This is a genomic window from Paenibacillus sp. FSL R5-0923, assembly GCF_038009145.1.
Taxonomy (GTDB): domain Bacteria; phylum Bacillota; class Bacilli; order Paenibacillales; family Paenibacillaceae; genus Paenibacillus_AQ.
Genome location: NZ_JBBPAT010000001.1, coordinates 1 through 461,373 on the forward strand (window position 1 = coordinate 1; position 461,373 = coordinate 461,373).

Genomic DNA, 461,373 nt, shown 5'->3' on the forward strand with positions numbered 1-461,373 from the left:
TGTCGTATGCGGGAACATATCCACCGGAGTTACCTCCACTGTCTTATATCCACCATCCTCGAGCACCCGCAAGTCTCTTGCCAGTGTCGATGGATTACATGATACATACACCACACGCTCCGGCTTCATCGCTAGAATCGTCTCCAAAAGTCGCGGATCGCAGCCCTTACGCGGAGGATCGACCACGATAACATCTGCCGTAACCCCCTGCTCTTTCCAGTTCGGGATTACATCTTCAGATGCACCTACCTCAAACACCACGTTATCCATACCATTCAAAGTGGCATTCGACCGCGCATCCTCAATCGCTTCGCGTACAATTTCCACACCGTAGACCTGCTTAGCATGCTGTGCAAGGAACAATGAAATCGTACCTATCCCACAATAAGCATCTATAACAGTCTCGTTACCCGTAAGCCCAGCATATTCCACTGTCTTACCATAGAGGACCTCGGTTTGTGCCGGGTTAACCTGATAAAAAGAACGGGCAGAAATCGCGAATTTCACATCGCCGATATAATCGTAAATAACATCGTTCCCCCAAAGGGTACGGGTTGTATCTCCAAAGATTACGTTTGTCTGCTTAGTATTCACGTTCTGGCAGATGCTTGTTACGGCTGGGATTTCGCGGCGGATCTCTGCTATCCATTCGTCAACATTCGGAATACGGTCACCGTTCGTAACAAGGACAACCATCATTTCACCAGTACGGAAAGCTACCTTTACTACGACATGACGCAGTAAGCCTTTGCCAGATTCTTCGTCATAAGCAGTAATGCCAAGCTTGCGTCCGATATCTTTCACCTTGCGTACAACGTCATCATTATCTTCATGCTGAATTAAGCATGTTTCCATATCGATGATGCGGTGACTGCCGCGCGCGTAGAAACCACCCACAAGTCCGCCTTCTTCCGTTACGCCAATTGGCACCTGAGCTTTGTTGCGGTACCGCCAAGGCTCGTCCATGCCCAGCGTTGGGCGGACGAGAATGCCCTCTGTCTGAGCCGCCTCAGCGTCTCCGCCAGCAGCCCCACCATTCACCCGGAGCTTCCCAATCCGCTCCAGGTTGTCCACCACCAGCTGCCGTTTCCACGCCAGCTGCGCGGTGTAGTCCATATGCTGCAGCTGGCAGCCGCCGCATTGGTCATAGATCTCGCAAGGCGCCGCAATGCGGGCGCTGCTCGCCTCTACTAAATTCAGCAGCTTGGCGTAGCCATACTGCTTCTTAGTCTTGAGCACCTTTGCCCGGACCTTCTCCCCGGGAAGGGCTCCCTGCACAAAAAGGGTAAAGCCTTCAACGCGGCCTACCCCTTCACCTTCATGGGTCATGCCGATGATATCGAGCATAACCTCATCATTTTTATTCACAGGCAGTCCGGCGACAGGCGCCTTGCCGACTGGGCGGCTGGTGCTGCGTCCACTGCGGTGTTTACTCATTATTTATAGTTCACTTCTTTCATTATCATCGCTGTATAAACCCAATTAAATGTCTTCAATCATTATCATAACTATATATCCCACAATCATCTACAATCGCTCTTAGCTCAGTTATTCTCAGCAAAAATCCGCAAATGCTGTGGCAAAATCCGGAATCGCCCTGGCAATTCTCCACCCAGTTCGCCGTCCAAGTTCAATTGGACATGTCCTGGAGAGATTACATCCATCGCATCCGTACGGAAATAAATAACCTTCTTATCATTCAAATGCTCACCACGAAGAGCCAATCTGACCAAACGGACAAACTCTGCCAGGTTGCATTTTTTAACCGCTATAACATCTAATAGACCGTCATCGATCCGAGCGCCGGGAGCAAGCTTTTCGAAGCCGCCAACAGAATTCGTATTTGCAATCAGGAACAGCATAAACTCATCATGAATAACTTCCTGCCCATTGGCACGAATGATTAGTTCCTGAGGAGATAGGCTGACCATTTTTTCAATACCTTTTAAATAGTACGCAAGCTGCCCAATCATGGTCTTCAGCTTACTAGGAACTTCATATGTCAGTTCGGTTAGACTACCGCCGCCTGCTATATTAATAAAATAACGGTCATTTGCCTTACCGATATCAATCGGACGTGTCTCTTGGCGAATGATCAGATCACAGGAATCTTCCCAGTTCTTCGGGATCCCCATTGCACGTGCAAAATCATTAGTAGTACCAAGCGGCAAAACGCCGAGCGGGGGAAGATTAGGCTTCTCCGCCATACCATTAATAACCTCATTTAAAGTGCCATCGCCACCGGCTGCTATGATCAAATCATAACCGCGTTCTACTGCATCTGCAGCAGCTAGCATAGCATCGCCTTCTCCGGTTGTTGCATGGCAGGTAGCTTCAATGCCACCAATATCCAGCCGGTCCAAAATATCGGCGAGCCGCTTCTTCATTTCTTCCCGTCCAGAAGTGGGATTATAAATCAATCTCGCAGTTTTCATTACCGGAACGCCACCTGTTTTTATAATAGAATAACCTAATTGATTATACCTAATTCGGACCACTACAATCAATGTTAAAGGCCCTTTCATGCAAATATTCCATTATACAGCAATTAATGACACTAAGTTTAGAGAAAAACAACTATTTATATGTGTATGCAACAAATCCCGTATTATCCACGGTTGTGGCCACTTTTTTTATGATTAAGTGTGCTCAAGGGTAGGTGCTTTATCGTTTCAATCGAATCTGTTTGAGGAGTGTCTCTACCTGTCTCTCAATCCAATGCGGAAGAAGGGGATGGGGCAGAAGCGTTTGACCAGAATACTTATAGGTTAACCCCTTAAGTCTGTTCGGAACCACATGCTTAGTAAAATAGCCTTCACTCAAAAAAAGCGGCGCCACCAGAACCTCGTGACCCTGCTCCTGCCAATACTCTACCTTGCTTCTTATACTATCCGGACTCAGCAGACCATAGTCGGCCGCCGCTACGCCACTTACCTCACGTACACGTCCCGCCAGCGAAGATATACCTTTCTGCCAGCGCTGCCGGAAGCCATCATATACACTGCCATGACCCACAAGCAAAATCGTCTCTCGCATCGGTTCCGTAGACAGCTCACGTAGCTTGTCCCAGATCATTACAGCGATGTCTGGATCATCGTCGATAGGATAACCGTAGTGAACTTTAGCCTTCACTGAGAACAGCGCTAAATCCGTCTCACGTTCAGGCTCAGGTTTGGCGCCAAGTGCATATTCTATCTCATCGACATGTGTGCTTCCTGAGGAAACGAACAATGGGATCACAATAATATCTGTGATCCCTGCGTGCTCCAGCTCATTTATTCCATCTTGAATCAGACGGCCCTCTACCAGCTCTAAAAAAGAGACCACAACAGGAATCTCTTCACCTAGCGATAATCCGCTTACGGCTTCCTCTACGATTGACACCCAAGCCTTATCGCGAGAGCCATGACTGATAATAAGTACGCCCGGTACCATAAATTAGCGTCCCAAACGTTCCAGCGTTAATTTATATCCGTCATTGCCGTAGTTCAGGCAACGTTTTACACGGGAAATCGTAGCTGTGCTTGCACCTGTCTCTGCTTCGATCTGGTTGTAGGTGGAGCCTTTGCCAAGCATACGCGCTACTTCCAGTCGCTGCGACAGCGATTGAATCTCGTTCACAGTGCACAGATCATCAAAGAACACGTAACATTCTTCCATATTTTTTAACGTTAAAATAGCTTCAAATAATTGGTCGATACTTTTATCATTTAACTTCTTAAGTTGCATCAGCTTTTCATCCCCTAAAAGTTCTATCAGCATTAGTTTCTCTAATTAAGCTCCGTACAAAACTAGCTCCGGAAACATAAACCTCATGCGACTATCCTGCCTTTACTATATTGCACTGGAGCGCATTTTTCAAGCATTAACGATTTCACGCTGTAAAGAGTGAAATCGATGGACAAACGTCCACCCATGGCGCACACTCAATATGTACCAAACTACGTTTGTTTCTTCCTACATAAGAAATAGCACCTACACTATAGTACTACATAAGCGCCGAAAATCAAGCATGTACACGCTTTTTTCACTTCTTAAAGACGATTATAGGCATTCGCCCTTTTCCGCTCCTATCACGGGTAACCCGGGCATTCGTCTATACCGTATGTTCGCCCATGACATACAGTATAGCAAACCACTAACAAAGGAATGTGATATTATGCCTGATCATTACTATAATCATTCCCGCCGGAACCAGCGTTCACTGACCGATACTTATAATGCATCTGCTTACCCCGGGCTCAGTCCATATGCGCCTTCATCCCCCCCAGGAGAGAGCGGAATCCTTCCCGCTTTAGGAGCAGAAGCTGCCACTGAAACAGCTCTAGCGCTTCCTGCTGCTGAAGCTACAACAAAGGCAAGCGGCGGGCTTGCCGGATTGCTTAGCGGCTTAGGCGGATTAGGCGGCGGGGGCGGAATCGGTGGGAATATGGAGCAAATTAAAGGTATCATCGACCGAATGGGCGGTATCGACGGGATCGTAAACTCCATGGGTAAAGTGCAGAAGGTGATGTCCGGCTTCCAGCAGATGGCTCCGATGGTTAAGCTCTTCATGGGTAGCTTCGGCAAAGGAAAAGGAGCAGCAGGCGCACTGGCAGCCGAAGAGGATGCCGCAATGTTCAGTCCGAGTCGGCGCAAAAAAAGACGCTCCACCTCTGGGCGTCGTAAATCTACTACAACCACACGCCGGCGCTCTACTCCCTCTACCGGAAAACGTCGCCGCAAATAGCGGTGACGTTTTATTTTTACTTAAACCACCCACTACGCCGGAACCATCTGAACATACTAACACCCACCACCAGCATAAACAGCAGAACGCCAAAATACCCATACTTCCATTCGAGTTCAGGCATCACCACAAAGTTCATCCCATAAATTCCGGCGATCAGTGTCAGCGGCATGAATACGGTGGTGATTACTGTTAGTGTTTTCATGATCGAATTCATCCGGTTGGAGTTAAGAGAAATGTAGCTATCACGTAGATCCGCAGTCATTTCTCGATCCGCCTCAATCATATCCGACAGTTTTAACAAATGGTCATAGATATCGCCAAAATAAATCCGTTCCTCACCGTTGCTCTGGACATGCTGCGAATTCACGATCCGGTACATCAAATCGCGCATCGGCACAATCGTCCGCCGCATCTTGAGCAACCTTCCGCGCACATTAAACACTTGGCTCATCAAATCCTCCACCGACTCACTGCCGCCATTGCTCTCCAGATCCGCAAGCTCGTCCTCTAAACTATAGAGGCATGGAAAATACTTATCTACCAGCTTGTCCATTACAGTATATGCAGCCGCCATCGGACCACCCGACCAGCCTTTACGACTATGTATTTCACGCTTCACCTGCTCCCAAGCTTCATTCATCTCTGTTTTTTCCTGATGATGATAGGACACGAGGTAATTCGCACTCAAAAAAAGGTCAATCTCTTCAGCATCCAGCGTCTCTTCATTCAGCGCATGCAGCACAAAAAACTGTACTTCCTCATAATGATCCAGCTTCGGCCGCTGCAGCACATGCATACAGTCCTCAATCGCCAAAGGGTGAAAATGAAAATAGTGATCCAGCAGCAGCGTCTCTTCTGCCGTAGGTGTAGCAAAATCTGCCCATATCCATGCATAATCCTCCCGCCGGATATCCTGCAAAGGTATGTCTGTCAGCACCTCACCTGTATGCGTCACCGCAAGTGTACGTATCATAAATGTTCCTCCGCTTCATCTTCTTCCACGCATCTATTGTACCGCAAGAAGTGGAGTCTTCCAAAAATAACAAAAAAGAATCTCAGCCGAGAAGTCGTAGCTCTGAGGTTCCATTATTCAATAGCGTCCCATTCCGGAAAGGATGGAATACTCTTTAGTAAGTTTCGTTCAGCCTCTTCTCCCTCTGATCATTCGGCTCATAGTGTATATAACGACGCTCCTCAGATGGCGGGGATATAATGGATAGAGTAGATAGGGTTGGGTTGGGTTGGGTTGGGTTGGGTTGTCACCGAACTTAATCAAATCGTATCAAGTGATTTGTTTAAGGATTAGTTAGTTTAAATTCTAACCGCCGCCTAGATTCGACAGATGCACAAATAGCTACGTCCAGACATAAGCTCATAAGCACCTTATCCAAACTTTAACCACTCTCGGTTGTACGAGCTAGACTCTGCAAATCTTGGGCACTTATACCCTTCTTTATGCTTCTTCGACGTCATTCGCCAATTCAGGGGCATTTATCCCCCTCTTCATGCTTATACGACGCTATTTCACCAATTCTGGGGTATTTATACCCCTCTTGTTGCTTCTTCGACGCTATTTCGCCAATTCAGGGGCATTTATACCCCTCTTCATGCTTATACGACGCTATTTTACCAATTCTGGGGTATTTATACCCCTCTTTATGCTTTTTCGAGACTATTTCACCAATTCTGGGGTATAAATGTCCCTCTTTCCCCTTCTTCGACGCTATTTTTCCAATTCCGGGGTATTTATGCCCCTCTTTATGCTTCTTCTACGTAACTTAGCTAATTCTACGGGTTTAATACCGCTCTTTCCCTTCCAATCGCCGAATTCCACCATTTCTACGGGATTTATACCGCTCTTTCCCCTCCAATCGCCTAATTCCACCATTTCTACTGGATTTATACCGCTCTTTCCCCTCCAATCGCCGAATCCCGTCATTTCTTCGGGATTTATACCGCTCTCGCCCCGCACCACCCAAACAACAAAAAAAGATGTCCGCAGCCAAAGGCTAACTGACATCTTTTTATTAAAGGGATTTAAAAAATGATTTTGAAAATCAGACCGGCTAATACGGCACTGATTGGAATCGTAATAAACCAAGTAACTACAATACGTCCAGCTACTCCCCATTTCACGGCAGAGAAGCGTTTCGCAGAGCCAACACCCAGGATCGCTGAAGTGATAGCATGTGTGGAGCTGACTGGCAAATGAAGCAGTGTTGCCGAGAAAATAACGGAAGCCGCGGAAATATCAGCCGCGAAGCCGTTGATCGGCTCGATTTTGAAAATCTTCGTACCCATGGTCTTGATAATCTTCCAACCACCAATGGAGGTACCGAGTGCCATAGCCGTAGCCGCAGCAATCTTAACCCATAGAGGGATTACATCCATAGTCTCTTGGCGTCCTGATGTAACGAGGGCAAAGGTAATGATCCCCATCGCCTTCTGCGCATCATTCGTACCATGAGTAAACGACTGTAATGCCGCCGTCACAACCTGCATGGAACGGAAGCCCTTATTAACCGTATGTGGACTACGCTTTGCAAAAATCCATTTCAGGACTGTCATGATGATATAACCGATAACAAATGCAATAATTGGCGAGAAGATCAACCCCTCGACAATTTCCACAAATCCGCCCCAGTTAATATGCGACGAACCTGCACCCACATATACTGCACCAGCCAAAGCGCCGATCAGTGCATGAGAGGAGGAGGACGGAATTCCGAGCCACCAGGTGATCAAATTCCAAATAATCGCAGCAATCAGCGTGGCTATTATGATATCCAGACCATTTTCCAGCAACGTGGGGTCTGTGATACTTCCGCCAATTTTCTTAGCTACACCTGTAAACATCAAAGCTCCGACAAAGTTCATCAGTGCCGCCATAATAATAGCTGTTCGAGGTTTTAACGCACGTGTAGAGACAGAGGTAGCAATCGCGTTGGCCGTATCATGGAAACCATTAATAAAGTCAAACGCAAGCGCGAGAAATATAACAATTCCAAGAATCCATATCGATGTTTCCATATTCTAGTACCCCTTATGAGTTGCGCATGATGATCGATTCCAACATGTTGGCTACATCTTCACATTTATCTGTAGTGGTCTCGAGTCGCTCATATAATTCCTTGCGCTTAATCAGCTCAATCGGGTCCTTAACGGTTTCAAATAGAGCTTTGGTACAAATACGAAGGACTTCGTCCCCTTGATTCTCAAGGTCATTCAAACGGATCGTATATTCACGAATGGCCAGCAGCTTCTTCTGGGAAAGCAAATGAACCGCTTTTTGGATTTCATAAGCACACTGACGAAGGATTTCGGCAAATTGTACAATGTATTCATCCGGGTCAAGAAGGTTGTACATATAGAAACGTGAGGCAGATGCCTCCAAGCCATCAATGACATCATCCATGCTTGTAATCAAGTCCATAATGTCGTCACGCTCAAGTGGCGTAATGAACGTCTTGTTCAATTCCTTAATTACGGTGTGCGTGTAAGTATCACATTGGGATTCGTACTTCTTCATCTCTGCAGCGAAACTATCGACATTATTCTGGAGATCAGTGATATTCTGAGCAAAATAATCTGCAGCTTGGACAATGGTATCCGCCATATTTTCCAGCGTCTCAAAGAATATGTCCTTTTTTCTCAACTTCATTGTTTTAAACCCCTTTACATAATATTACCGTGAGTACAGAGTCACCCATATGTAAAAAGCATGAAAATGAATGACAACCCTTGTTATCTTAACATATCCGTAGAAGGTATAGAAGCTATAGAAATGAACTTTTTTACACTCTATTAACACTTACCCATAATTCCGAACACAAATCTGTATAACACTGGATATTCCGACTTTCTTAGGTTGCACTATCTGCTCCGCCATATACCACATGACTGCTAAATGAAGGTGCATTAGGGACGACCAAAATATGGGTGATTCCTGGATACATTAGCTCTTCTTTACCATCCTTCACAAACCGAATCACATCACCTGGCTCACGCGACCATCTGCCCTTTGTGACCTGTCCACGCTGAAAGAGCAGCGCTTCACCACCAAGCTCCACGTCAACCTGAAGTCTTCCAACATCATCAAGCACTTTATGATCGGAACCCATCACCATCACATTTGCAGCTTCTACTGGCTTATTGTTATTCAGATCCAAATGTGGCTTACCATTCACGTAACGCTGATAGGTCTGGAGCTGAGTATCGTATTTATAGTCAATTTTATAGCTTTTAAGTAAGAAGTTTATGCTAAACTCAGCGGCCTGTTCTCCGCCTGCCGGTATGTAATCTGGATTGTTAAAAAGATACCCTGGCACCTTCACACTTTTCTCATAACCCAGCTTCTCGGCACCTTCCCGCAGCTTCGCTGCATTACTGTAGAGATTATGGGGGGCTTTACGTGCTTTGTCCCGCCAGAAATAAGCTCCGGCACGACCGATTTCGTCCATATCTGCTTTTTTCTCTTTTTGCAAAATGGCATAAGCCGCGGGGCTCCCCCCGGCATGCACCGTCACACCACCATAGCTCTCGCCAATATCGAGCAGATAAGGGCGAATACTGCGAATCGGTCCGATTTTGACCACTCCGGTATGACTTTGAAAGATACCAATTAACCGCGTAATGCCACCTTCAGCAAGGACCTCATATAAAATATCCGCTTCACTCACCCCCGACTGTGGCCGGGCCGCTGGAGCATTATTAATCATAACAGCTAAGGGACGCGGGAGACTGTTTTCAGAAACGGGAAGACCTGTTAATCCGGAAACGAGTTCAGCAGATGGATCTGCAGTAGGCGATGGCTGGATCGTTTCAATAGGCGCGGGATCTGCTGTAGGTTGCTGTGTCGGGGCAATTACATTATTTGCACTCTCTGTTCCGCAAGCGGAGAGCAATAGGGTACTTAGTACAAGGGCAGATAATAGACGGGAAGAAGAGCAGTTTACTTTCATAAGCTTGTAGTTCCTCCTAAACGTTTTATGTATCTTAACTGGTTTCTTCCATTTAATCACAGCCAGTCCCATTTGTCTTGATCCGCTTGCATCAAGTGTAATCGACTTCAGCGTCCTTATTAGGACGATATACGTTTAAGCGAGAAATATAAGGATAATGCATAGCGTGAAACTTTTACTTTCTTATATTTAAAAAAAGAGCACAGCCGATCTCCGGCTGTACCCTGCGTGTATCTATCCATTTAGTCTAGCTTCCAGCAATTGAGGCTTAATGTCCCATATTGATACGCTTGAAATATTCGCTCTGCCTTCCTTCTGCCATCCGCTGTTCCCATCGCATAAAAGAGAGGTGCGAAATGCTCTCTTCCGTAAGACGGAACCGCATCACGAACATGCGGAGCTTTTTTCTCATAAGCAAACAGTGAAGGTAAATCCCAAGATTCTAACCCCTTGGCAATCCACGCATCGAATTCAAGCGCCCACTCTTCAGGCTGATCACTTTCATTAAGCATCCGCAAATTGTGAACAAGTCCACCGCTTCCTATCAGCAGTATGCCTTCGTCACGCAGAGGGGCTAACATCCGCCCGATATTGTACTGTTCTTTGGGAGAACGTAGTGAATCGACGGATAAAGCGACTACCGGAATATCGGCTTTCGGAAACATTTTTTTCAGTATTACCCAGACTCCGTGATCGAGTCCTCGCCCCAGAACGGGCTGATGTGAAAGATTGTTACCCTTAAAGAGCTCGGAAATCCGCTTGGTTAGAGCTGGATCGCCTGGGGCTGGATAGGTCAGCGTATACATTTCTTCAGGGAATCCGTAGAAGTCATGTTGTGTTTCGTGCTTCTCATCCATGGTGAGTAGCTGTTCTGGGCTATCCCAGTGCGCTGAGAATACTACTATACCCCGTGGTGCTTCTAGTTCTTGACCAAGCCGCTCCAGAAAACGGGTATACTCGTTATCCTCCAGTGCGAGGAGCGGAGAACCGTGCGCGATAAAAAATGACGGTAATTTCATAGGATGCCAACCTCCATAACCCAGTATATGGTGTGCATCTTTATTTTACCGCTAATTTCAAGTTATTGCGAGTAAAGGTCCATCACCTATATCATCCAATTTTGCCACTCTGTCTGCACATGCTCCTGTTCGTTCATCCACTCTCTTGTCCGCTTTAGCAGCTGCTGCTGTGCTGGCCCAGAAGAAAAGGTATGATCACCTTGAAAAATGATCTCTTTATCGCATCGTCCCTCAGGACGTGTCCAGAATAATTTCTGGTAAAGGAATGCATAATCCACGGGGATGACATCGTCAGACGTACCATGAATGACGAGCACATCACCACTGAATTTACTAGCCTCTTGGAAAGGCTGGAAGGCCGCCAAAGAATTGAAATATACCGGTGTGAATGAGTAGCCCACGTAATCCGCCGATCCATTCTTCACCGATCGATCATAAGCCTCCCGCCCTACGATCTTCACAATATCATTGAAGGGGTAACCCACGGAGGCCCACAGCACGAGATTCTTCACGCGGCGATCACGAATACTTGTCAGAAGTGCAACCGCCCCACCCAGACTATGGCCAATAAGCGTCACACGCTGTGGATCCACATCGGCAGAGCTAATTCCGTAATCGAGCACCGCTCTAGTCTGAGCGATCATCGACTCCATATCCTCCCCGCCGTAATTACCGCTGCTCTCGCCGCAGCCCGCATAATCAAATCGAATGACCATATACCCATCTTGCGCCAGCTCACGAGCTGCTTTGACAAATATCCGATCGACTCCAATCCGGTTACCCACAAATCCATGGCAGATTACAGCTAATGGCAATCTGTCCTTGCAACGTGTGGAAGTTCCCTTCTCTTTACTCGGATAATGGATGCTCGCTGTCAATTCTTCGCCGTTATGCCGAATTACAATATTCCGTTCCATTGCCGTAACCTCCTATATTTAATCATTATTTTAATTTGTTAGAATTCCGATTAACTTAGTATGAATTATATTCTTATTATAAAGATTTCGTTCATATTGTCAACAGGAACGGGACAGATCTTAGTAATTTGCAAGAGCAAATTCGGAGTATAAACCGGAACGTCAAACAGCCAGTCTCCAAAATAATGAAGACTGGCTGTTTTTCAATCGCATGATGAGCTTCCAGGGCCGTCAATCAATCATAGCTGTCGTTAAACATCTCATGGGTTTCTTGACTGCCTTCCCAATCCTTAAGCGCACCCTCTGTTGCTGGTTCTTCTGTGGAATTCCACATGCTGAATCCATCAGAGCCGCCCCAATCCCCCATTGAATGATTGGGCGTAGGCTCGAAACCGTTGCCCATGACACTGTCCTGTTCTTTCTTGTTCTCATGTTCCATAAAGCTCCCAACCTTTCCCAAAGCTATATTGATCAAGCAACAACATTATCAGTGTTCACTCTTATAAAAGGATTATGCATAGAAAAATAGAAATGCTTGTCCTTGCGCTGACCTGTCAGGCAAACGTATACTCTAGGTTAAAGACTATACCGATTAACACTACTGGAGGTTTACATCCCTATTATGAAAGTGAAAGATATGATTAAGGAAAATAACGCCCTGCGTGAGCAGATGACGCCTTTCAATCGATCCTATTTTGAAGATATGATCCTGACGATGCGCGCCAGCAGGGTAGAAGCTCTCCGCGCTGAAGAACTTTTACTGGATGCAGCCAAGCTGCTTCTGAAAGAACAAAAAAAAGGTAAAAACGCTAAACAGGTGTTTGGCGAGAATCCGGATGATTATTTTAAAGAGATCATAGACAGCGTTCCCACACGCTCAGCACGCAGCAAATGGAACTATTACTTGATGATTCCCTGCGCGGCTCTAACCTGTTTGTTCGGGATCTTTGCTATAGGTGGACTCTTCTTGCAATGGACTAACGGATCACCTGGGATGTTCGGAGAGATTAGCCTCTTCACCCTCTTCGCTGTTGGGGCAGGTTCCATTATCTTGATAGAACTTATTATGAAATGGTTAACCTCCTTGTCTGAGGGGGATGCACCTAAAGCCAAGCCCTTTGATATCAAGGGCCTTGGCGTCTATATCGGAATCGCCGTAGTTGCCGTATTTATTGGCTTGTACCTCGACCGATTGTTTCCGGTCATTACTTTATCCCCGTGGGTAAGCTTAATTGTTTCCCTGATTGGGGCAATTGGACTAAAGTTTATATTTTTTAGAAAATAAAAGTCATGCTCCACCCATATTTCATCCGATAGACAGGGGGAACTTTCATGAATAAGAAGCAATATATTCTCTATTCTGTTCTAGCATTAACATTGGGACTAGGCGCGGTACCTATTGGAACGATTCAAGCTGAAGGCGCTGCCAGCCCTCCTGTGGGAGGCACTAAGGCAAATCCTTTGACAGCAAACAATAGTCATGCGGAGGCTATCTATAAAGCAGCATTGCCACTGTTGTCTTCCTCTAACAAGTTACCCGAAGCTATTAAATATTTGAACGCCAATATGTATGCGGTAGGTTCGTATCGTGCCACGATAATGACACTGAAGCTTGAGAATTTGCACAAGGCGGCGCTTCCGGCGTGGGAGAGCAAATTCAGTACCAGCAATGTCCAGCGGAAGCTCACCGCCATCTATAAAGCTGGCGCAAGTATGAAGACCCTTGCTGATGCCACAGAAGATCTCACTCTGCGCACACTGCTGAAGAGTGCCAGCGAAAATGGATATAAACTGGAGACCGCGGAAGGCACTTTTTTCCCGGTGATCGATTATGAGGCTTACCGCAAATATAAGCTTTATGTCACTGACGATATCAGCGCGTATCTATCCATTATGGCTACGGAGTCTGATCTGCCCTCCTCCAAGGATAACGGGCTGGTCATTGGTTGGACCGATGTAGCTGCGCGAGCACTATCTCAAGAGCAATTTATTCAAAATCATCCGAAATCGAACCGAATTTCAGCTGTGAAATCCTTATATTCTATCTATGTTAACAATACGTTTTACGGCCAGAATAACACGCCCCTTTTCCATTATGACAATCTTGAAATGGACTTGGAGGCGCAGAAAGCCTACTCTAGCATTCTCACCAAGAATAAAGACAACAGCCCATTCCTGCAGAAACTAGATGGCTTCATGAAATTGATGAAGGACAAAGATTATAAATTAACAGATGAAGTCGAACAATACCGTAAGACTGAATTACCTCTCTAGTATGATATACAAAAGGCCCGTCCCCATTCATTCTGGGACGGGCCTTTCTATGTTCATTAACGAAATGATTAAAGTGATGAAAGAAATTAAATAAGGATGTTAAAGAGATTGGAATCCTTATTGATTTCTACATAATCTACACCCTTCTGCTGCATCCGTTCGATAAGTGGTTCATAAGCTTCAATGGACAATAGCTCTATGCCTACAAGCGCGGGACCATTTTCTTTATCATGCTTCTTGATGTACTCGAAACGGGTAATGTCATCCTCTGGACCGAGAATTTCGTCCAAGAACTCACGCAGGGCACCTGCCCGTTGTGGGAAGTTCACCATGAAGTAGTGCTTTAAGCCTTCGTAAATCAGTGACCGCTCTTTGATCTCCTGCATACGGTCAATATCGTTGTTACCCCCACTAATGATACAGACGACCGTCTTCCCGCGGATTTGATCACGGTACTGATCAAGTGCTGCGATAGGTAAGGATCCCGCTGGCTCAACCACTATAGCATTCTCGTTATATAGCTCCAGAATGGTGGTACAAGCCTTGCCTTCAGGTACCATCACGATGTCATCCAGATGCCGGGAACAAATATCATAAGTCAGTCCGCCAACGCGCTTTACAGCCGCTCCGTCCACGAACTTGTTAATTTCTTTTAGCGTTACCACTTCTCCAAGCTTGATCGCTTCAGTCATTGAAGCAGCACCAAGCGGTTCCACACCAATCAACTTAGTGGATGGACTCACCGTCTTCACATAAGTGGCTATTCCTGCTGCCAGGCCGCCCCCACCAATCGTTACGAACATAAAATCCGCAGGGTGATCCAGGTTCTCCATTACTTCCATCGCAATTGTCCCATTGCCTGCAATAATTCTCGGCTCATCAAACGGGTGGATCAATGTCATTCCATGATCTATACAAGCTTGAAGCGCTTCATCATAAGCATCATCGAAGGTATCGCCCTTCAGAATGACCTCAACAAACTCACCGCCGAACCGTCGAACTTGCTTAACCTTCTGGTTAGGTGTAGTGCTGGGCATATAGACCTTGCCCTTAATTCCAAGTGCCTTACAGGAATAGGCTACACCTTGTGCGTGATTTCCTGCACTCGCGCAGACAATACCTTTAGCTCTATCTTCTACAGATAGACTACGAATCATATTATAAGCTCCGCGGATTTTAAAAGAACGGACAATCTGCAAATCTTCGCGCTTCAAATATACATCGCAATCATACTTGGCCGATAGTACGGCGTCACGCTGTAGTGGAGTCCGGATGATGACCTCCCGCAGTACGTGATGAGCCCGTACGATATCTTCCATTCCTACGATTCGGTCTTCCTCTTCTCTCATAACCCTCTCGCCTCACTATCATCTTTTCATTCTACTTCTTGTAAACATACTCTCCCAAAGACATTTTTTCAAGCATTGTCCGCTGTATGCAATACAATTATTGATACAAATCTTATACTTTCTTATACATGCAAAAACGCCTTCATCGTCCCTATAAGGACGGTAAGCGTTTATGCGAGAAATATAAGGTAATTTATAACGTGAAACAAATAAATTCTTATATTTTAAAAAAAGAGACTACAGGAATCTCCCATAGCCTCTTTAAGTTCATGTACGTCCAAGATCTGAATTCTACTAATCCTGTTGCTTCAGCATCCACTTCAGCAGATCAGGTAGGCTTGTCCACAAACGCGAGTGTACAATCACATATTCGATAGCTTCATTAGCGTCGCCCATTCCCACAAAATCCGGAAGGTTATGCGGCAATCTTTTGATCCCTAACAAATAATCCGGCACGTGCTTGTTCACATTCCGCGCTACGCGGTACAACATTTTCAGTTGGGAAGTAATCCCATTCTTCTTATATTCTAAGACCATCCGGTCGTAAGCTACTGTCGCCGCTGCGTCATTGCCGAACTTTTCCAGCACCTTTTCTGTCTTCTTGAGCTTGTTGGTGTAGAGATACGCAGCCGTTAAAAGGTAACGCGCACCTGTGTTATCTTCAGGATTCAGCTCTAAAATGTGCTCAAGTACTTTTTGTGCTTCTTCTGCATTTCCGCTAAACCAACAAGAATCAGCGTAGCTTTTGCAAATTCGAATGTATGGACGAGTCTCGTGGAGGTCCCAGAAATGTCCTTTGTGCTCAGCGAAAAAGGCTTCTCCAAGCTCACGTTCACCTGCATCCATCCCTGCTTTTAGAAAAGCACGAGCATCTGCTTCATTCTCTGCTTCCTCAGCCAAAATGAGATACGCATCCGGACTGTCCGGATAAACCTCTAATGCGGCTTCAGCTAACTGTATCCGGCGGTTGGATGAATTGGTTTGCATAGCCTTTTGTAATAGTGCTTGCTCCTGATCCTTCGGACTGCCTGAGATATTCAGCAAAAGTAATTCTTCTTCCGCACCACCCATGCCGTATTCCTCAATGTAATTGAGCATCTCTTTGACTTTTCTAGAGATGGTAGGCGTAGTAACCTCATGTTTGGTAGCAAGATCCGCTTGTGTTAGGGAGAAGCCATATTCTTCAGACAAAATAAATTCGATCGCCGCGCAGAAAGAGCCCATTTTCTTCACAGCAGGCTTAGTCTTACGGGAATAACCATTCCACAGAACTAGAGCTTCCCAAATAAGCTCTCTATCATAGCTTTCTCTCATGCTCTCAATAAGGTGCAGCGCCAGTTGTTCATGTGCTGGATGCTCCCAATTCAGATCACGTGACACTTTTTTTCTGAGCGTAGCAAGAGTTAGCTTCACTTCAGGTTGTGCTACGGGCTCCTGTTTCTCAGCCACAGTCTCGCTAGCTGCCGCTTCTTCCTTGTTTACAAGTTGCATGATGGACTCTACTGCAGAAGTTTCTTTACCAAGGCAGCATTTCTTATATTTTTTCCCGCTTCCGCAAGGACACATATCATTTCTTCCAATCTTACTCAAAACGAATTCCTCCTTAAATCTGTGAGTAGCCATTCGCCATAAGCGTATCGCTAGTATGCACTATAAGTATCATCATTTCCAGGCACGAGGCATCCTTTATAAGGTTACTTCACAAAGTCTGAAGGACTCCGATTTAAAAGGGCCTTCCCATGATCGGAAAGACCCTTATCTGTATATATCCGCACATTTTCCCCCGTACGTGTAGTATTATAGCACTTCTTCTATCACTTGTCAGTCCTTTTTTAGGACTTTAAGCGCAAAAAATGCTAGATACAGTTCTTTATCCTTATACCAATGCTTTCATAGCGATGTCGCTGCGGCTTTGTTTTCCGGAAAAAGAAATTCCTTCGGCTCTAGCGTAAGCTGCAACACGAGCTTCAGCAATCGTAGCACCTAGGCCTACCACGCCTAGTACCCGACCACCATTCGTCACCCAGCTTCCGTCTTCACCACGCGCCGTACCAGCATGGAAGATCAGCCCTCCTTGGCTGTCTTCAAGACCTTCAATCGGTACACCTTTTGGATAAGGGCCTGGATATCCTCCCGAAGCGAGAACTACGCATACAGCCGCTTCGTCGCTCCATTCAATGTCGATATCTGCAAGTCTGCCCTCTGTGACCGCCAGAAAGATTTCTAGCAAGTCGCTCTTGAGTCTAGGCAACACGACCTGAGTCTCAGGATCACCGAAACGAGCATTAAACTCAATCGTCTTTGGTTTCCCTTCAGGAGAAATCATCAGTCCCGCAAATAGTACACCGCTAAAGGGACGACCTTCATCCACCATAGCTTTTGCTGTCGGCTTAATGATGGTCTCGATCGCTTCTTGGATAATAGCCTCATCAATATGTGGTAAAGGCGAATAGGTACCCATTCCGCCGGTATTAGGACCTTTATCCCCATCAAATACGGGCTTATGATCCTGGGCAGCAGCCATAGGACGTACCGTCTCTCCATCGACAAAAGCCAGAATCGACATTTCCTGTCCAGCTAGAAATTCCTCAATAACAACCTGAGCGCCTGCCTCACCGAATACCTTAGTGACCATAATATCAGCGAGCGCTTGCTCTGCTTCTTCCAACGAATAAGCAACCGTCACGCCTTTTCCTGCAGCCAGACCATCTGCCTTGATTACGATCGGAAGCGGCTGTTCCCGCAAATAAGTTAGCGCAGCTTCATAGTCGTCGAACTTCTCATAGGCTGCTGTCGGAATATTATATTTATGCAAAAGATCCTTCATAAAGGTTTTGCTGCCTTCGATCTCCGCCGCATTCTTGCGTGGGCCAAACACAGGAATATCCTGTGCTTCAAAAGCATCCACAATCCCAGCAGCGAGTGGATCATCTGGGCCGATTACAACAAGACCTACTTCCTTCTCTTTCGCAAAAGCCGTCAGACGATCGAACTCAAATACTCCGATCGGCACACATTCGGCTAACTGCGCAATCCCGGCGTTGCCGGGTGCGCAATAGATTTTACCTGCCTTGGGGCTTTGGGATAGACTCCAAATCATCGCATGTTCCCGGCCGCCGCCGCCAACCACTAAAATATCCATCCGAATATGATCCTCCCAGTGCTCTAGTGTTTGAAATGACGGACGCCTGTGAAGACCATAGCAATACCATACTCATTAGCGACCTTAATTGACTCTTCGTCTTTAATGGAGCCGCCTGGCTGAATCACTGCAGTGATTCCTGCTTTTGCTGCCATTTCAAGCGTATCGCCCATTGGGAAGAACGCGTCGGAAGCGAGTACGGCTCCCTTAGATTTTTCACCAGCTTGTTCGATTGCAATTTTAGCTGCACCAACGCGATTCATCTGTCCTGCACCTACGCCAACGGTCATATCATCAGCAGCCAGCACAATCGCATTAGATTTCACATGCTTAACTACTTTCCATCCGAACAACAATTGTTTCAATTCTTCCTCGGTTGGTTTACGGTCCGTAACGACTTGTAGATCATCTGGGTTCACAGAGTGCACATCGCTCTCCTGTACAACCATTCCTCCATCAATAGAGGTAACTACAAAGCTGCTCTTACGCGCACTAGCCGTACTAAGGTTACCGATTTTGAGCAAACGGAGATTCTTTTTCTTCGTAAGGATTTCCAGTGCTTCTTCCGTAAAGCCTGGTGCCAACACGATTTCGAGGAAAATATCTTTCAGCAGGTTCGCTGTGTCTGCATCAATAATCCGGTTTGCTGCTACAATCCCACCAAAGATAGAAGTTGGATCCGCGTTGTAAGCTTTTTGATAAGCTTCGTATACACTTTCACCCACACCTACACCACAAGGGTTCATATGTTTAACCGCTACGACAGCAGGCTCTTCAAATTCTTTCACGATTTGTAGTGCTGCGTTAGCATCGTTGATATTGTTATAAGACAACTCTTTGCCGTGCAATTGTTCAGCCGCAGTGAGTGTATCCAGTGCCGCCAATGGCTTGCGATAGAACGCAGCTTTTTGATGCGGATTCTCGCCATAACGCAGATCCTGAATTTTCTCATAAGTCACGGTGTAGCGCTCTGGCAGAGGCTCGCCAGTAACGTTAGCCAAATAATCGGAAATCAAGGCATCGTAAGCCGCCGTATGGCGGAACACTTTTGCCGCAAGACGTTTGCGTGTTTCTAACGTTGTATCTCCACCTGCGCGAACCTCTTCAAGTACAGTAGCGTAGTCATTAGCATCCACCACTACACTCACAAAAGCATGGTTCTTCGCCGCAGAACGCAGCATCGTAGGTCCGCCGATATCGATATTCTCGATGGCTTCCTCGTAGGATACGTCAGGTTTTGCGATAGTTTCCGCGAACGGATACAGATTCACAACAACCAGATCGATGTAATCCAGACCAAGCTCCTTCATTTGACGCGTGTGCTCCTCGTTATCACGAACCGCAAGCAATCCGCTGTGTACAGCAGGGTGCAAGGTTTTGACACGTCCGTCCATGATTTCTGGGAATCCTGTCACATCGGAAATCCCGATAACTGGAACACCTTCTTTAGCCAAAAGCGTGCTTGTTCCACCTGTAGAGATAATTTCTACGCCTAATGCAGACAACTCGCGGCAAAAATCCACGATACCTTGTTTATCCGATACGCTGACTAGCGCTCTTTTGATACTCACTTTGAATAGTCCTCCTTCAGGTTGTACGTGCGATTTAATATGAAGAAAACCCACAACGCGACACATAACGCCGCTTATGCAATATTTCCCGAGAAATACCCTGAAACATCTCGGTCTGTCACCAAATGTCGATCCAAAACTTCGAATGGCTGCGGTGCAGCTTACTTTTCGCGGATAATCGTCTTTCTTCCACTCAGTTCCACTTTCCCGCTGGCAAAAGCGCCAACCACTTCGGGATACAGCTCATACTCAACCTTATGAATACGTTCTGCCAATGAATCGGCCGTGTCGTTATCCTGCAGGGCTACGCTGCGCTGAGCAATAACAGGCCCGGTATCCATACCTCCATCGACAAAATGCACAGTAACACCCGTCAGCTTCACGCCATAATCCAGCGCTTGTCCGATTGCATCTTTTCCTGCAAAAGCAGGCAGCAGCGATGGATGAATGTTAATAATTCGTCCAGCATACGGCGTTAAAAGCACTGGCGTAATAAGACGCATGTATCCTGCCAGCACAACCAGCCCGATTTCCCGCCGCTGAAGCTCTGCTACAATCTCTGCTTCGTAGAGTTCACGGCTGGCGAAGTCTTTTGGCCGCAGCAAGAGGGCGGGAATGCCCGCATCCTCCGCTCGCTTAGCTACAGGTGCCTCTGGCTTGTCGGATACAAGCAACTCAATATTGCCCTCACCAAGCAAGCCCGCTCTCTGTGCATCGATCAGTGCAGCAAAATTACTGCCTTGCCCAGAAGCAAAAACAGCGATTCGACTCCATTGCATCACACTTCAGCTCCAGTAAAGGTTACTTTGCGTTCCCCTTCTGTCACTTTACCAATGGTAAAAGCCTCTTCTCCGCTCGCTTTGAGCAGTTCAAGAGCATGTTCTCCATCAGCAGCACTTACAACCAGAACAAGTCCAATTCCCATATTAAAAGTAGTAAACATATCACGGTTGCTTACGTTTCCTTTGTTCTGCATCAATCCGAAGATCGGCAGAATGGGCCACGATCCGTAATTAATCTCCACATCTACACCGTCAGGCAATACGCGCGGGATATTCTCGATGAATCCGCCACCCGTAATATGTGCCATCCCTTTCACCGGAAGCTGCTCCAAGAGCGCCAGCAAAGGCTTCACATAAATCTTAGTTGGTGCAAGAAGTACATCCACAAGCGGAGCTCCAAGCTCCGGAAGCACATCATTCAGGCCATAGCCATCTTCCTCAAGCAAAAGCTTACGCACCAGTGAGAAGCCGTTGCTGTGCACGCCGCTAGAAGCTAAACCAATCACTGTGTCTCCAGCAGCGATGTTAGCGCCTGTTACCAGCTTCGCTTTGTCAGCAACGCCAACTGTGAATCCAGCGATATCATACTCACCCGCTGAATACATGCCCGGCATTTCAGCCGTTTCGCCGCCAATCAGCGCACAACCTGCTTGGTGACAGCCCTCTGCGATTCCTGCTACGATCGCTTCGATTTTCTCCGGTACGACTTTGTCGCAAGCCAGATAATCGAGGAAAAATAGCGGCTCCGCACCTTGCACTACAATGTCGTTCACGCACATAGCTACAGCGTCGATCCCAATCGTGTCATGGCGATCCGCAGCAAACGCGATCTTAAGCTTCGTGCCTACACCATCAGTTCCCGATACGAGCACTGGCTCTTCATATTTATCTTTATTGAGGCCAAACAGCGCTCCGAACCCACCAAGATCCGTCATTACTTCTGGACGGTAAGTACGTTTTACGTGCTTTTTCATGCGTTCTACCGCTTCATTACCAGCCGCAATATCCACTCCGGCGTTTTTATAAGCTTCCGACACTTGGGACACCTCATCTTTTAATAGTTTAGAGCGCGTTTGGGCGCATTCGGGACTAACTTCATTGGTGGTTATTGGAGTTATTACGAGGAATGTTTGGACTTCCGATCGCTGTTATGTTTGGATTTCCTGATTTAAACCGCTCATCGCGGTAGAAATCCAAACATAAAGGCGAACGCTAACGCTTCTACAGTTCCAAACTTCCTCTCCATAACTCCCTCCAACCACCGGGTTTCCCCTACTGCAAGCCGCAGTGCGCGCCTTGCACACGGACCTCAAGACCTCGGTGCATGAGCTGCGCCATGCACCTCCTTTAGCGAAACAAGCGGGTCCTGCATTTGCGCAGCAAACAGGGACGAGCTTGGCGAGCTGCTCTTGGCGCTTTTGGCGCAGCCGAGCGCCTTCCTTAGCGAGACTAGCGGGTTCCGCATTTGCGCAGCAAACAGGGACGAGCTTGGTGAGCTGCTCTTGGCGCTTTGGGCGCAGCCGAGCGCCTTCCTTAGCGAGACTAGCGACTAGCTTGGCGAGCCATTCCCGGCGGCGGTATGCAGCCGGGGGGCGGAGCGCCGTAAAGCGTGTCCCGTCCGTGCGTAGCACACAGGGACAAAGCGAGCACTCGTACCCAAGTCTTCTTAGCAAGTTATAACCCAACTCCTACCGCCGAGCTTTCGGGTGGCCGGAGGGCAGAGCCCTTCGGAATCCCCCTTTGCAAGGGGGACTTAGGGGGATGTCAACACGAGCAGCCATCTTTTTCCGCCCCGCCAAAATCAACCTGTGTCGGGTAATCATTATCGAAGCAGGAAAGGCATAGCCCGCCTTTGTAATCATCTTTGTTGTGACCACCAATGGAAGTGATTAGGCCCTCCGGTGACAAGAATGCCAAGGAATCGGCATTAATCTCTTCGCACATTTCCGCAATGGACTTGTACGACGCGATGAGATCGCGGCGGTCTGGGGTATCAATGCCGTAGAAGCAAGGATTCTTGAAGGGCGGCGATGTAATCCGCACATGAACCTCTACGGCTCCCGCTTCGCGGAGCAAATTGACGATACGCCGTGAAGTTGTTCCACGCACGATGGAATCATCGATCATGACAACACGTTTGCCATCGACCACACTGCGCACGGCGCTTAGCTTCATTTTCACACCTTGCTCACGCAGCTCTTGGCTCGGCTGGATAAAGGTCCGGCCTGTATACTTATTCTTGATGAGCCCAAGCTCATAAGGAATGCCCGTCTGTTCCGCAAATCCAATCGCTGCCGAGATACTTGAATCCGGTACACCAGTTACGAGGTCAGCATCTACGAAAGCTTCTAATGCCATTCGGCTACCCATCCGCTTACGGGCGGTGTGCAGGTTAGCGCCATTCATATCACTGTCTGGGCGAGAGAAGTAAATATACTCCATCGCGCATAGCGCTTTACGTTTTGGCTCGGTAAAACGGTCCTCTAACAGGCCATTTTTATCAAGCACGAGCAGTTCGCCAGGTTCGATATCGCGGACTAACTGTGCTCCGATAACTTCTAAGGCGCAAGATTCGGAAGCAAAAATATAGGCGTCGCCGATCCGTCCCATAACAAGCGGACGCAAACCATGGGAATCCGAAGCGACAATTAATTTGTCATTCGTCATAAGCAGAAAAGCAAATCCGCCAACCAGTTGTTTTAGCGCATCCTTAGCCGCTTCAACAAAATCCTTAGACGAACGCGCAATCAGATGCGCCAGCACTTCTGTATCACTTGTGGTTTGGAAGATCGATCCGCTTTGCTCAAGCTGTTTACGAATCAACGGTTCATTTACTATGTTACCGTTTGTAGCAATCGCCAAATCACCGTCACGATATTTGAATACGAGCGGCTGTGCATTAGTTAAGCGGCTGTCTCCGCTGGTGGAATAACGTACATGCCCGATGGACATGTCTCCAACCAGTGAGGCAATTTTGTCCTTGTCGAATACTTCTTTTACTAACCCCATCCCGCGGTGATAGTTGAAATCACGACCATCTGCTACGCAGATGCCCGCACTTTCTTCCCCACGGTGCTGTAAGGCGTGCAAGCCGTAATAAGACATGGACGCCGCTTCCGGGTGTCTGAAGACCCCGAAAACGCCGCATTCTTCTTTTAATGTGTCAAAAATATCTCCCGAGCCCGTTCCTTCATTGTAAAAGTCACCAGTCCACAGGATAGGAGTCTCCTGCTCTTTCCCGGTCTTTATTTCATAAGACATGGAATAGCATCCTCCCAAACGAATTTCAATTCTGCTACAGCTTCATCTAATACGGATGCACCGTCCAGATTCACGCGCAGTCTGTCTCCACCTACAGTTCCGATGATTTCCACTGGAACGCCGCTTGCAGCAATCGCTGCTTTCAGCTCTTCCGCACGTTCAGGCGCTGCCGTCAGCACGATACGTGATTGGCTCTCACTGAACAAAGCTACATCGGATCTAAGTCCATTAGCAGAAAGTTCAACGTTCGCACCAATACCACCACTGATACAGCTCTCTGCAAGTGCTACAGCAAGACCGCCTTCGGACAAGTCATGTGCTGAACGCACCAGACCGCCGCGAATCGAGGTAAGCACTGCGCTCAGCAGTGTTTTCTCAGTAGCCAAATCCAAAGCTGGAGGACGGCCTTCGGTTACACCATGAACAGCATATTGAAATTCACTACCACCAAGCTCAGCTTTTGTTACGCCTAGCAGAAGGATGGAATCCCCTTCTTGTTTGAAGCCTTGAGTCGTAATGTGATCCGTATCCGTTACTAAACCAACCATGCCGACAACCGGCGTTGGGTAGATGGATCCCGTCGTATTTTCGTTATAAAGACTGACATTCCCGCCGATAACCGGAGTATCCAGCACACGACAAGCTTCAGCCATACCATCAACCGCACGCTCCATTTGCCAGAACACATCAGGTTTCTCAGGGTTTCCGAAGTTTAAGTTATCTGTAATAGCTAGCGGTTCAGCACCGGAACAAACGATGTTACGTGCCGCTTCGCTGACTGCAATCCGTCCGCCCACTTCAGGATCAAGATAAACGTAACGACCGTTACAATCCGTGGTCATCGCAAGTCCTTTACGTGTACCATGAATGGTAACTACAGCCGCATCAGATCCAGGTCGAACAGCCGTACTAGTCCGAACCATGTAATCATATTGGTTGTATACCCAAGCTTTGCTTGCTACGGTTGGTGATCCAAGCACTGTACGCAGTGCGCTACCCAGATCTGTAACTTCCGCGTAACGAAGCGTGTCTACCGATTTATTTTCTACATAATAAGCAGGAACCTCAGATGGTTTGTTATACACTGGACACTCATCCACGAGCGCTGTTACAGGCATGTCGCCAACAACCTCACCGTGATGATACAGCTTCAAGCGACCATCATCCGTTACTTTACCTACCTTACAGCAGATTACACCCCAGCGATCAAAAATCTCTTGCGCCTGAGCTTCATCCTTCGGTTCTACTACGAACAACATCCGTTCTTGCGATTCCGAAAGCATCATTTCATAAGGGGTCATGCCGTCTTCACGTTGTGGCACCTGATCAAGATACAGCTCCAAACCATTACCAGCTTTACTTGCCATCTCTGCACTAGAGCAGGTAAGTCCAGCCGCACCCATATCCTGAATCCCAATAACAATGCCGCTGTCGATTAACTCTAGACAAGATTCCATAACGAGCTTCTCCATAAATGGATCGCCTACTTGTACAGCTGTACGTTTTGCTTCGGACTCTTCACTTAGTTCAACGGATGCAAAAGTAGCCCCATGAATCCCATCACGTCCAGTAGGAGGACCTACGTAGAAGACTGGGTTTCCTACACCTTTAGCGACACCACGCTGGATTTTATCATGATCAATCAGACCGACACACATTGCATTAACAAGCGGGTTACCGTCATAGCTATCATCGAACATGATTTCGCCGCCCACGGTTGGAATCCCGATACAGTTACCATAGCCAGCAATACCAGACACGACATGCTCGAACAAATATTTCACGCGATCGCTTTCCAGCTTGCCGAAACGCAAGGAATTCAGCAGTGCGATAGGTCTTGAGCCCATGGAAAAAATATCACGAATGATACCACCTACGCCTGTTGCCGCACCTTGAAAAGGTTCTACCGCAGAGGGGTGGTTATGACTTTCGATTTTGAATACAACCGCTTGGTTGTCTCCGATATCTACAATCCCTGCGCCCTCGCCGGGTCCCATCAGGACACGTGGTCCAGTAACTGGGAAACGTTTCAACAATGGCTTAGAGTTCTTGTATGCACAGTGTTCGGACCACATTACGCTGAATACGCCGATTTCAGTATAATTCGGCAAACGTCCCATAAAAGACTTGATGAGCTCATATTCGCTGTCCGACACACCGAATTGGCTGTAAATTTTCTGCTCTGCGATCTGTTCTGCGGTCGGTTCCTTAACGGATACTTGCTGCGTCATGACGATCCCTCCAAGTCTTCAGTATAGATGTGAACATTCGTTTCCCATCTTCAGATCCGAGCAAGCTGTTAGCTGCACGCTCAGGGTGAGGCATCATGCCAACTACATTCCCCTGCACATTACTAACACCCGCAATATCAGCGACAGAGCCGTTAGGATTATCGCTATATGTGAACACAATCTGATTGTTAGCTTTCAGTTCTACTAAGGTCTCTTCATCACAGTAGTAGTTTCCTTCGCCGTGAGCGATTGGGATGATGATTTCTTCATCCTTAGCATAATCAATAGTAAATGGGGTTTCGTTATTAGCAACCTTAAGCACTGTATCATGACAACGGAACTTCATGGACATGTTACGACGCAGCGCGCCTGGCAACAAACCAGCCTCAGTAAGAATTTGGAACCCATTGCAAATGCCTAGCACGAATTTCCCTTGCTCTGCTGCTTTAGCAACTTCAGCCATTACAGGAGCAAATCTTGAAATCGCGCCGCAGCGCAGGTAATCACCATATGAGAATCCGCCTGGAACCAAAATGCAATCATACGCCGACAAATCTGTCGCTGTATGCCACACATAATCGACTGGTTCGCCGAGACTGTCCTCTACCGCCTTGTAGCAATCAATATCACAGTTAGAGCCTGGGAAGACAAGTACAGCAAATTTCATGTCGTTTAGTCCTCCAATTCGTAGCGGTAATCCTCGATCACCGTGTTGGCAAGTAGCTTTTCGCACATTTCCTTGAGACGCACTTCTGCTTCAGCACGGTTATCCGTGTCCAAAGTCAGCTCCATATATTTCCCAATACGCAAACTTTCAACTTCTTGAAAACCTACCGAATGAAGTGCTCCTTGCACTGCTACACCTTGTGGATCGAGAACGCTCTTCTTAATGGTGACATATACCGTCGCTTTTAACATATGCTTGTAGTTCCTCCTAAATTTTTATGTGTATATACTTTCTGAAAGCTGAAACTCTACTAAAAGTAACTCTAGCTTTAAAAACATACACTTCATTTATTCCCATGAGTAAACACACAATGTTGAGCTATAAAGACTTGCCAGTAAGACGATGATAAATGTCCAGATAACGGCGCGTTGTTTCTTCAACTACTTCTAGTGGAAGTGGATCAGGTTTGCTATTTTTATCCCAGGAGGATGCAGATAGATACGTACGAACAGGTTCTTTATCCATACTATCAATTTCGATATCAAGAGCGTATTTGTCCTTGGCCCAGAAACGTGAAGCATCCGGCGTAAAAATCTCATCAATCAGAATCACCCTGCCATCCAGCAAGCCGAATTCAAATTTACAATCTGCTAGAATGATTCCCCGCTCAGCACAATACTCTCTGGCAAAAGAGAACAATTGCAAGCTCTTCTCCTGCAGCTCGAGTGCCAGATCAGCACCGATTAGCTCCTGCATCTTTTCAAAAGGAATATCCTCATCATGACCTACATCGTTTTTAGCCGCAGGGGTAAAGATTGGCTGTGCCAGCAGCGCATTTTTGCGCAAGTTCTTAGGAAGCTCAATACCATTCACTTTGCCGGTTTCTTGATACTGTCTCCAGCCCCCACCGGTGATGCACCCACGCACAACACATTCGATATCGATGCGCTCTGCTTTGCGTACCACCATAACACGGTTTCTGAGAGCTTCCTTGTCCTTAACGATATCTCCGAGCAGATCCACATCGATATGAACGACATGATTCTCCATTAGCTCTTTGGTCTTTCCGAACCAGAACGCACTCAGACGGTTAAGCACATTGCCCTTTTCAGGTACCGCTGGGTCCAGCACATAGTCAAAAGCAGATATCCGATCCGTGACGACGATCAGTACATTCTCCCCTAAATCGTATAGCTCACGAACCTTCCCTTTATAGAGCAGCGGCGCATTGATGAGTTCCACGGCTGTGGATACGGCCGACGATGTCATGACCTTTCCTCCCTTGAACTAATGATCTTCCTAAGTTGGGCTGGTCTAGGAGGAAGCACTTCCGAGGAATGTTTGGACTTCCGATCGCTGTTATCCTCAGATTTCTTGATTTGAACCGCTTCTCGCGGTAGAAATCCGAGGATAAAGGCGAACGCTACGCTTCTACAGTTCCAAACTTCCTCTACAGTGCTCCCCCATCCAGCTTTGCATTTATTGCAGCGTTCCTTAGTTCACCACTAACTTATCTTTTTAGGATCTCTAAGGTCTCATTCCGAGGAATTCGTTCCTTATCGACCCAACCATTAACGCACCTATTTTTTAGATAAGCTCTAGCTTGCGGAAGATGGTGTCCACATGCTTAAGGTGCCAAGAAGGGTTAAATGCATCTTCAATTTCTTCTGGGGTAAGAACGTTAGTGATCTCAGGTGTAGCTTCCACGATATCGCGGAATTGTTTTTGCTCTTCCCATGCTTGCATAGCACGCGGTTGAACGGTATCGTACGCTTGCTCACGGCTAAGGCCTTTATCGATCAGTTTAGTCAAGATCCGACCGGAGAAAGGAACACCGAACGTACGGTTCATGTTACGCTTCATGTTCTCTGGGAATACAGTCAGGTTCTTCACAATGTTTCCGAAACGGTTCAGCATGTAGTTGAGCAGCATTGTCGCATCCGGAAGGATGATACGTTCCACAGAGGAGTGCGAAATATCGCGTTCATGCCAGAGTGGCACGTTCTCGTAAGCTGTAACCATATGTCCGCGAATGACGCGGGACAGACCTGAAATGTTCTCGCAGCCAATGGGATTCCGTTTGTGAGGCATAGCGGATGAACCCTTTTGACCTTTGGCAAAAGCTTCTTCCACTTCACGAATCTCACTCTTTTGCAGAGCGCGGATTTCAGTAGCGAACTTGTCTAACGATGTCGCTACCAAAGCAAGAGCAGCCATGTATTCAGCATGACGGTCACGCTGTAACGTTTGTGTAGAGATTGGAGCTGGGCTTGTGCCGAGCTTGCGGCAAACGAATTCTTCTACGAAAGGATCGATGTTAGCGTACGTACCAACGGCACCGGAGATTTTTCCGAACTGTACACCGTTCGCAGCATGGCGGAACCGCTCCAGGTTACGTTTCATTTCTTCGTACCATAGAGCCATTTTCAGACCAAAGGTAGTGGGCTCGGCATGAACACCATGCGTACGGCCCATCATCGGTGTATCCTTGTAAGCAATAGCTTTATCTTTAAGGATCTCAATAAAGTTGATGATATCCTTCTCTAGAATTTCATTCGCTTGACGCAGCAAGTAACCTAGCGCCGTATCTACCACGTCAGTAGAAGTAAGACCGTAGTGAACCCATTTGCGCTCTGCGCCTAGGCTTTCGGAAACCGCGCGTGTAAATGCGATAACGTCATGACGTGTCTCTTGTTCTATTTCATCAATGCGTGCGATGTCGAATTTAGCGTCTTTACGCAGTTTAGCTGCATCTTCGTGCGGGATAACTCCCAGCTCAGCCCATGCTTCACAAGCGCAAATCTCAACTTCCAGCCACGCTTTGAATTTATTTTCCTCCGTCCAAATAGCTCGCATCTCAGGTCTGCTGTAACGTTCGATCATATTCTTTAGTTCCTCCAAAGTTTAGATTGCTCCACCCAGGACATGCCGTCTCCGGTATCCTTGCAGAGCAGATTGATATGGCCCATCTTGCGGCCGGTCTTACTCTCAGTCTTGCCATATATATGAAGCTTAGGTACAACACCCAGCTTATTATCTTTTTCGTCCTGTGTACAGGTCGCTTTAATCGCGCCATCCAAATGCTGGCCTAGTACATTTACCATAACTACAGGTGTCAAAAGCGTTGTATCGCCCAGCGGCAGATTACAAATCGCCCGGACATGCTGCTCGAACTGTGAAGTCGCGCAAGCATCCATGGTGTAATGCCCGGAGTTATGCGGCCTTGGTGCTAACTCATTGACGTACAATTGTCCGTCCTCTGTGACGAACATTTCTACTGCCAGCAGTCCAACCGCATCAAGTCCAGCGATTAATGTCTCTGCCAATTCGCATGCTCTCCGCTGAATGTCCTCTGCCACTCTTGCAGGCACAATGGACAGATGTAAAATATTATTTACATGAATATTTTCCGACGGTGGGAAGCTTTTAACCTCACCAGAAGCACTGCGTGCAGCAACAACGGATATTTCACACTTAAAAGCTACAAACTTCTCAAGCACCAGCTCCGGCACAACGGCTCCGGGTGCTACTTGCCGGAAGGCTTCTTCCAGCTCTTCTACCTGACGGATCACGGCTTGTCCCTTGCCGTCATAACCGCCTGTGGCTGTCTTCAGCACACAGGGTAGTCCAAGTTCAGCCGCCGCCACTTTCAGCTCCGCAAGGCTATCCACCTTCCGGTACGGGGCGACGGGTACGCCTGCCGCCTCGATGGCGGCTTTTTCGCGCAGCCGATGCTGCGTCGTATACAGCAGCGTGCTGCCCTGCGGTACGTACGATTCCTCCGTCAGCAGCGCGGCAACGCCCGCGTCGACGTTCTCGAACTCGTACGTGATGACATCCGAGCGGCGGGCTAGCTCCCGCGCCGCGTCCCGGTCGTTATACGCCGCTGTAATCTGCGGCGTGACTTGACCGCTAGGCGCATCCGGCGCAGGGTCCAGCGCCACGAAGCGGTAGCCCATGGCGCTGCCAGCCAGCGCCATCATGCGCCCGAGCTGCCCGCCGCCGAGCACGCCGACGGTCGCGCCGGGCAGTAGCGTCCGGACGGTGTCCGTGCCGGACGCATCCATAGCGGCTGGCGAAGTAGTGCCGCCAGCCTCCTGCAGCTTCAGCTCCTCCGGTCTCATAAGCTGTCGCTGCTTTCAAGGACTTCGTCGCGGATCGCATCCCGCCGCAGCTGCGCGCGCTGCTGCACTTCTGGATCGAATGCTCCGATAATCTGTGCAGCCAGGAGGCCTGCATTAATGGCCCCTGCCTTACCAATGGCTACCGTTGCCACTGGAATGCCTCCAGGCATCTGCACGATGGAGAGAAGCGAATCAAGCCCATTAAGCGCCTTCGACTGCACTGGCACTCCAATCACAGGCAGGATCGTCTTTGCTGCCACCATACCCGGCAAATGCGCTGCACCACCCGCTCCTGCAATAATGACGCGAATCCCCCGGCCCGCGGCTTCCTCCGCATAGCTGAACATCAAGTCCGGCGTCCGGTGCGCAGATACTACCTTCTTCTCATAAGATAATCCCAGCTCTTCAAGCACCGCACAAGCGTGCTCCATCGTATCCCAATCCGATTTACTGCCCATGATAACAGCTACCTGCACAGACATGATTCGACCTACCTTCCAGTCACTAGTATGGATATCTTTATCTTGTAAATTCGAATAAAAAAAGCCCGATGACCAGACGCATTTTGCTGCGGGAGGATCGGACTAGTAAAGAAATTAGGAAAAAATAATCCGCGTGCCTATCATTAGGCTGCATTAAGCGCGGAAAATGGCATAATGCATCATTCCGTTACCCGGACCGCATTGCCGCATTCTATCATCCTATTTCCTCGTAGTCCGGTAATTTACGGTTCCCGGGTAGAAACTTCCGGGCCATATCCCCGGTTTTATACGAGTTGCTCATGACATCAGTTTAACAATCCCCTACACAGGATGTCAACTCAAACACGAACATTGGTAAATTCCGATTAATAATCGTTCGCTTTTAGACGTATTTAATTTCTCAATATCCACTTATTTTGATGATAAAGACTTCTTTCCGTACACTATTAGCTCTAACAACAGATGTTATATTAACTGTAGAATAGGCTTCATTGTAATACATATAATTCCTTTACTGGATATGAATTTAATCATTTCGTTTCTTAATAATCAAGTATAAACGCCTTTGGCGTCCCTGTATGACGGTTAGCGTTTATGCGAGAAATATAAGGATAAAGTATAGTGTGAAACATATACTTTCTTATATTTGAAAAAAGGAACGCCATAAGCGTCCCTTTTAACTTTATATTATTTTACAACCAGCACTGGAATGCGGGCGCTTTGTACTACATTGTGGCTCACACTTCCCAGAACAAACTCACGTATTCCGCCAAGTCCGCGGCTGCCGATAACAATTACATCTATAGCATGTTCTTTAGCATATTTCAAAATCACTTCAGCGGGTGATCCTTGTAATAGCTCAACCTCAGCATTCAAGCCTTCAGCCTCAAGGCGTCCCTTGACTTCTTCCGTAGTCTGCACTGCTAAATCATAATATTCTTTATTTACTGAAGCCGGTAGTGGTGCTAGAGCTTCTCCGATAAAAAATCTTGGAAATTCAAATGCGTGTACGACATGCATCGTAGAGCCCGGAGTTACTTTTGCGAGTTCAATTGCGCGCTCCAATGCTTGATTAGAAGCCTTAGATCCATCATAGGCGAGTAAAATTTTAGAGAATAACATGTACGCCACCTCTTTTTCTAGTTTGTAATCATTAAGACTATCACCTTAAAAAATAGCTGTACAAAAAGATATTCAGCAACAGAAGTAACGGAATTCCGATCCTAAAGGACATATGTCGCGTCTTGTGGCGCTTACGATACATGGCAATCAGCACGCCTAGTGCCCCGCCCATAGCTGCCAGCAGAAAAAGTGTCTTCTCAGGTACACGTTCTCGCCGTTTACGGGCTTTGTTCTTGTCTTCGGACATCACTACATATCCGATAATATTAATTACCACAAACCACAACATTATAACCTTGACCATTCTCCCGGGCTCTCCTCCTTGCTTCCTATCTATCTCTATTATATTCCTCTTTTTCACAAAAAACCAATCATCCTTACACGCTCTGATAACTTCGCTACCTGCCTCTTTCTTTTCACTGCTTCGCATCCTTCATCCATATCCATGACAACACCGCAGCCAGCGCCGCCGCAATTCCACCCAGCCAGAACCCTCCGGTCAAGCCATAAAGAGCGCTCATCCAGCCTGCCACGAACGGCCCCGCCGACATACCTATTGCATAAACCGCCTGATAGAAGCCCATAGCTGTTGCACGCTTATACGGATCTACTTCTGACACCGACTTGCCTAGCAACAATGGAAAAATCAGTCCCTGCATAAATCCGTTTCCTACCTGAGTCAGACAGAGCGTCGCTAGCGTCGGCATTGAAGGAATAAGAAGTGTAAACAATGCACTTCCCGCGAAGCCTAAGAGAAGCGTGCCCCGGTCTCCTAGCAGCCTACCAAATGTCCGTGAGCCATAGAGGGTCGCGACAGCATGCGGAATCATAAAAGCGAGCGTCAGCCAGCCCAAGCTTTCTTTACTTGCTCCGATATTCAGAGCTTGGTTTGGCGTATATCCGAACATCGTTATGAATAGCACACAGTGTGCCAACACTGACAGCAGAGAAACTCTTACCAGAAGCGGCTCCTTCATAACACCTGCTAAGTCTTTGATCTGGATCGCACTTTGCCGTTTCTCCTGTTTTTGTTCAGGCAGCCGCAGCGCAAGCAGCAGCGCCGCAATCGCTACAAATCCACCAATCAGAAACGGGGTATTCCAGCCCCAATGCTCCACCATATAGCCACTGATCATCATACTGGTCAATTGGGCGATTACCGTAGTGAATTGCAGCATGCCCATCGCTTTTCCAGCTTCCTCTTTCGGGAAATATCCCGCGAACATCACAGTGTACACAACCCATGCGGAAGCCGCTATACCGGATACTGCACGTGCTGCCAATGCCCACCCAGGCTGTGCTCCCCACATAAAAAGAAAGCAGCTGGCTCCGCTCGCAATCAGTCCCAGGTAGATAAACGGACGACGCCGATTCAAATAATCCGAACCGATGCCAATCGGCAGTCGGAACAGAATCTGCATTAGCCCATATACGCCAAGCACCATGCCCACCATAAAATATGATGCTCCCAAATGCTCCACATAAGGGGAAAGCACAGGAACATAAATATAAGAAGAGAACCAGAACATAAATACAATAACGAGAAAGAAAAACTTACTGCCTCCCTGCCCCTGTGGGCTACCTGCTGCTTTTAGTTGATCCACTTGTTGTTCAGCTGCCACCCTAATCACCTGCTCTATGTATTTGCTTAACATTCTAATTCAAAGCCTATCTGTAGACCACAAAAACTTACGTGGACAGAAAAAAGGCTACTGAGCACACTCAGCAGCCTTTTTATTACGATACATGCGAACCTTTTTACTTATCCTTCTTTTGCCCTTCAAGCGCTGCTTTCAGCAGTTCCCCAAGGTTAGAACCAATGCTTTCTTGCTTACTGTATTGCTGTACCAGCTTTTGCTGTTCGCGTTTATTCACATGCTTATGATCCTTATCCAAGGTTTCTGTGATTCCACAGCCCAAACATTGTACGAACATGCCTGCTTTACCCTCTTTGAGCTCCATTTTCTTATGGCACTGTGGACAGCGGCGATTCGATAGTCTTTTCTCTCCGGCACGGGTATAACCACAGTTATCTGCTGGGCATACAAGCAGCTTGCCACGTTTGCTCTTTTTCTCCAGCAGTCTTGTACCACATTCCGGACAATTACTGTTCGAGACATTATTCGGTTTATATTCTGCTCCACTAGTTTTGACGCCAGTTACCAGCTCCTGTGCCATACTGCGGATGCCTTGCAAGAAGAGCTCCGGCTTGCCTTGACCACGCGCTATTTTCTCCAGCTCGGCTTCCCAGCGCGCGGTTAGATCTGGTGTCCGTAGCTGTGTGGATACCAACTCAATAAGCTGCTTGCCTTTACCAGTCGGATGCAGCAGATTCCCTTGGCGTTCAATGGTATCGGAGCTAACCAGCTTCTCGATAATATCCGCGCGGGTTGCTGGGGTTCCAAGGCCGTGCTTCTCCATTTGCGTCAACAGCGAAGCTTCATTATAACGCTTCGGTGGCTGTGTTCGTCCAGGACGAACCATGCAGCGGCCAATCGTGACAGTTGCTCCTTCGCGCAGCTCAGGTAGCTTCACACTCCCAGCTGCTGGCTCGTCCGACGGCTCCTCGTCGTCATCGTTACTCATATCTCCGCCGTACACTTCACGCCAACCGGCATCCTTTACCGTCGTCCCTTTGACATGGAAGCTTTCGCCTTCCACGTTGACGGTGACAGCTACCGCATCATAGCGAGCTGGCGGATAGAACAAGCTTATAAAACGCCGCACAATCAGATCATACAACTTACGTTCTTCAGTACTCAGACCATTTAACAATACGGTCTGTTCTGTAGGAATAATAGCGTGGTGATCACTGACTTTACTATCATCCACGATTCGCTTGGTAATCGGCAGCTGCTTGCGCAGCAATGGACGTGCTAACGCTGCATATGGACCAACCGCAACACTATCCAGTCTTTCCTTGAGTGTGCCCGTCATATCTGAAGTTAAATAACGACTATCCGTACGCGGGTAAGTGACAAGTTTATGCTGCTCATATAACCGCTGCAGCACACTGGAGGTCTGCTTCGCGGAGAAGCCGAACTTCCGGTTCGCATCACGCTGCAATTCAGTCAGATCATAAGCGAGTGGATGAGGTTCGCTCTTCTCACTCTTCTGTACCTTAATAATACGGCCGCTGCGTCCAGTAAGCTTATCCTTTAGACTTGCCGTCTTATCCTTTTCAAATATCCGACCATCGCCGTTACTGGCCCGCCATGCCGCTTGGAAATCTCCAAAATCAGCAGTCAGCGTCTCAAAATCAACGGAACGGAAACCCGTAATCTCCTGTTCACGATCCATGATCATCCCTAATGTCGGCGTTTGTACCCGCCCTGCGGAAAGCGGCGAACCAAACTTGCAAGTCAAAGCTCTCGTGACATTCAATCCAATCATCCAATCCGCCTCTGCGCGGCAACGTGCAGATTCATACAGACGATCAAAATCGCGACCTGGGCGGAGCTTTGCGAATCCTTCTTTTATCGCTTTATCCGTCTGAGAAGATATCCAGAGCCGCCGGAATGGCTTTTTCCACCCCGCCATATTCATAATCCAACGTGCCAACAGCTCTCCTTCACGAGCAGCATCCGTAGCTACCACAAGCTCCTCAATATCCTGACGCTTCATTAGGTGCTGAACAGCTTTATATTGCTGGTTGGTCTCACGCAGCACCTTCAGCTTTGCCTTCTCCGGCAAAATCGGCAAATCCTCCAAAGCCCAAGTTGCAAACTTTTTATTATAATCTTCAGGCTCTGCCAGGCCGACTAAATGACCCAGTGCCCAGGTAACCACATATTTTGGACCTTCAATATAGCTCTTCTGTTTATTATTACATCCCATGACTCGTGCGATCTCGCGTGCAACAGACGGCTTCTCCGCCAATACTAATGTCTTCATAATGCTCCCCTTTCCACATCAAATTTCATTATAGCATTAAATGAATGATAGCAAATATCGTCAGGCTTTACCGGGTCACTCCGTTATAAACTAAATAATATCTGATACCCGAAAGGAGTCATAGTCAATGAATGAACAAGAAAGCTATAATATAATACCTATAGGTTGGGTTACAGGTGCGCCACGTAATTTACGACTGGAAATCAAACCGGAATTTAGCCCGGCGCTTAAAGGTTTATCTCAATTTAGTCATTGCCAAGTGCTTTGGTGGCTGCACGAGTTTGCAGATGATCAATTCCGCCAGACTACACAGATTCAACCACCTTATGACGAAACATTAACTGGAGTATTCGCTTCCCGTTCCCCTATTCGACCTAATCCAATTGGGCTTAGTGTAGCAGCAATCCTGTCTGTCGATGAAGCTTCTGGCATCGTAGAGGTGGCTGGACTTGATGCCTATCCTGGTACACCAATTCTAGACATCAAAGCTTATTTTCCTAGTGCCGATCGCGTAATGGAAGTGACCGTTCCCGATTGGGCTGCTAATTGGGGGGACTGGACAACAAATAATTGAAGTAATCGATTTGGACACCATTTCTAACTGTTATGGGAGGGCATCTCTTGAACAATCGCCAACTAATCATTCAAGCATTAGATCTCATTGAGGATCGCTTAAACACGCTTCTTCCTGTAGCTGTCCTTTCCAAAGAAATGGGATACTCACTTTATCATTTCACCCGCCTATTTCAAGCAGTCACTGGGATAGCACCCGGCGACTATATAGCCAGACGCAAAATCACTGAAGCAGCCTTGGACATTCACCGAATGCCAGAACGCTCACTCCAGGACATCTCATTAGACTATAACTTTAGTAACTATGAGACCTTTACTCGTGCCTTCAAAAGAATGCTGCACACGACTCCCTCTCTTGTTCGAAAAAGAATTATTAAAACGAAACTCCCTTTGTTGCCTAGACTATATGAACAGGATCTACTTCAAGTCCTTTCTGATAGCGATCTTTCCCCCCAGCTCGTTGATTTCGGGGAAATTATACTTCAAGGACCCGTAGTTAAAGTAGACCATGATTTCTCCGTCATTTCTAATACTTGGCCTTTGCTTTTCAGTAAGGTATATACTATATCTGATAGAATACAACCTGAAAAATATTATCAGCTTGGCTTCTGGCCAGATGACTATGAGAGTAACGGTTTTTCGATCATGTGTGCCTGCGAACTTAATCCTATAAATGCAGACCACAATCAGACTTTCCCCCTTCAGATCTTACCACCTATACGTTATCTTAAATTCATCCATAAAGGCCGCTCTTGTGATATCCCTTCTACATATAAATATATCTACGGAATCTGGCTGCCGAAAACAGAATACAGGATGTCCATTCCATTTGAATTGGAATTTTATGGTGAATTGTATCTTGGACCAGATAACGAAAACTCGGTGAGTGAAATCTACATTCCGTTAGAATTTTTACAAGAAGAGACTACGTTGTCGTCTTTTATAAATGACAACCGTTTCTCTTAGAAATATAAAGATATTATAGTTGTTTAGCTTATAAATTCTTATCTTTTAACAAAAAGCCCGTATCTGCTATGCAGACACGGACTTTTTTTGCTTATGGGATTAATAGTTACTCTTGCTCCACCTGAATCGTTTGTTCAAGCTCCGGATAATAATGTTTAACTTGTTTTCCTTCTTCATCTCTTAATGCTTTATGGCTCTCATCAATGGAGTAAGTAAACGGCTTAACTGTAATTGTTTTTGGTGTTTGTGGGAACGGACTGAAATCTTTGTCTACCATAGGATAGACTATAGCCGGCAAGTTGAATGACCCACTCGAAGAAAATGCATTGCCTAGTTCATCAACAATTTCAAAGAACATTTCAGAGGTTGTGTATCCATCCTTTTCTTTCACAGTTGGCGCTTTACCTTCTTCGCTGAGCTGTAATCTGCTTGTGGCTGGAGTTAATTCCAGCTTGGTAATCGTATAACTGAATTCTTCTGCCTCTTTTGTTTGGTTCAGATCAAGCTTGATAATTCCTTCCGTTACTTTTTTCACCGGCACCTTGATTTCAAAAGGCTCTGCGATTTGTGTAACCGGCACAGTGATGCTTAATTCAAATTCATTCCCCAAAGCCTCTACATTATTTAGATTTCTGTAATCGTATAAAATAGCATTCTTTTTACCCTCAACATCGCCAAAAGACGACATTTGGCTCTCCAAATTCTTTCCATTCGGCAATTTCACTTCTGCTGAACCCAACAACCCTTTTTCGGACTGGTTCATTGTCACTTTCGCATACTGCTGTTCTTTTAGCGCTGGATCGAATTCAATCGGTTCAATAATCATTTCTGCCATCATCTTATCCTTATCAATGCCTTCCCGTTCAATCGCAAAAGCCAACCGCGAGCCGTCATAATAGGCATCGGTAACCTTCAAGGTCACTCCATCATGGGTAACGCTTTGGTTAGGCGCAGTAGATAATCCTTTTTCTTCAGCAGCATTTAGACCTTTATCGTCAATTCCCTTAAAAATACTTCCTACAACAGGAATCTGCTTCAACGTTTCAGCCATGACTGGGGATATAAATCCGCTACCGATTATTCCCGCACCCAACACTGCTGCTGCCGCGGCAGCCACCAATGATTTTTTCAGAAACTTATTCCCACTTTTTCTTGACGCTCGCTTTTCCATTCCCTCGTCTCCTATTCGCTTCATAATTGAATCGCTGAAACTGTCTACCGGCATTTCATGATTTTGGAATGTTTGACGAATGTGCTCCATCTTCTGACTTTCAGTTGGATCTTGCCATTTCTCCATGAGGGCTTCCTCCTTCATTCATTCTTTGCCGGACTAATTTTTTGCGTAGACGTTCAAATTTCTTGCGTAAAGTAGCTGAATTACAATCCATAATCTGACCCATTTCTTCAAAACTGTACTGCTCTACTACCTTAAGAATCAGAAGATTGCTCTCTTCAGCTGTCAGATCATCCATAAATAACTTCTGCAATGGCTCCTCATCGTTAGGATTATAATAGGCTTTCGGCTGCTGCTCTTTATATAGCGACAACAGACGGTTTCTTCGTTTGCGTTTGCGAACCTGATCCAAACAATGATGATAGGCCACTTTATACAGCCATGAATTAAAAGAGACTCGTTTCTCATAACGTCTGAGTTCCTGATACACTTTTACAAATATATCTTGCACAGCATCCTCTGCTTCTTCATGACTTCTCAAAATATAATAGCAATACGTATAAATCTTTCTTTCATAGGCTTGTATTATAGTTCTATAGGCTTCGCGGTTACCCGCAAGAACCTGATCAATAGCCTCTTCAATTATTGTTTGATTCACTTGGACCCCGGGGCTGCGACGTTCCAAAGAATCACCTCCTTGTTATTGACTACAACTATATAACGATTGTGATCCCTTTAATTGTGACAGGCTCAAAAATTTTTCCAAATATGTTATATACACCATCTGTTTTTCAACAAAAAAAAGCGACTACCCCGATAGATGCTCGGAGAAATCGCTTTTATAATAATATTCCATATTTATAAACTTTTTACTTATTTATATTTTTCAACTCAATACATGCTTCAAAAAATACAATATCACTATTCTGGCCACGGACATATATACCATCATCCGTTACAGCTGAGCGTAATATAGTCAGTTCATCCCCAAACTTAGCTTCTTGTAGGTATGTAATCCGGAAGCGTGTGAACTCTGCATTATCCCATTCCGCTAAACTGAGTGCATCACAACATAAATCTCCGTATCGGGCATTATTCAGATGTCCGTTGCTATCCAGCCCACTATATCTTACCTGATACCGATAAGCTTCTTCCATAATAATATCAGTAGGGATCGTTACCTTAACAGGCATATCCCCTACTGAATCGCCATTATAGTGCTTAACCTGAACTGGAAGAGCGTTCGGTCTGAGTATCTTTCTCTTCTCAATATCTACTAAAGCCCATATAGAACGCGCTGTGGCAATCTCTATATGATCTGCATCGAAAATACGATAATCCCGTTGCCATAAAGCCCCTTTAGTACCTTTACTCCAGGTATGTACGCTAAGCACATCATTTGGGCGAGGAATACGCTTAAAATCAAGATCTAACGTAATCATCATCCAGCCCATTCCTGCACTCAGAATTTCTTCCACACTTATCCCCAAATTACCCACTGCGAAGTCTGCCGCACATTGCATGATATCCAGAATAAAGGATAACTTACTCTGCGAACGATAATCCGTGTCGCTCGCATGTACAGAAAAATCTTCTATCCACACAAGATTACTACTGTTGTCCATTGTTTATCCTCCTGCCATGCAAAATATCCTTGCATTTACTTGAAGTATCCACATATACCACTACTCTATCCACATAAATTGGGGACTACTTTCATTTTTGAATATATTTTATTATTTCATCCACATGTTAGTAACTTTTATTTTTTCGTTATTTCCCCATGACTTATCCACATTATTTAAATTAAGCGATAAAGGGAACAAAAAAGCCATTGTTGATAAATCAACAATGGCTTCGTGTGCTTGGCAACGTCCTACTCTCCCAGGACCCTTCGGTCCAAGTACCATCGGCGCTGGAGGGCTTAACGGTCGTGTTCGGGATGGGTACGCGTGGAACCCCTCCGCTATCGCCACCAAACGGGCATTTACAGCGTAAATGCTCAGGCTTGATGCCTGAAAACTGAATCCGAATTGAATTTGCGTCTTAAGTATAGGATAAGCCCTCGACCGATTAGTATTGGTCAGCTCCATGCATTACTGCACTTCCACCTCCAACCTATCTACCTCGTCGTCTTCAAGGGGTCTTACTAATTGGGAAATCTCATCTTGAGGGGGGCTTCACGCTTAGATGCTTTCAGCGCTTATCCCGTCCGTACGTAGCTACCCAGCCATGCTCCTGGCGGAACAACTGGTGCACCAGCGGTACGTCCATCCCGGTCCTCTCGTACTAAGGACAGCTCCTCTCAAATTTCCTGCGCCCACGACAGATAGGGACCGAACTGTCTCACGACGTTCTGAACCCAGCTCGCGTACCGCTTTAATGGGCGAACAGCCCAACCCTTGGGACCTACTTCAGCCCCAGGATGCGATGAGCCGACATCGAGGTGCCAAACCTCCCCGTCGATGTGGACTCTTGGGGGAGATAAGCCTGTTATCCCCAGGGTAGCTTTTATCCGTTGAGCGATGGCCCTTCCATGCGGTACCACCGGATCACTAAGTCCGACTTTCGTCCCTGCTCGACTTGTAGGTCTCGCAGTCAAGCTCCCTTATGCCTTTGCACTCTTCGAATGATTTCCAACCATTCTGAGGGAACCTTGGAACGCCTCCGTTACTCTTTAGGAGGCGACCGCCCCAGTCAAACTGCCCGCCTGACACGGTCCCCGTACCCGATTAGGGTACTAGGTTAGAACCTAGATACGATCAGGGTGGTATCCCAACGGCGCCTCCACCGAAGCTTGCGCTCCGATTTCTACGGCTCCCACCTATCCTGTACAGATCGTACCCAAATTCAATATCAAGCTGCAGTAAAGCTCCATGGGGTCTTTCCGTCTTGTCGCGGGTAACCTGCATCTTCACAGGTATTAAAATTTCACCGGATCTCTCGTTGAGACAGCGCCCAAGTCGTTACGCCATTCGTGCGGGTCAGAATTTACCTGACAAGGAATTTCGCTACCTTAGGACCGTTATAGTTACGGCCGCCGTTTACTGGGGCTTCGGTTCATAGCTTCGGGTTACCCCTAACCACTCCCCTTAACCTTCCAGCACCGGGCAGGCGTCAGCCCGTATACTTCGCCTTGCGGCTTCGCACAGACCTGTGTTTTTGCTAAACAGTCGCTTGGGCCTTTTCACTGCGGCCCCCTCGTGCTATTCACACTACCGGGGCACCCCTTCTCCCGAAGTTACGGGGTCATTTTGCCGAGTTCCTTAACGAGAGTTCTTCCGCGCGCCTTAGAATTCTCTTCTCGCCTACCTGTGTCGGTTTGCGGTACGGGCACCTTCTCCTGGCTAGAGGCTTTTCTTGGCAGTGTGAGATCATGACCTTCGCTACTGTAATTTTCGCTCCCCATCACAGCCCAGCCTTAATGATGTGCGGATTTGCCTACACATCAGCCTCACTGCTTAGACGGACATATCCATCAGTCCGCGTCACTACCCTCCTGCGTCACCCCATCGCTCATAGCGGATTACGGTGGTACAGTAATTTCAAACTGTTGTCCTTCGACTACGCCTTTCGGCCTCGCCTTAGGTCCCGACTTACCCTGAGCGGACGAGCCTTCCTCAGGAAACCTTGGGCTTTCGGCGGATCAGATTCTCACTGATCTTTTCGTTACTCATACCGGCATTCTCACTTGTATGCTGTCCAGCGCTCCTTACGGTACACCTTCAACCCACATACAACGCTCCCCTACCCCAGATACATACGTATCTAGCCATAGCTTCGGTGGTGTGTTTAGCCCCGTTACATTTTCGGCGCAGAGTCACTCGACCAGTGAGCTATTACGCACTCTTTCAATGGTGGCTGCTTCTAAGCCAACATCCTGGTTGTCTGTGCAACTCCACATCCTTTCCCACTTAACACACACTTGGGGACCTTAGCTGATGGTCTGGGCTGTTTCCCTTTTGACAATGGATCTTAGCACTCACTGTCTGACTCCCGGCAATAAGTATATGGCATTCGGAGTTTGACTGAGCTTGGTAATCCTTGCGGACCCCGCACCCAATCAGTGCTCTACCTCCACTACTCTTATACCGAGGCTAGCCCTAAAGCTATTTCGGGGAGAACCAGCTATCTCCGAGTTCGATTGGAATTTCTCCGCTACCCCCACCTCATCCCCGCATTTTTCAACATGCGTGGGTTCGGGCCTCCAGTGCGTGTTACCGCACCTTCACCCTGGACAGGGGTAGATCACACGGTTTCGGGTCTACGTCCACATACTAAATCGCCCTATTCAGACTCGCTTTCGCTGCGGCTCCGTCTTCTCGACTTAACCTTGCATGTTAAACGTAACTCGCCGGTTCATTCTACAAAAGGCACGCCATCACCCATTAATAGGGCTCTGACTTTTTGTAAGCACACGGTTTCAGGTTCTATTTCACTCCCCTTCCGGGGTGCTTTTCACCTTTCCCTCACGGTACTGTTTCACTATCGGTCGCCAGGTAGTATTTAGCCTTAGCAGATGGTCCTGCTGGATTCATACGGGGTTTCACGTGCCCCGCACTACTCGGGATCCGTCTCGGAGAGAACACAGTTTAGGCTACAGGGCTTTTACCTCTATCGCGGGCCTTTCCAGACCTCTTCACCTACCATATTCCTTTGTAACTCCATGTGAGACGTCCCACAACCCCTAAGAGCAAGCTCTTAGGTTTAGGCTGTTCCGCGTTCGCTCGCCGCTACTGACGGAATCACTATTGTTTTCTCTTCCTCAGGGTACTTAGATGTTTCAGTTCCCCTGGTCTGCCTCTACATCTCCTATGTGTTCAGAGATGAGTAACTGCGAATTACCACAGCTGGGTTTCCCCATTCGGACACCCCCGGATCAAAGCTTGCTTACAGCTCCCCGAGGCAGTTTCGTTGTTCGCCACGTCCTTCGTCGGCTCCTGGCGCCTAGGCATCCTCCGTGTGCTCTTATTAGCTTAACCTTGATTTTTCCTAAAAAAAATCTCACTAATAACATTTACTTGTTTGCACAAGTTGCTAAAAGATGTTCTAAAACGCAAATTCGTTTCGGTATCCAGTTTTCAAGGATCAAGTCTTACTGAGAGCTTAAACTCTCAAAACTGAGCAACGAGTGAGTTGTGGAAGCTTAGCTTCCGATTTGAATGTCTTCATTGCAGAAGACGATTCTCCATAGAAAGGAGGTGATCCAGCCGCACCTTCCGATACGGCTACCTTGTTACGACTTCACCCCAATCATCTACCCCACCTTCGGCGGCTGGCTCCCTTGCGGGTTACCCCACCGACTTCGGGTGTTGTAAACTCTCGTGGTGTGACGGGCGGTGTGTACAAGACCCGGGAACGTATTCACCGCGGCATGCTGATCCGCGATTACTAGCAATTCCGACTTCATGCAGGCGAGTTGCAGCCTGCAATCCGAACTGAGACCGGCTTTGATGGGATTGGCTTCACCTCGCGGCTTCGCTTCCCGTTGTACCGGCCATTGTAGTACGTGTGTAGCCCAGGTCATAAGGGGCATGATGATTTGACGTCATCCCCACCTTCCTCCGGTTTGTCACCGGCAGTCACTCTAGAGTGCCCAGCCTTACCTGCTGGCAACTAAAGTTAAGGGTTGCGCTCGTTGCGGGACTTAACCCAACATCTCACGACACGAGCTGACGACAACCATGCACCACCTGTCTCCTCTGTCCCGAAGGCCGCCACTATCTCTAGTGGATTCAGAGGGATGTCAAGACCTGGTAAGGTTCTTCGCGTTGCTTCGAATTAAACCACATACTCCACTGCTTGTGCGGGTCCCCGTCAATTCCTTTGAGTTTCAGTCTTGCGACCGTACTCCCCAGGCGGAGTGCTTACTGTGTTAACTTCGGCACCAAGGGTATCGAAACCCCTAACACCTAGCACTCATCGTTTACGGCGTGGACTACCAGGGTATCTAATCCTGTTTGCTCCCCACGCTTTCGCGCCTCAGCGTCAGTTACAGCCCAGAAAGTCGCCTTCGCCACTGGTGTTCCTCCACATATCTACGCATTTCACCGCTACACGTGGAATTCCACTTTCCTCTTCTGTACTCAAGTCACCCAGTTTCCAGTGCGACCTCAGGTTGAGCCCAAGGTTTAAACACCAGACTTAAATGACCGCCTGCGCGCGCTTTACGCCCAATAATTCCGGACAACGCTTGCCCCCTACGTATTACCGCGGCTGCTGGCACGTAGTTAGCCGGGGCTTTCTTCTCAGGTACCGTCACTCCGATAGCAGTTACTCTACCGGACGTTCTTCCCTGGCAACAGAGCTTTACGATCCGAAAACCTTCATCACTCACGCGGCGTTGCTCCGTCAGACTTTCGTCCATTGCGGAAGATTCCCTACTGCTGCCTCCCGTAGGAGTCTGGGCCGTGTCTCAGTCCCAGTGTGGCCGTTCACCCTCTCAGGTCGGCTACGCATCGTCGCCTTGGTGGGCCGTTACCCCACCAACTAGCTAATGCGCCGCAGGCCCATCCCTCAGTGACAGATTGCTCCGTCTTTCATTCTTTCTTCAGGAGAAAAAAGAAATTATCCGGTATTAGCTACCGTTTCCGGTAGTTATCCCAGTCTAAGGGGCAGGTTGCCTACGTGTTACTCACCCGTCCGCCGCTAAGTCATTTTGAAAGCAAGCTTTCAAAATAACTCCGCTCGACTTGCATGTATTAGGCACGCCGCCAGCGTTCGTCCTGAGCCAGGATCAAACTCTCCAATTAGTATTGAAAAGAGCGATATGCTCATTTTGAAACATCTGACGAGAAAATTAATTCTCTAATTTTGGATTTCACTTTCGTGATTTCCTACTCACTCGTTGTTCAGTTTTCAAAGATCAAGTTCTCGTTGGCGCCGTTTAATGTCTCAGCAGCAACTCTTATAATATATCATGTTGTTCTCAGTAATGCAAGCTTTATTTTTCGAAAGCCGTTTATATAACTCTCTCAAACATTGCCTGTACGCTGTCTAACAACGCTTAACTATAATAACCTATCTATTCATAGAAAAGCAACCCCTAATAGAAAAATAAACAACTAGCTTAATAATTAAGCTGGTTGTTTATTTAATAGAGTTATGAATCTAGCGATGCAAATTAATAGTATTTTGCTGCAGTATACTTACTTGAAGCCTTAATAAAATCCGTATTCTTCTTACTCTTCGCTGACGATGCATCTACCGTTGTATCAATAGTAACCCATTTCCCATCCATCAACACTTCATTCCATGCATGGTATTGCGTAACGTAGCTAGTATTCCCCATCACCAATTTAGCAGGCACATCTACACTACGCAGCATTGCGGCAAAAAGAGAAGCATAGTCATAGCAGATTCCTTTTTTAGTATTCAAAGTGTTGTTAATGTTCGGAATGTAATCTGTTGTTACGTTATTAGCAAGAGAATAATCGTATTGTACATTAGCAACTACATAGTTATAGATTGCCTTAACTTTCTCTTCATCTGTTGTTTTGCCTTTTGTAAGCTCTTTGGCCTTAAGGATCGCTTTATCAGAAGAACTCCATTTCACATTCTGTACGGAGCCCAAATATACGGAATTCGAGTCACTCATGGTTACGTCTACTACTTCGGAATATAACGCTTTGTATTTATTGCCGGTTGTGTTCTCAAGAACAGAAACCTTATAAGTACCATTACCTTGTTGTAAAGGGAAGTCCTCAGCTTGTCCAGAAGCATATAAGTTATATGTATAGCTGCTGTTGTCTTTAGTGATCATGAGTTTGATTCTTTTATCTTTCGGAATATCATAGTTAATTCCAATAACACCTTGAGCCACTTTCGATGTAATCAACCAGCTTGCATCTACACTTGCGGCTTGAGCTGTGCTTACCGGAACCGCAGTAATCAGTACGAACAGCGCCACCATCATAAAATAAACCTTTTTCACGGATAAAACCCCTTTCGGTAGCTGGCTGCCATCCTTTCGGGAAGGCCCTTTAGCTTTGCGTCCCTACCTTTCGATAGGTTTGCCGTTATCGTATAAGCTCTATCTGTTCTAATTTCACTAGACAAATTAACAGAATCAGTCCAAGTAGAAATATGAATCTAAGATTCTTATATATTTTATAAAAACAAAAAAAGCCTCTTCATTCGGTAACTGGCTGCCATCCTTACGGGAAGGCCCTTTAGCTTTGCGTCCCTACCTTTCGATAGGTTTGCCGTTTATCGTGTTTAGCTTTTATAGTCTTATACTACCATATTTATCCTCGTAAACAAGAACAAAATTGCTAGATTTACTATTATTTTATAGTTATTTCTCTGTATTTGAATTCTCTTGTTATTTCTCGTCAACGATTAGGAAAGCTTGGCATGAACAATCAAACGATGTGTAGGATCTACTAGTGGGTCACACGTAATTAGAGTAAGAATTTTATCTTTGTTATTCCCGTCTAGAACAGACACATCACTAGGAAGTACAACAGAAATATCATAAACCTCGTAATTATAAGTCTGATCGCTAGTCTTTACCGTAATCGTATCCCCAATCACAACCTCATTCAGCCTGTTAAACAATCTGCCCGTAGTTCTAGCTCTATGTGCAGCTATTGCGGCGTTCCCTATTTCTCCTATTGGAGTTGTTTCTTTCATATGGGCCGCGGCATGCTTCATATTCGCTTTAGTAGCCCCTTCTAATACAGGCAGCTTCAGATCGATCTTATCGATCTCAATTAATGCGATAACTTTGCCACCCACTTCAATTTCCGGTTCCGGCTTTTCTGTTTCTTGCGGCTGTGCTTGTGCATCTAGAGCTGATTCCTCCGCTAGTAGCTGAGTGACCTCGGCATATCTGCTCTTCAGATCAGGTGGTGGAGTACTTTCACTGGTGCTCAGTTCAGCCGATTCTAATAGCTTATCCTGCTGCCAGTCGTTATACCATTCGTTAGCTTTTGGATAGAGCATGATAAGGATCCCCGCCAGTATGAGCACATACGAGAATTTACGCATGATTTTCACCTCCGTAGATTGTTCTACTGAACTTTAGAATACCCATTTACGACTTCCGAAGAAGTTAATGATCACCGTCACAAACGTTACTAATACCTTAGAGATCAACACTTGAATGCCTAGTTTGTCAGTCAACAGATGCATTAGCAACAGCGATATTCCGAGTACTACCAGATTCAGTACGATAAACTTCAGCAACTGCGTCTTATCAAAACCCTCTTTATTGCCACGATCACGATCCTTGAAGGTTACTTTTTTATTCAAAATAAAGCTGTTCGCTGTCCCTGCACTATAAGAAATCACCTGTGCCAACGCATATACCATCCCAAATGAGTTCAGTAATGTGAAGATTACGAAATCAATGAGGGTATTTACCAAACCTACAGCATTAAATTTGAGAAACTGTATGAAAGCAGTCCGAAAGTTCTTATCTGACATCTTTGTAATCCTTCCGGCGATCCACTTCTTCTTCGTTACGATATCCTATAGTCTCACTGACAATATACAACGGTCTATCCTTAGACTCGTCATAAATCCGTCCAATATACTCACCGATTACACCTAGCAGCATCAGAACGATACCGTTAAAGAGCAAATTGACCCCTACAATGGAAGCCCAACCTGGAACCGTCCATGAGGTGAAAAAGATTCTTTGAAACAATACGAAGAATAAATAGAGAAAACTGGAGAAGGAAAGAAAGAATCCGACATACGTAGCAATCTTAAGTGGTTTATGCGAAAAGGAAGTGATCCCATCCAGCGCAAAACGAATCATTTTCTTAAGAGGATACTTAGTTTCTCCTGCAAATCGTTCTTCCCGCTCATATTCCACCATCGTCTGCTTGAAGCCGACCCAGCTCACTAAACCTCTGACATACCGATTTTTTTCCTTGAGACCTCGCAAGACATCACATACCTTACGATCAATAAGACGAAAATCACCTGTGTCCGTGGGAATGTCTACACTTGTCATGCTGCTGAGCAATCGATAAAAGATCTTGGCCGTTACCTTTTTGAACATCGTTTCTCCACGGCGCTTCAGCCGCTTCGCATACACAACGTCATAGCCCTCTTTCCACTTCTCGATCATTTGCAAAATGACCTCCGGTGGATCTTGAAGGTCAGCGTCAATAACAACAACCGCTTGACCTTCGGCATAGTCCATGCCAGCTGTAATCGCTACCTGATGTCCGAAATTACGCGAGAAATCAATTAGCTTGACGCATTCATCCCGATCACTGATCTCCCGAATCATCTGGGCCGAACGATCACGACTTCCGTCATTAACGAAGACTAGCTCATAAGTATCGCCGCATTCGTCCATTACTTTTTTCAAACGTTCGTAAGTAACGCTAATTACTTGCTCCTCATTGAACATGGGTACAATTACACTATATCTGGCTTTCACCTTTATTCCTCCTAAAAGCTTTATGGAGCGTTACATCTTTCTGTACTTCATAATAACGCTGTAAGCATAAACTTATTGTTATAGATATTTTAAAAAAATCTTAGAAAACCCAAGATGGGAACCAACGCAGCATATTCTTCACATAATCTCCGCTTACCTGCATCCCTGACAGGACAGGGTAGAACGCGACAAAGAGCAGTAAAGCAACAGCCACATAGACATAACTAACATAACGAGCCTCAGGATATTTGCTATCTAGCAACTTCATTATATATACAATACCAAGAATCATAAAAGGCACCATAGCAAAATAATGGTAGATAAAGGTTTCCCTTGGGACAAGCATCCACGGAACATATTGTGAGAAAAAGGCGATCCATATCATATAAAGGGTCTTATCTTTGCGTTTCAGTGTAATCCACAGTGTTGCCAGCATTGCGAAAATCCCCGTCCACCAGATAAGCGGATTCCCCATAGTCACTATACTGCTGACCTGACCTTGCGGCAATCCCTCACTGCCACTGAAGAACCAGACAGGTCTCTTCATAAACGGCCATTGCCACCAGGAGGAAGCAAAAGGATGTGTAGCTACAAGCTGACTGTGATAGTTGTACATGTTCTTTTGGGAATCAATCAAGCCTTTTATAGTAAAGCCCTCTGCGGATGCAGATAAACCCGGAACAAAAGATAAACTATAAATAATGACCGGTATGATTACGAAGAATGCAACACAACTAGCTAGCGTAATAATGGTATTTTTCCAGAACGAATTTACAGCTTCGCCACAGGTACCTAGCAGTTGCTTGTCTTTGATCTTGCCTTCCGCGAGCAAACGTCCCGATGCTTGGTATTCTCTGTAGCGCTCGAAGAGCGAGATAGCTAGCATAATGGCCAGCCCAGCTCCTCCGTACAGTACAATCCACTTGGAGGCGACACCAATTCCGAAGAATAAACCGGACCAGAATAACGGAATTAGCGTTTTTCTTAAGGGCTGACTGAAGAAATTCATAGTGTAATATCGCTGCATGAAATAAAACATTAACATGATGAAGAATACTCCGTATACATCGATCGTAGAGATTCTTGTTTGTGTGAAATGCATGAAATCCAGTGCGAACAATCCAGCTGCAAGTGCTGCGTATTTACTCTTTTTAAAGAGACGTAGTGCCATTACATAAATGAGAGGCAGCATGGCAATCCCGAACAATGTTCCGATAATACGCCAGCCGAAAGGATTGACTCCAAACAGTTCCATCCCTACTGCGATCAATAGCTTGCCTAGTGGTGGATGCGTGTTCTCATAAGGCACAATCCCGTGTGTATATTCATAAGCTGTCCGTGCATGGTAGATCTCGTCAAAATAAGTGCTATTCATAAAGTTAGAATATTCAGGGATGAGCGACTGCTCGTCAAAAAGATTGGCAGGTTCTCCTCTTTTAGCGACTGCACTAGCATCCGGTGTAACACCGGCTATAGGAAGAGGTACTCTTTCGCCTCCCTGCTCATAGAAGGCCATTTCATTTAAAGTGAACCCTGGAGAGGTGACTGTAAACTTCACGTATCTTGCTGCAACGTTCAGAGGTTGGCTTTTCCAGATGAAGACATTCCCAACATCCTCGCTTACATCCAGCGGACTACTCCAGACCTCAGGGGATTCACTGAATTCGAGCTTAAACTTCCCGGTACCTACGCCACCGAAGATATTCACGCGTTCCAATTGTTTACTCTGTCCTAGATCTACATAGAAGCTTTCACCGCTGGCAGCTGGCTCCCACAAGGTCTCTGGAGATTTAGTAGAACCTAAATTATATAAAGCAATTGCCGCGTAAACGGCAGTAATGGCAAGAATACATATCCAATCTATACGCTTAAACTTCATCGCTCAATCTCCCTCCCTTCTGGTGCGGTCTTATTTGCTCGACGACTTTAAGGTCTTCTTCATATTTTTCTTCAGGTGTTGGTGGTGCTGGAAGAGGCTTTACTCCCCCACGAACATACACGTCATAACCAATGTAGAACATGTATAGCAATAATGACAGGTTAGCTATAGAAGTAACCAACACGATTCCATCTGCACCTGGATTTACACCTGCATTTAGATGAGTTAACGTATAAGCCACATTGATATACTGCGTTAAGCTGAATCCAAGGAATAGAGATAAAAACCTACGATCCCGACTCGCTATATAAGTGAACATACAGAGAATAACAGCAGGGAACATATAACGTTCATGCATTTTGGTTCCAAGCACAAAGACTACTACAATGAGCGCCATACCGATAAAGTAGGATTTGGATAAATCCAAGCGATCTTTTTTGAAGGAATAAAACGTTGCTATGGCTACTGCCACTAAAATAAATATGAAGCCCCATACACGGTAAGTAATACCTAACCAAGTTAGGTCAAGAGATGACCACATCGGGTCAGTCAGTGCATATAGATTAAATGCATTCACAGAAGAATAGGGATAGGAAGATAACGTACTCTTATACAGATTAATAAGGCTCACTAAACCACCGTTATTCCAGAAAAATGGTGCCGCGAGCAATCCGAATATCCCTAATCCATACAAAGCTCCAAATCCAAGCTGCTTCCAAGCACGGTGATGATAGAAAGCAAACAATAATACCGGTGTGAATATTAACGATTGTGGTTTAATTAAAGTTGCTAATACAAACAAAATCGCGGATTGAACAAACTTTTTGTTCGCAGCGCCATGGATACTGAGCAACAGGAAAATCAGAAAGAACGAATCCGCTTGTCCCCACGCCGCTGAATTAACAAGCACCGCCGGATTAAACAGAAATAATAGCGTTAAGCCAAAAGCGATCCCTGAGCCGAGTTTTTTGCGAGACATTTTAAATATGAAAAAACCCAATACCAAATCAGAAATAATCGCTGGCAGTTTGAATAGCAGATTCTCTCCACCCGAACCATGCGCAAAGCCAAATACACCGCGAATAAAACTAAGAATGTACAAAATGTACAAATAACCAGGAGGATAATCGGCAAAATACCCTTCTTCATAAAACTTGCCTGGACCTAAATCAACCATACGCTGACCCCAAGCTATAAAGGTATTCATGTCGTTCTGATAGCCTTGAGCAGTCAGACCAATCCAGACCCTTAGGATAAAAGCAACCCCGATGGCAATGCTCAGCCATTTGGAATAGACATTCTCAGGTTGCTTCATAAGCTTCTCACTGCGGAATGCCTTGGTATAAAGCACTGCAAAAAATACACTGAAAAGCGCTGAGATCAGCAGCATCTTGGTTGGAGATACCTTATGTGGGGTATCCGCTTTTTTGCCACCAGCATCCTGACTAACTGCTGCACTATCCAGCGAAATGACGTTGGCCCCTTCGGGAGCAGCGTCTAATTTTTCTACAGACAAATCATCAAAATAAGCTTTACCTTGAATCAAGCTAGAGTAGCCTCCCAAACTTGCACCTATGCCGAATTCTTTCTGTTTAGGTCCTGTCTGGCCTATGTATTCAAGATATTGCCACTCTCCTGCCGTATCCGTTACGTTGGGATAACCCCCGCCTACTCCAACGGCAAGTATATTGGCGCCCATTCCCTCGCCTGCGGTACTTACTACTTTGATCCATCCAGAGATTTTATAATAGCTGTCCGGCGTTGCCTTAATCGTCTGCACCCATTTCAAATGATTGGGCTCGATATTCTCAATGACTGCCGCTTTACTACCGGAGTGAACCTCGTCCGATTGGATTGAAAGTATGCCCGAGTTGTCTCCAGAAATCCACATATCCTTAGTCCAGTTAGAAGGAGCGTCCTCTCCTCCCTCCTCAAATCCAGGGTTCTGCAATAGATTTCCGTCTGCATAAATGCTTGTTACAGGAAGCAAAAACAATAACAGCATCAATACAGTCATTGCGGCCGTACGTGTACTCTTGATCATCGTTCCAACCTCACCTCGTCTATATTAATCCAGCCTTTACCGCCTTTAATAAAAATTTCAGTTTGCTCATTCTGACCGATAGATACCATTGGAAGTGTAAGCTCTTGATAAACCTCACTAGCAGGTATTTCAGCCTCCGCCCGCACTACGCCATTAACTCGGACGCCAACCCTTCCTTCTTCTCCACCAGCACTAACCATTATACCAAGCTTATATTCTCCAGGTTCTGCTATTCTGATAGATTGTGTAATCGTTTTGTCAAATCCCGGATCAAGATAGGCCAAATAACTTCCATTATAGGGATTATTGGTTGCCACACCCGTACCGGATGAGAAGCTCCAGCCTGATATCCCCTCTTCAAATCCTCCATTTGTAAATTCCGAGATTCCCTCTACTACCCCAGTCTTAGCGGTCACAACAGTATAGTTGGCAAAACGTTTAACCGAATAATTATCGCTTTCAGCAGGAGTGGGATCACCATTCCACAAGATATATGTCGCTGTCTCTCCCGGAACTATGCTTGAATATCCAAATCTATATCTCCCAAAGGAAGACACCTGCTGAAATGCACCTCCAGGATTAGAATAATTAACGGTTGCTAAGAAATCATGGGGATTGATCTGCTCATAAAAAAGCACATAAATATAAGGCATATTAACTTTATCAGTCACGTAGATGTTCCCAGCACTCTCTTCAGACGCATATTGTATAGCCTCACCGAAAGATTCATAGAAAGCCGGTCCTATCTCTTTAGGATAATCGCGGAAATAAACTGTAGTGAATAGAACAAAAAATAAGCTAAAGGTTACAGCCGACAGAATTGCTAATACTTTTACTTTCTTGCTTAACCACATAAACCCTGCAACAATCAGCAAAATGATTGGATAGAAAATTACATTCATCCGATTAATGTTTACGTTCGTAACAAAGGTCATCAAAACGGAAACAAACAACCAAAGTAAAATAACGAGCAGTCCAGTCCGCTCACGACCACGGTTCCGTATTGTCGTTAACATAAATATAAGTCCTATAAGTACAAAGGGTAACGCAATAGGATACGCGTATCCATAAGGTGAAATCGAATTCCAAGGCAAACCATCAGATCCGCTAATTAATATCTTCAAAAATTCCCGGAAATTGCTTAATGCTGTATGTAATAGTTGCCCTCCGAATATAGAAGTTACCTGTTCCACACGCGGTGTTGTCAATCTCGGAATTGAGAACAATGGGGTCAAAATCCCCTCTAGCGACAATCGATTGATCATAATAAATAGGAAGATTGGAAGTGACATTAATATAAACAGAGCACAGTTCCATAGAATGGTCCGAAGCTTTAGCGCTCTTGTATAGAATAGAAGAATTCCAGCACCTAAAGCAAATATCGGCACAAAAAAATAGGATGTTCCATAAGCATAAAGTGAAAGGGCAAGCATAATTGTAAATCCATAAGACCACTTCGGAATATGAAATGATTTAAGTAACATATAAACGGAGAACAGAATCAGGGTGGGGAATAAATTAGATTCCAGTGCCCATCTTGACATCATAATATGCCAAGGATTAATTGCTATAAAAAACATCGCCACAATACCAGCAGTTCTGGAAGTAAATAGCTCTTTGGAAAGAAGATAGAATACGAGCATACCCAGTAGACCCATGATTAAGCTAATCGCACGTACAGACATTGGAGTAAGTCCGAACAATAATATGAAAGGCATTGATAAGTAAGCATAAAGTGCATTCTGTCCGCTTCCCCAAGCAATGAGGTGAATAGGTAAATGAATACCATTGCGGTCTATTCCATAATGAAGAATAGCGTAAGCATCATAACCTATAGATGCCTCATCCTGATTCAAGCCACCTGGAATCGAACCAAAGTAAAAAATGCGAATCACAGCCCCCAGCAAAAACAATAAGAGAGGCCAAGGATTACTTTTAAAATAAGAAGACCAATTGCTAAATCTTGTGGACAACATTCATCACCTCTTCAACAATATAATCTAAATATTGGATGATGGAAAGGAAGAACATCCAACAAGTTAAGTAGGAGAATACATAATCCAAAATAAAAAAAACGGCCCCTTCAGTAATGAAGGAGCCCAAGATGAATTTCAGAAATACTGTATATATGTTAGCCCTCGCTACCAAGGAATACATAACGGAGAACGATCAGGATCGCAAGTACCCACATCATCCAGTGAATATCGTATTTCTTCTTACCTGCAAGGTTAGCAACTGAAGCAAGGATTACATAAGTTACGATACCAAAGGAGATACCGTTAGCAATATTATAAGTGAAAGGCATGATTACAAGTGTTAGGAACGCTGGAATTGCAACAACCATATCTTGAAAATCGATTTGACGGATCGATTGTGCCATCAGCACACCTACGACGATCAATGCTGCGGCTGTAGCAGATCCAGGAATAAGAGCAACCACTGGAGCAAGGAACAATGCAAGCAAGAAACATACGCCCGTTGTTACAGCTGTAAGACCTGTACGTCCACCTTCAGCAACACCTGCCGCGCTTTCTACAAAAGCAGTAGTAGTCGAAGTACCCAGTGCCGCACCACCTGCTACAGCAACTGCATCGACAAACATCGCATTACCTACACGTCTATTACCTTCTTCAGGGTTATCCATAATACCTGCGCGTTGAGCAGTACCTACAAGTGTACCAAATGTATCAAACAACTCTACAAATGTGAAAGTTGCAATCGCTGAAACAATACCTGTGTGCAGGATACCATCCCAGTCAAACTGGAAGAAGTTCAATTGTGTGAAGTCAGGAACCCAAGGCGTTGCCGGACTGGACAATGCACTGAAATCAACTACACCCATCAGCATACCAGCGACAGTTGTTCCCAAGATACCGAATAAAATCGCACCTTTAACGTTCAATACCATCAGGATAGAGATTAGAAGAAGTCCGATAATTACCAATTGGACATTGGAATTCTCTAGGCTACCCATGTGAATGATAGTTTCAAAGGAAAGGACATCTGTGAAAGTGTTAGCAGGAATGTCTTTACCGGCTTCAACACCAATCGTCATGAGTCCACTGTTCTTAAGACCAAGGATCGTAATGAACATCCCGATACCTACTGTAATCGCATGTTTCAAGCTGTCAGGAATTGCAGTTAGTAAGATCTGTCGCACTCGAGTTACAGTCAGCAAAATAAAGATCAAACCGGAAATAAATACGGCTGTCAGACCCATTTGCCAAGTGAATGGATGCTCTGAAGTGGCGGAAGATAGAATTACGGAAGCAAAATATGCGTTAAGTCCCATACCAGGTGCCAATGCCACTGGAAAGTTTATGAACACGCCCATTGCGATGGTGAAAATACCTGCTGCCAGCGCCGTCGCTAGAAATACAGAGTACCAGCCCATATCAATACGGCCAAATGCTGTTAAAGTACTCGGATTAACCGACAAGATGTAAGCCATTGCCATGAACGTGGTCAAGCCCGCCATGATTTCTGTACGAACTGTGGTGCCGTTCTCTTTCAACTTGAAAAACCGATTCAAATTGTTCTCCCCCTAAGGTATGTTGTGTCTGACAGCAACAAAAAAGCCGGTATCTGTTAGACACCGGCTCGAAAAAAAGAGTAGCCTCCCATGACCATAGTCCTAAATTAAGGACAATGCGGGGTTGCTCTGCTCTTCTTAATCGTAGCCAGGTCATTACGGTGACCTCGTAGAAACTTCCAGGCCAATTCCCGGAAATATACGAAAGAATTATGTTGTTGTGCTCTATCATTTTAGGTGGACATCATATAAGTTGTCAATGATAAAAAGCGAACATTTTCGACTTTATTTTTTCCATTGTTCGTAAATCATACATTTTCATGCTTGTATCTACTATCAAACTCGTTCTTGCAATGCAGCTTATTAACTATCCGATCACTTTTTATATGGGTATATTTCACTATGTTTCTAGTTATTGATCTTTAGTGTACTTATAACTATGCCAAGAATTAGCTAAATGCCCTATTGCTAAACAAACTACTGCAATACTCAGCCAAATAGATTTTCCCCAAATCGCTGCCAATCCGAATGCACATACTGGAAGAACTGCCATCGGGATCGGAATAAAAACTAAAGGGTCCCATAATAATTTAAATTGCTGCCCCTTAACTATATATCGAACCCATAGACCATAATAAATAGCAATAATCAAGACAATAAAGACAGCAATTACGCCAAACTTTACCTGTTGAAAGTTATCCTGTGAGATCGCAAGAATACCTATACAACCCAATTGCCCTGCTCTCTCCAAGAGGGTATAGATTGGTCCTGCATCTCGCAAACCCGAAGGTACATTTTCAGGTGGAAACTTAATCATTAGCAAACTTGGGGCAAGAAGGATTAATGCCATTAGTGTGCCGAGAAGAGAAAATCCCATGTTAATTTCTCCCTATGATAGATTTTCCCCATTTTATCACATTCATATTGAGCAGCTATATAGCGTCTATCACATTTTTTTGAATACAAAAAAACCTACAGCCCCTTGTTCAATAAGGAGTTGCAGGTGTTTGTAAAGACTCTATCGCAAAAAATCCTTTGAGAAAAATTAGCGAGTGGATGCCCAAAAGGCCAAAGCAAACATTGTCCAGTCATTCATCACGTGCACTATAAACGATGTCCATATATTTTTAGTCTTAAGATATGGATATAGCAGAACGATCCGTGCAATACCAATACCGAGAATAGCTTGGACAATATTCCAATTATACGTTGGTAAATGGTATGCCCCAAATAAAATAGCTGAAACTATGCAGGCTAAAATTATAGCAGACTTTCTACTCATCTTAAGTTTCTTAACTCCAAATGATAGCACGACCAAGAATGGAAGTATCGTGATTAATTCTTCACCAAACAGCATCGGGATCGTTCTCAAGAAGAACGGAATTGCATCAGCAAAATTACCATTGAAACTATCGGTTGCGGGATTAGCGCTCGTACTAAACAATTTCGTAATAAGGAAACCAACAATACCTGTCACAATCAAATTTGCAACGTAAGTTCCAAGAATTAAAAGAATATCTTTAGCTACTAATTTTCTGAATAATGATGTCCATTGACTTCGTGCCACAAAGATTACTGCTGCTAAAGGAAAAATCACATTCATAAAGGGCTGTACATTGGGACCTCCAAACATAATAAGAAACAGAGCAAAACCAACCGCGACAGAAACGAGAAAAATGAGGCTGCTCTTCAAATTTAGACTAGGCGATGACAGTTCACTGTAGAACGGGAAATCATCATTTTTACGCTCAAATCTGAAAAAATCACTTTTATTATTCATAATAAATCAAATCCTTCCAAGGAAATATAAAACTTATGCTTCCATTAATCCATCTAACGTACTTACATCATAATTGCTTTTATGTCCCGTTACGACAAAGGTCTTATAAATAGGACCTTAAATTGAAGAAATTTCCAACGGATTCGATTTATTTGCTAATATTTCCAAGTAGCTCAAAAAACCACAATGAGCAGACTTTCAAATATCAAAATTTCGTAATCAAATTAGATTCTCTCTGAAATATAATAAAAGCTCACGATTTCAATAAGAGGGTGGCGAACGAATTGAATACCTACGGTGAGGTTATTCGAAATATACGGACCAATAAGGGATTAAGTCAAAAAGAAGTGTATTTAGATATTATCTCGAAATCATATGCCATTGAATTTGAAAAAGGAAACCATGAGATCACATTAAGACTGTTAGAACAAATTTTAAATCGACTTATGATGGGAATTGATGAATTTTTCTACATTTATAGAGGTTATAAACTATCAAAACACGATACATTTACCAACAAATATTCCAAAGCTGGAAACAATAACGATCTCGAAGCATTAATTGAGATTTATCAAGAACTACATCAGAGAGAGGATCTGACCTCAAAAATTCATCTGGCAGAAGTCAGGTCTCGTATAAGATTATTGAAGCACTTTAACTTGACGGGTCAGTTTGAGAAGAATGTCATTTTGACAGAAGATATCGAGACGATCACTAACTATCTCAACAATCTCCAATCCTGGACCCTCCAAGAAATGCAGCTGTTCACAAATACTTTAAATTACATAGATTACGATCAAAGAGATATACTCTTTCAAACGCTTATTAAGTCTATGAAAAAATATGAAGCTCACGAACGCGGACGAGATGTCATATGTGTAATGCTAACCAATATGATTTACGAATTAATTATGATCAATCAAATAAGCTATGCAGAGATCTTACTAGAGAACTTAAATAATATTAGCAGTCCTCAATATCAAACGCTGTTCTTTAAGATTGTATATAAGTATTATAACGGTCTAATTAAAATTAAAAGAAACAGTAAAGAAGAAGGAACGAAGCTTGCTCAATCAGCAATCGATGTATTATATGAATTTGGCGAGCCCTATCAAGCAAAAACATTAGAGTCTATATTGTCACAGATCTTACAATAGAGTTTCTAGAGGGTGGTGATGATTTCTGTTGCATAAGGGAATCTTGACTTTTTTATCATGATTATTTTCTTATCCTGAGGCCAGATCTGCTGACCTCCAGAAAAGAAGCAAAGAATAAGGATAAAGCAGATAAGTTTCCTGTATTTTTCACTATCGTTCTTTTATTATAATGGGGCTATCTTAGGTAAGGAGGATTTCGATGATGACAGCAAAAAATTTCGTATGTTCCTCAGCAGAACCCATTGTACAGACCAAAGCTGGAAAAATGAGAGGCTTTCAGGTCAACGGCACTTATACCTTTCACGGGATAAAGTACGCAGATGCCAAGCGCTTCCAGATGCCCACAGAGGTAGCGCCTTGGGAGGGAATTAAGGATGCACTCGCTTACGGTTATGTGTCTCCCATGTTAACCCAGGATCAGCCCCAAATGGAAGTGCTGGTTCCTCACCGTTACTGGCCTATGGATGAGAATTGTCAGTATCTGAATATCTGGACTCAGAGCCTTGAACCGCAGGCCAAAAAACCTGTTATGGTATGGCTGCACGGGGGCGGTTTCGCAGCTGGCTCTTCTATTGAACAGGTAGCTTATGAAGGAGACAAGCTTAGCGAGTTCGGTGATGTGGTCGTAGTAACCTTAAATCACCGATTGAATATTCTGGGATACATGAACCTGTCTGCTTTTGGAGATAAATACGTCAATTCCGCTAATGCCGGAAATGCCGATATGGTAGCAGCTTTAAAATGGATTCAGGAAAACATTACAGCTTTCGGCGGCGACCCGGACAATGTGACCATCTTCGGACAGTCTGGTGGCGGTATGAAGGTATGGACACTAATGAATACTCCAGCAGCAGACGGCCTGTTCCATAAGGGCGTTATCCAGAGCGGATTAATTGATGGGTTTTTGGACACCCGCAAGACCGATAGTACCGCCATCGTAAAGGCACTGTTGACAGAGCTTAATTTTGGCGAGGTAGAAGTAGAAAAATTGGAAGCGGTTCCTTATCCTCAGTTAGCTGCAGCATATAATAAAGTTGCACCAGCACTCGCAATGCAAGGGGAATACATTGGCGGTAATCCTATGCCTAATGAATTCTATGTAGGCGATCCTAGAGAGGTGGGCTTTACCGAGCATGCGAAGACCATTCCGGTATTGATTGGTAGCGTATTTGGTGAGTTCGCTTTTGGTCCCGGTGTTCCTAACAAGCAGGACGCGACTGAGGAAGCCACCATGGAGATGCTGTCTCAAAAGTATGGCAGTCTTACGGAGAAGCTTGTCACACAATTTAGGGAAGCGTATCCGGATAAACACTTGACCGACCTGCTATTCTTAGATACCTTCTTCCGTATTCCAACCAAGGACTTTATTGAGAAGAAGTCCGTACACGAGGAAGCTCCTACCTACTCCTACTTATTTGCTTATGAATTTCCTTTTGAGGGCGGCAAGATAGCATGGCATTGCGCTGAGATCCCTTTCGTATTCCATAATACGAAACGTGTTCCCGTGTGCCTCATTCCGGGAGTTTCCGATCGGATGGAGGAGCGCATCTGTGGGGCATGGGTAAGCTTTGCACGCTATGGCAATCCTAACATCCCTTCCCTTCCCCAGTGGCCGGCATGTAAACCGGGAGATGAGGCTACCATGATTTTTGACCGCAACTGTGTAGTAAAGCATAATTTTGATCATGCGTTGATGGATACTTTATTGAAAACGAACCCGAAGCTGCCTTTCCTGCCAAGCAATGAAGCCGAAGAAGAAGGATTTATTTTGCATTAAGCAATCCCCCCTCGAAAAACTCTTTGATTCGGGTCAAAAAACTCCCTTCTGTCTGCTAAATATCGCAGATAAAAGGGAGTTTTTCTAATCTATTATTATTGGTCAGCCTTTAGACAAAATTAATTTTAAATTTGAGAACTGCTGTGGAATATAAAATTTAGTATACATTAACGGATAATCTGGCTCTGTTTTGTCGTAAAGGGTTTCTAGTAGTAAAAAGCACTCGTTCTGCCCCATTAATTTATCTTTCCGATCTGCTAAGTTAACGGTATGCGTATATTTTATTTCAATATTCCCATGGTTAGCATCTACATAAGCCTGATTCTCTAGAAAATCCAGCATTCTCTCTTTACTATCAAGATCCAAAGATAACCTCTCTACTGTTTGCATAGACATAAAAGTAAAAGCGTAAGCATGTAGCTCTCCTCCTGCTCTATACAAACGTTCCAAAGCTACAACTGTAGCTGAATCTCTTCTTAATACTTGTTTGGTATGTTCCGTTTGCGGGTCCAGCCGATAATGTAGATCTACTTGGTCAAATGCGCTTATATGACATTTATGCATGGGGTTGCTCAGTTTCTCTAATTGAGTATCCTCTTGTTTAAAAGAAGATTCAAGTACAAAGTTCCCCTTACCACGAACATTTCTTACTAATCCATCATCTTGCAAAAGAACTAAAGCTTGCCTTAAAGTAGCGCGACTAACCCCTAGTTTTTTGGCTAAATCCGGTTCTGAAGGAAGCTGGCTACCTACGAGGTATTCTCCTTTGTTAATCTGAAGAAGAAGCTCATCATATACACTGATATAAAGCGGCCGTTTCAATTTATCTAGTTTATGCGTGTTCATTCATCTAATGTCCTTTTCTCCCCATTATGACACATCATTTTTCAAGCGACAAGGAATGTCCTTCTCTGCTTCAATCGCAACGTAAAAACCTCCAAAAAGAAACTTTGGAGGTTTTTATGCGATATCAATTATTTAAGAAATGGCAGGAAAGACTCACCGTTGTCTGGCATATCAACATCAAAGTTATCTGCTATAGTCGCACCGATATCAGCAAAGGTATCATGCTCAGGTAATGCGCCACTGTCCTTTAATTGCTTGGAATAGACTAGGACAGGAATAAACTCACGAGTATGGTCTGTACCAGGGAAGGTTGGGTCATTTCCATGGTCAGCCGTAATGATTAACAAATCATCTTCTAGAATGGAATCGAATACCTCATCTAATCGTTTATCAAATTCCTCTAATGCTCTTCCATAGCCTTCCGGATCACGACGATGACCGTATAAAGCATCGAAATCAACTAAATTCAAAAAGCTCATTCCAGTGAAATCTTTCTTAATTACATCAAGCAGTTTATCCATGCCATCCATATTGTCTTTTGTACGAATGGATTCAGTAACGCCTTCACCATCGAAAATATCATTGATTTTACCAATGGCGATGACATCATAACCTCCGTCTTGCAAGCTATTCATAACGGTTTTATGAAATGGTTTTAAGGCATAGTCATGACGATTGGAGGTTCTCGTAAATTTCCCGGGTTGGCCTACATAAGGTCTGGCAATAATACGACCAATTAAATAGGCAGGGTCTTTGGTGATTTCCCGAACCTTCTCACAAATATCATATAACTCTTCTAATGGGATGATTTCTTCATGAGCTGCAATTTGCAGAACCGGGTCAGCAGAGGTATAAACGATCAGATCCCCTGTTTTCATTTGATGCTCGCCATATTCATCAAGAATAGCCGTTCCACTTGCAGGCTTATTCGCTACTACTTTTCGGCCAGTTATGTCCTCGATCTGTTTAATTAATTCGTCGGGGAATCCATTTGGATACACATTAAAGGGTTGATCAATATTTAAACCCATGATCTCCCAATGACCTGTCATTGTATCTTTCCCGACTGATTTTTCCTGTAATTTAGTATAATAAGCAAGTGGTTTCTCAGCTTTCGGAACACCTAAAATTTCTTCAATATTGGACAGACCCAATTTGGCCAGGTTGGGCAGATTTAATCCATTCATATGTTCTGCAATGTGTAAAAGGGTATGGGAGCCAACATCGTTAAATTGATCCGCGTCTTTCCCTTCTCCAATGCCTACTGAATCCATGACGATCAAATGTACACGTTTAAATTTCTTCATTCTACTCTCATCCCTTATCTAGTAATTAAAAATAATATAACCGGAACGACTTTACATAACAGGCTTCCAATATCTCATGCTGTATAAACTTTATATCGTTTTCATTAGTTTCACATAGAAGGAAAGCATTTATGCTAACTCTAATGCGATCTCCATCATTTTAGTAAATGCAGTTTGGCGTTCCTCCGAAGTGGTCTGTGCTCCTGTAATAAGATGATCACTCACTGTTAGAATGCACAGCGCTTTTACACGTGCTTGGATAGCGTTCCAATAGAGGGCTACAGATTCCATTTCAACACCCAAAATCCCTACATCCTGCCACTTTTTATTAGCTGCCTGATCCGCATTATAAAATATTTCACTGGATAAAATATTACCAATATGAACCTTTTGTCCTTGATCATCTGCTATTTTCTTAGCTTTCTCCAAAAGCTCAAAAGAAGCCGTTAGTGGATATTGTCCAGGTAAATTATATTGATGACCATAATTGGAATCCGTTGCAGCTCCCATACCAAAAATTACATCGTATAGCTCAATGTTTTCTTGCATTGCACCACAGGTACCAATTCTGATTAAATTCTTAACTCCAAATACATTGATTAATTCCCAAGAATAAATTCCCATGCTCGCTGGACCCATTCCCGTACCCATAACAGAGATTTTCTTCCCTTTGTAAGTACCGGTATATCCTAACATTCCTCTTACCTCGTTAAAGCACTGGTAATCTTCTAAAAAAGTTTCCGCAATGAACTTAGCTCTTAAAGGATCACCAGGCAACAGAATCGATTCAGCGATCTCTACCCCGTTCGGTTTAATATGAGGTGTCTCTTTGGAAATAGTCATCATTTTGATTGGCCCCTTTAGTAGAAAATGTACTTGTTTATCTTGTCTATTTTTTAGACAAGTTCAATTTATCATAACTTTTCGAGGGTTGCAAGCCCTTTCAACAAAACGTGTTCATGAAAGATTTGTGAAAACGGCGTCTCCAGCACAACCCTTTACTTGAGAAATAAAAAAACTCCCCTTTATTTGCTGGATAACGCAAATAAAAGAGAGTTTTTTTGAAATCTATAGTTGCACCGATCCTATTCCCACTCGATTGTTGCTGGTGGTTTCGAAGTAATGTCATACACTACGCGGTTTACGTTCTCAACTTCGTTAACGATACGTACGGAGATTTTCTCAAGGATATCCCATGGGATACGCGCCCAGTCAGCCGTCATTCCGTCGATGGAAGTTACTGCGCGCACACCTACTGTGTAGGAATAAGTACGAGCATCCCCCATAACACCAACACTCTTCATGTTAGGCAGGGCAGTGAAGTATTGCCAAATTTCACGGTCTAATCCCGCTTTAGCAATTTCCTCTTGCAGAATGTAGTCAGAGTCGCGAACGATAGTAAGCTTGTCCTCTGTTACTTCACCCAAGACACGGATAGCAAGACCTGGACCAGGGAAAGGTTGACGCCAAACGATAGCACGTGGCATTCCCAGCTCTTCACCCAGTTTACGAACCTCATCCTTAAACAAGGTATTTAGTGGCTCGATCAAGCTGAATTTCATGTCTTCCGGCAAACCGCCCACATTGTGGTGAGATTTAATCGTTTGTGCCGTAGCTGTTCCGCTCTCAACGATATCCGTATACAGTGTACCTTGTGCAAGGAATGCGAAATCTCCGAGCTTAGCCGACTCTTCGTCGAAGCAGTAGATAAACTCGTTACCGATGATTTTACGTTTTTGTTCAGGATCTTCAACACCTGCAAGCTTGCTCATGAAGCGCTCGCGTGCATCGATTTTCACGACATGAATATCGAATTTACCTACGAAGGTCTCCATAACACTTTCAGCTTCACCTTTACGCAAAAGACCGTGATCAATAAACATACAAGTTAATTGGTCACCGATTGCACGGTGAATAAGCATTGCAACTACGGAAGAATCTACGCCACCGCTAAGTGCGCAGAGTACTTTTTTGTCTCCAACTTGGTTACGAATATCTTGAATAGCTTCATCAATAAACGATTCCATCGTCCATTTGCCGTCGCAACCGCAAATTTGATACAAGAAGTTCGAGATCATCTCATTACCATGTACAGAGTGACGTACTTCTGGGTGGAATTGAACCGCGAACAATTTACGCTCATCATTGCTCATTGCCGCGATTGGAGCACTTTCAGTTCCTGCATCCAGCTTGAATCCTGTTGGAAGTTCAACCACATGGTCACCATGGCTCATCCATACCGTCTGACGGCTCTCTAGCCCAGCAACTAGTGCAGTACCATCTTCAAAATCAATATCGGCTTTACCATATTCACGTTTAGCGGAGCGTTCCACTTTACCGTCAAGTTGGTGAGCCATTAGCTGCATACCATAGCAAATACCGAAGATCGGTACTCCTAAATCATAGATCGCTGGATCTACATGTGGAGCATCTTCAGCATATACACTGCTAGGGCCACCAGAGAAGACAATCCCTTTAGGTGCAAGTGCTTTGATCTTGTCTACTGGCGTATTGTACGGCAAAAGTTCGCTGTATACTCCCAGGTCCCGAATTCTGCGCGCGATAAGTTGGTTGTATTGTCCCCCAAAATCGAGAACGACGATAATTTCATTTGGCTTATTCATTACGAGCCTCCCTTGATTATTGGATTCATTATACTCATGGTTAATTCTCATCGTCAAGGAAAGGAGAACACACTTCTCATAATAGGAGAGAGTTAAACTTCATGAAGAACATTCCTTTCCATGGAAGGAATTGTATAGCAGCATCAGCTGTTCTGACCGATTAAGTTAACCGGAAGGTGATGATCAGGCATTCACGTATAAACGCGGACGCATTATGAGTAGTAAGCTCGCTGATCTCTGCAGGTGATGCTGGTGATGCTGGCGCCGCAGACATTGCAGGGATTGCAGATATCATCGACCTTGCTGACATTCTAGACGTTGCAGACATTGTAGGCATTTCGTTCACGGGATCGGCTGCGACGATGGCTGAAGGCGCGTACGCCAGGGTCTCCCACTGGCGTACGAACTGCCGGACGGCTTCGCTTAGTCCGGCATCGTAGATCTGCAGGGAGTCCACATACTCCCTGCCAGTGACACCGGGCGGCGGCGGTCCATACCGCTCCGCCAGCCCGTGCCAAGCTAGAGAGGCAGCGCGCAGCTGCCTCTCGCGGCTCATGCTGCTGGCGCTGCGCGCGGCCAGCAGCAGAGCCAGGCTACGCCGCCAGCGCCAAGCGGCGGCGGGAAGCAGCGCCGCGGCAGCGAGCGGCGCGGCAGAGGTCCCGCCCGCCAGCGGCAGGGCGGGCAAGCCCGCGCTTCGCGCAGCTTGCGGCGCGAGCGAGGCTGCCGCAGGCAGCGCCGGTGCGGCGAAGCCGGCGGCAAGGGCGGGGCCAGGCGTTGGGTCGAATAGGACCCAACCGGCGCCGGCGAAATAGACCTCCACCCAAGCATGGGCATCGCCCTGGGTGACTAAATACTTCGCCGGCATAGTATCGTCCTGCAAGGTCCCAGGCCCAAAGCCTTGGACATAACGAGCAGGAATTCCTGCACTGCGCAGCAGTACGGTCATAGCTGTTGCAAAATGAACACAGTAGCCTTGTTTCGTCTCAAATAAAAAGTGATCCACAAAATCAGATCCGGATGGTGGAACCGTTGTGTTCAACGTATAGGAATATCCATGTTGTAAGTAATCCTTAATGGCAGTTACAGAGTCATAGCGGTTACCTGAAGAAGCTGTAAGCATCTCCGCCAGATCTCTCACTCGTACGGGTAACAAATCTGGCAATTGCAAATACTTGCCCATAATGTCCTGAGGATCGCTACTGCTTAAACCACGAAGCAGTAGTGGATCGCTCTCAGGAAGTAAGGACTCCACTGAATATTCTGTGATCCGTGCAGAGCCTATTGAATCAGGCAGACGAAAACTCTCTCTGTCTATGTTAGACAGCACATATCCCAGTTTACTTCCGCCCAAGAGTTCAACCGACTCAACATCAGTTATTATTCCCGCATTGAATAAAGGAATTCCCCCAGAAGAAGGGGTGGCAAATTGTATCCGCTGTTGAAGTGTTCGTTTCCTAGTTTCACCGCTTAGCATCAATGAAGGATTCTTTGGAATACCAGACAGATTAAGCGGCATAAACTCTTCGCCTCCCCTGATCCATCGGCGACCATCATAGTAAGCAATGCTCTCACCTCGCCAGTAAGTACGCTCGCTAGTTATAGCTGTAAAGACTGGTTCAGTATTGCGGGATAACGGGGCACCGAGTTCACCGTCATTCGAACTATACCCTGTTGTTCCTGAAGCATTAGACGCCTTATCTTCTGGTAAATGGCCTGAAGCCCAAGTCTGCAGCTTCTGAAATGTCGATTGCAACGTAAGCTCGCTGGTTGGTCTTGCCCCGAGCAGCTGCCCACCGAACCATGCTGTTGCCATCACGACAATGGCTGTCGCCAAAGTCAACCCTCCCCAACGCGCATAAGGCAGTGTAGTAACTCCCTCACGTTCTTGAAGACGCAGGAGACCACTCATCGCGTGCATCCAAAAAATAAGACCCATTGATATCACAATATCCATTGTGGTATTGACGTCAAAGCCCATATCCAAGATCAGCAAGTAAATGATTGTAACTGCTGTGAATAGCACTGTACTCCCTCGGAAGAGTGCAAGCTGCTGTACTGAGGATACCAATAGCCCCCAACCTACAATCAATATCAAAAGCCTGCTGATCTCGCTTAACTGAGAAACATGTCCAGAAAGAAGCAGAATGAGATCATTCGGAATTTCGTCCGCATAAATCCCTAACCACCCTATGCCTTCGCCCCCACTGCATAAGTAAAGCCATGCTGAAACAGTAATAAGAAATTGAATACTTAGCAGTAGCCACCCCGGAATCTGAAATATCCCCCATAACAGCAACACTGCCGCCAATACCATTAGAACTTGTAGCATCTTGGAGGTATCTTCTAATAAAGCAGACCTATATAAAGGGAGTAACCATTCAATAAATAGCCCCATAATGGCCAAAGAGAACAGCAAACGATAGTACAGAGGCACTTTTCTCTGCTTACCGGCATGTCTGTTCTCTATTTGCCCCAAATTGAACTGAAAGCCATTCATAGCCAGTTCTGTATCACCCGATTTTCCCTTACCGTAGTGTTGGTTTTCCGGATGATTCATGGAACTCTACCTCCCTGAATCTGAATGCTGGCAATGCATCATCCAGACAAAACATTCGTGCTCCAAGACGAGCCAAACTATCTCCGACAGTTCCCCTTCCAGGCTGGCGAGCCTCCCCTGGCTTCGGTGCTGATTGGTCCCAAGCATAATAAAGCTCCACCTTCACACCTTGCATCAAGAACTTGGCAATCACCTTGGCAGATTCCTCTTCTAGTCGTCCCGTGATAATGGCTACTGTCATCCCCGGAATCCAGCCTCGGGAGGCATCATCAAGCAGCAGCGACAGGTTTCTAGTGCCATCCAGAGAAATTTCAGTCAGAATATCCAGCACTCTCCCTGGGATTTTACCCAGACCTTCATGTCTAGCCATACCTTCTGGCCAACCGCCGCTAAACAACTGAACATAAGCACCTGAACGCTCAGCGGAGAGCATCAGCCCCATCGCTGTCGACACCGCTTTCTCAAATGCTGGAGGCGAATCGTCTCGGCTCCCACGAGGTTTAAGCGCATCTGTAGGAACCTCGTAGCTGAACGGGTCATTAGCCAATACGATACAGGTCATTCTTGCCTTTTCCCGTTCTGGAACTTTGCTCTGCAGTGCTCCCGTTCTTGCACTATTCTTCCAATGAATTCGGCTAAGTGGATCTCCTGGCTCATAATCCCTGGATTCCAAAGCCTCATCGCTGATGCTTCTTCCCCTTCTAGAATACAAGGTGTCACCCGTCATAAATCCGCTATCTGGTACAGTTCCACCAAAGTATAAAGGCGCTGGCAGCACCTTAAAACTCTGTCCTCCATCCGGTTCAGATCTTCCCGTGAACCAACCCGGGAAATCTCCCCAAGTTACTCTACAGCCAAGCAGATGATGATTGCCGCGAGATAAATTTTCAATCGTGTATGTGTATGAAAAAGAACGTTTGAATCCAGGAAATAGCAGCTTCTGATGATGGCTATCACCCCAATAATCGGCAATGGTCATCCAAGGGAGAGGCAACCGAGAAGAGAAGCTCAGCTGTACCTTCACATGAAGTGTATTTCCAGCCATCGGTCTCGCAGGAGTAATTGTACGAACTAGCTTAATCGTCCGTGGACCAGAGAGCTGAAGCATAAGTCCACCGAGCATAATAACTCCAACAACGATCAGGAGAAACAGCAAAGACGGACCTCCTCGCCAAACATATAAAGCACCTATAATTCCAGCCACAGTTAGCATCCTTAACCATTCCATCAGAGCACTTCGGCTACGCGGATAAGAGAAGCTTTTGACACTTCCGGCATCTTTCTTCAATTGATCAATTAGTGATGAAGAGGACAATGGTACACCCATCCTTTGGTCATAGACTTGTTCCCAGCTCAGGAACTTATTACTATCTATTCTTCCCATGAAAAAGGGTGCCCAGACATTTGTTTTTTCTTTTTACTAGACAGCCTCAGCTCTTCTTTCAGAATGTTTTTACCCGGCGTTCTACTTCATTAACGCTTATATTAAGCGGAGGATGACCTGTTGTCTCCAGCAGTTCTCGTAGCGATACCCAGATCGATCCACCAATCATTTCTACCCTCGCATCGATTGTCTTTTGACCCTTATCAGGATGGTTTAGAATCAATTGTTTGTTCATTACATCGGCAATGACCGCTTTCCCGTTCCAATCTATTTCTCCACTTCGGCTATTCACATCCCAGCTAACTCGCCCTCCAAGCCGTTCAATTACAGCACGAAGCGGAACCATATACTGTCCATTTCGCACGGAATATTCCCCGGGATTCAGCTTCGTCTCCAGCTTTCCGACCTCCAGAATCAATGGCTTTCCAGGCGCAAAGAGCTCCGCATTCGGTGTGATATTTGAGGCGACCCAAGCTTCTGAAGGCTTTTCCCGTCCCAAATTAGTGGCTTTTGAAGAGACTCTAAATTGTACAGGTTCTACCGTTTCATCCAATAGGCCAAAGTCATATCCAGCCGCCTTATAGCGTGCAATAATGTCCGGCAGCGCTTTGACGCTCTCTTGATGACCGCCACCATCATGTAGCAGCAAAATAACCTGGGAAGACTTCATATCCATTGTGGATTCCTTCAAAATTTCTGAGGCTGGCACGCCTTTCCGTTTAGAATCGCCGCTATCCACCGTCCAATCCATCACCTTATAACCTGCTTGCTTCAATAAATTGAAATAGGTATTATCAAAATGATCATAGGTTCCACCTGGGGCGCGGATAAGCTGTGGCCGAACCCCTGTAATCCCCTGAACAATCTCTTCAGTCTGTTTAATTTGATTCCAAAATTCCGTGAATCCACTATATAAATCATGGTAATTATGATTATAGGTATGATTGCCAATCGCATGGCCCTGTTCCCATATGGAGTCGATGAGCTCAGGATGGCTTTTCGCTTGATTACCAAGAACAAAAAAGGTTGCCTTCACACCTTCCTGATGTAAAATTTCAAGTACATTGAAGGTGTTATCGCTAGGTCCGTCGTCAAATGTAATATAGACTGTTTTTTTAGATATTTTGGCTGCTGTGATTGCAGAACTCGTTGTCGAAACCTTGGATATTTTCTCTACCCCATTAGCTTGAGGGAGTTGAGTCACAGTAAGGGCCGCACTTAAAGAGGAGTGAACTTCCGGAGATGCAGAAGCGAGTGGTTCTACTGCAGATGGCAAATCTTGCATCGTCGCTGCGGTAAGCTTATTCTTAACAGATACAGACTCGGCGCTAGCGGGCTGCAAGGATCGGAGCTCCCATGAATTCAAGTTTTTCCCTATACTCCATCCGAGCATTACGATGAATATTACAACCATAACGAGCAATCCGCTTATCAACTTTCGGCGGCTGTGTGCGCTTTTATTACCCTTCATCTTCTCTACCTCCAGCATTCTATTGGCTTAAAAGCCATTTGGTAGATTGTATGAAGACAAGCTGTAAAATAGAATAAGGCAACTGCCTCTTGGAGAGTGACAATCTTATGGAAATGCTGAGTTTTATACAAGAATTATTCACCAAATATGGATATAGCGTATTATTCTTTGGATTACTTCTCGAGTTCGTTGCCCTGCCCTTTCCCGGAGAGACCACTATGGCGTTTGCCGGTTTCCTTTCCTATACTGGGAGACTTGATTTCTTTACGCTAATTGTAGTTGCTTTTGCAGGCACCACAGCTGGGATGACCCTCACCTATTTTGTCGGATTAAAAGCCGGTATGCCCTTTATCCAGCGATATGGAAAATGGTTTCTATTCTCACCTACTAAGCTAGAAAAAACACAGAAATGGTTTGAGAAATACGGAAGCTTTCTAATTTTTATCGGTTATTTCATTCCAGGGGTACGGCACTTTACAGGTTATTTTGCTGGTATTATCGCGCTTCCCTTCCGTAAATTCGCCCTATATGCTTATAGTGGAGCCGTATTCTGGGTATTACTGTTTCTTAGCATCGGAAAGGTGTTTGGTCCACAGTGGATGGGCATCTTCCATTTGTTCGAGTCATATGCGCTTTGGATTATTTCTGGTGGTGCAGTAATAGCAGCTCTTGTGATCATTTACCGTTATCGCAAAAACATTGGTGCCCGCCTCTTCCCTGGCAAAGCTGCCACTCGGATTCAGGCCCAGATTAAAAAACCTTCCAAGGAGCGGTGAATTCACCGCTCTTTTTACTACGTATCAACGCATACCCTGCCAACAGTATAGCAATTACAGAAAACCCTGCTCCCCCAGCAAAACCCAGCGCCCGAGGCTTCATCCATGCTTTATTTTCAAGAATTTGCTAAGATGTAGTACATCATTACATAACGAAATTATCCGAAAAGGAGGGCTCTACTTTTTGAAAATTGATCGATTGCTCTCTATCGTCATTCTACTAATGAACCGGCGTCTCATTCAGGCGAAGGAGCTCGCCGACATGTTCGAAGTGTCCGTGCGTACCATTTACCGTGATATTGAAAGTATTAATGGGGCTGGAATTCCTATCGTCACCTATCAGGGATCGGGTGGTGGTATCGGCCTTATGGAAGGCTACCGGTTAGACCGCAATGTATTGACCGACCGCGAGCTGGCTGATATTTTCTCCGCTCTGCAAAGCGTCTCCTCTTATGGCGGAACTGAACACACTCTGCTCATGGAGAAGATCAGTAGCGTAATCCCGCCCTCACAGACCGCCGCTTTCCGAAGCAAAACGACCCAGCTTATCATCGATTTCTCTCCTTGGGGTCTTCAGCCTATCCTAGAAGAGAAGATTGCAACTCTAAAAGAGGCGCTGGAAGAAAACAGAACTGTGGCCTTTGATTATGTCAATGCCGAGGGGCAGTCCAGTCAGCGTTCTGTCGAGCCCTATACTTTAGTCTTAAAAGGACAAGCATGGTACTTGTATGGTTACTGCCTGCAACGCCAGGATTTCAGATTATTCAAGCTGCATCGTATGAAAGGACTCGTTAAAGAAAAACGGGAGTTCATTAGAGAAGATAGGGACATGCATGAGCTGCCCTGGAGCACTGATTATCAGCGAGTGACTTCTGCCTCAGTAGTGTCGCCAATCCTTCTGCACTTCACAGCTGAAGGCAGACATCTAGCGGAAGATCGCTTTGACTCCACTGAGCTTCAACCGGACGGACATGGTGGATATAACGTGTCCATCCATTATCCCGAGGACGGATGGCTCTATGGTTTCTTGCTCAGCTTCGGAACGGCTTTAGAAGTGCTAGAGCCGGAACATATTCGTCAGAAGCTTGGAGAGTTGGCTCTTGGGGTTGCCAAAAAATATGCAACCTCGCTTTAAACCTGACGGTATGTCGTCAGATTCATAGTTCTATAATGTACTTAAAGCGAGTGCTCATAAGCTTCGCATACTTTTAAAAGGAGTGCTGTATATGAATCAAGAGCATGTAGGGCAAATGCAAGGCGAACCGAAATTTTGTCAAAGCTGTGGGATGCCTATGCCTACGGAAGATTTACTTGGAACGAACAAGGAAGGGCAAAAGATCGAGGATTATTGTGTATACTGCTACGAAGATGGAGCATTTAAACAGCCTGATATTACGCTGCAAGAAATGTCTGACATTTGTACAGGCTACTTGGTTCAAGAAGGAATGGATGTGGCTGTCGCCCGCAAATTACTCGCCGAACAGCTGCCTCATCTGAAACGGTGGAGAGGCGTAGCCAGCTCTCCTTCAACAAACTAATAATCAGCACAAAAAAGCGGACCAAGTGAATTCTTGGTCCGCTTTTTATAGGCACTTCGTCTATATGTTACCTTTTTAAGCTCAGGTCAAACTGTAGGAGCCTTCAAGTAGGGGCTGCTGCAGCGATTTAAGTGATGGTTCTAAATCAGACACAGCATTCCCTTCCTGACTGCTGGCAATCGACATCATCAGCTTGATTCGATTCGCTTGGTTAACTACACTAACTCCAGCATCATAATCAATGGCGACGATATTCGCACCTGGATACAACTCCTTAAGGCCCTTAATCATCCCACGCCCGGTAATATGATTGGGCAAGCAGGCGAACGGTTGAATACAAGCAATATTATTCACACCATTATCCAGCAGATCCATCATTTCTGCAGTCAGGAACCATCCCTCACCCATCTGATTTCCTACGGATACCAGTCGGCTGGCCTTCTCAGCAAGACCATAAATATTTTCCCGTCCTTTAGCCAGTCCGGCATCCTCAAGAGCTACCTTTATCTGCTTGCGATAAATCTCCAGATAGGAGATCAACATCGGATTAATATATCCTAGCCGTTTACTTTTACCGAATTGCTCGGCTTTGTAGATCGGATTATACACGCAATAAAAGATGAAATCTAAGAAGTCTGGCATTACCGCTTCTCCGCCCTCTGCCTCAATCATCTCGATGATGCGGTTGTTGGCGTCCGGATGAAATTTAATCAGGATCTCTCCAACAATGCCTACTCTTGGTTTAGTAGCACCTGTAACGGGCAGCTTACAAAAATCAGCTACAATTTCACGAATCAGACGTTTATATTCTCGGAACGAGAAGTTGACTAGGCTGACCTTACAGCGCTCCATCCCCTTACGGAATAAACGCTCAGCACTCTGTGGAACGACCTCATACGGCCTAAAATGATTTAGCAACCGCATCATTAGATCACCATAGCAAGCCGCAGCGATCAGCCGATTTGCCAGCTTAAGACTGATTCGGAAGCCTGGCTGGTTCTCCATTCCAGAAGCATTCAGCGAAATCACAGGAATCTGTTCTAGGTCTGAATCCTTTAGGGCTTTGCGGAGCAAAGAAATATAATTCGTCGCCCGGCAGCCACCGCCCGTCTGTGACATGATTACAGCGGTACGATTCGGATCATAGTCCCCACTCTTCAGTGCCGACAGAATCTGCCCTATCGTTACAATAGCGGGATAACATGCATCATTGTTAACGTATCTAAGGCCCTCTTCCGTCTCTTCAGGCCCAGTGGTTTCAAGGATCTTGAGACGGTATCCCGCATCGCGGAAGACCTGTTCAAACAATTCAAAATGAATGGGCGACATCTGCGGCGCAAGGATCGTGTACGTTTCTTTCATTTCCTTCGTGAATGCTACATTAGCCTGTATTTTAGGCGGCTTCTGTGGCAGCACCTTTCCTTTTTCCCGTTCGCGCATCGCTGCCAGCAGTGAACGCAGCCGAATGCGCGCAGCGCCAAGGTTGCTAATCTCATCGATTTTGATCAGCGTATATACTTTGTTATGCCTTTCCATAATGTCTTGTACGGCATCACAGGTGATCGCATCAATCCCACAACCGAAGGAAGTCAATTGAACAAGCTCCAGGTCGGTTCGGACTGCGGCAAGGCGGGCTGCGCGGTACATTCGGGCATGATAGGTCCACTGATTAACTACCGCCACATCCCCTTCACTTCGGTCCAGATGGCAGACAGAATCTTCTGTCAGCACGGCGAGTCCCATACCGGTAATCATATCTGCAATGCCGTGATTAATTTCAGGATCCGCATGATAAGGGTGACCACAGAGAAGTATTCCCTTGTTCCCAGTGCTGGCAAGATACGCAAGCGTCTCTTCACCTTTGGTACGCACATCACTTTTGGCGCGGTCAGCTTCAGCAAGTCCTGCCTGCACAGCATTCGCAATCTCTTCTCTCGGAATCCCTGTAAATGTCTTCACGAGTCCCTTAGTCAGCGCAGATCTATCGTCGAAGGTCAGAAACGGACTGACCAGCGTGATTCCATTATCCTTTAGCCCATCCATATTGTTGCGAATGACCTCAGGGTAAGAGGCGACCACCGGACAATTGAAATGATTATCCGCTGCTTCATCTTCCTTCTTCTCATACACTACGGCAGGATAAAAAATAAAATCGACGCCTTTACCGATCAAGCTCTGCACATGTCCGTGCGCCATCTTTGCAGGATAGCAGATCGATTCTGAAGGAATCGTATCCATCCCACTTTCATAGAGCTTCTTGCTTGATTTAGGAGAGAGAATTACCCGGTAGCCAAGTTTGGTGAAAAAAGTGTGCCAGAACGGGTAATTCTCGAACATATTCATCGTACGTGGAATACCGACAGTGCCCCGTGCTGCACCTGCCTCAGGTAATGCTTCATAGTCAAAGAAACGTTCATACTTATACTGCATCAAATTTGGCAGTACATTCTTCTCTTTCCTGCCTCCTGCACCACGCTCACAGCGATTGCCTGTAACGTAGAAGCTCTTGTCCGGGAACCGACTGATCGTTAACGCACAGTTATTTCCACAGCGGCCACAGCGACCTGAAGATACCTCGTACTTAAAGTTGGCTATTTCCTCCGGTCCAAGCAGTGTACTTTTTCCGTCAGCCCCTGCTTGCTCACGGGCAATCAGTGCACAACCGTACGCTCCCATAACGCCAGCAATATCCGGTCTGACTACCGTTCTCCCCGTTAGGCGCTCAAAGGCCCGCAATACGGCTTCGTTATAGAAGGTGCCGCCCTGAACAATAATATTCCGCCCTAAATCCTCAGGGTTGCGAATTTTAATTACTTTTTGCAGGGCATTCTTAATTACGGAATAGGCAAGACCTGCCGAAAGATCAGCCAGCGACGCACCTTCCTTCTGAACCTGCTTCACTTTAGAATTCATGAATACCGTACAGCGGGAACCCAAATTAACAGGTTTGACTGCTTCCAGCGCTGACTTGGCAAACTCCTCGATACCTAATCCGAGCGCAGAAGCAAAGCTCTCCAGAAAAGAGCCGCAGCCTGCCGAACAGGCTTCATTGAGCATTAGACTGTCGATAGCACCGCCGCGGATCTTGATGCATTTCATGTCCTGTCCGCCGATATCCAGAATAAAGTCTACCTCCGGCATGAACTTAGATGCGGCCTTGTAATGAGCAACCGTCTCCACTTCACCGCCGTCCGTCCATAAAGCGGCTTTGATTAACCCCTCTCCATAACCTGTTACATAAGAACCTGCAATATAACAGCCTTCTGGTAGAACCCGATACATTTCCTTCAGTGCCTCACTGACAGAATACAAGGGATTCCCCTTGTTGCTGCCATAAAAGGTATGTAGAATTTCGTCAGCAGAGCCGGTCAATACGAGTTTGGTTGTTGTTGACCCCGCATCGATCCCCAGATAACAAGGGCCACGATACACAGCCAGGTCTGATCTGGCAGCAGAAGCTTTACCATGGCGCTGACGGAACGCAGCAAGCTCTTCGGGGTTCTCAAACAGCGGTGGTAATTCAGCATCCGCTGCCCGATCCGCTGTAAAATCCACAGCCGCTATTCGCGCGATCCAGCCTGAAAGCGGCAAAATAGTAGGATCCGCTTCAGAGAGTGCTGATCCAATCGCTACGAAATACTGCGACCGCTCGGGGAAAAGAATATCTGACTCCGCAAGTTCAAGCGTCTCCGCAAAACGCTGACGCAGGGCTGGCAGGAAGGTTAGCGGTCCGCCAAGGAAAGCCACCCGTCCGCGAATCGGACGTCCGCAAGCGAGACCGCTGATCGTCTGATTAACAATACTCTGAAAGATTGAAGCCGCCACGTCCTCCCGGCGGGCCCCCTCGTTTAATAGCGGCTGCACATCGCTTTTGGCGAATACACCGCAGCGTGAAGCGATAGGATAGATTCGCTCATGCTTCTCTGCCAATGCATTTAAGCCCGCTGGGTCGGTCTGTAGCAGTGATGCCATCTGATCAATGAATGCTCCCGTTCCTCCCGCGCAAGCCGTATTCATACGCTGCTCAATGCCGCCTCGGAGATAGATGATCTTGGCGTCCTCACCACCCAGTTCAATCGCCGTATCGCATTCTGGAATCAGCTCGCCAATCGCCTTTGTACAGGCGATCACCTCCTGAACGAACGGTACGCCTCCCAGTTTGGATAAAGATAAGCCTGAGGAACCGCTTACAGTAAGGGCTGCGCCTCTCTCAGGAAATCTGCTCTGTACATCAGATAGAAGAGAGAGGGCTGCTTTTTTTATATCGCTATAATGTCTTACATAGTCCTGATAAACAATAGTGTTACGCTCTATAACAACCACTTTCGCAGTAGTTGATCCGATATCAAGGCCAATACGCAGCATTATCACTACACCACCTCGTCTTGCTCCAAATTTGAAGCAATTATGAGGAAACTATATCATGACAACACCTTATGAAAGCTGTTAAAAATGTAACAGACTTTTACAAAAAGTTATTAACAAACTTTATGATTTGGAAATCCCTGCTATGGCAGATGCTACATGACCCTTCACTCGTACTTTCCGCCATTCTTCCACTAAGATCCCCTGCTCATCGATCAGAAAAGTAGAACGTACAATGCCCATGAATTCTCTACCATAGAGCTTCTTAAGCTGCCATACACCGAACATTTCACTGACCTTATGATCCTCATCAGACAACAGTGGAAAGGGTAGACTGTTCTTCTCCGTAAATCTCATATGCGAAGCCAAAGGATCTGGACTGATGCCTAGAACAACCGCACCAAGCGTAGTAATCTGATCATGGGCGTCCCGGAATTCGCAGGCCTCCTGCGTACAGGCTGGTGTCATATTTTTAGGATAAAAATATAAAATGACCTTTCGGCCCAGGTAATCACTTAAACTAACCTCTTGCCCGTTGGAAGACGGAAGAGTGAAATTCGGTACTTTTTGTCCAATAGCTACTACGTTCAAGTTATATCCACTCCTTCTTGATATTGGAGGATCGAGCATGAATTGCGCGTATCCCCAAAAGAAATTATAATGTAGAGAATGTGAATGCGAAAGGAAGAACGAGAAATGCCACCTAGAAAGAAAAGGCACGCAAAGACTGGTAAGTCAAAAAAGAAACCGCTGCTTTGGACACTGGCCATTATACTCCTCCTTATTATCGGTGGAGCCATTTACTACTTTACATCCATCTACACTGAGCTTGGCAGCATGTCGAACACCGAGAATTCACCATTTAAGAATGCTGAAACTGTTGATGTCGACACGCCAGAACCTCCAAAATGGGAAGGTACAGAGCCTGTTAATATACTGCTAATGGGCGTAGATGCCCGCGGTGTCAAGAAGGGAGAAATTCCTCGTTCTGATACAATGCTCGTAGCCTCACTTGATCCCGTGAAGAAGAAAATCAGCGTATTCTCAATTCTTAGAGACACTTACGTTCCGATTCCAGATCACGGCGAAAAACGTATTAATTCAGCTATCATTTATGGACCTAACACGGCGATGCAGACTGTAAGCGATCTGCTCGGCATCCCGATTCAATATTATGTCTACACGGACTTCCAAGGATTCATCAAGCTAGTAGATGCCGTTGGTGGGGTAGATTATGAAGTCGAGAAAGATATGGTGTACAAGACCATTGCAGATGGTCCCGAGTATGACATTGATCTTAAAAAAGGATATCAGCATCTCGACGGTAATAAAGCTCTGCAATATGTACGTTTCCGACATGACGCTACCTCCGACTTCACTCGGACTGAGCGCCAGCGTGCTTTTCTCAAGGTTGTGGCTGACAAGCTGATCAAGACCACATCCATAATCAAGCTACCGAATATCCTGTCTCAAGTTACGCCTTATATCGAAACTAATCTGACAGTAAATGATATGTGGAAGCTTGCAACCGTTGGGTACGATAGTACCATGGGCGGTAGTGAGCAAATTCCGCCAATGGATCTGCTCAAAGAGGAAACTACAAGTGACGGATCGCAGGTTATAGGCATTCGCAGTGAGAAAAAATTAAAGGAATTTGTTCAGGATACCTTAAATGGCCCTGAGCCAACGCCTACACCTTCAAGTTCACCAGAGACTACTTCAAATAGTAACACTAGCGGAACCCAATAAAGATCTGACAAGCAACGCTCACAAGTAGACACTACAGGCAATGGTATAATACGGGCGGACAGCGGAAACACCGTTGTTCGCCCGTTGCCATGAGCACCAACAATCGAAAGGATGATCACATTATGAATCGTTCCACATCTGAGCAACTTTATCACGAAGCCCTTCAACATATCGTTGGAGGTGTAAATAGCCCTTCCCGCTCTTTTAAAGCCGTTGGAGGCGGAGCACCTGTATTTATGAAACGTGCCAGTGGATCTCACTTCTGGGATGTAGATGGCAATGAATATATCGACTATCTCCAAGCCTATGGACCGATCATTACCGGCCATGCTCACCCACATATAACGAAGGCAATTACCACTGCAGCTGAGAATGGTGTTCTTTACGGAACCCCAACAGAGCTCGAAATTAAGCTTGCTAAAATGCTTAAAGAAGCTATTCCGTCTATGGATAAAGTCCGGTTTGTCAATTCCGGCACAGAAGCGGTTATGACTACCATTCGTGTCGCTCGTGCTTATACAAAGCGCAGCAAAATCGTAAAATTCGCTGGCTGTTATCACGGCCACTCTGATCTAGTGCTCGTAGCAGCAGGATCCGGGCCTTCTACGCTTGGTATTCCAGATAGTGCCGGCGTTCCTAGCAGTATTGCACAGGAAGTAATCACTGTTCCGTTTAATGATCTGGAAAGCCTGCAAGAGGCACTAGAAAAATGGGGTGAAGATGTCGCCGCTGTAATGGTTGAACCGATCGTCGGTAATTTCGGTATGGTGATGCCGAAGCCGGGATTCCTCGAAGGGCTCTGCAAGCTGGCTCATGATAACGGCTCACTCGTTATTTATGACGAAGTCATTACGGCCTTCCGCTTCCACTATGGTTCCACACAGACATATGCAGGACTGGATAACCATGAAGACATTACCCCTGACCTTACAGCACTCGGCAAAATCATCGGTGGCGGTCTACCGATCGGCGCGTACGGCGGACGTAAGCATGTGATGGAACAAGTAGCCCCACTAGGACCGGCATACCAAGCGGGAACAATGGCGGGAAATCCAGCTTCCATTTCCGCAGGGATCGCCTGTCTGGAAGTGCTGAGCGCAGAAGGCGTATATGATGAGATGGAACGGCTTGCGATCCGCCTTGTCGGCGGTCTTCAGGAATCCGCTGACCGTCATGGCATTCCACTGACGATCAACCGCATCCGTGGTTCATTCTCTACTCATTTCTGTAAGCATCCAGTTACGAATTACGATGAGGCACAGGATACAGATGGCGAATTGTTCGGTAGCTTCTTCCGTCACATGTTGAACCGAGGGATTAACCTCGCCCCTTCGAAATATGAAGCTTGGTTCCTAACGACAGCACATACCGATGCAGATATCGACGCTACGCTGATTGCAGCAGAAGAATCCTTCCGCGCTATGGCGGCTGAGAAATAAGACGTTATTTACAGCCACTAAACATACTAAAACCTACCACCAAGCTTCTGGTCAAGCCCCCATTTTATAGACACTGAAAAAAGACCCTAGGCAATAAGCTGTTTCCGGTACTCTACCGGAGGCAGCTTATTTAGCTTTCGTTGTGGCCGATGTTGGTTATAAAATCGAATGTAATCTTCAATTTTCCTTTGTGCCTCATCGATATTTCGGATATCATAAGGATAGAGTCCTTCCGTTTTGAGATGCGAGAAGAAGCTCTCCATAGAGGCGTTGTCATAACAATTGCCTCGGCGAGACATGCTGATTCGGGCGCCAACCTTTGGCAGCATGTCGTGGTATGCATGAGACGTGTACTGGAACCCCTGATCGCTGTGAACGATCAGTCCGGTCACGTCTTTTTGTTGACTCCACGCCTGCTGAAAGGTCCGGAGAACCAGTTCATTGTCGTTCCTAGCGCTCATTTGATAAGCAATAATTTCGTTATTGAACAAATCTTTAATAGCTGAAAGATAGAGCCACTTTTCGCCTATGCGATATTGCGTAATGTCTGTCACCCATTTTTGGTTGGGAGCATCCGCTTTGAAATCCCGTTTCAATATATTTTTCGCCACACGATCTCCTTCGGAAGTAGCATAATTAAAACGATGTTTTCGGCGGATCCTCGAACGAATGCCTAAATCCTGCATAATTCTGAGTACCTTCTTATGATTCATCCAAACCCCGTGGTCTTGTAGCAAGAATAATTGAATTTGGCGATAACCGTAGACTCCGTTATACCGTTCATATACCTTTTGAATGAGCGCCTTTGCTTCCTGATCCCGATCTGTTCCTTTGCGCTTCAAGAAAGCGTAGTATCCACTTCTGGAGACCCTAAAGAGTTTACACAGGTCGCTAACGGCATACTCTTTTGCAGCGCTCTCAATGGCTCTATATTTGTGCGTTTCACCTCCTGCATCCAGATTTCCAAACACTTTTTTAGCATTTCATTTTCCCGTCTGAGCTTTTGAACATACCTATCTTGATCGATATATTCTTTACGACGCCCCCGTTGATCTAGTAACCCAAATTCCCCTAGCTCTCGGTATTTCTTCATCCATTTCTTTACCCGCCCTTGGTCTTGAATCTCAAAATGCTCCGTAATTTTCCGGTAAGTCCATCTTTCCTCCACATGTAAACGAATGGCCTCTTTTTTAATCTCATCCGAGTAAGTTTTGAACTTCTGTCCTTTAATCGCCATAAAAATACACCCCCTAGAATTTCATCGGACAAACCAGGGGTTTTATCCAATGTCTATTCTAAGGGGTGCACTTCACTTCTGGTGGTAGGTTTTTTTTGCATAGGCACTATTCGAAGTCAATTTGCTTGTCCAATATAATCTCTGTCATGGCAGGTCCAAACATTTGGTCTCCTCCGGGTATTAAGGCAAATTGAACCGTATCCAGATCCGCTGGCAGCGGTGGCGAGACCAAGAACTGCATTTGTGTATGAGCTCCTCCTCCGTGACCTCTATGCGGCTGGATTTCATAGGCTGCCTCACTCAAAATCTCCAATGATAGAGCGGGTCTAAGATGAACGTGCTCCACTGTTTCTTTTAAATACTTAATCTCCACAGTAACTATACTGAGCGTTTCATACTGCATAGCATGTGTAAGTGTATACTCGCAATCTTCCAGGACTGTCCGCTTCACAATTGGAAGTACGCCGAGCAGTAAACCAGGCTCTTCCCAATATTTCCGTCTGGGCACAGCCTCATTCAGACTGTGTATATACTGTACAATCTGAGAAGTGTCCATCTCGAATCTAGTTGACCATTCCTCAAGGAGCTCACTTTCAGGGGAGAACCGTTTTTTTCCTGTTATAGCTTTACGTTCCTGAATCAGAGTCAAAATCTGCTCATCAATCTTCTTAACCTCATCATTGTATTCGTTGACCACGCCTCTTATTGGCATTCTACCCCAACCCATTTAATAACCTCCTTCTGATAATAAAGTTAATTTCTACCCATTAGCTACATGGTACCTCCTATGTATTAATTTGTAAAATATTCGAAATCATTCAATCTTGCAGATAGCAAAAAAAAAGCATGCGCCCCTCAGCTTTATGCTGCAAGACCACACGCTTTATGATTCAGAGATTTTCTTTTACTCGTACAAGTTACGGATTTCCACTCCCTGAGGAAGCTTGAATGGATTTTCCTTGTTGATTCGGTCGTAGAACATGATCCCATCGAGATGATCAATCTCATGCTGGATGATGATGGCTTGGTAGCCCTTAAATTTAAGGACCACTTCCTTCCCCTCAAGATCATATCCCTTTACCTTCACAGATTCATAACGAGGTACAAAACCATGCACCGGTCGATCAACGGACAGACACCCCTCGCTCTCCGGTAAGTACACCATGGTTAGTGAGTGACTGATGATCTTAGGGTTAACCCAAGCATGCTCTACAATCCTCCCTCTCTCGTCCGTAGAATACATCACGAACATACGCTTCAACAGTCCGATTTGATTCGCCGACAGACCTACGCCAGAGCGTAAATTGTATTCTTCGGAAATCTCCGGGTCCTGGCTGTTCTTCAGAAACTGAAGCATACATTGCAGAGTCTCACGATCCTCCTTATGTAGAGGAAGCTCCACTGGTTGAGCTACGGTACGAAGTACGGGATGACCTTCCCGTACAATATCATCCATAGTGATGATATATTCAGCACTAAATTTTGAACTAGACAATATTCCATCCACCTTTGCCTTACGGGCTTAATTTAAAATACCTATGATATAGTATGCAGATTTATGGATTTATGAAAGCCGTTCGCAGTTTGCTACTATAATTAACATCAAATCCAAGTCCGGTCGCCAATGCGGCAAGGGGAAGATAAGTTTTATCTTCTTTGCCTACCTTTTGCAGAAAAGCAGGGGTATCAATGGCTACATTCTGTCCATTCACCTTAATAAATTTGCTACCGATCGTGATTACAACCGTCCTTCCACCGTATTCAATAGTCGCACTGGAGGTCTTATTATCCCACTTTCCATTAGCGCCTACGGCATTTAGAATATCTTTAAGCGCCAAGAAGTTCTGACCATTCTTAAGGATGGGCTTATTCGGCGTATTTAACTCTACACCCTTTACAACAATCGACATCGGTAAAGTATCCGTAGCCATCGCCGCTACAGTGGGAATGCGGTATTCCCCCCATTGTAATTCAGCAAATACTTTTGCAATGGTCTCGTATCCAAGCTGCGTAGGGTGAAAATCCGCTTGTCCTGCCCCGATAATATGCGTGAGTGATCCCTCTGAGCCGGCAAACTTTGCCGCTACATGAGCTACTACTACCTTTGCTCCCTCTTGATTCATACTTGCAGCCACACGATCTGCCGAATCCGTAAATTTCGCTGCTGCGGTCATCAATTTAGTGTACATCGCACCAAGAGCGATCTTAGGAGCAGGCTGGTATTGGTCAGCCAATATAATTGTTGCTTGAGGATTTATCGCACGAATATTCTCAAGACTCGCCTTCACATTCGTATTGTAATCCGCTAGCTTCTGCTCCAGCTGAGATTCAAAATCTGTATCTGTCAGCTCCTTCACCTGTAAGAAAAGACGGCTTACATCATTCCCGCCAATTGTAATCGTAATCAGATCGGCTTCCTTCAGCTCTGATGCGATCTGCGGGGTTAACTTTACGAATTGGTCAATCCGCGGATCTGGAAGACCTGACTGAATACCTTCAGCGGTAATCGCTGAGCCGTCCTTGATGGCTCCAGTGTAATTACGTAATCCAGCAGTGGTCAATCCAAGAATACCATAATTGGTAAGCTCGCTCCGGCCATGATACCACCCCTGCTCCAGTAGTCGCTCCGCATAACCGTAAGGCTTGGTATTCACATCCGTCATTCCCGGCTCGTATCCGGCAGTAATCGAATCGCCAAGAGCTACGATGCGAAAGACATCCTGACTTGCATCTTGTGTTATAGACGTGTCAGCTGCATTTGCCGATCCGGCACCTACGCCAATCAGCACAGATAACAAAAGCATACTGCTTGTGCTAGCTGCTAAAATTCTTCTCCACTTGCTTAGCATCGTATCCCTCCCAAAATGTTCTAATTCTCATTCTACCATCCCTGATAGCAACGCAAAAGAGCGGCCTCCCATATTCGGGAAACCGCTCTGAACATCACAATTATTATCACAGCTAGAAACGAATGTCTTATTCTTTATTTGAATCCTCTTGTGAATTCAAATGTTTCCCGGCACGTTCCAGATATTTATCATAACGATCGTCTAGTTCATGTCCAATCTTACGATACCGCAGCGTCTCCTCCACAATAGGATCCATTGTGGTCTGGATACGAATTTCATACTTCGGAGAGATCTCACGGATTTCTTTAGCTATACGGTCACCCTGTTCCATCTCACCATCAACCAACATTTCGCTTAGCTTGCGTTCCAGATCATCCTTCTCGCTCATGAAGCATCGTCCTCCCTAAAGCTTATATCCTGTTGCTTCAGCATTCTTCAGTGACGAAACCAAATATTCGTGAATATGACCATTACTTGCTACTATATGACGAGTGCCAATATCGTATGGACGCCCAAGCGTATCCGTAATTCTGCCCCCTGATTCAAGCACTAGCAGTACTCCTGCTGCACAATCCCAAGGGCTTAAGCCTACTTCCCAGTATCCATCTACCCGACCTGCTGCCACATAAGCCAAATGTAGAGCAGCCGAGCCTCCTGCACGAATTCCACGAATCTGCGGAAGAACGCTCTGCAGTCCTGCCATATTCACAGGTTGCGCAAATTCACGGTCCGGTGGAAAGCCCATGGCGATCAAGCTGTCTCCAAAAACGTCCTCCGTAGAGACTGCGGTAGGAACACCATGCATGTAGGCTCCCTTACCTTTTTCAGCAACGAACATTTCATCACGAATCGGATCATAAATTACACCCACTGTTAATTCTCCACGAATCACTAAAGCAATGGAGACACAGTAAAAAGGAAATCCGTGTACAAAATTAGTCGTACCATCTACAGGATCTACAATCCACAGATATTCATGCTCACGAGCTTCTTCCAATGCAGCGGTTGCTGCTGCTGCTCCCGGGGAAACGCCTTCCTCACCGAGGATCGCATGATCTGGATAATGTGTCAGGATCAACCTGCGGATCATCTGTTCAACGCCTTTATCTACTTCCGTGACCAGATCCTGTGCCGATGTCTTTGTATTAAGTTCCTTCACCAGGCCCTGTCTGCTTTTTATCCATTCTCCTGCTTTGGCAGCAGCATTAATGGCTACCGCCGTATGTCCCTTGCTTGTTACTACATAGGGTTCACGTTCTTTCTTACCCTCTGGTTTTAAAGGACTCATATCTTCACTCCGCTTCCTTGAACATAATCGCCATTGGCATGAAATTTAAAGCAATCCTATTCACAATACCGTTCAATACGCCAAAACGTTCTCAAAGTTCCGCCATAAGGGATACCCATTTCTATGATCCCTTGAATGTTAATCGTAATAGAGTTTCATTCAACGTACCCTATTTCAAGTTACATATCAAGTCATGATAGGGCCCGTATTCGGGACCTATCGCCTTATTTTCATTGTTTAAGGTTCGATATTCACACTTGCCCCATTTAATACAGAAATTCCGTTACCGGCATCAGCCAGCTCCTTCATTGCTTCCATCAATCCAAATAACGCACCATCTTTTAGTTTTGCCTCAATCATAACATCAATAGCAGGGGTATCTGCAGCTATCCGCTTTAAAAAAGCTACTAATGGCGCAGGCTCCACACCATCTGCATGGCTGCGTGGATCAGACGGACTGCGCGGACTAGATACATGAATCTTAGGCGGGAAAAGCTCTCCAGACGGAACATCCTTCTGTGCAAGCTCGCTTCGCCATGTCTGCTGAATATCAGGCCACAGCTCCCAAGGGAGCTCTCCTTCATTATTCACCCATTGATGGTGAATATCCAGCACCATCGGCAGGCCTACGTTCTGGCAGACTGCCAGTGTCTCCGGGGCTGTGAAGGTCTTATCATCATTCTCCAGCGTAATACGTGCCTGCAGCGCTGCTGGTAGCTCGCGGAAATGCTTCTCAAACCGCTTGGCTGCCACCGGCTTGTCCCCATAGGCTCCGCCAATATGAATATTGTTCTTCGCCATGGCAGGAAGTCCCATGGCATTCAGCATGTCCGTGTGGTGCTGCAAATCCCGGATGGAACTTACTAGCACCTCAGGACGGGGTGTACTAAGCACTGTAAAGTGATCTGGATGAAAAGACACCCGCATCCCATGCTTTTTCACATATTGCCCCACTTCCGCGAATTCCTCAGCGAGCACAGCAAACGGATTCCAATCCTGTAAATCAGGATGCGTCGCCAAAGGAATCAACTTGGAAGTGAGACGGTACACGAAGATGTCCGAACCCACATTATGCTTCATTAGTCGCAGCGTATTGTGCAGATTCATCCGAGCGAGGTTCTCCAAACGCCGAAGTGCCGCTTCACGGTCATCCAGCTTCTTGAAGGAGGCCATCGTCATAGTCTTGGATGGTGAGCAGTCTTTGATAACGGTGGACATCGCTACATATCCAAAACGGACAATCATCCCTGCGCTCCAAAAAACATTTCATCTGCTAGTGCAGTTTGCACTTTTGATTCTTCTTCATTCAATTTACGCACGAGTTCCATTTCGACCGCTGTAACCTCATGCCCCTGAAAATTAATCTCTGCGATCGAGGCTGAGATTTTGACGATCGCTACAGCTACATTCTCAGGTGTGTAGGCAATCACCTTCTGACCCGTCGGATACACGCGAAAGCCCTGCTTCACCATTTTGGTACGCCCATACTCCAGCAGCTCGTACAGCTCTTGTTCATTCTTGAACTTACAGACGGAATTGAATTCAGTTTGAAAACCCATATTTTGTCGCCCCTTTCCAGTCGGGATGAACCCGCTAGTAGCTTCAATTACTCGTTATCATACTTAAGACCTTGTTTGAAATTATAGCGCTCTAAAGCTAACTCAATCATACGGTCTAACAGAGCTCTATAGGATACACCTGTCTCACGCCACAATAGCGGATACATGCTGTAAGGAGTGAAGCCAGGCATCGTATTCACTTCGTTAATTAGAATTTTACCATCCGATCTCCGCAGGAAGAAGTCCGCCCGGGTAATCCCGCTACCCTCAATCGCTCTAAAAGCGGTTATCGCGGACTCTCGCAAACGATCAGCAACTTCAGAATCTACTGGCGCAGGAATCATCATTTGCGATTTACCGTCCGTATATTTAGCTGCGTAGTCATAATATTCTCCAGAAGAAACGATTTCACCCGGAACAGAGGCCTCTGGCTCATCATTTCCGAGCACACCGACCTCTACCTCACGAGCATCCACGAATTCCTCAATAATGACTTTGGTGTCATAACGGAAGGCGAAATCTATAGCTTTTACAAGACTTTCCTTATCAGAAGCCTTAGAAATACCTACACTTGAGCCCAGATTAGCAGGCTTTACGAATACTGGATATCCCAGATTATCCTCTACACCCACAATCAACTCATGGCTTTTTCTTTTCCAAGCGCTGATGTTAAAATAACAATATTCACATTGATCCAGACCTGCATCAGCGAATAGCTTCTTCATAACAACCTTATCCATCCCTGCCGAAGAGGCAAGAACACCAGCCCCAATGTAAGGAATATTCGCCATTTCGAACAACCCTTGAATTGTTCCGTCCTCGCCATACGTGCCGTGCAGCAGTGGGAACATAACGTCCACCGCTTTATCCGCACCGGATAGTCCACTAAATACTACATTCAGGGCTGTGCCCATATCTTCCGTTGCATCTGAAAGCTTGAGCTGCTCTACCTCACTATAAGGTGCCGATAACGTCTCTCCGACTTTCCACAAGCCCTGTTTTGAAATATAAAACGGGATAATCTCATATTTATCGTAATCAAATGAGTTCATCACGGCAAAAGCCGTCTGTAAAGATACCTCATGTTCTCCGGATTTGCCCCCGTACACCAGCCCTACGGTTAGTTTTGCGTTCCCCATACCTTTACAACCTCTTTCTGTCTTATAAATAGTCGTTAATATGAAAAAAACGGTATTTCGTTTGATCCGTCCATGCGTAGGAATCACGATAGTCCCAGAAGCGATGACGACTGCTAACTGTACGTGCATTCACAAGCGGCATGCCACCAGCATCAAAGGCTGTGACGATCGTGCTGTGCTGATATTGCCCGTTACCATCCCAGTCATATTGAATGATATCGCCCAGCATCAATTGCTCCGGCCGCTCCATGACTTCCGCACGCAAGCCACTGCTCCGGCTAACGCTCAAATAGCGCTGCAGACTGTCTGATACAGCCCAGCTATAACTCCACCATTCTTGTTTTCCTTGGTAGCCTTTGTACCACCAACCCGTTTCTCTTTTACCAGTATAGTTGATAGGCGCGCCCCCTGCAAAGAGGCATTGGGAGACATAATTCGTACAATCTACCTCAAATGTTTCGAACTCCGGATTCCCGTCTTTCCACCAACGATCGGCATAAGCCACCGCTTCTTCACGGTTGTAGCGAACCTCTCTTGAGCCCGAGATCTCACCAAGAATATTCCGGTTTAGAAGGGGCTGTGATGGCAGCGGAGCAGGCAAAGCTTCCCCCCATTTGGACAACCTGCCTGATAACTCCACCTCAGCCCTATGAACTGTATTCCTTTCGGGAATGGTTCGTTCTATAGCAGCGATTTCCCAACCCCCTCCGTCCCGCACAAAAGTCAACCGCTCCAGCTCAACCCTATCCTCGCGGTGGTTAACGCCTCCTTTTTCATAATAGAGTGCACTATGCAGCGTAACCTCTGCTACCACCTCAGTCGGAGTCTGCCGGACGGTCCGTAAAGTCTTTACACCTGTTTCCCCACGCAGCGGAGTGATCCCACGAGCGGTATACCATTCAGCGATGCGGCGTGCACGTTCCCCTTGCTCCACCAGAAAACGTGGATCTTTAACGGATACGGAAACTGTTTGCGATGAGGACTTAGGTTCCACCCTGGCCTTATTCACTTGATCTACATATACATATAGACTCTGCTTCCACTGCTGTTCCATTATACTCGCACCCCTTCATTCCCTTTTAACTACTGCTCTATGTATATGAAAGGAAACAGGTCGCTATACAGATCGCTTCAATTTACATGGTAGGGCATATGCTTTGCTTATAGCTTACGTTTTAGAGGTAACTCTAAATGGTTTCAGAAATGCGATATTCAGGCTTTATATATAGGAAAAAAAACTTTACTCCCCTCTTTGTAACCGTTATAATTAAATAACATGCAATGTGAAATTGAGTTTCAATAGATGAAACAAGGAGGCGCACATATGCCAAGCAAGGATCATTTCTCGTTGGCCCGCACCCTGGAATCAGGTGGCAAATCTTATCGCTATTATGATCTTAACTCCCTTGAGGAACAAGGATTGGGCTCTATCTCTTCCCTTCCTTTCTCGATCAAAGTATTACTTGAGGCGGCTGTTCGGCAATTTGACGGACGGGCGATTACAGAAGAACATGTGAAACAATTGGCTGATTGGTCAGGCGACATTGATCGCAATAAAGAAATTCCGTTTATCCCTGCTCGTATCGTACTTCAGGACTTTACCGGTGTTCCGGTAGTCGTAGATCTGGCAGCTATGCGTGACACCGTAAAGAAAGCCGGCGGAGATCCTAAACAGATCAACCCGCTCGTTCCCGTTGACCTTGTAATTGACCACTCTGTTATGGTTGATGCTTTCGGTACGGCAGACGCTTTGGAATACAATATGAACGTGGAGTTTGAGCGCAACGAGGAACGCTACCGTTTCCTTCGCTGGGCACAGACCGCTTTCAATAATTTCCGTGCAGTTCCTCCAGCTACCGGTATCGTGCATCAGGTGAATTTGGAGTATTTGGCTTCCGTAGCCACCACTAAAACTATCGATGGTGAAACTGTCGTTTATCCAGATTCCCTTGTTGGAACGGACTCCCACACTACGATGATCAATGGACTTGGTGTTGTGGGCTGGGGTGTAGGCGGTATTGAAGCTGAAGCAGGTATGCTCGGACAACCGCTCTATTTTGTTACACCAGATGTAGTGGGCTTCAAGCTTACAGGCAGTCTTATCGAAGGGGCTACAGCAACAGACTTGGCACTGACAGTGACTGAAATGTTGCGTAAAAAGGGCGTAGTCGGCAAATTCGTCGAATTCTACGGTCCTGGTCTTGCTAACATCAGTCTTGCTGACCGGGCAACGGTTGCTAACATGGCGCCAGAATACGGAGCAACGATCGGTTTCTTCCCTGTAGATGAAGAGACACTTGCTTATCTTCGCAGCACAGGTCGTCCAGATGATCTGGTAGAGCTCGTTGAGTCTTATTACAAAGCACAAGGCATGTTCCGCACTTCGAATACGCCAGATCCTGAGTTCAGCGATGTAATTGAACTTGACCTAGCTTCTGTCGTTCCAAGCTTGGCTGGACCAAAACGTCCGCAAGACCGGATCGAACTTACGCATATGAAAGAAAATTTCGAAGGTATTATCCGTACACCTGTAGACAAAGGCGGTTACGGTCTCAGCGATGAGAAAATCGCCCAAGTTGTAGAAATAGAACATAAAAATGGCACCAAAAGCAAGCTAAGCACAGGCGCGGTCGTGATCGCAGCGATTACAAGCTGTACGAATACTTCTAACCCTAGCGTTATGCTTGGTGCAGGTCTTTTGGCGAAAAAAGCTGTGGAACGTGGTCTGACCAAACCAGCTTACGTTAAGAGCAGCTTGACTCCTGGATCTTTGGTAGTTACTGAATATTTGGAAAAAGCAGACCTGCTGAAGCCACTTGAAGCACTGGGCTTCTACTTGGCGGGATATGGCTGTGCTACTTGTATCGGTAACTCCGGTCCATTGCCTGAAGAGGTTAGCCAAGCCATCACTGATAACGATATGACCGTAGCTGCTGTAATCTCCGGTAACCGTAACTTTGAAGGCCGCGTACATGCTCAGGTCAAAGCCAACTACTTGGCTTCACCGCCGCTCGTAGTTGCTTACGCACTGGCTGGCACTGTAAATATCGATTTACAGACTGAACCGCTCGGATTTGATCCACAAGGTGAACCAGTATTCCTGAAGGATATTTGGCCAACTACTGCTGAAATTCGTGAAGCAATCGGCCTCTCCCTTAGTCCGGAGATGTTCCGTCGTAAATACGAGAATGTATTCACTGCTAATGAACGTTGGAATTCTATCCCTGTTCCACAAGGCGAACTGTATGAGTGGGATGATAATTCCACGTATATTCAGAATCCGCCATTCTTTGAGCATCTGGCAGACGGTCTGGGAGACATCAAGGATATCAAGGATGCACGCGTTCTGGCGTTGCTTGCTGATTCCGTAACGACCGACCATATCTCACCTGCAGGTAATATCTCTACCTCTGGTCCTGCCGGCGAATATTTACGCGATCATGGTGTAGAACGTGCAGACTTCAACTCCTACGGCTCACGCCGCGGAAATCATGAAGTCATGATGCGTGGTACATTCGCTAATATTCGGATTCGTAACGCAGTAGCTCCAGGTACAGAAGGCGGAGTTACAACCTTCCTGCCAAGCGATGAAGTCATGTCCATCTATGACGCTTCCATGCTGTATCAGGACGCTGGACAGAATCTCATCGTTATCGCCGGTAAAGAATACGGCACAGGAAGCTCACGTGACTGGGCTGCCAAGGGCACGCTTCTGTTGGGTGTTAAAGCTGTTATCGCTGAGAGCTTTGAGCGGATTCACCGCAGCAATCTGGTTGGTATGGGTGTGCTTCCACTGCAATTCCAGGAAGGCCACGGCTGGAGCAGCTTGGGACTGACCGGACGCGAGACCTTCAACATTACCGGTCTCGATAACGAGGTGACGCCAAGCCAAGATCTAACTGTTACCGCCACCCGTGAAGACGGTACTCAGTTCGATTTCCCTGTCACAGCACGCCTCGACAGTACGGTTGATATTGATTACTATCGCAATGGTGGTATTCTACAAACTGTACTTCGTCAAATGCTGGCGGATGCCACAGATTCTTCGGCTGTATCTGTAGAATAGGTTTATCGCAAGACGCACAAGGGAGTGCCCTCTGGCCATTAAGGCTAGAGACACTCCCTTGTCTTATTATATTTGGATATTAAACGGCCAGCCTCCGATCATCCGGAGACTGGCCGTTTTTCTCATGTTGGGCTATGGAATCATCATGCCCATTTCACTTGCTGCTTCCTTCAAGATGGCGGCATACTCTACTAACGTATCCCTAGACAGGCGGCTGACCGGCCCTGACAGCGATAACGCCGCAATCACATTTCCACTACGGCCTGTGACTGGTACCGCCACAGCGGCCGCACCAGACTCACGTTCTTCGAAACTCGTGGCATACCCCAGCCGGATGATCTCATTAAGCTGATCTTTGTATACACTCTTCTCAACGTAATCCGGCCACTCCGAACTCTCCAGCAGCTCTCTCAACACCTCAGGTGGTGCATACGCTGCTAACACCTTACTCGACGCCCCTACGGATAATGGCAGCCTCGCACCGATCTGTGCAACTCTACGAATCGCTTGCTGGCTCTGTACCGCCTGAATACGTACGCGTTCAATACCATCCCGTAAGTAAAGGCTGACCGTCTCTCCGAGTCGATCTCTCAGCCGTTCCATAGATGGCAGCAATACCGCTGCCGACTCGTCAAAAGCAGGCAGATGCGTCGACAACTCCCAGATTCGTATACCCAACCTATATTTTTCTGTCGCCGGATTGCGAATAAGAAAGCCCTTTTCCTCTAGTGTTGCCAGCAATCTGTGGACTGTGCTCTTATGTAAGTCAATCTTTGATGCGATCTCCGTTAACCCTAAATCTCTGTCCTGCGTAAAACAAAGTAATATATCAAGCGCACGTTCTACCGCGCGTACCGTTAGCTTTCGGTCCTCCACAGTAATCCCCCTTCGTGTTTCATCAAATGAAACGCGGTTACATTATAACTAACTCTATCTTAGTGCAAAACTCTACGGAAAGTCCAGTATATTCACTGAGCCGAAAAAGACTGGTCCGCACTTTACAGTTACATTACAAAACGGTCCAATTCATTGACTTTGTAAGTGCTTCAACTTACGATAAACATATTAAATATACTAATGCTTTAGTATCATTTTCGACAAATTATCCTAGGCACTAGTACTCACATCATACTTAGGAGGGGACCTTATGGATCTGACAACCAGCCGAGCCGGCACGTCAGTCTCCCGTCGTCCTAAACTACCTAAACAGGGCAGTTCATCACGACTATCGCTGCGGATGATCCGTGTTAAGCATATTATCGTTGCATTGCTATTATCTATATTTTTCTTTTTAGCATTTTGTTTTGTCTCGCTCCATGGCTACATCGCTTGGGTACTATCCAATCCAACCGTCGCGCCACTGTACTCCAATCCTATGATGGCCAAAGGCCTCGCCTACGAGGATGTAACCTTCCCAGCTAAGGATGGCAGTCGCATGATGAACGGCTGGTATATTCCAGCCAAGGATGCCACTAAGACTATCGTGTTCAGTCATGGCTATGGTGCCAACCGCGAAGAGTCTTGGGTACCTATGTACGATCTCGCTCACTATGCACACAGTCTGAATTTCAATGTCGTAATGTTTGATTACGGATTTGCTGCCCAAGGTAATAAGGATATTGCAACCGGCGGCAAAAAAGAATCCCAGCAGCTTCTAGGCGCCATTGATTTCGCAAAGGAACGCGGGGCTAAAGAGCTCGTTGTTTGGGGCTTCTCCATGGGTGCTGGCACAGCACTGCAAGCAGGATTAGTATCTGAGGACATCGACGCGATGATTCTGGACAGCACCTTTTTGTTAGAACCAGACACGCTGTATCATAATATCAAGCAGAATATCGATCTGCCGCGCCAGCCTTCCCTGGCGATCATGGAAATGCTGTTCCCGGTACTGAACGGTACGGGACTAGATCAGATTCCTTATGCAAAGGTTAAATCCAAAGACTATCCTTTCCCTATCCTATTCATGCATGGAACCAAAGACGATAAAGCACCTTATCCTATTGCCGAAGAACTAGCAGCAAATCAGAACAATCCGTTCTCTGATTCCTGGATCATCGAGGGTAGTCATCATGAGCTGTTGTTCCGCGAGCATCCCCGTGAGTATTTGCGGCGGGTCTCCGCTTTTTTAGGGAATGTCCATCTGGCCAAAAATAATAATGGCGATCAGCCGGCGATGGCAAGTAATTAACTAAGCGCTAATAACCATACGAACAGCCTCTTCCAGGGACAGAAAGAAATGTATCCTAGGAAGAGGCTGTTTTCATCCCCTGGAAAGAAAGAAGCCAAAGAGGCACTCTAAGTTTATGTTCTTCATAACCTTCCAAGACCGTTCATATAATGGACTGATAAAGACATATCACGGGAGGTTTTCTTGGCATGCTATATGTATACGGGCCGATGCTGCCAGTACGTATCCTGGAAGAAATCGTATTTTGGAAAACACAAGAGAAAGAGCATACCGAAGTCATCAAAGCGATCGTACCTAAATTAGAGGATCCTTATGTGAAACTCCTCGATGAATGGGCCGTTGTTTTTGGTGCAACTGAGCAGGCGGCACAGCAGCTATTGAATACTGCCCTTTCCGCTTCTCCTCCGCCACAGGCAGAACTCACTGCGGAAACGGAGAAACTGCTACATATCTCCTGCAATCAATCCCAAGAGTTCGTCCGGCAGCTCTTTGCCATCATGGAGAGTAGCGCAGCGGTCAAAGCCGTCCCCCTTGCAACTACTGTGATTCTGCATATTATTCGCGAATCAGAATACTTCCTAGCCGTACTGCAGACACTCAGCTCGCCCGGAAAGCTATCACAAGTCATGCGCGATTATACAGAGGATTATGTCGTAAACATCGATACAGACGATACTATGCGGAATGATGGATTCTCTACTTTTACTGACACTGCTCCTGATATCCGCGATAAAAACGACGCGGTACCCATTGGCGGCCATACGCTACCTCCCTTGCCTTACGCCTATAATGCACTAGAACCTTATATTGACGAAAAGACGATGAGAATTCATCACGATAAGCACCATCAAAGTTATGTAGATGGATTAAACAAGGCTGAAGTTAAATTAGCAGATTCCCGTAAGAACGGTGACTTCGATCTCGTTAAACATTGGGAGAGAGAATTAGCCTTTAATGGTGCAGGCCACTATCTTCATACGATCTTTTGGAACGTGATGTCTCCGCAAGGCGGGGGCCGCCCAACAGGTGCTTTACTAGAAGCTATAGAACAAAGCTTCGGAAGCTATGACAGCTTCAAGAAACAGTTCACCGAAGCTGCGAATAAAGTAGAAGGTGGCGGATGGGCCATTCTCGTCTGGAGCCCACGTAGCCATAGACTAGAAATTCTCACTGCGGAAAAACATCAAAATTTATCGCAATGGGACGTTGTTCCGCTCTTGGCCTTGGATGTATGGGAACATGCCTATTATCTGAAACATCAGAATAATCGTGCGGATTATATTAACGATTGGTGGAAGGTCGTCAACTGGCCATATGTATCAGAGCGTTATGCCGCTGCCAGTAAACTTGCATGGAAGCCTTACTGATCTCTTACCACTTCGTAGAAGACATCACTTCTATTCGCTTATATTGACCCAAAAGGACCCATCGTTCACAAAAAGTGAATGATGGGTCCTTCTAATTTCGAGGCATAGACACCTCTATATACTATTCTTTAATCAAGTTCAGAAACTCCGCACGAGCGGCGGCATCCTCCCGGAAGACCCCTCTAGTAGACATGGTTACCGTCTTACTTCCTGGCTTCTTCACTCCACGTGCGCACATACAAAGATGTTCACCTTCCACAACGACCATAACGCCATGAGGGCTTAGTACCTCCGTCATAATATCCGCAATTTGCGTCGTAATGCGCTCTTGAACCTGCAAACGTCGACTCACTGCTTCAACTAGGCGAGCTAATTTGCTGAGTCCAGCAATCCGTCCGCTCGGAATGTATCCAATATGCACTTTACCGAAGAATGGAGCCATGTGATGCTCACATTGGCTGTAATAGACGATATCCTTCACGATCACTAGCTCTTCATGAGACTCATCAAAAGTAACACCGAGCGCCTCGCGGGGATCTATCGAATAACCGCCGAATATCTCCTCGTACATCCGCGTAACACGTGCTGGTGTTTCAAGCAGTCCCTCGCGGCCGGTATCTTCACCGATTAATTCTAATATTTTCTCAACGTGATACTCGATTTGCTCACGGTTCTCTGATACTTTACCGTTCACGTATTCATTGATGTTCCCCATGATGTCTCCCCCTTCCGCACCCGTATAATTTCTATCCGGACCCGGTTACTTACTTCTACGTTTATTCCCTTTAGCTGCTCCTGGTCGGGCGCCTGTCTGGTTCTGATTCTTCATCATCTGTTGGGCACGTTGCATTTGTTTCCCATTCAGGTTATAACCCATTTGTTTCGCAACCTTTTGCAGCATTTCAGGATCATTCTGCATAGTTGTCATTTGTCTGCGCAGATAATACACACCGATAAAAAATCCACCGATGAGACCTACGACCAATGTAATAATAGGTAATGCGATATTCATCTAAAGCCCACCTCTACACTCTATTGTCTGCATCGCCATATGGCACGCGAATCTATCATAGCATTTCGAGAACTGGACAGCAATTGGGAATATGCAACCTGTCTATGATCTTTTTCCTTCATTAAACATCGCTGTCCTCTCGTGCCTGCTTCGCAGTAAGGAGCACATCCTGTGCCCGGCTCAGCATTTCTTTTACCGTGTCATGCTCTTCGCGCTCTAAAGCCGATTCAACAGCAGCTAGAGCCTCCTCACCACCGATGCGTCCCAGCGCCCAAGCAGCAGTGCCTCGCATCTCAGGCCGCGGCTCTTTCAGAACAATTTCTGTTAGCTTTGGCACCGCTTCTACTTCCTTGAAATTACCGAGAGCGATGATCGCATTTCGTTGCATCGGCTTTTTGCCTCTCCAGGCAGCAGAGCTATTTCCGAATCTCTCTTTGAATTCACGGTTGCTAAGATCCAGGATTGGCATTAACAATGGCTTCACGATCTCAGGATCAGGCAGCATCTGAGGGCGATGATTCCAGTTCTTCCCTCGATTCTTGGGACATACAATCTGGCAGGTGTCACAACCGTATAGACGGTTGCCAATCTTGGTCATGTATTCATCACTCAGAAATCCTTTGGTCTGCGTCAGAAAAGAAATACAAGCCTGCGCGTTAAGTTGACCCGGACCCACCAGCGCGCCGGTTGGGCAGGCATCAATACACTTGGTACACTCCCCGCAGCCTTCCTCAACAGGCTCATCCGGAGCAAAAGGAATGTTCGTAACCATCTCCCCTAGATAAATCCAAGATCCCCATTTGGGTGAGATGATAGAACAGTTTTTGCCGCTGAAGCCTATTCCTGCTCTTTCCGCAACCGCTCTATCTACCAGTACACCGGTATCGACCATACTTTCCAGCACAGCCTCCGGTACACGTTCATGAATAAAGTCCTCTAGCTTACTTAAGGCCTCCCTCAGCACATGATGATAATCCCTGCCCCATGATGCTCGGGCGAGAATACCTCTTCGTGCACCTGGCTCAGATTTCGGAGGATTCTCCATTTTGGAAGGATAGGCCACAGCAATTGAAATAATAGATAAGGGCTTGTCCCCAGAGCTCAGTGCGGGAATCGTTCTTTTATCCAGATCCGGTTCCTCGAAACCAGATTCATATCCTTTGTCTCGGTGGTCTTGCAAAATATTTTTCAGATATAAAAAAGGCTCTGCTGTAGTAAACCCGATATCATCAATACCGAGTGACGTCGCAGCCTCCTGAATCTCCGCTTTAAGCTGTGCCCACTTGGAAGGCGGGGGAGCATACGGTGACTGAAATGTATTGTTCATTTCCGCCTTCTCCTTTCATGTTATCGATATAATTCTTATAACCCTTTCAGTTTAGACAGCGGCCACCAGATATAATCCGCCCTGCCTACAATCATGTCCTGTGGGATGGAGCCGAAATAACGGCTATCTTTGCTTGCTGAAGCATGACGGTTATCTCCCATGACAAAATAGTTTCCGCTCTCCACAGTTAACGCCGCGAAATCCGGGTCTTCAATCTCAGTATCGATATAGGGCTCATTCACTATTTTTCCATTCACATATAACTGGTGATCCTTCACTTCTATGATATCTCCAGGTATACCAATGACTCGTTTCACTAAAAAGTCCTTCCGGCTAGGCCCCGTGCTAGGATCATGAAGAATGACGACATCCCCGTGTTTTGGGTTTACAAACATCAATGAAAGCTTATTAATAAAGAGCCTCTCACCTTCCACAAGCGTTGGCTGCATAGACTGACCTTTAACCGTTGATATATTGAACACAAAAATATTAAGAACCGACATTACCGCAAAGACAACTACCGCTGTAAGCAACCAATCCTTCAATTCCGCGGCCAAACGACCACCAAAGCCTTTCTTTGATCTGGAGGATCTATGTCTTTGCTTCCGATTACGCATGAACTCTACTTGGGACTCCTGACTCAATATGTCACCTCTTATTCTCAATTATTGATGTCTATACTTGCAGATATTATAACAATAAAAAAGCATATCTCCCAGCCATTAGTAATGGACTTCTGGAAAATACGCTTGAGTATGAGTGAAACAGACTATATCATCAACTATAGTTCTATATTTAGTAAATGTTTCCGCTTACGCAGCTGAGTGATCAAAATTACCCAACAATGCTCAGCTTCCGGACAGATTTGAAAATTTGATTCTCGCTATATCCCATAGCTTCATACAATGGCAATGCAAAAGAATTATGCTCATCGACGGCTACGTAGATACCACTAACCTTACGAGCTTGAAACCTGGATTCCATAGCCGATACCAGACTTCTACCGACTCCTCTGCGGCGATAATTAGGATGTACAGCAATCCGGAAATAACAACCGTGGTTTTTCTCAATCGTACCAATCAGTGCTCCAACAATTTCTTCTTCATCTTCCGCAACTACAATGAGATCTGAATCCCATGAAAGCTGCCTGGAGAAAGGCTCGATAGTGTTCTCGAAACATTCTTCCGATAATGCTGTTTGCAGCAAATCAGTCACAGGGCTAACGTCGCTTAATTGAAAGGAACGAACGTGCATTCTTTAAAATCTCCCTTGTCTATGGCTTATGAATTTAACAAAAAGAAGGGGTTCCCTTAACATTGAGAAAATAAAAAAAAGCATCAAATACCGAGGAATACCTGCTTTTAAATCTATTAAAGCACACTTTTCTCGTGATATCATCATTTTTCTTTTGAAAGCGCTTAATATCAAGCGTTTACATTTTGGCTAAGATTCATTGTTTCATTATAAGGGTAATTATAAAGAGTTATGTCTATGGGGTGACGGCTCTTTATTTTAACATTTTAAATACAATTGATGATTCTGTTTACACTCCCATCATACTTTATAAACATTTATGTTTGTTTAGTGTTGCATTATTGATCCAGATACTGTTTAATTAAAGTATCCTATTGGGAGATACCCTATAGTACATATCAACAATAAAGAATTTTGACGATAAACCGCCGAAGTTCTTTATCTATACAAATTCTAATATACTCAGGAGGGATTTTTCCATGGCATTTCAATTACCAGCACTTCCTTATGCAAACAACGCACTCGAACCACACATCGACGCTTTGACGATGGAAATTCACCATGATAGACACCATAACACATATGTGACTAATCTGAACGCAGCTTTGGAAAAGGCACCTGAATTGCAAAGCAAAAGCATCGAAGAACTTCTTACAGATCTGAACGCTGTACCTGAATCTATCCGCACTGCTGTTCGTAACAATGGTGGCGGACACGCTAACCACACCTTGTTCTGGGAAGTTATCGGACCAAACGGCGGTGGCGCACCAACTGGCGCACTTGCAGCAGCTATTGACAGCGAACTGGGCGGATTCGAAAAATTCAAAGAAGATTTCGCAGCAGCAGCAACTACTCGTTTCGGCAGTGGCTGGGCTTGGCTAGTTGTTAAAGATGGCAAACTGGCAGTAACAAGCACACCTAACCAAGACAACCCAATCAGCGAAGGCGCTACTCCAATCCTCGGACTTGATGTATGGGAGCACGCTTACTACCTGAACTACCAAAACAAACGCCCTGATTACATCAAAGCGTTCTGGAACGTAGTAAACTGGGAAGAAGTTGGCAAACGTTACGAAAGCGCGAAATAAGGAATTAAATTCGGCTTGAGCTTATAGCTTAATAGCCAATTTAAAAAGGTATCCCCTCGCCTAATAGGCTGCGGGATACCTTTTTTTATGTTGCTCTACTGGGCAGAGTCCCCAAATAGCCTTCGTCTTACTATAATTAGGGAATAACTCCCTAAAATTCAGCGATATGCTCCATAAACACTAGTAATAAGGGAAAACCTCCCTAAAAACCAGCGGTTCTGGAGCATAAATAAGATATTCACCGAATTTTTAGGGAGGTTTTCCCTAAAATGATTAAAAATAGGCGGAAAGGGCATGATTCCAGGGAATAATTCCCTAAAAACAATTTTGATCACTCTTGAAGTCATAAAACAACAGAAGCAATTAGATGTAAGCATAGTACATTCCATACTTTGCTTACATCCCATACTCCTACATCAAACATTCTCTACTTCCCCGACTTCGCCAGCTCTTCCTGCTCAGCGAAATAAAGATTCAGCAGCTTCAAAAAGACATTAGGGAACGCATAATTAGCCATGTCCTCACGGCTGATCCAGCGAACAGCTCCGCCATCCTCTGGACTAGCATTACCATCCTCAAATTTCTCGATGGGCACGCTGCTGTCCATCTCTGGGAACAGGCCTGCATCCGCGGTGTAGGCTGCCCGTCCTTCTGCCGCTATTGGCAGCGGAAGGGCGTCCTCCTCCCTGCAGCGATACACCTGCAGGGTCCACACAATATGGCTGAAGATATGCTCAGCAGCCATCCAGTGCTCCTCAGGCCGGGCGGAGATCCCGGCCTGCCGCAGTGACCGGCGCAGCCGGTCCAGCGCCGCCGCCTCCGGCAGCCGCGCGCTCTTAGCGCCACCTTCCGCTGGCGGCGCCTGCCAATGCGGCAGCTCCCACATGCGGGCTAACAGCCCGCTTTGTGGCCGCTGCCGGATGAGCACTTGGCCCGCGTGGGCACCGCGGCCCTCGATTAAGGCCGCCAGCCGCTCCTCTGGGCGCGGCGGCTTGGCCTTGGTCTTGACGGGCAGCGAAGTCTCGCAGCCCGCCAGGCGCGCAGCGCAATGCTCCATCACCGGGCAGGTTAAGCAGCTCGGTGATTTCGGGGTGCATACGAGCGCCCCGAGCTCCATAAGCGCCTGATTAAATGAGGCTGCTTCCCCCTCCGGGATCAGCTCAGCCGCCAGGCGCTCCATTTTCACGCGGGTGGGTCCCTTAGCGATATCATCCTCGATGAGGAAGTATCGGGACAACACCCGCATTACATTACCATCTACCGCTGGCTCTGGCCGATTAAACGCGATGCTGAGAATAGCCCCTGCTGTGTAAGGACCCACTCCCTTTAAGCTGAACACCGCCTCACGGTCATTCGGCACCTGTCCACCATAAAGCTCCTTTACCTGCTTGGCTGCATGCTGTATATTACGTGCGCGGGAATAATACCCTAAGCCTTCCCAACACTTAAGCACGTCTTCTTCAGGGGCGTCAGCGAGTGACTCTACCGTCGGAAAGCGCTCAATAAAACGATTAAAATAAGGGATTACCGTATCTACCCTTGTCTGCTGCAGCATGATTTCAGAAATCCAAATATAATAAGGATTGCGATGCCTGCGCCAAGGCAAATCCCGCTTCTGCCCTTGATACCACTCCAGCAAATGATAACTGAAAAATTGCTTGACCTCTCGCAGCTCCTGATCTTGTTTATCTTGTCCTTCTTTAAAATCCAGCTGTTTTGGTCGTTCATCTTGATCTTGCAGATCTTGTCCTTTTTTTAACTCTCGTCCTTCTTCTCGTTCCTGCAAATCCTGTCGTTCTTGTTGTTTCATTGTAACTCTCCTTGCCCTTCTATAATCACGGTTCAATTCACGAACCTAGCTCCTCCACCACCGCAAAAGCTGAAGCCAAATCACGGCCATGCGTTATCGTAAGATGAATGGTATACTTCTGTCCTTCAGGTAGATCTAGTCTGCTCCAGGCTTCGCATGATAAGGTTACTTCCGGCTTACCTTTGCGGTCAGGTAATATCTCAATATCCTGAAAACCAACCACATTACCAATGCCACAACCTAAAGCCTTCACAACGGCTTCCTTGGCAGCAAAACGCCCGGCTACGAACTCAGCCAACCTTCCACCTCGTTGCTCAGCAAGCTGGTACTCTTGCTCCGTTAGGATGCGCTGGTTGAATTTCTTGCCCTGTCCCCTGCGCATTACCTCTGAGATTCGCTCAATTTCTAACACATCATGTCCGATTCCGTAAATCAAAATTTCACGCTCCTTATGGACGTGTATCCTATACTACTTCAATAATGGTATGATCATTATACAGGTCATTCATTTCAATTTTAAATTATAGTCCTATAAGATTCTTTCTGCTATCTTAAAAGAAAATGCTTTGGAAGTCTATCTAGGCGCCTTGTTGATGGACTTGCTGATTTACTTCATTTATATATAGAGAGAGGGGATTACCCTATGCAGCATCGTAATTTCGAAATACCCGCTGGTGAAGACGCTGTTCTCCGCTGCTCACACTTTCCTGCCCAAGAAGCACCTAAGAGCCTTATCGTTATTGCACACGGCTACAAGGGCTTCAAAGATTGGGGGATGTTTCCTTACATAGCCACTACTCTCAGCCAAGATCATGAAGTGATCACCTTCAACTTCTCTCATGCTGGAATCGGAGAGGATCTGCTGCATTTTACCGAGCTTGAAAAATTCGCCCGCAACACCTTTCGTCGCGAGCTGAAGGACATGGAAATACTGTTGTCCTACCTTAGCCAGCACCCGAAATTCGGCAGCTTACCCTTATTCCTTCTAGGACATAGTCTTGGAGGGGGAATTTGTCTGGTCTACACGCTTGATCATCCGAGTGAAGTTAGCGGGGTAATCTCCTGGAACGGGGTTACGAAGCTCGATTTGTTGACGGAAGAACAAAAGCAGGAGATGAAGCAAACAGGACGAACCCACGTCCTTAATGCACGCACGGGTCAACAAATGCCGCTGGATGCTGTTATTTTAGAAGATATGGAGAACCAACAAGAACGTTATAATATCCTTGAACGCATGAAGACAGCGTCCTTCCCAGTTGTTCTTATTCAAGGCAGTCTGGATGGAGCGCACCTCCGGCAAGGATCTGAGCAGCTCACTGAACTCCGGCCCGATATTAACTGGGTTCATATTCCTGAGGGTAATCATACCTTCGGTACTGTGCATCCTTTTGCCGGCACTACCCCACAATTGGAGCTTGCGATTGCTTCGACCACTAATTTTATCGATCAAACGCTGGCTAACTAAGATTCTTCTAACTTATCCATCTCACAAAAAACCGCCACGAGAGCTGCTACAACGCAGACCCGTGGCGGTTTCTACTTCTACCTATTCTAAATTCCAGGAATGACATTGCGCTTATGCGCCGTTCTCCGGTAGTAATTCTCGAGTTTCTCCGCTACCTCTGGGTTAACCTGTTTGCCTTCCAAATAATCGCTATTATCGTCATAAGTAATGCCCAGCTCGGTTTCATCCGTCTGCCCCGGCCATAAGCCTGCCGTAGGTGCTTTAGTAACAATATCCGCAGGCACACCAATATGAGCAGCTAATTGACGAACCTGACGTTTGTTAAGTGTGGATAGAGGTGTAATATCTACAGCACCATCCCCCCACTTGGTGTAGAAACCCGTAATGGCTTCTGAAGCATGATCCGTTCCTACTACAATCAGATTGTTCTCAAAAGAGAGCGCATATTGCATAACCATACGTGTTCTCGCTTTAACATTCCCCTTGCCTTGATGGGTCATATGACGATGTTGGCCCAAGGACTTCAGGCTATGCTCAACTTCAAGCGCAATCTCATTTACCGCTTCCTCAATGTTTGTCTCCACGGTATGGGTCAGATTAAAAGCTTTAGCGACATCATAACTGTGCTGGATATCCTCTTGAACACCATATGGCTGGTATACGCCAAGCGTAATATACTCTGTGCCTTCTTGAGCCGACAGCTCGTCCGTAGCCTGCTTACATAGACCCGCAGCTACCGCGCTGTCCACCCCGCCGCTAATGGCGATCAATAATCCTTTGGCACCTGCCTTCAGCACGTACGACTTTAAGAAATCAACCCGTTTGCGTACCTCTGCTTCTACATCAATCGTTGGCTTCACACCAAGATCTGCAATAATTTCTTCCTGCAAACTCACAAACCACACCCCGTTCCATCAGAAATGGTTCCATATCCATCAAAATATCCATACCAAGTGAAGCTCTATGCTTCTAAGTATATTCTATCCCATTATCGCTCTTATATTTTGAAAAATCCCGCAACAGCCGAATTACCGACTAATGCGAGATTATATGGAATAACTTTTTTACTTGCAAAAACGATCAAAAACTTCTTTCAACTCAGCAGCAATTTCAGCAGCCGAACGATTCTCAACACTATGGCGTTCAATAAAATGAACGAGCTCTCCATCCTTCATCAATGCGATGGAAGGGGAAGATGGCGGATAAGGAGCAAAATATTCACGCGCTTTAGCAGTAGCTTCTTTCTCTTGACCTGCAAACACTGTGAACAAGTGATCCGGAGCGATCTCATTTTGCAATGCCTGAGCTACACCAGGACGGCATTGTCCAGCGGCACAACCACAGACCGAATTCACGACTACAAGCGCCGTACCTTTTGCGGTAGGAAGAGTGGCTTCCACCTCTTCTGGAGTCATAAGCTCCTGAAACCCAATGCTTGTAAGGTCATCACGCATAGGCTGAATCGAATCTCTCATATATTGATTAAAAGACATGGACATTTCTCTGCACTCTCCTTCACTGATTACTGTTTTGTCAGATAACATTACAGCAGTACTTACTAACTTTATTATACATTCATACTCTGTGAAAGCAAGAGATGCTACAGTAACCTGATTTAATCCGCAAGCATGGCTTCACTATATTCATCCTTTACTAAAGGGAATGAGATGGTAAATACTGTACCCTCTCCTTCTACAGAATCTACAGTTATTTTACCGTTATGCCGTTCCACAATACTGAGACACAAGGATAACCCTAGACCCGTTCCCTCCCTTTTTGTTGTGAAGAAAGGGGAAAACAGCTTCTCTCGTTGACTGTCCGACATACCGATTCCTCTATCCCTTACAATCAGCTCCACTTGTTCCTGAGTACTATGTGTTTCCAGTGTCAGAATCCCCTTGGATCCCATAGCCTCCATGCCGTTGCGGCCTAAATTAAGGATAAGCTGCTTGATTTCCCGAACGTTTAACTCCAATTCATGGATGGATGCGTTCAGCTTTAGCTCAACACTTTGACCACGAAGATTAGCATCCGCCCACAGCAGCGGACTGACTTCTTCTATAACTCGGTGTAATAGCACTTTCTCCTTATCGGATATCCGGCTTTGCGCCAGCGATAGGAAATCATTAATAATGCTATTCGCCCGATCCAGCTCCTCCAATACGATCTGATAATAAGAATCCAAATCATCCGAGCTCTTTTCTCTCATTAGCTGTAAAAATCCGCGAACTACCGCCATAGGATTACGAATCTCATGGGTAATTCCGGCAGCCATCTGCCCTACTAAGCTCAATCGTTCCACATGATCCAGCTCTGAGCGGAGTTTCACTTCATCCGTAATATCCTGTGCAATGAGTACCACTCCACTCGTTAATCCTGAGTTCTTATGCATTAGTGGTGCTGAATAAATTTGATAGATCCGCGTTCCATGAATCATTCGCTCATGGGAACGCCGTTTATGCTGAATGTTATCCCGTACCCTCATATATGCATCAACATCCGCTGAACCATTAAAAAATTCCCTAACCGGCTTGCCAATAATATCTTCCCTTTTCAAATTGGGATAATGCATTCGTGCCATTCCCAACATACAATCATTGAGGTCGGTCACAACTCCGTGATCATCCAGGGACATAATACTCAGAGGTACTACATTTGTAATCTGCTGCAGCTTCTCAGACTCCCACTGGAAATTATCACTTATACTTTCCATATGTATTTTAGCCCGCCAACTACTCCAGACCATTTCAACAAAATAAACAAAAATACCGCCTAGTGCGATGCTGAAAAATAGATACAAAGTAATCAAAAGTGACTCGCCAGAATGAGCCTCATATATATTTTTTCCACCTATAATAGGCACAAGTGCAATGAACAACATATTCGGACAAAGAACCATCCATAACATACCTATCTTCTCTACCACTGTGCCTTTCTTAAAAGGCTTAGCCAGCCCAAACAGCAACGGATATAATAATATTCCTGAATTTAATATCATATTACTTATTCCTGCTGGCTCTGCAATGAATATATTACAGACAAGCAAAAAGATGGACAGCAGAATGCCTGAACGTACAGTTCCATATAAAATACCGATATAAGCAGGAATCATTCCTAAATTCAAATAAGCAATACCGAATAAAGTCGTCGAAAGAAGAGAGCATAGCATAAGACTTAACGCACACGCCAAAACCAAAAAAGTTTGATTATCCGGGAAACTACCTTTTTTTCGAGCCACAAGCCCTCGGTCCACCCACCACTGAATCAGAAATAGAAAGGAGCATGCTGCCGATATTTGCAATAATATATCCTTAATTGCGCCAATAATTACAATCACACCCCAAAATGGACAAATTCCCCTACATGACTAGATTAAAGCACAGGATTACTCTCCTGACAACGATTATAACCAAGTGAGCGGACAAGACTGGTTACATGACAGTCAGAATGGTATGATTCCGTTAGGAAAACACGAAGTAACACCAGTGTCTTAACATGTAAAGGAGTAAAATTTCATGAGCAACTTCGATGTGATCGTCATAGGTGGCGGCCCTTCGGGATTAATGGCAAGCGTGGCCGCAGCAGAACACGGGGCATCCGTACTACTGATCGACAAGGGAGCTAAGCTAGGACGAAAGCTCGGGATATCTGGTGGCGGACGCTGCAATGTAACGAACGTCAAGGAGAGAGATGAGTTAATCTCCCATATCCCGGGAAACGGGCGGTTTTTGTATAGCGCCTTCGACCATTTTAATAATCAAGATATCATTGCCTTTTTTGAAGGCTTAGGCATTGCATTAAAGGAAGAAGACAACGGACGGATGTTTCCCGTCTCCGATAAGGCCTCCAGCGTCGTCTCCGCCTTAATTAACAAAGTACGGGGTCTAGGTGTGCAGATTATGACGGATAGTCCTGTTTCACATGTAATATATGAAGAAGGGGCCGTTAAGGGCGTTCAGCTGGGCTCGGGCAAAACGATTTCCAGTGCTGCCGTAATCATCGCCACCGGAGGAAAGTCCGTTCCTCAGACCGGCTCTACTGGAGATGGGTACCCATGGGCTGAAGCCGCAGGCCACACCATTACTGAGCTATTTCCGACAGAGGTACCGATTATTTCACGGGAAGAGTGGATTAAATCCGGTGAGCTGCAAGGATTGTCGCTACGCGATGTGACACTTACTGTATGGAATCCAAAAGGAAAGAAGGTCATTTCTCATCGCGGAGATATGATCTTCACCCATTTTGGATTATCCGGGCCAATTGCGCTGCGCTGCAGCCAATTTCTGAGACAGGTCCAGCGTAAATCAGGGAATGACACGGTTGAGATGTCCATCGATCTCTTCCCTGATCTGAACTTGCAAGAAGTGGAATCATCGCTGCAGGACAAGCTGGACCAGGAGCCGAAGAAAGCGATCCGCAATTCACTAAAGGGGCTGCTGCCAGAACGTCTCATTCCCCTCTTGTTAGCTAAAGCTGACCTGGATGGGGATATTACGGGTCATCATGTATCCAAGAATGGATTGCTTGCGCTAGCAGGTATCTTGAAAAGGATGCCCGTTAATGTTCATGGTACCCGCTCCCTGTCCGAAGCCTTTGTTACGGGTGGCGGCGTAAATCTGAAAGAGATCGATCCCAAAAGAATGGAATCTAAGCTTATGCAAGGGTTATTCTTCTGTGGAGAGGTACTCGATATCCATGGCTACACTGGTGGCTACAATATAACAGCAGCGTTCTCTACTGGATATACAGCAGGCAAACATGCCGCTGACCTTCGCCTTAGTTAATGTGTCGCAACTAAAAACAGCGTGACTTGAGAGGTTTCTCAAGTCACGCTGTTTTTTTATCTATCTATCAATCTTTGCCCAATCGGAACGTACCAAATATTCTGCTGATAAAGAGTCCAACCATGTATCCAACCGGTACGAACAAGATGATCCCCCACCATCCATATAAAGAGAGACAGATTAGTGCGGAGGTAATCATTGTAAAGGGAAGTAATAAAATAGGGACCGCATGCATACCCGCTTCAGCCTTTTGTTCTTTCGTAAATGGAAGTATCCCAATGTAATCATCTCCAACAAACAAAGACCAGAACGAAAACAGCCAAAAAGTCATAAGCGATGTTAATACTACAAATCCTAGCCATTTAAATCCCGATGGAATGATAAGGATCGCTACCGCGGACACGGCAGTGAAAGCCAAGTAAAGCTTTAAATGGGCCGGATTCCGTATGAGTGCCTTAATCGCTGCCGCAGAGAAACGGCTCTCGGCAGTCTTTGATTTAAGCAAAGGCTGCGACTTCCGGAAAATCCATGGCTTATGGCGAGTCGGGCGAGGTTTATCCAGAACATGGCGGAGCAGTATGGCCGCTATCTTCATTCGCTGCTTGTAGTCCTCGCGCACATCGTTCATAAATGTCCCACGCATCAATAAGCGCCACCGGAAAGCAAATATTGCAACGACTGTAAATACAACCGCACTCAGCAATATGATGAGCGGGCGATCATTCCAAAGGCTAGCTACTCTGAAATAAATAGCGTTCGGGACGGAGATCGCCAGAAATAGCCATAACCAGCGACGCCAACCTTGCTTCTGTACTTTTACAAGATGTCCAAGTAACTTAACACACCAACTGCACGCCAAGGTCAGAGCGAACAGCGCCCATACCTCCGATGACGTCATCTCAAATCCCCGAATCAGAAAAGGCAGTAACAGTGCAAAAGCTACACAGAACTTCAGCGAGGTTACAATCAGGCTGTAGAGCAACCCGCGAAATAGGATCGTATTCATCCATCGTTGCCGTTGTCTAAGAAATAATAGATCGCCTTCCTGCAATAATAGCACCAAGCCCCCGTTGCAGATCAAGAGCACTAATAATGAAGGAATGAGCATAAACGGCAAATTCACACTCCAAGCCGGTAGCGCCTCATTCCAGAACCCGTAATACAAACGCCCTCCCAATAATCCCCCGGGAATAAGAATATATAATAGAACTGTCCAATCAGCCGCCGTACGGATAATAGCGGATTGCTCACGCCAATGAGAGAATAGCCGCCGTCTGAATAGTTGTTTAGCGTTAGAAAAAGCAAACGCCCGCTGTCCCTGCTTACTCATGTTAGTTCGTCGAAGCAATCAAACAACGACGCCTCCGGCAGTCCAGCATAATCACGTATATCTTCGAGTGTTCCTGAGGCGGCAACCTTTCCCCCGGAGATCAATACGAAATCATCGCATATCTTCTCTGCTGTATCCAGTACATGCGTAGACATTAATACACCAGCTCCGCGCTTCCGCTCCGCTTCTAGCAGCCGCAGGAAATCTTTAGTGGCGCGCGGATCTAAACCAATAAATGGCTCGTCCACAATATAAACATCCGGCTGTACCAAGAAGCCAAGCATTAGCATCATTTTTTGTTTCATGCCCTTAGAGAATCCAGCTGGAAGATCATTGCGCACATGGCCCATACCAAACTGCTTCAACAGTCTTTCTGCAGTTTCTTCGAACTGTTCGTACTTCAGTCCATAGGCAGCGGCCGCTAAATCCAAGTGCTCCCACAATGTCAAATCCTCATAAAACACAGGTTGCTCCGGAACATAAGCGTAAGATTTATTAACTCCACTAAAAGACACTTTAGCCTTGGTATTCTTCAACAAACCAAGCAGGGTCTTAATGGTTGTACTTTTCCCAGCACCATTAGGTCCGATCAGTCCGAGCAGTTGACCTCGCTTCACTTGAAAAGAAATATCGAATATGCAAGGATCTCCCGCTTCATAGCCAGCTTCATCGATCTCAACATCGAGCACAATGTCGTCATAGCTCTCGGTATCCACTGTAGTTTCTTCTTTTTCCATACTCTCCATCTCCTAGTACTTCTAATAAATACTATTATAAATTGCATTCCCTATTGCGTATATGAATGATATTCAAATGATCAACAGAGGCAATCGCAACTTATCTAATCGTACTATATATTTTTCCTGAAAATAATCAAGCTGCTTTTTTCACAATAATAACTTAAGCCCTGCGCAATAGCGAATAAAAGAAACCTCCCATCAAAGGGAGGTCTGTCCTACAAGGTCCATGTTATTCGTCGCAGCTATTCCTTCCTGCTTCTTGATCGCCGCTTCATCCCTGCGCTCGATTTTACCACGCAGCATTAACAGCCCTAGTCCTAGCAATCCTGTAAGCAAACCAGATAGAATAAAGGCAGATACCGGCCCCGATGCTGTCACTAAGGCTCCACCGGCTACAGGTCCTAGAATAACAGCTGCGCTTGTCAGGCTGCCTATGGTTCCAAATACACGACCCGTGTATTCCGCAGGTGTCCGCTGCTGGAGCATTGAATTGAAGGGGATAAACGCTAGTCCTGCACCCACACCCGCAAACATGAAGGACCCAAACAAAGCAATGTTCATCCAGATTCCGGCTTGACCATGAGCAGTTACGATCCCTGCACTTGAGAAGACAATGCCCATGATTATAGCCCCTAATCCCATAAAAATAAGCGGATGCTTACCACTGCCTAATCGGCTTACAAGCAGTGCAGATAGCAAGGTTCCAAAGCCACTGGCTGCTACACACCACCCCAGCAGATCTCCGTTCACACCTGGAATCTCCCGGAATAACGTTACAATCTGAGAGTCTCCGATCTGTAGCATTAGCAGCACCAGTACCAGCATAACAATGCCACACAGCACTACAGGCATTCCTGCAATCACATGCAGACCTGCCGACATTTCTTGGCGGAAGGAGTTACGCACCTCCGTATCCCCCCTGCTTGTTTCCGTATCTTTCTTCTTAATCGCAGCTGTACGCGGTAATCCAAGCAAAATAATCGCCGATAAAACGAACGTAGCAGAATCGATCATATAACAAACAGATATGCCGAAGGCTGCAACTAACAATCCACCAAGAGCTGGACCCACAATTTTAGTTATCTGCTCTATAGATGAGCTAAGCGCCATTGCTTTATCCATCTGAGCCGCAGGAACAAGTTCCTTAATCTTTCCGCTTTTGGCCGGAGAGAACAACACATCCATACATCCCTTAGCCAGCAGCAGCACATAAACCTGCCACAGCGAGCCTGCAAATACCAAGCAAATAACAACCGCTGCACGGGCTATATCCGAACCAATCATTAGTGCCTTGCGGTTAAATCGATCACTTAAGTAACCTGCAAACGGTCCTCCTAAGAGCAAAGGCACTGCCATACATAAAGATATAGCCGTAATTTCCCACGGTGTGGCATTCCATTTAAACCCTACCATTGTCAGTAGCGCTAGTATATGCAACCAGTCTCCTACATTCGATACAAGCTGTGCCGCAATAAGCAGCATGAATGGCTTATTTGCGGTTAGCTTACTTTCTTTTAAATCATCAATATGATGTTCCTCCATCCTTCCTTCACTCCCCGTTACTATTTCTCAATGAAATAATAGTAAAATATTGGGGATTGTCATTCATCCGTCTGGAGGCGTAAATAACACTGAACCGGGGGATGAAATTGATATCCTTTCAGAGACTGAAGTAAAAAAACATTCAATTTCAGCATCTTCAAAAAATTGTTTGATTTTTAATAATTAAAAGTTGCTCATTGTGACAAATCACATGTTCTTCATTCGATCTTTCACGTATTCTATTGTTATCTCAAAGTTCGTTGCACAGGTAAACCGTGCACTAATTAATATGATTACAGACGTGCGACGAGTTCACATGATTAACGATAGAGGGTGGAGAAGCATGATACAATCTTATGAACGTGATACACAATTAACACTACATTTGTACCGGGTATTTGCCAAATCATTCAAGAGTATTAATGAGCATGCTGTTACCGGCAGCAAAATTGAAGGTTTTAACCCTACTGCCTTTGCCGTCATGGAAGTGTTGTACTATAAGGGACCACAGCCCATTCAACAAATTGGTGCCAAACTACTGCTACAGAGCGGCAACGTGACTTACGTTATCGACAAGCTCGAAGAACGCGGCTATTTGCAACGCAAGCCTTGTCCAAGTGATCGTCGTGTGATTTTCGCAGAGTTGACCGCGGAAGGCGAACGTCTCATGAATGAGATGTATCCGAAATACTCAGAGCGTCTTCATCTTGCTTTCAGCGGACTGAATGATGAAGAGAAGGAACAAATGATCACTCTGCTCAAGAAGATGGGTCTGCAAGCTGAGAAGCTTTCCCCTCTTCCCCGTAAGTAGAGCTAGAGGCTAGGCTGCTTTTTACTTCATATGTGTTAGACAAGCTGTTATTGCACGAAGAAGCCCGACCGGTAAATACCCGGTCGGGCTTCTTTATGTGACTTAGAGAATGAGTTATGCCTTTTTTAATGACGAGGTAGCATCCTCTACCGAAGGTACACCCTTGCGCAAACCCCAAGATATAACTAGTGACAAGACTGCGAAAACTGCCATCACAATAAATAGTGAATGAAGTCCCCCTTCTAGTGCACCACGTAAACTGTTTGATACTTCGCCGGAGAGGTTGGTGCCTGTATGCGAGCCTAGCAGCTTATTAATATCATCACCTGTAACGTTTGAATCCGGTTGTTTTCGCAACAGCTGATCAATATTCAAGTTCAGCCAGGAACCGAAAATAGCCACCCCAATGGTCTGACCTAATGACCTTGTAAATGCATTAAGTGCTGTGGACGCACCGCGTTGATCATACGCAACCGACGACTGAGCGATAATCGTGAAGACCGTAGAGGAGTATCCGAAGCCTACCCCACAGACCAGCATCAAGCATAAGAGGATTACCTGTGAAGACTCTCCAGTCAAGAAAACCAGACCAATAGCTCCGGCAGCAATCATCATCAATCCAAGCATTGCCGTTCGGCGAGAACCCGCTCGCAGAATCATCCGTCCGCCTGCGATTGACCCAAACATCCAGCCTACAGACATTGGCGCAAGCAGCAAGCCTGAGATCGCAGCGCTTTTTCCAGAAACGCCCTGAACCCATAAAGGGATATACGTAGAAAGTCCAATAATTAATGTGCTTACAAGCAGGTTAGCACCCGTTGATACTGCGATATTACGATTTGAGAATAGGTTCAGCGGAAGCATAGGCTCTGGTGCACGGCGCTCCACAAACAGAAATAGGATTAGCAGGATAACCGCTGCACCCAGTGTTGCGAGTAGTAACGGAGAGGTCCATGCCAGGTTCTGCCCTCCCGTGGAGAGTCCAAAGAGTAGAGCACCCATGCCTGCTGCGAACAGAAGAACGCCTGGCACATCGATCTGTGTCTTCCGACGCACCTTTTCTTCCTTCAGGTAGCGCGCAATAAATACCATTGCCAACACGCCAAATGGCAGATTGAATACAAACACCCAGCGCCAGCTTAAGTAATCTACCACATATCCACCAAGCAGTGGCCCTACCAAAGAGGAAATCCCCCATACAGAGCTTAGCAACCCTTGTGTCTTTGCTCTTTCTTCAATGCTGTAAATATCACCGATAATGGTAAAGGTCATTGGAATAAGTGCACCCGCACCGATCCCCTGTATCGCGCGAAACAGGATCAGCTGTTCCATACTTTGAGATATGCCGCATAATAATGAGCCTAGTAAAAAAACAGCCGCTCCCCACATGAATACAGGCTTGCGTCCGAACAGATCACTGATTTTGCCGAAAATAGGTGTAGTAATGGCCATTGCCAGTAAATATGAAGTAAATATCCAGCTCAGCCACTGCATTCCCTGAAAGTCGCCTACAATCGCCGGCCCGGCTGGTCCTGTTACAGTCCCCTCAATAGCCGCCAGAAACGTGGCCAGCAGTACCCCTGTTAATATTAGTTTACGTTCTAAATCCCCTGTTGACTTCAATGTTCCAAACCCTCTCTTTATGTATTAAGTGGATTGCCACTCCTCGCGCAGTAGAGCATGGAGAGCAGTATCCTGAAAGCCGGAAGCGATCTGCCTGTATTGACGCAATACGCCTTCCTTCTGAAATCCAAGCGTATGAACCAGCCTCTCCGCACGGATATTATCAGGATGACAGAGCGCTTCAATCCGATTCAAGCCCATAATATTGAAACCAAAATCGAGTACAAGCCCAAGCGCTTCTTTCATATATCCAAGCCCCCAAAAGGCAGGCGACAGATCACAGCCTATTTCACCACGGTAAGCTCCCTGAAGCTGCCAATGGTTATATCCACAGCTACCTATGACTTCCTCCCCAGGTCCAATAATACTCCAACGTAAGCTCTCCTCTTCCTGAGCCATCTGTGATAGAAGGTCGATAAGCTGCTTCGTCTCTTCTATAGAGGATAATGCCGGTGCACCCAGCCAGAGAGAAACTTCCGGATGAGACCAAACCTGAAATAACGCTGAAGCATGCTCAGTAGTCATAGCACATAATTTTAATCTTCTACCGATCAGTGTAGGTGTCACTCCATTGCATAGATACAATTCTCCGCTCCCCCTTCAACTTATCAATTATACATCATTCAAGAGTATATCCTTAAGCTAAAAGTTCTAATTTCTTTAACTTTGAAAAGAACAAATTGTATCCTCTCACGTAAAAAGCGCCTGCATCAGAAGGTTAATTCTCCCTTGATACAGACGCTTTTATGGAACTTTGCTTTAAATGATTTCAGTCTGCTCCCTGAATAACTTCACTACACAGCACCTGAAGTTTGGCTCGAATATCCTTGAACTCTTCAATACCCGTGCCAGTAATACTGTACCCTTCACTATGTGCAGTCAGAAAGTTGTCCAGCGTCAGCTTTTCCAATTCCTGTTTCACTTCGCGTTCTCCTACACGATACCCCATGTCTTCCAGTCCGAGCAGCATCTCCGAGATCGTCACATCTTTATCATGAGCACAATAAAGCATGTGAATTCCTATGAACAAGTTCTGTACATCAGCGCGCATATTCCACTCCTTCTGGCAACAAAGCCTTCGGTATTTACTCTTGCATTACCCTATGACAGTTCATTGGAAACATCATCACAAGGGTTCAGCGCTACAGAGGGATCATAGCCCATCCCAAAATATTACAAAACAATGTTGTGTCTTGACGTACCCCTCATAGCTGTACTATGTTGTTAGTTACAGTTATGGTTTCATATTGAATTTAAAGTACAGGAAGGTGATGCTTCATGTTTCAAGCTATGCCATATGATGGAACGCGCAGCGAGCAGTTTGAAGCCGTTCTAATCCAATTCGAAGCATTGATAAAGGACGAACCAAGTGCTACAGCCAATCTGGCTAATGCTTCGGCACTACTTAAACACGCTCTACCGGATACGAATTGGGCCGGTTTTTATTTATTTGACGGCAAGGAGCTAGTACTTGGACCTTTTCAAGGCCTCCCTGCATGCATTCGAATTCCGCTATCTCGCGGGGTGTGCGGAACTGCAGCCGCCGAGCGGCGCACACTTGTAGTAGGCGATGTGCATGCATTCCCAGGTCATATCGCCTGTGATGCAGCCTCCAACAGCGAGATTGTTGTTCCTTTAATAAAGGATGATCGCTTGCTTGGCGTACTTGATATCGACAGTCCGCTCAAGGATCGCTTTGATGATGAAGAACGCCGGTTTCTGGAGCGGTTCGCAGCTTTAGTATCGGAAGCTATCTAAAAATTTCTTCGTTTTATATCCCATAAAAAAAAGGCTGTCTTATTTGTAGGGGTTACCTACTTATAAGACAGCCTTTTTATGTTGATCCTACAGTCGAACTGGACTAATGTTCCAAATCTCAGCTGCATAGCGACTAATTGTGTTATCGCTGGAGAATTTACCGGAATGACCAATATTAATAATGGACTTCTTCAGCCATTCTTGCCGGTTGCGATATGCCCGATCAATTTCGACGTGCGTCTCAACGTAACTAGCGAAATCCTTCAGGACAAAAAACTCATCGTTATTATCCAGAAGTGAGTGGAAAATGCTCTCAAACTCCGTAGCGTGACAACATATAGGTCCTGGTTTGATTAACTGATCCAGCACTTCTTTCACACGACTATCCCCGTTGTAAATATCACGCGCATGATAACCGCCATGCTGGTAGTAATCCATGACCTGCTCAGCACGAAGTCCGAACAGGAACATATTGTTGTCTCCCACCATTTCATGCATTTCTACATTTGCGCCATCCATCGTTCCTACCGTCAATGCACCGTTCATCATAAACTTCATATTCCCGGTACCGGATGCTTCTTTGCTGGCTGTAGAAATCTGCTCACTGATGTCCGCTGCAGGAATGATCTTTTCTGCTAGGGATACCGAATAATTTTCAAGGAAAAAGATACGAATCTTCCCTTTAACATCCGGATCTTTATTGACTACCTCCGCTACTGTATTAATCAGTTTGATAATCCGCTTCGCCAGATGATAACTTGGCGCTGCCTTTGCTCCGAATATAAACGTGCGTGGAACCATATCCATCGAAGGATTATCTTTGATTTGATTGTACAAATGCAGAATATGCAAAATATTAAGCAACTGGCGCTTGTAGGCATGTAGACGTTTCACCTGTACATCAAAGATAGAGTCAGGATCGACATGTACTGAATGCTTACTGTAGATGTACTCTGCAAGACGAAGCTTATTTTGGCGCTTAATACTGGCTACTTGTTCCTGGAAGGAAGCATCCTCACAATATTTAATCAAGCCAATCATTTCTTGAGGATGGCTCACCCAACGGGTCCCTATCGATTGATTGATTAAATTAGCCAGATCTGGATTGGCATGCAGTAACCATCGCCGATGGGTAATTCCGTTCGTCTTATTATTGAAACGGTGTGGATACATTTCATTAAAAAGTCGCATCTCGCGCTTCATTAATATTTCTGTATGCAGCGCCGCTACTCCATTGACACTATGGCTCGCTACAATCGCCAGATGAGCCATCCGAACCTGATCATCATGAATAATCGCCATCTGCGCAATTCGATCCTGATCCCCCGGATAACGACTCATAAGCTCGCCACAGAAACGCGCATTGATCTCTTCAATGATAAGAAAAATACGTGGCAGTAGCTCCCTAACCATTTGAATAGGCCATTTCTCAAGCGCCTCGCTCAGAATAGTGTGATTAGTGTAAGAGACCATACGCGTCGTGATACTCCATGCCTCATCCCATCCTAAACCATGTACATCCATCAGAATCCTCATCAATTCAGGAATCACCAACGTTGGATGTGTATCATTAATATGAAGAGCAACCTTGTCTGGCAGCGATTCTATAGGAATCCCAAGCTTGGCATAGGTACGCAGAATACTTTGCAGCCCCGCGCTACAGAGGAAATACTGTTGCTTCAGGCGAAGCAGCTTGCCTTCGTATTGAGAGTCATCTGGGTAAAGGAACTCCGAAATGGATTCTACTGAACGCTTATACTCCAGAAACTTATGATAGTCCGTCCCGGCAAAAGAACCAAAGGTTCTTGAGGGCTGGGTGATGGATTCTGCACTCCAATTACGCAGTGTATTCACATGCCGGCGATCAGCACCAATGATAGGGACATCGTAAGGCACTGCACGAACAGCCTCATATTGCGTATGATCAAATATGAGCCGTCCGTTCTCTTCGCGGGTCTCAATAGTCCCCCAGAACCTAACTTCAACCTGCTTGTCTTCGCGGCGCACTTCCCATACATTATCATTCTGCAGCCAGTAATCAGGAAGTTCCACTTGATACCCATCAACGATCTTCTGCTCGAACAGGCCATATTTATACCGTATACCACAGCCATGTCCCGCATATTGCAGGGAAGCGAGTGAGTCCAGGAAGCAGGCGGCCAAACGACCGAGACCTCCATTCCCTAACCCAGCGTCCGATTCCTCCTCTTCTATATCCTGCAAACAAAAGCCAAGGTCCGCTAAACCTTCACGTACTACTTCCAGTACACCCATATTCAACAGATTGTTCCCCAGAAGCCTACCGATCAAGAACTCCATTGAAAAATAGTAAACCTGCTTATCTTTATCGAGCTTATATTTCTGGTTCGTTTCCGCCCAATTTTTCCCGGCGTTCTCACGAATCATGTTGCCCAGTATTTTATAGACATCGGCATTCGAGGCTTCCTCAAGCGGTTTACCTAATTTACCAATGAGGGTCTCACGGAATGCCTGTTTGAAAGATTCTTTATCGTTAAACAACAGTAGGTCCTCCTGACAAATGCTTTTATTAGAAGTGCAGCAGACTGTGCCATTAGATCAGATAGGTTAATACTGCTTTGTTCATCTAATCCAGTCGTTAGATCTTGCTGCTCTTGGCGATGACGAATGGACGTTTGCTATCTCCAACAAGAATTCGATTCTTACTCAAATGTACGTCTTTATCCATGATTACATTCTCAATGACCGCATTTTCTTCGATGACGCATTTTTGCATAATTACTGAGTTGATGATCTTCGCTCCCTTACGTACCTGAACCCCCCGAAAGATCACGCTGTTCTCTACCGTTCCAGCTATAATGCAGCCATTAGCCACTAACGAATTACTGACATTAGCACTTTCCAAGTATCGGGTCGGAGCCTCATATTTAATCTTCGTCTGTACCGGGCTTTCTTTGAACAAACTGAAGTAATTCTCCTGCTGGAGCAGTTCCAAACTGTTCTTATAATAACTCTCTAATGAATTAATTACGGCATGATAGCCATGATATTCGTATGCGGCGATATTAAATTTGTGTCGGTTCTTCTGAACTACATCTCGGAAAAAATAACTCTCTCCATGCGCAATGCAATGCTCCACCTGCTCCAAGAACAGTTTTTTCTCCATAATGAAGATATCCAGATATAAATTAGGATGGTCTTTCTCATGATGGATATTAGTCACCTTATTCTCTTCGTCTACTTCAATACGCTGGCATAGATCATGTTCTGGCTGCAGTTCTTCAATCTTTTTATACACTACTGTAACGTCGGCACCCTTCTCCAGATGGTAACTGTACAAATCCTGAAGATCGATCGTATTGATATGCTGGCTGCCGGAAAACACGATATATTTAGCAGATCCCCGTTTAAAAAGATCCAGATTGTTATGATAATGCTGTAAGTCCCCGAGAGAAGTATCCGTTGGATCGTTCCAGTCTGGAGGCAAAATGAATAATCCCCCATGCTTGCGGTTCATATCCCACGATTTCCCGTCACCCAAATGGTCCATTAGAGAACGGTATTTACGGCGGACGAACAGGCCAACGCTCTCCAGGTCTGCACGCATCATATTAGAAAGCACGAAATCAATCAACCGATAACGACTGGCAAAAGGTACGGCTGCACCACAGCGGAAATAAGTGAGTTCATTTAGTTTGTCGAGTTCATGATCCAGATTAATTACACCCATGAGTTGCTTCATCGGAATCCACCGTCCTCTTATAATTTATAAGAAAGTATAAGTTTCACGATATACTTTATCCTTATAAATCTCGCATAAACGCTTACCGTCCCTTGAAGGACGCCGAAGGCGTTTTAGCTTGATTATATGGTTTTGGCCACAGCTGATTTACGTTTTTTGCTTTTATTGTCGATCAGCAGAATTTCGTTCTCGTTCTCCCGTTCGATGCCTATTTCCATATAATCGTCGATTACCGTATTCTCACTAATAATCGCTTTATGAATGCGTACGTTCTTGCCAATCTTGACCTTAGGCATAATCACGGAGTCCGTAATTACACTTCCTTCACCCACTTCTACCCCATAAAAGAGAACCGAATGATTCACTTCTCCGTGCACTATGCAGCCTTCATTAATAATGCAGCCTGACACTTTCGCCCCAGGGGCAACATATTGGGCAGGTTGATTCGGATTACGTGTAAAAATGCGCCAGCTGGGATCATTTAGATTAAGTGGCGGAGTATCGCTTAGCAAATCCATATTTGCTTCCCATAAGCTAGTTACTGTACCTACATCTCTCCAGTATCCTTCAAAAGGGTACGCAAATAAGGAGTTTCCGTCCTCCAGCATCAAAGGAATGATATCCTTGCCGAAATCGTGGGATGATCCTACATTCTCCCCATCCTCTAGTAAATGCTTGCGGAGAACCTCCCATTTGAAGATATACACACCCATAGAAGCTAATGTGCTTTTTGGCTGAGCGGGCTTTTCCTCAAATTCGTAAATTTTTAGATCGTCCTCCGTATTCAAAATTCCAAATCGGCTTGCTTCCTCCAGCGGAACGTCAATGACAGAAATTGTGCAATCAGCGTTTCTTTCCTTGTGGTATTGAAGCATAGCGTGATAATCCATTTTATAAATGTGATCACCGGACAGAATAAGAACATGCTCTGGATCAAACTGATCCACAAACTTAAGATTCCGATAAATCGCATCGGCTGTTCCCCGATACCAGCTGCTTCCATTCTCACGTTCATGCGGTGGCAACACGAATACCCCACCGTTCTTACGGTTCAAATCCCAATCACTGCCTACTCCGATGTAAGAATGCAGTATGAGTGGCTCATATTGAGTCAGCACACCAACTGTATCAATACCTGAATTGGAGCAGTTACTTAAAGGGAAGTCGATGATCCGATAGGTCCCTCCAAAATAAACAGCGGGCTTGGCAAGCGATTTGGTTAAACCTTTCAATCTTTTGCCTTGGCCTCCAGCCAATAGCATGGCTACCATTTCCTTTTTCTTCATGGAAAAGCCTCCCTTGACTTATGGGTAATATGAAGTTCAGCAAGCACAGGTTGAATGAACAGAAGTTCCAAAAAGAAATGAATGAACAAGAAATACACTTGAAAGAAATGAGCCTTGATAGGAAGATGGACAAAGATGAGAAAAACGTGGAAGGAAATGTAACACGGTCGAATGATCTTTCCTAAAATGGGTAACTTTCACCAAAATCAGGAGATTATCCTTATTGTAAAGTGTTCTATATCCGTCGTCAAAACCCTTTATCACATTTTCGAAAATCCGAATTTTTTAACCTTGTTTGTTATTAAACACATTAATATTACTTATAACTAAATTAACCGCTTTGAATCATCATGAAATAAGAAAAGGCTCCTTTAATCGTAAAGCAAAGGGACTCATCTTCAGCAAACATTCAACCGAATATGTCATAATGTAGCTATCTAACACTGATTTGGAGGTACCTATGATGAAAGCAGCTCAAGGCGTTCGACTACTGCTCGTAGATGATGAGCCTCATATATTACAATTTCTAGAGTTGGGTCTCCTTAACGAAGGATTTGAAGTCAGAACCGCACCCGACGGAATCACAGCCATCTCGGTCGCTGCTGAGTTCAAGCCACATGTAGCCATCCTAGATGTCATGATGCCTGGCATGGATGGATTCGAGTTATGTCATTACCTTCGCTCGGAAGAGACGGAACTAGCCGTTATCATGCTAACTGCAAAGGATGAAGTGGACGATCGAGTCAAGGGTCTCACTATTGGTGCTGACGATTATATGGTCAAGCCCTTCAGCTTCGACGAATTGCTTGCCCGAATTCAAGCGCGGCTACGCAATCAGTTTCCAGGTCTGCTCGGCGAGGTACGCTGCGGTCCATTCCGAATTGATAGCCGTAGAAAAGAAATTCGCTTCAAGGAAGAAGTCCTTGAACTCTCACCCACGGAATACGAGTTATTACAGTATCTCGTTATTAATCACGGCCTTGTACTAAGTAAACCCATGATTCTTGATAAAGTGTGGGGCTATGACTTTGGTGGTGAGGAAAATATCGTTGAGGTCTATATCCGTTCGCTTCGCGAGAAGCTCGGGGATAAGGAGCACCGTATTATCCGTACCCTGCGGGGAGCAGGCTACCGGGTAGATCTATGAGTACGCGCTTCTCTAAATGGTTTCGTAAGCTGCCCGCACCACGTTCTCTACGCAAACAGCTGCTAGCCATTTCGCTGCTCATTCTATCAGGATTGCTTCTTCTAATCGGAGTATTACAATATATACTCATGCGGGATTTCATATATAGCAATAGAGCAGAGTCTATGGAAGCGCAAATACGTTCAGTTCCCCGTGAGATGTTTTTCAACTTTTTCAATTCCTATGACGAGGACACCACAACTCCGAATGAGGGAAACACCGAGTATAACGGCAATTTGCCGGGGGAAAGAAACGGCGAGAATAAAATCCCAAATGGTCAAAGAACCGGTGAGAATAGGCGTCCACTCCTGCTGGATGCCCATACAACCCTCGCTATTTATAGCTCAGATGGCACCTTCAGGGACTTACAGCAAATGACTTTATCTGATTCAGCCGCGCCTAGATTAACGAATGAGCAATACAATAATCTGCTCATTCATACCACGGATAGAGCAACAGGAAATTACAAGCTCATAGAGGCCGATGACGGCACTGAACATCTGGCTATATTCGTGAATCTCTATAGACCTGGAAATACTCGATTGCTTCTCCAAATGAGCGTGAATACCGGACCTCTTACGGATGTAATCTTACAGCAATTGATGATCTACGCAGGTTTGTCAGTGATTGCTTTATTGGCTGGCTTCTTCCTATACTTGCCTGCCCTTCGAAAGACGCTGGTCCCTCTTTCAAATATGGGAGAGTCCGCCGAGATCATTGATGCCGGTAATCTGGATATCCGATTTCCAATTAACCAAGGCCAAACTGAGATCGACAAGCTGGCCCATTCATTCAATGGTATGCTCGAGCGTCTCGAAATATCCTTTCATAATGAACGGGAAGCCAAGGAACAGATGCGCCGCTTCGCTGCCGATGCTTCTCACGAGCTGCGAACGCCGCTGACCTCAATCCACGGTTTTTTGGAGGTCTTACTGCGTGGCGCTGCGGACAACAAAGAACAGTTATACAATTCATTGCGAAGCATGCATGGCGAATCGAAACGGATCAATAAGCTGGTGGAGGATTTGCTGCTGCTCGCTCGGATGGACGGCGCCCCTCAACTGAGGATGACGGATCTGCTGCTCGGTGAGGTCATTTCCGAAATGAAGCCGCATCTGCTCTTGTTAGCGGATCAGCGTAAGGTTACTTTTGATATCTCGTATGGCATCCATGGTAAATATGAACCCAATAAAATCAAACAGGTGATTCTGAATCTATTCCACAATGCAGTTCAGCATACGGATACAGAATTTGGCACCATTCATCTCTCTTTACATGCTAGAGGAAATGAGGCCATTCTAACGGTGCAAGACAACGGCTGCGGGATTTCTCCAGAGCATATCCCACATATCTTCGATCGCTTCTACCGGAGCGATTCTTCTCGTACACGAAAATATGGTGGATCTGGACTCGGCCTTTCTATTACCAAGTCTATCGTGGAGGCACATCACGGTAAGATAAGTGTAAGCAGCACTCTCGGTGAGGGAACAACGTTCAGGGTTACCCTTCCTTGCGAGGAAGGATTAGCCAAGAGAGAGCAACAACCGTTATAATAGATGATAGACTTAAGCCTATGTCTACGATGCCAGTTTTGCTATGTTGTCCATTCTAAGGAGCATCGCTCCGCAAAACTTAAGCCTATGCTTTCGATGCGAGTTTTGCTTCACAAAACTTTTAGGAGGTCAAAAAATGTACGAAATCGCCGTAATTGGAGCCGGTCCTGCCGGTGCAAGCGCAGCCCTGTTCGCCGCCAAGGCGGGCAAAAAAACGCTGCTGATCGACAATGATAAAGGCATGACCCGTAGAGGATGGTTTGAAAACTTTTATGGAATTTCCGAAGTAGGCGGTCCTGATCTCGTAGAAACCGGACATAAGCAAGCCGTCAAATTCGGCGCTGAGCTGGTAGCAGAACAAGCTATTAACCTCACTTCCAGCGGCAATGGATTTGTCATTGAGACCGAAGACGGAATTATTTATGAAGCCAAACATGTTATTCTTGCAACAGGCGCCCTTACCGATCTAGCCGCCAAAGCAGGCGTGGAAACTAAGGATGGTACAGAGCCGAGAATCAAGACAGTAGTCGCTGTTAATCCAGAAGGCAAAACAAATATTGAAGGCATTTGGGCTGCAGGTACCGTTGCCGGAGTAAGTGTACATGCCATTATTACGGCAGGCGATGGCGCGAAGGTAGCCATTAATGTGATTAGCGAGTTAAATGGTACGCGTTACGTGGATCATGATGTACTAAAGGCTTAATCAATGACTGAAAATATAGATCCGGAGACGATTCTTAGGAATCTGTCCTCCGGATTTTTTATATCGCAAAAAATAACTGCACTTGGTGCAGTTATTTCATACTTCATCCCCTCTATGACTCTTTTAAGTGTAGTTTATGCAACTAAAAACAGATGGAAAGAGTATTTCCATTGGATTATGAAGAAATAAGTGTATCAAGTGCAACTAAGTCGATACATAGCAGTCTGATGCGCTTTTTAATTGTATAAAGTACACTTATTTATTCATCCTCACCTCCCCTGTAAACGCCCCACGCGCAAAAAAACTGCCCCAAACATCATCCCACCGCCGCCGAAGACGATGTTAGGATCGTTTGAAACAGTCTACTTTAATCACTAGCGTGTACCCCAAGGTAACGCCCCCACTTCTTCACTTTCCTTCAGACTCGCAGCCAGCTTTTGCAAATACGGAACCAGTAATGGACGCAACTCCTCCCGCATCAATCCGACCTCCAGCGTAGCCTGAATGTAGCCGAATTTATCACCAATATCATAACGTTTGCCGATCAAATCCAGGGCCAGCAAACCTTCATTACGACATACCTCATGCAATGCATCAGTCAGTTGATATTCACCACCTGCTCCCCGTTCAAGATTAGCCAGCACTGAAAATATCGAAGACTCCAAAATGTAACGTCCCATAATCGCATGCTCTGAAGGTGCCGTATCCGGGGAGGGCTTCTCCACCAAACCTTTAACTTCATGGACACCTTGTAGAGAACCGCTTGATGAAATAATTCCGTATTTATGAACATCCTGCCGTGGTACCGACTGAACACCGACGATGGTCTTCTCCTCTTGTTCATATAATCGCATCATTTGCAGCAGCGCCGGGTCCTCCGAGACCATGATATCGTCACCGAGCAGAACAGCGAAGGGCTCATCGCCAACGAACTGTTCCGCACAAAGGATGGCGTGACCTAGTCCTAGCGGCTCTTTTTGCCTAATGTAATGAATGCTGGCCAGTTCGCTAATCGCTTGGACTTCACGAAGCAGCTCCTCTTTTCCTTTTTCCAAAAGCGTCTGTTCCAGTTCCACTGATTTATCAAAATGATCTTCAATCGACTTCTTGTTGCGGCCCGTCACGATAATGATGCTTTCAATACCGGATTGAACAGCTTCTTCTACGATATATTGAATCGCCGGCTTATCCACAATGGGCAGCATTTCCTTGGGCTGAGCCTTTGTTGCAGGCAGGAAACGAGTGCCTAAACCCGCGGCGGGAATAACCGCTTTTCTAATCTTCACAACGAATCCCTCCCTTGCATTTATTGACGATGTAGAACTTGCTGCTCACGAACATCCTGCTGTTTCTTACCTTCATAGAACTCTTGAACAATATAGAGCGGACGTCCCTTGGTCTCATCATAAATCCGACCGACATACTCACCCAGAATCCCTAACATAATGAGCACAAAGCCATTAAAGGTCAGCGTGATTCCGATCATCGATGCCCAGCCCTTAACGACTGAATCCGTAAAAATCACCAGATATAGCACATACATCAGATATAGAAAACCAGAGGCCGACAGCAGCATACCAAGGTATCCTGCCAGCTTCAGCGGCTTATAAGAGAAGGAAGTAATTCCATCCAGAGAGAGCTTGATCATCCGTTTCAGCGGATATTTAGTTTCTCCAGCCAGACGTTCATCGCGTTCATATTCAATGGCTTTTTGCCGAAAACCGACCCAGCTGACTAGCCCGCGTACGAACCGATTTTTCTCCGGCAGGCGTTTGAGCTCCTCACAGACTTTACGATCGATAAGGCGGAAATCCCCCGTATCGACAGGAATAGAAATATCGGTTGAATAACGTAGCACTCTATAAAAGAGGCTGGCCGTCCACTTTTTGAATAAGGATTCTCCGTTTCGCTTTATCCTTTTGGCATATACAACTTCATACCCCTGCTTCCATTCCGCAATCATGTCCAGAATCAGTTCCGGCGGATCTTGCAAATCGGCATCAATAATGACAACTGCATCCCCTAGGGCGTAATCCATTCCGGCAGTAATAGCGATCTGATGTCCAAAGTTACGAGACAAGTCGATCAGCTTCACACTTTCATCCCAGTTGCTATATTCCTCAATCATCTGGGCGCAATTATCTGTGCTGCCGTCATTCACAAAGATCAGCTCATACACTTCATTAGTTAAACCCATTACTTTTTTGATACGTCGATACGTCTCTTGAATAACCGCCTCTTCGTTAAACATCGGTATAATAATGGAATAGCGCACGTTGGTACTCATGAGCAGCTCCTCCTTAAATTTGAATAATGAAGCGTGCCTGATTTATCTCATAACACGCTTCATATGATTAACATTTGCCTAGTTTACAGTAATTTTGTATAATGTCCCGCTGTTTCCTCCATCGCTTCCTGCCCAATCGGCTGCTGGAACTTCTGTACCATTCTCTGTGATCCAAGTCGTCAACTCGGAGCTTCCCCCGCGTCCACCACCCATACCACCGCTATTGATCAGGAAGTACTTCACCTTTCCACTCTCTACAAACGCCTTTAGGGTATCTGGGGTATACACGGTGTCTGAGTTAGAAAATCCGTTCAAAATAACAACCGATGCACCCTTGTCAACGATATAAGGAGCTGCTGTGCCATAATCCAATGTAGCAAAAAGATAAGGCTCCCCAGTATTGTTCTCCTCCAAATAGGACAACAGACTCTCATTCGCACTTGCGGCGCTATTACGTCCAAAATTGCTTGGACTGCCTCCCATTTCCCCTCTACCCTCACTACTAGTCGGGCCCGCCTCAGGGGTTTGACTGTTCAAGCCATAAGTAATGGGAGTCGCTGCCCAGTAGAGCGGCCCAATTAACAATACTAATACGGCTGCAATGCCTGTCGTATAAATAAAGGATTTCTTCTTGCCTTTAAGAACTACCAGTACCAGCGAAACCACTATGCCTGCAGCTAAAATCCCAATGGACCAGCCACTGCCAATCGTATCGTTATAAGGATGAACAATGTACCACTGGAAACCTGCTGTAACCAGCGTTGCGGCTGGCAATAGCCAAGACAGCCAACCAGAGTGCTCGCGATATAGCGTCCACAGCTTTGACCATCCTGCACCGACTAACGCTGCAACTGGCGGAGCCATCATCACCAGATAATATTGATGGAAGAACCCTGCGATACTGAAGAACCCCATAACGGGCACCAGCCACGCTAACCAGAAGAGAGCTTCTTTATGAGCCTGAGTAAAGTTCTTTCTCCGCAGATTGGCGAATAATCCAATGATGCCTAGCAATACAAAAGGCAGCATCCAGCTAGCTTGACCTGACAGCTCTGATTGGAACAGGCGCAGTGGGCCTGCTGTTCCTGTATTGAACATTCCGCCTCCGCTTCCACCGCCATTCATGCCGCCGCGATTTCCTCGCCCGCCGTCGTCGCCACCAAATTGCCGAACTTGACTGTCTGTTCCACTAGGAGGCTGACCTGGTGCACCTCCATCATCGTCACCAGTCTGGCTATTCGAGGTCGAATTTGTGCCTTGCCGGCCCGAAAATGCTGCACGTCCACCATCAGTGCCACTATTACTGCCTGACCCATTCATAGCTGGCATCTCGCCGTTCATGTTCGGCATCTCACCATTCATAGCGGGCATTTCACCGTTCATGTTTGGCATCACACCGCCATTCATTCCTGGCATTCCACCGCCACCACCACCTGCCCCACGATCCCCCGTTAATCGGGCAACGCCATTGTACCCAAAAGCAAGATTCAGCACTGAATTGGTACCACTGCTGCCGATATAAGGCCGTTTGCTGGCGGGAATCGAATCCACGATCACTGCCCAGGATAAGGAGACTACAAGCAATATTGCTGTGGAGGCTGCCAATACTCCCGTCTTCCGCTTCCAGTTCACTTTGGCAGCTAAGACATAAAAGAGATAAAAAGCCGGTAGAACCATGTACGCCTGCAGCATCTTCTCGTTAAACCCAACACCGATTAACGCAAATGCGGTAAGAAGGCTACCCATCTTGTTGCTCTTCGTCCCTTTAAATAGAAACCATGCCGCGAGCAGAAGGGTGAATACAAGCAGCGCATCAATATTGTTCGTCCGGCTGACTGCCGCTGCTACCGGAGTAGTCGCCATGACTAGAGCTGCTATACGTGCTGCCGCTCTGCCAAAGGTAGGCTTCACCAGCAGGTATACAAGTAACACGGAGCCCACGCCGCCGAGTGCCTGTGGCAAAATCACACTCCAACCATGCAACCCGAAGATAAGCGCGCTAAGTGTCTGAATCCAAAAGGTAACTGGTGGTTTATCCACCGTTACTGAACCCGCGGAGTCCAGTGAAGCGAAGAAGAAATTATGAAAGTTCTGCAGCATACTTCCCACCGCGGTGGTGTAGTATGTATTCACATAGTGGTCATTCCAAACTCCATAACCATACAAAAAAGCGGCAAGTAATAAAATGAGCCAAAGTATAAGATCCGAGCTTATTTTTTTGAACCTACTCATCTCCATCCACTCCTATCCTTTGATCGTATATTCCGGCAGTTCTGTGCCCCCGGTTCAATCTTTCTGTAGGTGTATTATTTCACCCTTACCTTAACTCTCAATGAGTCCAAGCTGAATGTTTGCTGAATATACAAGGCCGCCAGAACGCAAAAAAAGCCCCACAACTGTGGAGGCTTTCTGTTCAAATCCCAACCCAAGCAAATATTTTAAAATAGACTATTCCATCCTGCCCATAGTAACGAGCTTATTCACCGTATTCCAATTACGTGCTGTAATCGTCATACCCAATATTCTGTCAAAAGGAACCTTGAAAAGCGGCGACTGGCTCACACTGACCTCATATAATATATACATCTCTCTGCCGACAAAACGCACTTTATCCGGTCCATTCTCATAAGTGCGCAGTTTATCCAATGCTTCCGCTGAAGGCTCGGCTGGTAAAAAAGTAACATACCATCTTTTGAATTCCTCTGGCTCGGAGAGCTGAAAGGGATCGTTAGCGATCACGTTCTCCATTTCTGCTAAGGTACGGATAATAACAGAGACCTCGAATCCAAAAACCTCATGAATCTTACGTTCAATGACTCCAGTAAGCAGACTCTTCGAACCTTCATCACTCTCAAACACAACATTTCCGCTCTGAATATACGTTCGTACATTTTCAAATCCAAGAGTCTGAAACATCGCCTTCAGGTCCAACATTTTAATAATTTTGTTCCCGCCGACGTTAATTCCACGCAGCAGCGCAATATAGGTAGTCATAGAATACGCCTCCGTTTTTGTGCCATGATCAGCTTAACTCTGCGGCTAAGATTTGTAGACGTTTACGAACTTCTTTTACCAGCAGCTCCTTCTCTGGAGGCGAAAGCCCCTCCACCAGACGCGCGGCAGCGATCGGCAAAATCCAGCGGTCTACGTCCTCATAAGTATGTCCTGATAATCTGAGATACTCTTGAATATATCCCTTAGTTAATTTTTTTCGGATAAAACCAAGCATTAATTTGGAGAATGCAGAAGCTCCCGGAGGCATAGCTCCCAAACTGAACATCACTACGGAACGCGCAGCATCTCCAGCAGGTTCTCCCACTACACCTGTCATCCAGTCGATCACCCAGAGCTGTTCATCCATAAGCACATTGTCGGGATGAAAATCCCCATGACATAAACGAGTGCCTTCCGGTAGCTTCTCCAGATACTTCAGAATGACGGATTTCTCCTCTTCGCTCAGCATAGGTGCTTCCAATATCTGACTTTTCAACATATCCTTTTGCTGGCCGATTTCCTCTGTAGTTTCAAGCTTATGCAAATCACAATGAAGCCCCGCCATCAGCCTGGCATATTGAGTAACTTTCCAAGGCTTCTCACCCATCACCTTTAGCAGGGAGGGACCTTTAATTTGTTGAAATACAATACCTTGTCTTGATTGTTCAAAAATAAGCTCAAAAGGCTGAGGTGTCCGAACACCCCGCGCATGTACAAACTGGCTGATTTTATATTCCCGGCTGACGTGTTGCTCTGCTATATCCTCCCGGTACAATTTAAGAATCCTCTGATCGTCATGCTGCCAGATCTCCGCAGTTCTGCCTTCCCCAACAAGCTTCGCCTTCATTCTACATCCTCCATTTAGTCCAGATTAATGCGGGTAAAATGCTCAACAACCGGAAATGGATCGTAGTAATGGTGAAGTAGCGCCTTCCATTCCTGATACTGGCTGGATTCTCTGAATCCTATGGTGTGATCTTCAAGCGTTCTCCACTTCACAAGCAGCAGATACTTATGATCATCCTCCAAGCAATGTTGCAATTCATGCCCTATGTAGCCTTCGATCGAAGAAATTAAGCTTGATGCCTCCTTGAAGCTTTTTTCAAATTCAGTAGTTAAACCAGGCTTCACTTGCAGCATCGCAGCTTCCAAAATCATAATCAGCATCCTCCAAAGGTTATGTATTTAAAGCATCACGGAAAAATTCATGATAAAAATTAATAATAACAAGCAGAATGGCTAGTGACTCGTTGACCAGCTCTACCTCAAGGCTATGATTAGCATCATCGATTCTATACACTTTTAAATGATGAAGCCCACTAATTTCACCAGAAAGCTGTTCGCTAAATAAAGGGTCGCTTCCGCCATAAATTACAGTCCCACGACTCTGCTGTATCAAAGGGATCGCCTCAGGTAATGGTGTTATATATAGATGAGACGTCTTTTTCTGTATTTCTAGCTCTTCTGCAATTCTCCCTGCTATGACCGAACCCACGCTTTTGCTAATGAATAGAATCTTTTTGTATTCAGGAAGAGATGCAATGGCCGCCTTACATTCCTGAATGAGAATAATCATTTCATCACGCTTAAAACCTACTCTAGCACTCTGGTAGCCATATTCAAGCAGCAGGACATCGCAATTATGTTCCCGAGCTGCTTTGGCCGCATAATCTAGCAGAGGGCGTTCAGCCGAGTAATTTTTACCTGGAAAAATAACAGCCAATGCCTTAGATCCTTGAGTAATATATTTATGTCTAACCTCTCTACCCCAATAAGAGGACATAATGATGTTGCTGACGTTCATACCTGTTTCCCTCTTTTCTAAAACAAACATTCTATATATATCTATCATTATAGCTAACTTATGTTTAGTTTTAAAATCAAAGAATTCCTAATCTTTACTAGAGATCAGGAATGTTCGAAAGTAGGTCTATTGCTGTGATGCCACCTGCTTATTTTTACTTTTACTAACCTTAATTTCAGCACAAATCCACAATACCAACGGAATAATTACCTGAAAAGGAAAGGCGTAGATTTTATAAATATGGTAAGAAAAATACTGCATCTCCATGATATCCTTGTACACAAAATCCGCAAGATAAATCATTAACAGTCCTATTTGGAGTACAACAGATCGATAACTCTTTAACTTGAATACTTTAGCTAATCCTATGCTTGCTACGTACAGACATACACTCGCTTTTATGAATGTTGTGATTACAAATGCAACCGCCGATGAAGCTTCAATTCGCGTCAGAAAATCGCCTACATTAATACGCCCTGCAGACACATAAGAGGGGAAATATTGACCGGACAGTACTTCAGGACCAAGCATTAGCAGATTGCGCAGTGTAACTATAAGAATAACCACCCCAGAAATCAACACATTTCCTAATAAAATTTTCTTCGCTGAGCTCTTGCCCGATAAACTACTGAATGCTCCTAGAAATATTACAATCTCTGCAAATGGAAAAGAAAACAGACCCAGCGTATCGCTAACTACCGGGTGCCAACCTTTATCGAACAAAGGAAGAAAGTGATGATATTCCAGTTTGGAAATGGCTAGTGTAAGAATTACTATCTCCACAGCGACGGTGAACAGAAGCAGAAGTTTGGCACTTCTCCCCAGCACCTCAATCCCCGACTTAACCACCCAAACGCCCAGTAGGCCAAGACATAACATAGGAGCAAGCATTGGAGTTTCGGTCAAGGCAACCGTCTTACTGAATTCTCCAAAGACATTGAGAACTAGCGCCCCCAGATGAAAAGCATACCAAATGTAGAGACAGGAGATGAATCGCCCGATGACTTTGCCAAACACAGCGATTAGCATATCAAATAAATCCTTACCTGGAAAAATAAGATGAAGTCTGGCATAGATCAATAGAAGAGGAACAACTAGCACCATGGCAAGAAGGACGGAAATCCAATTGCTGTTACCGGATTCCTCCGGAACTCCCATAAATATCGAAGTACCCACAGTAAACAGGACAGCAATACTGATAGCATGGCCTGTAGGTATCATCTCTTTGTTCATCATCTATCTCCTTTTAGTCTTTTCCTCTAAAATAGCTTTTTGATCCAGAATTCCAGCAACGGTGAAGGACTAGGGATCGACCACTTCATTGCCAAAGCAAAAGCAATGCAAAATGAAATTAGACATAATGCGGAACAGACATAAAAATCCCGTTTCATTCCCTGTTTTAACAGTCCGTAAGGATCAATCAATACGATAACCGCATAAATAAACACCACCACAACAACCAATTTAATCACCTTTTTGATGGATCTTGATAGATCTTGACGTCTGCGCACTACTGTCAATAATCACTTCGGAATTCACAACGACTTCCACTTCAGAGAATTCCTTTTCCCAGTCTTTCTCAATCTTCTTCCAGGTCTGTGGCATTTGCTCATGGAGAAGCTCACCAAACCCAAAAATATCAGCATGATAATCTTTCTGTACTCTATGGATAACAGAAAGGATAGCCTTCCGCAATTCCTCCCCAGCCCGCTTCTCTATAACTTTCTTGCTATCACGGTTAGTGAATTCCTCCGGAACCTTCACCTCATCCAGTCCGGTATGCGTTAGCGTATTTATTTGCATTTGGAGCTTACCCTCTACCCAAACCGGCTTTACTTTTGTTCTATTGGACAGAATTTCAAGGGAAAAGGCGGGCTTCCCGTTTTTGTCATTTACGGCTAAAACCCCTCCCTTGATTTGATTATTGGCAAACAGCATGTATTTCGTTTCTTCACCGCTGATCGTGCCGATCATTTTATCCATGGAGAATATCGCTGCTCCACTTACCCGAGCATTTTTTATCTTGTTTGTTTCATGAATATAAATAAGTGGTGCTATAGCATATTCGCCAGAGGCCTCTAACTTATCAATGAAATCCCAAATTTCCACGACGGGAGCAGTACTAACACTATTCTCAAATCTCATCTGTTGTGCAAGTGCATAGGCCATAATACTTTCCGTTAAACTACTTAGATTGATGATTTCCTGGGCCGTCTTCTCTTTGGAGACAAATATATATACATCCGATCTAGTTTCTGTATCTCTGTTATACCAATCAATAATATTGATAACCCCTTCTCGGGCGATCTCCTCACTGAGGATAATCGCCTTAGAATGGCTCCAAAATAATTTTTTCCCTGTGATAGAGATCATTCCTCGCACAATATCAAACATCGTCTCCCCCGTGAGAGAAAGCATCTTAAAGCCAGCCTGACTTGATTTGGAGCCTTCCTTCGTGTCCACAATTTCAGCAGTTACTAACAGCTTTCCATCAGATGCCCCTTTATCAATCGCCACCCCGGCTACAATTGACATGTCTTCAATTTCAATGTAGTTCCAACAACCCACAGTACTCATAAGCACGATCAAAGATACAATGGCAAGAACCATCCTTTTCCACTTGTTCATGGTCGTCTCCCTATTTTGTTGGACCCTTTTCTCTTCATATTTCGTGCCCCGATCATTGCCGGTCGTAGATACATATGCCACCACGGCGCTCTGATAGCTGTATCCTTAATGTCCTGCGGACGGATGGAACCTATCCCTAGCATATAAGGAACCCCAAAGGAGCGAAGGCTCATCAAATGAACCACTAAACCGAGCATTCCAAGAAAATATCCATAAATTCCTAGAAAAAAAACTGCAAATAACAGAACTGCTCTTACTATGATTAACGGACCCGTCAGCCTTGGATTGAGCAGCGTCATGATCCCTGTTAAACCGACTACAATAATCATTGGGGCACTCACTAATCTTGCCTCCACAGCCGCCTGCCCCAACACAAGCGCCCCCACGATACTGATCGCCTGCCCAATATAGGTAGGAATCCGTTCGCCCGCCTCTCTTAGGATTTCAAATATGGTTAGCATGAATATGGCCTCCACTACTGTAGGAAAGGGGACTGCTACTCTCGCAGTAGAAATGCTGAGCAATAACTGGGTGGGTATCATCTCCTGACTATAAGTTACCAAGGCCACATATAGAGCCGGAATACTAACAGACAGCAAAGCTCCAACCATTCTTAGCATTCGGTTGAATGAACCAAAATAAAAGTTAATATAATAGTCCGAACTCGCTTGAAAATTCTCCACAAATACGTAGGGTACAGTCATCGCATACGGGCTACCTTCCATAAGTAAGGCGACTCTGCCCTCCATTATTTTACTGACTACGGAATCCGGGCGTTCTGTACTTCCTGTCATCTCAAAAGGTGAATATGGCTCGTCTCTTATTAATTCCGAAAGAAATGACGTATCGAGAACAACATCTATATCTACCTGCCCAAGCCGATCCTGCAATTCTTTAACAATATTTGGTGATACTAGGCTTTCCATATAGCAAATGCATATCTGTGTGTTAGAACGTGATCCGATCTTGCTAAAAATAAACTTCAAGTCGGAATCTTGTACTCTTCGGCGGATTTGGGTCAGGTTAACTATCAGCGATTCTGTAAATCCTTCCCGCGGGCCGTAAACACTTTTCTCGGTCACTGGCTCCGTAATAGCCTTTTTATCCCAGCCTTGTGCATTAATATTGAGAACACCCGCATAGCCATCCAGCAGTAATAAGGTCTTGCCAGCTATAATCGCACTGATCATTTCATTTAAATCTGTAGAGGCAACTACATCCGAAATGTTAATGACCTGCGTCCTAATTTTCTCCATTAGCTCCGCTGGGTTGCCATAATCCATTCTGGTGAAGTCAAAAGCCATCAATGGCTTAATAACACCCTCCTGAATCATATGCTTATCAACCATCCCGTCAACGTTAACTAACCCAAAACGAAGAGTTTCACTGCCCTCATTATTTATCACCCTTATTCTAAGTGTCCCATCATCCTTGAATATTTGCCGAAATAGGTTCATCATTTCATCTAGTGACGTACTCGGAGTCTGCCCAGACGTCGTATTTTGTTGAGAATCTTTGCGGTTACCTCCTGCTGTCTGTTCCTCCACAGTAGTCACTCCTGTCACAATAGTTTCCTAGAAATTATCCCCCATCTCACTAAATACTATCCGCCAAAATTATACTGTAAAGGGATCAACTTCTTCGCAAAGGAGAGTAAACTCCATCCGTTAAAATAAAAAAAAGCCGCTTTAGCAGCGGCATGTTGAATGGTTTATGATTGTAGTGATCATCTGGTATAATTTGATGAAAATAAGAGATAGGAGCTCCCTATGACACCATTTACAGAACAAGTGATTCGTATCATACAATCTATACCTGAAGGAAAAGTGATGACTTACGGAGGCGTTGCTCGTGCGGCAGGAAGCCCAAGAGGCGCAAGGCAGGTAGTTCGTATCCTTCACTCCATGAGTAGAAAATATAAGCTTCCCTGGCATCGGGTTATCAACGCCAAAGGAATGATCGCCTTGACTGAAGATGAATCCAACTCCCTCCAGAAGCTTTATTTGCAGGAGGAAGGGATTATTTTTAATGAAAAAGGTGTGGTAGATCTGAAGCAATACCAATTTGATCCCGAATTTATGGATTAACCACGTATGCGCTTAGCGCCCCTTCCTCTTTCACTGGTTCCAAGACCATTCAGCAAACAGTACATCGTAGCGTAGATAACCAGCAATACAAACGCTATGAACAAGCTAAAAAATACCGACTGTCGATTCAAGCTGTCCATAACCAGTTGGTACAACTGATGCCGGTCCGTCAGTACGTCCCAGCTATTCAGCCTGTAGACTCGGCCAAGCAGGACACCATACCCCCCAAGTACACATGCTGCGAATACGAATATCCAAGAGAACAGCAGGCTGCTCTTGCGATAAACAACCGTCTGGAACTGGTATAAAGAGAAGAAACCAGTCAACCATCCGCTCCAAGTGAACAATAAGAGGGTAACCAGATCATACCAATACCGATTCTGAATGGTGCCATCCACGATATATCTGCTTTTTCTTATCGTCAGATGCACCAGATCCGTCATGAGATAAGGCGCGTTCGGAAAGAACAGCAGCCAAGCGACGCCTAGCGGAACAAGCAGCAATCCACCTATCTTCCTTTTATCCAGTTCATAAGCAGCCATAGAGAACAGGAACGGAATCCAAGCCAGGAATAAATTCCAGAGTAAAAATGCATAAAACGAATCCGTCTGTAGTGACACTACACGATATACGGCCAATGTCGCCACAGACAGACCTACCAAGAGCATAAACACCTTCGGATAATTCAATTCCTTCATGAGCTTATATTCTCCTTATCGAGATAGTTTACATTTAACTTATACCCAATTGTACAAATTTGGCATTCCCAAGTCCAATCTCAAGCATAAACGCCTTTGTCGTCCTTATTAGGACGATAAGCGTTTAAGCGAGAAATATAAGGATAATATATGATGTGAAACTTAAATTCTTATATTTGAACAGAAAAACCCGGACGCAGGAACGTCCGGGCTGACTCTTATCTATTTCACTCAAAGACCACTATTTAGTTCAGGTGCAATTACAGGTTTCTTACGCCCTTTCAGACCGCGCACACTTCCCGCCTCTTCCAGACAGGAGAACGCTGTACACTCCCTAAAAGCGGCATGGCTACATCCAATACACTTGTTGTAATCGATGCTGTTAAGTGCGTCATTAATGGCTTCCCCGGTGTGCGGATAAAACTGAGCCTCACCTATGGTACTATACAGTCCAGTTCTCTTGAGTAGCTCAAGCGGCTGTGGCTGAATACCTGAGATCATAAGTTTCCCTCCAACAGCTTGTAAATGCCGCACCAGCTCTGCTAAATTGGATTCTCCAGTGGTATCCATGAACGGTACTTTCCCCATCCGCATTAATATAATTCTAGGTTGATCTGAACCATAGCTTGGCATAGTGTCATCGAATCGATAAGCAGCGCCAAAAAACAGCGGACCTTCCACCGTGTAAATTCCAATTTGCGGACAGTCATGACTCTCCGTAACCATATGTGCCTCTACCTTAACGGACTTCGGATCAGGCAGCACTTTGGCTACCAAATGAACCTCTCCCATTCGTTTCACAAACAGAATAACCGCAAGAATTAATCCCACCTCTACAGCCAGCGTTAAATCTGCAAATATCGTTAACAAGAAGGTGATGAATAACACCAAGGAATCGCCGGTCTTGATCTTAAGCAGATGAAGGAACTCTTTGCGCTCACTCATATTCCAAGCTACTACCATTAAGATCGGTGCCATCGCAGCTAAAGGAATACTGGAAGCATAGGGTGCGAGCAACAGGAGAATTAGAAACACCACAACACCGTGAACGATCCCCGAGATCGGAGAAACAGCGCCACTCTTGATGTTCGTCGCTGTTCTAGCAATTGCTCCTGTCGCTGGTATGCCCCCGAACAATGGAGCAGCAATATTTGCGATCCCCTGACCGATCAGCTCTCGGTTACTATTATGGCGGCTGCCTGTCATTCCATCCGCTACAACAGCGGATAACAATGACTCTATAGCACCTAGCATTGCAATGATAAATGCCGGACGAATTAGCAGGGTAATTCGTTCCCAAGTAATGTCCGGAAATCGAAAGCTCGGTAAGGTATTAGGGATTTCTCCGTAAGCAGAGCCAATCGTAGTCACTTTGCCGCTAAAGAATAACGCAGCAATCACAGTCGCGCACAGAAGACCTACCAATGATCCAGGCACCTTCGGAGCGAATCGAATCGCTAGGATAACGACGGCAAGACAAATCACGGCGGTCAGAATACTGTATCCATTCATCGTCGATATATGAAGCCCTATTTCTTTCATGTTATTTACAAAGCTCTCATGCCGTTCTATATTCCTTAATCCAAGGAAATTAGCAATCTGCCCGGTGAAGATAATGACCGCTATCCCTGCTGTGAAACCAATCGTTACTGGCCTCGGAATAAACTTAATCAATACACCCAGCTTTAATAATCCCATGAGAACTAGAATAACCCCTGCCATCATCCCAGCGATAAGTAAGTTCTCATAACCATACTCCATCGCAATGGCAAACAAGATAGGAATAAAAGCACCTGTTGGCCCACCAATTTGAAATTTTGATCCTCCGAACAATGAAATACATATTCCGGCAACGATTGTCGTGTAAATGCCATACTCCGGTTTTACACCGGATGCAATAGCAAATGCCATCCCCAAAGGAATGGCAATAACACCAACGATTGTTCCCGAAATCAAATCCTTGCGAAATGCATTCATGTTGTAGCCTTTATATCGGCCCCACCCTGTCATGATCAAACCTTCTTTTCTTTAAATATCTGATTATTTGAATATAAGAAGAACATTACTCTAGGACGCAACTGTTGTCAACGCCAAAATAATGTTATTCCTTTATTCTCCGCGCATACCTTCGAGCAATGAAATGGTATTCACCAGATGGTTATCAAATATTTGTTTAGCTACGACCAGAAGATCTTTAATTAGAGGATCACGTAACGAATAGATCACAGTGGTACCTTCTTTTACACTGGCTACTACATTCTTAGCGCGTAAAACAGCTAACTGCTGGGATACAGCAGAACCTTCTGATCCTAGAATGGCTTGTAGCTCATTCACATTCTTCTCACCTTCGCTGAGCAGTTCCAGTATACGAATTCGCATTGGATGAGCCAGCGCCTTGAAGAATTCGGTCTTAAATTGCTGAATTTCGGTGTTCATAGACTTCTACTCCTCATAGCTTACTTCTGATTCTAATGTCATCTTTGTATGTTATCTTAGTCCCTGATAAGCGTCAAATACTCAAGGGGTAGATGCTCACATTACGAACCTGTACTTCTACAAACACACCAAGCGCCATAGGCTCACCGAGACACTCGAACATCACTAAACTTTCACCTATTCGCAAAAATCCTGTTCCGTCCTCTTCAATATTCTCCAGCACACCGGTAAAAACAACCTTATCTCCCTCTAACCTTGTATTGAACTCACTAGTAGGTACAGGCAGAATATCCACCCATCTCATCAGCAGCTCCGAAAGCTCGAATTCCACATCTGTTTCCGTATCTGGCTCCACAGGAGCTCCGCACCAGATCCCCCGACCCTCGCCAAACTCTGTGCGAAAGAATACCTCATCCTTTTTCATGCCACTCTTTGTAATTTTGATTTTCATAGCTATTATTCCACCTTGATAATTTATAACGATCATTATACATGACAATGAACCGATATTATCAAGTGTAATTCTGAGTAACCTTGTTCAGATACATACTAGGATGCAGCCAAGGATGCTTAAAGAACTCACTTTTCTTCGTAATTCTCCGTGAGACACCCAGATCATAATCGATCATAGACTTTATCCGTGCTGCGAAGGCCTCCCCTTTCACCAGTATTCCCAGCTCGAAATCGTGGCAGGCGCTTCTCTCATTGATGTTGTAGGAGCCATGAAATACCGCCCGTGATCTATGGTCATAGGTTATTTTCCAATGTGAAAAACGACCTGTGAAGCTGTAATCATAAAAGGAAACCCCATTGAGAAACGGCTTATACATATTGCCTCGTACCGCCGCAGTATTGGTAGGATGATCATTAACCTTCAGCGGATTGCAGATGCTCAGATGACAGGAACAGTCTGGCCCCAGCTCCCCCAGCCGATCCCAAAACTCTTGATCAATCAAATAAGGATTTACAATCACCGTCTCCTCAGTCGCATAGGTAATTAAATTCAAATAGTATTGCTGAATTAAGTTAACTGGATTACCCGGAAAGCTTGCAAACAGTGTACATTCTTCCTCCCCAAAATGATAATTTACATTCGGATGGTAGAAGGCATCATCCACGTCAAAATGATCACCTCCCAGAAGTAACCAACGGGAATGAAACTTAGCATTTAAAGGCTGCGCCGCCGCGCCACGGATCCGGAAGCAGCCATCATGCCACTCCTCTTTTTTACTAGGAATCCCCTGTAGATGTCCTTCTATACTGATCGAGGAAGATGCCTGAACAGGCGTCACGTACGTGTATTGATCTCCAATATTCAGGCTGCCAATAATAGAGGTTACCCCATCAATGACCATAAACTTCCGATGATCAATGACATTCAGCCCAGTGATTTCAACGTCCTCTTGTACTTTATCCTGTAAGAACAGGATACTTTCAGGTACGCCTTGTTGCTTCAGCGCCTTCCGCTTCACACGCCATTCTACGGCTGTATAATAAGAATTGAAGGTATTCAACAGCTTAGCTCCTGCATTCTCGAGCCTTTCAGAAATCTTGGAAAATTGACCAAACGCCAGATTGTTCTCATACCCTAAAGCTGTCAGCGTGTAATTGACCATGATCCGTACCTTCACCCCCCGTTTAAGGGCGTGAAATAATTCATCTGCAACCAGATTGCCTGAACGTTCATTAAAGAAGAGCATCACGGACAGGTGAATATAATGCTGTGCCTTCTTTATTTCTTCTAGTATCATCCCTAGGCACTCGGGTCCATTCACGTAAGGATCTACTTGGTTATTCCATGTGGTTTGCGGGGCCAGAACTTTTAGCTTGTCTGAATCTAATCTGCCTAATACTTCAATAAGTTGCCCCAGCAATCTTGGGCTAAAGCCAGGAACCTGAAATAGCTGCTGAGCCTCCGTAATGACTCCGCCAATGGACTGTCGGTATGCTCTAGCCGCCTCCAGATCGATCCCCATTAGTCTGCGCTCTGCCTCTTCTCCTGCTTCGCCCATAATGCAGACAAGTGAACCGCCTGATAAATAATAGTTCACGATATCGATCATATTTTTCTGTATTTCCATATGTAAGATCCCCTATCTTTATTGTGAGTGCACATGTATCAAGGTAAGGATAGATACCCTTGAACTCCTCCTTATAAACGGGGAACATAAAAAACAGGGATGCCCCGCAGCCATTATGGCTATGGAACATCCCTGTTTAAGATCAACCAGGATTCACTAAGAATCGAGATAACTTATTTCACTTGCTCTGCGCTAAATACTTTTACGTCTAGTGGCGCAGCCAAGAATTCACCAGCTTTAGCTGAGAACGCGGTAAAGTGAGCGCTCGTATTGTGGCTGGATACGGCTTCAGCGTCGCGCCAAGTCTCCACCATAATAAATGAGTTCGCTTCTCCAGCATTCTCATACAGCTCGTAAGAGAGATTTCCTTCTTCAGTGTGAGTAGCTGTGAGAAGTGTTTTGGACTCCGCCAAAAACTGCTCGCGACGTTCCGGATTCACTTTAAGTACTGCATGGATAATGATCATTGCATTTTCCTCCTAAGGTATAAAGTATTATTTCCACTCAGCAATCTTATCGATAGGCAAACGGACAGATGGGTAACCTGCATCAACAGCTTTACCGATGGAAAGCAACATTACAGGAACATAACGATCTTTTTCCATGCCAAACGCTTCTGCGATTTGATCTTTTTCATAACCGCCAATTGGGTTTGTATCGTATCCATGTGCACGGGCAACCAGCATCAATTGCATTGCAACAAGAGCACCATCAATAAGCACAGTATCTTTGTTAACTTCACGTGGCAAGGTAGCAAAGTGAGCAGATAATCTAGTTAATTGGTTTTCTTTTACTTCAGCAGGCATTAGTCCACGTTCAACAGCTGTACCATAAATCTCCTCAGCGTAGTCGAAATTGTTCAAATCACCAAAGATGGCAATCATAGCTGCAGAGGTTTCAACTTGTACGCCATTAAAGCGAGCAAGAGGAGCTAAAGTAGCTTTTGCTTCGTCACTTTCAATGACAAGAAACCGCCAAGGCTGCATATTTACAGAAGAAGGTGCAAGAGTCGCTTCCGTAAGAATCTGAGTCATCTCTTCTTTACTGATCTTAACGGATGGATCATATTTGCGGATAGAGCGGCGACCCGTAATAATTTCTTTAAAATCATTGGTTTGTGTTTGTGTAGCGTTCATATGTGTATTTCTCCTTTGAGTGTGTAATTTTGGTAGTTACAACAGATTGATATTAGATTGCAGACGATTAAGCATATCTATGAGCACTTTTCGCTCCTGATCGTTAAATCCAGTAAGCAGAGTAGCGACAAATCGTCTCTTCTCTTCGCCATATTGAATCATTCTTTCCCGCCCTTGATCCGTTAATGAGACCAATGTAACCCTGTTATCTGCTGGGTTGTTGCGGCGAGTGATCGTACCACTCTCTTCCATCCCTTTCAAGTGCCGAGTGACGGCGGCCGCATCTATATCCATGCCCTTTTGCAGCGTAATTTGGCTGACTTCATCCACCTGGAATAGTTCATGCAGGAGGCGAAGCCGTGTGGGACTAATGCCAGCACATCGTTCGAATTTCGGACAGATTCCCTTGTTTAATGCCTGCAGCAGTTCAAATATGCGGTCTTCCTCAGGATAGTGCTCCGTCAAAATATACCTCCTTTATAAATTTAATTGTATGCAATTGTTTTGTATAAAATTATACTAACTGATAATCATTGACCCGTCAACTAATATATCAAATCATTTTTTAAAAATCAACATTGCTTATCCTCTTATGGTGCTATAGTCTTGAACAAAAAGGAGGAATCCTATGAGAATCTCCCTGATTCAGCTGGATATAGCATTTGGCAAACCCGATATGAATTATGCTGCTGTAGCAAATAAAATTAGTGTAGCGGCCGCCACAGCCCCCGACTGTCTTATTCTCCCTGAGCTTTGGACCACTGGCTATGATCTGACCCGACTAGAAGATATTGGCGATCCAGAAGGAGAAATTACCAAGGAATTCATCTCCAGCTTAGCCAGACAATACAACATCAATATCGTCGCTGGTTCAGTCGCTAGCAAGAACGCCTCCGGTGTAACTAATCGTATGTTTGTATTTAATCGAACTGGAAAACTCGTTGGCGAATACAGTAAGCTACATTTGTTTCAGCTAATGGATGAACATCTATATTTGCAGCCTGGAGAAGACAAAGGCCTCTTCACATTGGAGGGCACGTTATGTGCCGGATTAATCTGTTATGATATCCGATTTCCAGAATGGGTTCGTGCCCATACCGCACAAGGCGCAGAAATCTTGTTTGTCAGTGCAGAATGGCCATTATCCAGGCTATCTCATTGGCGTGCACTACTGATCAGCCGAGCGATCGAGAACCAATGTTATGTAGTAGCCTGCAACCGTGCAGGAAGCGATCCTAACAATACCTTTGCTGGGCATTCTATGATAATTGATCCTTGGGGAGATATTTTATGTGAAGCTTCTGAAGGGGAAGAAATCCTAACGGGGGATATCGATTTACATATGGTGCGTGAAATTCGAGCACAAATCCCGATTTTTGCAGACAGACGTCCCGACTTATATGCTTAAAAAGGACGTAACAGATGCTGGCCTCTCGCCAGATTTCTGTTACGTCCTTCTTAATGATGCTCAATATCCATTTATCCTTGGGCATAACGTTCATGCAGGACTCGCGCAGCATCCAGAACACGCGGATCTTCATAGTCTAGGAAATATCCGGTCTCCTGCTGTAGCCTGTCAGAGGATTTAAGCACCACTCCACGGTGGGCTAATGCTTGTCTAATACCTTCGGCAAATACTTCAGTCGCATTCGGTCCACCTAGTTCGCCAAGCCCAGCGATCGTCTCTGGACGAACCCGTGGATAAGATAATGCTGAGTCTCCTCCAGAGGCTTGCTCATAGAATTTATGGATGAGTTCACCACGTTCCTGTCCCGAACCCGAAACCACTACAAATGCATGTACGAAATAGGCATTATTTTGTCTGCGCTGAGCAATGCCGCAAAATTTCCGCCCACCGATCGCCAAATCGAAGTCCCCCGGGCAGTAAGAACCAACAATTTCACCAGCCTCAATTTGAGCCGCAGCCTGTGGATGACTCATAGCAACTGCCTCAGTGATCAGAGAAGCCAGAAGCCTAAAGTCATCATGAAAGTCAAGCTTTCCACGTCCTTTGGGGAGAACTAGCGAAACATTAACAATTCCATCATCCAGAGGCACCGCAGCACCGCCGGAATGTCTCACCGCTGTACGAATGCCTCGCTGCTCCAACTTAGCCATCGCTTGCGCCGCGTACGGAAGCTTGCTGTCCCGTAGGCCGAGCACAACACCCCCAGAATGACTCCATAGGTGCAGACTAGGAGGAACAAGTCCCGCTCCGACATCCCTACAAAGGGTCTCTTCAAAGGCGAACGGGATCAACATCTCCCCGAAGCCCTTTGCTTCCGCATCTATCCTGTCATCCTTTAAGATTAGATGCTGGAAAAGTCCCATTTCTGCAGGAAGTCCGATGACTTCTTTACTTCTATCAACAGATCCATTGATCATTGCATCGTACTCCCGAGTATCCACCGATTCCCCTCTTTCCCGTATTATCCGTGATATTGTAATCGTTCTGCCTCGCTAGTCGAAATCAGAATTGAAATGAGGTTATGATAACGCTATCCTTATAGTATACGAACATGCCCCAGCTCGAATAGGGGGTAGCCTTAGGTTCATGCTATACACAACGTTAAGGAGTGATGCCGCATGACAGTGGAAGTGATGAAGGAACGACAGTTAACCAAGACAAGACAATGGGAACAGGCACTTAACCTGCTGTATATTGATTTCTGGGATTACTGCCATGATGCAATTAGCAAATTCGATGACGAGGACATTCACCAAGCAAGAGTGAACTGCCGTAAGCTGTTAACACTGCTTTCCATTCTCGACCCTGGTCATACTCTAGGGCTATACCCCCTATTTGAAAAAGCCCAAAAGAGATTAGGTAAGGTCAGAGATGCAGACGTTCTGATTGAATCGTTCAAGACTAAACGTAAACACGCCAAGGAAAACGGCGATACAAAGACAGCAGAACTGTTGAAGGCTGTGATCGACCACCAAAAGGACAAGCGCAAAACTTATCGTAAAAAGCTGGCCGATGAGCTACCTAAGCTAATCAATGAGGATCTGGATGAGAAGTGGAAAGCTTTCCTAAGTGAACAGCTAGAGGCCCTGGTAGCGAAAAAAGATGCCAACGTTGTCATGCGCGAACTTGAGGTAGCTTACGAGCAGAAGAAAAAAGCTTGCAAGGCTATATTTCGTGGACAAGATGCCGAATCAGAAGCAGCCTTCGACTCACTGCATGAGCTGAGGATGGCTGCTAAGGAACTGCGATATACCGCTAGTGCAGCCTCTTTTGCGTTAAATCAAAAATTTCATGCCCATGAGGAAATATATAAGCAGATCCAAGATCAGCTCGGGCTGATAAACGATAAACGCCTTTGGCTGGAAACACTAAATGCTATTGGGCGAGAAGAGCTGAATGTCGGCAAAAAAACATGGAATACCTTTACCGAACAATTAAAAACCGAAGTACTCGATGCGCTGCACCAAAATGATGTCATACCGCTCACACATCAAATGAAGTAACTCTGAATCTTTTACAATCTCTATTCAGCCGTTGTATCTGATGCGCCGTATTCTTCTATATTCACATTTACTTCATAGGTAATCGGAATTTGGCTGAAGGTTTCGTCCCAGTTATCCTTGACGCTCCGCCATACGGCTGGATGCTGATTATGTAGACTGGTGCCGAAACCGGCAGCTTCGGTATGCAGTTCCTTCTGCATCTTTGTTACAGTAGTTTGCACTATTTCTAGGACACGCTTCTGCAGCAAGGCTTTATCCTTCTTTACAATTCCGTCGTGTAATTTCTTCGCTTTCTCGGCAAAGACCTCAGCATATCTACCTGTAGATGTTATTTTCACGTTAAAAGAGATCTGACCATTATTCACATTGGCTTTGATCTTGCTATGCATGGTTTTAACCTCATAGGTTAAGAGGTCATTGTTATCCGGATTATACGTCTTAAGCACTCCTCCTTGCCCCTTCCCGGTCAGCCAGGCCATCCCCTCCAACTCCGACTCATCCAAAAAGCCAACAAGCTTTCCCGTTTCCCCGTTGATTACACCTGCTCCTGATAGCTTTGTCTCATGATCTATAGGAATAACATTTTGCAATAAGAAGCTTTTCTTTGCTTGCAGCGGACCAACTACTTTGGCCAAAGTTACCGGCTCCCATATCCCCATATTACGGTCTCTGTTATTGAATATCCCTTCAAGTACAAATGCAGGAGTCTGACCCGGCAGTGCATTTTCCAATACATCCTTGGCCATTCCCTTGCTGACAAATAACATAACACTCGGACGGATATCATTATCCCGAGTAAAGAAATCTATGAGTTTAGTAAGATTATTGGAACGCGCGAGTTTTTCACTAATCACAATGACCTTTAGGTGATGGCCTATCGGAGTGCGTCTAGTACGCAGTGAAAGCTGCCGTAGCGCTTCAAAGATAGAATCGCTAGTTTCACTCATATTATAGTAATTCTTGATGGAGGATGAATTCGAAGCAGACTTCATGACGGCCCCTCCCGACCCCTGTGGAATCGTAAATTGATAGGTGCTTATTATTTTTGTAGGCTTCACATGATTCCCACCTTCCGGAATAGCTACTTCCTCGCCTCCTGACTCCTCCGCACTGTCCAGCGCAACACCAATCTGCATGTTTAATTCCTCGATCGGTGTGCTGCTCCAGCAGCCTGATAACAGAGAACATAGTACAGTGAGTACAATCCACAACCTCCATTTTTTCATGAAGCAGCCCTCCGGAAGTATGTGATAATTAACAATGGCAACGGAAGCAATCCGAATAGAATAAGCATAGAATCACCGATACCTGTTCCTAAAGCAAACAGAGCATTCACATTTGGTGGAATTCTAGAAATTACATAGACAACCGGAAGAATAGCTAACAAACAACTTTTGAAGTTTTTATGGATCACTTGGGACAATCCTAAAGCCGCTGCATAAATTGCAATACAAAAGGTACAAAAAATCTGCATAATCCATATCACTAACAACAACGACTCAAATCTTTCAAAGATGAGATAGTTCACCTCAAAACTTCGTACAAGATCGAGAAACGGCCAGGTTCTTGTGAGAACTCCATCTATAGAAAAGGCACCTATGGTCGCTACAACTGCCATGATATAAAATATCGTCGATATACAGGTTCCAGCTATGATTACCTTTACTGCTTTTTGAGGCTTATCCATAAAAGCAACAACGAACAACATTGCTTCTCCAGCTGTAAAGGTTAGGATGGTTGGTCTGATCCCTTTCCACACGGGTTCCAAACCATCTCCAAGTACTGGAAGTAGATTATTGAGGTCGAAAACTTCGAAACTAAGCAGACAAACCCCTAGAAACACTGTCCAGGTAATCGGAACAATGAGTCTGCACATGCTAGTGATCGCATTAATTCCTCCTCTGCATAAATAGAAGGCGATCCATATAAAAGCAGCTACTATCGCCCAAGGAGGTGTTCCTTCCAGTAGAAAAAAAGAGGTCACTTCCTGCACCGAACGTATCTCAAAGCCGGCAATACTGAGAAAATACCCAATGACTCCTATTGAGAGAACCACTCCGAGTGGTTTGCCGATGATCTTCCCGATATATTGAAAAAAAGTTTGGCCTGGAAACCTTTGACTAAGTTTCACAATGATCAAGCCTAACAGAAAGGAGATTAATCCCCCTAAAAAAATACTTATCCATACATCTGGACTACCACTGGCCTCTACAATGGTCCGAGGAAGCGTAAGTACCCCTGCCGCAATCGTATAATTGGCTAGAATGATCGTCGCTTGAACAGCAGTTATTCGATCCTTTACCTCGGCGCTCATGTTCTCTTCCTCCTTCACCTAGACTTTTCACCCTTTACGCAAAGGGTCCTTGGGTTTCAACAATGTAGGCCGCCCGGTTAAAAATTGCAAAGGCATACGGAATATAAAATCTTTCCAATTGACTGTTCTATTCGGGACTGCCAGACCAAGATAGGGAACACCAAAACTCTTCAGCTTAATTAAATGACTACTAAGCAAAAGAAAAAAAAGTACCACTCCGTATAATCCAAAGATTGCTGCAAAAAACATAGCCGCAAACCGGAGCATACGAAGCGTCATCCCAGCACTATACATTGGCATAGAGAAGGAAGAAACAGCAGTAATTGATACTACAATGACTAGGATTGGACTCACGATTCCTGCTTCTACCGCGGCCTGGCCGATGATCAAACCGCCGACAATCCCCATCGCCGGACCGATAGGTTTAGGCAAACGAAGTCCAGCCTCCCGTAAAATTTCAATCGAGGTTTCCATAATCAATGCTTCGATTAATACAGTGAAGGGAACGCCTTGCCTGGAGGCAATAATGGAAATGGCCAGCTTCGTTGGAATCAATCCGGGTTGGAACGAGAGAAAGGAGATATATAGTGCCGGCGCAAACAGTGATATCGTTGCCGCAAAAAAACGTAACAGACGTAGCAGCGACCCTACCATCCAGCGATCGTTATAATCCTCTGGAGATTGCAGTAACATCCCGAAGGTAACCGGCATAATCAACGCGAAGGGAGTACCATCAATTAAGATAGCTACTCTTCCTTCCAGGAGTGCTGCCATTACGCGGTCTGGTCTTTCTGTATTCTGAATCTGCTGGAAGGGACTATAACTATTATCTTCAATCAATTGTTCGACATAACCAGATTCTTGAACATCATCTATATCTATCGTTTTAATTCTTCGTTTAACCTCTTCTACAAGCTCATCATTCGCAATATCCTTGATATAGGTTAAGATGAGTTCCTTCTGCATTCTCTTTCCTAGAGTAAAAGAAATCATCGCTAGCTCCGTACTCTGCCCGTGTCTACGCAGCATTGCCGTGTTGTCGCTTAAAGTTTCATTAAATCCGCTCCGTGAGCCCCGTAAGACTGCTTCAGATTCTGGCTCTTGAATCCCTCTTGTAGCCCCCTTTGGACTACTAAGCACAAAAACTTCTGATATCCCCTCCACGAGCAGCACGGCAGATCCAAATAACACCTTCTGAAGGGAGAGGTTTGCATTATCCGTAAGCTCAACTTCCGAGATAAGCAGGATCTCGTGGATGAGAATATCTTGTAGATCTTTCGCAGCCGGTACGGAATTCATATCCTTAAAAGGCTGATACGCATTCATTAACGGCTTCAATATATTCTGATCCATTTTGTCTTTGTCCGTTAGCCCGTCTACGTAAAAAAGTGCTGCTCTTGTCTTTATGCTTCCGATTCGCAACTCCCTTACATTCACATCATGCATATCGGCGCTGATCTCTCTGAATTTCTGCAAATCATCCTCAAAATGGCCACTATAAGTTATTCTTTTCCCCTTATCCTTAGTTACTACATTCGAGCTAGACTGCTTCACCGGCCCTTCTAAAATGCTTGTTTCTCCAGAGTTTTCTACGGAAGAAACACCTCCACCTTTGCTGCCAGTAGCTTTTTCCGCTCTAGTCGTTATCCTGTCTTCTTTAGCTTTAGCCCAGCTTATTGTACGAAGCAGGAAGAAAGGGACACAGAAAATCATAATCCCTTGGAAAACCACACCCCAACTTGGAATTAATTCTATTACCTCATTCCACACCCCTAACACCTCCTTTATAGCTGTGACCGTATTTTTTACCGAAGATGGATAATTCATGCATACAAAAAAGACCCCACAGTATGGGGTCTCCCTAAGTTAAACTTCATATGTTCTTATACCTCTATTGTATCTGTAAAGTGTCGGATGCTAGCTTTGGACGTTCGGCTGACGTAATTAAAGTTTATTGCGGCATCATGCGAGTGGTGATCGCGATGCGATTCCATGCATTGATTGTAACAATTGCCATGATGATCTCGCCAAGTCGCTTAGTATCGAAATGGCGCTCCGCTTCCGAATAGACATCGTCCGGTACATGTCCTTGCGTCACGAGTGTAACTGATTCGGTCAGCGCAAGCACTGCACGCTCCTCGTCGCTGTAGAACGGCGCTTCACGCCATGCGTTCAGCATGTAGATGCGCTGTTCCGACTCGCCTGCCTTGCGGGCATCCTTCGTATGCATATCGATGCAGAAGGCGCAGCCATTAATTTGTGATGCTCTGATTTTGATTAACTCCAATAACGACTTCTCCATGCCTGTCGATTGTACGAACGCTTCAAGACCCATCATCGCTTTGTATGCGGCTGGAATTTCACCGGCCAGATCCATTCTTTGTTCCATGGGGATAGCTCCTCTCCGGCTGTAGACCGGTTATCTTTTGATTGTTTCACTAATAAGACAATGCAAAAGCTCCGTTTGTGACAGGTTACCCCATTCGTTGTAATTTATCGGGATTGAGTACGATATAAATATGCTCGATCCGCTCCCCGGCCGCATCAAGCTGGAAGCTGATTGTCTTAAGCGGCCGGCCATCCCGATAGATGACGATGCCCAACTGGCCGTTAAGTAGCACCATCCTTTGCGAATCTCCGAGGAATCCCTTCGTAATGACGCCTCCAATGAAAGCTTGAACACGATCTCTGCCCGTAATAGTGAAGATCGCTGCGCGAACTTTACCGCCGCCGTCCGACGTAAGCAGCGCGTCCTCGGTCAGCAGGCTGACAAGCGCATCGACGTTGCCGCCTCGAGCAGCTGCGAGGAATGCTGTCGCAAGAGGTGTTGCCTGAGCCGTGTTGTTTGGCAGAACTGGCGATTGTTGATGCAGCTTATCATTAGCGCGGCTAAATATTTTTCGACAGTTGGCTTCTGATTTTCCTAATACATCGGCAATTTCGCTATATTCGAAAGCGAAGGATTGGCGCAAGATGAAGACGGCTCTCTCGACAGCCGATAAATGTTCCAGCATGACGAGCAGGGCGTAGGATACATTTTCATCGTGATCGAAAAGATCAGCAGGATTATCGCCGCCTCCATTCGTAAAGCTGACGAGCGGCTCCGGCAGCCATGTGCCGACATATTGCTCTCTCCTTATACGAGCGGATTGCATATAGTTGATGCAACGATTTGTTGTCATACGGATTAAGTAAGCTTTCGGATGGGTGATATCTATTGTTTGTAGCTTGCTGTACTCGATGAATACGTCTTGAACGAGGTCCTCTGCATCTGCTATAGAGCCGGTCATACGGTAAGCGATTGCTTTCAGCAGAGAGTGATAGTTGGTATATGCGACCTGAAAATCCATACGTGCTAGACTCCTTCCAAAGCTGTGCCTTTCATACCGTCACGGCTCACCGCGGCGTCTACATCGTTCAGCGGATGATCAACAATGTAGACGCTCTCCTAGGGCTTCATGTCTAGCCTATTTAGTGCACGCAGGAAAATATCCGGATGAGGCTTCTTAATGCCTTCTCAGCTTGAGATTAATATAGCATCAAAATACAACTAAATTCCAATTCCCTATGCTAGAATAACCTTGTTCAATATCCCTTGGTAGGCTGCTATCGGACGTAAGCCAACCAACTTTTCCATTGGCTGCCCATCTTTATATACAATGACTGTAGGCATCCCCATAACACCAGCTTCCCCAGCCAGATCCGGCAATTCGTCACAATTCACCTTCACAATAGAGACATCGTCTCCATATTCCTGATGAAGATCTTCCAAAAGAGGCAACAGCACCTTGCAAGGGGGACACCATGGCGCACCGTAATCTACCAAAACCGTTCCACCACCGCGAATCTCTGCTCGTACCCAATCAGCGCTATCTGCATTTGTAATAGCCATTTGTCATTCCTCCTCAAAGTTTTCAACTCCAGCAGTACCTACTCCAAACTCTCCAGTGTACATGCCTCTAAACTACTCTCGTTCTGCTCTTGCAAGATAGAGGCCATTCTTTCTTCCAAATTGCGTTTGATCTGATTCAGTTCTACAAGCTGACGTTCAATATCCTCAAGCTTGCTACGGTATAGTGGCATCACTTCTGCGCAGAAAGCTTCTTTGTTCTTCAAAACACAATGTAGAAAGCCCGCGATCTGCTCTGTGGACAGACCCAGGTTCAAATATAATTTTATCGTTTCTACCGTCTCCACAGCGAGCGGAGAGTACTCCCGATATCCGTTGGCCTGACGGATCGGCGAAATTAATCCCTGACTCTCATAATAACGAATTGAACGGACGCTTACGCCCGTCAGTTTAGCAAGCTCACCTATTTTCATAGCAATCTCCCCGGGGTTCATGAGAATTGTTCTACACCAGTATAAACCCTGACATCAATGTAAGAGTCAACAAAAAAAATCCAACCGTAGTTATCCCACAGTTGGACTCATTTATAATCTTACAACAAGTATATCCGCCGCTTATATTCTACAATAATCCTGCTGCCCAAAGCCCACCTCTACGAATCATTTCGCGGAATGGTTCTACTGAGAATGATGGTAAATGATGCCCTGGCATTAAATAAACAACCCGGCCCAAGCCAAATTCGTGACACCAAGCCGCTTGGCGCATAGCTCCCTCATGAGAATATTCAGCGAGCACCGTCGTTTCGAAATAAGGATGCATCTCAAAATAATACGGCTCATCCTCAATTACAAATTCTTCAATTCCCTGCATAATGGGATGCTCTCGTGCGGGTATGGACATCTGCAGCGAAGTATACTCTGGATGATGGGTGAAATGTGCGCCCAGCATAGCACCAAGCTCCTGATTGCGCTGTAAGGAAATTCCGTTATGTACCACTAGTAGTCCGCCCCCGCCAGCCACATAAGATAGCAAAGCACCACTTTGTTCCGCGGGGATTTTGTCATCAGAAAATTCAGTGTAGGAGATTACCAGCTTGTAGTCAGACATCGTTTCTTTATTGAGAAGTGCATAATCCTCTGAAGAAAAAACCTGTAAGTCATTCGCAAGGATTTGTTCGATCTCCCGGTCCACGCCAGCAAAGGGGTGATATTTAACCTCCGAGTAGCTTCCGAGTGCGAGTGCTTTTAGTGTAGACATGTTATCAGCGCCTTTCTTCTTATCTATTTTGAAATATCCGTTCTACCACGGCCATGAGCTGCCATCCGTATCCAGATAGGCTGGTTCCTCGCCCATATATTTTTTATAATCCAGAACAAGGTCGATAATCTGCTCCGCGGACTGTTCAGGAGTCATTTCCGCTTGCTCATCCTTCTTACCATGCATATAAGTCTGCAGCCAGCCAGGATGGAACACCATTACTTGACCGCCAAGCGTTCTCAGATGATTGTGCATCAAGGAGGATTGCATATTCAGTGCTGCCTTCGACATACAATAGCCATACATGTTGATACGCTTATTTCGGGCAATACTGCCTGCCTCCGATGAAATATTGACGATTAATTTATCCTCACTTTGTAGTAATAGTCCCATCAGTGCATTGCTGACTCTTAACGCGCCAAGCGTATTTACATTATATATTTCTGCCATGCCTTCATCATCCAGCTCCACCAGCACAGTAGCATTATCAGCAGAACGAATAATACCTGCATTATTAATAATCATATCGACATATCCAGTTTTACTGGCTATCACTCTTGCAGCCTGCTTCACACTATCTTTATTGCTGATATCTAGGGGGATAAGCTCCAACTGTTCAGGATATTGCTCTTTAAGCGCTTTCAAATCTTCCGATTCTTTTAAAAACTGTCCTGCAAATACTGAGAACTGTTTGGCCAGCAACGAACGTACAAGCGACAGTCCGAGCCCCCGATCAGCTCCAGTTACACATGCAACTCTCTTCATTCTTCTGAACACTCCTATCTCGTAGCGATATGGTTAGGCATGTTGCTTCTTTTCACCTTAGCATGCTGTACTCTTTTTTTCAACGCGATTGGTTTCAGGTATATCGCCTCTTGTGCAAGCCTTTTAGAATCCTTTTTGTTTTAATTTTGATATATGTTACAATCATGATTACAGGTTGTTAACAACACAATTGTTAGCAAAATAACGATCCCAGGAGGGTGATATCTATGTCTATTCAACAACTCCATACGCTGGAGGATCTTGAGCAATATGTAGCTAAGTCTGGCAAGAAGCTGCTGTTCAAACACAGCACGACCTGCCCGATTAGTGCTAAAGCTAATGAAGAGTTTCAGGCTTATCTAAAGGATGCGGATACTGCCGCTGCAGTGGTCTTAGTCATCGAGGATCGTCCCGTTTCCAATCAAATTGCTGAGGATTTTGGCATCAAACATGAATCTCCACAACTCTTCCTGCTTGAGGACAATGAGGTTCGCTGGAACACTTCCCACTGGAAAATTACAAGAGATGCTATCAAAGAGGCTGTGAACCAATGAGTGAGCCAGTGATTGTCTATTCAACCGCAGGGTGCAGTGACTGTAATTTGGTTAAAAATTATCTTACGGAGCAGGGTGTCCCTTTTGAAGTAAGAGATGTTATGACCAGCACAGTCTATCAAGAGGAAGTTGAGAAGCTTGGATTCATGGGTGTTCCTGTCACTGTAGCAGGGGATCAAGCGATCAAGGGATTTAATCTTCCTGCGCTCAAAGCACTCATCGAAGCTGCCCAATAATTAAGCCATTAAACTATTCAGTACATGATGTAATTCATAGCTGCAAAAAAGGGTATCCTCATAGCCAATCGGCTTGAAGGTACCCTTTTTCAAAATATAAGAATCTATAATTTTCATGCTATACATTATCCTTATATTTCTCGCATAAACGTTTACCGTCCTTTAGGGACGCCGAAGGCGTTTTTACTTGTTAGTCATAGTCTATGCTTCCTCACGTATGAGATCTGCCACGACCAGCACATCCACGTTTCTGGCAGAACGCAGAATCTGCTTGGTAACATCGCCGCGGATACTTTTTCGCAGCCATGAGCGTTGTGATTGACCGATAATAATCTGAGTGCTCTGCAAAGCTTGAGATCTTTCAAGCAGCAAGGACGCCACTCGTGCGGGAAGTACGTTAGGAATCATCTTAAACGTCCCACCCAGTCGTTCCGTCAATTCCTTTAAATCATTTATACGTTTATCATATACGGGTCCATTTTGTTTAAATTCCTGCACATACGTAACATACCAGCAAGCTTTTAGACGATATGCAATCCGAAAACCACGCCGAATTAAACGCTCCGCATGATCCCCCAAGGTGATACACACATATATTACTTCCTGACGCCGCCAAGGTCCCCGTAACGAACCAACACGTTCCCAAGATTCTAACCTTTCATCAACATCATCAGCAATTTCCCGCAACGCCAGCTCCCGAAGGGCGATCAAATTCCCGATTTTGAAAAAAGCCCCCAGCGCCTGATCCACCTTGGCCATGGCATATATTTTTCCATCCTTCATTCGCTCTTGAAGCGTCTTGGGTGATACATCGATAAGCTCTACCTCATTTGCCCGCTGTAGAATGCTGTCCGGAAAAGTCTCCCTTACTCTAACTCCTGTAATTTGCTCTACGGCATCATTCAGACTTTCTAAATGCTGCACATTCACGGTAGAAATCACAGATATTCCCGCATCCAGCAGCTCCATAACATCCATATACCGCTTCTTATGTTTGCTGCCTGGCATATTGGTATGAGCGAGTTCATCCACTAGCACGACTTCTGGATTACGCTTAATAATTGCTGCCGTATCCATCTCCTCAAGGATAGTCCCGCGGTACTCCATACGTAGACGCGGAAGGGTCTCCAAATCGCCGATTTGTTCAAGGGTTTCTTTGCGGCCATGTGTCTCCAGGAGCCCTATCACGACATCGATCCCTCTCTTCAAGAGATCGTTCCCTTCACGCAGCATCTTGTAAGTCTTGCCCACACCAGGAGCAGCCCCAATGTATACCTTAAAGGTTCCTCCGCGAATCGCATCGATTTTATCCTTTACTTCCTGACTGCTTAACCTGTGATAGGCATCCGCTTTCCGTTCATTACGAGTCTGCCGGGTTGGAAGTACACGTTCTCCCTCACGGTCTGCGCGATCCGCCACGAAGAACACATCCACACCTCGGATTTGCTTCAGTAACGAATTAGCGATTGAGCCTTTCCATAATTCCTGCCAAGCGGTCTGCTTGGAGTGTCCCATAACGATTCGGGTAATATTGTGTTCGATCGCGTATTTTACCAACAGACGTGGGATCTCCCGCTTCGAGCGAAAGGTGATCTCCTCCATAGAGGCACCAATCTTCTCGGTCAGCTTCCAGAGGGAACGCTTAAAGGTAGCTGCTTCCTTAGAAAGGGTAAGACCCTGCTTCCAGAATGACACCACTGACAGATCCCCATTTAACCGCTTGGCAATCTGCTGTCCACGTCGGATATGGATCGAGCCGTTCCAATAATACTGCGCAGATACCAACACCTTTTCTGCGATCCCCGAAGCTCCCTGCAACCCTTGTTCTTCCCGGTGTTTCTCCAGCGAATCATTAACATCCTCAGCGACCATCCGAAGTGCCAGCTCCCGCAGCTTGCTTAAATTACCCTTATTAAAAAGCGATCTCTGCTGGCGTTTACCTAAATGTCCATCGGACAAGCGCTGAAGTATCTTTTCTGGAGTTACATCAATTAGAACGATATCATCGGCAAGGGTAAGCACCTCAGCGGGAAGAGAATGCTCTACCTCAATCCCGGTCCATTTCCGTGCCAGATCCGCAGCACCTTCTAGTTCGTATACATTTACAGTTGTGATGACACTAATCCCATTGCTCAATAAGTATTTGATATCGTCCAGTCTTCCAGATCTCTCCGCACCCTCGCGATTCTGGTGGGCCAAGCCATCGGTTAGCACAACTTCTGGATTACGTGCCACAATAGCTTCTACATCAAGATCCTTCTTCTCTATATCTTTCTGAAACCAATGAATACTTGGTATCCGTTCCAAATCGCCCAGCTGATCCTTAGTTTCTGGACTCTGATTCGTCGAAACCGCACAGATCACAACATCGATTCCCTGCGCTTTTAGTGCCTGGCCCTCACGCAGCATCTGATACGTTTTGCCCGACCCACTGACCGGACCGATATAGATCTTCAGACGTCCCCGATGCAGCTCATAGATAGAGAGCAGCAGCTCCTCCGGCGTCTTCCTCCGGTATGTTCCCATCAAGACCACTCCTTAATAACCGATCATGCATGTACCCTTCTGTTCCAAGGAGCAACGACGTTGTCGTCCTTCAAAGATGACAGCCGTTTCTCGTAGAAATATAAGGATGATGTATAATGTGAAACTTATACTTTCTTATATTCTAGAAAGCAAGATATCCCTGCCCGATTCTAGTAATCTGGCAGGGATATTTACTATATTTATTTGTTCGCTAGTTTCAGTAGATCCATGTTCAGCTTCAACACATTGACCCGTTCTTCACCAAACAACCCTAAGTCACGACCCTCGGTATGCTTATTTACGAGCTCTTCCAGCTGCGATGCAGGAATACCGGTTAAATTGCTAATCCGAGGAATCTGCACCATTGCTGAAGCTGGTGTGATATGCGGATCAAGCCCCGAACCCGAGTTGGTGACCAAATCAACTGGCAATTTGTTCACGGGCACATCCGGATTATCGAGCTTCCACTGCGTAATGAAATCCTTTGTCCGCTGCAGCATATCCGGATTGGATGGAGCGTAGTTATTGGACCCTGAGGCTTCTGCTTTATACTCAATACTAGACACACGACCATGAAATAGTCCTGGGTTCGTAAAGTTCTGCCCAATGAGTTCCGAGCCTACAACTACTCCAGCATCATTCTTAAGCAAGCTGCCGTTCGCTTGCGACGGCATTAGAACCTGGGCAAGCGCTGTAGTTGTCAGAGGATAGATCACTCCGCAGAGAACAATAAATACTAAACTTAGTCGCACAATAATAAAGAAATAAGCACCTTTCGATGATGATAACTGCTCTTCAGTGTCCTCCATGGAGTTTCCGTTATTCACGATGCTCTCACCCTTTCAATGATTAGTCAACACGTCGTTAAATCCATACACTTACGATCATATCAATGAGCTTGATGCCCGCAAAAGGAACTACCACTCCGCCTAGCCCATAGATAAATATATTGCGTCCAAGCAGCTTCGTAGAGCTCATAGCTTTATACGACACACCCTTCATAGCCAGTGGGATGAGCAGCGGAATAATAATCGCATTAAATATTAAGGCGGATATTATAGCCGAGCTTGGCGAGCCTAGTCCCATTACATTCAGGGCTTCCATTTCAGGAATAGCGAGCATGAACATCGCCGGAATAATGGCGAAATACTTCGCGATATCATTCGCGATACTAAAGGTTGTTAACGCACCCCGCGTCATCAGCAGCTGTTTACCAATCGCCACGACCTCAATAATCTTCGAAGGGTCAGAGTCCAAATCGACCATATTTGCTGCTTCCTTAGCAGCTGTAGTACCGCTATTCATGGCTAAGCCCACATCAGCTTGTGCAAGGGCAGGGGCATCATTTGTACCATCCCCAGTCATCGCAACCAGCTTGCCCTCGTTCTGTTCGCGGCGAATAACTGCTATTTTATCCTCAGGTGTACTTTCCGCGATGAAATCATCTACCCCCGCTTCACGGGCAATCGTAGCTGCGGTCAGCGGATTGTCACCCGTACACATGATGGTCTTGATCCCCATTTTCCGCAGCTCATCAAACCGCTCTTTCATGCCTGGCTTAACGGTATCCTTCAAGTAAATAAGTCCATAGATCCGATTGTCTACCGCAACCGCTAACGGGGTCCCCCCCATCCGGGCGATGGCATCAGAATTACTGTCGAGGTTCGCGGGAATGACACCGCCTTTCGACTGTACCCATTTCTTCACGGAGTCTACCGCACCTTTGCGTACGCAGCGTCCATCTTGCAGGTCAATACCACTCATCCGAGTTTCGGCCTTAAACTCTACGAATTCGCCACCTTCAGCAAGCTTGCTGTCATAGCTGCGTTCCAGCTTTTTGGCCAGCTCAATTACAGAACGTCCCTCAGGCGTCTCATCCTTTAGGGAACTGATGGCCGCCCATGCCGTAAGCTCCGCTTCGGATTCATTTCCGACTGGTACAAATTCACTCGCCATCCGGTTCCCAAAGGTAATCGTACCGGTCTTATCTAGGATCATCGTATTAATATCGCCAGCAGCCTCAACGGCCTTACCCGACATCGCGAGTACATTAAACTGGGTCACCCGGTCCATACCCGCTATTCCGATTGCGGATAGCAGTCCCCCGATAGTTGTCGGGATCAGACAGACCAACAAGGCGATCATGACGGGAATATCAAGATCAACACCTAGATAAGTTGCAATCGGCCGCAAGGTTACTACTACAATCAGGAAAATCAGCGTCAGACTGATCAAAAGCGTATTTAGCGCGATTTCATTAGGTGTCTTCTGACGTTTCGCCCCTTCAACGAGGGAAATCATCCGATCTAGAAACGACTCACCAGGATCACTAGTAATTCTGACTTTGATCTCATCACTGACGACCCGCGTGCCGCCTGTAACGGAACCAAAGTCCCCACCAGCTTCCTTAATTACAGGTGCAGATTCACCTGTAATCGCTGATTCATCTACGGAAGCCAGCCCTTCAATCACTTCACCGTCACCAGGGATGAGTTCACCCTGACTGACGATGACGATATCCCCTTTACGCAGTTCGGAGGAGGATACTGTTTTCACCGACCCTCCAACCAGTTTGTTAGCTGTGATATCTTGTTTTGTTTTTTTGAGCGAATCGGCTTGGGCTTTACCCCGGCCTTCCGCCAGTGCTTCAGCGAAGTTCGCAAACAGCACTGTAAATAGCAGAATGAACAACACTGTGATATTGAAGCCTTTCGATTGCTCTGCATTAAAATATCCAGGAGCCAGCACCATGAGGAGGACAATGATCGTACCGACCTCTACCACGAACATGACTGGATTTTTGATTAGCGTTACTGGGTTAAGCTTTATAAAACTATCCTTTACAGCGCTAAGGAGTATGGGTCCCGTCAGCAGCTTTTTTCTTTTTACAGTACTCATCTTATTCTCCCTCTTCCTACCGTAAGGTTAGATATTCTGCAATGGGGCCGAGTACAATGACCGGCAGGAACGTCAACGCACCGATAATCACTACTGTACCAATCAGAATTCCCGTAAACAGTCCATTGTCTGTGCGGAACGTGCCAATCGTCTCAGGAACCGGCTTCTTCTTAAGCAGAGAACCTGCTACCGCCAGCATTGCAATGATAGAGACATAACGACCTAGCAGCATGACAATCCCAGTTGTGACATTCCAAAAAGTTGTATTGTCTGCAAGCCCTTCAAATCCTGAACCATTGTTCGCGGCAGAAGAGACATATTCATATAACACTTGGCTGAGTCCATGGAATCCAGTGTTCGTAATTGCCCCTTGCCCCAAATCGGTCAGGAACGCAGCTGCGGTTGGCACAAGGATAATGAACGGATGCACAAGGATCGCAATGGCAATCAGCTTCATCTCCTTGGCCTCTATCTTCCGTCCGAGGAACTCCGGTGTCCTGCCGACCATCAGACCGCACAGGAAGACACCCAGAATCGCATACATCAGCATATTGATCAGTCCGACACCTTTACCACCGAAGACATTGTTGAGCATCATCAGTGCAAGAGGCGTAATACCTCCCAGCGGCGTCAGCGTATCATGCATATTGTTAACACTACCTGTCGTAGCTGCGGTTGTTACTGAAGTAAACAAGGAAGACTGCGGTATGCCGAAGCGTACCTCTTTACCTTCCATGCTACCTTGTGAAGATTCGATTCCTAGTGCATTGATCGCCGGATTACCTTTTGATTCAGCATAGAAGTTTAGGCTTAATAGCAGAACAAATAAGGTCATCATTGCGGTAAAAATTACCCAGCCCTGACGTTTGTTCTTGGCAAACAATCCGTACATATAAGGGAGCGAAGCTGGCAGCATCCACATAGAGAGAATCTCCAGAACGTTCGTAAGTGGATTAGGGTTCTCAAAAGGATGTGATGAATTGGCTCCGAAGAAGCCGCCACCATTGGTACCCAAATGCTTGATCGATTCCAGAGAAGCTACTGGACCGATAGCGATTTGTTGCGTTTGTCCCTCTAGTGTAGTGACTTCAAGTGATGGCTTGAGCGTTTGTGGCACATGTAGTCCTACGAGTACCAATGAAACCAGCAGAGCTAGAGGAATGAATACACGAATATGTGCTTTAACGAAATCCTCGAAGAAGTTCCCGACTGATTTCCGTCCTGTGATTCCTCTGACAAAGGCAACCGCAACAGAAAATCCGCTCGCTGCAGACGTGAACATCATCATCGTGATGACAGCCATTTGTGAAAAATACGAAAGTCCCGTCTCCCCGCTGTAATGCTGCAGGTTTGTATTAGTCATAAAGCTGATCACCGTATTGAACGAAAGCGTCTGTTCCATATCCGCAATTCCATTCGGATTTAGCGGTAATCCCCGCTGCAATCGAAGAAAGATATAACTGAAAGTAACCAGTACGATATTCGTTAAAACAAAGCTAAGCGCATACTTTTTCCAGGACATACCGTCCCGTTTTTTCAGGCCGATCAGCTTATAAATTCCTTTTTCCATGCCTCCAAACCATCGATCCGTACGGTTCGGTTCATTAGAAAATACATAATATAAATACGTGCCCATCGGCTTAACCAGCAAGATAAGAATTACGATTACAGCAACTATTTGCAAAATGCCCATGAATGCCCCTCCTTAAAATTTCTCCGGATGAATCAATGCGTAAACCAGATATACAAACAACAGTAGGGTAACAGCGATTACTAGAATCACAACTTATCCCTCCCTGTATCCTCAACTACACCTGCGCACCAGCGCATAAATCCATAAAACAACCCGTAAATTACAGCTAACGAAGCTACCATATACAGATCCATCATATCTCCCGCACTCCTTCTTTTATCCTTGATGAGGTGATTTATCGATTAGAAAATCAGCATCACCACTGTGGGAATAGATTACATAACTTGCACCAAGTCTTTTATAGACCAATCTAGGATTTATTGAGCTTGTGATTACAAAAATCGGCTGCGTCGTCCAAGTGCGGCACATCTGAATGTAGCGGCAGCATAACGTAAAGCTGCTCTCGAACAGATATACCCGTCCTACCGGGAACGGCGGGCGAAACCAAGTATTCTGATGGCGGGTATCAACTAGAACGACTTGTTCAATCCCCATCTCTTCGAGTAGGGCCTTCTCAGGCAAGTTGTTGGTCAATCCGGCCATCTTAATGCCTCTGAATTTTAGAAGCTTAATAAAATGTTCGCCTGCCTTCGTTGGCGCACATACCAGTACATATTCATTCTGATCTGTCATCTCTTATTCTCCTCAAATGCTTTGCTTGTAAGATCAGAGCTTGATCACCCTGATCTTGAAAGAAAAGCTACCGCTAATGATGAATATAACGACCTCTTCGTGAGGTTTTCCATAAATGCTTTGCTTAAAAAAGCACAGCAAAAAGCCACAAAGGATTCTCCTCTGTGGCTCGCTAGCGGTCACATTGCACTCATCCTCTCTCCATACGCTTACGAGGTTAGCTGTCGGATTCGGGCGGTGAGAGTCGCCCTACCTGTATAGATGCGAGCTCACTCGCATCTTCTACAGGATTCACCCCATAACCGGCTTCCGACTCTCACATCGTCTGCCGATTGTTGGTTCCCCCGCTTTCCTTATCGGAAATTAAGCGGATCAAATATTCGATTGTTGTTGAAACAGGAGTAATCATACCCTTATGCAGGAAGAATTGTAAAACCTGATTGATGCCAAAATAATGCAAATTAAAAACTATTTTCGCGTTGGATAGCGCTTACTTGATATCCAATCTCTCTATATCTCTTGTTTACTCGAGTTTTAATCCATTAGCGAAAAGCGGGCATACCATGTGATTTTATTCACCACAAATGTAGAAATCTCAAAAAATCGCCTTTATAGGTAAGAAAACAAGAAGTCGAGATTAAGCGAGGAAGAAGCCCGATAACTCGCAATAAATACCTATTTGGTTCCCTTTTCCGTCGTAGTAGGCAGGATTTGGTTTAAATCGCGCTCAAAAGAACACTTTCTGTTTTTACAGAAACACCTTGAAAAGAGTATGATTCGGGTTGAATCTATTTCACAAAATACATTCAACGCTGAGTTCCTGTATTTGCAGGGAACGGGGGAACCATCAGGCCACATGGCCTACTTGGGGTGAATCCGAAGGAGACTGTTCAAGTCTCACATAGGTAGGGCGACTCTCACCGTCCGAATCCGACAGCTAACCTCGTAAGCGTAAAGAGAGAGACCCTTGATCCGCCACGCTTTGGCACAGGTATGTGTATACCTGTATTCCAAAACCGCAGCAGAGGTCCTCCTCTTGCTGCGGTTTTTGCGTTACCTGAATCTATAGGGTGATAGCATGCTGGACGGGGTGAAAGGAATGAAACACTATTATTGGGGAACTCAGCAAGGGCTACTTGAGCCGATAAGTCTAAATTATGTTTGCTTTGGAGCGTTGTGGTTCGAAGAGGATCATCACAGAACTATTGTCGGCTATGCTTTTGGTCAGAAGCAGATTGAATCACTTCGCCATTTCAGCAGCCCATCTACCTGTGAATACTGTATGGACCGAACAATTATATACGAAATATATAAAAATATCCGAGAAAAGCAACAGCTGCAGGATTGGTCAGCACACCAACGTTTTCCGTGGCTCACCGCTTTTAAGGAACCGTGGAAAGACGTTGCAGTCGGTTGGTACGTAATGAGATCCCGCAACACCTTTCCCTTACATTTATCCGTTATACGCAAACAGAAATTCCGACTATGGCTGGAGCATGCCGCAGTCTGTGAGAATGAAGCTGAAATGCTCGCCTGTATAGAGAAGGCTAACGTCATTCACCATGTAAATCTTAAGCTTTTGGAAACCTAAGGAGGAGAAACCTGTCATGGACCAGCGAAGACTATCTCGCATAGAAGTATTCGTCTTTGATTCACCAGAGCCTATTCACTATGGAATGGAGGCTGATCAAGACAGCCGTTATGGCATCCTGAAACTTACCTGTAAAGGAGGTAGCAGCTGGGGGGCATGTCTTATCTCTGCCAATACCAAAACTTTCGACCTTATTAAATGGAGTTCTTTTCTCAGAATGATATACCATTGCCGGCTAGAGGAAGCGATAGATAAAGTACGTACCCATGGTTCAGAGTGGGATCAGACTCAGTTTGAGCTAGTGCAAGGTGCTTTACAGGATTTAAGAGCCAAGCTGCAGGGTAAATCCTTGGCAGGGCACATTGAGCAAGGTCGTCTGTACAGAGCTGTCGCTGGTGGGAGAGATTCCAAAGGAGGGCGGCTATATTATAAACCATCCAGTGTTGCGCTTCAAAAACATAGTTATCCAGAACCTGATACCGCCGAGCTTATCAACAAATCCATTTCTTACTTTTCTATACTATAGGTTCATCCCATAACCCATTCTGAAAGGATCGTGTTTATCATGCCTGACCCCTTACCTGCCGAATCCCCCCGTAGAACTATATTTGCAGAGTGTGTTCAAAAGTGTACGAATGATATCTATACGCTCAGTTCCATGTTGTTACAACAATCAGCAGAAGCCGAGAAGGTTACTATCCGTACTTTTAAAGAGCTTCATAAAATATTCCGTCAAAAAAGCTTTGACAGCCAGCTATTCTCTATCGAAGCTTACCGCTCTTGTATCCGACAATGCGCCGATTATTACGCACGCCGCTCTCTCCTGTCTGCCAAGGCATTGCCTTGGGAGGAACAGCTTATAAAAACGATGTGGTATGGCCTAAAGCTATCTTTACCTCAAATAAGCATCATCCTGCAAAAGAGTGTTCCTGTACTAAAAGCGCAGCTTAGGCGTGTGCGGGAGCAACTGACTGCTCCAGAGGATTTGCTGCCTAGTGGTAATCTATCCGTTGTCTAATCCCTCAAAAGGAAAGACATTTGAGTGTACGGAGCATATATTGGACTCAGGAGCCCTGGAGTCCGCAACTATCTTCCAAATAACTTTTACGATACGTACACAAAAAATAAAAAAGCCACGGCATCTGCCGCGGCTTCCTTATTTCCTACTATTACGCTTTACTCTTACGCGCCTTACCGTACATCCACAATCCCGCAATCATCCCCACCATGGCAATCCCAGTCAATACACCCTGAGTGAAATCCATTAAAGCGGACCCATTGGTCGAGAGCATTCTACTAACCGTAGCCAGAGATACCGAACTCATTAAAAGCATCATATTGTATTGTTCACTTTTAGTCATGATTACCACTCCTTAAAAGTTTATATGAAGCCACTTAGATCTTGTAAGCCTTCATCGCTTTTCTGATCTCTTTAATACTTGGACGTTTGCCGTACATCAATACGCCTGTGCGATAGATCTTGGCAGCCAACCATCCAAAGATGAACGTGGTAACAAGCAGGATGGCTAATGATACAATAACTTGCCAGATCGCTACTTCACCAACACCAATTCGGAGCAGCATGGTCAATGGAGAGGTGAAAGGCACATAACTCGCTACCTTAACCAGCAGAGTATCCGCATTAGAGATACTGAATAGTGGAACATAGAATGCTACGAAGCCTAACATCATAATCGGCATAACCGCTTGGCCAAGATCCTCTGTACGGCTGACAATCGAACCTACAGCTGCATACATCAAGGCATAGAGGAAATAACCTAGTACATAAAGAACAATTCCATAAAGCAACAAGTTAATATTAAGCTGGCCTAAATCCAGGTCTAAATCTTTCAAAATCGTTGCATTATGCGGAAGCTTAAGATTGACAACTACCGCTGCGATAATGACGCCAATTTGTAATAATCCTACTAAGAAGACACCGATAACTTTACCGAACATTTGCGCTAAAGGTGAGGCGCTTGTAATCAGAATCTCCATGATCCGTGAGCTCTTCTCCGAAGTAATCTCAGCTGCGATCATATTACCGGTCATCATGATAGACATGAAGAACAGCATAAGCATGGCGTATACAATGACGTAATTAATAGGTGGAGCGGATTCCTGCGATGCATCCTTATCTCCCGCAGTCCCATCAGGGTTGAGCTGCTGAGTAGCTATCTGTACCGGTGTTGACATAGCAGCAATCTGCTCCTGCGTCAGCTTGTCGCCAACGATGAACTGGGTGTTGGCCTGCTGAAGGGCATTTTGGAGATAGATTTGCACATCGCCCTTCAATTCACCATTTTCACTATGATAAGTAACGGGTGGAAGTCCTTCGCCAGTAGGTTCTGCAAAAGTAACGTACCCCTCTACAGTCCCTTCATCTAAAGCTTTCTTTAGCTCCGCATCGTCGGCAGAAGTATATTGCACAACTTTTGCCTGCGGCATTCCTTCAGGTGAAGTATATGCCTTCAACAACTCTGCAGCCTGATTTCCCTCTTCCGCGATCACAGCAATTTGAGTCTCTGCGTTTGTTTTAGAATCACCCTTAAACTGATCGATGATGTACGGAAGATTCATCCCAATGCTGAGCAGCAACACTAGAATTAATGTAGTAATCATGAATGATTTCGTTCTCACTTTATTTTTAAAGGTAAAGCCAATAATTGTCCCCATCTTATTCATGAGATTCACCCACCGCTCTGATAAAGATTTGATTTAATGTTGGTTCCTTAATTTCAAAATGCTCCACTTCACCCTGTGCCATCGCCTGCTGTAGGATACGTTGTGCTGCGCCGATCTCACTGATTGACAACAGATAACCTCGCTCCTGTCGCTGTACTGCTGTTACACCTGCAATTGATTCTAGACCGGTCACTTCGTTATCCGTACGCAACAATACTTGTTCACGAGGATACCCACTCTTAATCGTACGAATATCGCCCTGCACGACAGTATTGGAACGATCCAAAATCGTAATATTACGGCAAAGCTCTTCAACATGCTCCATCCGGTGAGTAGAGAATAAGATACTCGTTCCTTGATCACGTAATTCTTTTACCGTATCTTTCAGTAGTTCCACGTTAACAGGGTCCAAGCCACTGAAGGCTTCATCAAGGATGAGAATTTGCGGCTTATGAACGACTGCGGCGATAAAGCCCATTTTCTGCTGATTCCCTTTGGAGAGCTCTTCAATCTTCTTATTGTAATAATCCGGAACCTCAAACCGATCGAGCCAGTAGCGAAGGCTCTTATCTGCATCACTAGCCGACATCCCGCGCAGACGTGCCAAGTAGACGATTTGATCGCTTACCTTTACCTTTGGATATAATCCTCTTTCTTCGGGTAGATAGCCCATGGTTTGCTGAAGTTCGCTGTTATACGGCTTTCCATTATACAAAATATTCCCGCCATCAGGGTAAATTAGGCCAAGCACCATGCGCATTGTGGTTGTTTTTCCTGCACCATTTGCCCCCAGTAATCCGTAAATTTCCCCCTTGCCTACCGTTAGGTTAATTCCGTTTACAGCGGTTTTTTCTCCATATTGCTTCATTACACTTTCCAGCTTTAAGGCTTCCATTTCTCTAGTCCCCTCTCTTGTGATCAATCAGGATAGGACGGTGTCCCTGTGTCCATAAACCCAATATTTCGTCCAATTCTAAACTGCGACTCTTGATAACCTTTACGCCCAAGTCCTGAATGCGTTTCTCGTTCTTAGAAAATTGTTCTATGATAAAAGAAGCTACACCCGGTGTATCCATGGTAAAGTTTATACCTCCCGGTAATTCCGCTGATAACTCAGCAAGCTCCTCTTCACCTGCAACCTGTACCCATACCTCGGTCCAAGTACCGAATAAACTGTCTTTCTCGGCCATACCCAGCAGTTCACCTCTATGCATAAGCACGATATAATCTGCCAACCGCCGCACCTCTTCCACAATGTGTGTGGAGATGATGATCGTAGCGTTGTTCTCATCCATATATTTAAGAAGCGTCTCGATCATAATCTTCCAGGCAAAGGGATCAAGACCTGATGAAGGTTCATCCAATAGCAGCAGACTTGGGCGTGACGCAAGTGCTGCGGCAATTTCGAATTTCCGACGTTCACCCTTTGACATCTTAGAAAGCCTCATATGATATGGAACCTCAAAGCGATCCATTAGATCCTGAAAATACGACTCATCCCAGTTCGGATACCAATGCTGTCGAAATTGAGCTGCCTCTTCTGCATTCCAGTGGTTCTCCTCAGTAATCGACGTCTCAGGAACATAGGCAATGTTCTGCCGCAGCTCCAGAGGCAACCCGCTATTATACCTGTTCTCAAACCAATATATCTCGCCTTCCTCTGGATTGGTCAGCTGCATCAGGAGATTCAGTAGCGTGCTTTTGCCAGATCCATTCTGACCTACCAGGGCTGTAATATATCCTTTAGGCAGATTCATGGTCAGCGGTCCTATCGTCTTGTTTCGCCGTTGTTTAAGTACATTCCGCAATTCTATAGCCATCTGTACCATATGAGCATGCGCCCCCCCTTTCATTCCTTTGCTCTATACTTGCGTTCTACAATCTCCATAAAAATCTGCTCAAGTTCATCCTTGCTGCAATGTATCGATCGGCCGATATCCACAGCACTTTCAAGTGCTTTGCCTACCGTGTCCCGTTTGTATTCTTCCATTGCTCCGTCGCCTACATGGGATACAAAGGTACCTGTTCCTTGTCTTGTTCGCAGCAAACCTTCTTTCTCCAGATCCTGATATACGCGCCGCACTGTAATTACACTGCATTTCAGATCTCCTGCGAACTCACGAATCGAGGGCAGTAGCGTACCTTCTGTAATGACTCCGCTAATGATTAAGGATCTAAGCTGAGTCTCTATCTGATGATAGAGGGGCTCTGCACTATTTTCGTTGATTTGTACCGGTATCCACATTATTTACACCTCGCCTTCCACTCTAGCGTGCTAGAGCGCAGTCCTTGCCATTCCGATTTTTTATACGAGATTGCGACTCTTCAGTCGATGTATAGTCCATTTAGAGAATAACTGCACAGATATTGTCCCCAGCAGAAGTGACCCCCACATGATCGGAGATAACAGCCCCCACTCCTTGGAATAGGAGATACTGTATAAAAACAAATTGCCTCCCCCAAGTGTAACTAGGAATGATATTCCCCACGATAACACTACGATAAGCAATGTTAGCCATAGATAAGCTTTGCCGCTAAAAAGATACTCAATAAAAATATATAGACCTGAGACCATGAATCCGAAGCCGAGCCATGTAATGGCAAAAGCTATATACGAGGGAACCGCCAGCTCTGTCCGGAAATTTCCCCCTAACAAGTAAACAATACCGAAGAATAACGTACCATTTAGAATAAAGGAGCCTACCCCCTGAAGTTTTCTCCGCGATAGTATTACTGCAGCTGGAATCGGTAAGGTTCTTAAGTAAACCAACATTTTTGTGTAAGAGTCTTCACTCCAATATTTCATGGAACGGCGAGAGAATGTTAATCCCAATAAGGGTATAAAGGAGAGGAATAAGAAATCTGTTATCATCGTCCGATCCTGCTCACCTAGTACGTCATTTGCTACTAGGCTAGTCATTCCACCAAGATAACACATAAAAATAACTGTTATTACGAGGGTCCCTAATATCTTTAATTTGTCTCCGCGAAAATCAGAGCGCAACATAAACCATGAATCTTTTAATGTTCTCATTAAAACTAACCTCGCTTTACAATGTCTTCAGCGTCTAGCAGAAGCAGGTGTTCATATCCCTGTGCTTACTGTATATATCTATATACACAGTATATGCCCTTAATTTACCATTGTCAATCCTGTAAATGGAAAACATTCAAGTTGATTAGGAGGTATGCGCTTCCCCCCTTTGGAGAAGGCTTTGCACGTATGGGAAACTGATCATTATCGGGATTAACTAATCAGAGGATTAAACATAACTTATGGAGAGGTTGAATGTGAGCGAGGGACGCGGAGTGAGGTCAGCCTCATTGTTACTTCGCCAACGGGTTGTAGGTGTAGGGCCAGTTGTTGCGGCTCGGTGGGGTGATTGAAGGGCGGGAGCGACTCCTCGGTGGTTGTGACCACTAATGGATGCGACCGCTCAATCGATGCGAAGGCTCGACGGGTGCTACTGCGAGTGGATGTGATCGCTAGGTGGGTGTAACTGCTAGTAGAAGCAACAATTAGGGAAAACCTCCCTCTAATTACTTGGATTTAGCCTGAAATCACCGTTTTTAGGGAATTCCTCCCTATAAATTCACCCATTTCTGCGTTTTAGAGCTTAAACGGTTAAAATACAGGGAGGAATTCCCTAATTACCGATTTTCGAGCTCAAAACTTATCTTTTTCAGGGAGGTTTTCCCTAAACACTTCCCCAACTCCATAAACTAAAATAAGCCCGCCATCCATCATCCCTATTTAGGAACGAGCAGATGCACAGGCTTATTTCATTACTATTCACACAAATTCACGTACGATTCGCACGCATATTCACATGCTCTTTTCACATGCCAAATCACAAGCTCTTTTCATGCAACTATCTTACGCGCCCAAAATAACTTCCCACACTGGCTTGGTGTGTCCACCTGGATACAGAACATAAAGCAGCACATACACCATAACGCCAGTAATCGCAGTAATGAACCAGATTATAGATGTTACTCTGCCCCACTTACGGTGCTTGGAGTACTTCGCCTTAAACCCAAGAGTTAACGTAGTAAGTCCGAATACCGCAGCTACCGTTGCCAGCACGATATGGAAGATCAGAAACACTTGATAAATCGTCTGAAGTTCATCCGGTCCGCCCCATGAGGTGTTTCCCACGAACAACGTTCTAGATACATAAACAATAAAAAACAGGAGCGCAGCGATTGCGGCAGCAATCATCGTCTTCTTGTGCGCCTCGCGTTTGCCCTTAATGATGAGCCACCAGCCAATAGCTACGAGCACCGCACTGAGCACGATGAACGATGTGCTAATAGTTGGAAACACCGTAAAAATATCCATGATTCTCCTCCTTGGCAGTCTACCAGTTATGCACGGGTCAAGGTGCTCTCCTCGAGTGCTGAGGAAGGCGTCGATAATTCATCGCCCTCTTGTCCGTTCTCTTTTTTATACCAATGATAGAACACATAAGCAAGCATAGAGGCAAAAATAAATTCCTGAATGAACTTCATCGCGATACCTCCCACCTGCTGATCCACTTTTGGTGACAACAATGAAAAGAACGCAGGACCCCCAAAATTCTGAAGTAAGGCAGAAGGATCACCCGATATACAATAGCCCATGGCAAGTGCCCAAGTCTCCGGATCACTGTAAGTAGCATAGAGCGGTTGATCTGCAAAAATAATCAGTCCGCATGCTGGTGTCAGCAATACCATGTTTAGAAAAATAAACCCAATCTTGCCCAGTCCACTCGCCATTCGGCGCTCCGGTAGCGGATTGATCAATGTCCACCACATTAAGGCAGCTGTTAGGAATAAAACAATATAGTAGATTCGGTGAACGGTAAAATGAAGCATCACATAATCATGGATAACAGGAATATGGTACAAGGAAAATAGTCCATTAAACAGCAAAGCAGCTACCACCGGTCGAGCTAAAAAAGACAACCGGCGAAATGGATTTACTCTCAATATGCTGCGCCAGATAAAATCTGGAATCCCCAGCATAATCAGCGGCACCGCCACTAGGTATGACAAGGCCATACTAACCATGTGGAAGGAAAACATCATATGTCCTAATAGACTAACAGGACCGCCTTGTGCCAGATAAAGCGCAAGCATTCCGCACACAAATAGTGCTCTTCGCCAGAACGGAACCGGAACTGAATCGGCATGACGTCCAGCAATCGGACCAATCCAAACGAAATAACCCGCCGTCAGCAGCAGCATGACCGCCAGAAAAAGCGGGCTCCATAGTTCTGCAAAGCTAAAATATTGTAATCCGAGCATAACCCTAACCCCTCCTAGCGCAGGATCTAGTTAAACACCAAAAAGAGGGGGCATCTCAGCCCGCCTCTTTCTTTATAGTCCGTTAATTCCACCAAACCCAATACAGCGACATAATAATACAGGTACCGGCGGTAAAAAAACCACCCAGCATGAAAATAATCGGTATTAGATGTCCTTTATCTTTCAGGTGCATCCAGAAGCCCATCTGTACAATGACCTGAATGACTGCCATCACCAGTAGTAGAATAACCGCAAAGGTGGCATTCACCCCTCCAGCCGCAACAGCGGCGAAAGCAATTAAGGTCAAGACAATGGACAGTATAAAGACAACAATATGCCTCTGTGGCCCTTCATGCCGATGACGATGCTTATACCCGTCGTTCTCTGGCACATGCTGATCTGTCGTCATAGTGTCTAGCCCACCTTTCCAAGTAGGTATACAACCGTAAAGATGAAGACCCATACCACATCAATAAAATGCCAGTACATGGCTGACACATACACTTTTGGTGCAGTAACTACGGTTAATCCTTTACGCATGAGTTGCCCAATCAGGATGGCGATCCATGCAATCCCGAAAGCTACGTGCGCACCGTGGAATCCTACTAATGTATAGAATGCCGAACTAAATGCACTTGTAGTCATTCCGAAGTCTTCGTGTCTCACATATTGAGTAAACTCATAGATCTCCAGAATCAGGAAGCCAAGACCTAAGACTACAGTTACCAAAAGCCAGTTACGAAGCACAGCCGGACGGTTCCTATGCATCGCTTGGATAGCGAATACACTCGTCAGACTGCTTACCAAAAGAATGAATGTTGCAGCAGCTACAAGCGGCAAGTGAAACAGTTCATTCGCCGATGGCCCCTCATTCGTCTGATTACGCAATGCGAGGAACGTAGCGAACAACGTACCGAATAATACTGCTTCCCCACCTAGAAATAACCAAAAGGCAAGAACCTTGTTTCGTCCTTCGAGCGTAGCTTTTTCCGGCTCGTGAGGAAATTCTTCCTTAGAAGCTTCTGCATGTGCCGTTGTCATGTCCGCTCACTTCCTTCCAGCTCTTCAGGTTCAATATGCCATCCATGATCATCATACAGCGAACGCAACAGCATAGATCCAAACGTAATGATAAGACCGATGGCTGTAACGATATAATTATTAAACATAAAGCTCATAAAGGCGTTGCCGAAGTCATCCCGACTAAACATAAAGCCCAGTCCAGCGATGAAAATCCCAACAGACATAGTGAACGGCAATATGGTTGCAGACGGCATATGAATCGAACCAACGGGTTCAGCCGGAGTCATGCCTTTATTTCCTGCCATCTTTTCTTTCCAGAATGCATCAATTCCACGGATAAGCGGGGTTTGCTTGAAGTTATATTCTGGCGGTGGCGAAGAAATCGTCCATTCTAGTGTACGTCCATCCTCCCACGGATCATCAGCTGCATCCATTGGCTTTCTTGAAGTTAGGAAGACATTGACTAAGAAAATAATCGTACCGACAGCCATCAGCCCAGCACCAATTGTACTGACTAAATTCAGCAAATCGAATTGCTGATTCGGCAAATACGTAAATACCCGACGTTGCATCCCCATGAGTCCAAGAAAATGCTGTACAAAGAATGTCAGATGGAATCCGATGATAAACGTCCAGAAAGTCCATTTGCCCAGCTTCTCACTTAGCATCCGACCAAACATCTTCGGCCACCAGTAATGCAGACCTGCAAACAGGCCAAGCACCAAGCCGCCCACAATAACGTAGTGAAAATGCGCTACAACAAAATACGTATCATGGAACTGAAAGTCAGCAGGCGCAGAAGCCAGCATGACGCCAGTGACGCCACCCATCGTAAAGGTAGGAATGAATCCTGCCGCGAACAGGTTTGGTGTCGTGAAACGTACTTGCCCTCCCCACATCGTGAACAACCAGTTAAAAATCTTGATTCCTGTCGGAACCGCAATCAACATCGTTGATACAGAGAACAATGCGTTAGCTACCGGCCCAAGTCCGGTAGTGAACATATGGTGAGCCCAAACCATGAAGCCCAAGAAGGCAATCAGGATGGTAGCGAACACCATTGAGCTATATCCGAACAATCGCTTCCGTGAAAAAGTCGGGATAACCTCCGATATAATTCCGAAGGCAGGCAGAATGAGGATATATACTTCTGGATGACCAAATATCCAGAAGATATGTTGCCAGAGCACCGGATTACCCCCAGCCCCAACCTCGAAGAAATTGGCTCCAAGTATCCGGTCGAATGTCAGCAGTACTAAACCTACTGTAACTGCTGGAAATGCAAACAAAATAATTGCGGAAGTAATAAATGTAGTCCAAGCAAACATCGGCATCCGCATGTAGGTCATTCCCGGCGCGCGCATCGTAATGATCGTGGCTAGAAAGTTAATCCCCCCGATGAGGGTACCTAATCCGGCAATTTGAAGACCAATCGTATAAAAGTCTACACCGTGTGTAGTGCTGTATGTACTCGTAGATAGTGGGGTGTAGGAGGTCCATCCGGCATCAGGAGCGCCACCCATTATCCAGCTGAGATTCAGTAGAATTCCGCCGAACAGGAAGGTCCAGAAGCCAAGTGCATTTAGAAAAGGAAAGGCTACGTCACGTGCACCGATTTGTAGCGGTATGACGGCATTCATTAAGGCGAAGATGATTGGCATGACGCCGAGGAATATCATCGTCGTACCATGCATGGTAATAAGTTCATTAAACGTTTGGGCATCCAAAAAATTATTCATTGGCTTGATGAGTTGCCAGCGAATCAGAAGTGCTTCAATTCCGCCGATACCAAAAAATAATCCTCCGGCCCATAGGTACAAAATTGCGATTTTTTTATGATCGACGGTTGTTAGCCAATCCATAAGTCCTGTATGGCGCTTCACACTGTGGCCATGCCCCAGAGGCTTGGATGAATTCAAGGTATGCGCTGCTTGAGCCAAAGTTCGTACCCCCTTTTTCGAAAGTTCCGCCCGCCTTTAGGCTAAGGCATTAGTCCAGCTTATAGTTGGCCAGATACTCAGCAATGCCATCAATCTCCGCATCACTTAGGCCTAGATCTTTGGGGTTAGGCATCAGATTGCCCGGTTTTACGGATTGTGGATCATGCAGCCATGTTTTGAGATTCTCCTCAATTGGTGCACCATCCTCCCTCGTGTCGTCGTTGAGCAGGATCCCTGCAATCGACTCCCGAGAACCAATTCCGGTCAAGTTCGGCGCATTATTAATCCCTTGATCACCTACAGCGTGGCAAGTCAGACACGCCGCTTTGAACTTCTCAGCTAAAGCAGGATCCTCTGGCAGCACAGCTACGGGTGCTTTCATCGAATCTAACCACTTCTGAAAATCTTGTTCACTAACCGATTTCACCTTAAATTCCATGAATCCATGAGACGGCCCGCATAGTTCCGCACATTTACCACGGTAAACGCCTTCATTAGGTGCACTGAAGCTGAAGCGGTTAATCGTCCCGGCTGGGTTGGTGTCGATTTTACCGGAAAGGGAAGGGACCCAGAAGGAGTGCAGCACGTCTTTAGTCTCCAGTTCAAAAGCAATATCTTTGCCCACTGGAATAATCAGATCCTGCGCTGTAGTCACCTTGTAATCGGTATACTCAAATTCCCACCAATATTGGTGGCCGGTTACTTTAACCTTAATCGCATCCTTGTCATTGGCATGATCATCTCCTGCGGCGAACACTGCTTTCACCGTTGGAACTGCCAGTACCACTACGAGGATAAGCGGAATGACCGTCCAGAGAATCTCAAGCTTGATGCTACCCTCAACCTGCTCAGGGATTTCATTCTGACCCGGCTTTCGACGGAAACGGATCAGTACATAAGCTGCAATCGTAAAGACAATCAGCAACACGACGATCATAATACTGATCGACAGCTCCATTAATCCATAAGACATTTCCGCCTGAGGCCCCTGTGGTCTGAGCACTGACAAGTCCTCACGGCCGCACCCGGCAAGAAAGAGACCAAACATAGCGGTCATGGGAAGGAGTCGCTTTACAGCCTGCCACGTTTTCATCATTGATCTACCCCGCTTTTCCCGATTTCGTAGGTTCCTGTTTTTTTCTGTCAATTATAACAATCACTATTAATATAAGTTTAAGGGAAAGTTTTGTCAATCGTTCACAACTAGTTCACATTGTAATTTTCGACATAATAATTCCTTGTCCCACCTGCATTTATGCGCATTTTTTGAAAACGCAATCAAATAAAAAATGATCGTTAAAGCGCATTCATTGTGAAATGTGTCTATTAATTCATTTGACTATTTTATGAGAGACAATATTTCTTATTCATAAATGTACAAACAAAAAAAACCGATTCCTGCAACAAACGCTGCTCGGGCACGGTTTATAAGAATCCTCGTGGATGTTATTACTCAAAATGATGTCAAAAGTAAGTGACACTCGTATCTGTTAGCTAGGAGACGGATGAATTCATCTTTACCAGCTCATGCTCCACGACCATGGTCAGTTCTTCTTCATAGCCTCCGGTAATCCGATATTTTCGGACGTACTCCTTTACGAATTTCTTGGGATCTTTGGGCCGGAAAATACGTGTCATTTCCCGTAAACTTTCCTTGACTTCGTTATGACCTTTACTTGCCATGATCAGTTCCCTCCCAAAACATTGAAAATGAATGCTCCGTTGTAGAGAATGCATGATGAAAAGTACGCCGTAACCTCGAATGCAAGTGAAGTAACCATTACACATACGTGGCTTGCATTATCCGCCAAAACGTAAAATTCAAAGCTTCAAAGCCTTGAGATACTAGTTCGCCGGTGAAGCAGGTTCGTCGTGATTTGGGCTGAGAGTAAGGACGCCTGTTGAACGAAAGCTCCTTGACACTTTTATTACCCGAAGAGCCACTTACTGAATCACCCCTTTCGGGCCTTATCGTTATATTGTATCATATTCCGGTCCAACTTCCACCTTTCCTTGTAAAATGTGCTAATTGGAAAATTTTTATTTTTTTACAATGTTCTTCGTAAGTCATATTGCTCGTGTCGGGTTAAAATACAATATGCTCTATAGCAGGCCACACCTAGCACATACCACAGCAAGAAAAGGAGATCATTATGGGCCAACCTACACCATTACTGACTTCATCTTATAACGTAGTTCCCGCGATGACTACCGCGCTACCCGAGGAAACTGCAACGCGCCGTGAGGGTCTTGAACAAGCTGATTATGCTATTCAGAAAGAATATCCAAAGATGCATAGTATGCTTATTGCTCGCTATGGCAAGCTCATCTTTGAACGTTATTACGGCAACCATCATGCCGGGGCATTAAATGATCTTCGATCTGCGACTAAAAGCTTTATCAGCGCAATTACCGGAATCGCTATCGATCGGGGAGATATCCCTGATATCGATGTCTCGGTTTCCAAGGTACTTCGTAAACATGTTCCATACCTGCACTCCCCTCATTTATCAAAAATCACTCTCCGTCATCTGCTTACCATGACTTCCGGATTTAGCTGGATCACGGGCAAGAAGCTGGGGGAGCCTTTCGTCCGGAATCTCCATCGTAGTCGCCGCTGGGGTTCCTTTGCTCTTAGTATGAACATAATTCCGGAACATATCGGTCAATTTCAATACCGTAGTATCGACACCCATCTGATTTCGATGATCCTTAGTGAATCTACAGGTCTCGATGCATTCACCTATGCTGCTGAGCATTTATTTAGCCCTCTCCGAATGACTCACACGGCTTGGTTACCGAGTCCCGAAGGACATAGTATGGGGCATATTGGTTTGTACTTAAACTCAAGAGATATGGCTAAATTTGGTATGTGTCTGCTTAATAACGGCGTATTTGCGAAGCAGCAGATCATTCCGAAGCATTGGCTGCAAGAAGCACTAACTGCACAGACTACGGGATACCCGGCTTTTGGAGATTACGGATATCAGTTCTGGGTGGGTACGATGAGCGGCCAACCCTACAAGCTTGCCCACGGTCATGGCGGACAGCAAATCCTTATCCTACCCAATTTAGATGCGGTTGTGGTCTTTACAGCAGAGAGTAAGACAAACAATTGGAAGAGCCCCCGCAAGCTGTTGGAAAAGTATATTATACCCACAATGAGCTAAACATACTTTTTCCTGACAAGTCATAGGCTTTTAAGGAAGAAGGAGTAGCGAACTAACCCCCTTCTTCTCCAAGTAGAAGGAGAGTGAACCCTTTGTCCCCTTTCAAATCATCCACCGGATTGCCCGATAATATTGCGGGCGCGCTGTGCTATTTTTTCCCTTTTATCGGCGGCGTGGTCTTTCTCGCTCTGGAGAAACGCAACCGCTTCGTGCTGTTCCACGCGTTGCAATCACTGCTTACGTTCGGCGTGCTGATGATTCTCCATGTCCTAACCGGATTTATCCCTTTTCTCGGTTCTCTGTTGAGTGCAATCCTTTCTCTTTGCAGCTTTGCTATATGGCTGCTTATGATCTATCAAGCTTTAAGCAGCAGATGGTATAAGCTCCCTTGGGTTGGGGATATCGCAGAAAGTCAGATTCGGCATCTATAAACACCGCTGAACTAACACCTCTTATCGCTGAAAAGTATTCCCTTTTGCCCATCCACTCCTTACAATGGAAAGACGGGCATCAACGGAATTCTACAGGCTGGAGGAATTTAAATGTATCTATTCATCATAAACCCGCGTTCCGGCGGGGGCGCAGGCGGGCGGACCTGGCATACTGTAGAGGCGCTCATGAAAGAGCGGATGCTGCCATATATGACCTTGTTTACGCATAGCGCAGAGGGTGCAGAAGCCCTCGTTCTAAATACAATTAAACACCGTGAGGACTGGAAAGCCGCGATCGTAATCGGCGGCGATGGCACGCTGCACAGCATTTTGGGTGCCCTTCGTGGCAAAGATATTCCTATGGCAATCATCCCTGCCGGCTCCGGTAACGACTCCGCACGCGGCTTCGGCATTCCGCTTTCGACTGAAGCCGCGCTGGAAGCTGCACTTAGCGAACGGTATATCGAAGCCGATCTGATCTCAGGCGCAAACGGACTGACTTTAACAGCCGTTGCCAACGGCTTTGATGCTCAGGTGGCCGAGAATGTGAATGCCAGCCGTTACAAACGGCTGTGCAATGCCATTGGCGCAGGCCAACTGGCTTATATCATCGGCATATTGCATACGCTGATGACGTTTAAGCCATGCCGGGTGAGTGTTGCGTGCGACGGGACGGAGCACGTCTTTGAGAAGGCATGGCTGGTCTCGGTCTGCAACCTGCCCAGCTACGGCGGCGGGCTCTTGATCTGCCCGCAGGCGAAGGCCGATGACGGCCAGCTCGACGTCTGCGTCGTGCACGGGTGCAGCCGCGGGCAGCTGCTGCGGCTGTTCCCAACGGTACTGAAGGGCAAGCATGTAGCGTTGCCCTTCGTGTCGATGCTGCGTGGACGTAGCGTAGCCGTCAACTTCGCAGAGGCCCGGCCGGCGATCGGCGATGGCGAGAGCTTCGGCAAAGGGCCTCTTGCCGTGCGCTGCGAGCCTGGATCGCTGCGGGTGCTCTCGCCGCTGGCGGCGGTTAGCGCGCAGCGCCACGCCGATCCTGCAGCGGCATGCGGTAGCAACAGGTAATCCATACCCGTGCATCACAAAAAAAAACAGCAAGAGACAGGCTTATAAACCTGTCTCTTGCTGTTTTGTGTTAACTTCATCCGAATCTACACCAAAGAGTCTTAGCTAAGTAGCCCTTCCTCTTCTTCCACGAAAGAGATTCTTCCGTCCTCCAGTGAAGCGATCCGCACGAGTGATTCTACCCGGTAACCAGCTTCCTGCAGTAACCGATTTCCTGGCTGGAACGCTTTTTCGATCACGATACCAATCCCAACCACACTTCCTCCTGCCTGCTCAACAATACGAGCAAGTCCGAAGGCGGCTTCGCCATTCGCCAGAAAATCATCGACAATCAGAACTCGCTCACCCGGAGCAATGAACTTCTTGGAAACGGTAATTTCATTCGTTTCTTTCTTCGTGAAGGAGTAAACCTTTTCTACATAAATATCCTCTGTCAGCGTCAACGATTTCTGCTTACGGGCAAAAATCAGCGGAACCTCCAGCTCTAATGCCGTCATAATCCCCGGAGCAATTCCCGAAGATTCAATCGTCAGTACCTTCGTAATCTCTTCGCCGGAAAAACGGCGGGTAAACTCACGGCCAACCTCACGCATTAGAAAGGGGTCCATCTGATGATTCAGAAAAGAATCTACCTTGAGCACGCCTTGCCCGAGTACAATACCTTCTTTTAACACCTTTTGTCTCAACAGCTCCATAGTGCTCCTCCTTCCCCCATCAATGAATCCTTTCTCCCCACTTTATAGACCTGTCGGTTTTTGTGGCAATAAATTTCCAACGATAGATTTTAAATTATGGTCATCCTTGCTCTTTTCTTGCCCATTATCATAACCCGTAATTCGGATCTCCACGAAATCGCCCGGATTTACCGGTTTAAAGATCAATTTCTCGCGATCTTCCAGTCTCACGTTAAATTTCATGTCCTTGAACATTTCAACTAGCTCTGCTTCTCCGGGACTTGCTCCTTTATCCAGAAACAGCAGTCCACGCAATTTTTTAGGACCATCCTCATGCACCACTTCAAAATGTACGATACATTCCATGCTTTTCACCTCCCTGTAATAGCTACTGCGCCTGTTCTTCCCCATCATCGCCTGGATCATGCATCACATATTTGCTGTGAATTTTGCTGTAACGCTCACCATAACGTTCTTCTAATTCTGCGCCCATATCCTGCTCCAGCTCGAACAGCACCATTTCCTGTGCAAAATGATTCAATAGCAGATCTACTAAGACCGGGTGCTCGGTTACAACCGCTTGCGCCGATCCATCTTCATAGCGCATCCCGAGCATACACCAGCTCCGATCGATCACGAATGAGAACTTCCGTCCATCTGTTCGCTGAGAATCTCTTCCGAGAGGCGGCCATACCGGATAGGCGGCAGGAGCAGCATTGCCACCATCAAACGCCCACAAGAGTCTAACGCCACGCAACTCCGCCTGTTCAAGTTCACTCCGTAGAAGTGACGCTTCCTCCCGCCACATATCCACTACGATCTCTTGCTCAGCCATATTAAGTTGGCGAATAAGAGCGCCCAATACATTGCGGTCACCTTCCACATTATAAAACGAAGGGCTAACAGGTCCACCGCGAGGCATCTCACTTTCCATATAAGCCAGTGAAGCTTGAACCCGTCCCGAGATCATGGTCGCAAGCTCCTCTGGATTGAGAACACTGTACCGCGCAGGTTCTCCTTCGCCACATCGTACATATCCCTGCTGCGTAAGGCGTTGTAACGCCGCATACACATTCGATCTTGAAACTCCGAGCTGTTTGGCAACCTCATAGCCAGAAGCCTGACCTTTTGTCGCAAGCTCTACCATAATTTTGGACTCCATCTCTGTGAAGCCCAGATTGCGCAGATGCAGCAGCAGCTGTTCCATCTTGTTGTCCCCCTAAGCTGACTGAAATCCGTTCTATATTTGCTCTGATCCACATCGCGGGCACCATAAGGAGCCCTTAGGTAATTCGTTCCGACAGATTTGGCACTGGATCATATCTCGTACACCATGGTCCTCAGTGACCGCAGATTCCTCCTGGTGCTCATTCTTGTGCCATTCGCCGAAGCGACGGTCTAGTTCAAGTTGTCTTTTTCTTTCCCGTTCCAGCTGCTCGGCTTGTTTACGTTCCCGCTCAATCTCTTGCTCGCTCGCCTTATATTCTTCAAGTGGCAGCTCATCATCCGGATGCTGAACTTCAGCATATACGACACTCTGCGGGTGCAGCTTCATTGCAATTTCCTTCTCTTCATCCGTAAGCTCATCTGCACCATAATATTGATCTTCGTCATCTTCATTCACAGATTGAACAAATACCGGTGTAGAAGGCACCCTTCTCGAAGCGGACAATGGCTCCAGCTTACTTCCGCATTTCGGACAAAAGTTTGCATCAAGCGCCACAATATGACCACATGAACATAACCGCTCATTTTTCAGCTCAGCAATTCGTGTCCGCAGGACTTCGATTTTTTCCTGAAGTTTGGAACAGTTACGGGACAGCTCCACCATTTTACCTTCAGCTACCGACATATCCTTTGAACGATATCCTTCATAAAAAAGTCTGCCCATTTTCGTAAATTCAACTTCCATCTCTTGTTCAACATCGGAAATAAGTCCGTTCAGCTTGCCGATCTCTACTGAGTTTTGGGCTTTTTCGGTAACCCGGCTCGCGCTATCTTTAATTTTTTTGATAAAACTCATTACAGTTCCTCCCTCTCCAGCGATACGTGTTTCTATCATACCAAATGTATCGAGTAGATTCATTAATGTGCTTTAATACGCGATTTAGAGGAGAATGTTCCTATAAAATCCATACTAATTGATTTAAGCCACTTCCCCCTTACACTTATGGGTTATATTTCCTAATTTTGAATGTAATTTTGCGTCAGGGGTTCTACATCGGTTAAAATAGAATTATCACAAATAACGAAATCGGGAGAGTTTCAGTGGAAGAACATGAGAGCACACAGCTTACGCTTAGTCAGCTACAGGTACACGTAAAGGATCTGCAACAGTGGCAAGGTAACAGCAACGAGGATTTCGCCAAACTGGTTAACGAATTCGAAGCCTTACCGGCACTCTATCGCCACGCGTTAAATGATCTTCAGAATAAAATTGATGTAATCAAGACGGAATGGCAATCCCGCGACGGCTTCAGTCCCATCGAACATGTCAAATGCCGGATCAAAGAACCAAAGAGCATTCTTCAAAAGATGGAGCGCAAAGGCTACGGTTTCAGCTTGGAAAATATGGAGCAATACATTCACGATATTGCCGGAATGCGGATTGTATGTGCCTTCGTTAAAGATATATACCGTTTAGTAGATCATCTTAGTACACGCGAAGACATCCGCGTGCTTGAGATTAAAGATTATATAGCTCATCCTAAACCAAACGGATATCAAAGCCTTCATCTTATAGTCGGTATCCCACTCGTCCTGCTGGAAGGAACACGCTGGGTCAAGGCTGAGATCCAGCTGCGCACCCTAGCTATGGACTTTTGGGCAAGCATGGAACATATTCTGTATTATAAATTCGATAAGCAGTTGCCTTCGCATGTCGCTGAGGAACTAAAAGAAGCCGCGCGCGCTGCTGATGAACTAGATCAAAAAATGCTTCGTCTTCGCCGCGAAATTCTAGAGCTTTCAGAAGGAGAATTGCCTCCTGCTGGTCAGCATTAGAATAACTAACCAGAAACTCTGTTAGATAATTAGGCAAAACAAGAGGCTGTTTCAAGAGTAGCATTCACTACTTTTGAGACAGCCTCTTTCGTATTTTCACTTACCGCTTAATCGGACCCTTAGTCGCTCGACGTGCAGACGCTTCTGCAACCCGCTGCATAATCAAAGTTAATCCCTCAATGGCTTTAGGTGTCTGCGGTAGCAATGTTCCCCAGTCTTCTGTAACTTCAGCTACTACTACCGGCGAAGGAAACGGTCTAGCCGCAATCTCATGGAACTGTGGCCCAGGCTGATGTAGCGAACCTTCAGCAGCCGCTTCTGCCAACCATTCGCCAGAGGAAATGGCCGGACCCTTGCGTTCAAGCCGAGCCAATTCCGTAGAAAGTTCACTAACCGAGGCTTCTTCTTCCTCTGTTTCAGCTTCGTCGCTAGAAATATTCCCTTCAGCCCAAAGGGCAAAAATTCCGTCCAAGAGCTCTCCTTTAGTAAATCCTCTCAGCGAAAGTGCCAGCAGTGGCTCTTCAGCAAGACGTTCTTTAATAAGCTTCAAAGTTTCCGCCTTATACTCCATACCTTCACCCTCAAAAAGGGCTTGCTCCAGCTCACTATCCGTAGGTAGAAGCTCAAGCTCTGCCAGTTCACCCGTCAAACGCCCTTGCAGCAAGGCAAATACTTCCCCGGGACTTAGTGCCAGACTTCGTAATATTTCTTTTCTTCGGGAAGCATGCCATACCGGAACCTTCAGAGAGAGAGGTCGATCCGCTTGTTGTTCCTGAGCAGGCGCGCTGGCGTTCAATTCACCCTTCGACCGAGACCCTCCCGTCACTTTCCCAGGTAGCACCGTCCATGCTGCTTTTACTAATCCAGGCACAACTTCCAGCTGCATCTCTAACCGTTCACTCATTGTTCGATCCCTCCGTAACACTCATATCTGTCTTACATCCAGTCCTGATCCTGCAGTTCAATAAGTTCCTTCAGCTCATGATTGGACATCTCAGTCAACCATGTTTCGCCAGAGCCAACAACCTGCTCGGAAAGATTTTTCTTACGCTCAATCAATTCATCAATACGTTCTTCCAACGTTCCTTGGCAAATCAACTTATGCACTTGAACATTTTTATCCTGACCAATTCGGAACGCCCGGTCTGTCGCCTGATTCTCAACTGCCGGATTCCACCAACGGTCGTAATGGATGACATGATTAGCTCTTGTAAGGTTCAACCCTACGCCACCCGCTTTTAAAGAAAGTACGAAGAAGGATGGGCCTTTTCCCTCTTGAAAATCATGAACCATCTCGTCGCGCTCTCGTTTTGGAATTCCGCCGTGCAAGAACAGCGGCGCTGTTCCATAACGCTTAGTCAGCTTGCTAACCAAGAGCTCACCCATCGCTACATATTGAGTAAAGATCAACACAGATTCTCCGACCTCCGCAATGCTATCCAGAATCTCGAACATGACTTCCATTTTACCGGAATGCTCACTTCGCGGACCCCTGCCTTCTTCTTTGCGGAATAGCTGAGGATGATTACAAATCTGCTTCAATTTCGTAAGAGAAGACAGCACGAGTCCTCTGCGAGCCATCCCGCTACTCTCTCCAATCACGCCAAGCATTTCATCCACGACACCCTGATATAGGACTGCCTGTGTTTCCGTCAGCGGACAATAAGACTTCAGCTCCAGCTTCTCCGGTAAATCTTTAGAGATATCGGGATCGCTTTTCAAGCGGCGCAACAAGAATGGAGATACCAAGCGATGTAATTCCCTTAGTCGTTCTCCACCCTCTCCAGATACATAACGCTGCCGGAAGGAATGGTAGGTTCCTAGATAACCCGGGTTTAAAAAGTGAAAAATAGACCATAACTCACCTAGTCTGTTCTCTACAGGTGTCCCCGTCATAGCTATGCGATGCGGCGCTGATAGCTTCATCACACTTTGCGCCTGTTTCGTCCGATGATTCTTAATATACTGAGCTTCATCCAGCACCACAGTGGACCACTGAACATTCGCTAAATCCTCGCTGTCACGACCTGCTAAATGATAGGTCGTCAATACAATATCATGACTGGCAGCCAGTTCTAAAAAGCTATCTCCCCGCACTCGGCGTCCACCATGATGAATGTGAACTTTAAGAGAAGGCGCAAAGCGCTGCAATTCCCGCTGCCAGTTCCCCAAAAGTGAGGTTGGGCATAGAATCAGCACAGGCTCCTGCTTCTCTTCAGGTGGAGCACTTAAAGCACGGTCCAGCAGGCAGGTAATGACCTGCACAGTCTTACCGAGACCCATGTCATCGGCCAGACACACCCCAAATCCCAGACCACTGAGAACGGAGAGCCATTGATAGCCGCGCTCCTGATAAGGTCTCAGGGTGCCGTGCAGACCTTCAGGTACGGCACGCACTGGAAGATTACGCAATATGTCGCCCCGCATCAGCGATGACAATAGTCCGGATGTTTCCATCCCCGTGACCGACATCCCTTTCCAGAGCCGCTCTTCACCATCCTCAGCCTCTAGACGCATCCAATCGGCCGCGGTCATTTCCCCATTTTCATGGCGTTTCATATATCTAAGAACCTGGCGAATTTCTTTAGGATCTACCTCAATCCATTCTCCGCGGAAACGTACAAAGGGTACGCCTGCCTCCACTAGTGCGTTTAGTTCTTCTTCACTGATTGTACTCTCCCCAAGTGAGGCTTCAATGCGAAATGAAATCAGCTCTTCCATCCCAAGAGCCACTGGAGCAGGACTATCAATCCCACTCACTACCGGCTGCATTTTCATTTTCATGCCAATCCGGCGGCGTCCCTCACGGCTCCAGCGCGATGGCATCTGCACGGTTATTCCACGCTCACGCAGCTGCTGCACCGTCTCCTTCAAAAAGAAATAAAGACGCTCTGGTTCCAAATCTGCTCCCGTAGGTGCAGGCATAGAAAGAGCGCGCTCTATGTCTGGAGAGATTCTTGCCGCTCGGCCCAGCGCTATAAGAAGCTGCTGCTGTATATTGCGATAGCGTTTCCCCCATAACGTAAACTCTCGTTCCTTACTGCTCCAAATCGATTTTGCCGGAATCCAGAATTCCCCTTCTTCCTTGTTCTCCGCCCAGAAGGTTAAGCGCCAGATTTCGTCATTATCTCCAGGGGGCTCAAGACGTAGCCCAAGACCCAGCTGTCCACTCCGCGCTTCTTCAGGTTCCGATTGCGGCACATCGCTACCAGCTGTCTCATTCACAGTAGCCAGAAGATCTGTCACCTCTGCTTGAGTTCCCTGCACGGGTATATCCCGGCTGCCTGTAAGAAGACTATTCCACCACAGCTCAGTTAAAGGGGAGTAACCCCGGCGATAATTGGCTTTGTAAGGGGTAAGTTCACTTTCAATACCCGCAATCACTTTCTTTATCTCTGCAGTCATTACCGCCTGCATAAAGGAGTAAAGCACATAGGCGCCCGCCTCTTCCCTCGAAGATAAATCCCCCGCTTCAGCAATATGCGTCCCTAAGGCCAATACCGGCATGGACGACGCCAGCTGCAGAAAGATCTCCTTATCCTCCTGCTTTCGAAAAGCTGGAGACCAGCAGACCGTTGCTGCCTGTTCACCACCACGACGGCGTGAACCTACCGGACGTGGGGGCAAGGCTCCTGGCGTAACGCCGCCTGTACCCATCAATTCCAGCGCAAAGCGAGCTGCTGCCGCCCAATAGCGCAATTCGCCTCCAGGCTCTACTCCCTGATCCCGGCATAACGTCTCATCCCATGCCAGAAGCAGTTCAAATGCATCGCTAGGGACTAAGGCGAGCCCTTCGAATGTTCTTCCGGGCAATCCACGGCGTGCTGGCTTCCCCTCTACAGGAGGAGCCGGATATTTCACTTCTGCGAGCCGCAGAGCAGCACTCGCAAAAGGGCGAACTCCTCCCTGCAGCTCCAGCCGCTTCACCACTCGGGTCCAAGCGTCAACCTTCGGCTCCGAAGTTTCGCCAGAGAAGCAAAATAACACATCCCCCAACCATATTGCATAAAGATGCTTAGTCATCGGTGATCTCCTGTCTTTTAAGCAAGCAAAAAAAGAACCAGTCCGCCACCATCAGGTGGTAACTGCAACCTTTTCCGCGAGAAATAAATTTTGAAGCTATACAAGTAGAAGTAGTTTCTCCATCCTTTTAGAGATGAGATACACTCCTGTAAGAAATATAAGGATAAAGAACTAGGATAAAACTTATCTGCTCTTGAATCTTCATCTCTTCATCTTATACGAAAAAGCGCTGATTTAAAAACGTTTCTGCATATTTTCTGTAGATTTTTATACAAATAAAGTTGAAGTACGTAGAAACACCCATGAATTTGATTCATTTCAGCATATTTTTAATAAATGTTCTATCCACTATCGTAAAATACCCTTCACCACTACCATACTATCCATGAACATTATGACTCACTAGTCACTTCTTTTCTTGTTTATAGTCTTAATTGTGCCGAAAGCGGGTATATTCTAAGTAGGCATCACCCTATTAAAAAGCTAGGGAGTGAATTCTTTGAGACGTTATAATCCTTATAAATGGTGGAATCTTCTGTTCTTTGTAGGTGTGATTATCGTGAATGTGCTCTCGGTCACCTTACCATTAGGCGGGAACAGCACTGGAGAAATCTCTGATAAATATCAGACCTACATCACACCTGCAGGTTACGCGTTTTCCATCTGGTCATTGATTTATCTACTATTAGCCGGCTTCGTTATTTATCAATTCCGCTCCTATACAGCCTCTAGAGATTCTGTGCGGGCGATTCAGTTCTGGTTTGTTCTGAGCTGTATTTTTAATATGAGTTGGCTCTTCCTTTGGCAATACTTATACATTGAGCTCTCTCTGGTTGCTATGGTGCTGATGTTAATCACACTGATTGTCATTTACCGAAAAACACGTTTGATCGCTAATCCTACCTCAGGCGAAAAATGGCTGATGAAGCTACCCTTTAGTATATACCTTGGCTGGATCTCTGTGGCTACTATCGTGAACATCAGCGTTGTTCTAGAAAAGAATCATTGGGGAGGTTGGGGTCTTAGCGGTAGCACTTGGGGCGTTATTATGCTCTGCGTGGGAACTCTACTTGCAATTGTGGTCAGCTATCCTTACCGAGATAGCATTTATCCACTCGTATTCGTGTGGGCCTTCATTGCGATTGCCTTGGAACACAAAGAGACCAGCGATGTCTATTTAACAGGACTGATTACAGCAGGCCTCCTGCTTCTTTACAGCATCTGGTTATTGTTCAAACCCCGCCGTAGTAGGTATCGGAGATACAGAAGTTACTAATTCTAATATAAAAAATGGCAGGCTAGGGTTATCCACCTTAGCCTGCCATTTTGGTAAAATAATAAAAGTGCAAAAGGATAACTCCTTATTTCTTACGAGCTACCGCTTCAATCTCAACAAGTCCGTCTTTAGGTAGACGCGCAACCTCAATAGCACTGCGGGCAGGATAAGGTTCTTTAAAGAAGGTGCTATAAACCTCATTAACGGCCGCGAAATCATTCATATCCTTTAAGAATACAGTTGTCTTTACTACATGGTCTAGTGTTGCACCAGCTTCCTCAAGAATGGCTTGTACATTGTTAAGCGCTTGACGCGCTTGTTCTTGTACACCCTCAACCAAATTACCCGTTTCCGGATTTAGACCAAGTTGTCCTGAAGTGTATACCCAGCTACCCGTGGTTATAGCTTGACTATAAGGACCGATTGCTCCGGGTGCTTTTGTTGTAGCTACTTGTTTTTTGCTCATCTTACTACCCCTCTCCATTATGCGCTGATCATTTATTGTCCATTGTAAGTCCTGTTCTCATCTTAATGCAAATTTATTAGAGACCCAGAAAGCTTAGCGTTTCCCAATCACATGTATCACTTCATTCGTATAAATATGTAATCCATGGGTATCCGCAGACGCAATGTTAACCATAGCTCTTGCGACTGTCGTACCAGGTATCGCACGATATTTAGCCGCCTTACCCACCATTACAAAATCCAGCGCTTTCATCAAACTGGCTCCGACTCTCTCCCCTAATCTGAATTCTTCACGTTGGCCTAGTAGCAAGGAGGGGCGAAATATATGGATACCTTGAAATCCAATAGCGGTTAAACCTTCTTCCGTACTTCCCTTAGTCCGACTGTAGAAATTACGCGACTTCGCATTTGCCCCTATTGAAGAGACGACCAAAAACTGTTTAACACCCTGTTCTCTCGCTATGGCTGCAGCATCAAGCGGATAGTGTAGATCGACTCGTTCAAACTTTTCTTGTGAACCCGCCTTTTTTATCGTAGTCCCTAAACAACAGAAGATGGAATGTACCCCTTCGAACGACTCTGTATAGTTTCTTAGGTTCTCCCAATCTACAACGATTTGTTTAAGCTTAGGATGTTCTATGGCTAACGGTGTCCGTACAAGCACCCTTACTTCTTCCCAGCTATCACGATTTAACAATTCCTCCGTAACCGCTTTGCCTACCAATCCGGTGGCACCTAATACCATCGCTATTCTTAACAAGGAATAACCCCCTTTTACTTCTATTCGTCCTTTAGAATACGACGACCTAGCAGAAACGCAAGTGCAATCATCAGCGTCCCTACCACTAGCTGCATACCGTATACCTGAGTCCATTGCGGCCAGTGCGCAATTTTTTCATAGAGCTGACCGCCAATAAGCGGACCAAAAAAGGATGATAACCCGGTAAGCGCCGCATATGTGGCCATATACATCGGCCGTTCTTTTTTCGGCGTGTCTCCAATAATAAAGTTAAAGGCCAGCTGGTTGAAACCGCCTACACCAACACCAAAAACGATATGGGCCGCGAATAAGACCACCAGCATCGGCATCACAGACAAGAGTCCCCACATCAATGAGGACAACGCAATAATTGGCAAAGTAAAGAATAACAGTCGCTTATTGCTGTATTTCGCATTTAGATTGCCCCAAACGTAGAAGCTAGCCATCATAAACACGGTCTGGGACACATTAAGCAATGACAACGTTTCATAATTAATATGAAGTAACTGCAACATGACATAAGAGTATAGCGGAACCGTTAGGTTCTGCAACAACAGCCAAGCAGCCAGAAACAAGGTTGACTTCATAAATAATGTATCTTTAAGCGGTTTCTTAAACATGGGCAAAAATTTATGCTCTTCTGATTTCTCGAACGGTACATCCGGATAAAAAAAGAATACTACGACATTCGATATCGAGAAGATCCACACAACAATATATAGAATCAGAAAACCATGACCCCCGGGATAACGGTCCAGAATAATACCTCCGCCATACATAACCAAACTACCAAGTGCATTCAGGACCGTGTTACGAATCCCAAAATAACGTCCACGTACCCGTGCGGGAACTAGATCACTAATCACAGAGCTCCACAACACACCACCAGCAGTATTGGCAATAAAAGCAGTAGTATATAAAGCAATAAATGCGATGACCCAATATTCTTTAGGAAAAATAAACGGGATTAGTCCCGTAGAACCCCAAAGTATCCTATGCAGACCGATAAAAGTAACCATAGCCCATTTGCGACTTGGCAGCTTCTGAATCAGAAAAGCTACCCCAATCTGTGCCACATTAACTAATGTAGTAAGCGCTAGCACAAATCCAATTTGGCTAGAGGAAGCTCCTAAATACAGTAGGAATCCTGTTAGGAACTGCCCTTGCAGCAGTACCTGAAAAATAGTTGACGGCACACCTTCCAGCGTAGCTATACGCAAATTTCTGCGATGCACTGAAGGTTTACGAACACGTTTTGAAACCGTAACCTTATGCTTATTTTCCATGTTGTCCATAGAGGCGGTAACACTCCTTTGATGCGGCATTGGCTTCATTCTACTCCGCATCAATCTACTGTCAATACGCCAAATCACCAAATAATATTGGAGCTTTACTCACTATCCACTTCAAGGGGCAAATAAAGCGAAAATCGACTCCCCTCCTCTTCCTTACTCTCCATAGAAATGAACCCGCCGAGCAATCTGGCCAAGTCATTACTAATAGAAAGTCCTAGTCCTGTTCCACCATATTTCCGGCTAGTCGTTCTGTCTGCCTGTTGAAAGGCTTCAAAGATCATGGCATGCTTCTCCGGTGCGATTCCTATGCCACTATCCTCCACATCAAATACAAGCCAATGTTGCACGGCATCCCCTTCCCCACCTTCCTGCTCGTGGATATGCAGCGATACGTAACCTGTCTTTGTAAACTTAAAAGCATTTGAGAGCAAATTACGCAAAATCTGCTGTACGCGATGTGGATCGGAATGAATCATTGGAGGGACATTCTCATCCATGGAGATATTAAAATCCAGTCCTTTTTGTTTGGCCGTCACAGCGAACTGCATTGCCAGCAAATCTGGGATCTCGCTAACATTTAATTCTTCATTTATAATATCTAATCGACCTGCCTCCACCTTGGATAAATCCAGAATGTCGCTGATGATCATCAATAATTCATCACCCGAACGATGGATAATGGCTGCATACTCTCTTATTTCTGCTTCCGTAAGCAAATCATCATTTTCTTCAATTAATTGCGATAAATTAATGATGCTATTCAATGGAGTTCTAAGCTCATGTGACATATTGGCGAGAAATTCCGATTTGAATTGAGATGCCATCATTAACTGATTAGCACGCTCTTCAAGATCAAGCTTGTTCTTATGTAATTCTTCAGTCTGAGCAGACAACTGTTCGTTAGCATGCTGGATCTGCTCATTCCTTAGAAGACCGAGTTGAAAATCACGGATAATTAATGAGAACAAAATACTTAAAATTAGCCCCGCAGGGAACGTAATTGGCATAATCTCTCTTATGTACTCTTCCACAGGGATAACGCCTAACGCCATAATGTTTATGGCATTCATAAGATTAACGATTAGAATAACGATCAGACCTTGATTCACAATACTGAGGGTTGAGCGTCTGACCCAGTAGCTAAGCGCCGCGCAAATAACTCCCAAAATAAAAAGATTTAGCATTCCTGCAACTGCTGCCTCTGTCACTCCAAAAGTTAACCTTGTAAGCCCCGTCCCTATACCGATCAATATAAGTGTGATGGGTCTAGGATACGCCAGCGTCGAGATGATTAAGGGTACAAACCGCAAATCAAAGATCACATGGTCGTCCAGATTATAACCAAAAAGAGTACTGATCCAACCAGCAAAGATCGCCAGGATCACCCAGCTCGCCTTCTTTATTCCTACACTTGCATTTGAAATGGTATGTTTATAGATCAGATTAGCCAAATAGGCCACGGCTATAAGAATTGCGGTATTCCCGAAAAATATTTTAAGATACCCCATAGTTTTGCTCCTACCTGCACAAGATAAATTACAGATTTCATCTCACAATAATACCATAGCTTAACCTTCGCACACCTAATTGTTGCATAGGAAGAGCGCAAATCGTATACGATTTGCGCTCTTCCTATGCATTTTATATTTGGGCACTGAGAGTATAAGCTATTTTGAATTAATCGCGGTAGGAACGTCCCCAGCTTTGATACTCTTTTTCCGCGTCTTCTTTCGAATGTCCATAACGCTCTTGTAGTTTACCTACCAACTTATCCTTTTCACCATCAATCACATCAAGATCGTCATCTGTAAGCTTGCCCCATTGCTTTTTGGCCTCGCCTTTGAGCTGTTTCCATTTTCCTTTAAACACATTGTTGTCCATTATATGCTCATCTCCTTAGCTGAATTAAGTAGGGTAGAATACTATCCTGTGTTATCGTTACATTACCCTGTCCTATTCGCCATGAATCTTACCTAATCTATAGAAAGTCACAATTTGTCAAATAATAGTTTAAAAAAAGGTATTCAAATCCTTTAAAATTTGATACAATCAATGTATAAATTAAACATTTAATTTTTTAAGTGATTTTTTTCACATGAGTTATTTGCTCTATGTGCTAGAATGCCCTCGGAGATGAAACAACATCATTAAATTTTTTTCTATCGTATGCCGATATATGTCATGATACTGTTAGAGTTTGGCTCTTCACCCCAAGATTAAAGTGACAAATATCATTTATAAAGTGATTTTTATCACTTCGCATTACTATTAAAATGTTTTACATTTTAATATATATATTTTAAACTATATTTTTGGAGGTCATAACAAATGAAAAAAACAACAGTAATCTTGTCGACTGCCCTTATCTTAGGTAGTTTGCTTGCAGGTTGTGGTAACAACACAGACAACACACCGGCGGCTACTAATGCTCCAACAGAAAACAGTACAGCAACTAATTCCACTAACACTGGAACTGAAGCGGCTAAGTACAAAGACGGAAATTACTACTCTGCTGCTGAAGTCGACGCTAAAACTGGCTGGCAGTATTATGCGCTTCTGACTGTAGAAGGCGGTAAGATTACTAAGGCTGACTGGGACGCTTTTAACGTAAATACTGCTGGTGACTCTAAGAAAAAACTTTCTGAAGATGGTAAATATGGCATGAAAGCTGGTGGTGCTTCTTCTGAATGGCACGAGCAAGCAGCAAAAGCTGAAGCTTTCCTGATTGAAAAACAAGATCCAGCAGCTATAACTTTAGACGCTGAGGGGAAAACTGATGCTATCTCCGGTGTATCTGTACACGTATCTGACTTTGTAAAAGCTGCTCAAGCTGCTCTGGCTGCTGGACCTGTTGAAGCTGGTCAATACAAAGACGGAGGTTACCATGCTGAAGGCGAAATGGATAAAGACTCCGGTTGGAAATCCACTGTTGACTTGACTGTTGCTAACGGTAATGTTGTTGCTGTTAAATTCAGTGGCGTAAATGCTGCTGGCGACGACAAGAAACAATTCTCCGTCGATGGTAAATACGGTATGAAAGCTGGCGGCGCTTCTGCTGAATGGCATGAAGAGATCGCAAAAGTTGAGCAATACTATCTTGAAAAAGGTACTGCTCCAGAACTTACAGCTGAAGGTAAAACTGATGCAATTTCCGGCGTGAGTATTCATGTTGGTGAATATTTTACACTTGCTGAAAAAGCACTCGAAGGCGCGAAATAATTTCGCATAACCTTCTGCAGTTAATCAGACGAATGAGGTGAATTTCTTTTGAAAAAAATAGTCATTTTGGGCGGCGGCTACGGCGGCGTACTCACGGCTAAGAAACTGGCAAAGAAATTTAAGAAAAACAAAGATGTTGAAATCACACTGATCGACCGGAATCCATATCACACTCTATTGACTGAGCTGCATGAGGTTGCCGCGAACCGTGCTCCAGAGGATTCAATCAAGATCGATCTAAAGAAAATCTTTGCTGGACTTAAAGTGAATGTTGTTCTTGACGAAATCAGCAATATTGATTTCAAGGGTAAGAAACTCAAATCCAATAAAACTACCTATGCGTACGATTACCTTGTAATCGGTACAGGTAGCAAACCAACCTTCTTCGGCATTCCAGGTGCAGAAGAGAATACCTTCTCCTTCTGGTCTTACGATGATGCGGTAGCATTGAAACGTCAAATCCGCGACATGTATACCAAAGCCGCTATGGAGAAAAATCCAACTGTACGCCGTGCAATGTTAACTTTCGTTATCATTGGTGCCGGCTTTACAGGTGTCGAGCTTGTTGGGGAAATGGCTGAGCAACGCGAGGAATTGTGCAAGGAGTTCTATATCGACCCATCCGAAGTAAGATTGATTGTGGCTGATATGGCTCCGAAGATTCTGCCTATCCTTCCAGATAAGCTGATTCAAAAAGCCGAAGCTCACCTTCGCAAGCTGAACGTGGAAATTGTAACAGGCGCCAAGATCACTGAAGTAGGCGAAGGTAGTGTTGCCCTTGGTGAGAAAAATGTTGTCGCTTCACAAACCATTGTTTGGACTGCAGGTGTTGAAGGTTCTGAAATCGTGGGTGGACTTGAAGTACAACAACAAGGACGCAAACGTATTGTTACGAATGAGAACCTTGAAAGTGTAGATCATAAGAACGTATATGTAGTAGGGGACAACATTTTCTTCATTCCTGAAGGTGAAACTCGTCCTGTACCACAAATGGTTGAGAATGCTGAACAAGCAGCTCCGATCGTTGCTGGTAACATTGCAGCTGACATTCAGAACACTGCTAAAAAAGCATACAAACCAGGTTTCCACGGTACCATGGTATCCATCGGTAGCCGCTACGGTGTAGCAAACGTTGGTTTGCCAGGCAAGTTCTTTATGCTTACTGGTTTTATGGCAATGTTATCCAAACACTTTATCAATATGTTCTACCTGTCTCAGGTTGTAGGCTTCAATAAGGTTTGGACTTACATGATGCATGAGTTCTTCCATGTTGAGAACCGTAAGAGCTTCTTGGGCGGACACTTCTCCAAGCGTTCACCTAACTTCTGGCTCGTTCCGCTTCGCATGCTGCTTGGTGGAATGTGGTTATATGAAGGTATAGATAAGCTACGGAAAATTTGGGTAGATCCTAACAAGATATTCCTAATTCCAGCCGCTCCTTTTGCAACGGATGCTTCATCAGCAGCCAGCGTAGCGGTGGATGCAGTTAAAACAACAGTAGATGCACAATCTGCAGCTTCAGCAGTATCCACTGCAAAAGAAGCGGTTGAAGCATTGCCAGTTCCTGGCTTCGTATATAATATTACAAACTGGTTCATGGATTTGATGTTCTACAACAACGACGGAAGTTATACTTTCCTCGCAAAATGGTTCCAAATCGGTATGGTATGTGCAGAAATCGTGTTCGGTATTATGCTCATCGTTGGTCTGTTCACAGCTATTGCTTCTATAGCGACGATAGCCATGTCCGTCATGATCTGGTCGACCAAAATGGCTTCTACAGAAATGTTATGGTATGTTGGTGCGGGTATCGCCTGCATCGGCGGATCGGGCAGCACATTTGGCCTAGATTACTATGTACTTCCTTGGCTTAAGAAACATTGGAAGAGAGTTCCGATCGTCAGACGATGGTATCTATACACCGACTGATTATAAAGCCCTGAATTCGTGTAATTTATTTTAAAGAAAATATGTAGATTGCATGTCAGTAAGCTAAATATGGATGTACTTCAGAGTAATGTGTCCCTAGGACACATTACTCTCCTTATTTACAAGAAGAAAATAATCTTCCTAATATCAGGAAATGGTCAATTTATTCTTTAATGAATGGTTTTGTAGGGATGATCAGGGGTATGGTTTCTTCCGGCAAAACCGACAAGAAGGAGAGAATCTTGTGAACAAACAACTCATAGAAGATACCCTCCGGTTGTTGCATACTGAAATGTCACCTATTGCCGGAATTGAGCTTAATCCCTCTCCGGCTGCATGTGAGCAGCTAATCTCGGTACTAGAACGCCATGATCTGGAATACAACCGCAAAGTCAATTTGCTGGGTATTTACACTATTCTCACTTTGGCAGCTGAGCGCCATATGGAATGTATCCCACATCATCCCGACCTTACACGCAACATTTTGGATGGAGATTATTTGTACAGCTTTTACCTTCAGTTTGCGGTGAAATGCCGTGAGCTCGACCTAGTTGCTTATCTAGCTCCTTCGATCAAAAAAATGCAAATTAGACGGTCAAATGGAGACTTCGCGGAACATGATCCAGCGGCTGGAATCGAACAGTTCTTGATTCAAGAGTGCAGACAGCGCAGTCGCACAAGCAAAGCCATTTGACAGGTGGGATCTATAAGATGAAGCTGCATGAGGCCTTAAACATAGACATAGATGAAATTAATCGTGAAATCGTAAATCTTGTGGCACGAGATAAGGATGTTCCTAAGAAATCACAACTCGGGCAGAGTATTCTTGAGCTTATAAATTCTGGAGGTAAACGCCTCCGTCCTCTTATGGTCATTGTTGGCAGTCGTTTTGGCCGAAAGGATACAGGTCGAAGAGCGCTTCAATTAGCTGCTGCCGCTGAATTTATTCATGTTGCCTCATTAATTCATGATGATATTATCGACGATTCTGAGTTACGGCGGGGCAAACCCGCCCTACATACTAAGACGGGCACACTATCAGCAGTGCATATTGGCAATTATATGTCCGCTCGGGTTATCGAACTGTTAAGCAAATATACCGGAGACAAAAACAAATATGTTCATGACTTATCTTCTGTAGCTACTGCTCAGCTCTGTCTAGGTGAGTATCAGCAAATGGAACATGCTTTTGATTATGAGATTACAATGGAGCAGTATCTGGAGAAGTCCTTAAACAAAACAGCTCTTCTTATGGCCACCTGCTTACGTGTGGGTGCATTATCCACCGAAAGCTCAGAGGAAGTGGCCAACCTTCTGTATACCTTTGGCGAAGCCTTAGGCATGTCTTTTCAAATACAAGATGACCTGCTGGATTTCACGCAGTCTGAGGCTGTGCTGGGTAAGCCCGCCGGCAGCGATCTGCGTCATGGTCAGGTTACCCTGCCAGTGCTTTATGCATTACAGGATCCAAAGCTTTCGCCTGTGATTCGTTCAATCGGCCCTGATTCTTCCGATGCTGAGGTGGCACATGTGCTTGCCCTTATTAAGAGAAGCGATGCCTTAGCTCGTGCAGAACAGTTCAGCCAGAACTACCTGGATAAGGCTGGAGCGATTGTGCAGCAGCTCTCCTCCTATCCGGCGCATGCCGATCTGGATACACTGCTGCAATATTTTGCCGACCGTGATCGCTAAGGACCTGCTCTCGGAGCAATCAAAAACGGATACCCCCATTTACTTGGGTTGGTATCCGTTTTTTTGTGTACATTAGCTAAACAAGCCGAACGTAGCGCAGCGCCCGTGAGCGTGTTTAGCTCTTGGAGAATAGTCTCTTAGGATTTGACGTTACTATATAGGGAAATCCTCCCTCTAAAAACCTAAATTCGCATGGTTTATAGACCAATCAGCCAATTTAGAGGGAGACTTTCCCTATAACAAGATCTAAAGTCAATAAAGCTCGGTAATATAGGGAGGTTTTCCCTATAAGTCTGCCTTGGATTAGTTCAGCCCTCTCACACGGCTCTAGCCCCCCCCCCCTCGCAGATGTCCACAAAAACAAAAAAGGAAAGCCGCGTAGCCAGCTTTCCGATCCCTTTGCCTACCCTCTTTTGGGTAGGCTGTTGTCTTTTGTTGTTAGCTTGGAGGCAATGCGCCAATGGTTAGGACGGAACGGAGTGGAATTTTGGACTGTAGAAACGAAGTGCTCGCCTTTATTCTCGGATTTCTACCGCAGACAGCCGGTTCAAATCAAAGAAATCCGAGAATAACAGCGATCGAAAGTCCAACATTCCACGCAGTGCTGCTTCCTAACCACCGCCTTATTGCTCCCTAGCTAACATAAAAAAAATCAATCAGCGTACACAATAAAATCACTATGCTGATCACCTGATTCAGATTATAAGAGGCCACCTTCATCAGCTTACGATTCGATGGTTTTATAATCTTATGCTCGGTCATCAGGAGCAGCGTCGCGATGCCAATCCCTACCAGATACATCCAGCCGAGATCACGCCATAAATATAGGAACAATAGCAGCATAATCATGATGAAATGTAGTCCTTTTGCAATGCGCAGCGCATTCTCTAGACCGAAAAAGCTAGGAATAGACCATAGACCATGCCGCCGGTCAAAGTCGATATCCTGAGTGCCGTAAATAATATCAAATCCGGCAATCCACAGCATAACAACAGTACCGATAACAAACGGTGTAAATGCGATATTTCCGGTTACAGCGAACCATGCGCCAATCGGTGCAGAAGCAATAACAAATCCTAAATATAAATGGCTGAGAAAGGTGAATCGCTTCGTGTAGGAATAGGTTGATATCAATACGATAGCCACCGGTGACAAGATCAAGCAGAGCAAATTAAGCATTCCTGAAGCCACAATGAAAATGGCATAGTTGACAATAACAAAGACAACAACTTCTTTTTCCGCCAGTAAGCGTTGAGGCAGATGTCGATGTGCCGTACGAGGATTCTGTTCATCGAACGTACGGTCCGCCAGCCGATTGAATGCATTGGCGCCATTACGGGCGCCTATCAATGCAATCAATCCCCAGATCATCACATGTCCCGATGGCCAGCCCCCTGCGGCCCATACCATCGATATAATAGCAAATGGTAGCGAAAAAAGCGTATGAGAGAACATTACCAATTCGCTGAACATTTTAAGTTTTAGACCTGCAGTTTTACATATGTTTAGAATCGCCATTCGTGCATTCCTCTTTCTTCACTACTGTGTTTATGTCCATTAATGATTATGGTCTGCAAGAACTTCGTTCAGGACGTTAAGCATCCCGTCGATATCTTCTTCCGTAATAATCATCGGTGGCTGGAAGGCTAGTACATTGCGCCCTATGCCATTTTTGCCGATTAGATAACCTCGGTCCTTCATCGCCTCCAGCACTTGATCTGTAAGTGCCGCTGCACCCTCAGCATCTACACCCGTTAGCTCCGCACCCAGCATTAGTCCAGTTCCCCGCACATCAACCATCAACGAAGGATAACGAGCTTGCAAAGCCTTCAGACCTGCCTTCAATCGTTCTCCGAGCTGTACCGAGCGTTCAGGAAGCCGTTCATCTCGAATATAATCAAGCACAGCCAGCGCTGTTGCAGCAGATACCGGATTCCCTCCAAATGTGGAAGCTGAAGGACGGTTTAGGGCAAGGGCAATCTCATCGGTTGTAGCGAAGGCTGCAACTGGAATTCCGTTACCGAGTGCTTTGGCCATACTTATAATATCGGGTACAACGTCAAAATGCTCCATAGCAAACATTTTACCAGTACGTCCAAATCCAGTTTGGATTTCATCAGCGATTAGGAGTACACCGTATCTCTCTAACAATACTTTTACATCACGGAAGTAGGTTCGGGTTGGCATAATCATTCCGCCGTTGCCTTGGATTGGCTCTACGATCATGGCAGCGATAGTATTCCCCTTCTCTTCGAGCACCCGCTCTAGCGATTCCAGGGATAACGATGCCGCTTCCTCCAGCGATAAATCCGGATGATAAGGGCGAGGAATAAACTCAACGTCATGATCCAAGTATTTATCGGTACGCCACATAGGCAGGCCTGTCACACTCATAGTTAGATTGGTACGGCCATGCAGGCCACTCTCCAGCGCTATAAACCCTTTACGTCCCGTATACATCCGAGCGAGCAGCAGAGCTCCCTCATTAGCCTCAGAACCACTGTTAACAAAGAAGGTCCGTCGTAGTCCACCCGGCATAACCTCTTCCAAACGCTCTGCCAAATCTACACTCGGTTGAGTTAGATAGATGGTTGTCGTGTGCTGCAGCTGCTGCAGTTGTTCAATCGTGCGTACTGTTATAGCCGGATTACAGTGACCACATGCGACTACGGATACGCCAGCGAAGAAATCCGTATAGGACTTTCCTTTTTCATCATAAACAAACTGCATTGAACCACGAACAAGCTGAGGTGCATCACGGTAAAAATGCTGTGTACAAGGATAGAAATATTGCTTACGTTTGGCTGCTACTGTTTCTCTTCCGATGAAGTCTTGTTGTTCCATGAAGGGTTCTCTCCTTTTTGTGAAAATAGTAACTTATTCATAGAGTCCTGTGCACCGCCCTATCACTAGGCGATATTTAGTTCCCATTAAAATACAATTAGTTGAACTGTAGCGAGCCCAAAGTATAACCAGCATAGACTGGCTTAAGGCCGCCCAGCATGTCATCCCTGCTATCAGATCCGTTGATTGCCTGTTGATAAGAAACAATAATTTCACGTAGCTGTTCGACGCTATAGGTTGCTCCTTCAATACGGAAGCTTGATATCCCTAGTCCACTCATCTCACTCAACAAAGGTAAATAGCAAAGCTCTTTTGCGAATAAAAGATGGCAACGGCCGTGCTGATCACGATATACCGGATTCTCGCCTTGATCTGTCTTTAGTACCAATACATTATTGTGCACATATTGATTATCCTCTTCAGCAATAGGCTCCATTAACTCCGTATTCTCATAAAGATCATGTTCCATATACATTAGTGCAGGTGTACCATGAACAACAACTTCCAAAGGCGTTTTGCAACGAGAGGCAAAGGTAGCAAAATGCTCTAGCGTCATTTCTGGCGATACCGAAAGCTGAGTTAAACCTAAGTTAGCATATAATTGCGCTGAAAGATGATTGTATACATTTAAGTTACTGTCCCCAATTAGCGGATAGCCTGTATTGTTATAACGACGAATAGCTCCTAAATTTGTAACGATAATACCGTCAATCGGCAAGCGTTCTCCGCCAAGCAATTGATCATATTGGTCAAAATGCAGCTCGGTCATCATCCGTGGTAAACCCAAGTAGATTTTGCTATCGCCCTTTAGCTCACCCAGTTCCTTGATGTCACGCTTTGTAAAAGGTTTATCTGGTTCAAATACATCCCCTGGCAAGTACAGGCTATCTACACTAAGCTCTAAGACCATCCGTGCCTGTTCCATATTATTCACACGTACAGCTAACTTAGCTTTTGTCTTTTTCGGTTGCTCGACCTCAGCCAATCTTTCCCGCAACTGCTCAACTCGTTTCTCAGACAGCTCACGCTCTGCAGTTGGTGTACTGAATACTTTTCCAGTGCTATAAAATTTACCAGTTCCTTCATAACGGCGGTTAATGTTAGTCAGTCCTGGTTTGCCGAAGGCATACGCCGTCGAAAAGTCACGTTTACGGTTGTTATGAAGCTCTTTCGTATCTACCGTACGATCAAAGCCAATCGGATCATCGATATACCGGTCAATGGCTTCGCCGTAGCTATTCGCCAGCATCACCATAAACTCCTTATCCCGCATGCGGCCCTCTATTTTGAAGGAGGTAATCCCTGATTCAATCAATTCCGGAAGATGTTCATACATGAACATATCTTTTACAGCTAGGGGGTATTCGGCCGGATATACATACCCGTCTTTTTTAACCCGATAATCCCAGCGGCAAGGCTTCATACATTTCCCACGGTTACTGCTCATACCGAATACATGGGAGCTGAAATAACAATTCGCACCGTGAACGGAGCACATATCCCCGTGAATAAAATACTCCAGTTCCATCCCACTCCGCTGACCTAGCAGCTTAGCTGTCTGCAAATCCATTTCCCGCGAAGTAACCACACGACTTACACCCAGATCACGCAATGCGTAGATCATTTCCAGATTGTGAACATTCATCATGACCGAAGAGTGAATAGGAAGATTAAGCTCCATCTCGCGAATTAGCTCCAGCACTGCCATATCCTGAACAATCAAGGCATCGGGACGAGCACCATCAAGGAAACGCAAATATTCTTTAGCCTCTTCCACATCTTCTTCACTAAATAGGTTATTCACTGTGATATACACTTTTTTGTCTAGACGGTGAGCAATATCTAGTGCCTCTACGATCTCCTCATGAGACAGATTATATCCTTTACGCATCATTCTCATATTCAATACAGGTCCACCAAAATAAACTGCATCACATCGTGCCTGGATCACTTCCTTGAAAATCTCAAACGTTCCTGCGGGTGCTAATAATTCAATCTCTCTACCATTAAAATAACGTGCCATTCAAGTTCCCTCCCAAGTTGATACTCTCCATACAAGTTGTACTTTACACCAAAGCTACTGCAATCCCCATTACAATAAACATAGTAATAAAAATAGTATCGAATATGCCCCACCTTAGGCGGTGATACTGGCTACGCGGAGCATCCATACGAAAGCCACGAGCTTCCATGGAATATACCAGATCCTGCGCACGCCTAAACGCACTAGCGATAATCGGAACCAGCAAGGACACTAACATTCGTCCCTTTTCCTTTAAAGGTAGCTCCTTCAGATCAGCACCCCGTGAGGCCTGCGCTTTCATGATAATCTGCGACTCGTCTAGAATCGTAGGAATGAAACGAAGTGAAATGCTGATCATCAGTGTGATACGGTCGGGCTTCAAGCCAAACTTTTTGAAAGGAGCCAAAATCCCCTCCAGCCCTTGATTCAGCTTACCCGGCGTTGTGGTGAATGTAAGTAACGCCGTGAAAGTGATCAGAAAGAACATGCGGATGACCGAAAATGCGCCTAATCTCAGCCCTCCCTCATAAATAGACCACGAACCAAGCGTCAGCACCGCCTCACCCGTCTTCACAGACAGCAGCTGTACGATAAAGATAAATAGCATTAAATACCGTAAAGGCTTAGCTGCTTTCAGGAAGTATTTAAGCGGAATCCGAGTGGAAGCCATAACCGCTATTGAGAAAATAGCCAGCAGCGCCATAGCCATCCACGAACGGGAGAGCAGGATAACAGCTACGTATAATAGCATTCCGGTGATTTTGGCACGAGCATCTAGCTTATGCACCCATGAACCGGTCTCAATACTGCGCCCGATGATTAGCTTCTCATTCATGGCCATCCCTCTTTCCTTCGTGCTGCTCGCTAGAGTTGCCTGATCCAGATGGCAGCGAAGCGATTAGCTCTGCTAAGCTCTCTGCCGTTAAGCGAGGAGCTTCATCCGTAAGACCAAAGCGATCAGCTACTGCACGCCAGTAACGAAGGGACTGCGGAACCGTCAAGCCACACTGTTCCAGAATCGAAGGGTCATCAGCCAGTGCCTTTACGCTGCCTTGAAATGCCGTACTGCCCTCTTTAAGGACAAGCCAGTTGTCCGCGTAAGGCAATAACTCATCCATCCGATGCGTGACGACGATGATCGTTCTCCCCTGCTCACGGCATAAACGCTCCAGCAAGTGGATTAGTTCTGCACGGCTGATGGGATCAAGCGTAGCCGTCGGTTCATCCAGAACGATGACTTCAGGGTCCATAGCTAGTACGGAGGCGATAGCTGCCTTACGCATTTGCCCACCGCTCAATTTAAAAGGATTCCGCTCTAGCAGCGCCAGATCCAGCCCCATATCCAACATGGCCTGTCTTGCGCGTGCCTTTGCCTCTTCGAGGCTCATGCCAAAGTTAAGAGGACCGAAGATAAGATCCTTTTCGACCGTATCTTCAAACATTTGCTGCTCTGGAAATTGAAATACCAATCCGACTCTACGGCGCAGCGGCATCAGCTTAGGTGATTTCTCCCCCGCCTGGATGGTTACATCGAGTACTTTTACCGTCCCCTCCGTTGGTTTCAGTATCCCGTTAAACAACTGCAGCAGTGTCGATTTACCAGAGCCTGTCGCTCCAGCAATACCAACCATAGAGCCTGTTGGAACACTGAGGTTAATGTCGCGGAGCGCTGTCAGCTTCCATAGGCTTCGGTCAGCATAGGAATAACTTACTTGCTGTAATTCTATGGCCATAACGTGTCTATAAGCTCCTTTTCACTGGCGGGAACATCCACATGGATGCCCTGATTCTGCAGCTCGCGTGCAAGACGCCAAGGATACGGCTCACACAGATGGCATTTTTGCAGAAGCTCCTCGTTCCGGAACAATTCCGCCGGTGTAACATCAGCAGCTAAACTACCTCCATGCAGCGCAAGCACCCGGTCCGATGCCAAAATCTCATCTGCATCATGCGTAATCATAAGGATCGTATACTTTCCTTCCGCTCGCATATCTTGCAAAATACCAAGAAGATCATTTCTGCTTCCTTCATCCAACATAGAAGAGGCCTCGTCAAAAATGACGATGCCTGGTTCCATAGCAAGAATGGAGGCGATAGCGACACGCTGCTTTTGGCCTCCAGACAGCTCACCTGGGTGTTTGGACAGCAGATGATTTATTCCCAGCCTCGTCGTATAAGAGTGTAATCGTTCAGCCATTTCTTCGTACGACAAACAAAGCCCTTCCAGGCCGAATAAGATATCTTCCTCTACAGTGGCTCCAATAAACTGATTATCTGGATTTTGGAACACCATACCAATGCATTGCCGAATGCTTCCGATCGTTTCCTCACTCAGTTGCATACCACTAACCACAATCTCGCCAGCACTCTTAGGCAGCAAAGCATTTAGTAGCTTAACTAGCGTAGACTTTCCGCAGCCATTAGGACCAACCAAGCTAACCCATTGTCCCTGAGAAATAGATAACGTTATATTTTGAAGAATCGGATGCTCAGGATCATAACCAAACGATACCCCATCCAGAGAGATGATAGCTTGTCCTTCTCCCTCTAATTCTTGACCTTCATATGATTCATTCATGTTAGTCATCCTTCCGCTGATGTGACTAATCAGTCCAAAAACTCTTCAAACAACGATATTTTTGACAATGAAGCCACCAAATAACGGACTGCATAGCCCACGGCAATTCCTGTTACTACCCCAGTGATCAGCAGCATGGGAAGATAATAAAAAATACTAAGTGATGCAAACACCATAGAAGCTGCCAGCAGCTGACCGATATTATGCGCAATCCCACCAGCTATACTAATTCCGATCAAGCTTATACTCTTACCTTTGCCACTAATCAGCATCAGCACAAACATAACAACAAAGCTAAAAAGTGAACCAAATAAACTAAACAGCAAGCTTGAAAAAGTACCTAGCAAAAATGCAGTAAGCAACGTTTTGAGGATGACAAGCAGGAATGCGTCCCGTCCACGTAAAAAGTAAATACAAGTCAAAATCATAATGTTAGCTAATCCTAGTTTAGCACCGGGCACCAGTCCCATTCCTGACAACGGAATCTGCGCCTCTATTAAACTAAGCACTACTGCCACTGCGGCGAAAATCGCAATAATTACCGTTCTTTTTAAAGCTGTTGCAGATTCACTACTGGACATAGGCATCTATATCATCCTCCCCCGACGCACTTGTGATTTCCACTAATACTCTATGCGGTAGACAGACAATCGTCTGTTTGGGCAGGGTAATAAAACCAAAACCTAGGCATACTTGATCCGGGCAGTCGGCATCGTACATTTCAATCCCGTAATCATGCACCTTCAAGAGGTTATAGCCACGTTCGGTACGAACCTCAATGGTTTGTTCTTCTTTTGTAAGCTTTACCGTTTTAAATAACTCGCCGTCCACCGTTACATTGGCTACGAGATTTTTACCGGCCCCACCTTTATCATCATTGTCCGAAAACCATCTCGGTGCGAGAAAAGCGAGCGCAGCAATTAATACGATGGAAATCAACCACACATCTGCGCGTTTCATAAAAATCTCCCTTATTTTTTAATTAAAATCCAGACTTATTAATTATAACGGTCTACCCTCAATCCTTCAATCAATGTTGGGGTTTAATGTAAGTTTTAGAGACCAGTTCACAAAATAGGCACGCAAAATAACCCCCACAGCCCCATTTACTCTGGCTTTCTAGCTTTTCCGAATTAATCCACAAATAATCCAGCATACGATATATTCAAATCAAACGCTCTCTCTTGCTCTGCTTGTTCCCCTTCCAAATCAAACAAACCTTATCTTGGAATTCATTATTATATTTGCCTTTTAAACAATACTGTGTTATATTTATATCGTATTTGTTTTCGATATATTGTATATCCCCATCAAGAAGATGTCAGGCCGACTATTTTACACTTCGGCAATTTGGACACAGAGGCTTCATGTTTTCTTGCAGAAACTTTCCTTTTTATGAGACTAAATTCGAAATATAGCATTCCGATTCACACTGGCGCGGTCAATGGAGCCGCAAGGGCAAAAGAGAGGTAGGGCTTTTGTCGTATTGGAAGGATTATTCTCGCCACACGGCTGCTGGAAATAACAAGGAATTAAGACACCCGTTACTCACGAACGGCGGGGGATGAATATAACGAAAAAGCATGGCTGTACGAACCTTACATAAGGACACATGCCATGTGTGGAAAAATATAGGCGCCCGATAACCGCTACCTAGCGGATATCGGGCGCTGTCTACGTTCAGGGCATCTAATTTACATACTGATTCACAAAAGCTGTTACTACGTTTATATACCCCGTCTTATCCATATCATAAGCTAACCCATGCCCTGCTTGTGGCACTACGAACTTCTCTTTGGGACTCTGACATGCCTCATACAATTCATTCATCATACTATATGGTACAAAATTATCGGCATCCCCATGAATAAAAAGAATCGGCACCTTCGCCTTCCTCACCTGTTTCAAGGCAGACGCTTCACTAAAACCATACCCTGCTTTCAAACGAGTAATTAGACTCGCACTTTGAATAAAAGGGAAACTTGGCAAGCGATACATACGCCGTAGTTGGTAGGCTAATTGTGCTTTAACTGAGCTGTAAGCACAGTCCGAGACAATAGCTTTGACCTGCGGCGGGAGATTTTCACCTGAGGTCATTAGCACTGTAGCACCACCCATAGAGACCCCATGAAGCACAACTTGAGCACTGGGCCCAGTCTTTTCTATTATATATTCAATCCACTGCAAATAATCCTTGCGCTCATGCCATCCAAAACCAATATAATTCCCAGCGCTTTCCCCATGTCCCCTGGCATCGGGAATCAGGATATTAAAGCCCAGTCTCTCGTAATAGATTTTGGCGTACGCCCCCATATCCTTCCCTTTTCCAGAATAACCATGAGCTAGAATCGCCGTACGACCTTCAGCACGATCCGAAAGGAGCAAGTACCCTCTTAGTTGTAGCCCGTCCTCAGATGTAATCTCCACATTCTCAAAGCTCTGACTGGAGATCCAATCCTTCCCCTCACCCCAAGAAGCCCCGGCAACCGGGGGATCAACCTTCAAATCACGATTATTACTCAGGAATTCCTTCGGTGCTCGTTTAATAGCAATTCCATAAAAGAAAAAGCCCGCATAGATCAGAGCTCCTATGACGATGACAGCGCTAATGAAGAACCATACCAATTCATCTTCCCCGTCCTTTCTTAATATCCGTTGTAAATCAGTATAACATCTACTTAGAATGCGCCAAAATATAACAATCATAACAAAAGAAAACCGCCATCGGAATATGTCCCGAAAGCGGCTTTACTATTCTTCACGGCATAACTTGTATTCAAGCTACAATCACCGTTTATTATTTCTTGCTCGAGAATCTATTTCTCATTAGCAATCCAATAAGTGCAAAACCTAGACCAGTTACATAATAAGGGACTGAACTTGATTCTCCCGTTTTTGGAAGTTCATCCACAGGTGGATTACCTAGCGGGATTGTATCATCCACTACAGCAATATCCTCTGGTGACGGCGTTGGTGTTACTGTCAATACTGGTCCTAATGGAATCTCCTCCTCATCAACAAGTACCTCTGTATTGCTCGACGGTGTTGGTGTTGGTACTGGTGCTGGAGTCGACGAAGCTACAGGGCCCAGCGGCACAGGATCATCATTAACAACGATAGTACCAATTACAAATGATGGTGTTGGTGTCGGGAACACCGGAGGCTCCGGCGTCGGTGTTGGCGTCACTTCCGACGACGGTGTCGGTGTTGGCGTTACTTCCGGCGACGGTGTTGGCGTTACTTCCGGCGACGGTGTCGGCGTTGGTGTCACGATCGGCGTTGGCGTTGGTGTCACGATCGGCGTTGGTGTTGGTGTCACGGTCGGCGTTGGTGTTGGTGTCACGGTCGGCGTTGGTGTTGGTGTCACGGTCGGCGTTGGTGTCACGGTCGGCGTTGGTGTTGGTGTCACGGTCGGCGTTGGTGTTGGCGTCACGGTCGGCGTTGGTGTTGGCGTCACGGTCGGCGTTGGTGTTGGTGTCACGATCGGCGTTGGTGTTGGCGTCACGGTCGGCGTTGGTGTTGGCGTCACGGTCGGCGTTGGTGTTGGCGTCACGGTCGGCGTTGGTGTTGGCGTCACGGTCGGCGTTGGTGTTGGCGTCACGGTCGGCGTTGGTGTTGGCGTCACGATCGGCGTTGGTGTTGGCTTTGGTGTGTGTGTTGGCTTTGGTGTGTGCGTTGGCTTCGGTGTCGGTGTTGGCTTTGGTGTGTGTGTCGGCTTCGGTGTCGGTGTTGGCTTTGGTGTGTGTGTTGGCTTCGGCGTTGGTGTTGGCTTTGGTGTGTGTGTTGGCTTCGGTGTCGGTGTCACGCACGGCGTAGGCGTCACGGTCGGCGTTGGTGTTGGTGTCACGGTCGGCGTCGGTGTTGGCGTCACGGTCGGCGTCGGTGTTGGCGTCACGGTCGGCGTCGGTGTTGGTGTCACGGTTGGTGTCGGTGTTGGTGTCACGGTCGGCGTCGGTGTTGGTGTCACGGTCGGCGTCGGTGTTGGTGTCACGGTCGGCGTCGGTGTTGGTGTCACGGTCGGCGTTGGTGTCGGAGGTGGTTCTTCCCCTCCATATGGATACCAATGCATCTGCACCCCACCAGCAAATCCCTTTGCAATCAGCGTCCCATGCAGTTCACCGGAATTATAAGTTACTTTTGCAAGCGGAGCTAGGATAGTTCCTTCTATTGTTAAACTTCCAATATCAACAGTGCTAGCTTCATAAAAATTAAATAATACCTTGTTAGGGCTACCTCCCCAGATTTGAAAGCTTGGAATGTTAACTGAACTTCCGCTAACGTTAATGATAACTGTGGCGCTATTTGCAATATTAAACTGTAAGCCATTAGCACCAGCGAAATCGGCAGCACTAAGATTAAGAACGTTAAATGGTTCCGGAGCATCAATCGTTATTTTCCCATATTCCTTTTTGAAAGTTCCTATTGTAGCAAGCGAAGAGAATTCATTAGAACGTCCAATAAGAAATTGCTCTTCAGCATCAAAATCAATAGGAGTCCCTTTTCTCGCTGGTTCTTTAAGATCTACACCGTTGCTGGAAAAAACACCACCATAAACGGATGCTCCATGAACAGTCCCATTAGTAAAACTGATGTCATTACCAGCAATAAGAACATCTCCACCTGGATTATCCTTGGATACGCCGTAATTCTGCAAAGTAATATTACCTTTGGCCGCAAGGCGCCCATGAACCTGATCATTAGATTGTTTGAAATCGCCAAAAATAAAAGTATTAAAATTCCCTGCAATACCTAACACAGGTGTAGGAGTATAGGGAAGCACCTCCCCAGCCGCATTTACCAAATGACCTCCAGAAAGACCACTACCTACTGTCAAAATCCCCGCTAATATTAGTGCTAGCAGCGGTTTCATTCTTCTTTTCAAAAAGCACACCTCCTAAATCTATGATTTATATTCAATCAGAATAATTACCAGAAACTCTAAAGGACCTAACAACAAAAAAGACCGCCAAAAAAGAAGTGGAATTCCCTTCTCATGGCAGTCGGACGGTCATAGCGCATTTAAGACACTTTAGACTCCTGGACTTTGCGTCCCACCCTTTCAGGCGGTTTGCTATTATCATGATAATATATGTATTGACTTGCAGATTAGAACTAGCATTTTAAGCATCCTATTAAATAATCGTCTATGACTTTTAATACTTTTGAACTAATAATAGTTTAGCGCTCCATCCCCACAATTGTCAATCAATTCCTTTTGATATTCATACGCGTAAGCAAGCACAAAAAAAGCGCCTAAAGGCGCTTCACACAAAGGTTTTCCTTTAATTTTAAAGTAACTTTATCCAACCTAATATCGATATCCATAATGGAATACTTAGAATCAAACCAAATACCATTCCACGGCGGAGACTTCCTTCCTCATTCATCCTAATTCTCCCTTTATATAAGTCTGAAGCATTATTTTTTATTATTACAATTTTAATATATTTTATTCTTTCTAATTTAGTTGTGAATTCAATCACATTGGACTAGCTGTTTAGAAATACCATTGATTATTTTTGGAATATCGGGGTAGAATACGAATATACGTTCCCATTAGAGGTGATGAGATTCATGAATAGAGCTGAAAGCAGGGACAACATGCTGGTGAAATCTTATTTATTGCTTCCGATGATTTTATCAGCTTTCGAACGGGACTCCACCATTCTATCTGCACATTTACGAACACCCACCCCCTATCTGGAGGTTCTTGAAACAGCCGCAGCAGTTGCTACAACAGATCTAAGAGATGTTCGTTCAGAGATGAGAAAACGGGGAATCAAGGTTTATGAGCAGAACAGACTTAACACGGGGATAGAAGCCAAATTTATATGTCGTGGCTACCATGAACGAATGCTGCTGTTAAACGACATTGTCGCTGCCCAAGCTGCCATTCATATGCGCAGATATCTCGGTCTGGATATTTCATCTTTTAAGAGCTATGAAGAGCAGTATCAGATTAAGTGAAGTAGCGAAGAAGCTGCCCCCCTCCCCCATTTAATTAGCGAACAAAAAAATAGGCCTTACCATGGGAGTTGGCAAGACCTGAGAGATTTATACCACAAAACACTGGGGGGTGTTTGGTGTCTTCAATATATACCTTGAACCTGAAAATAAGATGATGCTCACATGAAAATTACATTAAAAAACTTCAATTCGTCGCTTAGGCTAGATCCGGATGCTCCCATAAGCTTAATCTACCTTTAGCCGGGATAGGATAACTCAGCGGAAGATCATTCTCAAGCTTCCAAGCAAAGCGGCCATCACTATAGTCACCAAAATCATATTCGTTCCCCTTATCCATTCCCTCAGCTCCAGTACCGGTGGAACCTCATAACACCCCGTGAGCTGACCTGTCGCAATAATAGCTCCTGTCGGCAAATTATTCGCTGTATGACCATGCTTCGCCAATATCGATTTGAACGGTTCCTGTTCCCATATTTTCTTATCTATACTCATCTGGCATGAATCCCCGACGCTCCACGGTAGGCTAATCTCCTTGACCGAGCTTCGAATTGTTTTTCACCAAGAGCAATCAACTTTGCCCAAGGCTGTCGTATCGTTAAACATCGCATCATACCCATCCCTTCAATCCATCCAGAAGATACAGAAAAGCGCGGTCTCCGAATTCCCGGAATACCGGCTGTATAAGCATTGTAAGAATGCCGGTGAATGGAATTGCCCCCGGACTACGCATTACGAGTGTTCCCCCAGCATATTCTACAAAGTTCTGTATGGTACAGTTTTGTTGCTCATTATAAGGTTCTATAAGGTTTTGTAAAGTTCCTCATGATGGTAGAAGAAATGGTGGAATGATATTCATTCTATCAAACTATTGCGTATATATAAAAATTTAGCAGTATGTCCCTTTCTTAGAAACTATTTCATCCATAATATAGTGATGTATCCAAGGAGAGGAGATGGAACATGTCAAACGGTTGTAATACAAATGCTTACGCTCCCTGTTCAACAGCTGAAGGCAATTCAACTGCAGCAACGGGAGTGGCGTCACACGCAGAAGGCTTTAGAACGCAGGCTGTCGGCGATACTTCCCACACTGAAGGAACATTGACTATATCAAGAGGATTTGCTTCCCATGCCGAAGGCTTACTCACTCAGGCAAATGGTCACCTGTCACATACAGAAGGAGCAGATACTTCCGCATACGGTCCGGCTTCTCATGCGGAAGGAAGCTCTACTGTAGCTATCGGCGGCGCCGCTCATGCCGAGGGCTTCCGCACTCAGGCAGTAAACGAAGCTTCTCATGTGGAAGGGTCGCTGACCATCGCACGAGGTGCTTCAGCCCATGCGGAGGGTATACAAACTCAGGCGAACGGTCCAGCATCGCACAGTGAAGGATTCAATACATTTTCCGGTATTGATACCGCCCATGCCGAGGGCAACTCGACCGCCGCTACCGGATCCGCCTCTCATGCGGAAGGCTATCGCACTCAGGCAGCGAACGATGCCGCCCATGCCGAGGGCACACTCTCGATCGCAAGAGGTCAATCCTCCCATGCCGAAGGAAAGGAAACCCAGGCAAATGAGAACGCCGCCCATGCGGAAGGGATTGAGAGTATTGCCAGCGGTATCGGTTCACATGCCGAGGGCAGCAGAACCACCGCTACCGGAGGCGCCGCCCATGCGGAAGGCTTTTTAACCGAGGCAAGCGAGGACGCCGCGCATGCAGAAGGGATTGAGAGTATTGCCAGCGGTGTCGGTTCACATGCTGAAGGCAACTTCACCGCCGCTACCAAAACCGCTGCCCATGCGGAAGGCTTTAGCACTCAGGCAAACGATAGCGCCGCGCATGCAGAAGGGATTGGGAGTATTGCTGATGGTTTCGGTTCACATGCCGAGGGTAATTCGACCACCGCTATCGGATCCGCCTCTCATGCGGAAGGTCGTCGCACTCGGGCGGCGAACGATTCCGCCCATGCGGAGGGGATGGACTCGATCGCGAGTGGTCCATCTTCCCATGCCGAAGGCCAAGGTACTGAAGCATCGGGACTAAATTCACATGCGGAAGGCTTTCGAACCCGAGCCACCAATAACATGACCCATGCTGAAGGGGCGATTAATGTTGCCAGCGGTCCCATTTCGCATGCCGAAGGACAATTAAATACAGCCAACGGAAATATATCTCACGTGGAAGGAAGCAACAATACAGCAGGTGGTGCCGTCTCACACGTTGAAGGCCAGCAGAATATCTCTGTTGCTGATTTATCTCATGTCGAAGGATTAAACAATGTGGCGAACCATTTCGGGTCACATATCATGGGCACGAACGGGGCTACCCGGTTCCCCTTATCCTGGCATCTGGCCAACGGCCTAGTTGTCGGTCCAACGCTTAATGCCGCTGTGCTTCAAGGATCGACCGGAAATCTGTTTCTCGATGGTGCAGTGATATCTCCTGCAGCTGCGGATTATGCAGAAATGTTCGAGACTTCTGACGGACTTCCGATTGACGTCGGATATTTCGTAACTTTCCATGGCGAAGGAGAGATGATCCGCAAGGCTACCGCTGAAGATGAATACATTCTTGGTGTCGTAAGCGCAACGCCGGCAATGATCGCAGATGCAAGTGATTTGCGCTGGCACGATCTGTTCCTTAAAGATGAATGGGGGAGAATCCAATACCACGAGGTGGTTATCCCAGAACTGAAGGAGCCTGATGGCACCGTAACCCGTTTGGCCTTCACCAAATCGGAGCCGGTCCTCAATCCGGCCTGGGATCCTACAGCTGAATATGTGTCACGCCTTGACCGTCCAGAATGGGTGCCTGTTGGAATAGTTGGGAAACTGCGAGTTCGGGACGACGGAACTTGCAGTCCCGGCGGATACTGTTTTCCGAACGCTCAAGGCATAGGGACCGTTTCCACAACGGGCTTTAGAGTGATGAAGAGAACTGGCCCCAACCAAGTGCTTATTTTCATAAATGAGGCCTGGAGCAAAAAGTAATCACGTCATTGTCGCGAGAAAGAAGCCTGCTCCATTGATCTTTTGTTTCCCCCTTCGGCATGCGAGAAACTGGCTGTTGCTTGGGGGCCTGAAAGAAGGTAAGAACGGAAAGCTGGACCAAATCACCGGTATGCTCTAGAGTCCAGTGTGTAGAGAGTTTTCAAATGAAGCAGCAATAATCCGCCAAGCTCATGCTCGGCGGATTATTTTATGTATGCTCTAAATTCAAATCTCTGCCGGACGAAAACGCCGTCTTCAATCTTGATGAAATTCGGCTCTTCCCTGTACCATACCGAGTCCTTGGATTGGACGAGTGCGTCAGTCAGGAAGTCCGCACCACTCTTCAGAATTTTATACTTATCCCCCAGAAAACTCTTTATTCAAATAAAGGGTAGAACAATTAAAAAAAGCGCGCCCCTCGAAATTCCAAGAATCCGCGCCACGTATGTTTTTTTTGGATGCTGGTGAAGGGAATTGAACCCCCGGCCTACGCATTACGAGTGCGTTGCTCTACCCCTGAGCTACACCAGCTTAAGGCTGATTTTTCTGTCAAACAAAAAATATTATACAACTTTCAGCCAGAAACGCAAGCCTATTTCTCCCTATTTCCCTACTCTCCCAAACTGCTATTCCACCTGTAGTTTACGCTCCACAGACTCCAGCTTTCCACGGCTAGTGGAGGGTTTATCGCGGCGGTCGTCTATTTTAAGTGAGGTAGAGACACGCTCTGCACCTGCGGCAAAAGGAGACTCGTGCAGCGCTTCGACTGCAGCAAAAATACGCTGAAGAGGCCCTTCGATGATTGTACCCATGGATGTAAGCTCATAAGTAATCCCTTCTACCGTCTTCAGCACTCGCTGCATATCCGCAACGTAGCTGCTAAGGCTCGTACTACCTGTTCCAATCGGAATAACGGTTACTTCAGCAATAGGCATGAGAATACCTCCTCGGAATTTTAAAGTATGTGTCTCCTTCTATTGTAACAACTCCACCGCTCTCCCACAAATGATCTCAGCTTTATTATGCCCCTTCTTCTTTCCCCAAAATTCTCCGAAATATGACTTTCGCCACAAGTATTTTTTCTAACATGAATTCTAGGGTCATCTGCACTACATTTATGGACTCTTTGTGGCATCTTTTCGGACAATTTATGAATCATTTTTTATATGCCTGTGGATCAATTGTGGATTACTTATGGACAGCCTGTGGATCATTTGTGGAGTACTTTTGAAGAACCCGCTCCCCGCGCGGGTTTTCTAAAAAACTGTTTACAAACACAACATCTTGGGTTATTTTTATCTAACGACAACAAAATATAGTGGAGACAGGCGCTTTGATCCTTTATCGGAATTAGAGCTTAATAGGGAAGTACGGTGAAAATCCGCTGCGGTCCCGCCACTGTAACCGGATGCCCCTTACAAGCTTTTAGAAGCTTAAGATGGGCAGATCTCCTGGCAGAAGCCACTGAGGGGTAAGAGCCCCCTTGGGAAGGCGCTGAGAGGTCCTACGGAAGCCAGGAGACCTGCCTGTTTCGACGACACCAACTATGAGTGCCTGCGAGGAACAGGAACGGTGTCCGCATGCGGTCATCTTCTTAGAGGCCACTACAAATATCTGTGTGGATATTTACATAACGCATCGGGCATTTTCTGCCATCCTCGCTAGAGGATGCTTTTTTTATGAGATCACAATGAATATACGGCCGCTTATGCGGCACCACTTCTTAATGATAGGACGATAGACTGAGAGGAGAGCTATACAATGACGTTGTTGGAGAGACAATTTAACGGTACAACAAATGCACGAGAAGTTCTTTTAGAAGAGCTCATTGATTTAGGACGCGATATTATCGACAGCCGGGATTTGGACTTGCTGCGCGAGAATGCCAATTTGAACGGAGAGAGTTTCTCCGGTAAAATGAGCAAGTTCGGCAGTGAATATTCAAAATGGTACGCCCGCAACTTTACGATGCCACCGCAGCTAGTGCAAGCCATTGATGACAATGTCGTCTATGTGCATGATCTGGATCAATACGCAATCGGAACGACTAACTGCATTTTTATCCCGTTTGATAAGCTTCTCCGCGAAGGCTTCAACACCGGCAACGGCAGTGTTCGTCCTCCGAACTCCATAATGACAGCTATGTCACTGGTAGCAATTATTTTTCAATCCCAGCAAAATGCTCAATATGGCGGCGTATCCGCCAATAAGCTCGACTATGATCTAGCACCTTATGTAACCAAATCCTTCGCTAAGCTGTTCCGCAAGGGTCTGGATTATTTTGATGAGGGACAAGCTAATGATTCTTTGGGCGAGATTACAATGAGTCGGACCGATCTGGCGGAGTTATATCCAAAAGCGTTTCGTTTTGCACTAAAGGAAACCGAAATCGAAACCCTGCAAGCGGCTGAAAGTATGGTACATAACCTCAATACCATGTCCAGCCGATCCGGTGGGCAAATTCCGTTTACCAGCATCAATTATGGTACTTGTACTTCACCAGAAGGTCAGCTTGTGATCAGCTCCCTGCTAACAGCAACGATGAACGGACTTGGCAGCGGAGAAACACCTGTGTTCCCGATTCAAATCTTCAAATGCAAGCAAGGAGTCAATCAACAGCAAGGCGATCCTAACTATGAATTGTTCCTAAAAGCGGCGGAATGTTCTGCACGCAGACTATATCCGAACTTCGCTAATCTGGACGCTCCGCTCAACTTGCAGTATTATGATCCAAGTGATCCTGATACGGAATTTGCTACAATGGGCTGCCGCACCCGAGTGCTCGGTGACCGTTTTGGGCGTAATCATTGCTCCGGGAAGGGCAACCTTTCCTTTAATACACTGAATCTGGTTCGTCTCGGTCTGGCACACGGCACAGTAACAGGCCGACGTACCGTCGCAGACGAAGCTGGCTTCTATGAGGATCTAAATCACTATATGGATATTGCGCTGGAAGGACTTCTTCATCGTTTCCACATCCAAAGCGCGCAAAAAGCTAAAGCATCCGATTTCATGATGCGAGAAGGCGTCTGGGAAGGCGGCGAAAATCTCGCTCCTGAAGACTCTGTAGGCGAACTGCTGAAGCATGGTAGTCTGTCGCTTGGCTTCATCGGTATGGCGGAATGCATGAAAGCCATGTATGGCAAACACCATGGCGAGGATATGGAAGTCCATGCCAAGGCTGTGGCTATCGTGCGTCACATGCGGGAGTATTGCGACCTTAAAAGTGAGGAACTTAATCTCAACATTACCTTGTTCGCAACACCAGCAGAGGGCCTGTCCGGCAAATTCACCAAGATTGATCGCAAGGTACTGGGTTCTATTCCGGGCGTAACTGACCGTGAGTATTATACGAACTCTTTCCACATCCCTGTATACTACGATCTAGGTGCTGCTCAGAAGATCAGCTTGGAAGCTCCTTTCCATGAATACTGCAATGCCGGGGCTATTTCTTATGTCGAATTAAATGGCAATGCCCGCAGCAATCCATCTGCTTTTATCAAAATCATTAAATATGCACTAGAACAACAGGTCAGCTACTTCAGCATTAACCATCCGATTGACCGCTGCTCCAGCTGCGGATACGAAGGTGTAATTGGGACAAACTGTCCTTCCTGCAACGCACATGAGAATGACGTGCACATCCGTCGTTTGCGCAGAGTTACAGGTTATTTAACTGGCGACTATCAGACCCGCTTCAATGCCGCCAAACAAGCCGAAGTACGGGATCGCGTTAAGCATTTATGAATATTTGCGGATACTATCCGGAGTCGATTAACGAGGGAGAGGGCATGCGGGCCGTCCTCTTCATCAGCGGCTGCCGTCATCGTTGCCCGGGATGCTTTAATCCCGAGACATGGAACTTTAAATATGGAGAATTCTTCACCTTAGAACGTCAACATGAAATCATTGCAGAAATCGCCGCTAACCCTTTGCTGGATGGTCTAACACTGGCAGGCGGCGATCCTTTTTTCTCGGCAGAAGAGGTACTTGGGTTCATTCATGAGCTTCGCGCCGTGCTCCCTGGCTTCCCCATCTGGATTTACAGTGGTTATACGTATGAGGAACTAACCGCCCTTCCCGGTTCGCCGGAGTGGAATCTACTTACACAGTGTCAGGTATTAATAGATGGACGTTTTATAGAAGAATTGAAAGATACTACACTTCCTTACCGAGGAAGCTCTAACCAACGCATAATCGACATTCCGGCCAGTACGAACGGCTCGGAGGTCTTTCTGTGGCAGCCTACTGCGCTATAATATATCAATTTTTGATATTCAAAATTAATCCAAAATAAGAAGGGATGAAATAACCATGCCACAATTCGTAGTAAAACCAGATAATCGCCAACTGGCTTTTGATGAGAAGCGCCTTTCCGTATACGCCGACCGTATCTTAGAAGGTCTTGATCAACTAAATAAAGAAACATTGCTGCGGGGAGTAATTTCCAAACTGCGTCGTGACTCCGTAAGCGGAGAAGAAATTAGCAATGCCTTCACCATGAGTGCTCTAGAGCTTGTAACGAAAGAAGAGCCTACTTGGAAGTTTGCAGCTGCCCGTGCCCTTCTGACTACCCTTTATAAAAAAGCAGCCGTTCATCGCCGCTATAAAGCTTATCCAGAAGAGCCTTACGGTGAGCTGTACCCGCTAATTACGGATCTCGTAAAAAAAGGAATCTATCGTGAAGAGCTTCTAAGTCATTACACCAAAGAACAAATTATCGAACTAGGTGGGTGTATCGATTATACACGCGATCTTTTGTTTGACTATATCGGTCTGCTTACGCTATCCGACCGTTATTTGGCGCATGATTTTGACGGCCGTGTAATGGAGCTTCCACAAGAACGTTATATGATTATTGCTATGTACCTGATGCACCGTGAACCAGCTGAGAAACGTCTTGAGCTTGTAAAAGAAGCTTACTGGGCTATGAGCAACATCTACATGACAGCTGCTACCCCTACAATGTCCAATGCCGGCAAAAAGGTCGCTGGACAGCTATCCAGCTGCTTCATTGATACGGTAGACGATTCCCTAGAGGGTATCTTTGACTCTAATACAGACGTAGCGCGCCTTAGCAAAATGGGTGGCGGTATCGGCGTCTACCTTGGTAAAGTACGGGCACGTGGTTCGGATATCCGTGGCCATAAGAACACTAGCTCCGGCGTAATTCCTTGGATTCGCCAATTGAACAATACAGCAGTCAGTGTAGACCAGCTCGGAACACGTAAAGGTGCTGTCGCTGTCTACCTTGATGTATTCCATAAAGATATTCTCGCTTTCCTCGATCTTAAACTAAATAATGGTGACGAGCGTATGCGTGCACATGACGTATTCCACGGTGTAACCCTGCCGGACTTGTTCATGGAAGCCGTTGAATCACGCAGCCACTGGAACCTCTTCTGCCCACATGAAGTGAAGAAGGTTATGGGCTGGACGGATGAGAACGGTCGTCCGCTTGGTCTGGAAGACTTCTACGATGAAGAGCTTGGTAAAGGCACTTTCCGTGAAAAATATGCTGAAGCTACAGCCAATTTGGAATTGTCCCGTATTACCGTTCCTGCGATCGACATCATGAAACGGATTATGAAATCACAGCTTGAAACAGGTACTCCATATATGTTCTACCGTGATACGGTTAACCGGACGAACCCGAACCGTCACCAAGGTATGGTCTTCTCTTCCAACCTGTGCACAGAAATTATGCAGAATCAATCCGCTACCGTTATTGAACAGGAAGAATTAGTAACCAAAGATGGCAAGACCCGGATTGTTATCTCCAAAATCCCTGGCGATTTCGTAGTCTGCAACCTGAATTCGATTCACTTGGCACGTGCGATTCCAGCTGGTGTGCTGGAAAGACTTGTACCTATCCAAGTACGTATGCTGGACAACGTAATCGACATTAATAATATTGAAGTTCTGCAAGCACAATACACGAACAGCCAATACCGCGCAGTGGGTCTCGGCACATTCGGCTTGCATCACCTATTGGCACTCAAGGGCATTCGTTGGGAATCTGATGAAGCCGTAGAATATAACAACCATTTGTATGAACACATCAACTACCTGTTGGTACGTTCGAGCATGGAGCTTGCCCGTGAAAAAGGCCGTTATCCGAAGTTCGCCGGTTCCGATTGGGAGACAGGTGCATACTTTACTTCACGTGGCTACGTTAGCGGTGAACAAGAAGGTAAATATGTAACCACTGAACAATGGCGCGAGCTGCAAGAAGAAGTGGCTAAAGACGGTGTTCGTAACGCATGGATGTTCGCGATTGCACCGAACGGCTCCACATCGATTATTGCCGGCTCCACAGCCAGCATTGATCCTTTGTATGAACTGCTTTCCTATGAAGAGAAAACAACTTACAAGATCGCTAACCCAGCACCGGATCTGTCCGACAAGACGATTTGGTACTATAAAACTGCGTTTACAATTGACCAAAACTGGTCGATCCGCATGGCTTCTGCTCGTCAGCGTCACGTCGATCAAGGCCAAAGCTTCAACCTGTATGTTCGTCCTGACATCAAGGCTACCGAGTTCCTTGAGCTGCATCTGAACGCCTGGAAGGGCGGATTGAAATCAACTTATTATGTGCGTAGCCGTGCTTTGACAATAGAAGAGTGTGATTCTTGCGCTAGCTAATTATCTTAGTGCCCTGAATAGAAAAACGATGATGAATTTCGTAACTGCGAGGAATGTTTGGGCTTCCGGCCGCTGTTGTCATCAGATGTCTTGATCTTTACCGCTATTAGCGGATGACATCCGATGACAAAGGCGGTCGCTGACGCTCCTACAGCTCCAAACTTCCTCTCCGTTACTCCATCACCGCCTTTCTATGAACAAGACACCAAAGAAAGATTACCCGCGCAAAAAAATGGAGGGAAAATAAATGCAACTACAAAAGATTTTTAACACTGAAGCACCCAACCAATCCACACGCATCATCGACGGTGAGTGCTCCGGTATTCTGAACTGGAACGATATCCGCATGCCGCATATGTACAAGCTGTACAAGGTGCTGCTGCTGAATCACTGGATCGCGGATGAAATCCCAATGTCCAAAGATGCGCAACAATTCCCTATGCTCGATGCAGAGGAGCAACGCGTATTTAAGATCAACATCTCTCTACTCGCCGTGTTAGACTCGATGCAGACGATGTTCGTAAGCGACGTGAAGCGTTATTTTACTGACTCTTCTCTAGAAGCTATCTCTGCCATTATCGGACAACAAGAAGTGGTGCATAACCAATCCTATTCCTATGTTCTTTCCTCAATCGTGTCGGAAAGTGAGCAGAAAGAAATTTTTGAATATTGGAAAAAAGACCCTGTCCTGCTGGAACGCAATCAGTTTATCTCTGATATTTATCAAGAGTTCCGTGATAACCCTACGAGACAGACCTTTTTCCATGCGCTGGTAGCGGATCTCATCTTGGAAGGAATTTTCTTCTACAGCACCTTCGCCTTCTTCTACAATCTGGCCCGTGACCAGAAGATGATGGCGACCAGCCAAATGATCTCTTATATCCAACGTGACGAGAACCAGCACTGCTATTTCTTCGCAGAAGTATTTAAGCAGCTGCTTGTAGATTTCCCTGAGTTGAACACTAAAGAGAACATGGATTACGTGTATCGTACGATCGACCGCGCGGTAGAACTTGAAACCAACTGGGCTTACTACACCCTTACTAATGTCCGCGGTATTGATCTTAACGAGCTTAGTGACTACATCAAATATACAGCGAACAAGCGCTTAACCTTGATGGGTATGGAAAAAGCCTACCAAGGCGTTGATGTTAACTGCATGCCTTGGATCAAACCTTTCTCCGATGATGCGCTTAATGCCACCAAAACCGACTTCTTCGAAGCTAAGTCCCGTAACTACGGTAAGGTTGGCGACGATAACGGATTCGACGATTTGTAAGACCGGATTATAACGAACCCTATATAAAAAAGAGGCCATTCTCTACTTTCACAGTGAGATGGCCTTTTTGCTATAGCAAAAAGCGTCCCTTCACCCCTTGGATCAGGTATGAATGAGACGCTTATATAGTTGGTATGAATCCATCCGAAACAGAATGCTTGCTACTTAGTCTTAAGCCTTGCGTTCCACACGATGTGTAGTTTCTTCTGCCAGCTCAGCTAAAGCATCATTCAGTCGCAGCTTCAGCTCCTCAGCAAGCTCTACCACTCCGTGATCATTACGAACCACCTGAGAATCCACGGCATACACTCCACCAAGAATGTAACGTGCACCGAGTACAGACAACACAGGTTTCAAAGCATAATCAATCGTAAGTAGATGTGCAAGACTGCCACCCATGAAGAGCGGGAGTACGATTTTGCCGGCCAATCCCTTTTGTGGAACTAGATCCAAGAAGGTCTTGAGCACGCCTGTATAAGAGGCTTTATAAACCGGGCTAACCACGATTACCGCATCCGCTTCGGCTACAAGGCCGTTCGCTTTGACGATAGAATCACTCTCAAACTTGGTATGAATCAAATCTTCCGCTGGCAGCTCTGCTACGTTAATACGCTCAACCTCAAAGCCCTGATCCGTTAAGCTTGCCTCCGCATACTCTATAACTGCATTGATGCGCGATACCAAGGAAGGCGTTCCGTTAATCACAACAATTTTAGCCACTTCTCCACCTCTTTCATCCTATTAAGCAGCTCACACTGCAAGTATTTATCCCGACAGGAATACTTTAAATTAATATTAATCCTATCGCAGATTAGATATTATTGTCAAACCATAAACGCTTGCGCTCATCCCACTCTTGCGATATACTAAGCAACAATATTAAATCCAACAATCAGGCCAATGATCGGCATCCAACCGTGAGGCGTCTGCGACCGGAGCCTATAATGACTCCCTAAGTTCACCGGGTTTCGCCCGTTACCGCGAAGACCAAAGAGGGTCGAATTCTTTCCTGCTGTTAAGGAGATTCGATCAACCTGGGTGGCACCGCGAGCTGACGCTCCTCGTCCCATGGATGAGGGCGTTTTTTGCGTTTTTTCAAGCATAAATACCTTCGGCGTCCTTATAAGGACGGTAAGTGTTTGTGCGAGAACTAGAAGGATAAAGTGAAGTGTGAAACTTACACTTTCTTATCTTTTAAACAAAAAGGAGCGAGCGAGATGCTGGAAATGAACTGGATCAAGGATAATCAAGAGCTTGTAAGAAACACTGCTACCTGGAAAAGAATCGACTTCCCACTGGATGAATTGCTGGATTGGGATGAGAAGCGCCGGGGCCTGCGACAAGAAACAGAACAAATGAGAGCCGAACGTAATGGGCTAACCAAAGAGGTTGAACGATTATTACGGCAGGGTGACCGCCCTGCTGGAGAGATCGTCAAAGCACAGGTACGAGAACTCAATCATCGGCTGAGCCTGCTGGAAGCTGATCTGAACGAGGCTGAACGCCGCTGTAGAGAGCTCATGCTGCTCGCACCGAATCCGGTGTCGCAGGATACACCCATCGGCCACGATGATAACGATAATGTAGAACTGCGGTTGAACGGAGCGGTGCCGGAATTCGGCTTTGCGCCTCGTGATCATGTGGAGCTAGGTGAACTCCACGATATTATTGATATTCCCCGTGGCATCAAAGCAGGCGGTCCTCGCAGCTATGTGCTCAAAGGAGCCGGCCTGATGTTACATCTCGCTGTACAAAGACTTGCCCTAGATGTGCTCACTGCACGCGGATTCACCGTGATGGATGTTCCTGTGATTGTCCGCCCTGAAGCGTTGGAGCGAACCGGATTCTTCCCGGGTGGGATGGATCAGACGTACGAGCTCAGCGGAGATAATCGCTGGCTGGTAGGCACATCTGAAGTGTCGCTAGTTTCACTCTACAGTGATGAGATTGTAGAGCTTGACACACCCATGCGACTAGCCGGAATGTCGACTTGCTTCCGCCGTGAAGTTGGATCAGCGGGGCGAGATGTGCGCGGGCTGTACCGCGTACATCAGTTCTCGAAGATTGAGCAAGTCATCTTATGCCGAAATGACGAAGGTGTCTCGGACCATATGCTTCACGAGATCCTCGCAAATGCCGAGCACATTCTTCAGCTCTTAGAGCTCCCCTATCGAGTCATGGCTGTCTGCACAGGGGATATGTCCCTGAAGACGCATAAGCAGTATGACATCGAGACATGGATGCCTAGCAGAGGCGCATACGGTGAGACCCATTCGGCTTCTAATCTACTCGATTTCCAAGCTCGCCGTTCGGGCATCCGTTATCGGGATGCGGACGGTCGCTTACAATACTGCCACACCTTAAATAACACCGCAGTGGCTACGCCAAGAATTCTGATCCCGCTGCTGGAGAATCACCAGCAAGAGGATGGTTCTATCTACATTCCTCAGGCGCTGCGCAAATATATGGACGGATTAGAGCGGCTAGAACTTCCACAACAGTAGTCTGTTTTATCCAAGTAAATTTAAAATAAATAATGCCTATTCACTTCTCAACAAGAAGCTGAATGGGCATTTTTTTGTTCTAAGACCTCCCAAATAGTCGAGCCCAATAACTCCTTCTCTATTGTTATTCAAATGTAAAATTTAACAGAAGTATAGAATACATTTGTTGTAATCCTTTGATAATTCAACTATAAAAATTAATTCATATATGGGACTATTCATCATCCAATAAACACTAGATTTTAAGGATTATTGTATTTATGCACTATTTTCAGCCCCTATTCTTATGCGAAAACAATAACTTTTTATTTTAATTTATAGAACCTTTAATTTATATTGATGCAAACCAACCTTTCATTTTACATTTGAATGATAAGATTTAGTAGGTTTCTAATAAAAGATTTGAGGGGAGAATACTTATCCAAATGATTATTTCTTCAAGAGTAAGGAAATGGTGGGCTAGTGGACTGGCAATGTTAATGCTTGTCGGCAGTGTGCTACCAGCTATTCAGACTGCCGAGGCAGCACCGGATAATAGCAATATTGTTATCTCACAAGTCTATGGCGGTGGTGGAAACAGCGGAGCAGAGTTTAAGAATGATTTTATTGAATTATACAATCCTACCAACAAACCAGTAGTCTTGACTGGATGGAAAGTTCGGTATACTTCCGCAACTGGAACCTTTAGCAGCGGAACAGAATTAACAGGAACTATTCCTGCAAATGGATACTACCTCGTCCAAGAGGCTGCTGGAACAGGAGGAACTGCTGCACTACCTACTCCTGATGCCGCAGGTATCCTAGCTATGAGTGGGACAAACGGTAAAGTCGACTTGGTTGACCCATCGAATAATACGATAGATTTAGTTGGCTATGGTACAGCTACAGGTGTTGAGGGAACTCCAACACCTGCTCTCACCAACGCAACAGCCGCTATTCGTAAAGCTGCAGCTGGTGCACCAGCTGATAGCCGTGGTCTAGATACGGATAACAACGTTGCGGATTTTGTTGTTCAAGCAGCAAGTCCACGCAATAGTAGTTATGGTAAAGCACCAGAGACAGCTAGCTCCGTAGTAGCTTCACCAGCCGCTAATGCCTGGCCGGTAGGCACTGAAATTTCTCTGAACTCTCCGACAGTTGGAGCATCCGTCTATTCAGCTGTTTATGGATCAGGTGGTTCAACTGATTTCCAACCTTACACAGGGCCTATTACCTTAACTGAGGACACTACGATTAAAGCGTATGCTTCAGAATCGAATATGCCAAACAGCGCAATAACGACTTTTGACTACACGATTTTGACCAAAACAGACGTCGCAACAGCACGCCTTGGTAATAAAGGTCAGAATATTTCAACAGAAGGTATCGTAACTCACATTAACGCAGCAAAAATGTATATTCAGGATGGAACCGGCGGGATCGTACTTTATGGATTCCCAGAGTTCGCAAACGTTGGAGATCGTGTTGCAGTTAGTGGCGAGATGGATATCTACAGCAACCTGCAAGAGCTCAAACTCCAAAGCGGACTTCAATACTCTGTCGTTGCGAGTGATGTAGGTGTACCCGCACCTAAATTGATTACAGCAACCGACTTGTCTGCAGCGAACGGAGAAAACCATGAAGCTCAACTGGTAACTATGAATAATGTCACTATAGATAATGTAAATGGAAATACAGTGACTGCAAGTCAAGGCGGACAACAATTCACAATTTTCTCAACCCTGCCTAAACTAGTAAAGGGTGCAACCTTTGATAGTATCACTGGGGTTATCGAGCAATATAATACAACTTATCAATTCATTCCACTTAACGAAAACGCTTTGGTGGAAGAAACCTTTTCCGTAATGGCGAGCCCTGGTGCAGGTCGCATCATTAAAGGAAGTGCTGTGACCCTATCCAGCCCTACCCTTGGAGCACAAATTCATTACACGACCGATGGAACTGAACCGACAGCAGCAAGCAAGCTTTATTCAGATCCAATTACAGTTAGTAAAGATCTTACCATTAATGCAATTGTCGTAGCAGATGGTAAGACAAGTAAGGTGTATACCTTTGCTTATAAAGCTTCTGATCTCCCTCGTATACATGATATTCAAGGAGAATCTCATGCCTCTGAGTATGTAGGTCAGAACGTTACTGACGTAGAAGGTATCGTTACCCAATACGGATACACATTCGCAACTGGCGCTTATAGAGGTTTCTTTATGCAGGACCCTCAGCCGGACAATAATGTGAACACATCGGAAGGTATTTTCGTTTACAGCACAAATGCATCCCTTAAACCTAAAGTTGGAGATTTAGTGCGCGTTAATGGAGTCGTTTCCGAGTATAACGAAGGAAGTGCGAGCAATCTAACCTCCACTCAAATTAATATGACATCACTAACAGTAGATTCCTCTTCTAGTTATACTGTGCCTGAACCTATCGTACTTGGCAAAGGTGGAAGAGCTATTCCTTCTTCCATCATTGATAATGACAGCATGGCTGATTTTGAACCTAGTGAAGATGCCATAGATTTTTATGAATCGTTAGAAGGTATGCTTGTAAAACTCCCTACCCCTACGATTATTAGTCCTTACTGGACAAGTGGTAGCGGAAATTCCATGCTTTATAACATCCCTACAAGAGTAGAAAATGATACTCCTGATGTCATCACACCAGCTGGTGGACTAGTTCTAAAAGAATATAACCAATTCAATCCTCAGCGCCTTATCATTGCTTATGGAAATCCGGGTCAAGAAGTCATCACCGGAGATAAGTTCGCTGGAGATGTTACAGGGGTCATCGGATACAACAATGGCAATTTCAAAGTAATTCCGGAGAACGGTAAGCTGCCAACCATTACCCCAAGTACTTTTAAACAAGAAACAACTACTCTTGAGGTTAATGAGGACAAGCTATTAATCGCTTCATACAACATTGAGAACTTCTACCCAGGCGTCGGAACAACAAAAATCCAGAAACTTGCCGACTCCATCACGAATAATATGAAAAAGCCTGACATTATCGGCGTGGTCGAAATGCAGGATAGCAATGGTGAAACCAACAATGGAATCACTGAAGCAAGTGCTGACGAACTGATTAAGGCTATTGAAACTGCAGGCGGTCCTGTATATAAATACACAGACATCGCTCCAGTCAACAATCAGGATGGCGGAGCTCCAGGCGGAAACATTCGCGTAGGCTTCTTGTACAATCCAGCAAGAGTACAGCTTGCGGATAGTGTAAACGGTCAAAAAGGTACATCTACGCAATCCGTTGCTTATGATGCAGCGACAGACAAGCTGACCTACAATCCGGGACGAATTGATCCAACGAATGCTGCATTTGCTAGTTCACGTAAACCACTTGCTGCACAATTTATTTTCGGTGGCGAAAAAGTGATCGTGATCGCAAACCATTTCAATTCAAAAGGCGGCGATAATGGTCCTTTCGGGAACGTTCAGCCACCGGTATTGTCCAGTGAAACACAACGTCATAAAATTGCGGCGGTCGTAAACGGATTTGTCAAAGAGGTTCTGACTGCTAATCCTGAAGCCAACGTCGTAGCTCTTGGCGATTTGAATGATTTCCAATTCACTAAAACTGCAACTATTTTAAAAGGTACAGAGCTGGACAATTTGATCGACACATTGCCTTTAAATGAGCAGTATACGTACACCTATGACGGAAACTCTCAAGTACTGGATCATATTCTTGTCAGTAAAAATCTAACGGCTTCTTCCAAAGTAGATGTCGTCCATCTAAATGCCGACTTCTCTCCATCGAAAGGTCGGGTATCCGATCATGATGCGGTTGTAGCACAGATTGATTTTAGTACTGCTGAAGATTTTCCATTAACAGTTCTACACACCAACGATACGCATGCAGGATTAGATACTGTAAGCTCACCAAACAACATCTTGCGCCGTGTAACAGCAATCAAAACTGCTAAGGCGACTACAGAAAACCCTATTCTTCTCGATGCGGGTGATGTGTTCTCCGGAACACTCTACTTCAACAAGTATCTGGGTCAAGCAGATCTGGCCTTTATGAATCTGGTCAAATATGACGCTATGACTTTCGGTAATCATGAATTTGATAAAGATTCTGATACCCTTTCCAAATTTATCGGCAACGCTAAGTTCCCTTTTGTCTCATCCAATGTGAATTTCTCTGCAGATGATACGCTAAGCAAAATGTTTACCAATGAAATCGGTCGTTCGGGTAATGCGGCAACCATCTACCCTGCTCTAATCAAAGAAGTTGACGGAGAACAGGTTGGTATCATTGGTCTGACGACAGAAGATACTGCCAACATTGCTTCACCAGGTAAAGTAACTTTTGAGAATGCTGTAGTGAAGGCAACAGAAACTGTCGCTATGCTGCAAAAAGAAAAGATTAACAAGATTATTGTTCTCTCACACCTTGGCTACGAAGAGGATCTCAAGTTAGCCAAAGCGGTTAATGGCATTGATATTATTGTCGGTGGTCACAGCCATACGCAATTAGATCAAGCGGTTGTAGATAACAGCGATCCTAATGCACCGAAGCTTATTGTACAAACTGGTGAAAAAGGACTCTTCCTTGGTCAACTTGAAGTTAAATTTAACAAAGATGGCGTACTGACAGATTGGAAAGACCAATTAATCTCCATCGACGCTAAGAACGGCGCTAACTATGTTATCGCAGAGGATCCTGAAGCTAAAAAGATCCTGGATACCGACTATAAGCCAGGTATTCTAGAACTGAGCAATGAGGTAGTAGGAAACTCAGAGGTTGTTCTAAACGGCGTTCGTGATAATGTTCGTACAAAGGAAACTAACCTTGGTAATCTGATTGCCGATGGTATGCTTTTTGCAGCCAAGAAAGCTGGCACTACTGCCGTAATCGCCCTGCAAAATGGTGGCGGTATTCGCGAATCCATTAATGAAGGACCCATTACACAAGGTGAAGTACTCGGAGTACTTCCTTTCAACAACGATCTGGTTACGATCACTTTGACCGGACAAGAAATTAAGGATGCAATGGAGAATGGGGTTTCCAAAACTCCAGCAGCAGACGGACGTTTCCCACACGTTGCAGGGTTGAAATTCTACTATGACTCTACGAAGCCTGTGAACGAACGTGTATTACGTATCGAAGTGAAGAACGGAGACAAATACGTTCCTCTAGATCTAAAAGCATCTTATGAAGTAGCTACTAATGCTTTCACAGCTAAAGGTGGAGATTTTTATACTTCCCTTGAGAAGGCCTATAAAGAAGGCCGTGTGAATCTGCTGTACCTGCCGGACTTTGATGTATTTACGAAGTATCTTAAAGAAGTTGGAACTGTCACTGCGAACACTTCCGCTGTTGAGGGCCGGATTGTGGATCTGAAAGGTGCACCACTGCCGGAGACAACTGAAGACTTCCCATTAACAGTTCTACACACCAACGATACGCATGCAGGATTAGATACTGTAAGCTCACCAAACAACATCTTGCGCCGTGTAACAGCAATCAAAACTGCTAAGGCGACTACAGAAAACCCTATTCTTCTCGATGCGGGTGATGTGTTCTCCGGAACACTCTACTTCAACAAGTATCTGGGTCAAGCAGAACTGACCTTTATGAATCTGGTTCAATATGATGCTATGACTTTCGGGAACCATGAATTTGATAAAAATGGTGAAAGTTCTGAAGTGCTTTCCAAATTCATCGGCAACGCTAAGTTCCCTTTTGTCTCATCCAATGTGAATTTCTCTGCAGATGATACGCTAAGCAAAATGTTTACCAATGAAATCGGTCGTTCGGGTAATGCGGCAACCATCTACCCTGCTCTAATCAAAGAAGTTGACGGAGAACAGGTTGGTATCATTGGTCTGACGACAGAAGATACTGCCAACATTGCTTCACCAGGTAAAGTAACTTTTGAGAATGCTGTAGTGAAGGCAACAGAAACTGTCGCTATGCTGCAAAAAGAAAAGATTAACAAGATTATTGTTCTCTCACACCTTGGCTACGAAGAGGATCTCAAGTTAGCCAAAGCGGTTAACGGTATTGATATTATTGTCGGTGGTCACAGCCATACGCAATTAGATCAAGCGGTTGTAGATAACAGCGATCCTAATGCACCGAAGCTTATTGTACAAACTGGTGAAAAAGGACTCTTCCTTGGTCAGCTTGAAGTTAAATTTAACAAAGATGGCGTACTGACAGATTGGAAAGACCAATTAATCTCCATCGACGCTAAGAACGGCGCTAACTATGTTATCGCAGAGGATCCTGAAGCTAAAAAGATCCTGGATACCGACTATAAGCCAGGTATTCTAGAACTGAGCAATGAGGTAGTAGGAAACTCAGAGGTTGTTCTAAACGGCGTTCGTGATAATGTTCGTACAAAGGAAACTAACCTTGGTAATCTGATTGCCGATGGTATGCTTTTTGCAGCCAAGAAAGCTGGCACTAATGCGGTAATCGCCCTGCAAAATGGTGGCGGTATTCGCGAATCCATTAATGAAGGACCCATTACACAAGGTGAAGTACTCGGAGTACTACCATTCAATAACGATCTGGTTACGATCACTTTGACCGGACAAGAAATTAAGGATGCAATGGAGAATGGGGTTTCCAAAACTCCAGCAGCAGACGGACGTTTCCCACACGTTGCAGGGTTGAAATTCTACTATGACTCTACGAAGCCTGTGAACGAACGCGTATTACGTATTGAAGTGAAGAACGGAGATAAATATGTTCCTCTAGATCTAAAAGCATCTTATGAAGTAGCTACTAATGCTTTCACAGCTAAGGGTGGAGATTTCTACACTTCACTTGAAAAGGCCTATAAAGAAGGTCGCGTGAATCTACTGTACCTGCCAGACTTTGATGTATTTACGAAGTATCTTCAGAAGATTGGAAATGTCACTGCGAACACTTCCGCTGTTGAGGGCCGGATTGTGGATCTGAAGGGTGCACCATTGCCGGAGATAACCCCAACACCAGTGCCAACACCGGTGCCAACATCACCAACAGTTCCAACATCACCAACAGTTCCAACATCAACAGCAACAGTAGCACCAACACCTACTGCAACAACAGCACCAACGGCTGCACCGCAAGTAACAACAATTGATGCTGCTGATCTGACCAAACAACTTGCTGAACTGCCAACTGGTAAACATGAACTGGTTATTCCGGTTAAAGCGACTACTGGCGGCGCTCAAGTAGAACTCCCAGGCAGTGTGCTTGTAAAACAAGCTGCTGCACAGCCTAACACCATTCTTACCCTTACTACTGATGGCGCTTCGTATTCCTTGCCGCTCAGTGTTGTAAACAGTGTATCGCTTGCCGCTCAATTAGGCACCAGCGACTTTACAATTACAGTATCCATTCTATTAGCGGATTCGAAAACGCTAAGCAGCACAAACCAAGCTATCGCTTCACAGCTAGGTAATGCTACTTTAGCTGCTCCAGTAATCGAATTTAGTGTTTCAGCAGTAGCCGGATCTAAGCGTGTACCGCTGAACAACTTCGGCAGTACTTATGTTAATCGGACGATCAATGTACCTACTTCCTTAAATTCAAATAACGCAACGGCAGTCGTCTTCGATCCTGCTACAGGCAAGATTTCCTTCGTGCCTGCGATATTTGCCCCTAAGGCTAATGGAACAACAGATGTTACGATTAAACGGAACAGCAACAGCTATTACACCGTTGTTAAATCTTCCAAAACGTTCGGAGATATTAGCGGACACTGGGCTAAAGCGTCCATTGATCTGTTAGCTTCCAAACTGATCGTTAGTGGAACCAATAGCGATACATTCTCTCCTTCACAGTCGATCACACGGGCTGAGTTCGCAGCATTAATTACGCGTTCTCTTGGACTTGTGACAACGGGTGGCGAGACAACTTTTAAGGATGTAAATCCAAACGCATGGTATGCTGATGCTATTCGCACTGCTGCAGAAGCCGAATTGATTTCTGGTTATACCGATGGCAGCTTTAAGCCAGGTAGCCCGATCACTCGGCAAGAAATGGCCTCTGTATTAGCTAAAGCCATCAAGTACACGGGCAAAACCTTAAATGCCGATCCTGCAGCACTAGCTAAATTCAGTGACGCAGCAAGCATTCCTGCTTGGTCCCAAGCAGCAGTAGCAGAAATCGCTGCTGAGGGCATCATTCAAGGAGCGAAAGACGGTTCCTTTGCTCCACAAAAGCTGGCAACTCGTGCTGAAGCCGTTACGATGCTGGAGAAGACCTTGAAATCTCTTCAGTTCATCAATTAATAAAGGCCCACAGCTCTGAGGACAAAAAGGCGGTTCCTAGGGTGCATAATGCACTCGAGGAACCGCCTCTTTTTCATATAACCTCTAGGATTCCATCCCAGCCTCATTCTCTTCATAATGACTTGTATCCCCGTGCAGCAGGATCTCCGGCACGCCATCCGTAAAATCAATCCTGGATAAGCAGGTTGGATATATGTAAGGCAGATCCCATAGCTTAGGCAACTCTCTGCCCTCAAAATAAGCCATCAAGAGCTTGATCACTACCGTATGCGTTACGATAAGAATCGTCTCACCCTGATGGGCAGTGAGAATTTCCTGAAGCTTCTCCAGTGTTCTTGTCTGCACCTCTGCGAAGGTCTCGCTGCCCTCCACTTTAAACCGGTCGGGTTCCTTCCAGAAATAACGATGCTGGTCTGAATACTGGGCTGCCAGTTCAGCAGAATCTCTACCTTCCCATACGCCCATGCCAATTTCTTTAAATGCATCGGAAATCTTCAGCGGAACATCCCGCTCTCCGCGTATAATTTCAGCTGTACGCAGCGCCCTTGGGCTAGAGCTTGCATAAATGACATCCAGATTTGTAGCCTGCATTCCCCGACTCAACCATTCCGCCTGTTGTACGCCAAGCGTCGTCAGCGCAGAATCCATATGACCTTGCATACGATTCTGCACATTCCATTCTGTCTGTCCATGACGCGTTAGATATATCGTTGTAGTACTCATCCGTTGCTTCTCCTCCTAATCCCTAATTCAGAGATAGTCTACTTCCTGTTTTGCTCCATCCAGTTCACCGCATAGTCTACAATTTCACGCTGTGGAATCAATTGAGCTGCAGCTGAGGCGATATGACCATTTGTAATGAGCCCTGTCTCTTGCCCGAATTGCTCAGCAAGTTCAACGAAATCGTCAGAGTTCCAATCTAGCTCCTTGAATTCCACCCACTGTCTATGACCATCCACTAGTATAGGTGCTCCGCCAATGGCTTCCTTCTTTCCTTCATAGAAGGCCCGGCATTCAGCAAGATGTAATGAAGTATTATTCAGATTTCCAACGCCTAGCAGCAGCACACTTCCCCCCAGATCATAAATACGAGCTAATGGAGAGTCATCCCCCAAACCGTATTCAAGGGAGTGACCATATATAATCTCATCCCTATGCTTGCCCCAAGCCGCAAATGAATGAATGGGGTGATCGCTGCGCTTTACCTCTTTTTGTCTACGGAAGCAATCCGGAATAACCCCCATTCCCCTCAGTGGGGTCAGGTCTGGATCATAAGCCGGCATCTGCTCACGGATACTTTGCCACCAAGATTCGGGCACCGGTGGGTTACTCCAGCCAGCAGGGTCCGTCAGATCACTAGAATGCGTGGGCATCACAAGTGTACCTGACTCTCCAAGGACCTCCTCAAGCGCCAAAATAACGGCAACCGGGCCACCTGCCACCCATTGGCCTAGTGATTTGAAGGACGAATGCAGTATAATCGTCATCCCCGCCTGTACACCCAGTCGCCGAAAGTCCTCTGCCAACGTCTGAACTGTAATCAAATTGCCTTGAATTTCTTCCACCCTTCATTCCTCCAAACTCTCTTGCTGCTAATCCTAGCAAAGCTTCTCACTGCCATTATATAGGAGGATCACTTCTAACGACACCCTTAACGCCCATCAAGGTACAGTTCAGCAATGATATTTATACTAAAGCTACTTATCCTGCCTTTTACGACAGATCTTCAGACAGCATTTTGGCTCTATAATCCCCTGGAGAGATCCCTTCCAACTCTTTGAATACACGGGCAAATTGCTTACTGTTCTCAAAACCTACTTTCTCCGAAACCTCAGCAAGCTTGCCACAGTCTTTCGCTAGCAGTTCTTTAGCATGACGGATGCGTACCTTTTTTAAATAAATGACAAAATTCTCACCAGTATATGCTTTGAAGGCTTCGCTAAAATAAGAATAATTCAAAGAAACATGGTTACTAACCATAGCCATATTTAGTGGACGAGCATAGTTCGTTTCAATATAGTTCAACGCTTCCTCCATATCAGCATGTTCCGTATGAGCAGAGCGCACCCCTACAATATAATCACTCACACTCAGGAGCAAATTCTCAAGCGCACGATAATAATCATGGAAATGGCGATAGTTATACATGTTACCAACCGTACGATATAGCTTTAATACCTCAACCGAGGCTTCCCCATGCACCCGAAATACTTCATCCAGCACTAATTCATTGATATTCTGTCCCACCGACTCCAAATAAGACAGGTCAAGCGCCTTCAAATGCTCGGTCTGAAAAATCTCAGCCAGAAGATGCTTCATCTCCTTCTCGCGTTCTGTTCCAAGCATATTGAGCAGCTTGCGAATTTCCTCCTTCGGTAAAGGGGAATTAGACCGTTCTTGACTCACATCCGCGTAATTCAACAAGTTCACTTGCGGATATACAAAAGTATACTGTAATGCCCGACATGCTTCCTTATAACAGGAACGAAGATCTGCAAGACTTCTTCCTTCGCTACTTATTCCAATCGACAATCCCATTAATTCTTTTGCTTCAGCTTGTCTGGACAGCTCAATAAAGTCCTGTTTTCTGGTTCCGAGCAATACTAGCTTACCGTCCCAGTCCGTTGTGATTTCCGAAAAACATTTTTCAAGTGGTCCCATCAATCGTTCAACCAGCCCCTGAACATCCCCAGGCTTCATTCTTGTTCCGTCATTACAATAGTAATTCAACACACCTACTGTAAAAGGAACCTCCAAGTCATCTAGGCTCTCCTGCTGCCCTCGCTCCAACTGAACTTCCTGCTGCATAAGCAGCTCGCGTAAACGGCTAGAACGCAGCTCTCGGCGAAAACGTTCTGCTTCCTGTTCCTGCTGCCTTTCGCTGAGATTCTGCTCCTCCTGCTCCTTGTCTATACACTTCAAGATTTCGAATAATTCATCTCTACGAATCGGTTTAAGTAAATAATCCTTCACGCGATAACGGATCGCACTTTTGGCATATTCAAAATCGTCATACCCACTTAAAATTAACACTGCCGGACTTTTCTCGCCCCCTGTCGCCGAAGACAACCGCTCCAACAACGTAATTCCATCCATTACTGGCATACGAATATCTGTAATAATAATATCTGCACCGTCGGTCTTAAAGATATCTAACCCCTCTGCGCCATTACTCGCCATTGTGATGGTATACACGGACGGAAATTCTCTTTCAATCATAGTTTTGAGACCGTAACGGATATTCTTCTCATCATCAATGATCAGTAGCTTCTTCATAGTTGTTTATCTCCCGTCAAAAGAACTTTCGGCAAGGTCAGACGTACCATTGTCCAACTTCCTGCTTCACTCTGTACTACAAGCCCATATTCATCGCCATAAAAAATTTGCAGACGCTGATGCACATTTCTCAGTCCGATGCCACCTGTTCGGCGGTCAGCCTCCCTCAGTTCAGCAGTGCTCTCACAGCGTTCATCTTTTGCATAAATCGCCTCGTTTAAAGCATGCAGACGCTCTGGTGTCAGCCCCATGCCATTATCACGAAGCTCTATGAAAATATCGCCTTCCGTTTCCGAAATATGAATATGAATGCTCGGGTCCTGTAAATTTTCTTTCTCACCACACCAAGCATGCTTAACACTGTTCTCCACAATAGGCTGCAGTGACATTTTAAGCACCTCCAGCTCCAAATATCGAGGCTCAATATGAAGCACCAGCTTAACCGGATATTCAAAACGAATATTCATCACTTCAATGTAGTTCTCAATATGACGAATTTCATCTCGCAGCTTCACATACTCTCCGGACCATTTGAAATTATAACGCATCATCCCTCCTAGTGAGGTTAATGCATCCGAGATCGTTCGTTGGTTCTCAATTTCAGCCAGCATTTTAATATTTTCCAGCGTATTATACAAAAAATGTGCGTCAATCTGGTTATGCAGCGTACGTAGCTCAGCCTCTTTTGACAATGCCTGCTTGCTCACTGCTTGAGCCACCAATGTATTGATCGTGTTCATCAGTTTGGAGAAATGATGGGCAAGCTCACCGACTTCCCCTCCACCACGAATCATAATTCCACTGTAGGCCTCACCTCTGCGTACTTTTTTCATTGTTTCGGTCAATCTACGTAGATTTTTTAGAATAAAGGCATTTGTCACATAAGCAATCAGCGTTAGCAAGGTAATAAACCCGACATTGGCTCCAATGATTAAGTTGCGCGTTCGGGAGATATCCTTCATAACTCCCTCCATGGACACTACATTTAACAAATAAGCATCAATACGTTCTAGCGGAGTGTTAATCAACAAAAACGATCGACCATTCTCCGAGTATTCACTGTCCCATGCTCCAGTTTCCCGAAAATGCTTATACCGTTCTGCAATCATATCGGACATCTTCAGATTATCCTGCAAAAAAGAATGGTCCGGTCTGGTGAAAACCTGCAGCTCACTATCCACAAGGAACATCTGGGTCTGATTATCCCGAACGTCTGTATACGTCTTGGGTGTAAAACGACTCAGCAGCATATCCACCTGTACCATACCGATATGATTGTCTGCTGGACGACTCTTCTCACGCAACAACGAAACCTTTGGCAGACTTTCCGCCGGTGCTTCCAAGTATCTCTGCATCAGATCAGGATCACTTTTCTGAAAAGACCAGTATTCCTGTCCCTTCAATTGAAGCGCTTTCTGAAACCATGGCTTGGAAGAAACCCGCTCTTCCCGAAAGATAATCGGCCAAATTTCATGCACTTTATTGCTTTTCGAATACAGCCTCAAATGCTCAATATTCGGATTATTAAATTGAATACGAGTCATATTCACATAGGCATTTGTATTGAAATTAATCAAATCTACTAGCTGGGGTTCAGTTTCATTCGCAAGGAATTCTTCTACATCGGTATCAGAATAAGCCATCTGCGCCGCACGTTCCATCGCCTCAATTTGATTATAGATATGTAATTTTTCCATTTGCAGCAAATAATTATTTTTCTCGACGGCATCTCTGAGATAGGTGTTATTGATAGACTCATAGAAGTAGACGGATACCAGCAAGCACGGGCCTAAAATAATAAAAACATAGGCTGCAATTAAACGACTCTGGAGAGATCTTCTTCCCCACCAATAACTAAAAGAATGCCATAATGCTCTAGCTCGCTCACGCCTGTTCACACTATACACTTCTGTTCTGTCCACCTCGCTAAATAGTGAATATTTAACCTATTTAATATCTATACCATATTATAGATTGAAAATAACCCAATCGCCCGCATTAGCGGGCGATTGGGTCTTGTTTATTTTATTTTTTTGCGAGTTTTTGCTTATTCTCTTCATATTTTGTTTGTTGGAAGGCTTGCACTTTAGCCAGCCCCAGATCCTCTTGCTTCTTGATGTAATCTGTCCAGATGGAATCAAATTCAGCATCGGATGGAGCCATCAAAAGCTTCGGTAGCGTTTTGCTGCGCAAATCTTTGATTTTAGATAAGATGACGCCCTCAGGGGAGCTTGCCAACGGATCGATTTGATCAAACTCGGAAATACTCTTTGTTTTTCCGCGAGTCCAGTCTTCAAGCTGTTTGAAAGGCTCTACAGCTTTTGGTGTCCATTGAGCTGTAATATTGGTATTCATCAGCATCCAGAACGTAAAGGAAGAACCATATTGCTTGTCGAATGCCGCACGGTCTTTATTCATCAGATCAAAGACTTCTGGTTTAAATTGGTCTTTGCCGTCAATGGTATCATAGCTGACGCCTTTTTCGCCAAGATAGAGGTCTTTATTACCTTCTTCACTGTTCAGGTAACTGAGGAATTTAATGGCGCGTGCTTTATCTTTAACATCTTTGGAGATCAGCGTTACTGTCCAGCCAGAAATAGCAGGGCCGTTCAGAGTAGGCGCATCCAGGTTGGTATTAGCCGGACCATCAACTGCGATATAAATTTTGTTTGGGTCTTGCTGGTACAGAGTTCCCAGTTGGGTTCCAAAGTCAGTACGTTGGTACAGCATCGCGAAGTAACGGCCTTGAGCGATTTTTTCTTCCATTTGAGGACGTTTGTCAATAAAGATATCTTTAGAAAGCAAGCCGTCTTGGTTCGCTTGACGCAAAGTTTTCATCCAGCGGATATATTCAGGGTCAGTCTCACGATTATATAACTTGCCGTCTTTTTCTCTTGGAATAGCTAAGAAGTTCTGAATGTATTGTTCCAGAGAATCGTTACCGGTTGCGGTAAATTCGTGCAGACCGAGCGGAATTATCGGTTGACCATCGATTGCAGGGAATTTCTCTTTAGCGGCCTTCAGCGCTGCCACGAATCCTTCCGGTGTGCGCATATCAGGACTGCCAATCGCTTCATAAATATCTTTGCGGACTACGAAGGTTTGGTTGGATACATAAGTGTCGCCATATTTCTCGTAATCTTTAGGAGAGGAAGAAGCATTCGGATAACCGTATACATTGCCGTCAGCTTGTGTGTACCAGCCCAGTTTGTCAGGGTCGGATACTTTGAAGAAGTAAGGATCATATTCTTCGGCCAGTTTGTTAAGAGGAAGCACGAGATTGCCTTCAATCATTTTCTTAACGGCATCTTCATACCATCCCAGTGTAATGAAGTCCGGCAGTTTACCGGAAGCAATCAGTGTGTTCAGCTTTTCATTTTCATTACCGGCTGGAACGATAAAGTTAATGTCAACACCGGTTTTCTTAGTGATATATTGGGAAGTTGGATCCACACCCCATTTATTAGGGAACCAGGCAAAGTTCAGGTACCAGTCAAACGTAATTGGTGATGTGTCGGATTTCCAACCCGGCTCATCAGCGGACAGTGCTGTAGCTTCTGGCGCTGTTGTAGCTGTTGCCTCTGCTGTGTTACCTTCAGTCTTCGTTGCGGTATTACCTTTGTTTGCGGCGTTCCCATTATTGCCAGAACAGCCCGCTACGGACAGAACCATGATTGTTGCCATAAGCAGCAGCATTATTTTCTTTGGCTTTCTTTTCATGTCCATGCTTGTTTACCCCTTTTCTGAGATTGATTAATAATTATAATTTGCAACTCCAAGACTGCGGGAGCAGTCTGGAGGAGATACCACTAGTTCGGATGAACTGCGACCGGCACTTAGCCCTTGATGGAGCCAATCATCATCCCTTTGACGAAATAACGTTGCAGGAACGGGTAAGCAAAGACAATCGGAAGTGTTGTAACCACCATGGTAGCCAGCTTGATGGACTGCGAGGTCACCGTCCTAGTCACGGCGCTTCCCTGTACGGCAGTCATCATCAAATTGGAACTAGACTGAGCAACAACCCGGTACAGGAATGTTTGAATCGGTTGCATGCTTTCATTGTTCATATAAATCATTCCGGTAAAATAATCATTCCATTGGTAAACGCCATGGAATAGCGCAATGGTAGCCAGTACGGGCAAGGATACCGGTAGGACAACCCGCAGGAAGATGGACCAGTCATTAGCTCCGTCAATACGCGCCGCTTCCTCGAGACCATCAGGAATATCCCGGAAGAAGGTCATGAAGATGATTAGATCGAAGAAGCTGAACATGACCGGAATAATATAGACCAGGAAATTTTCTAGCAGATGAAGATCTCTGATGAGTAGGTACGTCGGAATAAGTCCTCCTGCGAAGATCATGGTTATCGTGCCTAACAGGATGTAGAATTTGCCCCCAATCAGTTCCCTGCGGGAAAACGCATAAGCAACCATCGCTGTAAAGAACACATGCAGACCTACGCCGAGAAGTGTTTTGGCTACGGTAAGCCACATCGCCCTCATAATACCCGGGCTATTGAATACAGCACTAAAGTTCTCCAATGAAAACTTGCGCGGAAACCAGTAAATCCCACCCAGCATAGCATCTTTTCCGTCATTAAAAGCATTAATCAGCACGTACCAGATCGGATACAGCGTAACGAAGCAAATACAAAGCATTCCAATATTGTTGACTATATCAAAGACGACTTCGCCCTTGGTTCTGCGATTCAGTGTAATCATATACAGGTCCTCCTTGGCCTAAAACAACGAGGTATCGTTGAGTTTTTTGGATACTTGGTTGGCAATCAGCAACAGAATGAGCGAGATAACCGATTTGAACATCCCAATTGCTGTTGAATACGAGAAGCGGGCTGAAAGCAGACCGGTATAGTAAACATAATAGTCAATCACATTGCTCGCGCTGTCATTCAGCGAATTGCGCAGTACCAGAATCTGGTCAAAATTGGAGTTCAGTACACCGCTGACCGCCAGAATAAACAAGATGCTGATCGTTCCTTTAATGGTCGGTACGGTAACATACCACATTTTCTGGAATCTTCCGGCACCATCGATGGTGGCCGCTTCATACATTTCGGGAGATATGCTGGTAATGGCAGCCAGATAGATGATCGCTGACCAGCCCAGCTCCTTCCATAAATCCGAGGTAATAATAATAGTCCAAAAATATTTTGGTTCAGCCAGGAACGAAATTGGCTGGTCGATCACATGCAGCGCCATCAGAATATTGTTGATGATGCCTATATCTGCCAGCCAAGTGGCAAGAATCCCGCCAAGGACGACCCAGGACAAAAAGTGGGGCAGATACGATATCGTCTGAATACTCTTCTTAAAGCGAACGGATCGGATTTCATTCAGAAAGAGAGCGAATATGATTGGCAGCGGAAAGATCAATAGTTTGATTAAGCTGATGCCCAGCGTATTCTTCATTACATACACAAAATTATCGTCCGCCAGGAACTCTTTGAAATTCGCGAGACCGACCCAAGGAGCTTCTGAGATTGGCTTGACGATGTTGTACTCCTTGAAGGCGATAATAATGCCATACATCGGAATGTAGTTAAAAATAATCATCCATACTACACCGAGCAGTGCCATTGTCTGCAAATGACGTTGGGTAATGAACTTCTTCCAAAGCGGGGTACGATTTACTTTACCGGTTTCGAAATTGCCCGAAAATTGAGGCTTCATCGCTGGGCTTAATTCCCCATTTGTTTTTTTCTCCATCATATGGACCTCCAGAATCTCTATATCCGCTCTTGTATAAAGCGCTTACAAATATTATATATTCATTGTATTTGCTTTTGCCTGTCTCCGTAAGGTATTGAATTTCGGATTATAGGTTCCATTTTTCGGGTTCAAGCTAAAACGCCTTCGGTATCCTGTAAGGACTTTCTTATATTTGGAGAAAAAATAAGGGAGGGCCTAGGCCCTCCCTTATTTTCTATGCCATTATTGCTTGGATTTGCTTGATCTCTCCACGCCGCAGAGCCTCTGCCTCTTCCCCACGAACGAGCGCTCCGGAAATTTCCGTCACCGTTCCATTCTGGTAGACTAGCGTCATGCTCTGAATACCAACCTTCTTCTCACCAAATGTATTCTCACATTGTGGGTTCGAATAAGTTACTTCCGTGCCACCTAGAAATGTGAAAGAGAGATTGCCTTGTTCATCAAATAGCCAGCCTGGTAGAACCGGATCCAAAGATAATGTAAGCTGTCCATCTTCTACTCTGAAAACATGGCTTCCGGCCATCATCGTTCTCCACATACTCAAGAACTCAGCAGTCGACCCACTTAATCTTGCAACGAACCCTCTACCATGATTGTTCGGATCAGGATTACCTCCGGTAGCGATAAAGGATGAATTTTCAAGCGTGCTGCGTCCATAGACAGCCGGATCTAGGAACGGAACTAGCGAGGTCTTCAGTTCTCCGTAGAACTCCTCATAAAGCCCGCCCTTCAACAGCTCAAGCAAATATTTGTAGGACATATGCAGGAAGTTGGACTCCCGCTCTAGCCAGCCTGGCGTAAAGGCTCTCATTCGTCCGATCTCATGAGACTCACCCTCTAGACTAACCGAAGTTTGATACATCGACGTAGTCGGATCATATAGCTCTGTTTGCTTAATCAAATTATAGATTTCTTTGGCTTGCACCGGATCTTTCAGCGTCTTCAACAGGCGAGTAGGCCCCTCAAGGAAGTATGGCAATGCATAGACCTCAAACTCCTCTACCACAGCTTTTGGCAGGCCGTATCCGCTAAGTACTGGTTGACCTTCAGCATCTGTTACCTGCTGGAATTTCTTCGCCTCAAAGCGGAAATAGGTTGGGGTAAGTCCGTTACCAAGTTCTACTGCCTTGTTAATTCCCTCGTCGATTTTGACCAAGAACTTGGAGAGGGCCTCACGAATGTATTCTAAGGTTACTTCAGACTCAGTTCCAGTAATACCGAAACGGATACGTGCTCTATAAGCCTCACGCGCCGAAGCTACAGTATCCCAATAATTAAATTGTTCCAAATCTCCCGACAGAACCGCCGTGACCGCATGATATACCTCTTCAAGCAACTGTGCAATTTCTTCTGGCAGGTCTACAGCTCCTTGGACGCTTTCTTTGCTGTTCAGAGCATCTAACAAAAAGACTACGGTACGTTTCAGCTCAAAAGTCTCACTCATTCCGGAGCCGAACAATCCAGGCAGTCCATTCATAGCATCGTTCCAGCCCGGCTTATTGCCTTCCATTTCTACACCCATACCATAAGGATCAAGCGTAGCAAATTTATTCAAGGCAAGAGACAACATCTTCACGAACAGATTGGTGTGGTAAATGGCGCCGTGACCGCCTTCAGTACGCAGCCAATGGGTATCTCCAGCTTTCCATTTCAGCTTGTGCAGCTTCTCCTCATCCTCAAGGAGTGCACCATATTGCCGGGCCTTTCCGTCACTGATTACATATTTCTCACTGCGTGGCAGCACATACGCTGGGCTGTCATAGAACGCATAGGTGTTATCCCCAAATAGAAGCTCCTGCTTTTTGTCAGGGAAGATATCCAAGTAACCTACTACCAGATCCATATTATATGTCCAGTGATCCGACCAGAAGCCTTCGCCAAAAGCTGCCTCAATGTTTTGTTGTGACAGGGCAAGTAATCCCGACAAAAATTGTTGCTCGCTTACCTTTAAGGTAACATTATGATCCGCAATATAGTTTACTAAGCTACCTGGTGTGAACCGAGTGCTACACAGCTTTACAAGCTCAGCTTGATGATCTGCCGCAGCTTCTCCAATCCACTCCGCAGCTTGTGCCTTACTATCCGGTTTCACTTCAAAGGTTGTTCCTTGCACGCTCAGTGGATTGTAACCATCCGCCTGAATCAAGCTATAGAACATTTTGATGTTAAAGGTACCCACCTTCGGATTAAAAAACACATCATTCCGACGATTCTGATTCATATCACGGAAGTTTCCGTTCCCCTGTGAATAATATTCTGGGGCGAGTGAGAAGAAATTGTAGTCACGCTCCAAGTCACCGTGCTTACGCGAGTATAAGTGAACTACAAAGCCATCACCACCATTGTCAAAGACAAAAGGATAGCCTCCACGCAGGAAGTTATCGAGATAGGATTGACGGCAATACGCATCAAACACAGCCGATGAAGTGTGAGTAGCAATGTCTTCCGTTAATTCCTCCGTCAGACCTGCGGCCTCTTGGGATTTAGACAGGATATATTCATCGCGGCATAACTGCTCCGCCTTCTTATTGATTTTGTCGATGTCATTTACATGTCCAACCAGTGTATTCAGGATCAGATTGCTACCTGGTGCTAAACGTCTTGCCACTCCGCTAAAACCGCACGGAACCTTGTTGACCGGGTATTGCGGAAGCTCGCCCAGTTCGGCAAGGGTTAATCCCGCAAAGCGGTCCGGGTACGTAAGCGAGGTATTGCCACCAAAGACTAGCTCGAAATCGACGATTGGCGAGACTTTTTCTCCTTCTCCAGTGAACGACAGGTAGAAATGGCCATTGGTAATTTCGCTAACCTGTGCATCATCATTGGTGCTGGAACGCAGCTTATAGAACGGAATACCATTCTCTAAGTTGTATACGTCCATCCAGCTGCGCAGTAGATTCCCTATTTCCTTGTACCCACTGTTCTCTACGCCGTAAGGCAATATTTCAGGCAAACCGTCCATCAGCTCTAGCTCGATCTCTTTACCGCCGATGTTCTCAATCTCTACCCGACGTACCAATGCTGCATAATCGTCATTAGGCAAATTAAAATAGTGTACGGTCGTCTTCAGACCATGTGCGGCATGGCTTTCTTCAATAGTAAGCCCATTAGGCAAAATGGTCATGAGGCGCTTTGCAGCAGGATCTGGACGTGCAGATTGAAACGGTTCATAAATCTCTTGCTCGCCTTTAATTTTGATAAAGGTTCTGAAACCGGTCGTCCCTACGTTCTTATAAGAGATATTTGCAGGAGAGAATTCCATGATCGGCGAATTCTTATCGCGTACCCCGAAGCTGCAAATGGCCTGACCCCGGTTCACATAAAAAGTCCACATCGGAATTCCCTTCAGTCCGGCAAGACCCGGTAAGAAACTGGAAAAAGGCTTTCCTTCATCAAATTGCTCCATTACAAATGTACCTGATTCGAAATAATAATTGCTCATATTTATGTCCTCCTAGGTTGTAGATTATTTATGAAATCAAATGCGTTACGATGGAATGAGGCGATAGCTCGCAGCTTGCAACCTCTTCGCCTAGACCTAGCGTTACACTGTGCACTTCTTCACTTTCATTCATCAGTACGACAGCAATACTACCGTCAGGATTACGGAATGCTGTGGTTAAGATACCTTCCGCTTCAGATGTAAATCCGATCCGTACCGCACCTGGCGCAATGAATTTACTGAAATGCCCAATGTAATAATAGGAGCTGTTATAATGCACTTCATCTGTTGTCGTATCTGCAATAATCGGCGCATCGCAGAGATTGCCTACATGGTTAGGACCTCCAGTCTCATCCAGTACCAGGTTCCAATCCAGGTATCCTTCTGTCCACGCATTGAGATCTCCAATCATGTTTCTGCCGTAACGTTCGCCAGTAAACCATTCCCCCAGCTTAACGCCGCCCTCTTGGCAGCCCTCTGCGAACAACAGATGCTTGTCAGGAAATAAATCATGTACCTTTTCTACTTTGTCGAACTCCTCGCCTCCGTACCAGTGAATACCTGTACCCCACACATACTTCGCAGCCTCAGGATCAGATAATACTGCCGAAGCACGCTCGACCATAATATCGCGGTTATGATCCCAGATTACAATGTTCACATCTGAATGGCCGGTCTGATGCATCATCGGTCCAAGATGATTTTTAACAAAATCCCGTTCCTCTTCCGCACTATAAATACATGAATCCCAGACCTGAACGGCAGCCGGCTCATTTTGCACGGAAACTGCCCAAATCGGTACTCCCTCTTTTCCATAAGCTTCAATGAATTTCGTATAGTAGCGTGCCCAAACTTCTGCGTATTCCGGCTTCAGTGATCCACCGTTATTCATTTCTCCATTTGTTTTCATCCATGCCGGAGGGCTCCAAGGAGAAGCCAGCATCGTGAATGCACCGCCTCTTACTTCCATGGCATCTTTTATCAGCGGAAGTACCCACTTATGGTCATGTGAGATATCAAAAGTAGCTAGCTCTGTGTCATGATCAGCAACATAAGTATAATTGCCGAGGGCAAAATCACAGCTGTGAATATGAACACGCCCCATGCTATAGCCTAATCCCTCTACTGGATGGAAGTACCGATGAATAACCTCTGCTCGTTTCTTGGAGCTCAGGCGTGACAACGTATAAGCAGCAGCTTCAGTGAAAGCGCCGCCAAATCCAATCATCTTTTGAAACTCCTGCTCTGGCTTAAGCTCCACATCGGCAGACCCAGATCCTACTCTTGCGCTAAAAACAATTGCATCTTTTGGAGTTAAGCGTTCCCCTGTATCTTTTGCAGTTACCACAGTTTGAACTTTTGCCATTTCATCCAGCTCCTTTGAATTGTTTTCTTACCAAAGCACTAGTCTTTACTGGATCATCTTCCGATGTTATAGATTCGGAGCAATGAGCCATCAAATCGAAACAATCGAAACCGGTTTCGATTGTTTCGAAAAAAAATGATCTTCCAAATCAATTGAAAGAGCATTTATAACAATGGGTCTATTATAGCTCCATCTCACTACATAAGATGTGCCAAATACCACTATCTCATCTCATAAGAACAATTGAAAGCTATACTGTCTTTTACTTTAGCAGGACTCTTTTCAGTTCGTCAAGATTTATCAGACTACTTTCCGCTAATCGGAGGTGCACAGGATTCCCGTTCAACCACTTCCACCGGAACTAAAATCGCTTCCTTATCTAATACTTTACCTTCAATTGAGGTTAAAAGAATGTCCGCCGCTTGGCTTCCAAGAAGCTCCGTATCCTGACGCACCGTTGTCAATGCAGGTGTAACGTACTCGGCAAGATCGATGTCATCGTAACCCATAACTGAAATATCCATCGGTACGGAAAGTCCACTATCTTTAGCGGCCATAATAGCCCCTAAGGCTAGTAAGTCACCGGAAGCAAAGACGGCGGTTGGACGTTCAGGGAGCTTAAGAAGCTCCAGCATCGCGTTATAGCCGCTTTCTCGAGAATAAAAGGCTCCGTTTACAACATAGGACTTAGGTACTTTAAACCCTCGCTGCATCATAGCGGTCTTGTAACCCAACTCCCGCATTTTACCTGGAAATGTATTCATGCCTCCGGAAATATGGGCAATCTTGCGATGCCCCAAAGAGGCTAGATACTCCACTGCCAGCTGGGCTCCAGAAGTATTATCTGAGCATACCGTATGCGTCTCAGAAGTCTCAAAATCCATAATAACGGTAGGAATATCACTCTCAAGCAGTTCACGGAAATACGGATCCTCATAATCGGACAAGAAGACAACAACGCCGTCTACGCCACGAATCCTGCAATTCTCTAAATAACCGCTTTGCTTACCACCGACATCTTTGGAGATAAACATGAGGGCATAACCCTTTTCAACAGCAACCTTCTTAAAGCTTTCGATCACAGCGCTGAAAAAAGGATGGCGAATACCAAATCCCGTATTCTCTACGAACAGCACGCCGATGGTCCACGATTTCTTAGTGGTCAATGTACGGGCATGTGAATTTGGCAAATACCCCATTTCTTGGGCAACCCGGAATATTTCCTGACGAGTTTTCTCACGTACATCGGAATAATTATTAAACGCCTTAGAAACCGTTGTTGGAGAGTAACCGGTTCTTTTGGCAATATCGTATATCGTTGTCAAATCGGCTCGCTCCTTGCCCTGACAAATGAAATGCCTTTTGTTCACTGCAATTTTAACGTCTTTCCGTACCGCCGTCCAGCGAAAAGTAACTTTGTACAGAGGGGAGTAGTGTAACGGTCTGAATCAACAGCCCTAGACTCATATAGATCAGATGTATCATTGCAACACTATTCAGCATGTACGTCTGCACCGTTATCCAAATGATTTGCCCAAACCCGATATACAGAGACAAAGCCCAGAAGCTATATAATTTCTTGAACGGATTTAATCGTTCCACCAAGTGCCACTGAGGTCTCTTGATCAGACCATAAACAACGAGGAGGGGCAGTAATCCAAATACGATAAATAGCAGAATACCCGGGAATAAAAAATCAGAGAATGGCGATCTTTCCAGCATAGAAGTCGGCATTTTCATTAGATCCCCGCTTGGATCTATTACAAGAGCACCGCCCCCTCCTAACGCTCCAACCCCCAAAAAAATAAGAAGAATATAAAGCCATGTTACTGTACCCGGCCTTCCCTTCGTTAATTCCATTTCACTTCCCCATTTCCAAATAAGAATTAGAGCAACCCTATCTAGATAACGAATCTGCCCTTTTTTCTATTTTACAAGTTTTCCCTGTTTATCACCGAGATGCATATCACAAATTTGGCTGTGTTTACGGTTTTTTTACGTACGATGTGAACAGCAGCGCTTTACGTTATACTAAGTTTAGAAGCTAACATTTCACTTAACGGAACTCATAAATAAACATCATTGAATCCAAAGCATAAACAACTTCTACGTCCTTATAAGCGAGAAATCCAAGACATAAATTATGGTGTGGAACTTATAGTTTATATTTCAAAAACAAGGAGACAGGACATGCGTACACATGCGCTGCACCTAACATATCTATGAACGATACCGACCTTCTATCTACCAAGCAGTGTGCTTATTGCCACAAGCTGAAGCCGCACACAGAATTTCGCAGACGTACAGGAAAACGTTCCAAGGGGCAGTCACGCCGTGGTGCCTGCCGTGAATGTCGCAAACAACGGGAAACACTAAATATAAAACTCACAGCAAACCCCTTACTGGTGAAGCTTGATACGATCCAAACCCATCAGCACACTCTATTGGAGCGTCCCAAAGAGGGAAAGCCGTCTTCCGCTGCTGCTTCTTCAGGACAATCTAATCCGAACCGACGCGTACGAGGTTTGGAACAGCGAAGAAAAAGTCCGCATGCTCAAGGCACAAAGCTAAATCCCGAAGATCCAACCCAATTGATTCCTTCTACCAAAGGGATGATTCTAATGCGCGGTCATAGCGACAAGGGACGGCGCTGGCATCAGGAGATTGATCTAGAGCTTGCAATTACCCTGGTCAGGGAACATGCCGCTATCGTTGTAAACCGTCGAACTATTCGACGATTGTATAGTAATAAGGATTTTCGCGCTTATATACTAGCCAGAGACAATTACACCTGCTACTTCTGCGGCGCTTATGGGGACACCATTGATCATTTACTACCTCGTGCTAAAGGGGGGCATACAACCCCAGATAATTGCGTCTGCGCTTGCACGTTATGTAATCAGACTAAAGCTGATAAATCTGTTGAGGATTTTATGGGCCGAATATAACAACTTAAACCAAAAAGCCCTAATTCGTAGGTTGTTCTGTTTCCGTGAACAGAACAGCCTCCGAGATTAGGGTCGCTTTTTAATGTGGAGAAGTGTAGTTTATTTAGTTGCCTGTAATATTCTTAACTCGTCCTACCTGTCCGCTAGTCAATCTGACCTTAATGCCATGCGGATGTCGAGGCGAGTTCGTGAGAATATCTTTCACCGTACCGTGTGTTAGCTTGCCTGTAGGCTGATCCTGCTTAAGTACAATATCCACTTCAAGCCCAGGACGAATATCCGCTCTTACTTGTCCGTTCATAATGTAATCCCCTTTCATGGGTTATAATGTTGTCAACTACAATAGATAAGGATGAGACGTTATGGCCTTCGGCATCAATAGAGAAGAATTATCCCGGTGGAAAAAAGCGGTCTCCGCAGGAGAGATCGCCTTCTTGACTCATTATTGGCTGGATCCACGCTTTCCCGGCATCACTACCGTCACCAAGGTGGGCTGTAGTGATCTTACCACACTGAAACACTGGTGCGAGGAGAATGGATTGCCTGCCCAATATATTCATAATCGTTCATCGTTTCCCCACTTTGACCTCATTGGACCTAGGCAGGCAGAAATCCTTCGACAAGAAGGTCAATGGGATCAACTGGAACGTTTCAAACTGCTCTAAATACAAATTGTGATTTGAGACGTATTAATTACTTCTTTTTGCGTAAATCCTGCATGATTTTACGGCCGGTAGGTGTCTGTGCTAAACCGCCCCCTGCAGTCTCGCGGTGTTTCTCTGGCATAGCTGAGCCTACCTCGAGCATGACCTTGATAACTTCATCAGAAGGAATCACACTACGAACACCAGCCAGTGCCATATCTGCGGCGGCAAGTGCAGTAACTGCACCGAATCCGTTTCTAACAATACAAGGAATCTCAACAAGTCCGCCAACCGGATCACAAATCAGGCCTAAAGTGTTCTTAAGTGCTAACCCGACAGCATGCACTGCTTGTGCAGGCGTTCCGCCGCGTAGCTCGGTTAACGCGCCTGCTGCCATCCCAATGGCAGAACCTACCTCAGCTTGACAGCCGCCTTCCGCACCCGATACAAAGGAGTTATTGGCGATGACATAACCGATGGCCCCGGCTGCGAACAATCCGGATACCATGTAGTCATCATCCCAGCCAAACCGTTCCTGACAACTGAGAAATACACCCGGAATAATCCCGCATGAACCAGCAGTAGGCGTCGCAATGATCCGGCCCATAGAAGCATTCACTTCGGATACAGCCAGCGCGTAAGCCATAGCTTGACCTGCAGGTCCACCTAGGCATGGCTCATCAGCCGCGTTGTATGCTCCTACCCGCTGGGCATCCATGCCTGTAAGGCCGCTGCGCGAAGTTGTATCTTCATGCATCCCGCGATGAACAGCCTCTTTCATCACGCCATAATATTCACGCATCGTGGAAAATTCATGATCACTGGAACGTCCGGATTCCGCGCTTTGCTCTTCGAGCATAAGTGCTCCAATCGTGAGACCACGTTCCTCACACAATACAGCCAGCTCGCTAAGTGTTTGAAAATTCATGTTAAACTTTCCTTCCCCTTCTCATCTTGCTTACCTTCGTTTAAATTAACCAACTTCACGGATTTCACAGCAGTGAGCGCTTTAAGCGCTTCAATAAGCTCCGGTGTAGCCGCTTCATCCAGCTCCAGCACCGTTAAGGCTGCACCACTACGATTCTTACGATCCAGAGACATATGCCCTATATTAAACTGTCCGTTACGCATCACTTCCGTAACACTCGCCAGAACACCTAAATAATCCATATGATTAATCAGAACCGTCGGATAGATCCCCGTAAGCTTCACTCCAAAACCGTCGATATCAACAATCTCGATGTTTCCGCCACCAATAGATGTCCCTGTTAGTGTCAGTTCACTTCCTGTTTCTTGTCCGATGAGATGCAGCTTAACGGTGTTCGGATGTGGGAACAGACCTGTTCCTTGCTTAAAAGAAACTTCCATCCCGGCTTCGACCGCCAGTTCTAGGGAATCTGGAAGCCGATGATCGTCAGTAGTGAAATCAAGTAACCCTCCAACAATCGCTCGATCTGTGCCATGTCCCTGATAAGTTGCTGCAAAAGAACCAAAAAACGTTACTTCAGCCACACGCGGTACTTCACCCAACACCTGCCTTGCAGCCCTCCCGATCCGTGCCGCCCCAGCGGTATGTGAGCTTGAAGGACCGACCATCGCCGGACCAATAATTGAAAATACATCCTTAAAACGCATAAAAGACCTCCTGCCTGCAAGAATAGGCAATTATCGTACTCCTATATAGTATACTGCACTAGCAGTCGGAGTTCACCGTGACATTTGCTGTGATATCCAAATGCCTGACTTTGCGTATTCAAAGGCTAGTATTTCTATTTCATGTCCTGAGTATCACAAGATATCCTGGGAGCACAGCATAATTCCACCTCTATACTGCCAGCCCATCCCTTCCCAGAACCCTCTTCCATGTTCATTGGTTTCAATAACCATCAGGTGGCACTTGGCAATACCGGCTGCGCGGAGATTCTCAAGACAAGATCATACTTGTTCCCTCGCTTGAACAGAATGGCATAAAGCATGAAGAGCGCTCCGAGGAAGCTTTTCCAGCTCCAGCAGCGCTTCGTAAGGATCGCCCTCTAATCCCATAGCTTTTGCAAAGGCAGGCTCTGTCTTCCATCCGCTTGATTTTAAAAGAATGATCCGTTCGCGAAAATCATCATCCATCTGAGCTAAAATTTCAGCTTCAACGATCATATGCAAATAACCATTCTGGAGCTCCGTTCGCCTCGGCTGTCCAAACAGTTCGATAGGCCAGCCCTTTACCATAAAGTTAATTTTCGTTCGAGGAATGCCTTGAACCACTCGTGATTCGCTAACAAACCCCTCCATGGCTCCAAAATATCGAACAACTAGCGCCTTAAACTTCATAGGATCATAAACCTCACAAATGATATCCAAATCGCTGCCCTCCACTTGAATTCCAAGCGGTATTGTCCCAACCAACAAAGGGTTATAGTCCGTTAGCAAATTCATAATATCGAGCTCTAAAAGAAGGTTATAGACCTCTTTCTGAACCGCGGTTCCATGAATCAAATCATCGATATTTCGACAATCATTCATTTTGGACAAGCGCCTCCTCCGACTCGGGTTTATAAACGCATATGTATGTATTGATGACAGCGCACGCTTTTCTGGGCGCATGCATAGAAATATACGGAAGGTAGAACGCAAGGAGGTTATTTCAAAAAAATGAATCCCATCTACCCCTATTATGGGGAGCGGACAGTATGTAAAGAGCAGCCTATTGCTTTTCCTCCACAGCATCAAGATCTTCAGCCGGGCCTGGAGAGTCTGATGAATCCTCGTCCCATCAGTGAAAACCCGGAAATTATCGGCAGTGGAAAACTGAAGGGAAAGGTTGCACTCATCACCGGAGGCGACAGCGGAATTGGTAAAGCCGCAGCCATTGCTTTTGCAAAAGAAGGTGCAGACATTGCTATAGCTTATTTATACGAAGCCTCAGATGCGGAAGTCACTCAAAAGCGGATCGAAGAATTAGGGCAACGCTGTCTAAGGATTGAAGTTGATTTACGCCATAAAGAGAACTGCTTCAGGGCTGTGGAGCATACGATTCGCACCTTCGGCAAGCTGGACATTCTGGTCAATAATCACGGTGTCCAATATCCACAAAAAAGTATTTTGAATATCACAGAAGAGCAATTGTACCAGACGTTCCAGACGAATATCTTTCCATTCTTTTACCTCACTCAGGCCGCACTTCCACATCTTAAAAAAGGTGCATCCATCATTAATACCGCTTCCATTACTGCCTATCAAGGAAATAAGGAGCTCATAGATTATTCCTCCACCAAAGGGGCGGTGGTCTCTTTTACCCGCTCTTTAGCCTTATCTCTCGTAGACGCTGGCGTCCGTGTCAACAGTGTAGCCCCCGGTCCGGTATGGACCCCACTGATTCCCTCAAGCTACTCTGCAGAGGAAGTTAGTATCTTTGGTACAGATACACCCTTTAAACGTGCTGCACAGCCTTATGAGCTAGCAGGAGCATATCTCTTTTTAGCGGGCCCTGATTCTTCATATGTTACCGGGACATGTATACATGTCAACGGTGGAGATATGGTCACCAGCTGATACACAACTCACCACGAGAGGAATGTATACCTATGAATAAGATGCCCGATTATGATATTCCTTCTGTCCGTTTAACAAGCGGCATGTATGCCTTAACAAAATTAGCCTGCGCAGGGCTAACGTACGTCCTTATCTCCTTACTTATGCTTGGGTTTCCACAACATAACGGCATACCAGAGGGTTGGCCACTTTCGATCCCCTATGCGATTTACGCTTATGGACTGCCAGCCGCACTAGTAGCCGATGTTCTGCTGCGCCTCCTGCGTACCACATCCCACATCGTTTCCCTTGTTGTATACGTAGCCGCAGGTTTCGGTGCAGGTCTATGGCTGGCAGCAGAACAAGGTGCAGAGCTACTGCTGTGGGGCCTGGCTGGAATTTTGGGACTGCTGCTGCTACGAGTGACGCAACTGGGTGTAGAGCGTTCCCCTCTGTTACTGCCTGTGTTTGCACTATTTCTACCGCTGCTCTGCTTGCTGCTGTTATAAGCTGCACTCAGAGTGCTTCTATGATATCACCGGCAATAATAGCCGCTGGATTATTCCGCTGACGGGCGGCTCTCTCCCCTGCTAATCCGTGTAGATATACACCAAAAGCTGCTGCCTGCGCCTCATTAAGTCCCTGAGCCAGCAGGCTGGAAATGATGCCCGTTAGCACATCACCGGCTCCACCAGTACCCATGCCGGGATGGCCTGTGGTGTTTACATAAGCTTGCCCTTCAGGCGTTGCTATAACCGTATGTGCTCCTTTTAATACAAGGGTAACCCCATGCTCTTTCGCATATCCCATAGCCAGACTGATGCGGTCCCGTTGCACCTCAGCTGTTGTTATACTAGCAAGACGGGCCATCTCACCTGGATGAGGCGTCAGAATCACCGGATGGCGTCTACTTGCCCAGCTCTTGTAATCAGCGTCAGCTAATATATTTAAAGCATCCGCATCGATCACCAGAGGACAATCCGTCCCTTCCCAGAGATTGCGAAGCCATTCTGTATCAGCCTCGAACCGACCAAGACCGGGACCAATGGCAAGAACATCTCGCTCTTTACTTAGCCTCAGTAGCTCTGAAACGCTCCCTGCTTGCCAGGTTCCATCTTCATTGCCCCCAACATCGGCTAACATGAGTTCAGGGGCAGAACCGATGATACAGGGCAGCAGCTTCTGAGGAAGCGCCCATGTCACTAATCCGCAGCCTGCCCGGAGCGCAGCACGGGCAGAGAGCAGTCCGGCGCCGCTCATTCTTAAGGTGCCGGCAGCAAGAAGGACATGCCCATAAGTACCCTTATGGCCTTCAGGCGAACGCCGGCGGGCCATATCTACGCCCAGATGGGCATGCAGCACTTCCGGTGTCAGCAGGTGAACCTGCACACCGCTTTCAGGGGCCAAAGAAGACGGAATGCCGATGGCCCGGACCTTCACATGCCCCGCTGCGCCTGCACCGGGGTATTGCAGGAGGCCTCGCTTGAGAAACGCGAGGCAAACCGTCACCGACGCATGAATGCAAGGCTCATGCGTTTCACCGGTGTCCGCGTTCAGACCACTCGGGATGTCCGCGGACACGATCACTTTGCCGCTGCTATTCGCTGCGGCAATCAGCTCCGCATAGGCGCCGCGAGGGGCTCCCGCGGCGCCAGTGCCGAGCAGCGCATCCAAGATGCCGCTGCACTCGGCAAGGTCCAACCGATCCCTGCCGTATACCACGGCAGGAAGGCCCATAGCTGCAGCCACATCGCGCTGCAGGGCGGCCTCGCCGGAGAGCGACTCCGGCGGCACCGCATAAACGAGCGTGACGGCGATGCCGGTCTCGCGAAGATACCGTGCGGCGGCGAGGCCATCGCCGCCGTTGTTGCCTTTGCCGACGAGGATGAACCATCGCTCGGTGGCGGCATTGTCCAAGGTCAGCGCATGATCTGCGCTGACCTGAAATGCATCCTTCCCGGCGTCTTCCCATCCGGCTGCATTTCTGCAGCCCTCTCCACCTCTCCGCCGGCACAGCGCAACGATCTCCTCTGCGATCACTCTTCCCGCATTCTCCATCAGCGCAATAGCTGGAATCCCCAGCCGCTGGATTGTTTCTCCGTCCAGCCGCCGCATTTGCTCAGCAGTTACCAGATACATGGTTCGGCCCCTTTCCGCTACACTTCAATCCACAACTAGCTTGATATCAATAAGCTACAGTAAATCTCGTCCGGCTAAAATTCCCTTCCTCCAGCTCGTCCACCATAGCTACAGCAAAATCCTCTACACTGATTATACTTTCGCCATTCTCATCAAAAACGAGACGGTCGAGTCCAATGCGGAATTGGCCTGTACGTCGACCTGAATGAACTACCGCAGCAGGACTGGCATACGTATAGTCCAGTTCTGTGTTTTTGTAAATTTCATAAGCTTCCGCATGTGCCTCTGCCAGTGGTCTAATCTGAGCAGGGAAATCTGCCGTATCCATCAACAGCTCTCCTGATTCAGTCTTCAAACTCCCTGCACCACCCACAACTAACAGTCGATTTAGCCCAGCTTCTTGCATTCCCTCTACAATTGCCTTAGCTGCTGTTATCAAATCCTTCTCTTGGCCGAGTGCTGGACCGTATGCACTGATTACCTCTTCATGTCCACGGACTGCAGCTGCGACTGAAGCAGGATCTAGAACATCTACAGTCGTGATATGCAGACGTTCATGTTCAAGGGTTACTGATTCTGGAGTCCGTACCGCAGCTGTTACCTCATGTTTTCTTTTTAAAGCCTCCTGTACAATCGCCTTTCCAATCGTTCCTGATGCACCCAATACTACAACATCCATCTGTTTTTTCCTCACTTTTTCCGGGTAAGGCCAGCGTGCGGCCTTCCTGCTTATTTATATTTTTCAATACTCGTCTCAATAGCCTTTCCCTTACAACCTTTAATCATTATTTATCCCCTGCGGTCCATTTGAAATCAAATCGCATCCGTTAACTTCCAAACGAAAAACCCCTTCACCAATACAAGGGGCACTCTCTACTAAGTAGCATGTCCTCACATTAAGGACGTAAAAACATTCCCTGAGAACGTGGCATGACCGATTCAAAGCCATATTGTGCATACAATTTAGAGGCTTCCCCATCCGCGATTAGACTGACATAAGCCTTGTCCGGTACAGTATGAAGAAATTCCCTGATTTCCCACATGATCAATTTCCCTAAACCGCGACCCTGATAAGAAGGCTTCACTGCGATATCCGTAACCTGAAAAAAGCATCCCCCATCGCCAATCACCCTGCCCATCCCGACCAAGGAATCCTCCTCATACAAAGTTACCGCAAAAATAGAACGAGGCAGCCCAATCGCAGCACCTTCCGCGCTCATTGCACTCAGTCCAGCCTCTTTTCTCAGCGCTAAATACTGTTCCACTGAAGGACATTCATGACGTATATCCAGCTTTCCTGTTGTCCCCATACCGTTCTCCTCCTAGCATCTTACAATAAAATAGACTTAGCGCCGTTCATCATTGCTGTTCCAACTATATACGACTCAATGGTGCACAGGCAAGACTCGCCTCCGTCTTATATATAATAGCCGCCTAGCACATAGGCTAGGCGGCTATTTTTATCGACGATTTTCAATTTATGAAGTATTATCTTCTTATTAACTAGGCGATTACTCCCAATAATCTGGTTAACTGATCTGGTATATCGTTTTACTACCACAAATATAGGTCGTTCCCCTTTAACTTAAAAATAGCTTCCATAAAGTAATAATCGCCATAAATGATTGAAACATGAATGTCTTTATGATGATACGCTGCTGAACCGCCCATTAAAAGATGATCGGAATCGGTCGTCCAGTCGCAGCGAGTAGCGTCCACTGTTTTCAGGAGCTTCAGCGTAGCGTTCAGGTAGACCTCCTTTTCGAGCTCGCCAACAACTTGGGCGATCTCGATCAGTCCGCAAGCTGCGATCACCGCTGCCGTGGAGTCTTCGTAAGCGGGCTCCTTCGGTTGCCGGAAATCGATTGGAATAACCCCGTTATCCGGAATATTAGCCATAAAATAATGCGCCACCCGTTTGGCCGCCTGCAAATACTCCGGCTTTCCCGTATGCGTATAACTGATCATAAAGCCGTATAAAGCCCAGGTCTGCCCACGTGTCCAGGACGAGCCATCCTCGTAGCCTTGGCCGCCGTAAGTTCGGACCACACCTCCATGGAACGGATCGAACTCCACGATATGATTCACGGAACCGTCCGGCCTGATAAAAGCTTCTAGAGCAGTGTCCGCATGCCTCATTGCGATTTGCGCATATCGCGGATCTTTAGTCTCTTCGCTCGCCCAATAGAGAAGCGGGAGATTCATCATGCAGTCCACGATCGCCCACCCTCTTGTATCTTCGCTGGCCGTATCATCGTTCCAAGCGCGGATAAATCCGCCTGCCAGATTAAATCGTCCAGCAAGTAAGTTGGCGGCATGCATTGCCCTCTTACGAGATTCCAGATTTCCGGTCACTTTATAATTGGCCAAGCTCGTAGGCAACCACATAAATCCGACATCATGATGGAGACCGTAGAATTGATGGAAGCAGGCATCCAATGCATCCTCCGTGAAATTGGCGATTTCCTTGTACTTCTGAGCACCGGTTTCATGGTGCATGAGCCACATCATACCGCCCCAAAATCCATTCGTCCACCAGTTGATATCTTTTTCGATCTGATTGTCGTGCGTGCCATTTCTTGTCGTGTATGGAATTTTGTTTCTTGATCGTTCACATACGGCGTCCATTTTGTCCGTTAGTTTAGAAATGACATTATCTACCCAAATTTGATCATCAGCCTGAAGGTTCAACAATCTGCTCACTCCTATTTTTAACTTTCTAAGGGTCCCCCCTTTTCAAGCCCGTTTGCTTATGTGCATATCTCTTTCGTTTATCGAAACCAAGTACTGATCTCCAAGCTCGAAGCTAAATACACCTTCCTCTTCTTCAATAATCTGAACGGCAGGCTGTTGCCCCCCTTGAAAAGGAATAAGCACGGTCAAGAAAGTCATAGTACCGCTGTATCTATCCTGAAAGCGGACCCTTGTCGAAGGCCTTGAGAGATCGGTCTCATCGGATAATCTTCCCTCCAAGAGATTCAATTCTCCCGTATGGCTTGTCGCTATCGCCAGATTCGCAATATCACTTGTCGCGACCACACCGTTCTTGTTCTCCTCCACCTCGACAAAATCTAGATGGAAATAGCGCTGAACGCTATGGTCATTCAGCCCTTCTACCCGATCGGCAATAAGCACGAATCGATTATCCACTAGCGAAATATGCCGGTAATGAACAACCGGATCGTAGTTGGTATGACAAGCACTGGCGAGCCGGTAGAAGCCTCTATCTTCTACATTGTAGATTCCACCGGGCTTTTGCGGCCCGAATTTAAACGGAGAAATATACTCGAAATGATCTCGCTCATCGATCAGCAGTGTGGAGTGATAATTTGAGCTCTTAAACTGTTTGCGGTCTTCATCATCCCGATAACAAAAAAATCCGGGATCGCAAATCATGTCTTTTCCAAGCGCCGTAAAATCAAAGCTCATCAAATCGATATGGGCATGGGCATTCTGTATTGGGCTTTTACATGTAAATAAAAAGCTAAGAGCCTTCGAATCCCAGCCGCTGCGGATAATCGCTTGATCTAGCGTACGATTCCAGAATGTCGTCTGCTTATCTAATACAAATTGTCTGCCCTGCAGAGAATGCAGCTCTTCCACGAATTGGCGAACATCGAGTGCTCTCCATACATGCTTGCTTGCTTCCCGTACCACCTCAGTCACATCGATCAAGTTCGTTGCTAGCCCCAGCCAGGAAACATCATCCAACGCAAAATACCCATAAACACCGGACATTACAGCAAGCGGGTTCGCATAGGAATCACCTACAGGTACACATTTCCCGGTTGGTCTTAACGAGTAAATGGAGTAATCCAGATTTTTTCTAAACCGTTCCATGTACGCTGGGGAGAACTGAAACTGGAAACGCTTAGCCAGAACCACAGCCAGCCCAAACCAGAACATACAGCCATTATGATACGATGGGCAGCCCTCGATTTGACCGCCGTCCTCTGTCAGTTGCGCCATGCTGCACTTTTCGATGCCCTCGATCGCAAAAGCCTTCCATTCCTCAGCTTCTTTCAGCTCGGGAAAGTAAAGGGCAGTCGTCAGAAGGCCCAAACATTCCATTAAATAATGGTTATGATCTGCTTTAGGCCACAGCTGAGGCGACACGTTACGCAAAGCTTTTACTTGCTTGTAAATGACCGTTAAATACTGCTCTAATACTACCTCCGTAAACAGCTCCGAGCGGCCTAGATGCTCCAAGACAAGCGGCCAAATTTTGTAGCCCCGGATACCAATCTCCAAAACCCTCAGCGGATGGCATTCCGTAAAATAGCCAATCGGCTTATCCAGTAAGTCCTCAGGAATAGTGACCGTTTCGATCCAGTCCAGCATTTCGTCGATGACCTTTAGTCCGTATTTCGCGTCCTTGGTGAGCGAGTAGGCTTCCAGTAAATCCTGCCAATGAGTCATGCGGTTCAGCTGCCATAAATATTCATTGTCATTATGTCTGCGCTCTAGCCAGCTAGGCGGATTCCCGACAAACTCCCTGACTCCCCCTGTGCCAGGAAGCATGATCATTCCTTGATAGGCGAATTCGGCATTCGCGATCGTCTCGCGCACGTGATCAGGCATATGTGCTGCGATATAGGCGCCCTTCTCACCCATCGGCTCCAGCCGCGAACGCAAGTTAGCTAATAGCTCCGTCGTAGTCATCTGCTCTTTCAGCAATGATTGCAGATTCATTTATCCATCTCCGTTAAGTTATTTTCGATTATGAATGCTCCCTCCGAAATCATCTAGACTCCGGAAGGAGCGATGCCAACTATTTCATGTAACGGTCGTATGCAACTTGCTCTAACGCAAGCAAATCCTTGATGCCTAAGTCTTCCAATTCCTTGATATACTTACTGAATGTCTCATCGTTGACCGGTTCCACACCTAGCACCCATCTCTGCAGCTTTTCCTCAACATAAGTCAGTACGCCAGCATTTAACTCTTCAAATTCGCTCCGTTCCTCATCCGTATACGAAATCGGCGGATAAGCCTCCATAATATAGCCATTATCAATGTATTCCTTGATGCCTTTCAATGCAGTCGCGTTTGTCCATTGTTCTTCGTAAGCATAGTCTTGATGGAAGGCGAGCTCAATTTGTCCTCCCTCTTCCTGAAGCTGTTGAATCACTGTCTTTTCTTTATTTTCCAATATGGATTCTTTAAACTTCGGCTTGCCGTCCACGAGATCGTAGTGTTTTCCTTCGATACCAAAGTTCATCAATCTCCGGCCCTCCTCTGAGAACCAGAAATCCATATATTTGATCGCTTCGACGGGATGCTTAGTTGCCGCCGAGATTCCCCACCCGCTCGCATGCGTCTGCTTACGGGAGCTCTCTTCGACGACTTTGCCCTCGGTATTCGCTGGAGGCGTCATCGGACCAAAGGAGAAGCCAGGAATCTTAGTCGCAAGAATGTCATTGAAGTTAGCCGTGCTGGCGAACCAGTCGTGCGTTATGCCACCTATATTGTCTCCGAGCAAAATGTCACGCGCTTTCGCTCCGCGGGTGAAGATTTCTTTATCGATTAGGCCTTCCTTGTACCACTTCGCAATATTCTCGATTGCCGTCTTATAGCCCGGCTCATACATGCCGTACTTGACGACACCGTTGTCCGCGTAAAATCCGCGTTTTGCCGCATCGGCCCCGCCCCGCACGCCCCACTGGATCAACAAATCGTAAATCCCATCCAGCTTCGTTCGGCTAAAGTATGGAATTTCATCGTTTACTCCGTTACCGTTCGGATCTTTTTCTTTGAATGCTTTTAATAGTGCATACAGCTCATCTACCGTTTTCGGCTGCTCAAGTCCCAACTTATCCAGCCAATCCTGGCGTACAAACCAGCCCTTGGCAGCCGGACCATCTGGAGTAAAGTTTAGAAAATACGTCTTGCCGTTATAAGCCTTCATAAATTTGGCTGCATCTGGATGTTCGGACAAGAACTTTTTAATGTTCGGTGCATGTTCTTCGATCAATCCATCTAGCTCGAGAAAGGCCCCTTCAATCCCAAGGCTGTCGTACTGCTCTTTAATTTGATGATGAACCAGATCCGGAATTTTCCCTGAAGCCATCATTGTATTGAACAGTTCTTTACTATTCGTTGAGGCCTTAGATGCGGTTCCCTTCAGCTTAATATTGGTCATAGCTTCCGCTTCTTTAAAGATAGGCCAGTTATCATCGTATATAAACGTATCTGTGTAGTGCATGTGGATCGTCAGTTCAAGCGGGTCTTTGACGATCAGGTGCCCAGACAACTGGGTTGTGTCTGACTCTTTTGAATCATTCGCCGCACTTCCGCTATTTTGCGGAGCGTTATTATTACTACAGCCTGCCAGCAGCATACCGACTGTCATCATGATTATTGCAGATGATTTCATCCATTTTTTGTTACCCACATTCATGACCTCCCAATATTGGTTTCTTGCTTTCATAATAAAAAGTTGGAAACAGCCACTAGCCTTTGACGGAGCCGATCATGGTCCCTTTGACGAAATATTTCTGAATGAAGGGATAAGCTGCAACAATCGGAATAATGGAAATGATGATAGTCGCATAGATGATCGTTTCCTTTGAATATACCGCCATATTGCCCATCTCGTCATTCACGTTCATCTCAACAATCAGCTTCTTTAGCAGGACTTGTAGCGGCACCTTGCTCTCGTCGCTCAGTAGGATCATCGTCCAGAAATATCCATTCCAGCGGTGCACCGCATAGAACAATCCGATCGTCACAAGAGCGGCTTTGGACAGCGGCAGATACACCTTCCATAAGATCGTCAGATCATTTGCTCCGTCAACCTTCGCCGCTTCCTCGAGTTCCTCCGGAATGCCCTGGAAGAACGTTCTCATGAGGAACACATAGAAGGTCGTAATCGCGAATCCGATAACAATTGTGAACCTGCTATCGAGCATGTTCAAATCTCGGAAATTAAGATACATCGGAATCATGCCCGGTTGGAACCACATCGTCAGCGCGATAAAGAAGCTGATGGCCGTGCGCCCCATAATCCGTTTCTTAGACAAGGCATACGCACCGCAAATGGTGAGAATCAAGTTGGCCATTACGCCGAATATGGTGTAATAGAACGTGTTTAAGTAGGCAATCCAAATTCCCTTTTCCGATAATACCTTTGCATAGGAGTCAAAGTTAATATCTTTCGGCAACAAGATCACTTTGCCGGTAACGACCGCGTCGGAGGAGCTGATGGATGCGGATAAGACATACACAAAAGGGTACAACGCAAGCAAAGCAATAATCCCAAGAAATACGCAGTTAAAGATATAAAACAGCTTTTCGCCTCTGGTTTTTTTCATCTTCCATCACCTACCATAATCCAGTATCCGTTAACTTCTTGCTCATCTTATTGGCAAATACGACGAGAATAAATCCAACGACGGCATTAAACAGTCCCACCGCTGTAGCCAGATCGTAACGTGCATCCTGCAGACCAGCCCGATATACGTAGGTGTTAATAACGTCGGCCGCCTCATAGGTGGCTGGTTGATACAGAAGAATGATCGCCTCATAGCCAACTTCCAGCATGGAACCCACCTTCATGACAAGCATGATTGCGATCGTTGGAATGATGGCGGGAAGTGTGATATGCCACATTTGCTTCCATTTGTTAGCTCCATCGATAACCGCCGCTTCGTACAAGGCCGGATTGACGCCGGACAAAGCGGCTATATAGATGATGGTACCAAATCCCGCTTCCTTCCAAATATCCATGGACCCGATAAAAATAGTTCGGAAATAATCGGGATTGGTCAGAAAGTATTGCTTCTCGCCACCCATCATCTCAATCAGGATATTGATAATACCGTTACTAGGAGCCAAGAAGTTGGTAACAATCCCAGCTACGACAACGACCGAAATAAAATGGGGCAAATACGTAAAGGTCTGCACCGTTGTCTTGAAAATTCCATTCTTCAATTCGTTAAATAACAAAGCGAGGATAATCGGCACAGGAAACGCGAACAGCAATTGATACAAACTGAGCAATACTGTGTTTTTTAATAGCCGCCAGAAATATGGACTTTTAAAAAAGCTCTCGAAGTGTTCAAACCCCACCCAGGGACTCGCTTCAATTCCTTTATATACACTGAAATCCTTAAAGGCGATCTGCAGGCCGTACATCGGCTTATACGCAAAGATGATATACCAAGCCAGAAACGGTATCAGGAGCAGGTAAAGATAACGGTCCCTGATCAGGTTGGTTTTTATTTCTTTAAAGTTAAGCAGCACCCTCTTCTCCTCTCGCAACGATGTTTAGCTGATCCCTTCAGGAGCGCTCCTATTTGAAAGGTCAGCGTTGCAATTTAAACTATAGGAATGAATGTAAGCGCTGTCTATCGCCATTATTTCATCTAGCAGCAACTCTTTATGTCTGGGTTCATAATGTGCATTATTTTATGTATCAACAATTTCTCGTATATAGAGAAACGCCCGTCGAACATACAATAGCCGCCTGGCAATTAAGCTAGGCGGCTTTGTTTTTGAATCAACGGTTCTCATTACTTGAAGCCTCATTCCTTCTCGTTAAGCTTCTTTGCGTATTGGCCAGGAGCTAATCCTTCATACTTGCGGAACATGCGAATAAACGTATTCGCATTGTTGCACCCAACCATTAGTGCTAAATCTCCAATTTTGATATCTTTCTGCTGGCGCATAATTTCTTTAGCTTGCTGCACACGATAAAAATTCAAGTAATCTTTAAAGTTTTCTCCGGAATGATTTTTGAACGCGATGCTGACATAACCGGGAGAGAAGTTAAACTCCTCCGCTATCATGCTAAGCGATAAATCCCTATTGTAGTTGTCATGAATATATTCAATCATCCGCTTTACCGTACTGTTATCCATCATTTCATTCTGCTGATCAATCGTATCCATCATGGCGCCAAACAAGGAAGTAATGGCGGAAACCATTAGCTCCTTTGATTCGCCGTGCTGTACGATGTCCAGAGATTCCTTATGAGCTTGAACGAACTCTTCGAAAGGCATATTCAACTGCTGGATAATTCGACTCAGCGTAGCCAACACAAGCAGGCTGAACTGGTCGAGCTGCTGCCTGGTTAACTGCCTTTGCTCCAGATTTTCCGATAGCAGGCGATTTAGCGTATTTAAAGCATTCTCCCGCTTGCCGCGAATCACATAGCTGATCAGCTCTCGTTCCGTATCGATAGGATAATAATAGCTCACCATCTGAACTTGACTGAGTTGTTTATACGTAATGACGGAAGTCTTGTCCACTGCCGATCTCCTCTTCAGAATATCAAGGGCCTGGATAAAGGAGCGGTCAATTTCGCCAGCAGAGGCTACGGGCTGGCCTACTGCTGCAGTCAATCCGTATGCATGTGCGTCCTCGATTTGAGCCATCGCTTTCATGAGCTTCTTCTGAATGGATTCCGTATCGGATTCACTGATTATGAAGACAAATTTGGTGAAATCGTGATCAAGCAACTCACAAGGAAAATGAACTTTCAACTGCTCATGAATAATCAAGGAAGTCTTTAATTTTATCGTAAGAATCGCATCTTTCGAATATTGCTCCTCCAATTCCTTAGCGTTCGAGAATGAAATCACACAAACGCTCAAGTTGCTAGAAAGGCTTTGCAGTTGATGTGCATTTAGCAGGTCATCCACCTTCTCAGGTGGAACGAGTCCATGGAGCAAATCCCGCAGGAACTTGTCTCTCATCGAAAGCTTGTGCTCATGTAGCGCGGATTTCATCTGTTCATTGGCTTTACTTATACTCGTCGCTGTCTCGTTCAAGAAAGCGAATTCGTCTGCTCCCGCAGGCTCACCGTAGCTCTTGAACAATCCAACGAGATGACCCACAGGCCGGTACATGCGCCTAGAAACTGTATAGGCGAACGCAAGTCCCACAAAGATAAGAATGGCTAATAAAAGTACAGTCCCTTTTAAATTGGGGGAAAAGGAGTCCACCAAAGAGTAGTTCTGTGTAACATACATATACGACCATTGCGGCATTGTATTCGAGCGGATTAAATGGAAATCGAATTCATCATTGGATAGCTTCTTATAATCCACGGTTGCCTGTTCATCCAGTTGTGCCAGTGGATAGGCAAGCAATTGCTTTTCCCGTTTATCGTCAAAGCTTGATTTAAGCGTCACGTATCTACCATTCTCGATAATGGCAAAAGCTTCTTGCGTATCAGGGGATAGGGGCGGTAGCAGCAATTGTTCAAAGAAGGAGACCACAAAAAATAATGAATTCCCTATTCCTACCCGTTCCGGATTAACGATAATTATGGATACGCTTTCATTATCTGTCGAAGTTGTCTTTTGGCGGCTCGATAGCGTTATGGTTGGACTCGTGCTGTCTGTGCCTAATTGTGCCAAATCCTCATTCGTCATTCCCATATCTTCCATATAGCGTCTTCTATCCGACGAAATTTGCGGCGTTATGACCAGATCGTCGTTAGTCTTCATTAAATCAATGCTATATCCGAATTCAGAGAATGCGTCTATATGATTTTGCAGTGCATAAGAGGTTTGTGTAATCTCATAGTAATTGCGTTCTTTTTCAGCGAATTTAACAACATGATCATTACGTCTCAATTGCGCAATTAAATTGAAAGAAACGCCGAGTTTCGTGTCAATTTTGTCGCGCGATTGCATGAGAAAATTCTGCTGGTTTTGACTCAATTCCGATCGCACTCTTTGACCGTCTTTAAAAAAAGAAAGGCAGACCGCAATCATCGTGTAAGCGAATACAATAATAAGATAAGCTATAAGTAGTTTTGTGAAAAAGGACTTTCTAAGCACTGAGATCTCCCCTTGATGATTCCTTTATAAATTGAAATTCACCCAATAGTAAAATTTGTATCCTTATTGGGTGAGCGTATATCTTTACACTCTTTTGGAAATATCTAACTCACACTATATATGAATATGAAAATGCCGTCCATTCCCAAAATTCATACACATCCACCAAAGTGGTAAGTATTATATTCTTGAATCCTATTACTCACTGTGTGGAATAGTATTTATAACAATATTCTAAAAAGGTTGGTGGCATAATGTCTCCTGTAGCAAAGCTGTTTAAATGGGGAACGTGTGTGTATGAGGCTTTTCTGGCTCTGCCTGTCCTCGGCGGTCTCTTTATTATAGCGAATGGTTGGGTCCCTCTTGCCGTTGCCTTTTTGCTCCACGCTGTAGCCATTGTAATCCTGCAAAGAGAGCGGAAACCCATCGTAGGGAATGTTCTAGGCATTATCACCTCGATTTTAGCGTTTATCCCACTCTTAGGTTGGATTATGCATGGCATCACTGCGCTCGTACTGTTGGTTGAAGGGATTTCCTCTTCACGTCAGGCAAATCGTTATTAATAAGAGCACCTAAATCGTCAGAAAAATAACCCGCCCCTATTCAGGAGTGGGTTATTAGCGTTTATTCTTAAATATGATATATACCTTTATGATTGCCCGAGATTGTATCAACGTCCTGCCGATTGGGAATCGGCCCGCCGGGTTCCACTCTCATTAATGTAACGCCCGTTTGCGTTGCCATTGCCATTCTCAAAACGTTTGCGTTCCGTACGCTCCATCTGAACAATCTGACCTTCATGCACTACGATGTGCAAGGAGCCAAATTCCATATCATCCAGAAGCCCTGCAATCCGCGTAAGCCATAAATCATCCACTTTCAGCGGTTTAGCCATTCTCTAGCCTCCCTTTCCCCATCCAAAGGATTATATCCGCCTAATCTCCATAATTCCGTTATTACCAACCAGTATACTATGAATTAACTTAGCACGGAACCAAAAGTACTGTCAATGGGCATTTTTTCGTGATAACCAGCTTTTAATAATCATCGTCACCAAAGCCAACAACAGGAGCAGAGATGCTACTGCAAAAGAGGCTGAAAATTGATATTCATTGTACAAAATCTCAACATGCAGCGGCAGTGTATTTGTCTCCCCACGTATATGCCCGGATACCACAGAAACTGCGCCGAACTCGCCCATGGCCCGCGCATTACACAAAATAATACCGTACAATAAGCCCCATTTAATATTAGGAAGCGTGACTCTGAAAAAGATTTGCCACCCATGTGCTCCGAGGGTAATCGCTGCCTCTTCCTCCTGTGTCCCTTGATCCTCCATCAGTGGAATCAACTCACGTGCCACAAAGGGAAAGGTCACAAACAGCGTGGCCAACACGATGCCTGGAAGCGCAAATACGATCTTGATATCATGGGCGCTCAGCCAAGGGCCAAACCAACCGTTAGCGCCGAAGACGAGCACAAAGATCAGACCGCCGATGACAGGCGATACTGCAAAGGGGAGATCAATCAAGGTAATAAGAAACCCTTTACCGCGAAAACGAAATTTGGTTACTGCCCATGCAGCCGCTACACCAAAAAAGGTATTCAGTGGTACAGTGATCGCTGCAACAAGCAACGTCAGCCGCAAAGCGGAACGGGCATCTGGATCGGTCAGAGCAGCTATATATACATCCCAGCCCTTTTTCAGCGCCTCGGTCAGCACAACAATCAAAGGCAAGGCAATCAGCCAAAAAAGGACTAGTCCAGCAGCTCCGATCAACACCCATTTTACAGCCTTGGTTTCCGTTGTCGCTGGCGAGGACGTATTCTTCTGTAGCCGGGGGGCTTGGAGTGGGATGGTGCCTGCCACAAGTTATTCCTCCTTTAAAGGGTTTTACGAAAGCATGATTAGCTTCTGAAAAATGCCGAACAACGGGAAATATGAAGTGTCTTCGAGTGAATTTGGGAGTTATCGGGCGGCTGGAATCGTTCAAACAAGATTACTGGTAATGGGTCACTCCAAGGAATATTGGACTTCCGATCGCTGTTATCCTCAGATTTCCTGATTTGAACCGCTGTCCGCGGTAGAAATCCGAGGATAAAGGCGAACGCTAACGCTTCTACAGTTCCAATATTCCTCTCCGTTCCTTTCTTACCAGTTATCTGGTTCAAAACTTCGAGATCGCTATCGCTCCTCTAAAAGCAAATTCACTCTGCGACTCCTCAATTTGCCTTAGGATTCCGCATTTCACGGAAGCAAGTATGCTTCGTAAAATAAAGTCGTCATTTACCTGTTCGGATGTAGCCTCGCTAATACTCGCTCAGCAAGTTCTAATACAAAAATATTAGAGAATAGGGAATAAAATCTGAGTAAAACCGAAAGACTTACCGAGAAGTCTTACGCACCCAACGCTGGAGCGTATTAATGACTAACAGCATTAAGAAGGAAATGAGCAGCAGGAGCAACGCAACGGCGGTAGCACCAGCGTAATCATACTGCTCCAGTTTGGACATAATAAGCAAAGGAGCAATCTCCGTTCTCATCGGCATATTACCGGAGATGAACACGACAGAGCCGAATTCACCAATACCACGGGCAAATGCCAAAGCAAAGCCGGTTAACAACGGCGGGAATAGCTCAGGCAGTACTACTGAACGAAAGGTTCTCCAGCGGCCTGCACCGAGGGTTGCCGAGGCTTCCTCCATATCTCGGTCCAAATCCTCCAGCACCGGCTGTACCGTTCGCACGACGAACGGTATCCCGATGAACATTAAGGCAAGGGTAATGCCAAGCGGAGTAAATGCCACCTTTAATCCTAGTGGCTCAAGCCACGCTCCGATCCAGCCATTTGTGGCATAAAGAGCCGTCAAGGAGACACCAGCTACAGCTGTCGGTAAAGCAAACGGAAGATCGATCAGCGCATCAAATATTCTTTTGCCCGGAAATTCGTAACGCACTAGTACCCACGCCAGCAAGAGACCTAGAATAGCATCCACAAAAGCAGCAGCCGCTGCCGTAGACAGGCTGACACGATACGAAGCCAATACACGCGGATCGGTAGCTACATCCCAGAATTTCGCCCAGCTCAGCCCAGTAGAATTGAACAACAATGCTGAAAGTGGCAAGAGTACCACGAGACTCAGGTAAAGTACGCTGTACCCCATCGTTATCCCAAAACCGGGTAGTATCTTTCGCCGCGTTGTCGCCGATACAGCTGTAGTCGTTGCGGTGACATTCATCCCCTATTCATCCTTTCTCGCCTTCGGCAGGTTAGCCGATCAGCCCCTTACTAGGGACAAATCTCTTAAAGAAAAATATAATTTTCATTTTTTAATCTATTATTTAGCACCCGGCACATAGATCTTGTCAAAGATCCCGCCATCGTTAAAATGCTTCTCTTGCGTTTCTTTCCAGGTTCCGAATTTATCAGCCAATGTGAAGAGCTTTATTTCCGGGAACTTATCTTTATATTGTTCTTTCACGCTTTCTAGCGTTGGACGGTAGTAGTTCTCAGCCGCGATTTTTTGTCCTTCCTCCGTATAGAGATACTTCAAGTAAGCCTCGGACACTTCACGCGTATTTCTTTTATCCACAACCTTATCTACTATTGCTACCGGCGGTTCAGCCAGAATGCTCTCAGATGGATTTACGATATCGAATTTATCTGGACCAAGCTCTTCTACAGAAAGATAAGCTTCATTCTCCCATGCAATCAGCACATCGCCAATTCCACGCTCTACAAACGTGGTCGTAGAACCGCGCGCACCCGTATCCAGCACCGGAACATGTTTGAACAATTCTTTTACAAATTCCTCAGCCTTAGCTTCGTCGTTATTGTTGTGGTCTAGCGCGTAACCCCACGCCGCCAAGTAGTTCCAACGTGCGCCACCTGATGTTTTCGGATTCGGTGTAATCACTTCTACGCCTTCCTTAAGCAAATCCGGCCAATCTTTGATTCCTTTTGGATTTCCTTTGCGTACTAAGAATACGATCGTCGAGGTGTACGGTGAACTGTTATGATCAAATTTACTTTGCCAGCCTTCATTAATAAGTTCCTTTTCCTGCAAGGCATCAATATCATAACCAAGTGCTAATGTCACAACATCCGCTTCCAGACCATCAAGTACAGCACGGCTTTGTTTCCCCGATCCACCGTGGGATTGTTTAATGGTGACCTTCTGTCCTGTTTCTTTCTCCCAATAGGCAGCAAAAGCTTTATTATAATTCTCGTACAATTCGCGAGTAGGGTCATAAGATACGTTCAGTAGCTCTACTGGATCTTTAGATGGAGTTTTTGTTGCTTCAGCCGCATTTGTGGCCTCCGCTGAATTGGTTGTTGCTGGTGCGTCTGTTGCCGAACTAGCACTATTGCCGTTGTTGTTATTGCTGCCGCAAGCAGCAGTAAGCCCTGCCGTCAGCAACAAGCTAAACCCTACAAGAAGCCCTTTATTCATCTTTTTCTTCATCTTTTCCACTCCCCCATGTTTTTCTTGCCTTCATTTTTTTCCTGTGGATAACAAAAAGAACGGAGGAAAGCCCACGTATGGCAGGTCAAACCGGTCCTATGACACGTGTCTGCGAGCCTAATGCAGGCGTTCCTCCGTCTGTACGGTAAGAACTTTCTTCAATTATTCCTATCTACTTAGTTGGTTTATATGGATATAATACTGAAACCCTTTAACCGTGTCAAACCTTTTTTTCCAACCAATGACAAAGGAATCTTTCAAATCCCACGCTATACAGGCAATGGTGTGGGTTCCTGTAAGATCCACTTGTTATTGATGCTATAAAGTAATATTATTGCTACAGCTTATGGTCTAGAGAAATTACCGCTTAATGTCGGGAGTGAGAATCATGGGTATGGATTTAGAGTACGTCCCTGCGCCGATAAGACCACGGCTTCATAGGAGAATGTCTCAAGAAATTAGTCGAAGGATTAGGGGAACTTACCGTTATGATACAACGGTCTGGAGGACAGCAATCGCTGGTCTTTGGATCGTTTGCTTTTTAGCCTTCACCACTGCCGTATTAGGTATACCCACTGGATTAGGGGTGCCAACAGATATTGCACTTGCTGCAGGTACGAGTACCATTCTGCTGGCCATTGCCAGCAATATCATTGCTGTACTGATCGCGTTGACCGGACTGCGCATCCCACGACTATTCGCAGGCTGTGTATTGAGCGATGTTGGAGCGATTCTACTAATCTTATATTACGCAGACTTTGAGATTGAAGCTGCGGCTCTCATTGCTGTTCTACTATCCGTATTAGGTGCATTGGGCGGATTAGCCATCGGACTGCTGCGCAGCAAAAGAATAACCATGGGACTTCTGCTTACCATTACGGTAACTTTTTCCCAACTTGCTCTGGCAAACGGAGTGCAGGAAATACCTACTTTGGAACCCATTGATATCAGTGATTCTGATGTGATTCCATTGACAGCCGCAAGTCCGTCACAACCTGGCAATCAAGCCTATCAGACCTTCACTTATGCCAGCGGTAAGGATCTGCATCGGACCGAATACGGCAAGGATACCAATGTGATCTCTTCTACAGTAGATGCTTCTGCTTATATTAAGGATTGGTCAAAACTCCGCACTTTATTCTGGGGATTTGATTATAATGCACTTCCACTGAACGGCCGAGTATGGATGCCTGAGGGCGATGGTCCCTATCCGGTAGTTCTGATGGTGCACGGAAATCATATGATGGAAGATTACTCTGACGGAGGGTACGCTTATCTCGGTGAACTCTTGGCCAGCCGGGGGTTTATCGCAATTTCGCTGGATGAGAATTTCCTGAACTATTCTGCTTGGTCCGGTATTCCGGACAATGATTTCAAAGTACGGACCTGGATCATTCTGAAACACCTGGAACAGCTAGCAGCTTTCTCGGATGAACCAGACAATCCTTTTTATCAAAAAATAGATTTCACAAAAACCGCCCTGCTCGGCCATAGCCGTGGAGGACAAGCTGTTGCTATGGCAGCAGACGCCGAATGTTGGTTCAAAAATGATCCCGTTATGAAGGCAGTAGATCGTTTTAATATAGCCTCTGTGGTCGCCCTTGCCCCTACGGATAAACCGATAGACGATCAGCAAGCCCGTCTCAAGGATGTCAACTATTTGACTCTGCAAGGGGCTCGTGATGGGGATGTACATGATTTCTATGGTGACCGCCAGTATATACGTACTTCCTATTCTCCTGGATCCTCTGCTTTCAAAAGCTCGCTGTATATTGCGGACGCCAATCACAGTCAATTCAACAGTGATTGGGGCGCGTATGATCAGACATTACCTGCTGGCCTCTTTTTAAATCGAGCGCAAACTATGGATGCAGACAAGCAGCGGCAAATCGCTAAAGTGTATGTATCAGCTTTTCTAGAGACCACTTTGCATGGAAAAGACGAATACCAGAGCTTGTTCCGGGATTACCGCAGCGGACTGAAATGGCTACCGGAGACCACTTACTACAATCGATTCCAGGATGGGGGATATCGGCCTGTAGCCACATTTGACGAGGACCGCAACAAGAATACCGTTAATCTCGGAACAGCAGAAGCATCCGGATTATCCTGGTCGGAAGAGCTCGCGAAGGATCGTGAATCGAAGAGCAAAGCCACATATGGTGTCGTTCTTGAACGCACAGCCAAAAAAGACGAGGAAGCTTATTACAACATTAAGCTTAAAGACAGTGTTGTTACTGAAATGGCCCTTTCAGACGCAGATGGCCTTACATTTTCCTTAGCAAACCTCAATGGTGATATCAAAGATGAACTAAGTATTCCGCTACCTCCCAATGTAGAGGTTGAGTTAACCGACAAAAATGATACCTCGGCACGCTTGCCGTTAAGTGAGGTAATGGATATTCTTCCACTGCCGCAAACTCAGTTCACGTTATTCCCATGGCTTGAAGAACGGATTAATGATGGGAAGTACGGTGATCTGTCCGAAGCTGTATTTCAGACCTATGAGATGCCGTTCGAACAGTTTCAGGAGGAAGAACCTGAGCTAGAGCCTGAGAACCTGACAGAAATCACCTTCTACCTTGAAGCCGAGGGAGATAAAATCATGCTAGATGACATAGGCTTTTACGATCTAGGAATTCGAAATATGTTTTAAGGTAACTTGCCATTATACCATTTAAGGCCTTCCCTCAGCACATGTACAGCTGATTGGAAGGCCTTTTATTTTGATAAATTTCGGGGAATAGCCCCTAATATTGAAACATACAATAACCTATTCCCAGCCTACACGGCTTGAATACAGACCGGTGTCTTTATCTTCAACTCGTTCCCTGTAGGAATTAATCTGCCACTGTCACTATCGATGGAGAACGAAGTAATAATATCACTATTTTGATTCGCAGCGAGCAGCTTGCCACCAATAATGGCGAAATTACGCGGAGTACGTCCGCCTGTAACCTGCCAATCTACCGCTTCAAGATGACCTGTTGAACCCTCAATATGGAACAAGGCGATACTATCTTGTCCCCGGTTTGAGACATACAAGAATTTACCACATGGCGATACATGAATATCGGAAGCTGTATCATCACTACCCGCATTATATTGCTCTGGAAGCGTGCTGACATGCTGTAAAATGCTGAGGTTTCCATTCTGCTCATCATTAGCAAATACCGTTACGGTACAGTTTAGTTCATTCGCCAGATAAATCCATTGTCCTGAAGGGTGTACCGCCAGATGGCGTGGGCCTGAACCTGGTGGAAGATTAATCTCCCGATGCTTAGACAACTTACCTTCTTCAAGGCGATAAATCAGGATTTGATCCAGTCCCAAGTCGCAAACCAGTATATGCTTGCCGCTTCCATCCGGAATGACGGAGTGTGGATGCGGAGCTTCCTGACGGTCTTCACGAATTCCTGAACCTACATGTTTCACTTGATCAGACATGACCTGAAGCGAACCATCCTCATTTACAGGAAATACGTTGGCATTGCCACCGGAATAATTAGAGACGAATATGTAATCTTGCTTAGGACTGATCGAGACATAACAAGGAGCGCCACCTTCCGTAGGACGACTTCCAAGTGGACTCAACGCTTTAGTAACAGGATCAATAGCAAAAGCATAAACCTCGCCCTCATCCTTCTCACTAACCGCATAGAGCACGCTGCCTGTGCTGTTTACTGCTAAAAACGATGGATTCTCAATGCCCTTAGTACCCTCAAGAATCTTCATTTCCCCTGATGAAGGACTAAGTGAGCAGAGTAGAATAGCTTCCTCACCTTCAGGGTTGTACGTTCCCACATAAAACAATACCTCATTAAGCCGTTCCATAGTAGCGACTCCTTTGTTTGTATAAATTGTATTTACTTCTTAATTACCCTTTACTGATAGCAACTCACTCAGTATTTTATAATATTTTTTCACTATAGCATGTTTATAGTTGTAATACATTATCGAGTTCAATTTTGAAGCCATTTCCTAACTCTCCCGGCAGTAGTAAGTTTTTACAAGTGGTTTAAACATGATTGGCAAGGTTAATAGTAGACATCGAAAACAACAAAACGAAGGAGTTGAAGTAACATGAGTTTTTTATGGATGTTAATTGTTGGTGGGATCATTGGTTGGTTAGCGGGTCTGATTATGGGCAGAGATATTCCAGGCGGGGTAATTGGTAACATTATCGCAGGTATTATCGGTTCATGGCTCGGTGGCGTGCTTCTGGGAAGCTGGGGACCTAAAGTAAGTGATTTCTATTTCTTCCCTTCTTTGATCGGGGCCGTTGTTCTGATCTTTATCGTCAGCCTTATTCTTCGCTCAACAAATGGGCGTAGCCGTTCATAAGCTTAGGCTGAACCAATAATTGTTGGACTACTTATATTATTAAAAAAAATAGCAGGTCAAGGTTAACTACCTTGACCTGCTATTTGGTGTTTTCGGCCTCTTTCTACTTAATGTAGTATGCAGTGCTTTTCACGGAGCTACTACCTCCATACAGCGGCTACACTTCAATGTTCTGCCATCGTTTTTCTGTTATAATGGAGATAAAAGTGACTCAAATCATAGAGAGGTCGTGAATCATGGGTAGCATTAACCCCTCACTCCTACATATCGGCTCCACTATAGGGACCTTGCTCATGGCGCTAATGGTTATTTTTATTCGTCTAAAAGCTAGCGCACGTCCGGTTACCATTCGAAAAATATGGATTCCACCTCTCGGGATGTCGACTGGCTTTGCCATGTTCGTTGTACCTGAAGTTAGATTTCCTTTATGGTGGGCAGCACTCGCCTTTTTGATTGGCTGGTTCATCTTCGCGTATCCTCTAATACGCAGCACAAACTTCGAACAACGGGATGGACAAATTTATGCTCAGCGTTCTAAGAGCTTTGCTTTCATTCTGCTCGGACTCCTTTTAGTTCGCACCTTACTTCATGAATTTATTAATAGTTATGTCAGTATCCCTCAGTCCGGTGGATTATTCTTCATCTTAGCCTTCGGAATGATTCTTCATTGGAGATTCTTTATGTACAAACGTTATAAAGCTATGACCTCCTCGGAGGCACAGTCCTTACAGTCATAAGTATATGTTGTTATTCTAAGAAGCCATTTCAATTCATACGATTGAGATGGCTTCTTACGTGGATGAATACCATGTAGGAAAAAACATTTTTCTGTGTCCGATGTTAGGTAACTTGTGGAGGGATACGTTAAAATATATGCATACCTAACAATAGAAAGCGAGGTCAAGGCAATTGAAAAGTAAATCAAGAAAAGTTGCCATCGTCGGTGCCGGGATGGTCGGTTCCAGCTGCGCCTACTCCATGGTCAATCAGGCCATTTGCGACGAGATCATGATGATCGACCGCACCTATGACCGCGCTATGGCACAAGCACTTGATCTCTCACACTGCATGGATTTCACAAGCACACGTACCAAGGTGTATGCAGGAACCCATAGCGACTGCGCAGGAATGGATGTAGTTATCTTAACCGCCGGCGCTAATCCAAAGGCAGGGCAGACAAGACTTGACGTCCTGGAAGCCTCTGCAGTCATTACTAGAGAAATTATCACCAACATTATGGCTGGGGGATTCGATGGAATATTCGTAGTCGCCGCTAATCCAGTCGATATTGTCACTTATATGGTATGGAAAATATCAGGGCTGCCTCGCCACAGAATCATTGGTACAGGAACCTCCATTGACTCTTCGCGCCTAAAAACACTACTGTCTGATGTGTTCTCCATAGACCCACGCAGCGTTAACGGCTACGCACTTGGAGAACATGGTGAATCCCAGTTTGTAGCTTGGTCACATGTGACGATTGGCGGCAAGCCCATCCTGCAAATTATGGATCAGCATCGTGAGCGGTTCCAGCATCTGGATCTGGAGGATATCTCCCGCAAGACCAAAGATGCGGGCTGGGAGATATTTACTAAAAAAGGCTCCACACATTTCGGTATTGGCAGCGCACTGGCTTATATTACTCGTTCCATTCTGAATGATGAGCATAAGATCATTGCCGTATCCGCAATTCTGGATGGAGAGTACGGGCAAAGTGGTATATGTACCGGCGTACCTGCCATTATTGGCAACACTGGAATTCAAGAACTACTGGAGCTTAACCTAAACACCGAAGAAGCGGAGAAATTCAACGCCTCCTGCAGCATTGTTCGCTCAGGCATTGAGAGCCTACACTTGGAAGACAGCATTTAATCTCCTGCAAACGGAAAAAATCGCTCTTTGGGGATCGGTAGATAACACCAATACCCTAAAGAGCGATTTTTTTATCCTTGATCTTTAACCTTTAATGCTCGGATACTGTTCAGTACAGCCAGCACGGTTACCCCAACATCTGAGAATACAGCCTCCCACATTGTGGCAATCCCAAATGCGCCGAGAATAAGAAATATAGCTTTAACACCTAAAGCGAAAATAATATTTTGCCATACGATCATCCGTGTACGCTTGGCAATGCCGATAGCAACAGGAATCTTCGAAGGTTCATCGGTCATAATTACAATATCGGCCGCTTCAATCGCAGCATCGGAGCCCAGTCCGCCCATTGCGATCCCAACATCTGCTCTAGCTAGTACTGGGGTATCGTTAATTCCATCACCGACAAAAATAATTTTCTCGCGATGTGACTTTTCACGATCCAGCTTCTCGATGGCCTCTACCTTATGCTGCGGCAAAAGCTCCGCGTGAACCTCATCTACACCTAACTGCTTCCCAACATCTTCAGCTACAGAAGAAGCATCGCCAGTTAACATCACCGTTTTACGGATGCCAAGCTTCTTGAGGCTCTGAATAGCCTGCTGCGAGTCTTCCTTCACTTCATCTGCAATCACCAGATAACCCCCATACTGATGATCCACCGCGATGTGAACAACTGTACCGCTCTGCGCAGGCACCTCATAAGCTATGCCCTCTCGCTCCATCAGACGCGCGTTACCTGCAAGTACGGTCTTGCCTTCAATCGAAACCTCGATTCCATGACCGGAGATTTCGTTGTAATTCGAGATCGTTTCCTTAGAAATCTGTTCTCCATAAGCCGCCCTAATCGATTCGGCAATCGGATGGTTCGAATGGCTCTCCGCATAAGCAGCTGTCTGCAGCAATTCATCCTTAGACTTGCCACCTGACGGATAAATTCCTGTAACCTTAAATTGCCCCTTAGTCAACGTTCCGGTCTTATCAAAGACAACTACTTTCACATCATTTAACGCTTCAAGATAGTTGCTTCCTTTAATCAGAATACCACTGCGTGAAGCTGCTCCAATCCCTCCGAAGAAACCAAGTGGAATCGAGACCACAAGCGCACATGGACAGGAGATTACGAGGAATACAAGCGCCCGGTAAATCCAATCTGAGAAGGTTGCCCCGCTAATCACTAACGGAGGAACGACAGCTAGCAGCACAGCTGTGATCACTACTATAGGTGTGTAAGCCCGTGCAAACTTAGTAATAAAGTTCTCTGTTTTGGCTTTGTTGCTTGAAGCATTCTGTACCAACTCCAGAATTTTGGATACGGCTGATTCACCAAAGGTCTGTGTGACTTGCATCGTAATAACGCCGTTTCGATTAATAAATCCACTTAATACTGTGCTTCCCGGTCCAGCCGAACGCGGTACAGACTCCCCGGTAAGTGCTGATGTATCCATCATGGCGCTTCCCTCAAGGATCGTTCCGTCCAGAGGTACCTTCTCACCCGGTTTCACAACAATTACATCACCGATCGACACTTCCTCAGGAGAGACTCGTTTTAGATCATTTCCAAGCTTAAGGTAAGCAAATTCGGGACGGATATCCATAAGTGCCGTGATAGATCGACGTGAACGGTTTACTGCTAGACCTTGGAACAACTCTCCGATTTGGTAAAAGAGCATAACCGCTACGCCCTCTGGATACTCACCAATCGCAAAAGCACCGATGGTTGCAAGAGCCATCAAGAAATTCTCATCAAATACCTGACCCCGGATAATGTTCTTAACCGCCTGCCAGACAACTTCACTACCCACGATGAGATAGGCTGCTAAGAAAATCAGCAGTTCTACTACACCCTCCACCGGTAAGAATATTCCGGCAAGCGCGAGTATCCCACCGCCACCTAACCGCAGTAGAATCTTACGCGTATCTCCTTCCCCATGCTCGTGGCTGTGGCCATGGCTGTGACCATCCGCATCATCATGCTTATGTCCGTCTGCAGCCTGATGATCGTGTTCATGGCCATGTTTGTGATCCTCTCCATGCGTATGACTACTGTTATTCTGCAGCTTGCGACTGCCCTGAGTCTTCTCTCTTACATTTACATGGGGCTCAAGTGCCTTCACCGTTTTCTTTGCTTCTACAATCGCCGATTCCTCATAACCTGCGGCGGTTTCCATCGTCATTGTCTTCGTAACAAAATTAACGGAACAAGACGATACGCCCTCAATTTTCTTCACTTTATCTTCGATTTTCCTTGCGCAATTGGCGCAATCTAAGCCTTCTAATTCCCACTGACGTTTTACTTTTCCTTGCATCGTATCCATACGGCACATCTCCTCAAATAAAAACCATATATGAGCACTTGTTCATATGTTTTCTTATTGCTATTATATTCCCTTTATTTTTGAAGGTCAATACGTCATATACACCATTTTTCTCCGCTCTCTTAAAAATTAAATAAATTGATCTTTTCGTGAAAATATGGTAAATCATGTATGATCGCAGCCGAGATGAATTGGCAACTAAATTACACAGAAAGAAGGATGAATGTAGACCATGTCAAAGCTAGCCAAGACGTCTTCTTTTTCACAGAAATACCCTGTTTGGACCGTTGTTATTATTGAGGTGCTGTTACTTTTAGCTGTATCTGCCGCCGGGACTTACGCTACAATTAAAGAGCTTTCGTATACCGCCCCTGTACTGATCTCCTTTATTCCAATCGCGCTTGTACTGATCATCTACTTCACGGTTAAGAACAAATGGAGTGATCTTGGCTTCCGTCCTCTGAATACCATTTCCTCTGGGAAGTGGATCTATTACGCACCTCTAGCTGTCGTCCTGATCACCATATCCTTTAAAGGTTTTCGTGAGATCAGTACGTCTGAGGTGTTGTTCTTTATCTTCTTCACCCTGCTTGTAGCCTTTGTGGAAGAAAGTATTTACCGCGGATTGATTTTCAAGACTTTACTCACTAAGGGCGCTAAAACGGCTGTGATTACTTCAAGCATACTCTTCTCTATTACCCACTTGCTTAATGCTTTATCCGGTACAGACATGACGCAAATCCTCCTACAGCTCGTATATTCTCTTCTGATCGGTTTTGTGCTTACCTTGTTGATGCTGAAAAATAATAATATTCTACCGCTGATATTGTTTCATTTTGTACATAATCTAATTCAGTTTGTTGGTAACGATAATACAAGCGAATATATGGGGATCGATCTATTCATCCTTCTCGTACTCGCTGTGCATTGTCTCTGGCTGGCTCTATCCTTTAGAAAACCAACCCTATCGAGCAACCTAAATCAATCTAGTTAACGCAAAAGAGCGGTTCTCCAATAATCGGAGAACCGCTCTTTTTTGAAAAGTACAGCTATTCATGACGGACATGTTCATGCGTCTGCAGAAAAATCTGCTCTACATGCGCATCGTTGAGCGAATAGAATACCGTCTTTCCTTCTTTACGACGCTTCACAATTCGTAAATTCCGTAAATAACGGAGCTGATGGGATATCGCAGATTGTCCCATATCAAGGATCACGGACAAATCGTGTACACATAATTCTTTCTGGGACAAAGCGTAAATGAGCCGCACTCGTGTGGGATCACCCAACGCTTTGAACATCTCTGCCATTTTATCCGTTATTTCTCGGTCAGGCAGAATCAATGCAATGGATTCCGGTTCAAGCTCCGAACCCTTGCATGTGTTATCGCAATCTTCTAATGCCGTTGGCTCCATGCTATCGCCTCCTCCACCAGCTAGTCAGCTTTGCTGATTGTTTTCCTCAATTATATGAAAACCAGCTCTGGATGTCCATGGAGAAGGCTTTTATAAGAATCGCTGTAAATCAGACCGCTTTACGATAAAAGGAGAATAGTCCTGCCGCAAAAAACACAATAAAACTACCGCCCACTACCATCATCAGCGTTTCGAACGGTAAATTAAAAGCCCCAAACGTGTCATCACCATACGGCATCATAGCCAACATCGGTTGTACCCAAGGATAATAGGGGCCATAGGTTGAAGAATTGGCGATCAGCATATTAGGAATGGTCAGACTCACATTCAGCGCCAGCGGTGCGCCAAAACTGCTCCAGCCTTGAGAGATAGCCAGTTGCAGTGCAGCGAGTGGCAGACAGGCAATAAAGCCGCCAAATACCGAGCTAAGCAGCAGCGACCAAGGGATCGAATCCGGAATATTTCGGAAAAAACCCATTCCCAGCACCATCACCAGGAACGTTAGTTGAACCGCAGCCAGCAATCCGATAATCATCACATATTTTGAGAGGTACACTGATAACCGAGTCACAGGCAGAGACAGCAACATCTTCCAGCCTCCGTCATGATGCTCATAACGACAGATCAGCGCTGCGAAAATACCCGAAAGCACAGGTAGAAACAGCAAGGCATGCATCATGGACATCACATTTAACAACAGTTCCCAACTCATCTTCTCCCCTTGATTATCCGCCAATGCCCCGGGAAGTAATGCTAAAATCGGACTGCCTATAACTAAAAGCCAGACATATGATTTAGACATTTTTAATCGTTCTGCCGACAACACTCTCCAAAATGAATTCATCGTTAATCCACATCCTTTCGTGCGAAGTGCAGTGCACCCGGCAAAAGAATCAGCAGCCCCAGCAGCAACCCTGCACCGCTAAATAAGAGACGATGCGAAGATTCCCAAGCCATATATGGCCATGTTAAAGGAACCCACTCCGAAAGTAACATGGAGAAGATAGACACCAGAGATAAGGTTATTCCAAGAGCAACTGGCAATGTCTGATTACGGTTAGCCAGAGAAAGCCACAGCTGCAAAGCGATAACCGGCAATGCTGCAATATAGGACATAAAGCCAATTCGTAACACATCCAAATACGGAATCAGTTCGACCTTGAAGCCCAAAACAAGCCCTAAACCAACTGTACCCACCGAGAGCAACAAACAAGAAACCGCCACTAGCACCAAACATAACACCAGCTTAGCCATAAATACTGAAGTACGTGAGATAGGTAGTGCCAAGAGCTGCTTCCACGAGCTCATCTGATGTTCTACATTTGCAATCAACGAGCATACTAAGGTCCCTCCAAGAAAGAGAGCAATGGGCACAAATGCAGCCACATTGTTCAGAAGCCCACCCCATAAATCTGCACTATACTGCTCGCGAAGATAATCATAACGAAGGCCGAAGTTCAAGCCTTGCATGGCTAAAAGTCCAAGCGGTCCAAGAAACACTAGAAACCAGAGTCCCTTGCCACGGATTTTGAGCCAATCCGCCGACAGTGCCCGCCACATCATGATTCCTCTCCTCCTACAACCTGCAGGAAGAAGTCCTCAAGTGATTGTCTCCGCTCCTCTACACGATAAATAGCATGCCCATTCTCTACCAACGCTTTGACAAGCAAGGCAACTCTTGCATCGATCATCCGGGAGAAGACTAGCTTTTGTTCTTGAAGTATCCCTGTGTACCCCCGTTCTTCAGCAAGACGCAGCGCGGCCTCCGGGTCCGAGACTGCTAACCGCATTTCTCCCCCGGCTTGCCGCTGCAGATTCGTTATACTATCTTGGTACACCATTTGCCCTTGACGAATGATCCCTACGGTATCCGCCATTTGCTCAATTTCACTAAGCAAGTGACTGGATACTACGACGGTAATCCCTTGCTCCTGCGGCAATCGTTTAATCAGTCCGCGAATTTCCTGAATCCCTGACGGGTCAAGTCCGTTCGTCGGCTCATCCAGAATAAGCAGCTCCGGTTCCCCGAGCAAGGCAGCAGCAATACCTAGTCTCTGCTTCATCCCAAGGGAGAACCCTTTAACTGGACGTTTCTCTTCCCCTGTTAAGGAAACAATATCTAGCACCTCAGCAATCCGTGACTTCGGAGCACCAAGGATACGCCGGATGGCTTCAAGATTATCCACAGCGCTTAAGTGCCCGTAATAGGATGGAGACTCGACAAGCGACCCTACTTTCCGCAAAATTTGCAGTTTATGCTTGCGAAGATCCTGGCCGAAGACTTCAATCCTTCCTGATGTTGGAGTGATCAGTCCAAGCAGCATACGAATTGTTGTTGTTTTCCCTGCCCCGTTCGGGCCAAGAAAGCCATAGATCTCTCCCTTGCGGATGTTCAAATTTAAATTTTCCACCGCAGCCCGGCCACGGTATTTTTTTAATAAATCCTTCGTTTCAATCACTGTTTCTTTCATGTTCCTCACCTCGGTAATTAGCATAACGTCCCAAGGTTAAGAACAAGGCGGCACGAAGTTTAAGTTTTGTTTAAATTTGACGATATGGATGTCCAATGAAAATAAAGTCCTAGACCGCCGCTGTTTAATCAGCAAGATTTCTTAGAACAACGGCATAAGGGTAAGGCTTGGACTTGGTAGCCACTCCGTCCTTCTGTAGTCTGCGGCTTCTCGCAAAGGCAACAGTATGGGCGGCGATCGACGAGCGCTGTGCGAATCAGGCATTCAACATTACGAACGGCGACCTGTTTCGTTGGAATGAGTTATAGCCGAAAATCGCTCAATACTTTGGCATGGAAACAGCGCCTCCGTTGCAGAAGTCTCTAGACGTTGTCATGGCGGACAAGGAGCAGCTTTGGAAAAAAATGATAGAGAAGCATGGGCTTGCTCGGCATTCCTATAAAGACGTATCCTCTTGGCTATTCGGCGATTTCGTGTTTGCATGGGACTACGATTTTTTTGCCGACGGAACTACGGCTCGACGTTTAGGCTTTCACGAATTCGTCGATACCGAAGAAATGTTTATGAACATCTTTGACGACTTCCGCAAGCGTAAAGTCATCCCGTAAATTACCGTATAAATTAAGAATGCCTACCTTATACGTGCTCAACATTTGGTTTTGTTTTATGTGGTTTTATCTAATGTTCGTTAAAAACGCTTTGCAGCGTTTCTAATTTTACGCATAAAAATCTCCGTTCTGTCCATTCTACTTTTGATTAAAACACAAATGACCCGCAGGAAGGGACACTTTTAAAAAGTGTTCCATCTTACGGGTCACCGTTTCAGAGTTGAGGTTTTTGTACTCCTATTCTCCGACCAACCCAACACTGATTGTATTGCCTTGAACAAATACCTGGAAGAACAGTTTAGTTCAGTCCTTGTCCTTTTTAGTGTAATTCAACATGATCGTTTTTGGCTCTGGATTATCCATTGGGTTCTATACCTCATGCGCCTTGACTTGTTATTTCTTCGATGGTGTTTCATTTTTGTGTTCAATAATTTGTAATACTTTTGGTTCAATAGCTTTTAACTGTTGTTCATTTGAACGATTACTTTTAGTAACTTCACCATTAATTTCACCTTGAATTTGTCCATCAACCTGTGTTTTTGCAATGACATCAATCACTTGTTGTTTAGAGACATTTTTAGATGCTGCAATCTCCACAACAGATTTACCTTTTGCTAATTCTTGTTTTAATTCTTCTGGGCTAATTTTTAGTAAAGAAAACAGTTTTGCATCATTTAGATAGGCATCAGCAGAATAATCAGGCTTACCATTTCTAGAGAAAAAACCTTCTACTTTAATGTTTGAAGGTGTAGTCTCACCTCCGATCAGAGAAACACTGATTGTATTGCTCTGAACAAATACCTGATAGAACGGTGTTTTTGATCCCTTTTTGGTGTAATTCAACATAAACGTTTTTTGATCCGGGTTCTCCATTTTCTCCATAGCAAATTCGTACTCTTCGATGTTGCCATACATTTTATCAATTAGATAATCTACCTTCGACTTGATTTCCTGATCGGATAAAGTAGTGAGTGACTTCTCTTTAGGCTCCCAGTTCTCTTGAATCACGTGTTCAATCGCACCCGTAATACTGTTTGTATGAAGGGTAATCTTTTTACCGGTTCCTTCTTTTTCCTGCAGTATGATGCTTGTTTGGACACCTTGAACGCTGCTTGCATCGATTATCTCAAAAGATTTTGTTTCGGGAAATGTGCTATACAGCTTCTCAAGTGTTGCTTTGCCAACCTCATCCACCTTGACTTGTTCAGCAGTCATTGGTGTTCTAGTAAACATTTCAATCAGGGTAGGGGCCGCATATGCTGCGGTTGGAATTAAAATCGCAGCAGCAACTATTCCACCAATCAATCGTTTTTTCATGGTTATTCCGCTCCTTTTTGGTTGTAAATATTGAAAATAAGACTGTTCTATACGTTTGGAAATAACCGGGGGGCACTCCATAGTTTCTGCCTCTTTGTGCAGATGTTCACGGATTTTGCGTTCAGTTAGCATTGATCTTTTCCATCCTTTCTGGGGGGAGATTCCATAAGTTTTTTCGAAGCGCCTGAAGGCCAGCATGATACCTGGACTTGACTGTACCCAGCGGAATATCGAGCAATGTCCCGATTTCCTCAAGAGTATAGTCGTGAAAAAAGCGGAGGATGATCACCATTCGTTGTTTGTCGGTCAGTTTTTGGATTGCCTTCGATATCATTTGGTTCGTCCCATCCATCAACACAGCAGGTTGATCCCAATGAGACTCTTCCCGAGAGAAGGCACGAATGCGTTCAAAAATTCGGAATCTCCGCCAGCTCTTGACCCGAAATCTCTGCACTTGACGGATTACCAAGCCGTGTAGCCAGAAGTGGAAAGGTCGGTTCGTATCGTAGTTAGCAAGTGATGTCCACATTTGCATATAGATCTCATTCATGACATCTTCCCGATCCTGCTGATGATCCACCAGAAAGGAGACTGTCCGGTAGACGTCCTGATAGGTGGCATCATACATCGTATGAAACGCCTGTTGATCACCGTCTTTCATTTTTATGAGTAACTGGTACATGTATTCACTTTGCATTCAGAGGGCCCTCCTAAGTAAGCTGCTTACACACTATATTGTCTCTCTATCAAAAAAAAGTTCGGTTTCCTTTGTTTTTTTTTGCAAAAGGCTGATTGTCGGCGGCCATCGATCAGGAAGACTACCAGAAGTGCAACGCCCCATATGGCAGCCGTGGCCTGTCTAGTGCTTTATTTTCCAGTCTAATCACACTGATCACTGGCTGTCGTAAAGGGTTATCAAGTATTAAACATTACGTCCACTACGAGAATAAAACAAAAGCCGGATTCCTTAGAGTAGGAAAACCCGGCCTTTAAACTATTGAATAGTCCTTAGTGTATATTTTCGTTAAAATGTTGGCGGGCCCCCTGTAAGCATTGAATTAGCCAGAACGGTAGCCTTTCCCTCGTACTTTCTCTCTATATGCGAATCCCCCCAACGGCACATCAGATGTAGGAGTTCCTTTAGACTCCAGCTCTTAAATTCATTATTACGTTTCTTACCGAATGTCAGATGAAAGAGAATAACAGGTTTCCATTTCCCACCATCACCTCTAAAGTTGCCTCTACTGCAGTATTGTATATTTTTTCAGTCTTTTTCACACAACTTGCCCCTTTTCGAAATATTTCAACACAGGTCACTGGTAACTCCTGAGAATTGGAACCATTAAATAGCCCTATTAAACATTATAACTACAACCAAATATATTACGCTATTCTGCTCGTTAGTTGTTAAAACAGATGCCGTTAAGCTCGTTTTTATTGACTATTTTTTCCTGTGAGAGCTTAATGACGATGGTAAGTCTAAGATTTTATTTTCTTTCTACAGCGGATTAAAGATTACTACGGAAGTTCCATCTCCTGTACTCTCCATATCCCACTCTAACTCCATATGCTTCATTAACAGATCCACGATGGACAGCCCTAATCCTGCCCCTTTGTAATCGGATGGACTCTGGATACCTCTGCCGTGATCCGTAATCAAAATAACACGTTGCCCATTACGGGACTCCGTAGAAATCCCTACATAAAGACCACTGCTGGCATGACGTACAATATTCTGAAACAGATTATCAAGAATACGGCGGAACCAGACCTCATCCACCATCCAGAACAGCGGATCAGCCTCCAGGTCAATATCGATCTCGAAGTTCTCTTTTTCCCATACGGGGTACCAAGCAGCAGCACTTTCCCGCAACAAGCGCAAGACATCTTTACGCTCCTTCTTCAAAGTGATCCGTCCGCTGTTGAGGAGATTGTAGGATAAAAGATTCTCGATCAAGACGCTAAGATCCGCTATACGCTTATCCATTAGCTCTAAGGACTGTTGTCCTTGCGGGGTTAAGCTCTCTTTAGTCATTACATGGATGTGGCTGCGAATAACCGTTAGTGGTGTACGCAAATCATGAGATAGGTTAGATACTAGACGTTTACGCAGCTCTTCCTCTTCGATTTCCCTCTTTCGACTTTCGTCAAGCTTCGCCACCATCGTGTTAAAAGCTTCCTCCAGTCTGCCAATCTCATCCAGCTTGCCCGTCATAATAGACTTAGGCATTCTATCCGGTCCCGTAATCGTCATCGCGGTTTGCAGCTGTAGTAGCCGTTTGCGTATTTTTCTAAAGAACAGCAAAGAAACCAGTGCGAACCCTCCAAAAAGTACAAAGAGCACAAAGTAATACAAAGCCCAAGCCCCGACTCCCCCATAAGCCCCTTTGTTGAGCAGCTTGTTTGGAATTTGCATTACCATAAACCCTTTACCCGCATCCACTCGGTCTCCCATGAAGGCGACGATGGCTAAAGGATCACGTTTTGTACTTTCTTTCATAAAAAAAATAGCCTCAGCCGCCGTCCACTGCTCCGGAACTCCGCTGCCATGATCCGGATTGCCTTCATCAGGTGTGAGAATCAACTGGGTCATTCCCTGCCCATCTACCCAAAACATAGTAGCCTCAGTGTATTTCCGGCTCATTTCATGTAGCCGCTCATTTATGCCTTCTGAAGAAGCATCTTCCAATTGAAGCGCCTCTTTATGCCACATGGTCTCCAGCGCTGCAACACTCGAATACAGAGAGGTGTCTACAGTTGGAGCCCCTTTAGTCACTTCATTAACCATATTGTAGAGAACAAAAGATAACGGCAGGACCACAGGGATAAAAAGCAGTGCAGAAACAATAATAAGCAAATATCCCGATAGCAAAGAGGAGTTACGCTGCTTGCGAATGCGCCCTAACCCCCTCATGCTCTTACCCGATATCCGATCCCCCGGACAGTTTCTATAATTTCGGGATTGCCCGGATCAAGTTCTAACTTTTCGCGCAAATATCGTATATGTACCATTAAAGTTTTATCCCCTTCGAGATAGGCTTCTCCCCAGACGGCTTCATAAATCTGCTCCTTCGTCATAATCTGGCCGAGATGACGCAGCAAATAAGAAAAAATCTGAAATTGCTTACCCGTAAGCATGACTTCTTCCTGTGTCTGAGCATTTATTACTCGGTTATCCCCTTCATATACGACTAGGTGTTTAAGCGTGAGCGAATCCTGAACAGATGCCCCATTCCGCCTGAGCAGCACTTCAATTCTGGCAGCCAATTCATCCGGATGAAAAGGCTTCGTCAAATAATCATCGGCGAATTCAAGCCCCTGCAGTTTATCATCAATAGAGGTTCGCGCAGAGAGCATCAAGATCGGAAGCTTAGGGTACGCCCGCTTCAATCGTTGTCCGACAGTAAAGCCATCCAGGCCCGGAAGCATTACATCCAGAATGGCCAATTGACAAGGCGCCGCTTCCTCCGTCGCTCCCTCCCCGCTCCGCAGCCAACGCACACTATAACCACGCTCACTTAAATCCGCAGACACGACGCTGCCGATTTCATGATCATCTTCAATATATAACAGAGTAACGGTCATGTATTTTAAGTCCTCCCCTGAGAAATTACGTAAAAAGTTGAAGTCATTATAACATGTTTTAACAGGTCACTCAGGGACTTATCTTTTAAAAAAGCCCTCCTAAACCCGTGGGGGATAGGAAGGCTTTCGGAATCGATTTTAAATTGGTTTAGGGAGTCCACACGCCGTGCTCTTTATCACTGCCAACATACTCAATACGCGTTGGAGTAAGTTCAAGAATCACATAATTAGGGTCATCAGGCCCTGTAAACCATGGCTCCAGCTCTTTGTTCCACACCTTTGTGCGCAGCCCTTCATCCTTAGAAACGGTAGCGGTGGCTTCAATCTCCAGCACGTCTTTGCTTCCGCCTGACTCATATCCAAGCAGTAAAAAAGCATTCGGATTATTCGATAATTCCTCCACCTTATGAGTTTTGCGATTCGTAGCTAAATAAATCTTCAAATCCTCATGGAAAATGGCCATGTAACGTACTTTCGGCTTATTTCCTTCTTCGATCGTACCAAAGGAACCAAACTTGTTGTCATCCAATGCTCTAATAATGAGTTGCTCCAGTTGTTTGTTATCCATTACGTAAATCTCTCCCTTCAAGCATGTAAACAAAAGTTTATATATCCAAGCTCACCGTTTGGATTTATCATAACAATGGTGCTTATTATAATGTACCCTTCAGGTTCACATTGAATCCGACCTTACTCCATAAACTACTTTCAATATAAGGGGCTTACTTCGTGAAAAAACTGATCTGGATCGGCTGTCTTTCCTACTTTGTCATTGGCCTTGCTCATGTAGTGCTGGGATCTATTCTTCCCGTTCTGCTACAGCATTATGACCAAAATTATAGTGCCGGCGGGCAATTAATCTTTAGTCAATTTGCTGGTTTTCTGGCTGGTGTGCTTGTCTCTCCCCTACTCAATCGCCGTTTTGGGAAACGAGGAGGCATCATTATCGCCACCGCTCTTCTCCTGACTGCTGAGATTGCGTATGCTTTTCTACCCCCTTGGGAGTGGATGTATGTCATTGCTGTTGCGGCTGGCTTTGGTTTCGGTATGATCGAAGCCGTCATCGGCACCATCATTATCGGAGCTGTGACAGAAGGAACCGCGATTGCGATGAGCCGACTTGAAGTCCTATTTGGGATAGGAGCACTTGTAATGCCTCTTATCGCCAGTCCGCTCATTGCTAACGGAGCATGGAGATTGGCATTCCTAATTGTCGCTGGCTTCTCATTACTTTCCCTCATTCTCTGGGGAAGAGGCCATTTTGGGAATCTGCAGCGCATACTGGACGAGCGAGCACCTCGCAAAGTCTCAGCATCCGCACATTCCTCGCAGTCCAGCACACAGCTTCCGTATAAAGGGAAACAATGGATTCTGCTGGGCATCTTCATCCTTTTCTTCTTTCTTTATGTAGGTACGGAGATGAGTCTGGTCAACTTTATGCCCGCCATCTTTATCGCCAAGCTAGGGATGACAGAATCTGCGGCGGCGCTGACAGTCACTTTCTTTTGGCTAGCTATGTCTACGGGAAGATTGTTTGCTGGAGTGATTGCAGAGAAAATTTCTTACCGTGTATATATTTTAAGTAGCTGTTTACTGACCTTGTTACTGCTGGCTCTTTTTCCGTTCACAGATAATCTATTAGCTGCATTCATCGTAATTATGCTACTTGGGCTATTTATGTCCGGTATTTTCTCCATAGCTCTAGTCTTCTCCAGCAAGATGCTGCCAGGAGCCGAAGAATCAACACCCAGCATAATGATCGCTGCTGGAGGTGTCGGCGGAGCTCTGCTGCCCCTATTTATGGGCTGGTCTATGGACCATCTAAAAGTGGCACAAACTGCTGGGTTACTTGCCGGTTTTGCCGCCTTCTTGTTCTTGCTGAGCATTGCCGCATGGAGGTTCCAATCCAGGCAAGCAGTGCAAAGAAAGAGTTCCAGTATTTAGAATGTTAATATGGTATCAACCTAATCCTTTTAGGGTAATGTCATCTATAAGCATATTCTGAGCACAAGGATGGACGATGAATGGATAAGCTTTCAACTGAGCCTTTATTACATACTGCGCTTATGCAGTTTATTTTTCCCTTTTCAATAAAAAAGGGCGATTCTAAGAAGCTTATCCAACAATTGCAGGATGATGGCTTCACACGTTTTTTTCTGGATAATAAAGAGTTAGAAAATGCCTATTACGGAGAAGGTCACTGTGTTTCCCATGAACGGATGGAGCGCACCTATTTACCGTTTTCTGCACATATTCTTTTTCCACACAAGAAGGATGTAGACTCTTTCCGCCGCTTTTCCAGAGTCAATAATCTGGACTGTATTCTAGAGATTCCTCAGCAGTCTATATTTTTTAAAATTCTTTCGACGGATATATTCATATGTCCTTTTCAGCTTGGATTTGTGACGATACGTGTCCAGCTTGAGGGGGATTCGATTCCCTTTAGTATTGCACTGGAATTCGCGGACCGCTTCCGGACGCTTGAGAATACCTTCGTACAGGATGACTACACCTATATCCATTGCGGGGAACAGACCTATGAGATGGTAGAGGATTTTGTCTTCCGAAATCTGGTGGATGGACTGGAGCCTTTTCTGGATCACTCGGATATCAATGGGGCTTATTTCGAGACCCTTCCCTTTTTCGTAGATGAAAGAATGCAGGTGCAAGCCTTTTATGGCTTTCAAAGTGAAGGAGATTCTGATGAGATTAGTATAAATATGCGCTATCGCGCCTCTCAGCTTGATGGAATTGATCTGAACGGGAAGCCCTATGCCAGTGCCAGCGATCCAGCGTATATTGCGAACTACTGTCATGAGCATTCCTATAATCGATGGGGCCCAGACTCGTATTATATGATGAATGAGCAGACCTTTTGCTGTCTAACCCGAGCTGAACCAAAGATCGCCGTTAGCCTCGCCAACCAGATGTACGGGCAATATTATTACGGATTTCTACTCAATATTTTCCACAAAATCGTTCTGCTAAAGCTGGCAAATATGCATTCCCGACTACGCATAAACCACGATTATGATGAGATCGATAATTTAATCTACTCGATTAATAAATTCTCGGCAAAGTTCTATTTCTTGGAGCTGATTTCACAGTCGCAAGGACGGGAGATTTTTCTTCAGTTGCGTAAAGTATACGGGAACGACGCTCTGTTCGAGGAAGTAAAAGAAACCTTGACTGACCTTTTTCAGTATCAAGATAAGTTCCAGTCGAAGCGCCGGGATAATCTGCTGATGATCCTCACTGTATTTACGGTGGTAAGTGGGATTTATGGCATGAATCAAGTCATTGACGATCTGGATGGAAAGATTCAATGGAGTAAGATGGTTAGCTATTCCCCCTTTGAGTTTCTTGCTCTTTTCGTGATTATGAGCGGGATAATGATCAGTGTTGTCCTTACGCTAGGTGCTCTGGTTACTGAGCTTAAGCGGCGTCATCGCAAGAAACATAAAGATCTGGATTAATGAAAACGGACGGAGAGATTTGAAAAATTTAGAAGCGTGCTACTAGACATTCCGAGAACAGCCGTCTATAATACACCGTATGCAAGCATAAACGCCTTCAGCGTCCTTATAAAGACGATTAGCGTTTAAGCGAGAAATACCCGTTAACTTCATAGAACCAGGGGTGCTGGAATTGGCCGGCTGAGATTGTATCCCACAAGATACTGACCCTTATACCTGATCTGGATAATGCCAGCGTAGGAATCGCCAATTGGTTTTGGTCCCTGTGACCTTTACTAACCTTGCGCCAAGCCAGCGTCCCGATCACTCGGGGCGCTTTTTTTGTGTAGATCACAAAAGATGTAGAAGAAATGTACATACTACACTTTATGGTTCATGTTGGATGACGGGATCTGGCAACCTTAAAGGAGAGAAGAAGACATGCAAGTCAAAAAAGTACTTATGCTTGGCCTCACCTGTATGCTCATTCTTGCGATTGCCGGATGCGGCAGCAACAATGGGAATACAGCCGGAAACAAAGGAAATGCTGCGGAATCGAATGCAGCGACCGGATCAAATGCTCCAAAAGAGCTTACCAAAGTTAAGGTTGCACTGGATTGGACACCGAATACGAACCACACCGGTCTATACGTAGCCAAGGATCTTGGTTATTACGCGGAAGAAGGTCTGGATGTAGAAATCGTTCAACCTGGCGCAGCGGGTTCTGATACTATGGTTACCTCTGGCGAAGCTGCTTTTGGAATCAGCGCTCAGGAAGGATTGACTCTAGCTCGTCTACAAGGCGTTCCCCTTGTCTCGATTGCAGCCATTATTCAGCATAATACTTCGGGATTCGCCGCTCCAGTGGATCGCAAGATTAAATCACCAAAAGATTTTGAGGGTAAAACTTACGGAGGTTGGGGCTCTCCCGCTGAGGAAGCAGCCATGAAGGCGATCATGGACCCTGTTGGTGGCGATGTGAAAAAGGTGAAGCTAATCAGTATTGGTGAAGCTGACTATTTTACTGCAGTCAAACGTGACATTGATTTCGCTTGGATCTTCTACGCTTGGACCGGTATTGAAGCCGAACTGCGTGGTGAGCCTCTGGATATGCTCTACTTGAAGGATTATGCGCCTCAGCTCGATTATTACACCCCTGTGCTGACCACGAGTGAGAAGCAGATTTCTGAGAATCCAGATTTGGTGAAGGCTTTCCTGAAAGCCACATCGAAGGGTTATCAATATGCGATTGATCATCCAGAAGAGGCTGCCGCTACATTATCCAAGGCTGTGCCTGACCTTGATGCCGAGCTTGTCCTAGCTAGCCAAAAATGGCTTAGCCCGAAATATAAGGACGACGCCCCACGCTGGGGAGAGCAAAAAACCGAGGTCTGGCAGAATTACGGCGACTGGATGTATGATTTGAAGCTGCTGGACAAACCGCTGGATGCAGCTAGTGCATTCACGAATGATTTTTTACCGGCGGAGTAAACCGGACTTCCCAAGTTCGTTCAAGATTCGACGCCGAATCTGCTTCCTGAATTACTTCGTTATCAAAGTTGACTTTTTAACTTACCTATTTCAATGAGAGTTCAAAAAGTCAGCTTTCAGAACCAAGAAGGTTGAACGTTACTTGAGGAAGGAGGAACGGAGCGTAGTGATTTGCTACGTGAGTACCGGACTTCCCAAGTTCGTTCAAGATTCGACGCCGAATCTACTTCCTGAAAACACTTCGTTATCAAAGTTGACTTTTTAACTTACATTATAAAATGAGAGGATTGATTATTGTGGCTAATACATTATTAAGCATTCAAGTAATTCCTAAGACTCCAAACAATGAGGACTCCATCCCATACGTAGATAAAGCGATTGAAGTTATTCAAAAATCCGGCGTTAAACATCAGGTGAATCCACTGGAAACTACTATGGAAGGTGAACTGAGCGAGCTCCTGGAGGTTGTACGTCAAATGCAGGAGGCGCTGATCGAAGCAGGTAGTCCAAGCGTGATCTCCCAAATCAAAATCGCTCATAATCCTAACGGAATCAGCATGGATAAATTGACGGAGAAATATCGGCCGTGAGATCGACCTGGAAGCTAATATGGCCGCCCCTTGTGGCGGTCGTCTTCTTTTTAACCGTATGGCAGTTATCTGTTTCTCTATTCCATATCGAATCCTGGATTCTGCCGAGTCCTGCTGATATTGCTCGCGAATCCACCAGTAATGCCTCAGGTCTCTGGGCTCATACGATGGCTACGCTCCGACTCACATTAATCGGTTTTCCTATTGGTACAGGTGTAGGCTTGATCGTCGCTCTACTTTTGCATCTTTTACCTTGGGCTAGACGGGCTTTTTATCCACTCATTATTCTGAGTCAAAATGTTCCCTCTATCGCACTCGGACCACTGCTTATCATCTGGTTTGGCTTCGGTCTTTTGCCCAAAATCGTGCTGATTACACTGGTATGCTTCTTCCCGGTAGCTGTCGCTGCAATGGGCGGCTTGTCTCAAAGTGATCAGGTCATGATGAATTATATGAAAATGGCTGGCGCAAGCAAGTGGCAAATCTTCACCAAGCTGGAGCTTCCGTCTTCTATCCCGGCACTATTTTCCGGTGTGAAAATATCTGCTACTTATGCGGTTATGGGAGCCGTGGTCGCTGAGTGGATTGGCGCGGATAAAGGGATTGGCTATTATATGCTGCTGCAAAAATCGGCTTACCGTACGGATCGGATGTTTGTCGCTATTGTTATTATTGTGCTCCTTAGTCTTGTGCTTTTTGCGATTATCGCCTTGCTCGAAAAATGGTTAGTTCGCTGGAAACCGCGCCGTAACTCATAGAAAGGAAGATGCCTGTATGTCTCAAGCGACGCAAATAGAGCAAAGAACAACTGAAAACATAAGCTCTCCTGAAGCTCATACTGCACCACCTGCTCTTGAAGTAAGCGGCATCTCCAAGTCCTTCACCCATCGTCGCCGCGAGACGAACGTGCTTAACAACGTCTCTCTTAAGGTAGAGCAGCAAGAGTTCGTTTCGATCGTCGGTCCTTCCGGCTGCGGAAAAAGCACCTTATTCCATATGATCGGCGGACTAGTGAAGCCCGATGCAGGAACGATCCGCATGAACGGCAGAGCCGTTACGGGTCAACGTGGTGAAATCAGTTATATGCCGCAGCAGCCTGCGCTTTTTCCTTGGCGAACGATTGAAGATAATGTACTTCTAGCCGGGGAAATTAAAGGCGCTCTGCAGGATGGAGCTCGTGAAGAAGCGCGCCAGTGGCTCGCCAAGGTTGGCTTGAATGGATTCGAACAGGCTTATCCGCATATGCTGTCTGGTGGGATGCAGCAGCGTGCTGCTTTTCTCAGAGCATTGCTGGCTCCGCAAGAGTTGATGCTGCTCGATGAACCTTTCAGCGCATTGGATGCACTAACTCGCAGTGAAATGCAGCGCTGGCTGCTGGAGCTGTGGGAGGAGAATCGCCGCTCCGTGCTATTCATTACCCATAACATCGAAGAAGCGTTGCTGCTCTCGAATCGTATTTATGTATTCTCGGGTCGCCCCGGCTCCATCCTACATACTGTTGATGTGCCATTTCCACGGCCACGCCGCGATGAGATTACGGATTCCCCGGAATTCCTTAAACTCAAACGCCAGCTGTCACAGTGGATGCGAGAAGAACAAGCTAAAAGCGAGAAGTAGCTTTTTGAATAGAGGTCACTCCACTCACTTTAAACGAGAGATTAAACAAAGAACCGCCCGGGCTTCAATTAGCCCAAGCGGTTCTTTTGTTTTAACCAGAATAGCAGTTAAATCTTATTGTGCTTGTACAAACTCAGCAGATTTAATCCCTGCTTGACGGCCGAAAATAATGATTTCAGCTACAGAGTTACCACCGATCCGGTTTTGACCGTGCAATCCACCTGTAACTTCACCAGCCGCATACAGGCCAGGAATAGCAGCGCCGTCTTTATTTAATACTTCTGTGTTCGTATTGATCTTCACACCGCCCATGGTGTAATGAATCCCTGGGGCGATCTTAATAGCGTAGTAAGGACCCGCGGATAAATCGTTGTCCATCCCTGTTGTTCTGCCGAATTCAGCATCGTTCTTGTTCTTTACCGCGCTGTTCCAAGTATCAAGTGTCGCTTTTAGCTTATCGGCTGGAACACCGATTTCTTTCGCCAATGCTTCGATGGTATCCGCTTGGATCACGAAGCCCATTTTGTCATATTGTTCAATTGCTTTCACGCGTGATTTGACGCCGGAATCAAAGACAAGCGTTGCCGCTTTTTCAGGAAGTGCATTGATCGCTTCGGTAACTTTATCACGTGTAGTCAATTCGTTTACGAACCGTGTGCCTTCGCTATTCACGAGGATAGAACCTTCGCCGCGTACAGCTTCCCCGATCAGATAAGATTTTTCTTGTTGAACTGTTGGGTGAACCTGGATTTGATCCATATCAACGGTGGTTCCGCCAAGTGCCTCAATCATCTTGATGCCGTCGCCGGTACTGCCGATTTGGTTAGTCGTTACGTATCCTTCCAGATCAGGTCTAACTTTTGATATCATATCCATGTTGGATCCAAAACCACCTGTTGTTACAACAACTGCCTTCGCTGTAATGGTTTTTTCATCAGCTTGGTTAAAGAGTACTTTGACGCCGTTAGCCTTACCGTCTTTTTGAGTAATTTCTTTAACATCCGCGTTCACAAACAGTGGAATTTCTTTTTCTTGTACGTTTCTAACCAATCCTTTGACAAGGTATTGGCCTACCGCAGAGCCGTCTTCTGGACGGTGGGTGCGTTTTTCGCTCATGCCGCCTGTGATCGTAATATTGTTCAGCTTGATTCCGATCGAATCCAACCAATCGATTGCACTTGCGGAATTGTCAACGAAGAAACGAAGCATCTCTTTATCGTTCGTGTCATGGCCGCCCTTTAGTGTCTCTTCATAAAACTTATCATTGCTATCTTCAATGCTTTGCTCTTTTTGAAATTTCGTTTGGGAAGCGTTCATTCCTGAGGAGGATTTACTTGTATTCCCACCTGCAACCGGCATTTTTTCTAAAATAACAGGGTTCAAGCCTTTGGCCTTAGCTTCCAGTGCAGCAGACATTCCTGCACCACCAGCACCAACAATAACGATATCATAATTATCTTTTAATTGATCCAGTGGTGTGTAACTAGCTTCTGATGCACCTGATACGGCTTCAGCTTTATCATTTTTGGCCGTCTCATTTACCTTACTTTTGTTCTCGTTGCCATTACTATTACCTGCGCTGTTGCTATTACTGTTACCGCAGCCTGCGATTACGAGCATGACAGAGAGAATGAGAATGAGAGCAGTACTTGTTGTCTTCTTCATCTTTATAACGCCCCTTTGTGAATGTTTTCACATTAATGATAACGCAAAGATGCTGTTTTGGGAAGTTTTTTATGTAATTAGTTATGGTTACTGTTACATTTCCATGAATATTTTCATTTAAATTTTCATAAAAATTCTTAATTTCAATATTTCCTCAGCTTACTACTCAAAAAAAGCCACCCTTTCCAGGGCGGCCATCTGCCTTATTTCCTAATCATAGCTCGATACACGAATTTAGGAAGAACTGCTTGCCTGCGCCAGCGCGACTTTTGTCCTTTGGCCACAGGTGCGAATAAGAGTCGATGCAGCCACTCCAAATTGAGCTTCTTCCATATCGCAGGGGCTGGAGTCACTTTTCCCGCTATAACATCCAAGCTTCCCCCCACGCCAAACACAACCTTAACCTGAGAAAGCGCCTGTTTATGCTTATAAACCCACTTGTCAGAGTATGGAGCCCCCATCGCGACAATCAGGAAATCTGGCTGTGCGTGCTGAATCTCTGCCACAATGGCCGGTTCCTCTTCTTTAGCAAGAAAACCATTATGTCTTCCGGCAATTTTCACATTCGGATATAGCTCTGTAATCTTTTCGACCGCTTTACAGCTGGTATGCTCATCCGTGCCTAAGAAATAAAAGCTCCAGCCCAGCTTATTCCCTTGTGCGAGCAGCTCAAGAAGTAGTTCATACCCCGTAACTCGTTCAGCTATAGGGTCACCTTTTCTTCTCGATGCCAGCACAATGCCAATCCCATCAGGAGTAATCAAATCTGCCTCATGGAGTATGGTTCGAAGCAGCTCATCCGATTGGCTTGTTATCGTAATTTCCGGGTTCGCCGTAATCAAATGAAATAGCTTCGGTTCTCCGGATTGAATATGTTTTGTTAGATGAAGTGTTGTCTCGTTTAGTGTTAGTTTTGAAAAAGGAACGCCTAATATAGAGACTGTCCCAGCCATTTAATCACCTCTTACTGAAAAGTTCATTCCAGTATACCTTACCGTAATCAAGAAGGATAGTCAGCGTCATTACTCCGTTTATTCATCCAAAAACTTCCACCACTCTATTAACCAAGGTTCATCGATCCCCCGCAGGCGGAATTCCTCCAAAAGTATCTTTCGAAATTGTTTTTCCATTTTGACAAAATTATTGTCCTCCTGGTACATGGGAGCAAAGGATTCATCCTCTCTAAGATAACTCCAAAAATCGCCTGCACACTCCAAAATCTTTCGACCTGCGACCGTTTGCTGCGCTACGGGAACAAGCCATTTGTCATAGGGATACGGATAACCTTCAATAGTGATTGCACAGCGTAAAGCCTCTTTATAAAGGGAAACCGCTAAGAACAAGATTGGAAAGGCGTCGCCACGAACTACAGGATTATCTAGACTTCTGGCATAGCTTCTTAGCTGTATGTATGAATTCTTACGAATTTTCATTAGTACTTCAGGTTGGAGTGGAACATAGGAATGGAAAAGTGACTTCAGATCCAGCAGATCGTAGTAAATATAGGACACTGATGCATTCCACAGCCATTCCATATCCCCGCTCATTAAAGCTTCTTTGATATCAGATATTTTATGGAGTGTATAATGCCCTGTCTTCCCACTCGGAAGCCTTAAATCCATAAAAAAACTACTGTGCTCCGGAATCAGCCCTTTTTCCTCGAACCGATGATTAATACTGTTATAAGACTCATCCTCACAAATAATGATTATATCTACATCCGACTGCCCATCTACCACCCCGAGTGCGGTCGATCCATCTAGGATAATGCTTACCCTCTGACGATCTTCTTGCAATAACGGATGATTCAGGATCTCTTGCGTAATGAACTTTCCAATCTCCTCTAGTAATTCGCGATGAAGTAGCAACTTATCAGGTGTTAGTAAAATATCCGACAATACTGATTTCATCATCATATCCATTAGCCTCCAATCGATCTCAACCCCACTATTAATATAGCGCTTACATTTAATCTCAAATGTAGATTCGGGAATATTATTCTACACTCCGAAGATACATCTTGCAACGATATATGTAGTACCCTTTTGCCTAAGCCTAAATATAATGAAGTATCTATTTACTTGAAAAGGGGTATAAGCATGGCGCAGCCAAAAGTGATTGCTACAGTCCGCTCTGCCGGACCGATCGGAGATATCGAAGTAAATGTCAGCACAAATAGGGTATACTTTGTTAACCCAGACACTGAGGCTGGAACTATCGGGGTACTCGATGGCATAACGAATCGAATTATCGCACGCATCAATGTTGGAAGACTGCCAACACAGCTTGGGATTAACCCCCAAACTAACCGAATCTATGTAACAAATTTTCGTGACGATACGGTTTCTGTTATTAACGGGCGGACAAACCAGGCGATAAAGACTGTGAAAGTGGGCCGCATGCCTGATAATATCGGAGTAAATGTTCGAAAAAATTTGATTTATGTAACTAGCATAGCAGGAATTATATTCGTCATCGATGGGAAAACAAACCAGATCAAAACGAAGATTGAAGTCGGCGGTCGCCCTTCCAGAATCGTTATTAATGAGCTTACAAATCGTATATATGTGACCAATACAATAAAAAATTCCGTCTCCGTCATTAATGGAAATACACAGGCTATCATTGCCACCATAAAAGTCGGTAATAACCCTGTGATACCACCCGCACTTAATGTAATCACAGGCCGCATTTATGTCGCTAATAACTTAAGTCGGTTTCTCTCGGTAATCAACGGCCGCAACAATAAATTGCTGCAAAATGTACAGCTGGGGCGTCTGCAAAGTGAGGTCGTTATCAATCCGCTGACAAACCGTATCTATGTCTCAAGTGCACAAGTTGAAGGTAAAGGAAAGCTATTCGTCATCAATGGAAGTAACAACAAAATCATCACTACAAAGGTTCTGCCTACCTCCTCCAACATAACCATTAATCCGAATACAAATCATTTGTTTGTTGGTAATTTCGATAAGAACCACATGTCCGTTTATAACGCCACCACGTTTAAAAGGCTCGTAAGATTCCCTTTAGTGTCAGGCAGTACTGTGCTAAACCCAGTCACCAATAGAGTTTATGTTGGAGGAAATGATTCCATCACAGTCATTCAGGATGTATCAGAACTTATATTTTAAAAAGGCGCCCACCATTAGGTGGGCGCCTTTCTATATAACAAATCTCGTAGAACTAATGCGTTGTAACTTGCTTAGCAGCTACTTTCTTTGCAGTCACTTTCTCTTCTGCCGTTTCCTTAGGCTGTACACCTCTTTTAATAAAGAAGGCTAGAATAAATGCAATAATCGCTACGCCTACAGATACCAAGAATGCATCGTTAATTCCTTCAATAGTAGCTTTCGCAATGACTTGATTTTGTATACCAAGCAATTGGTCTGCCGAAGGTTTAGCCGTTAATTTACTTACAGCATCAGCGACCATATCTTTCACATGTGAAGTGGTACTGTTAGACATAATGGTTACGAGCAGTGCCCCACCTATCGCCCCTGATACTTGCTGAATCGTACTGTTCATAGCTGTACCATGCGGCGTATATTTGGCTGGGATAGAATTCAAACCATTGGTCATAACTGGCATCATCACCATAGAGATCCCGAACATTCTCACCGAATATAGAATCATGAGTGTCGAATATTTAGTCGTTTCAGTCAGATCACTAAAGAAATACGTACTAATCACTACAATCGCTAGACCAATTAGCGCTAATACCTTACCGCCGAATTTATCGAACAATTTACCTGTGATTGGAGACATAACACCCATAATTAACGCACCAGGCAACATTAGAAGTCCCGAATCCAGTGGTGAAATCCCTCTAATATTTTGCAGGTAAATCGGCATTAGCATCATCGCTGAGAACATTGCCATATTCAGTGTAATCGAAATCGCTGAAGATAAAGCGAACATCGGATATTTGTACACTCTGAAGTTAAGCATAGGCTCCTTCATCTTCATTTGGCGCATAATGAAGATCACTAATCCAATCGCTCCGATAATAAGCGCGGAGTAGACCATTGGATCATCCCATCCTTTATTCCCAGCAGAACTGAAGCCATATAGGAGACCCCCGAAACCAATCGCTGATAGAACTACAGATAAGAAATCAATCTTAATAGCCACATCTTTTTTAGGATCATGCAATTTGAAGAAGGCCAGAATGAACACCAATACAGCGATTGGGGCAATCATAAAGAATAGTACAGGCCATTCATAGTGCTGAATAATCCATCCAGATAATGTAGGTCCGATAGCTGGTGCAAAAATCATAACCAGCCCGAACATCCCCATAGCTGAACCACGTTTCTCAGGTGGAAAGGTAGTGAACAATACATTCATTAATAATGGCATCATGATCGCAGCCCCTGAAGCCTGAACCATTCTGGCGATCAGCAACACAGGGAAGCTTGGTGCTAATCCGCCGATAAAGGTTCCTATCGCAAATAATCCAATCGCGATTAAGAACAACCGTCTCGCGGTATACTTTTGAATCAAAAAAGCTGTTGAAGGAATCATGATCCCGTTCACCAGCATATAGCCCGTTGATAGCCACTGTACCGTTGAGGCACTGACATTAAAATCCTTCATAATCGATGGTAAAGCTATATTGAGTAGGGTATTACTCAGTAAAGCAACAAATGCACCAATCATGAGGATTGCCAATATCCCGTAAGATGCTTTACTTTCTTTTGCTTTCATTTTGGAATCCTCCATTCTATAATCATACTAACGGTTCAAAATTGAACTCGTGTTATAATCCGGTGTAGAATATATTACTCCCTTATTTCTCGCTTGGCAAGACAAAAATCACTTAAAATTGAAATTGTATTAAGTGGAAATATACGCTAGTCTATATTGGAACAAAGAGTTCAGCTTAAAGGGGCACCTCAGATGATAAATAAACGAAAAGAGCAAGTGGTTCATAAAGCGCATGAATTATTTATTGAAAAAGGCTACCACGCCACATCCATTCAGGATATTTTGAATCATAGCCGGATCTCCAAAGGATCTTTTTATAACTATTTCCCTTCAAAAGGGGATCTCTTTAAGGCTGTATTTACGTCCATTCACGATCGACTTGAAGAAGGGCGAAATTCCCTGCTCATAGGTCAAGATCCTTCTGACATTAAGATATTTGCCGAGCAGATTCAGCTGGTCATGAAAATCAATAAGAAAAATAAATTGTTACAGCTCGTAGAAGATGCTTTGGTCTCCAATGACCCAGACTTAATAACGTTTATCAAAAAAACAAAGTTCAACCTCCTTACCTGGGTACATGAACGTTTCCTTCATATTTTCCCTGAGGATAAGAAACCCTATTTACTGGACGGAGCCATCATTTTTACAGGAATTCTACAAAATATGCTACAAATCAACAGTGCTATGAATGAAGTCATCACCTCTAAGCAGATCATTGATTATTGCACTACGCTTATCCAAACCATTGTTGAAGAAGTAAGTCAAATGGGCATTCAACTCATCTCACCAGAGCATGTGGGCAAATTATTACCCGCAGCGGAATACAGTGATTTTTTCAATAATGATTTATCCTTTGCGACCATCAGCTTAAAAAAAGTAATAGAGAGATCATTTACAACTGGTGATGCGAACCTCACTAATTATCTAAAGCTGTTATACTTTATCCAGGAAGAAATCATGAACAACAAGGAACCGAGACAGTTCTTAATCGAAAGTGCTCTGCTATCCTTAAGAACATGTCCTAATCTAAATGAAGCCAAAGAGTTTAAGCATTATCAGGATGTATTATCTAAAATGCTGTAAAGCTAACTAAAAGTGTGGTGAAGCATTTGTTCAAGCTATTATTAATCGAAGACGATTCAACGCTGTTTAATGAGATCAAGGAGCGACTTACCCAGTGGTCTTATGATGTGTATGGCATTCAAGATTTCAGCAATGTCACGCAGGAATTTATAGAGATCAAACCTGATTTAGTCATCATCGACATCCAATTACCTAAATTTGATGGGTTTCATTGGTGCCGAATGATTCGTTCCCACTCTAACCTTCCGATTATCTTCTTATCATCCCGGGATCATCCTACGGATATGGTAATGTCGATGCAGCTTGGAGCCGATGACTATATTCAAAAGCCCTTCCATTTCGATGTGCTCATTGCCAAAGTACAAGCGATTCTTCGGCGCGTCTACAATTACAACACGGATAACCTTGAGCTCAAGACATGGTGTGGAGCAGCCGTGGATTATGAGAGAAATGTATTGACGCATGATATGGGATCGATTGAGCTTACGAAAAACGAGATCTTTATATTGAAATTGCTTATTGAGAAAAAAAATAAAATCGTCACCCGCGAGGAATTAATCAATAGCTTGTGGGATGATAAACGTTTTATAAGTGACAACACCCTTACCGTCAACGTAAACCGGCTGCGAAAAAAGCTGGATGAGATAGGCTTGGGTAGTTTCATTGAAACGAAAGTAGGACAAGGGTATATGGCCATCGAAGAGGAAGCACTATGATTAAAAAGTATCTCTTGGAAAGAAGTAGCTGGATCCTACTAGTCCTCTTTACCAATCTTTTTATACTTTTTGTCACCTATATGGATTCATCAATCCCATTCTCTTCAGTTCTCTATCTGGTCTCCTTGTCGATGCTTTTTTTTGTGATGTTCTTAATCCTTCGCTATCCCAGAGAAACCAGGTTCTATAAAAGCTTGGTTGAGCGAGATGATGATCTGGATGTTACGAGTATCGCCACCCCCGAAAGCCCGTTTGAGCATATTATTGAAGAGAGTATTATCAATCAAGCTAAATGGTTAAAACAGGCTGCCTCGAACAATCAAATGACGTTAGAACAGGAAAAAGATGAACTATTATCGTGGATTCATGAAGTGAAGACCCCTCTGACAGCGATGCATCTAATGATGGAGCGAATCGAAGATGATGTAATGAGGAAACATCTGACCTATGAATGGCTGCGTATACATCTTCTGCTGGATCAACAGCTACATCAAAGGCGAATTCCCTTTATCGAAAATGATCTGTATATAGAACATATCGATTTAGAAACGCTTATTTTCGGGGAGATTAAGACGTTGCAATCCTGGTGTATTCAGAAGGGAATCGGCTTTGAGCTGAACTTGGAAGTAGCAGAAGTGCTTAGTGATGCCAAATGGCTGGCTTTTATTATCCGACAACTACTAACCAACGCCGTAAAATATAGTGAGGCTTCAGATATTACAGTGAGTAGCTATCAGCAAGCTGAGCATATCGTTCTTGAGGTGAAGGATGGTGGGCGCGGGATAGATCCAAAGGATCTGCCTCGGATATTTGATAGAGGATTTACTTCCACCACCGTGCATCGCGACAATGCCGCCACAGGTATGGGATTATATTTAGCCAAAAAAGCGGCGCAATCCTTGTTGATCGTCATCGGAGTTGAATCGAGGCCCGGATCAGGGACGACGTTCACTTTAACCTTTCCGCTTAAAAATGAATTCGTGAAGCTCTCAAGCGTGTGACAACAATGTCACATGCTTTTTTATTTTGTTCGGGCAATCGAAGGATAAGAACGGCAAAGCCTTTTATAATAAAGCTATACAAAAAGAACGAGTATAAAAAGGGAGTGAATCATTATGGCAATTCTTGAAGCCACTAAAATTCATAAAAGCTACGGAAATAAATTAAACAAACAATCCGTGTTGAGCGGACTGGATATTTCTATAGAAGAAGGCGAATTTGTTGGGATCATGGGCTCTTCCGGTTCAGGAAAGACCACCCTGCTTAACGTTCTCTCGTCAATTGATCAGATTAGCAACGGATCGATTACCATTGAGGGTACTGAAATTTCTAATATGAAAGAAAAGCAATTAGCTGAATTTCGGAAAAATCATTTAGGATTTATTTTTCAAGAATACAATCTCTTAGATACGCTGACGGTGAAGGAAAACATCCTGTTACCTCTATCCATTACCAACACCCCTAAGAAAATTGCCAATGAGAAATTCGAAAACGTCGCGAGGGAGCTGGGGATTTTAGAGTTGAAAAATAAGTACCCGAATGAAATCTCTGGGGGTCAAAAACAACGCACCTCTGCAGCTAGAGCCTTCATTCATGATCCAAGCATTATTTTTGCTGATGAGCCTACTGGTGCCTTGGATTCTAAATCTGCTTCTGATTTGTTAAACAAGCTGAGTGAACTAAATCAAAGACGAAAAGCAACGATCGTTATGGTTACACATGATCCAGTGGCAGCTAGCTATTGCAGTAGAGTTATTTTTATAAAGGATGGTACGATCTATACGCAATTAAATAAAGGAGAACAATCAAGACAAGTCTTCTTTAATGACATCATAAAAACACAAGGTGTACTGGGTGGTGTGCAGAATGAGCATTAATGTACTGATGCTTCGAAATCTGCGAAAAAACATCAGAAATTACTATCTGTATGTATTTGCTCTCGTTTTTAGCGTGGCCTTATATTTCGCCTTTGTTACGTTGCAATACGATCCCTCGATGGATGCAGTAGAAGGCTCGATCAAAGGTGGCGCAGCAATCAAGGCTGCCTCGGTCTTACTGGTCGCGATTGTATCCATTTTCCTGTTATATGCAAACACTATCTTCATCAAACGCCGGGGAAAAGAAATTGGTCTGTTCCAGTTAATAGGGATGACCAAAAGTAAAATATTCCGAATCCTTTCGGCAGAGAATTTCATCCTATATTTTGGTTCTTTAATTCTAGGAATAGCCGTGGGCTTTTCTATTTCCAAATTAATTCTTATGATTCTTTTTAAAATAATGGGGATCGATGCGATAGCATCCCTTCGTTTTTCTACCCCAGCCCTGGTTCAAACGCTGATCGTATTCTTTGTAATCTATCTTTTGATCATGCTGATGAATTATGGATTTATTAAAAGACAAAGCATTCTATCCCTTTTCCGGGTGACCTCAACCACAGAAGGCAACGTGAAAAAGCTGTCCGTCTTTGAAATGATTATTGGGATCGTTGGGATTGGATTGATTCTGCTTGGCTATTCGATTTCATCTCGATTATTTAGTGGAGACTTAACATCAATGACTGAGCTATCTATATCCATGATCACTATTCTGGCTTCAGTTATCATCGGGACTTATCTTTTTTATAAAGGCTCGGTAAGCTTTATCTTTCATCTCATTCGTAAAAAGAAAAACGGGTATCTGAATATTAAAGAGGTGTTGTCTCTCTCCTCCATTATGTTCCGAATGAAATCAAATGCCGTACTGTTAACCATCATTACAACGGTATCAGCTCTGGCGCTGGGTTTATTATCCTTGAGTTATATTTCTTTCTACTCTGCTGAGAAAAGTGCGAAGCTCTATGTTCCGTCAGATTTTATTCTTACGGATATCCAGGATGCTAAACAATTTAAAGAGGCATTAACGACTGAAAATTTGCTGTTTACGGAAAAAATAACCGAAGTCATTCAAGTGGATGTAAATATAGAGAAGCTTCTGGCAGAAAATTCCAAGGCGCTCGGTATGATGTCGAATAATATGACTCTTCCCGTCATCAGTGAAAATTCGCTGGAGGGCATTGATCTATCCCCTGATGAGGCCTATTTTACGAAGACAAGTAGTGCAATGGAGAATCTGATTTCTATGAAGGACCAGGGTGGCATTGAATTCAAGGGACAACATGAAGTCATTCCGCAGTTTTATAAAAGAATTGATATGGAAGCCCCCGTTTTATACAATTTCACAGGTGGTGGCTTACCCCTTGCTATTGTAGACGACACGACCTTTGAACGCTTAAAGAAGGATCTAGATCCAGCCCTTCAAAGAAAGTCCTCTCTTAATATCGGCATCGATATGAAAGAACGGGCAAGCGTTGAGCAGGCTAATGAGCTTTTTCAGAACATGAAATTTGCAAAAGGCCACATAACCGACTCTCAACTGGAGACGAAGAACAATCAAAAGCAAACTATGGGACTTATCATGTTTATCGTGGCCTTTCTGGGGCTAACCTTCCTGATTACCTCTGGATGCATTCTTTACTTTAAACAAATGGATGAAAGTGAGAATGAAAAGCCCAACTACACGATCCTCAGAAAGCTTGGTTTCACGCAAGGGGATCTGCTTAGAGGGATTCAGGCGAAACAATTATTTAATTTTGGGATTCCATTAGTCATTGGATTGCTTCACAGTTACTTCGCCGTAAAATCAGGATGGTTCTTCTTCGGTACAGAGCTCATGACACCGATGATTCTGGTGATGCTGCTATACACCGCTTTGTATTCGATTTTTGCAGTGCTATCCGTGTTCTATTATAAAAAGGTAATTAAAGAGTCACTTTAAAAAAAGAGGGGTTCCACAAGCCAGCATGGCTTAGGAACCCCTTGTTGTTATCATACCTCTATCTCCTATCTTCATATTCAATTCTAGTTAACCCGTAGAAGACTATATCCTCGAATTTATCCCATTTTAAAATATGCCGTTTAAATTCCCCTTCAAATCTCATTCCAGCTTTTTTCATAACGTTAGAGGAGGCAGGATTTCTAGTCATTGCCGCTGCCCATATTTTATTTAATGCGAGGTCTTCAAATCCAAAATCAATTAATCGCTTAGCTGCTTCAGTCGCATAGCCATCTCCCCAAAAAGATCTTCCTACCCAATAAGCAAGCTCACCTCTTTGATGCGATTTGTCTATATTTAGACTCATACAGCCTATTAAGGTATTACTCTCTTTACTAATTAAAGCAAAAGGAAATCCTTCCCCTTCGTCTGCGCTTTTCCTACAGGCACCAATCCAAGATTCAGCCGCTCCATCAGGGTATGGATGAGGAATAGACAGCGTTGTTCTAGCTACTTCTATATCCCCAGCAAGCTCTTGAACTTTACTTGAATCTGTGGATTGAAACGGTCTTAGTATTAACCTTTGTGTTTCAAATGTAGGTTGCATAGAAAGTACCTCTCACTATTGGATTTTCAATAGATTATATTACAATTGTTGGATATTGCAATACATATATCAGCTATTCACAATCCCCAATACGAAACCATCATACCCTTTACTTCCCACTGTCTGAATGGCAGTAGCAGAAATTCTAGGCTCTTCTGCAAGCAGATCATAAAATTCCCGTACGCCTACTACACGAGGATCTTTGCTATTCTTGTTAATGATCTCGCCTTCACGAATCACATTATCGCCTATAATCACCGTACCGGGCCGGGAAAATTGAAGCGCCCACTGTAAATAGTTAGGGTTGTTAGGTTTATCAGCATCAATGAATATAAAGTCAAAGGGCTCCACACCCTCCTGTTTCATCTGAGACAATTGCCCCAAAGCATCGCCTATACGAAGTTCTATCAGATCATCTACCTGAGCAAGCGCGAAATTGGCCCCAGCCACCTGAGCATGAGATGGATCTAGCTCTAAGGTAACGATTTGTCCATCAGACGGAAGCGCTCTTGCCATCCAAATCGTGCTGTACCCACCCAAAGTGCCAATCTCCAGAATCCGGCGTGCACCTTTCATTTGAACCAATAGGTTAAGGAATTTTCCCTGACTAGGTGAGACATCAAAGGGCGGCAGCCCTGCCTGTTGATTCGCGGACAACACTTCCTCCAGCACGGAGTCCTGCGGAATTAAGCGCTCTGTAATGTACTGATCGACTTTATCCCATGTAGTCGTTTGATTCATATTTATCACTTCTCCTTTGGTTTTAATTACTTTACTGAAAAGAACACTCCAACCCACAATTAGGGATCGTTCGTACCTACGAGGAGTGTTTGGACTTCCGGCCGCTGTTGTCTTCAGATTTCTTTAATTTACTAATTGATAGTGGGTGAAATCCAAAGACAAAGGCGGTCGCTAACGCTCCTACAGTTCCAAACCTCCTCTTCGTTACTCCTTTCCCTAACTAAAGATTTAAGTCCAAAATATAAGTTCATATTCAACTTCAAGTTCAACTTTATACCTGTATTGTAAATCAGTTATAATCATAAATATAATATATCTTTAAAACTAAACTATATATTAAATATATGAATTAAACGATAGCAGATAGGAGCTTAACCATGAATCTACACGCCTTGCGCTTATTCCATGTAATCGCATCGACAGGAAGTGTGACACGCGCCTCCGAAACTTTAAATATCAGTCAGCCTGCGATTACGGCTCAGATCAAGAAATTCGAAAAGGAACTATCCTTCGCCCTATTCAAGCCTCAAGGTAGAGGAATTGCTTTAACGGATGCGGGTGAAGAGCTTGCCCTACTCGCGAAAAGACTGTTCGCTGTCGAACAGCAGATCGAACAATTCACTCAGGATTATGTTAACGGCACGAATGGAAGTATCCGCCTAGCCGCGACGTATTTACCTGCTCATTTCCTTATTCCTACCTGGATCGCAAAGTTCAAGCAACAATATGAGCAAGTGGAAATGGTGATTACTACCACCAATTCAAGCGATGCCCTGAAGCAGCTGTTAAATGTAGACGTGGATATGGCGATTTACGGAGGGATTACCGAAGCCTATCCAGATACGATCCGGACAGAAGAGTTATTTCAGGATGAGTTATGGTTTGTGGTCGCACCCCATCACCCCTATGCGAATCTGCAAATTTCTTTATCCGAAATGATGAAGGAGCCCTTTGTCATGCGTGAGGAAGGGAGTTCGACGAGAGAGAGATTATTATCGTTATGCCGTACATATAATACGCCAGCTCCCACGATCTCTTTGCAATTTAACGGACTTCATGAAGCGATTCAAGCCGTTATCGCCGGGTATGGCGCCAACTTCGTCTCTTCACTCGTTGTTCGCGAATATGTTGAACGTGGAGAGTTATGCCGAGTTTATGTTGAAGGCATACATCTGAAGAACAGCATTGCGATCTGTACGCGAAAAAATGAACCATTATCCGCCTCAGCGGCAAACCTTATTCAAATGATTCGCCAAAATCCTTATACGATGTAGCATTTTTTAAAAAAAGACTGCTTACTAGGCTGACTATATCCAGCCCGGAGAGCAGTCCTTGTAAGTACCGGCTTTATTGGAACGCCTTACGCTTGCTTCTTCTCCGTTAAATAGTACAGAAAAGCCAAGATCGGCAGCGCCAGACCGATCAAGCTGGTCAGACTCCAGCCCCCGTACGCATATGCCCAGCCGCCTAGTGAAGAGCCAACGGCTCCGCCTACAAAAAATATCGCCATAAATAATCCGTTTAAACGTCCTCTCGCCTCGTTGCCAAGGGAATAAATTGCCCTTTGTCCAAGCACCAGATTACCCGATACCCCCATATCCAGCATAATAGCTGCTGCAACCAGCAATCCGAGCGTCACTCTTGAATCATTCTGAAACAAGTAAGCAAGAAGAAAAGCCACAGCTGCCAGCACAAACGCAAGTCCGGTCAAAGGGCGGGTCCAGCCCCGGTCAGCCAATCTCCCAGCGATGGGAGAAGCGATAGCCCCAGCCACTCCGGCTAGCGCAAACAAGGCAATGCCTTGCTGACTTAAATGATACGTATCGGCCAGATGCAAAGAGACCGTCGTCCAGAACAGGCTGAAAGCTCCAAACAGGCTAGCCTGATAAATCGCCCGGCGGCGTAACACTGGCGTACTCTTCAGTAAAGTACCTAGAGAACGGATCAATCCGCCATAATTCATTGTAGGCACAGGTTGACGCTGCGGCAGCACACGGGACAATAGAAGTGTTAATAAGGAAATCACTACGGCGGATATGGCATAAATCGCATGCCAACCCCACAATCCAGAGACAAAGCTGGCCAGTGGCCGGGCGAACATAATACCGAGCAGCAGCCCACTCATTACATTACCGACCACCCGGCCGCGCTGCTCTTCAGCAGCCAGAAAAGACGCATACGGCACAAGAATCTGGGCAGCTACGGAACCGAGACCAATGAACAGGGATGCTCCCAAAAAGATCGCTGCATTCGGAGCTAGTGTGGCTGCTACCAGTGATACCACCACCACAGCCAGCGACACCACTGTCAGGCGGCGATTCTCAATAATATCGCTAAGCGGTACTACGAACAAAAGTCCAAGAACGTATCCTACCTGGGTCAAAGTTACAATCAGACCCGCTGCCCCAGAAGAAAGCTGCGTAGCTTGGGCGATCTGTCCGATCAGGGTTTGGGCGTAATACAGATTGGCCACAATTAGTCCGCAGGAGGCCGCTAATAGAAATGTAATCCATCCAGGGATCGTCTTTCCTTCCGCATGCTCCATCGCTGAATTCACTGAACTTCCTGAACTTACAGGATTCATTCGTCTTCCTTGATTCATAAGATCTCCACCCTTCGATTATAAATACTGAACGTACAGTTCATTAATTAATTTAAATATATACTGAACGTTCAGTTTTGTAAATAGGCGATTGGCTACTTCACATAACCTTTTGTATAATGAACGTATAGTTTCTTTTTAGATCGCAAGTTAAATAAAGGATAGATTAATCGGGAGGGATCTCTGATGGATAAAAAAAGAGGACGGCCGCGCAATAGCGAAGCCGAGGCTTCTATTCTGGCAGCATCGTATGATTTACTACTAGAGACTGGATTTGGTGCGGTGACCGTAGAGAAAATCGCGGAACGGGCCAAGGTAAGTAAAGCGACCATTTATAAATGGTGGCCTAACAAAGCAGCTGTGGTCATGGACGGCTACCTCTCTGCAGCATCCGCAAGATTGCCAGTGCCGGACACCGGTTCGGTCATGGACGATATTATGATGCATGCCACAAACCTGGCTAATTTTCTTCGCAGCCGAGAAGGAAAGATCATTACCGAGTTGATCGGCGAAGGTCAATTTGATGCCGGCCTTGCTGAGGCCTATCGTGCGAGGTTTTTCGCTCCCCGTCGCCAAGAGGCACGACAGTTGTTGGAGCGTGGGGTGACCCGGGGCCAATTAAAAGCGGAACTGGATATTGGGATCACGATTGATCTGCTGTATGGACCGATATTTTATCGGCTTCTGATCACAGGGGATGAGCTAGACGAAGCTTTTGTGAAATATTTGATCACCTCTGCCTTTGAGGGTATCAAAGCATAACGAGCATAAACGCCTTTGGCGAAACTTATACTTTCTTATATTTTAAAAAGCCATCCTTTGCAGGATGGCCTATCACTTATATTTACACCGTTCGATCTAAGTTAACTTCAAACGTGTCTCCAGTTACATAATCCATATACCTCGTATTCCCATCGTAATCCAAATAAGCTTGATAGCGGGTACGAATAGCCGGTTGTGTAATCCAATCAAGTACTTTCTCTTTTGCCATCCACATCACTTCAGAGGTTTCCTCCGAGGTACATAATTCCCCACCCACAGGCTTGCAGATAAAATCAAACATAACCTTGGTAGGAACATCGGTTACACCGTCATACCATTTATGAATGCCTGTATTGGAATACACACCAATCAATTGAGATACCGTGACGTCTATTCCACTTTCCTCTTTAATCTCTCGAATTAATGCATCCACCAGGTTCTCTCCGACCTCTACTTGTCCACCAGGAAATACCCATCCACCATCATGAGTCTTTACTAAAAGGATATCTCCTTGTTCATTTTCTGCGAATCCACCTGCCGCTACAATATGTGTTGGCCAAGCCATAGAATGCACCTCTTTTTAGAAGAGGTTAACAATTTAATCAGCATTTGTAAACGATATTTTTCTATTCCATAACGCTTTAAAAGCTTCGCAATGCTCTATTAAATCATCAAACTTTCCTTCACCCACGACCGAGCCTTGGTCCACTACCAGTATCTTATCAACGTCTTTTATAAAATTTAGTCGGTGGGCAACAATAATGATGGTTTTATCCTTAAATTCCTGCAAAATCGTCTCCATAAGGCTTTGCTCCGTAATATTATCAAGTGCAGAAACAGGTTCATCTAGAATTAGAATGTTTCTTTTCTGAGCAATGATTCTGGCAAAAGCTAATCGCTGTCTCTCCCCGCCTGATAATTTAACCCCTTTTTCACCTACCAAAGTATCTAAACGATCCGGTAATTGGCTTACCTTTTCCTGCAGATGAACCTTTTCCAAAATCTCATACAACTCTTCATCGGACAAGGAATGCTCATCAAATATAATATTGTCCCTAATCGTAGCGTCAAAAATTGGCGTGTCTTGTGATAAGTAAGAGATATGATCATAGTAGCTATCCAGATGGATCTCATCGATATCCTTACCGTCCAATAAGAGTTCACCTTTGTCCTTTTTTAATAAGCCTACGATTAACTTAATCAGAGTTGATTTCCCGCCCCCACTTAATCCGACAATAGCAACCGACGTTCCTCGTACAATCGAAAAGGATAGATTATTCAAGATCTTCACTTGCCCATAATCAAAAGATACATCCCTAAATTCAATATTACCGTGGATCTCAGTGATAACTTCTCCTCGTTCTAGATTCTTATCTTCTGGGGCATGAATAAACTCTTCAAATCTCTTGTAGGTCACTCTATTCAGTCTGTAATCTACAAAGAGGACATTGAAGATAGCAATCGGCGAATAAATCTTATCAATAAACATAAACAAAGCGACCACAACACCAAGTGACGTCTCACCTGCGACAATGCTTTTCACACCGTAAATCAAGACAACGACTTTAATAATCGAGACAAACAACTCGAATATCGCGAAAAAAGCTTCATGGATCATTTGTAACTGAGCATTTTTTTGAATGATAGTGCGTGCAGTCTGGCTTAATTTATCGATCTCTTTCTCATATCTTTTGTTCGTTCGGAAGACGACTAATTCCATAAATCCACGGATAGAGAATCTGGACATCTTTTCTTGTTCCTGTAGAATGGCCGCCTTCATCGCATACAGAAATTTCAACAGCAAATTCGTTATCAAAAAGACGACCACGTAGCCTGCAGCAATCACTACCATGATCCTTAAATCATAGAAGCTGATAAAGATAAGACTGAACAGAAGAGTGGGCAATAACTCATGTAATGTTTTGAGGAAAAAGGAGAAAATCATGCTGTTTCCAGCTGCTGCTCCATTCTCGATCACTTTAATCATCTGACCTGTGCCCATATCCTGATAGGCTTGATAGTCGATTTTGGATATTTTAGATAGTGCAAGTATCTTTAACCGCTCCGTTATACTGTTCGATAAATACACACTAGGGTATTCATCCACATAATTTAGGATCACCACCCCTGCCAGCAAAAGGCCGTACACCAAGATTAAATTAAATATCTCACCAAAGCTGTTGATCACCGTGACCTTGTCTAATATTTTTTGAAACACTACAATGCCTAAACTACTCAGCAGTTGAATAGTAAAACCCAATAAAATATAACCGCATATCCACCATTTCAGGTGAGCTAGACTCTTTTTCAACATATCGTTAATCCCCTATCTTTTAATTGAATGCAAAAAAGCCAGGCAACCCCCACCATCCAACTATTAAAAACCATCCACAAATAAACGGTTCTCAAAGTTAAATAGGTTAAGTGCCTGGCTCTATACAAAAAGCTGCCTATGGCACCGTTCAATGTTCTAGTTAATGTAATCAAAAGGTAGACTCCCCCCTTGATAGCTGGTACGCGTTTGACCCAGCCCGATAACTAGTTACTTCGAACGATACGGAAAGACATCCATTTCACCCCAATTAAAAGAATTGTTCCTATTATAATTCTCTAATCCATATATTTCAAGAATTACGTTTGACGATACGTAGTCCTGCCACTTGGCCCACCTTATGTCCTTCATGCGAAGCGAACTTGATCGTAACCGCTGAGTTGCTGCCCGTGATCGTCTGCGGAAGCTCGTAACGAATCGTCTCCAGCTTGTTCATCTCTTCAGACTCAAGGACGCCTAGCCCAAGTTGTTCACCATCTGCCGTAATATCGAAAGCCACCGAAGTATCGTTGGACTTCAAATACGTTACCACCAGATCCACTTGCTCCTCTGGCAAGACTTCCATCGTGAAGGAGAACCAGCCATTGATCCAGCTATCGCGATACTTGCGGTTGTAGATTTTGCCTAAGCCTACATACTCTCCTTCGAAGTTATGGTCACGTTCAGGTTGCATTTCAGCAGGTTGTACCGAATCGACGGTTAGCTGTTCAAGCAGCAAGTTATTCTCCACGGCTTCGCGATATTCAACTTCTATCAGCTTCCATTCCTCCGGCGTGAACAAATCCCAATACACGGAATAACGATGATCATGCATAGGGTAGAATGGACGAAGCTCATGGTCTCCTGCATATCCTAAACCTTTCATCCGGAACACATTTTTGCTAACGTTAGACTGAATCAGGCTATCCGTTAGCGTCTCGCGATCTCCAATTAATACAGAAGCAAGGGCGCGATCACTGCCTAGCTCAGCATTTATAGGTCCAAAATCACCTGCAAGCACAAGCGGTCCATAGAGGAATGCAATTCGGTTTGGATTATCCGGCATGGACTCGATTCTTACCGACATCGGAATATCATATTCGACAACGTCTCCATCCTGCCATACTCTATCCAAAGCTAGGTAGCTGGATTTGCCCACATTCACTTGAATGTCTTCACCATTTACTTTAACGCTCATGCCTTGCTCAGCCCAGTAGGGGTATCTTAGCTTCAATGTGAATTTAGTTGGTTTCTCCGTGCTGATACGCAGGGTGCCTAGTCCCTCTTCAGGGAACTTGGTCTCTTGCTTCAAACTAATGCCTTGCTCTTTCCAAGTCACTGTTGAAGGTACGTACTGATTCACATACAGCTCATCTTCACTATGGAAGTAAATCGCCGAGCCATACATAGAATGGCTTTCCATTCCTGAGCCTACACAGCATGTAAAGCTCTCAAACTGGGAGTTGAACGACTTATGTCCACCCATTTCGAGGGATACAAAATAACACACACGTCCATCAACCGGCTCCTGAGAAGCTAGGATATGGTTATACATTGCACGTTCGTAGTAATCCGCATATGCGGCATAAGCATCCCACTGGAACATATGCTTGGTCAGCTTCAGCATGTTGTAGGTATTACACGTCTCACATGACCCCTCTCCCAATCGGTCGTTCAGCTTATCCGGTTCGCCGAAATGCTCATTATAGCTGTTGCCGCCAATCACGTATGAATGATGATTCACGACCCGATCCCAGAAGAAGCGGGAAATACCTGCATAATGCTCCTGCCCTGTTACCTCATATTGTCTTGCCGCTCCAATGATTTTTGGAATCTGTGTATTAGCATGTCTTCCAGCTAGGGTATCTTTTTCTATAGCAAGATCATTTAGCACTTCCCCATGATAAAAGCTTTCCGCTAACGTGAGGAAACGGTCATCGCCAGAATCCTCTGCCAAATCTGTGAGGACTTCATTCATACCGCCGAATTCACAACGCAGCACCTCTTGGATCTGATCTTTATTCAGCCCTGAAAAAATATCTTCAAGCCACATTCCAAGCTTCGTTTCCATAACGAGCGCCTTCTGGTTTCCGGCCAATCGATAAGCATCACGAAGACCCGCAAACAGCTTATGCATCGTGTACAGCGGTACCCAGCCACCGTTAAGGTCAAAGCCCTGTGAGCGAATGTCGCCTACCTTCACTTCCTCAAACAGCTCTTTGCCACGAGGAATCCCGGAAATGAAGCCATTACCATGCGCATCCTGACAATGCTCCAATTCGTCTACTACATAATTCACGCGGGTGAGCAGCTCTTCATTCCCTGTAGAGGCATACATTAACGCACATCCAGAGATATAATGGCCTAGCGTATGGCCGCTAATGCCTTGAGATTCCCAGCCTTCATAATGAGCAGCCTTAGGCTCTAAGCCAGCATATTGGCGAAAACGCGACAGAAGCCGATCTGCCTCAAGCTTGAGTAAATAATCCGTGTTTAACTCCATCGCATGGAGAAGTGGACCTGAATCAATGCATACATTCTGCAAATCAAAAGCTTGCGTCTTCAATGAAATCGCTCCCTCGCAATCTTGTCAGGGTGATATGACAAGTGTATATTTGTATCCATAAGATAACATCGGAACGTTGATTTGTCGGTAGATCAGTCGTACAAATAGTGGACAAACCCGACTTATTGATTGCTAGGAGGACCGCATGACCTATTTAAAAATAAATGTAGATGTACCTGTTCATTTTACAGCGGCAGGTGAATTTATCTCAGAAACACCATGGAAGCATGTGGAGCGTGTTATGGGGAACTACGAACTAATCATTGGCGTGAACGAAACGGTATATTTGAGTGAGCAAAACAAACAATTTGAAGTAGGCCCTGACGAAGCTCTTCTGCTTATGCCTAATCGCACACATGTCGGCTATAGAGAGTCACGACCCGGGGTTAAGTTTTATTGGTTTCATTTCGAACTGACAACCGAGGGGTTATTACTGAGTGAGGAGGAAATGAAGCCTGAGACGGAAGAAATCTTTTCGCGCACACAGCGCTTATGGTCCGTACATGATCTATATCTACCACAGTTCATAAAGATCGAGCACAGTGACCGGATTCATATCCTGGCGAATCAAATCCTCCATGTGGCTAACTCAGGATATTTGACCTATTCCAGCGTTAATTATTTGTTGACCTCACTCTTAATTGAGTTATCTGAGCATGCACTTCAGCCGTTCGCCAGTAAGCTAATCCGTGCGCAGCAAGATGTCACCTTTGTAAAAATAGCCGAGTGGACAAGAATACATGCAAGTGAACCTCTTACGGTGGCAATCATCGCGGAGAAATTCAATTACAACAAGGATTATTTAGCTCGGCTATTTAAACAACATACCTCGATGGGGCCCTTGGAGTATATTCATTCAGTACGTGTGACTAAAGCGAAGGAGCTGCTAACCAGAACCGCCCTCAGCGTGAGGGAAATCGCGACAGAGACGGGGTTCACCGATGATAAATATTTCATGCGCCTCTTCCGAAAATACGAAAACATGACGCCCACCCAATATCGTAACGCTTATCATAAGACGTTTATGAATAATGATTGAAGTAAAAAACTGCGGCAGGCTTCAACGTTTTGAAAAGAGTTTGAAACAACACTCCGTCCGCGGAGCCCCCTCGCCATGGGTTGAAGAAGGGGGAAGCGGATCCTCCGATAGATAATCAGGGAATTTCTCCCTAAAAAATCTGATATTCTGTTCATTTGTCTAGTGATTAGGGAATATCTCCCTAAAATTCGACCAATTTGTTAAAAAGTATAGATATTACCCCGATTTTAGGGGGAAATTCCCTAATTTCATTCGTTTAAAGCAAAAATCAGTATTTTTCAGGGATTTTTTCCCTAATTACTCTCAAGTAAAGAGGCTGCCTCTAAGTAGCATTCACTACTTTTGAGACAGCCCCTTCTCTAACTTACAATCTTTAAATTATTGAATCGTTTGCGAAGACGAATTCCATCGCCAGCGTGGAGTCGATCCTTGCAGATGCACCCCTCCATACCATTCATCGATTCCTTTTTTCTGAACCCAGTCTTCATTTCCAGCCAATACACTTTTGCCTAGCTCGGTTAATGCAAGCTCGCAGTCTTTGAATGGCATTACTGGATCGTTATAACCAGGAAAATCATTGAACCCATGGGTTTGCAGCAAAGGGTACGGGCGTTGTGCCATCTGTCTTAGAATATGCCAATATTGCAAATCGCCCATGCCTAGTATATGAAGCTTATCTCCCACATTTTTGAACAACCCGTAAGGGGAATTCATTCCAGCATGAATCATCTCCAGAGTCATCTGTTCAACAATACCAAGTCCATTAGAGGTCGATGGGAACCGAGATAAATGCGCTATGAAGGCGTCATGTGCAAATGGCAATGCGGATGTATCCTTAGTTAGTAGCTGTTGTAATGATTCTGGATTCGGTGATACATAGGCTTCCCAGAGTTCTTGGCCTACCTTTAGCTCCTTGTCGCCGATTAACTTCCACGTTCCTGATAAAGTCTCCATTTGCTCTACAGATAGTTGTCCAAGTCCTCGAAACAGCTCAATGCCGGGATATTCTCCAATACACAATAAACTCAGCTTCGTGGATCCCTTCTTCTGCTTGGAGAACCAATGGAGCAAATAGCACAGCATCGTCTGATCGAATAGATCATGCTCGAACCATAATACAACTTCATCATATTTATGAAAATCAGCTAAGATCTTTTCCTGTTCCTTACTGATCTGTATAAATTCCTTCTGCGGAATCCCCATCGTTTGTTCTAAATAATGCGCTCTTACTAAGCGGTTATTCTGCTCCCCAGGCTCTAAAAAGACCGGACCATGAGAGTAGACCTCTCTCCATACTAGTACATCACCTTTCACGATTCCTTGCCGCAGCTTCTCTCCCACTACATCTCCATTTACAATATGAAGCACACCTTTTCCTCCTTCGTACAAATGATTGAACACGGAGAGGACATCCGCAACAGGTAGCGCACCCTTAAGCTTGCGGCGAGCATCAAAGAGTCGTTTCTTCAATACCGGGACTGAAGTCCCCAGAAAGTCAGCAATCTCTTGAAGGGAATATCCCTGAAAATAATATAATTGAACGGCGATCCGCATATTGGATGTCAATGCAGCTATAGACTCGTGAAGTAGTCGTCGCGCTTCTTTTTTCTCAATAATGTCCGCCACACTAAATGAAGATTCTGTCGCTTGCGCAGCTTCATCGTAGGGTAATGCAGGATGCTGCTTTCTTCGCAAGATGCGATAACATTGCCGCACCACAATCGCTTTAAACCAGCCCGGGAATGCCTCTACTGCTCGTAATTTATTCAAATGCAAAAAGGCTTCTGTGAAAGCTTCCTGCACAGCATCTTCCGCTAATTGATAGTCACGCAGCTTTTCGAACGCAACTGCATTGGCCATCGGTGTAAAGTGCCTAACAATCTGTTCAAAAGCTTGTCGGTCTCCTTGTTTAGCCTCTTCGATATACTGAAGCATTTTCTCCCCCGCTCCCTTCTTCCGTATTATATACAAGTGCCAATGAAGTTCCTAAAGGTTACGGATGGGATTGAAAAGTCAGACGTTATTTATTTTTTCCTATTACATCCTTTGCAACCTCTAGAGCTGAAGAGGCTCGCGGCCAACCTACATAAAAAGAAAGGTGGGTGATGGCCTCCACGATTTCTTCAAGTTGTAAGCCGTTCTCTAAAGCCAAGCGCAGATGATAGGGGAGTTGTTCCGTCATGCCTCCCATCACCAAAGCAGAAATCGTAATCATGCTACGATCCCGAAGTGATAATTGCTCCCGTCTCCATAAGTCCCCAAATAACACATTTTCCGAGTAGTCGACGAATGCTGGAGCGAACTCCCCTAATGATTCCCGTACATTAGTGACGATTTTCCGATGTGCCATATTACACCTCCCTAACCGGAGGTTGTAGCATTTGAGCAACACCGTTACCAAACGACCAATCTTCGAATTCCGTGTCGACGAGCACAATGAATATATCTTCTTTTCTGATGTTTAGCGTCATCGATAATTCCTCGGCTAACATCGCGTAAAAGCTTGTTTTCTGCTCCGTCGATCTTCCGGATTTTAGCGTAACTTGGATATATATCAGTCCGTCGCTTCGTTCAATATTTAAATAATCTTTACTATAAAAAAATTCCCCCGCTTTATGCGCATGAAAAACCTGAAACATATCATCCTCCGGTACATGGAAATGCTGAATTAACGCGCTCATAATCGCTCTACATATTCCTTCTAGCTGATGAATGTCGTATTGTTGCTCCAAATAACTGACTCTAATGAATGGCATTTTAATTCACTCCTTCTTTGGAATTCTTTTATTGTACTCTCAGTATTTTGATTTATATAATTGAATAAGATAATACTCTTAATCAATTATACCGATAGAGGTGACAATCGATGGATCTAAAAGAACTGATGGCTTTTAAGACCATCCTTCAAGAAGGCACTTTCTCACGTGCTGCCGAAAAGTTGAATTATGCGCAGTCTACCATTACCAACCAAATTCAACGACTTGAAAAAGAACTGGGCATACAACTCTTTCACAGAGGCTGGGAAGTAGAACTGACAAGTGCTGGGCAAGTTTTTGCAGCGGAAATCGATAACCTTATTCAACATTGGAACTATGTATCAGAACTCACCAAGGCTTTACAGCATGACGAAATTGGCACACTCCATATCGGAGGCATTGAATCCATGATGGAATCCGTTCTACCGAACGCCTTGCGAAAATTTCATGAGCAAAAACCAAAGATGGCATGTAACTTCATTCAGGGTAACACTGATTCGCTCTCACAACTTGTTCTACAAAGTGAACTGGATTTCGCCATCTGCGGTGAGCCGTCCGACCTGTCTTTCTTTTATTTCGAACCGCTCTATCACGAGAAAATCGCTTTTATAGTAGATGAAAATCATCCTTTAAGCGGACGAGACGATATTTCATTTCGAGAAATTCTTGAATATCCAATTATAGCTGGAGGACGCACTTGCTTATATTACCTTCGGTTAGCTAAGCAATTTTCCAGATTCGAATCAAAGCCCACTTTATCCACCATAAGCCAAATTTCTGCTATTCCTCATTTTATAAGAAAGAACCCTGGGGTGGGGGTAGTGCTTGATTCGACATCTTTAATGACAGATATAATAAAAATCGATGTTGAACTAAGCGAGCCGTTCATTCAAGTGGGTATATTGCAGCGGCGCAACCGAGAATATCTAGCAACATCATCAAAAAAACTATTCATACAAATCATAAAAGAGGAAATTGAGAGGATTAGTAACGCTAATCCTACGCTCCATATTTGAACCTCAAGCTAGTTCCATATATGATAGCTATATCATTGTTCTCAGGGAGGATTCACCCAAGTGGCTGTATTAATTAACGAACAAATTAGAGCATCCGAAGTAGTACTTACTGGACTTAGAGGTGAGAAGCTGGGGATTGTGTCCAGAGAAGAGGCGCTGGCCATGGCTCGTTCAGCAGGTGCTGATCTGGTATGCACCTCACTAATGAGCAGCCCACCGCCCTGCAGCCTAACTGCAAAGGGCAAAGCAAAAGCGGCCGCGCAGAAAGAAGCAGCCTCAGCACGCAAGGCTAGTGGTGGCTCAGCAGCAAAGGGCGGCAGCAAGGAGAAGGTCAAAGAGCTCCGCTTCACGGCTCATATTGAAGAGCATGACTACGATACGAAGCTCCGTCAGGCTGAGAAGCATCTCCGCTCCGGCAAGCCGGTGCAATTAGTCGTGAAGGCATCCGGCGCCAAAGAAGCGGCTGCCTCCAAGGCCGTATTGGAGCGACTAGTGACTGACTTGAAGGAAGTTGGAACGAAGGACACTGGCATCCAGACAGGTGGTAAAGGGTCACAGGTGAAATTAAATCCACGTTGAAGAGTGGCCTATTCGTTCCGATCATATAGAGCTAGTAAAAAGGCCATCCTCTGTGGGATGGCCTTTCACTTCATAGGCAATGTTCTTACTCACTCTTAAGCATTCACTTTAAACATGATTTCCCATTAATCCCCTCGGGCGATAGTTCATGCCGCCAGCATAAAGGTGGGAAACATCTCCTAGTCCAATACATCTAGGAACCGCAAAGTTCTCGCTGCGCTCTTCAAACAAGATCGTCGTTACCGAGCTTGGCGCTAACCAAAATACGGACCAAGCCAAAGCTAAAGGAATCTGTAATAAATGAGCTAGCCATGCGAGGCCAAAGCCACCATGGCATACTACTCCAATCTTCTTGGTAGAAGGCTCAAGGATCCGATACAGGCCATCTTCTCTTTTATAATGGTGTCGAAGTAAGAATTGATCTGACGCCGCTTGTAATTCGCTGAACCGCAATCTGTATTCCTCTTGCTTCAACCAATGATCTGTTTCATCAGACCATACTCTCTTTCCACTCGATAGTTCGCTAATATGTTCTCCGGGGCTATCCCAAATAGACGACAATTGTCCATCTAACATAATCTCTGTCCAATCTAGTTCACAAGTCCAAGGTTCTGTCTGAATTACAAGTCCCGTCTCTTTGGCCACATAACTGGCTGTTGTCTGCGCTCTACCCAGTGGTGAAGCATATAGTTCATCCAGACCGATAGATGCCATGCGTTTTCCTAGTGCTGCTGCTTCCTGATGCCCGAATTCTGTTAGACCATCTATGGAATAGTCCGGATCACCATGACGAATCAGAAATATTTGCATAATAATGCCCTGCTCCCCTCAAATCCAACCTTTTTCCTCTGCCAGTCGTACCGCCTCAATTCGACTTTTCACTTCCAGCTTATTGAGTATTTCTGAAATATAATTGCGAACAGTTCCATAAGAAAGATGTAGCGAAAAAGCGATCTCCGCCGCCGTTTGCCCTTCACCAGCCAGCTTTAAAATCTCTCGTTCCCGTGCTGTTAGTGGATTCTCTTCCCGCAGGCTACCAAAAACTAACTCGGGGGATACCTCCCGATGTCCAGCCATGACACGGCGAATAGATTCAGCCAGCTTATCTACAGGCTCGTCCTTCAACAAATATCCTTGTATACCAGCCTTCACTCCACGCTCGAAATAGCCCGGACGGGCAAAGGTAGTCAAGATGATAATTCGAGTCGGACAACCTTTACTCCGCAATATTTCTGCAACCTCCAGCCCGCTCTTGAACGGCATTTCAATGTCCATGAGACATACATCCGGCTGAAGCCTGTCGATTAAAGCTAACGCCTCAGCTCCATCACAAGCCTCTCCGACGACTTCGATATCATCCTCAAGATCCAGCAGCGATGCCATCGCTCCCCGAAGCAGACGTTGATCCTCCGCTATAATGATGGTTATCATGCACTCTCACCTCCTGTTGCTTCCTTAACGATTAGAGGGATCATAACGATCAGCGTAGTTCCCTGACCTTCTTCTGAGCTTAGCGACAGAGAGCCATCAATCAGGGATAGACGTTCCGCCATCCCCTTCATACCATTTCCATCACTAAGCTCACCATTACATCTCTCACCGTTCTGGAGGCCAATTCCGTTATCTTTAACGGTAACTCGAACTTCTCCGGCGGTCTTTACCACCCCGATGAAGCATTTATCCGCTCTACTATGCTTCACAATGTTAGTCACTGCTTCTTTAATACAGAGGCTGAGAATATTTTGCGTCAGATCGGATACTCCCTCTAGCGAGATGTCCCCTTCCACTTCCAAGGCAATCTCCGCCGTGCGCAGCATTTCCCCGGTTTCTGCCAGTTCTTCTGCTACTGAGATCGCACGCATTTCCGACACTAGCTCGCGCACCTGACGGAGCGCAGCCCGCGAAGTACGCTGAATTTCCCGCGCCTCCTCTTGGGCTCGCTCCGTATTTTTGGTCACCAGCTTCTCTACGAGTTGGCTTTTTAATGTAATTAAGGACAGCGTATGCCCGAGGGTATCATGTAAATCACGAGCGATTCTCATGCGTTCCTCACGCTTCACCAACTCTTTAATCACCTCATTAGCTTGATCTAGCTCTTTCTCCAGCTTCTGATGTTGATGCATGGATCTTACGCCGAATGGCATAATCAGCATAATAACGATAAACGGGATTAAAAACATAATACTAACCCATTCCAACTCACGGCCTACTAAGACCAGCACCGCAAGTACCATAACCACAAAAGAAGTAAATGCAATTTTAAACCCTTTATTCTCCGTATAATAAGCTATAAAATTCACGGTGAAAAAGCCCATATACAGATTAAAGGGCGTATAAAACAAGCTAAGCACCACGATGATCACCATTTGAGTCGTTAACCAAACATTAAACACGCCACCCCGAACCCAATACAGCTGGCGATAGCTGATGGCAAACACCGCTATCATAATCCCACCTAGAATGAGCTTCATTCCAGTCTCCCCGCGCAAATTCAGGATGGGCAAAATCAGATAAACAGCCCATACATAAGGGAAAAACCCCTGACTTCTCGGAAATAACTGGAACTGTCCACGCTCGGTCATTACTTTACACCGCTTCCTGTTTTTTTCGAATATAAACCGATAGTAACATAAAAACTACCAAATATCCGAGCAAAATCAAGACATTACTCCAATGTGGGGCTGAACCACGTACAATCTCCCACGCCCCATTTCCATAGTTATAAGAAGGTAACCAATGACCAATCTTCTGCATTAAACGTGGTAAAATCTCAATTGGCATCCACATGCCCCCCGCTACAGCAAGCGCCATATAAATCACGTTACTGACTCCACTAGCCGTATCTACCCGTTTCATAGCACCCACAAGCGTACCAATCGCCAAAAATGGAAGGGAACCGATCAGGATCCAAAGCCCACTAAGCACCCATTGACCCGCAGATAAGGAGACACCATTGATTAAATATCCTGCGGCAAAAATACAAATGACCGAAAACAGATGCATCATCGTTTGCCCGAACATTTTTCCGAAGAAATAGACGGAACCCGGTAGCGGGGTAATCCGAATAAAGGTAGTCCAGCCTTGTGTTCGTTCTTGCACTAAACGGATGCCAAGCGTCATGATCGCAGAGCCCATTACACTAAAGGTTGCCATCGACATTAAGTAGTGAGCGCGCCAAGTCGGGTCATCGTTACCTGTATTAACCACGCGGGTGAAGATGAAGTAGAACATAATGGGCATGAGCAATGACCAGAATACGTAATAAGGATTACGGATGATCCTCAGCATCTCGGCTTTACACTGTACAGTAATTAATCTCATCTTTAGATAGCCTCCTCTTGGTTCATGGTCAATTGTTCAAAAGCGTCATCCAAACGTCCCTGATCTATACGAACATCCTTCACGGGAAGTCCAGTAACAAAAATCGCTCGCAGCGCTTCATCTGTATCGTCTGTCGTCACATGAATTCGGCCTTCTTTTTCATAACAACCCTCAATAGCGGTTAGTTCCAGCAGGCTCCTGCGTAATTTTGATCGATCACCTATTGGCAAAAAGGACAGCGAACGCTTCACAATCCGCGATTTAATCTCATCTGGACTTCCGTCTGCAACTAAATGGCCTTTGCTAAACAATAGAATACGATCCGCAATATCTTCAGCTTCCTGTAAGTAATGTGTCGTGAACACAATCGTCTTGCCCTGCTCCGCAAGTCCACGAACCGTATCCCAGAACCGCCGCCGGGAAGTAATATCAAGTCCAACCGTAGGTTCATCGAAGAAGATCAGCTCTGGATCACCAGCCAGGGCCAGCGCGAAGCCTAGACTACGCTTTTGACCGCCCGAGAGCTTCTCGGCGTATCTATTCAGATCCGCTGGCGCAAGCCCTGTAGCTTTAATTAGAAACTCCATATCCATCGGCTGTGGATAATAGCTACGGATCAGAGCAATGATCTCCCGAACCTTCAGCCGATCCATCACACTTACCTCTTGCAGCATCGCACCGGTCTTTTCACGTACAATTTTATCTTTTGGATGTTGTCCAAATATTTTCACTGTACCTTCAGTGGGCTCTAATAACCCCAATAACATTCCCAATGCCGTTGTTTTGCCTGCTCCGTTTGGTCCAAGAATAGCTGTAATCGAACCTTTGGCAATGTTGAAGCTGATATTATCTACTGCTTTCTTATCCTTATATAATTTGCTAACTCCATTCATCTCAATAACACTATCCATTTCGTAACCCCTCCGATTCCGAATGCGTTTGATCTATTTCAATCATATGGAAAAAGGAGACCTGACATTAGTATGGACTGTCATTTCTTTAAGATGACAACTGTCACCTTCATGCCTCAGGGTACGAAAAAGAGGTTGCCCTACCCGTAGTTTGATATGCTCCCCATATAGTAGACAGGCGAAATAATAAAAACCTGCTGCTGTATGGGGAGTATTTTTATGGAACAAAAGAAGTATACGGCACTCGAAAAATTAACGATTCTCCAAGAAATTGAACGGGGCGACATTGGTTTGAAAGCTGCGGCCCGAAAATATGGATTATCCAAAACCTCTGTAGTGAAGTGGCGGCAACGTTATCAATTGTATGGGTACGAAGGGCTGGAAGTTCGAATCCACAACCGTACGTATTCCGCAGAACTTAAACTCCATGCCGTTAAGGATTATCTCGAGGGAGGATTGTCACAAAACCAAATCATCTGCAAGTATAAGATTGCAAGTTCAACCCAACTTGCCAACTGGATTAGGAAGTATAATGGTCATAGCAACAGCTTAACAGCTCATTCAGGAGGATCTAAAGCTATGACCAAAGGACGCGTAACCACTTGGCAGGAACGGATAGATATCGTGCTGTACTGCCTTTCGAACGGAGAAGACTACACGAAGGCGGCAAGCCATTTTCACGTGTCTTACCAACAAGTATATAGCTGGGTAAAGAAGTACGAAGCAGGCGGTGAAGAGGCGTTACGAGACGGCAGAGGACGTACTAAAGCGCCCGAAGAACTTACGGAAGCAGATCGCCACAAACTCGCGATGCAAAAGCTGGAGTACGAGAATGCACGCCTGCGTGCGGAGAATGCTTTTCTAAAAAAGTTAGAGGAACTCGAAAGGAGGAGACGTTAAGAACCATTCGCCAGGAGATCATCTATCTGGCCATTCAAGCCGTTCAGCAGGAACAGTCTTGCTCCATTCGACTTATGTGTGAAATCGTAGGGATTTCACGGTCAAGTTACTATAAATGGTTGAATCGCAAACCCAGTTCCCGAGAGACCGAAAACGAGAAACTGACAGAGGCTATGCTTCTCTTGTATGAGAAGGTGGAACGAACCTTTGGGTATCGTCAATTGACCCTGCATTTGCGCAGACAAATGAACAAATCTATTAACGCAAAACGAGTATACCGGCTCATGAGACGCCAAGGTATCCAGTCTGTCATCCGCAGAAAAAGAAAGAAGTATGTAGGCTCCACGCCTCAGCAGGTCGCGGAGAATGTGCTGAACCGTAATTTTGAGGCGGAAGCTCCAAACCAAAAATGGGTAACGGATGTAACAGAATTCAAATACGGCAAGGGTAAGAAGGCGTATTTAAGTGCAATAAAAGATCTGTATGACAATTCCATTGTTGCTTACGTTCTGGGCCATTCCAATAATAATTCGCTAGTTTTTAACACGCTGGAATTAGCATTGCAGGCAGCGTCGGAGAGCCGAACCTTACTCCATAGCGACCGCGGTTTCCAGTATACCTCTCTGCATTTTAAGAAGATGCTGGACGATGCAGAACTGAAGCAAAGCATGTCCCGAGTAGGCTGCTGCATTGACAATGGGCCGATGGAATCCTTCTGGGGAACATTGAAATGTGAGAAGTACTACTTACATACCTACCAGACCTTTGAAGAACTCCAAACAGATATTGATACCTACATTCACTTTTACAATAACGAACGGTTACAGGCAAAATTAAACGGCCTCAGTCCCATTGAATTTAGGACTAAGGCCGCTTAAACTACTTTTATTTTTTGTACTGTCTACTTGACGGGGTGCAGTTCAGTTTTAACTACGGATAGGGCAACCTCTTTAATAGAAAATACTAGATTACCTCTTAAAGAATCCTTTTCCGAGAAGGAATTCCTTCATATGCATTCGCGCTGGCTGTGCCAACCGTTCTGCCATAATCACAGACCAAGGTGTATCCTTGGCACCATGAGTCCGCTCACGCATATAGTCTGAAGAGACTTTATCGTAAGTCTTGACCTGCTCCACTGTCGTTTCGGCATTGTAGCGATTACGATGTAGAACAGCCTCTAATGGCAGACGCGGACGCAGGCTTGTGGCTCCATCAGGGTAGCCCACACACATTCCAAATATCGGGTAAACCAGCTCGGGCAGTCCAAGCAGCTCAGAAACCTCCGCAATCCGGTTACGGATTCCGCCGATATAAACAATTCCGAGCCCAAGCGATTCCGCAGCTACAGCAGCATTCTGAGCAGCAAGCGCAACATCAACGGTAGCTACAATAAGGTTCTCAGCAGAATCTTCATACGATGTCTCTCCCTGCAAATGAGGTTTTGTCACCTCACGCAACCGATACAGATCCGCGCACCAGACCAAGAAGACTGGGCATTGTTCTATATAAGCCTGATTACCCGCTAATCCGGCAAGCTCTGCTTTTATAGCCGGGTCAGTCACTGCAATAACACTATAGGCTTGTACACTGCTGGAAGTCGAAGCCATTTGGCCTGCTTCAATAATAGCTGCAAGCTGCTCTTCACTTACTGGCTTATCCTGATACTTGCGGACAGATGCATGGTTCATTAATAGAGATATTGTCTCGTTGTTTTCTTGCACAGCGGCCACTCCTTACATAGTTAGGTTTCTCTTAAAGCTTTACCCGCTGCAAACGAAGTGCATTCAAGACGACGGACACAGAACTGAATGCCATCGCAGCTCCAGCTAGCCATGGAGCTAGAAATCCGAGTGCAGCAATCGGTATACCTATTGTATTGTATGCAAGTGCCCAGAACAAATTCTGCTTAATATTACTCATCGTTTTACGGCTCATCATAATGGCATCGGGTATGCTCTTCAGATCTCCCCGCATCAGTGTAATATCTGCAGCCTCCATTGCTACATCCGTCCCTGTACCAATCGCCATGCCCGTATCTGCAGTAGCCAGTGCAGGAGCATCATTGATGCCATCCCCAACCATAGCTACCTTTGTCCCATTCCGCTGCAGCTTACGAACTTCCTCCGCTTTGCCTTCTGGTAGAACCTCTGCTAACACTTTTCGAATACCTGCTTGCTTCGCAATAGCTTCTGCGGTGATTTTATTGTCACCTGTAATCATAATGACCTCTATGCCCATCGCATGAAGCGCAGCTACAGCTGCTTTTGAGGTTGGCTTAATCGTATCCGCCACAGCGACAATCCCGGCAATATCATCGTCCACCGCTACAAGCATAGCTGTCTTTCCTGCCTCTTCCAGTCTCTTCATGACTGGGGTCCACTCTGTGATGTCCAATTGATGATCTTCCATCATACGCCGTGTACCCACCCTAACTTGTTGATCGGAGACAACAGCCATAATTCCCCGTCCAGGTACATTATCAAACTGTTCAGCGGTGGGTAAGATCAAACCTCTGTCAGCGGCTCCTGCTACGATAGCTTCCGCAAGCGGATGTTCTGATAATTTCTCGGCTGCCGCAGTTAAAGCTAATAGACGATTCTCTGCACTTTCTTTACCATAAGCGGCAATTCCAGTGGTAGTCACGATATCAGTCAGCACGGGCTTACCATTTGTAACCGTACCTGTCTTATCCAAAACAACGATCTTAATCCCTTGTGCGCCTTCTAAATGCTCACCACCCTTGAACAGAATACCAAGCTCCGCAGCGCGGCCCGATCCCGCCATAATGGAGGTCGGCGTTGCAAGACCTAACGCACATGGACAAGCGATTACGAGCACCGCAATAGCTTTTTCAAGGGCATCGGCAAATTGACCAGGTGCTGCCCAGAAGTACCAGACCAAGAAAGTGATCATCGCAATGCCTACAACAATCGGTACAAAAATACCTGAGATGACATCCGCGATCCTCTGGATCGGCGCTTTGGAGCCTTGGGCCTCCTCCACTACTCTAATGATTTGAGCGAGTGCAGTGTCTCTTCCTACTTTGTTGGCTTTGATTCTTAAGATCCCATTCTTATTTAATGTAGCACCGATAACGGTATCTCCAGGTTTTTTCTCTACAGGAATACTTTCTCCGGTCAACATAGACTCGTCCACAGAAGAGGAACCCTCTACTACCTCGCCATCCACCGGCACCTTTGTTCCGGGCTTCACCAATACAATATCGCCGGGAATCACTTCATCTGTCGAAATATTCATTTCTTTGCCATCGCGGATCACGAGAGCCGTCTTTGCCTGAAGCCCCATTAAGCTCTTAATGGCGTCAGAGGAACGTCCTTTGGCTAGCGCCTCGAACCATTTACCGACGAGGATGAGTGTGATGAGTACAGCACTCGTCTCATAATACATTGGGGCGGTATGATTCATTCCCTTCATACTTAATGAATCAATCGTCAGATAAAGACTGTAGAAATACGCTGCTGATGTCCCCAGTACGACCAACACATCCATATTAGCACTTCCGTTACGAAGTGCTTTATACGCGCCTACGTAGAACTGCCAACCGATGATAAACTGTACGGGGGTCGCCAGAACAAGCTGAAACCAAGGATTCATAAATAACTCCGGTGTTGGAATCCAGCTTGTGAATGAGAAATGACCTGCCATCGCCCATAACAATGGGAAAGAAAGAATAGCAGAAATGATCCACTTCCACTTTTTATGCTGAATTTCCTGTACACGACGATCCACATGATCCTTGCGGTCTTCTTTAAGAGTAGCTTTATATCCGATATTGCTTACCTTCTCCATGATCTCTCTTGGACTAATATTACCGGGAGTATATTCTACATGTGCCGTTTCCAGCGCTAAATTCACATTCACTGCTGCGATCCCCGGCGTACGACTCAACACTTTTTCGATCCGCGCCGAGCATGCAGCGCAGGTCATGCCTGATATATCAAAATCCGCGGTCTCTTTGACGGTATCATAACCAAGAGCGCGGATTTTATCTTCAATTTGTGGTAACCCTGATACAGAAGGATCAAATCCAACTGTGGCTTGTTCCAAGGCTAAATTTACATTTGCGCGAGAAACACCCTCCATCCGGGACAAACCTTTCTCAATTCGAGCTGCACAAGCAGAACAGGTCATGCCTGTAATCTGTACGGTTGCTTGCTGTTCATTGGGTGAAGCTGTTGTTTTTAACTTATCCATGATTCCAAAGCCTCCTCATACCCCTATAGAGTATGATAATTTCTATAAAAAGAAAAGGCATTGGAGCTTATGGCATTCCCATACAGCTCCAAGCCTTATTACTTTGCTTCAAATTAAACTACATCATACCCTTGCTCTTCAATAGCTTCTTTAATAGCTCCAAGGCTCACCTTGTTCTCATCATACTCAACGGAAACTTTTTTAGCAGCAAGATCAACTTTAGCAGTAGCTCCAAGATTACCTACAGCCTTCTCTACAGAGTTGACACAGTGACCACAAGACATTCCTTCAACGTTTAATGTAGCGTTCGACATTATTATTACCTCCAGTAAAAGTTATGAAGCCATGCTCAAGGAGCATTAGCTTATTATTTCATTAATTTGTTAACCGTAATTAGCAGCTCATCGATAACCTCATGTTCACCGGCTTCGATTCGTTCAATAATACAACTCTTCATATGCCCTTCCAGCAGCATCTTACCAACACCGTTTAGTGCCGCTTGAACCGCTGCGAGCTGATTGAGCACATCGTCACAATAAGTATCCCGCTCTATCATACCCTTTATCCCGCGGATCTGGCCTTCAATCCGGTTGAGGCGAGTATTCAAACCATTTTTGAAATCTGTCGAATGATGACTCATTCGTTCTCCAGATGCTGAAGAATGACAGTCAGCTTCGCAGGATTTCTCAGTTTGTTCTTGCTTACTAGTAGACATAAGAATCAGCCTCCTTGCCAATAATATAATATACCCCCGTAGGGTATGTCAAGAGGTATTCTTCATTACCTTGCTCGCCCATTCCATTTTCTTGAAAAAAACTATTGCTACCCTATTCAAATTTGAATATAATAAATTTTGCTTCTAATCTATGAACATTTTTTGAACGGATTTATCACTATTAAAAAAAGGAGCCTGCGAAGCATGCATACTAAAGAAAGTAATCTTAAACTCGTAGTTATCGGCCTGCTGCTCGGTATTCTGATGTCCGCGATGGACAATACCATTGTAGCTTCAGCTATGGGAACCATTGTTTCCGACCTTGGCGGTCTGGACAAAATCGTATGGGTCACTTCGGCCTATATGGTCATGGTAATGGCTGGGACCCCTATCTTCGGCAAGCTCTCGGATATGTATGGACGTAAACGTTTCTTCATGTTCGGACTGATTGTATTCCTGATTGGCTCAGCACTGTGCGGTACTGCAACCAGTATTACACAACTAAGTATTTACCGGGCTATTCAAGGGATCGGCGGCGGTGCACTAATGCCTATCGCCTTCACCATCGTTTTCGACATTTACCCTCCTGAAAAAAGAGGAAAGCTGACCGGCCTTTTCGGTGCCGTCTTCGGAATCTCCAGTGTACTCGGACCATTATTGGGTGCATATATTACCGACTATGTAGGCTGGCAATGGGTATTCTACATTAACCTGCCGCTCGGAATTATTGCACTTTTTCTGATCGCAACTTCTTACAAAGAATCGATCTCTCACGCTAAACAGCGCATCGACTGGGGCGGAGCATTCACTCTCGTCGGCGCCATTATCTGCCTAATGTTTGCGCTAGAACTGGGAGGCAATCAATACGCTTGGGACTCTAGTGTCATTCTCGGCTTATTCGCCAGCTTCGCTGTACTCTTGCTGGCATTCATCCTCATTGAGAGAGTGGCGGCTGAACCTGTTATCTCGTTCGCGATGTTCAGTAAACGGTTGTTTGCAACAAGTAGTGTGACAGCCTTGTTCTATGGCTCTGCCTTTATCGTAGCCACCATCTACATTCCTATCTTTGTACAGGGCGTATTTGGCGGCTCCGCTACGAACTCTGGACTGATCCTCATGCCGATGATGATCGGTACGGTCGTGGGCAGTCAGACCGGTGGGCTACTTACAACCAAAACCAGTTTCCGCAACATTATGATCCTATCCGCTGTCTGTTTTGTAGCAGGTGTCTACAGTCTAAGCACTTTATCACCAGATACCTCCCGTCTCATGCTTAATGTATTCATGGCCTTAACTGGATTCGGCGTGGGCTTCTCCTTCTCCGTGCTAAGCATGGCAGCTATCCATAATTTCGATATGCGCCAACGCGGTTCGGCAACTTCAACAAGTACTTTTATGCGCTCGCTTGGGATGACGCTGGGGATTACGATCTTCGGTATTATTCAGCGTAACAACTTCACTAGCAGCATTAGCGAAGCTTTTGGCGGAAGTGAGCAGTCAGCAGCCTTCGGCGATCCACGGGCAGCCCTGACACCTGAAGCAAGAGCCAAGATTCCACCTGAAATTTTAGAGAAAATATCTAGTGCACTGTCCTCTTCAATCGCACATACCTTTATGTGGGCCATGATTCCTGCCGTCCTTGGTTTAGTCTTTGTGCTGCTTATGCCAAAAGACCGTCTCACCATTCCGAGTAAAACTGCTCAGGCGTCCGAGGGTAAAAGGTAACGATTATGTCGATGAAATTGGCTATTCTCGGACTATTGCTTGAACGAAACATGCATCCCTATGAAATTACACTAGTCATGAAAGAGCGCTCCATGGACCGGATTACAAAGCTCCAGCTTGGGTCTCTCTACTATGCTGTCGATAAACTTGCACAAGATGGTTATATCGAAGCTTTAGAAGTGATTAGCAGCAGTGATCGCCCTGACAAAACCATTTACGGTATTACTGAGCAAGGTAAAAATTTATTCGAGCAGTTAATTCTACAGCAAATTAAAAAGAACGAGCCCTTCTATCATCCGATGTATATGGCTCTAGCCATGTCCCGTCATGTTGATCAAAACAAGGTGGAGAAGCTGCTCGAAGAACGTATTCGGGAAACCGAACATCAGGTGAATCTGGCTTATCAGGTATATGAAGAACATATTCCTATTGTTCCTCGTTCCGCCCTTCATCTCATGTACGGCACCTATGAACACACCCTTATTGAACTAAAATGGCTACAACGTCTCTATGATGATGTTGTAGCACGCAAGTTGAATGACATTGGAACACCACTTAATACAGAGTAGAGTCCTTAGGACCTCTACTCTTTTTTTCGCTTTTGCAGAGACAATAAATACCACACTAGAATCTAAGCGTGTACAATATGTACGTGTACGCAATCATATTTTCCTAGGAGGAATCACATTGTTGATAACACTGCCTTTAAACAAGCGCGGTATACCAGCCAGCCGTATTGCTCTAGGTTGTATGGGATTTGGTGGGGGCTGGGATCATGAACCGATTACCGCCGAGAATGTTAAGCAAGGACATGCAGCCGTCGACGCAGCACTATCTATTGGTATCAATATGTTTGATCACGCAGATATTTATACCCGTGGTAAAGCCGAGAAGGTATTCGGTCAAATCTTTAAAGAACGCCCAGGACTCCGCGAAGAAATCATTATTCAATCGAAGTGCGGTATTAAGCTAATGGAGCCTGGAGACAGCTCTAATGTCTTTGACTTCTCAAGCCAGCATATTCTAAGCAGTGTAGATGGAATATTGTCGCGACTAGGAACGGAATATATTGATATTCTGCTGCTCCATCGGCCTGACCCCCTAATGGATCCAGAGGAAGTAGCTTCTGCTTTGCATCAATTAAAGGCAACAGGTAAAGTTCGTCATTTCGGCGTCTCCAATATGAGCACAGCGCAGATCAAAATGCTGCAAGCCTATTGCGATGAACCTTTTATCGTAAACCAGTTACACATGAGCCTAGCCAAGCTCAGCTGGGTCGATGCTGGAATCAGTGTAAACCGTGAACCTTGGAAGGATATTACCTTTCCCGAAGGAACCCTTGAACATTGTCGAATGGAGAACATTCAGCTTCAAGCTTGGGGCCCACTCGCACAAGGCTTATTTAGCGGACGTTCATTAGAGGATCAACCAGAGAATATCGTCCAGACAGCTGCCATGGTTAAACAACTTGCAGATGAAAAAGGAACAACACCCGAAGCCATAGTGCTATCCTGGCTAATGACACATCCGGCAGCTATTCAGCCTGTGATTGGGACTGTGAATCCGCAGCGCATCGCTGCCTGCGCCGATGCGGACAAGCTGGAGCTTACTCGTAAAGAATGGTATGACCTATATGTTAGTTCACGTGGTACTCGTCTTCCCTAACTGAGCCCACAATTAAACTCGCAAGAATTCTTAATAGCCTAATCGTGCCTCTCGCATGATTAGGCTATTTTTAATACTTTCCCCTCCTATGTATCGTTCTCAATTGAGAATAAAAATAGATATCAAGCGATAAAGCGAGATAAATAGAGATAAATTAACATTTTTGTTCTTTATAGAGCACAAACGAGACTTATTGACAGTTTTCTTTTCAATTTATTCCATGTATTATTCATTACAGAAGTTGTTCTCAATAAAGAACAATAATAACGAACCAAAGAAACTCAAGACATTGAGGGGAGGTATTCCTCTGAGACCCAGATCAGCAAAAAGAAGACCTAAACGAAAGAAACAAATCGGATTACGTGTTCTGCAATCAGGAATGGCTGTCTCCGTCTTGTTTCTGACTACCTCGCAGCAAGTGGGTAGTACCTATGGTGGTTTTGGAGCTACTACGCAAACCACTAGCACAATTAGCTTTTGCGAAGTATTTCCAAACTCGATCAAGGGGCTTCTAACAGAACTCAAAGATCATATCGAAAGAGCTACTGCTTTAAAAGGATCGCTGCAAAGCTATACCCCTTCAGGCAGTCTCTCAGACGTTTCGGGAATAGAAGGCATGACGCTGGATGAGCTTGATGTCGCAGCGCAAGAGATTTCCACACAAATCTCCGCGCTTCAATCTCAAATCGATGGCGTGAATGAGCAACTGGCCACCAACAGCCAAATTTGGAACGAAATCAATGGTGAGCTGAACGCAGCAGCAGCCGTCCTATTCCAGATTGGAGGATATATGACCTCTCTAGATTCAAACTGTCTAGAAATCAAGGATGAACAATTCTTCAGAGAGCTGCAAAGCAGCCTGAATCAAAGCGGTGTAATCTCTGAATCCCTGAATGCTTCCTTAAAGGGAGTCATCCAATATCTAAACTCCATACACGACATCGGGCTTCCATTTGCTTCGGTAGTGACCAGTGATGTATATGGACAACCCGAGTTACGCAACGAGGCGTTTCAGCAGCCGTTACCTTTCCTGATTCCTTTTAGTCAGCCGGCCGGAAATATCTCTAGCGAACTTACCTCCACTTATGAAAATCTCAATACTGAAATGAATGGTCTTAAAGAATCGGCTACTTCAGGAATCAGCAATCTTCAGAGTCAGCTCCAATTGATCAGTCAAACCCGTGAACAACAATTGGAAGCACTTGAGAAAGCCCGACTAGAGGCGCTGGAACAAACGAAGAAAGAAGAAGAACGTTTGGCACTGGAGAAAAAAGAAAAGCAAGAAGCTGAGGACAAAGCGAAAGCTGAAGCTGAGGAGAAAGCAAAATCGGAAGTGACTCCACCGACAGGTGAAGCTGCTCCAGAGAAAATAAATAAAGAACAGCCTGAAGCCCCAGCCACTAACCCGGTCGTTCCGGAAATTGGTGAAGAGCTAACGATTCCAAAAGATGTACCACAGCAAGCGGTTCCTCAGGAGGCGCCAAAAGCGGAAGATACAACCACTTCCCCACCGGTAGCAACACCAGCCCCTTCGGACCCTCAACAAGTTAAAGGTGGCGAATAATATGCGGATTAAAAAAATGATCAACAATACATTATCGAGCATCATGCTTGTGATATTCATTCTGCTGGTGGTAGCCGTAGTTTTATCAAAGGCCTCCGGCGGTGAACCTGCCTTCTTCGGATACCAGATCAAATCGGTACTCTCAGGTTCGATGGAACCAGGGATTCAAACCGGATCGATTGTCGCTTTAAAACCCGGAGGAGATATGAATCGCTTCAAAAAAGGCGATGTGATCACCTTTAGAAATGAAGAAAACCTGCTCATTACTCACCGTGTTGTAGAAGCAACAATGAATAACGCTACCGGTGAAGCCATGTATCGCACGAAAGGTGATAACAATGATGCACCTGATATGAACCCTACCAGTTCCACGAATGTTGTAGCTGAGTATACCGGGGTCACCGTACCTTATGTAGGTTACGCTATGAATTTCGCAGTTTCCAAAGCTGGAAGTGTTGTGCTCATGATCGTACCAGGCTTGATGCTCCTGCTCTATGCCCTGTATTCATCATGGAAGGCTGTAGCTGCACTCGAAAAGAAAAATGCTGCTATACTTCCCACCTCTCCACCTCCAACTGAAATACAGTAATCCGTTGATTGTCCGCTTCCGCTTACGAACCGGAAGTTACAATATATAACTTTTATAAAAAAACCACAAAAACCGAGGAGGAATTTTAATTATGGGTATCAAAAAAACATTGGGTCTTGGCGTAGCATCTGCAGCACTGGGTTTATCATTGATTGGTGGAGGAACTTTCGCTTACTTTAGCGACACTGCACAAAGCACCGCTACATTCGCAGCAGGTACACTGGATTTGAACTCTGATCCTTCTGTTATCGTTGATTTGAAGGATCTGAAGCCAGGCGATACGATCAAAAGAGACTTCAAACTAAAAAATGACGGTACACTTGATATCGGTTCGATCCTCCTCAAAACAGCTACCTCTATTAATGATGTAGGTGGTAACAACGGCGCTAACGATTTGGCAAAATCCATCAAAGTTAAATTCCTGGTGAATAAAGATAAAAGCGGCATCTTACCTGGTAGTGAAGAGAAAGTAGTTTGGGAAACTACCCTAGCCGATTTGAAGACTCAGACACCGGATCTCGTAAAAAATACTGGACTTGATGCAATCTGGGGTACTAGCGAAGCATCTGGAATTAAGGCCGGCACAAATGATAGCTTCACCGTTCAATTCGAATTTGTTGATAACGGCCAAGAGCAAAACTACTTCCAAAAAGATTCATTAACTCTGACTTGGGATTTCGTAGGTAAGCAAACTGCTGGATCCGCTAAATAATCTAATAAGTCTTCCATTCGAAGAGCAGCAGATTCTTATTCCGGAAAGCGGATAAGTAGATGCTGCTCTTCTCTTTACAATAAACTTTGTCGAATTTATTGATATTTGTTATACTAATAACAAAAATTACGGAGGGGCGTCAGTATAGTGCCACAAAATATGGGCCAACGTATCCAGCATCTCCGCCTAGAAAAGGGATTGTCCCTATCTGAGCTTGCGGACAGAGCGGATGTTGCTAAGTCGTATCTTAGCAATGTGGAGAGAAACATCCAATCCAATCCTTCAATTCAGTTTATCGAAAAGATCGCCGATGCGCTTCAGGTATCCATCCACGCTTTGCTCTATGGAGAACCTAATGATGCTGAGGAGTCACCTTTAGATTCGGAATGGTTCCGATTGGTGCAGGAAGCTATGGCCTCAGGCATAAGCAAACGCGAATTCAAGGAGTTTCTGGACTACCAGAAATGGCGCCTTGATCAGAAGGATTAATATTCCACCTGACCTGATAAGATCCTCTTCTACTCATACTATTAAACATAAGCGCCTTCGCCCTCCTAACATGGACCGCAAAGGCGTTTGAATTCTAGCAGAATATAAGGACCAAGTCTGAAACTTATAGATTCTTATATAAAGAAAAAGAGCACAGCGAGTTATCGCTGTGCTCTTTTGATATCTAATGCTCTGAATGTATTACTGCACGGCTTGCACAGTCTTCTCATGAAAGAAGCGACGAATTTCATCTGCCTTTATGCCAGCCTTCTTAGCTGCTAATAATAAATGTACCCACTCAACGTCTAGATCAATGAACTGCTGTTCTCTGTTGCTTCCCTGGTTGGACTTGTCCAAAAAATCTCCTCCTAAGATTTTACGTCCCCAGGCAATCCGGCTGTCATAGTATTTCTACCTTAGACCCGCGACTTTGTGCCCCTGCCTTTCGGCAGGTTTACCTTTTACTGGACCCTTTACACGAAAGGATCTACTTTGAAATATATGAAAATCGCTAACTGCAATAACATTATACTATACTAAAGTGGAAAAGTGTGTCGATTTCTGATTAGTTTTTCCATTAAAAAACAAAAAATAGAAGCGATTTTGTGCGATATCTTGTCCTATTAACACGATACTCGTCCCATTCATAAAATTAATTAAGCCAATATAATGATACTTCCTTCCCTATTAGTTAAAAATAAGGATATTAGAATCATTTTAGTGGGCCTTAGGAATGGGTAATGAGGAGAAACAGCGTTCTTTTCATTAGAACAAGCTAACCCATACCATTTTGCGAACGTATTGGACGAAAGAATGAATTGATTACACGTGTGGAAAGTAGCACAATAAGATGAGAAATGAAACCGCAATCATCACAGCTCCAGTAAGCGTTGACACAAAATGTCACGTATGGAGTTCATCCGTTAAGGAGGATGTATTCATGGCAGCCAAAGAGCCCTATAACGAATCCATTTGGAGTAAGTATTACGGACCCAATTTAGGCTACATTCAAGAAAGATATGAACAGTTTGTGAAAGATCCTTCCACCGTAGAGAATAATTATCGCGAGCTTTTTACAAATTCGGGTCCCCCACCCCTAACACCGGATAGCGAACCGGCTCCACAGCCTCGCATTTCGGGAGACACCGAATGGCTTAGAAAGGCAGTAAGAGCTTCCAAGCTAATCGCTAATATTCGTATATATGGCCATATGGCCGCTGATATTGATCCGCTTGAGCGCGATCACAATCCCATGGCTAAATATCTTGAACTCGAAACCTATGAGCTGACTCGTGAGGATCTGCTCGCACTACCTGCCACGCTCATTTGGGAGAATGCGCCGAATGATGTGCATACCGGATGGGATGCAGTTCAGCGTATGCGTCAGGCTTACACCAAGACAATCGCCTATGAATTCGGGCATGTGCATGAAGAACAAGAACTGAAATGGTTGAACAGACAGGCAGAATCCACAAGCTCACCAGCGCCTTTAAATAATGCAGAACGTAAAGAGCTGCTAAACCGCCTGATCCAAGTAGAGCAATTCGAAACCTTCCTCCACAAAACCTTTGTGGGTCAGAAGCGGTTCAGCTTGGAAGGCAATGACGCTCTCGTACCGATGCTGGATGAAATCGTACGCGCTGCTGCGCATGACGGCGCAGAGCATATTCTGATGGGCATGGCGCATCGTGGTCGCCTCAACGTTCTTGCACATATTTTGGGCAAACCTTATGACATTATATTTTCAGAGTTTCATCATTCTCCGAACAAGGAGCTTTTCCCTTCCGAAGGCTCTACAGGCATTAACTATGGCTGGACGGGTGATGTGAAATACCATCTGGGTGCAGATCGCGCTGTCCGTGAAGGAGAAACCGTACGCACAAGAATAACACTAGCGAATAACCCAAGTCACTTGGAATTCGTCAATCCTGTCGTGGAAGGCTTCACTCGTGCTGCTCAAGAAGATCGGAGCACAGCCGGATTGCCGAAGATTGATACCAGTAAAGCTATGGCGGTACTGATGCATGGCGATGCTGCTTTTCCAGGTGAAGGGATTGTTGCAGAAACACTTAATATTGGCAAACTTCAAGGTTATCAGAATGGCGGGACGATCCATATCATTGTTAATAACCGGATCGGCTTTACGACAGAAAGCGAAGACTCCCGTTCAACGCATTATGCGAGTGACATCGCCAAAGGATATGAAATTCCAATTATCCATGTCAATGCTGATGATCCTGAGGCCTGTATATCAGCCGTTCGTTTAGCTAGTGCATATCGCAATCAATTCAAAAAGGATTTCGTTATTGATCTCATCGGCTATCGTCGTCATGGACATAACGAAATGGATGATCCTGAAACTACACAACCTATCGTGTACGGTAAGGTACGCAATCATCCAACCGTTTACAAGGTGTATGCGGAGCGGCTACAGCGTGAAAAAATTCTTACAGCTGAAGATGTACAAAAGATGCACGTTGAAACAGAAGGCGTATTGCAACGTGCGTACGATAGTATGAAGGAAGGCAATCACAAGAAAAAAGAACCAAAGGCCTTCATTCCTCTTCATACAGATCGCTCAGCGGCAGGCACTACAGCCGTACCGATCTCCAGTCTGCAAGAGATTAATCGTGAGCTACTGAGCGTACCTGATGGATTCCAAGTCTATCCGAAACTGGAGCGAATTCTGCAGCGTCGCAAGGACGCACTGAATGAGGGTGAAAAGGTCGACTGGGCACTCGCTGAGTCCCTCGCCTTCGCAACCATCCTGAAGGATGGAACGCCAATTCGACTTAGCGGTCAGGATGCACAGCGTGGCACCTTCGCACACCGCCATCTGGTGCTGCACGACAGCAAGACAGGAGAATTATTCTCTCCGCTTCATCAGCTAAGTAATTCTCGCGCTTCCTTTGGCGTATATAACAGTCCGCTATCTGAAGCTTCTGTGCTAGGCTTTGAGTATGGTTATAATGTGTTCGCACCAGAAACCTTCGTCATCTGGGAAGCACAATATGGCGACTTCGCCAATGCAGGTCAGGTTATATTTGATCAGTTCATTGCCGCTGGACGTGCGAAATGGACGCAGCGCAGCAATCTCGTCGTCATGTTACCGCATGGCTACGAGGGACAGGGACCCGAGCATTCCAGTGGTAGATTGGAACGCTTCCTACAGTTATCCGCGGAAGAGAACTGGACCGTTGCTAACTTGACCACTGCTTCTCAATATTTCCATGTCTTGCGGCGCCAAGCTGCTTTATGTGGACAGGAAGACGCTAAACCACTGGTGATTATGACGCCGAAGAGTCTCATTCGTAATCCGCGCAGCACATCTGCCGGAACTGAGCTCGCTTCCGGACAATTCCAGCCTGTGTTAGCTGAGCCTCTGCTAGGCCAGAAGCCAGGTGAGGTCAAACGTCTAGTAGTCTGCAGCGGTAAAGTAGCTATCGACATCCAAACAGAGCTAGAAGCTGCTTCAGACAAAGATTGGTCATGGCTACATGTACTGCGCTTAGAGCAACTCTATCCGTTCCCAGAACATGAACTGAGTGCTCACTTAAGCTCCTTCACATCCCTTCAGGAAATTGTCTGGGTGCAAGAAGAGCCGAAGAATATGGGCGGATGGAGTTATACCGAACCTCGGTTACGGGCCATCGCACCGCAAAACACTAGCGTGAGATATATCGGACGTCCTGAACGTTCCAGTCCTGCGAGTGGTTATGCAGATGTTCATAGCTTTGAACAGCGTAGAATTGTTTCAGAGGCCCTAAAAGCAAATTCACAAGTACAAACAGCTGTACCGTCCTCTTAAGAGGACGGTATCACAATAGCGTAAACCATTATGTTTGGGGAGGTAACGGCCTGTGTCAGAAATCTTAGTACCCGATCTGGGAGAATCTATATCCGAAGGAACCATCTACAAATGGCTGGTTAAAGAAGGCGACACGGTAGGTCAAGGTGATGTGCTTGCTGAGTTAGAGACGGATAAAGTGAATTTGGAAATTAGTGCGGAGGTAGAGGGTGTCATCTCCTCCATCCTACGTCAAGCGGGCGAGAACGTAGCCGTTGGCGAAGCCATCGGCATCATTGGAGCCGCTAGCGGCAGTACACCGCAGGCCGCTGAGAGCAAAGCGCCTGAAGCGGCACCGGCAAGCGGCAGCGCAGCAGCCGCACCTGTAGCAGCGCCCGAAGTCGCTGTAGCGGGTGGCGAAAGCCCCGCTGCACTGGCATCGCCGGGCGCACGCAAGCTGGCACGGGAGCGCGGCATCGACCTCGGCGATGTTAGCGCCCGTGATCCTATCGGCCGGATTGGTCAGGCCGATGTGTCGGGTCATGGTGCAGCAGCGCCACAGGCCGCTGCACCGGTAGCTCCGGCGGCACAAGCCAAGCCGGAGCCAGCGAAGCCGGCAGCGAGCAAAGCCGCGCCGGAGGATGGCAAGAACGTGGAGCGCAAGCGCATGTCGCGCAGACGGCTCACGATTGCCAGCCGCTTGGTAGAAGCGCAGCAGACCGCAGCCATGCTGACCACCTTCAACGAGGTGGACATGACAGCGATCCTCGACATCCGCAAGCGCCGCAAGGATGCTTTTAAAGAGAAGCATGAAGTAGGACTAGGCTTCATGTCCTTCTTCACCAAAGCCGTGATCGGTGCGCTGAAGACCTACCCTCTGCTGAACGCAGAAATTGACGGTGAAGATCTGGTCGTTAAGAAATTCTACGATATCGGTATTGCCGTTGCAGCTAAGGAAGGTCTGGTGGTTCCGGTTGTCCGTGACGCAGATCGCCTCAGCTTCCCGGAAATCGAACGTCAGATTGGCGAACTCGCTTCCAAGGCACGCGCTAATACACTTAGTCTCTCCGAGCTTCAAGGCGGTACGTTCACTATCACCAACGGCGGTGTATTCGGTTCACTATTATCCACCCCGATTCTGAATACCCCTCAAGTAGGTATTCTAGGGATGCATAAGATTCAATTGCGTCCAATTGCACTGGATGAAGAAAGAACCGTTAACCGTCCAATGATGTATATCGCCCTTTCCTACGATCACCGGATCGTTGACGGCTCTGAAGCGGTTAGCTTCCTTGTCAAAGTGAAGGAATTGCTGGAAGATCCAGAAGCACTGCTGCTGGAAGGCTAACCCTGATCGATCTTTCGACTTAAGAATATAAAGAAGGTATCCCTAAAGCTTCGCATTAGGGATACCTTCTTTTATATCTGAATCAACTCTCCCATATCCTCTTCCTTAATTGCATTCTCTACAACTAAAATCCGTAAAAACGTTTATTTCCACTAATCTAACCAGTAATAGCTGTATTAAATACAACTACAGGGCTTATATAAAGGTATTAGTTAACTTTAATTGTATATAGTACAACTAACTTAGCGCATGTAACTACAAAACTACAAGAATCTACTTCAACAGCTCCCTAGCCAACTGCAGAAATTGCTCCTTACTCAAAATCTTATCTCCGTAGCTGCTGAGTGTATAATACGCATCCTGCTTCTCGTTATACCAATTCAGATAATCGTAGCTTACCTCTTCCTTCACTACTTTGTTATAGATCACTTCTGTGCCAGCCACTATAATCTTATCCGCTTGATTCTCAGGTTCTTGCTCCACGAACACTTTCCCGCCATGCATGATCGTGGCAGAGATACCTATAAAAGCATTATTCTTCGAATAAATTGCACTGATCCAGCCTGGTTCCGACCAAGGTATAGCCTTCATAAATAAATTACTACTTCCCTTATCTTTGTTTGCTTGGGCAGTAAGATCTTGTAACGTCTCCTGATATAGAGAACTGTTCTTCTCCGCATCCGTAGTCGGATGATTAGGGTTTATAACCCCATATTCAAAAGCATACCCTGCTGCCAATGCAGGAAGCATCGGCGCCCCTGTCCGCTTGATTTCCTTCAAAAAATCAGAATATTCGCCTATCCGCTGCTCTTTATACTTAAAAGACAATTCTGTTGCCAAGCCTGCTGCGCCTGCATTATTGTTCACAAGATAGGCGATCAATTCTCCCGGTTTAGCGAAAGCATCTACTTTCTGTGCATACTTATCATAGGAAGCTACTCCTGCAGATTCATTCGGCGCAACATGCTGAACCTTTACTACGCCTTCACTATTGCGGATCTGTATATATTCCGATGCAGCATACGCTGTCACTGAGATCATCAGGAACAAAGCTAACATACTGGCAACTGCCGTTGTTTTATTCATCGTCTTCAGCGAGAGCGAGAATGATCGCTTTCGATCTGATATGCCACGGATATGTCCCATAACCTTCTCTTCTACATCGATCTCACCCAGAAGTTCATTCCCGGCTGAGGCATAAATTATATTTTGGTATTCATCGCTGATTGTGGTTCGTTCCATCTGATCTCCTCCTCCAATTTCATAGCTTCCTGCACCTTCCGCTTGATCCGGTTCATTCTCTTCGTCAGTGCATTGGGACTGACCCCAAGAATTTCGCTTATCTCCGCATAAGTTTTTTCCTCGAACACCCGCAGAATAAGCATATTCCTCTCTTCCAGCGACAACTGTGCTAAAGCGGCTGACAATGAGGGATTAAACAACCGATCATCCAGCTCTTGTTCAGGACTTGCAGACATAAAATCAGGCTTGAAGATACTCATGACTCGCTTTTGCAAACGCCGTCTGCGCAGCAGGTTTAAGCAATGATGATACGCGATTCGATAGAGCCATGCCGAGAAATGCATCTGCGGCTTGTATTGATGGATAGATTGATAGCCTTTTACCAAAACATCCTGAACTGCGTCCTCCGCATCCTGCTTGTTTTCTAACAAACGATAGCAATAGCGGTAGATTGGCGTTTGGAAAGCTCTAACGATAAAAGCATACCGTTCGATATTGCCCTTTTGAATACTAATGATTAACTCTTCCAGCTCCTTTGGGTCTAGCGAATCCTGTGGCGTTGTAAGCACCTCCTTAACCTTTATATCTTCTATAACACTTGGGCAGCGAAAAAAGTGCCTATGTAAACCGAACTATTCTCCCAAATTCACTCCAATTATACACATGTAGAGGCTAATAAGAGCTATACAGTCAGTAACCCTAGCAGAATGAGCCAAAAATCAATAGTAGCTGCAATACGGACCGTGTTTCTGTAATATTCTCCAATGAGTAATTCATTCTGAATTCAGATCACCTTAGTTTTTTTGTTTCACATGCTCCACGGACTACTGCCCACCAATAGAAAAAAGACGTACAACTGTTGTCAGTTTGTACGTCTTTGTTTAATTTATTGTCTTTTTACCTTTAAGCCGTCCGTTCTGTAGCTTTGAGCCGAAGCGCTTTCTTCTCTTTCGCTTTCTCCACCGGCGGTTTTAGCGAAATTGCGATGATACAGGCCAGCAGACACAGGAGACCAAAGATCACGAAAGTAGGTTTAAACCCGCCCAGGAAGACGGCGATGAACGAACCTGAAAGGGCTCCAATACCGAAACCTTGATATACGATTCCATAGTTCTTACTATGATTCTTAAGACCAAAGAAGTCACTGACAATCGCCGGGAACACTGTAATGTTACCCCCGAAGCAGAATGCAATGGCAGCTACACAAGTGAAGAACAGTCCGAAATTCAGCGTCGCATAGCTAAGGGTCAACATAGCGGCTGCCGTTACTGCAAGCGAAGCGCCTACCAGCTTCAAACGGCTCATTTTGTCAGACAAGGCACCCAAGATCAAACGTCCTGCTGTATTAAAAATTGCGATCATCGCTACCGCATTAGCTGCCGTCTGTACATCAAGTCCAGCTAGCTGCACACCGATGTCTTTTACAATACCGATCAAATACAGACCACACATACAAGCGGTAAAGAAAATAATGAACAACAGATAAGCTTCTTTCGTGCGTAGCATTTCTTTTACCGTGTAGTCTTTTGGTTTAGCGATAGTCGAAGTTGCTGCTGCACCCAATGATGCCGTTTGTACTGGAGCTTCTCTGACGAGTAAGGAACCGATTACAATCATCACCATAACAATCATGCCCCAATACATAAACGTATTAGACACACCCACCGAGTCGATCAAACTACCATTGATATATTTAAAAATCAAACTCCCCGTTCCGTAAGCACCCACGGACACACCGGAGATTAAGCCTTTATTATTCGGAAACCATTTAATTAAGTTAGATAATGAAGTGATATAAGCTGTTCCGTCTGCAAAACCAACGATTACACCAGCCAATATATAGAACATTAGAAGCGAATTCGCCTGAGAGCTAAGAATCAATCCTAGACCAAGCACAATCCCTGCGGCGGCAGTTAACCGGCGAAGACCAAAACGATCCTGCAATTTCCCTGCGAACAAAGTCGCAAAAGCGAGTGCAAAGCTCGTGATCGAAAACGTAATCGAAACAGAATTAAGCTCCCATCCGAATTTTGTTACCAGATGTGCATTGAACAAGCTCCATGTATAAATGGTACCTAGACCCATCTGCATAATTACTGTTCCTAATACGATAAGCCACCGTTTGGCGTTTTTGTTGTCCATCGTCGAAGTCATGGTCTATTCCTTCTTTCCCTCTCGTGATCTGCTACAAGAGCTTCTATTGCCTCTTTATTGTAGCTAAACCAGCGGATGTTGAGAGAAATCTGGCATGAGATGACGAAAATGAAGAATGAACTGCATTTATAGGCGCATGATCTGCCTGAATTCCTTTACCTTGCTTCGACTTACCGGCACCTCAAACTCCAAATCATGCAGGCGCAATAAGTATGTATTGTTGAACCAAGGGATGATTTCCTTGATTTTGGACAGGTTAACGATATAGGAACGATGGCAGCGAAAAAAACGATCCTCCGGCAGTCGATTATAAAAATCGCTGATGCTGAGCGCCATACTATACTCCTCACCTTTAGTTATTACGCTCGTACTTTTCTCTTGTGCGGAGGCGTAATAAATATCATCAGCATTCACTACGATAATCTTTTCATTTTTCCACAGATTCACTTTATCACTAACTGGATTACGTTCCTCTTCCCCCTGTCTTCCGCGAGCAGCGAACGCCCCCTCTAGCTTGTGCAGCATAGCCTTAATACGAACCTCACTGTAGGGTTTAAGAATATAGTCAAACGCTTCAATCTCAAATGCCTCGGCGGCATGCTCCTTATACGCAGTAATAAACACTATATAAGGTTTTACCGAGAATCTGCTAATATTCTGAGCCAGCAGTACTCCGTCGATCGAGGGTATGTTAATGTCTAGAAAAATCACATCTACCGTCTCAACCTGTAAAAATTTGAGTGCATCCAGCCCATCTTCAAATTGTGCGGCAATGTCGATCCCACTGTGAGTTTCTATTAAATAAGCCAGTTCCTGTCTTGCTAGCTCTTCATCCTCCACGATAATTGCTCTCATAGACCCTCCTTTTTGACATCAAAATAAATGTTCGTCCCTTTATCGAGCCTCTGAATCGTAAGACCAGTTCCATAGATGAGCTTGACCCGTTGATGTACATTAAACAGTCCGATCTTATTCTCCGGCATATCGCCAGCATAGACCTTCTCTATGGTTTCTTCGCTGATGCCAGCTCCGGTATCCCGAATGCCAACTCGCACATTATCGCCTTGATCTTTTACAGAAATCGTTACGGTTCCCGTCCCTCGTACCTTCAGTATGCCATGTATGATCGCATTCTCTACAAGCGGCTGAATGATCAGACTCGGAATCCGAACCTGAACCTCATCAATATCATAGAGGACATTAAGCCGGCTTCCGAAGCGCGCTTTTTCAATCTCTACGTATTGTTGAACCTGTTGCAGCTCGCGCTTAATATCAATGAATTCATCCGTTAGCTCCAGATTGTATCTCATATAACCGGACAGATTCACGATCAGCTCGCGCGCCTTATCCGGGTTAATCCGAATCGAGGACGCAATCGCGTTCAGCGCATTGAACAGAAAGTGTGGGTTAATGCTTGTCTGCAGCGCCTTTAGCTCCGCTTTGTTCGCCATTTCTTTAATGCCCTCAACTCGCGATACTTCCATTAGTGTAGAGATCATTTGCGACAAACCTACAGCCATAGCTTGTAGAGAATAAGTGATCTTGTGGGCTCTGGTGTAATAGATTTTGAGCGCTCCCGTCACTTCGCCTTTTTCCTTCAATGGAATAATAATCAGCGATTTAATCTCCGGATTCACATAATCACTATCGTCGTTACGGATCGTAATTTCACCACTGGACAACGTCACCTTAGTTTCTTCACTTATAATTTCATTGGTCGTAGTATAGTCCTCTTCCCCAACACCAACGTAAGCGAGAATGAGTCTTGTATCCGAAATAGCTACAGCGTCTGCACCGATATCTTCTTTGATAATTTGGCAGATGGTACGAAGCGACTCGGGATTAATATTGCGAAAATAAGGCAAGGTCTTATTGGCAATATCCAGTGCCAGCTTGGACTGCTTCGCCGCAATCCGTTCCTTTTCACCTTCCACACTCTGCACTAGCATGACAATCAGACCGACACTAATCTGGCTCATAATCATCGGAAAAGCAATTTTGGACACGATATCCACACCCAGCGACGACGGTTCGGCCATCACTAGAATGAGCAGCATCGTCAGGGCTTCACAGGCCATCCCGGCCAAAATACCGGCCATCCAGCGACGTTCACCAGAAGTGCGGCGGTATATTACCCCTGACACAATCCCTGCGGTAATACTCGTAATCAGACAAGGAAGAGAGGTTACCCCTCCGATATCAATTAAAAAACGGTGAACCCCTGAGATGATGCCTGTTATGAGTCCTACCCATGGCCCGAACAAAATCCCACCAGACACGATGGCGATAATTCGCACATTCACAAGCGAGCCTTCCACATTAATGCCACTATAGGTACCGAAGATGGCGAATAAACTGAAGATCGTCGTCGCTATGGCAAGCTCCTGCGGGGCGTATGTTCCTTTTTGAAAAATCTCTTTAAACCGCGGCAGACGAGTCAGCACGAACAGACACATCAGCAGTAGTGCAGCTCTTTCGAATAATTGCAGTAAAATCGTAAACGTATATTGCACGGTCTCCGCCTCCAAAGGACTAGATGTCGACTTATTATAAAGATAGTTCATGCCTCTGTCCATTCAGCCTATCCTTTAATACCTCTATTGAAACTCTTGTTGTATGATATGAACAGAATAAAAGCATACATATACGGAGGTGGGCGTTTTGCAAAAATTAGAACACGAGGCAGATATCATACAGCTTGTACAAAATGATCCCTGGATGATGGATATATTAGAAAATGCTAGATCGTTGCAGTTACCTGACTGGTGGGTTTGCGCTGGCTTTGTGCGTGCAAAAATTTGGGACACCCTTCATGGCTTCGAAGAACGGACACCTTTGCCCGATATTGATGTTATTTATTATGACGACAGCAATCTTCAAGAGAAAGTGGAGAAGGATTGGGAGGCGAAGCTAAGAGATTTAAACCCCAATGTTCCCTGGTCTGTTAAAAATCAAGCAAGAATGCATACCGTCAATCAACTTCCACCTTATACATCAGCTGTTGATGCGATATCCAAGTTTCCGGAAACCGCCACAGCGCTTGGACTCTCCCTAGATCCATCAGGTAAAATCATCTTAGTCGCTCCACACGGAATTTCCGATGTTATTCATGTAGTATTACGACCTACCCCACATTTTACTGAAAACCCGAGCTTACTCCCTATTTATAAACAACGCGTTATTAAAAAGAACTGGCAGGCGACGTGGAAACAGTTGCAGATCAGCACTACCTAAAATAACAAAAAGCAAGCCCCTAATATAGCAGGGCTTGCTTTCCTGGTTTTTTTACACCGCCAAATCGATACCTACTACACCAACGACATCTCCCTGACGATTCTTAATCGCTCTGGATAATGTAACACAAGAACGCTTCGTAATCGCTGATACATATGGCTTCGAGACATATTGACCTTCATTTATGGCCCCATTCCACCAATCACGTCGCTTGGCATTCAAGAGGCCAGCCGCTGGCTCGGAATAGATAAAGGTCCCATCCGTCCGATTGGACCAAATGGCTTGTACATCCGGAATTTTTTTAATGTAAGAGGTCAAAACACCTTGATGAACTTCAGTATCCGGGTCGTACAGTTCTTCCTTAGCTGAAATTGTCTCCAAGAGACTCTGCATTTCTTGAAGCCGGGCAGCATATTGGCTCATCTCGATTTCTTCTCGGGCTGCTATGCTGGTAACCGATTGCTGCAACGATTGCGACTCCGCTAACAGATTAGCGCTGACTTCGTTCAGCTGCCCAATCTGGCTCCGCTGCCGTGTCACCTGTTCCAGCGTAAGATCGACATTGGCAATCGTCTCATTCACGATAGCCACTGCCCCACTCAGCTCCGTCGTCACTTCAACAATCAGCTTGCTCTGCTTCGCGGCAGCATCGATGGTTTCTGTTACGGCGCTGCCTACCTCATCGACTCTCGACGCAATATCATCGAGTCGAAGCTTCACAGTGCCGACCTCGTTCACCCCACGTTCCACTGAAGCTTGCTCTTTCGTCACGGATTCCAGCACCTGCTGTACTCCGTTATTAATGTCGAGCAAGATGCCAGAGGAACGGTCTACCGAGCTCTTGCTTTGATCAGCCAGCTGCCGAATCCGGCTGGCCACCACCGCAAATCCGCGGCCCTGTTCCCCGGCCCGGGCCGCTTCTATAGAAGCATTAAGCGCTAGCAGTGAGGTCTCATCCACAATTCCGTTAATAAGCGTATTGATCTCTTCTACCATCGCAATATGATTACTCAAGATAGTAAACTTAGCTAACATGTCCCCGCTCTGCATCTGTAAATCCTTCATCACAGCATCTGCGATGCTCAAGGAATCAACCATGGTTGTCATTCCTTGACGAGCATATTTCATATTTGACCCCAGTCTCTCCGTCAACTCTTCGATATGTGCGGTAACGGATGCTACTCCGCCCATTGTCTGATAAGCACCTTCAATATTAGCTTTAGCTTCGTTACTGCGAATCCGCAAATCCATCTCGTATTCATGTGAATAATCTGCTGTCCGCTGCAGCTCTTCTGTATGACGACTGATTTCTTCGAGTGCACCATGCAGTCGGTCCGAAGTAACTACAATCTCATTGCCAAGCAGCTCAACTTTATTCTGCGACTCCTTCAGCAGCGCTTCTTTGCGGTAACCGTAGCGGGACAAATTTAGTAGGACCCAGCCTAGAGAAGCCATAAGCAGGATGATTACCAGCTTATGAATCCAGAACATGTCTATCAACAAACTGTAAACACTGACAAGGAGCAACAGGACGACTACAAAAATCTGGCTAGGGCGAATCTGCATCATTATTCCCACTCCACTCGATTGATGTTATGTATTCTAACATTATATCAGCAGAGTTAATTAAAGGAAATACTTTCTATACTATTCCTTTTCGATCAGTCTTTCCACACGCAAATCCATATCCCTGGAGGACCTACACCAACGTAACCGTAATATACGAATATATTTGGAGATAATTGGTCGAGAGGGAATCCGTAATTATTGTCGAATATATAAGCAAATTGCCACTGGAAAAGAGGAACACATTATGCATACTACATCTCAAACTCCTCGTCAGACCCATTGGAATCGCGTGCTGCTTAATGCATTCTGGATCATCCTGATTGTGGATTTAAGTATTCATATGTTTGTTTCTCAATGCCTATGGGGCCAACATTCGGATACCCTAACCATGGGAGAGTTTATTACTCAGTCGCTGATTCCTGATTCCATCATATTGACTTTGATCATTATTCTGGAATTTATCTATAGATGGAAACCCCTATGGTCCGAGCTAGCTATTACAGTAGCGAGCCATTTATTTGCGCTTCTGATTATCATCAATCTCAATGATGAACTGTATGTAATGTCATTAATTATGCTGCTGCCGCTGCTTGTATCCATGATCTATATGAAGTCTAGTTATATGATAGCCTCTTCTGCTGTTTGTCTACTGTACACGATCATTTTATTCATCAAGGCATCTAATCACGGATACGTCCCCATCACCCAAACTATCATTATTGTTCTTATTTTTGCTGCTACTGCTTTAGCAGGCTTTGCAGTTATCGGTCGTGGGCGTGATTTGATGAGATCGCTGGAGAACTCCGTAAAGTCAGAACAGGAATTACGCATTCAGAATATAATCATGGATCGGCTATCCAAGATCGATCCTCTGACGGACCTTTATAATCATAAGACGTTTCATGAATACTTAGGATGGCTGATCGATCATCAGCAGAGTAATCCATTTCCCATGCAGCTAGCCGTTATGGACATCGACAACTTCAAAAAAGTAAATGATTCCTATGGGCATTCCGTTGGAGATATCGTATTACAAAAGGTTGCAGCGATCCTCCTCGAGCATGTCGGTCCTGATGATTTCGCGGCTCGCTTTGGCGGGGAAGAATTTGTCGTCATCCTGACTTCTAAAACCCTTGATCATTCTCATGAGATTATGAAGCATATTCTAACGTCCATCTCCGATACCCCCTTTGCGGAAATGAACGATAAAAACGTAACCGTCAGTATCGGTATGCACGATTTTATAGGAACAGATTCCAAAAACTCTACATTTCAGAAAGCAGACGATGCACTTTACGAGGCTAAGAACACCGGGAAGAACAAAATCGTAATCAGCTAAAGACCGAACACAAGCAAAAACGCCTTCGACGTCCCTAATGGACGGTAAGCGTTTATGCGAGAAATATAAGGATAATATATAGCGTGAGACTTATAAATTCTTATATTTGAACAAATAAGCCCACGGATCTTTTCACGGGCTTGTTTGTGTTCATCTGTTTGAATCTGACTGCTAAATCCCATAGCGCCTCTGTGTTTCCAAAAGCTCTAAGACTGCCTGCTTCGGCACAGGTCTGCTAATCAGGTAGCCTTGAACCTTGTCGCAGCCTAATTGCTTGAGCAAATCCATCTGAATAACCTCTTCTACACCCTCTGCTACAACTTTCAGTCCCATATTATGCCCCAACTGTATAATGGACTGCACAAAAGACTGGCTGTTAGCTTTTTCTGAGAGTGAATCAATAAAGGTTTTATCCATCTTGAGCGTTGAAATCGGCAATTGCTGCAAATAGCTAAGTGATGAGTAACCCGTTCCGAAGTCATCCAAGGCGATACTAATGCCCTTAGATTTAAGAAACTGCAGCTTACCCAGAATACTCTCAAATGATTTCATAAAAATAGACTCCGTGATTTCCAGCTCAAGACAGCTTGGATTTAGGCCACTTACTGCCAGACTATCCTGTACCATCTCGATAAAATCGTTCTGGAATAGCTGAATAATCGAAATATTGACCGATATTTTATAAGGAATACCTGTACGATCTTGAATACCTTTCATAAAGATGCAAGATTCACGAAGCACCCATTCACCAATATCGATGATCAGTCTGGAATCCTCAGCAATTTTTATAAACGAAAGTGGAGATACAGAACCAAGCGATGGGCTGTTCCAACGAATTAATGCTTCAAAGCCTGAGATGAATCCGGATTCGATATCCATCTGGGGCTGATAGTTCAGTTCAAATTCATTATTGTTCATTGCACTGCGCAAATGTTTCTCTATATTCATTCGTTCATTAAACGCTGTATGCATCGATTTGTCATAGACTACATAAGTTCCCTTGCCATCCTCTTTAGCACGGTACATCGCCACATCCGCATTACTCAAAATTTGCTCGGCCGTCTCCCCATCCTCTGGATAAAAGGAAATTCCGATGCTTAGCGAGACGTATAGATTACTCTCTCCTATTAAAAAGGACTGCCTGAACGCTCTCATTATACGCTCTGCCAGATTCAATACAGCCTCACGGTCCTCTGTATCCTTAATAAAAATAACAAATTCATCTCCACCTAGCCGTGAGAGCATATCTCCTTCCCGCATCAGTGACTGCAATCTCTCACTTGCCTTCCGGATGAGTACATCCCCGGATTTATGACCTAAGGTATCGTTGATGTATTTGAAATTATCTGAATCTAAAAACAGTAGTGCAAATTTCCCTCCCGGATGCTTTAGATACTTCTCCATGGTCTCCAGCAGACATAAACGGTTAGGTAAGTTACTAAGCGCATCCACATAAGCCAGACGATGCATATGTTTCTGATTGTCTAGAAGCATATTATATTGTACCAGAAGCTCCTGTTGAGTGGTCGCGAGCTGCTCATAGGTCGCCCCAAGTTCTTGGTAGCTGTTGCTCAGATTAAGCTCCGCTTGCTTCCGCTCGCTGATATCAATCAAGGAGCCCATAAATAACAGAACTTCATCCTTTGGATTAACGGTAGCCTTACCCCTAACTTCAAACCACACGATTTGATTGTCCTTGGTAATCATGCGGAACTCCGTTTCGAAAATAGGTGTAACACCCTCCAGGTGATCATGTTTAAGCTTACGGGTTGAAGCTAGGTCATCGGGATGAACAATACTAAAAGCTCCCTCTTCAAACGAGTTGATTTCATCCTTCGTGTAACCTATGAGGTCATACCATCGGTCTGATAAATTAAATCGTCTCGCCTCCAAATCAAACTCCCACATATATGCACCAGAACCTTCTGTCGTGAGCCGGAAACGTCGTTCACTGATTTGAAGCCTATTAAATTGCTCCTGTAGATCGACCTCTGTCGCTGAGAGCTCTTCGTATGTAGCTTCCAATTCCCTATAACTTAGCTGTAGCCTCAGCTCATTTTGTTTACGATTATCGATATCCACACCTACAAGTAGAAAGATATCGGCTGCTTGCTTATCAAGTCCTTTTAATAAGGCTGTCCGGAATGAGAAATATCGCGCTTCAGATGACTGGTCTGGGAGCTTAATTTCTACGTTGTTAACATATTCATTCCGTATTGCCCGCATCAAAAGATCACGGATTGCAGCCGTACTACCTTTTAGACCATCGATATCCTCAATATTTACTCCCAGCACCTCTTTTTCGCTTAAACCCGTCATCCGCTCAGCGAACTTGTTAAACCGCACTACCTTTTTATCTGTCTGCACCGCCCAAACTACCATGCCACTATGCTCTATAACATCCTCAAAAAATTGATGCTCTGAATAAACAGCACGCCGTAAACGATTAATATTCATTTTAAGCAGGACTCCACCCAGAATAAGAAGACAGAATAGAAGGATTGCTCCGTAAACCCATCTTTTGTGGATCATGCCTTTATAATAATCAGAATGAACGAAGAAATAGTTCTGGTACAATTCTTCAAAAGCACCCGAATGCTTTAATTCCTCCAATCTCTCGTTAACATAAGAAACTAACTCCGGTGTAGACTTATTGATTGCAAAAGCCACATCCCTGGGATAAAGATCATTCATTTTCTTAATAATACTGTCCGTCTTCCCCTGTTCAACGAGCAGATAATCGACCACCTCCTGATTCTCAAATAGAAGGTCAATCTCCCCTTTTTCTAAAGCCTCCAAGGCTTCAGGAATCGTTGCATATTCTACGTAATCATTAATTCCCAGTTTCCCGTTCAGTACTGTTTCAGAATACTGGGCGTTTCCTAGACCTACCTTATAACCTCCAAGCTTATTTAAATCGATCTCACCCTTAAGCCCTCGCCTTGCGTAGATTGAAATATAGCTTTTGAAAACAGGTTCCGAAAATAACAACTCTTGTTGTCGTCCTTCCGTTACTGCCATTAGACCCGCTGTTTCGATATCTCCCTGAACGAGCCGATTATATACATCAGGCCACTTCCCTGTACTGTAGTGGACATCGTAATCCTGCTTCTCAAAGATCATATTACTCAATTCAATATCAAAACCGGTCATGTACCCATCTTTTATATATTTATAAGGTGGATATTCCAGCTCTACTTGATATTCGATCTCCTTTCTTTCGGCGTGAATGGCAGTAGGAGGTAAGAGCATAAATAGAATGCTAATCAGAAGCAACAGTCTGTACTGCTTCATCGCTCATTCCCCCTTTTTACTGAATTTACAGTAATATCCTAAATGTTATTCGACAAAATATGGCAATACCCCTGCTTTTTCTTTCCTCGTCACATAATATACGCAAATCCCAGCAATGAACCCTTCCCTTTGTAAATTATATAAAATTACGGATGCTACATTTTTATATTGCTTTTTAGATGGAAAATGTGGATAATAGCAATAATGATACAAGTTGATAATGATTATCATTATTAAATAAGTTATTGATTTCACTTTACTATATTTAAGTTAAAAGGAGACTGATCACCCATGAACGTTACCTCTACCCGAACAACACTACAGGTTGACGATTATCTGGATCTGCTCAATCTTGCCGTTAAAGTTGGAGATTTAAAATGGCAAAAAGAAATTAAATCCAGATTGCAATACATTCTTTGTCTGCCGACAAGATAATCTTTCTGAATATTCGCCGCATTCCTTTAGGGAATGCGGCTTTTTTTGCTTGTATGATTGGCAGCCATGTAAGAATAGGAGTATCCCCGCGTCACGTGAAGGTTAATGATATAGTATAATTATCAGCATAATATATTGAATACAAAGTCCTTCAGATTGGAGCGTGTCAGCTTGAAAAAGTATTTAGCTTTATTCTTATTGATCAGCGTGTTATGGATACCCGTTGCATACGCCGCCGAAATCCCTGCTCAACAGGGATTAGTAACCGATAAAGCTGGAATGTTTAGTTCCGCAGAAGCGACGTCCATTTCTGCTGCTGCCACTGGAGATCTCGTTACTATGCATGTACTCACCGTAGATTCCTTAAACGGTACTCCGGCCGATAGATACGCCGAGGATACTTACGCCTCATGGGGACTGTCCACTCGCGATATTCTCTTGCTGATCTCTGCTGGCGATCAGTCCATTGAACTTAATTTTAACAATCCTGGCTTTCAAACCTCGTTAAATGCCTGGTCCCAAAATCAGGGAGGGAAATCAGGAAGTGCTGCCATTACAGCGCTGCTTGATACTTATTTCATCCCTTATGCCAGAGAAGGAGACTTCGCTGGAGGGACAAAGGCTTTAATTAAAGCGGTTCATACCATCGGGGAGAGTACCGGAAATGCTGGAGGAAGTGCAGGAAGCGGTAGCGCAGTTGGCAGTACGAATAGCGGTTTAGGGAATGGAACCTCCGGTAAACCAGGGAACTCGGTCAGTACAGGAAGCCGCTCCAGTAGCTCCATGTTTACGATTGCCGCCGTTCTAATCGGAATCGTACTAATACTACTTGTGCTATTTATAGTGATCACAGGTCTACGTCGACGCAAACAGCTAAACGTACAACAAGAGCAGTTATCCGATTTGCTAGTACGGGCGAATCGAGCACTGGAGTCATTAAAGCCATTTCAAGGGATCGTTCAGGGAAAAACCGAGGTACTGGTAGAAGGCATTTCAAAACGACTCTCTGCAAAGCTCGTTGAAATCTCTTCTCTGCAAAGTGATGGGCAAGGTTTACAGCCACCCTTTTATCGTTTGACTGCCCTTAAGGCAGCCGTGGAACAATTACAGCAGACAGAGGACTCCTTCCGCGCAGCGCTTGAGGAGGAAGAGAAGAACATTGCTGTCATCAGTGAAGCTGATCGCAATGTTAAACAGCGAATTACAGAGCTGAAAGAGGATGCACCAGAGCTTGAAGAGCAGCTACAAGGTGCGGTTAAAGAAACTGGCTATGCACTTCAAGAAATTGTAGAAGAGCTCAAGGAGCTTGCCGAGGAGACCTCTAAGGCAGATCAATTGGAGCTTTTTGACCCTATCGCCGCACAAGAAATTACCGAGGATGCACAAGATCGCCAAGAAAAGATTGAACAAGACCTGAAGGATGTCGATCTCTACGATGATAAGCTAAACCAGTTCCCTACGGTATTAGCTGCAGCCCGTACCAAAATCACAAACATCATCGAGCAGAATTCACTCCACAACATGAAGGTAAAACCATTTGACCGTCTGGAGCAGGCCCGCGCAGAATCGCTGACGCTTGAAGCGCCGCTGCGTGTTGGAGATATGGATGAGGTGCGCAAGATTGGCGCCACTCTTGACCTTCTCCTGGATGAGGCTGTTGCTATGACAGAACAACAAGCACTCCTTCGGCAGAACAACCGCAGAGATTTAGAGACATTCCGCACCGAATGGAGCCAATTAAAACAGCGGCGAGACGGACTGCAAAGCCGGATTACCGAAGCGCGTATGTATTTTGAAGAACAGCATGTGTCAACTGTGGAGAACATCCTTACAGAGTGGAGCACACGCCTTCGGGAAGGTGCTAGTGAAGTGGCGCAGATTGAGAATTGGACTAGTGATGAGCGCGGCGAATATGATAAGGCCCACAATGCGCTAGAACAGTTGCTGTCCCTCCTAGATGAAGCTGCAAGGCAGTTCGATGGTGTCTCAGAAAGTCTAAATGCACTTCATGAAAGACTGGATAAGGTCACTCGCCTCTTTTCCGAAGGGCAAAGCCGGGTGGAAACGACCCAGCGAATGCTGCATAGCAGAGGATTATCTTCTAGAATTGACTTCGAGCTATCCTTACTGCCGGAATACAGTGCACTGGATCATCGCCTGGCATCCCGGCCTTATAATCTTGAGGAACTGGAGTCCCTTGGCCGTTCTTATGATTCACAGATCACTTCCTTTGTGAATGAATCGAACCGACTCGTTCGTCAGAAGGAAGAAGAAGAACGACTAGCTCAATTAGCTATGATGAGAGAACAGCAACGTCGCGCGCAGGCTCGCAAGCGAATGTCCTCTGGCCCACCTTCATCAGGTGGATTCGGTGGAGGACGCTCCTCCGGTGGCTCCTCCTGGGGTGGAGGCGGCAGCGGTGGCAAATCCTCCGGCGGATCTTCTTGGGGCGGCGGAGGGAAGTCCGGCCGAAATTCATCAGGCGGATCCAAGTGGTAGACTATCTCCAAACAAAAGACTCTTCCAGCCTGCTTGGGCGGAAGAGTCTTTTATTATGAATTACTGCTTGCATGACGAAGAAATAGCCAAGACAAGCCCTTTATTTTATTGGCAGATAAATCGTAACGGCCGTACCTACGCCCACTTCACTCGCTATGGCCACTCGCCCTCTATGTGCAGATACTATCTTTTTAACAATCATGATTCCCAGTCCATTACCATCACCTCTGGTCGTGTGAAAAGGCTGGCCTAATTTATCCAGTACTTCCCGGTTCATACCCTCTCCGTTGTCTGTGAAGGTAATCTTCTGGAAGCCATTCTCCACATCTAGGGCAACTGTAATGCTTCCGCCAAAGGGCAAGGCTTCCATTGAGTTTCTTAGGATGTTTAGGAAGACCTGCTTGATATGATTGCGATCACACAAGATATTCGCATCAAAATGGAATTGCGTGTTCAATGATATATTATTCATCTCCACTTGAATCGCAAAGATGCTGAGCACTTCCTGCAGAATCGTGCTACATTGTTCTACCCTATAATGCGCGGCCTGCGGTTTACCTAGTATGAGGAACTCACTCACAATGAGGTTCATTCTTTCTACTTCTGACATAATAAGATCATAATGTAGCAGTTGCGAATCTTTATTGGCCAGTTGAAGCATTCCTTTGACTGTAGTTAGCGGATTGCGAATCTCATGTGCGATACTCATGGCTAGTTGTCCAGCAACCACTAGCTTCTCTGTATTGCGCAGCACTTCTTCCGTTTTTTTCATCTCTGTGATATTACGAAGACTCCCAATCACACGAGCTAAACATGCATTCGAATCATAAACCGGAAGCACATCCAGCATATAATGTTCAAACAAACCGTTGCTCTCTTGAATCACTTCCAGCCCAGCACATGCCTCTTGCTGAAGAATGACATGCTGAAAATAAGAGCCCACATTTCGAATTTCGAAGACACTGGCACCGATAACAGATTCTTGATGTTCACCATCCAAATGAAGCATGTTTAAGCAGTTCTCATTTATATTGACGATCGTTCCGAGTTCATCCGTTATAATAACACCCAAATAATTGGTATCCAATAGGATTCGATTTAAAAGCTGAAGCTCAGCATTCCCTCTACGCAGCAAAATCTCGCGTTCGATGGAGTCAGCCATGGTACAGAGTAAAGGCAATAAGTGGGGATGCGCCACATCTATATCCGCCATAAATGATATCGTCCCCAATATTTCTCGTCCATCCTCTTTATAAAAAGGAGCCGTACAGCATACTAAACGATGAAGAATTTGATGATAATGGTCTTGTCCCTTCAACTGAAAAGGCCGCTGGTGTTCGAGACACAACGCAATTGAATTTGTACCCACTTCTTTATTTAGTTGTACACCTTCTTTGATGCCAACCTGCCCAACGAGATCAATAATTGTCGGATCCCCTTTGAACGCCAATAGATAACCTGCATCATCCGATATCGTAACAAGGATCGGATTACCTTTTACTGAAGAAAGGAACTTAGTCACAAAAAAATCAATAACCTCAATCACTTCACTATATACACGGAGTTGTGACCCCAGTTCATCTGCAGCATAACATTTTGGAAAAATAGGAGGCTGCTCAGGGTCTATTCCTTGATCCATGCAATGCTGATTGGAAGCCTTAATGATAGTCTCATCCGTCAGTACCCCTGTTGTCTTTTCCAAAGCCTTACCCCATTCTGTATGAATCTTCAATTTTGTAATACTAATATGTATTCTACTTCTTTCCCCCTAATCCTTTTGAACCCTAAAAAATCAAAATATCCCAATGCGAATAAATTTCTTGCAGCACAAAAAAACTCCGCCCTTTTAAAGAGCGAAGTTGCGGATGCACATTATTTCTTCTTAATGTTTCGGATCATCCAGAAAAGGTTTGTTCACATAATAATACATAACCCCCATCAGAACTCCACCGCCAATTAGATTTCCGATTGTAACGGGCACAAGATTATGTACCACACCGCCCCACGAAACCGTTCCGGGATGGTCAAGGACTAATGCAATTGCAAAGGTGCACATATTGGCAATACTATGCTCATAACCGGAGATGAAAAAACAGAATACGAATAAGACCATTGCGAACATTTTGGCCCCATCGCCCTTTATATTCATCGGGATGAAAAAAGCCATACAAACGAGCCAGTTACAGAGGATAGCACGGAAAAAAAGCTGACCTGCCGGAGCCTCCATTTTATGCTCAACCACATATAGTAAAAAACCATTTACATCAGAACTGTAAAACAGGCCTGTTAAAAAAATCAACAGTGCAAATGCAGCAGCACCAAGAATGTTACCTATATAACTCATGACCCACATGCGTACAACCTCGGTCCATTTCATTTTGCGCCTCAAAGCCGTGTACGTGTAGTAGAAAGTATCTCCGGTAAATAAGTCCCCTCCCCCGTATGAGATTAGGATGATCGCTGCTCCAAAAGTAATCGCAGCCATTGGATACGCAAATGGTGAATGCTCCATATAGAAGTAGTTGCCTGTCTTGAATGCTACAATTACGCCGAACCCGATAAACATACTGGCCAGCATGGCTCTGGCAATATAGCGCAATATACTTTGCCGATAGATCTTTTGTTTCTTAAGTGCTAATTGTTCAACCTGTAGCAGCGCCTCGTTCTCCATGTGACCTCCTTAGGAATTTGGGTTTTCCAGCTAGTTATGGGCTAATCGTGCAATCTTGCGTTATTATACCCAATAACCAGCTGGAAATTACTTGAACCAAATCATGGTAAAAATCCTAAGTGTCCTCATTCATTTTTGCAATCGCTTCTGCTCTTTCACTACTGGCTACGATGATAAGCACGAGTATCAAGCACCCTAAGATCATATGCCTATCCTCACTTCCTCCACATGTAGTCTTGTGACAACTTATGTGTGAAGATAGGGCTTTATGATTGAGTATTGGCGTTTAAAAAAGCCTGTTGAATGAATTCAACAGGCTTCTCAATCTATTCTCTGTATTTCTATTATTGTCAAAACAATTTAGTTCAAGAAACTGCTCAGTTGACTCTCAGCCTCTCCTTGCTTCAGTGCCTGAGGCTTGTCCGCCTCATTTAGTCCTAAACGATTGCCTAGTTGAGTATTGATTGCCGTCATTTTAGACGTATAATCCTGGCAGCTCTCAATAATGCGACGGTTGGACTGTTCTGAAGTGTCTAATGCGCTAAGCAGATCACCGATCGCTTGATTCACAGCTTCCATAGACATAGAAGGCTTAGACAGCAACTCGGTTGTTTTCTCTGTAGTGGTACGCAGCAGACGTGCATTTTCTTTAAATTGATCTTCAATCGTCTTATTCGTCGCTTCTACAGCATTGATGACGTTCTCCTGATCCGCTAAAGACATCGCAATCATTGCCGACACCGTGATCAGATTAGAGGTCTTATCAATAGCGTTATTCACGGAATCAATCAGCTTGTCATTATTGTCATTAATAATATCTGTAGCAGCAATCGCTTGATTATACAGCAGAATCATTTCTGTCATCGACTGAATTCGAACCATCACTTTACGCAAACCTCGCTCCAGATAAGCTTTACGGTACTCATTCTCAGGCTTCGCGATCTCTACCTCGAACAACTCTTTCAACTTAGTGCCGAAAGCAATTTTGGTCTGTAGGTTATAGATCTCTTCCATGGAAGTACGTTTCAGCTGACGCATATTCACAATGCTCTCTTCGAGGGTATCTCTACCATCGCGAAGCCCTGTAACAATGGCATCAATGTTCGTGCGGACCGACTGATATTTGTACACATAGTTCTTCATCGGACTCTTGCGTAGCATCTTGCCAAAGAAGCTCACATTCTTACTTTGCTGCAGATTCTCACACTCATTCCGCAGCTTCATAATCATGTTAGGCACTTCAACGCGTTTACCAGACATCAGGTCATTCACCGGGCGATCCAGCAGCTTCAAGGTTTGTCCCGCTTTTTCCTGCGTCTTAACCCCAAGCTTACCGATATCATCCATCAAGGAATCCAGTGTAACAGTATCCGTTTGGGATACCTTCTCAATTAATTGTGCCGCTTCCTCGACTACCTTTTGTTCATCTTCTTTTTTTAATTGGATCAACTGCGTGGACATGGGATTCCCTCCTATAGTTCGGAACTGCTGTACCGCTGATGAATCAGTTCCGCCTTCGTCTGAAGTTCCATCAGGTCTTTATGTTCGATCGTGGATGCAATATCCGATATTTTGGAATCGACATCTCTTAGACCGTTCAGCAGCATTCTCCGATTCTTCGTCTTTGCTTCACCGCCTAGGCGTAAGAACGGGTTGATTACACCATTCAAATCCTTCAGAATCAATCTGCGGACCGTATGATTAATCTCGCCGTTATTCAGCTCCTGCAGCAGTGGAATTACACGTTGAAGCCTCGCGAAGAGCGCCAATGATTTCTCGACAATTTCATTGTCCAGCGTATCCTTCTGCCCTTCTGAGATAATCATATCTTCCAGAATGCTAAGATACTCCACAACTGGAGCGAACTCCGGCCCAATCTTCACCGCGCTCTCAGTTCTACCGTCATAGCTGTGATTACCTGATGTAGTATCATTTGTCGTGTTGCTTAATTGAGGAGCACTCGCAGCGGGTGTCGGAGCAATAGGTGTCGTCACAGGGCCTGCTGGCAACACCTCCGCTGGGAGATTGGTTTTTGGACTTCTCGTTACCAGAGCACCTATCCCCGCACCCGCTAAAGGCAACAGCAGAGAGATGAATTCGGGAAGAAAAGAACTCGTTAATACAGCAACAACGTAGCCGATACCGGCGTAAAGCAATACTTTCGATTTAAACTGAATTGTTCTCACCTCTTGTGAGCGACTTTATGAACGCTCAATTCACGGCATCCGGAATGACAGATTGGCCGTTTATTTTCATAATCATCGGTTGCTCCAGATGGCTAGCCAATACATCACCTTCAAAATTCATAGGCTGAACCTTGCCACCGAGTGCGCTTTTGACGGCTAAATAAGGAAAGTTAATCCCTGACAGACATGACATATGCAGTCCACCGGACATTCGTGGGTTAATTTCCAACAGCTTTGGAGTATCTCCATTGTATTTCATTTGAATATTGAAATTGAAGGGGATCTTGTAAACTTCTGCAACTCTAGCTGCAATCTCCTCCAGTTCAGGAATATGCTCCATCAATCGCAGACGACCGCCCACTTTTCGACGTGGCACAGCTACTAACAGCTTACCGTTCTCATCTGCCAGACAATCTATACTATACTCGTAACCCTCCAGTAATTCCATCACCATCAAATCAGGGAAGGTCTCTTTGCTTGCAAGAATACGATAGGCATCATCAAACGTAATCAATGGAGTTACATACCCAAAAAGCTCTTGAAGAGGATCGCGGGTATTGTCGATAATACGGAAGCCTAACCCGCCTTCTGTTTCAGTAGGCTTAAAGCAAACACGATGTCCCTTGGCAACAAGGTCCTCGTAAGCGTCTTTAAACTGCTCCGCTGTACTAACTACATGATAATCCGGGATACTCATAATGCCCTGCTCACTAACATTCTCGTAAAATTTACCTTTGTCCATAATGGACTCCAGCAAATCAAGATCTCTACAGACCAGAACCTTTGTACCAATCGCATCAAACATTGCCGCATGGAGAGCAATATCAAGCATATGCAACCGTGGAATAAAAACATCGATCTCATTACGCCGACAGAAATCAACGCAAAACTGAACATATTCTATTCCCTTCAGCGCCGGCTCGGTTTCAGCAAAGTCAGCACCTTGTAGCGACATATGGCGGATATCCGGGTGTGTCGCAAAAATTTGAACCGGTATACCATCCTCGTTATTGCGGAGGAGATTCATATAATGGTAAGCCACGGAAAACCAGCGATTGAAATAAATATTTACCTTTTTCATAGTGGCCCCACTCCCAATGCAGTTAGATTATTATAGATCATATTTACATACTGCAAAATCTCATCTCCAGCAAATACACCTGATTCTTTCGTGAATGGATATCTTGATTTTACAAGACCACTCTGTTGCTCTGCAAATATTTCACCATGGCAAGGGGCAATAGCATAGTCGGCACTCTCAAGCAGACTCTTATCTAGCAGTGAGTCCCCGGAGGCCACCATAGGTTCAGAGCGAACGGTGCGCCGCAAATGGAGTATAGCGTCGCTTTTGTTCACGGCAGCCGGCACAGCGTACAACTTGCGGCCTTGTAAAGAAACTCTCCAGCCGAGATTATAGAGCCGATCTGATAGATTAGTGATTTCATCTAAAGGCAACTGATCCCGATAAACCATGAAGGAATAGAATAGATCATCACAATAATTCTCACTAATGATCCAATCCTCACACACGACCGCCTTGATATATGATCTAACCTCTTCAGCCCCAGCAGAGTGACGAGCTACCAATCTACCGATTGATTCTCTCCATTCCTTATCGACAACTCCACCGATTAGGATATTCCCCCCATTGCTCGTAACCGCATAGTCAGGTATGACCGTTTCTTGAAACAGATTAATACGCTTATATTGTTGTATCGTACGCGTAGTAACCGGGATGAAAATAATCCGCGTGTTCAGATCCATCAGCTGATTTAATGCTTGCTGCGAAATGTAGGATCTCGTCTTTCCCTCTATAATTTCCGCCGGAATTAGACCTGGGGTATTCTCCGGCACACCTATTGCACCTAAAGAATAGATCAAGGTACGATCTAGATCACTAGCATATATCATTCTGTCTCCCCCTTCAGCGGTTTAATTATTCCGCAGCAGGAGTACGTCATCCCAGGAAAGATCTCAACAGGAACGCCCCGGTCCTTCGCTAAGAGAAGAATATGCTTTAGATTCGGATTATCCATAGTATCGACAAGAATTTTCCAAGGTACTCTGCGCAGTAATACGCGGGTTGTTTCGCCGACTCCCGGCTTTATCAGATTAATGTTATCTATACCGAAAGTCTCCTGAATACTCTGAATATCACGAAGACCCTGCCAAGTGATTTCTGGCGGATGCTCCAACATCTGTCCAGCAATATTCTTCGCTTCTGCTACTACGGATGGAAAATACGGGCAAATCGTATCAATAAATACATTGGACTCGTCCGCATCCAGCCACTCCTTATAAAACTTTGAACCATGAAATTCCTCAGGACCAATGAGATCAGCGTGTAACACCGTTCGGCTCATCAGCCCTGAAACGGTAGAGTTTAAGCAGGCGCTAGGAATGAGATAGTCTTCTCTAGTCCCAAACATGCCTGCGCAGTTTCCCGGGTCAGCCAATACGGCAAGATCATCATTTAAGCGAATACCATACTTCTCATAGAGGGTGTTGCAAGAATCAATCAGCACCCCACGGATAGCCCCTTTTCCTGTCCACCCATCCACAAACTGCAAATCAGCATCAAGTCCATGCTTCTGCAGAATGTAGAGTATCGCATTCTCATCTATACCTTTTCCTCGAATGATAGAAATACTATAATGCGGCAAGTCTACCTTGTATCTCTCAGCTATATAACGCTTAATCAGTATACCAATGGGTGTTCCTGCTCTAGCTAAAGAGACAAGCACCGTACTTAGTCCTCTTCTTGAGACAATCATCTCAGAAACAATGGCAACAGCTAAAGCAACCTTCTTAGCTGATTGCCGCAGCGTCTCATGAAACAAGTCGATATACTGCTCGGTAGGCTGATATTCAACGGGCAACATCTCAGAATAATGGACACCCGATTGAATAGCTTCCTCCCTTTCCTCTGTCGCAAGCTCCAGCGAAACGTCACTAAGATCCTTGAGCAGAAACGTAACATCTGACGGTGGATAGCTACCTAGCGCAACCGGTTCTGCTATTTTTTTGTCCATGACTTTATGATTACTTGTTCCCTTCATACTGGAGGCCTCCACTTCTTCCTTCAGGAGTCAGTACAATAAGATGCACTTTATGGCGGGCCAGTGTCTTCAGTATATCAAGCATGGGTTTCATTCGTTCATGCGGTACATCACGCTCAATCAGCACGAATATATCATCATACTGATCAGAATCCACATTGTAAATAAAGTTTTTAATTTCCGGATCGCTAGCTGAAGGATATGCGGCAGCACTATGCACTCCGTAATCTGGTCGACGTTCAGGGTGGATTGGACTGCGAGTAGAGGACTGATATGAAATGCCTTCCCCCATCTCAGCAGCTATCCGCATAGGAAGGTACATAAATTCCCCTACACCCATCACTAGAGTCTTAGAATCTCCCCCTCGTAGTTCTCTTAGCTGAGCGGCTATCCCGGTTACCCCTACATCAAGACCATCATTATTCAGCGACTCCAGTCCGAAACGTCCGCTGTACTTCAAATAAGGAGACGAGTTGGTGTCACCATATGAATCTACGGATGTTGCCTGTAGACGTTCTAAACCGTCCACTACATAAGTAGTCACTACTTCGGATTCCACTGAAGACGATAACAAATCTTTGTCATTCCTAGCATTTAGCAAAGGCGTGCCTTTTACTTCAATACTTCCTTGAAGCAAACATAAGGACTTAATCCGAATCCCCAGTTCCTGTTCTAATTCGCTATAGGTATGAAGATTATTACCGCTCCTCCAATCCAAAATAGAAACGACTACGTATTCCTCCCGAGGGAATTTGGACTGAATATCACGGATCGTATTAATTGCTGTATTCCCTGTTGTAATCTCATCATCCACCAAAATAATCGGCTCAGTCCCTGATAATAGCTTAGTATTCAAGGCGTAACATAGATGGTCAACCGCATGTGAATGCTCTTCTTCAAAGCTAACAATGGACTCCAAATCGATGATATGTTCACGGGTAGTATGAATATATGATGCTGCATCGGCAAACATGTTGTACACACTGTGACCCAGCGCAGTTGCAGTCTCAGCAAAACCAATAAAGACAACAGGCCTAGGAAGAACTAATCTTGCCGCTAATAAATGCTCATAGGCTTCCTTGGCAGACTCAGGGTGCATCAGTCCGTGTACAGCTTTATCTAATAAATCTTCCATCCTATCATTATCCGCAGAATTACCGTTCATCTCCTGATATAACAGCAGCGCTAATGCAGCACCACTTAGCAGAGAGGTGTACGGATTAACAGGGATATGTTTACCAAGTACCTTGCTGACGAACAAAAAGGAGCGTTTCTTATTAATCCGGGCTGCCATGGAGAATAAAGTATCCACAGGCAAATGAAAGGGATTAGATGTTTCGGTAACCGTAACCTGCAGGTTCTCGACTATGTTATACGTGTGTAAATTCGTTTTCGGGTAATAATCCGACAAAATGCTGTTGTTCATGTAACACCCCGTATATTTGTGATCGTAGTAAAATCCGTTTTGCCCAGTTCAAATGCGGCTTAATCTCGTTCATCTTATTAGAATATTGACTCTTGAAGACTCCTAGGCTGCCATCGTTACTCTCTACGATACTGCAGGCGTCAACATATTCCTCGTGCATTACCGTGTACATGGCCTGAACAGGTCTGAGGTGTGAGGGATGTATAATCGTCTTGCCCAAGATTCCATTTTCTTTATCTAAAATCACTTCACGAATAAGCCCATCCATGCTGCTAGAAATGTAACTATTTCGCATGTCGCGGCCGTTTTTACCATAGGTGTCCTCAAACGGAGTCTGCCGTAGCTGTGGTCTGAGCACCCGATGCCCTTTATTCGCAAAATATTCCCAGACTGGTCCGGAAATTACATACCCTTCTTCCACTCTGCCAAAAATATTAATAATATCCGATATGCAGTCTCGAATAGGGGTAAGATCATAAATACTAATATCAGGACTACGGCGCAGTCCGAATAAACTTGAGAAGTCTGTTGCTCCAATTCTAACGTTCAACACATATTCGCGGTAGTTGCCTAGCAAATTACGAATAGATAAAAGACTATCTACCCGGCTCTCCCGGTAAATAATAGGCGCACTTTCCAGAATTGGCATGCCATAAAGCACTGGGTCTGAGTAACTGCGCGTTCTATTGTAATCGGCTATCGCCTCGAAATATTGGATTCCGTTGTCGACCGAAAACTTAGGGAAAACAAACCCTGTTAACATCGTAACCAAAGATCCTAACCGAAAAATCAGCTGCTGTAGCTGCTCCGGGTTACGAACTCGGATGAAGAGGAGCGGAAGACTATCACTCCCGCTTGGCTCGTTCTCCTCATATGCGGCGAGAAAAATAAGATGCTGAATGAGAGACTCCTCTGCATGGTCAACCTCGTTATCTCCGATCGCATCCTCCAGATCAATAATAACGGTTACAAGTCCTGCACTTTTAAGCTTCAAAATGTCTTCGGGAACACTAGCACGAGTTGCTGGCATATAAAGGGCAGCTCCAACAGCATGAGCCAGCAAATCTTTACTCGTAGTATTATGGTTAAATGAAATCGGCGGATTATAAAATAAGGCTATTTCTTGTTCTTTCGTCAGGTAATCGAAGTATCTCAAGATGGTTCCCCCTTATAGTTTTGCGAAGCCAAGCAAAACAAGCGCAGGCCTCTCCTATAGAGAGTGGCAGAACCAGCTATACCCTATCCGGTTCTCTCATATATAAGTGAAGGCCTACGCTATAAACATATACGATTACCTGAAAGCAGCAGTGTTCAACTAGCTTTGAAATCAAGCATTTCTATGGGCTTCTTTTTTCTTACGCAGTACGCTGTAAAGGATCGTACCACCGAATACAAGAATAATGATTGAAAAGAATAATACATGTGGCATTTCGTACCCAAAAGCGCCCGCGAGCATTTTACCAGCAATAATGGCAATAAGCGCAAAAGCGGCACGCTCGAGTTCCGGAATTTTATCAATAAGCTTTAAGAATAATTGCGCTACTCCCCGCATCATCAGAACGCCTATGATTCCGCCCATAAAGAGCACCCAAACCTGGTTACTAACACCAAATGCAGCAATAACACTATCAATACTAAAAGCAATATCCATTAATTCAACAAGGAGAACCGTCTTCCAAAAAGAGAACCCCTTATTCTCGATCTTCTCATCGCCACCGCCCTTAAATAACCCGCCATAAGCGATATAAAAGAGATAGGCTGCACCAAGAACCTTAACCAACATGAATTTAATAAGAAATGTCCCTAGACCGATAGCCAAAAACCTGAATACATAAGCTCCTATAATACCGTAAAAGAGCGCCTTCTTCTGTTGTTCTTTAGGTAAATGCTTAACCATGACGGCGAGAACAAGCGCATTATCTGCAGAGAGCAGTCCCTCTAGCAGAACTAAGCTACCAATAATGCCCCAGCTAACCGGGTCTGAGAGCGTACCTACCACATCGCTCCATGAGAAAAAATGACCGTAGTTCTCACTAATATTCCTAAAAAAATCAGCGAACCAATCCATTACACTTGCGCCTCCGAAAAAATCGTCTATTTACTGCCAGCAACCCAGCGCAGTCCCCAACCATATGCCTCATCAATCTCCCGATGACCACTGTAATATTGGACCAGCCGTTCAACACTGAATGTCTCGTTATTCACATTCCGAAATAACGCGATGGCACACATGCCTTTGCGGTTGTTATGCTCGTCCAAATTGACAATAATATCGGGGCCATCACTCTGGGTAATCGTGACAACACCGTCAGCTTCTGACCAATTGGTAACACCCTTATAAATAAAAGAAAAAATTAGAATCCGTTCAATATCAGCAATTTTGCTGCCATTAATCCGCAGATTCTCACCGGTTGTTACAGAGCCTGTCCGGTCATCTCCATCAAGCATGACATAAGGAGGTTGGTTCAATGAGCCAAAAGCATTGCCCAGCGCCTGAACTACTCCCTTACTGCCATTCTTCAACTCATATAGACAAGCAAGATCTAAATCCACACCATTTTTACGATTAAATAGCCCTCCACCCTGCTTCTGATTCCAGTTAAGGTTAATTAGCAATTCGCCCAAACCACCAGCTGATTTCTTCAGGTTGATCGAATCGCCTTTTTTCTTCAGTTCGATCTTCTTCAGGTTGAGATTGACCGGAGGGGGTGTTACAGGTGAAGGCGCAGCTGCAGGAGGAGGTGGAAACTGAATCTTAGGCTCCGCTACCGGCGCTGATTGACGTTTAAGCTCTGGCTGCGGCGGAGCAGCAGGCTTAGGCACTGGTATTGGTGTCGGTGCCGGTTCATCGTTCGCTTCTATCCCAAAGTTCCTACACAGTTCCTGTAGACCACCAGCAAAACCCGCGGCAATGGCGCTGAATTTCCATTCACCGTTATATCTATATAATTCTCCTACCACAACAGCCGTTTCCACGGAGAAATGATTTTCAAGATCACATCGGAGAAGCTCCGCACCTGTTACTTGATTCAGAATCCGAAAATAGGCCTGATTTACCTGCCTAAAACTTTGACCTCGCTTCTCGCCATCATAAATGGTAAGTGTAAACGCGAGTTTCATCACATCAGAAGGAACTTTGTTTAGTTCCACGTCAAATTGCTTGAGGCTGTTTGATGTAGGCATTTCCTTATATCTGATATAAGGTGTAGACGGATTATTATAAAATATCAAATCCTCATCTTTGCTTACTTTACCTTGCGCTCCAAGCAAAAAAGCAGAAGTATCAATCTCAAGTGAAGATGGCGATTGCCAGCCAATCTCTACGATAAGAGAATCAAGTCCAGGATTGCCTTTAGTTAAATCAACCTTTTGTCCTTTGACAACTGTAATACCCATTCTTACACCACCTTTATAAATGGAGCAAGCATAAACGCCTTCGGCATCCTTATAAGGACGGCAAGCGTTTAAGCGAGAAATATAAGACATAATGTATCGTGTGAAACTTATATTTTTAAATAACTCCACAAAGTGGAGTTTATACTTCGAGACCCATTCCATTTCCTTTGTGAGGCAATCCATAAAGAATTAAAAAAAGGGCAGGATCGGTGATGACCCCGCCCGGAAGATGCTATTGCGCGTCCAGCCCATAATTTTTACACAATGCGCTAAGGCCGCCGCCAAAACCACTACCTACTGCCTGGAATTTCCAATCCGCACCATTGCGGTAGAATTCGCAGAATACAACTGCCGTCTCTGTTGAGAAATCTTCACCCAGGTCGAAACGGAGTACTTCACGATCTGTGGAAGCATCCACAACACGTACGAAAGCATTGGAGACTTGTCCAAAGTTCTGTGCACGAGTTTCGTAATCATAAATCGTTACGGTAATACCAATACGCTGAATATGGGCAGGGACTTTGCTAAAATCAACGATAATTTGCTCGTCATCTCCGTCGCCTTCTCCTGTACGGTTATCTCCCGTGTAGACTACAGAGCCTGCGCCACCATTTGGGTTGTTATAGAATACAAAATCATCTGTACCTTTAGCTTTGCCGTCTTCATGAAGCAGAAACGCTGAAGCATCGAGGTCAAAATCTTGACCTCCACTATACTTATTAGTGTCCCAGCCCAATCCAACTACTACCTTTGTCAGACCTGGATTAGTCTTGGTAAGATCAATCCGCTGTCCTTTGGAAAGACTGATCGTCACTGACATAACCTTCTTTCATGAGTGGATTCAGTTCACTGTGTACTACAAGATTTATTGCAAGCCGTAATCGCGAGTCAAACCGCTCAAGCCGTCTTTGTAGCCGCTACCGATTGCATTGAACTTCCACTCTGCACCATGACGGTACAATTCACCGACAACAACGCCAGTTTCAATAGAGAAGTCTTCACCCAAATCGAAACGGATTAGTTCTTCATTGTTCAAATCATTTACGATACGCACATAAGAACGAGAAACTTGACCAAAGTTTTGGCTTCTTGTTTCAGCTTCATAAATTGTAATAGTAAAAGCTACCTTTTCTACATCCGCTGGGATACTCAAAAGATCCACTTGAATCTGCTCATCATCACCATCGCCGTCACCTGTACGGTTATCACCTGTATGAACAACAGAAGCGTTCTCGTTCTGTTTATTATTGAAGTAAATGAAGTTGGTTTCTTTTTCAACTTTGCTGTTCGCATTAGTCAAGAATACGGAAACGTCCAAGTCGAAATCTTTACCGCCGTCATATTTATTAGTGTCCCAACCAAGACCTACTGTGATTTTGGATAGACCTGGATTTGTTTTTGTTAAATCGATCTTTTGACCTTTGGATAGATTAATTGCCATGATAACATTCCTCTTTTCTTTTATTTGGATTATACGTAGCGTTCTGCCAGTTGATTGATATGTGCCGCGTGACTACCCTCACCAATTGCGGCGAACTTCCACTCTCCACCTTGACGGTAAAGTTCCCCACAAATAAGCGCCGTATAGCCATTATAATTATCAGATAGGTTGAAACGGATTAGCTCATTGTTGCCTACAGCGTTCATCACACGGATATAAGCTGATTTAATCAATCCGAAATCCTGTTTACGGTTCGTGGCATCATAAATATTCACAACTACCAGAACCTTGTGTACATCGGAAGGAATGGCATTCAGGTTAACCATGATTTGCTCATCGTCTCCGTCACCATCACCCGTGAGATTGTCTCCGGAGTGAATGACAGAGTTACAAGGACTTTGCTTGTTATGGAAGCACACCAGGTTACCCTTCTTAACTAGCTTACCATTCTCGTTCAGCATCAGTGCTGACGCGTCACAGTCCACGTTAGCCTGTTTCTTCACACCGAAGAATCCTCGAGCTGGCTCAGCCGGATCCCAACCTAAACCTACAATTACGTTAGATAAGCCTGCATTACCTTTTGTGAGATCAATCTTCTGACCTTTTACCAGATTAATTCCAGCCAACTTTACGTACCTCCATTCCCTAAAAAGAATCACCATCTATTAGTCTAGCTTTTGGATGTTATATGAGTGATACGCTAAAGAACTAAATACGTTTCATCCGAACTCATGTATATGGTATTACATCATTTATAAACTGAATTCACCAGGGTTTAATCCCAAGACACCGCAAATATGCCGCACAACTGCTTTTTCATTGTCATCAAAATCACCATCAGCTGATCCAATAGCTGAACACACACCCACAATTACACGTCCCACATCTGGTTTACCGGTAAACTTACCGATTGCTTTCAATGCTTCCTGCTTACCGATTTCTGGTGAGAACTCAAAGTTACTTACATAAAAGTTGAACTGGGTAATGACATCTCTCATGTCAAACACCTTAAGCTCATTACTCATATTCATGTAACCAGCCATTTTATTCTTTTCAGCTTCTTCTATTTTACCGTCGGCAGCAGCAACCAAGGCGCAGCCCGCAACTACCGCATTCATGAAATCTTTATTTTTGAATTTCTTTACTTGTTCTGTTAGTCCGTTTTTGGTTGTGTTCAACCAGTTTTTAAATGTGCTCATCGTTTTCTCCTTCTATCACTGCAAGATTATGATAACAAAAGATATCCCAGAGCCTCCTCTCCACGTATCCGACAGAATTTTCATAGTAGATCCCTGAATCACGGTTTACTCTTCTAATATACCTGATAAAATAGCAATATTCTACTTTTCCAGACTTTTACAGTACTTTTGATAGAAAAGATTGTGTCCGATCTTGCACAGGAATTCCGAACAATTGCTCCGGACTGCCATCTTCCACGATTTCGCCCTGTTCCATGAACAGCATACGATCACCAACCTCACGCTCAAAGCCCATTTCATGGGTCACAACGATCATCGTCATTCCCTCACTTCTCGTTGAAACACCAAAAAAAGCATTGCCAGAGATTCTATCCTCTCTAGCAATGCCTTTAGCATATTTAACTGTGAAGTCTTTTAAAGAATGATGTCCCCATCATAAGAACCAATCATTTTGTACAGATCCGGTCGGCGATCACGGAAGACGCCCCACTCGATCCGTCCGACTTCCAAAGCATCCAGATCAAATTCGCTCACTATTACAGCTTGCTCGTCCCGGCCTGCTTCAACAATTTTATTGCCTTGCGGTCCCGCAATGAACGAAGAGCCGTAGAAATTAATGCTAGAATCTTCATCAATTTCTTCACCGATACGGTTGGAGGCAACGACTGGAATAAGGTTAGCCGCTGCATGCCCAAGCATACAAGTCTGCCAATGATCTTTAGAGTCGATCGATCCATCCTGCGGTTCTGATCCGATAGCGGTTGGATAGAAGAGAATTTCTGCTCCCATCAGGCTCATCACTCTAGCCGCTTCCGGGTACCACTGATCCCAGCAAATCCCTACACCAATCTTGGCATAGCGAGTGTTCCATACTTTAAAGCCAGTATCTCCCGGATTGAAGTAGAATTTCTCTTCATACCCTGGGCCATCTGGAATATGGCTCTTGCGGTATTTGCCCAGTATCGTTCCATCGGCATCGATTACAGCTAGTGAATTGTAACGTGCGTAGTTCTTTTTCTCATAAAAACTGATTGGCAGCACCACTTGCAGTTCCTTGGCTATTGCTGTGAAATGATTAATCGCTTTGTTATGCTCAAGCTCTGTTGCATATGCGTAATAATCAGCCTTCTCTTTCTGACAGAAATACGGAGTCTCGAACAGCTCCTGCAGCAAAATAATTTGTGCTCCCTGTGCCGCCGCTTCTCTGACCAATGTTTCAGCTTTGCTGATATTCTCATCAATATTGCTGGAACAGCTCATTTGCGTCGCAGCTACTTTTACATTTCTCAAGAATCTGTCCTCCTTATATATAAATGTCCCTTTGGACGTTTAGTTTCCTTCAATTATTGCTGAGCAGGCATTTGTTGCGTAGTGCAGTGAACGTTCCCGCCCTCGGTGATGACCGCCATACCGTTAACTGTACGAATCTTACGTTCCGGGAACAAACCAGCCAGTACTTCCTCGGCAAGTTTATCTGTTTCCACCGCTGTACCGCCAAACACAGGTAAAATAATTCCACCATTTACGAAATAGAAGTTCAAATAACTGAGCGTCAGACGGCTGCCGTCATGATCCATCCGTGGTGGTTGCTGAATCTTGATGATCTCCAGCTTACGCCCTTTGGCATCTTTGGCATTCTCCAAAATACGAAGATTCTCCTGTGTAATCTCAAAATTCTCGTCCTGCGGATCCTCACAGACCTGAATAATGACTTTACCTGGAGCAGCGAAGCAAGCGATATTATCCACATGACCATCGGTTTCATCACCACTTAGACCACGCTTAAGCCAGATAATAATTTCTGTACCTGTATAATTGCGCACGTACTCTTCAATATTCTCGCGCTTCAAATCCGGGTTGCGGTTCGTATTGAGCAGACATTCTTCTGTAGTAATCAAGGTGCCTTCTCCATCCGTATGAATCGAGCCGCCTTCCATCACAAGAGGCGCATCAAAGCGTGTCACTTGTGAGTGTTCGAGAATCTGTGGAGCTACCTCATCATCCAGATCCCAAGGTGAATATTTACCGCCCCAGGCATTAAACTTCCAGTTCACGCCTGCTAGAACGCCGTCTTTATTAACAACAAAGGTAGGCCCGTTATCACGCAACCAAGCATCGCTATGCTTTATAGGTAGTAGCGTTACATTCGGTCCGCTGACCAGACGTTCTACCTTTTCCACGTCCTCCGGGTTAACGATGACCGTAATCGGTTCAAACTCGGCAATAGCTGTAATAATGTCAGCATAACCTTGGCATACCGACTCGTGGTTGTCCGGGAAACACATAGATTCCTGCACCGGCCAGGAGATAAAAGTACGTTCATGCTTGCCCCATTCCGGTGGCATTGTATAGTTCAAATCTTTAGGATTCATGTGTTAACTACCTTTACTATTATATTTGGAGCCAGCCCTGCCCTAAAACTCCTACCTCATCATACAATAATATGTTCTAGTGCTCAATTCCCTAGAACACTAATAATGTTGGAAGGAATTCGGGCCACATGTGATCTGACTGAGCTTATAGTGTAATCCTTTTTACCACATCGCCCTCAAAATCCTTAACGATGAATTCTCCACCCTCAAGGATACCATAGGAATTCGGATTATTCTCTTTAGGCAGCGATATCGAACCGGGATTCAGCACGTATACGCCCTCTTTTACATCCGCAACGGGAAGATGGGTATGCCCCTGAATAAAGATATCCTTCTCAGATAATGCCGGTAAATTCTCAATGCTAAAGCCATGTCCGTGTGTAACATAGATTCGTCTGCCTTCATGCAGGAGCATGACATAATCACCCATCATCGGGAATTGAAGCAGCATCTGGTCCACCTCAGCATCGCAGTTACCACGTACTGCCGTTATAGGCTGCTTTTTGTTATATTCATTCAGTTTATTAGCAACACCCTGTGGGTCGTAACCCTTCGGCAGTGGATTTCTGGGACCGTGATATAAAAAGTCTCCTACGATAACAAGACTGTCTGGCTGTTCTTCCTCTACCTTTTCCAAAGCCCGTTCTAGCCAGAATAAAGATCCGTGAATATCGGAAATAAACATTAGCTTCATCATGTATTCTCCTTTTCGACTAAAGTAGATCATGTTCTTAGGTTACAATTTTAACCTTGAATAGGCCAACAACGCAAAAGCGGACGTCCCCCAAAAGGAACGCCCTGCTCTATATACCTCAATCCTTACGGTAAATTCGATGATCCCATCAAGAATCGGTCCACTTCGCGGGCTGTCTGACGCCCCTCATCAATGGCCCAAACTACAAGGCTTTGTCCGCGGCGCATATCACCTGCTGTGAATACCGCCTCTACATTGGTCGCTTGTGCTCCGAACTCCGCCTTGGCATTTCCGCGCTCATCACGTGCCACCCCAAGCTCACCTAGCACAATCTCTTCGGGCCCTGTGAATCCTAATGCGAGTAGTACCAGCTGTGCCTTTAGAACTTCTTCACTGCCTGGTACTTCAACCGGAACTATCCGTCCCTGTTCATTGCGAGTCCACTCAATGCGCACAGTATGCAGCTCCTGCACATGTCCACCATCGTCACCAACAAAACGTTTCGTCGAAACGAGATAACGACGTGGATCTTCCTTATACAGTGAAGCCGCTTCTTTTTGGCCATAGTCCACCTTAAGAACCTTTGGCCATTCTGGCCACGGATTGCTAGGCTGACGGGTCAGTGGAGCTTGTGGCATAATCTCAAGCTGGATCACACTACGACAGCCGTGGCGGATCGACGTAGCTACACAGTCTGTGCCAGTATCTCCGCCACCGATTACAACTACATCCTTATCTGCCGCAGACAAGTATTCACCATCAGCAAGCTCTGAATCCAGTAAGCTCTTAGTATTCAATGTCAGAAACTCCATCGCCTGATGAATGCCCCGCAGCTCACGGCCCTCTATAGGAAGCTCTCGTGCCTGCGTAGACCCGCCACACAAGACAACAGCATCGTGCTCCGCCTTGAGTTGTGACGCCGAGATATCTCTCCCAATCTCTGTACGAGTTACGAATGTAATGCCTTCAGCCGTCAGCAGGTCTACTCGGCGCTGAACCGTCTTCTTATCCAGCTTCATGTTCGGAATACCATACATCAACAAACCACCAATCCGATCTGCCCGTTCATACACGGTCACCGAATGCCCTGCCTTGTTAAGCTGAGCTGCACAGGCAAGACCTGCTGGACCCGAGCCCACTACAGCTACCTTTTTACCTGTGCGAGTAAGCGGGGGCTCAGGAACAATCCAACCTTCTTCAAAACCTCTATCTACAATCGACTTTTCAATCGACTTTATCGTTACGGGCTTGCCGTTCATCCCTACTGTACAAGAACCTTCACAAGGTGCCGGACACACACGTCCAGTAAATTCAGGGAAGTTATTGGTCTTATGCAGACGTTTCAGTGCAACCTCCCAGTTCCCACGATAAACCATATCATTCCATTCAGGAATCAAGTTGTGTAGAGGGCAGCCGGAAGCCATACCCGACAACAGACGTCCTACATGACAAAATGGCGTACCACAGTCCATACAACGTGCGCCTTGCTCGCGCAGATTCTCTTCATCCAGAGGAATCGAGAATTCATCCCAATTCTTAATCCGCTCCAGCGCCTCACACTCCGAAGGCGTCTGCCGTTCAAATTCCAAAAATCCGGTTGCTTTCCCCATCTCTCTCATCCTCTCTAAATATCCCCACAGATATATACTTCCTAAACCGTTAAAAAAGAAAAGTACGCGCTATGTTTGTCTGCTGCCAAGCCTATGCCACTCTAAAGCGCCAAAGTAAATGCCTTCATATTAACATCCAATATCATCATCGAAAATGAGTAATGTCACCTTTTTATGTAAAATGAAACAATCAAATTAAGAAAATGGAAAAACAAAAAAAAGCACACAGTGTACTGTACCTGATTAAAGTACGTTACTCCGCATGCTTTTCAATAATGATCTTGTAAAAGACTATTTATTTCGCCGTCAGGACTACTGTCCCAATTCCATTTACAGTTAGCTTATTTCCAGTCAGCTCCTGCGTAAGATCAGCCCCGAAGATGGTCTTCCATGCTCCAAGCTGCGGCAGAACCACAGTGGTCTGTTCAGCATTCGCATTAAAAAGAACATAAATATGCTTCGCTGCATCTCCTCCAGCATGGCCACGTAGCGTGTAAGCTACTGCACTTGCCGGTGCTTTTTCAAAAACCAAATGGTTCCGAATGTCCGCTGCTGTTCGCATACGGAAGGCCGGGTGAGCTTTACGCAGTTCGATTAACTGTTTCATATACGCCACATCTTCCTGATGCGCGGCGCACAATTCCCAGTCCATACGATTGATCTCGACCGAAGATTTATAGCTGTTCTCCACCCCGTCCTTCGTACGCATAAACTCCTGCCCTGCATGGATAAAAGGAATCCCCTGACTCATGAACACTATCGCAGAAGCTAGTCTGTGCATGGAACGGCGCTGAGTAATCGTCTCACCCTCGGTGGACAATACGATTTTATCCCATAAGGTATGATTATCATGACACTCCACATAATTAACGTTTTGCTGAGGCTCCTCGGCAAATTGCTTAATTCCTGGGCTGAAGTCAATTCCTCCCGCAATCCCCGCCTTGATCGCAGGCTCCAGACCCATCATTCCACTGATGAAGCCCGGCTGATCGTACAAAAAGATATTTCCTTTAATAGCATCCCTGAAATCATCATTAAAATGTCCGATTCCCGGCATAAGGGAGGCATTCTTCTGATGAGCGAGCCGTTCCATCGGTAGCTCAGTCCCCATCATCCAGCCTTCACCGATCGTCATGATAGACGGATCTATTCCATCCAGACGCCGCCGGGTTTCCCGCATCGTATCGACATCCATCAAGCCCATCAAATCAAAGCGGAAGCCGTCGATATGGTATTCTTTAGCCCAATAGACCACGGACTCCACAATGAAGCGGGACATCATCAAGCGTTCTGTAGCCACGTCATTGCCACAGCCTGAGCCATTCGACAGGCTTCCGTCTTGTTTATAACGCAAATAATAGCCAGGAACCAGTTTAGTGAAATTCACGCGATATCCGTCGTACACATGGTTGTAAACAACATCCATAATGACGCGGAGTCCACGATCATGAAGCGCTTGAATCATTGTTTTTAGTTCTTGAATGCGTAGTCCGGGCACATAAGGATCCGTAGCATAGGAGCCTTCAGGAGCATTGTAGTTCTTCGGATCATAACCCCAGTTAAAATGAGGCTCATCCAGCTTCGTCTCATCTACACTCTCTGTAGAATAATCATAAATAGGCAATAGCTGCACGTGGGTTACACCGAGATCTGCGATATGATCGAGTCCGGTGAGAATGCCCTCTGGTCCGCGGGTTCCTTCTTCCGCCAAAGCGAGATATTGACCCTTATGAGCCATACCGCTTGCTGGATGAATGGATAAGTCACGCAAATGAAGCTCATAAATAATAGCGTCTACAGGATCCTCAAACGACGGCTTATCTTCCGTCCACCGCTCAGGGTCCGTCTTGCGCAAATCTAGAATAGCACCTCTGTCCCCATTCACGCCGACAGCACGCGCGTAAGGATCAGCTGCTTCATTCCACTGTTCACCTAGACGCACTCGGTAGGTATAGAACTTGCCATCTAAATCACCGTCAACCGTAGCTCTCCACGTTCCCCGAATATCGCGAATCATAGCATATTTGGACCCCGCAGCTCCCTGCCATGAATCATAAATTACTAGCTCTGCCTCCTGAGCCGTAGGGGCCCACAAGCAAAATGATGAACAGGCCGATGAATATGTAAGTCCGAGATCATCCCCGTCATAACTAAACAACTGATCAAACTCCTGAGCGAATACGGAAATCCCTCTAGTAGTCGCAGGATCACCATAATAAATCGGTTCCTTCATTTCCTTTTGTACGGACAAAGCACCTATCCCCTTTTCCAGTTATTAACTGGATTATAGTATGATCCTCGAATTTGTGCAAACGTTTGTACTCAAAATAACCAGATCATTTTTCCAGGGTAATTGCATAGCTAAATCACGATTAACTAGGCGTTTCTATGATATTCATTCCCACCATTGTAATGATGTCTTTATTTGCATAATATGGGATGCGGTGTTCTTTACAAAGAGCAATCCTTCCATCCTTATACCTCACACCATTATCCTGAACGATGAGGATTGGAAGATCCCCGTTATCAGGTACTTCATATCCTATTCCTAATACCCAATGGTAATCGTAAGCAAAATTCCCTCTCCACCGAAAATTAAACCATTTATCAAATTTAACAGCTACTGGCCGACCTGCATCAATCTCCACTTTATACACATCAAAATCGTTAAAAGTAGAGACAGAAAGCTTATGTCCCCCTTTTGGCGAGGTTGAAGAGTGGATATAAGCTGTGATCCCCTTTACAAAACTACGTGTACTCATCCCCAAAGGGGTACCTCCGTGATGACTGTATATGTAATTAATATGAGCTGCTTTAGAGTGAAAATGACCTTTGCCACGAATAAAGTCCATTCCTAGCTGGGTATTCCAATACTCGGTTAAAGCTGCCAGCGTAGCTGGTCCACATGCAGAAGACGGGGATGAAACCCCAGCCTCCCACTGTGTGTATGGATCTACCGATAGTTTGTTACTGAGACTGGAGTTTCTATGCCTCATCAGGATGGTTCTCCCTTTGAAGAGTTCGGCTTAGAAGCTGAAAGGGCAGGGCCTTCCGGAAGTAAAATCACATTTTCACCGACATCCATAGATCCCTCTGAATTAGATCGTGATTCCATTTCCTGTGCGGGCTTCTGCTCTGCCTGGGCAATATCTTCCTCATCGCCCTCATATTTACTTTCAGGATTAATCTGTAGCGTGAAATAGAAATTAGAGCCGTTTCCTTCGCTACTCTCCACCGCAATGGCTCCGCCCATCAGCTCGACAAGCTTCTTGCAAATGGCTAGTCCTAAACCCGTCCCGGCATACTTACGATTAAACGAGGAGTGCAGCTGGTAGAATGATTGAAACAACTGATGCTGCTTTTCTAAAGGAATACCTATCCCCGTGTCTCTGACATTAAACTTCAAGGTCAATTTCTTTGAAACCACGGACAATTTTTGCTCCACATAAATACAGACTTTACCTCGGTCAGTAAATTTAATCGCATTACTGACCAGATTAACCAATACCTGACGTAATCGTCCCGCATCTCCCATAATGAACGTAGGAACTCCTGGTGCCATGCTGTAAGACAGCTCAAGATTTTTTTCCAAAGCCTTAGCCATAAATAGATCCGTTACACTGTCCATTACCTCTCGAAGATGTACGGGCTCATGTACGATCATCATTTTTCCGGCCTCAATTTTACTGTAATCGAGAATTTCATTCAGAATATATAGAAGAGAGCTACTGCTCTCCTTAATAATATTTGTGTACTCACGTTGTTCTTCATCTAGTTCTGTCTCGGCAAGCAGATCAGTCATCCCCACAATACCGTTCATCGGCGTGCGTATTTCATGACTCATAATGGCTAGAAACTCTGATTTAGCCTGGTCCGCTTTTTCCGCAGATTCCTTCGCCCGAATGATCTCCTTCTCATCTGTAATATCCCTGAACACGACTACAACACCCTTAGGTTCACCTTTATCAAAAAGAGGGGTTACTTGGTACTCCGCAAGAAAGCTTGTACCATCTTTACGCCATAAGACTGCATCCTTGCTCTGGTAAGATCCCCCTGACCTAATGGCTTTGATAAGTGGCGACTCCTCTGGCCGGTAATGGATCCCATCAAGCGCTGTCTGCTGAATATGATCTAGATAGGTATGACCCATGATCTCATCATGTTCATAGCCGAGCATATGCAAACCTGCAGGGTTGATGAAGGTCACCTTCTCCTCCATATCGAGTCCAAAAATACCCTCCGAAACTGCATTTAATATAAGGGTGTACTCATTGCTTAGCTTCTCAATTTGTTCTGTATATCTTATACGTTCCGTAATGTCACGGGAAATACCATATACACCAACCACTTGATCGTCTACAATGATCGGAATATTAGTGGTATTAATCTCTACAAGATGGCCTTCTTTATGAATAAGCGTCAGATCATAGCTTTGGGGATAGCCCTTAGCAGCTAAGTTAAAATGATACAGCGTCTTCTCCATGTCCTTCTCATGCACAACGGGACCAAAGTACATTCCGATCAGTTCTTCCAGCGAATACCCGGTCAGCTTCTCCAGATTCGCATTGGCTGTTAAATAATCCCCTTGCAAATTCATTGAGTACACAGCAGAGGGATTATATTCAAATAAGGATTTATAGCGCTGTTCATTCTCCTGAAGCTTGAATTCGAACTGTTTGCGCTCTTCAACTGCATGACGCGAGATTAAATCCAGCGAATTCTCGGACATCAATCTATAATTACGTTCACTTTGATAAATCTGTTCCTCTAGATCTCGTTGATCTGCCATTTGTTGATCTGCAATCTTTCGGTCCGTAATATCTTCGGCGTACACAATAATACACGAAGGGGCTTGTCCTGCTGTTCCAAATCCTGAGAATGCCAGGGAAAGCCATACCGGTTGATCCCCTTTGCGAAAGCATTCTTCCTTCTTCCAGCTCCCTGCTGGAGAATTCTGAAGCTCATCCATCACCAATCTATAGGAAAGCTCTTTCGAAGACGTCTGTCTATTTTCCATTTCTGCAAAAATAGCCCCAGCAAGAAACTCAGCTTCCGTAAAGCCAAGGAAATTGCAAAAAGCCGGATTGACCTTCAGCCAGTTACCCTTACCATCATTTAAAGACAGTACGGCTATTCCCTCTGGGGACCTCATAAATGCATGTTCCAACATTGTGCTATATTCTACCGCGTTATCCATCTACGCCAGACCTCCTTTGTTGCGAACGTTGCATCCTTTATTCCATCCTAAGTTCAGTATACGATAAGAGAAGTGAGTATAGAAATGCCCTCCGTATCATTTTGAATTGTGAATAGCTTAATTTTAAATATTGACTGGATGGCCTGGGGCAAACTATTATTAAACATAATAATATCGTTCGTGACCTATTACGCTGGAAGCACCCGTAATAAAGGCTTTTGCCTTTGCTACGGGTGCTTTTTTTTGTTGCCATTAGGTTACGACAATAGGAGGAGAATAAATGAAAATATTTAAGTCAGTGCCCTTACTACTGCTTACGATCCTGCTACTGCTAAGCACATCATCAGGAGCTATTGCTGCATCTACAACAGAATTAACCCCCTCTGTTAAAGCGGCTTTTGATCTGACGGCCGCAACGGCAGATGGTCCTGCCAGGGTTAAGCTGACTTCTCTTTACAATGATTTATCCACCTTAAAGCTGCAGTATGATCAGCGCGAGGAGCAAATCCGAATCCTTCACTACAATAATGAGCAATCGCTAGTTGGGGTTCGTCAACAAATTAAAGGGATTGATCTTGAAACAGTGACCCGATTGGAAGCCTCCGTTAAGAGTAGCAAGCAGCGCTATCAGCCTTTATTTGACCAGTATAGTACACTTAACAAGCGAATTAGTATCGCCAAGTCACTTAAGGACAAGACCTTGAATACCGTACTACGTGCCCAAGGTGATGCTATGAAGATCTTGGTTCAGTTGGCACGCCAAGAGATCAGTGACAAGCAGAATCAGCTGAACGCCGCGAAAAAGAAACGTTCCCAAAAGATAGCCGAAGCTCGTAAAACCTTGTCTGGCATTGAAAGTCCTCAAATCACGATCAAATCTAACAAGAGCGTGATCACCTCGTTAAACAAACGTGTCTCAGCAGATTGGACTGACTTTAAAGCAGCGATTCGCAAACAAAACCTTACTCTAACCACCCAGTCCTTAGCTGCACTGGTCTCCGGTTACCGTCAGATCGCAACCCATAAGCAAAAAATAATTGAGCTCGAACAAAAGGTTTCCCTTGTTATTGCGAATACGAAGAAGCAAATCAGTTAGCGGACTTCTTCTTCTCATTTGCTCTGCGGTAAGCCATCACTTTGCGGTACATGCTTTTATTAGAGAGATGTTTGAAAATATATGGATCTGGACTCGTATTCACTTCAATAATCCAAGGCGTCATGTGGTTATCTAATCCTACATCTACACCAATCTGTTTAAAGCCAGGATATTTCTTATGGTAGAAACGTCCGGTATCCTCACCTAGCTTTCGCAATATCTTAAGCATCTGAGCTTGTTGAGCATCGTTCAAATAAGGCGACAGCAGCTTCTCCATAGACATTAGCGTACCACCGTTATGATAATTGGTAACAATCTTGCCCTTCTCAGCTACTCGGCCAATCAATCCGGTAGTTTCCCATTTGCCACGCGGACTGAGCTGGACCATCACACGGATATCAAAACGATGCTTTCCGTGCTTTAGCAAAACAATCCCTCTCTGAATCAAGTAACTGCGTCCGCGTGTTGCTTTCTTAAGGGATGAATAAAAGGTGTCATAGGCTCCAAAGGTTTTTATCTTTGTTCCACTTTGGTATTTGTATTCTGTTCCATGAGAATCCTTACTCTGTTCAACCTTCATTACACCGTTACCATAGGTGCCATGTTCCGGCTTAACGTAAATCATCCCATATTTCAAGAGCATCGTTCTTAAGTTTGCTTTACTAAACTTCACTGTTTCTGGAATGAGCGGTGAAATCTCGGAACTTTGCATGAGCACCTTGGTTTTAATCCATTTGCTGGTCAACGCAGACTTTAACTTTGTTCCCAATTGCCCTCTCCCCTGTCACTCAAATAATGATCACAGCCTTGCTTAACCTTAGTATTTTATGCTCCGACTATATGAATGGAATGGGTTGAACGCCCTCTCCGCTCTCAGATGTATCTCTAGATACTCAAGCTGCATATGGTGGGAAGAGGATAACCATTAGCGGATCAGAGGAGGCATGAACCATGCATATTTGTATTATTGCGCCGGAACGTCTCCCGGTTCCGGGAGACGGGTCAGTAGAAATCTGCATTTGGGCCATTGCCAGAAGGCTGGCTGAGAAACATAAGGTTACCATTGTGAGCCGCAAAGTGCCGGGACTGCCCGATGCTTCCATATTGGAGCGGGTCAGAATCATTCGGTTGCCCGCAAGTACTCCCGTTCATTATCGTACTTCGGTATTAGACTACATTCAGAATGAGTCATTTGATATAGTTCAGGTCGATAATCGCCCTCATCTTATGTCTGCTGTAAAGAAACGGCTCCCTCATCTTCCGGTATTTCTATTTCTGCATTCTCTTACATTCACACCGGACACAGTTAAGACTGCTAGGGCCTTGGCTAGAGCAGATCTGATTATTGCGAATAGCCACTCTCTACAGCGAAGACTAACCCGTCGCTTCCCGCAATTGAACAATGAAATTCGTATCGTCCTGCTCGGAGCAGATCTTGATCGATTCACTCCTGTAGCGATACAGGAAAAATACCATCTTCGCAAACTTTACAGACTCCCGAGGATCTTTACCGTATTGTTCGTCGGTCGAGTCATTCCCCGCAAAGGCGTGCCCGTATTGATACGTGCTATGTACCATTTAAATAAACACCTTCCCGCTCATCTTGTAATTGCAGGCAAAGGGAAACCATCATATTTGCGACAGCTGAAGCTGCTTGCACGGCGACTAGGCGTATCCGTCTCCTTCCTTGGAAATGTAGCTCATGAGGATATCCATACCATTTATCAAGCAGCCGACTGCTTCGTATGTCCTTCTCAGAATCATGAATCCTTTGGGCTTGTTAATGTAGAGGCCATGGCCTCGGGACTACCGGTCATCGCTTCTAGCAATGGCGGTATCCGTGAGATTATCGACTCCGGCCATAACGGATATCTGGTGGAACGATATCGCGAGGCCTTGCCCTTTGCTAGAGATTTGCTGCGACTAGGCCGGAATCCGGAGGTAGCAGCAACCATTGGGAAACAAGGACGAGCGGATGCGCTTGAAACCTTCAATTGGCAACGTACAGCAACTGATTTGGAACGGCTTTATCAAGCTGCCTTCGTACAGCAATAGATCCCTACAATCATAAAAAAGTAGTCCGCCTCCATTCACTGGAGACGGACTACTTTGATTTAAATAAATTGAACAACTGTAAGTACAAGCCCTACAACAAAACCGCATAAGGCACCGTTCACACGAATCCACTGAAGATCTTTACCTACTTTATCCTCCAGCATATTCACTAGACTAGCATCGTCCATGCTATCCAGATTCTCCTTCACCAAAAGACCGATTCGGAAGTGGTTAGCCTCTACAAATGCAATCAATGAAGCGCGAATCCGCTCCTCCCAGCTACCGATCCACTCTTGTTCCTTACTAATACGGCGCATAAGAAGGGTGTATAGTGCAAATAGTTTTCGTCCGCCAGCTGCCCGGTCCTCTTCTAATAAGGAGAGTGCCTTACTACGTACGTTCTCCAATTGAGTATGCAGAAAAGCAGTTACTGCTTCTCCCTCAAGCTCTTGTAGTGCCCATTCTTTCACAGAAGTCATTCTAGCCTCATCATTAACAATCTGGAACAACGCCACCCGGATTTCCCGGATGATCTCTTCACGATAAGGGCTATCCTCTTCACGAAAATCGCGAATACCGGACTGCAGCATGCCTTGCAGCATTTCACCAAGCATATCCGCATCCATGAATCCAACGAAAGCCTGAAAAGCCATCCCTTTCAGTCCACCGAGCTTTACTTCAGCCAGTTTCTCGCTGGCGATCTTACCCAGCATAGCTTTCGTTTCAGGACGACCGCTCCAGTTAGATACCCCTTCCAGCGCATAATCCAGAGCCGCTACATCTTTTCCGTCGTTCATTAATTTAGTGACAATCTTATCAGCCGCAACTCCAAGCTCCGCTTCACGAATATAGTCAGAGGCTGCCTTTTGAAGAAAAGGTACAGCTTTCTCTACCGGAAGACGTGACACGAATTCGCTAAGTTGCTCTAGGATCTGGGCTCTCGCCTTCTTCTTGCTAAAGAACTTCGTCAGCAGCTTGGAACTCATAGACATAATGCCAAACTTGCGCAGCTTGTTCTCAATACTCTCTTTGTTCAGCAGCTCAGTCTCCATAGCGGTAATTAACGACTGAATAATCTTATCCCGATTCTTGAGCAGCAGTGAGGTATGTGGAATACGCAGCCCGAGCGGATGGCGGAATAACGCGGTTACCGCGAACCAGTCGGCAATCCCCCCAACCAGCCCAGCCTCAAAGCCACCTCTTAGTAGAATTACAGCGAGATTTTCAGGTAGAAATAGTGTAATCAGAAACCCACATGCCATAAAAGCTAGTGACATGGTGGCCAAGTTTTTGGATCTCACGATTAGTCCCCCTTACATACACAGCTGCCGATGTCCTTACGCAGGAAAAATACCGACGGATCACGTCCCACGAACATGAACTGACGATAAACTCGGCTAGTCGATTAGTTTAACAACTATTGTACCACGACTGAACTATATTCTAAAAATATACGATTAGACTAGGAATGAAAAGGTGTTTTTGGTTTTCAGAATATTAATGATAAGATACAATTAACGTTCTCACTAGCCCGCGAAGGGGACAACTATGACTGGATAAGGAGATCTTACATTATGCTGATTGCTTTAGATATGGATGGAACATTGCTGAACGAAGAAGGACAAATTAGCCCAAAGAACCGCGAGGCGATTATAAAGGCTCAAAATTTAGGTCATATCGTAATTATTGCTACGGGACGCTCTTTTATGGATGCGGAACGACAACTGCGGCTGGCAGATCTGGAATGCCCTGTAGTCAGTCTGAATGGCGCAGTGGTTACATTGTCTGACCACACGCTGGCAGCAAGTAAACCGCTGAAGAAGGAAGACATCATTCCTGCATTACGCTGGATGAACGAAATTCCGGATTTGTATTACGAGGTATACACAGAGGACAACGTATATGTGGAGCTCAATAAACGGGTACGATTAGAGAAACTATCTGCACTAAGTGAAGAAGAAGTACCTGAGGAAGTCAGCTGGCTGCTAAAAGCAATGATCGATCAGCAGTTTCAACAAGCGGCTGTAACTTACGTCGAAAGTATGGAAGAGATCTGGAGTAAAGAAGAAAACGTCATTTATAAAACATTAGCCTTTTCTCTAGACCGGGAACTGCTCAAAGAAGCCTCCACCCGCTTCGCCGCGATCCCTGGCCTTATTATTACAGCCTCCCATGTCAATAATATCGAAATTAACCATGAGGACGCCAACAAAGGCTCCGGTGTAGCTATGCTCGCCGCCCACTATGGCATCCCGCTAACAGATGTAGCCGTAATGGGTGACAGCTATAATGATCAACCGATGTTCGAGGTGGCAGGCTACCGGATTGCCATGGCTAACGCAGCACCGATTCTAAAGGAAATGGCTGAATTTGTTACAGTCAGTAATGCCGAAGATGGAGTGGCGACAGGACTTGAGCATCTTATGGCTAAATTCTGAACCAACATGCCTGGCTTAAATCATAAACTGCCAAAAAAACCTCTAACATCATCCTGAGGATGGGTTAGAGGTTTTTTTAAGATTGTCTTAACTAATTATAGCTACAGCTTTATACAAGGATGATTGTCCAAGCTCAATGGCTTGGCAAACTCAACGTCTTTTAATAACTCGTTATTCCGCTTATTGTGCATAACACGTGATTCGGATAGCACTGACTGAATCTCCTTGAGCATTTGACGATTCTCATCATATAAGGTAACTGCCAGTGTATGATCATCTTGTCTTACAACCAGCTCCATATTGGGCTTAACTTCAAGCGATACCGTTTCGAAAGGAGACATATCGATGATAACTTCCAGTCCCACATTCTTGAATGTATAGGCGTAAGTGATTTCAAGTCCACGGTTATACCTCGCTTCGATCTGTCCCTTTCCTATGTTCACATTATAAGTCAAGGATTCAAGCTCTTGCGGAATTCTTGGAGCAATTGTCAGTGTATTGTTAATCAGGTCTGGACGGATACCTAAGAAATATTGGTACCACACACGCAGGTGCTCAGCATTGGACCAAGCTTGCAGGTATGCACCCGTCAACTTCGCCCAGCTCTCACCTTCCTCTGGATAAGCATCCATATTCTCACAAAGTCCACCAACAACACCTAAATTCAAGGCCTGCCAGTTCATATTCTTGAATAGCTGATAGGCCGTTTCTTCCTGCCCTGCTTCAATCATACGCTGCATCGCAATACCATTAAGCCAAATCCAAACCGCACCGTTATGGTAAGCCTCGTCTTTCGGATAATGAGATGTTAAATGAAACGGACGAAACAATGGATGATGTCTATCTAGCGAAGCAACACCCCATGGATAGACCAACTCTTCCCACGCGGTACGAATCGCTCTAGCCTTAAAATCGTTATCATCAAACATTTCAAATGCAAATAACTGGTTTGGGCGCAGGGAGAATTCCGGCTTATCTTCTGCATCCAGTCTGTCTGCTAAATAAGGATGCGCTTGATCAATGAAATCGACCTCAAAATGGCGCTTCAAGGTTTCAGCAATGCCCTTCCATTTATCAGCATTCACCTTGTCATTCATATATTCAGCAAAGTAAACACCAGCAAGCAATTGGTTATACCAGAGTGCTTGAATATCGTTGGCACGGGTATCCCGAGGAGAATATGACTCCAAATTGCCATCCCGGGCATCCATCCAAGTTTCATTATCTGCGTGCTTCAAGTACCCTTTATCATCTACCCAATATTTTATGGAACCTTCAATACTATATTGTACATTGTGATACAGCTCTTTAATGATCGCTGTATCTCCTGAATACTTAACGTAATCCTGCAACTGGATAATGAATCGCGGCGTACCATCCGTTGTATGGTAATCCACTTTTCCAGGAGACAAGATATTTGGAATTCTACCAAAGTATTTAGAATCTTCGTCCGTATTCTGAAACTCTGCGAATGATAGCAAGATATTTCTAGCCGTTTCGAATTGCCCTGTAACGAGCACAGCGCCTGGAAGAGCTATGAATTGATCCCGTCCCCAATATTCGTTAAACCATGGTAGTCCTGCATAGATACCATCACCCTGCTGTCTAGTAACCAACTGATCCATTGTGATGTTCAACCAATTCATGGCTAAAGTAAACGTATCATCACTGCTGGTTAGATGGGCATTATGGTGTAAGAAATCTTCCATCCGCTTAACACGTTCATCTTTCAAAGTACTAATATCTTGTCTAGCTTTAAGGATTAAGCTTGCTGCTTCTTCGGATGTCTTACCTGCAGCGATATAATAACCCCCAGCGTTTGCATCGGCAATTAGAACTTCATTATCCATATGCAAAGGTGAAAGGTTGATAGCACTAACTGCAATCACCCAATCTCCCTCGATAGCGCTAAAGAACGCGAGATGATCCTGTTGGTTTATATAGCTAACATTCTCTCCCCTTAAAACGATGCCTATGTCTTCCTTAGCATTAGCGAGACTAATTTCTAATAGATTATGATAATCCAACAACCACAGCTCTTCTGTAAGATCGGCGTGCTTACGCACCATTTTATAAGGATAGGCCCAAACTTCAGCTTGTCGATTGTCTAGCTTCTGTTCACCTACGAATAAGGTGTATCCACCGAAAATTCTATTCTTAGCAATATTAAGTCCCTCAAAAAATGCATGTTCCACATGATCCGTATGATGGGATTGCGTAAAATAAAATGCTGCCTCTTTATTCGTAAATGAAATACTCCGATTGGCTTCTTGAGAGACAAATGTCTTCATGTCATCCAGAATTGATGTATGAACTTGATTACTATTCATTGTAAGCCTCCTACTTGAAAATAGTAGGCCGCTATGAAGCTTCATAGCGGCTGTCTACTAATATTTATTCTTTAACCGAACCAACGACAATCCCTGATACGAAATACTTTTGCATAAACGGATAAATCAACAACAATGGTAGCGTAGAAACTACGATTTTAGCAGCGTTCAAAGTCTTATTCGAAACTTTTGCTAATTCCAATAATTTTTCAGGATCCGTAATGTTCTGAACCTCAACGCTAAGCTGTTGGATATAGGTTTGCAATGGATAATTCGCCGTCTTATTAATATAAACCAGGGCACCAAAGTAATCATTCCAATGGCCCACAATAGTAAAGAGCGTAACGGTGGCAAGCGTAGGCAATACTATTGGGAGATAAATTGTCCCTAATATTCTCCACTGTGAAGCTCCATCTATATTCGCTGCTTCCTCTAGAGATTTCGGTACAGCGCGGAAAGCATTCATCAGCAAGATAACATTCCCTATCGGTACTGCACCCGGCAAGATCAATGACCAGATGGAGTCTAAAAGATTAAGCTCTTTGACTACCATAAAGGTTGGAATCAATCCGCCTGAGAATAACATCGCGAAGATAACGAGATTCATATAAACCTTCTGACCCGTGAATACTCGTGAACTTTTAGACAATGGATAGGCTGTAAGAATCATCAGTACCATATTCACAAGCAGACCTAACACTACCCGTTCTACAGAGATCATGAATGAACGCCAAAACTGGCTGTCAGACAATAATTTTTCATAGGAGCTAAACGTCGGATTAACCGGGAATATACTTACTAGATTTGCGGAAGCCGCCGCATTATCACTGAAAGAGATGGCTACTAAATTGACTAACGGTATGAGACAGGACAAGGCGAACGCTAGAACAAATACCCAGATAATAACATCTGCAATACGACCCTTGATGTTAGATGCGTAAATGGGAGAACCCCCCTTTCTTTAGAAAATACGATAATCCGTAAGTTTTTGGGCCAATTTATTCGCAGAAAGAATCAGTACGATACCAACGACCGACCGTAATAGGCCAACTGCTGTACCTAAGCTGTATTGTCTTTCCACCAGACCCACCCGATAAACGTAGGTATCAATAATATCCGAAGATTCATACACCAAAGGATTATACAGATTGAAGATCTGATCAAAACCAGCATTCAATACATTCGGCAAGTTCAAGGTTGTAACCAGCAAAATAGTTGGCATTAAGCCTGGCAACGTGATGTGCCACAGTTTCTTAAACCGGTTGGCTCCATCAATGGAGCCCGCCTCATAAAGTCCGGGATCAATGGATGTCAGGGAAGCTAGGTAGATGATTGAACCGTACCCAAAACCCTTCCAGACATCTGTTAATACTAGCATCGGTCTAAACCAGGTATTGCTGGCCATAAACAAGACCGGGTCAATCCCAAACCAACTTAACATGGCATTAACAGGACCTTCATAAGAGAAGATATTCATGACTACAGTAGCTAAGATCGCCCATGACAAGAAGTTCGGCAGATAAACAACCGTCTGTATGAATCGCTTAGCAAACTTTACCCGAATTTCATTTAATAACAGGGCAAACACGATGGATGTAAAAGTACCCACGATAATTTTCCATAACGCGATAACGATCGTATTACTGAAAATCTGTTTGCTGTCAGGAATTTGGAGCATAAATTTGAAATTATCAAGACCTACCCAGGATGAACCACTCATTCCCTTAGCCGGAACATAATTTTGAAAAGCCATTATAATACCGAACATTGGAATAAACGAAAAGATAATTAGGAAAATCATGCCTGGCGCCATCATGAGATGGAATGCTGTCTGATCTTTTTTATTTTTCATTTACGGATCATCTCTTTCAACATCATTTGGTTGCTATCGCTTCGTTAACTTCCTTAGTAATTACTTCGCCGCCAGTTTTATTCCAGCTATCTACAAACTTATCAAACGCGTCAGGTGTTTGCTCACCTGTAATGATCTTCAAGTACATTTCAAGTTCCATTTTAGTAAGTGTCGGCCATTTCAACGTCATGGATGATGTACTTCCAAAGAATAATGGATTCACTTCTTTAATATTAGAGGCTTTCACCAAACTAGCTGTCGTAATACTGGAAGTATATCCAGCCCATGCATTGGAGTCTGGTGTTTCTCCATTCTTCTTACTATCAAGAAATTTCTTATAGGAGTTATAAGCCGTTAAATCCTCATTGCTAGTTAATTTACTTGTATCGCCTGTTTCTAATGCTGCTTTCATGATGTCAACGTTACGATAGAAAGCGTCATAATAATCGATATTAATGGCGAGCGGAGATCCACCAACATTCATGCTCTTATAATCTTCAAATTCTTTCAAAGCTTTTTCATCTTTTTCTTGGTAACGCTGATAGTCATATTGAGCACTCACAAGCTTGGCTGCAAGTTCAGGATGTTCAAAGCCTTTGCGAACAACCAAATAACTGCTGGAAGGATTTCCAGTGAACATTGTAAGCGAGCCATCCTCTGATTGTGGGGCAACATAAGATACCCATTCCGCTTCTGGATTCAGCTTAAGTGTGTCAGCCACAGTCCAGCTTCCCCACCAGTTATCCATGAACGACCCACTTTTTCCGCTTGTAAGTAGCGCCTTGCGGTCATCACCAGTACGTACTGCAAACTGACGATCAATCAAGTTATTCTTGTACATTTCAGACAACTTGGTCAGTGCTGGCTTCATCTCTGGTTGAACAGATCCGTATACAGCCTTTCCACTTCCATCATCAATCCACTGTTTTGGATACGCACCATATAGTGAAAAGATATTATTAAATGAGAATTGTCCACCAGAGACACCGGCAACGTTTTCATTATCGACAACAAGACCTAGCGTCTTACCCGCTCCGTTACCACCTGGATCTTTTTCTACAAATTGCTTAATAATGTTCTCGACATCAGCCATTGATTTCGGCTCAGCAAGTCCCAATTTGTCCATCCAGTCTTTGCGAAGCCAGAGGATACCAGGACCATGTGAGATTTCAGTAGTTGGTATGGCCATCAGCTTGCCATCGAACTTTGCGCTATCCAGAACACGACCACCGTAGGAATCATAAATTTCCTTAATTCGATCGCTGGCAGTATTTTCATAAACCTCGGTCAGATCTGCAATCAGATCGTTCTCATAAAGCTGTTGCAATGTCGCGTAGTCAGGAACCACCATTAGATCAGGGATTTCACCGCTTACAATCGCCATCGAAACTTTCTGACTGTAGTCTGTACCATCATTGGACTCAAACGAGGTCGTATTTTGAATGTTCAGCTTATCCTTGAAATATCTTGTCCACACATTGTTTGTGGCATTATCTTTCTCATAAGGCGTTCCTGCAAGTGCTGAATAGCTCGTTGCCACTTGTCCAACAGAATAAGTAACTGTTTCAGGATAGGCGCCAAATGGAGTCGTCTGTGCTTCTTTCCATGCAGGATCACTCGCATCTGTCTTTGGGGTAGATGCTGAAGAATTATTAGAACTTGAACAACCTACCATAGCAACAGCTAATAGTGATGCTAATACTATGGAGCTTGATTTTCTCAATTTATGTTTCATTATAAGAGCCTCCCTTTTTCTATAAAAAAAACTCGTATTAGAAAACGATTTCAAAGCGCCGGCCAGCTTCAAAAAAATTTTTATTGTTACTTCCTTAAGTTTATAGATTATTGCTATCCATCGTAAACGCAAAAAAATTATGTTTTACACAAATAAATACTCATCATTAACGATAATATCGAGGAATAATTGCTACGGTCGAAGATGTTATACTACAATATCAATGTCACTACATGTCGAAAGGTGGTAAATAATGTTATCCATATTGGTGGTAGATGATCATAAGGAGGAGCGAGAGGGGATTGCTTTCCTCATTAAGGAGCTTGGCTTCCCCCTCCAATTGCATGTTGCAGAAAACGGTCGTAAAGCACTTGAATATGTAAGCGCACACTCTGTCGATATTCTATTTACCGATGTGCGGATGCCTATAATGGATGGATTACAGCTAACAAAGGAAGCATTAAAGTTGCACCCCAAATTAAAGGTGATTTTATTCAGTGGATTCGCTGAATTTGAGTATGCCAAAACAGCCCTCTCCCTGGGCGTATCCGAGTATCTTTTGAAACCTGTTAACATTGAAGCATTCCAAACTACTTTAGAAAAAGTTATTCAGGAATTAAAGAACCAGCAACAAAAAGAAGAAGCGTCACAAAGAAAGCTAAGCTATGTGAGAAAACATCTACTCTTCTCTCTAGTCAATGGCATCGGAAGCCCGCCTCCTCTTCAAGAGCTGTCTATTGAATTACCCAGCCATTACAATAAAATGCTTTTGTTAGAATTCGATAAGCCATTTTTTGAATCTGTGGATTCGGAGTTCGAAGAGTTTGTTCTTGGTTTAGTAGACACATCTGCTGATTACTTAAATCTAAACGGATGTCAAAGTCTACTACTGTTTCCCGAGCAAGAGTCCCCTTCTTCCCAGTTTGATAATAATTCAGCGATGCACCTGCATCATTGTATCCTTGATAAATATAAAGTGAATTGTTATCTCGCTATGAAAGAGGAACTAACCTCAATACTAGATTTAGGTTCACTTTTGACTTCATTAGAAGAATTGATGGAATATCGTTTTTTTCTCCCAGATACCTTTGTGTTTAATACACAAAATGACTTACATTTCTCTGAGGCCTTGTATCCAGACCTTACAGATAGCCATCTACTAGATCAGATTCGAAATAATCTGAAGGATCAAGATATTTTTAGCTTACGAGCAAATACTGAGATTTTATATCAAAAATACGTACATCAAGTACAGTATTCACATTTATATGTAAAGTATATGTTTTCCACAATCTATCAAGAGATCATGACACAAGCTGCACCTATATCAGAAATGGAGCTGCAGACTGCCGTCGAGACCATATATGGATCTGAAGATTTGCGGGATATCAAAGATATCATATTTGAAGGTATCGCTCGGATTGATCAGAACTCCACCAACCATGAGCCTACTCAGAACCGTGATGTCGACGCCGTCAAACAATATATTGAACAATATTATGCAGATGATCTCAGTCTGGAAATGCTTGCTGCTAAAGTGTATTTGTCTCCACATTATCTTAGCTCCATATTCAAGAAGCAGACAGGCTGTGGGCTTAATAAATATATTAAGAATGTCCGCATGCAAAACGCAAAAGAGTTGTTAACAAATACGCATCAAAAAATATCAAATATTTGCACCGCAGTGGGCTATCGCAATATTTCATACTTCTGCCAAAATTTCAGGGATTTTTATGGGTACACACCAGAAAAATATAGACAGTATAATCAGAAGTCCTCTGTATATCGGGAGGAGCATTATGCAACTTTGGCGGACACTTAAGCAAAATATTCGCGACTTGAAGTTTCAAACCAAGATCATGCTTTCATTTATGTTAATCAGTATGATTCCTGTGATTGTATTGGGCAGCTTCTGCTATCAAGAAGCCAAATCATCCCTCATTAAGCAATCCAAATCTGATTTGAAAGCAGCCTTAAATCAAGGGGCTTTAGCTTTAAATAGTCATCTGGATGTCTACAATAAACTCATGAATTTCTTGAGTTTTAATCAGGAAATTATTAATTCAGCTAATCATACCTATACAAGTATGTATGAAATGTATGATCAGTTAACCCATGTGATTGACCAAAATTTCAATACGGCACGGTATCTAAATACAGGTGTAGAACAAATCACTCTGTATACAGGAACCAATCTTTTGGCACATGGCAATACCGTCCGAGCCCTAAATGATATTAAACAGGAACATTGGTACCCGCCGTTGATGAAGTCAGTCGATGTCCTGTGGTTTACAGATAATAAGGAGATTTTTGCTGTTCGACGCATTATTAATACGAAACAGAAAGATCCAAAAGAAAATGTGCTGTATGCACGTGTGAATTACGATTCGTTATTCACACCTTTTGACTCCCTACTCTCTCAAGGTTCAGAGATTCTCGTCAAAGATGCTTATGGAAAGTCGATCTATGCCTCGCCTGGTATAGAAGGATATATTCCTTCCAATAGCACAGATAACTTGGATACGCTGCAATGGAAAAATACAAAGTACACTGTACTGCAATCTGAAGTTCCTATATCAGGATGGACAGTGATGTTGTGCAAACCTACGAAGATGATTACGAATTCTGCTTGGAAAATCCTTTCGACAGTTGGGCTTGTTATTGTTGCCTGTATTGCTGCCGTTGCTATAACCGCCAATCTATTCTCTCGAAAGTTCAATTCACAAATTAAGCGTCTGCGCAATAATATGCGCACCGTAGAAGAGGGATCCCTGGAAGTCACCGTCACCAGCACATCCAAAGATGAAATTGGGGATTTAATCAGAGGCTTTGGCAATATGGTTGACAAAACAAAAGTGTTAATCGATAAAGTCTACATTGAGGAAATTTCACGAAAAGAATATGAAATGAAAGCCCTACAGGCTCAGATTAATCCTCATTTTCTATATAATGCTCTTTCGCTCATCAATTGGAGAGCCATTCGAATCCATGCAACAGATATAAGTGAAATGGCGCAGCTTCTATCCACGTTCTATCGGACTACGCTGAATAAAGGGAATAATATTATTTTGGTTTCAGATGAACTATTGAATGTACAATCTTATATACAGATTCAGCTTAACATGCATAGCAACAGCTTTGAGATAGAATATCAGATCGACGAGGCTATTCTCTCTTATTACATGCCTAACCTGATGCTTCAGCCTCTAATTGAGAATGCTATTATTCATGGTATTGAGAATAGAGAAGAAGAAGGAAGCAAAATTATTCTATCCGGAGAACTGGTGGAGGAGTGTATCATCTTCAAAGTAAAGGATAATGGCGTTGGCATCCCACAAGAACGACTCAATCTTCTGCTTAAATCCCAGTCTATAGGCTATGGGCTCAAAAATGTAAATGACCGGGCTATGCTAATGTACGGACCAGAATACGGCTTGTCCATTACCAGTATTCTAGGACTGGGAACGGAGGTCACATTTCGATTTCCATCCAAAAGATACGAAGGTGGCTCAGATCTATAACTCTTTTAAATGCAGTGATGTTAATTAGCTACACTCTAAAATTAAATTCAACCGGGACATGTACGCTGGATTAAACCCGGTTGATTTTTTTCAATCTATTGAATTACAAATGATCAGGAGCGCTTTCCTCCTCCACCCATTCGGCAGAAACACGTACATAATCCCCCACATCAGAAGATGTCACCAGTTCAATAATGATCAATTCGAGCGGCGTAATCGCCCGTAAACCATGTCTCGCACCGGCAGGTACTATAACTGTGTCTCCGGCTGCAACTGCGTGAAGAACGCCGTTCATACGGTACTCTCCATTCCCCGAAAGAAAAGACCATATTTCTTTGGTATGCCTGTGAAAATGATAGCTGGTGTGCTTCCCTGCCAACATCGTGATTTTGGAAGTCGTAACCTCAACTCCTGCTGCTGTTCGTGAGAAATCCAGAATGCGTGAGCTCCCCCACCGCTTTTCTTCAATCATCGGCTTCGCGGCATGACCCTCCAACTTCTGCTTAATCCGTTTCGCCTGCTCGATCCCAGCAACCAAAATACCATCCGCACCCGCCGCCACAATCAAACCTGGGGCACCGATGACATGTACGGGACAAGAGAGTTCGTTCACTAAATAGGTTCCTTTTGAATCCTCAGAAATGCTCCCCCTGCCAATTACCTTTTCCTGCAAATGAGGGGTAAGCGCATCCCAACTACCAATATCCGCCCAAACTCCGGTGTAAGGAATAACTACCGCTCGCTGCGTATGCTCAAGCACTTCATAGTCAAAACTTCGTTCTGGCAATTCGTCATAATGCTCCACTAGCTCCATGTAATCTGCTGAAAGATTCCGTTCCATCATAGTTGAGAGCAAGTATCCTAATGAGCAAGAGAACACCCCACAGTTCCATAGTCCTCCACAGGTAATGAACTCGGCCGCCGCCAGTTCGTCTGGCTTCTCTGCAAATTGCTTCACATTTAGAAAAGACGTCCCCTCTGAACCTTCACTCGGCAATATATACCCGAACTGTGTGGATGGGAATTCAGGCGTAACACCGATCAGGGCAATATCCGCTTGTGATTCGGACAGCACGCTGGGAAACTGCCGAAGCTGACTGAAAAAAGAAGCCTCCACATATGAATCCACCGGAATGACCACAACGATCTCTTCTAAGTTTATTTTCTTCACGGAATGTAAATAGCTCGCCGCCAATGCAACTGCAGTAAAAGTTCCCCTCTTCTGTGGCTCCGCCAGTAAAGCAACCTGATTGCCAACAGATTTGCGGGTAATTTCCACCTGACTGCGATGGGTTACAATGCAGCTTGAATCTAACAATCCTGCCTCATCCAGTCCTCTGCATACTCGCTCGATCATCGACTCCATGCCGCCATTTTCTGTTGGAAGAAGTCTTAAAAATGCCTTTGACCTGATCTCATTCGACAGCGGCCACAGCCTCTTCCCCGATCCCCCTGAAAGGAGCACGATCTGCAACGCTATCGCCCCCCTGCGCTGGACTTACTACTCGGTGTTCTCACATACCCCTTCCGTTTATGAAAAGACAATGATCTATACTTTTCCGCCAGCTCATTCAGCTTCTGCTTGGACAGCTGACCTGCATTCATATGGAGGCCTTTATTGCGTGCTTTTTGGATCTTCATGCCCCCACGATCCTTCGAATACAGGTAATTCCCATAAGTTTCGAATTCAGAAAAAGCAAATTGCTTAGTTCGGTTCATACTGTGTATAATCGCCGAATACCAAGGCTTCTGATGCTTTGCTTCAATCTCTCTTTTCATCTGAGTCAATTGGCTGCGTTCAAACAGCATATAATGCGTCACAAAAGAAGAAGCAGATGCCGCCTTCTTACCCATTAGCTTCCTATAGGTTGTAAAGTACTGAGGCTGACTCCAATTACGACTGTAAAAAATCGTCTTTCCCTTTTCACGGAATCGATGAGGAGCGATTAAGACCGTATCTGCATCGATGACTAAAAAATAGTCAGCCGTACACAGCTTGTCACCATTCAGCTTCAACAATTGCTGGAACAACCAACCGGATCTTTCCCATTTCCGTGAACGGTAATGGATATCTTTTTTTGTAATCGGGAGGACTGTATTCTCATCGACAAAGGTACAGCCCTTTTTTCGGCAGAAATCCAGTATACGTGTCTTTTTTGGAGCAACAATCAATATACGACCTATCGGATGCTTAACATGTGTTCGGACAGCGTCAATAACATAGGGGAGTGTAGCCAAATCTTTCTCGATAGCCGGAATCAGTACATCTATGGTAACGGCATGTCTTATGCGGACCTTATTGGCTGAGGGCATACGGTCATCTCCATATCATGATTTTGCTTTAGGATATGAGGATAATAAGGAAAGGGAATGGGCTTTACTGTAAACTTAAGAGAGGACAAGGGGGGGGATTTATACCCTTCTTTTCGCCCATAAAGCCAAATCCGCTCCTTTCTGGGGTATTTTTACCTTCTTTTCGCCCGCAGGGCCAAATCCGCTCACTTCTGGGGCATTTATACCCTTCTTTTCGCCGCCGGAGCCAAATTCCCGCATTTATACGGGATTTATACCGCACATTTCACCCCCAGAGCCCAATTCCCTCTTTTCTACGGGATTTATACCGTACATTTCACTCACCGAGCCCAATTCCAGCTTTTCTACGGTATTTATACCGTACATTCCGCCCACAGAGCCCGATTCCCGCTTTTCTACGGGATTTATACCGTACATCTTGCCCACCAATCCCCATTCACACAACCAAGCTCCACACTCCTCCATACTATATCCAGCATTTTTTTCTGTGCAGTAAAAAGGCTGGGATGGTATATTGTAGATTGGCTAAATTTTCGGCGTATTTTAATCGGCACATTTTAAGATGAACTCAACCATTCTCCAACTAGTTTTGTTGAGCTCACTCTATACAGAAATATATGAAGGTGAATCTATTGAATAAGCTCTTATTTCATAATATCCCGCTGGGAGCAACCGGCGAACGCATCCCGCAAGCGGCTGTAGCTTCAGCGCAGACCAGCAAGGAGCTAGTGAAGCGGGAGGAGGGGGACTCCGCTTATTTCCGCAGGCTGGAGGAAGGCGGCATCCTGCTCAACCGCCCGCAGATTGCTGCGGTGCGGCATCATAAAGGGCCGCTGCTGACACTGGCCGGTGCAGGCTCCGGCAAAACCTCGGTTCTGATCTGCAGAACCGGTTATTTGTTGTCCGTGCGCGGCGTCTCGCCGAGTCAGCTGCTATTGCTGACTTTTTCGAGTAAAGCCGCGGCAGAAATGCGCGAACGAATCGCCCTGCTCCCGGGAGTCAGCACAGCGGACGTTGCAAGACTTCAGGCCCGTACGTTCCATTCTTTTTTCTTATTTTTCTTGCGCAGACAAGGATTGCAACAGGAAATTTTCAGTGAGACACGGCGCCAGCACATCCTATTGAAGCAGATCATGCGTGAGCTCGGACTGCCGAAGGATGCTTATCCACCGGAAACCCTACTCTCTCTGCTCTCTTCCTGCAAAATGAACATGGGCACGGTGGAAGATCTACCAGAAGGCACCACCGCCGAAAAAGAAATGAAGTCCGTTCTGGAAATATACGAACAATGGAAACTAGACAATTTCAAAATCGATTTCGATGATGTCCTCTTAATTGCTTATCGGATGCTGAAGGAGCGTCCGGAGCTTTTGCAAGAGTTGCAGATGAGATATCTGTACGTGATGGTGGATGAGTTCCAGGATACAAACGCCTTGCAGTACGAACTTGTCAAAATGGTCGCTCACCCACAGCATAATCTAATGGTGGTTGGTGATGATGACCAAACGATTTATTCCTTCAACGGAGCGCGCAGTGAGTTCATTCTAGAGTTCGAGAAGCTCTATCCGGGAGCAAGGGTTATTACGCTCGATATTAATTACCGCTCAGGCCCAGCTATCGTTGGACTTGGCAACGGCATTATCAAGCACAATACACGTCGGCGTTCCAAAACCCTGCAAGCCGCAAAAGGTAGTGGAAGTCAGCCACGATATATGCGTCCGCAAACTGCAGATGAAGAAGCCGAGCAGATGATCGAGCATATTTTAAACGAGGTCTCTAGCGGCAAAAGAGAATATAGCGACTTCGCCATGTTGTACCGGGCCTCGAGCAGCAATCGGGCCGTTCTCGAACTGCTCCTTTTACGCGATATTCCCTATATTGATTACGGAGAAGGGCAATTATTGTACGAGCACTGGCTGATCTCTCCGGTAGTGGATCATTTGCGACTCTCCGTGAATCGGCGAAATTTTGCGGCGATGGAGAATATCCTGCCGACGCTATATATGAACCGTGAAAAAGGTATGAATCACATCCGCCAGATGGAAGCTAGACAGCCCAAGCAAGGACCGTTAATCCACTTATTGTCTATGCCTGGCATGGAAGACTTCAAAGGGACTAAACTAAGAGATCGGCTCGATCTAATCCGAAATATACGCGAACTGACCCCAATACAAGCAATCCGGCAGATTCGTACCCAATTCTATGATTATTTCATCGAAGCGAATGAACGGCATCAAGCGACGCTTCATAGAGAGACGTTAAAAGAAATGCTAGATGAGCTAGAATCCTCCGCGGCGCGTTTCGACAGCATCCCTGCCTTTCTTGATTTCATAGATAATGTCACGGAGCGTAACGAGCATAATCGCCAACCAGGTACTAAAGAGCAAGGCAATCGGATTGCATTAATGACCATTCATAAATCAAAGGGGCTAGAGTTTCCTGTAGTCTTTTTAATTGGAGCGTCTGAGGGAATTCTTCCGCATAGCTCTGCACTGGAGGGCGACCGGTTAAAAGACCGCAAGCTTGCTGCCGGAAGCAGCGGAGCCTCAAGCTTAGCAGCACTAGAGGAGGAACGGAGACTGGCGTACGTGGCCGTTACGAGAGCCCGAGAGGAGCTATTCATCAGCTCACCTGCACAGCATCGGGGTAAAAAAGCGGAGGTCTCCCGCTTCATGTTATCCGCCTTCCGTTCAGCGGTTTCTTCCACAGCAGCAACTACGGTGAGTAGAACCGTGACAACAAGATCCTTACCGACCAGCCGAGCGACCACGACAAAAACAAAAACCCATGTCGTTCCGGTATGGAACTGCACGGGCAACAGTTGTCCTGGTTGGACACGCATGAAAGCTGGCGGAGCAGAGGATCATCTAACCTCAAAGCCCTGTCCCTTATGTAGCTCACCTATGGCAAAGGATCAGCGAGAAGTTCCCGTATGATTTACACGCAAAAAAAGCAAGTTTCCTCTTCCCTGGAAACTTGCTTTTTTTAATATAAATATATATTTAAGCTGTAGTTACTACTGCTTCTTCAACTTCTTCATGTACAGTCTTAATCTGAATCATTACTGCATTCGGATCGGTCAGCACTTCGATTCCATCTTGGAAAATCAGGTCAGAAACTAGCAGCTGATCGCCAATATCAAGTTTACTAATATCTACTTCCATAGAAGTAGGCAAAACGCCCGGCATACAACGAACTTCTACTTCATACAATTCCACTTGCAATACGCCACCGGCTTTCACGCCGATTGCTTCCCCTGCAAAATGAATCGTAACTTTACTATCCATATTTACAGACATGTTCACATGCTGGAAATCAATATGCAAGATCTTACCTGACAGAGAATCCTTTTGAATATGCTGAACAATGATCGGCATTGCTTCATCGTCCGTTGTTTTTGCTTGCAGAATAGCCCGTGGATTTTTTCTCAAAGTACCCAACAGCTCTTTTTCATCCACTTCTACGTTCAGAGTATCTTTACCCACTCCATACAATACAGCCGGGATACGTCCCTGTTTTCTCGCTAATTTCTTTTGGGACTTTGTTTCGCCAGTACGCTTGTTTAATTGAATAAATTTACTCATTTTTTATTTCCTGCTCTCTTTGACCATAAATTCTTGTCATCCTAAGTATAACATGACCATATAATCTAGTCAAATTTAGCAGAAATCTCCCTTTTCCACACAAAAAAGAAGACTTGAGTGAATTCAACTTCCCATTCCTCAACTCTTCCCAACTGCACTTCCTCAATTTATTTAACTCTTACTTAATTCATCTTCACCTATCACTTCTTCTATTGTACAATCACTTTCATTCAACTCTTCGATTCCGATGAGTTCCCCAGGCTGTACATTAAAATATAAACAAAGCTTTAAAAGCAAGTCTCTGGGATACTGTACCATCTCATCCTTATACATACGGCGAACCGAATCAAAGTGATAATTAATATCCTTAGCAAGCTTTCGTATAGAGAGTTTGGGATCATGATTCTCCATGACCACACTTAATTTACTTCGGATAACCGGCATACATTCACCCCCAGCTTAAGTCCACGCCCACAAAAATCCATCGCGATCCCACGCGATTTTGCCGCCGTGCAGCTTCCGGAAAGCTTTCTTTACTTCCTTGGACAGCGAGGCATTGCCATTCTCATTCACAAATACAAATTGTTCCCCAAAGTTCTCTTTCACATATTCAATCGCCGCGGTCTGATACAAGGTACCCGTAAACCGAATTTCCTTAACCATCCATTCCGCTACATCTTGTGCTGTTACTTCCATATGGATGTGCCTCCTTTCATGTACTTCATGCTAAAATGTGCCCTCATTATAACATGAATACAGCCCGACCGGACAAACGTCCGAATCGGGCTGTATTAGGATGTCTTAATTATTGTGGATAGGTATGATTCGAAGGATAACGAGTCTTCTGTCCACCGCTTACCATCAACAGAATCCCTGTAATCAAGTGTAATACCCATCCCACTATTGGAATCCAAGCCAATAAAGAAGTTACAATTCCGAGCACTGAACCATAGATAGATTCATTGTTCTTTAAAGATAAAATCAAAGTGATTAGATGAAGAATAAACATAAATCCCAGTACAGAGTACCCACTGAACACTACAATAGTAGCACCCAGAAATGGAATTGCCAAAATAATTTCAAACGAGCCTGTAATCCATTTCATAGCTTTAGAAGCGCTCAAAAGACAACCTCCTAATAGGTAAAATATACTATTTATTATACAAAAACCCAGCGTTCCCGTATATGATTTTCATCTTGCTTTACTATTTTATTTTCATCCTAAAATCACAGGTTCATTCACCTCATGAAGTGGTTGCTTTTGCACAAAAGGGGGCAAGCCTTCCTTGCTCATTGCAGCTGAGGGAGCAAGCCCTAAGCAGTGGCACATTAACGGAGCCAGCCTTAATTGGGGGATTGCTTGATCTTCTTTTGCCAGAGGCAATGCATCTACTCCAAACGTATATAACGGCACATCCCGCTCGGAAGAGGTGACCCCTCCATGGTACCCATTTGCGTTCATCCCATGATCTGCCGTAATCAGAATCTTATACCCCTGCTCCATCCAAATAGGCAAAACAGTGGCTAGCAGTCCATCGGCGTTACGCACGGAAAGCTCATATTCCTTGCTCTCCCCGCCATAACGATGCCCGGCGTCGTCTATATTCATGGAGTGAATGTATAGAAAATGCGGATCATAAGCACTCCGTAAATACACGGCATCGGCAAACACATGACTGTCAGGATAGTGATCCTCGAAATAAAAGCTGCCATGCTGAATTGGCATCATCACATTATGCTGATGGCGATCAGCCAGTGGATCAAAGGGGGCCGAATTATAAAGCTCACTGACCCAATGATAGGCGACAGCAGCTGTACGCAAATTAGCGGCTACTGCCAAATGAAATACACTTTCTTCATGGCTAGGTCTCACAATATGGTTAGCCGTAATTCCATTTTTGGACACGGGTGTACCCGTTAAGAGCACTTCATAAAGCGGACGTGATAGACTGGGTAATTCCGACTGTACTCGATAACAAGATAAGGATCCTTGCTCCACAAGATGCTCCAGATAGCCCATGTATTTGCGAGCAGCATCATATCTAAGTCCGTCCAAGACAACCACAATGAGTTTATTGGTCATTTCCGTCAATCTACTCACGCTCCTTCTCGCTCTAAATGTAAAAGCTCGGAAGGGTTCAACGCCAATGTGACTTTGTCCTCTTCTCCAACCCGCAGCCAGCGTCCATCATTTAAAAGATCAACCGTTAATCGGATTCCTTCAGCCTCAACCGTACATCGAATAATATTGCCTAGCACAGACACAGATTTAATCACTCCATTCACCAGTTGTGCTCCGGCAGCAGCCTCCTGCTGACCCGCCCCATCATGCAGTAACGTTACGGCTTCGGGGCGAATAGCAAAGCTGTCCATCCCACTATCTATTCCGTGGAACAGCGCCATCACCTCTGGCCGAGTCAATACGTTATAACTGCCCATGAACCGGGCAACGAACTCTGTGCGCGGCGCGGTGTACAGTCCTTCCGGTGTTCCATCTTGGACGATGCGTCCACCATTCATAATGCAGATGCGGTCGGATAGAATCAGCGCTTCTTCCTGATCATGCGTAACGAATAGAGTCGTCATGTTAAAGCGCTTCTGAATATCACGAATTTCAGCACGTAGATTCTTGCGGATCTTGGCATCGAGTGCACTCAGGGGTTCATCCAGCAGTAATACTTTGGGCTGCACGGCTAGAGAACGGGCCAGCGCTACCCGCTGCTGCTGTCCACCGGAGAGTGACTGCGGATAGACGTCCCGCTTCTCCTCTAGATCGACTAAAACCAGCAGTTCCTCGCAGCGGCTACGTCGGGCGGCTTTGGACAAACCACGCATCTTCATTCCATACTCAATATTTTGGCTCACCGTCAGATTAGGGAATAGAGCATAAGACTGGAACACCATCCCCACCTCGCGTTTACGGGGCGGCAGATTTGCCAGATCTTTATTCTCTAGAAGGATTCTGCCGCCATCCAGCTCCGAAAGGCCAGCTATGCAGCGAAGTAACGTACTTTTCCCGCAACCGGAAGGTCCTAGCAGCGTCACAAGCTCCCCTTCACGTATCTCCAAATCTATATTGTCTAGCACACAGGTCTCACCAAACATTTTGAGTATTCCCTGCAGCTTCAGATAATCGTTCATCCCTTAACGCCTCCTCCCATCTTTTTGCCAAGCTTCATTAGTACCATCGAAAGAACTAGAATAAACAGAAAATACGAGATGGCAATCGCACTGGCTAAATGTCCGCTTTCGCCCATTCTTTGATATAGATACACCTGAATCGTCTGAATATGCCCGCCAACTAGCATGTTTGTAAGAACAAATTCACCGAACAGAACGGAAAATGATAATAAGGTAGAGACGATAACGCCAGGCCAGATATTTGGCAAAATCACATTCATAAAAGCCGTTCTACGGCGGGCTCCAAGCAATTCTGCGGCATGCAGCAGTTCTACGGCGTTAACGGTCAACAGACTATTGCGAATGCCCTGATACATATAGGGAAGAATGACCACAAAATACGCCCCCACCAATAAATAAGCTGTTCCAGCGATATCAAAGAGGCCAGAGGAATAGGTACGAATAAGTCCCACCGCAGCCACTACACCAGGCACCGCATAAGGCAGAACAACAATCACTTTCATAAAGCTCTCCCAGCGCGGAAAATAAATGGTGATGACAAAAACAGCTGGCAGCATCACGGCCAGACTCAGCACCACGCTAATCAGGCATAAATACAGCGAGGTCCAAAGCGCCTCCAAAAAACGAATATCCTTAAACATTTCTCCAAACCAATTCAGTGTCCAAGCTTGAGGCAACAAGGTATTCTGCCAGTCCTGCGCGAAGGCATAAATACCGGTTGCTAACAGTGGAAGTAATAAATACACCATGAGCATTAGCATGAAAGTGCGCGGAGCGAAGCCTGCTTTACGTATATTCATTGCCCCACCTCCTCACTAGCTGCCGTCCACAAGCGCCGAGAAGATTTGGTTTTCACATCCGGTTTACTGAGCGCTTTAGCTCCAAATCTCTCCGTTCGCCGAACCATCAGATGATTCAAATAGACGGCCAAAATCGTAGTCAGACCCAGCAGAACAGCAAGCGTACTCCCCATTTCTGGCTGAGTAACCACATCTCCAGCAACCAGTGAACCGATACGTACCGCCAGCAGATTATAATTCCCGCCAACCAAAGCATATGCCGTTGCATAAGCACCCATCGCATTGGCAAACAGTATTCCCAGTGTGCCGAAGATCGCCGGAGTTAGAATTGGCAGCCCAATCGTCTTCCAGAACTGCCACGGTCCTGCTCCCAGCAAGGACGCCGCCTCTCTCCACTGCTCACGAATTCCGTAAAAGGATGGATACAAGAGCAGTAAGGCTAAGGGAACCTGAAAATATACATACACCAGAATCAGACCAGACCAGCTATATAAATCAAAATCGGTAAAAACACTCCAGCCCCACTGTTTGAATAAGAGCGTAAACACTCCATTGTTACCAAGCAAAATAATATACGCAAAAGCCAGCGGAACCCCTGCGAAGTTAGAGGTCATATTCGACAGCATTAAGAGTCTGTCTCTTACTCTCGGAGTGAACCGAGTAATACAATATGCACAAAAAAGTCCGACAATGATCCCTATCAGACTTGAGGTTAAAGAGATCAGCAAGCTGTTCTTGATTGCCTGCATGTAATAGGCACTTTGCAGTGCATGCAGATAATTGCCTAGCGTAAGCCCAGTTCCATCTGCCTTTTGGAAACTTCCCGTCAGCATGGACAATACAGGTACCAGCTGAAATGCCAACACCATCAGTGCAAACGGAATGAGTGCCAGGATCACACCGCGGCTTTTCTGTTTCAACTTCCTCACTCCTTGTCGCGGGAATAGAACAAGGGCACCTTACGGCATCGTAACGAAGGCGCCCTGTTTCTTTTTTTGGGGGAAGAACAATTCTAGTTCAAATGCACAAGCACACGTTCCTGCCATAACTGTGGAATGGTCTTCGCTGTTTCTTCCCATACCTTGTAATCACCAACAGGCTTAGCGTTAACATACTCCTCTTTTGGCAGCAGCTTAGCCGCAACATCATCCGGCAGTGTTACACTGTCACGAATCGGACGAGCGTACCCTTTGGCAAGATTAATCTGTCCTTCATCACTAAGGATGTATTGACGTGTCAGCTTCGCAGCGTTAGGATGCGGCGCATATTTGTTAATGATCGTTGCATATCCACTCACCACACTGCCTTCCTTCGGAATGGCTACCGCGAAGCCATCTTTGTTGATCTGATCTCTATAGTTCAAAGCGTTGAAATCCCACAGCAGGGTAACTTCTACTTCCCCTTTTTCAATGTTGGCAAGAGAAGCCTCTGCATTGGAGAGACGTCCTTTTTTAGCTAAATCCTCGAAAAAAGCAATCCCTGGCTCAATGTTCGACTCATCGCCACCAAAAGCAATCGCTGCGGCCAATACAGCCATCTGCGCTTGAGCAGCTTTGGTTACATCACCAACGATGATTTTGTAATTGCCGTTCTTCAGATCTTCCCAGCTCTTCGGTGGATTAGCCACGAGCTTGGTGTTTGTCAGAAACGAAATCGTCCCTTGATAGCCGACAATCCAATTTCCGTCCTTATCCTTAGCCCAATTAGGGATCTCATCCCAGTAGGTCGTTTTATAAGGTTGTGTTACTCCTTTTTCCACGGCAACCGATCCAAAAGCGATCCCTACATCTCCGATATCAGCCGTTGGCTTATCTTTTTCCGCATCAAACTTGGCAATTTCCTCCGCGCTCGACATATCCGTATCTGAATGTGTAAGACCATACTTACTACTCATATCACTCCATGTATCTTTCCAGTTCGCCCAGGAATCCGGCATTCCCACGCTGATAACACTGCCCTCTTCTTTAGCTTTACTCTCGATCTCGGTCAGACTTAATTCTTTGGTGCCAGCATTTCCATTCGTTGATTCGTCAGCCTTAGCCGAATTTCCACAAGCAGCAAGCAACAGGACGAGCAAGGATAACATTAGACCCATCGATAATTGATTTTTGATCCCTTTTTTCATGATTTCCCCTTCACTCCTATTTCTTATTTGCGGGCTTCTCTATGCTCCAACTGTTAGGCACCCAATTGCAGTATAGGCGTGTACTATTTTCGCGGCATTAAGGAGGATAGGAATATTTGTAAATAAAAAGTAAGACATACCAAAAAACCACCTGATCCACTCAGGCGGTTCTCGTGTTTATGCTTAAAGCTATACTACCTTCTACGCGCCGCCACACTTACCACGCCGTATCTATAGAGCACTTTCTTGCCGAACCAGCCAAATAACCGATCCGTGAAAAAGCCCATAAAGCCAAGACAGAATAACCCTACAAAGATCCAATCTGTCCGGAAAAACAACCTGGAATTCCAAATCAGATAACCTACACCTTCGTTCGAAGCAATCATTTCCGCACCGATAATCGCCATATACGAGGTTCCCATCGCTAATCGGATGCCTGTAAAAATATACGGTATCGTCGCCGGGACGATCACATGAATCAGAATTTGCCACTCACTGGCGCCCATACTACGGGCTGAGCGGATTTTATCCTCCTCTACGGACATCACACCGGTCAAGGTATTCAGCACCACAATAAAAAAGGTAGCGTACATAATCAATGCAATCTTCGACTGCTCCCCAATGCCAAACCACACTAGAAACAATGTAATGAATGCAATCGGCGGGATAAAACGAATAAAGTTCAGAAAAGGCTCTGCAAAGATACGAATTACATTCACCTTTCCAATAATCAGACCTACGGGAATCGCCATTAAACTGCCGAGTACCCAGCCAATTAGCACCCGGTAAAAGCTAATCCCGATATATTGCATCAAAGTTCCGTCTTCCAGCAGTTCCCGTCCACCCTTAAGCGTACTCCACGGTCCAGGGATCACATCAGGACCGTAGATCACTGCCCCAAGCTGCCAGACGCAGAGTGCGGCAATCCATAGTATGGATACAGAAACCCATTTCTTTTCCACCCATTTCATCATCTGTCCCACCCTATCCTATTCTTCGAAATGGCTCTGAATCTGGTTGTATAGCGAGTAAAATTCCGCTGAGGCTACGTCCCGTGGATAAGGCAGCGTATTGTCATAAATGTCCGTGATGTTAGAGGAAGGGCCTACAGACATAATGCCGATCCGTTCCCCCAACAGCAAGGCTTCCTGAATATCATGGGTTACAAAAATCACCGTCTTATGCGTCTGTTGCCAGATGTTGACCAGTTCTTTCTGCATCGTCCTCCGGGTCATCGCATCAAGTGCACCAAAGGGTTCATCCATCAGCAGGATCGCTGGATCATTGGCAAGCACCCGTGCCAGCTGAACACGCTGCTTCATGCCTCCCGATAGCTCCTTCGGGAACTTCTCCTCATGCCCGTTCAGTCCTACAAGTCCGATGAACCTATCCGATATCGTGCGCCGTTCAGCCTTTGCGATTTTCTTCATTCGCAGTCCAAACTCCACATTCTCTCGAACCGTTAGCCAAGGGAATAAAGAGGAATCTGCTTGCTGAAATACAACTGCCCGATCTCTGCCAGGCTTATTCACCTCTTCGTTATCCACCCGAAGGTTACCGCCAGATTTGGAAACAAATCCGGCGATCATATTCAGCAGCGTCGACTTTCCGCAGCCACTTGGACCGAGTAGAACGAAGAACTCTCCGCCTTTGATTACGAGATCCACATCTTTAATAATATAATGAACATCTCCAGCGGCTGACTCACTGTAGCTCTTGCGAAGCTGCTCAATATGAATGGTGTGCTGCTTAGCAGGTGATGACATGCTGAACCCTCCTATTTCTTATACGTGACTTTTTCCGGCAAAGCTTTGGTTAGCGGTTCAAGATTCAGCTTGCTATCCAGATCAAAATCCTTCTCGATGATTCCATTGTCGACCATATATTTCTTCTGCTTCGTCAGACTGTCATAAGCCGCCTGCGTGAATCCGAGCGCCCATGGATTGTTCGGAAGATCTTTGATCGTCGATTCCTTAGGCTGCTTCACTTCCTCGTACATCAAATCAGCAACCTCATCTGGATGAGCCTGGGCATAGCCCCCTGCTTCATCCACTGCTGCGAGAAAGTTCGCGATCCCCTCTGGATTTCTCGTTACAAAATCATTCCCTGCTACAATGCCCATCCCTAACCGCACGGTTGTTTTGGACATATCCGTCAGCTCATGTACGCCTGCAAGGGCACCCAGCTTATCATTAAGAACTGAACCATAGAACCATGCACCATCCACAGCCCCCTGCTTCAAAGCGATATAAGATTCGTCAAAGGCTCCCTGCCCTATCAATTCCACATCACTGAGCGCGATGTTATGCTCTTTTAAATATTCATCCCAAAGGTACGGAATGAAGGTTCCACGAATAAAGCTCAGCTTCTTGCTTTTCAATTCCTCAGCTGTCTTGATATCATTCTGTACGAACAGCTTCCATTCTGTAGAAGCTTCATCTGTCGCCAGACCCGCAGAGGCGATGATAGCGTAATCTCCTTTCGACACTGCGTTCAACAAGGGAAAATCGGCCCCGAAAGCCACATCTACCTGTTTAATGAAGAGTGCATTTACACCTTCTGCCGGGGAACCAAAGTTGACTAGTTCGGCGTCTATCCCGTGTTTGGCAAAGATACCTTTATCTAATGCCACACGAAAGGTTGGATTCGTATTGATGTCAGCGATTTTAATCTTCAATGTCTCTTTTTTGCCGTTCAATGCTCCATCTTTAGAGGACGACGCATCACCTTTGGAGCTGCAACCTGATAATAGGATAACAACGGATAAGGATAAGAGCAGAAAGCTTGAGCTGATCCATGACTTTTTCACAACGACATCCCCCTCAAATGTATTAGTTGGCTTTGCGGCTACTAGCTTCATCAGTCGTCGCCACACAAGCAGCCCCCTCAACAAACGGCAGGGTTGTTGCCACGTTCACTACCGAATCCGATCCCTTAGGTGCAGCCCCTGGTACTCTGAACTGCGTGACATCTATCGGCTCAATCGCTTGTTCTTCCGGCTTCTCCAGCTGTGGTACCCACGCATAAGGCACACGATAGGAACGGTAAACCATGTTCGTATTTCTGGAATCGTTATACGGTGAGATATATTCCCAAACCAGTTCATGCTCTGGCGTAACCTCGAAAAGTCTACCGTTAGATCCTTCCGTTATTAAGGTGTTGCCATTCGGAAGCCGCTGGGCTGAGCTGATATAAGGACTGTAGAATTTGTAGGAATCCGTCGGAACGGAGAAGCCTGCTTCTGCCGCGGTATACTGCCATTCAATTTCGAGTGTCACTGGATTAATCTCTAGAATTCGAGAGTAGTCGCGGAGTGCATTTTTTTGCCCAAAGGGTGAAGATGGATTGGGAAGACCATAACCGCCCCAACCTCCGTTATCAAATACGAGTAGGTTTCCTTCTCCCGGCAAGCCCTTCGGAATGATGTGCGCATGATGCTGGCCAATGATCCAATCGATATGCTTCAATTCTGGCAGTGAGTAGTCTGGACCGATTCTCCACACGATAGCCCCGGTACGCTTATCTGTAATTGCGATAATATTCGCTTCCCGTGCATCCCAGATCACGTTATCTGGATGGAAACGCTCATCGCCTGCATCGTAAAACTTATTAGGTCCTACATACGAAGCTGAATTGATATGCAACCAGTCACCGACACCGCCCCCCAGATTCCCGAAGGAGCGTGAGTTAGGATCACGGAATAAGACGTTTTTCGCCGCTTCATCAAAACCTAGCTCTGCAAAATGTTCATTCGGGGCCCACTCCCAAACGATATTCCCTTCCCAATCCACTTCGATAATCGTGTCATCCAGCAGCTGCTTGTCGGAGATTTGGTGGTTGTAGATATTTTTGTGAGCGAGGATTAGGGTTTTGCCACCGTCTACCTTAGGCTCTAGCCCTGGTGCAAAATAACCCACCGGATTGCCTTCGCGCTGATAGTCATGATGCTGGCGGGCATACCAGAGCGGTTCATAACCCGGATCTTCTATATGTTCATAGCTGTTATATTTCCATACGATGTTACCGTCCCAATCGACCTGCACCAGATCTACATTATCCTGAATGCCAAATTTGGGATCTCTCCTTCCTGTACTGCCTAGCACATAACCACCAGGGAAGATTTTAGCCGGAAACCCAAGCAGCCCCTTCCACAGATGCACTTCTTTACCGTTCATATCAATCAGTACAACACCTTCTTCACCCGCTTGAAATACGGTATAGCCACTCCACGCTTTGCTCGGATTAAATACGGTTGCTCCAGTTGGAAATATGGTTGAATGTCCCATCGTTCATCTCTCCTACATTTAATTTATTTTAATAGCTAAGATAATTACTTTTCTTTGTGACTGCACGTGGCTTCTGTTCAAGGTTTGGAGAAGCTTCAGCCTCAGCATTCTCCTTCACCAGCTTCAGCAAGATGTCTGAGAATCCTTCGAGATTACTAATGATCCGCTGATAAAAGTGACTTTGCTGCACCAATTCCTCTTCCGTGAACCCCTCAAACAGAAGCGAAATACATCGTTCCCCAATGTTGCTGTTAAGCTCTGCCATCTTCCGGCCTTTGTCTGTGATGTCCAGCATCACCGTCCTGCGGTCCCCTTCCTTACGTCTGCGTACAGTAAATCCGCCTGCCTCAAGCTTATCGCTCAAAGCTGTGATCGCACCTGACGTAAAGTCCAGTTCATCTGCTAAATCCCCAAGCCGCTGTTCACCCTCGCGAATGATTTTATGTAGAATCAGCATGCCGGGTAAAGAGATGCCTGCTACTGCAACCTTATCCCGTTCCTTAACAAATCTGCGGACCATCTTGCGGAATACCCAATCCGTCTCCTCCAGCTGTCTCCAATACGTATCGCTCATTCTTACCTCATCTCTCTCCATAGCCAACAAAAAAAGACTCCCAGCACAACTCCCAGGCAAGGGAAAAGTGCGGGAGCCTTTGGCGGTCCAATCGGCTCAGATAAATTATTTCACTGTTCATTTAATTAGTGTTTAAGTATTGTTGATATCATATAACCCTTTATTCCTACCTGTCAAGTATGTATTTTTAATTCTAAAAAAATCACCCCAGTACCGGTGCAGATCGCATGCTTGTACTAATTCAAAATCAAATAAATTTTAAGCTTTTTCATTGACATTTTGCCCATTGTTAAATATATTGTACCTAAGAATAAATGTTTACCTAGGGAAACAAATTAGATAATAAAAATAAATGTTTCCAATAGGAAACAAATCAATAAATTTCATGACGAGGAGCTTTTTAATGATTGAGATTAGAAACCTAAACGTGGATTATTTCGGTAATTCAGCGCTAGAAAATGTAAATATCGATATCCCCTTTGGGTACACCATCGGAATTATCGGGCCAAATGGTGCAGGAAAATCGACATTCATTAAGTCATTGTTAGAAGTAATCAAGAAAAGAAGCGGGACGGTGAGGGTAGAGGGAAAAGACATTTCTGAGTATAAACGGAAGATCGCATATGTACCGCAAAAAAATGATATTGACCTTACTTTTCCAATCACAGTGAACGATACAGTGCTAACTGGAACCTATCCAAACTTAAGAATCTTCCAGCGCCCCGGGAAAAAAGAGCGGCAACGCGTCGAGGAATGTATGGCCATGGTAGATATAAGTGATCTTGCAAATAAACAAATTAGTAATTTGTCTGGAGGACAACTACAAAGAGTTTTTATTGCCAGAGCGCTTGCCCAAAAAGCAGATGTATTTTTTTTAGACGAACCTTTTGTCGGCATAGATCTAGTCAGTGAGAAAATTATTGTAAAACTGCTTAAACAGCTTCGCGAAGAAGGGAAAACCATATTGATCGTTCATCATGATTTACATGAAGTCGAAGAATACTTTGACAAAGTAATCATTCTCAATAAAAAGCTTATTGCTTTTGGCGATGTGAAAGACACCTTTACAGCCGACAATATCCTCAATGCTTACGGGGCTTCCTTAGGTAATCTTGTAATCAAAGGAATGGGGGGCACCGAAAATGATTGACTATTTCTCATCATTATTAAACATTCCGATCTATGCGCTTAACGCCGGATTGTCTGCTATCATTCTTGGCATTGTTTCAGGGGTTTTAGGAAGTTTTATTGTACTCAGAAAGATGTCATTAATGGGCGATGCTTTGTCTCATGCTGTATTACCAGGTGTGGCGTTATCTTATATTTTAGGGATTAACATTCTTGTGGGAGCTTCATTGTTTGGACTTTTAGCGGCCATCCTCATTCAATTCATAACAAGTCGCAGCAATATCAAAAGTGATACCTCGATCGGAATTATTCTCAGCTCATTTTTCGCTCTAGGAATTGTCTTAATCACTTTCGCCAAGAGCGGGCTTGATCTAACTCATATTTTATTTGGTAACATCTTAGCCGTCCCGCAGTCCGAATTAATGCAATCATTTATTATCATGCTTGTTGTTATAGCCATCATTTCATTGTTGTATAAAGAGCTGTTAATTAGTTCGTTTGATCCTGTCGTCTCTAAGGCATTTGGTTTAAAAACGGGATTCTATCATTATTTATTGATGATGCTGTTATCCGTGGTTACTGTGTCCTCATTATCTCAAGTAGGCATTGTGCTTGTGATTGCAATGCTGGTTATTCCAGCAGCTACATCTTATCTTTGGACGAATAAGCTGATCCACATGATTATCCTGGCTTCTACCATCGGCGCTGTATCTGGAATTATAGGTGTGATCATTAGCTTCAGATTCAATTTACCTACAAGTGCCACCATTGTTCTAGTAGGGGTAAGTTTGTTCGCTATATCATTTATTATCTCGCCCAAAAATAATTTTCTAAGAAAAGGGGTTAAACAAGGATGAAAAAAACAATAAAGATGCTCTCTTTGACAATGTTCATCTTACTATTTACCGCATGTTCAAACGTTAGTGAGGGAGAAGCAGACAATGACAAGTTGAAGATTGTTGCAACCTACTCCATTATCGCGGATATGACCGAAAACATTGTAGGGGAAAAAGCTGAGGTCTATAGCATGGTTCCCATCGGAACAGACCCGCATATGTACGATCCATTACCTAAGGATACAAGTAAAGTATCTAGTGCAGATTTAGTTTTTTATAACGGATTGAACCTGGAAACAGGTAAGGGGTGGTTCCAAGACCTTCTTGATGTCACTAATAAAAAGGATGTCGCTTTTGCCGTCTCAGATGAAGTAACTCCAATGTACCTAACAGAAAAGGGCAAAGAAACTCAAGAAGATCCTCATGCCTGGCTTGATGTTCAGAATGCTATTAAATATGTAGATATCATCACTAAACATGTAATCGAAAAAGATCCGGACAACAAAGAATTTTATCTGAATAACCAATCAGAATATGTTAAGAAACTTAATGAATTGGATCAATATGCAAAAGAAGCGGTAGAAAAAGTCCCGCAGGAGAAACGTATTTTGGTTACAAGCGAAGGGGCATTTAAATATTTTTCAAAAGCCTACGGATTTGAATCCGCATTTATTTGGGAAATCAATACCGATAGTCAAGGAACGCCAGAACAAATGAAAAATATAATTAAAATCATTGATGAAAATCAAGTGCCGGCTTTATTTTTGGAAACGAGCGTTAATCCGAAAACAATGGAAACCATCTCCAATGAAACGGGTGTACCGATACATTCTAAGATTTTCACCGATTCTTTAGCTAAGAAAGGCGAAGAAGGCGACACATACATTAAGATGATTAAATGGAATATTGATAAAGTCGTTGAAGGATTGTCGTCATAAAAAAAGGCTGTCGAGATTTTTCTCGACAGCCTTAACTTTTATAATAACGAACCATTATTGGCCACTTTCCAGCACAGTTGCGTGACTGTCCTCATCATAAACCTGCATAAAAGCTGAAACCGTCGGCAAATATTCAGCTGCCACATATAAAGTGCCCTTTATGTTTTGCACATTAAGACTTGCATCTGGCTTTAGGGAAAGTATCCACTCCCCTTTGCTAATCATCGTCTCTTTGCTTGCCGAATCCCAACGAATGTCCGCTCCCCATGCGCTAAATAGCGCTCTAACCGGTAAATAAATTTTGCCGGATTGCTCAAGTGGTAGATTGTTAGTATTCAATTTCACCTGTACTCCGTCCAACCATACTTGCATCTCCTTACCCACTGGTAGTAGCGAGACTGCATCGAGCAGATCACCCTCGCTACGCAGTGGCTTAAGGGCTTGCAAATCGAGACTCAATACCTTCAGCTTGTTATTCAGCGTATCCGTCACATACAATTTCCCGGAAGCAAACGCAACACCGGAAGGCTGATTAAACATCACTTTATCCAATGCTCCAACTTGATCTCCCAAGGTGCCCTGCCCTGCAACTGTGATGACTCTTCCATCTTTCTGAATGGCCCGAACCCTATGGTTCAGACTATCAGCAATCAGCAAGACTCCATCGGCATAGGCGAGTCCACGAGGACGATTGAACAGCGCAGACAGACGATCTCCATTGTGGAACCCTCCAGCCATATATCCAGTCACTGGATCAACTGTCGTTGCTTTGCCCGCAAAGGTCTCAACCATATTGCCTTTAATCAATCGAATCATCTGATTCCCACTGTCAGCCACATAGAGATTACCGGTTTCATCGAACACAAGACCCACGGGCTCATTAAATTTGGCCGAAGCTACCGAACCATCTAAATAAGCACCAATATTACCCTGCTGACCTGCAAAAGTAGTCACAATACCTTCCGGTGTAACTTTGCGAATCACATGATTCAGCGTATCGGCTACATATACATTGTCATTACTGTCTATTGCCAATCCACCCGGTGCGTTAAACTGCGCGGTATTGGGTTGTCCATCTTTATAGCCAGCCGCTCCCGTTCCTGCGAAGGTATATACTTCTCCATTCATAATTTTACGGATGACATGATTGTCGGTATCACTGATATAGATAATGCCTTTACTGTCAGCAGCGGTATACGTCGGATGATTAAATAAGGCCTTTGCACTCTTCCCATCGATATATCCTTCTGCACCTTGTCCAGCCACTGTCTGCAGCTCACCATTACTCCACTTGCTGATAGTACTGCTTCCGGACTGTACGATAATGAGATCATTGCTGCCAGATACAGCAGTCAATCCCCATGGCTGTTTAAGAGAGAGTACAGCGTTAGAAGAGATATTCTGATTTATACTCCCTTGAACATTGCCGCTTACGGGTTGTACTGCCTCTGCGGTAACGATGCTAGATGATACTGCGCTTATGAGCATAAATCCACAAACGATGGAGATGAGTTCCTTTTTCATTATGTTTGTTCTCCTCTCGAAGGTTATTGCGCCTTTAAAATAACAAAGATAATCTAATCTGGAGGTTGTCTACTACTACCTCTACAGGGCCGTTTTCTGTATCTTCAATCCTCACGAGAGGAATGGAAACGATATAAGGTTCGGGAAATAATCCATTCAAGAACTCCGGAGTAAGTTTAAGCACAAAAGTATTCTCACCGTTCCGCTCCAGTACATAATCTGTATCTTCTAGTGGAGATGGATCTCCTAGATCATATTCATAACGATATCTAATCTCCCCTACATCATAACCCAGCGAATGGATGATAAATTCTGGTGCTTCACCTTCACCTATAGGGCCAGTATGGTTAAAATAACTCGGAGTGATCATTCCCTTGTAGGTAAAACCGCCATCTGCTATCAGTTGATCCTCTTCCTGTACATCACCCCCGGAAAGGGCATTCTTTAACAAACCGCCGTTCACCTTGATTTGAACGAAAGAGCTATAAGGAAGTGATTCACGCAGCTGAATGTGAAGCTTATTCTCTCGAATATATACCTCACCTAAATCGAGCTTGTCCTCACTTTGATTCAAAGTAACACTCACCCCATCCCTCGCAGCATTAGGATTAGTGTCATCTGCGATATTAAAGAATAACGGTGCTGTAAACGGCAAAACAATCTCATTATCACGGACGAGATAGTCATAGATATGTTCTCTAAATTCCTGCTGGTCTAGCTCAGGCGCACCTAGGGGATTTGGTGTTGGCTCCGGTGTTGGTACCGGCGATGGTGTTGGCGTTGCCGTTGGTGTTGGTGTTGGTGTTGGTGTTGGTGTTGGTTCCAGCGTCGGCGTCGCTGTTGGCTCCGGCGTCGGTGTTGACGTCGGTTCCGGTGTCGGCGTTGGTGTAGGTCTCGTCGGCGGTGTTGGTCTCGTCATATCTAAGGGAGCTGAACTAGATAGATCATAGTTAATCTGAGGTGGAATTGTTGGAATAGGCGGACTTGAGTGAACGGGAATAGCGGCTTTGATTTGCTCGAGTAGTTGCTCGATTTTTTTCTTAGCCGATTCGAATTCCAATACCTCTTCTTCGTTCAGATATTTCAAATGCTGCTCTAGCGCAAATTGTGGTAATGCATTTAGGGACAACTGCGACTCTATCCATTGTTGATTCTCCATAATTAACTGCTGGGAGGCTGTTATCATACGCTCAATCAGCGTGGGATCAATAGTCGAAACTACATGAACTGTTCCTTCCAGAACTCCCAGATAATCGCCGTTATTCCCTATCCCATTATTAAGGACTACATTGCCTTGGCTATTAACGCTAACAAAAAACTCTGTACCCATAACGCCCATAATAGCTGTTGGTGTCTCAATCTCAAAGCGGGAATCGCCATCCAGTTTCTTTTTCACCTTGATCAGGACTTGCCCGTTTTGCAGCTTCAGGCTTGTTTTCCCACCCAATGCCTTTGCGCTTTCTACTAATTGGCTAATGGTAAGCGTAGTACTAGCTCCGATCGTAACTTCTTTGTTAGCATCAAGATCGAGGCTAATTTGCCCATCATTGCCTGTTATAATCGTATCACCTTGGGTAATCGCCATTCCTTTAAAAGCGTTGAATTTCTTCGTTCCACCGCTCTTTTTCACTTCAGACTTGCCTGAGACCGCAGTTATTTTCCCAACTTTGACGCTATCCTTCGCCTCTGTGACAACTGCTGGCCAAAGAATACTGAACAACAGCATAAACGACAGTGTAAGCTTTAACGACCTCATCTCAATCCCTCCAGTTCATAGACACTGATTCCTTGTTCCTTGCCCTTTACCTTGATCTCTCCTAATGAAACGGCTGATACTCTATCTCTTACAAAAGCGTAGGTAGCCTCACTGATGAGGATTTGTCCAGGCTTCGCATTGCTTTCCAGACGGGCTGCCGTGTTGACGGTGTCGCCAATCGCTGTATAATCCATCCGGGTCTTGGAGCCGATATTCCCGAATACAGCTGGACCAGTATGCACCCCGATACCGAATTTCACTACAAGACCAAACCGTTCGAACAGCTTTTGTTCCACCGCAGCCGAGCCTTCCTTCATCGCCCACGCCGCCTTCACCGCTTGCATTGGATGATCCTCCAGCAGCAATGGAGCATTAAAGATCGCCATCGTGGCATCCCCGATAAACTTGTCCAGCGTGCCATCATACTTAAAAATACAACCCGCAGTCAGATCCAGATACTCATTCAGAATCTCAACAATCTCCTCTGGTTCAGCAGCCTCCGACAACGGAGTGAACCCGCGAATATCAACGAATAACAGGGTTAGCTCTCTGCGGCTTCCTCCCAGCTTCAGCCCTTCTTGACCGTTCTTGAGAATTTGATCGACAACCTGCGGAGCAACATATCGACCAAAAATATCCGTAACTCTACGTTTCTCCATCAGTTCTTCTAAATATTGAAAAGCTATTACGATAATACAACTAACGATTAGAAAGGGAATCACATAACCCAGTGAAATTACTATCCCTTGGTCATAGAAAAAACGACCTGCAAAGATAAGAAGTGCAATGATGACCACAATGACCGCGTAGGAATATAGCATCTTCACTTTACGGAATAGTAGATAGGCTAGGAGCGCAACAAAAAGCAACACTACCTCGTTCCACTTCCAATCCAGTACCCGCTTATAATTATCGTCCAGTAGAGATTGAATGATATTTGCATGAATTTCCACACCATATAACGTATTTTTTCCGCTAATTGGTGTTAGGAAGTCATCCTTAAACCCTGTAGCATAGGGCCCTATAAGCACAATTCTATTCTCAAAATAAGATGGTGGAACCTCTCCGCTAAGAACCGCCGAATAAGGAATCTCCTCAAAGTCGCCATTGCCACCTGAATAAGGGATATAAAAGCGCCCAAAGTCATCCAGTGGGAGTTTCTGCGGATCAGCAGTGCCCCCCATCGCCTCTCGATATTTCTGGTAGACCGTCCATGACAAGCTGTGAATAGACTCCCCTTCATAGTCAAAAGAATAAAGAGCCTTACGCACCACTCGATCAGTATCCGTAATAGTATTGATATGGGCGGTTGCAGCCGCAGCCTTCCGCAAAGCCTCAAACGGCTGGGATAGCTCCAGCGCTTCGATCTTTCCCTGCTCGGTATTTGGCGCAAATGTGCCATATACCGGCAAAACAACATTCTCCGCACGGGCCACAGCCGCAGCGAATTCTGTATCCGCCTCCGGGTCCTCCGAGCCTACAGGGAACGTAAGGTCAAAACCGATCACTGCTGGATGTCCCTCGGAGAGCGTATCTAACAGCTGTGCATGAACATTTCTGCTCCACGGCCAGCTGCCAAAGTCCTCCAAGCTCTGATCGTCTATCCCGATGATAGCAATCGTAGTATCCACAGACCGCTCGTGCTGCATCACGTGGTCTTGTAACAGATGATCAATGGAGTCAAGACTCCCTCTATACAGTAGAACCGCAAAAATTACCGTAAGTAGAAGCAAAATATGTGCTAACTTTACTCTCAAGGTTCGTTTCTCCAATCTATGTATTATGCAATGAGTCCGAGCCAGCGCTATAATAAGCGTTCAAATACGTTGGTAATTGATAAGCAAAGAAGAAGGGGGGCAGTGGATAACAGAATAAGGAATACAAGCAATCGTGGATGAATACCCATTCCTGCACCAATTGGAAGAAGTGCCGTAACAAGGAGAATAACTGCCGGATCATCGTGAATAACTAGTGTAACAACGAAAGATATCATTATGACTGCCAGCAGGAAGCTAGATTATGTCTATTAAAAATTTATTCAAAAATATTATATATGAAAAATCATATGAATAGTAAGAATTTCCTGCTTTGCTAGAAGAAAAGGAATATAGAGTGCAAAAAATGACAAAAAACAGGCCAGAGTTACCTCTGCCTGCCTTTGCCATGCTATTCTTATAAATTGATTATTCCATATAACAGTTTTGCAATTTCAGCACGGGTTACTTTGCCACGAGGATCGAAATGATTGTCGCCCTTACCGTCAAGGATTCCCTTAGCTTGCAATTCACTTACCGCTTGCTTCGCCCACTCTGATACGCTGTTTATATCCTTAAAGCTTGCAGTAGCAGCAATGGAAGACTGCACTCCAGCTTTGTATTGTATTAATTTCTGCAGGACAACAGCCGCTTCTTCACGTGTAATTGCATCTTTAGGACGGAACTTGCCATCACTGCCTTGGATGAGTCCAAGCTGGACAGCTTTGTCTATCGATGATGCATAATAAGCATCTTTTGATACATCAGCAAAAGCACCATTCCCCGTAGTTTCACTTGTCTCATTCAATCCGAGTGAACGAATGGCTAGTGTAACAAAATCTGCACGGGTTACATTCGCTTGTGGACCATAGTGCGTATCGTCGATACCCTTAATCACATGCTTAGCCGTCAACTTGGAAATGTACGGCTCTGCCCAGTGACCAGCGGTATCCCTAAATTGCTTATGGTATTCCAGTACCGCGAAGGAAGAGAAATGATCTGTTGTAAAGGTAACGGTATTATCCTTAAACACTCCACCCAAATATTCCAACGTGCTGCCATTTACATAATATACACCCGCAAAATCTGTATCGAGCTTAGCAAGCTGTTCTTTCGTCAGCGTCAAGGTAATCGTAACAGCACCTTTAAGCTGGTGGATAGCCGTTTCTTTGCCCCCTGCTGATGTACTGAGGTTCAGCGTAACGTTAGCTCTGGATGGACTCATTCCAGAAACATTGGCCTGTACAGAAATCATACTCGTATCAATGCTTAGTAGCAGCATATCACTGCCTGCCGGGATGGCTGGTAAAGAGCTTGATGGTACGCTCAATGTAACGTTAGATGAAACAATATTCAAATTCAACTTCTTATCGACAGCCTGTTGAACGGCCGCTGCATCAAGAGCAATTCTAATCTGATCTTGAGCCGAGGTTGCCCCGCCTACGCTAATCTTTAGGCTTCCCCCTGTAGCAGCTTCCTCTATCAGCTTCTTCAAGGCTGACGGATTAGCTGTATACGTTCCATTACTTCCTAATGCCAGTTCAATGTTTCCTTTTCCCGCTCCAGGTGTGGCTGTAGGCGTTGGAGTCACTGTTGGCACTGGTAAAACTACTGGAGGTGCCGATGTCACCTCTGGTGCTGGTGTCGGCGTCACTTCTGGCGATGGCGATACCTCTGGTGTCGGCGTTACTTCTGGTGTTGGTGTTGGTGTTACATTCTCTTTCCCAGTGTAGAAGCCCCAAATGTCTGAAAGCACACTACCAGAGTTATCATCCTCGACTTTTGTATACCACTGATAGTAGCTTTCTGGATTTAACTTACTCCAAGTGACCTGAGTCTCCGTACCGCTCTCTACTTGCTGATTGGTCGCGATTGTTTGTTCACTGTAAACCTTAACTCCAATGTAATCGGTAGCTACACGTTTTGTTACAGGCTGCAGATCGAGATCTAGTACGAACTCATCTTTGCCCGGGAACTCATTTTCATCATAATAATTATAATCATCCAAGTAAGGCGAATAAGTCTTCACACGAAGCTTGTTGTTAGCTACATCGAACTGAAGCAGACGAATATAACCAAGTCCACCCTCTTCGGCACCTTGATAATCTGCCAGCATTTGATATACACTGCGGTCCGCAATGCCATCTCCATTGTCATCCAACTCATCTACTTTAAGCTCCGCATCATGATAATGACCGGACAAAGCTGCGATTACGTTCTTGTTAGGTTTTACAACCTTTTCAAAGATCGTATCGGCAATCGGTGCGCGGTTATTAGATACGAGCAGGTATTCATGAAGACAAAGAATCGCTTTACGTTCTGGATAACGAGCAACGATCTCATTCATCCATTCAATTTCTTCTTCAGCCAGTCCCCAGCCCATATATACGATAATGAAGTCATTTCCATTCGCAGATACTAAATCATAATGGCCTCGGTTGTTGTCATAGGATCCGCCAAAGGTTGGCATGTCCTTAAATCTCCATTCCCCAAAGTATTGCCAGAATTTCGTGTAATCTCCGGTTTGATGGCCTACATCATGATTACCCGCAAGAACACCATATGGAATACCTGCATCCTCGAGTACCTTCATATCCCGATCGGCTTCTTCCCATTCATATTCCTGATAGGATTTGTCCACTACATCTCCGGTATGAATTACATATTTCAAGTTCAAATTATCCTTATTGTCGGCAATCCACTTTACATTTTTCTGATAAATGTAAGGGTAGCTTTGAGAATAATATTGCGTATCAGACATCCATACAAAAGAAAAATCATAGGTATCCTGCGTAACTGTAGGTGCAGTCTTAGTCGCGGACGCAATCTCATCCTGAACCATGACAGCAATGCTATCTCCGCTAGCGAATTCTCCAACAGTCACCGTAGATTTCAGTTCAAAATCCTCAGTACCAGCAATCAAATGATCCAGCTGTATCCACTTCTCTTCAGCAGGACTCCACGCGTAGAGACTTACTTTACGACCTGGAAGTGAATTACCCTTCCATTCAATATCCACACGATCTGAAGCCTTCACCGATTCATCCAGCTTAATTTCATAGCGCTGATATGGGAATTGCTCAACAGCATCGTTAATTAAGTACTGTCCGTCAACTGCACTTATTTTGCTGTATTCGTCACTGCTAAGGGCTTCTTCGCCCGCAGGAACGGATTGCTTCGGCGGTTCTGTATCGGATGCGTTCTTAAATCCAGTAAATCCTTGCTCTGGATGGTTACCATCGTACTTGAAGCCTCTATAGAAGGTAACATCCATCTTATCCTGGTTAGGATCTTCAACCTTAACCTTCAAGGTCGGATTCGTACCCACACCAATCTCCCAGTTCTGAGGTGAGATCAGGAGTGGTGCAAATGGATTTTCATTCGGTACATGGAATGTAATTACCTTTTCCACCTGATTACCTATCTTATCCAATGCGGTGATAGAAAGCGTATGGTCTCCACCGGACAGCTTTCCGGATGTAGTAGCATAAGGCAGTTCAATAACATTGCCGTCCAGCTTCACGCTAACTTTATCTACACCTGCGTAAGTATCCTTGATCTCAGCAGTAATTACGAAATTACCACGATAAGTTTTTCCATCTTCAATCGATGCTTTAATAGATGGTGGCGTGTTGTCTACAACTACGTTTGACGATACCTTGGATCCACCTTCGGTCACTGTTACTTTATGTTCTCCGTCCGTTACTTCTGTAGTATTCCAGTTATAAGCCTTCGAACGGAACAAATCAGATTTCAGATCGAACCGGAAGCCGATGGATTCATGCTTACCTGCGCTGTCCCCCATCTTAATTTCTTTATCACGTTCTGCATAAGCAGGGTCCCAAACTTCAGTACCGTCTGCAAGTAATAGGCGCACATTCTTTACTTCAAAATCATCTTTATTCTCCTCGGGACGAGGGTCAAAAGGCGATGATTTAGAGCCCGCCCGAATGTAGATCACATTATCCTTGCCCACTTGCAAAGCGGCAGAGGAGATCGGGAAGGTCAATGTCGTATACGTAGTAATCGGGTCCATAAAGGTGTATAGAATACTCGCATCCCCTAATTCTTCTGGTCCCATGGTGATACCGTTTTTGAAATAATAATCTACATTCTTCGCATCAAATACAAAGTAAGCATCATTCTCAAGCGCGGCATATACCTCGTTATTGCCAAGTACCTTATTGTCGATGCTCAGGCCCACTTCATCAGCCTTTGCGGTAGCAGAGGTTCCTTTTACCGTTATAGAGCCATTAATGAATTGCCCATCCTTCACATTCAAACGAAGTGATGATTGATCTGGGCCACCTGTAATTTTCACTTTCATTACCGGAGATTCGGTCTCATTCGTGCCATCAGAAACGACGAAATAATACTGTATTTCATTTCTGCCGATCAAATCAGCAGACGACAATTTATAATGATACAAGCTATCGTTAAAGTCTTGAGATAGATTATGGCTGACAAAATCAGGCTGCTTATCCGAAGCTACCCTTACTTCTACAGACGTAACGGCTTTATTGTCATCCGCGAAAGCCTTCAAATCCAGACTCATCGACTGATCAATCTCCGTTACAGCAGTCAGATCATTTACCGTCGGATTTTCGGTATCCGGATCCACATGGATCGGTGTGTTAGGAAGCAGTGCAACATCTACCTGCCCTGGTGACGGAACCGCTGATCCTGTGCTAATCTTGAGCATTTTACTTTGCCCATTCACAGGATACTTGTATAGAAGGGCTTTATTTTCTTTGGTGTCGTCACCTTTAGCCCCACCATCATAGGTAAGATCAGCATCATAATACGCAGAGGAGATTTCTTTCTCGGTATTACTTTTGATTACGACGGCCCGGCGGCCAGAGTTCGCCATCCCATCGCTTTTGATTTGAAAGAGATTTGTGCCATCCATCAGATTAGTGTTGAATTCTGCATTAAAATCACTAGCGGTGTATGTACTGTTAGCACTATTAATAACCCAGAACACTACGGACTGCTGTGCAGGAATTACAAAACTCTCTTTCGTAGAGGGCCACTTCACATCGGAAGCATTGCCTTTATCAGGATAGCGATAATAGATCTTGTAGTTTTTAAAATCAATCGGTGCATCAGTATTGTTATATACCTCAATGAATTCAAAAGCATCGCTGCTCGTTCCTTTTACATTCGTCGAATTGGGCAGCAGCTCTGTAATTAACAGCGGTGGCACATTATTCGAATCAAATGCAGGCAGGTTCACATGAACAGAATAGCTCTCTGTTACATTGTTTACACGAATGCTGTAGTGCAGTTCTGGTTCTTCCAGTGCAGCCGCAGGAATCACGGCCGTGTATTCCCCCTCACCTTTTGAGGTCATGGTGATTACCGTATCTTTCACCTGAGAAGGAGAGCCGTATTGCAACTTCACTACCGGTAGCGTTCCGTCTGGTCCAATCTCTAGGTTCGTAATCTTCGCGGTGACGGGAAGATCCGCTGGATCCACACTGCTCTGCGAGTGGTGTTCAATTACCGGTTGCTTGTCTCCAGGTACTAGCTCAGGCAGTTGCTCTGGATCTACGGTTCCTGGTGTAGCCGCAACCGTTCCCGAAATCGCCATGAGACTCATCATAGAGCTGTCGGATTGCGAATACTTATAGAAAATCCCGTTGTTTTCCTTCACCTGTTCTTTTCCATAAGAAGCAGAGACAATAAGAGCATCTCCTGCTTTACTTTTAATTTGTAAGTTGCGCGGAGAAGTGTTTGCCATACCACCGCCACCGTTAATACGGAACAGGTTTACACCTTCCTGCAGAGATGCTGAAGGATTAAAGTTTTTGATGAAATCTTCGGCAGGAACACTCAGATTATTGCCGTTCATAATCCAGAAGACGATATTTCCATGCGCCGGTATGACCGCATCGCCATTTGGTGTCCAAGTATCTTTGTCATTATAAAAGAAATAATAATCCTTAAAGTTAACCGGCTCGTCCGTATTATTGTAAACCTCAACAAATTCGTAACCATCTACAGAACTACCATCCGCGCCTTTTACATTTTTAGTATCTGGAACAACCTCTGTAATAAGTAAAGAGCCTGGATTGGTTGGTGTCGCGTATACATCTGTCATTACAGTCGGTTGACTTAAAAGCGTGTTGAGCTCAACCTGTTCATCAAAATGTGCTCCTAATTCGGAAGATGTCTGCTCTGTATCCGGCCGCTGTTCTTCCGCATATCCTGCTGGAACCATGATCCCCAACATCAAACTACTTGCAATTACGCTGGATAGAAAACGTTTAGCTTTTGCTGTTATTCTCAAAACTCCGAACACTCCCCGTAAGTTTGATTGTGACCCTTCTGCATAAATATGCAATTTAGATCATCTGGAAATTATACTAGGGGTATATTATCGCTATATCATTTCAATGTTAAATCTTTAGGTTATCTTAAATATTGTTTAAGCTTCAGCTCAGCTTTCCGGGTTATAATAGAAATAAGTTAAACCACAACCATCACAGACACTTTCAACAGAAACCATAGAACGTTATTCGTAAAATAAGAAAAGAGGACTCTAATGGATATAAAAAGAGTGATTATAGTAGGAACCGTAGTTATAGTAATGTCTTTCGGAAATGCTTGGAGTAGCCTTACTGCTAACGCAAGCTCGTCAACTCAATGGTCCACCACAAGTGTTGCGGATAAAGACGAATTATTATTGAAAGCCCTTAACCAACCCACAGATGATGATCTGTACGATGCCTTATATGACGGCAAATCACTTCAAGATATTGCAATAGAACAAAACACAGATATTGAAGATGTGATCGATCTACAGGTAACCCAGCTAACGGAACAGCTAGATTCACGACTAGCCTCTGGAAGCATTACAGCCGAGCAGTATGCAGCACACAAAGCGGAGCTGAGGGACATCGTTACGGAGAGTGTTCTCACTTCTTTCGGCTAAGAAAGATACATATAGTGGCCGTATAACATTTCTCCGCGCCAAAATAAAGAGGGTGATCCGAAAGCCATTGAATGGCTATCGGATCACCCTCTTCGTATATTCAACGCTATTTAACTGAATTCCTAAGTCTCTATCTTGTTATCTCTATTGATCTCCAGTATATCCAGGAAGAATACAAAAATTGGAATGCCGAGAATTAGACCCCATACACCCATATAGTGCTCAGAGAAGAGAAGTACGATAAAGGTGTAGAACATAGGCAGGTTCATTTTGGATGACATCAGTTTTGGATTTAAGAAGTAACCCTCGACAAAATGTAGTATGGCGATCATAACCAATACATATATCGTCATTGCTATGCCACCAATGTTGTAACCAATAATACAAAGTGGTATTAAGGAGATCACAAAACCTACAACTGGAATCAAACTAAGCAGGAAGATCATAATCGATAAGGCGAATAAATACGGAAAACCTAAGATCCAGAGTCCGATCACCGTAAAGCATGTATTAAACAGCGCGATCAGAATTTGCGCTTCGATCACTTTACCAAACGATGAGATGAATTTTCTACCGAAATACTCAAGCTCAACATAGAACCAAGAAATCTTGCTCTCTTTAAGACGGGCAGTGAAACTGACAATTCTGTTCTTCTCAAGGATAAAGACAAAGCTCAGAATGGTGGATAATACGAAGCTTGTGCCCCAATTACTTATTTTCAGGACGTATTCAAGACCATCTTTCACATAAGACTGGTAGTTCAAATCCTTAAGCTGGGCAAATAAATACTGCACGATTTCGTTCTGCGGAATGTTTGCAGGGGTTAAACTGGTCAGAAAATTAGTTAACTGCTTTATCTGTGTGAAGACCTTCGGTAAATAATTCACTAAGGTCACTACGATCAGAGCAATCAGAGCTAAATACAAAATAACAATAATGACTTTACTGTTGACCGCAACATATTTATTGATTCGCTTCGTGAGCAGCACCTGAAAGCTGTTCATTACATAAGCAATCAGAAATGTTAACAGTACTAAATTGAGCATATCTCTAATACTGAATAGCAGCAGGGCAACCAGCCCCAAAATAAAAAAACGCCGGACCGTTAAATTCGCGTAGTAACGCTTAAATACTTCCATCTGTTCTCTCCATTCGCCTACCAATTAGTACTCTAATTATAGTCTACAGTAAGGAATTCACTTATAGCAACTAGTGATTCGCCCAAATTGGCGAAATTTCTCACTTTTTGTAAACTCCTAATGAACATAGGGAAAGCTGATATCCATTCCATACATTTCCTTAGCCGTTTATGAGCCTCCCGTTGTGTTCATTAACTTAACGATTCGACTCTTCTGATCGTAGTTAAGATCAATATGTAGATCCTTGCATAATTGTATAAACGGAACCATCAGGGTCCCTTTCCTCATTTCGGGCGCACTACCAATCAGAGCTACTCTTTGGTTATTCAGGGTTAATTCCATAGGCGAATCTATATGTTTAACCTGCTCAAGAGTTTGGACTGCAGTTAGACTCTGACTTCCCCCGTTGATCCGGGAGGCATTCCGGTCCGTTCTCGCATTGATCCCATCCTGGATTTTAAATGTTAGCGAAATTCCGAGTGAATCACATGCCGATAGCAATCGGTCATTGTATGATCCATAAGGAAAGGCAATCGCTGAATCGGTATTCCCCAGCTCTTCCTTCAGTCTTTGCTCCGCCTTGGCTAAATCACGAGTAACTCTGCTGTAGTACTCCGTATTCATTTCGTTTCTGTTCTCATCATCGATATATAACAAAGCACTGGCGGCTGGCCGCTCCCCACCCTCAGCATCTACGATACCATAATGGTGTAAATCGTACGTGTGACTATAGAATCCCATCCCGTCCCGCTTCATTTCCCGCATCTGCTCCCAATTGAGCTTCGGCACACTATTCGGATCTGGGTGATCAATCGTAGATACGATAACAAAATTCACTGCCGTATAGCCATATTTTTTGAGAATAGGAAAAGCCAACTCATAAAAGCTCTCATATCCATCATCAAAAGTCAGCAGCACCGCATTATCTGGAACCGTGCCGCCATTCAGCATAAATTCACGGTATTGTTCCATCGTAATCACGTGAAACCCTTCTTGCTTCAGCAGGTTCATTTGATCATCAAACCGATCGGCAGATAAGATCCAAGGAAACTGCGGCATTGGCTTCTCTGAAAGATGATGGTACATCAGCACAGCTACATGGTCTCTATAGTAAATACCTTTCGGAAGTGCCCCCTGCTTCTGCCAGCCGATATGCATATTAAGGGCCTGTTCTGCTGCAGCCTTGGGAATCATTAGCTCATCAGGCGAGCCCGGATATGCAGCTACTGTCTTAATGATTTGACCGTTCACATCTATAGTAACTGCAGAAGACTCGTGTTGATTGTTGAAAATAGCAGCAAGACTTATTAGCAGAACAATGACTAAAAGTATCATATATTTTTTCGTATGCAATCTCTGAATCTCCTTAAAAAGATCTTTTATTCACTATGTAACTACATATTTGGTGACAGTTCCACCTACTTTTGGTTACATTTTCTTTTTTATTTTGTTTCTTATCATAAAAATAGGAGGCGAACCCTAAGCCTGAACTGACTTAAGGAACACCTCCCTCACATGGAGATCTATATATAATTATGTACATCTATGTGTAATTGTAGACGGTCTAGGACCTTCTCTTGTCTACAAAGTAATTATCTTCCCCTAGCTCGTCCACAAACTGCTGCAGCCAATCATAATATTGAATGGCATGCTCCAGCTTCTCCAGATCCTTCAGGCAGAATTGCCGCTCCTCCTCAGGCGTATCCACGGCATGAACCAATCCCTCCAGCTCAGGAATAACAACATCCAAGGCTTGCCTCATGACATCAATCTCCCGCTGCAGCTTCATTCCAAAAAAGTTCTTAAAGGTCTGAAAAAAATCTGTTTCCACTGCATACAGATCCTTTCGCTCCCGCTTCTCCTCCAGCTTGGTCACCATCTTGGAAGCCATCAAAGAACGAACTCCATAGCTCATATTACTCTTACTCATATTCATCACATTCTTCATCTCTTCAAGCGTCATCGGCCGGTCTTCAAAGAACATAATTCCATACAGCTGCCCGAATGAGTAATTGGCGCCATATAAGTCCATCGTCTGAGCAATAGCATCAATCATCGGACGCAGCAGCTGCTCGCGTGGAGATAAGTCTCTATTCTCTTCACCAAAGGCTACCTGTTTCATAGCTGCACCTTCATTCCACTTAGAATCTACCTTCTATTTTACACAAAATAGCAACTACTTTCGCTAATCTCTTAAATTTTTACATAATCTCGCATCGATCTTTACGCCCGCTTGACCACGCAGCTGCTCGATGAGTGTACAATTTTTTTTGAACGGAGGAGCTTTCCTCAGAATTATACCGTAAAAAACAGAAGATGGAATGGGGTATCGACAAAATAATGAAACGCACAAGATTTATAGGTGAGTTGAAACCGGTGCTCTTCACCTTGCCGGCAATGATTCCATTCGTGGTATTTTGGCTCGCGCCATTACTTTATGTATTTTATCTCAGCTTTACTGAATGGGACTTCATGAGCCCCGAGAAAACCTTTGTCGGACTAACCAACTATCTGGATCTGTTCAGCAATCCCGCCTTCTATAAAGCGCTAAGAGTAACCTTGTTATTCTGTGCGGGAAGTGTACTGCCCGTTATTCTGATCGGACTTGGACTTGCACTCCTGATGAATGGGAAGCTGAAAGGCTCCACCCTCTATCAGGTATTGCTTTTCTCCCCTTGGGTCACGCCGACCGTGGCGGTATCCATTGTCTGGTCCTGGATCTATGAACCTGAAATTGGCCTTGCTAATACTGTACTTGACCTCTTAGGTCTAGAAAAAATCGGTTGGCTTCAAGATCCTAAATGGGCACTGCTCGGCGTTCTGCTCGTGACGATATGGAAATCGGTAGGCTGGGCGATGATTTTTTACTTGGTGGCACTACGCAATGTCCCTACCGATCTGTTGGAAGCCGCTGAACTGGATGGAGCAAATGCTGTGCAAAAATTCAACCGTATTACTTTACCGCTAATCTCGCCAACGACACTGTTTCTGTTCATCGTACAGATCATTGGTGCCTTACAGGCATACGACCAGATTAACGTACTGACACAAGGTGGACCTTCGGGATCAACACGTACCTTGCTCTATATGTATTATCAGTCTGCCTTTGAAGCCTTTCAGATTGGAGAAGCCTCTAGTGTCGCAATGATTCTGGTATTTATATGTATGCTGCTCTCCGTAATCTCACTAGAGGTTAGTAAACGGACAACCCATTATCAATAACTACTGCTGTAAAGGAGAACGACTGATGAATGCAACGACCGTACGAGTGGGCAAACTGGCCCGCCATCTATTTTTTGCAGCTATTGCACTGATCATGGCCTTCCCCTTCTATTGGATGGTCACCAGCGCCTTAAAAACCAATGATGAAATCTGGCAGTCTCCGCCGACGATCTGGCCGAAAGAGCCGCTGTGGGGTAACTTTTCAGCCGCCTGGCACGAAGCCCCTTTCTTTAGATATATGGGCAATAGCGTATTTGTCGCCGTGTCGATTGTTATTTTGCAGGTGATAAATTCCGGGATGATGGCCTATGCGCTTACGCATATGAAATTCCGCTTCAGAGGGCTGTTCGCAGGTGTCATTCTTTTCGGCTATATGGTCCCTGCCACCGCCGTTTATCTTCCCGGATATCTGGTATTGTCCCAGCTTCATCTACTGGATTCATATGCCGGGTTGATTCTATCTAACTGTGTAAGTGTCTTCTCTATCTTTCTAATTCGGCAAGCCTTCCTTCAGGTTCCCCATGAGCTGGTAGAGGCTGGAGAAGTGGATGGTTCCTCGCATATGCGGATTCTCTGGACCATTCTTGTCCCCATTACACGGTCTTCCTTTGCTGTGCTAGCCCTGATCACCTTCATTGATCAGTACAATAACTATTTCTGGCCAATGCTCATCACCAAAGATCCTAATCTACAGCTGGTCTCGGCCGGTCTGCGTAGTTTCTTCACTCAAGGAGGTGCTTACGGATTGAAATGGCCGCTGATCATGGCCGCTAGCGCATTCACCATCGCCCCGTTGCTGCTAGTATTTCTACTAGCTCAGAAAACCATCATGCAAAGCGTAAACATGACCGCTGGTTCCAGCAAAGGATAAGCTAACTATTCTATTTAATAAGAGGAGAATGATGATGAACGTATTGAAGAGACTGTCCGCCCTATCTTTGGTTGCCGGATTTACAATGTTAACAGCTTGTGGAGGAAATGCGAGTACAGGTAATGTTACAGCGGCAAATGGAGCTTCTTCCTCCCCCTCCGCAGAGGCTGCGCCTACACAAAATGCACCGATAACGATTGAGTTCTGGTATGGTCTCGGCGGTAAGCTTGGTGAGAATATGGAGGCACTGATTCAGAAATTTAATGCCTCTCAGCAAGAGGTCATTGTCAAAGGTATCGCGCAGGCAGACTACACTGAAACCGAGCAGAAGCTGCAAGCGGCGATTGCTACAGGAAAAGTGCCTGCTGCTGCTCTCTCCTCAAACGTAGATTGGGCCCGCAAAGGATATTTCGCACCGATAGATGAGCTTATGGCATTGCAGCCAGATTTTAATAAAGAGGATTTTGTCCAAACCTTTCTAAATCAGGGCCAGGTTGATGGCAAGCAATACTTCCTGCCGATGTATGGAACAACACAGGTTATGTACTATCGCAAAGATGCTTTTGAGAAGAACGGAATTGATGCGAGCACATTGAAGACTTGGGAAGACCTAGCTGCCGCAGCTGCGAAAATGACCGTGAAAGACGGCGGCAAAACCACCTTCTTCGGTTGGGAGCCTATGTGGGGTTCAGGGAACATGATTGATGCCGTGCTCAGCAAAGGAGGCACTATTCTTAGCGAGGATGGGAAACAAGTCATGATCGACTCTAAAGAGTGGATCGAAACCTGGGATTTGTTCCGCAAATGGATCCACGAGGATAAGATCATGCGGATTCATTCAGGGGGTCAAGGCTGGGAATATTGGTACAAAACAATTGATGATGTAATGAAGAATCAATCCGCAGGCTACACCGGCTCCAGTGGCGATCAAGGTGACCTCGACTTTAGCATTGTTTCTGCTATGGAGCAGCCAGGCTGGGCAGGGATTGGCGAGGGCAAACCCGTAGCCCAAGCACTGATGGCCGGCATTCTATCTAAAGCTAGCGACAGTGAGAAACAAGCGGCTATGAAATGGCTAACCTACTTCACAAATGCCGAGAATACTGCCTCTTGGTCCATTAATACTGGATATATTTCGGTGCGCCAATCCGCATTGCAAGACTCGGCGTTTGTGTCATTCAGTGAAAGCAATCCACAGATTAAGATTCCGTTGATGCAAGCTTCTCATGGCTCTGCACCATTCCAAGATCCAACTGGCGGCAAAATCAACGATGCGCTGAAAATCGCCGCTGATAAGGTGCAGATTGAGAATATTCCTGCAGCACAGGCACTTAAGGAAGCACAGGAAACAGCGCAAGCAGCGCTTGATAAACTAAAATAAAGGCGGTGGAGTTCATGTCTGAGCTCATCACGCCACAAGGCAGATACGCTGTAGCAGCTATTCTATTCGACAAGGATGGTACGCTGCTCCAGTTCGTATCCCTCTGGGGCAGCTGGGGCGAGTGTTTTTTAGAGCGATTCACGAAGGATATGAAGCAAAGAGGACTACAGATTCCAGAAGAACAGCTCCCTGCATTAATGGGAACTATACACAATGCCCAAGGAAGCATTACCGATTATGATCGGAACGGCCCCCTGGCTATGGGGACTATGAGTGACCTCTATGCCATCCTGTCATGGCAGGGTTATCTGCAAGGTTTATCGTGGGCGGAGTCCATGGAGCTTGTTCATCAGTGCCGTCTGGAAGCGGATGTTATGTTGGAAGAGAAACGCCCCGTTCACTCGTTGCCGGGTATTCATCGTTTTCTCGATGAATGTGCGAGTGCTGGCATCCCTCTCGCCGTGGTGACCGCAGATGAAACAGATGCTGCAGAGAAACATCTCCAATGGCTCGGCATACGGCACTATTTCTCCGAGGTAATTGGAACAGACCTTGTGGATCAGGGTAAACCTTTCCCCGACATGGTGCAGCTTGCCTGCGAAAGGTTGGCCGTTGAACCCGCGCACACAGCAGTTATCGGTGATACTAATGGGGATATGCGAATGGCTAAAGCAGCGGGTGTACAGGTAGCTATAGGAATAACTGAAAATGAAGATATTAGTGCTTCGTCGCATATTCTCCCGGATGCAGATCTCATTGTGCGATCTTACGCTGAACTCAGCATCGAGGTTACTTCCCTGTGAAAATAGAAGGAATATGGGCATGGATGTTTCTGATGCTAGCTATTGTGTTCGAACTGTCAGGGACCATCTCAATGAAAATATCTCAGGGGTTCACTCAGCTCTGGCCTTCCGTGCTCATGTTCCTGTTCTATGGAGCCAGCTTCACCTCCCTGAATTTTGCCCTCACCTCTATTAAGGTAGGCGTTGCTTATGCGATATGGTCAGGGGCGGGAATCATCCTTATTTCTTTCATAGGAGCCCTATTTTTCGAAGAAAAGCTAACCCTGTCCTCCCTACTATGGATAGCCGTTATCCTAACCGGGATCATAGGACTGAACATTAGCGGGAAGACGCATTAGTGAACAGCCACAGTATTTCATAGATTCATAAGATGAAGGGGGATGCCTAAACATGAGCGTGAACACATTACCTGAAGAGAAGCCTGTTATTACCTTTCAGATCATCACGGATACGCATGTCACCGCTGACCGAAATCATGAGTACAATCTTAACTTTGAGCTGGCGCTCCGTGATATAGCCGCACATGGAAAAGGCAGCAGTGGGATTATGCATATCGGTGATGTCACAAACCATGGTTTTTCTGCTGAATATAAAGAAATGCTTCGTATCATTAATCAACATAAGGTTGACTTGCCCGACATTACTTTCACTTTAGGTAATCATGATGTAGGCCTCGGGATTTGGAAGTCTCGCTTAGGGATGTATACGTCACAGACTGGAATGTCTGGACCCTATCATGATCACTGGATTAATGGCTATCATTTTATCTTTCTAGGTACAGAAAAAGGATTACCTAAATTCTGTCATCTTTCCTCTAAGCAGCTTGATTGGCTGGAGCATAAGCTTGGGGAGCAAGCTTCACCGGATCAGCCTATCTTTCTTTTCCTGCATCAACCGCTTAAAGATACAGTAGCTGGATCGTTAGAATCACAAGATTGGTATGGTGTCACTCAAGATAAGGAATTAAAAGAGATTCTTTCGAGACACCCCCAGACCTTGTTATTCACTGGTCACACCCATTGGGAGTTAGAGGTAGACAACACTATGTACCCTGGCCATGGAGAGATGGCAACAATGTTTAATGCTGCTTCTGTCGCCTACCTTTGGACAAACGAAGATAAGCATAAGACAGGCAGCCAAGGCTTCTATGTGGAAGTATATAGAGATAAAGTGCTTGTCCGGGGCAGAGACTTTAAGACAGGAACCTGGATTGAAGCTGCACAATATGAGGTTGCTTATACAACAGTAAACGTATAATGAAACTCCCCGCAGCAAGCTGCGGGGAGTTTCATTCTGTGAATTACACGCACAAGGATTAGCCGTACCGCCACGCTCTGCGTTATTCATCCCATGCTTCTAACAGCTTCGGAATGCCTTCTACAAGAAGCTTGTGGTATACCTCGGAAATATCTTCAATATCATCCGTATTCGCCACACCCAGCAGCGTCTGCATAACGATCCCGTCAATAGCTCCAATCAGCAATGAGGCAATGGCTTTATTGTATTTCCCGGGTTGTTTTTCGTACAAGCGTTGCAACAGCTCCTCGGTATGACCAATCCATTTCTTATACTTAACTTTCAATTGATTGGAGATTTCCTCATTCCCTAGTATCGCTTCCTGGGCAAGATAGAACTGCATTCGATTGTCATCTATTTTGTTAAAACGATCTTTCACATTCTCGCTGATTTGCTCAATAACTTCCCCGCGGCTATACTTCCCTTGCTGTACCTCCTCGGCAATTCTCGTAGATACGGATAGACTGCGATCCATCGCATCATAAAGAATCTCTTCTTTACTATTGTAATGATGATACAACGCCCCTGTGCTAAGCCCGGCTTCATCGGCAATTCTCCGCATTGTCGTACCCGCAATACCCATTCGATAGATAACACGATTCGTCGCCTCAATAATATGTAATTTTCTATCCTCAGACATAAACTCCCCGCCCAACTGAATCGCTTATTGCGATTTATTTTTATATGAAAAGAGTACTGAATCTAATTTGTTTTTTGTGTGTTAATTAGCACAGACAGAACCAATTAATTCCCAATACAATAAAACCGAACAGTTGTTATGTTTAAGAATTAACCAAGCATTGTAGGGTTGAAGCTCAGTATCGGCAGCAATTGATTACGCTTTCACAAAAAAGGAGGTTTATCATGGATATTCCTGCATGGCAGTACGGCGTTAGTATGATCGGCTACATAGTTCTGCTTCTTATTGTTGTCAGTATCATGCGCAAGCATTATAAGTTTGCCCACTGGTTCTGGATTGCTTCTTTACTAACCTTTCCCTTATGGCTTATGGGCGGTGTCGAAGGCTGGTTTCGGTGGGCCAAGATTTTAAGTGTAATTCTTCCTACGATATTTGTTGGATTCATTCGTATTGCTAACTACGAGAAACGAAAAGGACCGTTCTGGAATGGGTTACAGAAGGATTGGGTGTTGTGGTTCGTATATGGCGTTCTATTCCTTAATATCATGGAAGCGACCATTAAAGACTTTACGATGGGGAATACATTCAATGCGCTTACCGGCCTCCTATTATGTATAACCATCCCTTTTGCGCCAAAATATTGGAAGATTTCTACTGAATCGCACGGCGATCTCATTGCATATACGACAATCGGCTGGAACTTCCTCTATACAACTTGGAATGCAGCCTTCGTCTATGCAGAGAGTCCGAAGTTCTTTGCAAGCTCGCTATGCATTCTTCTCGCAGCCGAGCTCTATCCCATCATCAAACGCCGCCCAGAACTCTACATCATTGCGCGGGTCTATACATTAGCGGCACATTTACTTCTACGCGCCTGCTTCGTTAGCCTGTTCCCGACACTAATGGATGCTTCATCGTGGTACAATGCAGACGTCATGAACTATTGGGGAATCATCAACTTTATTATGATTGTTCCGTTTGTATTCTGGCATATGTGGCAGCTGCACACCGGCAAAGCAGAAATCAGCTTCCGGCGTGGCCGGATTGAAGTGAACTAACCAAGAACGCCCTTATCCTTTCCATGAGGAAAAGGTAAGGGCGTTCTTTCTTTATTTCTTCTCTGCTTGGAGAGGTTATCGTTGAATCGGCTCGATCCGGTAGCTTGCGTTAGCGCTGGCATCGTCTTTCACGCCGGCTCCACCGTGAATCTGCCAGCCGAATGACAGCACAGATTCCAGCCGGTTCTTCTCGGCTGTCGTCAATACTATTTCTATGGCTTCTTTACCCTCTTCAAGCTCCAACTCTGCCTCTTTACCAAGAACAACCCATATCCAGCTACGAATGCCACGAATCGTGTTGTACTTGATCTGATAGCCTGTCTTCACCGCTTGCTCGAACAATTCTGGCTGCTCCGCTTGTAAAGTGGTCAACTGCTTATAATCAAATTCGTATTCACTCTCGTCAACGGGCAAATCGCCCTCCGCCACTTTACGAAGAATATCCTCATTGGACCAGCCCAAAGCGCGAAGTGATTCTACCAGTAAAGCATCCCACTGGGATAACTTTACCCGGTTCAAATTGTCTGACATCCTGTTTCCCCCCATACCTGTATATAGATTCTACTTATTCCGTGAAATCATAAGCAACATAATGACCCGGACTAACTTCCTGCAATGTAGAGGTCTCAGCCCTGCCGTACTCTGCCGAATATCCATCTAAAATAATTCTCTGATTAGCCCGCTTAGGGTCCGTCTCCAAAATCGAAGATAGCAGCGCCTTCGTATAAGGATGAATAGGGTTCTCGTATAGTTCGTCACTTTCGGCTACCTCTACGAGACGACCGCCATACATCACGCCAATCCGGTCCGAAATATGCCGTACCATCGACAGATCGTGCGCAACAAAGAGGTAGGTCAACCCAAATTCCGACTGCAAATCCTCCAGCATATTCACTACCTGAGCCTGAACAGAAACATCCAGCGCTGAGATTGGTTCATCACACACTACGAATTCAGGTTTCACAGATAATGCTCGAGCGATCGAAATCCGTTGGCGTTGCCCACCACTGAATTCATGAGGAAAGCGATAAAGATGCTCTCTTTTTAAACCCACCTTATCCAGCAGTGCCGCAACAGCCTCTATACGCTCGTCGCCTTCGTGGATCCCGTGGATTTTCATAGGCTCACTGATCAGATCAAGTACATTCAGGCTTGGATTCAACGAGGAATATGGATCTTGAAAGATCGATTGAATCCGTCTGCGAAAAGGCTTAAGCTGCTTCTCTCCAAGCTTGCTCAGCGGCTGCCCGTCAAAAGACACTTCACCATCTGTATAGTCATACAATCGCAGCAAGCAGCGTCCAACCGTGGACTTGCCGCTCCCCGACTCTCCGACCAGTCCAAAGGTCTCCCCCTGACGAATCTGAAAGCTTACGCCATCTACCGCCTTAAGCACTGATGTATTACGTCCCCATATATCCTTGCCTTTGGAGAAATGTTTCTTCAGATTATTTACGTCCACTAGAATCTTATTATCACTCAACAGAACCGCTCCCTTCAACACCAGCTACGGCTGGAGTCTCCTGCACACCGTCTGCCAGCCAGCACATCGAACGATGGCCAGGCGATAATTCGATGACTGGAGGACGTTCGCTGCAACGGGCAAAAGCATTAGGGCAACGTTCCATAAATGGACAGCCCGAAGGAGGATTCAGCAAATCCGGAGGTGTGCCTTCGATAGGGACAAGGCGTTCCCGCGACTTGCCGTCACGTTTTGGAATCGAGCGAAGCAGACCTTTCGTGTAAGGATGCTGTGGGCGATAAAAGATATCCTCTACCGTGCCCTCCTCCATCACAAGTCCACCATACATTACTATAACCCGTGTACATACCTGCGCTACCACACCCAAGTCATGGGTAATGAGCGCTACAGCTGTACTGGTATTATTTTTCAACTCTTTAAAAAGATCGAGAATTTGCGCCTGTATTGTTACATCGAGCGCAGTTGTCGGCTCATCCGCAATCAATAGCTCTGGCTTACAGGAAAGAGCCATGGCGATCATGACCCGCTGGCGCATCCCGCCACTGAATTCATGCGGATATTGCTGCAGCCGCTGTTCAGGATTATTAATTCCTACCTGACGCAAGATGCTTGCTGCCTCTTTAAGCGCTTCTTGTTTATTTAAACCCCGATGCCGACGGATGACTTCCGTAAGCTGCTGGCCGATTTTTTTTACAGGATTAAGAGAGGTCATGGGGTCCTGAAACACCATTGCTATACGATTGCCGCGTAGCTTTCTCCACTCTTTTTCCGAAAGGTTCGATAAATTCTCTCCACGAAAATTAATATTTCCACCGATAATTTTACCCGGAGGTGTAATTAACGACATAATCGCCTTGGCAGTTACACTCTTCCCACTACCAGATTCTCCGACGATTCCTACCGTCTCACCAGCATCTATATGAAAGCTAACGCCGCGAACTGCTTGATTCTCTCCGTCCCTTGTATGGAACGAAACCTTCAAATCCTCGACAGACAATAGCCGTTCCGTCATGATGTCTTCACACTCCTATCTTCGGATCAGCTTCGGTTCAAAGCCTACCCGCAAAATATCACCCAAAACATTAAAGCTAAGTACCGTTAATAGTATCAATAATCCAGGGAATAAAGCCAGATATGGCGCTTGAGCGATATATCCCTGCGCATTGTTAAGCATACTGCCCCAAGTCGCATTCGGAGGCTGTACCCCGAACCCGAGGAAACTTAGAGACGACTCCATCATTATCGCCGAAGCGATATTATTCGTCGCACCTACAATGACAACAGGCACTAGCCCCGGAAGAATATGACGCCAAATAATTCCGAAATTGCTCTGTCCGGAGGCTTTTGCATAGAGTACATATTCGCGTTCCTTAATCGTCATCGTCTCTGCCCGAATGACACGGGCGATATTCATCCACATTAATAGAGCAATAATAATGATGATATTCCCAACACTCGGCTTCAGAAATACGCTAAGCAGCAGCAGAACTAAGAAAGAAGGAATGGACAGCACTACATCAAGCATCCGCATGAGAAGATTATCAACCCATCCGCCAAAGAATCCACTGATTACGCCCACCGTCACACCTATGCCTGTAGCAATGATCATTGAAGCAAAGCCAACTAACAGTGATACCCGGCCACCATATAATGCGCGGGCAAAATAATCCCGGCCATAGTCATCCGTCCCGAACCAGTGATCGGCTCCCGGCGATTTCAGACGTGCCAGAACATCCATCGCATTCGGATCATGTCCAGATAAAAAAGCAAATATAGAGCCCAGTGAGAAGATGATTAAAGTAATGAGGGCTGCGACGCCCAATTTATTCGTAAATAGCTCATCTCCAACACTTTTCCATTTACTGCGATTCATGAGGTCACCTCGTTAATTTAATTCGTGGGTCCACGAAGCTATATAGAATATCCGCGACCAGATTACCGATGATCAGCATTAAAGAGGAGAATAGAGTAATTCCCATAATCACGGGGTAATCCATCCCTTTAACTGCAGTCATCCCCAAAGAGCCAATACCTGGCCATGAAAATACTGTTTCTGTAACAATTGCGCCTGCCACCAGATCACCCATAGACATCCCGAGCAATGTAATTACAGGAAGCAACACATGCTTCATTACATGACGGAACAGAATCGTTGTCTTGTTAGATCCAAAAGCATATTGAATCTGCACGTACTCTTCTTTTAGCTGTCCAATGGTACTAGAGCGAATGTATCGCACATAACCAGCCAAGAATCCAAAAGCAAGCACGGTGCAAGGCAGGATACCATGCTTGAATACATCAAACGCCGATTCCACACCAATCGTTCGCATCCCCATAATAGGAAGCAGATGCAGCTTAATCGCGAATAAGTACATCAGTAAGATGGCAAGCCAAAACAAAGGCACGGATATTCCGACATAGGATAAGAAATTAATCAGCTTATCTACCCAGCGGTTCCGGTTTGCTCCAGCAATAAGACCGAGTGGAATCGCCAGCAAAACAGCGAGACCGATCGCAGAACCCATCAAGCCTGCCGTTGCAGGCAGGCGTTCTAGAATTTGATCCAATACTGGCTGATGATTCACTAGGGAATAACCGAAATTCCCCTGCAATATTTCTTTAATCCAGATTAAATATTGAATGTAGGCTGGCTTATCCAGCCCAAGGTTATGCCGGATACGCTCAATATCATCTGCGTGCATATTCGGCGTAACGAAGGATAATACCGGATCCCCCGGAGCCAGCTTAATCATCGCAAAGCACACAACCGAAACAAAAAACAACATCGGCAGGGTTTGCAGTAATCTTCGGACGATAAGTTGTCTCATACGTTTATTCTCCCAGTTCTGTATCGGTAAAAAAGTAAGCTGGATAACCCAGCTTACTTTTTCCCGTTTTTATTTAAGGTAGATTTTCGATAAATCTTCAAAAATAACGACAGGCTTCAAGACTGCTTCTTCTAGACCGCCGTAGTTCTTGGAGACAGCTACAATAGTCTTAGTATTAGCAATTGGATAAATCGGTGCATCGTCAGCAATGATCTCTTGGATCTTCTTATAGATCTCACCACGTTTAGTCACATCTGCTTCTCCTGCACCTTCATTGAACAACTTATCGACTTCAGCATTATTATAATGCGAGTAGTTAGAGTCAGCAGTAGAAGTATACAAAATTCTGTAAGCATCAGGATCGTAACCCATAATATAACCTGCAATCGCAAGTTCAAAATCTGTTGAATTCATATCGCTGAACTTCTGGCCATATGCCGAGGCATCCATATTTTGCAGTTCAACTTCAGCGCCAATGGCCTTTAGCTTTTGCTGCACGTATAGTGAAATGGCTTCCTGAGCTTTATTACCGCTCGATACAATCAATCTCAATTTCAGATCGCTAACCCCTGCAGATTGCAGAAGCTCTTTCGCTTTTTCCACATCATTATCGAAAGAAGGTACGTCATTAGTATAGAACAATGCATCCGGAGTCAAGAATGACTTCGCCGGGTCAGCATACTCGCTAGAGGAATAAGCAGCCTGAATGATTTCATCACGGCTTAGTGCTAGAGACAAGGCTTGACGAACTTCTTTTTTAGCAAGAGCACCTCTATCGCTGTTCGCGTTGAACAACAGGTACGACAATCGGCCTTCACTATAAGGAAGAATTTCGAAATTGTTCGAAGCTTCAATCGTTCCAACATCCTGTGGATCTAGATATTTAATGTTGATCTCACCACTCTGAAGTGCGAGGTTCGCAGCATTCGTATCTTTAGCAATCCGGTACGTAACAGAATCAAGATGTGGCTTGCCGCCAAAGTAGTTATCAAATCTTTCTAATGTAACATATTCGCCCGCTTTATATTCTTTAAATTTAAATGGTCCAGATCCAACAGGATTAGCATTCTTGGTGCTTTTCTCTAGATCCGTCTCATTTTCAAAAATATGCTTTGGAATCGGAAATACTTGCACTAGTGTAGCTTCAAAAGCTGGGCTGACCTGTGGAAGCTTGAACTCTACGGTCAGATCATCCACCTTAACGGCCTTAACGGGTTTATCACCGATGAATAAGTTCGCTCTCAACATGCTGTTTTGCTTCTCATCGAGGATGCTATCAATCGTGAACACGACATCGTCAGCAGTAAGCTTTTCTCCGTCATGCCATGTCAGTCCGCTTTTCAGCTTCAACGTATAAGTCAGGTTATCTTCTGAAAGGGTCAGGCTGTCTGCCAAGTAGAAGGTCTTCTTACCATCATTTACTTGGAACAGTGGAGCATAGAGCGCTTGGTCAATCGTAAGACTGACACGGTCACCCGCGTAGTTCGGATTTAGAATAACAGGATCAGCAGCGACTCCAATAATCAAGTTGCCTCCATCTTTTATCTCAGTGCTTGCTGTCGTTCCATCATTAGTAGCAGGTGTCTGATTTGTATTTGTAGAAGTGGCGGTGTTCCCTCCGGAGCACGCACTAATCAAAAATGTTAACAAAATCAAAGTAATAACTCCAGATAATCCTTTACGCATAAGTTTCTCCCCCGTATTCTATGTTCTGCGTTGCTTGTGTTTTTTTATATTGTATATCGGAATACTAGGAATTACAATGGATAGCATTTCACATTAATGTAATATTGAGGGAATCGATTGATGGTTTATCCATAGCGCTCATCCTTTGCTGTTCATATTGTCATCTAATTATTCGGTTATTGTACAGCAGATCGTTACGAATTAATACATCTAATACTCATTTACTTTACAGAACTTTGAAAAATAAGGATTATTGCCGCTCTCCTGTAAATATATTGAGAACATAAGGATCATCCAAGGAAAGAGGGGCGTTCCCCAAGGAGGCGGCAATGACGGAAAACAAGATTCGCGTATTGATTGGCAGTCCAATCCACCAGAAGCCTATGGTTTTAAAAGAATTTCTGAATTCCCTACTTCGTCTGAATATTGCCGATATTGAGCTGGATTTCCATCTAGTTGATGATAATGATGATGAGGAGTCAAGTCGGCTGCTCCAGGAATTCCAAAGCATGGGTGATCATATTTATCTTCAGAGCTCCGGCTTTCACGATGCGTATATTCGCAATGATACTACCCACTTTTGGAACACCAACTTAGTCTGGAAAGTAGCCAATTTTAAGAACCTCATGATCAACCGCGCCCAAACCTTGAACTATGATTATTTATTCCTTATTGACTCTGATCTCATTCTCCATCCTGATACCCTCAGACATCTAATAGGTACGAACAAGGATATTATTTCAGAGGTATTCTGGACGCAGTGGCAGCCAGAGACTATGTTTCAGCCGCAGGTATGGATGCACGACGAATACAATCAGTGGGAGCTACTGCCCGGTGAAAAACTGCAACCAGAGGAGATTAATCGCAGATTTCATGAATTCATAGCAAAGATGCGAATTCCCGGAATCTATGAGGTGGGCGGACTCGGGGCTTGTACATTGATTAGTCAGCATGCGATAAAAGCTGGAGTCAGCTATAATCAAATTCGCAACATTTCATACTGGGGAGAAGACCGTCATTTCTGCATTCGTGCCGCAGCCCTTGGCATCCCCTTGTTCGTCGATACCCATTATCCGGCGCTACACTTGTATAGAGACAGTGATTTGAGTAAAGTAGAGGATTTCATCAAAGAAACTACGGAGACCAAAGCTGAAGCCACTGATACTGAGAACAGTTCATCTACGGACGAAGTACCTGCATCAGTAATGCCGACACCCACAACAGACAATCCAGACAACGAAAGCTCCAAGGAGGCAGTCCCCCCAGCCAGAAAACGGCCCAAGCTAACCCTCACCATGGTTGTGAAAAATGAAAGTGGACGCTTTCTGCGACAGGTTCTGGAAGAGCATCGCAAATACATCGACGAGGCCGTCATTATCGATGATGGCAGCACCGATAATTCAGCAGCTATCTGCCTGGAGGTGCTTGAAGGCATTCCCGTCCATCTCGTGCACAATACCATATCCAAATTCAGCAATGAAATTGAGCTGCGAAAGCAGCAATGGGAAGAGGTTCTGAAGACGAATCCCGAGTGGATTCTAAGTCTGGACGCAGACGAAATCTTTGAAGCGAGCTTCGCGGCAAATATCGAACCCCTGCTGTACGCTGACGAGGTCGATTTATTCTGTTTCCGTCTCTATGATTTATGGAACGCCACCCATTACAGAGAAGATATTTACTGGCGCTCTCATTTGAATTACCGTCCTTTTTTGCTTCGTTATAAAGAAGACTTCAACTATGTATGGAATGAATCTCCACAGCATTGTGGGCGATTCCCGGAGAATGTCTTCGAGCTTCCCCACCAGCTAAGCAACTTGCGACTCAAGCATCTAGGTTGGTCGAAGGCAGAATTCCGCTTAGAAAAATATCTGCGTTACATGCTCCTTGATCCCGATGGCCAATACGGCTGGAAGGAGCAATACCTGTCCATTCTGGATGAACACCCTCATTTAATACCTTGGGTGGAATGAGGGTAATCATAAAAAGGACGTCCACAAAACCTTGGTGGCTTTGTGGACGCCTTTTATTTTTACATAGTACGATCCGTTTTGCTAACTTCTTCTTATTCAGTACGCTGTGGTTCATCGAGATCTGGTTTCATAATGCTCACCGTCAGGCCGCCGCCGGATTCGTCTACTTGAATCACCGTACCTTCTGCGGCTTCACCAGCAATGATCGCACGTGCCACACCGGTCTCCAGACTTCGCTGGATGAAGCGTTTCAGCGGTCTCGCCCCATACACTGGATCAAAACCTTCCTTAGCGATAAAACGTACCGCGGGTTCAGTTAACTCAAGACCAATCTCCCGGTCAGCAAGACGTAAACGTAATCCGTCCACCAGTTTGTCCACGATTTTCTCGATCTCGCCCAGGGTCAACGGCTTGAACATCACAATATCGTCAACCCGGTTCAGGAACTCTGGACGGAAATGACCAGTTAGTTCCTTCATTACGCTATCCTTGGCAGCCTCCGTAAGCTGACCCTTCTCATCGGTTCCTTGAATCAGATGTGGTGAACCGATATTTGAGGTCATAATAATGATCGTGTTCTTGAAGTCGACCATCCGGCCCTGCGAATCGGTCAGCCGTCCATCATCAAGCAACTGCAGTAGAATATTAAATACATCGGGATGGGCCTTCTCCACTTCATCGAGCAGCACTACTGTATAAGGCTGACGCCGTACAGCTTCTGTAAGTTGGCCGCCCTCCTCATATCCAACGTATCCCGGAGGTGCACCGACTAGGCGAGAAACACTGTGCTTCTCCATATACTCCGACATATCGATACGGATCATGCCATCTTCGCGATCAAAGAGAGAAACCGCGAGTGATTTAGCCAACTCTGTCTTCCCTACCCCAGTCGGACCGAGGAACAGGAAGGAACCGATCGGCCGATTTGGATCTTTGATCCCGGCTCTTGCCCGAAGCACGGCATCGGCCACCAAGCTGACAGCTTCATCTTGGCCCACAACTCGTTCATGCAGCGTTTCTTCCAGACGCAGCAGCTTATCCCGTTCGCCTTCAACCAGTCGGCTAACCGGCACACCCGTCCAGCGCGATACAATATCTGCGATCTCCTCCTCGGTTACAGCTTCACGCAATAATCTTGTATCCTGATCCTGCTGTGCCGCTTCTTCCGCTGCTTTCAATTGCCGCTCCAGATCAGGAATGATGCCGTAGCTCAATTCGGCTGATTTATTAAGATCGTATTCCTCCTGTGCATCGACCAAATCCTTGCGGGCTTGCTCCAGCCGTTTTTTGAGGTCGCGGATGCCTTGAATCGCTGACTTTTCCTTCTCCCAACGTGCGGTCATCCCAAGCTGCTTCTCCTTGAGATCGGCGAGTTCACGTTGTAAGATTTCCAGACGGCGTTTGCTGGCGTCATCGGTTTCTTTTTTGAGCGCTGCTTCCTCAATCTCCATCTGCATCAGACGGCGGGTCACTTCATCCATCTCACCCGGCATGGAATCAATCTCTGTACGGATCATGGCACAGGCTTCATCCACTAAGTCGATCGCTTTATCCGGCAAGAAACGATCCGTAATGTAGCGGTTAGACAGAACGCCTGCAGCGACGAGGGCGCTGTCATGGATTTTGACTCCATGATGGACTTCGAACCGTTCCTTCAGACCGCGTAGAATGGAGATCGTATCCTCTACATCTGGCTCGCTGACCAGTACCTGTTGGAAACGGCGCTCCAGCGCAGGGTCCTTCTCTATATACTTGCGGTATTCATCGAGCGTTGTGGCACCTATACAGTGCAGTTCGCCGCGAGCCAGCATCGGCTTCAGCATATTGCCCGCATCCATCGAGCCTTCGGTTTTACCTGCCCCTACAATCGTGTGCAGCTCATCAATAAAAAGAATAATACGGCCGTTACTTTCACGAACTTCCCTAAGTACCGCCTGCAAGCGTTCCTCGAATTCACCTCGGAACTTCGCGCCTGCTACAAGGGAACTCATATCCAGCGAGAAAATCGTCTTGTCCTTCAGCCCCTCCGGCACGTCTTTGCGTACAATCCGGTGAGCCAAGCCTTCCACAATCGCTGTTTTACCTACACCTGGCTCACCGATCAGCACAGGGTTATTCTTCGTTTTACGGGACAGAATTCGGATCACACGACGTATCTCAGCGTCACGTCCGATGACTGGATCGATCTTACCCGCGCGAACCTCTGCTACAAGATCACGTCCGTATTTCTCCAGCACCTCATAAGTAGCCTCCGGCTCCCGACTCGTTACACGCTGATGTCCACGAATCTCAGCAAGTATAGACATCAGCTTCTCGCGTGTTAATCCACGACTGACAAAAAGATTACGCAGCTCACGATTATCCCTGCTCGAATCCGACACCATGGCCAGCACGGCATGCTCCACCGAAACAAACTCGTCTTGCATCTTCGCTGCTTCTTGCTCCGCCTGTTCCAGCAGATGAATCAGCGATTGCGAGGCATAACGCCGTACTGTGCTTGCTCCTGATCCGCTTATGCTCGGCTTGCGCCCAAGCAGTTCATCCGTGCTGCGCAGCAGCTCAGCTACGGGGACGTTCATCTTTTGCAGCAATCTTGGCAGCAAGCCTTCTTGCTGCTGGAGTAACGCTTTTAACAGATGGAGATTATCGATCTCCTGATGTCCGCTTTCTGAAGCCAGCGACTGCGCCGCAGCCACTGCTTCCTGCAGCTTTTGAGTAAGTTTATTGAAATCCATAGCTCTCTCACCTTTCTATTTAGGAATGAAATATAGGATCGGCCGTTTTGGCCGGGATAGATTAATTTAGCGGGATTAATACCGCTGAATTGGGGCGGATGAGCCGTATTTGGTGATATCTGCGGGATTAATCCCGTTCATTTGGACGGATGAGCCGCATTTGGCGCTATCTGCGGGATTAATACCGTACATTTGGACGGATGGGCCGCATTTGGTGCTATCTGCGGGATTAATACCGCACATTTGGACGGATGGGCCACACTTGGCGCTATCTACGGGATTAATACCGTACATTTGGACGGATGGGCCGCATTTGGCGCTATCTGCGGGATTAATACCGTACATTTGGACGGATGAGCCCCATTTGGCGTTATCTGCGGGATTAATACCGTTCATTTCGGGTGATCAGCCGAATTCGGCTCATTCTGGGGGATTTTTACCCCTCTTTTCGCTCATCGAGCCGAAATCCACGCATTCTGGGGCATTTTCACCCCTCTTTTCACTTATCGAGCCCAATACGACTCATTCTGGGGTACTTTTACCCCTCTTTTCGCTCATCGAGCCGAAATCGGCGCATTCTGGGGTACTTTTACCCCTCTTTTCGCTCATCGAGCCGAAATCCACGCATTCTGGGGCATTTTCACCCCTCTTTTCACTCATCGAGCCCAATACGACTCATTCTGGGGTACTTTTACCCCTCTTTTCGCTCATCGAGCCGAAATCGGCGCATTCTGGGGTACTTTTACCCCTCTTTTCGCTCATCGAGCCGAAATCCACGCATTCTGGGGCATTTTCACCCCTCTTTTCACTCATCGAGCCCAATACGACTCATTCTGGGGTACTTTTACCCCTCTTTTCGCTCATCGAGCCGAAATCGGCGCATTCTGGGGTACTTTTACCCCTCTTTTCGCTCATCGAGCCGAAATCGGCACCTTTAGAACACTTTTACCCTTCCTTTTCCCGACACTTCTCACAGGTCTCTACTATTAGTTAGTTTCTAATTAAGTTACTTTTCTACTACTAGCACTCTATTCACCATATTCACCAGCCAAAATCGATCACGAACATACAAAATTACCTCTACCTACCTATTAATTACCCACTTTTGCCTTCGGACGCTGCGCACTAGCGCTTTGACGTTTAGCTCTAGCCTCGAAATGGCTGGATTCAGCCAGTTTACGGTACAAATTCTTCTCCGCTTCGCTGGTTGGCTCAGGGACAACAATCTCAATACCAAATAAAATATCACCGTTCGCACCATTCTCACGCTTCAAACCTTTGCCTGGGATACGCAGCGTTTTACCACTTTGAATTCCTGCAGGAATCTTCAATTTCACGGCACCGCCACCCGGTAATGGAACCTTCACCTCACCACCCAATACCGCTTGCCATGGAGCAACTTCAACTACACCGTATAAATCGCCAGCTCGAAGCTCGTATATATCATGAGGAAGAATATGAAGTGCCAGCAGTATATCGCCACCTGGAGCTATGCCACTCTGAGTGGTTCCTGCGATTTTTAAAATCGTGCCTTCACTAGATCCCCGCGGAACTTGAACATCCACAGTTTTATCACCGATCTGCACTCTTACAGTTGCTCCCTTATAGGCCTGCTCCAACGTAATATCCAGCTGCGCCTGCGTCGAACTACGCGCCTCACCCCATGGATTGCCGTTCGAACGCCCACTACCACTACTAGAAAAGAAATCAAAGCCAGCGCGATCCGCCGATCCCCGATTCCCAAAAAACATTCCGAACAAATCTTCCTCCGAAATGCCAGAACCTCCTGCAGAATAAGTTCCGCCGCTCCAGCTTCCACCATAGTTTGAATCCCACGAAGAGGCCCCGCTCGACGCACCTCCACCAGCTCTACCACGCTGAGCCCCATAAAGCAGCTCCTCATCGTAAAGCTTGCGTTTCTCCTCATTGCCCAGCACTTCATAGGCTTCAGCCGCTTCTTTGAATTTCGCCTCTGCCTCAGAGGCTTTGTTCACATCGGGATGCCACTTCTTGGCCAGCTTTTGATAAGCCTTTTTAATTTCCTGTTTAGTTGCTGTTTTGCTCACGCCCAAAGCATCATAATAGCTTTTGTTAGCCACTCGGATTCCTCCTTTCAACGCTTTATTAAATACAACTCATCGTACGATTCCGAGAAAAGACGCACCATAGCCGGAATCCTCCACTACAATGCGCCTTTTATTCATAACACTATATTAAAAGCTCGCTGCCTATCTCTAAGATGCTGCGCGGAAACTATTACCGCCTAAATTATGCTTATTCAGACTGCGATGCGCTAGAATCTCCGTCTTGAATCTCAATGCGTTTCCCTTGTGGTTTTTGCTGTTTTGGAACTTCCAGCTTCAGCAATCCGTCTTTCAAAGACGCGCGAATCTCTTCCACTGCAATATCCTGAACATAGAATCTGCGAACATATTCACCATATCGACGTTCTCTACGTACAATTTGATGATCCTTGTTCTCCTCCGCATTCTCTTCTTTACGCACCGCTTTAATCGTCAAGTAAGGGCTGGCATAATCAATGTCGATTTCTTCTTTTTTAAAGCCAGGAAGTTCAGCTTCAATCAGGTAAGCCTGCTCACTCTCGCGAATATCCGTTCTGAAGGACATCGTGGAGCTCTTGATCGGTGCAAAAAAATCATCATTAAAAACATCATTTAAAGACTTAGCCAGCATACCAAAAGCATCATCTCTACGTTTACCAAAAGGAACCAAATCAAACATTATCCATTCTCCTCTCATTGACTTTGACTTTATTTGACCTATGACCTTATTATAGTCCCCTATCAGAGGAATAACAAAACCGATTTAAGCCAATTTTCGGTCAAATTCAGGCAAATCAGCTGATTTAATGCTGCAAATTATAATGTTTTTAATGTTTTGACCTTTTTTGACCTTTGTTTGATCTATACTTCAAAATTCAGCACGATTAGTATATGTTTAGGCCCCACGTTCCATACAAGCCGGCAATTTCGCTTTCATTACAACCCCAAAACATCCTACTCAAAAAGAAATGATATAATGAAGGTCAAATAACGACCATTTTTCTTACGGGAGACCAATTGTATGCAACCAACCTATACTATGGATGATACGCAGTGGAGTAAGCTCATCCAGAATGTCGCCTATTATTTCGATGACCTCACCCTCAAACGAGGGTTCCAATATTATAAGCAAAGCCGTATTCGTTCGTTCACTATGACGGAGCCATCTAAGATCAATGCCCTTGTTGAAGGTAGAGAGGATTACCGCGTTACTATTGATCTGGACAGCTTCACTCGGTGCCATTGCAACTGCCCTGTTTCAGGTCATTGCAAGCATATGGCCGCTGTGCTGCTCAGTTTTGCTGAACAACAGAATAGGTCTGTACAAGTTCTAGCTAACGCCAAAGCCGCATCTTTTCTCCCAAAAACATCAAGTAGTTCACCTGTCGGAACCGATGGAAAGCACCAGCAGCAGCTAAAAGAACATGCCAGCCGTATCGCTGACGGAGGCATCACGGAGTGGCGCGAGTATTTTGCGTTCTGCATCACGCCTCTGGCACATACCACTCGGAATCCTGAATATGTGGATCGGGCATTATCTTCCATTACTAAATTTAAGCCGAAGTTATCACCGGAAATGGACAAGTTATTTACCCTGCATGCCCATCTTTTTCTTCTAGAAAAGCTGGCTAAGCCTTCCGCCAATCTGCCCGGTCAGGTCGCCTTCACCTCATCACTCGGCTATTACACGCAAGTAGCGGTCTCTGAGCTACAGGAAGCAATCACACGTCTGTTAAAAAGCACACTCCCGCTGTCTCCCGAGCAAGAACAGGAATACGATCTGTGGCCGCATATCGTCGAGACCCTCTCCTACTTGCGGCGTGAGATGTTGACGGAGTCGCGCGATCGCTTGCGGGATCAGCCCTCTTTTTCACTGTGCTATGACCTGCTGTGGAGAAACTGGATTTATCCGAATACCGGTGGAACTAAGCTTTATCTGGATGAAATCAAACAGCTTCAGCAGGCAGAAAGTGAATTAGGCGCTTCCCTGTCACGCCATGCGTGGCTGTTAGCCCAGAGCCGCATGTATTTTTATCTGAAAGATGACCCAAAGGCTTGGGAATTACTGAATAAGGCTGCCGAGCGCCCAGGTCTCCATCCTGATGAGCTTATGAGCTTCACCTCCCCGCTTCTGGATGCAGGTGAATGGTCACGCTTGGTAGGTTGGCTTGTTCAGATCGGTCCACTGCTGAGCAGCAGACTCTACAATCTGAATAACTATTCGAACAGATGGGAAGAGGCCGTTCGCCACCTTCCTGAAGCTGAGCCGCAGATGTGGAATACATTAGCCACCATGTTACCTATCTCTGGAGAAGTATACGAAGAGAAGTTAATTACCTATGAAAAATGGCAGACATGGATGGATTATCAACTGTCCATCGGTAAGCTGCCTTCCGAATTTCGTGTTACAGACCTCCAGCCTATGGAGAAAAACGCACCCGAAGTTCTGCTCCCCTTCTACCATCAGGCCGTCGAAAGATTTGTGCTGGATAAGAATAGACATAGCTACAAGGCGGCTGTGAAACTATTGAAGCGATTATCCAAGTTGTATAAAAAAATGAAACAAGAAGAACGGTGGGAAGAGTTCCTCATTGCCTTCACCACAAAGCACAGCAGACTCCGTGCGC

Annotated in this window: 399 protein-coding genes, 1 tRNA gene, 3 rRNA genes, 2 pseudogenes and 10 riboswitches (1 of these 415 only partly in view); of the genes and pseudogenes, 110 read left to right on the plus strand and 295 right to left on the minus strand. The window is 45.2% G+C overall.

All coding sequences use genetic code 11. The features are described 5' to 3' along the window. From rlmD to MKX35_RS00020, 4 genes are all read right to left on the minus strand, one after another. On the minus strand, nucleotides 1–1,437 hold a 1,437-nt coding region (gene rlmD / locus MKX35_RS00005), incomplete at its 3' end, for a 23S rRNA (uracil(1939)-C(5))-methyltransferase RlmD (RefSeq protein ID WP_341043648.1). A 107-nt stretch (nucleotides 1,438–1,544) separates the two neighbouring features. Beyond that, nucleotides 1,545–2,435, minus strand: a complete 891-nt coding sequence (locus MKX35_RS00010) for a diacylglycerol kinase (protein WP_042184783.1) — start codon at nucleotides 2,433–2,435, stop codon at nucleotides 1,545–1,547. 229 nt (nucleotides 2,436–2,664) lie between these two features. Beyond that, complete coding sequence (locus MKX35_RS00015; protein WP_076300205.1) at nucleotides 2,665–3,435, minus strand: sirohydrochlorin chelatase; 771 nt, start codon at nucleotides 3,433–3,435, stop codon at nucleotides 2,665–2,667. Nucleotides 3,436–3,438: 3 nt separating this feature from the next. Next, nucleotides 3,439–3,729 (minus strand): YerC/YecD family TrpR-related protein, encoded by a 291-nt coding sequence (locus MKX35_RS00020; protein ID WP_019913624.1) that lies wholly within the window; start codon nucleotides 3,727–3,729, stop codon nucleotides 3,439–3,441. A 430-nt stretch (nucleotides 3,730–4,159) separates the two neighbouring features. Here MKX35_RS00020 and MKX35_RS00025 point away from each other — a divergent pair, with 430 nt between their 5' ends. Continuing rightward, nucleotides 4,160–4,729 (plus strand): hypothetical protein, encoded by a 570-nt coding sequence (locus MKX35_RS00025; protein WP_076300204.1) that lies wholly within the window; start codon nucleotides 4,160–4,162, stop codon nucleotides 4,727–4,729. 16 nt (nucleotides 4,730–4,745) lie between these two features. Here the strand turns inward: MKX35_RS00025 and corA are convergent, their stop codons facing one another. The 8 genes from corA to MKX35_RS00065 all read right to left on the minus strand — a co-directional run bounded on the left by corA (nucleotide 4,746) and on the right by MKX35_RS00065 (nucleotide 12,068). Further along, a complete protein-coding gene (gene corA, locus MKX35_RS00030; RefSeq protein WP_042184779.1) occupies nucleotides 4,746–5,705 on the minus strand; it encodes a magnesium/cobalt transporter CorA in 960 nt (319 codons plus the stop codon). Between the two features lie 750 nt (nucleotides 5,706–6,455). Beyond that, entirely contained in the window at nucleotides 6,456–6,707 is a 252-nt protein-coding gene (locus MKX35_RS00035; protein WP_341043651.1) for a hypothetical protein, read from the minus strand. A gap of 62 nt (nucleotides 6,708–6,769) precedes the next feature. Beyond that, nucleotides 6,770–7,762: an inorganic phosphate transporter gene (locus tag MKX35_RS00040; RefSeq protein WP_076300202.1), complete on the minus strand. Its 993-nt coding sequence runs from the start codon at nucleotides 7,760–7,762 to the stop codon at nucleotides 6,770–6,772. 13 nt (nucleotides 7,763–7,775) lie between these two features. Then, entirely contained in the window at nucleotides 7,776–8,393 is a 618-nt protein-coding gene (locus MKX35_RS00045) for a DUF47 domain-containing protein (protein ID WP_042184774.1), read from the minus strand. A 202-nt stretch (nucleotides 8,394–8,595) separates the two neighbouring features. Next, nucleotides 8,596–9,693, minus strand: a complete 1,098-nt coding sequence (locus MKX35_RS00050) for a DUF3048 domain-containing protein (protein ID WP_076300201.1) — start codon at nucleotides 9,691–9,693, stop codon at nucleotides 8,596–8,598. Nucleotides 9,694–9,935: 242 nt separating this feature from the next. Continuing rightward, nucleotides 9,936–10,712, minus strand: coding sequence for a DODA-type extradiol aromatic ring-opening family dioxygenase (locus MKX35_RS00055; RefSeq protein WP_076300200.1), 777 nt, complete (start codon nucleotides 10,710–10,712; stop codon nucleotides 9,936–9,938). Nucleotides 10,713–10,798: 86 nt separating this feature from the next. Continuing rightward, complete coding sequence (locus MKX35_RS00060; RefSeq protein ID WP_042124053.1) at nucleotides 10,799–11,629, minus strand: alpha/beta hydrolase family protein; 831 nt, start codon at nucleotides 11,627–11,629, stop codon at nucleotides 10,799–10,801. A gap of 235 nt (nucleotides 11,630–11,864) precedes the next feature. Next, nucleotides 11,865–12,068: a hypothetical protein gene (locus MKX35_RS00065; protein ID WP_042184766.1), complete on the minus strand. Its 204-nt coding sequence runs from the start codon at nucleotides 12,066–12,068 to the stop codon at nucleotides 11,865–11,867. 183 nt (nucleotides 12,069–12,251) lie between these two features. Here MKX35_RS00065 and MKX35_RS00070 point away from each other — a divergent pair, with 183 nt between their 5' ends. Together MKX35_RS00070 and MKX35_RS00075 are read left to right on the plus strand one after the other, a co-directional pair. Next, complete coding sequence (locus tag MKX35_RS00070) at nucleotides 12,252–12,914, plus strand: DUF1129 family protein (RefSeq protein ID WP_076286938.1); 663 nt, start codon at nucleotides 12,252–12,254, stop codon at nucleotides 12,912–12,914. A 47-nt stretch (nucleotides 12,915–12,961) separates the two neighbouring features. Beyond that, nucleotides 12,962–13,903 (plus strand): hypothetical protein, encoded by a 942-nt coding sequence (locus tag MKX35_RS00075; RefSeq protein WP_081382993.1) that lies wholly within the window; start codon nucleotides 12,962–12,964, stop codon nucleotides 13,901–13,903. 86 nt (nucleotides 13,904–13,989) lie between these two features. On the opposite strand, the gene ilvA is transcribed toward MKX35_RS00075, so the two are convergent. From ilvA to MKX35_RS00170, 19 genes are all read right to left on the minus strand, one after another. Continuing rightward, nucleotides 13,990–15,252, minus strand: a complete 1,263-nt coding sequence (gene ilvA, locus MKX35_RS00080; protein ID WP_076300199.1) for a threonine ammonia-lyase IlvA — start codon at nucleotides 15,250–15,252, stop codon at nucleotides 13,990–13,992. Between the two features lie 294 nt (nucleotides 15,253–15,546). Beyond that, nucleotides 15,547–16,842: an SEC-C metal-binding domain-containing protein gene (locus MKX35_RS00085; protein WP_076300198.1), complete on the minus strand. Its 1,296-nt coding sequence runs from the start codon at nucleotides 16,840–16,842 to the stop codon at nucleotides 15,547–15,549. A 286-nt stretch (nucleotides 16,843–17,128) separates the two neighbouring features. Beyond that, entirely contained in the window at nucleotides 17,129–18,394 is a 1,266-nt protein-coding gene (gene purD, locus MKX35_RS00090; protein ID WP_076300197.1) for a phosphoribosylamine--glycine ligase, read from the minus strand. A gap of 23 nt (nucleotides 18,395–18,417) precedes the next feature. Further along, a complete protein-coding gene (purH, locus tag MKX35_RS00095; RefSeq protein WP_076121669.1) occupies nucleotides 18,418–19,965 on the minus strand; it encodes a bifunctional phosphoribosylaminoimidazolecarboxamide formyltransferase/IMP cyclohydrolase in 1,548 nt (515 codons plus the stop codon). Between the two features lie 161 nt (nucleotides 19,966–20,126). After that, nucleotides 20,127–20,744: a phosphoribosylglycinamide formyltransferase gene (gene purN, locus MKX35_RS00100; protein WP_076286942.1), complete on the minus strand. Its 618-nt coding sequence runs from the start codon at nucleotides 20,742–20,744 to the stop codon at nucleotides 20,127–20,129. Then, on the minus strand, nucleotides 20,744–21,784 hold the full coding sequence (gene purM / locus MKX35_RS00105) for a phosphoribosylformylglycinamidine cyclo-ligase (RefSeq protein ID WP_076300196.1): 1,041 nt from the start codon (nucleotides 21,782–21,784) through the stop codon (nucleotides 20,744–20,746). Before purM ends, purN begins: the two co-directional genes overlap by 1 nt. A gap of 111 nt (nucleotides 21,785–21,895) precedes the next feature. After that, the gene (locus MKX35_RS00110; RefSeq protein ID WP_341043663.1) at nucleotides 21,896–22,378 is read right to left on the minus strand and encodes a hypothetical protein; all 483 of its coding nucleotides are present in this window, start codon (nucleotides 22,376–22,378) and stop codon (nucleotides 21,896–21,898) included. Between the two features lie 133 nt (nucleotides 22,379–22,511). Continuing rightward, complete coding sequence (gene purF, locus MKX35_RS00115) at nucleotides 22,512–24,008, minus strand: amidophosphoribosyltransferase (protein ID WP_076300194.1); 1,497 nt, start codon at nucleotides 24,006–24,008, stop codon at nucleotides 22,512–22,514. After that, a complete protein-coding gene (purL, locus tag MKX35_RS00120) occupies nucleotides 23,993–26,239 on the minus strand; it encodes a phosphoribosylformylglycinamidine synthase subunit PurL (RefSeq protein ID WP_076300193.1) in 2,247 nt (748 codons plus the stop codon). The genes purF and purL overlap by 16 nt, the downstream gene beginning before the upstream one ends. Next, nucleotides 26,217–26,906 (minus strand): phosphoribosylformylglycinamidine synthase subunit PurQ, encoded by a 690-nt coding sequence (gene purQ / locus MKX35_RS00125; protein ID WP_076300192.1) that lies wholly within the window; start codon nucleotides 26,904–26,906, stop codon nucleotides 26,217–26,219. Before purQ ends, purL begins: the two co-directional genes overlap by 23 nt. Before the next feature lie 5 nt (nucleotides 26,907–26,911). After that, complete coding sequence (gene purS, locus MKX35_RS00130) at nucleotides 26,912–27,157, minus strand: phosphoribosylformylglycinamidine synthase subunit PurS (RefSeq protein WP_036680912.1); 246 nt, start codon at nucleotides 27,155–27,157, stop codon at nucleotides 26,912–26,914. 127 nt (nucleotides 27,158–27,284) lie between these two features. After that, a complete protein-coding gene (locus MKX35_RS00135) occupies nucleotides 27,285–28,175 on the minus strand; it encodes a phosphoribosylaminoimidazolesuccinocarboxamide synthase (protein WP_076300191.1) in 891 nt (296 codons plus the stop codon). Between the two features lie 318 nt (nucleotides 28,176–28,493). Next, the gene (gene purB / locus MKX35_RS00140) at nucleotides 28,494–29,789 is read right to left on the minus strand and encodes an adenylosuccinate lyase (protein WP_042124027.1); all 1,296 of its coding nucleotides are present in this window, start codon (nucleotides 29,787–29,789) and stop codon (nucleotides 28,494–28,496) included. A 5-nt stretch (nucleotides 29,790–29,794) separates the two neighbouring features. Further along, complete coding sequence (gene purK / locus MKX35_RS00145; protein ID WP_076300320.1) at nucleotides 29,795–30,973, minus strand: 5-(carboxyamino)imidazole ribonucleotide synthase; 1,179 nt, start codon at nucleotides 30,971–30,973, stop codon at nucleotides 29,795–29,797. A gap of 53 nt (nucleotides 30,974–31,026) precedes the next feature. Next, a complete protein-coding gene (gene purE / locus MKX35_RS00150) occupies nucleotides 31,027–31,512 on the minus strand; it encodes a 5-(carboxyamino)imidazole ribonucleotide mutase (protein WP_042184739.1) in 486 nt (161 codons plus the stop codon). 210 nt (nucleotides 31,513–31,722) lie between these two features. Continuing rightward, a riboswitch (purine riboswitch) is annotated at nucleotides 31,723–31,824 on the minus strand. 375 nt (nucleotides 31,825–32,199) lie between these two features. After that, nucleotides 32,200–32,634 carry a universal stress protein gene (locus MKX35_RS00155; RefSeq protein ID WP_042184737.1) on the minus strand — a complete coding sequence of 145 codons (435 nt, stop codon included), beginning with the start codon at nucleotides 32,632–32,634 and terminating at the stop codon, nucleotides 32,200–32,202. A 40-nt stretch (nucleotides 32,635–32,674) separates the two neighbouring features. After that, a complete protein-coding gene (locus MKX35_RS00160) occupies nucleotides 32,675–32,938 on the minus strand; it encodes a DUF1294 domain-containing protein (RefSeq protein ID WP_042193264.1) in 264 nt (87 codons plus the stop codon). A gap of 112 nt (nucleotides 32,939–33,050) precedes the next feature. Next, nucleotides 33,051–34,256 carry an MFS transporter gene (locus MKX35_RS00165; protein WP_256716363.1) on the minus strand — a complete coding sequence of 402 codons (1,206 nt, stop codon included), beginning with the start codon at nucleotides 34,254–34,256 and terminating at the stop codon, nucleotides 33,051–33,053. 136 nt (nucleotides 34,257–34,392) lie between these two features. Next, the gene (locus tag MKX35_RS00170; RefSeq protein WP_076300190.1) at nucleotides 34,393–36,528 is read right to left on the minus strand and encodes a DNA topoisomerase III; all 2,136 of its coding nucleotides are present in this window, start codon (nucleotides 36,526–36,528) and stop codon (nucleotides 34,393–34,395) included. A 127-nt stretch (nucleotides 36,529–36,655) separates the two neighbouring features. Here MKX35_RS00170 and tsaA point away from each other — a divergent pair, with 127 nt between their 5' ends. Together tsaA and MKX35_RS00180 are read left to right on the plus strand one after the other, a co-directional pair. After that, nucleotides 36,656–37,102, plus strand: a complete 447-nt coding sequence (gene tsaA, locus MKX35_RS00175; protein ID WP_076300189.1) for a tRNA (N6-threonylcarbamoyladenosine(37)-N6)-methyltransferase TrmO — start codon at nucleotides 36,656–36,658, stop codon at nucleotides 37,100–37,102. Between the two features lie 47 nt (nucleotides 37,103–37,149). Further along, nucleotides 37,150–38,067, plus strand: a complete 918-nt coding sequence (locus MKX35_RS00180; RefSeq protein ID WP_076300188.1) for an AraC family transcriptional regulator — start codon at nucleotides 37,150–37,152, stop codon at nucleotides 38,065–38,067. A 106-nt stretch (nucleotides 38,068–38,173) separates the two neighbouring features. Here the strand turns inward: MKX35_RS00180 and MKX35_RS00185 are convergent, their stop codons facing one another. From MKX35_RS00185 to MKX35_RS00260, 16 genes are all read right to left on the minus strand, one after another. Further along, a complete protein-coding gene (locus MKX35_RS00185) occupies nucleotides 38,174–39,364 on the minus strand; it encodes a DUF4179 domain-containing protein (protein WP_076300187.1) in 1,191 nt (396 codons plus the stop codon). Further along, nucleotides 39,339–39,926 (minus strand): RNA polymerase sigma factor, encoded by a 588-nt coding sequence (locus MKX35_RS00190; protein WP_042184728.1) that lies wholly within the window; start codon nucleotides 39,924–39,926, stop codon nucleotides 39,339–39,341. Before MKX35_RS00190 ends, MKX35_RS00185 begins: the two co-directional genes overlap by 26 nt. A 184-nt stretch (nucleotides 39,927–40,110) precedes the next feature. Continuing rightward, nucleotides 40,111–40,866, minus strand: a complete 756-nt coding sequence (locus MKX35_RS00195) for an acyl-[acyl-carrier-protein] thioesterase (RefSeq protein ID WP_076300186.1) — start codon at nucleotides 40,864–40,866, stop codon at nucleotides 40,111–40,113. 238 nt (nucleotides 40,867–41,104) lie between these two features. Further along, nucleotides 41,105–41,221, minus strand: a 5S ribosomal RNA gene (gene rrf / locus MKX35_RS00200). 73 nt (nucleotides 41,222–41,294) lie between these two features. Then, nucleotides 41,295–44,223, minus strand: a 23S ribosomal RNA gene (locus MKX35_RS00205). A 212-nt stretch (nucleotides 44,224–44,435) separates the two neighbouring features. Further along, nucleotides 44,436–45,993 (minus strand): 16S ribosomal RNA (locus MKX35_RS00210). The 16S, 23S and 5S rRNA genes sit together here, the layout of an rRNA operon. Before the next feature lie 371 nt (nucleotides 45,994–46,364). After that, entirely contained in the window at nucleotides 46,365–47,174 is an 810-nt protein-coding gene (locus MKX35_RS00215) for a transglutaminase-like domain-containing protein (RefSeq protein ID WP_081383096.1), read from the minus strand. Nucleotides 47,175–47,187: 13 nt separating this feature from the next. After that, a riboswitch (cyclic di-GMP riboswitch) is annotated at nucleotides 47,188–47,268 on the minus strand. Nucleotides 47,269–47,376: 108 nt separating this feature from the next. Further along, nucleotides 47,377–47,457: riboswitch (cyclic di-GMP riboswitch) on the minus strand. A 124-nt stretch (nucleotides 47,458–47,581) separates the two neighbouring features. After that, nucleotides 47,582–48,232: a class D sortase gene (locus MKX35_RS00220; protein WP_042184724.1), complete on the minus strand. Its 651-nt coding sequence runs from the start codon at nucleotides 48,230–48,232 to the stop codon at nucleotides 47,582–47,584. A 33-nt stretch (nucleotides 48,233–48,265) separates the two neighbouring features. Then, on the minus strand, nucleotides 48,266–48,670 hold the full coding sequence (locus MKX35_RS00225) for a GtrA family protein (RefSeq protein ID WP_076301091.1): 405 nt from the start codon (nucleotides 48,668–48,670) through the stop codon (nucleotides 48,266–48,268). Next, nucleotides 48,660–49,640, minus strand: a complete 981-nt coding sequence (locus MKX35_RS00230) for a glycosyltransferase family 2 protein (RefSeq protein ID WP_076285851.1) — start codon at nucleotides 49,638–49,640, stop codon at nucleotides 48,660–48,662. Before MKX35_RS00230 ends, MKX35_RS00225 begins: the two co-directional genes overlap by 11 nt. Before the next feature lie 100 nt (nucleotides 49,641–49,740). Next, nucleotides 49,741–51,519, minus strand: coding sequence for a phospholipid carrier-dependent glycosyltransferase (locus MKX35_RS00235; RefSeq protein ID WP_076301090.1), 1,779 nt, complete (start codon nucleotides 51,517–51,519; stop codon nucleotides 49,741–49,743). After that, the gene (locus tag MKX35_RS00240) at nucleotides 51,509–53,563 is read right to left on the minus strand and encodes a glycosyltransferase 87 family protein (RefSeq protein ID WP_076301089.1); all 2,055 of its coding nucleotides are present in this window, start codon (nucleotides 53,561–53,563) and stop codon (nucleotides 51,509–51,511) included. The genes MKX35_RS00235 and MKX35_RS00240 overlap by 11 nt, the downstream gene beginning before the upstream one ends. Continuing rightward, entirely contained in the window at nucleotides 53,560–55,539 is a 1,980-nt protein-coding gene (locus MKX35_RS00245) for a glycosyltransferase family 39 protein (RefSeq protein ID WP_076285854.1), read from the minus strand. Before MKX35_RS00245 ends, MKX35_RS00240 begins: the two co-directional genes overlap by 4 nt. Before the next feature lie 155 nt (nucleotides 55,540–55,694). Then, complete coding sequence (locus MKX35_RS00250) at nucleotides 55,695–57,095, minus strand: NCS2 family permease (RefSeq protein WP_042184716.1); 1,401 nt, start codon at nucleotides 57,093–57,095, stop codon at nucleotides 55,695–55,697. A gap of 125 nt (nucleotides 57,096–57,220) precedes the next feature. Next, a riboswitch (purine riboswitch) is annotated at nucleotides 57,221–57,320 on the minus strand. Between the two features lie 187 nt (nucleotides 57,321–57,507). After that, complete coding sequence (locus MKX35_RS00255; protein ID WP_076285855.1) at nucleotides 57,508–57,972, minus strand: hypothetical protein; 465 nt, start codon at nucleotides 57,970–57,972, stop codon at nucleotides 57,508–57,510. A gap of 168 nt (nucleotides 57,973–58,140) precedes the next feature. Beyond that, entirely contained in the window at nucleotides 58,141–58,875 is a 735-nt protein-coding gene (locus tag MKX35_RS00260) for a CPBP family intramembrane glutamic endopeptidase (protein WP_042184712.1), read from the minus strand. 272 nt (nucleotides 58,876–59,147) lie between these two features. Here MKX35_RS00260 and MKX35_RS00265 point away from each other — a divergent pair, with 272 nt between their 5' ends. Together MKX35_RS00265 and MKX35_RS00270 are read left to right on the plus strand one after the other, a co-directional pair. Then, nucleotides 59,148–60,032 carry a helix-turn-helix domain-containing protein gene (locus MKX35_RS00265; RefSeq protein WP_341043672.1) on the plus strand — a complete coding sequence of 295 codons (885 nt, stop codon included), beginning with the start codon at nucleotides 59,148–59,150 and terminating at the stop codon, nucleotides 60,030–60,032. Nucleotides 60,033–60,231: 199 nt separating this feature from the next. Continuing rightward, on the plus strand, nucleotides 60,232–61,809 hold the full coding sequence (locus MKX35_RS00270) for a carboxylesterase/lipase family protein (RefSeq protein WP_218641876.1): 1,578 nt from the start codon (nucleotides 60,232–60,234) through the stop codon (nucleotides 61,807–61,809). A gap of 102 nt (nucleotides 61,810–61,911) precedes the next feature. On the opposite strand, the gene MKX35_RS00275 is transcribed toward MKX35_RS00270, so the two are convergent. The 7 genes from MKX35_RS00275 to MKX35_RS00305 all read right to left on the minus strand — a co-directional run bounded on the left by MKX35_RS00275 (nucleotide 61,912) and on the right by MKX35_RS00305 (nucleotide 71,998). Next, entirely contained in the window at nucleotides 61,912–62,655 is a 744-nt protein-coding gene (locus MKX35_RS00275; protein WP_076285857.1) for a GntR family transcriptional regulator, read from the minus strand. Nucleotides 62,656–62,783: 128 nt separating this feature from the next. Continuing rightward, nucleotides 62,784–63,962: a phosphopentomutase gene (gene deoB, locus MKX35_RS00280; RefSeq protein ID WP_076285858.1), complete on the minus strand. Its 1,179-nt coding sequence runs from the start codon at nucleotides 63,960–63,962 to the stop codon at nucleotides 62,784–62,786. 129 nt (nucleotides 63,963–64,091) lie between these two features. After that, nucleotides 64,092–64,808 carry a purine-nucleoside phosphorylase gene (gene deoD, locus MKX35_RS00285; protein ID WP_076285859.1) on the minus strand — a complete coding sequence of 239 codons (717 nt, stop codon included), beginning with the start codon at nucleotides 64,806–64,808 and terminating at the stop codon, nucleotides 64,092–64,094. Nucleotides 64,809–65,047: 239 nt separating this feature from the next. Then, on the minus strand, nucleotides 65,048–66,586 hold the full coding sequence (gene guaA / locus MKX35_RS00290; RefSeq protein WP_076285860.1) for a glutamine-hydrolyzing GMP synthase: 1,539 nt from the start codon (nucleotides 66,584–66,586) through the stop codon (nucleotides 65,048–65,050). A 160-nt stretch (nucleotides 66,587–66,746) separates the two neighbouring features. After that, nucleotides 66,747–69,143 carry a DUF4129 domain-containing transglutaminase family protein gene (locus MKX35_RS00295; RefSeq protein ID WP_076301088.1) on the minus strand — a complete coding sequence of 799 codons (2,397 nt, stop codon included), beginning with the start codon at nucleotides 69,141–69,143 and terminating at the stop codon, nucleotides 66,747–66,749. After that, complete coding sequence (locus MKX35_RS00300; protein WP_081383094.1) at nucleotides 69,112–70,527, minus strand: DUF58 domain-containing protein; 1,416 nt, start codon at nucleotides 70,525–70,527, stop codon at nucleotides 69,112–69,114. The genes MKX35_RS00295 and MKX35_RS00300 overlap by 32 nt, the downstream gene beginning before the upstream one ends. 58 nt (nucleotides 70,528–70,585) lie before the next feature. After that, nucleotides 70,586–71,998 (minus strand): polysaccharide deacetylase, encoded by a 1,413-nt coding sequence (locus MKX35_RS00305; RefSeq protein ID WP_076301087.1) that lies wholly within the window; start codon nucleotides 71,996–71,998, stop codon nucleotides 70,586–70,588. A 107-nt stretch (nucleotides 71,999–72,105) separates the two neighbouring features. Here MKX35_RS00305 and MKX35_RS00310 point away from each other — a divergent pair, with 107 nt between their 5' ends. The 3 genes from MKX35_RS00310 to MKX35_RS00320 all read left to right on the plus strand — a co-directional run bounded on the left by MKX35_RS00310 (nucleotide 72,106) and on the right by MKX35_RS00320 (nucleotide 74,312). After that, the gene (locus MKX35_RS00310; RefSeq protein ID WP_076301086.1) at nucleotides 72,106–72,774 is read left to right on the plus strand and encodes a DedA family protein; all 669 of its coding nucleotides are present in this window, start codon (nucleotides 72,106–72,108) and stop codon (nucleotides 72,772–72,774) included. Nucleotides 72,775–72,958: 184 nt separating this feature from the next. Next, nucleotides 72,959–73,909: a helix-turn-helix transcriptional regulator gene (locus tag MKX35_RS00315; RefSeq protein ID WP_076301085.1), complete on the plus strand. Its 951-nt coding sequence runs from the start codon at nucleotides 72,959–72,961 to the stop codon at nucleotides 73,907–73,909. Between the two features lie 91 nt (nucleotides 73,910–74,000). Then, nucleotides 74,001–74,312, plus strand: coding sequence for a zinc ribbon domain-containing protein (locus MKX35_RS00320; RefSeq protein WP_256716437.1), 312 nt, complete (start codon nucleotides 74,001–74,003; stop codon nucleotides 74,310–74,312). A gap of 81 nt (nucleotides 74,313–74,393) precedes the next feature. On the opposite strand, the gene MKX35_RS00325 is transcribed toward MKX35_RS00320, so the two are convergent. Next, complete coding sequence (locus MKX35_RS00325) at nucleotides 74,394–78,677, minus strand: 2-hydroxyacyl-CoA dehydratase (RefSeq protein ID WP_081383093.1); 4,284 nt, start codon at nucleotides 78,675–78,677, stop codon at nucleotides 74,394–74,396. A 123-nt stretch (nucleotides 78,678–78,800) separates the two neighbouring features. Continuing rightward, nucleotides 78,801–79,268, minus strand: a complete 468-nt coding sequence (bcp, locus tag MKX35_RS00330; RefSeq protein ID WP_042184684.1) for a thioredoxin-dependent thiol peroxidase — start codon at nucleotides 79,266–79,268, stop codon at nucleotides 78,801–78,803. 105 nt (nucleotides 79,269–79,373) lie between these two features. Here bcp and MKX35_RS00335 point away from each other — a divergent pair, with 105 nt between their 5' ends. Both MKX35_RS00335 and MKX35_RS00340 read left to right on the plus strand, forming a co-directional pair. After that, nucleotides 79,374–80,426: an LCP family protein gene (locus MKX35_RS00335; RefSeq protein ID WP_076301084.1), complete on the plus strand. Its 1,053-nt coding sequence runs from the start codon at nucleotides 79,374–79,376 to the stop codon at nucleotides 80,424–80,426. Between the two features lie 122 nt (nucleotides 80,427–80,548). Further along, the gene (locus MKX35_RS00340; RefSeq protein ID WP_076301083.1) at nucleotides 80,549–81,865 is read left to right on the plus strand and encodes a glutamate-1-semialdehyde 2,1-aminomutase; all 1,317 of its coding nucleotides are present in this window, start codon (nucleotides 80,549–80,551) and stop codon (nucleotides 81,863–81,865) included. Between the two features lie 86 nt (nucleotides 81,866–81,951). On the opposite strand, the gene MKX35_RS00345 is transcribed toward MKX35_RS00340, so the two are convergent. The 11 genes from MKX35_RS00345 to MKX35_RS00395 all read right to left on the minus strand — a co-directional run bounded on the left by MKX35_RS00345 (nucleotide 81,952) and on the right by MKX35_RS00395 (nucleotide 90,991). Beyond that, nucleotides 81,952–82,788, minus strand: a complete 837-nt coding sequence (locus tag MKX35_RS00345) for an IS3 family transposase (protein ID WP_256716456.1) — start codon at nucleotides 82,786–82,788, stop codon at nucleotides 81,952–81,954. Beyond that, entirely contained in the window at nucleotides 82,704–83,102 is a 399-nt protein-coding gene (locus tag MKX35_RS00350) for a helix-turn-helix domain-containing protein (protein ID WP_076301175.1), read from the minus strand. Before MKX35_RS00350 ends, MKX35_RS00345 begins: the two co-directional genes overlap by 85 nt. A gap of 106 nt (nucleotides 83,103–83,208) precedes the next feature. Next, nucleotides 83,209–83,829, minus strand: a complete 621-nt coding sequence (locus tag MKX35_RS00355) for a hypothetical protein (protein ID WP_076300173.1) — start codon at nucleotides 83,827–83,829, stop codon at nucleotides 83,209–83,211. A gap of 177 nt (nucleotides 83,830–84,006) precedes the next feature. After that, nucleotides 84,007–84,558, minus strand: a complete 552-nt coding sequence (gene def, locus MKX35_RS00360) for a peptide deformylase (protein ID WP_076285953.1) — start codon at nucleotides 84,556–84,558, stop codon at nucleotides 84,007–84,009. Between the two features lie 100 nt (nucleotides 84,559–84,658). Beyond that, nucleotides 84,659–85,951, minus strand: a complete 1,293-nt coding sequence (locus MKX35_RS00365; protein ID WP_076300172.1) for a stalk domain-containing protein — start codon at nucleotides 85,949–85,951, stop codon at nucleotides 84,659–84,661. A gap of 127 nt (nucleotides 85,952–86,078) precedes the next feature. Beyond that, on the minus strand, nucleotides 86,079–86,339 hold the full coding sequence (locus tag MKX35_RS00370; RefSeq protein ID WP_076285870.1) for a hypothetical protein: 261 nt from the start codon (nucleotides 86,337–86,339) through the stop codon (nucleotides 86,079–86,081). Nucleotides 86,340–86,354: 15 nt separating this feature from the next. After that, nucleotides 86,355–87,239, minus strand: a complete 885-nt coding sequence (locus tag MKX35_RS00375; RefSeq protein ID WP_076285871.1) for an inositol monophosphatase family protein — start codon at nucleotides 87,237–87,239, stop codon at nucleotides 86,355–86,357. Between the two features lie 237 nt (nucleotides 87,240–87,476). Beyond that, nucleotides 87,477–88,484: a UV DNA damage repair endonuclease UvsE gene (gene uvsE / locus MKX35_RS00380; RefSeq protein WP_076300171.1), complete on the minus strand. Its 1,008-nt coding sequence runs from the start codon at nucleotides 88,482–88,484 to the stop codon at nucleotides 87,477–87,479. After that, nucleotides 88,481–88,798, minus strand: coding sequence for a hypothetical protein (locus tag MKX35_RS00385; protein ID WP_042123954.1), 318 nt, complete (start codon nucleotides 88,796–88,798; stop codon nucleotides 88,481–88,483). The genes uvsE and MKX35_RS00385 overlap by 4 nt, the downstream gene beginning before the upstream one ends. A 47-nt stretch (nucleotides 88,799–88,845) precedes the next feature. Continuing rightward, nucleotides 88,846–89,937 (minus strand): D-alanine--D-alanine ligase, encoded by a 1,092-nt coding sequence (locus MKX35_RS00390; protein ID WP_076300170.1) that lies wholly within the window; start codon nucleotides 89,935–89,937, stop codon nucleotides 88,846–88,848. A 22-nt stretch (nucleotides 89,938–89,959) separates the two neighbouring features. Continuing rightward, complete coding sequence (locus MKX35_RS00395) at nucleotides 89,960–90,991, minus strand: amidase domain-containing protein (protein ID WP_081382983.1); 1,032 nt, start codon at nucleotides 90,989–90,991, stop codon at nucleotides 89,960–89,962. Between the two features lie 270 nt (nucleotides 90,992–91,261). Between MKX35_RS00395 and acnA the strand changes: the two genes are divergently transcribed. Beyond that, complete coding sequence (acnA, locus tag MKX35_RS00400) at nucleotides 91,262–94,003, plus strand: aconitate hydratase AcnA (protein ID WP_076285875.1); 2,742 nt, start codon at nucleotides 91,262–91,264, stop codon at nucleotides 94,001–94,003. A gap of 132 nt (nucleotides 94,004–94,135) precedes the next feature. On the opposite strand, the gene MKX35_RS00405 is transcribed toward acnA, so the two are convergent. Further along, a complete protein-coding gene (locus tag MKX35_RS00405) occupies nucleotides 94,136–94,879 on the minus strand; it encodes an IclR family transcriptional regulator (RefSeq protein WP_042184662.1) in 744 nt (247 codons plus the stop codon). A gap of 271 nt (nucleotides 94,880–95,150) precedes the next feature. Between MKX35_RS00405 and MKX35_RS00410 the strand changes: the two genes are divergently transcribed. Further along, complete coding sequence (locus MKX35_RS00410; RefSeq protein WP_076285877.1) at nucleotides 95,151–96,191, plus strand: alpha/beta hydrolase; 1,041 nt, start codon at nucleotides 95,151–95,153, stop codon at nucleotides 96,189–96,191. 188 nt (nucleotides 96,192–96,379) lie between these two features. Further along, nucleotides 96,380–97,558: a Fe-Mn family superoxide dismutase gene (locus MKX35_RS00415; RefSeq protein ID WP_076300168.1), complete on the plus strand. Its 1,179-nt coding sequence runs from the start codon at nucleotides 96,380–96,382 to the stop codon at nucleotides 97,556–97,558. Nucleotides 97,559–97,679: 121 nt separating this feature from the next. Here MKX35_RS00415 and folE read toward each other — a convergent pair whose 3' ends face one another. The 5 genes and pseudogenes from folE to MKX35_RS00440 form a co-directional block, all read right to left on the minus strand. Next, nucleotides 97,680–98,273 carry a GTP cyclohydrolase I FolE gene (gene folE / locus MKX35_RS00420; RefSeq protein WP_076285879.1) on the minus strand — a complete coding sequence of 198 codons (594 nt, stop codon included), beginning with the start codon at nucleotides 98,271–98,273 and terminating at the stop codon, nucleotides 97,680–97,682. Between the two features lie 45 nt (nucleotides 98,274–98,318). Next, nucleotides 98,319–98,570, minus strand: coding sequence for a YneF family protein (locus tag MKX35_RS00425; protein WP_042123938.1), 252 nt, complete (start codon nucleotides 98,568–98,570; stop codon nucleotides 98,319–98,321). A gap of 130 nt (nucleotides 98,571–98,700) precedes the next feature. Continuing rightward, nucleotides 98,701–99,897, minus strand: a pseudogene (queG, locus tag MKX35_RS00430) (tRNA epoxyqueuosine(34) reductase QueG); the annotation flags it as partial. 35 nt (nucleotides 99,898–99,932) lie between these two features. After that, entirely contained in the window at nucleotides 99,933–100,541 is a 609-nt protein-coding gene (gene lepB / locus MKX35_RS00435) for a signal peptidase I (protein WP_076285881.1), read from the minus strand. Between the two features lie 190 nt (nucleotides 100,542–100,731). Further along, nucleotides 100,732–101,151, minus strand: a complete 420-nt coding sequence (locus tag MKX35_RS00440; protein ID WP_076300166.1) for a GNAT family N-acetyltransferase — start codon at nucleotides 101,149–101,151, stop codon at nucleotides 100,732–100,734. 479 nt (nucleotides 101,152–101,630) lie between these two features. Between MKX35_RS00440 and MKX35_RS00445 the strand changes: the two genes are divergently transcribed. Further along, complete coding sequence (locus tag MKX35_RS00445; protein WP_076300165.1) at nucleotides 101,631–102,239, plus strand: superoxide dismutase; 609 nt, start codon at nucleotides 101,631–101,633, stop codon at nucleotides 102,237–102,239. A gap of 427 nt (nucleotides 102,240–102,666) precedes the next feature. Here MKX35_RS00445 and mutY read toward each other — a convergent pair whose 3' ends face one another. Together mutY and acpS are read right to left on the minus strand one after the other, a co-directional pair. Beyond that, on the minus strand, nucleotides 102,667–104,049 hold the full coding sequence (gene mutY, locus MKX35_RS00450) for an A/G-specific adenine glycosylase (RefSeq protein WP_081382982.1): 1,383 nt from the start codon (nucleotides 104,047–104,049) through the stop codon (nucleotides 102,667–102,669). A 37-nt stretch (nucleotides 104,050–104,086) separates the two neighbouring features. Further along, complete coding sequence (gene acpS / locus MKX35_RS00455; protein WP_076300164.1) at nucleotides 104,087–104,485, minus strand: holo-ACP synthase; 399 nt, start codon at nucleotides 104,483–104,485, stop codon at nucleotides 104,087–104,089. A gap of 207 nt (nucleotides 104,486–104,692) precedes the next feature. On the opposite strand from acpS, the gene MKX35_RS00460 reads away from it, so the two are divergent. Then, a complete protein-coding gene (locus MKX35_RS00460; RefSeq protein WP_042184648.1) occupies nucleotides 104,693–105,514 on the plus strand; it encodes an alpha/beta hydrolase in 822 nt (273 codons plus the stop codon). Between the two features lie 86 nt (nucleotides 105,515–105,600). Here MKX35_RS00460 and nadE read toward each other — a convergent pair whose 3' ends face one another. The 3 genes from nadE to MKX35_RS00475 form a co-directional block, all read right to left on the minus strand. After that, a complete protein-coding gene (nadE, locus tag MKX35_RS00465; RefSeq protein WP_042184646.1) occupies nucleotides 105,601–106,410 on the minus strand; it encodes an ammonia-dependent NAD(+) synthetase in 810 nt (269 codons plus the stop codon). A 168-nt stretch (nucleotides 106,411–106,578) separates the two neighbouring features. Further along, nucleotides 106,579–107,013, minus strand: coding sequence for a BrxA/BrxB family bacilliredoxin (locus tag MKX35_RS00470; protein ID WP_042184644.1), 435 nt, complete (start codon nucleotides 107,011–107,013; stop codon nucleotides 106,579–106,581). A gap of 116 nt (nucleotides 107,014–107,129) precedes the next feature. Next, the gene (locus MKX35_RS00475) at nucleotides 107,130–108,851 is read right to left on the minus strand and encodes a two-component system sensor histidine kinase NtrB (RefSeq protein ID WP_081382981.1); all 1,722 of its coding nucleotides are present in this window, start codon (nucleotides 108,849–108,851) and stop codon (nucleotides 107,130–107,132) included. A gap of 178 nt (nucleotides 108,852–109,029) precedes the next feature. Here MKX35_RS00475 and MKX35_RS00480 point away from each other — a divergent pair, with 178 nt between their 5' ends. After that, nucleotides 109,030–110,298, plus strand: a complete 1,269-nt coding sequence (locus tag MKX35_RS00480) for a BaiN/RdsA family NAD(P)/FAD-dependent oxidoreductase (protein ID WP_076300163.1) — start codon at nucleotides 109,030–109,032, stop codon at nucleotides 110,296–110,298. 67 nt (nucleotides 110,299–110,365) lie between these two features. Here MKX35_RS00480 and MKX35_RS00485 read toward each other — a convergent pair whose 3' ends face one another. The 3 genes from MKX35_RS00485 to MKX35_RS00495 all read right to left on the minus strand — a co-directional run bounded on the left by MKX35_RS00485 (nucleotide 110,366) and on the right by MKX35_RS00495 (nucleotide 113,910). Further along, complete coding sequence (locus tag MKX35_RS00485) at nucleotides 110,366–111,628, minus strand: ABC transporter permease (RefSeq protein WP_042184640.1); 1,263 nt, start codon at nucleotides 111,626–111,628, stop codon at nucleotides 110,366–110,368. Then, nucleotides 111,625–112,365, minus strand: a complete 741-nt coding sequence (locus MKX35_RS00490; protein WP_042184638.1) for an ABC transporter ATP-binding protein — start codon at nucleotides 112,363–112,365, stop codon at nucleotides 111,625–111,627. The genes MKX35_RS00485 and MKX35_RS00490 overlap by 4 nt, the downstream gene beginning before the upstream one ends. A 201-nt stretch (nucleotides 112,366–112,566) precedes the next feature. After that, nucleotides 112,567–113,910, minus strand: coding sequence for an MFS transporter (locus tag MKX35_RS00495; RefSeq protein ID WP_076300162.1), 1,344 nt, complete (start codon nucleotides 113,908–113,910; stop codon nucleotides 112,567–112,569). Nucleotides 113,911–114,253: 343 nt separating this feature from the next. Here MKX35_RS00495 and MKX35_RS00500 point away from each other — a divergent pair, with 343 nt between their 5' ends. Further along, nucleotides 114,254–114,721, plus strand: coding sequence for a MarR family winged helix-turn-helix transcriptional regulator (locus MKX35_RS00500; RefSeq protein WP_042123913.1), 468 nt, complete (start codon nucleotides 114,254–114,256; stop codon nucleotides 114,719–114,721). Nucleotides 114,722–114,835: 114 nt separating this feature from the next. On the opposite strand, the gene MKX35_RS00505 is transcribed toward MKX35_RS00500, so the two are convergent. From MKX35_RS00505 to MKX35_RS00515, 3 genes are all read right to left on the minus strand, one after another. Continuing rightward, nucleotides 114,836–116,344 carry an MDR family MFS transporter gene (locus MKX35_RS00505; protein ID WP_076285887.1) on the minus strand — a complete coding sequence of 503 codons (1,509 nt, stop codon included), beginning with the start codon at nucleotides 116,342–116,344 and terminating at the stop codon, nucleotides 114,836–114,838. Between the two features lie 24 nt (nucleotides 116,345–116,368). Next, entirely contained in the window at nucleotides 116,369–116,929 is a 561-nt protein-coding gene (locus MKX35_RS00510; protein ID WP_042184632.1) for a GNAT family N-acetyltransferase, read from the minus strand. A gap of 184 nt (nucleotides 116,930–117,113) precedes the next feature. Beyond that, nucleotides 117,114–117,395 carry a hypothetical protein gene (locus tag MKX35_RS00515; protein ID WP_076285888.1) on the minus strand — a complete coding sequence of 94 codons (282 nt, stop codon included), beginning with the start codon at nucleotides 117,393–117,395 and terminating at the stop codon, nucleotides 117,114–117,116. Between the two features lie 227 nt (nucleotides 117,396–117,622). Here MKX35_RS00515 and MKX35_RS00520 point away from each other — a divergent pair, with 227 nt between their 5' ends. Further along, nucleotides 117,623–118,102: a GAF domain-containing protein gene (locus MKX35_RS00520; protein WP_076300161.1), complete on the plus strand. Its 480-nt coding sequence runs from the start codon at nucleotides 117,623–117,625 to the stop codon at nucleotides 118,100–118,102. Nucleotides 118,103–118,189: 87 nt separating this feature from the next. Here the strand turns inward: MKX35_RS00520 and MKX35_RS00525 are convergent, their stop codons facing one another. From MKX35_RS00525 to MKX35_RS00535, 3 genes are all read right to left on the minus strand, one after another. Then, entirely contained in the window at nucleotides 118,190–120,622 is a 2,433-nt protein-coding gene (locus MKX35_RS00525) for a glycogen/starch/alpha-glucan phosphorylase (RefSeq protein ID WP_076285889.1), read from the minus strand. A gap of 97 nt (nucleotides 120,623–120,719) precedes the next feature. After that, nucleotides 120,720–121,823: a glucose-1-phosphate adenylyltransferase subunit GlgD gene (glgD, locus tag MKX35_RS00530; RefSeq protein WP_042184625.1), complete on the minus strand. Its 1,104-nt coding sequence runs from the start codon at nucleotides 121,821–121,823 to the stop codon at nucleotides 120,720–120,722. 122 nt (nucleotides 121,824–121,945) lie between these two features. After that, a complete protein-coding gene (locus MKX35_RS00535) occupies nucleotides 121,946–123,109 on the minus strand; it encodes a glucose-1-phosphate adenylyltransferase (protein ID WP_042184623.1) in 1,164 nt (387 codons plus the stop codon). Nucleotides 123,110–123,572: 463 nt separating this feature from the next. On the opposite strand from MKX35_RS00535, the gene MKX35_RS00540 reads away from it, so the two are divergent. The 3 genes from MKX35_RS00540 (at nucleotide 123,573) to MKX35_RS00550 (ending at nucleotide 126,551) form a co-directional block, all read left to right on the plus strand. Next, the gene (locus MKX35_RS00540) at nucleotides 123,573–124,256 is read left to right on the plus strand and encodes a response regulator transcription factor (RefSeq protein ID WP_076116779.1); all 684 of its coding nucleotides are present in this window, start codon (nucleotides 123,573–123,575) and stop codon (nucleotides 124,254–124,256) included. After that, nucleotides 124,253–125,848 carry a sensor histidine kinase gene (locus MKX35_RS00545; RefSeq protein WP_076300160.1) on the plus strand — a complete coding sequence of 532 codons (1,596 nt, stop codon included), beginning with the start codon at nucleotides 124,253–124,255 and terminating at the stop codon, nucleotides 125,846–125,848. The genes MKX35_RS00540 and MKX35_RS00545 overlap by 4 nt, the downstream gene beginning before the upstream one ends. A gap of 136 nt (nucleotides 125,849–125,984) precedes the next feature. Further along, nucleotides 125,985–126,551: an FAD-dependent oxidoreductase gene (locus MKX35_RS00550; RefSeq protein ID WP_076116777.1), complete on the plus strand. Its 567-nt coding sequence runs from the start codon at nucleotides 125,985–125,987 to the stop codon at nucleotides 126,549–126,551. 374 nt (nucleotides 126,552–126,925) lie between these two features. Here the strand turns inward: MKX35_RS00550 and galU are convergent, their stop codons facing one another. From galU to MKX35_RS00605, 11 genes are all read right to left on the minus strand, one after another. Next, entirely contained in the window at nucleotides 126,926–127,837 is a 912-nt protein-coding gene (gene galU / locus MKX35_RS00555) for a UTP--glucose-1-phosphate uridylyltransferase GalU (protein WP_076300159.1), read from the minus strand. Nucleotides 127,838–127,857: 20 nt separating this feature from the next. Next, a complete protein-coding gene (locus MKX35_RS00560; RefSeq protein WP_076285892.1) occupies nucleotides 127,858–128,838 on the minus strand; it encodes a glycosyltransferase family 2 protein in 981 nt (326 codons plus the stop codon). Nucleotides 128,839–128,916: 78 nt separating this feature from the next. Next, entirely contained in the window at nucleotides 128,917–131,070 is a 2,154-nt protein-coding gene (locus tag MKX35_RS00565; protein WP_081382980.1) for an ArnT family glycosyltransferase, read from the minus strand. A gap of 216 nt (nucleotides 131,071–131,286) precedes the next feature. Continuing rightward, nucleotides 131,287–131,832 (minus strand): DUF1697 domain-containing protein, encoded by a 546-nt coding sequence (locus MKX35_RS00570; RefSeq protein WP_076285894.1) that lies wholly within the window; start codon nucleotides 131,830–131,832, stop codon nucleotides 131,287–131,289. Nucleotides 131,833–131,860: 28 nt separating this feature from the next. Beyond that, nucleotides 131,861–132,679 carry a phosphotransferase family protein gene (locus MKX35_RS00575; protein WP_076300157.1) on the minus strand — a complete coding sequence of 273 codons (819 nt, stop codon included), beginning with the start codon at nucleotides 132,677–132,679 and terminating at the stop codon, nucleotides 131,861–131,863. Between the two features lie 14 nt (nucleotides 132,680–132,693). Then, a complete protein-coding gene (locus MKX35_RS00580) occupies nucleotides 132,694–132,990 on the minus strand; it encodes an antibiotic biosynthesis monooxygenase family protein (RefSeq protein WP_042184604.1) in 297 nt (98 codons plus the stop codon). 19 nt (nucleotides 132,991–133,009) lie between these two features. Then, nucleotides 133,010–133,636 carry a hypothetical protein gene (locus MKX35_RS00585; RefSeq protein ID WP_076285896.1) on the minus strand — a complete coding sequence of 209 codons (627 nt, stop codon included), beginning with the start codon at nucleotides 133,634–133,636 and terminating at the stop codon, nucleotides 133,010–133,012. A 126-nt stretch (nucleotides 133,637–133,762) separates the two neighbouring features. Continuing rightward, nucleotides 133,763–134,872 (minus strand): endospore germination permease, encoded by a 1,110-nt coding sequence (locus MKX35_RS00590; protein ID WP_081382979.1) that lies wholly within the window; start codon nucleotides 134,870–134,872, stop codon nucleotides 133,763–133,765. A 23-nt stretch (nucleotides 134,873–134,895) separates the two neighbouring features. Further along, complete coding sequence (locus MKX35_RS00595) at nucleotides 134,896–135,108, minus strand: hypothetical protein (protein ID WP_143759527.1); 213 nt, start codon at nucleotides 135,106–135,108, stop codon at nucleotides 134,896–134,898. Next, nucleotides 135,101–136,264 (minus strand): Ger(x)C family spore germination protein, encoded by a 1,164-nt coding sequence (locus MKX35_RS00600; RefSeq protein ID WP_076300156.1) that lies wholly within the window; start codon nucleotides 136,262–136,264, stop codon nucleotides 135,101–135,103. The genes MKX35_RS00595 and MKX35_RS00600 overlap by 8 nt, the downstream gene beginning before the upstream one ends. Next, nucleotides 136,261–137,811 (minus strand): spore germination protein, encoded by a 1,551-nt coding sequence (locus MKX35_RS00605; RefSeq protein ID WP_143759526.1) that lies wholly within the window; start codon nucleotides 137,809–137,811, stop codon nucleotides 136,261–136,263. The genes MKX35_RS00600 and MKX35_RS00605 overlap by 4 nt, the downstream gene beginning before the upstream one ends. A gap of 222 nt (nucleotides 137,812–138,033) precedes the next feature. Here MKX35_RS00605 and MKX35_RS00610 point away from each other — a divergent pair, with 222 nt between their 5' ends. After that, nucleotides 138,034–138,351, plus strand: a complete 318-nt coding sequence (locus MKX35_RS00610) for an MGMT family protein (RefSeq protein WP_042184593.1) — start codon at nucleotides 138,034–138,036, stop codon at nucleotides 138,349–138,351. Here MKX35_RS00610 and MKX35_RS00615 read toward each other — a convergent pair. The 8 genes from MKX35_RS00615 to MKX35_RS00650 form a co-directional block, all read right to left on the minus strand. After that, nucleotides 138,348–139,049, minus strand: coding sequence for a DUF1361 domain-containing protein (locus MKX35_RS00615; RefSeq protein WP_076300155.1), 702 nt, complete (start codon nucleotides 139,047–139,049; stop codon nucleotides 138,348–138,350). The genes MKX35_RS00610 and MKX35_RS00615 overlap by 4 nt on opposite strands. A gap of 231 nt (nucleotides 139,050–139,280) precedes the next feature. Further along, nucleotides 139,281–141,059 (minus strand): SulP family inorganic anion transporter, encoded by a 1,779-nt coding sequence (locus MKX35_RS00620; RefSeq protein WP_076300154.1) that lies wholly within the window; start codon nucleotides 141,057–141,059, stop codon nucleotides 139,281–139,283. Nucleotides 141,060–141,158: 99 nt separating this feature from the next. Beyond that, on the minus strand, nucleotides 141,159–141,485 hold the full coding sequence (locus tag MKX35_RS00625) for an ArsR/SmtB family transcription factor (protein ID WP_042123860.1): 327 nt from the start codon (nucleotides 141,483–141,485) through the stop codon (nucleotides 141,159–141,161). A gap of 73 nt (nucleotides 141,486–141,558) precedes the next feature. Continuing rightward, nucleotides 141,559–141,936, minus strand: a complete 378-nt coding sequence (locus MKX35_RS00630) for a hypothetical protein (RefSeq protein WP_076300153.1) — start codon at nucleotides 141,934–141,936, stop codon at nucleotides 141,559–141,561. A gap of 61 nt (nucleotides 141,937–141,997) precedes the next feature. Further along, the gene (locus MKX35_RS00635) at nucleotides 141,998–143,566 is read right to left on the minus strand and encodes a phospholipase D-like domain-containing protein (protein WP_076300152.1); all 1,569 of its coding nucleotides are present in this window, start codon (nucleotides 143,564–143,566) and stop codon (nucleotides 141,998–142,000) included. Between the two features lie 173 nt (nucleotides 143,567–143,739). After that, complete coding sequence (locus tag MKX35_RS00640) at nucleotides 143,740–144,033, minus strand: putative quinol monooxygenase (protein ID WP_076300151.1); 294 nt, start codon at nucleotides 144,031–144,033, stop codon at nucleotides 143,740–143,742. A 27-nt stretch (nucleotides 144,034–144,060) separates the two neighbouring features. Next, nucleotides 144,061–144,702 carry a nitroreductase family protein gene (locus tag MKX35_RS00645; RefSeq protein ID WP_042184583.1) on the minus strand — a complete coding sequence of 214 codons (642 nt, stop codon included), beginning with the start codon at nucleotides 144,700–144,702 and terminating at the stop codon, nucleotides 144,061–144,063. Between the two features lie 36 nt (nucleotides 144,703–144,738). Then, the gene (locus MKX35_RS00650) at nucleotides 144,739–145,167 is read right to left on the minus strand and encodes a MarR family winged helix-turn-helix transcriptional regulator (protein ID WP_042184581.1); all 429 of its coding nucleotides are present in this window, start codon (nucleotides 145,165–145,167) and stop codon (nucleotides 144,739–144,741) included. Nucleotides 145,168–145,330: 163 nt separating this feature from the next. On the opposite strand from MKX35_RS00650, the gene MKX35_RS00655 reads away from it, so the two are divergent. Next, nucleotides 145,331–146,110, plus strand: a complete 780-nt coding sequence (locus MKX35_RS00655) for a carbon-nitrogen family hydrolase (protein WP_076300150.1) — start codon at nucleotides 145,331–145,333, stop codon at nucleotides 146,108–146,110. A 71-nt stretch (nucleotides 146,111–146,181) separates the two neighbouring features. On the opposite strand, the gene MKX35_RS00660 is transcribed toward MKX35_RS00655, so the two are convergent. Beyond that, nucleotides 146,182–147,111 carry a lipoate--protein ligase family protein gene (locus MKX35_RS00660; RefSeq protein WP_081382978.1) on the minus strand — a complete coding sequence of 310 codons (930 nt, stop codon included), beginning with the start codon at nucleotides 147,109–147,111 and terminating at the stop codon, nucleotides 146,182–146,184. A 177-nt stretch (nucleotides 147,112–147,288) separates the two neighbouring features. Here MKX35_RS00660 and MKX35_RS00665 point away from each other — a divergent pair, with 177 nt between their 5' ends. Continuing rightward, nucleotides 147,289–148,173 carry a CHAD domain-containing protein gene (locus tag MKX35_RS00665; RefSeq protein WP_076285906.1) on the plus strand — a complete coding sequence of 295 codons (885 nt, stop codon included), beginning with the start codon at nucleotides 147,289–147,291 and terminating at the stop codon, nucleotides 148,171–148,173. Between the two features lie 20 nt (nucleotides 148,174–148,193). On the opposite strand, the gene MKX35_RS00670 is transcribed toward MKX35_RS00665, so the two are convergent. The 9 genes from MKX35_RS00670 to MKX35_RS00715 form a co-directional block, all read right to left on the minus strand. Then, nucleotides 148,194–149,399, minus strand: coding sequence for a Ger(x)C family spore germination protein (locus MKX35_RS00670; protein WP_076300149.1), 1,206 nt, complete (start codon nucleotides 149,397–149,399; stop codon nucleotides 148,194–148,196). Continuing rightward, nucleotides 149,396–150,487: a GerAB/ArcD/ProY family transporter gene (locus tag MKX35_RS00675; RefSeq protein WP_076300148.1), complete on the minus strand. Its 1,092-nt coding sequence runs from the start codon at nucleotides 150,485–150,487 to the stop codon at nucleotides 149,396–149,398. The genes MKX35_RS00670 and MKX35_RS00675 overlap by 4 nt, the downstream gene beginning before the upstream one ends. Before the next feature lie 27 nt (nucleotides 150,488–150,514). Continuing rightward, nucleotides 150,515–152,257 (minus strand): spore germination protein, encoded by a 1,743-nt coding sequence (locus tag MKX35_RS00680; protein WP_076300147.1) that lies wholly within the window; start codon nucleotides 152,255–152,257, stop codon nucleotides 150,515–150,517. A 181-nt stretch (nucleotides 152,258–152,438) separates the two neighbouring features. After that, on the minus strand, nucleotides 152,439–152,876 hold the full coding sequence (locus MKX35_RS00685; RefSeq protein ID WP_076285910.1) for a carboxymuconolactone decarboxylase family protein: 438 nt from the start codon (nucleotides 152,874–152,876) through the stop codon (nucleotides 152,439–152,441). Between the two features lie 85 nt (nucleotides 152,877–152,961). Beyond that, nucleotides 152,962–153,837 carry an RNA polymerase sigma factor SigJ gene (sigJ, locus tag MKX35_RS00690; protein WP_076300146.1) on the minus strand — a complete coding sequence of 292 codons (876 nt, stop codon included), beginning with the start codon at nucleotides 153,835–153,837 and terminating at the stop codon, nucleotides 152,962–152,964. A 215-nt stretch (nucleotides 153,838–154,052) separates the two neighbouring features. Then, entirely contained in the window at nucleotides 154,053–154,379 is a 327-nt protein-coding gene (locus MKX35_RS00700; protein WP_042184566.1) for a thioredoxin family protein, read from the minus strand. Nucleotides 154,380–154,417: 38 nt separating this feature from the next. Next, complete coding sequence (locus MKX35_RS00705; protein WP_076285912.1) at nucleotides 154,418–154,810, minus strand: MerR family transcriptional regulator; 393 nt, start codon at nucleotides 154,808–154,810, stop codon at nucleotides 154,418–154,420. 148 nt (nucleotides 154,811–154,958) lie between these two features. After that, nucleotides 154,959–155,594 carry a ThuA domain-containing protein gene (locus MKX35_RS00710; protein ID WP_076300145.1) on the minus strand — a complete coding sequence of 212 codons (636 nt, stop codon included), beginning with the start codon at nucleotides 155,592–155,594 and terminating at the stop codon, nucleotides 154,959–154,961. A 42-nt stretch (nucleotides 155,595–155,636) separates the two neighbouring features. Then, complete coding sequence (locus MKX35_RS00715; RefSeq protein ID WP_076300144.1) at nucleotides 155,637–156,359, minus strand: SDR family NAD(P)-dependent oxidoreductase; 723 nt, start codon at nucleotides 156,357–156,359, stop codon at nucleotides 155,637–155,639. A 227-nt stretch (nucleotides 156,360–156,586) separates the two neighbouring features. Between MKX35_RS00715 and ytxJ the strand changes: the two genes are divergently transcribed. Together ytxJ and MKX35_RS00725 are read left to right on the plus strand one after the other, a co-directional pair. After that, on the plus strand, nucleotides 156,587–156,913 hold the full coding sequence (gene ytxJ, locus MKX35_RS00720) for a bacillithiol system redox-active protein YtxJ (protein WP_076300143.1): 327 nt from the start codon (nucleotides 156,587–156,589) through the stop codon (nucleotides 156,911–156,913). After that, complete coding sequence (locus MKX35_RS00725; protein ID WP_042184561.1) at nucleotides 156,910–157,149, plus strand: glutaredoxin family protein; 240 nt, start codon at nucleotides 156,910–156,912, stop codon at nucleotides 157,147–157,149. The genes ytxJ and MKX35_RS00725 overlap by 4 nt, the downstream gene beginning before the upstream one ends. Nucleotides 157,150–157,350: 201 nt before the next feature. Here MKX35_RS00725 and MKX35_RS00730 read toward each other — a convergent pair whose 3' ends face one another. From MKX35_RS00730 to MKX35_RS00750, 6 genes are all read right to left on the minus strand, one after another. Next, the gene (locus MKX35_RS00730; RefSeq protein WP_076300142.1) at nucleotides 157,351–159,675 is read right to left on the minus strand and encodes a histidine kinase; all 2,325 of its coding nucleotides are present in this window, start codon (nucleotides 159,673–159,675) and stop codon (nucleotides 157,351–157,353) included. Between the two features lie 200 nt (nucleotides 159,676–159,875). Beyond that, nucleotides 159,876–160,484 carry a potassium-transporting ATPase subunit KdpC gene (gene kdpC / locus MKX35_RS00735; protein ID WP_076300181.1) on the minus strand — a complete coding sequence of 203 codons (609 nt, stop codon included), beginning with the start codon at nucleotides 160,482–160,484 and terminating at the stop codon, nucleotides 159,876–159,878. Nucleotides 160,485–160,539: 55 nt separating this feature from the next. Next, nucleotides 160,540–162,573 (minus strand): potassium-transporting ATPase subunit KdpB, encoded by a 2,034-nt coding sequence (kdpB, locus tag MKX35_RS00740; RefSeq protein WP_076300141.1) that lies wholly within the window; start codon nucleotides 162,571–162,573, stop codon nucleotides 160,540–160,542. Nucleotides 162,574–162,589: 16 nt separating this feature from the next. Beyond that, nucleotides 162,590–164,266: a potassium-transporting ATPase subunit KdpA gene (gene kdpA / locus MKX35_RS00745; RefSeq protein WP_076300140.1), complete on the minus strand. Its 1,677-nt coding sequence runs from the start codon at nucleotides 164,264–164,266 to the stop codon at nucleotides 162,590–162,592. Nucleotides 164,267–164,278: 12 nt separating this feature from the next. Beyond that, a complete protein-coding gene (gene kdpF, locus MKX35_RS31800; RefSeq protein ID WP_076285959.1) occupies nucleotides 164,279–164,356 on the minus strand; it encodes a K(+)-transporting ATPase subunit F in 78 nt (25 codons plus the stop codon). A 126-nt stretch (nucleotides 164,357–164,482) separates the two neighbouring features. Beyond that, nucleotides 164,483–164,899: a hypothetical protein gene (locus MKX35_RS00750; protein ID WP_076285918.1), complete on the minus strand. Its 417-nt coding sequence runs from the start codon at nucleotides 164,897–164,899 to the stop codon at nucleotides 164,483–164,485. 190 nt (nucleotides 164,900–165,089) lie between these two features. Beyond that, nucleotides 165,090–165,279, minus strand: a riboswitch (cyclic di-AMP (ydaO/yuaA leader). 420 nt (nucleotides 165,280–165,699) lie between these two features. Then, nucleotides 165,700–165,865, plus strand: a riboswitch (cyclic di-AMP (ydaO/yuaA leader). Nucleotides 165,866–165,998: 133 nt separating this feature from the next. Between MKX35_RS00750 and MKX35_RS00755 the strand changes: the two genes are divergently transcribed. From MKX35_RS00755 to MKX35_RS00765, 3 genes are all read left to right on the plus strand, one after another. Beyond that, entirely contained in the window at nucleotides 165,999–166,490 is a 492-nt protein-coding gene (locus tag MKX35_RS00755) for a hypothetical protein (RefSeq protein ID WP_143759525.1), read from the plus strand. Nucleotides 166,491–166,506: 16 nt separating this feature from the next. Beyond that, nucleotides 166,507–167,016, plus strand: a complete 510-nt coding sequence (locus MKX35_RS00760; protein WP_076285920.1) for a hypothetical protein — start codon at nucleotides 166,507–166,509, stop codon at nucleotides 167,014–167,016. A gap of 132 nt (nucleotides 167,017–167,148) precedes the next feature. Further along, complete coding sequence (locus MKX35_RS00765) at nucleotides 167,149–167,508, plus strand: hypothetical protein (protein WP_143759524.1); 360 nt, start codon at nucleotides 167,149–167,151, stop codon at nucleotides 167,506–167,508. Nucleotides 167,509–167,659: 151 nt separating this feature from the next. Here MKX35_RS00765 and MKX35_RS00770 read toward each other — a convergent pair whose 3' ends face one another. From MKX35_RS00770 to MKX35_RS00830, 13 genes are all read right to left on the minus strand, one after another. Continuing rightward, nucleotides 167,660–167,851 carry a hypothetical protein gene (locus MKX35_RS00770; RefSeq protein WP_042123819.1) on the minus strand — a complete coding sequence of 64 codons (192 nt, stop codon included), beginning with the start codon at nucleotides 167,849–167,851 and terminating at the stop codon, nucleotides 167,660–167,662. A gap of 34 nt (nucleotides 167,852–167,885) precedes the next feature. After that, nucleotides 167,886–169,175, minus strand: a complete 1,290-nt coding sequence (locus tag MKX35_RS00775; RefSeq protein ID WP_076285923.1) for an ABC transporter permease — start codon at nucleotides 169,173–169,175, stop codon at nucleotides 167,886–167,888. Beyond that, a complete protein-coding gene (locus MKX35_RS00780; protein WP_076285924.1) occupies nucleotides 169,168–170,070 on the minus strand; it encodes an ABC transporter ATP-binding protein in 903 nt (300 codons plus the stop codon). Before MKX35_RS00780 ends, MKX35_RS00775 begins: the two co-directional genes overlap by 8 nt. A gap of 4 nt (nucleotides 170,071–170,074) precedes the next feature. Beyond that, nucleotides 170,075–171,004: an ATP-binding cassette domain-containing protein gene (locus MKX35_RS00785; protein WP_076285925.1), complete on the minus strand. Its 930-nt coding sequence runs from the start codon at nucleotides 171,002–171,004 to the stop codon at nucleotides 170,075–170,077. Between the two features lie 20 nt (nucleotides 171,005–171,024). After that, nucleotides 171,025–171,420, minus strand: coding sequence for a GntR family transcriptional regulator (locus MKX35_RS00790; RefSeq protein ID WP_076300138.1), 396 nt, complete (start codon nucleotides 171,418–171,420; stop codon nucleotides 171,025–171,027). A gap of 60 nt (nucleotides 171,421–171,480) precedes the next feature. Further along, nucleotides 171,481–172,209 (minus strand): hypothetical protein, encoded by a 729-nt coding sequence (locus MKX35_RS00795; protein ID WP_076300137.1) that lies wholly within the window; start codon nucleotides 172,207–172,209, stop codon nucleotides 171,481–171,483. Nucleotides 172,210–173,052: 843 nt separating this feature from the next. After that, nucleotides 173,053–173,517, minus strand: a complete 465-nt coding sequence (locus tag MKX35_RS00800) for a DUF420 domain-containing protein (RefSeq protein WP_042123812.1) — start codon at nucleotides 173,515–173,517, stop codon at nucleotides 173,053–173,055. Nucleotides 173,518–173,543: 26 nt separating this feature from the next. Next, nucleotides 173,544–174,464, minus strand: coding sequence for a cytochrome c oxidase assembly factor CtaG (gene ctaG / locus MKX35_RS00805; protein WP_076300136.1), 921 nt, complete (start codon nucleotides 174,462–174,464; stop codon nucleotides 173,544–173,546). A gap of 82 nt (nucleotides 174,465–174,546) precedes the next feature. Beyond that, a complete protein-coding gene (locus MKX35_RS00810) occupies nucleotides 174,547–174,873 on the minus strand; it encodes a cytochrome C oxidase subunit IV family protein (protein ID WP_042184535.1) in 327 nt (108 codons plus the stop codon). A gap of 5 nt (nucleotides 174,874–174,878) precedes the next feature. Continuing rightward, a complete protein-coding gene (locus MKX35_RS00815) occupies nucleotides 174,879–175,505 on the minus strand; it encodes a cytochrome (ubi)quinol oxidase subunit III (protein WP_076300135.1) in 627 nt (208 codons plus the stop codon). Next, nucleotides 175,502–177,349 carry a cytochrome c oxidase subunit I gene (gene ctaD, locus MKX35_RS00820; RefSeq protein ID WP_076285960.1) on the minus strand — a complete coding sequence of 616 codons (1,848 nt, stop codon included), beginning with the start codon at nucleotides 177,347–177,349 and terminating at the stop codon, nucleotides 175,502–175,504. Before ctaD ends, MKX35_RS00815 begins: the two co-directional genes overlap by 4 nt. Nucleotides 177,350–177,476: 127 nt before the next feature. After that, entirely contained in the window at nucleotides 177,477–178,523 is a 1,047-nt protein-coding gene (coxB, locus tag MKX35_RS00825) for a cytochrome c oxidase subunit II (protein WP_076285929.1), read from the minus strand. Between the two features lie 398 nt (nucleotides 178,524–178,921). Continuing rightward, nucleotides 178,922–179,110, minus strand: a complete 189-nt coding sequence (locus MKX35_RS00830; protein WP_042123803.1) for a hypothetical protein — start codon at nucleotides 179,108–179,110, stop codon at nucleotides 178,922–178,924. Between the two features lie 470 nt (nucleotides 179,111–179,580). Between MKX35_RS00830 and MKX35_RS00835 the strand changes: the two genes are divergently transcribed. The 3 genes from MKX35_RS00835 (at nucleotide 179,581) to MKX35_RS00845 (ending at nucleotide 182,096) form a co-directional block, all read left to right on the plus strand. Next, complete coding sequence (locus MKX35_RS00835; protein WP_076285930.1) at nucleotides 179,581–180,597, plus strand: serine hydrolase domain-containing protein; 1,017 nt, start codon at nucleotides 179,581–179,583, stop codon at nucleotides 180,595–180,597. 92 nt (nucleotides 180,598–180,689) lie between these two features. Further along, entirely contained in the window at nucleotides 180,690–181,028 is a 339-nt protein-coding gene (locus tag MKX35_RS00840) for a DUF4870 domain-containing protein (RefSeq protein ID WP_060626766.1), read from the plus strand. Nucleotides 181,029–181,139: 111 nt separating this feature from the next. Further along, complete coding sequence (locus tag MKX35_RS00845; RefSeq protein ID WP_076300134.1) at nucleotides 181,140–182,096, plus strand: diacylglycerol/lipid kinase family protein; 957 nt, start codon at nucleotides 181,140–181,142, stop codon at nucleotides 182,094–182,096. Nucleotides 182,097–182,197: 101 nt separating this feature from the next. Here the strand turns inward: MKX35_RS00845 and MKX35_RS00850 are convergent, their stop codons facing one another. The 4 genes from MKX35_RS00850 to MKX35_RS00865 are packed head-to-tail and all read right to left on the minus strand — an operon-like array spanning nucleotide 182,198 to nucleotide 184,793. Then, complete coding sequence (locus MKX35_RS00850; RefSeq protein WP_042123794.1) at nucleotides 182,198–182,791, minus strand: xanthine phosphoribosyltransferase; 594 nt, start codon at nucleotides 182,789–182,791, stop codon at nucleotides 182,198–182,200. A gap of 42 nt (nucleotides 182,792–182,833) precedes the next feature. Next, nucleotides 182,834–183,136, minus strand: coding sequence for a hypothetical protein (locus MKX35_RS00855; RefSeq protein WP_042184527.1), 303 nt, complete (start codon nucleotides 183,134–183,136; stop codon nucleotides 182,834–182,836). A 22-nt stretch (nucleotides 183,137–183,158) separates the two neighbouring features. Next, nucleotides 183,159–183,977 (minus strand): TrmB family transcriptional regulator, encoded by an 819-nt coding sequence (locus tag MKX35_RS00860; protein ID WP_042184525.1) that lies wholly within the window; start codon nucleotides 183,975–183,977, stop codon nucleotides 183,159–183,161. A 33-nt stretch (nucleotides 183,978–184,010) separates the two neighbouring features. Next, entirely contained in the window at nucleotides 184,011–184,793 is a 783-nt protein-coding gene (locus MKX35_RS00865; protein ID WP_076285934.1) for a zinc ribbon domain-containing protein, read from the minus strand. 305 nt (nucleotides 184,794–185,098) lie between these two features. On the opposite strand from MKX35_RS00865, the gene MKX35_RS00870 reads away from it, so the two are divergent. Then, nucleotides 185,099–185,773, plus strand: a complete 675-nt coding sequence (locus tag MKX35_RS00870) for a GTP pyrophosphokinase (protein WP_042193221.1) — start codon at nucleotides 185,099–185,101, stop codon at nucleotides 185,771–185,773. A 100-nt stretch (nucleotides 185,774–185,873) separates the two neighbouring features. On the opposite strand, the gene MKX35_RS00875 is transcribed toward MKX35_RS00870, so the two are convergent. Continuing rightward, nucleotides 185,874–186,677, minus strand: a complete 804-nt coding sequence (locus MKX35_RS00875; RefSeq protein WP_076300133.1) for a hypothetical protein — start codon at nucleotides 186,675–186,677, stop codon at nucleotides 185,874–185,876. Between the two features lie 32 nt (nucleotides 186,678–186,709). Further along, the gene (locus MKX35_RS00880; RefSeq protein WP_076285936.1) at nucleotides 186,710–189,796 is read right to left on the minus strand and encodes a DEAD/DEAH box helicase; all 3,087 of its coding nucleotides are present in this window, start codon (nucleotides 189,794–189,796) and stop codon (nucleotides 186,710–186,712) included. 499 nt (nucleotides 189,797–190,295) lie between these two features. Between MKX35_RS00880 and MKX35_RS00885 the strand changes: the two genes are divergently transcribed. Next, on the plus strand, nucleotides 190,296–191,072 hold the full coding sequence (locus tag MKX35_RS00885) for a tryptophan-rich sensory protein (protein ID WP_076300132.1): 777 nt from the start codon (nucleotides 190,296–190,298) through the stop codon (nucleotides 191,070–191,072). 85 nt (nucleotides 191,073–191,157) lie between these two features. Here the strand turns inward: MKX35_RS00885 and MKX35_RS00890 are convergent, their stop codons facing one another. The 5 genes from MKX35_RS00890 to MKX35_RS00910 all read right to left on the minus strand — a co-directional run bounded on the left by MKX35_RS00890 (nucleotide 191,158) and on the right by MKX35_RS00910 (nucleotide 195,473). Continuing rightward, nucleotides 191,158–191,538 carry a RidA family protein gene (locus MKX35_RS00890; protein ID WP_042184517.1) on the minus strand — a complete coding sequence of 127 codons (381 nt, stop codon included), beginning with the start codon at nucleotides 191,536–191,538 and terminating at the stop codon, nucleotides 191,158–191,160. A gap of 93 nt (nucleotides 191,539–191,631) precedes the next feature. Beyond that, nucleotides 191,632–192,297 (minus strand): oxidoreductase, encoded by a 666-nt coding sequence (locus tag MKX35_RS00895; RefSeq protein ID WP_143759523.1) that lies wholly within the window; start codon nucleotides 192,295–192,297, stop codon nucleotides 191,632–191,634. A gap of 20 nt (nucleotides 192,298–192,317) precedes the next feature. Further along, nucleotides 192,318–193,592 carry an MFS transporter gene (locus MKX35_RS00900; RefSeq protein ID WP_081382976.1) on the minus strand — a complete coding sequence of 425 codons (1,275 nt, stop codon included), beginning with the start codon at nucleotides 193,590–193,592 and terminating at the stop codon, nucleotides 192,318–192,320. A gap of 95 nt (nucleotides 193,593–193,687) precedes the next feature. Continuing rightward, a complete protein-coding gene (locus tag MKX35_RS00905) occupies nucleotides 193,688–195,100 on the minus strand; it encodes an ATP-binding protein (RefSeq protein WP_076300131.1) in 1,413 nt (470 codons plus the stop codon). Nucleotides 195,101–195,269: 169 nt separating this feature from the next. Beyond that, on the minus strand, nucleotides 195,270–195,473 hold the full coding sequence (locus MKX35_RS00910) for a CsbD family protein (protein ID WP_042184513.1): 204 nt from the start codon (nucleotides 195,471–195,473) through the stop codon (nucleotides 195,270–195,272). Between the two features lie 447 nt (nucleotides 195,474–195,920). Here MKX35_RS00910 and MKX35_RS00915 point away from each other — a divergent pair, with 447 nt between their 5' ends. The 4 genes from MKX35_RS00915 (at nucleotide 195,921) to MKX35_RS00930 (ending at nucleotide 200,432) form a co-directional block, all read left to right on the plus strand. Next, nucleotides 195,921–196,811, plus strand: coding sequence for an FMN-binding protein (locus MKX35_RS00915; protein WP_076285940.1), 891 nt, complete (start codon nucleotides 195,921–195,923; stop codon nucleotides 196,809–196,811). Nucleotides 196,812–196,859: 48 nt separating this feature from the next. Continuing rightward, nucleotides 196,860–198,740: an FAD-dependent oxidoreductase gene (locus MKX35_RS00920; protein ID WP_042184509.1), complete on the plus strand. Its 1,881-nt coding sequence runs from the start codon at nucleotides 196,860–196,862 to the stop codon at nucleotides 198,738–198,740. Between the two features lie 244 nt (nucleotides 198,741–198,984). Then, entirely contained in the window at nucleotides 198,985–199,434 is a 450-nt protein-coding gene (locus tag MKX35_RS00925; RefSeq protein WP_042184507.1) for a hypothetical protein, read from the plus strand. 17 nt (nucleotides 199,435–199,451) lie between these two features. Further along, on the plus strand, nucleotides 199,452–200,432 hold the full coding sequence (locus MKX35_RS00930; protein WP_076285941.1) for a polyprenyl synthetase family protein: 981 nt from the start codon (nucleotides 199,452–199,454) through the stop codon (nucleotides 200,430–200,432). Nucleotides 200,433–201,065: 633 nt separating this feature from the next. On the opposite strand, the gene MKX35_RS00935 is transcribed toward MKX35_RS00930, so the two are convergent. From MKX35_RS00935 to MKX35_RS00980, 10 genes are all read right to left on the minus strand, one after another. Next, complete coding sequence (locus MKX35_RS00935) at nucleotides 201,066–201,950, minus strand: UbiA-like polyprenyltransferase (RefSeq protein WP_076300130.1); 885 nt, start codon at nucleotides 201,948–201,950, stop codon at nucleotides 201,066–201,068. A gap of 39 nt (nucleotides 201,951–201,989) precedes the next feature. Continuing rightward, nucleotides 201,990–203,276, minus strand: coding sequence for an aspartate aminotransferase family protein (locus tag MKX35_RS00940; protein WP_076300129.1), 1,287 nt, complete (start codon nucleotides 203,274–203,276; stop codon nucleotides 201,990–201,992). A gap of 97 nt (nucleotides 203,277–203,373) precedes the next feature. Next, nucleotides 203,374–205,299: a peptidase U32 family protein gene (locus MKX35_RS00945; RefSeq protein WP_076300128.1), complete on the minus strand. Its 1,926-nt coding sequence runs from the start codon at nucleotides 205,297–205,299 to the stop codon at nucleotides 203,374–203,376. A gap of 43 nt (nucleotides 205,300–205,342) precedes the next feature. Next, on the minus strand, nucleotides 205,343–206,134 hold the full coding sequence (locus MKX35_RS00950; protein WP_042184497.1) for an energy-coupling factor transporter transmembrane component T family protein: 792 nt from the start codon (nucleotides 206,132–206,134) through the stop codon (nucleotides 205,343–205,345). Then, complete coding sequence (locus MKX35_RS00955) at nucleotides 206,127–207,032, minus strand: ATP-binding cassette domain-containing protein (RefSeq protein WP_042184495.1); 906 nt, start codon at nucleotides 207,030–207,032, stop codon at nucleotides 206,127–206,129. The genes MKX35_RS00950 and MKX35_RS00955 overlap by 8 nt, the downstream gene beginning before the upstream one ends. Continuing rightward, nucleotides 207,023–207,877 carry an ATP-binding cassette domain-containing protein gene (locus tag MKX35_RS00960; RefSeq protein ID WP_076300127.1) on the minus strand — a complete coding sequence of 285 codons (855 nt, stop codon included), beginning with the start codon at nucleotides 207,875–207,877 and terminating at the stop codon, nucleotides 207,023–207,025. The genes MKX35_RS00955 and MKX35_RS00960 overlap by 10 nt, the downstream gene beginning before the upstream one ends. A gap of 29 nt (nucleotides 207,878–207,906) precedes the next feature. Continuing rightward, nucleotides 207,907–208,464: a Gx transporter family protein gene (locus tag MKX35_RS00965; RefSeq protein WP_036681020.1), complete on the minus strand. Its 558-nt coding sequence runs from the start codon at nucleotides 208,462–208,464 to the stop codon at nucleotides 207,907–207,909. Beyond that, nucleotides 208,448–208,837, minus strand: a complete 390-nt coding sequence (locus tag MKX35_RS00970; RefSeq protein ID WP_042184493.1) for a NusG domain II-containing protein — start codon at nucleotides 208,835–208,837, stop codon at nucleotides 208,448–208,450. The genes MKX35_RS00965 and MKX35_RS00970 overlap by 17 nt, the downstream gene beginning before the upstream one ends. 729 nt (nucleotides 208,838–209,566) lie before the next feature. Further along, nucleotides 209,567–210,583, minus strand: coding sequence for an alpha/beta hydrolase (locus MKX35_RS00975; protein WP_081382974.1), 1,017 nt, complete (start codon nucleotides 210,581–210,583; stop codon nucleotides 209,567–209,569). Between the two features lie 91 nt (nucleotides 210,584–210,674). After that, a complete protein-coding gene (locus MKX35_RS00980) occupies nucleotides 210,675–212,759 on the minus strand; it encodes a choice-of-anchor A family protein (protein WP_341043714.1) in 2,085 nt (694 codons plus the stop codon). A 110-nt stretch (nucleotides 212,760–212,869) separates the two neighbouring features. After that, nucleotides 212,870–212,960, minus strand: a riboswitch (cyclic di-GMP riboswitch). A 491-nt stretch (nucleotides 212,961–213,451) separates the two neighbouring features. Here MKX35_RS00980 and MKX35_RS00985 point away from each other — a divergent pair. Next, a complete protein-coding gene (locus MKX35_RS00985) occupies nucleotides 213,452–213,844 on the plus strand; it encodes a hypothetical protein (protein WP_081382972.1) in 393 nt (130 codons plus the stop codon). Between the two features lie 255 nt (nucleotides 213,845–214,099). On the opposite strand, the gene MKX35_RS00990 is transcribed toward MKX35_RS00985, so the two are convergent. Both MKX35_RS00990 and MKX35_RS00995 read right to left on the minus strand, forming a co-directional pair. Further along, complete coding sequence (locus MKX35_RS00990; protein ID WP_256716361.1) at nucleotides 214,100–214,336, minus strand: hypothetical protein; 237 nt, start codon at nucleotides 214,334–214,336, stop codon at nucleotides 214,100–214,102. A gap of 115 nt (nucleotides 214,337–214,451) precedes the next feature. Then, nucleotides 214,452–214,574 (minus strand): hypothetical protein, encoded by a 123-nt coding sequence (locus MKX35_RS00995; protein ID WP_256716360.1) that lies wholly within the window; start codon nucleotides 214,572–214,574, stop codon nucleotides 214,452–214,454. Between the two features lie 230 nt (nucleotides 214,575–214,804). Between MKX35_RS00995 and MKX35_RS01000 the strand changes: the two genes are divergently transcribed. Further along, nucleotides 214,805–216,838 (plus strand): peptidase G2 autoproteolytic cleavage domain-containing protein, encoded by a 2,034-nt coding sequence (locus MKX35_RS01000; RefSeq protein ID WP_081382971.1) that lies wholly within the window; start codon nucleotides 214,805–214,807, stop codon nucleotides 216,836–216,838. Between the two features lie 459 nt (nucleotides 216,839–217,297). Here MKX35_RS01000 and MKX35_RS01005 read toward each other — a convergent pair. Both MKX35_RS01005 and MKX35_RS01010 read right to left on the minus strand, forming a co-directional pair. After that, nucleotides 217,298–217,369 (minus strand) — tRNA-Thr (locus MKX35_RS01005). Nucleotides 217,370–217,464: 95 nt separating this feature from the next. Continuing rightward, nucleotides 217,465–217,773, minus strand: a complete 309-nt coding sequence (locus tag MKX35_RS01010; RefSeq protein WP_076285946.1) for an MTH1187 family thiamine-binding protein — start codon at nucleotides 217,771–217,773, stop codon at nucleotides 217,465–217,467. A gap of 374 nt (nucleotides 217,774–218,147) precedes the next feature. Continuing rightward, a riboswitch (cobalamin riboswitch) is annotated at nucleotides 218,148–218,382 on the plus strand. 217 nt (nucleotides 218,383–218,599) lie between these two features. Here MKX35_RS01010 and MKX35_RS01015 point away from each other — a divergent pair. The 4 genes from MKX35_RS01015 to MKX35_RS01030 all read left to right on the plus strand — a co-directional run bounded on the left by MKX35_RS01015 (nucleotide 218,600) and on the right by MKX35_RS01030 (nucleotide 224,765). Further along, entirely contained in the window at nucleotides 218,600–220,585 is a 1,986-nt protein-coding gene (locus tag MKX35_RS01015; protein ID WP_076285947.1) for an anaerobic ribonucleoside triphosphate reductase, read from the plus strand. Beyond that, nucleotides 220,582–221,097, plus strand: a complete 516-nt coding sequence (nrdG, locus tag MKX35_RS01020) for an anaerobic ribonucleoside-triphosphate reductase activating protein (protein WP_076300126.1) — start codon at nucleotides 220,582–220,584, stop codon at nucleotides 221,095–221,097. Before MKX35_RS01015 ends, nrdG begins: the two co-directional genes overlap by 4 nt. Nucleotides 221,098–221,152: 55 nt before the next feature. Beyond that, on the plus strand, nucleotides 221,153–223,486 hold the full coding sequence (locus tag MKX35_RS01025) for a ribonucleoside-diphosphate reductase subunit alpha (protein WP_042184468.1): 2,334 nt from the start codon (nucleotides 221,153–221,155) through the stop codon (nucleotides 223,484–223,486). Nucleotides 223,487–223,733: 247 nt separating this feature from the next. After that, nucleotides 223,734–224,765: a ribonucleotide-diphosphate reductase subunit beta gene (locus MKX35_RS01030; protein ID WP_036682584.1), complete on the plus strand. Its 1,032-nt coding sequence runs from the start codon at nucleotides 223,734–223,736 to the stop codon at nucleotides 224,763–224,765. Nucleotides 224,766–224,936: 171 nt separating this feature from the next. On the opposite strand, the gene ssuE is transcribed toward MKX35_RS01030, so the two are convergent. Further along, nucleotides 224,937–225,485 (minus strand): NADPH-dependent FMN reductase, encoded by a 549-nt coding sequence (ssuE, locus tag MKX35_RS01035; RefSeq protein ID WP_042184465.1) that lies wholly within the window; start codon nucleotides 225,483–225,485, stop codon nucleotides 224,937–224,939. A gap of 146 nt (nucleotides 225,486–225,631) precedes the next feature. After that, entirely contained in the window at nucleotides 225,632–225,835 is a 204-nt protein-coding gene (locus MKX35_RS01040; protein ID WP_143759521.1) for a hypothetical protein, read from the minus strand. Nucleotides 225,836–225,982: 147 nt separating this feature from the next. Here MKX35_RS01040 and serS point away from each other — a divergent pair, with 147 nt between their 5' ends. Further along, the gene (gene serS / locus MKX35_RS01045; protein WP_076300125.1) at nucleotides 225,983–227,269 is read left to right on the plus strand and encodes a serine--tRNA ligase; all 1,287 of its coding nucleotides are present in this window, start codon (nucleotides 225,983–225,985) and stop codon (nucleotides 227,267–227,269) included. A gap of 425 nt (nucleotides 227,270–227,694) precedes the next feature. After that, nucleotides 227,695–235,515 (plus strand): 5'-nucleotidase C-terminal domain-containing protein, encoded by a 7,821-nt coding sequence (locus MKX35_RS01050; protein ID WP_341043717.1) that lies wholly within the window; start codon nucleotides 227,695–227,697, stop codon nucleotides 235,513–235,515. A gap of 84 nt (nucleotides 235,516–235,599) precedes the next feature. On the opposite strand, the gene MKX35_RS01055 is transcribed toward MKX35_RS01050, so the two are convergent. The 11 genes from MKX35_RS01055 to MKX35_RS01105 all read right to left on the minus strand — a co-directional run bounded on the left by MKX35_RS01055 (nucleotide 235,600) and on the right by MKX35_RS01105 (nucleotide 251,194). Next, nucleotides 235,600–236,238: a histidine phosphatase family protein gene (locus tag MKX35_RS01055; RefSeq protein ID WP_076285207.1), complete on the minus strand. Its 639-nt coding sequence runs from the start codon at nucleotides 236,236–236,238 to the stop codon at nucleotides 235,600–235,602. A 38-nt stretch (nucleotides 236,239–236,276) separates the two neighbouring features. Further along, entirely contained in the window at nucleotides 236,277–237,080 is an 804-nt protein-coding gene (locus MKX35_RS01060; protein ID WP_076300123.1) for an aminoglycoside N(3)-acetyltransferase, read from the minus strand. 148 nt (nucleotides 237,081–237,228) lie between these two features. Further along, on the minus strand, nucleotides 237,229–238,791 hold the full coding sequence (locus tag MKX35_RS01065) for a response regulator (protein WP_076300122.1): 1,563 nt from the start codon (nucleotides 238,789–238,791) through the stop codon (nucleotides 237,229–237,231). Then, nucleotides 238,788–240,713 carry a cache domain-containing sensor histidine kinase gene (locus tag MKX35_RS01070; protein ID WP_341043719.1) on the minus strand — a complete coding sequence of 642 codons (1,926 nt, stop codon included), beginning with the start codon at nucleotides 240,711–240,713 and terminating at the stop codon, nucleotides 238,788–238,790. Before MKX35_RS01070 ends, MKX35_RS01065 begins: the two co-directional genes overlap by 4 nt. A gap of 103 nt (nucleotides 240,714–240,816) precedes the next feature. After that, nucleotides 240,817–242,517 carry an extracellular solute-binding protein gene (locus MKX35_RS01075; protein WP_076285203.1) on the minus strand — a complete coding sequence of 567 codons (1,701 nt, stop codon included), beginning with the start codon at nucleotides 242,515–242,517 and terminating at the stop codon, nucleotides 240,817–240,819. 110 nt (nucleotides 242,518–242,627) lie between these two features. Next, nucleotides 242,628–243,518, minus strand: coding sequence for a carbohydrate ABC transporter permease (locus MKX35_RS01080; protein ID WP_076285202.1), 891 nt, complete (start codon nucleotides 243,516–243,518; stop codon nucleotides 242,628–242,630). Between the two features lie 18 nt (nucleotides 243,519–243,536). Continuing rightward, nucleotides 243,537–244,523 carry an ABC transporter permease gene (locus MKX35_RS01085; RefSeq protein ID WP_081382970.1) on the minus strand — a complete coding sequence of 329 codons (987 nt, stop codon included), beginning with the start codon at nucleotides 244,521–244,523 and terminating at the stop codon, nucleotides 243,537–243,539. A gap of 217 nt (nucleotides 244,524–244,740) precedes the next feature. Then, a complete protein-coding gene (locus tag MKX35_RS01090) occupies nucleotides 244,741–247,968 on the minus strand; it encodes a cellobiose phosphorylase (RefSeq protein ID WP_076300120.1) in 3,228 nt (1,075 codons plus the stop codon). Between the two features lie 28 nt (nucleotides 247,969–247,996). Continuing rightward, complete coding sequence (locus MKX35_RS01095; protein ID WP_076300119.1) at nucleotides 247,997–249,334, minus strand: glycoside hydrolase family 30 protein; 1,338 nt, start codon at nucleotides 249,332–249,334, stop codon at nucleotides 247,997–247,999. A gap of 305 nt (nucleotides 249,335–249,639) precedes the next feature. Next, entirely contained in the window at nucleotides 249,640–250,659 is a 1,020-nt protein-coding gene (locus MKX35_RS01100) for a LacI family DNA-binding transcriptional regulator (protein WP_076300118.1), read from the minus strand. A 52-nt stretch (nucleotides 250,660–250,711) separates the two neighbouring features. After that, the gene (locus MKX35_RS01105) at nucleotides 250,712–251,194 is read right to left on the minus strand and encodes a hypothetical protein (protein ID WP_076300117.1); all 483 of its coding nucleotides are present in this window, start codon (nucleotides 251,192–251,194) and stop codon (nucleotides 250,712–250,714) included. A gap of 362 nt (nucleotides 251,195–251,556) precedes the next feature. Between MKX35_RS01105 and MKX35_RS01110 the strand changes: the two genes are divergently transcribed. After that, nucleotides 251,557–252,282 (plus strand): HNH endonuclease, encoded by a 726-nt coding sequence (locus MKX35_RS01110; RefSeq protein ID WP_076300116.1) that lies wholly within the window; start codon nucleotides 251,557–251,559, stop codon nucleotides 252,280–252,282. A gap of 103 nt (nucleotides 252,283–252,385) precedes the next feature. Here the strand turns inward: MKX35_RS01110 and MKX35_RS01115 are convergent, their stop codons facing one another. Further along, entirely contained in the window at nucleotides 252,386–252,583 is a 198-nt protein-coding gene (locus MKX35_RS01115) for a YwbE family protein (RefSeq protein ID WP_042184438.1), read from the minus strand. A gap of 61 nt (nucleotides 252,584–252,644) precedes the next feature. On the opposite strand from MKX35_RS01115, the gene MKX35_RS01120 reads away from it, so the two are divergent. After that, a complete protein-coding gene (locus MKX35_RS01120; protein WP_042184436.1) occupies nucleotides 252,645–252,947 on the plus strand; it encodes a hypothetical protein in 303 nt (100 codons plus the stop codon). 28 nt (nucleotides 252,948–252,975) lie between these two features. Here MKX35_RS01120 and sdaAA read toward each other — a convergent pair whose 3' ends face one another. The 3 genes from sdaAA to MKX35_RS01135 form a co-directional block, all read right to left on the minus strand. Further along, nucleotides 252,976–253,854: an L-serine ammonia-lyase, iron-sulfur-dependent, subunit alpha gene (gene sdaAA, locus MKX35_RS01125; protein WP_042184434.1), complete on the minus strand. Its 879-nt coding sequence runs from the start codon at nucleotides 253,852–253,854 to the stop codon at nucleotides 252,976–252,978. Then, complete coding sequence (gene sdaAB / locus MKX35_RS01130; protein ID WP_076285196.1) at nucleotides 253,851–254,561, minus strand: L-serine ammonia-lyase, iron-sulfur-dependent subunit beta; 711 nt, start codon at nucleotides 254,559–254,561, stop codon at nucleotides 253,851–253,853. The genes sdaAA and sdaAB overlap by 4 nt, the downstream gene beginning before the upstream one ends. 300 nt (nucleotides 254,562–254,861) lie before the next feature. Further along, nucleotides 254,862–255,443, minus strand: coding sequence for a DUF4269 domain-containing protein (locus MKX35_RS01135; protein ID WP_076300115.1), 582 nt, complete (start codon nucleotides 255,441–255,443; stop codon nucleotides 254,862–254,864). Nucleotides 255,444–255,572: 129 nt separating this feature from the next. On the opposite strand from MKX35_RS01135, the gene MKX35_RS01140 reads away from it, so the two are divergent. Both MKX35_RS01140 and MKX35_RS01145 read left to right on the plus strand, forming a co-directional pair. Beyond that, the gene (locus tag MKX35_RS01140; RefSeq protein WP_076300114.1) at nucleotides 255,573–256,472 is read left to right on the plus strand and encodes an SDR family oxidoreductase; all 900 of its coding nucleotides are present in this window, start codon (nucleotides 255,573–255,575) and stop codon (nucleotides 256,470–256,472) included. Nucleotides 256,473–256,504: 32 nt separating this feature from the next. Beyond that, nucleotides 256,505–256,960, plus strand: a complete 456-nt coding sequence (locus MKX35_RS01145; RefSeq protein ID WP_076300113.1) for a hypothetical protein — start codon at nucleotides 256,505–256,507, stop codon at nucleotides 256,958–256,960. A gap of 7 nt (nucleotides 256,961–256,967) precedes the next feature. Here MKX35_RS01145 and MKX35_RS01150 read toward each other — a convergent pair whose 3' ends face one another. From MKX35_RS01150 to MKX35_RS01190, 9 genes are all read right to left on the minus strand, one after another. Next, nucleotides 256,968–258,590: a bifunctional ADP-dependent NAD(P)H-hydrate dehydratase/NAD(P)H-hydrate epimerase gene (locus MKX35_RS01150; protein WP_076300112.1), complete on the minus strand. Its 1,623-nt coding sequence runs from the start codon at nucleotides 258,588–258,590 to the stop codon at nucleotides 256,968–256,970. A gap of 46 nt (nucleotides 258,591–258,636) precedes the next feature. After that, complete coding sequence (locus MKX35_RS01155) at nucleotides 258,637–259,269, minus strand: NAD(P)-dependent oxidoreductase (protein ID WP_076300111.1); 633 nt, start codon at nucleotides 259,267–259,269, stop codon at nucleotides 258,637–258,639. 217 nt (nucleotides 259,270–259,486) lie between these two features. Beyond that, complete coding sequence (locus MKX35_RS01160; RefSeq protein WP_076300110.1) at nucleotides 259,487–259,900, minus strand: GNAT family N-acetyltransferase; 414 nt, start codon at nucleotides 259,898–259,900, stop codon at nucleotides 259,487–259,489. Between the two features lie 244 nt (nucleotides 259,901–260,144). Then, nucleotides 260,145–261,284, minus strand: coding sequence for a glycoside hydrolase family 88 protein (locus MKX35_RS01165; protein WP_076300109.1), 1,140 nt, complete (start codon nucleotides 261,282–261,284; stop codon nucleotides 260,145–260,147). A gap of 42 nt (nucleotides 261,285–261,326) precedes the next feature. Further along, a complete protein-coding gene (locus MKX35_RS01170) occupies nucleotides 261,327–263,282 on the minus strand; it encodes an alginate lyase family protein (RefSeq protein ID WP_076300108.1) in 1,956 nt (651 codons plus the stop codon). A 79-nt stretch (nucleotides 263,283–263,361) separates the two neighbouring features. Beyond that, the gene (locus MKX35_RS01175; RefSeq protein WP_179086720.1) at nucleotides 263,362–264,984 is read right to left on the minus strand and encodes an extracellular solute-binding protein; all 1,623 of its coding nucleotides are present in this window, start codon (nucleotides 264,982–264,984) and stop codon (nucleotides 263,362–263,364) included. Between the two features lie 58 nt (nucleotides 264,985–265,042). Continuing rightward, nucleotides 265,043–265,903, minus strand: a complete 861-nt coding sequence (locus MKX35_RS01180; RefSeq protein ID WP_076285188.1) for a carbohydrate ABC transporter permease — start codon at nucleotides 265,901–265,903, stop codon at nucleotides 265,043–265,045. Nucleotides 265,904–265,913: 10 nt separating this feature from the next. Further along, complete coding sequence (locus tag MKX35_RS01185) at nucleotides 265,914–266,834, minus strand: ABC transporter permease (protein ID WP_256716358.1); 921 nt, start codon at nucleotides 266,832–266,834, stop codon at nucleotides 265,914–265,916. Between the two features lie 281 nt (nucleotides 266,835–267,115). Next, a complete protein-coding gene (locus MKX35_RS01190; protein ID WP_076300107.1) occupies nucleotides 267,116–269,380 on the minus strand; it encodes a helix-turn-helix domain-containing protein in 2,265 nt (754 codons plus the stop codon). Between the two features lie 254 nt (nucleotides 269,381–269,634). On the opposite strand from MKX35_RS01190, the gene MKX35_RS01195 reads away from it, so the two are divergent. After that, complete coding sequence (locus MKX35_RS01195) at nucleotides 269,635–269,943, plus strand: hypothetical protein (protein ID WP_076285185.1); 309 nt, start codon at nucleotides 269,635–269,637, stop codon at nucleotides 269,941–269,943. Nucleotides 269,944–270,050: 107 nt separating this feature from the next. Here MKX35_RS01195 and MKX35_RS01200 read toward each other — a convergent pair whose 3' ends face one another. From MKX35_RS01200 to MKX35_RS01220, 5 genes are all read right to left on the minus strand, one after another. Beyond that, nucleotides 270,051–270,275, minus strand: coding sequence for a YezD family protein (locus tag MKX35_RS01200; protein ID WP_042184406.1), 225 nt, complete (start codon nucleotides 270,273–270,275; stop codon nucleotides 270,051–270,053). A gap of 111 nt (nucleotides 270,276–270,386) precedes the next feature. Beyond that, complete coding sequence (cysW, locus tag MKX35_RS01205; protein WP_042184404.1) at nucleotides 270,387–271,250, minus strand: sulfate ABC transporter permease subunit CysW; 864 nt, start codon at nucleotides 271,248–271,250, stop codon at nucleotides 270,387–270,389. A gap of 38 nt (nucleotides 271,251–271,288) precedes the next feature. Further along, complete coding sequence (locus MKX35_RS01210; RefSeq protein WP_341043729.1) at nucleotides 271,289–271,552, minus strand: hypothetical protein; 264 nt, start codon at nucleotides 271,550–271,552, stop codon at nucleotides 271,289–271,291. Between the two features lie 213 nt (nucleotides 271,553–271,765). Further along, nucleotides 271,766–272,620, minus strand: a complete 855-nt coding sequence (gene cysT / locus MKX35_RS01215) for a sulfate ABC transporter permease subunit CysT (RefSeq protein WP_076285184.1) — start codon at nucleotides 272,618–272,620, stop codon at nucleotides 271,766–271,768. 99 nt (nucleotides 272,621–272,719) lie between these two features. Beyond that, nucleotides 272,720–273,847: a sulfate ABC transporter substrate-binding protein gene (locus MKX35_RS01220; RefSeq protein WP_076300106.1), complete on the minus strand. Its 1,128-nt coding sequence runs from the start codon at nucleotides 273,845–273,847 to the stop codon at nucleotides 272,720–272,722. A gap of 388 nt (nucleotides 273,848–274,235) precedes the next feature. Here MKX35_RS01220 and MKX35_RS01225 point away from each other — a divergent pair, with 388 nt between their 5' ends. After that, the gene (locus MKX35_RS01225) at nucleotides 274,236–276,503 is read left to right on the plus strand and encodes a poly(ethylene terephthalate) hydrolase family protein (RefSeq protein ID WP_076300105.1); all 2,268 of its coding nucleotides are present in this window, start codon (nucleotides 274,236–274,238) and stop codon (nucleotides 276,501–276,503) included. A 128-nt stretch (nucleotides 276,504–276,631) separates the two neighbouring features. Here MKX35_RS01225 and MKX35_RS01230 read toward each other — a convergent pair whose 3' ends face one another. Continuing rightward, entirely contained in the window at nucleotides 276,632–277,681 is a 1,050-nt protein-coding gene (locus tag MKX35_RS01230; protein ID WP_076300104.1) for a lactonase family protein, read from the minus strand. 249 nt (nucleotides 277,682–277,930) lie between these two features. On the opposite strand from MKX35_RS01230, the gene MKX35_RS01235 reads away from it, so the two are divergent. From MKX35_RS01235 to MKX35_RS01245, 3 genes are all read left to right on the plus strand, one after another. Then, a complete protein-coding gene (locus MKX35_RS01235) occupies nucleotides 277,931–278,191 on the plus strand; it encodes a GlsB/YeaQ/YmgE family stress response membrane protein (protein WP_042184394.1) in 261 nt (86 codons plus the stop codon). Between the two features lie 236 nt (nucleotides 278,192–278,427). Further along, nucleotides 278,428–278,928, plus strand: coding sequence for a CcdC family protein (locus MKX35_RS01240; RefSeq protein ID WP_042184392.1), 501 nt, complete (start codon nucleotides 278,428–278,430; stop codon nucleotides 278,926–278,928). A 172-nt stretch (nucleotides 278,929–279,100) separates the two neighbouring features. Next, the gene (locus tag MKX35_RS01245) at nucleotides 279,101–280,063 is read left to right on the plus strand and encodes an L-lactate dehydrogenase (protein ID WP_042184390.1); all 963 of its coding nucleotides are present in this window, start codon (nucleotides 279,101–279,103) and stop codon (nucleotides 280,061–280,063) included. A gap of 71 nt (nucleotides 280,064–280,134) precedes the next feature. On the opposite strand, the gene MKX35_RS01250 is transcribed toward MKX35_RS01245, so the two are convergent. Next, nucleotides 280,135–282,381 carry a heavy metal translocating P-type ATPase gene (locus MKX35_RS01250; RefSeq protein WP_076300103.1) on the minus strand — a complete coding sequence of 749 codons (2,247 nt, stop codon included), beginning with the start codon at nucleotides 282,379–282,381 and terminating at the stop codon, nucleotides 280,135–280,137. Nucleotides 282,382–282,613: 232 nt separating this feature from the next. On the opposite strand from MKX35_RS01250, the gene MKX35_RS01255 reads away from it, so the two are divergent. Further along, nucleotides 282,614–283,375 (plus strand): CPBP family intramembrane glutamic endopeptidase, encoded by a 762-nt coding sequence (locus tag MKX35_RS01255; protein ID WP_076300102.1) that lies wholly within the window; start codon nucleotides 282,614–282,616, stop codon nucleotides 283,373–283,375. Between the two features lie 55 nt (nucleotides 283,376–283,430). On the opposite strand, the gene MKX35_RS01260 is transcribed toward MKX35_RS01255, so the two are convergent. From MKX35_RS01260 to MKX35_RS01275, 4 genes are all read right to left on the minus strand, one after another. Further along, nucleotides 283,431–283,796, minus strand: coding sequence for an ArsR/SmtB family transcription factor (locus MKX35_RS01260; RefSeq protein WP_042184384.1), 366 nt, complete (start codon nucleotides 283,794–283,796; stop codon nucleotides 283,431–283,433). A gap of 109 nt (nucleotides 283,797–283,905) precedes the next feature. Continuing rightward, entirely contained in the window at nucleotides 283,906–284,640 is a 735-nt protein-coding gene (locus tag MKX35_RS01265) for an ABC transporter permease (RefSeq protein WP_076285177.1), read from the minus strand. 2 nt (nucleotides 284,641–284,642) lie between these two features. Continuing rightward, complete coding sequence (locus MKX35_RS01270) at nucleotides 284,643–285,359, minus strand: ABC transporter permease (RefSeq protein ID WP_076300101.1); 717 nt, start codon at nucleotides 285,357–285,359, stop codon at nucleotides 284,643–284,645. Then, nucleotides 285,356–286,267 (minus strand): ABC transporter ATP-binding protein, encoded by a 912-nt coding sequence (locus tag MKX35_RS01275; RefSeq protein WP_076300100.1) that lies wholly within the window; start codon nucleotides 286,265–286,267, stop codon nucleotides 285,356–285,358. Before MKX35_RS01275 ends, MKX35_RS01270 begins: the two co-directional genes overlap by 4 nt. Before the next feature lie 167 nt (nucleotides 286,268–286,434). On the opposite strand from MKX35_RS01275, the gene MKX35_RS31805 reads away from it, so the two are divergent. Beyond that, nucleotides 286,435–286,575, plus strand: a complete 141-nt coding sequence (locus MKX35_RS31805) for a hypothetical protein (RefSeq protein ID WP_256716357.1) — start codon at nucleotides 286,435–286,437, stop codon at nucleotides 286,573–286,575. Between the two features lie 24 nt (nucleotides 286,576–286,599). After that, complete coding sequence (locus MKX35_RS31810; protein WP_076300099.1) at nucleotides 286,600–286,875, plus strand: hypothetical protein; 276 nt, start codon at nucleotides 286,600–286,602, stop codon at nucleotides 286,873–286,875. 393 nt (nucleotides 286,876–287,268) lie between these two features. Here the strand turns inward: MKX35_RS31810 and MKX35_RS01285 are convergent, their stop codons facing one another. The 5 genes from MKX35_RS01285 to MKX35_RS01310 all read right to left on the minus strand — a co-directional run bounded on the left by MKX35_RS01285 (nucleotide 287,269) and on the right by MKX35_RS01310 (nucleotide 292,345). Further along, nucleotides 287,269–288,324: a hypothetical protein gene (locus tag MKX35_RS01285; RefSeq protein ID WP_179086719.1), complete on the minus strand. Its 1,056-nt coding sequence runs from the start codon at nucleotides 288,322–288,324 to the stop codon at nucleotides 287,269–287,271. Beyond that, nucleotides 288,314–288,889: a sigma-70 family RNA polymerase sigma factor gene (locus tag MKX35_RS01290; protein ID WP_076300098.1), complete on the minus strand. Its 576-nt coding sequence runs from the start codon at nucleotides 288,887–288,889 to the stop codon at nucleotides 288,314–288,316. The genes MKX35_RS01285 and MKX35_RS01290 overlap by 11 nt, the downstream gene beginning before the upstream one ends. A gap of 801 nt (nucleotides 288,890–289,690) precedes the next feature. Then, nucleotides 289,691–291,106 (minus strand): HAMP domain-containing sensor histidine kinase, encoded by a 1,416-nt coding sequence (locus MKX35_RS01300; protein WP_076300097.1) that lies wholly within the window; start codon nucleotides 291,104–291,106, stop codon nucleotides 289,691–289,693. Beyond that, nucleotides 291,103–291,777, minus strand: a complete 675-nt coding sequence (locus tag MKX35_RS01305) for a response regulator transcription factor (protein ID WP_076285173.1) — start codon at nucleotides 291,775–291,777, stop codon at nucleotides 291,103–291,105. The genes MKX35_RS01300 and MKX35_RS01305 overlap by 4 nt, the downstream gene beginning before the upstream one ends. A gap of 148 nt (nucleotides 291,778–291,925) precedes the next feature. Continuing rightward, the gene (locus MKX35_RS01310; RefSeq protein ID WP_076300096.1) at nucleotides 291,926–292,345 is read right to left on the minus strand and encodes a pyridoxamine 5'-phosphate oxidase family protein; all 420 of its coding nucleotides are present in this window, start codon (nucleotides 292,343–292,345) and stop codon (nucleotides 291,926–291,928) included. Nucleotides 292,346–292,506: 161 nt separating this feature from the next. Between MKX35_RS01310 and MKX35_RS01315 the strand changes: the two genes are divergently transcribed. The 6 genes from MKX35_RS01315 to MKX35_RS01340 all read left to right on the plus strand — a co-directional run bounded on the left by MKX35_RS01315 (nucleotide 292,507) and on the right by MKX35_RS01340 (nucleotide 298,930). Further along, a complete protein-coding gene (locus tag MKX35_RS01315; protein ID WP_076300095.1) occupies nucleotides 292,507–293,721 on the plus strand; it encodes an MFS transporter in 1,215 nt (404 codons plus the stop codon). An 80-nt stretch (nucleotides 293,722–293,801) separates the two neighbouring features. After that, the gene (locus MKX35_RS01320; RefSeq protein ID WP_076300094.1) at nucleotides 293,802–295,253 is read left to right on the plus strand and encodes a hypothetical protein; all 1,452 of its coding nucleotides are present in this window, start codon (nucleotides 293,802–293,804) and stop codon (nucleotides 295,251–295,253) included. Nucleotides 295,254–295,402: 149 nt separating this feature from the next. After that, a riboswitch (TPP riboswitch) is annotated at nucleotides 295,403–295,513 on the plus strand. Nucleotides 295,514–295,673: 160 nt separating this feature from the next. Further along, the gene (locus MKX35_RS01325) at nucleotides 295,674–296,723 is read left to right on the plus strand and encodes an ABC transporter substrate-binding protein (RefSeq protein ID WP_076300093.1); all 1,050 of its coding nucleotides are present in this window, start codon (nucleotides 295,674–295,676) and stop codon (nucleotides 296,721–296,723) included. A 296-nt stretch (nucleotides 296,724–297,019) separates the two neighbouring features. Next, nucleotides 297,020–297,313 (plus strand): thiamine-binding protein, encoded by a 294-nt coding sequence (locus MKX35_RS01330; protein ID WP_036682688.1) that lies wholly within the window; start codon nucleotides 297,020–297,022, stop codon nucleotides 297,311–297,313. Further along, nucleotides 297,310–298,071 (plus strand): ABC transporter permease, encoded by a 762-nt coding sequence (locus MKX35_RS01335; RefSeq protein ID WP_076300092.1) that lies wholly within the window; start codon nucleotides 297,310–297,312, stop codon nucleotides 298,069–298,071. The genes MKX35_RS01330 and MKX35_RS01335 overlap by 4 nt, the downstream gene beginning before the upstream one ends. A gap of 16 nt (nucleotides 298,072–298,087) precedes the next feature. Beyond that, nucleotides 298,088–298,930, plus strand: coding sequence for an ABC transporter ATP-binding protein (locus tag MKX35_RS01340; RefSeq protein WP_081382967.1), 843 nt, complete (start codon nucleotides 298,088–298,090; stop codon nucleotides 298,928–298,930). Nucleotides 298,931–299,044: 114 nt separating this feature from the next. Here the strand turns inward: MKX35_RS01340 and MKX35_RS01345 are convergent, their stop codons facing one another. The 3 genes from MKX35_RS01345 to MKX35_RS01355 all read right to left on the minus strand — a co-directional run bounded on the left by MKX35_RS01345 (nucleotide 299,045) and on the right by MKX35_RS01355 (nucleotide 302,511). Continuing rightward, entirely contained in the window at nucleotides 299,045–300,595 is a 1,551-nt protein-coding gene (locus MKX35_RS01345) for a flavocytochrome c (RefSeq protein ID WP_076285167.1), read from the minus strand. A gap of 203 nt (nucleotides 300,596–300,798) precedes the next feature. Next, nucleotides 300,799–301,548, minus strand: a complete 750-nt coding sequence (locus MKX35_RS01350; protein ID WP_076285166.1) for a WecB/TagA/CpsF family glycosyltransferase — start codon at nucleotides 301,546–301,548, stop codon at nucleotides 300,799–300,801. A gap of 78 nt (nucleotides 301,549–301,626) precedes the next feature. After that, nucleotides 301,627–302,511 (minus strand): nucleotidyltransferase domain-containing protein, encoded by an 885-nt coding sequence (locus MKX35_RS01355; RefSeq protein WP_076300091.1) that lies wholly within the window; start codon nucleotides 302,509–302,511, stop codon nucleotides 301,627–301,629. Between the two features lie 183 nt (nucleotides 302,512–302,694). Between MKX35_RS01355 and MKX35_RS01360 the strand changes: the two genes are divergently transcribed. Next, complete coding sequence (locus MKX35_RS01360; RefSeq protein ID WP_076300090.1) at nucleotides 302,695–303,726, plus strand: YncE family protein; 1,032 nt, start codon at nucleotides 302,695–302,697, stop codon at nucleotides 303,724–303,726. A 52-nt stretch (nucleotides 303,727–303,778) separates the two neighbouring features. On the opposite strand, the gene MKX35_RS01365 is transcribed toward MKX35_RS01360, so the two are convergent. Then, entirely contained in the window at nucleotides 303,779–305,302 is a 1,524-nt protein-coding gene (locus MKX35_RS01365) for a DHA2 family efflux MFS transporter permease subunit (protein WP_076285163.1), read from the minus strand. Nucleotides 305,303–305,494: 192 nt separating this feature from the next. Here MKX35_RS01365 and MKX35_RS01370 point away from each other — a divergent pair, with 192 nt between their 5' ends. The 5 genes from MKX35_RS01370 (at nucleotide 305,495) to MKX35_RS01390 (ending at nucleotide 310,914) form a co-directional block, all read left to right on the plus strand. Continuing rightward, the gene (locus MKX35_RS01370) at nucleotides 305,495–306,385 is read left to right on the plus strand and encodes a TetR/AcrR family transcriptional regulator (protein ID WP_256716355.1); all 891 of its coding nucleotides are present in this window, start codon (nucleotides 305,495–305,497) and stop codon (nucleotides 306,383–306,385) included. Between the two features lie 26 nt (nucleotides 306,386–306,411). After that, nucleotides 306,412–307,101 carry a response regulator transcription factor gene (locus MKX35_RS01375; protein ID WP_076300175.1) on the plus strand — a complete coding sequence of 230 codons (690 nt, stop codon included), beginning with the start codon at nucleotides 306,412–306,414 and terminating at the stop codon, nucleotides 307,099–307,101. Continuing rightward, nucleotides 307,098–308,102: a sensor histidine kinase gene (locus MKX35_RS01380; protein WP_076285162.1), complete on the plus strand. Its 1,005-nt coding sequence runs from the start codon at nucleotides 307,098–307,100 to the stop codon at nucleotides 308,100–308,102. Before MKX35_RS01375 ends, MKX35_RS01380 begins: the two co-directional genes overlap by 4 nt. A 114-nt stretch (nucleotides 308,103–308,216) precedes the next feature. Continuing rightward, nucleotides 308,217–308,978, plus strand: a complete 762-nt coding sequence (locus MKX35_RS01385) for an ABC transporter ATP-binding protein (RefSeq protein WP_076285161.1) — start codon at nucleotides 308,217–308,219, stop codon at nucleotides 308,976–308,978. Continuing rightward, nucleotides 308,968–310,914 carry an FtsX-like permease family protein gene (locus MKX35_RS01390; RefSeq protein WP_076300089.1) on the plus strand — a complete coding sequence of 649 codons (1,947 nt, stop codon included), beginning with the start codon at nucleotides 308,968–308,970 and terminating at the stop codon, nucleotides 310,912–310,914. The genes MKX35_RS01385 and MKX35_RS01390 overlap by 11 nt, the downstream gene beginning before the upstream one ends. 58 nt (nucleotides 310,915–310,972) lie before the next feature. Here the strand turns inward: MKX35_RS01390 and MKX35_RS01395 are convergent, their stop codons facing one another. Beyond that, a complete protein-coding gene (locus tag MKX35_RS01395; protein ID WP_076300088.1) occupies nucleotides 310,973–311,518 on the minus strand; it encodes a GNAT family N-acetyltransferase in 546 nt (181 codons plus the stop codon). 69 nt (nucleotides 311,519–311,587) lie between these two features. Continuing rightward, the gene (locus MKX35_RS01400; protein ID WP_076300087.1) at nucleotides 311,588–312,259 is read right to left on the minus strand and encodes an O-methyltransferase; all 672 of its coding nucleotides are present in this window, start codon (nucleotides 312,257–312,259) and stop codon (nucleotides 311,588–311,590) included. 377 nt (nucleotides 312,260–312,636) lie between these two features. Between MKX35_RS01400 and MKX35_RS01405 the strand changes: the two genes are divergently transcribed. Further along, nucleotides 312,637–313,533, plus strand: a complete 897-nt coding sequence (locus tag MKX35_RS01405) for a LysR family transcriptional regulator (protein ID WP_076285157.1) — start codon at nucleotides 312,637–312,639, stop codon at nucleotides 313,531–313,533. Nucleotides 313,534–313,619: 86 nt separating this feature from the next. Here MKX35_RS01405 and MKX35_RS01410 read toward each other — a convergent pair whose 3' ends face one another. Beyond that, nucleotides 313,620–314,804, minus strand: coding sequence for an MFS transporter (locus MKX35_RS01410; RefSeq protein WP_076300174.1), 1,185 nt, complete (start codon nucleotides 314,802–314,804; stop codon nucleotides 313,620–313,622). A gap of 243 nt (nucleotides 314,805–315,047) precedes the next feature. Between MKX35_RS01410 and MKX35_RS01415 the strand changes: the two genes are divergently transcribed. Further along, entirely contained in the window at nucleotides 315,048–315,623 is a 576-nt protein-coding gene (locus tag MKX35_RS01415; protein ID WP_076300086.1) for a TetR/AcrR family transcriptional regulator, read from the plus strand. 82 nt (nucleotides 315,624–315,705) lie between these two features. On the opposite strand, the gene MKX35_RS01420 is transcribed toward MKX35_RS01415, so the two are convergent. The 3 genes from MKX35_RS01420 to MKX35_RS01430 all read right to left on the minus strand — a co-directional run bounded on the left by MKX35_RS01420 (nucleotide 315,706) and on the right by MKX35_RS01430 (nucleotide 320,500). After that, on the minus strand, nucleotides 315,706–316,188 hold the full coding sequence (locus MKX35_RS01420; protein ID WP_076300085.1) for an NUDIX hydrolase: 483 nt from the start codon (nucleotides 316,186–316,188) through the stop codon (nucleotides 315,706–315,708). A gap of 33 nt (nucleotides 316,189–316,221) precedes the next feature. Continuing rightward, the gene (locus MKX35_RS01425) at nucleotides 316,222–317,937 is read right to left on the minus strand and encodes an ABC transporter ATP-binding protein (protein ID WP_076300084.1); all 1,716 of its coding nucleotides are present in this window, start codon (nucleotides 317,935–317,937) and stop codon (nucleotides 316,222–316,224) included. Between the two features lie 310 nt (nucleotides 317,938–318,247). Then, nucleotides 318,248–320,500 (minus strand): glycoside hydrolase family 127 protein, encoded by a 2,253-nt coding sequence (locus tag MKX35_RS01430; RefSeq protein WP_076300083.1) that lies wholly within the window; start codon nucleotides 320,498–320,500, stop codon nucleotides 318,248–318,250. A 145-nt stretch (nucleotides 320,501–320,645) separates the two neighbouring features. Here MKX35_RS01430 and MKX35_RS01435 point away from each other — a divergent pair, with 145 nt between their 5' ends. Continuing rightward, a complete protein-coding gene (locus MKX35_RS01435; RefSeq protein WP_076300082.1) occupies nucleotides 320,646–321,539 on the plus strand; it encodes a helix-turn-helix transcriptional regulator in 894 nt (297 codons plus the stop codon). A 378-nt stretch (nucleotides 321,540–321,917) separates the two neighbouring features. Here MKX35_RS01435 and MKX35_RS01440 read toward each other — a convergent pair whose 3' ends face one another. The 3 genes from MKX35_RS01440 to MKX35_RS01450 all read right to left on the minus strand — a co-directional run bounded on the left by MKX35_RS01440 (nucleotide 321,918) and on the right by MKX35_RS01450 (nucleotide 324,295). Then, on the minus strand, nucleotides 321,918–323,474 hold the full coding sequence (locus MKX35_RS01440; protein WP_076285151.1) for a sigma-70 family RNA polymerase sigma factor: 1,557 nt from the start codon (nucleotides 323,472–323,474) through the stop codon (nucleotides 321,918–321,920). Between the two features lie 85 nt (nucleotides 323,475–323,559). After that, nucleotides 323,560–323,889, minus strand: a complete 330-nt coding sequence (locus tag MKX35_RS01445; protein ID WP_076300081.1) for a carboxymuconolactone decarboxylase family protein — start codon at nucleotides 323,887–323,889, stop codon at nucleotides 323,560–323,562. Between the two features lies 1 nt (nucleotide 323,890). Further along, complete coding sequence (locus tag MKX35_RS01450; RefSeq protein WP_076300080.1) at nucleotides 323,891–324,295, minus strand: tautomerase family protein; 405 nt, start codon at nucleotides 324,293–324,295, stop codon at nucleotides 323,891–323,893. A 110-nt stretch (nucleotides 324,296–324,405) separates the two neighbouring features. Between MKX35_RS01450 and MKX35_RS01455 the strand changes: the two genes are divergently transcribed. After that, the gene (locus MKX35_RS01455; RefSeq protein ID WP_076300079.1) at nucleotides 324,406–325,311 is read left to right on the plus strand and encodes a LysR family transcriptional regulator; all 906 of its coding nucleotides are present in this window, start codon (nucleotides 324,406–324,408) and stop codon (nucleotides 325,309–325,311) included. Between the two features lie 60 nt (nucleotides 325,312–325,371). Further along, on the plus strand, nucleotides 325,372–325,890 hold the full coding sequence (gene infC / locus MKX35_RS01460; RefSeq protein WP_042184315.1) for a translation initiation factor IF-3: 519 nt from the start codon (nucleotides 325,372–325,374) through the stop codon (nucleotides 325,888–325,890). A gap of 108 nt (nucleotides 325,891–325,998) precedes the next feature. On the opposite strand, the gene MKX35_RS01465 is transcribed toward infC, so the two are convergent. Genes MKX35_RS01465 through MKX35_RS01485 form a run of 5 tightly spaced genes read right to left on the minus strand, consistent with a single transcriptional unit; the run spans nucleotide 325,999 to nucleotide 330,122 of the window. Further along, complete coding sequence (locus MKX35_RS01465; protein ID WP_042184312.1) at nucleotides 325,999–326,700, minus strand: histidine phosphatase family protein; 702 nt, start codon at nucleotides 326,698–326,700, stop codon at nucleotides 325,999–326,001. A gap of 18 nt (nucleotides 326,701–326,718) precedes the next feature. Continuing rightward, nucleotides 326,719–327,321: a response regulator transcription factor gene (locus MKX35_RS01470; protein WP_076300078.1), complete on the minus strand. Its 603-nt coding sequence runs from the start codon at nucleotides 327,319–327,321 to the stop codon at nucleotides 326,719–326,721. Continuing rightward, entirely contained in the window at nucleotides 327,318–328,472 is a 1,155-nt protein-coding gene (locus tag MKX35_RS01475; RefSeq protein ID WP_076285146.1) for a sensor histidine kinase, read from the minus strand. The genes MKX35_RS01470 and MKX35_RS01475 overlap by 4 nt, the downstream gene beginning before the upstream one ends. 4 nt (nucleotides 328,473–328,476) lie before the next feature. Continuing rightward, nucleotides 328,477–329,211 (minus strand): ABC transporter permease, encoded by a 735-nt coding sequence (locus MKX35_RS01480; protein ID WP_042184306.1) that lies wholly within the window; start codon nucleotides 329,209–329,211, stop codon nucleotides 328,477–328,479. 2 nt (nucleotides 329,212–329,213) lie between these two features. After that, nucleotides 329,214–330,122, minus strand: a complete 909-nt coding sequence (locus MKX35_RS01485; RefSeq protein WP_076285144.1) for an ABC transporter ATP-binding protein — start codon at nucleotides 330,120–330,122, stop codon at nucleotides 329,214–329,216. Nucleotides 330,123–330,341: 219 nt separating this feature from the next. On the opposite strand from MKX35_RS01485, the gene MKX35_RS01490 reads away from it, so the two are divergent. After that, a protein-coding gene (locus tag MKX35_RS01490; protein WP_143759361.1) for an IS3 family transposase occupies nucleotides 330,342–331,900 on the plus strand; the annotation gives its coding sequence in 2 pieces (ribosomal slippage) (nucleotides 330,342–330,975 and nucleotides 330,975–331,900; 1,560 coding nt in all). 90 nt (nucleotides 331,901–331,990) lie between these two features. Here MKX35_RS01490 and nfsA read toward each other — a convergent pair. The 4 genes from nfsA to MKX35_RS01510 form a co-directional block, all read right to left on the minus strand. Continuing rightward, entirely contained in the window at nucleotides 331,991–332,743 is a 753-nt protein-coding gene (nfsA, locus tag MKX35_RS01495; protein WP_076299885.1) for an oxygen-insensitive NADPH nitroreductase, read from the minus strand. Between the two features lie 31 nt (nucleotides 332,744–332,774). After that, nucleotides 332,775–335,237: a heavy metal translocating P-type ATPase gene (locus tag MKX35_RS01500; protein WP_076299886.1), complete on the minus strand. Its 2,463-nt coding sequence runs from the start codon at nucleotides 335,235–335,237 to the stop codon at nucleotides 332,775–332,777. A gap of 113 nt (nucleotides 335,238–335,350) precedes the next feature. Then, nucleotides 335,351–335,551 (minus strand): copper chaperone CopZ, encoded by a 201-nt coding sequence (gene copZ / locus MKX35_RS01505; RefSeq protein ID WP_042184300.1) that lies wholly within the window; start codon nucleotides 335,549–335,551, stop codon nucleotides 335,351–335,353. A 53-nt stretch (nucleotides 335,552–335,604) separates the two neighbouring features. Beyond that, nucleotides 335,605–335,877: a metal-sensitive transcriptional regulator gene (locus tag MKX35_RS01510; RefSeq protein ID WP_231573462.1), complete on the minus strand. Its 273-nt coding sequence runs from the start codon at nucleotides 335,875–335,877 to the stop codon at nucleotides 335,605–335,607. A gap of 279 nt (nucleotides 335,878–336,156) precedes the next feature. Here MKX35_RS01510 and MKX35_RS01515 point away from each other — a divergent pair, with 279 nt between their 5' ends. From MKX35_RS01515 to MKX35_RS01545, 7 genes are all read left to right on the plus strand, one after another. Further along, a complete protein-coding gene (locus MKX35_RS01515; protein ID WP_076299887.1) occupies nucleotides 336,157–337,677 on the plus strand; it encodes an MDR family MFS transporter in 1,521 nt (506 codons plus the stop codon). An 11-nt stretch (nucleotides 337,678–337,688) separates the two neighbouring features. After that, nucleotides 337,689–338,246: a PadR family transcriptional regulator gene (locus MKX35_RS01520; protein ID WP_341043746.1), complete on the plus strand. Its 558-nt coding sequence runs from the start codon at nucleotides 337,689–337,691 to the stop codon at nucleotides 338,244–338,246. Nucleotides 338,247–338,367: 121 nt separating this feature from the next. Continuing rightward, complete coding sequence (locus MKX35_RS01525; protein WP_076299984.1) at nucleotides 338,368–339,342, plus strand: aldo/keto reductase; 975 nt, start codon at nucleotides 338,368–338,370, stop codon at nucleotides 339,340–339,342. A 379-nt stretch (nucleotides 339,343–339,721) separates the two neighbouring features. Beyond that, complete coding sequence (locus MKX35_RS01530) at nucleotides 339,722–340,906, plus strand: hypothetical protein (RefSeq protein ID WP_143759496.1); 1,185 nt, start codon at nucleotides 339,722–339,724, stop codon at nucleotides 340,904–340,906. Nucleotide 340,907: 1 nt separating this feature from the next. Continuing rightward, complete coding sequence (gene sipW, locus MKX35_RS01535) at nucleotides 340,908–341,495, plus strand: signal peptidase I SipW (protein WP_076285139.1); 588 nt, start codon at nucleotides 340,908–340,910, stop codon at nucleotides 341,493–341,495. A 91-nt stretch (nucleotides 341,496–341,586) separates the two neighbouring features. After that, nucleotides 341,587–342,207, plus strand: coding sequence for a TasA family protein (locus tag MKX35_RS01540; RefSeq protein WP_076285138.1), 621 nt, complete (start codon nucleotides 341,587–341,589; stop codon nucleotides 342,205–342,207). A gap of 159 nt (nucleotides 342,208–342,366) precedes the next feature. After that, nucleotides 342,367–342,696 (plus strand): helix-turn-helix domain-containing protein, encoded by a 330-nt coding sequence (locus MKX35_RS01545; RefSeq protein WP_042131791.1) that lies wholly within the window; start codon nucleotides 342,367–342,369, stop codon nucleotides 342,694–342,696. Between the two features lie 201 nt (nucleotides 342,697–342,897). Here MKX35_RS01545 and MKX35_RS01550 read toward each other — a convergent pair whose 3' ends face one another. Further along, complete coding sequence (locus MKX35_RS01550) at nucleotides 342,898–343,053, minus strand: anti-repressor SinI family protein (protein ID WP_256716334.1); 156 nt, start codon at nucleotides 343,051–343,053, stop codon at nucleotides 342,898–342,900. 27 nt (nucleotides 343,054–343,080) lie between these two features. Then, a riboswitch (cyclic di-GMP riboswitch) is annotated at nucleotides 343,081–343,165 on the minus strand. 471 nt (nucleotides 343,166–343,636) lie between these two features. On the opposite strand from MKX35_RS01550, the gene MKX35_RS01555 reads away from it, so the two are divergent. Continuing rightward, the gene (locus MKX35_RS01555; RefSeq protein ID WP_042184285.1) at nucleotides 343,637–346,504 is read left to right on the plus strand and encodes a 2-oxoglutarate dehydrogenase E1 component; all 2,868 of its coding nucleotides are present in this window, start codon (nucleotides 343,637–343,639) and stop codon (nucleotides 346,502–346,504) included. Nucleotides 346,505–346,556: 52 nt separating this feature from the next. After that, complete coding sequence (gene odhB, locus MKX35_RS01560) at nucleotides 346,557–347,831, plus strand: 2-oxoglutarate dehydrogenase complex dihydrolipoyllysine-residue succinyltransferase (protein WP_076299889.1); 1,275 nt, start codon at nucleotides 346,557–346,559, stop codon at nucleotides 347,829–347,831. Nucleotides 347,832–348,104: 273 nt separating this feature from the next. Here the strand turns inward: odhB and MKX35_RS01565 are convergent, their stop codons facing one another. From MKX35_RS01565 to MKX35_RS01585, 5 genes are all read right to left on the minus strand, one after another. Next, nucleotides 348,105–349,073 (minus strand): hypothetical protein, encoded by a 969-nt coding sequence (locus MKX35_RS01565; protein WP_076299890.1) that lies wholly within the window; start codon nucleotides 349,071–349,073, stop codon nucleotides 348,105–348,107. Continuing rightward, the gene (locus MKX35_RS01570) at nucleotides 349,034–349,642 is read right to left on the minus strand and encodes an RNA polymerase sigma factor (RefSeq protein WP_076299891.1); all 609 of its coding nucleotides are present in this window, start codon (nucleotides 349,640–349,642) and stop codon (nucleotides 349,034–349,036) included. Before MKX35_RS01570 ends, MKX35_RS01565 begins: the two co-directional genes overlap by 40 nt. Before the next feature lie 334 nt (nucleotides 349,643–349,976). Beyond that, nucleotides 349,977–351,215 (minus strand): L-lactate MFS transporter, encoded by a 1,239-nt coding sequence (locus MKX35_RS01575; protein ID WP_076285219.1) that lies wholly within the window; start codon nucleotides 351,213–351,215, stop codon nucleotides 349,977–349,979. Nucleotides 351,216–351,353: 138 nt separating this feature from the next. Continuing rightward, nucleotides 351,354–352,082, minus strand: coding sequence for a LytR/AlgR family response regulator transcription factor (locus MKX35_RS01580; RefSeq protein WP_042184277.1), 729 nt, complete (start codon nucleotides 352,080–352,082; stop codon nucleotides 351,354–351,356). Then, complete coding sequence (locus MKX35_RS01585; RefSeq protein ID WP_269321837.1) at nucleotides 352,079–353,683, minus strand: sensor histidine kinase; 1,605 nt, start codon at nucleotides 353,681–353,683, stop codon at nucleotides 352,079–352,081. The genes MKX35_RS01580 and MKX35_RS01585 overlap by 4 nt, the downstream gene beginning before the upstream one ends. A gap of 262 nt (nucleotides 353,684–353,945) precedes the next feature. On the opposite strand from MKX35_RS01585, the gene MKX35_RS01590 reads away from it, so the two are divergent. Further along, entirely contained in the window at nucleotides 353,946–354,461 is a 516-nt protein-coding gene (locus tag MKX35_RS01590) for a nucleotidyltransferase family protein (protein WP_076299985.1), read from the plus strand. A 51-nt stretch (nucleotides 354,462–354,512) separates the two neighbouring features. Here the strand turns inward: MKX35_RS01590 and MKX35_RS01595 are convergent, their stop codons facing one another. Further along, nucleotides 354,513–356,030, minus strand: a complete 1,518-nt coding sequence (locus MKX35_RS01595) for a methyl-accepting chemotaxis protein (protein WP_076299892.1) — start codon at nucleotides 356,028–356,030, stop codon at nucleotides 354,513–354,515. A gap of 244 nt (nucleotides 356,031–356,274) precedes the next feature. Here MKX35_RS01595 and MKX35_RS01600 point away from each other — a divergent pair, with 244 nt between their 5' ends. Beyond that, nucleotides 356,275–357,369, plus strand: coding sequence for a GGDEF domain-containing protein (locus tag MKX35_RS01600; protein ID WP_076299893.1), 1,095 nt, complete (start codon nucleotides 356,275–356,277; stop codon nucleotides 357,367–357,369). Between the two features lie 171 nt (nucleotides 357,370–357,540). Here the strand turns inward: MKX35_RS01600 and MKX35_RS01605 are convergent, their stop codons facing one another. After that, nucleotides 357,541–360,663 carry an EAL domain-containing protein gene (locus MKX35_RS01605; RefSeq protein ID WP_076299894.1) on the minus strand — a complete coding sequence of 1,041 codons (3,123 nt, stop codon included), beginning with the start codon at nucleotides 360,661–360,663 and terminating at the stop codon, nucleotides 357,541–357,543. A 291-nt stretch (nucleotides 360,664–360,954) separates the two neighbouring features. Between MKX35_RS01605 and MKX35_RS01610 the strand changes: the two genes are divergently transcribed. Next, on the plus strand, nucleotides 360,955–361,098 hold the full coding sequence (locus tag MKX35_RS01610) for a hypothetical protein (RefSeq protein ID WP_167348483.1): 144 nt from the start codon (nucleotides 360,955–360,957) through the stop codon (nucleotides 361,096–361,098). Nucleotides 361,099–361,269: 171 nt separating this feature from the next. Beyond that, nucleotides 361,270–363,597: a TPM domain-containing protein gene (locus tag MKX35_RS01615; RefSeq protein WP_076299895.1), complete on the plus strand. Its 2,328-nt coding sequence runs from the start codon at nucleotides 361,270–361,272 to the stop codon at nucleotides 363,595–363,597. A gap of 100 nt (nucleotides 363,598–363,697) precedes the next feature. On the opposite strand, the gene MKX35_RS01620 is transcribed toward MKX35_RS01615, so the two are convergent. The 23 genes and pseudogenes from MKX35_RS01620 to MKX35_RS01730 all read right to left on the minus strand — a co-directional run bounded on the left by MKX35_RS01620 (nucleotide 363,698) and on the right by MKX35_RS01730 (nucleotide 388,848). Further along, on the minus strand, nucleotides 363,698–365,329 hold the full coding sequence (locus MKX35_RS01620; protein ID WP_341043752.1) for an ATP-binding protein: 1,632 nt from the start codon (nucleotides 365,327–365,329) through the stop codon (nucleotides 363,698–363,700). Nucleotides 365,330–365,479: 150 nt separating this feature from the next. Continuing rightward, entirely contained in the window at nucleotides 365,480–366,268 is a 789-nt protein-coding gene (locus MKX35_RS01625) for a formate/nitrite transporter family protein (RefSeq protein ID WP_076299896.1), read from the minus strand. Nucleotides 366,269–366,628: 360 nt separating this feature from the next. Continuing rightward, entirely contained in the window at nucleotides 366,629–367,729 is a 1,101-nt protein-coding gene (locus tag MKX35_RS01630) for a toxic anion resistance protein (RefSeq protein ID WP_042184271.1), read from the minus strand. Between the two features lie 11 nt (nucleotides 367,730–367,740). Beyond that, nucleotides 367,741–368,445, minus strand: a complete 705-nt coding sequence (locus MKX35_RS01635; RefSeq protein WP_076285216.1) for a hypothetical protein — start codon at nucleotides 368,443–368,445, stop codon at nucleotides 367,741–367,743. Between the two features lie 34 nt (nucleotides 368,446–368,479). Next, nucleotides 368,480–369,535, minus strand: coding sequence for an ATP-grasp domain-containing protein (locus MKX35_RS01640; RefSeq protein WP_076299897.1), 1,056 nt, complete (start codon nucleotides 369,533–369,535; stop codon nucleotides 368,480–368,482). Beyond that, nucleotides 369,532–370,365, minus strand: coding sequence for an HAD family hydrolase (locus MKX35_RS01645; protein WP_076299898.1), 834 nt, complete (start codon nucleotides 370,363–370,365; stop codon nucleotides 369,532–369,534). Before MKX35_RS01645 ends, MKX35_RS01640 begins: the two co-directional genes overlap by 4 nt. Further along, a complete protein-coding gene (locus MKX35_RS01650; RefSeq protein ID WP_076299899.1) occupies nucleotides 370,362–371,513 on the minus strand; it encodes a cysteine protease StiP family protein in 1,152 nt (383 codons plus the stop codon). Before MKX35_RS01650 ends, MKX35_RS01645 begins: the two co-directional genes overlap by 4 nt. Continuing rightward, nucleotides 371,497–372,939: a phosphoribosyltransferase family protein gene (locus MKX35_RS01655; RefSeq protein WP_081382937.1), complete on the minus strand. Its 1,443-nt coding sequence runs from the start codon at nucleotides 372,937–372,939 to the stop codon at nucleotides 371,497–371,499. Before MKX35_RS01655 ends, MKX35_RS01650 begins: the two co-directional genes overlap by 17 nt. Further along, nucleotides 372,884–374,095 carry an HpcH/HpaI aldolase/citrate lyase family protein gene (locus MKX35_RS01660; RefSeq protein WP_256716336.1) on the minus strand — a complete coding sequence of 404 codons (1,212 nt, stop codon included), beginning with the start codon at nucleotides 374,093–374,095 and terminating at the stop codon, nucleotides 372,884–372,886. The genes MKX35_RS01655 and MKX35_RS01660 overlap by 56 nt, the downstream gene beginning before the upstream one ends. A 171-nt stretch (nucleotides 374,096–374,266) precedes the next feature. Then, on the minus strand, nucleotides 374,267–375,007 hold the full coding sequence (locus tag MKX35_RS01665; RefSeq protein WP_042123539.1) for a TerC family protein: 741 nt from the start codon (nucleotides 375,005–375,007) through the stop codon (nucleotides 374,267–374,269). Between the two features lie 26 nt (nucleotides 375,008–375,033). Continuing rightward, nucleotides 375,034–376,335: a TerD family protein gene (locus MKX35_RS01670; protein ID WP_076285128.1), complete on the minus strand. Its 1,302-nt coding sequence runs from the start codon at nucleotides 376,333–376,335 to the stop codon at nucleotides 375,034–375,036. Nucleotides 376,336–376,567: 232 nt separating this feature from the next. Next, nucleotides 376,568–377,149 carry a TerD family protein gene (locus MKX35_RS01675; RefSeq protein ID WP_076299900.1) on the minus strand — a complete coding sequence of 194 codons (582 nt, stop codon included), beginning with the start codon at nucleotides 377,147–377,149 and terminating at the stop codon, nucleotides 376,568–376,570. A 51-nt stretch (nucleotides 377,150–377,200) separates the two neighbouring features. Next, the gene (locus MKX35_RS01680; protein ID WP_042184261.1) at nucleotides 377,201–377,776 is read right to left on the minus strand and encodes a TerD family protein; all 576 of its coding nucleotides are present in this window, start codon (nucleotides 377,774–377,776) and stop codon (nucleotides 377,201–377,203) included. 29 nt (nucleotides 377,777–377,805) lie between these two features. After that, nucleotides 377,806–378,402: a TerD family protein gene (locus MKX35_RS01685; RefSeq protein ID WP_076285126.1), complete on the minus strand. Its 597-nt coding sequence runs from the start codon at nucleotides 378,400–378,402 to the stop codon at nucleotides 377,806–377,808. 126 nt (nucleotides 378,403–378,528) lie between these two features. Next, nucleotides 378,529–378,975 (minus strand): tellurite resistance TerB family protein, encoded by a 447-nt coding sequence (locus tag MKX35_RS01690; RefSeq protein WP_042184258.1) that lies wholly within the window; start codon nucleotides 378,973–378,975, stop codon nucleotides 378,529–378,531. A gap of 157 nt (nucleotides 378,976–379,132) precedes the next feature. Then, nucleotides 379,133–379,303 (minus strand): annotated as a pseudogene (locus MKX35_RS01695) (peptide ABC transporter ATP-binding protein); the annotation flags it as partial. An 86-nt stretch (nucleotides 379,304–379,389) separates the two neighbouring features. Continuing rightward, nucleotides 379,390–380,265, minus strand: a complete 876-nt coding sequence (aguB, locus tag MKX35_RS01700; RefSeq protein WP_076285125.1) for an N-carbamoylputrescine amidase — start codon at nucleotides 380,263–380,265, stop codon at nucleotides 379,390–379,392. A gap of 53 nt (nucleotides 380,266–380,318) precedes the next feature. After that, nucleotides 380,319–381,347, minus strand: coding sequence for an agmatine deiminase family protein (locus MKX35_RS01705; protein WP_076299901.1), 1,029 nt, complete (start codon nucleotides 381,345–381,347; stop codon nucleotides 380,319–380,321). Between the two features lie 145 nt (nucleotides 381,348–381,492). After that, the gene (gene yfcE / locus MKX35_RS01710) at nucleotides 381,493–382,041 is read right to left on the minus strand and encodes a phosphodiesterase (protein WP_076299902.1); all 549 of its coding nucleotides are present in this window, start codon (nucleotides 382,039–382,041) and stop codon (nucleotides 381,493–381,495) included. Between the two features lie 125 nt (nucleotides 382,042–382,166). Beyond that, nucleotides 382,167–383,651: a glutamate synthase subunit beta gene (locus MKX35_RS01715; protein ID WP_076299903.1), complete on the minus strand. Its 1,485-nt coding sequence runs from the start codon at nucleotides 383,649–383,651 to the stop codon at nucleotides 382,167–382,169. A 295-nt stretch (nucleotides 383,652–383,946) separates the two neighbouring features. Further along, nucleotides 383,947–385,902 carry a type I pullulanase gene (pulA, locus tag MKX35_RS01720; protein ID WP_076299904.1) on the minus strand — a complete coding sequence of 652 codons (1,956 nt, stop codon included), beginning with the start codon at nucleotides 385,900–385,902 and terminating at the stop codon, nucleotides 383,947–383,949. Nucleotides 385,903–386,023: 121 nt separating this feature from the next. After that, nucleotides 386,024–386,647 carry a C39 family peptidase gene (locus tag MKX35_RS01725; RefSeq protein ID WP_076285120.1) on the minus strand — a complete coding sequence of 208 codons (624 nt, stop codon included), beginning with the start codon at nucleotides 386,645–386,647 and terminating at the stop codon, nucleotides 386,024–386,026. Next, nucleotides 386,647–388,848, minus strand: coding sequence for a PAS domain-containing hybrid sensor histidine kinase/response regulator (locus MKX35_RS01730; protein WP_076299905.1), 2,202 nt, complete (start codon nucleotides 388,846–388,848; stop codon nucleotides 386,647–386,649). Before MKX35_RS01730 ends, MKX35_RS01725 begins: the two co-directional genes overlap by 1 nt. 280 nt (nucleotides 388,849–389,128) lie before the next feature. On the opposite strand from MKX35_RS01730, the gene MKX35_RS01735 reads away from it, so the two are divergent. After that, a complete protein-coding gene (locus tag MKX35_RS01735; protein ID WP_076285118.1) occupies nucleotides 389,129–389,944 on the plus strand; it encodes a hypothetical protein in 816 nt (271 codons plus the stop codon). On the opposite strand, the gene MKX35_RS01740 is transcribed toward MKX35_RS01735, so the two are convergent. Continuing rightward, the gene (locus MKX35_RS01740) at nucleotides 389,937–390,713 is read right to left on the minus strand and encodes a YheC/YheD family protein (protein ID WP_256716337.1); all 777 of its coding nucleotides are present in this window, start codon (nucleotides 390,711–390,713) and stop codon (nucleotides 389,937–389,939) included. The two genes, MKX35_RS01735 and MKX35_RS01740, sit on opposite strands and share 8 nt — an antisense overlap. Nucleotides 390,714–390,895: 182 nt before the next feature. On the opposite strand from MKX35_RS01740, the gene MKX35_RS01745 reads away from it, so the two are divergent. After that, on the plus strand, nucleotides 390,896–391,999 hold the full coding sequence (locus MKX35_RS01745; protein ID WP_076299906.1) for a glycosyltransferase family 4 protein: 1,104 nt from the start codon (nucleotides 390,896–390,898) through the stop codon (nucleotides 391,997–391,999). 59 nt (nucleotides 392,000–392,058) lie between these two features. On the opposite strand, the gene MKX35_RS01750 is transcribed toward MKX35_RS01745, so the two are convergent. Then, nucleotides 392,059–393,300, minus strand: coding sequence for a DUF445 domain-containing protein (locus MKX35_RS01750; protein WP_076285116.1), 1,242 nt, complete (start codon nucleotides 393,298–393,300; stop codon nucleotides 392,059–392,061). A 273-nt stretch (nucleotides 393,301–393,573) separates the two neighbouring features. Here MKX35_RS01750 and MKX35_RS01755 point away from each other — a divergent pair, with 273 nt between their 5' ends. Continuing rightward, nucleotides 393,574–394,437, plus strand: a complete 864-nt coding sequence (locus MKX35_RS01755; protein WP_042184240.1) for a Cof-type HAD-IIB family hydrolase — start codon at nucleotides 393,574–393,576, stop codon at nucleotides 394,435–394,437. A 101-nt stretch (nucleotides 394,438–394,538) separates the two neighbouring features. Here MKX35_RS01755 and MKX35_RS01760 read toward each other — a convergent pair whose 3' ends face one another. The 4 genes from MKX35_RS01760 to MKX35_RS01775 all read right to left on the minus strand — a co-directional run bounded on the left by MKX35_RS01760 (nucleotide 394,539) and on the right by MKX35_RS01775 (nucleotide 400,354). Beyond that, the gene (locus tag MKX35_RS01760) at nucleotides 394,539–396,767 is read right to left on the minus strand and encodes an amylo-alpha-1,6-glucosidase (protein ID WP_076299907.1); all 2,229 of its coding nucleotides are present in this window, start codon (nucleotides 396,765–396,767) and stop codon (nucleotides 394,539–394,541) included. 64 nt (nucleotides 396,768–396,831) lie between these two features. Next, nucleotides 396,832–397,710: a carbohydrate ABC transporter permease gene (locus MKX35_RS01765; protein ID WP_042184238.1), complete on the minus strand. Its 879-nt coding sequence runs from the start codon at nucleotides 397,708–397,710 to the stop codon at nucleotides 396,832–396,834. An 18-nt stretch (nucleotides 397,711–397,728) separates the two neighbouring features. Beyond that, entirely contained in the window at nucleotides 397,729–398,619 is an 891-nt protein-coding gene (locus MKX35_RS01770) for an ABC transporter permease (protein WP_042184236.1), read from the minus strand. 22 nt (nucleotides 398,620–398,641) lie between these two features. After that, entirely contained in the window at nucleotides 398,642–400,354 is a 1,713-nt protein-coding gene (locus tag MKX35_RS01775) for an extracellular solute-binding protein (RefSeq protein ID WP_081382939.1), read from the minus strand. A 253-nt stretch (nucleotides 400,355–400,607) separates the two neighbouring features. Between MKX35_RS01775 and MKX35_RS01780 the strand changes: the two genes are divergently transcribed. Together MKX35_RS01780 and MKX35_RS01785 are read left to right on the plus strand one after the other, a co-directional pair. After that, on the plus strand, nucleotides 400,608–402,176 hold the full coding sequence (locus MKX35_RS01780; protein ID WP_076299908.1) for a response regulator: 1,569 nt from the start codon (nucleotides 400,608–400,610) through the stop codon (nucleotides 402,174–402,176). Then, nucleotides 402,154–403,875 (plus strand): sensor histidine kinase, encoded by a 1,722-nt coding sequence (locus MKX35_RS01785; protein WP_076299909.1) that lies wholly within the window; start codon nucleotides 402,154–402,156, stop codon nucleotides 403,873–403,875. The genes MKX35_RS01780 and MKX35_RS01785 overlap by 23 nt, the downstream gene beginning before the upstream one ends. 103 nt (nucleotides 403,876–403,978) lie before the next feature. Here MKX35_RS01785 and MKX35_RS01790 read toward each other — a convergent pair whose 3' ends face one another. Then, nucleotides 403,979–405,340 carry a sugar phosphate nucleotidyltransferase gene (locus tag MKX35_RS01790; RefSeq protein WP_256716339.1) on the minus strand — a complete coding sequence of 454 codons (1,362 nt, stop codon included), beginning with the start codon at nucleotides 405,338–405,340 and terminating at the stop codon, nucleotides 403,979–403,981. Nucleotides 405,341–405,351: 11 nt separating this feature from the next. Next, a complete protein-coding gene (locus tag MKX35_RS01795) occupies nucleotides 405,352–406,188 on the minus strand; it encodes a DUF6492 family protein (RefSeq protein ID WP_076299911.1) in 837 nt (278 codons plus the stop codon). Between the two features lie 632 nt (nucleotides 406,189–406,820). Between MKX35_RS01795 and MKX35_RS01800 the strand changes: the two genes are divergently transcribed. After that, nucleotides 406,821–409,124, plus strand: coding sequence for a UvrD-helicase domain-containing protein (locus MKX35_RS01800; RefSeq protein WP_076285108.1), 2,304 nt, complete (start codon nucleotides 406,821–406,823; stop codon nucleotides 409,122–409,124). Between the two features lie 66 nt (nucleotides 409,125–409,190). Here the strand turns inward: MKX35_RS01800 and MKX35_RS01805 are convergent, their stop codons facing one another. From MKX35_RS01805 to MKX35_RS01870, 14 genes are all read right to left on the minus strand, one after another. Beyond that, entirely contained in the window at nucleotides 409,191–409,772 is a 582-nt protein-coding gene (locus tag MKX35_RS01805) for a 50S ribosomal protein L25 (RefSeq protein ID WP_076285107.1), read from the minus strand. 171 nt (nucleotides 409,773–409,943) lie between these two features. Beyond that, nucleotides 409,944–410,216, minus strand: a complete 273-nt coding sequence (locus MKX35_RS01810) for a helix-turn-helix domain-containing protein (RefSeq protein ID WP_076285106.1) — start codon at nucleotides 410,214–410,216, stop codon at nucleotides 409,944–409,946. 15 nt (nucleotides 410,217–410,231) lie between these two features. Beyond that, a complete protein-coding gene (locus MKX35_RS01815; RefSeq protein WP_042123499.1) occupies nucleotides 410,232–410,468 on the minus strand; it encodes a DUF6953 family protein in 237 nt (78 codons plus the stop codon). A 109-nt stretch (nucleotides 410,469–410,577) separates the two neighbouring features. Beyond that, nucleotides 410,578–410,895 (minus strand): hypothetical protein, encoded by a 318-nt coding sequence (locus MKX35_RS01820; protein WP_060623858.1) that lies wholly within the window; start codon nucleotides 410,893–410,895, stop codon nucleotides 410,578–410,580. 93 nt (nucleotides 410,896–410,988) lie between these two features. Next, nucleotides 410,989–411,855 carry an alkaline phosphatase family protein gene (locus tag MKX35_RS01825; RefSeq protein ID WP_076299988.1) on the minus strand — a complete coding sequence of 289 codons (867 nt, stop codon included), beginning with the start codon at nucleotides 411,853–411,855 and terminating at the stop codon, nucleotides 410,989–410,991. Between the two features lie 14 nt (nucleotides 411,856–411,869). Beyond that, nucleotides 411,870–412,913 carry an ABC transporter ATP-binding protein gene (locus MKX35_RS01830; RefSeq protein ID WP_076299913.1) on the minus strand — a complete coding sequence of 348 codons (1,044 nt, stop codon included), beginning with the start codon at nucleotides 412,911–412,913 and terminating at the stop codon, nucleotides 411,870–411,872. Next, nucleotides 412,910–413,713: an ABC transporter permease gene (locus tag MKX35_RS01835; RefSeq protein WP_042184213.1), complete on the minus strand. Its 804-nt coding sequence runs from the start codon at nucleotides 413,711–413,713 to the stop codon at nucleotides 412,910–412,912. The genes MKX35_RS01830 and MKX35_RS01835 overlap by 4 nt, the downstream gene beginning before the upstream one ends. Next, nucleotides 413,710–414,633, minus strand: a complete 924-nt coding sequence (locus MKX35_RS01840; RefSeq protein ID WP_042184211.1) for an ABC transporter permease — start codon at nucleotides 414,631–414,633, stop codon at nucleotides 413,710–413,712. Before MKX35_RS01840 ends, MKX35_RS01835 begins: the two co-directional genes overlap by 4 nt. A 92-nt stretch (nucleotides 414,634–414,725) precedes the next feature. After that, nucleotides 414,726–415,838: an ABC transporter substrate-binding protein gene (locus tag MKX35_RS01845; RefSeq protein WP_076299914.1), complete on the minus strand. Its 1,113-nt coding sequence runs from the start codon at nucleotides 415,836–415,838 to the stop codon at nucleotides 414,726–414,728. Nucleotides 415,839–416,032: 194 nt separating this feature from the next. Continuing rightward, nucleotides 416,033–416,809 carry an ABC transporter permease gene (locus MKX35_RS01850; protein ID WP_042184207.1) on the minus strand — a complete coding sequence of 259 codons (777 nt, stop codon included), beginning with the start codon at nucleotides 416,807–416,809 and terminating at the stop codon, nucleotides 416,033–416,035. An 18-nt stretch (nucleotides 416,810–416,827) separates the two neighbouring features. Continuing rightward, complete coding sequence (locus tag MKX35_RS01855) at nucleotides 416,828–417,604, minus strand: ABC transporter ATP-binding protein (RefSeq protein WP_042184205.1); 777 nt, start codon at nucleotides 417,602–417,604, stop codon at nucleotides 416,828–416,830. 11 nt (nucleotides 417,605–417,615) lie between these two features. Beyond that, entirely contained in the window at nucleotides 417,616–418,647 is a 1,032-nt protein-coding gene (locus MKX35_RS01860; protein ID WP_076299989.1) for an ABC transporter substrate-binding protein, read from the minus strand. Nucleotides 418,648–418,669: 22 nt separating this feature from the next. Beyond that, a complete protein-coding gene (locus MKX35_RS01865) occupies nucleotides 418,670–420,124 on the minus strand; it encodes an aryl-sulfate sulfotransferase (protein WP_076299915.1) in 1,455 nt (484 codons plus the stop codon). Nucleotides 420,125–420,152: 28 nt separating this feature from the next. After that, nucleotides 420,153–420,698: a MarR family winged helix-turn-helix transcriptional regulator gene (locus MKX35_RS01870; protein ID WP_042193136.1), complete on the minus strand. Its 546-nt coding sequence runs from the start codon at nucleotides 420,696–420,698 to the stop codon at nucleotides 420,153–420,155. Between the two features lie 406 nt (nucleotides 420,699–421,104). Between MKX35_RS01870 and MKX35_RS01875 the strand changes: the two genes are divergently transcribed. The 3 genes from MKX35_RS01875 to MKX35_RS01885 are packed head-to-tail and all read left to right on the plus strand — an operon-like array spanning nucleotide 421,105 to nucleotide 423,600. Continuing rightward, a complete protein-coding gene (locus MKX35_RS01875) occupies nucleotides 421,105–421,848 on the plus strand; it encodes a metal ABC transporter ATP-binding protein (protein WP_218640868.1) in 744 nt (247 codons plus the stop codon). Next, complete coding sequence (locus tag MKX35_RS01880; protein ID WP_042184200.1) at nucleotides 421,841–422,683, plus strand: metal ABC transporter permease; 843 nt, start codon at nucleotides 421,841–421,843, stop codon at nucleotides 422,681–422,683. The genes MKX35_RS01875 and MKX35_RS01880 overlap by 8 nt, the downstream gene beginning before the upstream one ends. Next, complete coding sequence (locus tag MKX35_RS01885; RefSeq protein ID WP_076299916.1) at nucleotides 422,680–423,600, plus strand: metal ABC transporter substrate-binding protein; 921 nt, start codon at nucleotides 422,680–422,682, stop codon at nucleotides 423,598–423,600. Before MKX35_RS01880 ends, MKX35_RS01885 begins: the two co-directional genes overlap by 4 nt. 54 nt (nucleotides 423,601–423,654) lie before the next feature. Here the strand turns inward: MKX35_RS01885 and MKX35_RS01890 are convergent, their stop codons facing one another. The 4 genes from MKX35_RS01890 to MKX35_RS01905 form a co-directional block, all read right to left on the minus strand. Next, entirely contained in the window at nucleotides 423,655–425,124 is a 1,470-nt protein-coding gene (locus MKX35_RS01890) for a stalk domain-containing protein (RefSeq protein WP_076299917.1), read from the minus strand. A gap of 34 nt (nucleotides 425,125–425,158) precedes the next feature. Continuing rightward, on the minus strand, nucleotides 425,159–426,880 hold the full coding sequence (locus MKX35_RS01895) for a FecR family protein (protein WP_076299918.1): 1,722 nt from the start codon (nucleotides 426,878–426,880) through the stop codon (nucleotides 425,159–425,161). After that, entirely contained in the window at nucleotides 426,877–428,637 is a 1,761-nt protein-coding gene (locus MKX35_RS01900; RefSeq protein WP_076299919.1) for a CHASE2 domain-containing protein, read from the minus strand. The genes MKX35_RS01895 and MKX35_RS01900 overlap by 4 nt, the downstream gene beginning before the upstream one ends. A gap of 415 nt (nucleotides 428,638–429,052) precedes the next feature. Next, nucleotides 429,053–434,926 (minus strand): S-layer homology domain-containing protein, encoded by a 5,874-nt coding sequence (locus tag MKX35_RS01905; protein WP_076299920.1) that lies wholly within the window; start codon nucleotides 434,924–434,926, stop codon nucleotides 429,053–429,055. A 255-nt stretch (nucleotides 434,927–435,181) separates the two neighbouring features. Here MKX35_RS01905 and MKX35_RS01910 point away from each other — a divergent pair, with 255 nt between their 5' ends. Beyond that, complete coding sequence (locus MKX35_RS01910) at nucleotides 435,182–435,571, plus strand: hypothetical protein (protein WP_076299921.1); 390 nt, start codon at nucleotides 435,182–435,184, stop codon at nucleotides 435,569–435,571. Nucleotides 435,572–435,693: 122 nt separating this feature from the next. On the opposite strand, the gene MKX35_RS01915 is transcribed toward MKX35_RS01910, so the two are convergent. The 3 genes from MKX35_RS01915 to MKX35_RS01925 all read right to left on the minus strand — a co-directional run bounded on the left by MKX35_RS01915 (nucleotide 435,694) and on the right by MKX35_RS01925 (nucleotide 438,832). Continuing rightward, nucleotides 435,694–436,710, minus strand: coding sequence for an AI-2E family transporter (locus MKX35_RS01915; RefSeq protein WP_042184192.1), 1,017 nt, complete (start codon nucleotides 436,708–436,710; stop codon nucleotides 435,694–435,696). Between the two features lie 168 nt (nucleotides 436,711–436,878). Continuing rightward, nucleotides 436,879–438,063: a polysaccharide deacetylase family protein gene (locus tag MKX35_RS01920; protein ID WP_076299922.1), complete on the minus strand. Its 1,185-nt coding sequence runs from the start codon at nucleotides 438,061–438,063 to the stop codon at nucleotides 436,879–436,881. A gap of 211 nt (nucleotides 438,064–438,274) precedes the next feature. Further along, entirely contained in the window at nucleotides 438,275–438,832 is a 558-nt protein-coding gene (locus MKX35_RS01925) for a GbsR/MarR family transcriptional regulator (RefSeq protein WP_076299923.1), read from the minus strand. Between the two features lie 218 nt (nucleotides 438,833–439,050). Here MKX35_RS01925 and MKX35_RS01930 point away from each other — a divergent pair, with 218 nt between their 5' ends. From MKX35_RS01930 to MKX35_RS01955, 6 genes are read left to right on the plus strand one after another with little or no spacing between them, the layout of a single operon-like run. Next, nucleotides 439,051–439,932 carry a carbohydrate ABC transporter permease gene (locus MKX35_RS01930; protein ID WP_076285209.1) on the plus strand — a complete coding sequence of 294 codons (882 nt, stop codon included), beginning with the start codon at nucleotides 439,051–439,053 and terminating at the stop codon, nucleotides 439,930–439,932. A gap of 25 nt (nucleotides 439,933–439,957) precedes the next feature. Next, the gene (locus MKX35_RS01935) at nucleotides 439,958–440,803 is read left to right on the plus strand and encodes a carbohydrate ABC transporter permease (RefSeq protein ID WP_042184188.1); all 846 of its coding nucleotides are present in this window, start codon (nucleotides 439,958–439,960) and stop codon (nucleotides 440,801–440,803) included. 34 nt (nucleotides 440,804–440,837) lie between these two features. Then, nucleotides 440,838–442,184, plus strand: a complete 1,347-nt coding sequence (locus tag MKX35_RS01940; protein ID WP_081382943.1) for an ABC transporter substrate-binding protein — start codon at nucleotides 440,838–440,840, stop codon at nucleotides 442,182–442,184. Nucleotides 442,185–442,198: 14 nt separating this feature from the next. Next, nucleotides 442,199–442,987 (plus strand): HAD family hydrolase, encoded by a 789-nt coding sequence (locus tag MKX35_RS01945; RefSeq protein ID WP_076285091.1) that lies wholly within the window; start codon nucleotides 442,199–442,201, stop codon nucleotides 442,985–442,987. Between the two features lie 23 nt (nucleotides 442,988–443,010). After that, entirely contained in the window at nucleotides 443,011–443,325 is a 315-nt protein-coding gene (locus tag MKX35_RS01950; RefSeq protein WP_076285208.1) for a DMT family transporter, read from the plus strand. Between the two features lie 52 nt (nucleotides 443,326–443,377). Then, nucleotides 443,378–444,244: a metallophosphoesterase family protein gene (locus MKX35_RS01955; protein WP_076299924.1), complete on the plus strand. Its 867-nt coding sequence runs from the start codon at nucleotides 443,378–443,380 to the stop codon at nucleotides 444,242–444,244. Nucleotides 444,245–444,326: 82 nt separating this feature from the next. Here the strand turns inward: MKX35_RS01955 and MKX35_RS01960 are convergent, their stop codons facing one another. Next, complete coding sequence (locus tag MKX35_RS01960) at nucleotides 444,327–444,923, minus strand: TetR/AcrR family transcriptional regulator (protein ID WP_076285089.1); 597 nt, start codon at nucleotides 444,921–444,923, stop codon at nucleotides 444,327–444,329. A gap of 224 nt (nucleotides 444,924–445,147) precedes the next feature. Between MKX35_RS01960 and MKX35_RS01965 the strand changes: the two genes are divergently transcribed. Next, nucleotides 445,148–445,981 carry a hypothetical protein gene (locus tag MKX35_RS01965; protein ID WP_042184178.1) on the plus strand — a complete coding sequence of 278 codons (834 nt, stop codon included), beginning with the start codon at nucleotides 445,148–445,150 and terminating at the stop codon, nucleotides 445,979–445,981. Between the two features lie 75 nt (nucleotides 445,982–446,056). Here MKX35_RS01965 and MKX35_RS01970 read toward each other — a convergent pair whose 3' ends face one another. The 6 genes from MKX35_RS01970 to MKX35_RS01995 form a co-directional block, all read right to left on the minus strand. After that, nucleotides 446,057–446,512, minus strand: coding sequence for a hypothetical protein (locus tag MKX35_RS01970; RefSeq protein WP_076299925.1), 456 nt, complete (start codon nucleotides 446,510–446,512; stop codon nucleotides 446,057–446,059). Between the two features lie 34 nt (nucleotides 446,513–446,546). Further along, entirely contained in the window at nucleotides 446,547–447,467 is a 921-nt protein-coding gene (locus MKX35_RS01975) for an ABC transporter ATP-binding protein (protein ID WP_143759515.1), read from the minus strand. Next, on the minus strand, nucleotides 447,457–448,476 hold the full coding sequence (locus MKX35_RS01980) for an ABC transporter ATP-binding protein (RefSeq protein WP_076299926.1): 1,020 nt from the start codon (nucleotides 448,474–448,476) through the stop codon (nucleotides 447,457–447,459). Before MKX35_RS01980 ends, MKX35_RS01975 begins: the two co-directional genes overlap by 11 nt. A gap of 15 nt (nucleotides 448,477–448,491) precedes the next feature. Beyond that, nucleotides 448,492–449,337 carry an ABC transporter permease gene (locus tag MKX35_RS01985; protein ID WP_042184173.1) on the minus strand — a complete coding sequence of 282 codons (846 nt, stop codon included), beginning with the start codon at nucleotides 449,335–449,337 and terminating at the stop codon, nucleotides 448,492–448,494. 4 nt (nucleotides 449,338–449,341) lie between these two features. After that, on the minus strand, nucleotides 449,342–450,292 hold the full coding sequence (locus MKX35_RS01990) for an ABC transporter permease (RefSeq protein ID WP_042123467.1): 951 nt from the start codon (nucleotides 450,290–450,292) through the stop codon (nucleotides 449,342–449,344). A gap of 69 nt (nucleotides 450,293–450,361) precedes the next feature. After that, entirely contained in the window at nucleotides 450,362–451,978 is a 1,617-nt protein-coding gene (locus MKX35_RS01995) for an ABC transporter substrate-binding protein (RefSeq protein ID WP_076299927.1), read from the minus strand. A 329-nt stretch (nucleotides 451,979–452,307) separates the two neighbouring features. On the opposite strand from MKX35_RS01995, the gene MKX35_RS02000 reads away from it, so the two are divergent. After that, a complete protein-coding gene (locus MKX35_RS02000; protein ID WP_076299928.1) occupies nucleotides 452,308–453,948 on the plus strand; it encodes a glycosyltransferase family 2 protein in 1,641 nt (546 codons plus the stop codon). Between the two features lie 92 nt (nucleotides 453,949–454,040). Here the strand turns inward: MKX35_RS02000 and clpB are convergent, their stop codons facing one another. The 4 genes from clpB to MKX35_RS02020 all read right to left on the minus strand — a co-directional run bounded on the left by clpB (nucleotide 454,041) and on the right by MKX35_RS02020 (nucleotide 459,425). Beyond that, nucleotides 454,041–456,683: an ATP-dependent chaperone ClpB gene (clpB, locus tag MKX35_RS02005; RefSeq protein WP_076299929.1), complete on the minus strand. Its 2,643-nt coding sequence runs from the start codon at nucleotides 456,681–456,683 to the stop codon at nucleotides 454,041–454,043. A gap of 75 nt (nucleotides 456,684–456,758) precedes the next feature. Further along, a complete protein-coding gene (locus tag MKX35_RS02010; protein ID WP_143759504.1) occupies nucleotides 456,759–457,079 on the minus strand; it encodes a hypothetical protein in 321 nt (106 codons plus the stop codon). Nucleotides 457,080–457,774: 695 nt separating this feature from the next. Then, nucleotides 457,775–458,782 carry a DnaJ C-terminal domain-containing protein gene (locus MKX35_RS02015; protein WP_076299930.1) on the minus strand — a complete coding sequence of 336 codons (1,008 nt, stop codon included), beginning with the start codon at nucleotides 458,780–458,782 and terminating at the stop codon, nucleotides 457,775–457,777. Nucleotides 458,783–458,957: 175 nt separating this feature from the next. After that, nucleotides 458,958–459,425 carry an Hsp20/alpha crystallin family protein gene (locus MKX35_RS02020; RefSeq protein ID WP_076299931.1) on the minus strand — a complete coding sequence of 156 codons (468 nt, stop codon included), beginning with the start codon at nucleotides 459,423–459,425 and terminating at the stop codon, nucleotides 458,958–458,960. Between the two features lie 342 nt (nucleotides 459,426–459,767). Here MKX35_RS02020 and MKX35_RS02025 point away from each other — a divergent pair, with 342 nt between their 5' ends. Further along, nucleotides 459,768–461,373, plus strand: the 5' portion of a protein-coding gene (locus MKX35_RS02025) for an SWIM zinc finger family protein (protein WP_076299932.1). The gene runs 38 nt beyond the window's last position; 1,606 of the gene's 1,644 nt are visible here — the first part of the coding sequence; the start codon lies at nucleotides 459,768–459,770; its stop codon lies off the right edge, out of view.

Bases quoted from the DNA above. Each gene is read 5' to 3' on its own strand.
- MKX35_RS00370 (WP_076285870.1), bottom strand. From the start codon at position 86,339: ATGAGCGAGAAGGATGATCTGGAACGCAAGCTAAGCGAAATGTTGGTT.
- MKX35_RS00320 (WP_256716437.1), top strand. From the start codon at position 74,001: ATGAATCAAGAGCATGTAGGGCAAATGCAAGGCGAACCGAAATTTTGT.
- MKX35_RS01390 (WP_076300089.1), top strand. From the start codon at position 308,968: ATGAGCATTAATGTACTGATGCTTCGAAATCTGCGAAAAAACATCAGA.
- MKX35_RS01015 (WP_076285947.1), top strand. From the start codon at position 218,600: ATGACGTTGTTGGAGAGACAATTTAACGGTACAACAAATGCACGAGAA.
- MKX35_RS01485 (WP_076285144.1), bottom strand. From the start codon at position 330,122: ATGGATAGTGTTATTGAGATGAATGGAGTTAGCAAATTATATAAGGAT.
- MKX35_RS01025 (WP_042184468.1), top strand. From the start codon at position 221,153: ATGCCACAATTCGTAGTAAAACCAGATAATCGCCAACTGGCTTTTGAT.
- MKX35_RS00295 (WP_076301088.1), bottom strand. From the start codon at position 69,143: ATGAATCATCCGGAAAACCAACACTACGGTAAGGGAAAATCGGGTGAT.
- MKX35_RS00135 (WP_076300191.1), bottom strand. From the start codon at position 28,175: ATGACATCGTCGGCCGTATCCACAGCCGTGGAACTCATCAATGCGCCG.
- MKX35_RS00495 (WP_076300162.1), bottom strand. From the start codon at position 113,910: ATGGAGGAACATCATATTGATGATTTAAAAGAAAGTAAGCTAACCGCA.
- MKX35_RS01780 (WP_076299908.1), top strand. From the start codon at position 400,608: ATGTTATCCATATTGGTGGTAGATGATCATAAGGAGGAGCGAGAGGGG.
- MKX35_RS01575 (WP_076285219.1), bottom strand. From the start codon at position 351,215: ATGGACAACAAAAACGCCAAACGGTGGCTTATCGTATTAGGAACAGTA.
- MKX35_RS01270 (WP_076300101.1), bottom strand. From the start codon at position 285,359: ATGATGTGGCGGGCACTGTCGGCGGATTGGCTCAAAATCCGTGGCAAG.
- MKX35_RS01545 (WP_042131791.1), top strand. From the start codon at position 342,367: ATGGGCCAACGTATCCAGCATCTCCGCCTAGAAAAGGGATTGTCCCTA.
- MKX35_RS00625 (WP_042123860.1), bottom strand. From the start codon at position 141,485: ATGAACACCGAAATTCAGCAATTTAAGACCGAATTCTTCAAGGCGCTG.
- MKX35_RS00835 (WP_076285930.1), top strand. From the start codon at position 179,581: ATGGGCCAACCTACACCATTACTGACTTCATCTTATAACGTAGTTCCC.
- MKX35_RS01735 (WP_076285118.1), top strand. From the start codon at position 389,129: ATGAAAATATTTAAGTCAGTGCCCTTACTACTGCTTACGATCCTGCTA.
- MKX35_RS01030 (WP_036682584.1), top strand. From the start codon at position 223,734: ATGCAACTACAAAAGATTTTTAACACTGAAGCACCCAACCAATCCACA.
- MKX35_RS00395 (WP_081382983.1), bottom strand. From the start codon at position 90,991: ATGGAACAGCAGTGGAAGCAGAGTCTATATGTATATGTAGATCAAGTG.
- MKX35_RS00500 (WP_042123913.1), top strand. From the start codon at position 114,254: ATGATACAATCTTATGAACGTGATACACAATTAACACTACATTTGTAC.
- MKX35_RS01465 (WP_042184312.1), bottom strand. From the start codon at position 326,700: ATGCAAATATTTCTGATTCGTCATGGTGATCCGGACTATTCCATAGAT.
- kdpC (WP_076300181.1), bottom strand. From the start codon at position 160,484: ATGGAGGACACTGAAGAGCAGTTATCATCATCGAAAGGTGCTTATTTC.
- MKX35_RS00185 (WP_076300187.1), bottom strand. From the start codon at position 39,364: ATGGAGAAATGGCAAGATCCAACTGAAAGTCAGAAGATGGAGCACATT.
- guaA (WP_076285860.1), bottom strand. From the start codon at position 66,586: ATGAATAAGCCAAATGAAATTATCGTCGTTCTCGATTTTGGGGGACAA.
- MKX35_RS00780 (WP_076285924.1), bottom strand. From the start codon at position 170,070: ATGGAAGCCTTAAAGCTGGAAAGTGTAATGAAGCAATATGGAGAAAAA.
- MKX35_RS01725 (WP_076285120.1), bottom strand. From the start codon at position 386,647: ATGAGGCATAGAAACTCCAGTCTCAGTAACAAACTATCGGTAGATCCA.
- clpB (WP_076299929.1), bottom strand. From the start codon at position 456,683: ATGGATTTCAATAAACTTACTCAAAAGCTGCAGGAAGCAGTGGCTGCG.
- MKX35_RS01715 (WP_076299903.1), bottom strand. From the start codon at position 383,651: ATGGGGAAAGCAACCGGATTTTTGGAATTTGAACGGCAGACGCCTTCG.
- MKX35_RS01515 (WP_076299887.1), top strand. From the start codon at position 336,157: ATGCATACTAAAGAAAGTAATCTTAAACTCGTAGTTATCGGCCTGCTG.
- purK (WP_076300320.1), bottom strand. From the start codon at position 30,973: ATGGATGCGTCCGGCACGGACACCGTCCGGACGCTACTGCCCGGCGCG.
- MKX35_RS00010 (WP_042184783.1), bottom strand. From the start codon at position 2,435: ATGAAAACTGCGAGATTGATTTATAATCCCACTTCTGGACGGGAAGAA.
- MKX35_RS00640 (WP_076300151.1), bottom strand. From the start codon at position 144,033: ATGATCATTATCCATGCAGTACTTAAAGTGAATCCGGAACGTCGCGAG.
- MKX35_RS00070 (WP_076286938.1), top strand. From the start codon at position 12,252: ATGAAAGTGAAAGATATGATTAAGGAAAATAACGCCCTGCGTGAGCAG.
- MKX35_RS01405 (WP_076285157.1), top strand. From the start codon at position 312,637: ATGAATCTACACGCCTTGCGCTTATTCCATGTAATCGCATCGACAGGA.
- MKX35_RS01380 (WP_076285162.1), top strand. From the start codon at position 307,098: ATGATTAAAAAGTATCTCTTGGAAAGAAGTAGCTGGATCCTACTAGTC.
- MKX35_RS31810 (WP_076300099.1), top strand. From the start codon at position 286,600: ATGGAAACAGCGCCTCCGTTGCAGAAGTCTCTAGACGTTGTCATGGCG.
- MKX35_RS01690 (WP_042184258.1), bottom strand. From the start codon at position 378,975: ATGAGCACATTTAAAAACTGGTTGAACACAACCAAAAACGGACTAACA.
- MKX35_RS01585 (WP_269321837.1), bottom strand. From the start codon at position 353,683: ATGTGTCTGTTCGTGCTGACTCGTCTGCCGCGGTTTAAAGAGATTTTT.
- MKX35_RS00415 (WP_076300168.1), top strand. From the start codon at position 96,380: ATGCTATATGTATACGGGCCGATGCTGCCAGTACGTATCCTGGAAGAA.
- MKX35_RS00615 (WP_076300155.1), bottom strand. From the start codon at position 139,049: ATGAAGGAATTGAATTATCCGAAGGTGTTTATGCTCTTGGTAGGTCTG.
- MKX35_RS01080 (WP_076285202.1), bottom strand. From the start codon at position 243,518: ATGATTACACTGAATCGCAGAACCAAGGGCGAAGTCGTCTTTGATATA.
- MKX35_RS00975 (WP_081382974.1), bottom strand. From the start codon at position 210,583: ATGATTGTTATATTTTGGCGCATTCTAAGTAGATGTTATACTGATTTA.
- MKX35_RS00155 (WP_042184737.1), bottom strand. From the start codon at position 32,634: ATGTTATTCTCTAAAATTTTACTCGCCTATGATGGATCTAAGGCTTCT.
- MKX35_RS01910 (WP_076299921.1), top strand. From the start codon at position 435,182: ATGGATATAAAAAGAGTGATTATAGTAGGAACCGTAGTTATAGTAATG.
- MKX35_RS00600 (WP_076300156.1), bottom strand. From the start codon at position 136,264: ATGAACAAGTGGAAAAGGATGGTTCTTGCCATTGTATCTTTGATCGTG.
- acnA (WP_076285875.1), top strand. From the start codon at position 91,262: ATGCCAAGCAAGGATCATTTCTCGTTGGCCCGCACCCTGGAATCAGGT.
- MKX35_RS01235 (WP_042184394.1), top strand. From the start codon at position 277,931: ATGAGTTTTTTATGGATGTTAATTGTTGGTGGGATCATTGGTTGGTTA.
- MKX35_RS01895 (WP_076299918.1), bottom strand. From the start codon at position 426,880: ATGAGGTCGTTAAAGCTTACACTGTCGTTTATGCTGTTGTTCAGTATT.
- MKX35_RS00700 (WP_042184566.1), bottom strand. From the start codon at position 154,379: ATGGCTATTACAAATGCAGATAGCGCTGATTGGGTACGAGCAGAGATT.
- MKX35_RS01290 (WP_076300098.1), bottom strand. From the start codon at position 288,889: ATGCAAAGTGAATACATGTACCAGTTACTCATAAAAATGAAAGACGGT.
- MKX35_RS01645 (WP_076299898.1), bottom strand. From the start codon at position 370,365: ATGATATATGCTAGTGATCTAGATCGTACCTTGATCTATTCTTTAGGT.
- MKX35_RS00985 (WP_081382972.1), top strand. From the start codon at position 213,452: ATGAATAGAGCTGAAAGCAGGGACAACATGCTGGTGAAATCTTATTTA.
- MKX35_RS00445 (WP_076300165.1), top strand. From the start codon at position 101,631: ATGGCATTTCAATTACCAGCACTTCCTTATGCAAACAACGCACTCGAA.
- MKX35_RS01890 (WP_076299917.1), bottom strand. From the start codon at position 425,124: ATGAAAAAGGAACTCATCTCCATCGTTTGTGGATTTATGCTCATAAGC.
- serS (WP_076300125.1), top strand. From the start codon at position 225,983: ATGCTGGAAATGAACTGGATCAAGGATAATCAAGAGCTTGTAAGAAAC.
- MKX35_RS00305 (WP_076301087.1), bottom strand. From the start codon at position 71,998: ATGAAGGGTAATAAAAGCGCACACAGCCGCCGAAAGTTGATAAGCGGA.
- MKX35_RS00630 (WP_076300153.1), bottom strand. From the start codon at position 141,936: ATGAAAATCAAAATTACAAAGAGTGGCATGAAAAAGGATGAGGTATTC.
- purD (WP_076300197.1), bottom strand. From the start codon at position 18,394: ATGGATATTTTAGTGGTTGGCGGCGGCGGCCGGGAACATGCGATGATT.
- tsaA (WP_076300189.1), top strand. From the start codon at position 36,656: ATGAATGAACAAGAAAGCTATAATATAATACCTATAGGTTGGGTTACA.
- MKX35_RS00685 (WP_076285910.1), bottom strand. From the start codon at position 152,876: ATGGAACAAAGAATGGATCTGGCCGGTGAAATTCCAGCCGCATACAAA.
- MKX35_RS01355 (WP_076300091.1), bottom strand. From the start codon at position 302,511: ATGATGATGAAATCAGTATTGTCGGATATTTTACTAACACCTGATAAG.
- MKX35_RS00275 (WP_076285857.1), bottom strand. From the start codon at position 62,655: ATGAACACGCATAAACTAGATAAATTGAAACGGCCGCTTTATATCAGT.
- MKX35_RS01970 (WP_076299925.1), bottom strand. From the start codon at position 446,512: ATGTCAGACAATTTGAACCGGGTAAAGTTATCCCAGTGGGATGCTTTA.
- MKX35_RS00930 (WP_076285941.1), top strand. From the start codon at position 199,452: ATGAAGCTGCATGAGGCCTTAAACATAGACATAGATGAAATTAATCGT.
- MKX35_RS00670 (WP_076300149.1), bottom strand. From the start codon at position 149,399: ATGAAAAAATGGAGGTTGTGGATTGTACTCACTGTACTATGTTCTCTG.
- MKX35_RS01590 (WP_076299985.1), top strand. From the start codon at position 353,946: ATGATGGATATATTAGAAAATGCTAGATCGTTGCAGTTACCTGACTGG.
- MKX35_RS01085 (WP_081382970.1), bottom strand. From the start codon at position 244,523: ATGGAGAAAAAAACAAATGGGGAATTAAGCCCAGCGATGAAGCCTCAA.
- MKX35_RS01105 (WP_076300117.1), bottom strand. From the start codon at position 251,194: ATGGAATTAACGAAGGGAAGGCCGGGTACAGTAACATGGCTTTATATT.
- MKX35_RS00795 (WP_076300137.1), bottom strand. From the start codon at position 172,209: ATGAGAACATTAAAAGATTCATGGTTTATGTTGCGCTCTGATTTTCGC.
- MKX35_RS01350 (WP_076285166.1), bottom strand. From the start codon at position 301,548: ATGGCTGGGACAGTCTCTATATTAGGCGTTCCTTTTTCAAAACTAACA.
- MKX35_RS01420 (WP_076300085.1), bottom strand. From the start codon at position 316,188: ATGGCTTGGCCAACACATATTGTAGCGGCAGGTGGATTCGCAGAAAAT.
- MKX35_RS00255 (WP_076285855.1), bottom strand. From the start codon at position 57,972: ATGGGATTTTCTCTTCTCGGCACACTAATGGCATTAATCCTTCTTGCC.
- MKX35_RS00490 (WP_042184638.1), bottom strand. From the start codon at position 112,365: ATGGAAAAAGAAGAAACTACAGTGGATACCGAGAGCTATGACGACATT.
- MKX35_RS01610 (WP_167348483.1), top strand. From the start codon at position 360,955: ATGAACGTTACCTCTACCCGAACAACACTACAGGTTGACGATTATCTG.
- MKX35_RS01385 (WP_076285161.1), top strand. From the start codon at position 308,217: ATGGCAATTCTTGAAGCCACTAAAATTCATAAAAGCTACGGAAATAAA.
- MKX35_RS00270 (WP_218641876.1), top strand. From the start codon at position 60,232: ATGATGACAGCAAAAAATTTCGTATGTTCCTCAGCAGAACCCATTGTA.
- MKX35_RS00065 (WP_042184766.1), bottom strand. From the start codon at position 12,068: ATGGAACATGAGAACAAGAAAGAACAGGACAGTGTCATGGGCAACGGT.
- MKX35_RS00325 (WP_081383093.1), bottom strand. From the start codon at position 78,677: ATGCTGCGTATTGGCCTTGATATCGGATCAACTACTGCGAAAGTGGTT.
- MKX35_RS01470 (WP_076300078.1), bottom strand. From the start codon at position 327,321: ATGATAACCATCATTATAGCGGAGGATCAACGTCTGCTTCGGGGAGCG.
- uvsE (WP_076300171.1), bottom strand. From the start codon at position 88,484: ATGATTGTCCGTTTTGGATATGTAGCGATGTCCACCGTTATCAAAGAC.
- MKX35_RS01455 (WP_076300079.1), top strand. From the start codon at position 324,406: ATGGATCTAAAAGAACTGATGGCTTTTAAGACCATCCTTCAAGAAGGC.
- MKX35_RS00880 (WP_076285936.1), bottom strand. From the start codon at position 189,796: ATGACTAAGCATCTTTATGCAATATGGTTGGGGGATGTGTTATTTTGC.
- MKX35_RS00635 (WP_076300152.1), bottom strand. From the start codon at position 143,566: ATGGAAATACAGAAAAATATGATCGATATCGTGAACTATTATTTATCA.
- kdpA (WP_076300140.1), bottom strand. From the start codon at position 164,266: ATGGGCATTTTGCAAATAGTTGCTGTAATCGTAATTCTTATCTTGCTG.
- MKX35_RS00790 (WP_076300138.1), bottom strand. From the start codon at position 171,420: ATGTGGATACCGGTACAAATCAACGAAAATAGTGCAGAGCCCCTCTAT.
- MKX35_RS00590 (WP_081382979.1), bottom strand. From the start codon at position 134,872: ATGATGAACAAAGAGATGATACCTACAGGCCATGCTATCAGTATTGCT.
- MKX35_RS00610 (WP_042184593.1), top strand. From the start codon at position 138,034: ATGACACCATTTACAGAACAAGTGATTCGTATCATACAATCTATACCT.
- MKX35_RS01370 (WP_256716355.1), top strand. From the start codon at position 305,495: ATGATAAATAAACGAAAAGAGCAAGTGGTTCATAAAGCGCATGAATTA.
- MKX35_RS01275 (WP_076300100.1), bottom strand. From the start codon at position 286,267: ATGAAAGAAACAGTGATTGAAACGAAGGATTTATTAAAAAAATACCGT.
- ctaG (WP_076300136.1), bottom strand. From the start codon at position 174,464: ATGCTCGGATTACAATATTTTAGCTTTGCAGAACTATGGAGCCCGCTT.
- MKX35_RS00260 (WP_042184712.1), bottom strand. From the start codon at position 58,875: ATGAATAATAAAAGTGATTTTTTCAGATTTGAGCGTAAAAATGATGAT.
- MKX35_RS01650 (WP_076299899.1), bottom strand. From the start codon at position 371,513: ATGAAGGGAACAAGTAATCATAAAGTCATGGACAAAAAAATAGCAGAA.
- MKX35_RS00990 (WP_256716361.1), bottom strand. From the start codon at position 214,336: ATGAGTATAGATAAGAAAATATGGGAACAGGAACCGTTCAAATCGATA.
- MKX35_RS01980 (WP_076299926.1), bottom strand. From the start codon at position 448,476: ATGACGGAACGGCTATTGTCTGTCGAGGATTTGAAGGTTTCGTTCCAT.
- MKX35_RS01090 (WP_076300120.1), bottom strand. From the start codon at position 247,968: ATGAGCAATTATTATTTCGAATCAGGTACATTTGTAATGGAGCAATTT.
- MKX35_RS00485 (WP_042184640.1), bottom strand. From the start codon at position 111,628: ATGAGTAAGCAGGGACAGCGGGCGTTTGCTTTTTCTAACGCTAAACAA.
- MKX35_RS00060 (WP_042124053.1), bottom strand. From the start codon at position 11,629: ATGGAACGGAATATTGTAATTCGGCATAACGGCGAAGAATTGACAGCG.
- MKX35_RS00855 (WP_042184527.1), bottom strand. From the start codon at position 183,136: ATGGAATGTATCGTACATTTTGAAGTGGTGCATGAGGATGGTCCTAAA.
- MKX35_RS00995 (WP_256716360.1), bottom strand. From the start codon at position 214,574: ATGCGTAGTCCGGGGGCAATTCCATTCACCGGCATTCTTACAATGCTT.
- MKX35_RS00195 (WP_076300186.1), bottom strand. From the start codon at position 40,866: ATGGACAACAGTAGTAATCTTGTGTGGATAGAAGATTTTTCTGTACAT.
- MKX35_RS01845 (WP_076299914.1), bottom strand. From the start codon at position 415,838: ATGAAAAAAGGGATCAAAAATCAATTATCGATGGGTCTAATGTTATCC.
- MKX35_RS00960 (WP_076300127.1), bottom strand. From the start codon at position 207,877: ATGAATGAATCATATGAAGGTCAAGAATTAGAGGGAGAAGGACAAGCT.
- corA (WP_042184779.1), bottom strand. From the start codon at position 5,705: ATGATACGTACACTTGCGGTGACGCATACAGGTGAGGTGCTGACAGAC.
- MKX35_RS01625 (WP_076299896.1), bottom strand. From the start codon at position 366,268: ATGGAGAACGAGGCGCTGCTACAGGTTGAACAATTAGCACTTAAGAAA.
- MKX35_RS00725 (WP_042184561.1), top strand. From the start codon at position 156,910: ATGAGTGAGCCAGTGATTGTCTATTCAACCGCAGGGTGCAGTGACTGT.
- MKX35_RS01310 (WP_076300096.1), bottom strand. From the start codon at position 292,345: ATGGATAACAAACAACTGGAGCAACTCATTATTAGAGCATTGGATGAC.
- MKX35_RS01885 (WP_076299916.1), top strand. From the start codon at position 422,680: ATGAAAAAAACAATAAAGATGCTCTCTTTGACAATGTTCATCTTACTA.
- MKX35_RS00890 (WP_042184517.1), bottom strand. From the start codon at position 191,538: ATGAGCAAAAAACAAGTAGCTACAACAAAAGCACCCGGAGCAATCGGT.
- MKX35_RS00770 (WP_042123819.1), bottom strand. From the start codon at position 167,851: ATGACTAAAAGTGAACAATACAATATGATGCTTTTAATGAGTTCGGTA.
- MKX35_RS01300 (WP_076300097.1), bottom strand. From the start codon at position 291,106: ATGAGGGGGTTAGGGCGCATTCGCAAGCAGCGTAACTCCTCTTTGCTA.
- MKX35_RS00410 (WP_076285877.1), top strand. From the start codon at position 95,151: ATGGATCTGACAACCAGCCGAGCCGGCACGTCAGTCTCCCGTCGTCCT.
- MKX35_RS00570 (WP_076285894.1), bottom strand. From the start codon at position 131,832: ATGACTACCTATATTGCGCTGCTGCGTGGAATTAACGTCGGCGGGAAC.
- coxB (WP_076285929.1), bottom strand. From the start codon at position 178,523: ATGATGAAAACGTGGCAGGCTGTAAAGCGACTCCTTCCCATGACCGCT.
- MKX35_RS00965 (WP_036681020.1), bottom strand. From the start codon at position 208,464: ATGCCTATGTCCAGTAGTGAATCTGCAACAGCTTTAAAAAGAACGGTA.
- MKX35_RS01600 (WP_076299893.1), top strand. From the start codon at position 356,275: ATGCATACTACATCTCAAACTCCTCGTCAGACCCATTGGAATCGCGTG.
- MKX35_RS01520 (WP_341043746.1), top strand. From the start codon at position 337,689: ATGAAATTGGCTATTCTCGGACTATTGCTTGAACGAAACATGCATCCC.
- MKX35_RS00440 (WP_076300166.1), bottom strand. From the start codon at position 101,151: ATGCACGTTCGTTCCTTTCAATTAAGCGACGTTAGCCCTGTGACTGAT.
- MKX35_RS01940 (WP_081382943.1), top strand. From the start codon at position 440,838: ATGAACGTATTGAAGAGACTGTCCGCCCTATCTTTGGTTGCCGGATTT.
- MKX35_RS01670 (WP_076285128.1), bottom strand. From the start codon at position 376,335: ATGGGTATTACAGTTGTCAAAGGACAAAAGGTTGATTTAACTAAAGGC.
- MKX35_RS00350 (WP_076301175.1), bottom strand. From the start codon at position 83,102: ATGGCGATTAAAGGACAGAAGTTCAAAACTTACTCGGATGAGATTAAA.
- MKX35_RS01995 (WP_076299927.1), bottom strand. From the start codon at position 451,978: ATGCGTAAAGGATTATCTGGAGTTATTACTTTGATTTTGTTAACATTT.
- MKX35_RS00715 (WP_076300144.1), bottom strand. From the start codon at position 156,359: ATGAAGAGAGTTGCATGTGTAACTGGAGCTGATCGGGGGCTCGGACTG.
- MKX35_RS00815 (WP_076300135.1), bottom strand. From the start codon at position 175,505: ATGACAACGGCACATGCAGAAGCTTCTAAGGAAGAATTTCCTCACGAG.
- MKX35_RS01930 (WP_076285209.1), top strand. From the start codon at position 439,051: ATGAAACGCACAAGATTTATAGGTGAGTTGAAACCGGTGCTCTTCACC.
- MKX35_RS00375 (WP_076285871.1), bottom strand. From the start codon at position 87,239: ATGAGTCCTTTAAAACCAGAGGGTAAGAAAGAACGTGAACCCTATGTA.
- MKX35_RS00945 (WP_076300128.1), bottom strand. From the start codon at position 205,299: ATGGCACGTTATTTTAATGGTAGAGAGATTGAATTATTAGCACCCGCA.
- MKX35_RS01605 (WP_076299894.1), bottom strand. From the start codon at position 360,663: ATGAAGCAGTACAGACTGTTGCTTCTGATTAGCATTCTATTTATGCTC.
- purE (WP_042184739.1), bottom strand. From the start codon at position 31,512: ATGTCTGTGCAGGTAGCTGTTATCATGGGCAGTAAATCGGATTGGGAT.
- MKX35_RS01140 (WP_076300114.1), top strand. From the start codon at position 255,573: ATGAATCCCATCTACCCCTATTATGGGGAGCGGACAGTATGTAAAGAG.
- MKX35_RS00970 (WP_042184493.1), bottom strand. From the start codon at position 208,837: ATGAAACGCGCAGATGTGTGGTTGATTTCCATCGTATTAATTGCTGCG.
- MKX35_RS01170 (WP_076300108.1), bottom strand. From the start codon at position 263,282: ATGAATCTGCAATCATTGCTGAAAGAGCAGATGACTACGACGGAGCTA.
- MKX35_RS01955 (WP_076299924.1), top strand. From the start codon at position 443,378: ATGAGCGTGAACACATTACCTGAAGAGAAGCCTGTTATTACCTTTCAG.
- MKX35_RS01755 (WP_042184240.1), top strand. From the start codon at position 393,574: ATGCTGATTGCTTTAGATATGGATGGAACATTGCTGAACGAAGAAGGA.
- MKX35_RS01775 (WP_081382939.1), bottom strand. From the start codon at position 400,354: ATGAAACATAAATTGAGAAAATCAAGCTCCATAGTATTAGCATCACTA.
- sipW (WP_076285139.1), top strand. From the start codon at position 340,908: ATGCGGATTAAAAAAATGATCAACAATACATTATCGAGCATCATGCTT.
- MKX35_RS00170 (WP_076300190.1), bottom strand. From the start codon at position 36,528: ATGAAGACATTAGTATTGGCGGAGAAGCCGTCTGTTGCACGCGAGATC.
- MKX35_RS00910 (WP_042184513.1), bottom strand. From the start codon at position 195,473: ATGGACAACAATGTGTTTAAAGGAAAATGGAAACAGCTCAAAGGCGAG.
- MKX35_RS00800 (WP_042123812.1), bottom strand. From the start codon at position 173,517: ATGGATATTTTTACGGTGTTTCCAACTATTAGCACATCGTTCATCGTG.
- MKX35_RS00550 (WP_076116777.1), top strand. From the start codon at position 125,985: ATGTACGAAATCGCCGTAATTGGAGCCGGTCCTGCCGGTGCAAGCGCA.
- MKX35_RS00830 (WP_042123803.1), bottom strand. From the start codon at position 179,110: ATGGCAAGTAAAGGTCATAACGAAGTCAAGGAAAGTTTACGGGAAATG.
- MKX35_RS01510 (WP_231573462.1), bottom strand. From the start codon at position 335,877: ATGAGTCATCATTCGACAGATTTCAAAAATGGTTTGAATACTCGCCTC.
- sdaAB (WP_076285196.1), bottom strand. From the start codon at position 254,561: ATGCGTTTTAAGGATGTATTTTCAATTATTGGTCCGGCGATGGTCGGT.
- MKX35_RS00750 (WP_076285918.1), bottom strand. From the start codon at position 164,899: ATGACAGATCAGAATGAATATGTACTGGTATGTGCGCCAACGAAGGCA.
- cysT (WP_076285184.1), bottom strand. From the start codon at position 272,620: ATGAATGTCACCGCAACGACTACAGCTGTATCGGCGACAACGCGGCGA.
- purN (WP_076286942.1), bottom strand. From the start codon at position 20,744: ATGCAATGGAGTCGAATCGCTGTTTTTGCTTCTGGGCAAGGCAGTAAT.
- mutY (WP_081382982.1), bottom strand. From the start codon at position 104,049: ATGAAACAACAAGAACGACAGGATTTGCAGGAACGAGAAGAAGGACGA.
- MKX35_RS00705 (WP_076285912.1), bottom strand. From the start codon at position 154,810: ATGAAAATAGGTGAGCTTGCTAAACTGACGGGCGTAAGCGTCCGTTCA.
- MKX35_RS00020 (WP_019913624.1), bottom strand. From the start codon at position 3,729: ATGCAACTTAAGAAGTTAAATGATAAAAGTATCGACCAATTATTTGAA.
- MKX35_RS01065 (WP_076300122.1), bottom strand. From the start codon at position 238,791: ATGAAGAAGCTACTGATCATTGATGATGAGAAGAATATCCGTTACGGT.
- MKX35_RS00535 (WP_042184623.1), bottom strand. From the start codon at position 123,109: ATGAAGAAAAAGGAAATGGTAGCCATGCTATTGGCTGGAGGCCAAGGC.
- MKX35_RS01010 (WP_076285946.1), bottom strand. From the start codon at position 217,773: ATGCCTATTGCTGAAGTAACCGTTATTCCGATTGGAACAGGTAGTACG.
- MKX35_RS00015 (WP_076300205.1), bottom strand. From the start codon at position 3,435: ATGGTACCGGGCGTACTTATTATCAGTCATGGCTCTCGCGATAAGGCT.
- MKX35_RS01240 (WP_042184392.1), top strand. From the start codon at position 278,428: ATGGGTAGCATTAACCCCTCACTCCTACATATCGGCTCCACTATAGGG.
- MKX35_RS00775 (WP_076285923.1), bottom strand. From the start codon at position 169,175: ATGAATAAGATGGGGACAATTATTGGCTTTACCTTTAAAAATAAAGTG.
- MKX35_RS00865 (WP_076285934.1), bottom strand. From the start codon at position 184,793: ATGAGTTTTATCAAAAAAATTAAAGATAGCGCGAGCCGGGTTACCGAA.
- MKX35_RS01050 (WP_341043717.1), top strand. From the start codon at position 227,695: ATGATTATTTCTTCAAGAGTAAGGAAATGGTGGGCTAGTGGACTGGCA.
- MKX35_RS01340 (WP_081382967.1), top strand. From the start codon at position 298,088: ATGTCTCAAGCGACGCAAATAGAGCAAAGAACAACTGAAAACATAAGC.
- MKX35_RS01230 (WP_076300104.1), bottom strand. From the start codon at position 277,681: ATGGAACGGCTTAATGAGGTATTGTTTTATGTGGGAACGTACAACCCT.
- MKX35_RS01415 (WP_076300086.1), top strand. From the start codon at position 315,048: ATGGATAAAAAAAGAGGACGGCCGCGCAATAGCGAAGCCGAGGCTTCT.
- MKX35_RS01305 (WP_076285173.1), bottom strand. From the start codon at position 291,777: ATGACCGTTACTCTGTTATATATTGAAGATGATCATGAAATCGGCAGC.
- MKX35_RS01360 (WP_076300090.1), top strand. From the start codon at position 302,695: ATGGCGCAGCCAAAAGTGATTGCTACAGTCCGCTCTGCCGGACCGATC.
- MKX35_RS00310 (WP_076301086.1), top strand. From the start codon at position 72,106: ATGGAAATGCTGAGTTTTATACAAGAATTATTCACCAAATATGGATAT.
- MKX35_RS01320 (WP_076300094.1), top strand. From the start codon at position 293,802: ATGGATAAGCTTTCAACTGAGCCTTTATTACATACTGCGCTTATGCAG.
- MKX35_RS01830 (WP_076299913.1), bottom strand. From the start codon at position 412,913: ATGAACGATTATCTGAAGCTGCAGGGAATACTCAAAATGTTTGGTGAG.
- MKX35_RS01345 (WP_076285167.1), bottom strand. From the start codon at position 300,595: ATGAAGAAGACAACAAGTACTGCTCTCATTCTCATTCTCTCTGTCATG.
- MKX35_RS00875 (WP_076300133.1), bottom strand. From the start codon at position 186,677: ATGAGTGAACGGTTAGAGATGCAGCTGGAAGTTGTGCCTGGATTAGTA.
- MKX35_RS00655 (WP_076300150.1), top strand. From the start codon at position 145,331: ATGAGAATCTCCCTGATTCAGCTGGATATAGCATTTGGCAAACCCGAT.
- MKX35_RS01745 (WP_076299906.1), top strand. From the start codon at position 390,896: ATGCATATTTGTATTATTGCGCCGGAACGTCTCCCGGTTCCGGGAGAC.
- MKX35_RS00050 (WP_076300201.1), bottom strand. From the start codon at position 9,693: ATGAAAGTAAACTGCTCTTCTTCCCGTCTATTATCTGCCCTTGTACTA.
- MKX35_RS01250 (WP_076300103.1), bottom strand. From the start codon at position 282,381: ATGGATACGATGCAAGGAAAAGTAAAACGTCAGTGGGAATTAGAAGGC.
- MKX35_RS01410 (WP_076300174.1), bottom strand. From the start codon at position 314,804: ATGGAGCATGCGGAAGGAAAGACGATCCCTGGATGGATTACATTTCTA.
- MKX35_RS02010 (WP_143759504.1), bottom strand. From the start codon at position 457,079: ATGAACGGTATTAATCCCGCAGATAACGCCAAATGGGGCTCATCCGTC.
- MKX35_RS00645 (WP_042184583.1), bottom strand. From the start codon at position 144,702: ATGAACGCTACACAAACACAAACCAATGATTTTAAAGAAATTATTACG.
- MKX35_RS01565 (WP_076299890.1), bottom strand. From the start codon at position 349,073: ATGGAACGAACCACAATCAGCGATGAATACCAAAATATAATTTATGCC.
- MKX35_RS01990 (WP_042123467.1), bottom strand. From the start codon at position 450,292: ATGAGACAACTTATCGTCCGAAGATTACTGCAAACCCTGCCGATGTTG.
- MKX35_RS01960 (WP_076285089.1), bottom strand. From the start codon at position 444,923: ATGTCTGAGGATAGAAAATTACATATTATTGAGGCGACGAATCGTGTT.
- MKX35_RS00860 (WP_042184525.1), bottom strand. From the start codon at position 183,977: ATGGAACAGCTGCTGCTGCATCTGCGCAATCTGGGCTTCACAGAGATG.
- MKX35_RS01730 (WP_076299905.1), bottom strand. From the start codon at position 388,848: ATGGATAACGCGGTAGAATATAGCACAATGTTGGAACATGCATTTATG.
- deoB (WP_076285858.1), bottom strand. From the start codon at position 63,962: ATGAAGAAATTTAAACGTGTACATTTGATCGTCATGGATTCAGTAGGC.
- MKX35_RS00665 (WP_076285906.1), top strand. From the start codon at position 147,289: ATGACAGTGGAAGTGATGAAGGAACGACAGTTAACCAAGACAAGACAA.
- MKX35_RS01110 (WP_076300116.1), top strand. From the start codon at position 251,557: ATGAACGATACCGACCTTCTATCTACCAAGCAGTGTGCTTATTGCCAC.
- glgD (WP_042184625.1), bottom strand. From the start codon at position 121,823: ATGAAGCAACTCATGGGTGTAATTAATCTGGATCATGAACTCGACAAA.
- MKX35_RS01925 (WP_076299923.1), bottom strand. From the start codon at position 438,832: ATGAAACAGGTAGCCTTTGGTGAAGAGAATAGAGACTTATCTCCACGC.
- nrdG (WP_076300126.1), top strand. From the start codon at position 220,582: ATGAATATTTGCGGATACTATCCGGAGTCGATTAACGAGGGAGAGGGC.
- MKX35_RS00220 (WP_042184724.1), bottom strand. From the start codon at position 48,232: ATGCGTAAATTCTCGTATGTGCTCATACTGGCGGGGATCCTTATCATG.
- MKX35_RS01475 (WP_076285146.1), bottom strand. From the start codon at position 328,472: ATGACCGAGCGTGGACAGTTCCAGTTATTTCCGAGAAGTCAGGGGTTT.
- MKX35_RS01160 (WP_076300110.1), bottom strand. From the start codon at position 259,900: ATGGGGACAACAGGAAAGCTGGATATACGTCATGAATGTCCTTCAGTG.
- MKX35_RS00935 (WP_076300130.1), bottom strand. From the start codon at position 201,950: ATGGCGATTCTAAACATATGTAAAACTGCAGGTCTAAAACTTAAAATG.
- MKX35_RS01825 (WP_076299988.1), bottom strand. From the start codon at position 411,855: ATGACCAATAAACTCATTGTGGTTGTCTTGGACGGACTTAGATATGAT.
- deoD (WP_076285859.1), bottom strand. From the start codon at position 64,808: ATGATGACTATTTCCAAAGAGACACCTCATATTAAACCGAACGGGGTA.
- MKX35_RS00565 (WP_081382980.1), bottom strand. From the start codon at position 131,070: ATGAGTAGGTTCAAAAAAATAAGCTCGGATCTTATACTTTGGCTCATT.
- MKX35_RS01400 (WP_076300087.1), bottom strand. From the start codon at position 312,259: ATGAATCAAACGACTACATGGGATAAAGTCGATCAGTACATTACAGAG.
- MKX35_RS01450 (WP_076300080.1), bottom strand. From the start codon at position 324,295: ATGCCATTCATTAGAGTCAGTTATTTGGAGCAACAATACGACATTCAT.
- MKX35_RS00480 (WP_076300163.1), top strand. From the start codon at position 109,030: ATGAGCAACTTCGATGTGATCGTCATAGGTGGCGGCCCTTCGGGATTA.
- MKX35_RS00040 (WP_076300202.1), bottom strand. From the start codon at position 7,762: ATGGAAACATCGATATGGATTCTTGGAATTGTTATATTTCTCGCGCTT.
- purL (WP_076300193.1), bottom strand. From the start codon at position 26,239: ATGACGCAGCAAGTATCCGTTAAGGAACCGACCGCAGAACAGATCGCA.
- MKX35_RS01445 (WP_076300081.1), bottom strand. From the start codon at position 323,889: ATGGCACATCGGAAAATCGTCACTAATGTACGGGAATCATTAGGGGAG.
- MKX35_RS00390 (WP_076300170.1), bottom strand. From the start codon at position 89,937: ATGGGGAACGCAAAACTAACCGTAGGGCTGGTGTACGGGGGCAAATCC.
- MKX35_RS01325 (WP_076300093.1), top strand. From the start codon at position 295,674: ATGCAAGTCAAAAAAGTACTTATGCTTGGCCTCACCTGTATGCTCATT.
- MKX35_RS01805 (WP_076285107.1), bottom strand. From the start codon at position 409,772: ATGAGTAAATTTATTCAATTAAACAAGCGTACTGGCGAAACAAAGTCC.
- MKX35_RS00620 (WP_076300154.1), bottom strand. From the start codon at position 141,059: ATGACAGGGTGGGGCCGATATAAAGGCTACAACATGAATGCATTTCGC.
- MKX35_RS00160 (WP_042193264.1), bottom strand. From the start codon at position 32,938: ATGGTCAAGGTTATAATGTTGTGGTTTGTGGTAATTAATATTATCGGA.
- MKX35_RS01200 (WP_042184406.1), bottom strand. From the start codon at position 270,275: ATGGCTAAACCGCTGAAAGTGGATGATTTATGGCTTACGCGGATTGCA.
- MKX35_RS01835 (WP_042184213.1), bottom strand. From the start codon at position 413,713: ATGAATATACGTAAAGCAGGCTTCGCTCCGCGCACTTTCATGCTAATG.
- MKX35_RS01985 (WP_042184173.1), bottom strand. From the start codon at position 449,337: ATGAATCGCAGTAAATGGAAAAGTGTTGGAGATGAGCTATTTACGAAT.
- ytxJ (WP_076300143.1), top strand. From the start codon at position 156,587: ATGTCTATTCAACAACTCCATACGCTGGAGGATCTTGAGCAATATGTA.
- MKX35_RS00520 (WP_076300161.1), top strand. From the start codon at position 117,623: ATGTTTCAAGCTATGCCATATGATGGAACGCGCAGCGAGCAGTTTGAA.
- MKX35_RS00900 (WP_081382976.1), bottom strand. From the start codon at position 193,592: ATGGACAACATGGAAAATAAGCATAAGGTTACGGTTTCAAAACGTGTT.
- MKX35_RS00730 (WP_076300142.1), bottom strand. From the start codon at position 159,675: ATGGGAACATACCGGAGGAAGACGCCGGAGGAGCTGCTGCTCTCTATC.
- MKX35_RS01855 (WP_042184205.1), bottom strand. From the start codon at position 417,604: ATGTCATCACCTGCTAAGCAGCACACCATTCATATTGAGCAGCTTCGC.
- MKX35_RS00515 (WP_076285888.1), bottom strand. From the start codon at position 117,395: ATGCGCGCTGATGTACAGAACTTGTTCATAGGAATTCACATGCTTTAT.
- MKX35_RS01580 (WP_042184277.1), bottom strand. From the start codon at position 352,082: ATGAGAGCAATTATCGTGGAGGATGAAGAGCTAGCAAGACAGGAACTG.
- MKX35_RS01870 (WP_042193136.1), bottom strand. From the start codon at position 420,698: ATGAGCGATACGTATTGGAGACAGCTGGAGGAGACGGATTGGGTATTC.
- MKX35_RS00955 (WP_042184495.1), bottom strand. From the start codon at position 207,032: ATGGCCATAGAATTACAGCAAGTAAGTTATTCCTATGCTGACCGAAGC.
- purQ (WP_076300192.1), bottom strand. From the start codon at position 26,906: ATGAAATTTGCTGTACTTGTCTTCCCAGGCTCTAACTGTGATATTGAT.
- MKX35_RS01440 (WP_076285151.1), bottom strand. From the start codon at position 323,474: ATGCTTCAGTATATCGAAGAGGCTAAACAAGGAGACCGACAAGCTTTT.
- MKX35_RS01115 (WP_042184438.1), bottom strand. From the start codon at position 252,583: ATGAACGGACAAGTAAGAGCGGATATTCGTCCTGGGCTTGAAGTGGAT.
- MKX35_RS01425 (WP_076300084.1), bottom strand. From the start codon at position 317,937: ATGTTGAAAAAGAGTCTAGCTCACCTGAAATGGTGGATATGCGGTTAT.
- MKX35_RS01480 (WP_042184306.1), bottom strand. From the start codon at position 329,211: ATGAGATTAATTACTGTACAGTGTAAAGCCGAGATGCTGAGGATCATC.
- purS (WP_036680912.1), bottom strand. From the start codon at position 27,157: ATGTTAAAAGCGACGGTATATGTCACCATTAAGAAGAGCGTTCTCGAT.
- def (WP_076285953.1), bottom strand. From the start codon at position 84,558: ATGGATGATATTGTACGGGAAGGTCATCCCGTACTTCGTACCGTAGCT.
- MKX35_RS00385 (WP_042123954.1), bottom strand. From the start codon at position 88,798: ATGGGTTTTCAAACTGAATTCAATTCCGTCTGTAAGTTCAAGAATGAA.
- copZ (WP_042184300.1), bottom strand. From the start codon at position 335,551: ATGTCGAACGCTACATTAAACGTTGAAGGAATGTCTTGTGGTCACTGT.
- kdpB (WP_076300141.1), bottom strand. From the start codon at position 162,573: ATGAGTACTGTAAAAAGAAAAAAGCTGCTGACGGGACCCATACTCCTT.
- sigJ (WP_076300146.1), bottom strand. From the start codon at position 153,837: ATGGATTTTCAGGTCGCATATACCAACTATCACTCTCTGCTGAAAGCA.
- MKX35_RS01785 (WP_076299909.1), top strand. From the start codon at position 402,154: ATGCAACTTTGGCGGACACTTAAGCAAAATATTCGCGACTTGAAGTTT.
- MKX35_RS01665 (WP_042123539.1), bottom strand. From the start codon at position 375,007: ATGGATTGGTTCGCTGATTTTTTTAGGAATATTAGTGAGAACTACGGT.
- MKX35_RS00460 (WP_042184648.1), top strand. From the start codon at position 104,693: ATGCAGCATCGTAATTTCGAAATACCCGCTGGTGAAGACGCTGTTCTC.
- MKX35_RS00045 (WP_042184774.1), bottom strand. From the start codon at position 8,393: ATGAAGTTGAGAAAAAAGGACATATTCTTTGAGACGCTGGAAAATATG.
- MKX35_RS00710 (WP_076300145.1), bottom strand. From the start codon at position 155,594: ATGTCTACACTAAAAGCACTCGCACTCGGAAGCTACTCGGAGGTTAAA.
- MKX35_RS00575 (WP_076300157.1), bottom strand. From the start codon at position 132,679: ATGAAGGCGAAGCTTGTTGGGGAAGGCAGAACTGCGGAGATCTGGCAG.
- MKX35_RS01810 (WP_076285106.1), bottom strand. From the start codon at position 410,216: ATGCCGGTTATCCGAAGTAAATTAAGTGTGGTCATGGAGAATCATGAT.
- MKX35_RS01395 (WP_076300088.1), bottom strand. From the start codon at position 311,518: ATGCAACCTACATTTGAAACACAAAGGTTAATACTAAGACCGTTTCAA.
- MKX35_RS00025 (WP_076300204.1), top strand. From the start codon at position 4,160: ATGCCTGATCATTACTATAATCATTCCCGCCGGAACCAGCGTTCACTG.
- MKX35_RS01880 (WP_042184200.1), top strand. From the start codon at position 421,841: ATGATTGACTATTTCTCATCATTATTAAACATTCCGATCTATGCGCTT.
- MKX35_RS00470 (WP_042184644.1), bottom strand. From the start codon at position 107,013: ATGTCCATGTCTTTTAATCAATATATGAGAGATTCGATTCAGCCTATG.
- MKX35_RS01770 (WP_042184236.1), bottom strand. From the start codon at position 398,619: ATGAAAAATAAAAAAGATCAGACAGCATTCCATCTCATGATGGCGCCA.
- MKX35_RS01865 (WP_076299915.1), bottom strand. From the start codon at position 420,124: ATGGGACATTCAACCATATTTCCAACTGGAGCAACCGTATTTAATCCG.
- yfcE (WP_076299902.1), bottom strand. From the start codon at position 382,041: ATGAAGCTAATGTTTATTTCCGATATTCACGGATCTTTATTCTGGCTA.
- MKX35_RS01120 (WP_042184436.1), top strand. From the start codon at position 252,645: ATGGCCTTCGGCATCAATAGAGAAGAATTATCCCGGTGGAAAAAAGCG.
- MKX35_RS00950 (WP_042184497.1), bottom strand. From the start codon at position 206,134: ATGAATGAGAAGCTAATCATCGGGCGCAGTATTGAGACCGGTTCATGG.
- MKX35_RS02020 (WP_076299931.1), bottom strand. From the start codon at position 459,425: ATGTTTGATTTGGTTCCTTTTGGTAAACGTAGAGATGATGCTTTTGGT.
- MKX35_RS01950 (WP_076285208.1), top strand. From the start codon at position 443,011: ATGTTTCTGATGCTAGCTATTGTGTTCGAACTGTCAGGGACCATCTCA.
- MKX35_RS00845 (WP_076300134.1), top strand. From the start codon at position 181,140: ATGTATCTATTCATCATAAACCCGCGTTCCGGCGGGGGCGCAGGCGGG.
- MKX35_RS01220 (WP_076300106.1), bottom strand. From the start codon at position 273,847: ATGAAGAAAAAGATGAATAAAGGGCTTCTTGTAGGGTTTAGCTTGTTG.
- MKX35_RS00585 (WP_076285896.1), bottom strand. From the start codon at position 133,636: ATGAACGTCAGCAACATCATTATGTCCTCTTATTGGGGTAGAGAGGTT.
- MKX35_RS01000 (WP_081382971.1), top strand. From the start codon at position 214,805: ATGTCAAACGGTTGTAATACAAATGCTTACGCTCCCTGTTCAACAGCT.
- MKX35_RS00540 (WP_076116779.1), top strand. From the start codon at position 123,573: ATGAAAGCAGCTCAAGGCGTTCGACTACTGCTCGTAGATGATGAGCCT.
- MKX35_RS01760 (WP_076299907.1), bottom strand. From the start codon at position 396,767: ATGAATAGTAATCAAGTTCATACATCAATTCTGGATGACATGAAGACA.
- MKX35_RS01255 (WP_076300102.1), top strand. From the start codon at position 282,614: ATGTCAAAGCTAGCCAAGACGTCTTCTTTTTCACAGAAATACCCTGTT.
- MKX35_RS01850 (WP_042184207.1), bottom strand. From the start codon at position 416,809: ATGAAATGGGTGGAAAAGAAATGGGTTTCTGTATCCATACTATGGATT.
- MKX35_RS01965 (WP_042184178.1), top strand. From the start codon at position 445,148: ATGGATATTCCTGCATGGCAGTACGGCGTTAGTATGATCGGCTACATA.
- MKX35_RS01595 (WP_076299892.1), bottom strand. From the start codon at position 356,030: ATGATGCAGATTCGCCCTAGCCAGATTTTTGTAGTCGTCCTGTTGCTC.
- MKX35_RS01180 (WP_076285188.1), bottom strand. From the start codon at position 265,903: ATGAAAAAAACCAGAGGCGAAAAGCTGTTTTATATCTTTAACTGCGTA.
- MKX35_RS00055 (WP_076300200.1), bottom strand. From the start codon at position 10,712: ATGAAATTACCGTCATTTTTTATCGCGCACGGTTCTCCGCTCCTCGCA.
- MKX35_RS00425 (WP_042123938.1), bottom strand. From the start codon at position 98,570: ATGAATATCGCATTACCTATTATTACATTGGTCGTAGGTCTCATCGGT.
- MKX35_RS01935 (WP_042184188.1), top strand. From the start codon at position 439,958: ATGAATGCAACGACCGTACGAGTGGGCAAACTGGCCCGCCATCTATTT.
- MKX35_RS01095 (WP_076300119.1), bottom strand. From the start codon at position 249,334: ATGGCAAAAGTTCAAACTGTGGTAACTGCAAAAGATACAGGGGAACGC.
- MKX35_RS01705 (WP_076299901.1), bottom strand. From the start codon at position 381,347: ATGAATCCTAAAGATTTGAACTATACAATGCCACCGGAATGGGGCAAG.
- MKX35_RS01500 (WP_076299886.1), bottom strand. From the start codon at position 335,237: ATGGATAAGTTAAAAACAACAGCTTCACCCAATGAACAGCAAGCAACC.
- MKX35_RS00940 (WP_076300129.1), bottom strand. From the start codon at position 203,276: ATGGAACAACAAGACTTCATCGGAAGAGAAACAGTAGCAGCCAAACGT.
- MKX35_RS00765 (WP_143759524.1), top strand. From the start codon at position 167,149: ATGTTGTTACAACAATCAGCAGAAGCCGAGAAGGTTACTATCCGTACT.
- MKX35_RS01555 (WP_042184285.1), top strand. From the start codon at position 343,637: ATGGCAGCCAAAGAGCCCTATAACGAATCCATTTGGAGTAAGTATTAC.
- MKX35_RS01915 (WP_042184192.1), bottom strand. From the start codon at position 436,710: ATGGAAGTATTTAAGCGTTACTACGCGAATTTAACGGTCCGGCGTTTT.
- MKX35_RS01630 (WP_042184271.1), bottom strand. From the start codon at position 367,729: ATGTCCACGCAGTTGATCCAATTAAAAAAAGAAGATGAACAAAAGGTA.
- MKX35_RS00335 (WP_076301084.1), top strand. From the start codon at position 79,374: ATGCCACCTAGAAAGAAAAGGCACGCAAAGACTGGTAAGTCAAAAAAG.
- MKX35_RS00675 (WP_076300148.1), bottom strand. From the start codon at position 150,487: ATGAGCGCCGAGGTAAAGGATCGAATAACTGCTGTTCAAGCGACGATC.
- MKX35_RS00365 (WP_076300172.1), bottom strand. From the start codon at position 85,951: ATGCTAAGCAAGTGGAGAAGAATTTTAGCAGCTAGCACAAGCAGTATG.
- MKX35_RS01145 (WP_076300113.1), top strand. From the start codon at position 256,505: ATGAATAAGATGCCCGATTATGATATTCCTTCTGTCCGTTTAACAAGC.
- MKX35_RS01680 (WP_042184261.1), bottom strand. From the start codon at position 377,776: ATGGCAATTAATCTATCCAAAGGTCAAAAGATCGATTTAACAAAAACA.
- purB (WP_042124027.1), bottom strand. From the start codon at position 29,789: ATGATCGAACGTTACAGCAGACCTGAGATGCGAGCTATTTGGACGGAG.
- MKX35_RS01055 (WP_076285207.1), bottom strand. From the start codon at position 236,238: ATGAGTACTACAACGATATATCTAACGCGTCATGGACAGACAGAATGG.
- MKX35_RS00300 (WP_081383094.1), bottom strand. From the start codon at position 70,527: ATGGGAAGAATAGATAGTAATAAGTTCCTGAGCTGGGAACAAGTCTAT.
- MKX35_RS01285 (WP_179086719.1), bottom strand. From the start codon at position 288,324: ATGCTAACTGAACGCAAAATCCGTGAACATCTGCACAAAGAGGCAGAA.
- MKX35_RS01945 (WP_076285091.1), top strand. From the start codon at position 442,199: ATGTCTGAGCTCATCACGCCACAAGGCAGATACGCTGTAGCAGCTATT.
- MKX35_RS00235 (WP_076301090.1), bottom strand. From the start codon at position 51,519: ATGAAGTTTAAGCGTATAGATTGGATATGTATTCTTGCCATTACTGCC.
- MKX35_RS00545 (WP_076300160.1), top strand. From the start codon at position 124,253: ATGAGTACGCGCTTCTCTAAATGGTTTCGTAAGCTGCCCGCACCACGT.
- MKX35_RS01150 (WP_076300112.1), bottom strand. From the start codon at position 258,590: ATGTATCTGGTAACTGCTGAGCAAATGCGGCGGCTGGACGGAGAAACA.
- MKX35_RS01265 (WP_076285177.1), bottom strand. From the start codon at position 284,640: ATGAATTCATTTTGGAGAGTGTTGTCGGCAGAACGATTAAAAATGTCT.
- MKX35_RS01795 (WP_076299911.1), bottom strand. From the start codon at position 406,188: ATGCCCTCAGCCAATAAGGTCCGCATAAGACATGCCGTTACCATAGAT.
- MKX35_RS00580 (WP_042184604.1), bottom strand. From the start codon at position 132,990: ATGATTTTGGAAGCTGCGATGCTGCAAGTGAAGCCTGGTTTAACTACT.
- MKX35_RS01655 (WP_081382937.1), bottom strand. From the start codon at position 372,939: ATGAACAACAGCATTTTGTCGGATTATTACCCGAAAACGAATTTACAC.
- MKX35_RS00915 (WP_076285940.1), top strand. From the start codon at position 195,921: ATGAAAAAAACAACAGTAATCTTGTCGACTGCCCTTATCTTAGGTAGT.
- MKX35_RS01195 (WP_076285185.1), top strand. From the start codon at position 269,635: ATGTCTCCTGTAGCAAAGCTGTTTAAATGGGGAACGTGTGTGTATGAG.
- MKX35_RS00340 (WP_076301083.1), top strand. From the start codon at position 80,549: ATGAATCGTTCCACATCTGAGCAACTTTATCACGAAGCCCTTCAACAT.
- MKX35_RS01435 (WP_076300082.1), top strand. From the start codon at position 320,646: ATGACCTATTTAAAAATAAATGTAGATGTACCTGTTCATTTTACAGCG.
- MKX35_RS00560 (WP_076285892.1), bottom strand. From the start codon at position 128,838: ATGAGTACCAACGTGCGCTATTCCATTATTATACCGATGTTTAACGAA.
- MKX35_RS01540 (WP_076285138.1), top strand. From the start codon at position 341,587: ATGGGTATCAAAAAAACATTGGGTCTTGGCGTAGCATCTGCAGCACTG.
- MKX35_RS00355 (WP_076300173.1), bottom strand. From the start codon at position 83,829: ATGGGTTGGGGTAGAATGCCAATAAGAGGCGTGGTCAACGAATACAAT.
- MKX35_RS01135 (WP_076300115.1), bottom strand. From the start codon at position 255,443: ATGAATGATTGTCGAAATATCGATGATTTGATTCATGGAACCGCGGTT.
- MKX35_RS01365 (WP_076285163.1), bottom strand. From the start codon at position 305,302: ATGAAAGCAAAAGAAAGTAAAGCATCTTACGGGATATTGGCAATCCTC.
- MKX35_RS01225 (WP_076300105.1), top strand. From the start codon at position 274,236: ATGGGTATGGATTTAGAGTACGTCCCTGCGCCGATAAGACCACGGCTT.
- MKX35_RS00755 (WP_143759525.1), top strand. From the start codon at position 165,999: ATGAAACACTATTATTGGGGAACTCAGCAAGGGCTACTTGAGCCGATA.
- MKX35_RS00240 (WP_076301089.1), bottom strand. From the start codon at position 53,563: ATGATCAAGAGTACACGTACGGCCGCAATGACTGTATTGATGCTGTTA.
- MKX35_RS01260 (WP_042184384.1), bottom strand. From the start codon at position 283,796: ATGGAGCCAACGGCATTAGAAGATTGCGATAACACATGCAAGGGTTCG.
- purF (WP_076300194.1), bottom strand. From the start codon at position 24,008: ATGTCTTATGAAATAAAGACCGGGAAAGAGCAGGAGACTCCTATCCTG.
- ctaD (WP_076285960.1), bottom strand. From the start codon at position 177,349: ATGGATTGGCTAACAACCGTCGATCATAAAAAAATCGCAATTTTGTAC.
- MKX35_RS00245 (WP_076285854.1), bottom strand. From the start codon at position 55,539: ATGTTGTCCACAAGATTTAGCAATTGGTCTTCTTATTTTAAAAGTAAT.
- MKX35_RS00225 (WP_076301091.1), bottom strand. From the start codon at position 48,670: ATGTCAGATAAGAACTTTCGGACTGCTTTCATACAGTTTCTCAAATTT.
- MKX35_RS01075 (WP_076285203.1), bottom strand. From the start codon at position 242,517: ATGGACATGAAAAGAAAGCCAAAGAAAATAATGCTGCTGCTTATGGCA.
- MKX35_RS01640 (WP_076299897.1), bottom strand. From the start codon at position 369,535: ATGAAAAAGGTAAATATTTATTTCAATCGCTGGTTTTCCGTGGCTTAC.
- MKX35_RS00075 (WP_081382993.1), top strand. From the start codon at position 12,962: ATGAATAAGAAGCAATATATTCTCTATTCTGTTCTAGCATTAACATTG.
- sdaAA (WP_042184434.1), bottom strand. From the start codon at position 253,854: ATGAATTTTCAAACACTTAGCGAGCTGGCTGTATTGTGTGAGGAACGT.
- MKX35_RS00785 (WP_076285925.1), bottom strand. From the start codon at position 171,004: ATGGTACAGATGGCTATAGAATTGCGGAATGTACTTAAACAACGGCGA.
- ilvA (WP_076300199.1), bottom strand. From the start codon at position 15,252: ATGAGAGAAGAGGAAGACCGAATCGTAGGAATGGAAGATATCGTACGG.
- MKX35_RS02000 (WP_076299928.1), top strand. From the start codon at position 452,308: ATGACGGAAAACAAGATTCGCGTATTGATTGGCAGTCCAATCCACCAG.
- MKX35_RS00850 (WP_042123794.1), bottom strand. From the start codon at position 182,791: ATGGAGCTGTTGAGACAAAAGGTGTTAAAAGAAGGTATTGTACTCGGG.
- MKX35_RS01815 (WP_042123499.1), bottom strand. From the start codon at position 410,468: ATGGAAGTAACAGCACAAGATGTAGCGGAATGGATGGTTAAGGAAATT.
- MKX35_RS01040 (WP_143759521.1), bottom strand. From the start codon at position 225,835: ATGGGACGAGGAGCGTCAGCTCGCGGTGCCACCCAGGTTGATCGAATC.
- MKX35_RS00810 (WP_042184535.1), bottom strand. From the start codon at position 174,873: ATGACGACAGATCAGCATGTGCCAGAGAACGACGGGTATAAGCATCGT.
- MKX35_RS01530 (WP_143759496.1), top strand. From the start codon at position 339,722: ATGGCTGTCTCCGTCTTGTTTCTGACTACCTCGCAGCAAGTGGGTAGT.
- MKX35_RS01155 (WP_076300111.1), bottom strand. From the start codon at position 259,269: ATGGATGTTGTAGTATTGGGTGCATCAGGAACGATTGGAAAGGCGATT.
- MKX35_RS00760 (WP_076285920.1), top strand. From the start codon at position 166,507: ATGGACCAGCGAAGACTATCTCGCATAGAAGTATTCGTCTTTGATTCA.
- folE (WP_076285879.1), bottom strand. From the start codon at position 98,273: ATGGGGAACATCAATGAATACGTGAACGGTAAAGTATCAGAGAACCGT.
- MKX35_RS00905 (WP_076300131.1), bottom strand. From the start codon at position 195,100: ATGGGGTATCTTAAAATATTTTTCGGGAATACCGCAATTCTTATAGCC.